Source organism: Arthrobacter agilis (assembly GCF_030816075.1).
GTDB lineage: Bacteria > Actinomycetota > Actinomycetes > Actinomycetales > Micrococcaceae > Arthrobacter_D > Arthrobacter_D agilis_E.
In genome coordinates this window covers 1026025-1481942 of the sequence record NZ_JAUSXO010000001.1, presented here as the reverse complement: position 1 = coordinate 1481942, position 455918 = coordinate 1026025, and the positions used below count along the sequence as shown (strand labels likewise).

The following is a 455918-nucleotide window of genomic DNA, read 5'->3' as shown; positions in this document are numbered from 1 at the left end:
ACGGCCCGGATGGTCGCCTCGAAGACGGGCGCCAGCCGTAGGGCGTACCGTAGTGCCGCGACGGACTGCTCTGATCCGTCGACTCCGACGACGATCTGCGAAGCGTGCGTAGGGCTCACGGTGATTCTCCTTCTGATGCGTGACGGCGGCATGATCAACTTCGTCCTCCGCACGATGCCCGGTATCGGTCGCCGGACCTAGGGTCTTTCGTCCTCATCCAGCCACCGGGTGCCGCCCGAGGCATGACCGGGTGCGGGGCGTCGGCGGCCGATGCGACGACGCTTCCTCTGCGGACCTCGTCCGCGCGAGGACGGTGATCGCGAGGACAGGGTTGGAGGGCCGGGGCAGGGGTCCTCTCTAAGTTAGTTGACATAATGTAGATTATCGGCGATTCGAGGCAGGGGCTCGAGAGGGCCAGCCTGCAGGCGTATCACCTTGGGAAAACCGGCGTCGTGATGCCTTGACCCTGTTGTCGGCACAGCCCTTTCAATGGTGCCTGCAGCGATCGCCACCGGAATCGTCGGTATCCGCGGCTGGAGCGGCGCCGCTGATCGACCGGACAGCCTCTTACGGAGGGACAAGCACCATGCACGTGTTCATCATCGGAGTGAGTGGCGCCGTTGGGGGCCTCCTGGCCGAGAGGCTGATCGAGCGCGGAGACCGGGTATCGGGACTCGTGCGCGCCGAAGAGCAGCAGCGCCGGCTGGCCGAGCTCGGTATCGCCGCTCACCTGGGCGACCTGGCGGGCATGACACCGGAGGATCTGGCCCATCCGTGGAGCTGATGCCGTCGTCTTCGCTGCAGGATCGAACGGCGGCGCGCGTGCCATCACCGATGCAATCGACGTGCGAGCGGTCGAGCGGTGCCTGGTCGCTGCCGAGAGCGCCGACGTCCGACGGTTCGTCCTGGTCTCCGTGTCCCCGGAAGCCTGGCGTGAGCGCCACCTGAGCGACGACGAGGATTACTACTTCGCGGCCAAGAAGACCGTCGAGGTCCACGTCACCCGGTCAGCCCTCGACTGGCTGATCCTGCGCCCCTCCCTCCTCACCGACGGGCCGGGTGAAGGACGCGTCTTCCTGGGGCCCGCGGCCGAGCACCACCAGATCTCACGTCACGACGTCGCGGACGTGCTGGCCGAACTCCTCCGGCACCCGACACTCAGCCGCCGGATCCTCGAACTCGATCGGGGGTCGACACCGATCATCGAGGCGGTCGGCGCATGCGTCCCGGCCTAGCGCCGCTTCAGCCTGGATGCTCCGTCCACCGGTGCCAGGTCACGAGGGCGACCGACGGCGGGTTCTGCTGCTGGTGCGACCGGAGGGAAGCCGCGCGGGCCTCCGCCGGTAGCTGGATCGCATGGTCCGGGTGCAACGGCAGCAGGTTCAGGCCGAGTGCCGCCTCGGGACCGACCCCGAGGGCTTCGAGATCGACGATCCACGGTGAGCCGTCCCAGAATCGGTCGGCGACCACCGTGGTGCCGACCGTCAATTGCGCGATGTCCCCCACCCAGTCGATCTTCAGTTCGCGTCGCCCCGTTCCCGGCCCTGAGGCATGGGGGACGTCGATCCGGTAGGCGGCCGCCGATGTCCGGATGTCGTCCTGGGTAGGGGCACTTCCCCGCCCGGCCGGTCCCCCATAGGTCGTGGGGACCTCGCCGGCGGGACGCTGGAGCGTGACAGCCAGGTGCCTGAGATCGGCCGGGCTGTCGAGAGCCCGGGGTCGCACGGACACGAAGGCGTGAGCCGACGGCTCATAGCGGCGGGTATCCGGTACCGCCGCCGTCGTGCGGCCGTTGAGCACCCCGTCCACCTCGAGCCATACCGGATGCTCGGACAGCACCAGGTGCCGTTGCGGGCCGGCTCCGAGGACCCAGGCCCGGTCAGCATCGGTCGCCGGCAGCACGACGACGTCGATGTGCGCCGTCGGCGTGGAGCATCGATAGACCTGGACCCGGGCGACTGCCTCCGGTCCGGTCGATGCGTCGCCGGCGACGTCCCCGTAGGGAGTGACGGTGACGTCGTCGGCCCACTTCCAGGTCAACGGTATGCCGTGCTCGGCCGTGAGAACGAGGACGGTGGTCGTGCCGTCCCGCAGGGTGGTCAGCGGCGACGCGGTAGCCCATTCGAGCCCGACGCCGTCGAGGACGAGATGCACGGGCCAGTGCGCGAGCGTGCCGGAGGGGATCGCGACGGGGCCGGCCGGGAAGACCGTGCGCCTATCGCTCAGGGTGACGTCGAACCGGGCATCCTCGTAGGTGTCCAGCGGAAGATAGGGCTGATGCCAGGTGACGAACACGAAGGCACTGTCCCCGTTGCTGCGTACCGCCCATCGAAGCGTCGTGCTGTCGTCGACGCCGTCCGGTCCCCCGGGTGGGAGTCTCGATTCCATGGTGCCCAGGGACGAGCCGAAGGCGTCGAGGAAGGCGTGCTGGCGCCGCAGCAGGTTGTGGCTGGCGCTCAGGCGCCCCGAGGAGCCGATGGGGGCATGGAAGTCGTAGTCGTACCGGGGCAGATCGTTGGGGTATCCCGTGTCCTGGGACTCCTGCAGCCCGGTCGTGTAGGAATGGTCGCCGCTGGAGGGATTGGTCCCTCCTGTGTACATGTAGTAGCCCTGCCACGCGGAGCCGCTGCCGATCTTGTTGTGGGCGACGGCGGCGATGTCGAGCCCGCTCGGGCGTGGCCGCCGGTGGTAGGCGGTGGCCATCCCTCCTCCCAGTTCGCAGGTCGCGGGCGGGTACGGGTTCCGCAGCGACGATTCTCTGTGAGGGGCGCTCCGGAGGTCCGCGCCGATGCCGGGATCGTCCCATTCGTGGGAGAAGAAGAAGTGCGCGCGGAAGCTCGGGTCCCATGGTTCGTCGGCATCGACCCAGAAGCCGTCCCCGTACCCGCCGAACAGCGGGACGACGTCCTCGAAGGGCAGGTCCGCTCCTCCCCATGCCGTCGCCGTGTAGAAGGGGGCGGTCATCCCGCAATCGACGGCCAGTCGTCTGAGGGTGCTGATGTGGCCGGGCTGGTCGTAGAGCTCGTTCTCGAGCTGGACGGCGAGTACGGGCCCCTCGGGCCGGCAGAAGGGCGCGATCCGGTGTCCGAGCCGGCGTAGCCACGGTTCGATCATCGCCAGGTAGGCAGGATCGTCGGTGCGGTGTCGGACGGGGGCGTCCTGCACCCAGTCGGGGAATCCCCCGTTGCGTACTTCTCCGTGGCACCAGGGACCGATCCGTACGACGACGGCCAGGCCGAGCTCGGCGCACAGGGCGATGAAGGCTGCGATGTCGAGCCTGCCGTCGAAGGACACCGCACCGCGCTGAGGCTCGTGGTGGATCCAGAATACGTAGGTTGCCACGACCGTGATCCCGCCGGCCTTCATGAGGTTCAGGCGGTCGCGCCACTGGTCCCGCGGCACGCGGCTGTAATGCATCTCGCCGGACACGGGGATCATCGGGACCCCGTCGAGTTCCACGGACCACGGCGTGAGCCGGTACCGGGAAGGCCCGCCGTCCACGGGAGGGCCGGGCGTCTCGGGATCCCGCGTGGATCGTCCATCGATAGTCAATGGCAGGGGGTGCGCATCGGGGATCATCTGTACCGCTTCCTGCCGGTTTCTCTACCGGCGTCCGTTCATCAGACGCTTCAGTGGACTCTGTGTCAGGGGAACTGCCGAGGCCGCTCCCCCACCGACCATGGCGTCGAATGCCATCTAAGCAGCCCGCAGGCCCAGTTCAAATTGCCCACGCGCATATGCACGATCGTCCATATTGATGGCTCATATCCCTATGTCGCACGAGTGTCCCCGCGCCTAGATTTGGCGCATCGGACCCGGCAGGGTCCGCCCGTCCTGCAGTGCAAAGGAGCATGTAATGTTCGGCAACCACTTTTCGGGCCGCCGGTCCGCGCTGGCCGCCTCGGTGATCATCGTCCTCGCCGGCGGACTCACCGCGTGCAGCGGTTCCGGCGAGAACCCTGCTCCTGCGGCGCAGGAAGGGCCGGTGGACATCACCTTCCAGTCGTGGGTTCCCAACATCGATCAGGCCGTCGATGCGTACAACGCTTCACAGGACGATGTGAATGTCACCCTGGAGACCATCACGGCCGGACCCGACGGCGGATACGCCAAGATGCTCTCGGCCGTGCAGGCCGGCACCCCGGCCGACGTCGCCCAGCTCGGGTACGACGCCATCCCGGATTTCCTCGTCAATGACGCACTGGAAGACATCACCGAGTACGTCGGTGACCAGGAGGACAAGTTCGTCCCGTGGCAGTGGGAGACGGGTGTCTTCAACGACAGCGTCTACGCCGTCCCCCAGGCCAGCGGCCCTCTCGGCCAGTTCTACCGCAAGGACATCTTCGACTCCCTCGGCATCACCTACCCGAAGACCTGGGACGAGTACTACGAGGCTGCGAAGAAGATCCGGGCCTCCGACGCCGACCGCTACATCACCGCCTTCGCCTTCAACCAGGCACCGTGGCTGATCGGCCTGTCCCAGCAGGGCGGCGGCAACTGGTTCGCACCCGAGAACGACGCGTGGACGGTCACCATCAACGACGACGAGACGCTGAAGGTCGCCGAGTTCTGGCAGAAGATGATCGACGAGGACCTCGTGAAGATCGAAGCGGACTTCTCGAGCGAATGGAACGCCGACATCCAGAACGGGAACGTCACGTCCTGGATCTCCGGTTCCTGGGCGGACGCCATCCTGCGCGGCACCGCACCGGATACCGCCGGACAGTGGGCGGTCGGCGCCATGCCGCAGTGGGAGGCCGGCGAGGATGTCTCCGCGACGTGGGCCGGCGGTTCCGCGAGCGCGGTGCTCAAGGGGTCCGATCACCCTCGGGAAGCCGCAGAGTTCGCGGCCTGGCTGAACTCCGACCCGGAGAGCGTCAGCATCCTGACCAGCGTGGGCGCAGGGTGGCCTGCCATCGCCGACACCAGCTCGATCGCCTCGCTGCAGGAGGACCCCGAGGTCTTCGCCTTCTACGGCGGCCAGGACATCTGGGACGTCTTCGCCGAGTCGGACGCCAACGTCGACAACACCTGGAAGTGGCCTCCCCTGTCCTCGACGCTCTTCGCCTCGCTCAGCGACAACGTCAAGACCGCGGTCGAGAGCGGGACACCGCTGACCGGCGCCTACGACAAGACCCAGGAGGACATGAGCGCCGCGCTCGAGGACAAGGGAATCGCAGTCAATTGAGCCAGACCCGAGCGGCGGGGCGCGTTCTGCGCCCTGCCCCTGCCCCCGCACCACAGTCGCCCCGCGGCAGCGGCCCGGCACGCGGCAGCGGCCCGACACGCGCCGGCCAGCGTCGGCGGCATTCCAGGGCCGCCCTGCTGGTCATGGTGGCGCCGTTCGCGGTCATGTTCGCGGCGTTCTTCCTGGCCCCCATCGTGTATGCGATCAATGACAGCCTCTTCTCCACGAAGGCATCCGGACTCGGGTTCGGCGCACCCGAGAAGACCTTCGTCCTCTTCGCCAACTACGCCACGGCGCTCGGCGACCCATCCTTCATCGAAAGCCTCGGGCGGCTTCTCGCGTTCGCTGCCATCGAAGTGCCCCTCATGGTCGTGACGGCTGTGGGACTGGCCCTGCTCATCGATTCGGCCGGCGCACGGTTCCCCCGGATCTTCCGGGTGGTCTTCTTCATCCCCTACGGCGTGCCCGGTGTGATCGCGGCCCTGCTCTGGGGCTTCCTCTACATCCCGGCGACGAGCCCCATCCTGCAGGTCCTCTCCGTCCTGGGAATCGACCTGAATCCTCTGAGTACGGACAGCATCCTGTTCGCCATCGCCAATATCGCCCTCTGGGGTTTCGCCGGCTACAACATGTTCATCCTCATCGCCGCCTTGAACGCCATCCCGTCGGAACTCTTCGAAGCCGCGAAGATCGACGGCGCCTCCGAGTGGGCCATCACCTGGCGCATCAAACTCCCGCTCGTGCGACCGTCCGTCATCCTCGTCACCGTCTTCACCATCATCGGCACCCTGCAACTGTTCGTCGAACCTCTTGTCCTCAGGCCCCTGACCACGGCGATCAGCTCCGACTACACACCGAACCTCGCCGCCTACAACCAGGCCTTCTCCCAGGGCAACCCGAATCTCGCAGCGGCCATGGCCGTCATCGTCGCGCTGCTCGGCTTCGCCTTCTCCTTCGGCTTCCTCCGACTCGTGAACCGCAAGGGAGACCGCGCGTGGTGAACAGAACCAGGTCCATCCGACAACCCCTGACGAGCACCGTCGCGGTCAACGGCGTCCTCCTCATCGCGGCGCTCTACTTCCTGCTCCCCATCCTCTGGGTCCTCGTCGCGGCCACCAAGAGCCCGGGAGAGCTGTTCAGCAGCTTCGGCCTGTGGTTCACCGACTCACCGCAGGCATGGCTGAACCTCACCAACGTCTTCACCCAGGACGGCGGGATCTTCACCTCCTGGATCCTGAACAGTGTCCTGTACTCCGCCGTCGGAGCCTTCGCCGCGACGATCCTGTCAGCGGCGTGCGGCTACGCGATCGCCAAGTTCCCCTTCAGGGGGCGGGAACTGCTGTTCTCGATCATCCTGGGAGGGGTGCTCGTGCCCGCGACGGTCATCGCGCTCCCCCTCTACTTCCTCCTGAACGCCGTCGATCTGACCGGCACGTACTGGTCCGTCCTCCTCCCGAGCATGGTCAGCCCCTTCGGCGTGTACCTTGCACGCATCCATGCCAATGCCGCGGTACCGGACGAGATCATCGAGGCCGCGCGCATCGACGGCGCCGGCGACCTGCGCATCTTCGGCGCCATCGCGGCCCGCATGATGACACCGGCGCTGGTGACCATCTTCCTGTTCCAGTTCGTCACCATCTGGAACAACTACCTGCTGCCCCTGGTCATGCTCAACGAGGCGAGGACGTTCCCGCTCACCCTCGGGCTGACCCTCTGGAACTCGCAGACCCAGCGCGACCCGATGTTCTACCAGCTCGTCGTCACCGGATCCGCGCTCTCCGCCGTCCTGCTGGTGGCGCTCATGATCGGATTGCAGCGCTTCTGGAGAGCCGACCTCACCGCCGGGGCCACCAAGGGCTGAGCACGGGCCACGGCAGCATCAGGGCCAGGCATAGGACCAGGGACCGGCACCGGTACGACGCATCAGCGCCCCGATGCGGCCGCCCAGCCCTTCCGCTCAGCCCTTCCGCTCAGCCCTTCCGCTCGGCCCGGTAGGCGCTCGGGCTCAGGCCGTGCACACGGCGGAACTGCCGCGAGAAGTAGAACTGGTCGTCCATGCCGATCTCCTGCCCGACCTGGGCGACGGAGAGAGTCGTCGTGTCCAGCAGTCGCCTTGCCCGCGCCATCTTCAACGCCACGTGGTGGGCGAGGACCCCTCCCCCGGTCGCCTCACGGAACAGCTTGCTCAACTGGGACGACGACACCCCGACCAACGCTGCCAGGTGGGGCACCCGGATGGTCCCGTCGATACGTTCCTCGAGGAACCGCATCGCCTGCTCCAGCGGTGCTCCCTGTTCCGGCGACCGCCGATCGACCGCCAGGGACGTCAGGAGACGCCACGCCATGCCCGCCGTCGCAACGAGCCGGGCGGGCGACTGGTCCCGTTCGAGAGCGGTGATGATCTCATCCAGGGTGGCGGTCAACCGATCGACGGCGACCAGCCCGATGAGCGGCCGGTCGGTGCCGACACCGGCCTCGCCGATGAGCTCCGGCACGTCCGTGCCCCTGACGTGGCACCACCAGATCGTCCATGGATCCTCGGGGGCTGCTCCGTACGCGTGCGGTATGCCGGTGTTCCCGGGAAGCACGACAGCTGTCGCCTTCTCGACCCGGGCGCGGACCCCGGCGACCTCGACCCAGCCGCTTCCCGCCACGCACAGCATGATGATCGTCTCCGGTGCGCCCCTGTCCCGGCGGCGGCCGTGACCTGCGGCGCGTGGGAAGAAGCCGGCATCGGTCACCACCATCCGGCGGGTCACCGGGCGGCCGAGCGCCTCCCTGACGAGCGGCCGAGGAACCACCACCAGGCGCTGGTCGTCGAATCCCGTCGCTCGCTCGCTCACAGCCCCGCTTGTGTCGGATCGTCCATGCATGCCTCATTATGTGCCATGGCGGGCGAGGCCGTCCGTTCCTAGGGTTGGTTCTGTGAGCCACGCCGATGACGCCAAGAGTTCCATCACGCTTCCCCCTGCCCCTGCGGACCAGCAGACGCTGCTCGATGGCGGTGGCGTCGCCTGCTGGAGCGAAGCAGTGTGCATCGACACGTATGCGCCCGAGGAACCCGACGAGTACCCGATGTTCCTGGACCGCCGCGTCTATCAGGGCTCCAGTGGACGGGTCTATCCCATCCCCTTCACGGACCGGATCGCCACGACGAAGCAGCCCCGCCTGTGGCAGGCCGTGCACCTCGAGAATTCGTGGATCCGGCTGATGATCCTGCCGGAACTCGGCGGGCGGATCCATATCGGCTATGACAAGACCAACGGGTACGACTTCTTCTACCGCAACAACGTCATCAAGCCGGCCCTGGTAGGGCTCGCAGGCCCGTGGATCTCCGGAGGGGTCGAGTTCAACTGGCCACAGCACCACCGCCCGGGAACCTACCTGCCGGTCGAAACCACCATCGAACGCTCCGAGGACGGGTCAGCGACGGTCTGGCAGGGCGATCTCGACCCCCTGCAGCGTATGCGAGGAACCCACGGCATCCGAATCCGCCCGGACAGCTCCGTCATCGAAGTGGCAGTCCGCCTCTACAACCGGACGGACGAGCCCCAGACCTTTCTCTGGTGGGCCAACGTCGCGGCACGCGTCCATGACGACTACCAGTCGTTCTTCCCCACGGACGTCCACTACGTGGCCGACCACGCGCGGAGGGCTGTCACGGCCTTCCCCCGCGCGGACCGGCCGTACTACGGTGTCGACTACCCGGCCCGTGTCAGCACCTCACAACCCGACGCCGACCGTATCGACTACTACGGCAACATCCCTGTCCCCACCTCCTACATGATCACCGACACCGAGGACTCCTTCTTCGGCGGGTACGACCATCGGGCGGGAGCCGGCTTCATCCACTGGGCGGACCGGTCGATCGCCCCGGGCAAGAAGCAGTGGACGTGGGGCAACGGGCCCGTCGGTCACGCCTGGGACCGCCTCCTCACCGATACGGATGGGCCCTACGTCGAACTCATGGCGGGTGTCTTCACCGACAACCAACCGGACTTCAGCTACCTCGCGCCCGGCGAGACGCGTACCTTCAGCCAGTTCTGGTACCCCATCCGGGCCATCGGCCCGGCCCACCAGGCCACCCGGGACATCGCCGTCTCGCTGCGCGAGGACCGGGATGCGTCGATCGTCGAGGTGGGCGTGGCGAGCGCCACGGTCCGCGACGACGCCCGCATCCGCCTGCGCCGGGGCAGCACGAGCCTGTGGGAGGCGACCGCCGCCCTCGCGCCGTGCACACCCTTCACGGCCTCTGTGCCGTACGACCTCACGGACGCCTCCGGCCCCCTCACACTGCAGGTCCTGCACGAAGGGTCCGCGCTGATCGAATGGACCCTGCCCGTCGGTGATGCCGACGCTGCCGAGCCGTGGGTGGCCACCGAACCCCCGGCACCTGGTGCCATACCGTCGGCCGACGAACTCTACGTCACCGGGACCCACCTCCAGCAGTACCGGCATCCGACACGGGCCGCGGCACCCTACTTCCAGGAGGCGCTCGACCGCGACCCGCACGACTCCCGGTCCTGCCTGGCCCTCGGAGCCTGGCACCAGCAGCGAGGTGAGTACGGGAGAACCCGGGACCTCTACCAGCGGGCGCTCGCACGGCTGACGACGCGGAACCTGAACCCGCCCACCGGTGAAGCCCACTACCGGCTCGCACTGCTCGCCGAACGGGCCGGACGCCTCGACGAGGCCGCCGCCGGTTTCAGGAAGGCCGCCTGGGACAAGGCCTGGGCCCATCCGTCGTGGCTCGGCGCAGCCCGCATCGCCCTGCGCAGCGGGCACCCGGGCGAAGCGCTTGAGCACGCCCGCGCCGCACACCAGCACGACATGCACAGCCCTGCCGCGCACCACGCGATGATCGTGGCGCTCCGCCGGCTGGGAGATATCAGCCACGCCGAGCACCTGCTGGAGCAGTGCCTCACTACGGACCCGCTCGATCCGGTCGCGCAGGCCCTCAGGGGCAGGCTCGCACCGATCGATCCGCGGACGACGCTGACGGTCGCGTCGGATCTGTGGCGTCTGGGCGACACCGAAGGTGCACTCGGCCTCACCGAACATCCGCCCGCGGCGTCACTGAGTACGTTCGGGAACCAGGAACCGTTGCGGCACTACCTGAGGGCCCTCTGGTTCGATGCGCTGGGCGACGCAGCGGGAGCATCGTCCGAACGGTCGGAAGCCCGCCGTTCGGTGACGCAGTACGCCTTCCCCTCAGGGCTGGACGAGTACGACGCGCTGGTCGCCGCCATCGCCGCGGATCCGACGGATCCTGTGGCCCACGCCCTCATCGGTGGCTGGTTGCTCGACGCCGGACGGACATCCGAAGCCCGCGACGTCCTGCACCAGGCGACACGTCTCGGGTCGACCGACCCCGTGGCATGGCGCAATGCGGCGGTCGCGACGATCAACAGCGGCGGGCCCACGACGGACGGCACACGCTACTTCGACCGGGCACTGGAACTCCGGCCCGGCGATCCCCGGCTCGTCTTCGAACGCGCCCTTCTGGCTGCCCTCGCCGACGAGCCCCTCGAGGCACGCCTCCGCCACATCGAACGACACGGCCCCGCGGTCCTCATCCGCGACGACCTGACCCTGCACTACGTGAACCTGCTGGTCGATACGGGTCGAACGGACGAAGCGCTGGCCATCATGCGCCGACGTACCTTCCAGCCCTTCGAAGGCGGGGAGGGCAAGGCACTCGCAGCCTACGACCGCGCGTCCCTCGCCGTCGCCCGGCGCCTCATCGAGACCGACCCGTCCTCTGCAGTGGAACTGCTCGAAGCCGGGATCAGCGCACCCGACAACCTCTCCGAGGGACGGCACCCCGCGGACGGTCTCGCAGAGCGCTACGTCCTGCTCGGAGAAGCACGTGAGGCGCTCGATGACATCGAAGGAGCGTCGGACGCGTACACCCGTGCCTGCAGCGGTCCCGACGTGATGGGGGCCGGGCGGGCTGTCGGCCGGCAGGACTTCTGGCACGGGATCGCCTGCCTCAGGCTCGGCAAGGACACGAACGCGGCCGACGTCTGGGCGAGTCTCGAAGCGCGGGCCGACGAGCTCGAACATGCCGCCCCGCAGGTGGACTACTTCGCCACGTCGCTCCCCGAGATGCTGCTCTTCCCACGGCATCCCGGGACGGAGCAGGCGCTCCTGGCCCGCCGGCTCAGGGCTCTCGCCGACCAGGGCCGGACTCTCCAGGCGAAGGAAGTGAGCGCCCTGTGACGAACCGATACCTGGGCTCGGGCACCATCGATCCCACCCCTCGCGGGCTGACCGGTCCCACCCCGGACCACCTGCCCGCCCGGCTCACCATCAGCCTGTGGGACTTCTCCTGGTACACCCGGGCAGAACCGGGCGGGCCCTACGCGGACCTCGACGCGGTCTGCGCCGAGACGGCCGCGCTGGGATACAACACCATCCGGATCTGCGCGGCACCGTTGCTCCTCTTCGGGAACCTCGGCCTCGACGGGCTGGCGCGCAGCCTGGAGATCGAAGGCCTCGGCGCAAGCCCGCACGGCGGGTACTTCGGGCAGCGCACCCGGTGGTACGACGTCCCCGGCGGTTACACCGTCGACGTGTACGAGCGCCTGATGGAGCTGTTCGACGCCGCCGCGAGGCATGGGCTCGTCGTCATCCTCGCCAGCTGGGAGTACCAGCAGTCCCCATCGTTCGCCCGCTCGGAGGAGTGGTTCCGCGCCATCGACGGGGTTGCGCTCGGCGACCGCTACGCACTCCTCGCTGCTGCCTGGGACAGGCTCATCACCGCCCTCACCACCGCGGGACACCGCCGGCGGATCGCTCTGGTCGAACTGCACAACGAGGTCGATTTCTCCATCCTGCCCGCACTGCGGGACGGCGGCAGCACAGCGGTCCTGCAGCTCCGCGAGCGCCATCCCGACCTGCTCATCACCGCGAGCTACGGGAAGCCACCACACCTCACGATGCACGAGCTGCCCGCGGGCCTGGGCGCAGCGCAGTTCCATGTCTACAGCTACGGAGTCCTCGACGCCCTGCAGAAGCGGATCGACATCCGGTCCGAGAACACCGCCGGCTTCCCCAACCCCGCACTCAGGGCCCTCTTGCGTCCCGATGCGCCGACCCCGGCCGAGTACGGCCGGGCAGCGGAGTGGAAGTACGCCGCGACCGTCGTGACCGATCAGATGGTGTACGGGTACGACTGGATCGATCCCGATGCATGGGACGCCTGGCTGTACGACGAATACGGTGCGTACCGCGAGGTCATGCGCCGCGAGATCGAATCGCGGGTCATCGCCGTCGCAGGCTGGGCACGCTGGCAACGGGTGCCTGCGATCATCGGTGAGGGCTGGATCGGCTACACCCCCCTCCTCGGAGACTTCGAGGAAGGACCCGTGGGCCGGGGGCTGGCGGACCATGGCATCAGGACCGCCCTCGACCACGGCGTCTGGGGCATGGTCCTCGGCTCCAACGCAGCACCGCACCACCCCTTGTGGTCCAACAAGGCATGGCAGCAGCAGGCGAACGCCCTGATCCACGCTCATCGGTAGCCGGCGGCGGCCACGCGTCCACGCGCTCCGTCGGGGTCATCGGGGCGGCTGGGGCGTGCGGGCTCCTTCGATGGCCAGGATGGTGACGTCGATGTGACCGATGGTCAGTCCCGTGGCTTGCACGAGGCCGCCGGCGAGGTCCTGCGCTTCACGGGCCAACTCGAGGGCCGACCTGCTGATGTCCGTCGCGAGATCGATCTGCAGATCCAGGACCAGGTCGGTGACCGAGAGGACCAGCCCGTCACGGGCCACGGTTGGCGGTCGGGCGGCAGGCCGGAGGCTCCGGTGCACCTGATCGATGGCCGACGGCGTCCAACGATCGATGACGCTGCGCACGGTGGGTTCGAGGCGCACGACGCCGGGATGTGCGGCGAGCGCCTCGCCCAGGGTGTCGGCAAGTGCCTCGAGGTCCACAGCCGATGCCCGGAGGGACTGGTCAGAGGTCATAGAGGTCCTCCACGATGATGTCGATCTGCTGCATGGTGATGGATGTCTGCGCCTGCACGACGGCGTTGACCCGCTCGCGGAGCAGGTCCATGGTGGCAGGAATCCTCACACCGGAAGAGATGGCCACGGTCAGTGTGATGCGTACGTTCTCGGCGTCGACCGCCGCGGCCGGCTCGGCCGCAGACTGCGGTGCGGTCTGCGTGCTGGTGATCGTGCACCGGCGGGCACGCACACCGGGAAGCGTCGAGGCCGCGAAGCGGATGAGCCCGCTGAGAGCCTGCTCGCTGATGTCGATGACGCCCAGCGCAGTGGTGGCCAGAGGTGTCCGCCGGCTGCGCCGGACCTCGGCCCGGGCCACCATCATGATCGCTTCCTTGACCCTGATCCCGGGCTGCAGGGCGGGGTCGTCCCGGTCGCGCTCACGCAGGGACTCGGTGACCGTCTCCAGATGATGGAGTGCCAGGCGTGCGCTCTGGCAGTCGGGGCACGTCTGCTCGTGAGCGGTCGGTGGCTGGTCGATGGATGCCCACACGTCGTCGATGATCCGCCCGCACCCCAGGCGTGGCTGATCCTCATTCAACGCCATGGTTGCATCCCTTCTGCGAGGAACCGTCTGGCCCGCGCGATCCGTCCGCGGATGGTACTTTCGGGAAGTTGCACGATTGCTGCTATCTCAGCGTAGGAGAACTCGTGGACATCACGCAGCAACCAGCAGGCTCGCACCCCGGCCGGGACGGTCTGCAGCAACTCCGCCAGGGCCCGCATCTGCGCTTCCGTCTCGTGGTGCAGTGCCGGGTCCTGCGTGGTACGCGACGCGATGGTCGTCCTCGCCGGTCCCCCGATCCCACCCGTCCAGCCGTGCCCCGGCGTTGCCGATCCCTCCGGGCTGTTCTCGTCGTCGAAGGCGACGGAGTCGCTCGGCCGTCGTTGGCGGCTGCGCAGCAGGTCGAAGCACTTGTTCGTCGCGGATCGGTACAACCAGGGGATGAAAGCCTGTGGGGAGGACAGCGTCGGCAGGTTGCGCCAGGCGGCGATGAAGGTCTCCTGCACGACATCCTCGGCTTCCGCGTGATCGCTCAGCATCCTGAACGCCAGCCGGAATACTCCGCCCTGGTAGGTGGTGACGAGCCATTCGAACGCTTCGAGGTCACCGTCCTGCGCTCGGGAGACGATCGTCGCCTCATCGAGGTCGTCCAAAGGGACCTCCGCCGACTCATCCGCCGACTCATCAGCCGGCTCATCCGACAGGGGTGCCGACGGTCGCTCCGCCAGTGCCGGACCTCGCCCGGGCATCTCTCCTCGTTCGGCGGGGCCGGGCATGGCGTCGAACGGCGGACCTGCCTCGTCGGAATCACGGGTGGGATCCATCGCCATGACTCCTTCCGCCAGGACCGTGTGTCGTCGACATGCCGTTCGTCGAGCCATCGACGGGATGGGCCCGCGTCGACATCGACAGCATAGGCGACCGGGCACGCCCTGCTCCCATCGTCACGAGAGCGTTCGCACGGGCCCCACCGCCAGGAGACGTGCGCCTCCCTCTCCTGGCAGCGCTGGACCGCCGCCACCGGATCCGGGCCGGAGAGGCCGCGAAAAAAAGTTGGGCCGACGGCGTGACGAATCGGCGAGGGCGTCGTCTTTACCTGTGTACGGCACCATCCCCCACCTGTAGGAGTCCGACCGATATGGCAGATGACCAGAACACAGCAGCACGCCGGGTAGCGGTAGTCCCCGCAACGCCCGAGGACCGGGATCAGCGCGCGGAGCAGGCACGCGGGACCCACGATTCCCGGTCCGCGAGCCCCCTCCAGACCGACCAGGGCAACACCTCCATCGCCGATACCGTCGTGCAGAAGATCGCCGGCATCTCGGCCCGCGAGGTCCCCGGCGTGTATGCCATGGGGAACGCCGCCCGTCGGGCCTTCGACCAGATCGCCGAGCGGATCCCGGGATCGCAGACCAACGCCTCGGGGGGCGTCAGCATCGAGAAGGGCGAGAAGCAGACCGCCATCGATGTCACGGTCGTCGTCGAGTACGGCGCGTCGATCGTCGACGTCAGCAACAACATCCGCAGGAACATCATCAGCGCCGTGGAACGGGCGACGGGGCTGGAGGTCATCGAGGTCAACGTGACCGCGTCCGACGTGCACCTGCCCACGGACGACGATTCGGATGACTCATCGAACGGCGCGAAGACGTCCTCGACGGGCAAGGAACTCGAGTAGGCGACGTCCTCCCCACCGCCGGTCCAGAGCCCATTCCTTCCGCTCTGGGCTGGCACCCGCCCCACTCCCACCACTTCTTAGGAATCTGTCATGTCACGCAGCACCACCGGTCTCTTCGTGGGACTCCTTCTCGGCTTCGCGGCGATCTTCGGGGGTTTCCTGGAATTCCTCGCCGTCATCCTGTTCGCGACTGCCGGCCTGGCAGTCGGCCGTTTCCTGGACGGCAAACTGACTCTGCAGGACCTCTCGGGCTCCGGCAGCCGGAGTAGCTAACCCATGGCCACCATCACGCCCGAGAGGGTGGGACAGCCACCCGCCCCCCACGCTGCCCCTGCCGCAAGCGGCCGATCCCACCGGCCCCCGACGGCCGCAGACACCCGGGGGACGCTCACCATCACCGAAAGAACCGTGGAGAGGCTCGCCGCGCAGAGCGCGTCCGAACTTCCCTTCGTGAGCGGATCCGGTGGCGGGGTCCTCGGGGTAGGGCGCCGCAGGGGCACCCCGCATCGCCCGCACGCCTCCGTCCAGCTCAGCGGCCGGACCATCTCCGTGGTGCTCGACGTCGCACTCGCGTTCCCGTCGGACATCGCTGCGCGCTCGACGGAGATCCGCCGGCACGTCACCGAAACGCTTGCACGGTCGACCGGCCTGCACGTACGCCGCGTCGACATCACCGTCAAAGCCCTCGTCACGGGAGCCGACCGACCCTACAGGAGCCTGGCATGAGCAGCACCACGATCCGCAGGCGCCCGACGCGAAGCATGCCTGCGATCATCTGCGCAGCCGTGCTTCTGGCCGCTGCGACGGCTGCCGTGTGGGCCGGATCCACGGCCCTCTCGGGGGACACCCGCGCCGTCGACGCGGCCTTGGCGGCAACAGGAGCGCCCTGGTCCGCGCAGGCGACGCTGGTTGCGGCCATCCTCACCGCGGTGACCGGGCTGTTCCTGATCCTCATCGCCCTGACTCCCGGCCGGTACGACGCCCACGTCCTCGAGCATGGCGGTACGGCCCGGGCCGCGCTCAGGAACCGGGCACTCGAGGTCCTCCTGGCCGACACCGCCACGTCCATCGATGGCGTCGATGCCGCCCGGGCCACGGTCACCGATCGAAGGGCCGACACCCGTGTCGCGACCTACGTCTCGGAGCATCGGGACCTCAGGACGACCGTCACCCGCACCCTGCAACGGCGGATCGACGCCCTCGAGCTCGCACACCCACCTCGCGCCTCGGTGAGTGTCACCGCCCACAAGGACTAGGACCCACCATGCGACATACCGCAGGACGCCTCAACCGCGTCTGGCTCACCATCATCGGCGTCATCCTCTTCACCGCGGGGGCCCTGGCCACGGCCATCGGGTTCGGCCTGCTCCAAGTGCCGGCCGTCGGTGACCTACGGGCACCGGCAAGCGACCAGCCGGTGCTCACGCTGACCGCCCCGACGGATGTGCTCTCCATCGCGCTCATCGCCGGCGGAGCCATGCTCGGCATCCTCGCCCTTCTCTGGCTACTGGCACAGGTACCGCGCAAGCACGGCGCGTCGACCCTGAAGATCGAAGACCCGGACACCAAGGGGCTGACCGTCCTGAAACCCACCCTCCTCGAGGACGCGATCAGTGACCGCGTCGCGGAGCTCGACGACGTGACCGGCGCAAGGACCGTCGTCCGTGGGTCATCCCGGACGCCGGACATCACGGTTCGCGTCACGGCCTCCTCCCACGCAGACATCCCGAGTGTTCTCGCTGACGTCGAGCACCGCATCACGAACGACGTGCGCGACGCGCTCGGTCAGCGGCCGGCGGCCCTGGCGATCGAGGTGGATATCAGGACCGAGCCGAAGAAGGACACCTCGGTCACCTTCAGGGCCGACGCGCTCAGCGCCTGACAGACCCCGGCCGACAACCAGTCGGCCGGTCATCGGAAAGCACGACCCAGCAGAGGAGAACGCCATGGGACTGGACGACAAGATCAGGAATGCGACCGGGAAGGCCGCCGGCAAGGTCAAGGAGGGCGTCGGTAAGGCCACCGACAACGAACGGCTCCAGGCCGAGGGCAAGTCCGACCAGGTCGAGGCGGACGTGAAGAGCGCCGGCGAGGACGTCAAGGACGCCTTCAGGAAGTAGACCTCCCCCGTCAGGAGCTGCCTGCGGGAGATCTCCCGCAGGCAGCTCCTTCTCGTGCACCCGTCGCGTTCCTGGTGGTTCGGTACGAATTGCCCGGCGGCCCGTTCCCGGCCGATCGGGACGAGGGTTCCCGGATGGGAGGAATGGCGAGCATGGGGATGGCTCTCGCCCGCGATGGTTCCCGTAGCGGCGCTCACCTGACACAGTAGCGACATGACCCTGGACATCGAGGCCTTCCGCGCGCACTTCCCCGCCCTGCTCACCGGTACCGCCTACTTCGACGGCCCCGGCGGAACGCAGGTCCCCACCGTGGTGGGAACCGCGATCGCCGACGCCATCACCGGGCCGCTGTCCAACCGCGGCTCCGGTATGGGCTCGGAGAGGAACGCCGAAGCGGCGGTCGGCGGATTCCGGGAGGCGATGGCCGACCTGCTGGGGGCGCATCCCCGCGGTGTCGTCTACGGGCGAAGCGCCACGCAGCTCACCTACGACTTCTCCCGCCACCTCGCCAAGACCTGGCAGCCGGGCGACGAGGTCGTGGTGTCACGCCTGGATCATGACTCGAATATCCGCCCCTGGCTGCAAGCAGCCGCCGCGGCCGACGCCACCGTGCGCTGGATCGATTTCGACCCGGACACCACGGAGATCGACGAGGCGTCCGTCGCAACCGCGATCACGGAGCGCACGAAGCTGGTGGCCATCACCGCCGCGTCGAACCTGCTCGGCACGAAACCGCCGGTGCGCGGCATCGCCGATGCCGCGCACCTGGTCGGCGCACTGGTCTATGTGGACGGGGTGCACTACACCGCCCACGCCGCGGTCGACGTGAAGGCGCTGGGAGCTGACTTCTTCGCCTGCTCGCCCTACAAATTCCTCGGGCCGCACTGCGGTGCTCTCGTGGCCGACCCGGAGCTGCTGGAATCCCTGCAGCCGGACAAGCTGCTGCCGTCCACGAACGACGTTCCTGAGCGGTTCGAGTTCGGTACCCTCCCGTACGAGATCATGGCCGGTGCCACGGCGGCCGTGGATTTCCTCGCCGCGATCGCACCCGGCGCCGGGACCGGCCGGCGTGGGCGCCTCCTTGCATCCGCCCATGCGGTCGACGGGTACGAGCACGCACTGCGCTCCCGGATCGAGGCAGGGCTGGCCGACCTGGGCGACGCCGTCGCGCGGCACTCCAAGGCCCAGGACCGGACACCGACACTGCTGGTGACGTTCCCGGGCCGGTCCTCCGCGGACGCCTACCGGTTCCTCGCGGCTCGGAACATTCTCGCGCCGGCCGGCTCGTTCTACGCGTACGAAGCCTTCCGTCGCCTCGATCTCGAGGACAGCGCCGCCCTGCGGATCGGCCTGGCACCGTACAACAGCGACGACGACGTCGACCGCCTCCTGACCGCACTCGGCGCCTTCGTTGCTTCCTAGCGCGGCATGAAGGTCCGCACGGTGCGCGGGGCGTGCGCCGATGCCGGCGACGACGAGCAGGGCACGCACCTCCACCGCCGACGGCGCCCGACGTAGCGCCGCGAGCGCTCAGGCGCCCACGTACTCCGCCAGGTGCCGGCCCGTCAGGGTCGAGCGTGAGGCGACGAGGTCCGCCGGCGTGCCCTCGAAGATGACCTTGCCGCCGTCGTGCCCCGCGCCCGGTCCGATGTCGACGATCCAGTCCGCGTGAGCCATGACGGCCTGGTGGTGCTCGATGACCAGTACCGACTTGCCGGCGTCGACCAGGCGGTCCAGCAGGCCGAGCAGGTTCTCGACGTCGGCGAGATGCAGCCCTGCGGTGGGCTCGTCGAGCACCAGGATGCCGCCCTTCTCGCCCATGTGCGTGGCGAGCTTGAGGCGCTGGCGCTCGCCGCCGGACAGCGTGGTCAGGGGCTGCCCGAGGCTCAGGTACCCGAGGCCGACGTCGGACAACTGGCTGAGGATCGCGTGGGCGGCGGGCACCCTGGACTCCCCCGCCGCGAAGAATGCGGTGGCTTCGGTGACGGGCATCGCGAGGACCTCGCTGATGTCCTTGCCGCCGAGCGTGTACTCGAGCACCTCGGCCAGGAACCGCTTGCCGCCGCAGACCTCGCAGGTCGTGGCGACGCCGGCCATCATGGCGAGATCCGTGAAGATGACGCCCGCGCCGTTGCAGGTGGGGCACGCCCCCTCCGAGTTGGCACTGAACAGGGCCGGCTTGACGCCGTTGGCCTTCGCGAAGGCCTTGCGGATGGGTTCGAGCATCCCGGTGTAGGTCGCCGGGTTGCTGCGGCGTGAGCCCTTGATGGCGGTCTGGTCCACCGAGACCACGCCGTCGCGGCCGGACACGGAGCCGTGGATGAGGGAGCTCTTGCCCGAGCCGGCTACCCCGGTGATCACGCACAGCACGCCGAGGGGGATGTCCACGTCGACGTCGCGGACGTTGTGGGAGGTGGCTCCCCTGATCTCCAGCTCCCCCTGGCGGGGGCGCACCGTGGCCTTCAGGGCCGCCCGGTCGTCGAGGTGCCTTCCGGTGAGGGTGCCGCTGCGCCGCAGGCCCTCCACGGAGCCTTCGAAGCACACCGTGCCGCCTGCGGTCCCCGCGCCCGGGCCGAGGTCGACGACGTGGTCGGCGATCGCGATCATCTCGGGCTTGTGCTCCACCACGAGGACGGTGTTGCCCTTGTCGCGCAGGCGCAGCAGCAGGTCGTTCATGCGCTGGATGTCGTGCGGGTGCAGGCCGATGGTCGGTTCGTCGAAGACGTAGGTGATGTCCGTCAGGGACGAGCCGAGGTGCCGGATCATCTTGGTCCGCTGGGACTCGCCTCCGGAGAGGGTGCCGGACGGGCGGTCGAGGCTGAGGTAGCCGAGGCCGATCTCGACGAAGGAGTCCAGGGTCTCCCCCAGCGCGGCCAGCAGCGGTGCCACCGACGGCTCGTCGAGCCCACGGACCCAGACCGCCAGGTCGCTGATCTGCATCATGCATGCGTCCGCGATGCTGACGCCGTCGATCCTCGAGGACCGTGCCGCCGCGCTGAGGCGCGTCCCGTCGCACTCGGGGCAGGCGGTGAAGGTGACCGCCCGGTCCACGAAGGCTCGGATGTGCGGCTGCATCGCCTCACGGTCCTTGGAGAGCATGGACTTCTGGATCTTGGGGATCAGACCCTCGTAGGTGATGTTGATGCCGTCGACCTTGATCTTGGTGGGCTCCTTGTAGAGCAGGTCCTGCAGCTCGCGCTTCGTGAACTCGCGGATGGGCTTGTCCGCGTCGAAGAAGCCGGTGGCGCTGTAGATCCGCCCGTACCAGCCCTCCATGCTGTACCCGGGGATGGTCAGTGCTCCTGCATTCAGCGATTTCGAGTCGTCGTAGAGCTGCGTGAGGTCCATGTCGGTCACGGAACCCATGCCCTCGCACCGCGGGCACATGCCGCCGGTGACGGTGAAGCTGCGGCGTTCCTTGACCGTGGTGCCGCCGCGTTCCATCGTGACGGCACCCGCTCCGCTGATCGACGCGACATTGAACGAGAAGGCCTGCGGGGAGCCGATCTGCGGCTGCCCGAGGCGTGAGAAGACGATCCTCAGCATCGCGTTGACATCCGTCGCCGTACCGACGGTGGAGCGTGGATTGGCGCCCATGCGCTCCTGGTCCACGATGATCGCCGTCGTCAGCCCCTCCAGGACGTCCACCTCGGGCCGTGCCAGTGTCGGCATGAAACCCTGCACGAACGCGCTGTACGTCTCGTTGATCATGCGCTGCGACTCCGCGGCGATCGTGTCGAACACGAGGGAGCTCTTCCCGGACCCGGAGACGCCGGTGAAGACCGACAGCCGGCGCTTCGGGATGTCGATCGTGATGTCCTTGAGATTGTTCTCCCGCGCGCCCTGGACCCGGATGAGGTCATGGCTGTCCGCGGCGTGCGCGCCTGCCTGCTGGGCGTCCGTCGTGGCCGTGCTCATCGTGCCTCCATCCTTCGGCCGGCCGCGTTCGCGACCGGCCGGTGTACCCGGGGTCCGGGAGCCGCCGCAGGATCGGCCCCGGGCAGCACGTCTGATTCTCCGTCGTCACCCCCCGAGCGGCAATGGGGCGGGCACTCGTTCCTGTCCGCGATTGTGCTTTGCTGGAGGAATGACTGCAGATGCTCCAGGCAACCATGTCCGTACGATGCTTCCGCCCGCGGCGCTCGCGGAGCGGGTGGAGGCCGTCCTGGCCGAGGACCTGCCCGTGATCGTCCGCGCGGGGGACCCCGTGCTGCGGCATCCGGCCCAGGACTTCGACGGCCAGCTCGACGACGACGCGCTGGGCCGGCTGATCTCCACGATGCGGCGCGTCATGCACGGGGCGCCGGGCGTGGGTCTCGCCGCACCGCAGATCGGCATCCCTCTGAGGATCGCCGTCCTCGAGGACCCGGGCGTCCAGGATCCCGCCGTCGCCGAGGCGCGCGCCCGCACTCCCCTGCCCTTCACCGTCCTCATCAACCCCCGCTACGAGGCCGTGGGCGACGCCGTCGCCGCGTTCTACGAGGGGTGCCTCTCCGTGCCCGGCTATCAGGCCGTCGTCGAGCGCCACGCCCGCGTCCTGGCCACCTACACGCAGCCCAACGGCATCAGCACCAGGACGGAGCTCGAGGGGTGGGCGGCGCGGATCGTGCAGCACGAGACCGACCACCTGAACGGGCAGCTGTACCTGGACCGGGCGGTCCTGCGGTCCCTGACCGCCGACCGGGAGCACGGCCGGTGGGCGCAACCGACCGTCGACGTCGCGCGGCAGGGGCTCGGTTTCTGAGCCCCCGCCGCCGAGCAGCTACGGTACCGGGGCGTCCGCCGGGTTCGCCGCCGTGGGGAGGTGGCGTGCCCACCAGCGCAGGATGTGCTCGAAGCGCTGCCGCCGGTGCCACGGGGACCCGGACCGCGACAGCTCGTGGGTCTCACCCGGGAACACGAGCAGCTCGGTCTCGACGCCCTGCTTCTTGAGCGCCGTGTAGTAGCGCTGCGCCTGCTCGATCGGGCACCGCAGGTCCTCCTCCGAGTGGATGACGAGCGCGGGGGTCCGCACCTGGCCGATCTTCGCGAACGGGTTCTGCTCCGCGACGTGCGCGGGATCGGTGCCGGTGTACTGCTCCGAGAAGAACCAGCCGATGTCCGAGGACCCGACGAACGACGGCGGATCGAGGTATCCCCGCTCGACGATCGCGGCCTGGAAGCGGTGGTCGTGCGCGATCGTCCACGCGGTGAGGTAGCCCCCGTAGGAGCCGCCCATCACCCCGAGCCGCACGTCGTCCATCGCATCGAACTCGGCGAGTGCGCCGTCGAGGAAGGCCAGGACGTCGTCGAGGTCCACGGTGCCCATCGCCTCCTTGATGACGCGCCCGTGCGCCTGCCCGTAGCCGGCCGCGCCACGCGGGTTGCACAGCAGCACGGCGTAGCCGGCCGCCGCGTACACCTGGGCTTCGTCGAAGTAGCCCCACCCGTACTGGGCGAACGGGCCTCCGTGGATGACGAGCAGCACCGGGTGCGGCCCCTCGCCCTCGGGCAGCACCGCCCACCCGTGCACGGGCGTGCCGTCGGGCGCCGGGTAGGACCGTTCCTGCAGCTCCGCCACGCGCGTCCGACCGTGGAGGTCGGCCGAGAAGTCCGAGACGGGGCGCAGGGCGCCCCCCTCGACGACGGCGACGTCGCCGGCGGTCGACGGGTCGGTGTAGGCCACGACGACGGTGCCGGCTGCCGTCGCAGCACCCGTCACGACGGTGGGCCCGGTGACGAGCGTGTCGCTCCGCCCGGCCGCCGAGACGCGGAGCAGCTCGCCCCTGCCGCGCGAGCGGTTGACCACCAGCACGGAGTCCGGTCCGTCCGCGATGATCTCCTGCACGTCGCCGACGTCGACGGTCTCCGCGTCGGTGAGCCGCCGGACGCCCTGCGGGTCGTCGGTCGGCTGGACGTAGAGGGCCGTGTTGCGGGCCACGAAATCCAGTCCCGACGGCGAGAGGTCCGACGCCAGGAAGAACAGCCACGCGCCGTCGCTGCTGGGCCGGGGCGCGCTGCACCCGAGGAGCGTGCCGCCGTCGAGGTTGGTCAGCTGCCGGCGGTCGCCGCCGTCGGGCGCGATCGAGTGGAGGTCGGACACCAGCGTGGAATCCGCGTCCTGCGCGAGGGCGGCCGTGAAGAGGATCCGCTGCCCGTCGGCGGAGAAGGCGGGCTCGAGGTGGTCGGCGTCCGCCGTCGTCAGCTGCAGCGCCGCCGGCACCGCTCCCTGCTCCTCGAGCGCGCCCGGCCCGTCCTGGTGCTCCTGCTTCAACCGGCCGACGGCGGCGATGTACGGCTCCGCGTCGAGGCTGGGCACCGCCACGGTGAACAGCTGCGAGCGCTTGTCCGTCGTGTAGCCCAGGCCGTTCATCCGGTACTTGAACCCGGTGATCAGCCGGGGGTCCTCCAGTCCGGCCCCGACGCCGTCGACGGTGCCGTAGCGTCCGTGCTCGGGCACGCGCGCCGCGAAGACGATCGTCGTCGCGTCCGGCGAGATGTCGAAGTGCGCGACGCCGAGCGGCTGGTCGGTGAGCTGCACGGGTTCACCGCCCGCGGCGTGCATCGCGAACAGCTGCGGCTTGCCGCCCTGTGCTGCACGGAGGAAGACGAGCAGCCCGCCGTCGCGCGAGTAGCGGGGCGCGGTGTCGCGGAAGCCGCGGGTCAGCCGACGGCGGCCGCCGTCGAGCGTCAGCTCCCACAGTTGGCCCACGTAGGCGTCGGCGCGGAAGTCGGGGCGGGTCGCGGCGACCACCAGACGGGAGCCGTCCGGGTGGAGCGTCGGCGAGCCCGTGGTGGTCAGGAGGTCGATCTGGTCTGGTTTCACCCTCCCGACTAGACCCGAAATAGTGGCCTGAGTCAACGGTAAGCCTCGGGTCATCCCTAGGATGGAACGGTGTCCGCCCTCCTCCGCCCCCTCCTGGTCTGCCCGGTCTGCGCCGCCGCGCTCGAGCAGGCCGGCCGCACCCTGGCCCTGTCCGTCCGGGCACCGCTTCGATGCAGCCCGCCAGGGCTACTTCAACCTGCTGACCGGCCGCGGGTCGCCCTTCGAGGGCGACACGGCCGAGATGGTGGACGCGCGGGAGCAGTTCCTCGGGTCGGGCGCCTACGCTCCCCTGCGACGGGCCGTCGTCGGGGCCGCCCGGCGTCACACGGCGGCGCCCGCCGTGGCGCTGGACGCCGGCGCGGGCACGGGCTACTACCTGGAGGGACTGGTGGACGAGGCGCCCGGGTGCTTCCCCGTCGCCCTCGACATCTCGAAGATCGCCCTGCGGCGCGCAGCCCGCAGGTTGCCGGGCGGCCTCAGCGTCGTCTGGGACGTCTGGCGGCGGCTCCCGCTGGCGGACGGGTCGGTGGACGTGCTCCTGAACGTGTTCGCCCCCAGGAACCCCGGGGAGTTCGTGCGCGTGCTGGCCCCGGGAGGGTGCCTCGTCGTCGTGACGCCGCGCCCAGGGCACCTCGCCGGGCTCGAGGCGGTGGGACCCCTGCTCTCGGTGCCGGCCCACAAGGCCGACGACGTACTGGCCTCCTTCGAGGGCTCCCTCGTGGAGACGGGACGCGAAGAGCTCGACTACGACCTGTCCCTGCCGCCGGACCTCGCGCACTCCGCGCTCGTGATGGGCCCGGCGGCGCGGCACGCGCGGGCGGAGGGCCCGGCGGGGGACGACTCCGCCGCACCGCTCAAGGTGGCAGCACGCTTCACCGTCCAGGTCCTGGCCAGGCCCGGCCGGCCCTCCGGAGCCCCGGACGGCACGGAAGGGTAACAACTCGGCCCCGCAGGCGCCCGCACCCTAGGTATTGTCGGAGCGGTTTGCCAGAATGGGACCGACGGCCGCTTGCTGCGGTACGCAGGCGAGGGGATGCGCGATGGAGTGGTTGCTCGACAACGGCTGGATCCTGTGGCTGGTCCTGTTCCTGGGCCTGGCCGCCGTGGAGACCCTGACCCTCGACCTGTTCTTCCTCATGCTCTCGGTCGGCGCACTGGCCGCCCTCGTCGCGACCTTCGTGGGGGCCGGGCTCGTGCTGCAGATCGTCGTGTTCGCGGTCGTGGCGCTCCTCATGATCCTGCTCGTGCGCCCGGTCGCCGTGCGGCACCTCAGGAAGGGCCCGGCGGACCAGCTGAACAACATCGAGCGCCTCGTCGGCGCCGCGGCGCTCGCCCTCGAGCCCGTCACGGCCCATTCGGGCACCGTCAAGATCGGCGGTGACACGTGGACCGCCCGCTCGGCCGACGGCGCCGCGCTACCCGCCGGGACGCGCCTGTCCGTGGCGAGGATCGACGGCGCCACCGCCGTCGTCCAGCCCGCCGCTGCTCCCGACAGCCGCCCCGCGCCTGCCGGCGACGCCTAGGGCGGCCCGCCTCCTTCTCCGCGTCCGCGCCTGCTCCCGGCCGGCAGGGCGCACCACATCAACAAAGGGGATTCATGAACGGTTCCGCCGGAACGATCGGGCTCACGGTAGTCCTGGTCGTCCTCATCATCTTCGTCCTGGTCGTCCTCGTGAAGTCCGTGCGGATCATCCCGCAGGCCCGCGCGGGCGTCGTGGAGCGGCTCGGCAAGTACCAGCGCACGCTGAATCCGGGCCTGACGATCCTGATCCCGTTCGTCGACAGGCTGCTGCCCCTGCTCGACCTCCGCGAGCAGGTGGTCTCCTTCCCGCCCCAGCCCGTCATCACCGAGGACAACCTCGTGGTGTCCATCGACACGGTCGTCTACTTCCAGGTCACCGACCCCCGCGCGGCGACCTACGAGATCGCCAACTACATCCAGGCCGTGGAGCAGCTGACCACGACCACCCTGAGGAACGTCGTCGGCGGCCTCAACCTGGAGGAGGCCCTCACCTCCCGCGACCAGATCAACGGACAGCTCCGCGGCGTCCTCGACGAGGCCACGGGCCGCTGGGGCATCCGCGTGGGCCGCGTCGAGCTCAAGGCCATCGATCCTCCCCTGTCCATCCAGGACTCCATGGAGAAGCAGATGCGTGCAGAGCGCGACCGCCGCGCAGCGATCCTGACCGCCGAGGGCACCAAGCAGTCGCAGATCCTCACGGCGGAGGGGCAGCGCCAGGCCGCGATCCTCGCGGCGGAAGGCGACGCGAAAGCCGCGATCCTGCGCGCCGACGGCGAGGCCCAGGCCATCCACAAGGTGTTCGACGCCATCCACAAGGGCAACCCGACGCAGAAACTGCTCGCGTACCAGTACCTGCAGACCCTCCCCAAGCTCGCCGACGGGTCGGCGAACAAGCTCTGGATCATCCCGAGCGAGGTCGGCGAGGCGCTCAAGGGCATCGGCAACGTCCTGGGCACCACCACCCCGGATTCCCCGTCCGACGGACCGGAGATGGTCTCCCGCTCCTGATCGGGTGTCCGACCGACGACGATGGCCGCGACCCGAAGGGTGGCGGCCATCGCCGTGCGGGCGCCCGTGGACCGGCTCGTCGCCCCGCCCGGCGAGCCCGCCGACCACCCCTGTACACTTAGGTGTTTATCCCTCCGCTCGCGGGAACATCCCTGCGGCGGACGGTGTTATACAGACAGCTTCCCTTCCGCCCCACGGGCGGGAGCGGTACCGGGCGTGTCGGCGGCACGGCCCGCGCACACCTCCGGTGAACAACAGCGGCAACGGCCCCAGCGGGCCACGGGAATGAGGAGATCATCATGAGCGATCGCAGCCTGCGCGGCATGCGCCTTGGAGCGCAGTCGATGGAGACGGAATCCGGCGTCGAGCCGGCTCCCCGGCAGCGGGTCGAGTACCGCTGCGAGGACGGCGAGCGGGTCTTCGTGACCTTCTCGTCCGAGGCGGAGATCCCGGCGACCTGGGTCTCGAAGACCGGCAAGGAAGCCCTCCTCGTCGACGGCGAGAAGCCCGACACCTCGAACGACAAGCCCGTCCGCACGCACTGGGACATGCTGCTCGAGCGCCGCTCGGTGGAGGAACTGGAGCAGATCCTCCAGGACCGGTTGACGATCCTGCGCGAGCGTCGCGGGGAGCGCCGCTCCGCCTGACCGGTCGGCCGACCGACACGCACGACGAGAAAGGCACCCGCCGCATGGCGGGTGCCTTTGTCGTTGGTGCCGACGGCGGACGGACGGGCTAGGGGCGTCCGGTGAGCTTGTTCCAGCGGGCTCCGAGGCCCCAGCGCGTGACGTTCCCGACGGCCTCGAACACGATGTTCCCGCTCATCTTGGACGCGCCGAGCTCGCGTTCCACGAAGGTGATCGGGACCTCGACGATGGTCAGCCCCAACCGGGCGACCCGGAAGGTCATGTCCACCTGGAAGCCGTAGCCCACCGATTCGACGGCGGACAGGTCGAGGGCCTCGAGGGTGGAGCGCCGGAAGGCGCGGAACCCCGCGGTGATGTCACGGACGGGCAGGCCCAGCATGAAGCGTGAATAGGTGCTGCCGGCACGGGAGAGGAGCTTGCGGTGCGCGGGCCAGTTCACCACGCTGCCGCCCTGCACCCAGCGGCTGCCGATCACGAGGTCGGCCCGGTCCACCGCGTCGAGAAGGTCCTGCAGCTGCTCGGGCCTGTGCGAACCGTCCGCGTCCATCTCCACCAGGACGTCGTAGTCGCGCTCCAGCGCCCAGCGGAATCCCGCGATGTAGGCGGCGCCCAGGCCTTCCTTGCCGGTGCGGTGCAGGACGTGCACCTGGTCGTCCGCTGCCGCGGCGCGGTCGGCGAGGTCGCCCGTGCCGTCGGGGCTGTTGTCGTCCACGATCAGGACGTCCGATGCGGGAACTGCTGCGCGCAGCCGCGCCAGGGTCAGCGGGAGCGACTCGATCTCGTTGTAGGTGGGGATGATCGTGACGACTCGCACGCAAAGGCCTTTCCATCAGGGGTGCGCATCGCGCAGGGACTGCTCCGCACACAGCAGAGCCAGTGTGCAAGTATAGGCGACCGTCCCCGTGCTCCGGGGAACGCCCGCACGGGCCAGGACGGGCCGCAACGGGCCGGGGCGGTGGGCGGGGCGGGCAGATCCACGTACCTTCGTACCGGCAGCGCCACGGATGACAACGCCGTTTTCTACTGACACGTGGACCTGCCCCTGAGTGCCGGCTCCGCCTGGCTGGGCAACACGCGCCGTTCAGAAGGCCGATGCATTGCGCTCAGGAGACCGGCAAGGTTCCCTCCCGGAGGAGGTCTTCTCACCCGTACCGCCACAGCTTACGTGCTGTGGAGTGAGAGTCAACAGCGTCCTGACCTGCGACGACGTCCTTCGTCGCAGGTCAGGAGGCTGTACCGGTCCCGTCGGCGGGACGGGTGACGGCACGGCCCGCTCGTCCCCCTAGGCGTCCGCGAAGCCGTCGACGGCGTACAGGCGCCGGCCGTCGTGCACGGTCTCGAGGCAGAGCGGGGCGTTCTCGGTGTCGAGGGCGGGCAGCAGGGGCGTACCGGCACGCGGATCGGTGCTCCAGGACTGCACACGGTTGTCCGGCGTCTGCACCATCAGCTCATCGACCTTCCACACGGCGAAGGACGCCGGCGTCCCGGGCGCGAGCTGGCCCATCATCGGGCTGCGGCCCGAGAGGCGCCAGCCGGCCCGGGTGTGGGCGATGAAGGCGGCCCGCGCGGAGATGTTCTCCGAGGGGCTGCTGTGCTGCAGGCACGCCCGCACGGAGGCCCAGGGGTCGAGGGGCGTCACGGGGCTGTCCGATCCGAGTGCCACCAGGACGCCCGCGGCGAGGAGGGACGCGAACCGGTTCATCCCGGCGCTGCGCTCCCCCAGCCGCTGCCCGTACAGCCCGTCCTCGACACCCCACAGGGCATCGAACACCGGCTGCCCGCTGACGGCGACACCGTAGTGCACGAGGGCGGCGATGGCGTCATCGTCGGCGAGCTCCACGTGTTCCAGGCGGTGGCGCGCCCGGCGGACCTCCTCCAGCCCCAGATCCGCCGCCGCGGCCCCCAGGCCCTGCAGGACGACGTCGAGCCCGGCGTCGCCGATGACGTGGAAGCCGGCCTGGACGGTCTCGGCGGTGGTGGCCAGCAGGTGTGCGGTGACGGCGTCCCCGTCGAGGTAGAGGGTTCCGCGGTTGCCGGGGTCGTCGCTGTAGGGCTCACGGAGCGCGGCGGTGCGGGATCCGATCGACCCGTCCACGTTCAGGTCCCCGGCGAGACCCGCGAGCCGGCCCCCGAAGCCCTGCATGAGGTCGCGCACCTCCTCGCGGGAGGTCGTCAGCTGCGCCCAGTACGGGATGACCTCGGGCAGGGGCAGCTCGTGCCCCGGGCCGTCGATGGACAGGAGGGTCTCGAGGTCCTCGCGCGGGGCGATGTGCGGCGCGGCCATCTCCGTGACGGCCACGTACCCCTGGCCCGCGGCGTGGAGGAGCGCTGCCTGCTGGTACGTCCGGCGCTGCTCGGGCGTGAGGCTGCGGGTGGCCTGCCGGGCGGCTTCGTGGGCCGCCCGGACCACGAAGCCGTCGTCCCACCCGTCCAGGCCGGCGAGGCCCAGCCCCGCGGCGAGGGCGCCGGACACGACGGCGGAGTGGATGTCTGCCCGCACGAGGTAGACGAGGGCGCCGTCGCCGGCCCGGTCGAGCTCGGACGCCGTCGGGACGCGCCGCTCCGGCCACTGCGACTCGTCCCACCCGAAGCCGAGGATCGTTGCCGCCCCGGACGCCGCGGCGGCGGACACGGCGTCCAGCAGCCCGGCGAGCGAGCGGCACGCCGTCAGGTCGATCGAGCCCAGGGCGATGCCCGTCTCCGTGGTGTGCGTATGGGCGTCGACGAAGCCGGGGGCGACCAGCGCGCCGTCCAGGTCGACGGTGCGCACGCCCGGACCCGCGAGGTTCGTGGCGGCGTGTTCGGTGCCCACCCAGGCGACCGTCCCGCCGTCGACGAGCATGGCGGTGGCGAAGGGGTCGGCAGGGCTGTACACGGAGCCGTTGCGGTAGAGGACGGGTGTGGGGCGGGGACTGGGCATGGGGATGCTGGGCGGCTTTCTGTGGTCGGTGTGTCCCTTGAGGAGGACTACTCACTGATGTTCGAGTATGCCACCACACCCCTGCGCACCAGCCGGATGGCCCGTACGCAGGTCTGCTGCAGGTTGCCCGGCAGGTCCGGCACCTTGGCCACCTGGTCCAGGAGGTCGATGACCTGCTTGGACCACCGCACGAAGTCGCCGGCCGCGAGTTCCGTACCGCTGAGGGCGGCCTGCAGGGAACGGCCCTGCGCCCACTTGAACATGGGCCAGACGAGCGAGAGTTCCGGCTCGCTGGTGACGGGCAGCCGGTGCTGCTCCTCGACGTCGTTGAGCTGCGACCACTGCCGGATGATCGTCTCCACGGAGCCCTCGAGCGACACGCTCGGCATCACCGGGCGCACCCCCCGCTCCTCGCGCTTCGCCTGGTACACGAGCACCGTGGTGAGGGCGGCGAGTTCCGCGGCGTCGAGGTCGCTGAACGCGCCCTCCTCGATACACAGCGCGATCAGGAGGTCCTTCTCGCCGTAGATGCGGCGGAGCTTCTGGCCCGACGCGCTCACCGACACGCCGTCGTCGGTGTACTCGAGGTACCCGTAGTGGCCGAGGACCTCCGAGACGCGGTCGAAGGTCTTGGCGATGGTGTTCGTGCGGCCGCGGATCTGGCCGGCGATGGTGTCGGTCTCCCGGCGCAGCTTCCACCACCGTTCCGCCCAGCGCGCATGCTGCTCCCGCTCGCTGCAGCCGTGGCAGGGGTGGGCGCGGAGGCGCCGGCGGAGGTCGGTGATGGCGCGCTCCTCGGCGGCCGCGGACGCCGAGGCACCGGCCGAGACGCGGTCGGCACCCCGGCGCGGCGGGCGGTTCTCCGCCAGCGCGTTGCGCAGGGACGAGGTGAGGTCGCGGCGGTCCTTCGGGCTGCGCGCGCTGAAGTGCTTCGGGATGCGCACGCGGGAGAGGACCTCCACGGGCCCGTCGAGGTCCTGCACGCCGACGCGCCGGATCTGCGTCTCGAGCGTGAGCACCGTGGGCCGGGGCTCCCTCGACGTGTCACTGTCGAGGACCACGGCGTAGCCCTGGCTGCGCCCCCCGGGGACGTCGATCACGTCACCCGGACGGAGTGCCTCCAGCGAGGTCTCGGCCGCGGACCGCAGGGTCCGGGACCGGTCCCGCGACGCCCGCGACTCGAGGTCGGTCAGTTCGCGCCGCAGGTTCGCGTACTCGCGGAAGTCCCCGAGGTGGCACGTCATCGACTTCTCGTAACCCTTGAGCGACTCCTCGCGGCTGCGCACCTGCTTGGCGAGGCCGACGACGGAACGGTCGGCCTGGAACTGGGCGAAGGACGTCTCGAGGATCTCCCGGGAGCGTTCCTGCCCGAACTGCGCCATCAGGTTGATGCTCATGTTGTAGGTGGGCCTGAAGCTCGAGTTCAGGGGGTACGTGCGGCGCGAGGCGAGGCCCGCGACGGCTCCCGGGTCGGTGCCCGGCTGCCACAGCACCACCGCATGGCCCTCGACGTCGATACCGCGCCGGCCGGCGCGGCCGGTGAGCTGCGTGTACTCCCCCGCGGTCACGTCGACGTGCGCCTCGCCGTTGAACTTGTCGAGCTTCTCGAGCACCACGGTCCGGGCGGGCATGTTGACGCCGAGGGCGAGGGTCTCGGTGGCGAACACCGCCTTGACCAGGCCCGCGGCGAACAGGCGCTCGACGATCTCCTTGAAGGTCGGCAGCATCCCGGCGTGGTGGGCCGTGAAGCCGCGGATCAGGCCTTCCCGCCAGGTCCAGAAGCCGAGGATCTCGAGGTCGTCGCGCGGGATGTCCAGGGTGGCCTGGTCGATCGTCTCGCTGATCTCGTCGCGTTCGTCCTCGGTGGTCAGCCAGAGCCCGGCGTGCAGGCACTGCGTCACGGCTGCCTCGCACCCGGCCCGGGAGAAGATGAAGGTGATGGCGGGCAGCAGGTCCGCGCGGTCCAGGGCGCTGATCACCTGGGGCCGGGTGGCGCGCCGCACCGCGCTGACCTGCGGCGGGCCCCCGCGGCCGTTGCGCTGCTTGCCACGCCGTCCGCCGCCGCCGCCCCAGTTCGCCCGCTGGTTCAGGCGGATCTCGTTGCTCGCCAGTTCCAGCAGCTCGGGATTCACGTCGTACTGGTCCCGTGCGCCCGTCCCTGCCCCGACGGGCGCGGCCTCGTCGAACGCGATGTCACCCGCGAACAGGTCGATCAGGTTCTGGCCGACCATCACGTGCTGCCACAGCGGGACCGGACGGTGTTCGGACACGACGACGTCGGTGTCGCCGCGGACGGTGTCCAGCCAGGCGCCGAACTCCTCCGCGTTCGACACGGTGGCACTGAGGGAGACCAGCTTGACCTCGGTGGGCAGGTGGATGATCACTTCCTCCCACACCGCCCCACGGAAGCGGTCGGCGAGGTAGTGCACCTCGTCCATCACCACGTAGCCGAGGTTGTCGAGTGCGTCCGAGTTCGCGTACAGCATGTTCCGCAGCACCTCGGTGGTCATGACGATCACGTCGGCGTCACCGTTGATGCTCGTGTCGCCCGTCAGCAGTCCCACGCGGTCGGCGCCGTGCACCGCCGCCAGTTCCGAGTACTTCTGGTTGCTGAGGGCCTTGATGGGTGTGGTGTAGAAGGCCTTCAGGCCCTGCTGCAGGGCCAGGAAGACGGCGAACTCGCCCACCACGGTCTTGCCGGCGCCGGTGGGCGCCGCGACGAGCACTCCCCTGCCCGCTTCGAGGGCCGAGCACGCCTCCTGCTGGAACGGGTCGAGCTCGAAGCCGAGCGTCTGCGCGAACTGGAACAGCTGGGTCCGTGAACGCTCGGTCCGGGCCTTGGCAGCGGCGTATCTCTCCGCGGGGGTGGTCATCTTTCCACCCTAGACGCTCGGCCCGGGCCGGGCACGCGGCGGGTTGGTGCACCGTCGGGGCGTCGGGCGTGCTTGCGGAGCGTGCCGGGAGCGCGTCCGCGGGGGCCGGATCAGGCGCGGGTCGAGGTCACAGGGCGTCGAGGGGTGAGGCGGTGTCGGCGCCGGCCTCGACGGCGGCCTCGCGGGCGGCGTTCCGCCGGGCGCGGCGCCGGTCATTGAGCAGGCACAGCCCGATGGCGACGAAGAACAGCAGCAGCAGCGGCACGGCGAGGTAGAACATGCTCAGCGCGTCCCCTCCGGGCGCGGCCATCGCGGCGAACAGGCACACCAGGAACACGGTGATCCGCCAGGCCTTGAGGATCTGCTTCCCGGACACCAGGCCCACCATGTTCAGGCCCACGAGGATCACGGGCAGCAGGAACGCGATGCCGAACGCGAGCATGAGCCGCAGGACGAACGTGAAGTACACGGAGACGCTGATGTAGTTGGAGAAGTCCTCGGGCGTGAACTCCGTCAGGACCCGCACCGCGTTGGGCAGGATCAGCCAGGCCAGGGTGATGCCGCCGAGGAACAGGGGGAAGGCGACGGCGATGAACGCCAGCGCGATCCGGCGTTCTTTGGTCTTCAGCCCCGGGGTGATGAACGCCCACAACTGGTACAACCACACGGGGCTGGAGAGCACCAGGCCCAGGAAGACCGAGACCTGGATGAGCAGGTCGAACGGCGAGGCGGCGCTGTCGAAGTTCAGCGACGCGGTCCTGCCCTCCTGAGCGTTGATCGCGATGATCGGCGCGGCCAGTGCCCGCAGGACGGGCTCGTAGACGAAGAACCCGGCCACCGTGCCGAGGATGACCGCGATCGCCGACTTGAAGAGCCGGTTGCGGGCTTCGCGGAGGTGCTCCTTGAGGGCCATCCGCCCCTCGGGGTTGGCCTTCCTGCCGCGCGGGCGGCCCTTTGCTGGTGACACCGGGACGTGTCCGACCTACTGGCCGGCGGCGGGGGAACTGCCCTGCTGCGACGGGCCTGCCTGGGTGCCTTCGGTGCGGCCCTCGGCCGCATGGTGCGGTGCCTGCTGGCCGTACTGCTGGCCGGGCTGGCCCGGGTGCTGCACGGGCGTCTGGTAGGTCGGGGTGTAGGTCTGCGGCGACGGGTTGCTGACGACCCGGCCCTCCACGGGATCCGTCCCGGCGTCCGGGGTGTTGTTCTCGTCCTTCATCTGCTTCACCTCGGACTTGAAGATCCGCAGGGACTGACCGACGCTGCGCGCCAGGCCCGGCAGCTTCGGAGCGCCGAACAGAACGATCGCAAGAACGATGATGATGACGATGTGCCAGCCTTCGAGCCTCATGCCCAATTCCTCTCGTTGGTCCCCCCAACAGTTTAGGTCACAGGTGGGGCATGTCCTGCAGGAGTTGTGGCTGCCCGCGGCCGGCCCGCCTGATGATCCGCCGGTTGCGGCGGTCCTCCGCCCGCCGGATGCCGGCGAGGGTGCGGGCGGCGCTGATGTCCTCCGGCCGGGAGAACACGGCGGGCACGGGGATCCCGGGCACCCCGGCTGAGCGTGGAGCGGGGGTGTCGTCGGTCGGCACGTTCACCTCGAGGCGGTCCATCGCCTCCCCGAATTCACCGAGAGTTCGCATTCCACGACGGAACACGCGGAACCCGACGACGGCGAGGAAGATGACGCTCACGGCCACCAGCGCCACCCACAGCACGACCCACATCCACCAGAGCATGGCTTCAGTCTAGGCCAGGGCCTGATGGGCCCTGGCCGCCTCGAGCCATCGGAGGGTCTCCTCGCGCAGCTGGTCCGGGGCGACGACGGCGGCCGACCCTCCGAGCCCGGCCACCAGCCCGGGGATCCAGGCGCTCGAGGCCACCTTGAGGCGTGCGGCGAGGCGGTCCTCGCCGAGTTCCTCCACGGCGTCCGCGTTGTACTGCGCCGCGATCCACCGCGCCCGGGGCTCCAGCAGCAGCGTGACGGCCTGGTCCGTGTCGCCGGACCGGTACGGCAGGGCCGCCCGCCGGTCACGGGCGAGGGACTCCTCGTCCACGAGTGCGGTGGCCGGCTGGTCGGTCAGCACGGCGCGCTGGATGCGGTCCAGCCGGAAGTTCCGCAGCCCGTCGGAGTCAACGCTCCACGCCTCGAGGTACCAGGTGTCCTGGTGCAGGAAGATCCGGATGGGCTCGAGGAGGCGGTGGGTGATCTCGTCGCGCGTCGGCACGAAGTAGTCGACCTCCACCCGGACCCGCGAGTGCAGGGCGGCCTGCAGCACCTCGAGGGTGGGATCGATGTCGTCCTCCGTCAGCTTGGTGGCTACCGCCGTGCCGATGCGGGCCGCGTCCCCGGCGGCGGCGGTCAGCTTGGTCTGGGCGCTGACGATCGCCTCGTTGTTCCTCATGCCGGGCAGCTCGCGGAGCGCCTGGAGCCCGACGATCAGGGAGCAGGCCTCGTCCATGCTCAGCTTCACCGGCTCGGCGAGGTCACGCGCGTTCGTCAGGTAGATCCGCCCGTCCTCGATGTTCACGTCCATCAGGCCGTCCGGGTAGTGCCGGGGCCCGCTCACGAACAGCAGGTCGAGGTCCTTGGTGAGCTGGCTCTCGCTGACGTCGAACTTCCGCGCCGTCTCGCCCACCTCGGCGCCCGGGTGGGCCAGGAGGTAGGGCACGAGGTCCAGCAGGCGGAGCAGATGATCCTGGGCGGAGGCCTTCCGCCGCGGCGCGGGCCGCACCCCCTGCGTGATCTCGAGGCCGTGCGGCGCAGCGATCGCGGCCGTGTAGGCGCCGTCGAGCAGCCGCCCGACCTCCGCGGCGAGATCCTGGGGTTCCCGCACCCTCGCGTTGGTGCCCAGTCCCGCGACGGTCGCCGCCATGGGGCTCGACGCCGCATAGGGCACGCGCAGCACGTCCCACTCCTCACCCGTCTGCAGCACTTCCGCGTCCTTGCGGACCCTGAGCACCTGGCAGGAGCCGGGACGGACGGCGATGACGGCCGTGCGGTCGGGTTCGCTGCGGGAGAGGGAGGCGAGCGTCTGGTTCATATCGAAGGACGCCGGGACGTCGAACGTGCCCGGCAGCACCACGGGCTCCCCGGTCATGCGGGAGAGGCGGAAGAAGCGCTCGGCGTTGCGCGTGGTGTCGAAGCCCACCACGTACCAGTGGCCGAAACGGGCCCCCATGCCCCACGGGTAGATCGTGCGGAGCTCCTCACGCCCCGTGCTGGCGGCCCGGTAGGGGAAGCGGAGGGGCGCCCGGGAGGTGAGCGCCTGCCAGACGACGTCCCAGTAGGGTGCGTCCGTGGTGATGCGGGGCTGGATCAGGGGCGTGAGTTCGATGCCGCCGTCGGTACTGCGGGAGCTCAGCTTCCGCAGGGCCCTGGACGCCGCGGAGTCGAGGGAGCCCTGGTCCCACACGCCTGCGGCGAGGTTGAGGACCGCGTATTCCTCGGGCTGGAAGGTGACGCCGCCGAGGCGGTAGTCCTCGGCGTCGATGCGGTAGCGCTGCACCGTGTTGTCGTTGTCGAACAGGGTGTCCTCGCTGAAGGCCTCGAGCGGGATGCCCTGCTCGCGGAGGGCCGCCTTGTCGCGGTCGAAGAGCTTCTCGCGGGCCGCGACGGACGTCGCCTCGCGGTACAGGTCGATCTCCTCGAACAGTTCCTCCTTCGTGAACCCGCGGCGGCTCGACAGGAGCATGATCACCAGGGTGAGGAGGCGTTCGGTTCGTTTTGCGGACACGGGGAAACCCTACCTTTCCTCGACGCGGCAGGAGGGACGCACGCCAACCGGGGCTGACCTGCGTCCCTCCTGGACGATGGTGCTGGAAGACCGGCCGGCACGGTGCCGGCCGATGGTGCTAGCGGACGGCGAGCAGGTCCACCACGAAGATCAGCGCCTCGTTGGGGCCGATCGCCGAACCCGCACCGCTCGGGCCGTAGGCCAGGTGGGACGGGATCTCGAGGCGGCGGCGTCCGCCGACCTTCATGCCGAGCAGGCCCTGGTCCCAGCCCTGGATGACCTGGCCGATGCCCACGCGGAAGTCGAGCGGCGCCCCGCGGTTCCAGGACGCGTCGAACTCCTCGCCCGTCGAGAACGCGACGCCCACGTAGTGCGTGGACACGGTGTTCCCGGCCTTGGCCTCGTCCCCGGTCCCCTCGATGATGTCCTCGATGACGAGATCGGTGGGGACGTCGTGGGCGGGGAAGTCGATCTCCGGCTTCTGCCGGTCGAAGTTGCGCTGTCCGAAGGACATGGGTTTCCTCTCGTAGGAAGGGCGTGGTGGATGGTGCGGATTGGGGACTACTTGGCGGCGTCCTTGGAGACGATCTCGACGTAGAAGACCAGGGTGCCCGAGGGCTGGCCCTGCCCGGCGTTGGGATACGCCCACGGCTCGGGGATCACCAGCAGGACCTTGGAACCGACCTTCTGCCCGGCCAGGCCCTTCGTCCAGCCCGTGATCACCCCGTTCAGCGGGAAACTCGCCGGCTCCCCCCGATCGAAGCTGGAATCGAACTTCTGCCCATCGGCGTACGTCCACCCCGTGTAGTTCGCGGTGATCGTATCGCTCTCGGCGATCTCCTCCCCGTCACCCTCCTCCAGGACCTTCACGACGAGATCCTCGGACGGGTCGTTGTCCGGGATCGTGACCTCCGGGGCCCCCTTGTCATCGAACGCGAACGTCGGCAGGCGGCCCTCCTCGTCCAGGCCCTTGACGTCCTCGGGCGCGAGGACCTCCGGCTCCGGCGGCGGCTGCTCGGCCGAGATCACCTTCAGCACCAGGACCTGCTCCGGGGTCTCCGGGGCACCCTCCGCCGCCGGCGGGGCGGGCGCGACGAACGCGACCTGCGCCCCGACCTTCGTACCGGTCAGGACCTCGAACAATTCGGGGAACTCGCTCTTGAACGCATCATCCAGGGGCAGCACCTGCGGCTGGCCCTGACTGTAGGTGTCACCGAGCACCGACCCGTCCTCGGCGTTCAGGGCCACCAACTGCACCCGGATCTGCTGACCCTCCTGGATCTGCTCACCCTCACCCTCGGCGACAGTCTTCGCCGCCGCGGCACTGGTATCCAGGGGAGACTCGAACTCCACCGTCGGCGCCTCCTCATCCGACCCCCCGGACACCGTCACCGAATCGAACACCCCCGCCGCCCCCGCCGACTTTCCCGTCGTCTCGCCGCCGCAGGCCGTCAGCAACAGCAGCAGCGGAAGGAGGATTGCTAGAACTTTGCGCACAGAACCACTTTCAGGTTGGTGTCCAGGTGAGGCCGCCCGCGGAACAAAGGGCCCTGACAAGCCTAGCGGCTCGGGCGCACGGTTTCTCCTCGGCGCCCACGGTTGACGCCCGTCGACGGCCTGCGGACGGGTGTGCCGGTCCGCGTCACAGCTGCTGCAGGAGGGCTTCCACGCGTTCGTCGACCGACGTGAAGGGGTCCTTGCAGAGGATGGTCTGCTGCGCCCGGTCATTGAGCTTGAGGTGCACCCAGTCGACGGTGTAGTCGCGGTTCGCCTCCTTGGCCCGGCGGACGAATTCCCCGCGCAGCCGGGCTCGCGTGGTCTGCGGGGGCACATCCACCGCCTCCTTGACCGCGGTGTCGTCGACGACCCGCGCCGCTTCGCCGTGGGCCTGCAGCAGGAAGAAGAGCCCGCGGGAGCGTGAGATGTCGTGGTAGGTGAGGTCGAGCTGGGCCGTCCTGGCCGAGTCGAGGTCCCCGCCGGAGCGCGCCAGGTAGCGGTCGATGAGCTTCTTCTTGATCGCCCAGTCCACCTCCGTGTCGATGCCGGAGGTGTTCCCGGTCTCGATGGCGTCCAGTACCCGGTCCCACAGGTCGAGGATGGTCGGGACGTGCTTGTTGTGCGCGCCGTTCCGGTCGACGAACGCCGTCGCCCGCGCGAGGTATTCGCGCTGCATCTCGAGCGCCGTCATGTGCCGGCCGTTCGCGAGCTTGAGCACCTGACGACCCGTGAGGTCGTGGGAGATCTCCCGGATGCTGCGGATGGGGTTCTCCAGCCGGAAGTCCCGCATCACCTCGCCGGCCTCCACCATGCGCAGCAGCAGGTCCACGGAGCCGATCTTCAGCAGCATCGTGGTCTCGGACATGTTGGAGTCGCCGGCGATCACGTGCAGCCGGCGGTAGTGCTCGGCGTCGGCGTGGGGTTCGTCGCGCGTGTTGATGATGGGCCGGGACCGGGTGGTGGCCGAGGAGATGCCCTCCCACAGGTGGTCGGCGCGCTGCGAGAACGCATACAGGGAGCCGGTCTGCGTCTTCAGGACCTTGCCGGCGCCGACGAGGAGCTGGCGGGTCACGAGGAACGGGATGAGGATGTCGGCGAGGCGGGCGAACTCGAGTTTGCGGGGGATGAGGTAGTTCTCGTGGCTGCCGTAGGAGTTGCCCGCGGAGTCCGTGTTGTTCTTGAACAGGTAGATCTTGCCGTCGTAGCCCTCCTGCGCCAGCTTGCGCTGCGCCTCGGAGACGAGGTCCTCGAGGATCAGCTCGCCGGCGCGGTCGTGGGCGACGAGCTGGGCGAGGTCGTCGCACTCCGCGGTGGCGTACTCGGGGTGGGAGCCGACGTCCAGGTACAGGCGTGATCCGTTGGTGAGGAACACGTTGGAGGACCGGCCCCAGCTGACAACCTTGCGGAACAGGTACCGGGCCACCTCCTCGGGTGAGAGCGGCCGCGAGTTGGGGCCCGAGTAGGAGATGCCGAACTCGGTCTCCACTCCGAAGATGCGCCGGTCCATCAGATGTCCTGTTCCTGCTGCAGGAGGTTCTCGAGCTCGGGGCCGCCGATGCGGCGGAACGCGCGGCGGCTGCCGCGCAGCGTGTCGGGATCGCGTTCGAGGAAGGCGACCTCGAGCACCGAGGGATCGAGTGCCGGTGCGCCGGTCCGGTCACCCTCGCCGGCCGTCCCGTTCGTACCGGTCGTGCCGGTCGTACCGTTCGTGCCGGCGGGGCCGCCGTTCCGCAGGGCGCGCGCGGCGGCCCGGACGGCGCCGGGAAGGGCGAGATCCGCCGAGAAGGTGCCCCGCAGGGCCTCGACGACGACGTCGGCCGCGCCGCCCATGACCACGAACCCGGACTCGTCGGCGATGGAGCCGTCGAAGGTGAGGCGGTACAGATGGTCGGCGTCCTGGCTGTGGCCCACCTCGGCGACCACCAGCTCGACCTCGAACGGTTTGCTCTCCGCGGTGAAGACGGCGCCCAGGCTCTGCGCGTAGACGCTGGCGAGCCCGCGGGCCGTGACGTCCTCGCGGGCGTAGGAGTAGCCGCGCACGTCTGCGTACCGCACGCCGGCCTGCCGGAGGCTCTCGAACTCGTTGTACTTGCCGACGGCGGCGAACGCGATGCGGTCGTAGATCTCCCCCAGCTTGTGCAGCGAGGGCGAGGGGTTCTCGGCCACGAGGGCGATCCCGTCGCGGCAGCTCATCACCACGACCGACCGGCCACGGCCGATGCCTTTCCGCGCGAAGTCCGCGCGGTCCTTCATGAGTTGTTCCGGGGAGACGTAGAACTGCTGGGTCATGGCCTATGCCTCCCGGCCCGCGGCGGAGCGGGCGTCGATGATGGCGTGCGCCACGGCTTCGAGCTCACGCTCCGGGACGCGCCGGGCTCCGGCTGCGTCCACGACGTAGACCACGGGCCACAGGGAACGGACGGCGTCGGGGCCGCCCGTCGCGGAGTCGTCGTCGGCGGCGTCGTACAGGGCCTCCACGGCCACGCGCACCGCGGACGCCTCGTCCAGGCGCGGGTTCCACAGCTTCTTGAGCGCCCCGCGGGCGAACACCGAGCCGGAGCCGACCGAGTGGTGCTCGTGCTCCTCGTACCGCCCGCCGGTGACGTCGAAGGAGAACAGCCGCCCGACGTGGCGGTCGGCGTCGAAGCCCGCGAAGAGCGGCACGACGGCGAGCCCCTGCATCGCCATCGGGAGGTTCTGCCGGACCATCGCCGCGAGGCGGTTGGCCTTGCCGTCGAGGCTCATCATGGTGGCCTCGATCTTCTCGTAGTGCTCGAGTTCCACCTGGAAGAGCCGGGTCAGGTCGAGCCCGATCCCGGCGCTCCCCGCGATGCCGAGGACGGAGGACCGGTCGGCCGGGAAGACCTTCTCGATGTGCCGGCTCGCGATGACGTTGCCCATGGTGGCCCGACGGTCGCCGGCCATCAGGACACCGCCGGGGAAGGTCAGGGAGACGATCGTCGTGGCGTGCGGGGCCAGGTGGGAGGCGTCCGTGGAGCCGGTCACGGGCCCGAGCGTGCGGTTGGACGGCAGCAGTCCGGGATGGTGCACGCCGAGGTAGTCGGCGAAGGAGGTCGAGGCGGCCCGGGGAACCGCTGCTGCTGCATCGTCCGGGAGCATCCGCTACTGGCCGCCCTTCTGCACGAAGCCGCGGACGAATTCCTCCGCGTTGGACTCCAGGACGCCGTCGATCTCGTCGAGGAGGTCGTCCACGCCCTGCGTCTGCGCGGACTCCTGGGCGGCCGGAGCGGCGGGGGCGGGGTCAGGGAGCTCCTCCTCCGCCTCGGTGGCCGATCCGCTGGTGTTCCTGCGGTCCTGCGTCGCCATGATGCTCCCCTTCCGTGTTCGTGATCCGTTCTGGGATCGCAATCCCTATGGTGCCATGCGGCGATCCGGGCCGCTCAACAATCGGGCGAGGAAATCCTCGGCGTCCGCTGCTACCTCGAACAACTCCTCGGTGAGCCCCGCCGTTCCGCGGAGCGGCTCGCGGGTCTGCACGCGCTGCAGTCGCCGCTCCCCCGCGAGTTCGAAGATCAGCGAATCCCAGCTCGCGCCCACCACCTCGGCCGGGAACTCGGCGATGCACCGGCCCCGGAAGTAGGCGCGGGTGTCCCGCGGCGGGTGGACGGCGGCCCGCGCCACCTCCGCGGGCGGCACGAGCAGGTCGACGTCGTTGCGCCGTGCGAGCCGCTGGTAGATGCCCTTCTCGGGCCGCAGGTCCGCGTACTGCAGGTCGATCAGCGCCAGCCGGGGGTCGGTCCACGCCAGCCCGTCCCGCGCCCGGTACGCCTCCAGCACCTTGAGCTTCGCGACCCAGTCCACCTGCCGCGCGGCGTCCAGCGGGTCGCGGCGCAGCGTCGTGAGGAGCGACTGCCAGCGGTCGACGACGTCGCGCGTCTGTTCGTCCGCGTCCGCCGGGAGGGCGGCGAGGACCGCCCCGCAGTACATCTCCTGCAGGTCGAGCCCGCTGACGCTCCGGCCGTCCGTGAGGCGGACCGTGACCTGCAGCGAGGGGTCGTGGCTGATGGCATGCAGCGCCCCGACCGGGTCCTCGAGCACGGGCACCGGCCCGAGGCCCTGCTCGATGAGCGAGAGGACGAGGGCGGTGGTGCCCACCTTGAGGTAGTTGGACACCTCGTTCAGGTTGGCGTCACCGATGATGACGTGCAGCCGACGGTACTTCTCCGCGACCGCGTGCGGTTCGTCGCGCGTGTTGATGATGGGACGCCGGACGGTCGTCTCGAGGCCGATCTCGTTCTCGAAGAAGTCGGCGCGCTGGCTGATCTGGAACCCGGACTCCTGGTTCAGCGGCCCGAGGCCCACGCGCCCTGCACCGCAGATGACCTGGCGGGACACGAAGAACGGGATCAGGGCCTCGGCGAGCTTGGAGAACGGGACGCTGCGGGGCACGAGGTAGTTCTCGTGGGAGCCGTAGGAGACGCTCTTGTTGTCCGTGTTGTTCTTGTAGAGGATCACGGGCGAGAACCCCGGCATGGCGCCGATCCGTTGCATGGCGGTGACGGCGACGTGGTCGCCGGCCCGGTCCCAGAGGACGGCGTCGAGGGGGTTGGTGACCTCGGGCGAGGAGTACTCGGGGTGGGCGTGGTCGACGTAGAGCCGCGCGCCGTTGTTCAGGACGAGGTTCATGAGGATTGCGGCCTCGGTGGGCTCGCCGCGTTCGAGCGCGATCTGCTCGGCGCTGAGTTCGGCGGGCTCGTCGGTGAGCTGGCTGGGGTGGGCGCTCGCCCGGTCCATGCGGAATCCGCGGGCGTCCGTCAGCGGGGTCTCGTCGGTGTAGTCCCACCGCGTGCCCGCCAGGTTGCCCAGTCCCTCGCGGAGGGTGGCCGCGTAGGCGTTGACCACCTGGGAGGACAGCAGCGTGGGATTCGCCGACGGCAGGGCGGGCGCGATGATGCCGTACTCGGTCTCCGTCCCCATGACGCGGTGCACCGAGATCCCCTCACCGACCGCTGGGAGCACCGTCCCGGGTGCGGTCCGTCGTCCGCCGGTTCCAATCACAGATACTGGCCGGTGTTGGCCGTCGTCTCGATGGTCTTGCCCGGTTCCTGGCCCGCCTTGCCCTGCACAATGGTGCGGATGTAGGTGATGCGTTCGCCCTTCTTGCCGGAGATGCGCGCCCAGTCGTCGGGGTTCGTGGTGTTCGGCATGTCCTCGTGCTCGCGGAACTCGTCCACCACGGCCCGCATGAGGTGCTCGATGCGCAGGCCCTTGCTGCCGTCGAGGAGGAGATCCTTGATGGCGTACTTCTTGGCACGGTCGACCACGTTCTGGATGACCGCCCCGGAGTTGAAGTCCTTGAAGTAGAGCATCTCGGTGTCACCGTTGGCGTAGGTGACCTCGAGGTACTCGTTCGACTTGTCCGTCGAGTACATCTGCTCCACGGTGCGCCGGATCATCTCGGCGATGGTGGTCTGCGGATCGTTGCCGTTCTCCGCGAGATCGTCGGCGTGCAGCGGCAGGTCCGCGGTGATGTACTTCGCGAAGATCTCGGCGGCGCCCTCGGCGTCGGGTCGCTGGATCTTGATCTTCACGTCCAGCCGCCCGGGCCGCAGGATGGCCGGGTCGATCATGTCCTCGCGGTTCGAGGCCCCGATCACGATCACGTTCTCGAGCTTCTCGACGCCGTCGATCTCGCTCAGCAGCTGGGGCACGATGGTGGTCTCGACGTCGGAGGACACCCCGGTGCCGCGGGTGCGGAAGAGCGAGTCCATCTCGTCGAAGAACACGACGACGGGGCTGCCGTCGGAGGCCTTCTCCCGCGCCCTGGCGAAGATGAGCCGGATGTGGCGTTCCGTCTCCCCCACGTACTTGTCGAGCAGCTCCGGTCCCTTGATGTTGAGGAAGTAGCTGCGGATCTGGTCGACTCCGGCCCGCTCGGCGGCGCGGGCCGCGAGCGAGTTGGCGACGGCCTTCGCGATCAGGGTCTTGCCGCAGCCGGGGGGCCCGTAGAGCAGGATCCCCTTGGGTGGCTTGAGCCCGTGCTCGCGGTAGAGGTCGGGGTGCAGGAAGGGCAGCTCGACGGCGTCGCGGATCTGCTCGATCTGCGGTCCGAGGCCGCCGATGTCGCCGTACGCGATGTCGGGCACCTCCTCGAGCACGAGGTTCTCCACCTCGCTCCGGGGGACCTTCTCGAGCCCGTAGCCGGACCTGGTGTCGACGGCGAGGGCGTCGCCCACGCGGATCCGCTCGGCGCGCAGCGGACCGCTGAGCTTGATGACGCGCTCGTCGTCCGTGCGGCCCACCACGAGGGCCCGGTCCGTGCCGAGGAGCTCCTTGACGGTGACGATCTCCCCGGCCCGTTCGAACCCGAGTGCCGCGACGATCGTGAGGGATTCGTTGAGCAGCACCTCCTGGCCCGGAGCGAGCTGGCGGACGCTGATGAGGGGGCTGACCGTGACGCGGAGCTTGCGTCCCGACTGCAGGATGTCCGCCGTGTCCTGGACCGTCGCCTCGGTGGTGGTCCCGGGCTCCGACGGACGCTTCGGGTTCACCTGCATCACGGTGGCGAAGCTGAACGGGGCGGCGCCCTCCTTCTCGAGGGCCGCCTTCAGCCGGACGATCTCCGTGCGCGCGGACTCGAGGGCCGAGACCAGTTTGCCATTGTTCTGGGTGGCCGCGGCGAGCTGCCGGTCGATCTGGCGCAGCTTGTCGCGCAGCACGTTCAGCTGGCGCTGCTCCATGGAGCGGTCGGCCGCCTGGTCGACGGGGCGGTCGGCGGGCGGGTTGGGACCGCGCTGGTCGGCGGCAGGAGCGTGATCGTCTGATTCCGGCATTTGGGGTTCGCCACCTCGTGGTCGACGTTCGGCTGTCTTTCGACCTTAGCGCAGAGCCGGGTCCCGGTGTGCCGCGTTCCGTCCGATGTCGTCCCGGGCAGCGCCGACCCGGAGGTGGCACCGCCCGGGACGGCGTGCGGATCCTGCGGCACGGCACGGGTACCGGACGCGGCTCCTTCCGGGGGTCCGGCCGCCTACTCGACCGACCCGCCGTCCGCGATGGCGTCACGCCGGGCCTGTGCCTCCTCCGGCGGGAGCGCGCCGCGCTGGATGGTCGACGCCGCGTCGCGGGCCACCCGGCGGAGGCGCTTGTCGGACACGTCGCGCTCGCCCACGGCCTGCGGCGTCCAGGCGTTGAGGTCCTCCTCGCTGAAACCGGTCTTCGACGGCCTGCGCTTGGGCGTGAACCCGACCGCTCCGTCGGCGAGCCTGCGCGTGGTGATGAGGAAGCCGGTGTGGGCCACCATGCGGTGGTCCGGCCGGACGGCGAGGCCCTCGAGGTGCCAGCCGCGCACCATGGACTCCCAGGCCTCCGGTTCGGTGAAGCGTCCGTCCGCGCGGATGGCCTCGGCGGTGCGGGAGAGCTGGGTGACGGTGGCCACGTAGCTGATCCAGACGCCGCCCGCGCTGAGGACGGTGGCCACGGCGTCGAGGCACTCCCAGGGCGCGAGCATGTCGAGGACCACGCGGTCCACGGAGCCGGGCTCCTCCTGCTCCAGCACCTGCTCCTGGAAGTCGCCGAGCGTGATCTGCCACGCCGGGTGGGGACCGCCGAAGATCGTCTCGACGTTTCCACGGGCGATATCGGCGAATTCCTCGCGCCGTTCGAACGAGTGGAGGGAGCCGGAGTCGCCGACGGCCCGCAGCAGGGAGATGGAGAGCGCGCCGGAGCCCACGCCGGCCTCGACGACGCGCGCGCCGGGGTAGATGTCGGCCATCGTCACGATCTGCCCGGCGTCCTTGGGGTACACCACGGCGGCGCCGCGCGGCATCGACAGCACGAAGTCGGACAGGAGGGGCCGCAGCGCCTGGTAGAGCTGGCCGGAGGTGTTCTCGAGGATGGTGCCCTCGGTGGCGCCGATCAGGGCGTCGTGGAGCAGGAATCCCTTGTGCGTGTGGAAGGCACCGCCGGGCGTGAGGGTGATCGTGTTCATCCGGCCCTTCTCGTCGGTCAGCTGCACCCGCTCCCCCGGTCGGAAGGGACCGCGCCGGGCGGCCGCGCCGTGCGGAGCGGACGGCGTCCCGTCGGGTGTTCCTGCGGGTGTCCCTGCGGGCGTCTCGGCGGGTGTCTCGGAGGAGGAGGGGGATGCGGGGGCGGTGCTCATGGGGGTCCTTCGGCGTGGGCCGGCGGGACCGGCGTGGGCAAACGGTGGATGGAACGGGTGGTGTGGCACGGCGGGGCCGTGGGTCGGCGGGATCGTCGGGCGGGGTGGCCTGTCAGGGTCCGGGGGTGCCCTTGCCGGTGATGGCGTTGACGACGGTCCGCTGGTGCAGGAGCCCTGTGACGGAGCCCTGCCGGTTGATGACGGCGTACTCGCTGCCCTCGAGGCGGGCGAGGAACTGGACGAGCTCCTGCCCTTCGGCCCACTCGGGGACGTGGGCGCCGGCGGCGAGGCGTCGGGCCGCCGCGTTGACCGGCGTCGTGCCCTCCGCCTCGGCGGGGACGGCGAGCAGCGCGGCTTCGTCGACGACGGCCTCCGGCATGCCCGAGGCGCCGGTGACGACGACGGCGGCCCCGGGGTTCTCGCGGAGCAGGCGGCGGGCGGCGGCCACGCTCGTGCCCGCGGGCAGGCCGATGGCCCGCTGCTGCAGCCGGCCGGCGCTGATCGCCGGCAGGCGCAGGCGCATGCGCGCGTTCTCGATGGCCGCCGTCGCACCCATCCAGAGGAAGGCGCCCATGACGACGGCGATGACGATGACGGTGAAGTCCGGCTGCAGCCCGCGGAACAGCGGGATGCCCACGACGACGCCGAGCAGGAGGATGACGATGATGCGTCCGGCCCAGCCGGCCGCCACCGTGCCCTTCTCCTGGCTGCCGGTCGCTTTCCAGACCGCACTCTCCACGAGGCGGCCGCCGTCGAGCGGCAGGCCCGGGAGCACGTTGAAGAGGGCGACGAGGAGGTTCGCCCAGACGAGGATGGTGGCCAGGAGGAAGGAGACGGACCCGGGGGCCAGGGCCTGCAGGATCCCCCAGCCGATACCCGCGAGGACGAAGTTGGCGGCCGGACCTGCGAGGGCCACGAGGAGGGACCGCCCGGGTGAGGCATTGAAGCTCGCGAACTGGGTGTGGCCGCCCCAGAGGTTGAGCACGATCTGCGTGGTGGGCCACCCGAAGGCCCGCGCCGTGAGGGCGTGGGCGAGCTCATGGATGAGCACGGAGGCGGCGAGGAGCAGGGCGTAGCCGAGGGCGACGGCGTAGGCGCCCGCGCCGATGCCGGGGAACGCTCCGGTCACGCGTGGCCCGAAGACCAGGACGATGAAGATGGTGATGACGAACCAGGACCAGGCGAGGACGACGGGGATGCCGGCGATGCGACCCAGGGACAGGCCGGGGCTCATCGGGGGCCGTGCCGGCGGTTGACCGTTACTCATGCGTCACACCCGCTCACGGAGGCTCTCCTGCCGGGCGTCCTGCCCCGCGTGCCCGGGCAGGAGCGCCGCGAGGTCGGACGGCGTCCGGCCGGCCAGGGTGTCCCAGTCGGTCCGGCGGTCGTCGGCGGGCAGGGGTACGAAGTGCGGGACGGCGAGTGTGACCAGCCCGGCGGCGAGCGCGGACGTGACCCCGGGCAGGGAGTCCTCGACGGCCACGACGCGGTCCTTCCTCAGGCCCGGGTGGTCCGCGGCGAGCAGGTCGAAGCCGAGCTGGTACGCCTCGGGGTCGGGCTTCCCGGCGCTGACGCGGTCGCCGGTCACGAGATGCTGGAAGGTACCCTCCGGAAGCCGCGAGGCAACGGCCGTGGCGAGCAGTGTCTCGGACATGGTGACCATGGCGCAGGGGACGCCCTCCTCGCGGAGCGCGGCCAGCAGCTCCCGCGCCCCGGGACGCCAGGGGACGGCGGACCGTACGTCCGCGGCGACCCGCTCTGTGAGGTGCTCGATGATGGCGCGGATGTCCATCGCCACCCCTGCGTCCTGCAGGCATCCGGCGGAGTACTCGAGCGCCTGGCCGACGAGCGCCGTGGCCTGCTCGGTCGTCCAGGTCCCGCCGTAGGACTCGACGAGTTCCTTCTCCGCCCTGATCCAGTACGGCTCCGTGTCGACGATGGTTCCATCCATGTCCCACAGCACGCCCTGCAGCCCGCGGAGGTTCCCCTCCGGGGCCCGGCCGTCGCCGTCGGGTTCCGTACGGGACAGGGTGCGGACGGTGCCGGTGGGGGTATTGGCCATACCTCCAAGTCTACGGTGGGCCCCCGCGGGGCCCGTACGTCTGCTCTCCGCGTAGCGCCTGAACACCGCCTGACATGCCCGCGCGCCGGGGTTTAGGGTGAGACGGTGGACAGCTTCGACGAGAACCAGCCGACCGGCATACAGGACCTCTTCCAGGACGCCGCCGAGCCCGAGCGGCGGACCACCATCCTGCTGGCCGCCTTCGAGGGCTGGAACGATGCGGGCGAGGCGGCCAGCGACGCCCTGAAGTACATGGGCCGGTTCTTCGGCACCGAGCGGATCTCCACGATCGACGCCGACGAGTTCTACGACTTCCAGTTCACGCGCCCGATGATCAAGCGGAACTCCGCGGGCCAGCGGCGGATCAAGTGGCCCAACACCCGGATCAGCAAGACGGTGGTCCCGGACTCGAACGTGGACCTGATCCTCGTCAACGGTGTCGAGCCGTCCTACAAGTGGCGTGCGTACACCGCGGAGCTGGTGGCGCTGGCGAAGGAACTCAGCGTGGACTGCATCGTCCTCGTGGGTGCGCTGCTCGCCGACGTCCCCCACTCGCGTCCCATCCCCGTGACGGTGACCTCGGACGACGATCTGGTGCGCGAGAGCCTGGACGTGGAGCCGTCCACCTACGAGGGGCCGATCGGGATCGTGGGCGTCCTGGCCGAGATGGGCCTGCTCGCGGACATCCCCACCATGTCGCTGTGGGCCGCCGTCCCCCACTACGTCGGGCAGTCGCCGTCCCCGAAGGCGCAGCTCGCCCTGCTGAACAAGCTGGAGGAGATCCTGCAGGTCACGGTGGACACGCACGTCCTGACGGAGGAATCGGAGGCCTGGGAGCGCGGCGTCGACGAGCTCGCCACCGAGGATCCGGAGGTCGCCGCCTACGTGCGCCAGCTCGAGGAGGCGAAGGACACGGTGGACCTGCCGGAGGCGAGTGGCGAGTCGATCGCCCGCGAGTTCGAGCGGTACCTGAAGAAGCGGCGCCGAGAGCAGTAGCGGGCAGCAGCGGACAGCAGCGGACACGGCCGGCGCACGGCGGCTGTCCTGGAGGGCCGGAGGCGGGCCGGAGTAGAGTCGCAGCGACAGAGCGCTCGAAGGAACCGCGGCGTTCGCACCCACTCGCCCTGGGCCGGGCTCCGCGCCGGTCGGGCTGATCGGAGGGCCCGTGTCACAGCAGCCGTATCAGAACGCGCCCGGGCAGCTGCCCCCCGAGGCGGGCAAGGCGAGGACGGCGTCCCTCGTCCTCGGGATCATCGGGATCTTCTTCCTCGGCATCGTCCTCGGACCGCTCGCCATCATGCAGGCCAACAAGGCCGAACGCCTCGGCGAACGGTCCAGCGCCGGGCGGGTGCTGGGCTGGATCGGGACGGTCTTCGGCGTCGTCGCGCTGGTCTTCGGGGTGCTGCGGATCGTGCTGCAGTGACCCCCGCGCCCCGGCCGCGGTCACGGGACGCGGAGGTCCTCCTCCGCCGGTGACGCGCTGACCGGAGCGTGCTGTCCGGCTAGAGCCGGACGCCGAGCAGGGCGTCGACGACGTCGGTCAGGCCCTGCCGTCCCCCGTCCTCCGCTGCGTGCGCGGGGAGTCCGTCCGCCCACGCGTCCACGGCCGCCAGGGCGGCCGGAGCATCGAGGTCGTTCGCGAGGTGCTCGCGGATCCGCTCGCGGATCACGTCGACATCGGCTCGCGTGGCCCGGCCCGCCGCCTCGCGCCAGGTGGCGAGGCGGGTCAGCGCCTGCTCCAGCACGCCGTCCGTCCAGGCCCAGTCCGAGCGGTAGTGGTGGGCGAGGATGGCGAGCCGGACGGCCGCCGGATCCACCCCGGAGCGTCGAAGCCGGGAGACGAGCACGAGGTTGCCGCGGGACTTGCTCATCTTCTCGCCGTCGTAGCCGACCATGCCGGCGTGGGCGTAGTGGCGGGCGAGCGGCGTACCGCCGGCAGCCCAGGCGTGCGAGGCACTCATCTCGTGGTGCGGGAACACGAGGTCGGAGCCGCCGCCCTGCACCGTGAAGGGGGCGGGCAGGAACCGCTGGGCGATCACGGAGCACTCGATGTGCCAGCCGGGTCGCCCCTCCCCCAGTGACCCGCCGGGCCAGCTGGGCTCGCCTGTGCGGGCGGCCCGCCAGAGCAGCGGGTCGAGCGCGTTGCGCTTGCCGGGCCGGGTGGGGTCGCCTCCGCGTTCCGCGGAGAGCTCGAGCATCGTCGGACCGTCCAGATGCGAGACCTGGCCGAGGAACCAGCGCGCGTCGTCGTCCTCGTGCAGGGAGGCGCAGGCGTCCAGGGAGAAGTACACGTCGCCGTCGGGCTCCCCGTCGGTGCCGGGGACCGGGTAGGCGAGGCCGCGTGCCACGAGGTCCTCGACGACGGGGACGATCCAGTCGATCGCCTCGACGGCACCGACGTACTGCTCGGGCGGCAGCACGTTCAGCGCTTCCATGTCCTCGCGGAACAGGGCGATCTGCTCGGCCGCGAGGTCCCGCCAGTCCACACCGGTGGCCGTCGCGCGCTCGAGGAGCGGGTCGTCGACGTCGGTCACGTTCTGGACGTAGTGCACCGTGGATCCCGCGTCACGCCAGGTCCGGTTCAGCAGGTCGAAGGCGACGTACGTGGCGGCGTGGCCGAGGTGGGTCGCATCGTAGGGGGTGATGCCGCAGACGTACAGGCTGTGCTCGGGGCGTACTCCGAGGAGTACGGGCTCCTGGCGGGCGGTGTCGAACAGGGTGATGTCCGACCGGGTGCCGTCGAGTTCTGGGACAGGAGTCGAGTTCCACGCAATCACACGTTCTACCTTACGGCCCGGGATCAGGCGCTGATGACGCCGAATCCGAGGAGCACGTACAGCGCGAGGCCGAGCAGGATGCGGTACCAGACGAAGACCCCGTAGCCGCGGGTGGTGACGAACTTCAGGAACCAGCCGATGATCGCGAAGCCGACGACGAACGCGACGACGGTGGCGAGCGCCGTCTCGGGCAGCGCATACGGACCCGCCTCGTCGTAGCTCTTCGCGAGCTGGAACACGCCGCTGCCGAATACGGCCGGGATGGCGAGGAGGAACGAATACCGCGCTGCGGCCTCCCGGGTGTAGCCCATGAGCAGACCCGCCGTGATGGTCCCGCCAGAGCGCGACACGCCCGGGATCAGCGCCAGGGCCTGCGCCAGACCGTAGAGGATGCCGTGCTTGTAGGTGAGGCTCTGCAGGTCCCGTGTCTGGCGTCCCACGTGGTCTGCGACGGCGAGGATCAGCCCGAAGACGATCAGCATGGTCGCCACGAGCCACATGCTGCGGAACGTGCTCTCGATCTGGTCCTGGAAGAGGAGCCCGAGCAGGACGATTGGGACGCTGCCGAGGATGACCAGCCAGCCCATGCGGACATCCGGGTGGTTCCGCGGGACTTTGCCCGCCAGGGCGCCGAACCAGGCCCGGACGATCCGGACGATGTCGCGCCAGAAGAACACGACGACGGCGGTCTCCGTGCCCAGCTGCGTGATCGCCGTGAACGCCGCGCCGGGGTCCTGCGCATTCGGCAGGAGTTCACCCACGATGCGCAGGTGGGCGCTCGAGGAGATGGGGAGGAATTCGGTGAGGCCCTGGACGAATCCCAGGATGACTGCTTCTATCCAATGCACTCTTCCGACCCTAAGCCATGCGGGCGGGCCCAGGCTTTAGGCTTGGCCTCATGCAACGGCGAAACGTGGGAGCGAGCGGCCTGACCGTCTCGGCGCTGGGACTGGGCACCATGAACTGGGGTCAGGAGGTCAGCGAGGAGGCTGCCCGCGAGCAGCTCCGCCTCTTCACCGACGCCGGGGGCTCCCTGGTGGAGACCGCGGCCCGCTACGGCGAGGGCCAGGCCGAGGCGATCCTGGGCGGGTTCATCGGCGACACGGTGGCGCGTTCGGAGATCGTCCTGGTGGTCCAGGGCGGCACCACGCGCTCCGGCAGCCGGCGCCTCGACGGGTCCCGGCGGGGTTTGCTGGATTCCCTGGACGCGTCCCTGTCGCTGCTCGGCACCGACCACGTCGACGTCTGGCTCGCGCCCTCCCCTGACTCCGCCGTCCCCCTGCAGGAGACCCTGAGCGCGCTCGAGGTCGCCTACGCCAGCGGCCGCGCGCGCTACGTGGGCGTCTCCAACTACTCGGGGTGGGAGTTCGCGCGGGCGGCGGCGACGGCGTCGTTCCCCCTTCTGGTCAACGACGTCGAGTACTCGCTCGTCAGCCGCGGCGCGGAACGCGACGTCCTGCCCGCCGCCGAGGCCTTCGGAGCGGCCATCCTCGCCTGGGGCCCACTGGGCCGCGGCGTCCTGACCGGGAAGTACCGCGGCAGGATCCCCTCGGAGTCCCGCGCCGCGTCGGACGTGTGGGCGCCCTATGTGGAGCCGTACCTCTCCGGGAAGCCCCAGCGCATCACCGAGGCGCTGTGCACCGCGTCCCGTGGCCTGGACCTGCAGCCCCACGAGCTGGCACTCCGCTGGCTGCTCCACCGGCCCGGGGTGGCCGCCGCGATCGTGGGCGCGCGGACGCCGCAGCAGCTCAAGGAGATCCTCCAGACGAGCAGCGCACCCGTGGCCGAACCGATCGCGGAGGTCCTGGACGAGGTCTCGGCCCTGCTCTGACCGGCCTTCCGGCAGGCTGACCGTCGCGTCTCGGCGCGGTCAGTCCCTGGCGTGGCTGTCCCGCCGGACGATCAGTCCTCCCGGCGGGTCAGGGCTCAACTTCGGCGTCGACCAGGTCCGGCGCGTAGTCGGCGTTCTCGTCGTCGGAGTCCTCGTCGTCCCGATCGGAGTCCTCGTCGTCGTCGGAATCGTCGTCGTCGGAGTCCTCGTAGATCTCGAGCGGGGTCACCTCGCCGAAGGCGTCGTACAGGGCCTCCTCGTAGACCTCGAACGCGTCGGCGATCCCCAGATACGCAGCTTCCACGGCGGGATCGTTGTCGTCCCGCCGTGACGCCGAGGCCGCCAGATGCTCTTCGAGGGCCGTCACGAGGGACTGGAGCGCGACACGCGGATCTATGCTCATGGCCTAGACGTTATCGGTAAAGTGGTCCGAATTGGAGGGATATGCGAGAACATTTTCTGAATGCCACGGCCGTCCGGCGCCGCGACTACGGGCGGCAGTACGAGTACCTGGTGCTCACCGTGAGCGCCGGTGAACCCCTGCCCGCCGCTCGCAAACTGCTGACCGAGCACGCCGAGTACGGCAAGTGGGAACTCGAACGCAGTTGCATCTACATGGGTGGCGGCCGGCGGTACTGGCTGCGACGCAAGGTCCTGCGGGTCGAACGCACGGCCTAGCGCCCGCCCGGAGCAGCTGTCGCCCGCCTCAGGTGGACGGCGGGCCGAGGAGCGCCGTGGCCACCGTCGCCCGGGCCGACTCCTGGGTGGAGGGGTGGAACTGCCCGGCGAGGGCGTCACGGTGCAGCCGCACCGCTTCGGACGACGCCGAGAAGCCTGATCCGCCGCCCACGTGCAGTGCCGTCGTGGTCGCGGCGACCGCCGCGTCCACCGCGTGGGTCTTGAGGGTCACGAGGCGGGCGAACCACTGCGACCCGGCGTCTGTCCGGGCATCGAGGTCCTGGACCACGGCACGCAGCTGCGCCTCGGCCGCTGTCCGCTGCATCGCGGCAGCGGCGAGTGAGTTCCGGAGGACCGGATCGTCGGCGAGCGGACGGTCGGCGACCATGCTCCGACGCCGCGCCAGGGCCTGCGCCGAGAGATCGAGCGCCCGGTCGGCGATCCCGAGGTAGACCGCGGCGATGAGGCTCTCGAACGCCGCGAAGATCCCGAACACCAGGAGATCGGCGTTCGGCCCCACCGGGGTGCGCCGGAACACGGCGTCGGCCGGGACGCGCACTCCGGAGAGCCGTGTGGTGTGGGACTGCGTGGCGCGCATCCCGAGCGGGTTCCAGTCCTCCACGACCTCCACCCCGGGGGTTCCGCGGGGCACGAAGGCGTGGAGGATCATGTCGTCGCCGTCGCGCCCCGCGAGCTTGCCGAAGATCCCGAGGCGCGTCCACACCGGGGAGAGGCTGGTGAAGACCTTCGTGCCGGTGAAGCCGAACCCGCCGTCGGGCAGGCGGTCCACTCGCGTGAGCGAGTCGAACAGGACGGCGTCGTTGCCTGGTTCTGAAACCCCGAAGGCGAACACCTCGCCTCGTCCCGCCTCGTCGAGGACGGAGGCGAGCGACGCGTCTCCCCGGTCGGCGAGCAGACCTGCGACCGCCGTCCAGACCAGGTGCATGTTGATCCCGAGCGCCGTGGCGGGGGCCGCAGCGGCCAGCCGGCGCTGGGCCGCCGCCGCGCCCGCCATGCCGCCGGCATCGCCGGGCGGGGTATCGACCAGGAGGCGGAGGTAGCCGGCGGCCTGGAGGTCGGCGAAATCCTCGGTGAAGAAGGTGTTGGCCGCGTCGTACCCGGCGGCGCGCCCCCGGAAGCGTTCGAGCAGCTCCGCGGACAGGGGTCCGCGCGTTTCCGGGGTCGACGCTGTCATGGCCTGCCCGCTCAGTAGGCGGTCAGCAGGCGGGAGAGCACCTTCGCGCCGAACCGCAGCGAGTCCGCCGGGACGCGTTCGTCGACGCCGTGGAACATACCCGTGAAGTCGAGCTCCTCGGGCAGCTGGAGGGGCGCGAAGCCGTACCCGGTAATGCCCAGCCGGCTGAGCGACTTGTTGTCGGTGCCGCCCGAGAGCGTGTAGGGCAGCACCTTCGCGCCGGGATCCTCCGCGTGCAGGGCGTCGATCATCGAGTCCACCAGGTTCCCGGCGAAGGGCACCTCGAGCGAGGTGTCCTTGTGCTCGTAGCTCACGTCCACTCCCTCGCCGGCGAGTCCGCGGATGATGTCCAGGACCTGGTCCTGCTGGCCGGGCAGTGTGCGCACATCGATGAGTGCCTCGGCGGTGCCGGGGATGACGTTGTGCTTGTACCCGCTCTTCAGGACCGTCGGGTTCGCGGTGTTCTGCAGCGTCGCCCCGACGAAGCGCGCCACCGTGCCCAGTTCCTTGAGGATGATGTCGGGGTTCTCGGGGTCGAACTCCACCCCGGTGAGCTCGGTGACGCCGTCGAGGAACTGGCGTGTGGTGGGCGTGAGTTCGATGGGCCAGGAGTAGTCGCCGATGCGCGTGACCGCGCGGGCGAGAGCGGTCACCGCGTTGTCGGTGTTGATCTGCGAGCCGTGGCCGGCACGACCGTGCGCCACGAGACGGAGCCAGGAGATGCCCTTCTCCGCGGTCTGCAGGAGGTACGTCCGCTGCCCGCCGATGGTCGCCGAGAACCCTCTCCGACCTCGGAGATGGCCTCGGTTGCTCCCTCGAAGACCTCCGGCTTGTTGTCGACGAGCCAGGACGCACCGTAGGCCCCACCCGCCTCCTCGTCGGCGAAGAACCCGAAGATCAGATCACGCCGCGGCTTGACGCCGTCCCGCTGCATGGACCGCAGGACGGACAGGATCATGGCGTCCATGTCCTTCATGTCGACGGCGCCCCGGCCCCAGATCAGACCGTCCTTCTCCTCGCCGCCGAACGGATCGACCGTCCAGTCCTCCTTCTGCGCCGGCACCACGTCGAGGTGGCCGTGGACCACGAGTGCGGGCAGCGACGGGTCCGAGCCTTCCATGCGGGCGACGACGGACGTACGTCCGGGCGCGGACTCGAAGAGCTGCGTGGACAGCCCCACCTCCTCGATGAGACCCGCGGTGTACTCGGCGGCCTTCCGCTCCCCCGGCCCCACGTTGTCCCCGTAGTTCGAGGTATCGATCCGGATCAGTTCCTGGCAGATCCTGACAACTTCATCTTCGGGTGAGATGCCCACGTGGTCCTCCTGATAGCGGTTGCCCTCCAGCCTACTGAGGTTCGCGCCCCGCACGCCCGGTTCCGGCCCGCGTGCCGCGTCCGGGCGGAGCGGCTACCGCGCACGCGGGCACCGCTCCGTACTGTCACAGCCTGCAGCCGGCGGGTGATCCTCCCGCGTGTCGACGGGTCGACCGGGCGACCGGCGTCGCGTCGACAGAGGCCGGTCCTTCCCGACCGCCCTCCCACGGCACGCCAGGCGGCGGTCGCCGGTTCGTGGTCACTGCTCCTGCGACGATGGGCCGTACCTCACGCCCGATCGTGGAGGGTGATCCGGTAGCCGTCGGGATCGGAGAAGGTGAAGGTACGGCCGAAGGGGCCGTCGATGGGAGCCGCATCGATCGTGTGGCCGTCGGAGACGAGGGCATCGTGGATGGCCTGGACGTCGGTGGCGTGGAGCCAGATGGCGGCGCCGATGCCGGGCTGATCAACGGAAGCGAGATCCGTGCCAGGAACAATGTCCCGGAGTGCGAACGCGATCGGGGCCGTCTCGAAGACGACGGCGTGAGGCGGGCCGGCCTGGGAACGCACGAGGCCGAGGTACTGCTCGTAGAACTGCTGTGACGCGTCGAGATCGCGCACCTGGAGGGAGATGAAATCAGGGCCTGTAGCGGGCATCGTGTCGCTTCCTTCTATTTATGTCAGTTATCTGACATAACAATCGTATGTCAGAATACTGACATGGGTCAAGATGGAATCCACCTGGAGACGTCACTGGGGTACCTGCTCAAAGAGGCATCCAGCGCCCTTCGCGCCTCCATGGAGGACGTCCTGCGCCCGCTCGGGATGACGGTGACGCACTACTCCTGCCTGGAACTGCTCGCCCAGCGCCCGGGCCTGTCCAATTCGGAACTGGCGCGCGGAGCGTTCGTCACACGGCAGTCCATGAACGTGCTGCTGCAGGCCCTGGAACGGGACGGGCACGTCACCCGGCCGGCGGAGGCACGCGTCGGCAAGGTCCTTCCGACGCAGCTCACGCCGCGCGGCCGGCAGAGCCTCGAGAAAGCCACCGCCGCTGTCCGGTCCGTCGAGGTCAGGATGCTGAGGGGCATGACGCCGCAGGAGCAGGACGACGCCTACAGGGTCCTGCAGAGCATGATCCGTTCCCTGCACGACGACAACGAGGGTCCGTCCGAGCACTGACCGAACGCCACCGATCCGAAGACCGACCGGCCGCGGAACAGGGTTGACGCTTCGGCACGGGCCCGCCACGCTGGCCGATATGGACCAGATCTTCAGCGCCGAGTTGTTCGAGTGGCGGGGCCCGGCTCCGTTCTACTGGCTCATGCTGCCCGAGGACGTGTGCGAGTGTGTTCGCGTCGAGGCCAGGCGGGCGACCTACGGCTGGGGTGTCGTCCCGGTGTCCGTGCGCATCGGAGGGACCGACTGGGAGACCTCGCTGCTGCCCCGCGAGGGCGGGTTCGTGCTGCCCGTCAAGAAGACGGTCCGCCAGCGGGAGCGAATCATTGAAGGACTATCGGTGGCGGTAGCACTGCAGGTCGTTCCACGCGGCGGTCGGGCCGCCAACGGGACCGGTTCGACGATGTGACGCATGAGCTTCGGCGGGTTTCGACGGACCAGGGTATTCCTCTACACCCTGCGAGGAGCGGACGCACGGCATCCACTCCTTGAGGCGCCGACCCGACGCGATCATGTACCGCTCCCGAGGGCATGGGTACGCTTCTCGGATCGAGTTCGATCCGGGAGGGAGCGTCGTGGGGTCGGTCGAGGCCGAGGATCAGGGTCCGTCGTGGCGCCGCTGGGCGCCGTGGGAGGGCCGCGCCTCGGCTGCCGACCACGTCGTGATCGTCTCGGTCCTGGCCGTCATCGCCCTGGGCCTGGCCACACGGCCGCTGCTGCCGTTCCTCATCGCCCGCAACCCGCTCGCGCTCGAGGTGCTGACCGGTGACCTGTTCGCCGTCGGGGTCGCGGCCGCCTTCGCGCGTGTGGGGACCCTCCCCCTGTGGGCGGTGATCGTCGCCGGTGTCGTCGGGATGCTCAAGTTCGACTGGATCCTGTGGTGGGCGGGCCGACGGTGGGGCGAGGGCATGCTGCGGATGATCTCCGCGCCGCAGCAGGCGGCGCGGTGGTCGCTGCGAGCCCGGCGAGCCCATCCGGCGATCGTCCGGACGGCGGTGGCGCTCGCCTGGCTGCCGGGGATTCCTTCCGCGATCGTGTTCGCGATCGCGGGTCTGAGCGGCATGCGGCTGATGACGTTCCTGCTCATCGACGCACTCGGTGCCCTCGTGCTGACAGTCGTAGTGGCCGGGCTCGGTTTCGCCGTCGGGCAGGGGGCAGTCGATGTGGTGCTCATCGTCGACCGGTACGCCTCTGCGGTGAGCCTCTCGCTGATCCTGCTCGCGATCACCATCCCGCTCGTACGAACAGCGTTGCAAGGCCGGCATCGGCGGAACCGCCCCCAGACGCAGGACGACCCCGGGTCAACGCATCCCGACGCCGCCGCCTGAGGAACAAGGCTTCGGGCAGCGTCTTCCAGGCACTCCCCCGCGCTGTTGACGCAGTGACTCGCCCGGGTCCCGCAGATGTCCACCGCAGGGGCTATCGCGCTGCGGCACCCCACGGCGTATCGTCGTCACACGCTACTGGCTGAGGGCGGCCCAGCATCGTCGATGTGACCGCCGCAGGCTCAGAACCACCGGCACAGCGGAAGTAAGGACGTCCCCATGCAATCCCGACCAAGCATCACCTGGGTCAAAGCCGGCCTGGTAGCTCTGCCCGTCTACGGCCTGCTCACCGCGTGGTCGTCGTTCGAGGCCCAGCCCGACCAAACCACCGATCCCGAGGCATGGGCACAGTTCGTCAGCTCCTCCGCCTATTTCACCAGTCACCTCATCGGCAGCACCGGCGGCACCATACTGGCCATCTTCGGTATCTTCGCCTTGGGCTGCTATCTCGCCTCCGGAAGATCGGGCCGATCGGCACTGGCCGCCATGGTCCTGACCGTCCTGGGCCATGCACTCCTGATGGTCCCCGCAGTGATCTCCACATTCGCGACACCTGCCCTTGGACGGGCATACCTGTCCGGGATGCCAGATGTCATGCAGGTGGAATTCCCGGATGCTCTGACACCTGTATTTCTACTGGGCCTCCTGCTAGCCCTTGTGGGCAATCTGCTCCTCGGCGTTGCAGTCTGGCGTTCAGGCACTCTTCCCAAGGCAGCCGGCGCCCTGTGGATTTCCTCCGCACTCGTCTTCTATGTCCTGGGGGTCGTGCTGGGACTGGCGACCACAGGTGCAAGCCTTCCCACGCAATCGCTCGGCGCGCTGCTGATCGCAGGAGCCGGAGCGTGGATTGCGCGAACCGCCTTCGTCCAGGACTCCGCAGCGCGAGCTGCGCCGCTTCCAGCACAGGAGTGACTGCCTGGCAGCCTAGGCCGACCGCTGTTCCGCCAGTGCAGCGGCGGAGATGGATTTGGCGAGATGTCGGGCCGCCGCCGTGCAGAAGATGAGCTGACCGGGAACGTTCTCGAACCCGATGAAGTAGAGCCCCCGATGCGTGGCCTGGAACCCGGAGGTCACAGGTCCACCTCTGTCGTCGAGGACGCCCAGGTGGCCGAGGAGAACCCCAAGATCTGGTGCGTACCCTGTGGCAGCAACAATCCGGTCCACCGCAGTTACGTGAACGGCCCTTCGTCAGGAGTGGGCAGCCCGAAGGCGGACAGATCACCGATGATGAGCTTCTGGCGTTGAGCGTCAAGCCTGGGCGAGTGGGAGGCAGACCCGGAACACCGTCCTGCCGGGAACGGATTCGAGGTCGATCGTCCCGCCGTGCCGCTCCACAACGATTCTTCGAGCGATATCCAAACCAAGCCCGGTCCCTTTACCGACATCCTTCGTCGTGTAGAACGCCTCGAAAGCCCGTTTCGCGACCGGTGGTGCAAGGCCCGGACCAGTGTCACCTATTTCCACCGTCACGGTGGCTCCGTCGCTGAGGGTGCCTACGCTCAGGGTGCCTACGCCATTCATTGCGTCCACTGCGTTGTCGATGAGATTGGTCCACACCTGGTTCAACTCGCCCGGGTAGGCATCGATGGAGGGGAGGTTGTCGCTGTACTCGCGCACTATCTCCACCCCGCCGCGAAGCTTGTGCCCGAGCATGACAAGCGTGCTTTCGAGGCCTTCAACAACATCGGTGTTCTGGCGGGATCCCCTGTCCATCTGTGAATAGGACTTCACTGCTGCGACGAGCTCGGAGACCCGCCGTGTCGACTCCCTCACTTCGGAGAGCAGCTTTTCCATGGATAGGGCCGCTGTCACCCACTCCAGCGCCGGATCCAGCGCGGGCCCGTTGAATAACGCCTCGACACGGTTGCACCATTCCAGGTCCGCGCCGGCAGCGGCGAGTGTCGGGCCGATGATCCAATCCCGTTCGACGTTCCGCTCGGACAGCCAATCGGTCAGGAGGTCCTCCAGATCTGCAAGCGCGAGAGTGTCCGGAATTGACGCCGTCGCCGTGAAGTCTGCGCGCAGAGCCTCCAGCCCGGCGAACTGGGCAGGAGTGATGCCCGTGCGGGAAAGGCGGCCCACCGACCCGAGCAGCATCTGTGAAGCGTCCTCCAGGGCATCCACCGCGCGGCTTGCCGCCGCGGCCGGGTTGTTGATCTCGTGGGCCAGGCCGGCCGAGAGCGTGCCGAGCGTCGCCAGCGCCTCTCGCTGTCGAATGGTTGATTCGACCCGGCGTACCGTCCCGTACAGGCCCTCGATGAAGTGCACGCCAAAAGGGAACCACTCGGCGTACAGCCTTCGCAGGTCCGTGGCTGGGACCCGGAGTAGCCATCCTTTCTCGCTTCCCCGCCCTGTCGCCAGATAGACACTGCTGTCATCCCAGGCACGGAAGCCGCCGGCCCATCGTCCCGGCACATCCATCGTCCCGACGACGGTGTCTTCACGTCCGATGTGACGAAGCAGCTGAAGGGCGCCGTCGACGAGTACCCACCAGAAGTCCGCTGGTTCGCCCTCGTCCCAGAGGGTGACGCCTGGTTCGATGAGCACCTCGGTACCCGTGTCGACAAGGTCCTCGAGCTGTTGGTCGCTGAGGCCCTTGAAAAGGGCGATCCCCCGGAGTTCACGCGCGTGCATCAGACTGTCCCCAGGTAGCGGTGCACGAGATAGACAGCCATCGCGCCCTCACCCACCGCTGAAGCCACTCGTTTCATCGAGTCGAGCCGGACATCACCCGCGGCAAAGACACCAGGCACGCTCGTCTCCAGTGCGAAAGGTGCGCGTGTCAGTGGCCACGGCATGGGATTACCGGGATTCGCCAGATCGTGCCCGGTGACGATGAAACCGAACTTGTCACGGACAATCTCCTCACCCAGCCAATCGGTTCGAGGCGAAGCACCGATGAAGATGAAGAGCCAGCTGGCCGCCACCTCCTCGGTCAGTCCGGTGTCCCGGTCGGAGAGCTCCAGGGATTCGAGGTGTCCGTCTCCGCGGGCGGCTACGACCTCGCTCCGGTAGCGGACTTCTATCACCGGTGAAGCGAGAATTCGCTGCACGAGGTACTGGGACATCGTGGTCTCGAGCGTGCCTGACCGCACGAGGAGTACCACCCGCTTTGCAAAACGCGAGAAGTTGATCGCGGCCTGGCCGGCCGAGTTGGCGGCTCCGACGATGTAGACATCCTCACCCGCGCACTGGTTGGCCTCGCTGGCGTTGGCGCCGTAGTAGATCCCCCGACCGCTGAAAGTATCGATCCCGTCAGCCTCCAACCTCCGGTAGGAGACACCGGTGGCAATGATGAGTGCCCGTGCCTCCAATTCCCCGGAGCCCAAAAGCACCGCCCGTACCTGCCCGCGCGATTCGAAGCCCACGACGTCGTTCGCGAGGACCACTTCCGCGCCGAAGCGTGACACCTGTGCCATTGCACGCTGCGTCAGATCGGAGCCGCTCAGGCCCTTCGGGAAACCGAGATAGTTCTCAATTGCGGCGCTCTGGCCTGCCTGCCCGCCCGGTGCCTCGCGCTCGACGACGACGGTGCTGAGCCCCTCAGACGCTGCGTAAACGGCCGCGGCCATACCCGCCGGCCCACCTCCTACGATGCAGACATCGTAGAGAGGCCGCTCAGCGACCGTGCGCAGACCCAGGGCGGAAGCCAGATCAAAGGTCGAGGGAGAAGAGAGCGCCGAACCATCGGTCAGGACGACCAACGGCATATCCGCCGTGCTCGCTCCCGCAAGATCCAGCAGACGCACCGCCTCAGCGTCCCTTTCAATGTCATGCCAGCGGTAGGGCACATGATTGCGGGCCAGGAATGTCTTGATCTCGTGGCTACGGTCCGACCAGCGGGCGCCGACAACCCTTACATCGGAGGTGTGATCGGGATTAGCCCGACGCCAGTCATCGAGCAGGTCATCCACCACCGGGTACAACCGCTCAGCGGGCGGATCCCACGGTTTGAGCAGGTAGTGATCAAGCCCGATGTCGTTGATCGCCTTGATCGCGACATCGGTGTCCGCGTAGGCCGTGAGAAGAAGGAGCTTCGCCCCTGGAGCATGTAGCCGCGCGCGCTCCATCAACTCGATCCCCGTCATCTGAGGCATCCTTTGATCCGACGCGATCAGTGCAATTCCCTGGTCCCGCAGTGCCAGCTTCGCCAGGACTTCCATGGCTTCGGCGCCGGAGGTGGCACGGAGAATCCTGAATTCGGACCCATATCTATTACGAAGGTCGCGGGCAACCGCCGCGGACACCTGCGGGTCATCGTCGACCGTCAGAATGTTCGGCTTCGTCAGGACTGGATTTTCATGGTTACAGCCATGCGGCGTCACCCATCTGCTCGGGAGACCTAGCGTGAAGCCTAGCCAGAGCAGGTCGCCGAGTCTACGGGTCCACCGAACGCGTTGGTGAACCTATACCTGTCACAGTCCGGAGGTAATCGGCGGGCTGGGGTCCTGGCTTCACGCACGTCGCTTCCGATCCTTCGGTAGCGGGACACGGTGGAATGCCACAACCAAGCCGTACTCAAAAGATCGCTTCTGCCACGTCGTGTCGAGACGGCAGTTAACGTGCCTGGAGGTGTCCCGGTTAGGGCACCATCACCGGGCATTTTCTCGGGCGGGGCTTACGGGAATCGCACTAATCAAGCGCGAGTAGGTCAGCTGTCGTTTCTCGAAGTCGCCTGCACTACTTCCCAAAGTCGTCTGCACGGGCGCAGAGCGACCCCCTCACTGGACGGCGGCGTGGTTCATGAGCCAGCGGGGTGGTGCGGCGCTTCGGGCTTTCTTTGGGTTATGGCGATTCGTTGGTTGGGTGCGCCAGGAGTGCGGGTGGGATGTACAACCCGCGTCGTTGGGCGCGGACGGCGGCGAGCGTGCGGGAACCGGCGTCAAGCTTGGTGAGGATGTGTTCGATGTGGGTGGCGATGGTGCGTTGGGTGACGGTGAGGTGTTGGGCGGCTTGGGCGTTGTGGTAACCGGCGATGACCAGCCCGAGGATTTCGAGTTCGCGGTTGGTCAGCCCGCCCACGTCGCGGCACGGTGAGAGCACAACGATCGCGGTTAGGTAGTGCGGAGCGTTATCGGGCGCATCCAAACAGGTCACGCGCAGGTAGCCGCTGGGCTCTACAGGCGCGGGAAGCAGGAAGGATGTCTGCGGATTGTCGAGCACTTCGCGGGCAGTGGCCAGTACCGGTGAGCCGTGGCGCAACGCGGCATGATCGGGCAGCCCGGGCAAGGCTTGAACCTCTCGTGACCGAGTGAGGATCACGCCGGCGGTCGCGCCGTGCACCACCTGAGCGGCTGCTGCGGCCGACTGCAGGGGGTCGATGGCCCGGCCCAGTGCCGGCCCGAGGGCGGCGAGCTGGTCTCGTGCAGCGCGCGACGGGATGGTGGGACTGCCGGTGAACAGGCCCAGGAACCCGAGGTGCCGGCCATCTTCGGCGAACAGGCACATACCCAGGCCTTCGCGGAAACCGGCGGGCAGGAGACACTCGGCCCAGGACCGTAGCTCGCTCGCCGGTAACGGGAAGTCCGTGACGCGAAGCGGGGTGTGGGAGCGGGTCATCCCGAGCTGCTCGATCTCCTCGACCAGGACCGGCCCGTCCAGGTAGGCGGCGGTGTTCCGGTCCCACCCGCTACTGACCAGCGATCGGTGTCCACCGCTGTCTTCGTCGCGCAGCGCCAGCCATGCCCCGTCGAACGGCAGCAGCCGGTGCAGCGGCGCGAGCAGCGCCGCAGCGCGTTGGGCCGGGCTGTCGGGTGTCGCCGCGATCTGGGACACCTCGACGGCGATGCGTCCTGCCGCGTCTGCTGATCCGTGCATAGCGCCACCATCTCTGCCGCCGCGCCAGCTGGGCCGTGTCGGTCATTCTACCGATGTGCCGCGGTGCGGGTTGGGAGTTGACTGGCGTTTAGAGGCCGCGGTACCTACCCAAATCGTAGTGCGGGCCCCCGGATGCCGAAGGAGAATTTGGAGAGGAGTAGAAAATGAAAGCACTTGTATATGACGGACCGCGGCAGGTGAGCGTGAGAGAGGTCCCTGACGCGAGGATCGAACGGCCGACGGATGTGTTGGTGCGTATTACGGCCACCAATATTTGCGGCTCCGATTTGCACATGTACGAGGGGCGCACCGACTTCGAGACCGGTCGTACCTTCGGGCACGAGAACCTCGGTGAGGTCATCGAGGTCGGCGGCGGCGTGGACAAGGTTAAAGTGGGCGAGCGGGTGGTGCTTCCCTTCAACATTTCCTGCGGGTTCTGCAAGAACTGCGAGCGAGGTTTCACCAACTACTGCCTCACTACCCAGCCGGATCCGAAAATGGCTGGGGCGGCGTACGGGTTCGCCGACATGGGTCCGTGGCAGGGTGGCCAGGCGGAGTTGTTGCGTGTGCCGTACGGCGACCACAACTGCCTGCGGCTCGGCGAGGACTCGGTGGAGAAGGAGAACGACTACGTGATGGTGGCCGACATCTTCCCCACCGGCTACCACGCCACCGAGTTGGCCGGAGTGATTCCCGGCGACTCTGTGGTGATTTACGGGGCGGGTCCGGTGGGGCTGATGGCGGCGCTGTCCGCGACGATCAAGGGCGCCGCCAAGGTGATGGTCGTCGACCGCCACCCGGACCGGCTGCGGCTCGCTGAGGAGATCGGCGCGATCGCGATCGACGACTCCAAGACGGACCCCGTCGAGTTCGTCCTTGACCAGACGATGGGCCTGGGCGCCGACCGCGGGTGTGAGTGTGTGGGGTATCAGGCGCACGACCCGCAGGGCACGGAGCATCCGAACATGACGCTGAACAATCTGGTGAAGTCGGTGCGGTTCACCGGGGGCATCGGTTCGGTGGGTGTGTTTGTGCCGCAGGATCCGGGCGGCCCGGATGACTTGGCGAAGCAGGGGGAAATCGCCTTCGACTACGGTCTGCACTGGTTCAAGGGCCAGACTCTCGGCAGCGGGCAGTGCCCGGTCAAGAAGTACAACAGACGACTGCGGGACCTGATCGCCGCTGGTAAGGCGACGCCTTCTTGGATCGTGTCCCACAACCTGTCCCTCGAGCAGGCGCCCGACGCCTACCAGAACTTCGATGAGCGCAACGACGGATGGACCAAGGTCGTGCTCAAGCCGGCTTCGTCCACTGCTTGAGCGGCAGGTTCGCGTCGCGGTGCTGACGCGCGGGTAGCGCCTGGATGTACATCCCGTTGCGGCGCCCTGATGGCGCCTGCATCTTCCGGTGGCACGCAGCTGCGGCCGTCCCCCTCGATACAACGGAGAAATCATGGCGAACGAACTGAACGGCAAGCGGGTTGCGATCTTGGCCGCAGACGGCGTGGAACGCGTGGAACTGGAACAACCCCGGCAGGCGCTCGACCGGGCCGGCGCGGTCACCGAACTGCTCTCGCTGCACGACGGTCAGATCCAGGCACGCAACAACGACCTCGACGCGGCCGGCACGTTCGACGTCGACGCACTGGTCCGTTCGGCGGCGGTCGAAGACTACGACGCACTGCTGCTGCCGGGCGGAACAGTCAACCCCGACAAGCTGCGGGTCGACCAGGCAGCGGTCGACTTCGTGCGGGACTTCATGGCTTCCGGCAAACCAGTCGCCTCGATTTGTCACGGTCCGTGGACACTCCTAGAGGCGGGCGTCGTGGCGGGCCGGACCCTCACGTCGTTCCCCAGCATCCGCACCGATCTACGCAACGCCGGCGCCACCGTGGTCGATGAAGAGGTCGCCATCGACGGCAATCTCATCACCAGCAGGTCCCCTGATGACCTGCCCGCGTTCTGCGACGCGATCGTCAGGGCATTGGCCCGTGTCGGAGCCGCCGCGAAGGATGCCCGGTGACTCGCCGCACCAGCGTGGTACCGGCGTTGGCGGTCGGGACCGGCGCACTCGTGCTCATCCGAGAGCTTCAACGTCGGCAGGCCGGAAAGGAACGCGAGGCGGCTGAACCGCGCTCACGGTGGCGGGCGGTCACCATCAACCGCAGCACCTCGGACATCATGCCCGAGGGCCGCCTCCCCGCACCGCTGGCCGAGCTCGGGAACCTGGTCGAGGTAGAGGTGCGGCCTGCACCGGGCGGCAAAGGCAGCGAGCTGCGTGCCCGGTTCCGCAACCCGGAGCCGACCGGGGCCGCATCCGTGGCCGCCAAGCTCTCCGGTGACGACCCACGCCAGCGGGTCCGCGCGGCTCTGCGCGAAGCCAAGCAACTGATCGAGGTAGGCGAGGTTCTGCGCGTGGACCCGGCCTCGCACGGGCACCGCCCGCCGACCCCGACGGGCAAACTCGTCGACTTAGCCACCGATCGTGCGCCCGGGGAGGGAGTGCTGTGAAAGCTTTGTGCTGGACTGGAATCAACAAGACCGCCGTCGAGACGGTGGACGATCCGACCATCCTCAACGACCGCGACATTATCGTCAAAGTGCGGTTGACCACGACCTGCGGCTCGGACCTGCACCTGCTTGGCGGCTACATTCCGGCGATGCGCGCCGGGGATGTGCTCGGTCACGAGTTCATGGGCGAGGTTGTCGAAGTCGGCAAGGCCGTCCGCAACCACACGATTGGGGACCGGGTCACGGTCTGCTCGTTCATCGCGTGCGGACAGTGCTGGTACTGCTCACAGGAGCTGTTCTCACTGTGCGACAACGGCAACCCCAACCCGGCGTTGACCGAGGGGATGTGGGGCAGCGCGATCGGCGGGTGCTTCGCCTACAGTCACATGCTGGGCGGGTTTGCTGGCAGCCACGCCGAATACGTACGGGTCCCCTACGCCGACCAAGGTGCGTTCACCGTCCCTAGCGGGGTGTCCGATCTGGCGGCGCTGTTCGCCTCCGACGCCGCCCCTACCGGCTGGACCGGCGCCGACGGCGCCGGCATCACCCCGGGCGACACCGTCGCAGTCTGGGGCGCCGGCGGAGTCGGTCAGATGGCTGCCCGCGGCGCGATGCTAATGGGCGCCGAGCAAGTGATCGTCATCGATAGGCTTCCCGAACGCCTCCAGCAGGTACGCCAGCACATCGGCGCCGACACCCTGGACTACACCGAGGACAGCGTCGTCGCCGAGCTGAAAGAGCGCACTGGCGGCCGCGGCCCGGACGTCGTCATCGAAGCGGTCGGCATGGAAGCGCATGGCACCGGACCCCAGTACCTGTACGACCAGGTGAAGCAGCAGTTACGGCTGCAGTCCGATCGGCCCACCGCGCTACGCGAAGCAATCTACGCCTGCCGCAAAGGCGGGAGCTTGTTCGTCCTCGGTGTTTTCGGCGGGTTTGTCGACAAGTTCCCGTTAGGCGCGGTCATGAACAAGGCCATGACCGTGCGCGGGGCGCAACAGCACGGCCACCGCTACATCCCGCAGATTCTGCAGCACATCGCCGATGGCGAACTCAGCACCGAACACCTCGCCACCCACGTGATGCCGTTGGACCAGGGTCCGCACGGCTACGAGATGTTCAAGAACAAGCAGGACGGCTGCGTCCGCGCCGTTTTCCAGCCCAACGGGGCAGTCAGCTCCGCGACATGATTTTCCAGTGCAGGAACCAGCAATTCCCCGGAGGTGGTACTGATGCGAGCGATGGTGTATCGCGGACCCTATAAGGTCCGGGTCGAGGAGAAGGACATCCCGAGGATCGAGCATCCTAACGATGCGATCGTCCGGGTGACGAGGGCGGCGATCTGCGGATCCGACCTGCACCTCTACCACGGCATGATGCCGGACACGCGGGTGGGCATGACGTTCGGTCACGAGTTCGTGGGGGTGGTCCACGACGTGGGTTCGTCCGTGCAGAACCTCGCCCCGGGTGACCGTGTGATGGTGCCGTTCAACGTCTACTGCGGGTCCTGCTACTTCTGCTCCCGCGGCCTGTACTCGAACTGCCACAACGTGAATCCGAACGCGACGGCAGTGGGCGGCATCTACGGCTATTCCCATACCACGGGCGGGTACGACGGGGGCCAGGCTGAGTTCGTGCGCGTCCCGTTCGCCGACGTCGGTCCTTCGAAGATTCCCGACTGGATGGACGAAGAGGACGCAGTCCTTCTCACCGATGCGCTGCCGACAGGCTACTTCGGCGCCCAACTGGGCGACATCGTGGAAGGCGACACCGTGGTGGTGTTCGGCGCCGGGCCGGTCGGCCTGTTCGCCGCCAAGTCCGCCTGGCTGATGGGGGCCGGACGGGTGATCGTCATCGACCATCTGGAGTACCGCCTTGAGAAGGCCCGCAGCTTCGCCCACGCGGAAACGTACAACTTCGCCGAGTACGGCGACATCGTGGTGGAGATGAAGAAAGCAACGGACTACCTGGGCGCCGACGTCGTCATTGACGCCGTCGGCGCCGAGGCCGACGGCAACTTCCTTCAGCACGTCACCTCCGCGAAACTGAAATTGCAGGGCGGCTCGCCCGTGGCCCTGAACTGGGCCATCGACACCGTCCGCAAAGGCGGCACGGTATCCGTAGTAGGCGCGTACGGGCCCATATTCAGCGCCGTGAAATTCGGCGATGCCATGAATAAGGGGCTGACACTTCGAATGAACCAGTGCCCGGTCAAGAGGCAATGGCCGCGATTGTTCGAACACATCAGGAACGGGTACCTGAAGCCCAGCGATATTGTGACGCACCGCATCCCGCTGGAACACATCGCGGAGGGATACCACATCTTCTCCGCGAAGCTCGATGACTGCATCAAGCCCCTCATCGTTTCCGCCGCAGACTGAAAGGAAGAGCACCATGGCCGCAATACCGACGCCTTACACCGCCGACAAGCCCGCGCTCAAAGAGCCGATAGAGGGCTTGCGGGCGCGAATCCCGGGATGGGGGGTGGACGTCGACCCGGCCGACAGGCCCTCCTACCCCCGCGAGCAGCCCGGCATCGACACCGGTGCGCGCTGGGACTTCCCCGAGCGCCAACCCGAGAAGTGGCCGCGCGAGCGGTCCGTCGAGCACGCTTTCCTGACACCCGTCTTCGGAACGTCCACCCCTCCCAGGGGCGCGTCGGGGGCTATCCGGAAGTACGCCTACAAATACAGCGAGGGCCGGGCCGCACACTGGCTGCTGCTCATCGCGGGCGACCGGGTGGACGCATGGGAAAACCACCTGCGCTCGTTCGCCACCCTGCGCCCGGACAATCCCGTGACAGAAACCGGGGTCCTCAGCGAGTTCTCCCACCATGGAATCGGCTCCCGCTTCGGGAAAAAGCGGACCGACCTGAGCCATCAGTGGATGGACCCCCTGATCGTCGGCGCCCCATGGGCACTGGCGGGCGGCGCACTCCTAGTCGGCGCGCTCAAGACCCTGCGAAAGCACAAAGCAACCTGACACCTGTTCCCGCGGGGCAGGCCAGGTGGCCAATGGCACATACGGGAGCGATTGAAATCCGCTCACACCCGCGCGGCGGACGATCGGACCCCTTCGCGGTCAATCAAGGCTGGAGGGAACCCCTTGAGATGGCGCACATGAATCGCAAGGCCCTGATCTCGGCCGTCATCGGCCTCCTTGTCGCACTCATTCCGGTGTTACTCGGTGCTCCCGAACTCGCGCCCTTGATCGGATGGGCTGTTGCCGGCGGCGTCTTCCTGGCCTGGGCCTGGGCCAAGGCCTGGCCCGCGGGTCCGGATGACACGCGTAAACTCGCCCTCCAGGAAGGTCGGGCCCGCCGGCTCCTGGACTCCCTCATCATCAGTGCGACCTTCGTCAGTCTCGTCGCCGTCGTCTTCGCATTGCTCCGCAGCCAGCAGAAGGACCCCATCGGCGTGGCCGCTGCGATCCTGGCCGCCCTCGGCGTCGTGATCGCCTGGGCTCTGATTAACACCGTCTACGCGTTCAAATACGCCCGCATGTACTACCACGACAACCACCATCACTTCAGTTTCGACCAGAACGAGGACCCCTCCTACAGCGACTTCGCCTTCACCGCATTCTCGATCGGCATGGCCTACAGCGCGAGCAATGTGACCGAGTCATCCACACCATCGCGCAGGATTGGTTTGGGGCACGCCCTGCTGTCCTACTTCTTCGGCACCTTCGTGGTCGCAGTGGCGATCAACCTCGTCACCAGCCTCGGCCAATCCAGTTGACCGCGACGTGGCGTGGCTGCCCGCACTGTGCAGACCCTTGGGCGGCTGATTCCGAGCCGCATCTGCTAGAAAGTGACCAGCCATAGGCGAGGGTGCGGTGGAAGCGCTCGATCTTCCCTTGGCCCGCAGGCGATTGGAAGCGGGTTTTGTGGGCCTGGATACCGGGCTCAGCGCAAGTGTCGCGCCAAAAGTGCGGCTTGTACGCGGGGCCGAAATCTGTTCCCCAGGAAATGGTGCATGCCGCGGCGATGCTCGGACAGGCGCCAGTGGATCGCATCATGGCCACGCCCGTGCAGCAGCCCGACCATGAGACCGACTCCTCTACGACGAACACGAAGCCCTGACACGGCCAGCCAATCACCCGCCTGATGCGTAAAAGCCTTACGCGTATAGGTACAGTCGGCATACCCCAGGATCATCAGACGGTCGTACACGAGCTTCAAAGAGGAAGTGAGAGATTGTGTGCAGCAATAAGCCAGGCACTCCTATAGAACCTCGGGCCCCGTTCACGATGGAACTGCGAAACGGGATCCTGTCCGTCGATTGGGCCAAGGGCACGAGCGTTACTGAGGCAAATGCAGTCGCCTTCATCGAGCATGCTGAGGCGATCTGCAGGAGTACCCGTCCGCCAATGCTCGTCGAACTCAACGACATGGTGACCCTGAGCAGGAAAGCCCTGAACCACTTCGCGAAGGAACTGAACATCGCGGCGCTGGCCCTGGTGGGTCCGTCCCCCGTCGACAAGACAATCGCAGATCACTTCACCGGGGTCCATTACCCGCCCTACCCAAGCCACTACTTCCCCCACCGGAACGAAGCCCTGAACTGGCTGACCGGATACCCCACGCCATCTGAAGTCGGCCTACGCCCGCCCGGGCTCAGTTGCGGGTATCCGGTCATAGGGTGAGGCCGATCGTTATCGAGGCTGTCACATTCCAACCGTAGCAACGCGAATCGCCTTCGGAGGTGGCACGTAGGCGCATCCCCGGCACAGAACGATGTTCAAATCGGTCGTCGCGCTGGGGAGCCGTGAGCGCGGATTGGCGTCGCTGACTATGTCAATGCGAGTGCGGACCACTAGGACGGCCTGATTCAGGACCACCCTGCGTAGAGGGCAGCACATAAACCCTGTTCGTGTTCGCCTGAACCGAGATTGGCGGTCCCCCTTCAGCACCTCCGCGAAGGATGGTCTTTAGGGGATCCTCTTACGGAGTAGTTTCGCTAGGTAGCGAGTGGGCCTTTTTTGCCACTTGATGTGCCGTCGGTGAGCCGATCGTGAGCGTGCCTGCTCACGGTCATCCAAGCTCACGGAGTAAGGGTCTGGCTGCTCGAGGGGCGTCTGCATTACCGTCATCACTACTTCGACGATGGGGTCGGTGATGGATGAGGTACAAGGATCTGTGGATGAGCGCGGTCTTCTGACCGCGAGCGATGAAGCGTGGAGCCAGGCGGTCCGGGCGGCTGCTGTCATCGGCCCGCTTGCAGCTCTTCCCCGTGTTGGTCGTAGCCAGGTAGATGACGCGGCTGCAGCGTTGGGTGTGTCGTATCGGCAGGTGTATGTGCTCCTGAACCGGTGGCGTGAGGGTGGAGGCCTTGTCTCGGGTCTACTGCCCGCACGATCGAGCGGCGGCCGCGGCCGTACTCGCCTACCCGACGCTGTCGAAGCGATTGTCATCGCCGCAATCCGGAAGGGGTTCCTGACCCGGCAGAAGCGATCGGTCGCGGCCGTCCACAGGGACATCATTGCGGTGTGCCGTGCTCAGGGGTTGCCGTTGCCGTCGCGTACGACGGTCGAACGCAGGATCGCGCAGTTGGATCCGGTTGAACGGGTCACGCGGAGGCAGGGCCCTGATGCGGGGCGGTCGCGCCTATCGGCTGCGGGCCGGGTTCCGCCGGTACAGCGTCCATTGGATCAGGTGCAGATCGATCACACCGTCGTGGATCTCATCGTGGTCGATGAGCGTCACCGTCTTCCAATCGGTCGCCCCTATGTGACTGTCGCGATTGACGTGTTCAGTCGCTGCCTCGTGGGTCTGGTGGTGACCCTCGAGGCGCCGTCCGCCCTGTCGGTCGGATTGTGTCTGGCGCACATGGTGACGGACAAGCGGGCGTGGCTGGAGCGGGTCGGTGCGTCGGTGGTGTGGCCGATGACCGGTAAACCTGTCGAGCTGTACCTGGACAACGCGACCGAGTTCCACAGCGAGGCGTTGAAGCGGGGGTGCGAGCAGCATGGGGTGAAGCTCCGATACCGCCCGCCGGGCCAACCGCACTACGGCGGCATTGTTGAGCGAGTGATCGGCACCATGATGCAGTCCGTTCACGACCTCCCGGGGACTACCTTCTCGAATCCGCGTGAGCGTGGTTCCTATGACTCCGAGAAGAGGGCGACGCTGACACTGCAGGAACTCGAGCGGTGGTTCGCCCTGGCCGTGGGGGCCTATCACGGGCAGGTCCACCGGGGGCTCGGGCAAACGCCGTCGGGCAGATGGAAGGCGGGTGTCGGAGTCAGTGGGGAGCCGGTGACGGTGACGTATGCGGCTGCGTTCCTGATCGATTTCCTTCCGGTGATCCGGCGCACGGTGACGCGCGCGGGGTTCACGATCGACCACATCCAGTATTTCTCTGACGTGCTGAAGCCCTGGATCGCGACGAGGGAGAAGCTGGGTCGGTTCGTGATCCGGCGGGACCCCCGGGACATCAGCCGCATTTGGGTACTGGACCCGGACGGCGGTACCTATGTCATGGTGCCGTACCGGCGGATGTCCCGTCCTCCGGTGTCCGTGTGGGAGCAGCGGGCCGCGATCACTCAGATGCGCGCTGCCGGTCGCCAGGAAGTCGACGAGGAATCCTTGTTCCGCACCATCGGGCAGATGCGAGAGGTCATCAATGCGGCTGCCGCGTCGACGAAACGGGCGCGCCGCACTGTTCAACGACGGACAGATATTCCGGTCGCGCAGCGCACGGACTCGAGTCCGCCGACTGTGTCGAGTGACCAGGGCGGGGTCGTGACCCCGTATGCGGAGATCGAGGAGTGGTGAGATGGACGATGACCTGGTCGACCTGTCTCATCTGACACCGGCAGCGCAGCGGCTCGCGGTGCTCCCTGTCGCGGAGAGAGTCGCACATGTGCGGGCGGATCGGTGGATCGGCTACACCCGGGCTACCACTGCGCTGGCCCGATTGGAGGCGTTGTTCGAGTGGCCGTCGAAGCAACGGATGCCAAACCTGCTGCTGCTTGGTCCGACGAACAACGGCAAGTCGATGATCATCGAGAAGTTCCGGCGCACTCACCCGCAGGTTTCGCTTCCGGAGCGGGAGCAGATCCCGGTCCTGGTCATACAGATGCCCTCGGATCCGACGGTGATCCGCTTCTATGTCGCGCTTCTCGCTGCGATGGGAGCACCGCTACGACCGAGGCAACGCCTGGCGGAGCTGGAGCAGGTCGCACTCGAGCTGCTGCGCGCGGTCGGGGTGCGGGTCCTGGTCATTGATGAGCTGCACAATGTCCTCTCCGGGACCGTGCCCGTTCGCCGGGAGTTCCTGAACCTGCTGAGGTTCCTCGGCAATGAGTTACGAATCCCCCTCGTCGGCGTCGGCACCCGGGATGCGTACCTCGCCATCCGCTCGGACGATCAGCTCGAGAACCGGTTCGAACCGCTCACCCTGCCCCGATGGGACGTCGACACCGACACCAGGTCCCTCCTGGCCAGCTTCGCCGCGTCCTTCCCGCTGCGCCGGCCCTCGGACATCGCCGGAGTGGAGATGGCGACCTACCTTCTCACCCGAAGTGAAGGCACGATCGGTGAACTGAGCCGATTGCTCACCGACGCCGCCATCGCGGCACTGGACTCCGGAGAGGAATGCATCAACCGCACCACCTTGCTGCTCGCCCCGTACAGCGGGCCAACCGAACGGCGACGTTTGTTCGAACGCGAACTCGCATGACTGCCCCACTGCGGTGGCCGCTGCACCCGCCGCCGTCCGACGGCGAAGCACTCTCATCATGGTTGACCCGCATCGCTGCCGCCCACCACATCGGGCTCGAGGAGCTACTCGCCAACAACCTCGGCAACTACACCCTCGACATCTTCGACAGCACCGACATCGACATCGACCCGCCCGTCCCGCTACTCATCGCGTTGCAGGAACGCACAGGCTTTCACCGCGGCGAGCTACACCGGATGACAGTTGCCGGGCATATGCCATGGCTGCTGGACACCCTCGAACCGTCCGATGACCCCGATGCATTCACGACTTACACGCGTCAGCACCAGGTACTCATCGCTTGCCCGGATCGGCCCTCACCACCAACCCACAGGTGGCGAGCCTGGCTTCCTCGCGCACCTCTTTATCGGGCATGCCGGGCCTGCGCCACAGAACCGCATCCCGTTCCCGGTCTGACGCTTTTGCATTACCTACCGATCACACTCACGTGCCGGCGGCACGGCTGCTATCTCGACGTCATTCATCGCAGCGTCGACACCCGCATCCTCTGGGTTGATGACGAGGCGGAACCGCGGCCCGCGCCACCGGCCGTTCAACTAATGGATCAGCGCACACATGACGCGCTGACAGACGGCATCGTCCAACTACCGCGCCGACCGGTCCACGCCGGCATCTGGTTCCGGCTCCTGCGCACGATCATCGACGAGCTCAGCACGCCCATCATCCACTCGCGCCGCCACAGCCATACCCTGAGCCGAATCTGGGCGAGCATCGACCAACCGCCGCGCGGCGGCCAACTCCCCTGGCGTCCCTTTGAAAGCCTCGCCTGGCCAGCACAGCAACTGCACCTCGAAGCGGCCGCAGCCACCATAGCGATGCTCGAAGACGGAAGCATCGAATCCGCCGGCGTCCACGGCGCACTCTTCCGCACGGAACCTCATTGCCCGATCAACGACGGCAGAACACCGACACCTGAAACACGGTCAGCGAGCACAACGACCCAACCAATCGACCGTTGGAAGGCCACAGCCGACAACCTCAACGAAGTCATCGCGTTGGCCCGTAGCGACCCCGCCGAAGCGGAGAAGCTCTACCAGTTCCTATCCCTCCGCCCCAACAGGGAGCATGAAACACGCCAACTGCTCACCGACCTCAGAATCACCGACTACCCCTCGTCACATAACCCCGATCGAGACCGTTCATGCACCGTAGAATAAGTGAAGACTTACGTGACAATCAGCGGTCCATCTTCAGTAGAAGCACCGCTTGTCCCGTAACCGGTCGTATATGAGACAGGAGTTCCAGGATGCTCGTCGGCTACATGCGCGTATCGAAGTCCGACGGATCGCAGACCACCGACCCACAACGGGACGCCCTACTCGAAGCCGGCGTCGGTGAGGCCCAGTTGTATGAGGACCTCGCCTCAGGTAAGAAGGACGACCGCCCCGGGCTGACCTCCTGCCTGAAAGCACTTCGGGACGGGGACACGTTGATTGTGTGGAAGCTCGACCGACTCGGCCGGAACCTGCACCACCTGGTCAACACGGTCCATGACCTCACCGCCCGCGGTGTCGGACTGAAAGTCCTCACCGGCCAGGGCGCCGCGATCGACACCACCACCGCAGCGGGCAAACTCGTGTTCGGGATCTTCGCCGCCCTCGCGGAGTTCGAGCGGGAACTCATCTCCGAGCGGACCGTCGCCGGTCTTGCCTCCGCTCGAGCGCGCGGCCGGGTCGGTGGTCGACCCTTCACGATGACGCCAGGGAAGGTGCGCTTCGCCATGGCTTCGATGGGCAAACCCGATACGAACATCGGTGAACTCTGCAAAGAACTCGGCATCTCCCGCCAAACGCTCTACCGACACGTCTCCCCCACCGGCGAGATTCGCCCCGACGGCGAACGCGTGCTCAAGAAGAAGTGACCCTCTGTGCGCTGCAGTGTCCATCAACCTGTGGATCGCCGGCTGGTGCAGACGAGTGCGAGAACCCGGATGCCCATACTCGCCTGCACAACCCCCGGGACGGCGCGGCACGCTGTGCAGACGACCGCGAGAAACGACAATTTTGGGGCGCCGAGGTGGGCTGCTAGTGGTGTCCCAGTGAGGGACCGTCTATCGGGGCGTTCTGGGAGCCCTTCCGTAGGACACCACTTACGCGATGGACGGGTACAAACCACGAGAGGTCTCGACGCTCCCTCCGTGGCACCGTTGGGCCACGTCCGACTCGGGCGCTTTCTATCGAAACGGGTGTTGACGCCCTAGGCTGAAGCAATGGTGGATTGGGAATCGTCCGGTCGACGGAGTGATCAAAAACTGTGGCGCGCGATGTTGTGGATGCACGTCTCGTTTCTCGTACTCGCTGTCCTTGGCGTGTTTCTCGCTGCCTATGGAGCCGACGCCAACGCAAGCGTGTGGACCTTCGTTCCCAGCGTCGCGTTGTTGGTGCTAGTGATAATCATGCTGCCCTACACCTACAAACAGTGGCGGCAACGTCGAGCAAGATAGAAGGCTCAATCGCCCCAAAATCTTCTACACGTCGATTGACAGTGTTCCGCATGAGCATCCTTTGCCAGACAACTACTCGGGAAGATCTTCGGAAGACTTCGTCTGTGTGGGATTGACCGTCAGGGGGGTTGCCGAGGTACTCGATATGGTCGATCCATGACTGCCGTTGCCTTGACTCTGCAAATGTCTCGTTTCACCCTGCGGCCGTTGACTCTTGAGGACGAACGATCGGTGATGACTTACCGGGGCGATCCACGGTTGAGCCAGTTCCTTTCGCGCCCGCCAATGACTTTGGGGGAATATCCTGCATGGCTCGCTGAACGGGCACCAGGATTCGGTCTGCAGGGCCCGGGCGACCGGTGCTACTTCGGGGTTGAATCGAAGGTATCCGGTCAACTGATGGGTGATGTACTGCTGCGACTCGCGGCGGACGATGTTCAGCAGGGCGAGATCGGGATGATCCTGCATGCAGATGCGAAGGGACAGGGTTACGCCGTCGAGATCGGTCAAGCAGTGCTGTCGCTCGCCTTCGATCAGATGGGCTTGCACCGGATCGCCGGGAGGGCGGACGAGCTGAACGTCCCATCCCGCCGGGGTATGGAGCGGCTCGGCATGCGCCTGGAGGGACACTTCCTCAAGGACACGATGCGCGACGGACAGTGGGTGAATACGGTCTCGTACGCGCTCCTGCGGGAAGAGTGGCAATCCCAGCGCCGTGCGTGAACCGGCTCGGCTACGCTTCCGTAATCGATGGCGCTGCGGGGTGTGATTGAGCCCAGGCGTGCGCGAGTAGTCCTTGTGCCTCGGTGAGGCTGAGGCCTTCGTTGATTGCGTGGTGTGCCAGGTTCTCAGCTGCTTGGATGAGTGGTTTCGTCGTGGCATGGCCGGGATTGACCCGTGTTCCTGCTGCGCGGGCTGTGCGGATGAGCCCTGCGCTCTCGAGCTCCTTGTAGGCCTTCGCGACCGATCCGGCGGATACCCGGAGGTCGGCGGCGAGCTGCCGCACCGACGGCAGGCGCGCGTCAGCGGACAGTTGACCGGCGCGGATCAATGCAGCCAGTTGGGAGCGGATCTGTTCGACGGGTGAGATCGCCGAGGTGGTGTCGACGCTGATCATCGCACTGGTTCAGGGGTTAGCCGGTCTTCTTGGCGGCCCATTGACCACAGGCAGGTTATGACGCTGATGGCTTTGATAAGCAACACGATGGCGACGACGACGATGACCAGCGAGGACAGGTTCAGGGCCAGCGCCAACGTGTGCCCTGGCTCCACGGGAACGGTTCCGGCGGCCGCGGTGAGATCCGATGTGGGTATCGAGTCGCGGTGAGCTATGCGCAGGACGTTGCCGGTGATGGCCGCGAGCCCTGCTACCTGGAACGCGAGGGCTGCGCTCGAGGCAGCCATGACGAAGGTGGTTTGCAGTGATCGAAGAGTTGTGTCCGTGTCGAATAGGTCCGGTGATGCCGGCCGTGCTGCTCGGGTGATGCGCCGCAGTGACCAGTACACAACGCCGATGAGCAGGATGGTGCCGATCATGACCGGGATCCCGTAGTACCAGCCGGGGAAGGGGCCGGTGGACGAGAGGTTGTACTGCACGTCCACGACCTGCCCGTTCTCCACGCCCCACCCCGACAGGCTCCGTCGCCGAAAGACCCGGTGCAGGCCTTTCTCGTCCGCGGACGAGTAGAGCCCGGTCAGTAGCAGTCCGAGGATGAGCGCGACCGCGGACACCAGAGGCAGGACGAACACCCACTGCCGGGCGAACGCCGCCGGCACCCTCGGCGTCAGTTCGGCGACCGTTCGCCCCCCAGATCCTGGGCTCCAGGCTGGGCGGGGGTAGAGGGTGTAGGTGAGCAGGCCGAAAACAGCCGCCGCACTGCCAGCAAGGGCATAGGGCAGCCCGTACCCTCGGGGCCACCACGACCCAATCAGGCCCAACATTGCCGCGACCGCGCCCCCGATGATCAGTGACACCAGGGCGGCCCGGCCCTCACATCGGAACACGGCAATGACCTGCTCCTGACTGCTGTCAGAGGATGGTCCCACCCGTGGCGGCATCCTTCGAATGCTTCCCGTTGATTGCCGGATCAGTCCCCATAAACCGGCGGCCAGGAGAACCGCAACAACAACCGCCACCACTACTGACATCGATCCCATGACATCCCCCACCGTCCTTTGTATCGTTGCGGTAATACAAGCCGATCCGGTTCTCATGTGTCAAGGTCGTAGTACAAAGCTACGGTGTGCGGGATCAGTCGTATCCGTCGCGAAAACTGCGAAAAGAAAAGTGGGGAAACTGTGAACTTTCCGGAGTGAGCGGGCATTACAGGGTGTGAACACAGACGCAGAGATTATTGAGCGGTCGCGCTACGGCCCGGCAGCCTTTGGGGAGCTCTACGACCGGCACGGCCCGGATATCTACCGCTACGCGGCCCGCCGGGCCGGTGACTTTGTAGCTGAGGACGTCATGGCCGAAACCTTCCTCATCGCTTTCGAAGGACGAGCCCGCTTCACAGGGGCGGGCGAGGCGGTGAGGCCGTGGCTGTTCGGCATCGCCACCAATCTCCTCCGCCGCCATCACCGCGCCGAAGCGAGAACGCTCCGGGCGTTGGCCAGAAGCGGTGATCGTGCGGACACCACGGCTGGCCTGCTAGCCGTTGAGCGGCGACTCGACGCTCCCGGCCATCAGGCCGTCATCGCGCAGGCTCTGCGCGGACTTGCCCCCATCGACCGTGAAGCAATCCTGCTCTACGTCTGGGCCGATCTGTCCTATCAGGACATCGCCACCGCCACGGAGGTACCCCTAGGTACCGTCCGTTCCCGCATCAATCGCGCCCGGCGCAAGCTTCGCGTGGACCTGAACCTCACTCTTAGCGACAAGGAAGTTGATCATGGACGACCTGCAACTGCTCCGTGAAACCCGCAACGATATCGGCACCGTCCCCCCGGCCACCCTGGCCCGTGGTCGGGAACGCCTGATGCGCCTGGCTCAGGCCGAAGCAACCGCCCAATCAGCACCCCTAGGGCGAACTGCCTCCTCAACAGTCACGCGCCTCAGAATCCGCCGCGGACTCACCCTGGCATCGGCCGCAGCAGTCTTTGTCGCCGGGGTCATGGTGGCCGCCGACGTTGTCCTGCCCGAACGGCAGCCCCTAAGCGCCGAAGCGGCAGCCGTGCTTGAGGACGCCGCCGCGGCGACTCTGCGGACATCCGATCCTGTCGTACTGCCGGGACAGTACCTGAAGATCGAAACCAAAGCGCTCTACGGGTCGAGCAGTTTCGCCGACGGATCGCAGATGTTCTGGCACCGCATCACAGCGGACCAGCTCTACATTCCAGCGGACGTAGACGACGAGTGGGTCTGGAACAGGGAGGCAGACGTGCCGACCGACGCGGCACCCGACGTTGTGAAGGAGGCCGCACGCCTTCAGCCGATCGTCGATCCGAAAAGCTACGCGGCGTTGGTGGGAGTCTTCCGGGCTCCCGGCGGCGCGTTCGGCGACGGAGAGCAGTACACGATCGTCGGTGCACCGAAGACCGACACGAGCGGATTGCCCCGCGACCCAAAGAAGCTGTTGGACAAAATCTATGACCATACAAGAGGCGCAGGAAAGGACCCCGACCTCGAGGCGTTCGAGACCATCATCGAGTCCCTTCGTACCGGCATCATTCCCGCCGACCTACGTGCCGCCTTCTACGAGGCCGCAGCCCTCATCCCAGGCGTGGAGGTGATGGACCGGCAAGCCACCATCGACGGCCGCACCGGAGTCGCGCTCGGCAAAGCAGATCCAGGACAAGCATTCCGGCAGGACATCATCATCGACCCCGCATCAGGCCTGGTGATCGGCGAACAGACCGTAATTCTCAAAGAATCCACTGGCGCCCCCGCGGGCACCATCGAGTCCTGGACCGCCGTGCACACCTCTGTCGTGAACTCCGCACCATGACATTACGGAGATGTGCTCTGGAGCCTTCAGAATGGCCGAGACACTATGATCGGCCCTGGCCGTGAGCGGCCACGAACGGGGGACGGCAGTGCAGGGAAACAACGAAACGGCATCGGTTGAACACATTGGCGTCATCGATGACGCCGGAACCGCAGTACGTGTTCCGCCGCATCGAAGCGTCGATGGCCGGGCGGCACTCCGGCTGACCAAGATCACCGCCGGCATCGGAGCCGCGGCCTTTAGCTTCGTCATCCTCTACACCGCGGCAACAGCCGACCCCCCGTCCCCGCCCAACCCACTACCCACGGATCAAGCCTCCACGATCGCCCAATGCGACGAGGTTCTCGCCGCACCCGCAATCCGGGGAAATGACCCAACAAAGTGGGCAGAAAACCAGAAGACCTACGAAACCCAGGTCGGCTACTCCCTCGAGCAATGCACCGTCGCGGCTGCCCCAGTGGCCGGGGCCATCATCGAACCGGTCACCGCCTGCGAAGCGATCGGCGGGCGTCCGACCACCTGGCCCGAGGAAGAGTATCCGACCCTGCTCAGGGAACGCCCACCACTACCGGACGGGCAAAGCATCCTGGCCGTCACCAACCTCGAAAAACGCACCACGACCGAGGTCGGCATCACCTTTCCAAGCTCATTGATCGAGCTGTGCGGGCCCGCGACCTGGACCTACCAGCACGCAGGACAAACCCGGACCCAAGCCATCCCAGCGAACGAAGACCTGGGAATGCTGCCCGAGGGCCAGCATTTCGTCTACAGACCCACCCCCGAGGGCGGCCTCGAACTCCTCGGCATCGAAAACCCCAACGGATACCTGCTACCCCTCCCCGACCAAAACCACCAACCTACCCCGCCCGTGAATAACCAGTAATGACAACACCAACAATGCGTTGAAGGCCCAACCCGTCACCATCGTGGGCGCAAGTACGCCACTCACCACTGGAATCACTGTCCCGGTGATCGATCGCTGTACGGGCGATGAGTGGAGGCCCGGCAAGTATCGTCGGACCATGAAATCTCGTTTGATAGATCCTCGTGACGCGAACCTCGAGGATGATGCGCCAACGTACCGCGTGTACTTCTGGGCTGATGATGCCAGCGGGAAAGAGGAGTGGGAGCTGACGGAGACCGATCTTGACGCTGTCCTGCAGTGGATACCGCAGCACAGCAACGGAAGGTCACACAGCCTTTGGGCTGCCACTAGAGAACCTGGCAACGTCACCCTCGTCCGGCTGCGCGGCATTGACCTCGACGCTGCTTCTGACACCTGGCCAGACTGGGCGAATCAAGAGTATCGATAGCCGATCGCTGGGCAGTTGTCCCGCACAGCGATCCGCTAACGGACCTGGGGATACGTCGCCCCCAAGATTCCCAAGCAAGACCCATTTGCTCTAGGGCTACGAGGTCCGCCCTGTAGAACGCGAGCAACCATTCCACCTGATCAGTTGTTCCAAACCCACGCTGCTTTGCGCGGGTAAGGAAACCATGCTTTTCTGGCGCCTCCACCACACCTGAACTCATCAGAGAAAGTTTCATTTCTACTGGAACCTTCTCCAAGGAACACAATGCCTAGGCAAGCACGTCCCACACCAGACATACTGGTGCCTCCTACCGCGGAACGTGAAGGACGATGTAGTGGACCTGAAACGACGGAAAAGCTTTATCGCAGCAACCATTGCCTTCGCTGCCGCAGTGGCTTCATCAGTCCTACTGAATGATTCCGACTGGTTTACCATTATCGCCTTAGTTCTTACTATAGCGGCGGCCTACCTTTGGGGAAGATCCGACGGCGAATACCCTAGGAAGGCTAGGGGCACCCCAAAGCGTTGCATCCCGGAGCAGGCACCTTAGCGCATTCCGATTTCATGGAGCCGAGCCGCAAGAGGATCCCTATGGGTTCCTAGGGCGAGTCCACTTTTGGTCCAGGTCCTGTGACTCATCGAGGAACCGCTCAAGTGTGGGTAGCGCGTTGGGCTCCTCACCCCACCCGCCTTCAAACCCGTCATACAGATCATCGAGCATCACGAGGTCCTGCGTCAGCGGCGGCCCGTCGTGTCCGATTGCCGAGTGGGCCCAATCAGCGAACTCCCGGATGGGAAACCGCCCTTGGACTACCTCTTTTGCAAAATGTCTGGCTACAACCGTGAGGGCTTCCTCACGCGTCAGCGCAGCCAGTGGCGACCCCAGACTGACCAGTGACGCATCAATGAGCGCACCGAGCTCGTGCACATTCATATCGAGGGATGCCCCAGCCAACTCACGAAGCGGCTCGGTGTCCTTCCCTTCCGTCAGGGATCGAGTCGCAGCTGAAATGGCTGTACGGGCCGCCTCCTGCCTAGTGACCCACAGTGCCCGTGCCGTAACCAAGTCGATCAGACCGGCAGCTGGCTCTTCCCTTGCTCCACTACTCATAACGCCAGCATAGAAACAGATCACTGTCCTTCAAGCTTGTCCTCTATTTGATGCGCTAGGAACGTGTCCCACTGCGGGATCCCCTACCAGACGCTTTTGTTCAGTACGACAGGGAGTTCCTCTACGGATTCGTCGCAGCTATGCGCGGTGAGCAGGACGATCCCTGCTTGTGAAGGCAACGCTTAGGCATCGTTCTCGCATGGACCATTGATACGGGGTGCATTCATCGGCGCTCCTGCTAGGTTACGCAGATGACGCCACGACGTTCACCGGTGACAGCAGCTCTGCTCACAATGCTCCTACTTGCAGGGTGCACTGCAGCGAATGATGAGGAAACCGAAAACCAGCCTCAGCCCAGTTCCACAGGGGATGTGGCCACCGCAGTCGCAGACCCGGTCTCCGGTACGTACACCGGCACGCAAACCATTGAACTCGGTGCTCCACCCCAAGACGCTACTCATGTTCGCGTCGACATCACGTGCCTTACCACCGGCACTCTCGTTCTAGAAGGCGGCGAGGAAGCGGTCTGTGAGCTCGGTGATGGCGCAAGCGCCATCGTGTTTTCGGGCCCGCTGTCGCCAGGACAAGACTCCTTCACGGTGACAGCCGGTGATCCAGAAATCAGTTACAAGGCTAAAGCGGTGTATATGAACGGCATGTCTACCCAATAGCGTCAACGCTCCTACTCTCAGGTGGATCGCGCCCGAACGCATCGCCGCGAGCACTCATGAGGCAGCAGCAGAGCGGTCCGTCCCACTGTGCGTAAGCCGATCCGCTTGCGGGGCAGCACCAGCGCGGTGCCGTGGGGTCGCATCGTCAGAGTCGCGTTCTCAGCGGACAGTGTCCGGCGCCTGGTGTGTGGCGAAACTCAACAAGCGCGAACAGTAGTGCACCGTAGATTCAGGTAGTGAGTATTGCTACATGAGACGAGCTTCAGCGAGCTCGTTTGTGGTGTCCAAGCGATGTGTAGCGAATATGTTCGATTTAGCTACAAGTCGCTGCCTCTTTCGTGGTGTCCATGGTGACTCGCTATGTCAGCGGCTAAGCCATTCAGCTCAGCCGCTCAGACTGCGCCACACTTAAACCCCATCCGGAAAAGGGACCTCATTGCCCGGCGTGGCGGTGGCCCACACCAGCTCTCGGGCACCCCGAGGACAATATCCTGTGCCTTTAGATAGCACCCGCGGCCCCCTCCTCGGTAGCCGTAATAGTCTCAGAAACAGCCCTGCCATAGGCAGGTTTTCGGAACAGGGGAACGCATGGCAGTCGCACAGCAGTGCACCACTGAAGGTTGCGTCAATACCGCAGCCTTCAGCACGAGGACTAAGCCGACCTGGTGCGAACCGTGCCTCGTCGCCATCCTGAGCGAGCTCGGAATGGACCCCATGGCGCCCTTTCCGGGTAAAGACAGCCGCTGGCGGACCCGCTGCCGAGACTGCTCTGCGGAGTGCGACTACAAGCTCGACTACCTACTCGAGCTGCGCACGCGGGACGAGCCGTCCTGCCGGCGGTGTTTCTGGATTCAGTGGGCCACTGCCCACAGCAACCCCACCGTCGTGCCGAAGTCCGTGGTTGGCGGTCGCCTCACGGAGAACGACGTCGAGCCTATCGAGGAGCTTGTGGACCTGCCTCGGGCAGACTGGCCCGTCATCACCCGTTGTATACGTTGCGGTATCCAGCAGGCACAGCGCCTAGGAGACATCGCGTGGGGTTGTGTCTGCTCTCGCAACGGCAAGTCCAGCAGTGCGCCGTCCCCGGCGAGCAAGTCCCGCGGCGCCAAGAACCTGTTCGCCGACTCCCAAAACCCAGCGCTCGAGTGGTGGGACCACGACCGGAACCCAGCCTCCGCACTGGCTACCGTTGCCGTTCGCTCGAACAAGGAACACCACTGGAAGTGCCCCACCTGCGCACACCTTTTCACCGCAACTGTCTCCTGGATGACGGGAGGACCCCAGTGCCCGGAATGCGAAACGAAGCGCCGGGACGAGTGGGACACTGAGTGGCAGCGGCTAAAGCAAACCCCGGTTGCCGAGATCCCAGAGCTACTAGCCGCGTGGAATGACGCAGGTGACCCGAGGACAGTCATGGTTGCCGAGAACATGCTCCGTAAGTTCCGGTGCGAGAACGGCCACCCGCCCCGAATCGTCCCTTACACGTTCATGCACTCTGGCTGCCAATACTGTCGTTCAGCGCAGAACGGCCGCGTGCAACGGGTGATGCTCGCTGACGCGTTGCCTGAGATGGCCAGTCAGTGGCATCCAATCCTGAACGGCAAGCTGACGCCGGAGAAGGTCGTTCCGGGGTCGAAGCGGATGGCTCACTGGTTGGCAGATTGCTGCGGACACGAGTGGGAGGAGCCGGTGAGAAACCGGGACAAGTACCAACGTCTGCGCTGCCCTCAGTGCCGGACAATTCTCGGCTCGCTCGGTTGGATGGACCCGGGCCTCGCTGCCGAATGGGATCCCACTAACCCTTCGTCGCCCTGGCACCTGCGCCCTCACGGTCAGACCGCCTTCACACCCCGGTGGATCTGCTCCGTCGACCCCGCGCACCGCTGGGAGGCGACCCTCACCTCCCGCTCATCCGGGTCCGAGTGTCCGGAGTGTAAGCAGGTCGGCAAGTCCCGGGTCGAGCTGCGGCACAAGGACGCCGCTAAGGAAATCTTCGAAGTGGTGAAGTCCGGCCCCGTCGTCCGCAGTGAAGCGTTTACCACTCGAAAGCAGTGGTCGATCGACATCCTCGTTGAGCATAAAGGATTGAAAGTTGCTGTCGAATACGACGGCGCCCGTTGGCATCGGCCCGCGCCGAAGATAAAGGTAGACCGCCGCAAGAGCCGTGACCTGCTCGCCGCCGGTTACCGTGTCGTGCGTTTGAGAGAGGACGACCTGCCATCACTCGGCATCGAATCGTCGGACTACCTCGAGTTGCAGGTGTACTCGACGGCTCCGAAGCCGGACGTGACGCTCGCTCGCATTCAGAAGTGGCTGACGCTGGCGGTGTAATTAGCCGAGTCAGTCTTCTGTGAGCAACCCGAGGAGACCGCTTCGACAAACGTATGGTGGTCTTCTCGGGTCACTCAACGAGCAAAACCTATGCAAGATCGAAACCTTACTTGAGGCGTCGTCGCGGACACCGCGTATCTGCTGGGCCTCGTTAAGGCATCGTTTTATGCGTCCCGCTCCTTCGCGGGTAGTCCCCTGCTCGCGGTGCACTTTTGGTGGCGTTCCGCGATCTTGCTGTTGTGGCGTAGGGCTGGCGGGGCTAGGTTCAGCCATCGCTCAAGCACTGCTATCTCCTCTTGGTACTGTCCAAGCTTGCGGTGCACGATCGCTGCCTGCTCCGTGTACCAGGGAGCAGGTTCACGGCCCTCTCGACCCTGCTCCGCGCCCCTAATCGCCTGATAACAAAGCGCTAGTGCTTCTTCTAACCGGTTCTCCCGCTTAAGCTGTTTGATTGGCTCAACCAGCTGTAGGTAGTGGACACCCTGATACATCCCGCGTTGAAATTGGGCTGCTCTATCGCCCCCACCTTCGAGGGCTTCACGTACCATGTCCGAGTCCTGTCTCGCTGCGGCAAGAGTACGTTCCCTACTCGTCAGCGGAGGGGAATTATCTGCGGAGTATGTCCACTGTGGCTTGCCCTGTCCGAGCCATACGAAGGCTTTGGCCGCCCACTTCTCGCCGCGGAGAACGTGGAGTTGATAGAGGACTTTCATGCTGCCTCCAGGCGGTAGCGGTAGCGCTCGGGCGAAATGGGAGGGCAGGTTCCCAACCTTTTCACCATCGATCACGATCGCGACCGCATCAGCGTCGACCGGATTCTCGGGTTCCCGCTGCAGCCAGGCATTCGCTTCTAGGTACCCGCACTCAGGCAACTGGTATCTGTCGGCCAAGGCGACGACTGCGGTTTTCGCGAACGTCGTGGTCCCTGCCACCTCTACACAAGGATTCCCTCCAATGCCGAGCGAAACAGTGACTGAAGCACGGGAGGAAACTTCAGCGCGCTCCTCGATTACGGCGAGCTTTCCACCGAGTGACCGCTTGAACCAGTCCTTAACGCCCATCGAGCACTCCCCTGGTGGCCTGTGTCCGTCGATGTTCCTGGTCCTCGTCGCTTCGCCAGGTGAAGTACTTCTCAGTTACCAAGGCGATAGGGGCGTCTTTCATCAACCAGCGACTGAACCTGATCCGAACATGCTCAAGATACGAGGCAAGTAGGTCCCACCAGTACGGGTCAAAGGTGGATTGTGGCAACGACTCGCACCGCGGATCGAGGCCTGCAGAAGCTGGCCCACCAAAACAGTTGGTCATCGCTTGTCTGATACTGAGCCTAAGGTGAGCGCTTCCCTCTGGTAGCTGGTGCTGCCACCTTTGCCACTCCTGATCGAAGCGACGGACCGCGCCGGCGATGGTCGCGTTGTCCAGCCTCACGACGTCGGCATGCTGTACGACGGTGAGAAGCTCAGTGACGGCGTCACCGATAGCCTGAACAGCGGTTCGCTGAACCGCGAGTTTTCTCCGCCGTTGATGCCACAGGAACCCAATCAGCGGCACAGCAAATGCCCCCATAGTCCCTATCGCACCAATAAATAGCTCTAGCCCCATAGTGTTCTGTCCCTACCGCGGGTTGAAAGAATGAAGGTGTCGCCTGATACCAGAAACCCGCCCTTCAATGCATCATGCATCATGCGGTCATTCGCCACGTGCTGGTATCGCACTGTGTCTCGCCCCGACGAGGCCTACGCGCAGGACTGGACCTCCTTGCTCGCTGATGCGGCTGCGCCACGGACCAACGTTGCACCATGTCTAGACCTCGATCGGTTCTGTTGCGAAAGCCGTAAACGGACCCCAAAACCACGGGATTCCAGCGCTGACGCACTGTTGCGTTTGGGTGTACCCAAACGCAACAGTGCGTGATGCCAACCTGATGCACGGAGAAGGTACCGGCGCGCCCGTTCTCATCGTCCCGGCTAAACGCCCGCTCTGCGCCGTGGCGGCAATTGCACCCCTTGCCGGTTCCCACGAACGTCTGTATGGGTGCAGACCGACTGGCTTGTGAACGCCGGACAACAACGAAACATAAGCACCATAGATCAATGCAGTAATCTAAGAGCCCGAGCCTCCACTCTGTCCAACGGGACCGCCAGAGTCTCGGCAACAGTCGCGGTGCGCCCGGCACTGTGTGCCCTTTTTACTCACGGACCTTCTCGCTGTAAAGATTGGACGAATTTCTTGTCAGCCAGCCACACAATTGCAAACCGACGAGAACATCCGAGAATTCTCATCCTTGACGACCAACAGGGTTTCGCTTCCCGAGTGCAGCAAGAAGTGGATCTGCCAGGCACTGTGAAGGTAATAACCGACCTTGGTTCTGTTGATCAGGCGGAGTGGGACGCGCTCATCTTGAATAGCGCGTACCAGAAAGCAGACATGTCGAATGTCTTCAGTATCAGTTACTCGCGGGTGGCGGAGCACCTTCACATCTTCAAAGTACTTCCTGAGGGCCATTATGCTAATCACGGAGTCCTGGACAGGGTTTCGGGGCTAAACAGTGCAGAGGACGACGTTACGCTGACGCTACGGTGGAAGATTCCTGGGCAGGAGATTTCAATCCAGCAAGGGTTTTGCCAAGAACTGCGTACCTCCCTGACTGAGGCAGCTGAAAGCCGCGACACTCAATCTGGGCTGATCATCGACGGAGAGCTACCCGTAGGCGTAGTTGTAGATTCTTTTGCCATTGGCCCGCAGGGCGTCATCTTGGCCGGAACCATTACAGCCCCTAAACGAGGCGAAGTGTGGTTCGTCCCGAGCGAAGTAAGGACCCTCGGACCTTGGATCAATGCGGCGTTCGCGAGCTGGCGCCGGCTGGAGCCCAAAAAGTTCCCCGGGGTTCCCGACTGGTGGGCCTCGCCTGAGTGGTACTCGGCAGCGGAATCCGCCATCGCCCTCAGACTCGTCGAGGAGAACGAGACCTTCGAGAGGGCTAAGGCCAAGTTTGAAGCCGCTCGTGTGCAGCTGGAGTCAGAACTGGACAAGGCACGGGAAGAAGCTGCGGCAGGAAGCAGGCAACTTCTACGTGGACAAGACGATGCGCTGCAGGACGCCGTTCGAGATGCCTTGGAAGACCTCGGATTCGGGGTTAGAGACATGGACCTTGAGTGGGAGGACAAAGAGCGGCGGGAAGACTTTAGGATCACCGACCCCGACGATCCTCAATGGTTGGTCCTAGGCGACGCCACTGGTGTCAGCGGCAACGCAAAGGGCGGGAAATTAACAGTCCTGCAGGGATACGTTACGAAGTACGTCTTCGAGGAAAAACCGGACATCATCCCAGGCATGTGGTACTTGCTGAACAGGGAAATTGATAAGGACCCGAATGTGCGCAGCACCATTCTCCGAACTGACGAAATCGAGCCATTCGCTGCCCAACAAGGGCTCATTCTCGATACCACAGCCCTCTACGTGCTGCTTCGGCACGCACATGATCTGCCCGAAGATAAACCTGCCATCCGACAATTTCTACGAATGTCTATCGGCCTAGTGGCCCTCCCGAACGCCACGGCCTGGATTAAAGCGCGCACATCTGTAGCAATTGCGAGTGAGTAACGACTGCCTCATCGGCTTACGGACTCGGCCTCGCGTCCTCATTGGTACCGCCCTTAGATAGCGGGATCACGTGATCTGCTGTCGGGTCCGACGTAGCACCACACTGAGCCCGGATCTGGACTTTGGGTCGTGTGTCCTAGTGCTTGTTTGTCAGGGGAGCCATGCAGACTGAACCCGTGGCTGAAGGAGCTTTCCTTTCAGTTGAGGGCTAGCTATGGGGAGTGACATGTCCGGGAACAAGAAGACGACCAACAAAAGGAAGCCGCTTGGTCCACAACTGGCTAGCGAGCAGTACTCCGAACTCAACGCGACGTTCTATTCCTCAGCCGGTCCCACGGAGTACGTGCGTGCCCGCCAGCAGTCGATCATCTTCACTCTCTCAGACGGCGACGAGGCGGCTGACATCCTTAAGAAGGGGGTGCAGTATGGCGCGTTGCACGGTGGTGCGTCGGCTCGTATGCCGCAGGAGTCAAGACTTCGCTACGCCTTCCTGGACAGCACCGTGTTGGTGCACCATGCCGGAGAGTCTTTGATGCGTCTCTGGCTGGCTCATATGAACTTCCCGTTGTGTCCGTGGATCAAGGTTGCCAGCGTTACCGAACCAGGGGAATTCAAGAGGCAGGCAGCTAAGTTCGCGGAACCGGACACGAGCCACGTTGATCGAAAAACCGTTGCATCGGTGTTCTTGGGCGGTGAGACAGCCGAAGAAGCTGGCGTCGAGATGAATCAGGAGACGTGGGAGGACTCGATTGAGGGCATAATCGAGTTGCTTCGGGTCGTGGCACACCGCCTGACGAATGAGAACGCGCTTTACAACGCCGCCAAGCACGGCCTTGTCGGGATACCTGGCGATCAAGGCGAGATCCAATGGGACGATCACCGAATGGTTGGCGGCCCGGGGATTACGTATCTCGAAAGTAGGCGTGACGGCAAGTCCAACCCGCGGCAGTTCAGCATGTGGGTGACCTCCACATTCACAAGTCTCGAAGGCAACCTGCTGCTAATCGAGCTAATCATCCGAGCGACTCACTCGCTGTGGAGCGTGGCGCGAAGGAAGTACATAGGGCTTCCGGGTGATCTTGTCCTGGTCAGCCGCGACGAGGTTTATGCCACCGTGGCAATAGGGCTGATAAGAGACGAACGACATTTAGTGGATTGGTCGCAAAAGCTACCGACCTATACATACGAAACTGGGCAGCGGAAGATCGCGAACGCAGAATTTCATATGAACGCAATCGGGCTCGGTGACGACGTGCTCGAGGCAAGCGACCGACTAAACGGCCGGCCGGCTGAACCAACCTTCGTTGATCTGCCCCTTCGCGCGGGGGATGAGCGAACCCCGTCTAAGTCCACTCGTTCGCTCTTCAGTTTCTCGCCTGCTGGCAGTTCGAGCGTCTGACACGAGGCGGCAATTTGCTCTTGCGTTACGCCGGCCGCCCTAACCTCGAAACACAACAGCAAGACTTAGGAGCACCCATCGCGACGTCTCTCAAGACTGAACCCTTCGGGCGCTTCGCGGCTTTGACCGCCGTCACTCATGGGCGCTCTCCGGCCTATACCGGCGCTGGCCCCGCTGATCAATCGCTGCGGGTCCACTGTCAGATAACCCTCAAGGGCCCACGCATGCCTAAGGTCACCCCATCGTCCAAGTGTGAGCCGCCCGAGAAAGCGCCCGATGAGGGATCGTCTGGAGGGGATCAATCCTCAAAGTGAACGCAATCTAGACTCACCGAATGGAGCCATTCGAGGTCATCGTCGATGATGAGCTTTTTCGTGTCAGCGAGAGGCGTCAGCCAAGCGGTGCGCTCAGCTATGACTTTTCCTGGTTGAACGGTCCAGCTGAAGGGACCTACGGTTTCAACGCGAGTCGACACGTCGCGAGTTCAGCCGAAGGAACCGTGGCCTGCATGCCTTCCATCACGCGGGACGATCTCGTGGAGGAGGTACGAAGTCTCGTGAAGGGCTTCTACGAGCCTGGCGGAATGGGTGAGGACTTCCCGGACCATTTGTCGGCCTCGTCGCGCCGGCGAAATGCTATTTGACGGAAGTTTATAGGGGCGGGCTCCCGCTGACCGTACACTCGCGGGATGAACCCCACCGTCCGGGCACCGTTCCGCGCGCTCCTTCCGCTGAACCTCCGCACTGGCATTGTGCTACTCGTCCTTTTCGGCCTCGTACGGGTGGCGCTCGTCCTGCAGGCGAATGTGACAGGCAACTATCAGGCCGTCAGCCTCGTGTTCATCGCGATGATCGCTCTGCCATGGCTGCTGCTCACCCGACAGGGGCGGAAACGCATCGGGCTCCTGCCACCAACCGGTCGGCGCTGGCTAGTGCCGGCGGTGATCGCCGGGGCAGCCATAGCCCTTGGCGTCTACGCCGGCGCGGCCGCCCTGTGGGGGCACAGCATGTCCAACCCGTTCGCGTACATCTCCCGCACCTATTCCAGCGTGCCGGAGGCCCCATCCGATGCCGACCGTCTCATCTACTTCATTGTCTACGCGGTCATCGGTGTGCTCTTCAGCCCGATCGGAGAAGAGGTGCTGTACCGCGGTGTCGCGCACGAAAGCTTCGCCACCCACCTCGGAAACCGGCGGGCAGCGCTGATTGACGCAACTGCCTTCGCCCTCACCCACCTCGCCCACTTCGGTGTGGTGTTCGTAGCAGGGGCGTGGGCGTTCCTACCGCTGCCCGCGATGTTCTGGGTCCTGGCCATGTTCGGGGCCTCCCTCACGTTCTACGGCTTCCGGACTCTCAGCCGATCACTGGTGGGTGCGATGGCCGCCCACGCGGGGTTCAACCTCGCTATGAACTGGATCATCTTCTACACGATCCTGCCCTAGCGCTCAGTTCCTGACAGGGCGCGGTCTACTGCTGCCCAGGTGTATCGCCCAGGGAAGTTCCGACACCCACCACAGCTCTACACACGGACCGAATCAGAAGGACTGCGATGAAGCAGAAGAGAGCCAAAAGCTCAGCCCTGTTCATGGGCGCTATGACCGTTAACTAAGAAAAGGCCCTAGTGGTTTCTAGGGCCTTCTCTCCGTCGTCCTCAGGGTCTAGTCGCGCCCGCCTCCGAGGAGGCCGAGTTCGACGGCTTTGGCAGCGCCGTCGGCTTCGGCCTGGGTCAGGGATCCGTCTGCCACGGCTGCATCGAGTTTTTCCTGTGCGGCTGCGGATCGCTCTGCCTGCTCCGCGGCCTGGAGCTCGTCGATGGCGCTCTGCACCGTCGCTGCGTCGACGGCCAGGGTCTTGGCCAGCGAGCTGACGACGGCACTTTCGAGCGCTGCACGATCGGGCTTCTCCCCATCGGCGGTGTCGATGCTGTCCCGGGCGGAGTCCTGCGCCGCGTCGAGTGCGTCGCTCACCGTTGCCTCATCGAGTCCGAGCGTCGTTGCGAGGTCCGCGGCGTCGACGCCACGGTGTCCGTGTCCTCCCCGGCCCGAGTCGGCGCCCGTGTCGGTGCCCGAGTCGGTGGTTGCATCGTCCCCGGCTGACGCGTCAGCGGTGGCGGAGGACGTGGCGGTAGGTGCAGGGGTGGTCGTCGCGGCGGACGCTATCGAGGTAGCGCCGAAGCTCAGTCCGAGGGCGACTGCTGCTGCGCTGGCGCCGAGTGCGATCTTCTTGGGAGTGAACATGATGTGATCCTCGCTTGCCGCTGGACGGCTCTGGTGATTGTTCCGAAATGGTGTCAGCCCGGTTGGCTGGGACTGGTTCAACTCTGCGGCGCAAAGGTAAGCAGGTACTGTCGCCTACCTGTCACGAAGCTGTGAGACTCCCACCGCGGGGGAACCGCGAGACAACCACGAGAAATCCGCGGTGCGACCGTGATGGGACTGCACTTTGGTAGGCCGTATAAGGTGCAGGATGCGCGGTTTGAGCGTCATGGGTCTGCTCCGTGATGCTTTCGTTCCCACCTCGATAAGGGAGTACCCGCCAGGAATGGGTGTGGTGGGGCCGGCTTGGCCGTCGATGGCATCGCTGGAGCCCTTGTGCCTTTCTTCAGTGACTGCTCAGCCCGGTGCTTCACAGGTTGGTGCTAAGGGCGGCGAAGACTGCTCATAGGGTCGGTTCGTAGAACTGATGTATGGCTATCAGAGAGTCCCCCACCCAACCGGTCACCGTGCAGGGCTCACACCGGAACCTCCCTCCGGCACCGGGTTTGCCTCCGACGGTCGGATTGCCTGTCTCCACCTACCGGCAGAGGGCACGGAGGCGTCTGTGGGCAGCTGATGCCCTGACCATCATCCTGGTCGCTTCCGTCGCTGTTGCTGTTGCCCTGTTCCTCAGCGACGGCGGCGCCGCCGGGTTCGGCTCGTTCGCGGGAATGTTGACATCCATGGGTGTGATTGCGGGTCTCGCGGCCATGGACCTGGTACTCGTGATGTTCCTGCTGTCCGCGCGGGTGCCGATCATCGACAGGACGATCGGGCAGGACAAAGCCCTTCTGGTCCACGGGTCCCTGGGCGAACCCATCCTGTACCTGCTCCTCGCCCACGGGGTACTGCTCCTTCTGGGGTACGCAGCCACGGAAGGCATCACCCCGATGGCCGAAGCACTCTCCCTCTGGGCCAGTGGCCTGGACCTCAGGTGGGCGGTCCTATCTTTGGTCTTGTTCGTCGTGGTCGCGGTAACGTCCGTGATCGCCGTCAAGCGCCGGCTCCCCCAGGAGATCTGGCACGGTATCCACCTGCTCACCTATGCGGCGGTGGCCCTGTCCATCCCCCACCAGTTCAGCCTCAGCGGGCTCTTCGCACCAGGCACCATCCAGCGCTGGTACTGGATTGCACTGATGGTCCTCACCGGTGCGGCGGTCCTGACCTACCGGGTACTGGTGCCGATCACCCGCTCCCTGCACCACCAGGTACGCATCACCCGGGTCACCGAGGTAGCACCGGGCGTAGCAACGGTCGACATGACCGGGCGGGATCTTGCACGCCTGAACACCCGGGCGGGACAGTACTTCATCTGGAGGTTCCTCACCCCTGACCTGTGGTGGCAGCCCCACCCCTTCTCCATCTCCGCCAGGCCCACACCCACCTCCCTGCGCATCACGGTCAGGAACCTGGGGACGGGAACAGCGAAACTGATGAACATCCGGCCCGGGACCAAGGTAGCGATCGAGGGCCCGTACGGCATCTTCACCGAAGCCGCCCGCGCCTCGGCGCAAGTCCTGCTGATCGGCTCGGGCATCGGAAACGCACCCATCCGCGGGCTCCTGGAGGACCTGACCTTCCCCCACGGAGGAGCGACCGTGATACTGCGCGCCTCACGCCCGGACGAGGTGTACCTCCTCGACGAAATCAGCGCCCTCTGCGAGCAGCGGGGAGCACGACTGTTCGTCCTCACCGGGCCTCGAGCGACCGGGAACTCGTCCTGGTTGCCCGCGTCCGCCGTCGCCTCCGGGTACACCATGACCTCCTACCTCCCACCAGAGCAGGTACCTGACGTGTATGTCTGTGGGCCCCTGCCCTGGACCGACCTGGTCCTGGACGACGCCCGTCATGCCGGCTTCCCGTCAGAGAACATCCACTCGGAAAGGTTCGCGCTATGAACACCAGAGCACTCCTCGGATCAGGTATCGCCTCACTGTCCATCCTCGTCCTGGGCTGGCAACTGGGCGTGCAACCGGCCACCGTGCAGGCAGGCACCACCGCCGGCAGCACCACACCAACCCCGGGGACCAGCCCCGAAACCACCACCCCGGATCCGGACACCGGAACATCTGCAAGCACCACCACGGACACCAACACCTCTGCTGTGTCCTACACGGGCACCACGGTCGACCACGAGTACGGGTCAGTGACCGTCACGATCACCGTCGCGGACGGGACCCTCACCGATGCCACAGCCGGATTGAGCACCACCCACGGCGACAAATCGGAGCGCATCAACGCGCGCGCCGTCCCACTCCTACGCAGCGAGGCACTCACCGCGCAATCAGCCGAGGTCAGCATGATCAGCGGTGCCACCTACACGTCCGAGGCATACCTTGAATCCCTGCAGTCAGCCCTGGACCAGGCAGGTCTGTGATGCCCGGTATTGCCCGCAAGGATGGCCCATGAGACCACGCATCGCCGCATCCGCAGCAGCTGCCACTGCCTGCATCCTGATCATCGGCTGGCAGGCCGGCACCCAAACCAATAATGCTGCCGCGACGACCGCCACCATCCTCGACACTGGCCGGGGCGGAGGACGCATGGCGGCCGCCTTCAGCGACCGTTTCGACGGCCCCGGTCGCAGAGGCCAGGGCGCGCGCGGAGCAGACATGGCCGCTATCACCGCCGATCCCACCATCACCGCCGCCGCAGCTGCGGATGGGACCTTCGTCGGGCCCCCCGTCCCGTACCCGCGCGGATCAGTCAGCGTCGGCGTGACCGTCACCAACGGCGTGATCACGAACGTCGACGCAGCGCTCCTCGCCCAGAACCCGGTGTCTCGGGATATCAACCAACGGATGGAAAACCTGCTCGGCAATGCCGTCCTGGCCGCCCAGAGCACCGACATCACCATGATCAGCGGCGCCACCTACACCTCCCAGGCCTACGCTGCGTCCCTGCAAGCCGCGCTCGATGAGGCAACCTCATGACTACAACACCAAGCCGTCAACCCCTCCGAACAGCAGATGAAGCCCCTGAACCGGCCATCCCATCCGCCACCAGCAACCTGACGGTAGGACCTGCCACCGTGTTCTTCACCATGGGTACCGTTGTCAGCTTCCGCGCACCACCGGAAGCGACGGCGGCTTGCACGGCCGACGTGCAGAAGATTTTTCGGGCCCACGACGACCGATTCAGCCTCTACAAACCTGACTCCGAGCTCAGGCAAGTAACGGACGGGCGCCTGTTACTGTCCCGCAGCTCGAGGGAAGTACGGGAAATGTACGCTCTGGCCGTGGAGTGGCGCAACACCACCGGCGGGCTCTTCGACCCACACGACCCCGGCGGCCACCTGGACCTCAACGGTGTCGTGAAAGCCCATGCCATCGACCAGGCAGGACAATACCTACGACAGCAGGGCGTACACGACTGGTCCCTGAACTGTGGAGGAGACATCCTGTGCAGCGGCGTCCAAGCACCAGGCACCCCCTGGGCCATAGGCATCGTTAATCCGACGGACAGAACGACCATAATCACCACCATCACGATGTCCCCGGGACGAACCGCCATCGCAACCTCAGGAGCGAGCGAACGCGGCCACCACATCTGGTCACCCTCAGGCAAGGGAGGAGGATCCCAGCCAGTTGTGCAGGCGAGTGTCATCGCCATGGACATTCTCACCGCGGACGTTCTCGCGACCACGGTCTGCGCCGGCGACACCGACATCCAGGACCTCGCCCACCGCTTCAAGGTTCAAATCTTCACGGTGCACGCAGACGGTCAATCATCCACCAACCCGTAGAAGGATCCCCCTACGAACTACGCGCCAGACCGATGTTGCACGATGTCGGGACTTTGGGGCGTTCCTGTTGCGAAACCCACAATGGACACTGACGCGAGGGGAATCGCGGGCTGATCGATGGTGGCGTTGGCGGTGTCGGCTTGAGGGCGCGATGCATCCGGCGTGGATGGGTAACGATTCCGGACCGGTGGTCGCGGGGAGGGAGTTCTCCTAGGTCAGGTACCTAGCGTAGCGATCGTAGGGAGGGACATTGTGGGGAAGACGCAGATGCCGGAGTTCCTGGTGGTTCGAACCCGTTCGCTGAACCACCAGGAATTTCCCATCAGGGATCCATCCGTGAGTACAGACCCGCGGACCCCAGAACCAGGACGCTCGCCGGAAGCCCCGCAGCGCCCGCGGCACACCACTCCGACCGTCCTGCTGGTCGGACTGGCGTCCCTTCCGCACCGCCGCAGCTTAGGGTGGACACATAGCACCGGGCGATCCAGGAAGCGGGTCTCATTGTCCATGAGCGACCAGATCGCAGGCACCGCGTCCCGCAAGCAGCCGCTGCGATGCGGAGGCGCTGATGCGCGGCCCGGAAACGCGCCGGTCGTCACGCTACCGGTGGATTCACGTCGCCCTGATCACGGCCAGCGCCATCATCGGCGGGACAGCTCTCGCGCAGGCCACCTTCACCGATGCGACATCCGCGCCTGTCACCGTCGGCACCTATGACATTCCCGCATCCACATCTCTGACAGGTACCTACAGCTGCGACACACGCCGCACGATGACAGTAAGCATCACCGGCTTCAGTCGCGTCAATCGAGCCACCGCATACACGCTCACCCTCGCAGAACCCGGCACGAACCCCGCCGTCACCAGTCAAAACCTCACGGCCACACAAACCACAGCGACCATTGCACGCGCGACCAGCCGGACCGGAAATTTCGTACTGAATCTCACCGCCAAAGTCGGAACCTGGACCAGCGACACACCACTCACCCGCACCCTCGCCTGCCCCGCCTGACAATCCGCCCTCTGGCAGGTTTTCAGCACATGCACTCGTAAGTGAAGTGGGCGCTCGAGGTCTTGCCCGTGGCCCGTACAGAAAGACCCTCGGCGAGCTCTCGGCGCCACGTGCCCCGGGTGCCGGTTTCGTGTCAGCGCGTGTCGAGGGGTGCGGCGATACTGCGCCCTATTCCGCCGGGTACTCGTTGTTGGTGAGGTAGGTGACGAGGTCGGTCGCGCTACGGGCGAGGCCGGCGTTTGTGGAAGCGATAGGGCCCCGGGGCCCGGGCGGGGAGAGTGAAGCTGCCATCATTGAGGCCTTGCATGAGATCCGCGATAGTTTTGTGGGCGCCGTCCTCGTTGCCCACGACGGCGACGGTCGCGACGTTCCCGTCCATGATAGGCCGGCCTTGCTCATCAATTTCGCAGAGGTCGGCTTCTAGCCGCTCCATCACCTGCTGGGCGAGGCTACAGGGGTGCCCCCTCCAGATAGGGGTGGGGAGGACCAGGATGTCCGCGGCAAGGATTTGTGTATGAATCTCTGGCCTCCGATCTCCCTCGCCTATGTCGCTCTTCACGCCTCGCTTGACGTCGTCATCGACAACTCTCAGTGAGGACGTGCTGACGCCCTGGCTCCTGAACTCCTCGAGAATGTGCCCACTCACCAGCTCGCTGCTGGGTGGGCCGGGGACGGGGACGGGATGAGCGTGCAATGAGGGCGAGAGCGGAAAGCTGAGTCTCAGACAAACCTCCGGAGGTGGTTGAGAGCCTTTGTCTGCTCGGATTCGTGGTCCTGCACGGTCGGAGGAGTTTCGAAAACCATAAGCCATGACCTGTGTGTGTAACGCCTGGGTGCGGTAGTGATCGGAATAGAGCTATGCCATCGAATACTCCCTCTCACTACTCAGCCACTATCTGATGGAATCCGGTGCACCCGTCATCAACGTTTGGGATTGCAGGTGACAGGTGCCGTGTCCTCGGTGAGGATGAGTGGTTGTGCCCTAGGGGCGTGGCTGGTGGGTTGTGTGCCGGATCCATACTGGGTGAATGGCAACCAACGGTGCAGGACAAGACGGAAGTGATGACGTAAGTGACGTTGCTGACGTTGCTGACGTTGTTGACGGCTCGGATGGGAAGGAAGAGGGCAAGGACCAGAAGGGGGAGGTGGAGGGACTGGCTGAGCAGATGAGCGCGCTGGCCCGGTCCCTGCAGGCGGAGGATGAACCGCTGGAGATCCTGGCGCACCTGGTGCGTGCCGCAATCGAACTCGTCCCCGGTACCGACGAAGGTTCTATCAGCGTGGTGATGGGCCGACGCGATGTGCAATCGCATGTACCCTCGAGCGATCTGCCTCAAAAGGTGGATGCCCTTCAATCCGAGGTGAATCAGGGACCCTGCCTGGACGCCATGTTCGAGCATCAGACGGTCACCGTCCCGGACATGCTCTCCGAGCGGCGGTGGCCCGAGTTCAGCCGTAAGGCTGCCGCGTTGGGTGCGGCGAGCATGCTCTCGTTCCAGCTCTATGTTGAAGGCGACAATCTGGGTGCCCTGAACCTTTATGGACGGACTCCAAACGCTTTCACTGTGGAATCGGAACAGGTCGGGCTGCTCATTGCCTCTCACGCGTCGATCGCCTTCGCGGATGCCACGAAACTGGGGCAGATGCGCGATGCCTTACGTTCCCGCGATGTCATTGGGCAGGCCAAGGGCATCCTGATGGAGCGGTACGGCCTCACGGCCCAGAACGCGTTCATCATGCTCACCCAGGCCAGTTCCCGGACGAACATCAAGCTGCTCGATGTCGCCGAACACCTCGCCACTACAGGAGCGTTACCCTCCCGTCGCCGCCGCACCTAGCCACAGCCACAGCCTCCGAGTGGAGGACAAGCGGTCCGGCACACTACGCGACGGTCTCCTGCGGGAAGACCGTTTGAACGTCTGCGCCGATCAACCGGGAGAGAACCTGTAACACCAGCGGGGACCCCGAAATGCCGTTCTCAGCGGGTACGCCGGGATCAACCCGTGAGCAAGGGACACTCGGGGGGCCCATCGGCCGAATCACTGTGCGTGAGGTGTGAGTGAGCGCGAGTAGGATGAGCTCCTGCTGGTATGGTCAGCGGTGGTTCAGAAGAGAGCCAGAGTTCCATCATGTTCTCTTCACCCGGATAGGCGTCGCCATGAACACCAGACTCACTCCGTCAGAATCGTTTCCGGAAGATCTCACCTCGCTTGACCTTCCCGAGGTTGAGGTTCTTAACAGTAAGATCCAGCGCGAACTGTCTCACGATTACGTGTCCGACGGCGGTCCTGATCCGGAAACGGAGTTCCGCAGCGAGGAACTATCCGAGGAACTCGATCGCCGCGATGCCCTGGAATCGACAGAAGTCACCAGTGACCTGGCGCAGTCCTCGGGTTCTACTTTGGGCATCGTTCGCCCCTTGTAGAACGGTTGCAGGATCTTTGCCCGGTATTCTGGGATTGCTGTCGTCTGTCACCTGCTGCTGGTCATTGATTCTCCGCCATCGTGCCCTGGTCCTTTGACTGGCTTAGGAGTGCCCGCGTTGTGTTGACTCCACTGGAGTCGGTAAGGAAATGACCGCTGTGCCTGATGAGAGGGAACTCGCCGTAGACGCGGCCGAGAACGAGACCATCGCCGTCTTGCAGGACATGGTGCTCGACAGTGAGGACGTCCATCAGTTCCTCGACGGCCTGGTGACCGTCGCCTCGACCGCTTTCACCGGCGCCCACGGCAACATTTTCTGCGGGGTGACCCTTCTGCGCCCGAGGTCCATGGCCACGGTTGCCAGCAGCAGCGAGCACGCGCGGGTGATGGATGAAGTGCAGTACGGGTTCGACGACGGACCGTGCCTCCGGGCTGCCCGCGAGGGCTATACCGTGCACATCCCGGATTTCCTCACCGAAACCCGATTCCCCGAATACCGCCAGGCCATCGCGGGCCACGGAATCCGCTCGGCGTTGGGTATCCCCATCCGGCTTGAAGCCGGCACCAGCGCGGGTCTGGACTTCTACTCCACCGAACCGAACGCGTTTACGGACACGAGTATCGCCGTCGCCGAAGGCTTCGCCCGTGATGCTTCCAAATCCCTACGCCTCGCCGTGCGCATCGCGACCCTCAGCGAGAGTGCCAGCCATATGCGTGCAGCCATGGAATCCCGAACAGAAATCGACCTCGCGGTTGGAGCCATCATGGGCCAGAACCGGTGCAGCCAGGACGAAGCGATCACCATCCTCCGCGCGGCCTCCCAGGGACGCAACGTCAAACTGCGGGATCTCGCAGCCAACCTCTTGGCGTCCCTCGGACAGACAGGACCTGTCCGCACGCACTTCGATTACTGACCCGAGCCCTGGCCGCGGTCCTGCTGCGTCTCCTGGCTTGCATCCGATGAAGTTTCCTCACCGGAGTCCGGCAGGAGCCGTTGACCGTTGATTTCGTCCTCGACCTGCCGGGCGAGGGTGCGAAGCTTCCTGCCATCGCGTGTGGAGTACTCCCGCGGTTGCTGATCGATTACACACAAGGTGCCGACCGTCCATCCGCCCGGGCCCCGCAACGGGTAGCCGGCGTAGAAACGGATGTAGGGCTCGCCCAGCACCAGCGGGTTCTCCCTGAAACGCTCATCCTCGAGCGCGTCCCGGACAATGAGCGGCCCGGCGGTACGTATTGTCGCGTTGCAGAACGAAATTTCCCGCGGCATGTTCTGCTCGACCGAGCCGATGACGGATTTTAGGAACTGCCGGCGATCATCGATCAGCGCGACGATGACGGAGCTGACCTGGAAGTACTCCTTGGCTTCCCGGGTAATCCGGTCGAACCGGTCCTCCTGCGCCGTGTCTAGCAGTTGGGTCCGGGTCACCGCGTGCAGACGTTCCTGTTCCTGCTCCTGAGCGGTAAACAGGAAAGCTCCCGCTATACCGAGATCACGTCGGGAGTCCCCCGCTGATACGGCCGGGACGTCGTCAGAGTAACGGCTGATCCGGCTCGTCGCACCGATTCCGGACAGCAACTCATTGGTCGCGTCGGCCAGTATGTCGCACTCAACGTCCTGCAGCACCAACATCCCTGCCATGTACGCCTCGAGCTTGAAGCGCGAGACAGCCCCACCCAAGCCGTAGTAGCTGACCCAAACACTCTGAAGAGTAAGTCCCGTCTCCGACAGAACCTTCCTCAACTGTTCAACCTGCATCCGCGCGCTCATATCCAGAACCTTCCATGCCGGCAGTCCCGCCCAAGCTGTGGGTTGCCGTCGCATCACCCAGCTGTGATTCCCGCACTGGTTTATCAGCAGGCTTACTACTTTAGGGTAGCAACCCGGTTGCGTATGGGGTTCTCTCTGCCAAAGGGCACCACCCTGGCTCCTATCGCCGCGTGAGTACACCATGGTCGGGTCACACTGCTGCAGCCCACGACAGGACCGCGGACCGATTCGACGGAAGGACTCACCTTATGGCGGACCTTGATGGACTAGCCGATAAGGCCAAAGACAAGGCGAAGGCCACCTTCGACGGCAAAGACGGCGATGAGAAGTAGATCCATCCCGTCAGCGGAGGGCCGGACCACTGTGGTGGTCCGGCCTCTTCTCTACCGCCCGGCTCTTCTGACGATTGCTAAGTGGTGTTCGTGGGCTGTTTACCGAGGTTTTGGGCTGCTCAGTCTCTTGGCGGCTCGGGCGCTGATGTCTTGCTGGGGGTGCGTTTGAGAAAAGCGGAGAGAATCGGCGGGAGAGTTTCGGCGTGAGGGGGCAGCCGGAAGGTTCGGGATCGTGTCGCGACAACCCGTGTATTGCGGGTTTGAGCTGATCATTGACGGCGGCGTCTCCCCTGTATGTGAAGTACGGGATCGTTGGGGCGGAGCTAGCTCCCTTCGACGGAGTCGAACAACCCGCCTTCCGGGACCAGGGCTTCGACGGGGTTCTTATGTGCTACCGCGTGCTCAACGCACACAATGCGGCGTGGGTCTCATGCCGCAATGCGCTCTGCCATTCACCTTCCTAGCCGTCAACCCCCAGTGCGAGGTCATCATTGGCCAGCCTGTTGCTAGGGGCTCGACAGTCAGCACCCGCATGCCTCCCACCCCCTCATTGGCAATCCGGCAAGGACTTCGACCTTTTGCTCGCTATTTCGTAGCTGCACAGTGACAGTGGAGACTAAAGCAAGCATCGACGCCACTGGGAGGGACCATGGGTTCGGATGACCTCGAACGAGTAGTCAGCGCTGCGCGATCCAACACTCCTGCCGTGGACGGTGGCCACCTCACGGATCCCTTCCATGCGACTGAACTTCAAGCCGCTGTCAGATCTGCGATCAGCCATGGAGAACCGCTTGCCACTGTCGCCGCGGTAGCTGACCTGCCATCGCTGGTGGTTCTGGACGCGATAGACGCGCTCGAATCAGGCAGGACGTAGTTCAGGCGCAGCATGGCTATTTTGCGAGTGCCTCTCGTGAGAGGCACTCATGAATTCTGTGTGTTGAGAATGAAGCTTGGTACGTCTGTTGGTCCCTTCCCGATGTCGGACTGTTGTTCTCCTGCAGGTACTCAGTGCCGAAAGCGGGCGGGTGTTAGTGGTGGCCGGCTGTTGTGGCGCCGAACATCAGGGTCCGGCGTTGAACGTCGTAGTACACGGCCTCGGCTGAGGACAGCAGGTCCTGAAGGTTGTTGGCATCGTCGGCGTCGATGGTCAGGACTTCATCCCATGCGCCCGTGATTGAGTCATTCAACAGGTTTGACAGGCACCTCGCGTCCTTCAGCTCTCAATCGTCGAGGTCGTCTCCTGGAAGGTCGTCGAAGTCGGCGTCGGAAGGAGCCCTGCGCGGGTCGGGTTGCTCATCGATCAGTTCGTTCACTGCCTGCGCGAGGAGGTCGCGTTGCAGGCGGGGCAGATTGATTAGTCCCTGTAAGTAGGCGTGGACTTCGTATTCCGCGACGGCGCCGGAGAAAGAGAAGTAGCGCAGCCACACATCGGCGATTGTGAGTTCCGCTTCGTGGATTGCCCTGGTGGTTAGAAGACGTTGTTCGGCGCTCCTGCGGGTGTTTCTGGTGCTGTTGCTGTTCGTGGTGCCAACACTGGCATTGGCCCCGTTTCCGTCTCTGTTTTTCCGAGCTCCGGCATCATCTCCGGTTTCCCGGTGAAGGGCATCACCGGGCTCGCTCTGAGAGTTGGCACCGGGATCGCCGTGATCCTGCTCGCCGTGCATCAGCTGCCATCCATGATGTGGAAGGTCCCGGGGTCGTGTCGGGCCATGATGGTCCTTGCAACATCGGCCATGGTCATACGGGCATCAACGGCTAGACCGAGCATGTGCTCAAGCGCTTCATCGGGGTCGAAGTTGTGGCGTTCCATGATGATGCCCCGGGCAATGTCGGTGGTGCTCTTGCTGTTGAGGGCGTGACTCACCTCGGCGTTGATGCGCTGGGGTGTGTCGCTGGCCTGGATGTGCCCGAGCAGGGCTGCGGCGGCGGTAGCAAGATGGGCGAGTACCTGAGTATCAGCGGGCGTGAATGCGTTCGGTGAGCGTGCGTAGACTTTCAGTGCCCCGATGGATTCCTTGCCTCGGATCAGGGGGGAGGTCGCGCAGGAGCGAATACCGGCTTCGGCGGCCGCGGCATTCCAAAACTTCCATCTTTCATCTGTGGTCGTGTCATCGATGATCTGCGCCTGTCCTGTGGCCCAGGCGGTCAGGCATGGCCCTTCCCCCAGCTTGTACTGGAGCTGGTCGGCGGCCAACACGTAGGAGTCGGTAGATCCGACGCTGGTTCGCTCCCCGCCTGCAACCAGGGAGACTCCCGCACCCTCAGCATGGTCGATGACGCTCCGGGCGGCCTCGGCTAGTTCGTTTACGGCGTGCTGGGCGGTTTGTTCTGTGAGCAGGAAGCCCTTCGTGCGTCCGATGATCACACCGAGCTCGGTAATGGGAGGTACGGGATCCACGGGTGCCTCCAGCCACTCGGTGCTTTTTCGCAGGTCAAAAGGTAGGACGACATATTAAGATCCCCAAGGATGCCACTGAAACCCTCCTTGGTGATTGCGTCCTCCACGATAATAGTGTGGCCCGATTGACCAAAACGTCTCGCTTACGACCAAAAACAGTTCGTGGACGCTTTTCCGCCCGACCTGCGTTCAGCACGTGGGGCCCTGTTCGCCGCTCGAAACGGGAGCAAGGCAGACGACGAGCGGCACCTGAAGATCAGGCTCGTTATGCCGACACCACGGTCTGGCACTCGCAGGGGTCGAGTGCTAACATTTTTCGTAGTTGAGCGAAGGACGCTCAACCTTCAGTACTCCACCTACCGGTGGCATATGCGAAGGAGTTGTTTCCAGTGGCCATGAAGTTCGATCCATTCCGCGAGCTGGACCGCGTTGCCGGCGCCCTCCTCGAGAGCCGCCCCGGACTGCGCCTCATGCCGATGGACCTCTACCGCGAGAAGGACCACTACATCCTCTCGGCGGATCTTCCGGGCATCGATCCCGGATCGGTCGACATCGACGTGGACGGCCAGCTCCTCACCATCCGCGCGGAGCGCACGCTGCGCAGTGCCGAGGGCGTCAAGTGGCTGACCCGTGAGCGCGAGAGCGGCTCGTTCCTCCGCCAGCTCAACCTGGGCCAGGGCGTCGACACCGAGGGCATCTCCGCCCGGTACGAGAACGGCGTCCTGAGCGTGATGATCCCCGTCAGTGAGCGCGCCAAGCCGCGCAAGATCGAGATTGTCAGCGGAGAGTCTTCTTCTCCGGTTGAGTCGACGGCCATCGAGGCGTCCCAGTCCGACGACGGACGTCAGGAAGGCGCCGAAGCGTAAGATCACCCCTCTCCCAACTGCCAGTACCTCCCCTCGCGTGCACCGGGGGGTGCTGGCAGTTCAAGCAGTATGGCCTTTTGCCCGTACCCGCAGAGCTGTGCGGGCAGCGGTCTGCCCGGGTAGCGGAATCCTTCACTCCTCGCGGCCGTTCGTTCCGCTCAGCCCGCCAGGTCATTCCCCTGGGCATCGTTCTGTATTGCCTGGACAGTAAGACGATCTCCTCTAGCCGGTGCCGGTGTTTCCGGTTGCCCTGGCGGTGAGGGCGGCGAGGGCCGCGGCTGCGAAGTGGGGCGGCTTCGGCTGGGGATTGTGCAGGCGCGGGGGGATGAGGACTGATTTGCTCGTCACCTCAAGGTCTGTTCCGGCTGCTGTCACACCGGTGCTGGCGCTTCTGCGGGCGGTGCCCAGGACCACTTCCTATCTCGGAAAGTATTCGGCCGGTGGCAGCGTGAAGGTCACTGACCGGTCATGGGAGTTGAAGCACAGCAGGAAGCTCGCGCCGGTAATGGGTCGTCCGCGCCAGTCTTTGCCGGTGGAGATCCCGTTGTAGAAGACCCCCAGGGCGTGGGCCAATGACTGGTCCCAGTCGGCGGGAACCACCGGTGTACCGGTGGGGTTCAGCCAGACCCTTCCTGCGGGCGGGATGGTACGAGCCTGCCCAGGCACCAACACCTCGACCCGCCGATCCTTGCACCCATCCACTCCCGGAGGATTGACGGTCTCACTCAGCTGGAACCCACCATAATTCAGGCTGATCTCAGCAACGGCGACCCCGGCGCTTTCGCCGGTAGCGAAGGTTGCACTCTCTAGCTGCACCCGATCTAGGTGCTAGCTACCGCCGTGGGCCAGCCCGTCTCGCCCGAGGGGGGATCGCACGTTGTGCTGCCTTCACCACTTCTATTAGGTATCGTCGCTCGGGAGCCACGTCGTGGTGACGCCCCTTCCAGCAATGGGATGCGAGACGTTGCCGGCACCGCAGACCCGTTGTGGAATGCCTAGTCCCGTCGTCGAATGGTTGCTAATTGTCCGCGAGCGAAGGCTACTTCCATGAACGACAACGGAACAGGTTGTGATGACGCCACGGCGCATTTGCCGGTCCTGGGCAAGGATGCAGAGGTTTCAGCACGGGGTGCAGCCCCGATTAATCCAATTGATGCGCGTAGCGAGCTACGGAAGGTGGAGGACCTCATTGACGTCTTGAATGACGTCGTGGCCGATTTGGCCGGACGGCCGTCAGCGGATGCGGATGCGGATGCGAACACTGAAGCGGTCGTGTGGATTCGTCGCGCATTGGAGGATGTGTTGGCCACCTGCACTGGACTTCTCATCACCTCACAGCAGGATGTACCGACGCGGGACCTCCGTAGGATTCCCTGACTCACGTCGTCTACCGGCAGAACCTTGTGGCGTGACAAGAGGTTGAAGCGCGGGACGTTGTCTTTCAATGAAGCACCTCGGTGGGACGGAGCGTGGAAACTTGGGCACGAGTGCACTTCCCAGTCATGTTCAGTGGGGTTGCCAGTCGTGCCGGAAGATCCGCACACAGTCGAAGGAGCGGGTCTTGCGCCGCCGCTTCTAAAGGATCCGGGACAAACGGGACTCCTCGTTAGTGGTCACGTCAATGCCAGCGGGGGCCGGTGTACTTCATCGAGGGCAGTCTCAGTTTTCGGCTCGGCCAGCGGCGCAGGGTCGGGCAGGGTGATGACGAGCATGGGGCAGGGCGGTCGCAGTAGCAGGGTGTGGGTGACCGAGCCGATTCCCATTCCTGCTGTGGCGCCGCGCCCGTGGCGGCCGATCACCAACAGGGCGGCATCCGGGCTGTGTCGCATCAGGGCCCGGGCCGGAGTGCGCAGCGCGTCCACGATCCAACTCACGCGCAGGGACGGATAGGCGGCGTGGATCGCCGAAAGCATCGCCGAAGTATCGACCACCAGGGTTTCGGCTGGGGGCGATGCAGGTCTCACTGCCGCAATCACGCGCAGCGCAGCACCTAGCCGATGTGCTTCGGCAGCTGCCCGGGTCAGGGCCGCGCTGGACTCCGCAGAACCATCGACACCCACCACGACGTGCCCGTGGGCGGTACCATTCTTTTCGCTGTTACCGCGTGGACCGGTCGGGATGATCAGGACCGAAGCGAGTGACCCCAACACCACCTGAATGGCTACAGAGCCCTGGAAGACACCAGTGAGGGTGTTCACCCGGTCCGCGCCCACGACGAGCAGAGACGCACCGGCTGATAGCCCGAGCAGGGCATGGACGACGTCCCCGCAGTGGAGGTAGGTGCTGACCCGCACGCTCGGATAGTCAGTGGACAACCGAATGGCTTCATCCTGCAGCATTCTGCGGCCCGCGGTGACCACGTCGGCGTAACACGTCCCGGGCGGCATCGAGTCGGCAGCAGGAACCGCGTGAACGAGCATGAGCGGCAGATCGGCGGCGCGCGCACGACGAGCAGCCCATTCGAGGGGTGCATTGACCGACGAACGGCTCCGCACTGCAACGAGAATCGCCCGCCGCTCCACGGCAGGCGGCGATACCGGGCCCTGGGGTTGGGCGACCGTCAGCACGGGCACCGCGAACCTGCACTGATGAGCGCCAGCACGTCTGCGCGACGGACTTCACCCTTACTCGGGCGTTGGTTCCGACTCCTTGATAGAGCGTGGGCTAACGACTCTGAGAACTGGGGACGGGTTTGGGCAGTGGTGCCTGTTTCGCGGCAGTCTGCCGTCGGCTCCTGTTTTGTTGCGCCGGTCGCTGTTGTAGACGGAGGAAAAGGGTACGCCGTCAGGTCAGAGAGTTGTCTGTCTGGTCGTGGGTAGTCAGTGCAGGTATGCCCGGGCGTCATCCGTTAAGTCCTTGTCGTCGACTGCGTTGATGCGGCCGCAGAGGATTTCCTTCTGCAGCACATGGGCCCTGTTGAGCAATGCTTACGACCCGTAAGTAAGCCACGTACCTTCGACCACCTTAACCGTCGTCGTAAGTAGCCCACCCGGTCAGGGCCTTTCGACCCTGATTCGGTACACCATTTCGCCGTACGGTTGGAATTCGAGGAGACCACCGACCTTCAGTGCCGGTCGGTGACAGCCGATGCACTCCCGCATTCGCCGCTGTTTCGAGCCACCGGCAACTGGTTTCCGTCAGCAAGGGACAAGGACGCATCATGACGACCACGCCCAACCAGGATCTCTACTGGAACTCCCCCGGCGCTCTCCGTACCTCCGACCAGCTGCCGGCTTTCCAGTGCTGGGCTCTTGCCACTACACAGACCACGGGTCGGCTCGGCTTTTTTCGTGACGGGCTCCTGGACATCTTCCCCGTGAATTACTTTGTTCTGGACGACCACGTGTACTTCCGGACCTCCGCCGACGGCACCATCGCCACGAGCTCCCTCGACCATGCCGCGTTCCAAATCGACCATGTAAGCACGGACAGCTCTGACGGCTGGACCATCCTCCTTAACGGTCCCGTCACGCGTGTGAAAGACTCTGCGCTCCTGACGATCCTCTGGGGCAAGGTAGTCAATGAAGCGTGGTCTCCCGGTCAGCATGAGCTCTTCTTCAGCCTGGTACCTACCCACGTCCGGGGCCGCCGGGTGGGTACTGCCCACTAGTGCGCGTGTACTGAAAGCCACCCGTTGCACCAGCGCCTTAGTGTTTTACCCGCGCTCCGAGCGCGTTTCCGCCAGGGTTGTAGGTCCTTTGTCTTTGGGACCACTCACTACCGGCGCACGAACCCCGGCAGGCTTCTGCCCCGTGTCTGGCTTGCGGGGCAAAGGACGATCTGGTGTTTTCCGACTACAACGAATCAGCCCTCCTGCCAAGCAACCGGATACGTCCGTCACGGGCAGGTTAATGCTGCGTCCACTGCAGTACAGGGTGTGCACGCCGTCCCTCTGTCCTGGTGCCTGCCGGACTGGTTCGAAGGCGCTTTAAGGTCTCACCTGCTTTAACGCAGACACCAGTGATGTGAGGTCCGCCATGGGGACACCATTTCGCGTGGTGGGCGGTCACGGGGACTGGTCGATTCACCGGTGCGATCGGGCGCTGGCTCATTGACATCCCCGATGCATACCGCGCCCTTGCGTAAGGCGCGTGGGGAGGCCGCCACGAATAGACAGCCCCGCCAGGATGAACGTGTCTATGACAGGCACCCCCAAGCATGTCCAGGACCATCCCGAGCATGGGACGCACTCGAGGTTCTGGCACAGCGTTCCAGACACTGCCATGGGGTTCCCCTGGTGCCGGAGGGTTGATGAGGGTGTGTCCCACCACGGGAAAACTGGCGCGGAGAGATAAACACCTTTCGGCGCTGCTGTCCACCACTCCGGGTCTCTATCTCCGGCCAGATTCGTAGGATGCCGACAACTAAAATCAGGGGTGTCCATGTTCCGGTGCTGTTTGTCGGGGCCTCATGAGTGGGAAGCACAGCAGTGATCAGCGAATACCTCCAGCAGTGGACGACGATCCAGACGATGTGCGCAGCCGCTTTCCCCAGCACCGATGTTTGGGTGACCTATCTGGGCATGGGCGGTGACCAGGACGAGATCGACACTGCTGCGTATCTTGCTGGCCTCATTGTCCTGCCTGTCCTGGACCGGGATCTAATCGCTCACGCCATCAACCAGATGATCGCCGATCGCGATGTGCCCATCGATGGCGCCCGCTACAGCACCGACGTGATGAGGGACACGTAGGGTTCGCCGATACTCTGCGCAGGCTCATCCCGTAGCGCCTACCGCTGCCATCACCCTGCCAGCAGGCGAGCCCACGGCATCGCCTGCGAAGAACGTACGACCGCAGCAGCTGAGCACGAGTCTGCACGGGGTTCTCTACCGAGGCAGGATCGTTGAGCGCCTCCCACCGGTGATTGTCGGCGGAAAAAGACGTCTGCACCCTGCCGCCGCAGCAACACGCTATATCCCAGCGCAGACCCTTCCTACCGGGCAAACCTGCGGTGATGCCGCACACCCTGGCACGTGGTTCGTGCCGGCCGGATGTCGACGACGAACTGCTGCGGTAGTTCGGCAAAGGACAGGTGGCGGCGTCCGTGGTGATTTACAACGGCGAGGTCGTCGATGACAGGGACGGATTAGTCGGATCCGCGATGTCCGCCGACCCGGGCGGCCGAACGACGCGTGCCTGCCACTGAGAGGGGAAACCAGGCCGCCACGAAAGCCTTCGTCACCGTCACTCCTCTAAGGCAGGGGTACCGGAGCATTCCCTTCTTGTACGGTGCCACCAAGACGTGGAAAGCACTAAAAGGTGCCCTGCAGGTGGGCTCACCCAGGGCGCCATCTCGCCAACCCCTCCGCCGGACCCGACGACGAATCAGTTACATTCGTTGCCGTCTCTCTTCAGAATCCCGTCGCCGTCTGGCGTCTCGGCGCCAGAACCTTTCAGCGCCCGGCTCCTCCACGGCAGCCGAAGGAAGGCTTGACGGACCATTACTGTGAGCCCCAAGAAACTAGAACCGGGAGTGATGGAGACGTACATCCATGACCTTCAGGTCCCGGATAGCGGCATCCAAGAGTGCCTGCCTGTCCTCCAGCACTTTGTATGAGAGTTCGTGGTCCTCAGGTGAGGACAGGTTTGAATCCTCGTTTGTCGTACTGGTCTCAGTAGTAAGGAAGCGCAACACGTCCCCTAGGGGGGTCGTCCCACGCTGGTCAGGCGAATTGAGCGCCTGCTGACTTCGGGTCGATTCCTGGTCGGATGAGCTAGGACCTGTCATGACTGGATCTCGTCTCTGTGCCTAAGTGCTTGCGGATCCTGGCAATATCGCCTCGATCAGTGCCGCGTTCGACGGCGCGGCAGACTAATTCCCGACTCCTTTTGGTCGAGACAGCGGTCAGACCGGTGCTTGCCCATGTATGTCAGACCGCCCCGGCTGGGGAGTGCGCAAGCCGGTAGGCTCCTATATGGAGGGTAAGCTTTCGTTCCGTTTCCCGACGCCGTTCGCCATGCCGCTCGAGAAGTGGCCGACCATCGACGTTCTCACCCTGCTCACGGTCGGCTCTGGCGAGCAGCTCCGGCCCGGGTGGAAGCACCGGCGCGTTGCCGGATGCCTCATGGGGCTGTCTTGAACTCATAGTCGATCCCTTGATCAACGAGGCCGTTAACTGGTTCGTCCCTCCCTGATCATCCAGCACATCCCCCCAATCGCCTAGAGCCCTTCAACGTCGCCCTGGTCAGAGCGTGCAGCAGGAAGGCGAGTGGAACTGTCGAGGGTTTCCCTTTCAGGAGGGTGCTGCTGGGTCCGGCTCGGCTTCACGGCAGCCTTTCCTGGTGTCGCGAACCCCCTGCCCTCATAGGCAGGCTCCGGTTCGGGTTTCACAGGGCGGGTGGGAGCGGGAGGAAGTCGCGGTGATGTCTGGGCACGCCGGGATACGAAGTATTCATCCCCGCGAGGCTGATCACCCAGGACGCACCGGTGAGCAGGACCTGGGTCAGACCGGTCAAAGCGTTCCCCGGCCGCAGGGCGTGCCGCACCACTGTTGGTCGTGGGCACGGCCGGTCGGTGGTTTCACCTTGAGCGTCCCCTTCGGCGAGGGGGGGTATGCGGTCAATTTCATTGAAGCGGCTCACTTGGAGAGCGCAGACCGCTGTTTACTGAGTGCACCCCACGCCGCACCACGTCCCGCCTCGTGACAGTCATAGCTCGGGCTACTGGACGAGGTCGCCGAGGCGAAGCTCACCATCGACGCGCCATGACCAGACACCGCCGTGGGTGATGTCCACCTTCCGGAACACCATGGGATAGCTGCGCTAGGCATTCATGTCTGCCGGGGAGTCTTGGACCTGCCGCTACCCATGCCGTACTACGACGCCAGATGCTGGAAGTCGACAATTTCAAGGTCATACCCGTTCACTCGATGGGCGCCTCGTAACATGTGGGTTGCGAGACACGAGGGCGAGCCATGACTCCCAGCGCGCTACTACTGGTTTATGGATGTCTTGCTACCCTGTCTTATAAGAGGGGCTGACTGTTCTCGACCGAGTAGCCGGTTGCGAGGCAGTTCTAAGACAGTCGGCAAAAAGGGAGTGGCGTGAGCAAGCTGATCGGGTATGCGCGGGTATCGACCCGCGGCCAGGACGCGGATCGGCAAGTTGCTGACCTGCTTGAGGCCGGTGTCCAGCGTGATGATCTTTATGTGGATCACGGTGCCAGTGGCGGTCATGCGCGCCGCCCACAGTTTGATGCAGCACTCACGGCATTGCAGGAGGGCGACACTCTCATCGTCACGACCCTTGACCGGGTCGGCCGGTCGACGTCGAACATGCTCGCGCTGGCCGGCGACTTTCGGTTGCGTCGGGTCAATCTGCGGGTACTCGACCTTGGCGGCGGGAACGTGGATACCGGCACCCCGGGAGAATCCATGGTTCTCACCGTCCTCGCCGCCCTCGCTCAGATGGAACTCGAGATCAAACGCGAACGGGTCAACGACTCCACCATTAAGCGCCGGGACTCAGGTATGGACCTTGGCGGTCGGCGGCCAGTGTTCAGTGACAGCCAGATTGCGAACGCGCGCCAGCTCATCGAGCAGGGCCAGCCCGCGTCGCACGTCGCGCGAGACTTGGGAATGTCGCGGGCAACCCTCTACCGGAGAATTGCTCACCTTGAGGCGCAACAGTGGATTGCGGCGCACCCGTCCTTATGACCGTGGAAGCCACCGTGCCCAAGAAGCCATCAGAGAAGCCAGATGATCGACATAGCGAGGTGCGCAGTCACACCATTGAGGACCACGTGCGGTGGATCGAGGTCCGGGTAGAGGATGGAAGCGACGTAACCGACGCGGATCTGCTCGCCTTCCGCGGCCATCTGGCAGCTGTACCGGATTGGCGGGAAAAGCCGATTCTCATTCATATGGGAGCGTTGCGGGGCGTGAGCCTGGAGGGCAGGCAACGGATTATCCGGTATCAACACCCCACAGCTGTCGCCGTCCTAGGATCTGGCCCCATGGATCGGGTCATGGCACATTTCATCATTCGGTCCACGCGCGCCCAGTACTTCTCCACGCGCACCGACGCCCTGCGCTGGCTGGGCGTGGACCTTCCAGGCGAACCTTCTCTCCGACCGTGAACGAGGCCGTGACCGTCCTCGCCGGGTGTCTGTCCGTGGACGCCGATGTCCGCGTGAGCAGTGAAGCGGTGATGTGGATTCGGCACGCACTGGAGGATGTGATGGCCACCTGTACGGGCCTACACATCAGCTCATACCAGGATGCGCCGGCACGGAACCTCCGCAAGGATCCCTTGGTGCGCCGATTGCCGGTAGCACCAGATTGTGAATTCGTGTCGGTCGGTCAGTTGTCGATCTAGGTTTCGGTTGTACGTGCCGGGCTCAAATTCCGGGCCAGCTTGTCGACCTCAGCGGGTCAGGGTGTTGTGGGTGGGTTCGTGGCGAAGGCGGCGATGATGTTTCGGGCGAGGTCGCGGAGTTTGATGTGCCGTGTGCTGGCTGCCTGGCGGAGGATAGTGATGGCTTCGTCTTGGGAGCACTTGTTCTCGCCCATAATGATGCCGACCGCAGTGTCGATGGCGGACCTGTTCTCTATCGCCGCGCGCAGGTCAGTGCCGGTGTCGACGAGGGATTCGACGTGGGAGGCGATGTCGAGGAAATTTCCGGCTTCGGCTGCAAAGCGGTGTGCGAACCGCCGAGAGCGCGCGTCGAAGGCGTCCCGCTGGTCGGAGTAGAGGTTCAGTGCACTGTACGTGTCTGCCGGGAGGATGATCGGGACCGCCAGGACCGAACGGATTCCCTGGTTTTCCATGGCCTGCCGATATTTCGAGTCCGCCGGTAAGCCTTTCACGTCCGGGATGTAGACCTCCCGTTCCTGGCGGGCCGCGGTGAGGCAGGGGCCGTCGTCGAACTGGTACTGCACCTCGTCCATCTGCTGGGCCTGCTTGCTGCTGCTGGCTACAGTTTGGGCCCGTCGGGGGCGCAGGAGGGTGATCCCGCAGTACACCTCACGTTCTTGTTCGCTGAGGACCTCGACCGCGATTTTCGTGAGCCGATTGAGGAAATCGACAACTCCCTCGCTATCGGCGACGGCGCGATACAGCTGGTTGGCCATTCCTGGGGTGGGACTGGATGACTCGACGACTGACGGGTCCGAGGAATGGTTGTTTGACGGATTGCGCATCGTGCGTCCCCTGATGAAGGTTGGGGCTCGGCCGAACGATGCGGGCGTGAGCTGCTGCAGGCACCATCAAGGAGAACAAGTGGAAGCCGTCCGTGAACGAACGACCGTTATTCGAGCCTACGAGTCCCTTGGACGCGGTAGTGAACTATCGCCCGCGCTCGTTCAGATACTGACGGGTTGCCCCGCAGGATGATCCGTGCGTGAGACCAGCGCTTACTGTGGCCGTTCAAGCGAAACCCAGTGGAAGACCCTTGCCAGCTAGGGTGTCGTCGTTGCCTGATCGACTGCGAGGCTACCACGAGGCTCACCGCAGGGGCGGAGTGCTGGTGGTATTCACGATGTCTCGGGCAATGTCGTTGACTTTGCGGTTCGTGTTCTGGCTGCGGTTGCTGATCATTGCGAATGCATCGTCGGCGCTGATGTGGTGTGTGGCCATCAGAATGCCTTTGGCCTGCTCGATGATGGCGCGGTGCGCGGCGGAGTCGGCGACGGCCTGGTTCGCGAGGCGGTGCGTGTCGTTGTGGATCCGTTGGGTGAGGTCGGCGAGCACACCCCTGATGCCGACGGTCGTCCCACCGGCGTCGGTGATCAGGTCCGCGACGCTGAGGACCTGATGACGTCGCTGCTTCGCATCGATGAGGGTGTGGTACCCGGCGATTGGTCCGCCTTCATTGGTGAGGCGGTCCATCAGTGCACGACTGTTGTGCAGGTCGGCCGGGTCGATGTGCGCGAAGCCGAGCTCGAGGGATGGAACGACGTCTCCTCGTTCATAGCCGTGGATCTCGTACATCTCATCCGACCAGAGGAAGGTGCCGGAGTCGAAGTAGAACTCGTAGGTCCCGGTAGGACAGTCCGGAAGCTTGGGTCCCGGATCGGCCTGATCGGTGACGCCGTCGGGGGGAGGTAACGGTGCGGCAGACGACGCGGACGAGGGGAAGACGCGGGTCACGGGAGGAGCTTTCGACGCGGCGGAAGAACCGGCCCGTTTTTGGGCCAGTCCGATAGCGAGTGTCCACCGGCTCTGGTGCCCGGGCACGGTTACTTCTCCTTCACAGCCCGCCTGCTTGAGCTGTGAAGAAGAGTCCACGTTCGTGCACGAGGCTCGTCGGTGTGGCCGGCTGAGCCCCGCGAATCGAATCACAGGGCGTCTGTCAGGCGTACATCCAGTATGCGCAGCACACTTTCAACATCACCCGGCGCTGACCCTCAACGTTTCCCTATGTATCGGACCTGCACCTCACAAATCGGCTTCCGGGGCGTCCTCTCGACGCTGCGGGCCGCTCCTTTTGAGCCTCAGGGTGTGGCCGGCTGGTGACGACCAGCCACTGTGAGGTCTGCCGTGTCCGCGACCCTCCCGACTGACGGGTCAGCTGCAGGGCATGCGACTCCTAGTCAACCCGCTGCCCGATCAGGACCTGGTACTGGGGATGGTCGGCGAGGAAAGTGATTGCCATTGGACACCCGGGGATGAGGCCGAGGCGTCGTTTGTGGACGTTGAGGACGACATGGCGCATGAGGACCGCGTCAAGGCCATGACCGTGGAAGACGGCCTGCTCAACACCATCGATGAGGCTCACCGTCCCTGCGTCCATCGTGTACTTCACGTACGCGGCGAGGGTGCCATCGATGAATAGCTCAAACCGGCGGTACAGGGGGTTATCGCGGAATGTTTCCTTGGGCTGGTGCGCGGAACTGGTGCCGCGTTCCGCGGCCTGCTCCGCCCGGTACTCGAGTTCCTCGACGATCATCTCGTAACCTTCGATGGCCCCGGTGGGAGGGTAGGCGGTGTCCATCAGCTTGTAGGCCTGGTTCACCATGACGCGCAATTGTCTGGTCGACAGTGCCGCGAGGTCCTCGGACGAAAGATGTCCGTCAAGCAAACCGCTCTCACAGTTAGGACGAGCACCCCGTACCGCGGATGTCCGAGGGCTGGTGGTCGATTCGGTCAGCGACGCAACAGGATCTGGATCGGCGGATCCAGTCGTGAAAGTGGAGTCGGTCTGGGCTGGGTGCAAGAGTTCTGTCATAGCCGTTCCTATGTTCGCTCACAACCATGGCCTTTGGCTGGACCCGGTATCTTCACGACACTATCGGGGAAGGCACCCGAAAACAAAGCAGCCTTAGTACCTTCCTGCCGGGCCGGTCCTGGCTCCTCGTGCTCAGACCCATATTTCCATCTGCGCCTGTGCGGCCAGACGCCTGAGGGCGTCGAGATCTTCCTCAGTAAAGTGTCGGGGCTGATCGTCGATGATACAGAGGGCGCCGATACGCCAGCCGTCGGCGGTGCTGATGGGGTGACCGGCATAGAAGCGGATCCGTGGCTCGCCGGCGACGAGCGGGTGATTCCGCCATTCCGGGTCACCGGTGGCATCAGGAATGACCAGGGTGCGGTCCAGTTCGATCGTCCTCGCACATAGTGCCAGGCCACGTGGGAGGTCCTGACCGATGGGTCCAACGACGGATTTGATGACCTGCGAGTCCTCCGTGATAAGGGCGATGGAGGCCGAGCTGACGCCGAAGTGATCCCGGGCCTGCCGAGTGATCCGATCGAAGCGTTCCTCCGCACCGGTTTCGAGCAATCCTGACTCGTGCAATGCCTGAATGCGCTGGAACTCGGTTTCGTCGACGTCGAAGTTGTCCTCGTACCCACCCGTACTGTCAGCCCGATCCCACGGGTCCCGCGCATCCATGAGGCCCTGAAAGCCGGCGGTGGGAGCTTCGGTGGTGGGGGCGCTGGTGCTGTCATCTCCCGCCTGCGGGGCGCTGAAGTCGTATCCGTCGGGGGACAGAGTCAATGCGCGCAGGTAGTCGCTGTACCCGGAGAAAGTCCGAGCGTCCGGGTTGCTGTAGTGCGCGCCATCGACCATGGAACCGGTGCTGTCGAGCAGTTCATTGATGGCGTGGGCGAGCAGGTCCCGCTCCACGACGGGAAGCATCACCAGGCCGGTCAGATACCCCTGAACGTCGAGCTCATCGGCATTCCCCGCGAGATCGAAGTACGAGGTCACAACCTCCGCGAGACTCAGTTCGGCTGCGCGCACGGTCTGGATCGCGCTCCACTGCTGCACATACTCATCCAGCACGTCTGACTCCTCCGCCACCTTCCTAGTGTGCCCCTGTTCAACGCCTCAAGCGGTCACTGCTACCGAGCAATTCTAGGCTTCCACGCGTGCCGCGTCTTCGACGCCTTTGCCGCACCATCTGCTTGCACAACAGCAACAAGCAAGCTCCTGCGGCTGTTGCAGGCAGCCAGCCGGGACTGACCGGTGAGAGCCCAACGACGACAGTCCCTGGCCAGAATCGGCGCCACCTGGACCGACAGGATCTCCCTCGACGCGCGTCGTGGCATGAAGCCGGCACACGCGGGAGGCTACCAGCGTGAGGTGCCTTATAACTCTGGCCGGCGAGCACGACGACTACGGGAAAGGAGCGGTTTCGCTGCTGAGCAGTGCGTGGTCCGAGCAGGGGTGGCAGGGACACGCCCTCCCGCAGTCGACCTGTCATCCCGCCCCTTGGCTATCACCGCTAGTGGGCCATCAAGAAATCAGGTACTTAGCTGGTGGCGCGGTCGGGGTGCTGGTCCTAGGTGCCGGGGGGGGCTCACCGGCGCCGAAGCGAAGGAGGGCATGCAAGGCTTCAGCACACGCTGAATTACTGCCTCCCCGTAGGCTGCTGGTCTTGGACGGGCATACCACGGGAAGTCTTCACGCGACCGGGGAGCTCAGGGGTTGAAGTGGGTCGTGGGCGTCTGCTGTCCGAGCGAGGCGACAACAGCACCGGCGACATCATGGAGTTTCATGTTCCGTCCGCTCGAGGCAGCTTTGAGGATGGTCATCGCGTCATCGTGACTACACCGGTTCTGAGCCATGATGATGCCCGCGGCGACATCGATCGTGGTTCGGGAGCTCAGAGCCTGGGTGAGGTGGTGGTTGGTGGCCGTGAGGTGAGCGATATGGACGGCCATCCGCAGCAGTTGTGATGCTTCCCTGCCGAGCGTGTCCGCGGCTGTCATGACGTCAGGATCAAAGCTGTCAGGGGCGGTCGCGTACAGGTTCAGACCCGCAGCTGCATGGCCGTCCAGGGCGATGGGCACACCCAGAGCGGACCGGATTCCGTGGCTGAGCATGGCCGCGGAATATGCGCCGAAGCGATCGTCGGTCGTGAAGTCTTTCACGACGTAGATCTGGCCCTCGCGTGCCGCACGCAGGCACGGGCCGTCGTCGTAGGCGAGTTGCACTTCGTCGAGGTTCTTGGCCTGGTCGCTGCTGCTGGCGATGATGCTCTTGCTTTTGGGGCGTAGCAGCGTGACGCTGCAGAACACTTCCCGGGTTTCGTTGGAGAACGTGGCTGCTGCGAACACGGCGAGTCTGTTCAGGAATCGCTCGAGGTCCGCGCTGTCCAGGACGAGGTCCTGAAGCTGTGCCGGCTCGCTCATGGTGTGCTCAATACCGTCCTCAACGCGTTCTTCGGTCATTTGCGGTGTCCTTTCTCGGCGTGCTCGTCGTCCGCGTCCCAGCGGGCAGCCCACGATCGCAGCATCAGCAGTGATCCGTCCGCCGGAACATTCCTATTGGCCCTGTCCCCGGCCGTCCTCGTTCCGCTCGTTCCGCCCATCCGAAGGGTCCAGAATGTCCAGAACCTTTTGGGCAATCGAAACCTGCGGGTCGTTGCTGTAAGGGGCGGTGGGTGGGGCTGCTTCGGTGATGAGTTCGTTGACCGCGTGGGAGACAAGGTCCCTGTCCAGTGGGCTGAGGGTGATCAGCCCACTGAGGTAGGCGTCGACCTCGAACTCATCGGCGTTCCCGGAGAGGGAGAAGTAGCGGATCCAGACGCTCTGCACGTCGAGTCCACTGGCATGCATGGCCTGCAGGGTGCCCTCCCGTTGCTTCTCCGGCCTGTGCTTAGGCATTACGCACCAGCGGTGGGGGTGGTGCCGTCCTGACGCTCACTGATCATGGTGGCCATGGAGCCGATGGTGGTGTTCGCGCCAGTGGCGAGGTTGATCAGGTGGTTCATGGCCGCCTGCCGGTCCAGATTGAAGCGTTCCATCAGCATGCCGCGAGCCACTCCGATGGTGTCCCGTTCGGCCAGGGACGCCTTGACGTCATTGCTGATCCGCTGCGGGATGTCAGAGCCCTGGATGTGCCCAAGGAGGGCTGCGGCGGAGCGGGCGAGGTTGGTCAACAGCCGCCGGTCCTCGTCCGAAAATGCGTCGGTGGTGTTCGAGTAGATCTTCATCGCCCCCAGTCCTGCGGGCTTGTCCAGCAGTGGCACGCTGAGGCAGGACCGGACACCGAGCGGTATCACCGCGGACGTCCACTCTGTGAACCTCTGATCAGTGTGGGTGTCGGCAATATAGACGGGCTTACCTGCTGACCAGGCGCTCATGCACGGGCCCTGACCCAGTTCGTACTGCAGGTCATCGGCTTCGAGCACGCGTGAGTCGGTCGCGCCGACGCTCACACGGGTGCCGTCGGTGTCGATGAGGCTCACTCCGGCGCCTTGGGCGGGGCCGATGATGTCGCGGGCGATTCCGGCCAGACCGTCGACGGCCGCGTGGGCGGTCTGTTCGGTGAGGAGGTACCCGTTGGTCCGCCCGAATATTGCCAGCAGCTCAGGCGGAAACGGGGAAGCCGAGGAAGAGGAGGGTTGGGGGGTGGTATTCACGGTGGGCCTTCAACTGTCCTGCACCGGGGCATTACCCCGGGCCGGTAGGAGGCCGTGTGCTCGACCCCGGTAGATCCCGCTTGCGCAACATCTACGCTATGAACTCTACTGCTACTCCCACACCACCGGAAAAAGAATTCCCGTGCCGCTTGTAGCCCGCACCGCTTCTTGTGCCGCCTACCATGAGGACGCTGCAAGCAGGATCAGGATGTTGCTGGTGTGTGCCTCGGGCGAGAGGTGCGCTGAGCCCGCACGATGATGATGCACGCACTGGTGCCACAGAGGTTCATCGATTCGGACTATGCTCCGGTCTTGAGGCGTCTCGTAAACCTATAGGCTCTCAAGACATTTCATGAGGTGTTGCTCTCCGGACCCGCTCCCCAGATTCGTGGGCGGCTTGTGTCATGCAGACTTGTGTCGCCGCGTTTCACCTCTAGTGCTCGTTGTCGGGCTTTGTGAGTCAGGATGGTGGCAGACTTGCAGGGCCTCTCAGACCTAGGGTCTAAAGCTTTTTTCCCCCGACACCCGGCACGGACGAAACCTGTGACATCCAAGCCGCGACCTGCTGTTCATCGAGTTCCTCCTCGGACTCGAGCTCCACGCCCCGAGTTAGTTTGCCCATTCCCACCGGTGTAGCTGGTGGTACCGGTTCGAGCGCCGCGCCATTGATGAACATGAGCTTGACGTGGCTGGCGAAGCCGCCGCAGCTGAAGCACCACCCGTCGCCGACGCCGTAGTACGCCATACCCCACTTCACGGAGCGCTGAAGGTCGGGCAGCGTCTTGGCTGCCAGGGAATCAACTGCTTCGGCGATACCGCGTTGCGGCTGCGGCAGGCTGGCGATGTAGGCGAAAACGGGCTTGTCGCCGTCCGCCGCTTTCGCAGGGCTTACCCGACCGGTCATGGCTTTGGGCAAGGTCCAGCCGGTATTGCCCTGTGCCGGAGCAGATGTGGCCGGTTTTCGGACTTCACCCTTCCGTGTCTCCTTGTGGTCCATGGCGAGATACTAGTCCTGCCGAATCGCGATCGGGGCTATTGCGCGCACCCAATGTGCGGCGCAGAGCGGAAAATAGCTTTGCACGATTCGCCAGGTTGCTTGGGCTGACGTGCAGAAGCTCGTTCAAGAGCGGGACCTGCGTTGGCACGGCGCACCAGCTGACTCCCGCGGTCACCTCACCAGTCGTCGGCACCTCGCCGGAAAAGCTTCAAGCCCCGACCGTGGAGGGGCTTTTCCCGGGAAGCACTTGAATGTGTACCCGGTGCACCCGCTCCCGGATGGTGAAGGAGTGCACCCGTCGTTTCCGGTCCGGACGCGGAGATGTCGTGTGCCACTCGCGTGTTAGCCGACGTGGACGCGCGGTCGACGGGTGGGGTCTGGTTCGTTCTCGCGAATGATCTCGCGAACGACTGGGGCAGTGTCGCCCCTGCCAAGCAGGAGGTACCTCATCAGGTGTGTTAGCGGATTGCCCTCGGACCATTCGAAGTAGGCGTGAGGTCTCAGACCCGTCACATCGCGTAGGGCGAGGAGGACTGCGGCGATGGCGTTGGGGGCGGCAGGGCTTTCGGCGCGCAGGATTCGGTACCCTCCAATGTCCAGGCCGCGGACCTGAAGTACTTCGTTGAAGGCGGAGGGATTGACGATGTCGATCTCGAGGAAGAGGATATGCGCGGTCTTTGGGACCGGGTTCATGTCCCGTTGCTCCGCCTCTTTCTGCGCGTATTCATCGTGGTCACCAATCTGACGTCGGTGAGCGATGAGGTTCAGTGTTCCGTCGCTAGTGATGGAGTCGGTCAGGAACCGCCGCGCCGAGTCGTCGAATTCGATGCGGTCAGCGCGAAGTTCTGTGGTGCGACTGACTCGGGAGACGAGGGAGATGATGATGATCCCTGCGACGAAGAATGCCGAGATAGTGACTCCATCCGGCTTTTCCATCACGTTGTCGACCAGGGCGTAAAGCAGCACGAGGGTGAGAACGGTGAAGGCCGCGGCAGTCTTGGGAAGGTGTTGCCGCAGGGTGGAAATGGTGACGGCGACAGCACCGGAAAGCATCATCGCGAGGATTCCGGTCGCGTAGGCGCCTGCTTGGGCGTTGACGTCGGCTTTGAAGCCGATGGTGATGAGGATGCTGACGCCGGTGTACACGAGGACCACCGGACGGACGGCACGCGCCCACTCCGGTGCCATGCCGTACGCCGGAAGGTATCGGGGGACGATATTGATCAGCCCGGCCATGGCCGACGCTCCGGCGAACCCGAGAATCAGAACGCTACTGATGTCATAGGCCGTACCGAATCCGGCGCCAAGGCGTTCATGCGCGAGATAGGCCAATGCCCGGCCGTTGGCTCGCCCTCCTTCCGCAAAGGCTTCGGGCGGAATCAGCACGGTGGTGATGAAGCTGCTGGTCAGAAGGTACACGCTCATGATCAGAGCGGCCGCGGTGAGCAGTTTGCGGGTGTTCCGGATCCTCGATGCGAGACGATCCGCAGGTGTCCGTCCGCTGGAAGCGATCAGGGGCATCATGCTGACCCCGGTTTCGAAGCCGGACAATCCAAGAACAAGCAAGGGGAAAGCGATGATGACAGGGCCCCGGCCGTCTGTGAGCCGATCGGACGCGGTCAGGGCATTCAGCCATGATGTCAGGGCGCCGGGCTCGGTGAAGACGGCACGCATTCCGACGGCGATGACGACGGCATTCATGGCGAGGAAGACGCCGACAACGGGAATCGCAACGATAACGGCTTCAGTGAAGCCGAGCAGGAACACGCCACCGAGAATCAAGAGGAGGAGCACCGTGATCAGGACGGCCTGGTCGTCCAGGAAGGTGGGCGCCAACGGATTCTCCAACATGTGAACAGTCGCGTCCGCCGAGGAGAGGGTAATCGTAATAATCCAGGACGTTGCGACGAATCCGAGCAACACGAGGACGAAGATCTTGCCCCTCCAGAATGGCAGCAGGTTTTCCAGCATCGCCACGGATCCTTGCCCGTGCGGGCTCTCCTTCGCTACCCGCCGGTACATTGGCAGCATCCCCAGCAGGGTCAGGACCACGATGAGCAGTGTTGCAACGGGTGACAGGGCGCCGGCGGTCAGGGCCGCTATCCCGGGGAGGTAGGAGAGGGTGGAGAAGTAATCGACTCCCGTCAGGCACATTACCTTCCACCACGCATGCGGTGTGGTGTCGTTCCCCTCGGTTGCCGGACCTACGGGTTGGACGCGATCGGCCAGTAACCATCGAGAGACCGAGCGCTCGGAGCGTTTCGGCGGTACTCGGGAAACTTTCGCTGGCACCCGGTAGCCATCCGAAATACTCATCCGGTTCTCCCCGCACAGATCGCACAATGGACAGGGGTTCTGCATATACAGAGGTCCGCCGTTGACCCCGGAGCGTACCACCGCTCACCACGCAGGTGTTCGGCGATTCTGCAGTGGGCCCGCAACCGGGGAGGCAAGACCCTCTGCCCCGGTCAGGCACCCAGCCAGCAACTGATAGTGGCGTCGACTTGAGGAAGCCTCGTGCCGCCATGCTGTGTCGCTCCGCCCGCCTCAGAGTCCAAAGCCTCATCGTGACCGTTAGGGAAACGCATGACCGGAGCAATAGCGATCGTACTCATCACAAGCAGATTTCTACTCACACTCAGTGCACGTTGGACTTCACACGATTATGGAGCGGGAACGGCCATCAGCCAGCGCCTTTCAACCGGTCGACTCGGACCCGGATTCCTGAGCCAGTCACAGCCATTCCACATTCCGGAGGTTCGCCAGGGCATCCCCAAAGAACGTTGGCAGAATGCCATGACTACCATCCACGAACCCCCGGTTACACTCCGATGCAGCACTGACACTCAGTGCCGTCCTCGCCTCCGCCTTACAGCGTGACCGGGGCACATCCCAGGGTCCCTCAAATTACACCCTCCCGGCCGTATTCTCCGGTCATTCCCCGCGCCTCATGCTCGAAACACTGACTCACCGTCTTTCCTCATCCTGTAGAAGATACTCCTCCCAATCCCGCTGAGGAGTCCCTCAGCAGACCGCGCCATGACGGTTTAAGGCTTGAATTTTAAGTCCTCCACGAGATACGTCGTTATCTGCGCGAAGTCACGATCAAGGCCTTCCCGCTCATAGCGGACTGTCTTCTGATTCCAGTGATCTTCCTCGAGCTGCGGCAGGAATCCGTTTAGAGCGAGTCGGATAGAGGCCAGATGCATCCCGTGTCCTCGGCCGAGGCTGCTCTTGGGCCGGAACACGTCTCCGGCCTGCTGCACCACCGGTCCCAGTCAGCGCGGAACACCCTTGTTCGGCCCCTCACCCATCGCGGATATCCGTTGGACTATCCGCGACCGCTAGCCCGTGCCTCGGCCTGCTGCTCGCGTCCGAGCTCCACCAGGCGATCGTCGTCGGTCTTATTGCCCTTAGACTCGATGATGGCGCCCTCCACTTCGTCGACAAAGCTCTTCGCCGCGTCGACCGGACTAAGCGAAATTTCTTGCTTCGGCGCTTCCGGAACGACGGCGATGCTCGCATCGTCGAGACCCTCCGCGCCGACCTCATCGCGCCTTACACGCGCACCGCTCACATGCCGGACGCAGAGCCCGGCGACCTCGCGGGCATGCGCGTGCATCACCGAGTGGGCCGCGCCCTCGATCTCGGCGACGTCGACAGCGTGGGGAAATGCGCTGCTCAACTGCCTGACCCAAGGGCGGGGACACACCGCGTCGTACTCACCGCGGATGACAAGCGTCGACGCGCCCACGCTAACGGCCGTCCGCTCGATTGGGTAGGACATCATGCGCGGCAGGATCTTGAAGAACCAGCCGAACCCGCACGTTAGATAGGCGACCACAGCGAGAAGCATCACCCGGAAAGGCTCATGGAGGCTGGCTTGCAGGAAACGAACGGCCTGCACAGGCATAGTGCGGGCCGAGGCGTCAATGACAGGACTGATCAAAACGAGAGTGGTGAGCTCGGGCCGTGCCGCGGCGAGATCGATGCAGATCTGCGTGCCCATCGAATGGCCAACGATCACGGGATCCTCCAGCCCGAGGTCGTCGATGGCCTTGCCGACAAGCTCCGCGAACTGACTGATCGATAAGGCGTGGCGTGCGTGTGGCACCCCGCCGAATCCTGGCAGATCAAGGGCATGCACAGGCCCAAACTGCATCAGGTGCGGGGCGAGCTGCTCGAAGTAATGCGAGGACACCCCGATCCCCGAGACGAGGATGAACGGCCTGTCGCCCACCTCCCCCACTGAACTCACGCGTGCCCAGACACCATCGCTCAGAATCCTTCGCACGACGATGTCTGGGCGATGATTCGACTTTTCACTTCTCGTCACATCCCATTCTCTTACGGAACGCCTAGAAGTCTGATTCGGGAGCTGGACCCGCTCTACCCGGTGCTCTTCATCGATGGGATCGTGGTCAAAGTCCGTAACCGGCGAGTCCACAACACCCCGTACTACGTCGTCATGGCCGTCACGGCGGCAGGGGAACGGGACATTCTCACGATCTGGGCGGCGACGGAGGTGAGGTGGCTAAGTTCTGGTTGCAGGTCTTCTCCGAGCTGAAAAACCGGGGCGCCGAGGACGTGTTCATCGCCGAATGCGATGACTTGAAAAGGCTGCCCGAGTCGATCAACACGACCTAGGAAAAGACGGTGGTTCAGCAGTGCATCGTGCACACGATCCGCAACAGCTTCCGCTACGCCCGCCCACGACGCCGCGACTGTGGGCCCATGACCCGCGTTCAAGTGGGTCACTCGGCCCTCCTGCGAAGTAAGAATCGAAATGCGGATAGGCTCGATTGATGTGGCGAGATGAGGCACATCGGGCGCCAGTGCCAGCACACCGAGCTAGGACGCGCATCTGCAGCTCGACGCTTTGGTCGCCGAAGGCGTGCATAAGCGTGACGTCTCCGCCGACCTGGCCTCGGGAACGAGATTCGCACTCCGCCCGCCTAATCTAGGTCTAATCCGGACGCGCTGCTTCTGTCATCGCTCCGCGATGACCTGTTAGGTACCTGCCCGGGATTCTAAGGGTTCGGAACGCTCCATCGCATCTGCCGCTTCCATTTCGTCACCTCGTCGGTAGGCGCGTACCTCAATTCTCTGGGCGTTGAAGACGGGTCAACTTCGAGAAAATTGCGTCATTGCGGTTGGGCTCCGCCGCGACACCTGGGGCTCCCTCAATCTGCCGCTCGCCTCCTGCTTCCGCTGCCGATGGACCTGGAGCAGTTCAAGGGCCAGCGATATATACGAGGCGGGCCTCCGGTCTGGCTATAGATCCTTACCTGAAGGTGAGACGAGAATCTTCACAGCCGTCTCGTTCCGGTGGATTAGAGTGTCGAAGCCTTCCTCTACGAGCCCTTCCAGCCCGATTTTCCCGGTGATGAAAGGGGCCAGGTCAATCTTCCCTGACTCGACGAGTTCGATGGTCGCAGGATGAGAGTTCACGTAGGCGATGGTCCCGCGCAAGTCAATTTCCCTCATCACGAGTTTGTGCATGTCGAAGTCCGACCGCTTTCCCCAAATGGAAACCACAACCAGCACTCCCCGGGGGCGGATTGCATCCATCAGGGTGTCCAGGACTATCTGTACGCTCGTGCATTCGAAAGCGACATCCGCACCCTTCCCACCCGTGAGCCTGCGAACCTCAGCAGCAACATCGGTCGTACGAGGATCAAATGCATGGTCAGCGACCCCAGACTCAAGAGCTTTCTGGCGTCGCAGCGGGCTGAGCTCGGACATCACGACTGTCACGCCCAAGGCTCTGAGCACGGCGGCAGTCAGTAGACCGATGGGTCCCGCCCCGCCTACGAGGGCCACATCACCCGTTTTCACGCCGGATCGATCGACAGCGTGGTATCCCACTGACAACGGTTCGATGAGCGCTGCCTGATCCAGGGGCACCGACACTGCGATGGGGTGCACCCACCGCCGTTGCACAGCGATCTTCTCGCCTAAGCCGCCGCCGCGCCCACCCAATCCGATGAAGTTCATGTTCTTGGACAGGTGGTAGTCCGTGCTTTCAGGTCCGGTGTCGACATTGTCGTCAATGATGTAGGGCTCGACAACGACGTGCTGGCCTACTGCAATGTCATCAACGCCCGCCCCCACGTCGTAGACAACGCCGGAAAACTCGTGGCCCAGAGTGATCGGAAGGGTGGCGCCCGAAATTGGGTGAGGAGTGTCATGAGTGGGACAAAAAATCGGGCCTTCAAGGTACTCATGCAAATCAGTGCCGCATATCCCGCACCAAGCCACATCGATGCCCACCATGCCGGGCCCAACGTCTGGATCCGGAAGCTCGTCAATTCGAATGTCACCGCGTCCGTAATAGCGTGCAGCTCTCATGATTCTTCCTTACCTCGAGTGAATATAACATTTTGTGCTCATGCACGTACTAGAAATGATCTCGACGCTGTCGTAACTGCGCTCCAATCGTCATGCGAATGCTGGGCCGCCACGGCAATATGCGCGGGAACAGCCCGGATCAGGAGCACCACGAGCAGAAGGCCTAACAGCGGGCTAGACCACACTGAACCCGCAAACTCAGCTACGCCTTTTAGTAGCCAAGGCTTTCGCCCCTTGCATGACCTGGCGCAGTGGTTTGCAGGCGGTCAAGGTGTGGTGTTGAAGAGTTAGGCGAACACGTGGATTCTGCGCTGTTTTCTGACCTGGCACGTGCATCCTCACAAGACTTTTGCCGCGTTAGGTGCTGCTTCAAGGAAGACGACGCGCCGAGACCTGCGATGAGCGATTAGCCAAGGTTGGCGCAGGTGCCGTGGAGGCATGACCGACAGCGTTTATGCTGACACGCCGACCGCCGACAGGGCGTTTCTTTGATCCTCAGGAGGCTGCAGGGCACCACGTGCGACCAGGACGGGGCAGCCTGCCCGTTCCGCCACCGCGGAACTCACCGACCCCAGGAGTAGCCCGCTGAACCCACCATGGCCACGAGAGCCTACGACGACCATCGAGGCGTCCCTGCTCTCCTCGATCAGAACCTCGGCCGGCGAACCATGAATCACCCGCGGTTGTACGTCGCAAGGAGCATCGCCGGGGAAAGCATCTGTCATCGCCTGCTCGAGAGCTTTCCCTGCGAGTTCCTCATAATTCCATTCGATCGGCGTGTATATGCCGAACACCAGGGGATACTGCCAGACGGATACAGCGTGGACGACGTCACCCATTAGCGGGACCATGCGGGCAGCTAATTGCAGGGCCGTGACCGATGAGGGTGAACCGTCAACACCCACAACGATGACTCTTTGGCGTGGTGTGGAAGGTGTGGAAGGGGCTTCCATGATCGGTCCTTTGCTAGGAGAGCGATAGCTTTCGACCCGATACTCGCCCAATCAGGAATGGGCAGATAGGGGCTTTCGTCCCGTCCTTGACCCCTCCGGAGCAGGTGACGGAAGACTTTGGGATGAGTGAGTAGTGATCGTCTGTCCCCGCTCGTGTTCCGATGAACCATGAATGTTTCGAGGAAGACTGTGCACGTGGCTCTCGGGCTCCTACTGATCACCACGGGAGCGGTAGGTAGTTTCGTCGTGTTCCTGCAGCTTTGGCGCAGCTGCCCCGAAGTTGATGACAGCTCCGCAGGGTGCCCCGCCGCTTCAGATGGCCAAGCCCTGCTGGCGTTGGCACTCTTCTTCCTCCTCGTGGGAGTAGTTCTTCTGCTGAAGTCGCTGGACCCAGAACATCTGTCATCCAACGCGGCACGGCACTTCGGGAAGCTCAGCTGAGGTCGACGCCGCTGCGAGTCATCGAACACGACGGCGGCATTGGCGGAGATAAGGAGCCCAGCGTGCTCGGACCCCTCGTCGAAAACGTCCACGTCACCCCCGTCGACGTTCAGGTCGCCGAGGTCGCCGCGCTCGACGAACCGCTGCAAGGAGGGCATGCTCCAGGTGCCAAGGTCTAATGCTCGCTGGGAGAACTTCGGCCACCGGAAGCGCCCCGCGAAAGCTGCGAAAAGGACCCACAGAACCGTCGGTAAAGCGCCCAGCTATCCAATGACTAGTGACTAGTGACCGGTGTTGGGCTCTGCTTTGACCACACAGAGACCATGCCTTCTGGATGGCGCTAAGGAGCGTAGACTCGGAGCATGTCGGGACGTCGCGACTGGACAATCGAGTCCCCGAAGAATGAGCCCATCTCTTCGGCAACTCCTCAACGTCCCAGGATTCCATTGGGTCAACCCGATGCTGAAGCCGCTGAGAACTGGGACAACGAGGGCGGCCATGACCGAACTGCTCAGACGGAACGGCCATCGTCCAGCGCCTTTCATCCGGTCGACCCGGACCCGGATCCCTGAACCAGTCACAGGCGTTCCACGTTCCCGGGGGTCCGCCAGGGCATCGCCAAAGAACGTTGGCAGAATGCAATGACCACCATCCACGAACTCCGGTGCCCTCCGATGCAGCACTGACATTCAGCGGCGACCTAGCCTCCGCCTTGCCGTATGACCTGGGCACATATCAGGGTCACTCAAATGACATCGTTCCGGCCGCCTTCTCTCGTCAGCCCTCGCCTATGAAGCTATCGAACGCGGCCACCACTCCCCCACCAGCCGCCGCCTCGCCGAGGCTGGCTACCGTGGCGCTGGCGTCCGGGTCTCGGACCGCCGCCTCCTGATCAGTAACACTGACCGCTCGGAACTCAAGACAGGACTGGCCCACCTCGTTGGTCAGATCCTAAGTGAGGTTTCTGCTCAAGACGCCCATCGGTCGATCTCCTACTCAAGCCGGCCCCGGGCCTAAACCTATGGCCTATCTCCTTTCGCCGATTGTCTTCACGCTCGCGACGAGTGTCCCCCATGCCTTTCGCGTGCTGTGCTTCCTCGAGGCTTGCGGTGTTGTCCCTGCGATAGCTTCAGCGGCTTCGGCGGCTCCCTGCGAACTTCCGCCGTGATGCATCACAACGACCCAGGAGCCCCGTTACAGCCGACCGCCTTCGCCAACTTCTAGCGGTATCCCCTCGTCCGAACGTCACCGGCCGAAACTTCTGACAAGGAGATCACCTGTACGAGATGGATCGCGCTGTGGTCTGCCCGGGTCTCTGCAGCGTGGAATCCCAGTGTGCGCCACTCGGACGGCGTTGTGCGATGTTCAGACTCTCGAACGCTCCCGATAACCAGGCCGTTCAATGTGTCTGAAAACCTAAAGCTCTGTGAGACATCCGAACGACTCTGTCACGGCGTCTGTGGATCGCACCGAAAAGTGGCGTCATTTTCGCAGCACCATGTGGCGACCCCGTCCTTGGTATCTCCAGCGGGGCTCAGCAGCGCTCCTCTTCCCTGGCCGATGTTTTGATCTTGGTTCACGGCGGGTGAGGCTCGACGAAGGCGCTTTTCCGATGAGTCGTACCGTCGGGAGCCAGCTGGAGTGGTGCTTACACGTCACAGGCACGGGCGGCAAAGTCGTGCCATAGCTCGCGCACGGGGAGGCTCTCATCACGCAGCCAAGCGATCTGGAGTCCGTCGAGGAAGACATGAACTTCGAGGGCGAAGCTGTCCGGGTTGGGGTGCCATGATGCCGCGGCACGCCGGATGACGTCTCGGGCTCGTTCGAACCTGCGACGAAAGTAGTCGTGGGCCGGATGCCGCGGATCGAGGGCCTCGACGTTGAGGACGGCGTACAGGCGGATCAGCTCCCGATGAGCCCAGTTCGATTCGACGACGGCATCAAGGAACGCCCTCCCCCCTTCCTTGTCGAGTTCTGCGATGTGTGCCTCTGCTTCGTCGATCTGCGACCGGTCGCGCTCCTCGAGCAGCGCGACGAGAAGCGACTCTTTGGTCGGGAAGTGATGAAGGAGCCCGGTCTTGGTCATGCCGGCCGCCTGGGCGACGTCCTGGACGGAAACTGCCCAGTATCCTCGCTCGCTCAGCAGTCTTGCTGCTACGTCGAGGACCTCCGCGCGGCGGACTTCTGGGGCGAGTCGGCGACGCTTTGATCGCTCGGGGGCCGAGGGGATCGTATGCACTCTTGAAAATTACCCTATTCCCTACCGACCGTGTGGTCGTTATAGTTTCCCTAACGACCACATGGTCGGTACAGCTTTTGTGGCGGCGCTGACTCTTTCGCGTCGGACTGCGAGGAGGCAGCCATGCACGACGAACTCGGTACCCAGGGCAAGGCGTTCACGGACGCCGTCGAGAACGTCCGAGCCGAACGTATGACTGTGGAATCGGCCGTGTCCGGCCTGCTCGATGAGCTCTCCGATCGTGAGCTGCTGTTCCTGCTCGATGGCGATCGCCGCTTTTTGCCCGGATTCCTTGCGACCGCGGTCCGTTACAACGTCGTCCCCTATGAGGCCGGCCGTATCGACCGCCTCGGCATCCCCGGCATCCGCTTTACTGATGGTCCGCGGGGGGTTGTCATGGGTTCGGCTACGGCTTTTCCCGTGGCTATCGCGCGGGCGGCCTCGTGGGACACGGATCTCGAGCGTCGCGTGGGTGCTGTGATCGGTCAGGAGGCGCGCGCGCTCGGTGCCAACCTCTACGCGGGAATCTGCCTCAACATGGCGCCGTTCCCCGGGTGGGGCCGATCACAGGAGGCTTATGGCGAGGAGCCATACCTTCTGGGGGCGATGGGCGCTGCAATGGTCGAGGGGGTCCGCCCCTGGGTGCTGTCGACGATCAAGCACTTCGCCCTGAACTCCATGGAGGAAGGACGCTTCCGGGTCGACGTGCAGGTCGACGCCGCGACCTTGCATGGGATCTACCTGCCCCACTTCAAGGCAGCGATTGACGCGGGTGCCGACTCGGTGATGAGCGCCTACAACTCCGTCAACGGCGAATGGGCGGGTGAAAGCCCGAAGCTTCTCAACACCATCCTCCGGGACCAGTGGGGATTCGGCGGCTTCGTGATGACCGACTTCATCTGGGGTCTGCGTCACCCCGTCGAGTCCGTAGCCGCGGGCCAGGACCTCGAGATGCCGTTCCGTCAACAGCGAGCCGCCACCCTGTCCAAGGCCGCCAAAACAGGAAAGCTCGCCCGGGCTGACGTGCGACGAGCGGCCACCCGCTTGCTGTCGGCTCAGCTGCACCTTGCACTGCGCGCCGAACCGACACCGCCTGCGTCCGTGGTCGCATCCGCCCAGCACCGCGCCCTCGCGCGGGAAGTTGCGCACCGCAGCGCCGTGCTGCTGCGTAACGAGAAGGTCGACGGTGTCCCCACGCTCCCCATGGATGCAGGGAATAGCGCACGCGTCGCCGTCCTGGGTCCTCTGGCTGATTCCGGCAACCTCGGTGACGTCGGCTCATCCCAGGTGTTCCCACCGGACTCGGTGTCCGTCGCCGCCGGGCTCGTCGAGCGACTCGGCGACCGTGTTGTCCGCCCGGACGACGCGTCGTTGACTGCCGCGGTGAAGGCTACATCCTCCGCCGAGACCGCCGTGGTGGTTGTCGGACTGAGCTCGGTGGACGAGGGCGAGTCGCTCGTCGCCGTCGACGTCGAGTCGGTTCGACTCTTCGGCGGTCTGGCACGGTTCCGACCGATCGCACGGTTGCTCATCCCGTTGTTGCGTGGTGCCGCGGCGAAGAAGAAGGTCGGCGGGGACCGCCGCGACCTGCGCCTGCACGCGGAGGACATCGAGCTCATCGAGGCGGTGTCACGCGTCAACCCGCGCACCGTCGTCGTCCTGATCGGGGGCGGGACGATCGTCACCGCCCCGTGGGACTCGCAGGTCGCCGCGGTGCTGCTCGCTTGGTATCCGGGGATGGAGGGCGGCCGGGCCATCGCGGACGTGCTGCTCGGCGACGAGGAACCGGGAGGCCGGCTCCCGATCACGATCCCCCGCCGCCAGGCCGACCTGCCGGCAGCCGACTGGGACGCCAGCGTCGTGCACTACCCGCGGATCTGGGGCCAGCGCGCCCTGGATGCCACCTCGACTGACGCGGCCTACTCGTTCGGATTCGGCCTGGGCTACGCCACCTTCTCGACCGATTCGCTCCACGTCGACGCGATCGAGGGTGACACGTTCATGGCCCACGCCGCCGTAACGAACACCAGCACACGGTCCGGGCGACACGTGGTTCAGCTATATGCGGCGCCGTCCACCGACGGCGATCGCCCGCGTGCCCTGCTTGGTTTCGCGACCATCACGCTGGATCCCGGCGGGACCGCAACGGTGCAGGTGACCGGCAGTGTGCTGCCGCTGCAGCGGTGGAATGGCAGCCAGCTCGTGCTCCCGGCGGGGCCGTTCCCACTCGAAGCTGCCGCGTTCTGGGGCGATCCTGACGCGGCGACCGCGACCCTAAACGACGACCCCGAGTAAGCAGCGCTGCATCGGATCACGGCGGGGGTACCGCTGTGATCCACCATATTCATTGATCGAAGGAGATCATCATGGCTGGCATCGACACCACAGCTTCCCCGGCACCCGTGGCCGCGGGGGCGTTCGACAAGGACCTGGAAGCACTTGCCGCGGGCGCTGCCCGGTGGGCAGCAGCATCCCTGACCGAGCGCGCCGCACTGCTGCGACGCGTCCACGAGAGCGTGGGCCGCGCTTCCCGCCGGTGGGCCACGACCGCCGCAGGCATCAAACGGATCGATGCTGACTCCGCCCTTGTGGGCGAGGAGTGGATGTCGGGACCGTACGCCGTCCTCGGCGCGACCTCCCGGCTCACCCACAGCCTCGAAGCGCTGGCAGCCGGACGCAGTCCCGTCGACGGACTGCGATTCCACGGCGCGCCGGGCGGCAGGACCGCCGTCTCAGTGCTCCCTCTGGACCGTACCGAACGGCTGCTGCTGAACGGGTTCTCGATCGAGGTCTGGTTCCCGCCGGGAATCCCGTACGAGCAGGTCAGGGACGACGCCGGACTCGGCGCCCGGCTCCCCGGCACACAGGGCGGGGTGTCCCTGGTTCTTGGCGCGGGCAACATCACCGCCATCGCACCCCTGGACGCCCTCACAGAGATCGTCGCCAACAACCGCGCGGTCCTGCTCAAGTTGAACCCGGTGCTTGGCGCGATGATGACCAGCTACCTCGACGCCCTCGATCCGCTGATCCGTTTCGGGATGCTGCGCATCATTCAGGGCGGCGCTGAGACCGGCTCGCACCTCGTCCACGACCCCCGCATCGCCCACGTCCACATCACCGGTAGCGGCGTCACCCACGACGCGGTCGTGTTCGGCACGGACGAGGAGGGTGCACGCCGGAAGGCGGCGAATGAGCCCATCCTCGACAAGGAGATCACCAGCGAACTCGGCGGCGTCTCCCCGGTGATCGTCATCCCCGGGAAATGGTCCCGGCAGGACATCGAGTTCCAGGCTGAGCACGTCGCCACCCAGCGACTGCACAACGGCGGGTTCAACTGCATCGCGAGCCAGATGGTCATCATCAGCAGCGAATGGCCGCAAAAAGACCAGTTCCTCGCCGCACTTCGCCACGCAATGCACTCTGCCCCGTCACGCCCGGGCTGGTACCCCGGCAGCGCCGACCGCGTCACGGCCGCCGCCGAACGCTATCCCCGCTCGGAACGGCTCGGGAGCCTCGGAGACCGGCTACTCATTGAACTAAACCGCGATGACGACGCGACCTTTCGCACCACGGAGTCCTTCGCACCCGTCCTCGGAGTTCTCGAAATACCAGGGACCAGGCAGGAGTTCCTCGACGCCGCCGTGGCACTTGCCAACGACGAGCTCGACGGGACGCTGGGCGCCAACATCATCGTCCGACCCGCCGATCGACAGCAGCTCGGTACCGGATTCGGCGAGGCGATAGCAGCCCTGCGCTACGGGACGATCGCCATCAACGCCTGGACGGCGCTGGGCTTCCTCACCGCCGCCGCTCCCTGGGGCGCGTTCCCCGGGAACCCGCTCAACGACGTCGGATCCGGTCGCGGGGTGGTCCACAACGCCTTGCTCCTGAACAGTACCGAGCGGACCGTGGTCATCGGACCGTTCCGGCCCTTCCCGCGCTCAGTCCTCGCCGGAGAGATCGCACTCTCCCCCAAGCCGCCGTGGTTCATCGGCGCACGGAGCGCCGCCGTGACCGGGCGGCTCCTCGCCGATTTCGCGGCCAAGCCGACCCTTCGCCGCCTGCCCGGCGTCCTAATCTCAGCCTTCCGCGCATGAGGAGCACACCGATGACCCACGCAAGCGCGTCCGCCCAGGACTCCGCCCGGGATTCCGTCGATGTTGTCGATGTTGTTGTTGTCGGCGCAGGTTCTGCCGGTGCCGCCCTCGCTGCGCGGCTCACCGAGGACCCGACCCGGCGAGTGGTCCTGCTCGAGGCAGGCGGGCCGGACAAGGACATCTCCATCCGCGTTCCCGCTGCGTTCTCGAAGCTGTTCAAGACCAGCGCCGACTGGAACTACGAGACCGTGCCGCAGGCGAACCTGCACGGCAGGACGGTCTACTGGCCACGCGGCAAGGTGCTCGGCGGGTCCTCCTCGCTCAACGCCATGATGTGGGTGCGCGGCTTCGCGGCCGACTACGACACGTGGGGTGAGCTGCTCGGCCCGGAATGGTCCTGGCCGGCAATGCGCACACTCCTGGCCCGCATTGAGCGCCCCGCCGGCGCCCCGGAGGGGGCGGTGAGCGTCGAGGCGCAGCGCAGCCCGTCTGCCCTCACCGACGCCTTTCTCCGGGCGGTCGAACAGGCAGGTCTGTCCGTGGAGGCCGCCAACGCGGAACAGCCGGAGGGCTTCACCCAGACGATGGTGACCCAGCATCGAGGTTCCCGGTCCAGTACAGCGGCCGCCTACCTCGAGCCCGCACGACGGCGGCCGAACCTCGACATCAGAACCGGCGCCCACGCCACCCGGGTCCTGTTCGACGGGATCCGTGCGACCGGTGTCGAGTACCTGCAGGACGGGGAACTCCGGCAGGTGCATGCCAGGGCGGAGGTTGTGCTGTGCGGCGGCTCGGTCAACACTCCACAGTTGCTCGAACTCTCCGGCATCGGGCAAGCAGCGCGTCTGCGGGCTCTCGGCATCGACGTCTTGGTCGACCGCCCCGAGGTCGGCGAGAACCTGCAGGACCACCTGGTCTCGGCGCTCATCCCCGAGGTGCGCGGCGGGACGCTGCTCGATGCCACGAAGCCGGCGCAGCTCGTCAACTACCTGACACGGCGCCGAGGAATGCTCACCTCCAACGTCGCCGAAGCCTATGGATTCGTCCGCTCCCGACCCGAGTTGCCTCTCCCCGACATCGAGATGCTGTTCGCGCCCGTCGCGTACGTCGGTGAAGGGCTGCTGCCGGTCCCCGCGCACGGCATCACCCTTGGCCCCATCCTGCTCACACCCCAGAGCCGCGGGTCAGTGCACATCCGCTCCGCCGACCCGTTCGACAAGCCGGCGATCGACCCCCGCTATCTTTCCGATCCCGAAGGTGCTGACCGCGCAGCGATCATGGCAGGATTCCGCGTCGTGGAGCGTCTGCTGGCAACACCGGCACTCAAGCAGCATCTCACCGGACGGTTCCTCGCCCCCGAAGGCGGCGACACCATGACACCGGAGGAACGCAGCACCGAAGCCCTCCACCGCTACGGCCACACCCTCTACCACCCCACCGGCACCGCGCGCATGGGACGAGACGACGACGCCGTCGTCGATCCGAGCCTTCGCGTCCGTGGCGTCCACAACCTTCGAGTCGCCGACGCATCGGTCATGCCCCAGATCATCCGCGGTCACACGAACGCCCCGAGCATCGCCATCGGGGAACGCGCCGCGGACCTCATCCGCCAAGCACGCAGCTCCCTCCACGCTTGACGCCTCAAGCGACATTCTCTCAATCGTTCGCACACTATCGCGCAGTTCTGGCAAGTAATGGAGCTCCAATGAATTCCCGTCCCAGCTGGCAGCACCAGATCGTCGCTAAGGCTTTCATCCCCGCCATGGGGATGCGCCGCAGCAACGCACCCGAACGTCTGCAACACACCATCGACGTGGCCGCCAAGAAATCCGTCCCCATCCTGGGCAAGAAGGCCCTTCGGGGGTTGACTGCGACCTCCACGGAACGCAACGGCTGGAAGATCCTGACATACACGCCGACATCGGCGGCCTCCAAAGCCACGATGATCTGCATCCACGGTGGCGCCTATGTCTACGACGTCACGCTGCGGCATCTAGCGTTCTATGCCGATCTTGCGCGGGACAGTGACGTCACCGTCGTCATCCCGCTCTACCCTGTGGCGCCCCGTGGCACGGCCGGCACGGTCGTTCCGGAGATGGCAGACCTGATCAGTGAGGTCATCGCCGCATCCGGAGCAGATGCGGTCGTCGTGCAAGGGGAATCGGCCGGAGGGGGGCTTGCCCTCGCCGCCGTGCAGGAACTCGTCAAACGAGACGCATCGGTGCCCGCCCGGCTGATCCTCCTCTCGCCATGGCTCGATGTCACCGTCTCCGATCCCAGAAGCCAAACGATCAAGGACCCGATGCTCGACTACGCAGGAATCATCGAGTGCGGGCGCATGTGGGCTGGCGACCTCCCCACGAACCACCCGATGGCCAGCCCCCTCTACGGGTCCCTGAGCGGATTGCCGCCCATCACCGTTTTCTCCGGAACTCTCGATCTGATCTACCCCGACAGCGTCCGACTGGCCGAAAAAGCCGCCAACGAGCACACCAGAGTCGACCTCGACCTCAGAGACGGACTTATTCATGTGTGGGCGATGCTCGACTTCCTCCCAGAAGGAGCGGAAGCCGCAAAACTCATCAATCGACAGCTCAAATCCCTTCCCCGGTAGTCGACGGCTCCCACACCCTTGGCTGATCCCCCTGAACCAGGACAACCCATGTCACCGCTGAACCCCACCTCATCACCCAGTTCGGATCGACCGCACCCGTCGGCGCTCCGATCCTCGCCGCACGCCGAAGGAGCTTGCTGAAATGACTCTCCATGCCGCTAGCGGCGATCCCACTCAGAGCGCGGATAGTGTCGCGGACGAGCACCGCGTGGGTACATCCGATCTGCACGTGCCGGGCGGCCGATTCCGTCAGTACCTGCTGGTGTACGGCCTCGCGGTACTCGGCAGTTTCGTAGCCCTGTCCGCTATGAGCAGCATCCTGCTGCCGAACCAGATCCAGCTCCTCGAGGTGGGCCACTACTTCAAGGGCGCTGACGCGGGCCTCGACCTCACGGCACTCACCGACCTGAAGGCAGAGGTCGCCAGTGGGGCGATCACGCCGACGGCCGAGCAGGCCCGTGAACTTGGCCTACTCGGTGCCTACGAAGCGGCCCGGGCTGAGAGTCTGTCGATCGCGTCCGCTCTGGGGATCCTCGCGACGCTGGTCATCCAACCGATCGTCGGCACGCTGTCGGACCGCACCCGCTCCCGGTTCGGCCGTCGTGCACCCTGGATCCTGTGTGGCTCCATCGTGGGTGCACTGTCCATCGTCGGCCTCCGTTACGCCAGCACCATCCCGTTGGTCATCGCGTTCACCGCCCTGGCGTCGTTGATGATCAACGTGGCGCTGGGCCCGCTGAACACGACGGTCGCCGATCGAGTGCCGCCCAGTCGCCGGGGCATCGCCTCAGCGCTTCAGGGCCTCGGGCTCCTGCTCGGGGCCGCCATCGGCGCGATACTCGCCTCGGTACTGTTCGCGACGATCGGTCTGGACGCGTACCTCCCGCTTGCGATCGTCCTGGCGTTGTTCGGCATTCAGTTCGTCCTCGCCGCACGCGACCGTTCCTCGAAACTGCTCGAGATCGAACCCTTGCAATGGGGAGTGCTCTTGCGTGGCTTCATCGAGCCGCTGCGTGCACACGACTTTCGCTGGGCGTGGATCGCTCGAGCCATCATCCTGTTCGGCTACAGCATCTCCACCGCCTTCTCGCTCTACATGCTGCAGAGCTACGTACAACCGGCGCTCAGTGCTGAGGAAGCAACGGCGACGGCTCCGCTGCTGGCTATCGCACTAGTGCCGGCAGCTGTGATCGGCATCGTCGTTTCCGGGCCGCTTTCGGACCGGCTGCAGCGTCGCAAGGTGTTCGTCATCTCGGCGTCGGTACTGATGGCAGTGTCGTTCCTCATTCCGTTCGCGTGGCCCACAGTGACGGCGATGATCGCACAAGTGTTGATCGGGGGTCTCGCTTTCGGAGTCTTCATCGCCGTTGATGCGGCCCTGTTCCTCGACGTCCTACCGAACAAGCTCACCGTCGGTCGCGATCTCGGCATGGCCGCGGTCGCGACGAACCTCGGTCAAGCGATCGCGCCCCTCGTTGCCGGCCAGATCGTCGCGATCACCGGCTCCTACTCACTGGTCTGGATTGCATCCACCGTCATCGTACTCATCGCCGCCGTAGCCATCATTCCCATCAAATCGGTCAGATAACACCACAATGCGGGAAATGAACGCCGACACAGTGGGAGCCGTCCCCGGGACGCCGACCCTGTTTATTGCGCGCGCAGCACCAATCGGGCCTGCCACCGGTGGCGTCGCCCACGCGGGCTCGACGCACGTAGAGCTCGTCGCACGAAACTCTGGAAAGGGAATGACCACGTGAATCCTGCAGCTACCCTGGGCGCGACACACCTGCGCACCAATAATTTCGAAGCACCACTGGGACTCGGAGATGACCACCCCGAGTTCACCTGGCATCTCGTGGGTGACGGCCGGAATCTGGCGCAGACTGCCTTTCAGGTACACGTGGCCCTCGACGAAAACTTCGATGACACACTCCAGTGGGACACCGGTTCGGTAGCCGGCACCCGACCTTTCGGCCTCCGGTATTCGGGCGCCCCGCTGCGGTCGGCCACCCAGTATTGGTGGCGGGTACGCGTGTGGGATCAGGACGGTCGCAGGGGTGCGTGGAGCGAGACGGCCAGCTTCGAAACCGGAATCCTTAACGCCGAACGGTGGCACGCCAGCTGGATCACGGCACGCAGCGACACGGTATCGGCCACGGCGCCCGTCTACCTGCGAGGCGAACTCGTGCTTCCCGCTCCCGTTGTCCGCGGCCGCGCGTACGCAAGTGCGCTCGGCTGGTACCGCCTGTTCGTCAACGGCGACGACCTGACCGGACCGGCTCTCGTACCTCGATACACCCCTTACAACGAGGTCGTCGAGTATCAGGTCTACGACGTCACTGATCACCTTCACACGGGGAAGAACATCATGGCCATGGCTGTGGGCGACGGTCGCTTTCGCGGTCAGGTGAGCTTCTTTGAACGCCGTGAAGTGTACGGAACCCGTCTTGCCGGATTTCTCCAGCTGGAACTCGAGCTCGCGGACGGAACGACGGTGCGCTGGGCCACCGACGAGTCATGGGCAGCGGGCCCAGGTCGGATCACCGAAAGCGATCCCAAGCACGGTGAGAAGGTGGATCTTCGAGTCCCGGACAGCGACTGGCTCGTGCACGACGCGCCCCCCAGCCGGTTCGCGCCGGTCGATGTGCTGCCGCCTCATCCTCGCCTACTCATTGCGGAGGAAGTTCCCCGGGTCACCCACTTTGACTCCTTTGCACCCAGGACGTGGCGCTCACCGGCCGGTAAGCAACTCGTCGACCTCGGTCAGAACCTGGCAGGTGTGCTCCGGATACGACTCACCGGAGAGGCCGGAACGACGGTGAGATTGACCTTCGGTGAAGTGTTGACAGCGGAGGGCGAATTCGATCCTGACTGGATCATTCAGAATCCAAAGAAGCCGTGGTTCCAGCGTGACCAGGTGATCCTGGACGGGTCGGAACACTGGTGGCAGCCCTGGTTCACCATTCACGGCTTCCGGTACGTGGAAATCGAAGGGCTTGCCGAGGACCTCGTCCCCGAGGACGTCGAAGGTATCGCTCTGTCGTCGGATCTTGATCGGGCGGGATCCTTCTCCGCGTCCGACAGCCGCCTGACGCAACTGTGGAGCAACGTCTACTGGAGCACCCGGTCCAACTTCACCGACACCCCCACCGACTGCCCGACACGTGAGCGCTCCGGCTGGACCGGAGACATCCAGGTCTTCACCCCGACAGCAACAGGGATGGTGGACAGTCGTGCTTTCCTCAAACGGTATCTGCGCAACCTCGCCATAGAGCAGAAGGACAACGGCAACATCTCCCCGTGGATCCCGAGCGAACGATCAGGAAACGTGAGCTTCGGTCCGCGGTTCCTCGGCGACTTCCTGGGAAACTCCGTCGGCTGGGGCGACGCCGCCGTCATCACGCCCTGGGACATCTACCGCTACTACGGTGACGAAGACGTGCTCCAAACCCAATACGACAGCATGAGTAAGTGGGTGGACCGGTTGGAGCGGTCCGCGCGTCGGCGGGGATTCCAGCGGTGGTTCTCAGCGCGCATCGGTAACGACGAACAATACATCCTCGACAGTGGCTTCCACTGGGGCGAGTGGCTACGACCGGGAGAGCATGTTCCATGGAGCTTCTTCGATGGTTTGTTGCATGGCGCGGGGCTCGCGACGGCGTACTTCGAACATTCCTCCCGACTCCTCTCGAAGGCCGCAGAGATACTCGGCCGCAGTGCGGACGCCGCTCATTACCGCACACTTGCTGACTCGGTCCGGCAGGCGTGGCGCACGGCATTCATCCGCGACAACGGTCGACGCATCGGCCGGGACCTGCAAGACGACTACGTGCGAGCGATCGCCTTCGATCTGCTCACCGTGGATGAACGGCAGAACGCGTCCGCCCGACTGGTCGAACTCATCGAAGGCGCAGGTTTTCACCTAGGCACCGGGTTCTTGAGCACACCCATGCTGCTGTCCGCACTGGTAGATACCGGTCGCGAGGATGTGGCATTCCGTCTCCTTCTCCAGGACACCGCTCCCTCGTGGCTGTTCGAAGTGGAGCAGGGCGCAACCACCATCTGGGAGACCTGGCAGGGGTACGACGAGCACGGCAGGGCCAGGGAAAGTCACAACCACTACGCTCTGGGGTCCGTCGCCGGGTGGATGCGCGAACAGCTCGCAGGAATCACACCGATCGCTCCGGGGTACAAACATATCGGCTTCCGACCCGTTGTCGGCGGGGGTCTGACATTCGTCGAGTCGTCCGTGGAAACGCCCTACGGATTGGCATCGATCCGGTGGGACGTCTCCGAGGCCGACGGCCGGGTCGAAGTAACAGTTCCAGCTGGTTCAAGAGCCACGGTGACCCTGCCAGATGAAACCATCCACGAAGTCGGTTCAGGCGATTGGACCTTCTCATGGCCCCTTCCAGCACCAACTTCTGCACCGAACGAGAGGTTGTCGACATGAAGTCCAGAAGTCTACTCGCTGGCGCTGCCGCAGTTGCAGTTGTAGGTGCAGCTGCAGGGACCTTCGTTCGCATGCTCATCACGAGGCAGTCGTTCTCGAGTGTCGCCCCGGAATTGCGGGGGGCCAATCTCTATGTCGACTACTCCTTCGCGCGACCATGGATGCTCCCGCTCGGTCGGCGTCTTCTGGACCGCGCGACCGCCGTACCCGAAGGGGTGAAAGTTCGAACGGTCTCGCTGCGGAGCGAGGACGGCTCAGTTGATGCTTTCATCTACGAGCCACTGCACCGCGCAGAAAAGACTGGTGCGCTGCTGTGGATTCACGGAGGCGGACACATCCTGGGAACAGCCGCTGGAGACCATTCGTGGTGCGCCCAACTCTCCGAACAGCTAGGAGTGCCAGTGATCAGCGTCGACTATCGCATCGGCCCGTACCCCATAGATTTGGACGACTGCTTCACCGGCCTGCAGTGGCTGCACGACTCCGCGACATCGTTGAACATCGATGCTTCGCGTATCGCAGTCGGCGGCGCCAGCGCGGGGGGCGGCCTCGCCGCGGCGCTTGCGCAGCGGGCGGTTGACCACGACATTCCCGTCGCCTTCCAAATGCTCGAATACCCGATGCTCGATGACCGGACCGGGCTTGAACCAGACTCCGCAGGCCGTGGCCGCTTCGCCTGGACGCCCACCCTCGACCGCATGGCCTGGAAGTACTACCTCGGTCATGAGCCAGGCCTGCCCGATTCCCGGCAATATGCTGTGCCGGCCCGCCGACAGGATCTCTCCGGTCTCCCACCGGCCTGGATCGGCGTTGGTAGCCTCGACCTCTTCCACGACGAGGATCTTGAGTACGCGCACAGGCTGAACAGCGCGGGCGTCCCCTGCGAGGTGTACGTGGAAGGCGGCATGTACCACGGAGCTGACGTAGCGAAAGTAACGGTTATCACTTCCGGATTCCGGTCGAGGATCATCGAGTCCCTACGCCCTCACGTCTTATAAGGATCGGCCTCGGATCAATCACCTTATTTGCTGATCAGTAGCCACACACGAACCTCGTTCCTACAACAATCCATGACAGCCGCGAAGGATCGCCCGACAAGTGCAGCCGAACTCATGGGGTGAGCTCACGCGCGAGACAACACCGGTCACTGAATCGCGGTCACCTCATGTCCCTCACCCTCCGCCCAGGGCGTCTTAGAAACTTAAAGCCTTCTGAGACATCCAAGCGAGTCAAACACCGTGCCACCACCCCCGCAATCACGGGTCTTCTTGTGTCTCGAGAACTTGTCTCGTCGTGTTTCGTCTCCAAACTCCTCGTGGTCGGGGTTTGCGAGTCGGACGGACGGAATGCGGCACCTCGGATACACCAGAGTCAACAAGTCAGGCCAGGATGCACAGTTGCAGCTCAAGGCCCTGGTCGCCGCGGGTGTCAAGCGTGTTCCCCGGCATGAGTTCCGTGTCGGCAGAACTTGGGCGATGACTGACGGTAGGGCCTGTTACGGTTCGGGCATCATCACTTAAATCTGGGGGAACTATGTCCAACTTCTCATCCGGTCCGTCGCCCGAACCTGCCCAGCCGAAAAAGCGGGCAACGGGATTCGCGCTTCATATTTGGTTTGCCTGCGCATTGCTCTTCCTCATCGCCCTACTGCCCACCGAAGGGTTTTTCTTCAGCCTGTTGCTTGCCGCAGGCGTGATTTGGATTCTCCTGGACATCCTGAAGCAGTACCGAACGGCCTTTGGCGTCACCGCCGAGTCAACCAGCGTGAGCGCCGAAGACATCTACCGGACAAACATTGGGGCCCCTCCTGTACCGGCCAAGGGGCTGAAGCAGTACGCCGATGAGGTGTACCGCGCCAACGCGCAGATGCTTGCGGACCTGAATCGGTACGGTGACATGGACAGCTTGGCCAAGGAATGCCTTGATGCGGAACTGACCGCGAGTATCGCCAGAGCGAAGCAGGAACTAGCCAGCGCGGAAGCAGAGCTCGCCGCCGTGCAGCAGGATGTGCTGGACGTGCGACAGGTAGCAGACCAGCACAACGTCGGCTTCTACGATTACGAACACCCGGGCGAGACGTCCGTGAAGCTGGCCAACGAACTAGCTACTGTGCGCGCCCACATCAAGGACAAGCTGCGTACGAAGACCGCCGTTACCACGGTGTCCGGGTTCACGTTCAACGGCTCCACCCGAGAGGGCGACAAGTTCGTCCGAGATCTTTCAGCGCTGCTGCTACGGGCCTACAACGCTGAGGCCGAAAACTGCGTAAAGACCGTGAAGGCAGGGAACCTTGGCGCCGCTCGTGCCCGACTCGAGAAGTCACGGGAGCAGATAGCAAAGCGTGGAACCATGATCGGGCTCCAGATCACCAGCGCCTTCCACCGACTTCGGGAACAAGAAGTAGAGCTCGCAGCCCGGCATCTCGAAGCTCTAGCAATTCAAAAGCAGCTTGAAGCCGAGGCGCGCGCCGAAGCTCGAGAAACCGCCAAAGCCCAGCGCGAGTGGGAGGCTCTCAAAGCGAAGCAGAAGAAGGAGGTGGATCACTACTCAAACGTCCTCGCGCAACTGCAGGCCACCGGTGACCTGGAAGGCGTCCAACGTGTCCAGGAACAGCTTGAAGAGGCAGAAGCGAAACTCGCCGACGCCGAGGACAACGCCCTCAACACGCGAGCCGGCTACGTCTACGTCATCTCCAATCTCGGAGCCTTCGGCGACGGCGTCGTAAAAATCGGAATGACACGGCGCCTGAACCCAATGGAACGAGTACGCGAACTCGGCGACGCCTCGGTTCCCTTCCTCTTCGACGTCCACGCCCTCTTCTTCTCGAAAGACGCCGTCGGAATCGAAACGATGCTGCACCAATACTTCGCGGACCGACGCGTCAATCTCGTGAACCTGCGCCGTGAATACTTCTACGCAACACCATCAGCCGTCCGAGACGCCCTCGTCGAGCATCAAGTCGAGCTCGTTGAATACCAGGAAGCCGCACCGGCCGAAGAGTTCAACACTTCCAACGAGCTACGGAAAGCAGCTCAACTCACCAACGCTTGAAGCAGCAGTTGGCAGGGTGGGACTTGAGTTCCACCCTGCCACGTCTAGTGTGTTGCAACCGATTGGTTGCAACACACTCGAACGAGACACCACCACTCCCCCGCCACTACCGGTCCTCGATTGTCTTGCCACCCTGTCTTTCAAGTAGCGCTAGCAATCCGTGACTGCGAGCTTGGGACTGTAAGAAAAACGGTGTGTGAGGGTCCGGCCTGATCCGAAAGGAGATGGCCGTGAACGACTTCACGACCGATGCAACAGAGGCGATGATCGATCCTGTGACGGGAGAGATCATCGATCAGAAGGACCTCGCTGAACGGCTGCTCGCCCAGGCCAAGGAGCAGGGCGTGAGCCTTGTCGGGCCCGGCGGGCTGCTGAACCAGCTCACGAAAAACGTCCTAGAGTCCGCGCTTGAGGCGGAGCTGACCGAGCACCTCGGGCATGAGCACGGGCAGACGCCGATCGCTGAGAACATGCGTAACGGCACAAGGGCGAAGACGGTGCTGACGGAGATCGGTCCGGTCGAGATCGAGGTGCCCCGGGACCGGGACGGGTCATTCGAACCGGTCATCGTGCCCAAGCGGAAACGGCGCCTGGACGGGATTGACGAGATCGTGCTATCCCTGTCCGCCCGCGGACTGACCACCGGCGAGATCGCAGCACATTTCGAGGAGGTCTACGGGGCCAAGGTCTCCAAAGACACCATCAGTCGGATCACGGAAAAGGTCGCCGGTGAGCTTGCCGAGTGGTCCTCCCGTCCCCTGGACCCGCTCTACCCGGTGATCTTCGTCGATGCGATCGTCGTGAAGGTCCGCGATGGGCAGGTACGCAACATCCCGTTCTACGTCGTCATGGGCGTCACCGCGAACGGAGAGCGGGAGATCCTGGGCATCTGGGCCGGCGACGGAGGCGAGGGTGCTCGGTTCTGGCTGCAGGTCTCTAGTGAGTTGAAGAACCGAGGTGTCCAGGACGTGCTCATCGCCGTCTGTGACGGCCTGAAGGGTTTGCCCGAGGCGATCAACACGACCTGGGAGCGGACGGTCGTTCAGCAGTGCATCGTGCACCTGATCCGCAACAGCTTCCGTTACGCCGGCCGCCAGCACCGCGACGGCATCGTGAAAGCACTCAAGCCCGTCTACACGGCTCCCAGTGAGGCAGCGGCGAAGGACCGCTTCACGGAGTTCGCCGCGGAGTGGGGTGAACGGTACCCGGCGATCGTGAAGCTCTGGGAGTCCGCCTGGGCAGAATTCGTCCCCTTCCTCGAATACGACGTGGAGATCCGACGGGTGATCTGCACGACGAATGCGATCGAGTCGATCAACGCCCGCTACCGCCGAGCGGTACGGGCCAGGGGCCACTTCCCGAACGAGGCCGCGGCCCTGAAATGCCTTTACCTCGTGACCCGGTCTCTTGACCCGACCGGCGGGGGCAGAGCACGCTGGATGATCAGGTGGAAACCCGCCCTCAACGCGTTCGCGATCACCTTCGCCGGACGGTTCGAGAAAACCATTCACTGATGAAACGCCGGACCCCACACACCGTTTATCGGACAGTCCCGCGAGCTTGGTTGCGAGACAAATTTAGACTGTCGACATGGAGGAGCGGTGTGGGCGAGCTGATCGGATACGCGAGGGTGTCGACGCGCGCCAAGGACACGGACCGGCAGGTCGGTGACCTGCTTGCCGCCGGCGTTCGTCGGGAGGACCTGTACGTTGATCATGGCGTCAGTGGCGCGCATGCTCGGCGGCCGCAGTTCGACAAAGCCATTGACGCATTGCAGGAGAGCGACACCTTGATTGTCACCACCTTGGATCGGCTGGGGCGGGCGAGCTTGGCCTGAACAGATGCCTGGCGCGGTCAAGCAGCAGTACCGGATGCGTATCCTGGGCGCTTCCGCGAAGATTCCCTGCGCGAGGGGGCCGAGGCTGCCTAAGCGAAGGATTCTGCTAGTCCCAGGGGCATATGGGAGCGCCAGTATTGCCGGCCCAGCAGCACCCCGAGAACCATGAGGCTCGTGCCGAGCGCCAGAGGAATAGCCAGTGCCACGACGCCGTCGTACGGCAGTGCGATCAGGGATGCGCCGGAGAGGGCACCTCCTAGGGCGCCCAGCCACAGGTCGAAGCGCCAGCGGAACGTAGCCCAGCGCCAGATCCCCCGCTGCGGCTCGTCCAGCCGAGGGTCATGGGCTGCGACCAGCGCCAGGTAGTGCTGCTTCTTGAAGTGAGAAACGAGCAGTGTTCCCGCGACGGCCGCGGTGATCCCACCGTAGATACCAAGGTTGGCCCAGACGTGTCCCTGCGGCAACTCGCGTACTGTCGCCGGCCACCCTCCCCGGACGGCCAGGAGAACCGGAACGGGAATAAGCACGATCCAGAACACCAGCGCAACACCGAGCCACCCCAGATGCGCGCGAGGTGAAAGGTAAGTGTTCTCGGAGACGACTGTTCCGCCTTCCAGCCCCACGGTTTCCCTGGTGCCCAGCCGGTCGCGGAGGACACGAGCAGAGCAAATGAAGCAGAACGCAATCAGGAAGAGAGCTCCCGGGATGGCCGTGAAAAACGAGAGCTGGTCGATCTGGGAGGGAGAGAGAGCGAAGAGACCACCAGGTACCGTGACGTCCTTCTCCCACGGCGCCAAGTCATAGACAAGCGAGAAGAAAATCAGGTTGATGACCAAGGCCACCACGCCGAGCGCTGCGAGAACGAGGCCAATACCCATAACCATCCTCAGCGTCCGGCGCTTCCGCGTCCCACCCGGACGTCTGCCTCGCTGATCCGTGCGCTTCCTTGCCTTGGTCCTATCCGCGCTCCGTGGTCGGTCAGACCTCACCTCTGACTGCCTCATCCCTTCTCCAAAACGACGCTGATCGTCGCCGCCAAGCCCATGGTCTGCTCGACGATGTCATCGAAGGCGTCGCTCGCTTGCGCCGTGAAAATGCATTCGACCATCTCCTTCGAGCGAGGCGGCAAGACACCAATCACGGTGCGCTCTTCAACCCGGGTCTGCCCGTCCGGCTCTGTATGGGCGATTCGGTTGTACGCGCCGACGGCGATCCCAGCATCGACCTGAGCCGTCCAGGTGTGGACCTCAAGGAACGTCGTTCCCGGGCCGCTCTTGCCCTCATCGGCCACCAAAGTTGCCAGGTAGGCTTCAGGACCCTGACCTGCCGCAAGCTGCACCAGCCCGAAAGTCAGAAGGCTCGCAAGCTCACCGGTCGCAGGTGTCGGAATCCAAACCGCCGTTGTCAGCTGCGGGGTCCCCAATCCCTCCACGGCGTCCACGACTGCGGTCAGCCGACCGGCCAGTGCGGCCTTCGCATCCTCACTCGGAGCGACGTCCCATGCGAGTTGCTGGACCCAGGCAGCGGAGGACTCCGGGCTCAGATCAACGGGATACCAATCATCCGGCAACCCTATGTCGTAGTCAGCGACCACCCTATTGTTTCGTTTCGTACCCAGCCCCAGCATCCAGTCCCCCACTCGTAAAGACGCTGATGTCACACGAACCCAGCCTATCCGGGCCTATGACGAGTGCCGGGGAAGAGCCCCGGCTAGAAGCTTCACAGGTCGGCCATAAGAGGGACGCTGGTTCTGCAGAGTGAACGCCTCCTTACGAACTACCTGCCGGACCGGCCTTGCATGATGTCTAGACAGGTGAACGCACGAGTACAGCGTTCGCCCTTCGGTGCGTTTGCAGACCCCGGACTGTCAGCGGAAGCACAACGATGCGGGCTTGAAGCTTTCCGCAGCGTGTTGGCTGTCGCGACCACCACCGATTATGTCCCTTCGGTGCCGGGCCGGCTATAGCCCCTCCAGTTGGCCCTGGGAAGGCCTGTTGGCGATGAAAACACATCCACATGGTGTCTCCCGGGGAGGAAACATTGAAGGGCACGGAACCTGACGGAAGGCGGCGGCTATGGGACCGCAGGATACGGAAGAAGAAACCCAGCGTGTCCTGATCGACGCGGCGATGATCGCCTCCGACATCGCATGCGAAGATGCTTGGCTGCGGTACTTCGGGCTCGGCGGCACCCTGGACGACTTCGACATCGACGGCTTCCTCGCAGGCCTCATCTCCCTACCCCTCACTGAGTGCAACCTCCTCGCCCACGCCGTCAACGAACTCATTGAAGAACAACCCCCACACCCCAAAGCCCCCTACCGCACCAGCCGCTTTGAGCCCGTTAACACCGGCGGGCGCGACGACGTGCTCGATGAACTACTTCGGCAGTGGCTTTTCGGTTCCACTGACAGGACACACCGACAACGTGATGCCTGAGGACGTACAAGTCCCCAGGGGTGTCGCCGTCCGCGTACGGTCGAGGTATGGGTCCACGCTATGAGGCTCCAGTGTCAATCCCGTAGCAGATTTATCGGCTGACTCACTTCGTTCCCGGGTGCCTTCCCGATAGTCTCGTGAAGACATCAGGACCGGGATAACGGCGCTGGTTCAACAGACATAGGAACGGCCATGACAGAACTCCTGCATCCAACCCACACCGAACCGTCTACCACCACGACTGTTCTTGCGCCCGGATCCGTCACATCGCTGGCCAGCTTTTCTACCAGGCGTCACCCATCCAAGGTGCAGGCCACTGGTCACGTACACGACAGCGCCCTGCTCGACGATGCACTGTCCGCGCAGGACCTCGCAGCAACCTCGACGAAGGAACTGCGCGTCATGGTGAACCAGGCCTACAAGCTGATGGACACCGACTGCCCTCCTGCTGGCGCAATCGAGCATTACGAGATGATCGTCGAGGAACTCGAGCACCGCGCAGAGCAGGCCGCCAAACGCGACGCCGTCCACCCGCTCAAGGAAACGTTCAGCGACAATCGCCTGTACAACCGGTTCGAGCTGTTCATCGATGGCACCCTCGCCGCATGCGTGAGATACACGATGAAAGGCGGACAGATCCTGCTCCTTGGCGACACTCAACACCCCAGATTCTGTAGCTTGGGCATCGACAACACCCTCATGCGCCACATCGTGCTCAACGCTCACAAGCGCCGCCTCGAACTCATCCCCCGGTGCCCCCTGGCCTCGGCTTTCCTCGCCAACCACCCTCACTACCAGCACCTCGCTGCACAACCCCGGAACTAAACCTTCGAGAACAGCACCGTTCCGCGGAACCCTTCTCGATTGACGAGCAAAGGTCATCAGCGCCCGCTTTATCCAGCTGCGCGCGTTGAGACAGAAACCGTGAAGCAGCGACGCGCCGGGAAGGCTCGAGGAGTTCCGATGGCCTTGAACGGGATCCCGCCGCAGCACAGCCCAGCACGCCCGTCCAACCCTGTCGTTCCGGTGTAGCTGGTGCAGAGAAGTTTGCGGCGCGGGCTGTGGGCACCTTCACTTCCCCCTAGGCAGCTGTTTCTTCTTCAGAAGATGCGCAGTAATCGATCCAGGCCAGTGCGTTGGACTCGGAGGTGAAGTAACGGGTTGGGGTACGCGAATTATGAGCAAATCCTGCAAGGACCTCATCGACAGGGCCATCATCCACCAACCCGACCATGCTGAACCCACGATAAGCATTCATACCCATGCGAGCCTTCGTGGTCAGGCCGTTGATACCACCCATCACCACGACCAACGGCAGGATCTGCTCGTCGCTAAGCACTCTCAAGGATGTTGCTGCTTCAACGGCCAAAGCATGGGCGATGTGTACGCCAGCCTTCCAGCGTAGAAACAACACGTCATTGCTCCGAGCGGCCGTAAACTGATCCACTAAATACACTCCACCGAAGAAATACCCCGACCGATGCCGGGCCGAACAAGGCTGAGACCAGTGCGCTTAGAGTAAGTCATCCCCCGCAGCTGCCGCATCTGTTACACACTCAACGCACGTCACCCTCATCTCACTCATTGCCACGGACAGATACCCTGGGGTGCCGGCTGAACCGCTGCGAGATGGCTAAAGGATGTATATAGGCCGGTTCTCACCCGCACACAAACGTGCCTGGAAGTATCGAGGCTTGGGGATCATCGTCGAAGCATCCGAGAATGAGGGCTGCGATGCCGGCCATCTTCTCGACGGTGTCGGGATCTCCGTGGCGCCGTATAAACGGCGAATCAGGGTGCGCGCCCAACGGCATCGGCGCTCATCATGGGGCCCTCGTGGTAGGTGATCTCACCCTTGCCATCAGCCGCCGGCCTGGCGGCTTGGTCTCACTCTGATGAGGTCTTGCCGTCGGAGAAGTTGGGGTACTGGTAGCAGACTTCCCTGACCTCCCTGACCTCCCTCGTCGCTTCCTAAAGCTCTCTGACGGTGGTCATCCACTGGTTCTGGTGCACGGTGTCGGGCGAACAGGAAGGACAGCACATCCCAAATCCCGAAGTGCGACGTCACGCAGCAGACCCGGACGGCTCGACGCCCCGGTGCACGCCGACCGGGCGTGTACCTCCACGTCCCTACCTGCAGCAGGCACCATCAAAAAGCCCTGCCTTCTGGCCCGGACGCTGCATTATTCAGCGCCTCGACGGGGCATGGCCTCATTGCCTGAAGTGCCAGAACACTGATGGTCCGGCTACACCCAGACCGGGCCATGCTGTACCGCAGGAGGCATTGATTGCATGCCTTGGCCTTCACTGGTCCTGCAACGATGATGGAAGCACCGGGAAACCGCACAAGGGAGATCAATAGTGACCGGCGGCGCTGGGGACAAGGTGGCTGGTGGTTTCGAACATCACAAGGCCATGAGCGACTGGACGACGGGCAGGCTTCTGAGCACTGCGGCCCGCCTATGCGAGAGGGATCTCGCCCACCGTCTGCGCAAGCCAGGACTTACCTCATCGGACTTCACCTTCTTGCAGACTCTGGAACAGATTGGTGCTTCATCGCTTACAAATGTTGCCCACATCATTCACATCACCCCGCAATCAGTGGGTAGGACGGCCGTACGTTTGGAACGTCTCGGTTTCATCGAAAGGCGAAAACTCCCTCCCGGGCGGCGAGGCATCACCGTGTCACTCAGTGCAGCAGGACGACACGCCCTGCTGCAGGCAAGTAATGTCGATCCGCTAAGGGATGTACTCGATGAAACCGTCTTGGCCGAACTACGAGATGACCTCATCAAAGTTTTGACCGCACATCATCTCGCATTGTGACGACAGGCGGGAGCGCTCCGGGCGGCACCGGTGCAAAGAAACCCCTTGCAGTCCCGCTCACCGCTCTACAGCCATGTGTCCGACACAGACGACTGAGCCTCACCCCGCAGTGCCCGACCGCCGTCGCCTTCCTCGCCGATAACCAATACCAGCTCCTCATCAGCCAGCCCCAGCGCTAGAAGCCCGGATCAATTCACTCCGCCCGCTCCACCGTTGGCCGACTAGCAAGCGTTCTCGGCGTCTGCTCCAGCACTTCCCAGCTGCGTCGATGGGCGTGGAGACTAAGAAGCAATGACGGAGCTGGGAGGAAATGATGAGTTCCGATGATCTTGAACGTGTTGTCGCCGCCGCGCAGCACAGCACCCTGGTCATGGGCGCAGGCCTCGCGGCGGATCCCGTCCCTCCGACGGAGCTTCGAGTCGCTGTCGCATCGGCTGTCAGCAACGGCGAACCACTGGCCGTGGTCGCCGCAGTAGCTGACCTGCCATCACTGGCTGTCCTGGACGCAATGGACGCGCTCAAGTCAGGCAGGCCATAGCCCAGACACCAAAGAGTCAGAATCGGGGATGCGTATGGCCCGAACAGTGACCTGCACGATGAGGGCGCGACATATGTACATGAATTTGGACCATGGTCCGGGTTCTACCCCGGCTCGAAATCCTAAAGCTTTTCAAGACGCCCGAGCAGGTTGAGTGTTGAGCGTTCACTCCCCCGGAATTCCAGGCCTCTTTTAGTCTCGAAAACTTGTCTCCCCGTGTTTCGTCTCAGAAATGCTCGCCTTTGAGGTCTATGAGTCAAAATGGCGGGGTGAGGTGTCTAGGATATATCGTTTCTCGCGTTCGTCTGCACAAATAGTCAAGGCCACCCGCACAGGCGCAACCTGCACGCCTCTCCCCCAATGGGATCCGCCCGCAAGGTGAACGCGTCCTCGGAAATAAGTGACTACCCCCTTGTCTGCTCCGTCAATCATCTATCCCTGCGATGCACAGGCTGGTGGAGGCGGTTGGGAGAAACGGGATGCCCACACTCGCCTGCACGAATGCCGGAACTGCGCAGCTTGTCGCAGAGGAGACCGCGATAAACGACATCAAGAGAACTGGCTTCTGAACGGTGGCCGGATCAAGCAGTCAACACACCACCTGATATTTGCACGCTGGGGAGATCAGCCATCTCAACACCGCGCGGCAGTCTTGAGAGACGCTGCGCGCCGAGGCAAGAACCGGCATCACGATTGGTCGCTACGCAACGGAAGCCCCTTACATACGCTGCATCCGGTGGATCTGCGAAGTCATCAAAATGTCTCCCCAGGTGCCACGTGCCGCTCCAATGTCAGTGCATGGGCGGGAGGCAACTCAAACAGCAGCAGTAAGTATCTGCGTCTTCATGGCACTACCCATTGAATACAAGGTACTTAGCGGTGGCACCAGAGCTAAGGGACAAAAATACTAGGCTACTTAGCAAAGCTAAGGGAACAGAAAGTCTAGACTCTTTAGCAAATAGTGGAGAATGATTTCTAGGATACTTAGCAAACAGCTTGCTGAAAGAACTTGTGCCAGCCAACCCCACCGGTGATTACTCGCCAGTACGAAACTTAACCCCTACTATGAGTGCATTGGGTGTGGCTGGGGTCACATAGGGCAAGCCCTATCCCATTTCGGGCCAGCCGGAACGCAGTGTTGAGTTCCGGATTCATTGACGATCCCGAGCAGTTCCTCTGCCTGGGTAATCAGGGAGTAGTTATGGCTGGAAAATTCGAGCTCTTCCGCGATGGGGGAGTTTCCTTCAGGTTCAGGTTGAAAGCACCCAACGGGACGGTCGTGGCCGTGTCCAGGCAGTACTCGGACAAAGCGTCAGCGGTCGAGGGTATTCATGCGGTCCGTGAGTGCGCTGGAACCGGGCTGATCACGGACCTTTGCCCACCGGTGTTCTCTGGCGCAGGCAGGGAGCAGCCCCCTACCCGCCGCTACGGCGGTATGACGAGTCCATCGGTCTAGGGTCGTCCGCCGGTCTCTTTGAATCGGCGGACGACTGCCCGCCAGGTGTGACATCACAGTAGGTGTCGGGTCATCCGGTCTTCGAATCGTTTCCAGCGCCCGGTCAAAGATATGCCGGAGCTGCATGACGACAATCGCTTCGAAGTGCGGATCTCCTTGCAGGTAGGGGTTGCTGCGAAAGCCAGCCCCTTGTCCTCGCGAGGCAAGCTTCAGTTCCCACGGCCGAGTGTCTACTAACGAAAGGCTCGGAGCCGTTGGGTGCACTGTTCTATCCCGTCAGGTGTATCGGGTGGCTGACAGTACGCGTCACCGCCCCGCCGACTACGTAGTACGGAAGCCATGGACTCAGGTCGTGGCTCTTCGTGCGGGGCATACCGGTAGTGACCAGTGTTATCGGAGAAACATGGCGAACAGCCAGATTGAAGGAGCAGATCTGACAATGACACAGAACAATCCCATGACGGAGCAACTGCTGACGGTTGCGGAGATCGCCGCGCGGATGCGGGTCTCGAAAATGACGGTGTACCGCCTGGTCCACTCCGGGACGTTGCATGGTGTCCGGTTCGGCCGCTCCTACCGGGTGCCAGAAACCGCGGTGGAGCAATACCTGGACTCCGTCAACTCAGGGCACTGAACCACCGCTCGTCACCCAAACTGCGGCACGACTCAGGAGCATGGGAGAACGTCGCCGATCGTGGTGATGCTGATGATCAGGACATCCCACGGATCACCATCTAAACCCTTGGCTGACCTCGCTTACCTGCCTGCACCATAGAATCAGCACTCAAAAAACATGTGAAGGAGTGTAGGTCGTGCCTTACCGCAGCAAGAAGCTCCTCCAGCAGTGGGTCCGCGAGTTCAGCGCGACCAGCGACGACTCAGCCAGCGGTATCGAGGTCCTCCGTCATGACGGCGGTGCCGGAGCTGACACCGGGCTGGTGGTGATGAGGATGACCGATCTGCCCTCGGACGTCTACCTTTACCCGGCCGGGCCGGGTGACCCGAACTGGGAAGTGAACTTCGGGCCGCGTGAGCGGGACCTCACCATGAGCGCAGCCAAACTCCGGAACTTCGCGAAGGAACTCACCCGGGCGGCGGCGTTGTGTGAGTTCCTCGAAACCAAATCAGCACACCACACCCGGGCCCAGGACACATGACAGCATTGCAAGCATGAGCGTAGGCATGCAATGCCAGTCCCGTCCTACCGTGCACCTGCAGATCGTGGAGAAGGAAGGCAAGGGCGGCGGATTATCTGCCGGGATGCAACCTCTTACTGGTGGTTGCACCCGAGTGGGAGCAGCAATTAGCGTCTTTCCCATCGAACTGTCGAGGGGCGACCGGGCCCTGGGAGGAGGAGCGAATCACCACCGACCAATACCGAGAACAAACTGTCCCAATCCCGGGAAAGCCCCTCACGAGGGCTTTCCTTGTGTGTCCGACACCGTAACCCTTCGCCGGCACCACAGCGCGGTGACAGTGCTCTGGCGAGCATGGAGGTGAGTGGGACAGAATGCGGTTATGGACATCAGCGACAACGGACCGAACCCGAACGCATTCGACATCGAGAGTGCTACGACGGAGAACGCCAACTACCGCCGCGTCGCCTGGACAGGCAAGCACCTGCAGGTGACACTCATGTCGATCGAGCCCGGCGCTGCAATCGGCCTCGAAGTGCATCACGGCACCGACCAGTTCCTGCGCATTGACGCTGGAAAGGGTCGCGTGAAGATGGGGCCCTCGAAGGACGACCTCTCGTTCCAGCAGGACGTCGAGGACGGCTGGAGCATTCAAGTGCCCGCCGGCACATGGCACGACGTCGAGAACACCGGGGACGAACCCTTGCGCCTCTATGCGATCTACGCGCCCACTCACCACGCACAGGGCATCGTGCAGGAAACAGCTCAGGACGCCGAAAGGGACGAGGAGCAGGGCCGCGACGAGCCACCGTCATGGGTCGAGGAAGTCGACGACAAGGGCGAAGAAAGCGCCTAATTCACTGCACTGCCTGCTCATCAAAAGCCTTACTTCCTGCTTCTGAGAACAGTCGAGATGAGACGCGTTGTTGAGACCCAACGCGGAAACAGGAAACCCCGCCGTCGCTGGACTCCCTCAACCCTCCGCCAAGGCTTCCCGATAGTCCTAGCAAGGCGTCCTTCGCTGAGAAGACACGCACGTCGTACGGCGTTGGCTAAGGGTTTAGCTCGTGGGCGGCTTTTTTGCCGCCCTAGGCCTGAGCGAGCGATCGGCGTGCGGGCTCGGGCCGCGCGGTCACTCAGTGAACGGACAGAAGCCGACAGCACACCCCCCCCTGGTGGCTTCGCTGGCGAATAATCTCCTGCCGCTGCGGCGCCAGCAGTACAGTTCTGGAGTAGATGTTGCGTGAGCGAGGTCTACCGGGGTTGAGCCCACAGCCCACAACCGGCAGGGGTGACACCCCTGTGTTGGACAGCTGAAGGCCTACCGTGAACACCACACCCTCTTCCTCATCCCCCGATTCCGCACCTCCCCGCGAGCTCCTGGCGATCTTCGGCCGCAGCAACGGATACCTCCTGACCGAGCAGACAGCCCACGACGCGGTCAATGGGCTCGCCGAGATCGCCCGGGACATCATCGGTGCAGCGACGGGCGCCGGCGTGAGCATCATCGATCAGGACGGTACCCGGATCAGCGTCGGAGCCACCAACCCGGACGTCCTCGAAGCCGACAACCTCCAATACGAATTTGGTCAGGGACCCTGCATGCGCGCCTGGTCCACCGGTGAACCGACCTACATCCCCGACACCCACACCGATGACCGGTTCCAAGAGTGGACGTCCGCAGTGACGAAGCTCGGTATCCGCTCCTGCCTCAGCGTGCCCCTGTTGAACAAGCCGGCAGGACTCGGGGCGATGAAGGTCTACTCGAACACCGTCGACGCGTTCACCAACGAGGACCGGCGGCTGCTGATCAACCTCGCCCGGTCGGCCGCGGCCCTCCTGGGCCACATCCAGGCCAGCGACACACCGCAGCGCATCAGCGATGATGTCAGAGCCTCTCTGGCCGAACGGGATACCATCGGCGTCGCCCGCGGCATCTTGATGGAACGCTTCAATCTGGACCGGCAGGCAGCGATGAGTCACCTGATCGAACTTGCCACCGACGCGAACACCACCATCGGCACCATGGCCGCCATGATCAGTGAGCGTCAGGACGGTTCCACACCCAGCGGTGACTCATGACCATCAAAGACACCGCCGAGGAACAACGCCGACTCACACTGCACGCCATGCAACTCTCGGGACTCACCGTCCAAAATGTGTGGATACGCTACTTCTCCCTCGCCGGAAATGTCGACGAGTTCGAGGTCGATGCCTACCTCAACGGGATGATCAGCCTGACACCACTGGACCGGGACCTCGTCTCCCACGCCGTCAACGAACTCATCGCTGAAACAGCGCCGCCCACCGCCCCCTACAGCAACGAAGACCCCTGAATTAGGGAACCCGTGAGCTGAGGACCTATCGGCCGAACCTGTTAACCGAGGACCTTCGGGAAGAACCTGCGGGCTGCTGAAACGCCAGAGGAAGGGACATGGGATCAGGAAACACCCCACACGCGCCGGAAGGCCCCAGGGTTGTGTCCGGCGGGTCCGGAATCTGTTAGGTGTCGGGGCGTAGTGTGGGAAGTGTCTCGAGGTAACAGTGGTGTGCTTTCTCTGGGTGTGATGTCCCGGGTTTTCCGAGCGTTGCTGTTTTATGCACGTCGATTTCCTGACAAGGAGCATCGTCATGATGAAGCATTTCGCCTGGGTTGATGTACCACGAGACCTTTCCCAAGGACCGCCCGCGACCGAACGCCACAACCCTGCCCCTAGTCCTGCCTCTGATCCTGCCCCTGATCTTGCTTTGTCGGTGCAGACTGCGGCTTTCCTGCAGGACCTGGTTCTGGACAGCACGGATGTCGACCATTTCCTCGACAAGCTGGCCAGGGTAGCTGCCACTCACCTGTCCCGACTGGATCATGAGGTGCTGTGCGGGGTGACGCTCCTGCGCCCCCGGCACGCGAAAACCCTGGCCAGCAGCAGCCCGTATGCCCTGGAATTGGACAGAATCCAGTACTTGTTCGGTGACGGTCCCTGCCTGAGAGCTGCACGGACCGGCGAAATCGTCCTTGTCCGCGACACCCGAACCGATGAACGGTGGCCCCAGTACGTCAAGGCGATCGCTGATCACAGGATACGGTCCACCCTGGGAGTCCCGATCCCCCTGGAGGGCGAGGCCGATTGCGCGTTGAACTTCTACTCCACCACCGTTAACGGGTTCACACCGGAAGCCGTTGAGGCCGCGAAGGTCTTCGCCCGTGATACTTCCAAGTCGCTGCGTCTGGCTGTGCGTATCGCCCAGTTGTCGGACAAGGCCGAGAATCTCAACGCCGCGCTGGAGTCCCGAACCATCATCGACCTCGCGGCAGGGATCGTAATGGGGCAGAACCGGTGCAGCCAGTCAGCAGCTATCGAGATCATGAAAACAGCTGCCAACCACCGGCAGATCAAACTCCGCCGCCTTGCCACCGAGATCGTATCCAGCATCAGCGACGATACCCCCGCCACCCACTTCGACTGACACGACCGCACACCACCCGTGACCCTTCCCGGCATTCCCCTCCGAGCTGTGGGCGGGTGGAGCCCGAAAGATTTCAGCTCAAAGCCGTTCATAGGTGGATGAGCAACCGCACACCAACGGCATCCAACCCACCCGCGGCGCTACATCCGAGCCGGGAAGGACCAAACCCACCGCGTCCCTGACGTTGTGCCCATCCGGTCAAGGGATCCTTTGCTGAGATACAGAGTGGTGGACGGATAGGTGATCGGAGGCGTGAAAGCGAGTGCTCACGAGTCGAGAAGGTGACTGCGCAGCCACGCCAAAGCTTCCTGTTCATCGCTGAAGAGCCAGACCTTGTGAACGGACTGCTGCACGGATGCGGCAATGACCCTGTCAACTGGGGTCTGTCCCAGCATCGCGGCGGCCAGGACCATCTCCTCGGAACCGAATGCTTCCCGGGCACCAGTGCTGACGCTCGCTATCTGGCGCATATCGACCAAGATCGCGTACGGAGCGTGTTCGACCAGGATCAGACTCCGCTTGAGAACGTCTCGTGCGTCAGCCTCCTGAACCTCGGTGCCCGGCAGCCAGGTCAGGCGAATCAAGGCGGGACCAAGCAGTGTGATCGTCGCCTTGCCATCGGCTGCGAGAACCCTTTCAGTCAACGGTCGGCCGTCGGTCCACGGTCGAGCTTGAATCCGAATCAATGACGGAACCAGCAGGAGGGTGAGTGGCCTGTGGTGGCCGCCAGCCGTCCTGCGCCCTGATGGCCTGCTGAATGCGCACGGTAATCTCGCGCAACTGGCGTTTCTGAGCCACTGTCAGCGGGTCAAGGACCAACCTTCTCACTGAGGCGACGTGCCTTGGAGTTGCCTCATGGATCATCTCCTGGCCGGCATCAGTCAGGGTTGCCCGGGTGGACCTCCCATCCTTGGGGTCCGGCGAGCGATCGACGAAGCCCCGGCTTTGCAGTCGAGACACTGCTCGGGAGAGTCGTGAGAGCGAGCTATTGGCGAACCCGGCCAGATCACTCATGCGAAGTGTCCGATCAGGTGCGCCCTCCAGGGCGTACAGAATGCCGTACTCGAAATGCGTGAGGCCAAAATTGTGTCCCAACGGGGCATCGAGCGCAGGCGGCAACCACTCCAAAACCGTCGCCAGGCCCGCCCACGTCTCAAGATCCTCGCCAGTGAGAACTGCCGAAGGGTGGGTGTCAGTCATACGACCACACTACGAGAACAAAGCCGCGCACGCCGCCTCTTTACTTGACCGGGCAACTACCCGCCCGTAGGGTTTTAGTTTCCTAAGCAAGTAAAGATGAGGTATGGCGAAGCATGGATATGCAGTTGGCGACAAGGCGAGCGTTCATCAGTGGCTCCACTCAGGGCATCGGCTACGCGATTGCGAAGGGCCTTCTCCGCGAGGGAGTGTCCGTCGTCATCAACGGCCGCACCCAGGATCGGGTCGAGAACGCAATACGGACGCTCGAGTCCGAGGTGCCCGGCGGAAACGTTTCGGGCATCGCTGCCGACTTCCGCGACCCCGCCGAGGTACAGCGCCTGGTGACCTCGCTCGGCCCGGTCGACATCCTCGTGAACAACGTCGGACTCTTCGAAGTGAAACCCTTCGCAGACCTCTCTGACGATGACTGGTCAGACTACTTCGACGTGAACCTCATGAGTGGCGTGCGGCTCTCACGCGCCCTGCTTCCCGGGATGCTGGACACCGGATGGGGCCGGATCATCTTCATCAGCAGCGAATCAGGTGTGAACATCCCCGCGGACATGATCCATTACGGCGTGTGCAAAGCCGGAATGCTCGCCATGGGGAACGGACTCGCCAAGCTCACCCGCGGTACAGGGGTGACGGTCAACACGATCCTTGGCGGACCCACCTACTCAGACGGCGTCGCCGAGACGGTCGAACGGATCGCGGAGATCCAGCAGCCTGCACCGGATGAGCTGAAGGCAGCCATCATCGGAGGAAACCAGACCACGCTCCTTCAGCGGTTCATAGAGCCCGACGAAATCGCCAACCTGGCCACCTTCCTTGCAAGCCCATTGTCGTCCGCGACAAACGGAGCCGCAGTGCGGGCCGACGGGGGCGTACTGACCACGATGCTGTAGCCATCATGACCACCGCGACCGCCTTCGATGACAGCACACCGACCGAGCACCAGCGGCAGGTCGTCCCATCAGAATCAGCCTGGTTGTCCGGTGTGTACCCAATGCAACACCTCGTAACGAGTGGCAGAACCCATTTCAGCTCACCGCAACAGCAACGAGACTTCCGCACATGCCTTACGCCACACTCGAAACCCATCCGAGGTTCTGAGTTTTCGTCAACATGGCGGGGTTCCTGCTTGGTGCTTGGCGGGATCAGTACTTGCTACAGTGCTGTGCTCGTCCCACAAGAGGATCCTCCACCGGACGCTACGGGCGGGCGCCGGGGTCTCTTCCTACCTTGGCCTGGCGTCCGGCCTGCGACTTCGCCGACTCTTTCGCATGAGTCATGTTTGGTGTCACGATCCGCAAGATCCTTTGATGAATTGATTGACAATCCCGTCCTCCGACCCAAACACTTAGGTGTGTGCCTAAGTATTTCGAAGAGCTCGACTCCGTGCTCCGCGCTCTCGCGGATCCCACCCGCCGGGCCATTGTCGAACGGCTGGCGAAGTCCCCCGCGGTCGTGTCCGAGCTCGCGGCACCTTTCGAGATGGCGTTGCCGTCGCTCATGCAGCACCTGCGTCTGCTCGAAAACGCGGGTCTGATCACGTCGCAGAAGCAAGGACGCGTCCGCACTGTCAGCCTGCGACCGGGCGCCCTCGACGTCCTGCACCTGTGGCTCGGTGAGCAGCGAACCTCCGCCGAACGCCAAGCCGACCGGCTCGGCATGCACTTGATCCGCACCCCCCCAAAGGAAGCCTGACATGACGCGCATCCGCATGAGCCTGTTCACTTCGCTGGACGGTTACACCTCGACAACCGGCCGTTCCCCCGAGAATCCGATGGGTGAGGACTGGGGGCGCCTCACGGAGGCATATATCGCAACCCGCACCATGCAGGAGCGCTTCGGCGAGACCAATGGCACCGGCACGACCGGCGTTGATGATTCCTACGCCGCCGCGTTCTTCGAGGGCGTCGGCGCCGAGATCATGGGCGCAACGATGTTCGGCCTGACCTCGTATCCCGACGATCCGGACTGGAAGGGGTGGTGGGGTGAGCGGCCACCGTACGGGACCCCCGTCTACGTTCTTACCCACACCGCACCGCGTCCTCCGATCCCGATGGACGGCGGTACAACCTTTCACTTCCGCCGTGGTGCCATCGAGGACGTGCTTGCCGAGGCGACCGACGCCGCGGGCGGCCTGGATGTGCGCGTGGGCGGTGGAGTCGGCACCGCGCGCGATTTCCTGCGCGCAGGCCTGGTCGACGAGTTGCATCTATTGATGGCCCCGGTTGTTCTCGGTCGGGGAACTCGACTATGGGACGACCTACCCAGCCTCGACCTCACCCACAAAGTGACGACGGAAGTGGCCGAGAGCGGCACAATTCACATCACCTTCGCGCGATAGGCCTACACATGACGATTGAACGCCGACTCGCCCGCTCCGATTTCACCCTTACCCGCAATTACCCCGTTCCCCTCGAGCGCGCTTGGGACGCCTTCGCCACAGAGGACCAGAAGATGCACTGGTTTGGCGGCGGCGATACCGTCAAGACCGGCGAGTGGGTGTTCGACTTCCGCGTCGGCGGACGCGACGTCGACCAAGGGGCGTTTCATGGCGGTCCGGTCTCGCGGTACGAGGCCACATACACCGACATCGTGGAGTACGACAGGATCGTCATGACGTACGACATGTGGCTCGACGGGGTCCACATGTCGACCTCGGTGGCGTCGTACGAGTTCGAACCGATCGAGGGGGGCACCCGGATTACGCACGTCGAGCACGGCGTCTTCTTCGACCAGTTCTGGGCCGACGGGCCGAACCGCGAAAAAGGTTACCGCGGCCTGCTCGAGGCTCTCGGCAACTACCTCGTGTCGGGTACCTAGCGCTGCGAGCTATAGCGGTCCATGGCGTGTTTCTCGCAGTGCTTTACCGTCGGATACCTGAGCGTCGAAGCGCAGAAGCGGGGGAGACTCCGCACGAGCAGCTGCTGGCGATCTTCGGGATCTTCGACGATTAATTTCGGGCCCCCAATTTCACCGGGTGCCCGTACATCCACACCCTGGTCGAGATGGGTGCCGGCGATCGACCTCACGAACAACCCGATTCGCTGGAGGAATGTCTCGGCGCAAGGAGTGTCGCAGCGACTACTCTCACTCGGAATGAGTCCCAAGGACACGCGGACGCTCACAGACTTCGTCAGACGAGCACAAGCTGGCAAACGACTGATTCCCCACCAGACCTACGAGGACTTCAAGTTCAACTGAGTTGGCGGGTGCGCCTCCTGCCCCAGGGGCACGGCGCAAGCTCCCTACGCTCCGCTGCTTTTCCCGCACACAGGGGACAGCAGGAACCCTGGTTGTCGGTGCAACCTCGTACTGTCCCCAAGGTGGGCCAGAACAAGCGCTACCAGCAGTTCTACGGGAAGCGGATGGACGAGCGAACAAGAGGAGTTCGTGATGCGGGAGGAGCTGATCATGCCCACCAAAGGCCGAGCTCGACGTGGAGAACTGCCGGCCTACCGACTTCCCCGAACCACGGCCGGTGTACGCGTGGATCCGCTACCTCTCCAAAGCCATCCGTGTCCAGGCGCACCCAACCGCATACACCCGCACCGCGGTGAAAATCCGCTTCCTGGAACACATGATCAAGACTCAACGCGAGGGCTGGGTCTGGCTCAATGCTGTTACCCCGGCACCCTAGAGTCCTACTGCGTTCCAGACTGCGAGGAAGAACAGGGTACTGCCGAGCATCATGGGCATCATTTCTTGCCGATCGCTGTTCGGCGTCTCAGGTTTTCGCCGAGGCCAGCGCAGGGAAACAGCCCCGTAAATGAACGGGCCTAGTCCCCCGACCAGGCACAGCCCGTAATAGACACCGAGGCCGCTCACTCCGATGTGAGAGGCGCAGCCGTCACGTCGATCTCGCCGCTGGCGATGTCGGTGCTGGTCCTGGCGTAGGCGCCCGTGATGTAGTCCTCAAGCTTGGCGCGTTCAATACGCCACTGGCCGCGGCCGCCGATCTGAATGGCCGGTAGCTCCCCGGAGGCGATGAGTCCTCAGATGGTGCTGAGCTTGGTATTCAGCTCATCGGCGACCTGCTGCAGGGTGAGGAACCGCAGCGGCGTGGACTGCCCGTTCGGGGATTGGTCTGTCATGGACCCAGCATTCCAGCCAACGAACACTGCACCGCTGATTGACGCCCATGGACGCCTTAAAGGGGTGGAGACTTAAAGGGGTGGAGACGGAACCACATGGTTCCGTCTCCGGGTCTCCTCGTGACACGGAAATTTGTGGGGCCTCCGCTGGCGTGAGCCTCGCCTGCACTCTAGCTATCCGTCTCGGCGGCATGCGAGCGTCCCTTCAGCGATGTCAGGGAACCTATCGGCGCCAACTCTGGGCCCGGTAGTCGGCCGGTGTGCTGTGCATTCGTCCTCCCGTGCGGTCTCCTCGCACCGTAGGCTGCGGCTCGACCTCTGCGCAGAGGCTGTAGCATCGAGCAGTCGTGAGCAGACAACCAGGGGGACGTACATGGGCAAAGGCAAGGGAGAAGCGGGCAAGAGCCCCCGCAGGGTCCCTACGGATGTTCGGGACGCTTTGCGGTTACGGGCTCAGGAGCGGCTGCGCACCGCCACGCCAGGCGCGCCGATGCCGCACCCTGTCGGTATCGTCGCTATCGTCGGCAACCTCGTCGGAGGCCTCGCACTGCTCGTCTCCGCTGGCGCCGTGGCCTACCTATTGACACTCACCGGCAGCGGCAATTCGATCAGCAGTGTCTTCGAAGATGACGTCGCGGGAACAACGACGATCGCGTTTCCAACCCTGATGGCACTGCTGTCCACAGTCGGTTTCTTCTTCGGCCAGTTCGGCCTGCGCGGACAGTGGGGCGGGGGCACACCGTCGGCCAAGGAACACTTCACCGTGGACCTGCGCCCCCTAACCGTCCGGTCGCACGCGCTCCTGCTCGGTTTCGCCCTGCTGGCCTGGGCGGCGGTCATGGTGATCCCCCTCGTCCTGGATTCCCGGGGCGCACTAGCCGCCGATGATGGCTCGTCCGCCCTGGATCAGTACTGGTTCGTCGTGACCGTGTACGGTGCTATCACGGGCGCAGTCACGGCGATGGTCGGTACATCCCTCGTCAAGAAACTGACCTACAACGCGTCCTTGCGGCGCCGGATATCGGAGATCCGTGCAGGTTCTCCGTCCCAAACGTGGTGGCGTTCGTTCTCGCACACTTGGCGCGCCGAACTTGGAATCGGCGGACTCGGCGGGGCCGCCCTCGGCCTTGCTCCGCTCGGACTTCACCTGAATAGTGCCACCTACGCTCTGTCCTTCGCCGCAGTCGGCACCGCACTGCTCATCACCGGCCTCGTCCTCGCGCTGAATGCGTGGCGGTCGGGCATGCCCGTCGAGCGGGTCGAGTCCTACACCTGAAAGCCCGCACGTCGCCACGCATCGACGCCGCGGACGCCCATTACCCGGACGAGCGCAGGGAGAACGCCACCCTGCAGTAGCAGCATGATGATCGCCACGGTGAAAGCGATGAGGGCGAACTACTCCCGGTAGGGCACCTTCGTGTAGGTCATCCACCTGTGGGCGGGTGGAGCCCGAAGGGTGGAGCTCAAAGCCGTCCACCTGTGGTTGAACGCGGTAACCCCTCCTGAGGTGAAATCAAAGCACCATGGGTACACGCCCTCGACCTGATCACCGTCGGACTTACACGGTAAGAGAGGTTGTGCCGGCGCCGTTGTCGTCGAGGTTGAGAGCGACGCTTGATCCGGTGTAATGATCGCGTCGGTTCGATCAAAGGACCCCGACACCAGCTCAACGTCGACTACGCCCTCCGCCTTTCTGCCTTTCTGTGTATCCGCTTCTCTGTGCCCTGGTGTCACCGGGAGCCATCCTCGAAACCTTCGTCACCGGCGTACGGATGGATCACTTCTACATCGATCGCCCCACCCGGCAGCGGTTCCGGATAATCTGCTGGGCGCATCTGAACCGTAATGTCGAAGGGGCGGAATCACGGCGTCAACCAACCCGGTAGCAGCGCGTCCAGGCGTTGCCTGCGGTCGGACCGGAAATGACCTTTCCGCTGCCAGGTTCGCTGGCGACCCAACCACACTGCGAGGACTTTCTCGTCGGGCCGGCGTTCGGGGTCGTAGGTAGGGAACCGGCCCGTGTCCGTCCGGAGCCGGTGCATCTCCCGCAGGCGGGTCGTCCACAACTCCGCGGTGTTACCGCGGCGCTTCCCGCCCCACTCCCCCAGCTTGTCGAGTGCCTCCACCTTGTCGCGGGCGAGCCGGCCGGTGTCGTGACTGCGGCGCTGGTTCTCCAACCACCGGTGCAGGGCCTTCGCTTCCACGCTGTCGTACTGTGCCGGCAACCCACCCGCCGTGTCCACGTAGGTTGCCATGGTGGGGTTCCGTCGAAACCAGATCCCGAGTCCCACTGTCAGAACCGGCAGCCCGGCCCCCATCCCGCTCAAGGTCGTACCCGTTGGATTGAATTGTGTGAAAAGGGCGCTCAATTGACCCGAGGCGGCCATGACGAACGTAGCTATGCCAACGACCAGTAGCGAGAGCGCGGTCAGCTTCATCGTCTCGTCACCCCGACGTGGATCTTGCCGGGCCCAACATTGCCTCGTCGTCGAAAAGCAGACCTAGACGTTCATCCCGCACGTGCACGGGCAGAACAATGATTGTTGTGGTGGGCGCCATATCCGCCGAACAACCCTCACTCTCAGAGGACGTGTCCATGCGGACCAGCACGCCGCTGGTATCGGCAGCGAATTCGGTTGGACGGAGACTGCAACTCGAGCTACCGGTGGTGGTGATCCCTAATGGGCCTGGATGATCGAACCGCTAAAGCGAGGTACCGTCGGTCAGATGCGTTTCAACAGCGTCCTTTGACGAGGGTAAGCCGGCATAAGAATCGGCTACCTCGAGCGGCGTGAAGAGACTGCGCCAGGCCGGTCTCTTCACCCGCCTGGTAGATTCCACACGAAGCGACGAACAGTGCGCACCCCAAGACAACCGCGACGATTCTATTGCGCGTCATTAGTTGCCTCTTCTGCAGAACATGATGTCCGCCAGCGCCGTTAGTGATCTCCCTTCCTGAGGGTATCGAGCGCCACTGGATGTAGAGCCCACCGTCTAGGAAGCGCGATGCAATCGTGCCCACCCATGAACGTCCGGTCAGGGATCCTTGAGTGGCACAAAGCTTATGCGCCTCCGAGCGGCTGATGAGGGACACATTCCGTGCCATCACCCTCCCATTCGAGGAGCGGCGCACATAGCTCTTCAGGTGCACATGGGACGGGACCCTAACGTTGCGTGGGTAGGTGTGTCTTTGTGGAATCTTCAGGGTTGGTAGGCATGGCCAGTGGAAGACTGATGGTGCAGGCCAGTGAGGTGACCAGCAGGGCCGCCCATCCCAGGAGTCCAATGCCGAAGCCGCCGATGTCTGCGGCGGCTCCGTCCGCTGACCTGAACGACACCAGGTAGATGCCATTGGCGATGAGCATCGGCACGCTCGCTATTGCGAGTAGGACGGCTCCGAGTTTGATGAGGTCGGGCCGGCATCCCAGTGCTCGTCCGACCAATACGAAGGCTATGGGCGTCCCCAGGCACAACAGGGCGGAACTCATGTGTGCCGTCGTGAAGGACAGTAACCGGTCTTCTTGCGTCCAAAGGTATCCGCTGAGAAGAGACAGAATCAGTGCCGTCATTCCCGGGATGAAGCGCAGACGAATACTCATGGCCCACGATCTTATACCTCACGCGTACCACTGCCTTGGACAGCACCGACAACGCCGCCCGTAAGCCGATCCGCTTACGTGATAGTGCGCTGTGTGGTTTTAGGATCATCGAAGGGGGAACATGATCCGCGAGGTCGGAACCGATGATGGCGTAACTGTCTCCTACTGTGTCTTTGACGGTGTAGGGCCTGCGATCGTGATTCTTCACGGGCTCGCAGGGTCGATTTGCCGGTGCTTGGAAGCCCGGTGAAGACAACGACGGCCGACGATGAGTCGCTGGTACTCATGCAGTGTGTCTAATCGGCAACTCTGCCCGTGTCTACGGCCTCACCGCGAACAGACCCGCATGTGCATCAGCCGGTTCCTACTCTTGACCTGGTGATTGCGGAGTCCTCCCCCTGGTTACGCACCTTAACTGAGCGGTCCGCGGAAGGTCAGCGACAGCTACCGCCGGTCCTTCATGGGTGATCGCCCGGCGAAGGATGGGGGTCAGCCCACTGGACCTATCTGAGGTCTCGCGCGATCGGTGCCGCAGGTTCCGCTGCTACCGCGCCGGGGATGACCTCATCCAAGGTCAGGAGTGCCGGCTCCTCTGCCCTGCCGATGAGATCCAGGACTTCCTCTGGTTCCAGATCGGCGATCTGCGCGATAACCTCCGGTGGCGTGCCGTGCTCGAGAGCCACGACGACGGCTTCCTTCAGATTGAACTCCGCGTGATCCAGTTCGAACGCCGCCAGTTCCTTATCCGCTGCGGCGACGGCGAGCCTATGAACATCTTCTTCAGACATGACGGCCGATCCCCTTCTCCTGCGTGACCCTTGTTCTGCAGACTGGTCGATGAAGCCGCCCCCACGGGTATTCCTCGTCACTGACTGTGCACCTATGTCTACCTCAAATGAGCACCCCCATCCAGCGATTCCACAATGAGGGTGGTTTGCCTCGATTCGTTAGTCGCTGCACGGTCACAGGGGTCACGCACACCTCAGCCATGATCGTCGACGGCGCCTGAGTGCGGGGGCGAGCAGAACCAAGCTCTGCCCCTTGCCCCGCCACGACAGTGCTGGTGGGTTGTGGGCGGGAACCATACTGGGTGGATGGTAGCCAACGGCGCAGGACCAGACGGGAACGACGACGCCCGCGACGCAAGTGAGGACTCACAGAGAACAGACGAGGTCACCGGAGAGAAGGACCAGAACGGGGAGATGGAGGGACTGGCTGAGCAGATGAGTGAGCTGGCCCGGTCCCTGCAGGTAGAAGATGATCCGCAGGAAGTGCTCGCCCACCTGGTGCGCGCCGCGATCGAGCTCGTCCCCGGTACCGACGAAGGCTCCATCAGCGTGGTGACGGGCCGACGCGATGTCCAGTCCCACGCACCCTCGAGCGACCTGCCCCAGAAGGTGGACGCCCTTCAGTCAGAAACCAAGCAGGGACCCTGTCTGGACGCCGTGTATGAGCATCAGACGGTCACCGTCCCTGACCTGGCCTCCGAGCAGCGGTGGCCGAAGTTCAGCCGCAAGGCCGCCGAGCTGGGCGCGGCGAGCATGCTCTCCTTCCAGCTCTACGTTGAAGGCGACAACCTGGGCGCCCTGAACCTGTACGGACGAACACCCCACGCCTTCACCGAGGACTCGGAACAGGTCGGGCTGCTCATCGCCTCCCACGCCGCGATCGCCTTCGCCGACGCCACGAAACTCGGGCACATGCGCGATGCCCTACGCTCCCGCGATGTCATCGGCCAGGCCAAGGGCATCCTCATGGAAAGGTACGGCCTCACCGCCCAGAACGCGTTCATCATGCTCACCCAGGCCAGCTCCCACACGAACATCAAACTGCTCGACGTCGCCGAACACCTCGCCACCACCGGAGCGTTACCCTCCCACCGCCGTCGTAGCTGACCCCGCACCCACCCCCACCTCACCGCTCCGGATACCTTAATACTGCGGGCTCATTGGCGCGGCGGCGTTCCATACTGCCGTTCAGGGCCTCCCGCAGAACGCGGAGCCGACGGTGTCGGAGGGAGCCGCTGCCACCGGGCGCTCGGGAGAGGTGCGGGCGAAGTCGCGTATCGTGACGCGTGTCGTTAGGCAGCAGCGACGCATCACCGTCCGGCGCCTGAAAAGGCGCAGCCATGCAGCGGTGGTGCGTTTCAGTAACGACTGATGAAGGCGGCATCGTGACTCCGAGCATCACCCCCAGCAGCAGTAGCCTCAATGCGCGGGCCGCGGATTCTCCGATGGGGCCCGGTAGCCAGCAGCCTCACCCTGAGCGCGAGGACGGCCCCGTCGCAATGGCCGCCATCTTGCAGAACCTGGTCCTCGACAGCGCCGATGTGGAGGAGTTCCTGACCGCACTGGCCACGCTCGCCGCAGAACGCCTCTCGGAGCCCGGACGTGAAGTGCTCTGCGGTGTGACACTACTGCGCCCCAGGACCAACGGCACCGTGGCCAGCAGCAGCGAAACCGCCCGCCGCATGGACGAAATCCAGTACTCCTTCGGGGAGGGGCCGTGCCTGACCGCCGCCCGCACCCGAACCCTCGTCCATGTGCGCGATAGCCGCACCGACCGGCGGTGGTCGGCATACTTCAAGGCCATCTCCGGCTACGGGGTACATTCCATCTTGGCGGTGCCCGTACCCCTGGAAGGGGAAGCCGCTTGCGGGCTGAACCTCTACGCCCTGGCCCCCGACTCGTTCGATGATGAGAAAATGCATGTAGCAGAGCACTTCGCCCGCGAAGTATCCCAGTGCCTGCGGCTGGCAGTACGGATCGCTCACCTCACCGACACAGGTCAGAACCTCACCACCGCGATGCGCTCCCGCACCACCATCAACCTCGCCGCCGGCATCATCATGGCCCAGAACAGGTGTAGCCAGGACCGCGCCATGACCATCCTGAAAACCGCCTCCAATGCCAGGAACACCAAACTGCATGATGTCGCCGCTAAAGTCATCCACTCCATCAGTCCCGACGCTGCGACCACCCACTTCGACCAGTAAGGGCCTCCGCACCCGCCTCACCAACAGTCCATCCGGCCACTACCGTGGGCGGGTGGAGCCCGAAGGGTAGAGCTCGAAGTCGTCCACCTGTGGGTGCCCCATCGTGCCAGTCGCCACGCTCACGCGTCGCTGCAGGATCTAGCGGGAGTGCTACCTGGCATCCTGCGCGATAGGCGACTACATCGTGGGCGCTACTGACTCCCGGGCGGTAGCCGGGTCGACTTCGTCCAACGTGAGGAGCGCGGGCTCCTCGATGTCGTGCACCAGGCCGATGATTTCCTCCGGGTCGAGGTCCGCGACCTGAGCAACCACTTCCGTCGGCGTGCCGTGATCCAGTGCGACGACGACAGCCTCCTTCAGTTTCAGGTCTGCGTGATCGAGTTCAAACGCAGCTGCTTCTTTGTCGGCCGCGGCAACCGCGATCCTACGGAGATCATCTTCGGTCATGGCGCCTGAACCCTCTTCTGTTGTAACGGACCTGACAGCTGCAGACCGGTCACGTGAAGCCGCCCTCGCGGGTTCCTGTGGCGTTGACTGCTCCCCTATGTCTACCGCAACCAATCCAGTACGCGACAGCCGATTTTGACTCGACATAGCTGCGGTCTTGGTCGCGGGGCAGTGTTCGAGCAATCACCGTGCAGAAGTGGCGCGGTCCGGTTCATCCCGTGGGCGAGGGTCTGAGTGTGCTCAGGACCTCGGCAGCTGGGTACGTCGACGCCGATGCGCTCAGCTAGGAGCAGCGTCGCGAAGCTCGCGCACCCCATTCGGACAGGACGGCCGTGCTGCTGGGAGCCTGGTAATCCTCACGGAGGGGTTGACCTTGATTCTTGCTCGTCCTACCGTCAGGGCAAAAGCTTATTGACCTCTCATGGGAGAAGCTTCATGGATCTCAACGGCACGTCTCTTGAAGATGCTGACATTGCGGGGATCCAAGCCGCACTGTTCACCGGTCGGGTCACGGCACGGCAGCTGGTCGACGCCTACCTTGACCGGATCGAGGCCTTCGATCATGCCGGCCCTGAATTGAACGCAGTTGTCACCATCAATCAAGCCGCCAGGGAACAAGCGGATGAACTGGATGATGCCTACCGGCAGACAGGGCAACCAGTCGGGCCTCTGCATGGCATCCCCATGGTCATCAAGGACTGCCTGGAAACGGCGGACATGCCGACCTCGTTCGGATCGGAAATCTTCGCTGACTACCGGGCGGAGCAGGACGCAACAGTGGTCGCCACGCTGCGCGCCGCGGGGGCGATCATCCTCGCGAAGACGACACTTCCTGACTGGGCCACGTCGTGGTTCAGCTACTCCTCCCATACCGGGGTGACGAAGAACCCCTACGACCTTGGCCGCGATCCAGGAGGATCGAGCAGTGGAACAGGCGCCGCAATCGCGGCAGGGTACGCGACCGTAGGGCTTGGCACTGACTGCGGAGGATCAGTGCGTCTACCCGCCTCGTTCTGCAATCTGGTCGGGGTTCGCTCCACTCCTGGTTTGATCAGTCGAACCGGATGCAATCCTTTGGTGAGCGCCCAGGACACCATCGGGCCCATGGCCAGGTCCGTGGAAGACGCCGCCCGCGTGTTCACCGTGATGGCCGGCTTCGACCGGAGCGACCCACTGACCTACGCCTACTCCGTGGCACGCGCACCCTCGTCATACGTGGACAGCCTGGTCCCTAACGCCCTTCACGGACGACGTATTGGAGTCCTGCGCAGCGCATTCGGTGCTGACGCTGACCCCAACGCTGCCCCCGTCAATCACGTGATGGCCAGCGCTCTTGACGAGCTGAGGGCAGGTGGTGCCACTGTCGTCGATGTCACCATCGATGACCTCTCCGGGTGGATCGGCAGAACTTCCCTGTACACGATCAAGTCCAAGCACGACATCGACACCTGGCTCTCATCCAAACCCAACCCACCAGCGCACACCGTCGCCGAGATCATCGACTCAGGCCGATACCACAAAAAACTCGATCTCCTCGAGGCGTTAGCGGCCGGACCCGATGACCCGTTGAACGACGTGGGCTACTACACCGCCTACACCGCGCGGGAAGCGTTCATGAAAACGGTCGTCAATCTCATGGAAGCCAATAACCTCGACACGCTGGTCTATCCGACCTGCCAGGTCGCCCCGCCCACCCACGAAGATACCGATTCCGGGCTGTGGAACACCCTGAACTTTCCCACGAACACGGTCATAGGTTCGCAGACCTGGATGCCATCCATGACAGTACCGGCGGGCCTCACCGCCTCCGGCCTGCCCATTGGTATGGAGATACTCGCACGCCCTTACGACGAGCCCACCATGTTCGCCGTCGGCTACGGCTTCGAACAGGTCATCGGACACCGAACTCACCCCCAAAGCGCACCGAGAAGCACCTGAACGGCTCCTGATAACCACGACATAACGCGCTCAATCCTCAGTTCGGGATCAAGGCGTGCAGTGCCTACTGCCGCTACCCCTCGTCAGGCGAACTCATCGCCACCGAGACTCAGGACACCGGTCAGTAGGGGGCGTATGACGGGTTCGTTCCCACCGTGCTCGAGCAGGACTGCGTCCAGCACGACGGATTGGGCCTGGTCAGGCGTATGGAAGTAGCCACCACTAAGAGCCACGAGGTTGCTGAAGTGCCCATCATCAAGCACCACAAGGTGCCGAGGTGGCCAGCGCGGTCCTCGCTCTTCGAACGTGCCGGCGAGACCGCCGGCATGTTGAGGTAGCGCTCTCTCCAGGCCCGCAGCTGTCTGCGCCCCAGTATTCGCCGTACCGGGCTACTCGTCGTCGTGGGCGAGGGAGGAGGACAGTTCCCGGTAGGCGTCGGCCTGCTCGAGGAGCAGGCGCGCCTTATCCTCCGCGGTCTGCACGGCGTCCGCGCCGGCGAGCCAGCGCAGCGGCGGCCGCTCCTGGGCTGCGATGGTGATCAGGGCGGCGGCGAGCTTCGCCGGGTCTCCGCTCTGCTTGCCGTTCATGCCCTTCCACGCCTCGATGGTGCTCTGGGTGCGCTGGTCGTAGTCCTCGATGGACAGTTCCGGCCAGTTCGTGGATGCGCCTTCGACGAGCAGTTCGGTGCGGAAGAAGCCGGGATCCACGATCGTCGTGTTGATGCCGTAGGGCTCCAGATCGAAACGTAGGGACTCCATCCAGCCTTCGATGGCGAACTTCGAGGCGCAGTACGCGGCGACGAATTCCTGGCCGGTGAGTCCGGCGGTGGAGCTGAAGGTGATGATGTGGCCGCTGCGCTGGGCGCGCAGAACCGGCAGGACGGCCCGGGTGACGTTCAAGGGGCCGAAGAAGTTCGTCTCCATCTGCTGGCGGAACTGGGCGGGGCTGATGACTTCGAAGAATCCGGCGTAGAAGTTCCCTGCATTGTTGACGAGCCGGTCGATCCGACCGAACCGTGCAACGGCTGCGTCGACGGCGGCCGTGGCAGCGGCGTCGTCGGTGATGTCAAGGGACACGGCCAGCAGGTTCTCGTGCTCGCCGAGGACGTCGGTCACCCTCGATGCGTCCCGGGCGGTGCCGACAACCTTGTGGCCTGCCTCGAGGGCTGCGCGGGCGATGTCGATGCCCATGCCGCGGGCGGCTCCGGTGATGAACCAGACTTCCTGATCAGTCATGATGATGTCCTTTTCATATGTTCTTCTGCCGAGTGTTCGTGCCTGTTGTTCTTCCAGTGAACGCCGGTCCCGGAACGCAAGGGAGTCCCGACCTATCCGGTTAATGCCAGTGACCCCCTAAGCCTGAGGATCGCGCGTAGCGTCGAAGAATGGACAGCGCCAGCGATCTCCGGGAATTCCTCACCAGCCGCCGTGCCCGGATCACGCCGGAGCAGGCCGGCCTGCCCGTGTTCGGCCACCGCCAGCGCCGGGTCCCGGGGCTACGGCGCGAGGAAGTGGCCCTCCTGGCGGGCATGAGCTCCGAGTACTACGTGCGCCTGGAACGCGGGAACGCCAAAGGCGTCTCTGAGGCGGTCCTTGAAGGCATCAGTCAGGCGTTGCACCTCGACGATGCCGAACGGAGCCACCTCTACGACCTGGTCCGGACCGCGAACAAAGGCGCCCACCCGCAACGCCGGCGCGGACCGGCTCGGGCCCGGCAGGTCCGCCCAGCTGTTCAGCAGATGATCGATGCGATGACGGCCCTGCCGACTATCGTGCAGAACGAACGCCTCGACCTCATCGCCTCGAACAGGCTCGGAACAGCGTTCTACTCCGAGATGTATGTGCAACCCCAGCGGCCATCGAATTTCGGCCGGTTCCTGTTCCTGGACCCCCGCTCCCGCGACTTCTACCGGGACTGGGACGACGCGGCGCAGCAGACCGTGGCCCTGCTGCGCAGCGCGGCAGGGCGGGCACCGTACGACCGGATCCTCAGCGACCTCGTTGGCGAGCTTTCCACCCGCAGTGATGACTTCCGCACCCTATGGGCAGCCCACGATGTCCGTCTGCACCACTCCGGCGCCAAGAAAGTGCACCACCCGGTCGTCGGTGACCTGGATCTGGTCTTCGAAGGACTCGCCCTGGCCTCCGACCCGGGGCTGTCGCTCATCGCCTACACCGCCCAACCAGGCACCCCCTCCCACGACGGCCTCCAACTCCTCGCCGCCTGGGCCGCCACCCACGACAACACCCTGCGCCATCAGGCGCGGGATGCCTCGAACGCGGCGACCACCACCGACACCAATCACAGCTGAAAGAAACACTCGGAACATGGGAATCCTCCTCACCGGCTCCACGAACGGCCTCGGCCTCGCTGCAGCGTACTCGCCGCCGGTAGCGCCCGGTGTACAACTGCACCCGGCCCTCGACTTTGGCGGCCGCCATGCCCGCGCGGGTCTTCCTGGGAATGAGATCGGCCTCGAACTCAGTGGCCACGCCGAAGACGTTGAAGAGAGGGCATTCGACAGGATCGATGGGATCGTGAACGCCGGCACCCAGGTTCAGCGAGAAGGCGTGATCGGTGCCTACGGCCTCGGCTACTCGACCTCACTAAGAGGTTTGACGCGGCGGTGTCGTCCTTAGCGTTAGGGCATCAAGTCAGGACTCCGCGAGGGCGTACACCGCGCCCTCAGGGCAGTCTCAGTCTTTGACTTGACTACCGATACAGGTCCGGGCGTGGTGATGACGAGCGTGGGGCAGGGCGGTCGCAGTAGCAGTGTGTGGGTGACCGAGCCGATTCCCATTCCTGCCGTGGTGCCGCGCCCGTGGCGGCCGATCACCAACAGGGCGGCATCCGGGCTGTGTCGCATCAGGGCCCGGGCCGGAGTGCGCAGCGCGTCCACGATCCAACTCACGCGCAGGGACGGATAGGCGGCGTGGATCGCCGAACGCATCGCTGAAGTATCGACCCTCAGGGCTTCGGCTGCGGGCGATGCAGGTTTTACTGCCGCAATCACGCGCAGCGCAGCACCGAGTCGGTGTGCTTCGGCAGCTGCTCGGGTCAGGGCCGCGCTGGACTCTGTAGAACCGTCGACACCGACCACGACGTACCCGTGGGCGGTACCATTTTTCGCGCTGTTGCTCTGTGGACCGGTGGGGACGATCAGGACCGAAGCGAGCGACCCCAATACCGCCTGGATGGCCACAGAGCCCTGGAAGACACCAGTGAGGGTGTTCACCCGGTCCGCGCCCACGACGAGCAGGGACGCGCCGGCTGATAGTCCGAGGAGGGCATGAACAATATCACCGCAGTGGAGATAGGTGCTGACCCGCACGGTCGGGTAGTCAATCGACAACCGGGTGGCTTCGTCCTGAAGCGTCCTGCGGCCCGCGTCGACCACATCGGCGTAACACGTTCCGGGCGGCATCGAGTCGGGAGCAGGCACCGCGTGAACGAGTGTGAGCGGCGAGTTGGCTGCCCGTGCACGACGCGCCGCCTGCTCGAGGGGCGTATTGATCGACAGGCGACCCCGTACTGCGACCAGAATTGCCCGCCGCTCGACGCCGGGCGGCACTTCCGGGTCCTGAGGGCGGGCGACCGTCAGCACGGGCACCGCGAATCTGCACTGGTGAATGCCAGCACTGCCACGCGAGGCGGTCTGGCTCCGCTCGGGCGTCTGTTCCGCCCCATGAATACAGCGCTGGCTAACAACTCTGAGAATCGGGGACGGGTCTGGGCGGTGGCTGTTTCGCCGCAGTCTGCCGTCGGCTCCCGTTTCGTTGTCCCGGTTGATGTCGTGGATGGAGGAACGGTGCACGCGGCCAGGTCAGGGCGTCGCCTGTTCGGGCGTGGGTGGTCGGTGCAAATCTGTCGGGGCGTCATCCGTTAAGTCCTTGTCGTCGGCTGCGTTGATGCGGCCGCAGAGGATTTTCCTGATGCAGCACAAGGGCCCCTGTGGAGCAATGCTTACGACCCGGAGTAAGCCACGTACCTTCACCACCTTAACCGTCCTTAAGCGTCGCCGTAAGCAGCCCACGAGGTCAGGGCCTTTCGACCCTGATTCGATACACCATTTCGCCGTACGGTTGGAAACTAGGAGACCGCTGCCTATCAGCGCCGGTCGACGACAGCCGATGTACTCCCGCATCCGCAGCTGTTTCGAGCCACCGGCAATGGGTCTCCGTTAGCAAGGGACAAGGACGCATCATGACGACCACGCCCAATCAAGATCTGTACTGGGACTCCCCCGGTGCACTCCGTACCTCTGACCAGCTGCCGGCCTTCCAGTGCTGGGCTCTTGCCACAACGAAGACCACCGGTCGGCTCGGTTTTTTCCGTGACGGGCTTCTGGATATCTTCCCCGTCAATTACTTTGTTCTGGACGATCGCGTGTACTTCCGGACCTCCGCCGACGGCACCATCGCCACGAGCTCACTCGACCATGCCGCGTTTCAAATCGATCACGTGAACAAGGACACCCCTGACGGCTGGACCATCCTCCTCAATGGCCCGGCCACGCGTGTGAAGGATTCAGCGCTCCTGACGATTCTCTGGGGTAAAGCAGTCAATGAAGCCTGGTCTCCCGGTCAACGTGAGCTCTTCTTCAGCCTGGCACCCACCCACGTCCGGGGCCGGCGGGTGGGTACCACCCACTAGTGCGCACGTACTGATCCCCCAGACATCGTCGACGGCAGAAGGCCGGCTGCAAGGCGGGGGCCCTCGACCTGTGATGGCTGCGCCCGCCCTCGGAGGACACGTGGCGGATGCCAAGTGATGTACCAGGCGAGGGCTCCGAGGACAGTGTAGGGCCCGTCGAATCCGCGATCCCCATCGGCCCGGGCCTGGCGAACGACGTGAGCCTACCAATCGGAGTGGAACCAACCAGCAGCAAAGCTTCCGCTGCCGCCACCGTTTCACGTCTCGGCGGCGGAACCCGCCAGCACATGAGCTCCTTGAGGACAGCTGAAGCCTGACGGCGAATGCCTGTGAGTCGCAAGAAGACTAGAAGCGGGCGTGGTGGAGGTGGACTTCCATGACTTTAAGGCCCGTGATGGCGGCACGTAAGCGTACTTGCCTGTCCTCCAGCACGCTGTACGAAAGTTCGGGGTCCTCGGGTAAGGACAGGTTGGGGTCGCCGCTAGTCGCGCTGGTCGCAGCAGTAGGGAAGCGCAGCAGATCCTCTGCAGGGGCCGTCCCACCCTGCTCAGGCGACTCGAGCGCCTGTTGGCTTCGGGTTGATTCCTGGTCGAATGAGCTAGGAAGCGTCATGACGTGATCTCGTCTCTGTGCCTGATGTGCTTGCGGATCATGGCAATACTTATCGTCTCGACTCGTCCCTCGTTCGATGGTGCGCCGGATTCCTCCTTGGCCCTTCGTGGTGGAGACTTCGATCTGACCGGTAGGTGGCTGCGGAGGTCAGATCGTGCCGGGGTTGGTTTGTTACCCAGCACCGGCTGGGAAGTGTGCAAGCCGGTAGGCGCGCTGGTGGAGGGCAAGCTTACGTACCGTCTCCCGACGCCGTTCACCTTGCCGTTCAAGGATCGTCCGACAATCGACACTTTCACCCGGCTCACGGTCGGCCCTGACGAGCGGGCCCGGTCCGGCTGAAAGCACCGGCACAAGGCCGCCTGGCGGAAAGGGGTGTACTGAACGCATGATCGGTCCCTTGATCAACGAGACTGTGCTGTGGTTCGTCCCTCCCCGATCATCCAGCACAGAACCCCGATCGCCTAGGCCCATGCAACGTCGCCCTGCAGGCAAGGTGTAGGAAGAAGGCGAGTGAGGCCTGCTGAGGGCTTCGTTGCCGTGTAGGCGGGGCTACGGACTTTTAGGTGTGAGCGAGTGTCTCCACACGTTCACCCGGAGATCCCTACCGCGAAACGGGAAGTCGTCTTCGCCCAGCAGCTCGAAACCAGCCCGAGCACACAGCGCATTGGATGGTCTATTTCCTGTCGATGGAAACGCATAAAGCCGGGATTCCGGCGGCCCGGAACGCATGGCGTCGGCAATGATGAGTCGCACTGCCTCGCCAGCCACGCCCCGACCCTGGGCTTGTGGAAGCACGAACCACCCCGTTTCGACAGCGGACTCACCGGCCCACTTCGTCTGCCACCACCCAATACCGCCTACCGCGTCCTCGCCATCAAGAACAACGAACATGCGTGCAGAGCCTTCCTCCCACCGGCGCAAATAGTTCTCATGCTGCCTGATCACCTCGTCGGCAGACTCAGGGCCGGCGATGAACCTGGTCATCGCTTCAGTGTTCGCTTCACGAAGCAGGTCCGCGTCGGACGTGGACCATCTGCGCAACCGGATGCCTGTCATGCGGCCACTCTAGGTTCACCCTCCCCAAACTGGGCAGCCTGGGCTCAACTGGGATCAAAGGAGGCTCAAGGTTGAGAACCAGGTTCACTCTCCACAGCTGACTCGTCCAAACATCCGACGACGGGGTGTCCGCCGAACGGGGATAGCTTTAGTATCCGGACCATACGTCGCTGGGAAGCGTCAACCTGGTAGCCGTGCAGGTGCCCCGGAAATGTCAGGCGCCGGGAGGCCGGTACTTGATCTGCTCGGCTTTCCGCAGGGCTTCCATCGTGTCGCCAACGGTGACGAGCACCGTCGTTTCGAACGAATTCAGCGCGCCGCCTCCACTGATCGCCAGCGCAACCGCAGCCATTGATACGTTGTCGGGAGCCTCCCATAGGTTGTAGCCGTCGTGGGCGCCGAAGGCGTACCAGAATCCATGAAGCTTCCCTCCCACAGATTCGATGTATGCCTGGGCGGCCTTTGCGCGGTCCTCGGGGTTGCTGATCAGCCTCGCCCAGGTTTCCGGTGTGTAGCTGAACTTCGACAGATAGAGCGGCATCGTCTCTTCCTTTCGTTCCTGTCGGACGTGCGGATTCACCAAGAGTGGCAGTATGCTGCCGGGCCAGCAATGAGTCGGATGCACGTCGAGCAGCTGAAATGTCGACAGCGGGGCGGCGCGCTTCGGATCTCCCAACCTCAAGGAACCAAACCGACCTTGAGCACCGTAACGCCGGCCTGTGCACGGCTTCGGGCCTTCGTGCAGACGACCTCGAAGGATGACATTCCAGTGAGTCGTCGAACGCGACGGCGGCATAGACGGCGATAGGGAGCCCGATCTGCTCGGACTCCTCGTCGAAGAAATTCACGTCGTCCCCGTGACGTCCAGAGCACCGAGGTCGTCGCACTCAACGAACAACTGGCGGGAAAACACACTCTAGGCGCGTCATCACCGGCACCCGGCTCCGCCTCCATCGCGCTCAGGCGGCAGAGGATTCATGGTGCTGACCGTAGCCAGCCTCCGTCACGGCGTCACAGGCCGCTCACCCACAGGTGGACGGGCTTGAGCTCACTCCTCCGGGCTCCACCCGTCCACAGAGGGACGACCCCCAACAGCCTCGCCTATACGAGAACCGCTGTGAAGATCCACTCCCTTCAACCCCTCACCCAGACTCAGCGTGAAGGCTGGGTATGGCTCAGTTCCGTCCCCCCCATTTTCACCAGCAATGACGACACAAAGAAGCACAACAGACCCCTGAATGAAAGCGGGACATTTTGTAGCCGTACACCGCATTCTTTTGGCGCGATAGGGTGAGCGCTGGGGATCATTGATTCATGGCGAATAGTTCGGGAGCGGAAATGGCGCAGCGTGTGCGGGTGGAATTGATCGACGACCTCAATGGTGAGGTCGCCCAGGAAACGGTGCGTTTCGGGGTGGACGGCACCGACTACGAAATCGACCTGACGACGGACAACGCCCAGGCGCTGCGCTCGGCCCTGTCCGAATACGTGGATAAGGCCCGCAAGTCCAGCACCGGTCGGCGGGGGCAGGGCGGGCAGAAGTCCTCGTCGACGAGCCGCACCAAGCGTGAGGACACCCAGCAGATCCGCCAGTGGGCCAAGGACAACGGTCACAACCCCAGCTCCCGGGGCCGCATCACCCAGTCCATCATCGACGCCTACAACGAAGCCCACTAACGGACTGACCAGCGCTCGTCCGACCGTTGAGGGGGCGATGTCCGCGGTGGAGGATCCAACAGCGGCAGGTGATGCCCGGTGGGCGAAAGCCGACGGGGCTCATCCCTCCCAGAACGCGTTCATCCTGCTCAGCCGAGCCATCCAACTCCCACACGAACACCAAGCTGCTCGACTTGGCTCGACGCCTCGCCACCCCCGGAGCAAGCGGCACGAACTAGCACCTTGAGGGATCGTCTTGTGGATTTTTTCCGGTCTCGATAGTCGCACGGGGCTCCGGGTGTTAGGACTGTGCGCATGAGTGTTCGTAGGTCGATCCCGGTGTTGAAAACCCGTAACCCTGCAGCCGCTCGAGCGTTCTACGAGGAGTTCCTGGGCTTCCGTGTCGCAATGGACGAGGACGGGATGCTGCTGTTTGTTTCAACCACCACGCCCACCACGCAGGTCATTGTTGCGTGGCCGAGTCCGACCGCCGTTGACCCTGAATTGTTGGACGTTGACGTCTCCGTCGAGGTCGATGACGTGGACGCCGCTTATCGTGGCGCCGACCAAAGCGGGCTGGCAGTGGTGCGCGAGATCCGGGACGAGCCCTGGGGCATCCGACGCTTTTTCGTCCGCGATCCCAGCGGGCATGTCATCAACGTCGCGAGCCACATCCGCCCGCAGCGGCAGTAGGGCAGACCTACTGGATCGGAGGCAATCTCAGCCGAGTCCTCGTCTCTCCGGCGGTGTAACCGTATTGTCGCCGCGAGAACCGCGACATTGAGCAAGACCAGACTGCTGACCAGGGGCCAGGGGCCAGGAACATCCCGCTCCGGCGTCCGAAGTGCGCGCTTGTCCTTACCGGAGCTGGTGAACGTAGAGGTCGCGGAGCAGTGCGATCTCGGCCCCGTGGTGCAGGATCTCCTGGTTCATCCACCACACGATCGACGGAAACGTCTCCTCGGCATCGCTCCCGTACGGGTAGCTGCTTAGCCCGGTTCGGTCGTAGTCGGACTCGTCGACCTGCAGCAGCGCCTGGCGCCAGTCCGCTGCGGCTTGGCGGAACACCTCGATGGCACCGGCTGCATCTGCCCGGGATTCGTACGCCGCTCGATCGAATGTGCGATCGCCGCCCAGGTGGTTGGAGCGGCCAATCAGCGTCTCGGAGATGTGGTCAAGCCGCCAGGCGATCGTCGTGAAAGGAGGCGGCCACGGACTTTCGGAGGCACCGTCCCGCCCCCACTCCCCCGCGCCGATCAGCTTGGCAGCGCCAGGTCCGGGCCCGTCAGCGCGCCGTCGCACGGACCAGCACGCCTCAACCGGTTCCCACAGGCACTCCGCATCCGTCAGTACCGGGACGTCGACGTCGTTGTCGTCACCCGAGTTACTGGTCGGCCCGGCCAGACGAGTCAGGAGTCGTTCCGTCGCCCAGTCGTACTGCTCGAGTAGCGGCTGAAGGCGCTGGTTAGTCATCATGACTCATGACCCTAGACTCCACGACACACGACTAAATCACTACGGATCCTCAACCATCGTTGATGAGCGCCGAAGGTCAGATGTTTGGCGTTTGCTCGCCGTGGTGAGGCGGGGTCGGACTTGGTTGGCCAGGCACTGTCTCCTTGGCAATCGTCCGTCTCGTTGCGCTCGGACACTGCATCAACGACATGCTCCACCGCCATGTTCGAGAGACCGTGAGCCGACGGCCATGAGGTCTGGTTCCACCAGTGGGTGCCACTCAGCGATCGCGAAACGCCGTCACTTGTCGCTGTGATCCAGCTCTGACCGCCTATCTCGGTGAATGGTGTCCCGGCGGAGGACCGGAGTAGGAACGGCGCCGACGCCGTTCCTACTCCGGACCTAGGATTGAGAAGTGAATCGCACCGACCGGCTCTACGCACTCGTGGAAGAGCTGCGGGCTGTGGCACCACGTCCGAGGAGTGCCCGGTGGCTTGCCGAGAAATTCGAGGTCAGCTCCCGGACCATCGAGCGGGACCTGTCGGCATTGCAACACAGCGGAGTCCCCATCTGGGCAGAACCTGGCCGCACCGGAGGCTACTGCCTTGATCCGGCGCACACCCTGGCGCCCCTCGGGTTCACTGTCGACGAGGCACTGGCCGTGATGATCTCTCTGGGCACGCTGGTCACCAGCCCGTTCCGCGATGCAGCGATGTCGGCGCTCCATAAGGTCGTTGCCGTCACGGACGGTCGCCGCCTGAGCGAGACAGCGGAGCTCGCTAGCCGTATCCACCTGCTTGGTGAGCATAGGTCGAACGAGGCGCCGCAGGAGCTGGCCGATGCACTGCGAACCGGGCAGGTTCTGCAGATCGTCTACATCGACCGCAACGGAATCGCGACGTCAAGGAGCGTCGAACCCATGGGATTCGTCGGCAAGGGCAGCGATTGGTACCTGATCGCCTGGTGCCGCCTCCGCGACAGCCTTCGCGCGTTCCGAGGCGACCGCATCACCGAGGCGAAGTCCTTGGGCGAGCGACCACCGCGGCGCCCACTCCGCGTAGAAGACCTCGGCATCGTGCAAGGGAAGTTACGGATGGTCGGCCCGGGCGAGAAATCATCCTAATCACCGACAGGACGTTGTCGCGAGGTCAGCCCAGGATGGACACATCGAGCCGGACCGCCCGGCTGAAAGGAAGACCATGGACCTCGCATCGATCCGCATCATCACTCACGACGTCGACCGGCTCACCAACTTCTACGAGACCGTCACGGGGACCGTCGCCGCACGGCCCGCACCTGTCTTCGCTGAGTTCCGAACGGCCACGGGAACCCTCGCGATCGCAGACACAGCAACCGTCGCGATGCTCGGCGACCACGCACCAAAGCCTGGGAGCAACGAGACGATCATCATCGAGTACCTTGTCACCGACGTCGATGCGGAGTTCGCTCGACTGCAGGACGTACTCGAGGACATCGTGCTCGAACCGACCACCATGCCCTGGGGCAACAGGTCCACCCTGTTCCGCGATCCTGATGGCAACCTCGTGAACCTCTTCTCCAGGCCGACCCTCTGAAACCATTCTGCGAGCTGCTCCCCCAGTAGCTCGCCGTTGAACAGATCCCGCCACTCACCAGGCTGGGTGCCGGGCCGACTGCTGGCCCTCCTAACGCTGCGATACAGAGTAGGAGATTGCGCTGACCTCACAGCGCGCAGCGCAGGATGAGGTCAACCTGTTCGCCGTCCTGGAAGTCAAGTGTGATGGCGATGCTCAATGCACCTTCAAGTGACTCGGGAAGATCTAGCGCATAGCTGGTGGGGCCGAAGTCTGCGGTGCAGGTCGATCCCCCGATCCGTGTCATTGTGATGCGAAGCGAGGCCTCGCCAGCTGCCAGCCGGACGGGGGCGTTGGGGCAACTCGACGAACCATAAGTCTTGACGTAGAAGCTCTGGCCCGGAGCTACCCAACCAACGGTCGGGCTGACATCCACGGTTCCGGCGGTACCTGACGTTTCCGGGTCGCCACCGGCGTAGACCTCACCGAGAGCCATTAGGGTGAACCACTATGTCGATCAATCTTGTGCGCCTGGACGCCGTCGGGAATGATCATGAGGCGCTGGTGAACTTCATGACGCGCAACGAGTTCCGCTTCCATGGAACCCCGCGCATTACACGCCAAGCGATCGAAGCCTCCATCGCCAAGGGCGCGTACCGGAACGAGGACAACGATTCCTTCTGGATTGACCACGCCGAGCACGGACGAATCGGAATCGCCCGGGTTCAGGACCTTCGAGATCCCACTGCAATGTTCGACCTGCGTCTCGATGAAGAGTTCCGGGGACGAGGCCTTGGCCTCGATAGCTTGCGGGCGCTCACACAGCACGTCTTCTCAACGCTGCCGGACACTCACCGTTTCGAGGGGCAGACCAGGGAGGACAACATCGCGATGCGAAAGACCTTCCTGCGCTGTGGCTGGGCCAAGGAAGCCCACTACCGCGAAGGGTGGCCGGTCCAGGGCGGAACCCCTGTCGCTTCGGTCGCCTACTCCATCCTTCGCCGTGATTGGGAAACAGGGCAGACGACGACGTTCGTATGGGAGGACCTCACCCTTTGAGCGCAGGCACCCGGCAACAGAAGATCGACTGCTTCGATGAGCAGGATTTTGACGACAATGACCGCAGGGCACGATCGTCGAGATAAGTGCACTTCTTTCAGAACAGCCACATGATGACCCAGAGGTGCTGTTCGAACTGGGCGGAGTACACGATGCGCTGGGACTCGAGAATGAAGCCATTCCGCTCTACCGGGAAGCCATCGTTGCCGGGCTCGACGGGACTAGCGCGCACCGAGCGTCGATGAAACGCCCCGCTCCCCGAATGCGCTGAACGTCCGTGAGTCGGTCGGCTTGCGGACACAACGTAGCTGGCTAGGGCAGGTCGTAGGTCCTCCTGTAGTCGATGATCAAAAGCGCGGCGACTACGCCAACCCAGACCCGCACTGGCGCAGCGAGCGCATACCTGCCCTGCACGGTGAGAGCGCGCACTGGCAGCCCGTCCGTGCGCTGCTGAGCGTCAGTTGGGGGCCGTCATCGCGGCGTTGATGAGGTCAACAACCATGCGCGGATCTTCGACACTGAGGTAGAGGCGCTGAAAGCGCGGCGACGTCGTCTGGACGACGATGGCGGTCTTCCCTCCGGTGACGTTCCAGTAGTGCCGCTGGCCGTCTTTGTGCCAGGTCCCAACCCACTTATGGCCTGGTATGCCCAGTCCCGGGCCGCGAATCCCCTTGTAGTCTTCTGCGGCGCCCGGGTCATGTGTCGCTCCGCGGACCTGATTGATCGGTATCTCGATCCGTCGGGTGAACCCCCATACCTTGTCCAATCCCTGGGGTTCGACGACGAGGATCTGACGTGTGGTGTCGATCGAGACGTTGTTCATGGAGATCCTTCGTTCAGGCCGGCCCGCGCCAGCAATCGTCTTCCGAGTTCCTGGGCCGCGTCCTCGCCCCAGACCGTGAGGGCTTGGGCGCAGAGGGTTCGCACTTCTTCGTCTCGTGCTGCCAGTTCGCCTAGCGCGACCAAGAGGAGTTCGGATCGGTCTGCACCTTGCACGATGGACGCGCGCAGGCACTCGACGAAGATGCCCCGCTTGCTGCCGAAGGTCGCGTACAAGCTTCCCCGGTGTACACCGGTGGCCTGCACGAGCCGATCCATCGAGCAGCCCTCGTACCCCTCATCAACGAACAGCTTCGTCGCCGCGGTAACAGCGGATTCGATATCGAACTCTCTAGGGCGGCCCATAGTTCAAGAATGACTGTTCTAGAACGATCAGTCAAGAACCGTTGGCAAACACCGTGTGCCACCCGAATCGATGTCTCGAAAAGCAATAGTGCCCCTTGGGCACGAGCCGAGCGACCCTCGATCGCCATCAGCAAGGACCGGCGATCGGTGAAAGCAAAGCGACCTGAAAACTGGAAAGACCGTTAGCCGGTGGTGAGGTAGCGAAGCTTCACGAGCTCTGACCCCGGCAAGACACTCGCGCCGGCCAGCCGCAGGCCGGTACGAGAGCCAGCGTAGAGCTTGTTTCCCTCTCCAAGGAGAGCGGAACCGACCAGAACGATGAGCTCATCAACCAGCCCTAGCTCGAGCAGTGGATTCCAGGTCGTTGCACTGCCGAACATCAGCACGTCACCATTGCCTTCCTCTTTGAGTCGGGTGATCTCTGCCGGCGCCGCGGATCTAGGGACGATCCGGGCAGTCCGCGCCCACGGCGCCTGAGGATCCGCCGCCATGGAATCGCTGATGACAACAGATGGCAGCGTGGTGACGAAATGCGCGATGTCGTGTTCCCGTCTGCTCGCAGATGAATCAGCCGCAACCCTGGACCAGAAATCCCAGTTCTCGGGGAACCAAGTACTCCCATACACGAGGGTGCCCGCAGTGCTCAGGAGCTCCAGATTGTGCGTGTTGAACGCGTCCTCGAAAGGCATCACCGTTAGATCGCCGCCGGGGCCCTGAAAGTAGCCGTCGAGTGAGGCAAGAACTGAAACAACGAGTCTGCTCATGCCGTGAGCGTACAACTCCTTTCTGCAGATCAGGGCAACTAGCCGCTCGCAGGAATTGACCGGGGTGCGGCCGCGTGCACGCCATGACCTGAGCGGGCACCACAAGAAGCGCCCGAAAGAAGATCCGCCCCTGGAGCATAGGGAACAATGGCCCGCAGGCCGCACTACACCCCTTCAATTCCACTGGCTGTTCCGCCGAAGGGGGCGCTTTCAGGGCAGGCTTGCAGACGGCTCTGGTTAGACTCGAGGGCATGACAATGGGGACGAACGGGCAACGGCAAGGGCAACAGCACGCATCACGACGAGAATGCGTTTCAAAATGCGACGCTCCGGTTCAGGGCATTCTGGGCGCTGTGTTTGCCCTCGTCGCGTGGGCGATCCTCTCGCTGCGCCGGGACGACCTCGCGTCCCGGTGAGCGGGTTCGTTCCCCTCGTGGTGCATTATGTCTGAAACGTCCGTCGCTCTCGCGATCCTGCTCCTCACAGTGATCCTCCTGCCGGCTGTCTGTCTGTTCGTCACGCGCCAAGCAGCTGACGGGCTGATTGGCCGGAACGCTGCAGCAGGGATCCGCACCAGGCACACACAAGCATCCGACGAAGCATGGATCGCCGGACACAAGGCCGCCCTCCCAACGCTGAGGAAGATGAGGCTCGTCGCGGGCATCGGAATCATCGCCGCGGTGAGCGTACAGCTCCTGGCCGGCGGACAGGCCGGACCTCTCACCGCCTTCGCGGCCTGGAACCGGGTCTGGACGTCCGCCCAGTTCACGAGGTTCCACCAGGCCTTCACGTAGTCGGGCTTCACGTTGACGTAGTCCAGGTAGAAGGCGTGCTCCCACATGTCGAGCATCAGCAGCGGGATGGTGCCCACGGGCACGTTGCCCTGCTGGTCGTAGAGCTGCTCATCGCGCAGACCGTGGTCCTTTTCCGGTCGACCGCGGCCGCCAATCGCGCTGCTCGCACGGGAGCGGGGTGATCGGGGGTGGCAGCACTGAGCGGACCGTCTGGCCCGGTGACTGCGGGTCTGCTGGTCGGTCTCGGAATGGCGGTCGCCGGCTGGTTCGCCATCGGACCCGATCACGTCGTCTACGCGATCGTCGTGCAGGGTGCCTTCCTGTTCATGGCACTGCTGTCAGGTCCGGCCCTGGTCGATGTCGCCCGTTCCCGCTACCGGGTCAGAACCTGCGAGCCGAGGATGTACACACTGTTCGGCGCGGAGGCACTCCGTAGGCTTCTCGACGTGGCCGGCTGGAACCGTGTCATCAGCCAGATGCGTCTGGCGGAGGAAGGAGAATCCCGGAGAGCTCGCTTCCTCCGAGGGACCGAGCAGTCCGAGACCGGCCACTGTCTTGGCTTCGCCGCTACCGCGCTGCTGGTCAGCATCGCCGCGGCCACGACACATCCCAAAGGAGCTGGGCAGATACTGCTCGTCGGGGTGATTCTTCACGCATACCCCGTCATGATGCAACGCATCGTCCGCTTCAGGATCACCAGACATCGCACCACCACCCATGGACGCGCACAGTGAAGGATCTCCTGCGGGCGGTGGATGTACCACCGCCGGCCACATGAAAGTCTTGCGTGGTGAACGCCCATGCCATGATCGCCCTTCGCCCTTTTCAGGCCACGGAGAGGTCCTTCTTCGCCGGTATGGCCGGCGATGATCGGGTGACGCGTCTTGTCGATAATGGGCAACCGTGGCAGGAGCGTCTGATCAACAGCCGTGTCAGTGCTGCTCTTGAGCTCTTGCCTCTGGACCGTCACGGGGCGACTCGTTGGTTCATTGCTGAGAACGCCAATGGGCCGGTAGGGCTGGTCGTTTCGACCCGCAAGGAAAGTGGCGTATAAATCGGCTACTGGGTATCCCCGGAGCACTGGGGCAAAGGTGTTGCCGGCGCAATGGTCGACGAAGCCATCATCCTGATCCCTGAGTTATTCGGCGTGAGGACGTTGATCGCTCGTGTGGACCCGGGCAATGTCGCGTCCGCTCGAATCCTGGCCCACCGTGGCTTCACTTCCTGTGCATCCAGGGACGGCCTCGACCACTACAGCCGGGACATCTAATCGACGCAGCAGCGTGGCTTCTATGTGAGCTTCGAGACGAAGGCTCCGTCACGCGCCTAGGAGTGAATTAGCGGATCATCTGGAGTCGTGGCCCAGATTCCCTGATAGGTAGAGCGTTGCCAGTGCTGGCGGGGGCCCTCCCACTCGCGTGCGGCGTCGGTCAGCCACATCGTCGTATCAGGATTCCACCCGGCGAGGACCGTGTAGATGTCGGCGTCGACCAGCAGTGCCCGATTGGCGGCAGTGAGGTAGGCCAGAGCGGTCAGGTGCACAGCGTCCCACCGCTCCGCAACCTTCTCCCAGTCCGGGACGACCCATCGGCCGTCGTGGCCGGTACACCGGAACCAGTCATGGCGCCGGGATGCCGTGACCTCCAGTGGGTGCTCGCGGCACAGGGACACCCAATCGTCGGCGGTACGGATCTCGTAGGTGCGGCCGGCTCCGCGCAAGGGGATCACCGTGGCGTGTTCCTCCCCGAAGGAGTCCTCGATGAGGTTCAGTCCCAGGGGTACCTGTCCGATCGTTTGCAGGGTTCCGTGCGGGAAGGACCACCACGTCCCCGACCAGTTGGCGCGAGGGTCCCGGGGTCGTTCCTTCTCTGCCCGGACCTCCTCGGCGCGGGAGTCGCGGGCCCACGTGGAAAGGGCTCGCGCCGGGTCCCTGGGCAGGGGTGCGGGATCATCTGCCGGCCGCCAATCCATGGCCCACTGCTGGATCCGCCGGTCCTGCGTCCACCACTGCGTGGGGGACGCTGTCAGCACGTACTGGGCGATCGGAGTAAGGGCGGCCTTCACCTCGGGAAGCGCTGCGAGGACGTCCTCCCCGTCCGGCTCCTGCCAGGGCCGGGACGTGTCGACCGCTGAGGCCAACGCCCGGTCGATGACACCACCACCGATCCGTGTCACATCGAGCGAGGCCAGGTTCGTGATGAGGTCCGTCAGGGACGGTCTCGGTGACCGGTCACCGCCCTCATCGGAGGTAGCAGTGATCAGCACCCGGGAGGTGCCCTTGCCGGGATCCAGATCGTGGGCGAGCCAGAACGCGGCGGACCGGATCGACGGATCGACCTCCATCACCAGTTCCAGGCACAGGCGTCGTCCACGAGGTCCTATCAGCAGCGAATCAGCTCCCTCGTCCATCCGCCCACCCTAAGCGTGACGACGCTGGCACAGCAGGAGGAAACCACCACAACATCCAACCCGTCCGATCCACCCAGCGATACCTCATCGGGGCGGGGCCGAGGGGCGGACGAGGGATCTGTTGTATCGGAAGGCTGAGTGGGACCGCTCGCTCAACCTGGTTCGTGATCGAGGGCCTTCTCGCTGTCAGGAAGCGAAGTTCGGCGCATACTGCGGCCGGCCAGCGGGTCGATAGACCTGGATCGCAACGCCCTTCGAATCGGATCGTGATTCGACCAGTTCGAGCGCGACATCCGGGCCGTCTTCGGGAAACAGACGTACGCCCTGACCGAGGATGACCGGAACGACAAGCAAAGTGACCTCATCGAGAAGGTCGTTCCGTAGCAACCATCGGATCAAAGCGCCGCTCCCGTGCACCTGCAGTTCACCTCCCGGCTCAGCCTTCAGCCCCCGGACGACCGCCAGCAGATCGTCGGAGAGGAGAGTCGTGTTTTCCCAGTGGACGTCGGAAAGAGTGGTCGATGCGACGTACTTTGGCGCCCTATTCAAGGCCACTCCGATGGGGTGGTCGCGCATTTCCTCGATCGTTCCCCAAGTGTCGGCAAACATCTCGTATGTCCTACGTCCGAACAGAAACGCGTCGGCCCGCTGGTAAGCCTCGGTGATGAACACCCCGGTTCCGTCGTCGAACCTCCCCATGGCCCATCCGCCGCGGACGAATCCGTCCCTGCGTTCCTCATCGGTTGCGTGCCCGTTTCCTTGCATCACTCCATCGACGGTCACTTGCGTCATGCTCGTCAGTTTCATTGTCGATGTTCCCTTTTCGTCAGGTATCGCCTTCGATCATTTAGACGGGCTCAGGAGGCCGATCTCATCGGTTCGACCGTCCCGCATACCGATCGGCTTGCGCACTGTGGGCAGTAAAGCGGAGAACAGTCCTCAAGACCGTGACCACTACCGCGACAAGACACAGAGGTATGGCAACGGTTGCAGTCCCGTGGCTTATAACCCTTGCGACAGAAGCCAGAAGAGCCGTAGGCCGATCCGTCGACGGGGTGACACGAAGCATCGAGCGAGGATTTCCTGCGACGGGTCACGGTGAGCAACAGGAATGCAGCGTCCACCTCAACCATCACCCTCACCGGGATCAGTGAACCGAGAACCCGCCGTCGACGGCGAGTGACTGTCCGACAACGTACGCTGACGCGGCGCTAGCCAGAAATACAGCTGCGCCGGCGAAGTCTTCTGCTGCACCGTTTCGCCCGATGAGTGTCCGTGCCGCTAGCGAGCGGACGGTTGCCGGGTCCGAGCTGAGGCGCTGATTCAGCGGGGTCTGCACGAAGCCTGGCACCAGTACGTTCGCTGTCACCCCATCCGATGCCCACGCTTCGGATTGTGATCGGGCCAGCGCCTCCAGCGCTGCTTTGGACACCCCGTAGGCACCACTTGCAGCAAATGGTCGGTGCGCTTGCTGTGAACTTATGTGGATGATTCGCCCGAAACCGCGTTGTGCCATACCGGGCGCTAAACGCTGACCAAGAATGAACGGCGCTTCCAGGTTTACTCGCATCGTCAGGTCCCAGGTGGCCTCATCGAGGTCGGACATCGGAGGGCGGAGGTTGATGCCGGCCGAGTTCACCAAGATGTCGACGTCGCCGGCCGCATCGGCCAGTGCATGGGTTCCATCGCGAGTTGAAAGATCCGCGATGATGCCGTCACCGAACCCGCCTGCCTCGCGCATCCCCTCAAGAGTCGCCTCGATCGTAGCGGCCGTTCGCGCCGCGACGAGCACGCGTGCGCCTGCTCCACTGAGCGCTAGTGCGATGGCCCGACCAATACCCGAACTTCCCCCTGTAACGAGCGCCACGCGCCCTTTCAGGCTGAAGAGATCATTGAGGTACGTTGCCGGGTCCATCGCCTGAGGCTAACGCACCGTCGATGAAGAACGTGTTTCGGCCCGCATCCTGCCCGCACCACCATTGCTTACTCCTCGTGGAAGCGATCCCACTTCCACGGACTCAGCCCATTAAGGGCTCACGAAAGATGCCGGGGAAGAGCCCGGCTAGGAGCGTCTAATGCTCGCCGTACGACGGGCGCTGTCCCAATCTTTCGTATTTTCTCGATGAGTACTGGGGCTGTACATCACCTTCGTCAGGAAGACTAGAGGTTGGGTTGGGACATTCCTCCGGTCCAAAGGATTCGGCGTGGAAGGTTTGTCCTAGTGGTACCAGAGAACGTCGCCAAGGACGATATGCCTTCAGGCGCGCAACGCAGGGGCATACCCGAAACGGGCCTGCAGGACCATCATTCGATTCGTGCAGACACACGCCCGATTGTAAGCCGCACCTCCTGGCTCCTGATCGGGACCCTCGTCATCGTTTTCGCCGTGTTCGCAGCTGCTGTCGCCTTACGTGACTCCGACGAGTTCAGCCCCATGGTTGATGGTGTGTTGGGCCTGCTGGCGCTATGGATTCCGACCGGCCTGGCTTGGTGGACCGGGTTCCGCGTGAACGGGCGGCGGTGGGACATCTTGTTCTCCGCAGGTGCCCTGTCGTGCTGGGCTGTGGGGACCACCTGTTACGTGCTGCAGTCCGCGGTAGGCGCCGACATCCTTTTCCCCTCGCCCGCGGATGTGGCCTATTTCGGGTTCTATCTCCTGATGTCGTCGGCTCTTGCCTTCATCGTCCGCAATCGGCTGCGCACCATGACATGGCCCATTGTCCTGGACAGCGCGATCGGCGCCCTTGGCGCGGCCGCCGTACTCGGCGTCGTTCTCGGACCCTTCCTGGAATCGAATTTCACCGGGCCCCGCACCCTGGAAACAGTGCTCGGAGCAGGCTATCCGCTGATGGATCTTCTGCTGGTGGCGACTGTCATCGGAATGACGGCCACTACCGGATTCTCGACCGGTGACGGTTGGATCCTCCTTGTTCTGGGATTGATCACCTTTACCGGTGCTGACATTGCTTTTGCCTTCGCGGAGTTGAACGACTCCTATGTTGTAGGCATGCCGATGGATGTCGGGTGGGCCGCCGGCATGGCGCTGATCGCAGCCTGGGCCGTCATTCAGGGCCGCCGTCCCGGAAGCGATAACCGCCGACGGGTCTCGCTCCCGGCGCAGGCTGTCCCAGCACTGGCGACAATTGCCGGGTTGGGCGTCTTGATCCTGGCTTCCCAGCAGCGGATCGGTCTACCCACGGTGGTACTCGCCAGTCTGACTCTGGCCTTCGCGGCGCTGCCGCTGGTATTCCGTCAGCGGCTGCAGCTGACGCACGCCACGCGCCAGGCGCGTACTGATGAGCTCACAGGCCTCCCCAACAGGCGGGCGCTCTACGCCGATGTACCCGCTCGTCTGTCAGCCGACGGACGACGCCGCAGCGCGGTGATGCTGCTGGACCTGGACAAGTTCAAGGAGATCAACGACGGCCTCGGCCACGACCTCGGAGATGTGCTCCTCGTCCAGGTTGCCGCACGGCTGTCCGCACAGCTACGACCCGCAGACCTGCTTGCACGGATGGGCGGGGACGAATTCGTGATCCACCTCGACAGCTGCGGGCAGGAAGAGGCGCAGGCCGTGGCAAACAACCTCAGGGTCGCTTTGGCTGAGCCCTACGACCTCGGGGGCATCACGATCTACATCAATGCGAGCATCGGCATTGCGTGCTATCCGGAACAAGGGCAGGACCTCGCCCTGTTGCTGCGCAAGGCCGATATGGCGATGTACTCCGCGAAATCCACGCATAGCGGACACGCGGTCTACGCCGATGGTGCACCAGGGCTCACAGCACACCAGTTTCATACCGTGCAGGTCCTCAATGAAGCACTCGTGCACGATCAGCTCGTCCTTCACTTCCAACCCAAGGTCGACCTCGTGACAGGAGATGTCCGGGGTGTGGAGGCCCTGGTCCGGTGGGAGCACCCAACCCTGGGGCTGCTTCAGCCGGATCGCTTCCTTAAACGGTTCGAAGAAGCAGGTCTCCTGCCGGCGCTGACCGACGTGGTACTGACTCAAGCCCTGGATCAGGCCTCTGTCTGGGCGGACGGGGCTCTGCCACTCTCGGTGGCGGTCAATCTCCCCGCCAGCTCGATCATCGATTCCAGGCTCCCTGCACAGATCGCGTCCATGACCTCGGCGCGCGGGCTACACCCGTCCGTGCTGGTCCTCGAGATCACAGAAGACGCTCTCGTAGCGGATCGCACCCGGGCGCATCAGACGCTGACTGCTCTTCGCGACCTGGGTGTCCGGATCGCGGTGGACGACTTCGGCAAGGGGTACAGCTCGCTGTCGTACCTGCGCGAGCTGCCGATCGATGAACTGAAGCTCGACAAGTCCTTCATCCTCACCATGATGGACGATGTGCGCGCCACGGCTCTTGTGGTGTCAACCATCGACCTGGCCCACAGCCTGGGCCTTGAAATGACGGCCGAAGGGGTCGAAGACCCGAAGACGTACCGTGCCCTCACCGACTATGGATGCGACATCGCTCAGGGCTACTTCATGTCCAGACCTCTGTCCGTCAAGGACTTCGACACCTGGCTCAGCAACCGCACGCATCTTCCGGGCCAAGACGTTGTCGAACTCGCTCACACCGAGACAACGCCATCCAGCACAGGCTGAGTTCAGGAAGCTCTTCCCATGCGTGACGGTCGCTGACCTGAACCAGGGCTGCTCGTGTCCGGGGAGTGGCTCGCAACAAACCCGTGACAGCTCGTGCCGATCGACGGGGTCCAGACCTAGCCACGAACGAGCAGACCATCACCGTCGATGCTCGCGACACGCGGCAGGACATCCCGACACCAACGCCGCTCCGAGACGGATCGGGGTCACGTCGTTCTCCCTTACTGCTGACCGCGACGCGGCTGCTTGACCCGGCACTACGGTGCAGAGTCGAAGGTGTCGTCATGACACATCAGAATGCGTTGCGCATCGTTCGCCTGTCGGCTCTACGCTCTTGCCGTCGTCGTGTGGCCATGCAGCGAGCGCCGCGTCACCCTAGGCTTCGAGCATGCGCAAAGCTGAGCTCGCCGGGCGGGCACGGGTGCGCTCGGTAATCACCGTCGCGGCAGACAAATTCGAGGAGATCGATGCCCGGATCCGGGACCTGCAGCGCACCAGGGACGCACTCGAAACCCTCCTCAACCAGCAAGGCATCGATCCGTGCGCCGGATGCCCGATCGTTCAGGCACTCGGCGCCGAGCCCTCGACACCGTGACGCGCGGACTTCAATGCTGCAACCCTTGACCAGACCGATCACCACAGCGAAAAGTCAGAGCAAGATCCGGTGCGACGATGCGTCAACCCGCGGGAGGTCAGGATGCAGGAGCACGGCGTGGTGATCCAACGAGGTACCGGCGCCGACGCGGTGGGAATCACCTCGGTCCATCTGCGCTCACGCCGGCAGGCGCTCCCCTACCTGCCGGTGCTGCACAGCGACGAAGAGACGCTCCGGTGGATCACCGATGTGGTCCTGGAAACCCACGAGGTATGGGTCGTGCGCCGCAACACGTCGATCCTCGCCTTTATGGCTTTGAACGACGACGTACTCGAACAGCTCTACGTCGATCCAGCCCACCTCGGTCAAGGCATCGGCTCCCGGTTGGTGTGCCTGGCCCAGGAACGACGACCGAAGGGCCTGCAGCTCTACACTTTCGTGCGCAACACCCGGGCGCGGACCTTCTACGAACACCACGGATTCTCGCTCGTCCGTACCGGAGATGGATCCGGCAACGAGGAGAAGGAGCCTGACGCCCTGTATCGCTGGGCACCGGAAGGCCCCGACACTTCGTCCCGGGACCCCGCGAGCTGAGTGGCAGTGATCCCACCCGCAATCCACAAGACGCAGTGACCCCATGAAAATGTCGTACCTGCTCAGACACCGCACTCGCAATTGGCCGCCATTACCGCGGCGACCCGCTGGACGCGTCGCGCGTCGCGCGTAGACAGACTCCCTCACGGCGTCACGGGCGGCTCGCCCCCGCCGGCAGCTTCCCAAATAATCGAACCTGTGTTCTATTTAAGACCCTGCACACCACCATCAGGGCAAGAAAGAAGCGGTCGATGACAGCACAACCAGTGGACACCACACCACCGACACCATCAGCACGAGAAGCGGCAGGGCAAGCCCTCGACGAACCCGCGGCCGTCCGGTTCCTTCCCTCCGGAACCCCCTTGGCGCTGCGCTGGCGGGGCAGCATCTGGCAGGTCATCGGCACTCCGATCGCGCGGTCCAGCACGGACAGCCGACCGGGATCAAACACCACGTCGCCGCACCAGCGGGACAGCACCGGAACCACCCGGTCCTGGCGGTTCCAGGCCCAGACCGGGCCGTCCTCCCCGGTCCTCGAGTTCGAGATGAACGTGGACCCGCGGATGCAGGACTGGCGGCTGCGCCGCGTCGCCGTCCTTGAGGGCTACTGACCGGGATTCGGCTGATCCCTGGCGAGGAGGTACGAGCAGAGGTAGCAAGGCGGAGTGCAGGGCAATGGACCAGGACAAGAGGTATGTCAGGCATCGAGTCCGAGCACATCTCACGCCTCATCCGCGGGTTCCTCGGCGCCGCTCTCGACCGCAAGATCATTGACGGCAGCGAACCCTTCTGAGGCTCCAGTTGGGGCACCCGGTCACCGTAGCCGTGGTGATGCTCCGTTCGATGGCACCCCGCCATACTGTCACCGGCAACGAATAGCCTGTGAATGGACTCATCACCAGCAAGAGAAGCAAGCCATGATCACCCACCCCGGCGAGTACCACGACGCCACCTCGAACGTCACTATCCCGCAGTCCCGGCGGACCCTCGAGATCATCGAGCGCGGCCGGCTGATGCCGCCCCTGCCGATCCAGGTAGTCCTGCGTGAGCGCCGTTCCGCCCAGGTCGTGACGCTGCCGTCCCTGCCGCCGGTCGTCGATGTAGAGGCGGCCTAGGAGCTCAGGGAGATCGTGGCGTCCGCAGCAAGTGCATCTCCACACAGCGCGACCCCGACAGGCAGTTGCAACCGGTCATCGACCTCCTGACCCTTGTCGGCCAGGTCTCGGAGCACTTCGGAAGCGATGCCGACCCGGACGTCGAAGCGAGTCTCCTGACGATCGAGAACGACCACGTCGAGGCGCTGCGTTGTTGAGAGCTTCCAGCCGTGGCTGATGAGCTTCGATCCCGCACGACTCGTCGAGGATGCCCCTGCCTTCCGGTCACCGCCGGACCGGGTGGCAGCCCACCGTCCGTAGGAGGGCCCTACCTCAGGTCCACCGCAGCTGCGGCTACCTCTGCCCTGATCGGAGGCTTCCAGATGACGATCATTGCTGTCGCCAGAGGTCCGAGGAACAGGGACACCAGGAACCAAGCCCATCGGGACCGGTCCTTCTGCTCGGCCAGGCCGGCGTTGATCAGCGCCAGCGAGAAGATGAAGAAACCGGTGGGGACGTACTCTTCCATAGGCCTGCCTTTTCAGCGGTGGAGCTCGAATACCAGAGGATACGGGCGCCGAGCCCTTCCGGCCTACCCGAGGTCCGTCGCAACCGAGCTCAGCGTGGTCATTGCCGTCCGTGAAGATCATGCTGGCAGGCAGCCCAGCGCTGATGACTGGCCCGTTCGGTTCGCCGTCGTCCCGGTGGGCGTTCCCGCGCGCATAGTCCTCCGGGAGGGTGACCCAGTTCGTTGAGTCGATCTCACCCACCCCGGCGGCTGGACTCGGCAGACACGCACGGGTCGGATTCCCAGGGCAGCGCCAGGAACAGGGCTCCGCCGATGATCTCGACGACCGGTCCGCCCGTCTGACGGTAGCCGATGAGGGACAGGCCGAAGTAGGCCAGCGGGATCCAGGAACCGACGGCCATGACCTGCAGGAAGCGCCAGAGGAAACCCCGCCGGAGTGTCTCCGCAGTATCCTCTCCGGGCTCGGCGAAAGCCTGCGGGTCCGTCATTCCGCGCAATTGGACTGTTCGGAGGACCTCCATTTCCTCTTGGACAGTGGCTTCTCGCCCGGGGGAAGCGCGTCGACGTAGGCTCGGTATTCTCGCCGGTCACCCCGCCCCCAGAAACAGCCAATCTCCAGCAGCACTTCGAGGGCAACCCGACCGATCCCACCGAGTATCTCGATCAGCATGCCGCGCCGCCTGACTTCTCCCCCATGGTCATGACGAGCAGACTACGCCGTCGTGGTCACGATCGAACGCAGCGTCGAAGCCATGATCCCCCGCGTGCTGGGCCGGCGCCCGCCGCCTTCATCTCGGTGCGGTTGGCGCAGACGACATCACCGGCCGGAGCCTGGCCCCCACGGGCTAGTGCCGCCTCGCAGCCCGGCGGTGCGGCGCTTCACAAGGTAAGAGTGTCGAGGAACGCTACCGCGTCGCGCGCGACCAAGTCCGGGCGTTCCCAGAGGACCAGGTGAGCCACTCCACGGTAGACCTTCACCACCGTGCCGGGTATCCGCGCCGCCAGGATCTGTTGATCCCGCCACGGTAGTAATGCGTCATGGTCACCCCACAGGAGGAGTGTGGGAGCGCGGATGGTTCCCAGTTCGGTTGGTGGTGTCGCGGAGCTCAAACCCTGCAGGATTCCCTTCCAGGCGCGGGCAGGCATCTTGACACCGTCGAGGATCCGGTCCTCGAGGAACCAGGCGGGAACCTTCTGCTGTGGCGGATACCAGAAGAGCGACTCCCGGACCCAGTGCTCGTTGATCGGATCGGTCAGGCGTTCCACCTCAGCTGCGAACGGAGCCTCTCCATGGAGGCTCAGCGGTACGCCAACGAGGACCAGAGCTGCGACCCGGTCCGGGTATGCGATGGCTAACTGCTGGGCGACATAACCACCACTGGAGGAGCCGAGGACGAAGGCCTTCTGAACGCCGAGTGCGTCGAGAATCGCGGCAACGTCTTCCGCCTGTTCCGCCAAGGAGTAGCCCGACTCCGGCTTGTCCGCGTCGCCCTGTCCCCGGAGGTCGGGGGCATAGACCTTGTACCCAGTGAGTAGATCAACGAGCCGGTCAAAGCACCCTCGCGATTCGCCCCATGCGTGCAGCAGCAGGACGGGTGGCGCATCGGGGTCGCCACGAACGAGGCACGGAACCGCAATATGCGTCCGGAGCGTGAGATCCAGGACCTCCGATTCCATAGGTCGACAGTACGCCGCGGGTCGGCTCATGGACCATGGGTGTCGGTCAGGGCACCAGTTCGTAGAAGCGGAAGAACCCGAAGTTCTCAATAGGCAGAGTTCTGACGTCTGCGAATCCTGCGTCTAGAGCGTATCGGCGTAGCGTGTCCGGTCGCATGACGGTTCCTGTGCCGGCGCTGCCGGGGTGCGCCATCCCGTCAGGCAGGCAGATCAGCAAACTGAAACCGTACATGAGCCGCTCAAGCTCATCCCCCGGAGGAGCGAAGGATTCGCCGACCGCCTCATCCATGACGATCACGGTTCCATGGGGCCGAAGCGCTTCGCGAGCCGCAGCCAGCACCCTGACCGGATAGGGCATGTCGTGGATGCACTCGAAGGCGAAGATTGCGTCGAATCGTGCAGCGGGCAGTCGCGCAGCGTCGAGGTTCTCGAATCTGGCAGCACTTCCCGCTGTGGTCGCGTTGATTCGCGCAAGCCCTATCGACTCGGAGTCGATGTCGAACCCATGCACCCGCGCAGCCGGCAACATCCGAGCAAGCGCGATCGTCGACCAGCCGGCACCACAGCCGATGTCCGCGATCGTGGCGCCCTCCGCCTTCAGGCGGGAGACCAGGGCAGGTGCCTCATTCAATGCGTTCTCCAGCTCCAGCTCGAACCACGGACGATTCATGTCAGCCTGGGACTCACGCGCGTCAGCCCCGAACTCGGACCACCCTACGCCCATGCCTGTCCGATATGACCGGTGCAGCACCGGCAACTGCACGGCAGCACCGGCGAGCATTCGAGCCAGTGGTGCGAGGTAGTTGAGGCTGCTGCTGTCAGTGAGGACCTCCGCGGAGCCGGGAGGTAGTGTGAAACGCCGGCTGTCCCCCTCCGTGACTGTCAGGATGCCCGTGATGGCCTGTTGCTCGAGCCACTCGCGTGCATAACGCTCACTCGTGTCTGTGCGCTCCGCCAGTTCGGACGACGATGCGGGCCCCTCCTTTGCAAGGCTCTGGTACCAGCCGAGCCGGTCACCGAGGTGGATGGCGAGGATGTCTATCGTGCCGAGCGCCGCAGTGAGGATACGTTCGGCGACAGTTTCGGCATCCGGTTCGGGGTTCATTCGTCCTCCCGCGATGGTTTATGCGTGGAGCTCAGGATGAACCCGCTGCATGCCGCTGGCAAGGGTCGTCGCGCGTCCACCCATCTCGCATCTGACCCGGCGGCCCCGATGCAGGGTTCGAGCGTTGTGATGGGCAGGTAGAGTCCTTGGCCGGTCCTATTCCGTCCCGGGAGTAGTCGATGGCCGACCTGAGCTGATTCAACCCTTCTCGCTCTCGCGGTCGCTGACGCACACCCGAGGTGACGATTACCGGCCAAGTGATCGAGAGCAGGGCGCCCAGAACGACAAGCCCCCAGTCGTCACTTTCCCACCGACCGTCGGCCAGACGAATGAGCGGCGGAAGGATGATGAACACCCCGACGAACAGCCGCAGACTTGTGCGAAGCTGCTCTTCACGTAGGGGTCGGGCTTCTTCGGCATGCCGCAGTCTCTCAGCCCGGGTTGGGTGGAGCCGCCGTCAGGCAGAACGGACGCATGACCGAGTCACATGCCACGCCCTCCGCCGAGTCCGCCCCGCGCAAGCCGTCGCGCTTCCTCACGCTCCGCCATTCAAGCCGATGAGCGGGTGGCAAAGGACAGCACCATCCGCGGGCTCATCAAGACCGGTGACCTGTCGGCCATCCGGGTCGGCGGACGCGTCCAGCGGCGGATCGAACGCGTGAAGCTCGAGGAGTACATTCTCGGCGCGTACCTGCGCGATGCTGCGGACATCAAGCGATGTGACATCGACGACCTTTCATCCGAGTAGTCCGGCTCTCGAACCCTCGCGCTACGCTCAAGCATCTGATAGCTCATAAATGGGGGTAGCTGTGGTTCTGGATGGATTCTCGCTCGTCGTCGTTTTCATCGTCTGGGTCCTCGTGCCCGCGTTCCTCGGCTTCGTCCTGTACTGGATCATCCGGCTTGGCGTGAAGCACGGGCTGCGGTCGTACTACACCGACACCAACGGGAACTCCCCCTCTTCCGAGTAGCCGACGCCAGCCGGCGGTAGCCGCACTCCACCGCCGAGCGCGAGGATCCTGCTGTCCGTTCCGGACCGCTCGTCGGGTCGGTGTGTGTCGATAGCCGAGGTCGCCGGCGGTGTCAGGGGTAAGCGAGTGCGGCGTCGGATGATGGGCATCCTAGGACGGCGGAGCTATAGACAAGCAGTCTCACGTACGCGGCCCGATTCGGAACAGAACCTCCGGCGCATGGGCACCAGCCTCGAGTCCTGCCTACGTGCCGACCGCCAGGGCGGTGACGAGGTCTTCAGCTACCCGGGTGTCGGAGTACTCCGCGTAATCATCGTCCTTGAGTGAATTCACCTCGAACACCGCCAGGGCGTTGTTCTCGGTGTCCAGGTACAGGGCCTGGTATTCCCCTTGGGGGTTGGTCGGGTACCAGCGCGCCAGGACGTGCACGTCGAGTTGTCCGACTCGCACCGTTGTAACAGTGTTGTCCTGATCGGTCGTGTCGATCTGGGACACGAAGTCCTCGAGGGTCTGCTCGGCGGTTGCTGGATCTGCGGCGTGAATCAGCTGCAGTGAACCGGCGAAGCGTCCTTCGGACCAGAAATCGCAGACGTAACGATAGGAGTCCGCAGCTTCCGGATCATCACCGTAGGAGCCCCACCCGGAGTCGGTGATCTCCGGTTTCTCGCCGAGGACGTCGGGCACCACATCGCCCAGCTGGCAACGTTCCCTCGTCAGCACGGGCATATCACCACCGAATGCATCAGATGCAGTCCACCCGTCCGCTGTCTTTTCCAGCCATGATGCTGGAATGCCGGTCACATCGTCGGTTTCGGTGCCACCCGAACACCCCGACAAAGACAAGGACAAAGACGCGCTCAGCAGCACGGCCAGGGCGAAAGAAAGCGGGAGTCGCATGCGGCCAATGTATCTGCAGCGGGCCGATTCCCTTGCACACCGAGCTCACGAGAACCTTCGCTTGATCCTCTTCCGCCACGTCGACCAATCCGTCGATAAGCCTGCCGGTAAGGCCGCAGGACGAGGGCGAACAGGTTCACCCCACGGGAAGAGACTGCAGAGGAATTGAAGATTCAGCCTGACTCTTGCTTGGAAGCGTGCCAAGCCCGTACGGTCTGGACCATAAACCCGTACGGTCTGGACCATAAAAAGGGGCTTGCTGTTCAGCGTCGTTATCGGTGGCGTGGCGGGCGCGGTGCTCGGACTCCTGATCCTCGAAGGAATCGGGCCGATCATCGGAGCCATATTCGGCCGCTGCTTGGGATACGCCTTCCACTTGGTGGCCGACAAGAACAATCGGTCATCCTAGAAGCTGCACCGGTTCGACCCGGTGTAGCCCAAACCTTCGGCGTTCATCTGCTGCAGCTCGGTCCGTCCAACTTCAATTACGCGGAGAAGCTCCCCCGCAGCACGGAATGGATTCGCCACGACTTCAGCCCCGGCCCCGCCCGCATCGTCCGCAAGGTCACCAATGGCGTCCTAACGACCGAACTGAGCCGCTGCATCAGGCACGCCATCTAAGTGGAGGAACTCGCGGGCAGGATCTTCGATGATGCGGAGATCCTCATCAACAGGTTCTCCGGCTTCCTGGACAACAGCGGCGGACTTCACCACAAAAACGTCCCCGGCAACGAGGGCACGATCCGTCGCCTGGCTACCAAGCACGGTCCGCTGCCGGACATCTTCAAGCCAGTCTTCCTGGCCAACCCGACCATGTCCGGCCTGCTGCCTGCATCTGGCACCACCGAGATCCTGGTCAAGCTCGACTCGTCCCAGGACCGAATCGACACCCTGCTCGCCGTCGCATCGTTCAGACCGGCCTATGCCGCTACGCTTCCCGTAACGGCATTGGCCGTCATCACATCCTGGGGGAACCATGACCAACCGCTCCACGTCCATCGCCGGTGCCCTATTCGCCGGCGGACTCGTCCTTGGAGTCACCGGATGCGGCGCGGTGAATGAGCCTGTGGCTGGCGCCGCGTCTCATACCGATGCCCCCTCTGCAGCTAGCTCCGCTGCCACTGCGGCTTCTGCGGAACCGACGGTCACTACCGCTGCCACTCCCCTGACCTTGCCCGAGGCTGTTCCTATCGACATGAATCGGGCCGTGATGGGAACGACTATGGACGAGTTGATCGATGCTGCGCACATTGAGTCACTCGGCCCCGACACGGAGAGGGCAATCGCGACATATCGCAGTTTCACAGACCTGCAAAAGGGCAGCCGCGTGAGTACGCCCGAGGACTGGAAGGTCATCGAACCGGCGGCGCGACCCGTCTCCGCGCCCTCCATGTGGGACTGGGTTGTGCAGCAGTATACGGACAAGGGCCTCCTTGACTTCGCACCGCAGCTCGGTGGCTACGACGGCATGGGCTATCCGCTGCCTTCACCGGCCTATGCGATTGGGCAGGGCGCTCCTGATCTGAAGCGATTCGTGCCTGACGAGCGGGGCTACACCTGGGTGACGAACAGCGACAGCATCACGGTCGAGGCAGGACTGTTCGAGGAGGGTACAGCTGGAGCTGTCGTGAGCTGCATCAAGGAGCGGCTACTAGTAGGGACTACGGATAATCGGGTGGCCTACTACGACATGACCATGTCGTACACAATGGAGGCGATGCCAGACGGCTCATGGGGTCTCCGACGCTTCGACTACACGCAAGACACCGCTGGTGTCGTCGCAACCCAGGAGGAGCTCGACGCGCTACCGGCGATCTGACGGGCACGGTGGCACCCGCCGCCGCACATATGCGGCCTATGAGAACACGAGCATGTAGCCAGGCAGGCACCCAATAATGGTCGGCGTCGTCATCACCCGCCGCGTCGCCACCGAGGTCCACCTGTGCCGGTGCCGTCAAACGCTCACCTCCGGTGCGTTCTACTGCCGCGTCGACCTACGGCCGCACACATTGAGGCCATGACATCCGGCACCCCAGCCACCCCGGATATTGAGGCCCAGGCTGCTCCCGCCCTGCTCATGCTCGTCAGGGACGGCGCAGTCTTCATCAGCGTCCGCGTCGACTTCCCGCACTACCTGCGCAACCGACACACAAGCGACCACGACTACGGCGAGCCCATCATCACCCGTTTTACGGGCAGCGATTTCTAAGACCACGCCTCAGATGGCCGCAACATCTACAAGGCCAACCTCCACGGGCTGCAGGACCCGGAGGTACGCGACCGCGATCGGCCGCTTCGTGCAAGCCTCGAGTTCCACGACGTGACCCGGCGGCACTCCAACAACGGACGGATGAACTTCCGCGGCACCTTCGTAGGTCCAAAGCCCGCGTCCTGGGTTGCGCATCGAACCCGACGGAAACGGCGATCCACCTACGGCCAGTTGTACCCAGCTACCAGAATCGTCGACTCGTCGGGCTGACCACGCGGGCGTCGTGACCGCGAGGAGAGGAGCGGCCGCGGTTAGGCTGGCGGGATGCTTATTCTGACCGCGACCCAGCAGCCGGAGCCGATCGTCGTCGACGTTCTCTCCGACGGCTCGACCTGGTGGGAACCCCTGGTGGCGTTCGCGCCGTTCGTGGTCGCCCTGGTCGCGCTCGGAGCCCTCTGGCAACGCTCTATCGCCGACGCGAAGGCACTCTCCCAGCGGCAAACCGCCGACGACCGGTCCGAGTGGTGGAGGCGCACCCAGTGGGCCCTGGACGCAGCGTTTTCGAGTGACCCGGCGCGCAGGAAAGCCGGCATCGGTGCGCTACGCATCCTCGCGGAAAGCAGCCTCGCCACCGACGAGGAACTCGCCGTCCTGGACGCGGTATGGATCGACGACCCCGAAGTAGCCCCGGACCGTGGGAAGTGGAGCGCTGGACGGCTTGTTGAAATGGGCAGACACTTAACCCAAGGCAATCGGAAGGAGGGTGGGCGATGAGCGATATAGCACGAGTGAACGCCAAGCCCCGCTTCAAGGTCAGTCGCAAGAGTTTCGCCTCAAAACCGTCCCCCGCAGAGCGCGAGATCACGATCGAGAAGGCAAAGCTCCGTGTGGTGCTCGACCGCCGGCTCGGACGAGAGACCCCAGAGTCAGTCGTGAAGCTGGCCCAGCAGGACTCCTAGGACAACGCAGAAGCACCGGCGGGAGTATCCCGCCGGTGCTTTTGCATGTTCGCAACTACTGCCGCCCGAGCACCGCGAGGCTGTCGACGCAGGGGGCGTAGGCCAGTGTTCGCTCGTTGCCAAGCTGCTGCCGCCCGTGGCTTCTACAGATCCGAGGACCACGGCGACCGGCCGTCCACGACGCCCGGACCCACATGGTCCAGTACCAGGTAGAGTCTCCTCACCGGCTGCTGAGGGCCGACATGACGCTACGGACAAACAGGACGACGTCGGCCGCACCGTGATCTTCCCGCCGGACACTTGGAGCATGGCACTCATGGGGGTTCAGTCAGGGCGACCGAGCCGGTGGCTGAGGGACAACAGGGCGGCTCTGCCGTCGATGGTAGCGCTGCTCGCGGGCGCCGCGCTCTGGGTCGTCGGAGTGGTCGGCGGGTTGGGCTACCTGTCCCAGGCCAGTTCACCGATGGCCATGCTCACGGGGCTCTCCATCGGACTCGCCGCGGTCGCCGCGTCGATCATCGTCGCCATCCTCGCGCTCATCGATCTCGCCGGCCGCTACTCCTGGAAGCGCACCCGCCGCTGACCACGAGCGGGACGACAGGCTGTGGCCCTCGGTCTTCGTGTCCGCGGTGCCCGGGATGAAGTGCCGGATGGCCAGTTGCACATCGCAGGAAGGTGGACTGCCGGCCGTTCCTGCGGGGTCTCGTCTCCAGCTTTGTGCTGGAGATCGCCATGCGGACCGCAGGCTCACGGGTGGCTGATTCCAGCACTCGCGCGGTTGCAATGACACCCCTGGTTCAGGGCACAAAAAAACCCCGGCGAACCGGGGTTTTCTTGGTGCGCGGAGGGGGACTTGAACCCCCACCCTCAATAAGAGGACTAGCACCTCAAGCTAGCGCGTCTGCCATTCCGCCACCCGCGCGGGTGGTATTTCGCGGTCGAAACCGGCGAAAGCAACGAGAGAAACTCTAGCACGAGTCTGGCAGGGTTGTTGCATCGGCGGTTCCGCCGGAGAGTCTGCAGCCCTGCGCACGCCGCCGCCGGGGGGCGGTTACGGCGCCGTCTCCGGGAGCGCGATCCTCACATCACCGCTTTGCGGGGGTCACGCGCATGCCGAGCGTGCGTATGCTGTTTTCAACCCCGGCCGAGCACGGAGTCGTACCGCGGGCGGGTGCCCCGAGTGCATGGAGTGGATGACGTGGACGAGAAGACCCCCGGTCAGGACCAGTACGCCCTGACGTACGACGCGATGAAGCGCGCCAACATCTCGCCCGGTGAGCTGTGGCTCCATTACTTCAGCATGGGTGGCGGCGTCGACGAGTACGAGGTCAACGCGTACCTGCACGGCCTCATCGAGCTCCCGGACCACGAGCGGGACTGCATCGCCCAGGCGGTCAACGAGTTGTTCGACGACCTCTGCCGCGAGCAGGGTGCACCCTACAGCTCGGGCCACACCCGGCACGGCGACTGACCCGCCGCCGCCGACCCGCTGCGACAGGGCGCCCGGGACCCCGCGTCAGCCCTGCGCGGCCCGCTCCGCGATGAGCGCCAGGGGCCCGACGGACTGCACGACCGCCGCGGCGATGACGAGCGCGAACGTCCCGAGCCAGACCGGGGACGGGACGCGCGTGGCGCGCTGCAGCAGGTGCGCGTCGGAGGAGCCGAGATCCCGCCGTCGGACATGGACCCGCACCACCTTGACCCAGTCCCGGCAGGAGCCGACCAGCAGGGCGATGCCGAGCACCAGGCAGGCGTAGCCGGCGGGCACCGCTCCCCCGAACCAGACGAGCGCGAGCGATGCGGCGGCGCTGCCGCCCATGATGAGCACGCCCTGCCCGTTGCGCACCAGGACGAGCGCGGCCACCAGCACCAGGGCGGCCGCGGACAGTGCCGCCGCGGCCCAGCCGTGGGCGGCACCCTGGACGAGCGCGGCGCCGACGACGGCAGGCACCGGATAGCCCCAGAACGTCGTGAAGGCCGTCCGCCAGCCGCGGGGACCCCTGCTCGTGGTCGTCCCCGAGTGGTCGAGGCGCAGGGTGATGCCGGTGACGCGCTGCAGGGTCAGGAGAGCCGCGGCGGTGTGGCCGAGCTCGTGCACGACGGTGACGAAGAGTCCGAAGATGCGCCACGAGCGGCGCGGTACCGAGAGGGCGACGGCGACGAGGACGATCGCAGCGAGTCCAGGGAGGCCGACCTCCGGCGGGAGCCCGCGCGTGAAGCCGTCGGCGATCCGTTCCCACAGGCGGGCGGGGTCGAAGGGCATGATCGGGCGTTACCGGCCGGCCGCCGGATCGCCGCCCGTGCCGGCTCCTCCGGCCAGGCGTACAGCAATCGCGTCGACGGCCACCGCGACCTCGCCGAACGAAGTGGAGAGCGGCGACAGGCCGAGGCGGATCCCGTCGGGGTTGCGATAGTCGGGGATCACGCCGTCCCGCCACAGGTCGGGCACCATCGCGGCGAAGGACGGATGGTCGATGGTGATGTGACCGCCGCGCTCGGACGCCGCACGCGGGGAGGCGAGGACGACCCCGTAGGGCGCCAGCACGTCCTCGACGGCGTCGATCGCGAACGCGGTCAGGAGCTCGGACTTCCGGCGGACCGCCGGCATGCCCACCTCCTCGAGGAGGTCCAGCATCTCGCGCATCGCGAGCATGCCGACGATGGGCGGGGTGCCGGATACCAGGCGCCGGATACCGTCCGCGGGCCGGTAGGCCGAGCCCATGGCGAAGGGATCGGCGCTGCCGAGCCAGCCGAGGATCGGCTGGTCGAGGGTGGCCAGGTGACGCCGCGCCACGTAGGCCCACGCGGGAGCGCCGGGGCCTCCGTTCAGGTACTTGTAGCTGCAGCCTGCGGCATAGTCGACGCCCCAGGCATCCAGCTCCGCGGGCACGGACCCGACGGAGTGGCTGAGGTCCCACAGGACGAGGGCTCCCGCGTCGTGGGCGATCCGCGTGATCGCGGGGACGTCGGCGATGAACCCGGACCGGTAGGCGACATGGCTCAGCAGCACGAGCGCCGTCTGCGGTCCGACGGCGGCCGCGACATCGGACGGGGTTGCTCCGCCGTCGTACGCGACGTCGATCCAGCGCAGCGTCAGTCCGCGCTCCCGGGCGATACCCTCGACGATGAAGCGGTCCGTGGGGAAGTTGTCGCGGTCGATGACGATCTCGGTGCGATCCGGGCGTGCGGCCACGGCTGCGCGCGCCAGCTTGTACAGCAGCACGCTCGTCGAGTCCGCGACGATGCACTGGCCGGCGTCGGCACCGAGCGTCACCCGGCCGAGCTGGTCGCCGATCCGCTGGGGCAGCTCGAGCCAGCCCTCGTCCCAGCCCCGGATGAGGCGCCCGCCCCACTGGTCCTCCACGAACGCCGTGAGGCTGTCGACCGTGCTCGTCAGGGGCCGGCCGAGGGAGTTGCCGTCGAGGTAGGACAGCACGGCGTCGGCGCCGAGGAAGAGCTTGCGGTGGTGGGCGAGCGGGTCGGCGGTGTCGAGTTCTGCCGCGCGGGCGGCGAGCGTGGGGCCGGTCATGGCCCCAGTCTAGGTGCGTCCCGGCGGCGGACCCGGCTCGACCGGCGTGCGGAAAGGCAGGCCCTGCCCGGACCGGCACGGGCGGTCCCCCGCGAGGGAGACCGCCCGTGGCCGGGTACCGCGTTCAGCGGGAAGGCGTGTCCCCCTACTGCCCGGCGGCGATGGAGTACGCCGACTGGATGGAGCTGCCGAAGTACGGTCCGTACATCACGTTCGCCTGCGTGCTGTAGCCGAAGCTGTTGACGGAGTTCTGCGTACCGGCTGCACCTGACCCGACGAACCAGGGGCCGCCCGACGACCCGCCGGTCATGTCGCAGGGGATGCCCTGGGACTGCGTGCCGCCGATGCGGTCCGCTGTGGATGCGCCGGAGCAGCTGTAGAGGCGCTCGCCGTTGTACGGAGCGGAGGCGGGGTAGCCGTACGCGGTGTAGGTGAGGTTCCGCGCCATGTTGAAACCGATGCTCGACGCGCCCACCGTGGCGGCGAGCGTCCTGCCGTTGAGCGGGTTCACGACGGCGAAGGCGCCGTCGTAGTTGATGTCTCCGCGGGACACCCATTCGGGTGCCGCATGGAGCGACCGCGCCGTCCACTTGCCGTAGGGCGCCGTGCCGTTGCTGTACGCGGGGACGAAGACGAAGTTGGTGACCCAGCCCGTGGCGACGTCGTGGGTGCAGTGCCCGGCCGTGGCAACGGTGCTCTGGTTCCCGCTCTGCACGGAGTTCGCGGAGCAGACGTAGTTCGTCCCGGCCTGGGTGAAGAAGACCTTGCCGATGCGCGGGACGGCCGACTGGGCGACGGCCCGCGGCTGGACGACGGGCTGCTTCGGTGCCCTCGCCACTGCCTCCTGGCCGGCCTTCGGCATCACGGAGCGCCCTTCCGCGGCCCAGCCGGAGTTGATGGTGTTCGCGGGCTTCGCGTTCCTCATCCGGTCGGCGGTCCAGTAGGCGTCGAGCGCGCTCTGGCTCTCGTCCTGCGCGTGGGACAGGGTGGTGGCGACGACCTCGCCGGAGGGTGGGGCCGGTGCTGCCTGGACGGGACCTGCTGCCATCAGCGCTGATGCCATCAGGGCCGACGCGGCGATCATGCCGGCTTTGAGACCTCGAGAGTTCACGAAACTCCTCTTTCCGTACAGTGGGTCAGCCCTCGTGGGCTGGTCCCTGGAGTGTGCCCTGCGGGCGACGGCCCTGCCAGTGTAAATGATCGCCTGGCGGGAACTCCCCCGGAAAATCGTCGGAGCTCTGGACAGGGCCTGCCCGGCATGGAACTATTCCGCGCGCACCCATCCCGTGAAGTGCTGCCGCCGGCGCTCGGCGGACCAGCCGACCACCTCGACGGCGATCCCGCCGCCGGCACCACCACGGGCACTGGCACCGGTACTGCCGCCGGTACGCTCCGTGCGGGCGAACGACGTCGTGACGGTCCCCGGCAGGAGGACGGGGGCGGCGAAGTCGATGCGCCACGCGAGAGCGCCGGCCGGCGCCGGGACCGCCTCGTCGACCATGCGCGCGGCCAGGTACATGCCGTGGGCGATCGTCGTCTTCATGCCGAGCGCCCTCGCGGAGGGCCCGCTCAGGTGGATGGGGTTCCAGTCCCCCGACACGGCGGCGTAGCGCCGTCCCGTGTCGGCGCCGAGCCGCCAGAGGCCCGTCGGAGCAGGGGCGGCGAACGAGGGGCGGACCTCGTCCCGCCGGGGAGCCGGCACCGCGCCGATGCCGCGCGCCAGGTAGACGGAGCGGCCCGCCCAGACGCGTTCACCCGCGACGGAGACCTCGGTGACGAGGTCCACCTGCGTCCCGGCCGGGTGGGGCCTCAGGTCCTCGGCCCACGCCACGACGTCCATCGCCTCGAACGCGCCCACCGGCCGCTCCTGGCGTACCTCGTTGCTGAGGTGCACCATGCCGAGCAGCGGCAGCGGGAAATCCGCCCGCGCGAGGACGCTCATGGCGACCGGGAAGGCGAGGGTGTGCAGGTAGGCCGAGGGCAGGAGGTCCCTGACGGCGGACCCGAACAGCTGCTGGTACCGCGTCAGTGCGCCGAGGTCGGCGACGATACCGTCGACGCGGTGGCGGGCGGGGGGCACCGCCGACGGCAGGCCTCCCCGCCGCACCGTACGCCGTGCAGCCAGCATGAGCGCCTGCCGGTACAGTCCGGCGAGACGCGGCGTCCCGGGCAGGGTGACGTCCTCCGCGAGCGCTCCGCTCATGCGCCCACCAGGTTCTGCCCGCACACCCGGAGGACCTGCCCGTTGATCCCGGCGGCCGCGTCGGAGGCCAGGAACGCGACCGTCTCGGCGACATCCACCGGCAGCCCGCCCTGCTGCAGACTGCTCAGGCGGCGCGCCACCTGGCGGGTGAGCGGCGGGATCTTCGCCGTCATGTCCGTCTCGATGAACCCGGGGGCCACGGCATTGATGGTGCGGCCGCCCCCGTCGAATGCCGCCGCCTGGGCGCGGACCATGCCGATGACCCCCGCCTTGGACGCCGCGTAGTTGCTCTGCCCGCGATTGCCGGCGATACCGCTCGTCGAGGCCAGGCTGATGATCCGGCCCGTGCCCGAGAACACGGGCGAGGCGAGGAGCTGCTCGTTCATACGAAGCTGCGAGGCGATGTTCACCGCGATCACGGAGTCCCAGCGGGATGCGTCCATGTTGGCGAGCAGCTTGTCCCGCGTGATGCCCGCGTTGTGCACCACGATGTCCACGCCTCCGTAGCGCTGCGCCGCGTGGTCGAGGATGCGCGCCGCGGCGTCGGGGGCGGTGATGTCGAGTTGCAGGGCGGTCCCGGACACGCTGTTGGCGACCCGGGCGAGCTGCTCCCCGGCCGCGGGGACGTCGACGACGATCACGCGCGCCCCGTCGCGGGCGAGGACCTCGGCGATCTTCGCGCCGATGCCGCGGGCGGCCCCGGTGACAACGGCGGTCTTCCCCGTCAGGGGCTGGTCGGGCACACCCTCCCCCGCCGCCGTGTCGGCCGCGGCGAGGTCGGCGGCGCTCGCGGCAGGAAGGGAGGTGACCTCGATGAACTGCCCGTCCACGTACGCGCTCCTGCCGGAGAGGAGGAACCGCAGGGCGCCGAGCGTGGTGGCGTCGGTGGTCGTTGCGTCGCCGCGGAGGACGATCCCGTTGGCCGTCGCGCCGTTCCTCAGTTCGTGCGCCACGGATCGGATGGCGCCGTCGATGCCCTGGCGGGCGGCGGCCTCGGCCGGGTTGGTGGTGTCGGCGGACGAGCGGAGGAGCCCGATGACCCGCCCGCCCGGGACGAGCAGCCTCACCGCCTGGCCGAGTTCGAGCATCGGTGCCGCGAGGTCCGCGGGCGACGCGGCCCGGTCCAGGACGACGACGGCGGCGCTCAGCTTCTCGCCCGGCAGCACGTGCCGCCGCACCTCGATGTCCCAGCCCAGGAGCACGTCGGCGAGCGCATCCGCCCCGGCGCCGGCCCCGGCGACGAGCACGGGGTCCAGTGCGAGCGTCTCTCCCGGGGAGTAGCGCCGCAGCACCGACGGCCGGGGCAGGCCGAGTGCCTTGGCGATCCTGCCGGGCAGGGGCGTGTTGACGAGGTCCAGGTAGGTGTCGGCCATCAGTTCCTCGCCTCGAGGATCGCGACGACGCCCTGCCCGCCGGCGGCACACACGGAGATGAGTCCGCGGCCGCCCTTCTCGGACAGCGTCTTGGCGAGGGACGCCACGATGCGGCCGCCCGTCGCGGCGAAGGGGTGGCCCGCGGCAAGGGAGGAACCGTTGACGTTGAGCTTCGCCCGGTCGATGCTGCCGAGCGCGCCGTCGAGCCCGAGGACCCGCTTGCAGTAGTCCGCGTCCTCCCAGGCCGCGAGCGAGCTGAGGACCGTGCCGGCGAAGGCCTCGTGGATCTCGAAGAAGTCGAAGTCCTCGAAGGTGAGCCCGTTGCGCTCGAGCAGGCGCGGCAGCGCGTGGACGGGCGCCATGAGCAGTCCCTCGTCACCGTGCACGAAGTCCACGGCCGCCGCCTCGGCATCGACGATGTTCGCGAGCATGGGCAGGTTGTTGGCGGTCGCGTACTCCTCGCTGCCGAGCAGCACGACGGCGGCGCCGTCGGTGAGCGGCGTGGAGTTGCCGGCCGTCATGGTGGCCGGCGCGTCCAGGGACTTCCCGAAGACCGGCTTGAGCGTCGCCAGCTTCTCGAGCGAGGTGTCCGCGCGGAGGTTGGCGTCCTTCGTCAGGCCGCGGTACGGCGTCATGAGGTCCGTGAAGAAGCCCCGCTCGTAGGCGGCGGCGAGGTTCCGGTGGCTGCGGAACGCGAGCTCGTCCTGGGCCTCCCGGGTGATCTCCCATGCCGCGGTGGTGAGGGCCTGGTGCTCGCCCATGGACAGGCCCGTGCGGGGCTCCCCGGTGGTCGGCGCGCTGGGCGAGAGGTCCTTGGGGCGGAGCGTGGCGAGGGTCTTCAGCTTCTGCTGGGTCGTCTTGGCGCGGGAGAGATCCAGCAGTACGCGCCGCAGTCCCTCACTGACGGCGATGGGGGCGTCCGAGGCGGAGTCGACGCCGCCGGCGATACCCGACTCGATCTGCCCGAGCTTGATCTTGTTGGACAGCCCCACCACGGTCTCGAGGCCGGTGGCGCAGGCCTGCTGGAGGTCGTAGGCGGGCGTCTCGGGGGACAGGGCCGATCCGAGGACCGCTTCCCGGGTCAAGTTGAAGTCACGGGAGTGCTTGAGGACGGCGCCCGCGGCGACCTCGCCGATGCGCTCTCCCTGCAGGCCGAACCGGGCGACCAGGCCGTCCAGAGCGGCGATGAGCATGTCCTTGTTGGAGGAGTAGGCGTACGCGCCGCCCGAGCGCGCGAAGGGGATGCGGTTGCCGCCGATGACGACTGCCGTGCGGGGGGAGGCGGCGTTCTGCGCCCCGGCCTGATCTGCCATGGAAGAGCTCCTGATGCGAGAAGGTGGATTACCGATACCTAGCGTACCTGATACGCTGGGTATCATGAAGCTCCCGTCGGCACTGAAGAGTGCCTCACCGCCCGTGACCGACGGCGCACCGACCGCGGCCGACGGCCGGTCCAGCCGCTGGGAGAAGCACCGCGCGGAGCGGCGGCGGCAGCTCATCAAGACCGCCCGGCGTGCTGTGGACGCCCTCGGCCCGAGCGCGTCCATGGAGGACATCGCGGCGGCCGCCGACACCTCCAAGTCCGTCTACTACCGCTACTTCGGCGACAAGACCGGGCTGCAGCGGGCCATGGCCGAAGTGGTCATCGGGCAGATGCAGCAGAAGGTGCTCGACGCGGCGAAGGCGGCCGCCACGCCCCGCGAGGGCCTGCACTCGATGGTGCTCGCCTACCTGCAGATGGCGCAGACCTCCCCCAACGTCTACGCCTTCGTCACGCGGGTGGGGATCGCCGAGTCCGCAGCGGCCGACGACGGCGCCCAGGACACCCTCGCGCACTTCCTGGCCGCGATCACCGAGATGGTCTCGCAGCCCATGCGCTCCTACCTCCTCTCCCCCGACCGTCCCGCCGGTCCCGACGACGCCGCGCCCGAGTACTGGCCGGCGGCGGCGATCGGCATGGTGCGGGCCGTCGGCGAGCGCTGGCTCTGCGCACCCGACGGTCCCGACAAACCCACCGAGGAGCAGATGGCCCGTCAGATCACGGGCTGGCTCTTCGACGGCATCAGCCGGTACGAGGATCTCGTCCCGGCCGCCCCGCTTCCCCCCGCAACCCGCCGACCAGCGAAGGACACGCCATGACCGACACCCTCTCCAGGCAGCAGCAGATTCCCGCCACGAGCGGCATCCGGGACGACGACCGGGCCACCGTGGACACGGCCGAGCTCGGCGAACTGCTCCTCGGCCGGTGGGCCCACGTCCGCCGCGTCGCCCGCGAGCTCGCCGGACGTCCGGAGCTGCACAAGATCGAGGGCCTCACCCACACCGATCACCGGCTGCGCTGCTTCGACCAGCTCCACTACCTCGTGGGCCAGAAGGCCGTCCACCGCGCCTTCCCGAAGGCCTTCGGCGGCGACGAGGACAACGGCGGCAACATCGCCGGGTTCGAGGAGCTCGTCGTCGCCGACCCCTCGCTGCAGATCAAGGCCGGCGTGCAGTGGGGCCTCTTCGGCTCCGCCGTCCTGCACCTCGGCACCGAGCAGCACCACGAGGCCTGGCTGCCGGGCATCATGAACATGGAGATCCCCGGCTGCTTCGCCATGACCGAGACCGGTCACGGCAGCGACGTGGCCAGCATCGCGACCACCGCCACCTTCGACCCGGAGACGGACGAGTTCGTCATCCACACCCCCTTCCGCGCCGCCTGGAAGGACTACATCGGCAACGGTGCCATCGACGGGCGTGCCGCCGTCGTCTTCGCGCAGCTCATCACCAACGGCGTGAACCACGGCGTCCACGGCCTCTACGTGGAACTGCGCAACGAGGACGGCTCCTTCAAGCCGGGCGTGGGCGGGGAGGACGACGGCATCAAGGGTGGCCTCAACGGCATCGACAACGGGCGGCTGCACTTCACCGACGTCCGGGTCCCGCGCACCAACCTGCTGAACCGCTACGGCGACGTCGCCGCGGACGGCACCTACAGTTCGACCATCGCCTCCCCGGGCCGCCGCTTCTTCACGATGCTCGGCACCCTCGTGCAGGGCCGCGTCTCGCTGGACGGAGCGGCCGTCGCGGCGAGCAAGCTCGCCCTCACCGCGGCAATCACCTACGCGACGCAGCGCCGGCAGTTCAATGCGTCCTCGAACCTCCGCGAGGAGGTGCTGATGGACTACCAGCGGCACCAGCGCCGACTCCTGCCCCGCCTCGCGGCGACCTACGCGGCCGCCTTCGCGCACGAGGAACTCCTCGAGAAGTTCGACGGCGTCTTCTCCGGGGACCAGGACACCGACGAGGACCGCCAGGACCTCGAGACCCTGGCTGCCGCGCTGAAGCCGCTCAGCACCTGGCTGGCGCTGGACACGCTGCAGGAATGCCGCGAGGCGACCGGCGGGCAGGGGTTCCTCATCGAGAACCGGTTCGCCTCGCTGCGCGCCGACCTGGACGTGTACGTGACCTTCGAGGGCGACAACACCGTCCTGCTGCAGCTCGTCGCCAAGCGCCTGCTGACCGACTACGCCAAGGAGTTCAAGGGCGTGGACTTCGGGGTCCTCGCCCGGTACGCCGTGTCCCAGGCGGCAGGCAAGACCCTGCACCGCTCGGGGCTCCGGCGCGTCGCCCAGACGGTGGCGGACTCGGGGTCCGGGAAGAAGTCGGCGCTCGCCCTCCGGGACGAGGACACCCAGCGCGACCTGCTGACCGACCGGGTGCAGGCCCGGGTGGCCGCCGTCGCCGCCGTGCTGCGCGGGGCGAAGGGCATGTCGCAGGAGCAGTCCGCGGCGCTCTTCAACGAGCACCAGAACGAGCTCATCGAGGTGGCCCACGCGCACGCGGAGCTGCTGCAGTGGGAGGCGTTCACCCGCGGGCTGAAGAAGCTCCAGGACCCGGGCACGCGGGAGGTCCTCACGCGCCTCCGCGACCTGTTCGGCCTGTGCCTGATCGAGAAGGACCTGGCCTGGTTCCTGATGAACGGGCGGCTGTCCTCGCAGCGGGCCCGGACGCTCGACGGCTACATCAACCGGCTGCTGGTGAAGATCCGCCCGCACGCCCTCGACCTCGTCGAGGCCTTCGGCTACGGCCCGGAGCACGTGCGCTCCGTCGTCGCCGGTGGAGCGGAGCAGCAGCGCCAGAAGGAGGCGGCGGAGTACACGCGCCGCCGCCGCGCGAGCGGGGACGCCCCGATCGACGAGAAGACGCTGCTGGCGCGTGCGGCCAAGGAGAAGAAGGCCAGGAAGGCCGCGAAGGGTCGCCCGCAGCACTGATCACCCGGAGCCGGGACCTGCGTCCCGGCTCCGGCGGGTCACGCTCGCGTCGCCGCCGGAAGGTCGGACAGCACCGGGCTTCCGGCTTCCCGGCGGCCGTTCCTGCCGTCGGACGGGCCGCCGCGGACGTCGATGCGTGGCGAGGCTCCCCGCGGGAGGCTAGAGGACGCTCCGGTACACCCCGAGCGTCGTCTCGGCGATCGACTCCCAGCCGAAGTGCCGCTCCGCCCGTTCGCGCCCGGCCACGCCCATGGCGGACGCCCGGGCCGGGTCCGCCACGAGGGCGTTCAGGGCCGCCGCGAAGTCCGTGACGAACTTCTCCGGGTCCAGCGGCGTGCCCGTGCCGTCCTGGACCTGCTCGAGGGGCACGAGCGTGCCGGTCACCCCGTCGTCGATCACCTCGGGGATACCACCGGTCGCGGACGCGACGACGGCAGCGCCGCAGGCCATCGCCTCGAGGTTCACGATGCCGAGGGGCTCGTAGATGGACGGGCAGGCGAACACCGTGGCGTGGCTGAGGATCTGGATGACCTCGCGGCGCGGCAACATCCGTTCGATGAGCACCACGGAACCCCGCTTCTCCCGCAGGTCCGCGATGAGCACCTCCGTCTCGGCGGCGAGCTCCGGGGTGTCGGCGGCGCCCAGGCAGAGGACCAGCTGCACATCGGCCGGCAGGTGGGCGGCCGCGCGCAGGAGGTACGGGACGCCCTTCTGGCGGGTGTTGCGGCCCACGAAGACCACGCTGGGCCGGGCCGGGTCGATCCCGTGGGCCCGCAGGGCGTCGTCGTCCTCGTCACGCGACCACAGGGAGACGTCGATGCCGTTGTGCACCACGTGCACCTTGCCGGGGTCGACGTCGGGGTAGCTGCGCAGGATGTCCGCCCGCATCCCCGCCGAGACGGCGATCACCGCGGCCGCCGCCTCGTAGGAGGTCTTCTCCACCCAGGAGGAGAGCGCGTAGCCACCGCCGAGCTGCTCGGCCTTCCAGGGACGCAGCGGCTCGAGGCTGTGGGCGCTCAGCACGTGCGGGATACCGTGCAGCAGCGACGCGAGGTGTCCCGCCATGTTGGCGTACCAGGTGTGCGAGTGCACCAGGTCCGCGCCGCCGATGCCCTCCAGCATCTGCAGGTCCGTCCCCAGCGTCTGCACCGCGGCGTTCGACCGCGCGAGGCCCTCCGGCACACCGTAGGAGAGCACCGAGGCGCCGTGGTAGTCCTCCGGGCGGGGCGCGCCGAACGCATGGACCCTCAGGTCCACCTGCGGGGCGAGGACCCGGCTCAGCTCGGCGACGTGCACCCCCGCGCCGCCGTAGATCTCGGGCGGGAACTCCTTGGTCACAATGTCTATTCGCACCATCCCAACGTAGTGCAGTGCGTCGGAGTCCTCTAGTGTGAGGAGACCGGAAGGGTTCCGGGACGGCTGGTTCGGCGCTTCGCCGACCATCCGTCGGGGAACGCAGAACACTCAAGGAAGAGCGGGGGTCGGACGTGGCACCGAAGAAAGTACTTGCCGTGGTGTTGGCAGGCGGAGAGGGCAAGCGGCTGATGCCGTTGACCGCGGACAGGGCCAAACCGGCTGTACCGTTCGCCGGGAGCTACCGGCTCATCGATTTCGCACTGTCCAATCTGGTCAACTCCGGCTATCTGCAGATCGTGGTGCTGACCCAGTACAAGTCGCACAGTCTCGACCGGCACATCTCCGAGACGTGGCGGATGTCCACCCAGCTGCAGCAGTACATCGCCTCGGTGCCCGCGCAGCAGCGCCGCGGCAAGAGCTGGTTCCTGGGCAGCGCCAATGCGATCTACCAGTCCCTGAACCTCATCCACGACGCCCAGCCGGACATCGTCGTGGTGATCGGCGCGGACCACGTGTACCGCATGGACTTCGAGCAGATGGTGGACGCGCATGTGAAGAGCGGTGCGTCCGTCAGCGTCGCCGCCGTCCGCCAGCCGATGAACCTGGTGGACCAGTTCGGCGTCATCGAGGTGGACCAGGACAATCCCGGACGGATCAAGGCATTCGTGGAGAAGCCGGCGACGACGCCGGGGCTGCCCGACGACCCGAACAGCTTCCTCGCCTCCATGGGCAACTACGTCTTCACCCGTGAAGCCCTCCTGCAGGCCCTCGAGGACGACGCCGCCCGGCTGGACACGAAGCACGACATGGGCGGGGACATCATCCCCTACTTCGTGGAACGCAACGACGCCGCGGTGTACGACTTCACCACCAACGACATCCCGGGCGCCACCGACCGCGACCGCCAGTACTGGCGCGACGTCGGCACCATGGACTCGTACTACGACGCCAACATGGATCTCATCTCGCCCCTGCCGCTGTTCAACCTCTACAACCTGCAGTGGCCGATCTACACGCGGCAGAGCGTCTCCCCGCCGGCGAAGTTCGTGCGCAGCGCCTCGGGACGCTCGGGAGAGGCGCACGACTCCATCGTCTCGGCCGGCGTGGTCGTCTCCGGCGGTGCCGTGCAGACGTCCATCCTGGCGACCGACGTGTTCATCGACGAGGCGGCCGAGGTGACCGGCAGCGTCCTCCTGGACAAGGTCACCGTGGGCCGCGGTGCGGTGGTGCGCCGCGCCATCATCGACAAGAACGTCCGCATCCCCGAGGGCGCGCAGATCGGCGTGGACGCCGAACTGGACCGCCGCCGGGGGTTCTCCGTGACGGACTCGGGGCTGACGATCGTCAGCAAGGGCCAGGTGGTCGCCCCGTCCTGACGGGGCGACCCATCGGACACAGGAGAAGGCCCCGGCGATCCGCCGGGGCCTTCTCCTGTCTTTCGGTCCTCGTCCCGGTGTTCTTCCATCCCGGCGTTGCTCCGTCCCGGCGTGGTGTCCGCGGACGCGCGCTGCGGCTAGGCGAGCCTCGTGATCGCCACCGTCACGTTGAGGGTGGAGCCGCCTCCGCCGGACAGGATCCCCTTGAGCGGGGAGACGTCGCGGTAGTCGCGGCCGCGCGCCACGGAGACGTGGAAGTCGCTCGCCGGACCGCTGTTGGTCGGGTCCCAGCCCCGCCACTCGCCGTCGTACCACTCCACCCAGGCGTGCGACTGGCCGGCGACGGTCTCACCGATGCCGGCGCTGCGGCGCGGGTGCAGGTAGCCGGAGATGTAGCGGGCGGGGATGCCGAGGCTCCGGAGGGCACCGATGGCGATGTGCGCGAGGTCCTGGCACACCCCCTTGCGTTCCGCCCACGCGGCGCGGGCGTCGGTCTGCACCCCGGTGGCCCCCTGCACGTAGGCCATCTGCGTCCGCAGCCAGGCGAACACGGCCCGCGCTGCCTCGTGCGGGTTGAGGCCCCGCGCCACGTCGGCGACGAGCTCCCGCACCTCCGCGCCCGGTTCGCTGAGGGCGGTCTGGCCCAGCCAGTCCGCGAACCCATCCGCGAGGTCCGGGGAGGCCAGCTCCTCCCACGAGAGGATCTCGTCCTCCGCGGGCACGCGCTCGACCCGGCTCACCTCCACGGTGGAGACGGCCGTCACCTCGAGGTGCTCGTGCGGCACGTGGACGTCGAAGGACGTCACGCGGGTCCCCCAGTAGTCCCGGTAGCCGGCGACGGCCGCGCTCGACGGGCTGACCTTCAGCGTGGACTCGAGGACCACCTGCTGCGGATCGGTGAGCGGCGTCATGCGCGCCTCGTTGTAGGACAGCGAGACGCGCCGGAGGTAGTCGTAGCCGGTGCGGTGCTCGATCAGCAGGCGTGTCATGAGACCTCTCCGACCCAGGACAGCTCGTCCGCCTGGGAAAAGTACGTACGGGAGACCGCGTCCGAAGCCCTGGCGCAGGCCTTCTGGACACGGTCCATGTGCTCGGGCAGTTCGGACATCAGGTCCCGGGTCTGGTGGAACTCCAGGAACGTGCGGGCCTGACCGACGATCCGGCTCGCGTCGTTGATGAAGCCGACGCGCTGGTACGCGGGGTTGAGCTGGGTCAGGCACTTCTCGGCGTCGCTCAGCGCGTAGACGATCGAGCGGGGGAACAGGCGGTCCAGGAGCAGGAACTCGGCGGCCTGCTGGTCCCCGAAGGACGCCCGGCGTGTCCGCAGGAACGATTCGTACGCGCCGGCGCACCGCAGCATGTTGACCCAGGAGAGGCCGGCCGCGTGCACGTCGTGGGTCGAGAGCATCCGGGCGGTCATGTCGGCCCGTTCCAGGCTGCGGCCGAGCACGAGGAACTGCCAGGACTCGTCGTGGCTCATGGTGGTGTCGGAGAGCCCGCGCACCATCGCGGTGCGCTCCACCACCCAGTGGCAGAACCGGTATGTCCCGACGACGTCCTTGCGGTGCTGGGTCAGGCCGTACCAGGTGGTGTTCAGGCTCTCCCAGACGCTGCTGGAGACCGTCTCGCGGGCACGCCGGGCGTTCTCCCGGGCGGCCCCGAGGGCACCGGCGATCGAGGTGGCGCTCGTCCGGTCGTAGGCCAGCGCCTGCAGGAGGTCCGCGAGGTCGGTGTCCTCCTTCTCCGGCCTGCTGCCCATGACGCCCAGCAGCTGGCGGGAGGTCTCCCGCTGCTGCGCCAGGGGCATCTGGTTGAGCCGTTCCAGGTGGACGTCGAGGATACGCGCCGTGCCGTCGGCCCGCTCCACATAGCGGCCGATCCAGAAGAGGGATTCAGCGATGCGGCTGAGCATGGGTCCTGCCTTCCAGGGGTGTCGGGGCGGAGGGGTGCCCGGTGGTGCCGGCGTGAGGGGTGTCGGAGGGTGCCTGCGTCATTGCTGCTGCTGTTCCGACTGCTTGTCCTGCCAGTTGGTCTCGATCGGCCAGACGCTGGTGCGCTCGCGGACGGCCACCGGTCGCTCCGGCGGCGCCGCACCCTCCCCGGGCGCGCGGACCTCGCCGTCGACCACCCAGGTGTCCTTGGAGCCACCGCCCTGGCTGGAGTTGACGATCAGGGAGCCCTCCTTCATGGCAACGCGCGTGAGCCCGCCGGGCAGGACCCACACGTCCTCGCCGTCGTTCACGGCGAACGGGCGCAGGTCCACGTGGCGGGGGCTGAACTGGCCGCCGGACATCGTGGGCACGGTGGAGAGCTGCAGGACGGGCTGCGCGATCCAGCCGCGCGGGTCCTCGAGGATCTTCGCGCGGAGGGTGTCGAGCTCGGCCCTCGTGGCGTCCGGGCCGATGACAAGACCCTTGCCGCCGGAGCCGTCCACGGGCTTCACCACCAGCTCGTCGAGCCGGTCGAGGACCTCCTCGCGCGCCGGGGCGTCCTCGAGCCGGTACGTGTCCACGTTGGCGATGATCGGGTCCTCGCCCAGGTAGTACCGGATGAGGTCCGGGACGTAGGTGTAGACCAGTTTGTCGTCGGCGACGCCGTTGCCGACGGCGTTGGCGATGGTCACCATGCCGGCGCGCGCCGCGTTGACGATGCCGGGGCACCCGAGCACGGAGTCGGCACGGAACTGCAGCGGGTCCAGGAACTCGTCGTCGATGCGCTTGTAGATGACGTCCACGCGCTGCTCCCCCGCCCGTCGTCCGCATGTAGACGCGGTTGCCACGGCAGATGAGGTCACGGCCCTCGACCAGTTCCACGCCCATGAGACCGGCGAGCAGCGTGTGCTCGAAGTACGCGGAGTTGAACACGCCGGGGGTCAGGACGACCACCGTGGGATCCTCGACGCCGGGGGGCGCCGTCTTCCGGAGGGCGGCGAGCAGGCGCCGGGGATACTCCTCGACGGGGCGGACGCGCTGCTGGCCGAACGCCTCGGGCAGGCCCTTGGCCATGGCGCGGCGGTTCTCGAGCACGTAGCTGACTCCGCTGGGGACGCGCACGTTGTCCTCGAGCACGCGGAAGGTGCCCTGCTGGTCGCGGACCACGTCGATCCCCGAGATGTGCACGCGGACCCCGCCCGCGGGTGCGAAGCCCGCGACCTCGCGGTGGAAGTGCGCGCTGGAGGTGATGAGGCGGCGCGGGATCACGCCGTCGGACACCACCGCCATCTTGTCGTAGACGTCGTTGAGGAACGCCTCGAGGGCCTTCACGCGCTGGGCCACGCCGCGCTCGAGCGTGTCCCAGTCGGAGCCGGCGATCACGCGCGGCACGATGTCGAGGGGGAAGGGACGTTCCTCCCCGGCGAAGTCGAAGGTGACGCCCCGGTCGAGGAAGGTGCGGGCCATCGAGTCGGCCCGTGCTGTGACGGCGGCGAGATTCAGTGCGTCCAGGGCGGCGGCGACCTGGCCGTACTCGGTGCGCGGCAGGTGCCCCGCGTCGAACATCTCGTCGAAGGCGGGCGTCTTGCGGGCGGCGGCTGCGTAGTCAGCGAAAAGCTCGGACATGGGACAACAGTGCCATGCATCACCCCTCGGTACACACCCGCACACACCGGTACACGCGCAGTTAATCTGCCGGAAACAACGGGCTCGGCGTGCATGGTTGAATGGCCGGATGGAGAACGAGAATCTGGGCCGCGACGAGGCAGCCGGCCGGTCGGCCCTGCTGCAGACCGAGAGCTACACCGTCGAACTGGATCTCTCCGGGGCACGCGACCCCGACGCCGGCACCTACCGCACCGTCACCACAGTGGTCTTCTCCTGCCGGCAGCCGGGCAGTTCCACCTTCCTCGACTTCATCGGGGACGTCACGGCGCTGGAACTCAACGGGAAGGTGCTCGATCCCGCAGCGGCCGACGGCGCCCGCGTGGCGCTCCACGACCTCGCCGACCGGAACACGGTACGGGTGGAGGGACTGGCGCGCTACAGCTCGAGCGGTGAGGGACTCCACCGCTTCGTGGACCCGGCGGACGGGGAGACCTACCTCTACACGCAGTACGAGCCCGCGGACGCCCGGCGCGTCTTCGCCTGCTTCGAGCAGCCGGACCTGAAGGCATCCTTCTCCTTCAGCGTCCTGGCGCCCGCGGACTGGACGGTGGCCTCCAACGGTGCCGAAACGGCCGTGGAGCCCGTGGAGGGGGCAGCCGCTCCCACCGCACGGTGGGTCTTCGCGCCCACCCAGCGCATCTCGACGTACATCACGACGGTGCTCGCCGGCCCGTACCACCGGGAGACCGCGGCGTGGACCGGTGCGGCGGGGACGGCGGCGGAGGGACTCGAGGTCCCGCTCGCCCTCTACTGCCGCCGCTCGCTGGCGCCGTCCTTCGACGCCCCGGAGATCTTCGACACGACCAGGCGCGGCCTCGACTTCTTCCACGACCTGTTCGACTACCCCTACCCGTTCGGCAAGTACGACCAGGCGTTCGTGCCCGAGTACAACCTCGGGGCCATGGAGAATCCGGGCCTCGTCACCTTCACCGAGAACTACGTGTTCCAGTCCGCCGCCACCGAGGCACAGCGCGAGGGGCGGGCGAACACGATCCTGCACGAGATGGCGCACATGTGGTTCGGCGACCTCGTGACCATGCGCTGGTGGGACGACCTGTGGCTGAAGGAATCCTTCGCGGACTACATGGGCGCCCTCGCGGTGGCCGAGGCCACGCGCTGGGAGACCTCGTGGGTGAGCTTCGCCAACCGCCGCAAGTCCTGGGCCTACGTGCAGGACCAGCTCCCGACGACCCACCCGATCGTCGCGGACATCCCCGACCTCGAGGCGGCGAAGCAGAACTTCGACGGCATCACCTACGCCAAGGGGGCCTCGGTGCTGAAGCAGCTCGTGGCGTTCGTGGGCCGGGACGCCTTCACCCGGGCCGCCCGGCAGTACTTCCGGAAGCACGAGTACGGGAACACGACCCTCGCCGATCTGCTCGACGTCCTCGCGGCCGCCACGGGCCAGGACCTCGCGGGCTGGTCCCGCGCCTGGCTGGAGACCTCGGGCGTGCCGTCGCTGCGCGCCGAGGTGGCCACCGTCGACGGTGTCCTCACCGACGTCACGATCGTGCAGGACGCCGTCGACCCGGTGACGGGGCGCGGCGAGCCCCGTCCCCACCGGATCCGGCTCGGCCTCTACACGTTCGACGGCGACGGCCGGCTGGTCCGCACGGCGGCCGAGCCCGTGACCGTCGAGGGGGCACGCACCCCGGTGCCCGCGCTCGTCGGCTCCGAGCAGCCCGACCTCCTGCTGGTCAACGACGACGACCTCACCTACGCGAAGGTCTCCTTCGACGAGCGGTCCCTCGCGACCCTCCTCACCTCGATCCACCTCCTGCAGGACCCCCTGGCACGCGCCACCTGCCTCACGGCCCTCTGGTCCGCGACCCGGGACGCGGAGATGCCGGCCACCTCCTACCTGGACGCGGTCATGCTCGCCGCCCCGGCCGAGACCGGGGTCGGCGTCCTGCAGGTCCTCCTGGCCAACGCCCGGACGGCCGTGGAACGCTTCGCCCCCGCGGCTGTCCGCCCCGGGCTCCGCGACCGCCTGGGCGACTTCCTGGCGGGCGGCCTGCGCGCGGCGGACCCAGGATCCGACCTGCAGCTCGCCTGGGCGCGCGCCCTCGCCGCCGCCGCCCGGACCGCACCGCGCGCGGCCGACGTCGTCCGGTCCGTGCTCGACGGCGACGAGGAGATCGCCGGCCTGCCCCTCGACGCCGAGCTGCGCTGGTTCTTCCTGCAGGGCCTCGCCGCGCAGCAGCGGCTGCGGACCGGGGAGCTGGAGGCGCAGCGCGCCGAGGACGCCACGGCGTCAGGCCGCGTGGGCTTCACGCTGGCCTCGGCCGCCATCCCCGACGCCGCCATCAAGAAGGCCACGTGGGAGGAAGCCGTGCGGGGCGAGCGGCTCTCCAACGAGCTGCTCGGCGCCGCGATCGAGGGTTTCATGATCGGCGGGAGCGACCTGCTGGGACGGTACGAGGAGCCCTACTTCGAGATGATCCGCGAGGTCTGGGCGACGCGCGGGATCGAGATGGCGAGCAGGATCGTGCGCGGACTGTACCCGGGCCACCAGGACCTCGACGGCGCACCCGACCGGCACCCCGTCGTCGTGAGGACGGACGCGTGGCTCCTCGCACACGCCGACGCGCCCGCGGCGCTGCGCCGCATCATCATCGAGGAGCGGGACCACCTGCTGCGGTCGCTGAGGGCGCAGGCCCGGGCTCAGGGTACGCGGTAGAGCCAGTCCTCCGTGCCGAACTTCTCCGCCACGAGCTGCTCGGCGCGGCGGAGCTCGGCCTCGGACAGGGTGGCGTCCACGGCGCCGTAGCGCCGGCGGAAGGTGCTCATCAGGACGTCGATGATCTCCTCGCGGGTCCTGCCCGTCTGGCGGCGCAGCGGATCGACGCGCTTCTTCGCGCTCTTCGTCCCCTTGTCCGACATCTTCTCCTTGCCGATGCGGAGCACCTCGAGCATCTTGTCCGCGTCGATGTCGTAGCTCATGGTCACGTGGTGCAGCATCCCGCCGTTCGCGAGCCGCTTCTGCGCGGCACCGCCGATCTTCCCCAGCTCGGTGGCGATGTCGTTGAGGGGCTGGTACCAGGCGGTGATACCGAGCTCCTGCAGTGCCTCCATGACCCAGGCGTCGAGGAAGGGGTACGAGTCGGCGAAGCTCATGCCGTCCACGAGCGACTGGGGGACGTAGATGGAGTAGGTGATGGCGTTGCCGTGCTCCATGAACATGGCTCCCCCGCCGCTGATCCGCCGGACCACCGTCACGCCGTGCCGGACAGCCCCGTCGGGGTCCACCTCGTTGCGCATGGACTGGAAGCTGCCGATCACCACGGAGGGCGACTGCCACTCCCAGAACCGGAGGGTGGGATTCCGCGCACCCGTGCCGACGTCGTGCGTGAGGACCTCGTCCATGGCGACGTGCATCGCGGTGGAGAGCGGCGTGGGCGGGATGATCTCCCAGGTGTGGTCCGCGAAGCTCGTGGCCCTGCCCAGGGCACGGCGGACGGCCGTGGCGATCGCTTCGGCCGAGAACCCGAACAGGACGGCCGACGGGTCCAGGCGTGCCGTGACGGCGGCGGCGAGCTCCCCCGGGGCCGTGTCGGCGGGGAGACCCTCGAGCGCCGCGTTGATGTCGAGGAGCGCCTCGTCCGGTTCGAGGAAGAAGTCGCCGTTGACGGAGACGTCCGCGAGGCGACCGTCCCGGACCGTGAGGTCCACGGCCGTGAGCTTGCCGCCCGGTGTCTTGAACTCGCCGTGCAGGCGTGCCGTATCCGATGCCGATGCCGATGCCGATGTCATGATCTGGACCTCTCCGGACCGCCCGCCGGGCGCCTCGGTGTCGTGGTGGGTGTCGTGGTGGCGTTCTCTGTCGTGCTGCAGGTCCTGCTGCAGGTCGTGGTGCCTGGCCTGGGCCCGCGCCGGGGACTCCGGATCAGTGCGTCTTAAGCGGGAAAAGCCACGCCGGAGGGGCGTGGCTTTTCCTCGAGGACAGGCTCGGGCCCGTGCGTCCGGTGCGGAGCTGGACTACTTCTTGCCGCCGAAGCCCTTGAAGCGGGCGTTGAAGCGCTCGACGCGGCCGGCGGAGTCCATGATGCGCTGCTTGCCCGTGTAGAACGGGTGCGACTCCGAGGAGATCTCGACCTCGATGAGGGGGTAGGTGTTGCCGTCTTCCCACTCGATGGTCTTGGACGAGCCGACCGTGGACTTGGTCAGGAACGCCTTGTCGGAGGCCAGGTCGCGGAAAACGACCGACTGGTACTTGGGGTGGATATCAGACTTCACGGGACTACCTTCTCTGGTTGCCTGGATTTTGCCAGGCACGGGGGATTGAAAGGTTGGCGACTGGGCCAGCTAGTAATACTAGCGCAGGAGCCGCCCCGCCGCTAAACCGCGGGCGGGGCGTCGTCGTACCGGCACTCCCAGAACGCGACGGCGGCTGCCGCGGCGACATTCAGGGAGTCCACGCCCCCGTGCATGGGGATGGTCAGGGCGACGTCGGCCTGGGCGAGGGCGGCGTCGGTCAGGCCTGCCCCCTCGGTGCCGAGCAGCAGGGCGAGCCTTTCGTGTTCCCGGGCGGGGAACGCACCGAGCGGCACGGCTCCGGGGGTGAGCGCCAGGGCCGCGAGGGTGAAGCCGGCGCCGCGGACGGCGGCGAGGTCCTCCGGCCAGGAGCCGAGCCTCGCCCAGGGCACCTGGAAGACGCTGCCCATGCTGACGCGCACCGCGCGCCGGTAGAGCGGATCGGCGCTGCGCGGGCTGATCAGGACGGCATCGATCCCGAGCGCGGCGGCCGACCGGAACACGGCGCCGAGGTTGGTGTGGTCCACCATGTCCTCGATCACCGCGACGCGGCGGGCGGAGGCCAGGAGGTCGGCGAGCGGCAGCGGCGCCGGACGGTGCATCGCGGCGAGGGCGCCGCGATGCAGGTGGAATCCGGTGATCGCCTCGAGCGTCGCCTCCGGCGCGACGAAGGCCGGCACGGACGGGAACCGCGCGAGCACGTCCTCGAGGTCCGGCAGCCACTTGGGAGCCAGCAGGAACGAGCGCGGCGCGTGCCCGGCGTCGACGGCCCGGCGCAGCACCTTGGAGCTCTCCGCGATGTAGAGGCCCTCGGCAGGCTCCCGGGCGAGGCGCAGCTGGACGTCGGTGAGGTTGCGGTAGTCGGCGATCCTCGGATCGTCGGCCGTGTCGAGCTCGATCAGGGGCATCAGCGGCCCACCACGCCCGCGGGGACGCCGGGGGCGGTGCTCACGCCCTGGCGACGGCGCTGTAGCGGCCGTTCTCCTCGGTGACCTTCAGGGCGACGTCGAACGCGGCGCCGAGGTTCTCCTCGGTCAGCACGCCGCCGATGGGGCCCGCGGAGACGACCGCGCCGTCACGGAGCAGCAGCGCGTGCGTGAAGCCCGGCGGGACCTCCTCGAGGTGGTGCGTGACGAGCACCATCGCGGGCGCGTCCTCGTCGCGGGCGAGCTCGGCGAGGCGCTTCACGAGGTCCTCGCGGCCGGCGAGGTCGAGGCCGGCGGCCGGCTCGTCGAGGAGCAGCAGCTCCGGGTCCGCCATGAGGGCCCGGGCGATCTGCACCCGCTTGCGCTCCCCCTCGCTGAGGGAGCCGAAGCGGCGGTTCATGAAGCGGGACACACCCCAGGTGTCGAGCAGGCGGAACGCCCGGCGCTCGTCGAGGCGCTCGTACTGCTCGCGCCACCGCCCGGTCACGCCGTAGGACGCCGTGACGACGACGTCGAGCACGGTCTCGTGGTCCGGTACCTGGGCGGCCAAAGCGGCCGAGGCGAGGCCGATGCGGGGGCGCAGCTCGAAGACGTCCACCGCGCCCATGACCTCGTCGAGGATCCCGACGACGCCGCGCGTGGGATGCAGGCGGGCTCCGGCGAGCTGGAGCAGCGTGGTCTTGCCTGCCCCGTTGGGACCCATGACCACCCAGCGCTCGCCCTCCCGGACCTGCCAGTCGATGTCGTCGATGAGGGTCTTGCCGCCCCTGACGAGGCTCACTCCCGCCAGTTCCAGAACGTTGCACATGGTCCTAGACACTAGGCTAAGGAGCGGCTCCGTGGCGAAACCACCGGGCCGTGCGGACGGCGCCCGTCGCCGGCCGGGACGCCTGACACGCCCGGCGGTACGCGGTGCCGCATCGACGGGCGGCACCACGACCGCGACCAGGACAGGACGGCGCCGCCGACGGCGCGGACAGGAGTGGGTACATGCCGGACGACGCCAGGGTCCTCGCCTACGCGCAGCACCTCGACGGCGGACACCGGGACGGCCTGAGGGCGGCCCTGCGCGGACTCGGCGTGGAGATCCGGGGTGAGTCCCCCGCGGCGGCCGCGACCTACGACGTGCTGACCCTCGACATCACGCTGCCCTCCGGCTCGTCGTCGGCGGTGCGGGCGGGCCTGTCCGGCTGGAGCGCCGCGACCGGTATCGGCGCAGCGCTCGTCCCGCAGCCGGTGTACGCGCCCGGCCCGAAGCTGCTGATCATGGACGTCGACTCGACGCTCATCAAGCAGGAGGTCATCGAACTGCTCGCCGCCCACGCGGGCCGCGAGGCCGAGGTCGCCGCCGTGACGGAGGCCGCCATGCGGGGCGAACTCGACTTCGCCCAGTCCCTGCACCACCGGGTGCGCGCCCTCGCGGGGCTGCCGGCCTCCGTGATCGACGACGTCGTCGCCCGGATCGAGCTGAGCGACGGCGCGGAGCAGCTCGTCGCGGCGTACCGGGAGGCGGGGCACCGGGTCGGAGTCGTCTCGGGCGGCTTCTCCCAGGTGCTGGCACCGCTCGCCGAGCGTCTCCGCCTCTCCTTCGCGACCGCGAACGACCTCGAGATCGACGCCGGGGTGCTCACCGGCCGGGTGGCCGGCGCCGTCGTCGACCGCCAGGAGAAGGAACGGGTGCTCCGTTCCGAGGCCGACCGCTCCGGCGTGCCGCTCGCGGCGACGATCGCCGTCGGGGACGGCGCGAACGACCTGGACATGCTCGCGGCCGCGGGGCTCGGCGTGGCGTTCAGGGCGAAACCCGCCGTGAGGGCGGTGGCCGACGCCGCGCTCGACCTGCCCGACCTCGACGTCGTGCGGCACCTCGCCGGCCTCTGACGCGTCCGCGGCCCGTCCCTGACCTGCCGGAGACCGCCGGGCGGGGCAGACCGTCGTCCGGCCGCTCGCGACCGTGATGGGACCGTCTGGGGCGGCCGGCAGGCGCGACCGGTCGAAGACCGCAGGCGGGACCGGCGGCAACCGACCGCCTGCCACCGTCAGGGCGTCCGGCAAGCAGGTGCCGCGGCACCGAGCGCACCCCGGAGGGCTCAGCCCTTGGCGAGGAAGTCCTCGGCACCGCCCACGTACTCCGTGTGGCCGGTGGGGACGTCGGCGGTCGCCATCCGGACGATCTCCGCGGCGAACTCGGCGACCGAGTACAGGCGCCCGGCCTCCTGGCGGCGGGCCTCGATGGCCCCGGGCGTCGCACGGTCGAGCAGCGTGGCGGTCACGGTGCCCTCGATCATGTCCCCGGACACGACGACGAGGGAGATGCCCTTCTCCTCGAGCTGCGGGATCAGGGCGCGCAGCGCGTCCTCGCCGGCCCGCTTGCTCCGGGCCACCGGCTCGTAGGCGTCCATCGTCTCCACCTTCTCGATGAAGTGCGCCTGGTGGCTGGTGATGAAGACCACGCGCGAGCCCGCGGGCATGACCTCGACGGCGGCCGTGAGCATGGCGACCTGTGCGTCACGGTTCAGGCGCAGGGCGTAGTCCTCCCCCATCGACGTCTCCATGCCGCCCGAGGCGTTGAGGACGAGCAGGTCGAGTCCGCCGAAGGACGAGACGGCGGCGTCGACCAGCGCCGCCGGCCCCTCGGGAGTGGTCAGGTCGGCGCCCACCGCGACGGCCCTGCCGCCCGCCGCCTCGATGCCGGCGACCACCTTGGTGGCGCGGGGTGCCTTCTGCCGGTAGTTGACGACGACCGCCGCGCCCTGCGCGGCGAGCAGCTGCGCGACGTCCGCGCCGATGCCGCGGGACGATCCGGTGACGATCGCTGTGGTTCCCTCGAGGGTGGCCATGGTGCTCCTTGTGCTCGGAATCAGGGATGGTGCCGGCGGCGCCGGGGACCGTACGGGTGGTGGTGCTGGGGGTGCCGGTGGGCGGGTGTCAGTGGCCCATGCCGAGGCCGCCGTCGACCGGGATGACCGCACCGCGAGATGTAGCCGGCGGCGTCACCGGCCAGCCAGGACACGACCCCGGCCACCTCGTCGGGGGATGCGAAGCGCCCGGCGGGGATCGTGGCGAGGTAGCTCTTGCGGGTCTCCTCCGGCAGTTCGGCCGTCATGTCGGTGTCGATGAAGCCGGGGGCGACGACGTTCGCCGTGATGCCGCGGGAGCCCAGCTCCCGGGTCAGGGACCGGGCGATGCCGACGAGGCCCGCCTTGGACGCCGAGTAGTTGATCTGCCCCGGCGCGCCGTACAGGCCCGTGACGCTCGAGATCAGGATGACGCGGCCGCGCCGGAGGCGGATCATGCCGCGGGAGGCGCGCTTGACCACGCGGAACGCCCCCGTGAGGTTGGTGTCGATGACGTCGGTGAAGTCACTCTCGCTCATGCGCAGGAGCAGGACGTCGCGGGTGATGCCGGCGTTGGCCACGAGGACCTCCACCGGGCCGTGCTCGGCCTCGACCTGCGTGAAGGCGGCGTCGATCTGCTCCTCGCTCGTCACGTCGGCCCTGACGCCGAGCATCCCCTCGGGGACGTCACCACTTCGGTAGGTGATGGCAACCTTGTCGCCGTTGGCTACGAATACCTTTGCGATAGCAAGCCCGATGCCCCGGTTGCCGCCTGTGATGAGGACGCTCCGACCGGTCGCCGTCGTCTTGCTGTCTGCACCAGGTGCCAAGGGGGAACTCCTCTGTCCGTGGGCCGGCAGCGGCCCACCTTGTCTCCGTCAAACTATCCCGACGATCCTAGCGGGGCATCCCTCAACTTCGGGAACGGAGCCCGGAGTGAGACAATTGAGGGAGTCTCTTTGGAGTGTGATGAGCAACAAATCGAAGCACAACACAGACGTCCACAGCATCTCCGACGCTCGTGTCGGACACAGCGACGAGATGCGCACCCGCATGATCAGGTACACGGTGTCGATGAGCATCCGTCTCGTCTGTTTCGTCCTGGTCTTCGTGGTCCCCTATGTGTGGCTGCAGTGGGTCATGATCGCCGGAGCGGTGTTCCTGCCGTACTTCGCCGTGATCGTGGCGAACGGCGGCAGTGACACGAGCAACATCCGCCACAGCGATGCGCTGATCGACCGCGCCCCGGTCCGCGAGATCGAGGCGAAGGTCCTCGACACCGACCCTGACGACGGCGAGGCCGTCCTGAGCGGCGAGGTCATCGACGACACCGCGGACCGCGCGCACGGTTCCCACGCGGCCGGGCCCGGTACCCCCGGTGCCTGACGCAGTGCCGCCCCCGGGACCCGCGGTCGCATCGACGGCGGGTCTCTCGCTGTTCGCGGCACCGCAGCGTGCGGCGGGTGAGGTCCCCGTGTGCTCGCGCAAGGGCTGCCGGCAGGACGCCGCGTGGCAGCTGCTGTGGAACAACCCGCGCATCCACACGCCCGAGCGCCGTAAGGCGTGGGCATCGTGCCCCGACCACGTCGCGTGGTTCGAGGACTACCTCCGGGACCGCGGCCTCTGGAAGCAGACCCTCCCCCTCACCGCCGACCGACCGATGGAGACCCGCTAGGTGTACCGCTTCCTCTTGTCCGCCCGCTGGCTCGGCTGGCTGGCCATGGTGATCGTGCTGGCCGCGGGCTGCGTGGGGCTCGGCCGCTGGCAGCTCGACCGCCGCGAAGCCGTGGTGGAGAACATCCAGCGCATCGAGGCCAACTACGACGCCTCGCCGGCGCGCTACCTGCCCGGGACGAACGGATTCGACAGGTACGACCCGGATAGCGAGTGGACACCCGTCACTTTCGTCGGGACGTACGACGTCGAGCACCAGGTGGTGGTCCGCAACCGCCCGCTGAACGGACAGCCGGGCTACGAGGTCCTGACACCCCTCAGGCTCGACGACGGCACGGCCGTCGTCATCGACCGCGGCTGGCTGCCCATCGGCAACGCCGAAGCCGGACACCCCGACGAGATCCCCGCCCCGCCCGCCGGCCGGGTCGAGGTCACCGCCCGGACGAAGCCGGGCGAACCCGCGGTCAACCGCGGCGCTCCCGAGGGCCAGGTGGCCTCCATCGACCTCCCGGCGCTCGCGGACACGCTCGACTACCCGCTGCAGGACGCCGCCTACGGCCTCCTCGCCCTCGAACGGCCGGCGGCCGCGGAGACCCCGATCGCCGCGCCGAAGCCCTCCATCGACGAGGGCCCGCATCTCTCCTACTCCCTGCAGTGGTTCGCCTTCGGCGTGCTGGCCTTCGTGGGCCTGGGCTACGCGGCGCGGCAGCAGCGCAGGAGCGACGCCGAGCAGGACGGCGCCGCTCCCCGCCCGGACCGCCGGCGCCGCCGGCCCTCCTCCGAGGAGGAGGAGGACGCCATCCTCGACGCGCAGGGCATCCGCTAGCCGCCGCTCGCTGTCCCCCACCCGGCGCGCCCTCCGGGCACCGCGCGGCGCACTCCTCGTGGGTCCTTTCAGGTGACCTCCGACGGGGCGTGGACCGGCCAGCCCAGTGCCCGCCGGTCCGCTGCGGGCAGGGACGCGACGACGAGGTCGTAGGAGTCCTCGATCATGTCCCGCACCGTCGCGGCCGGGAGGCCGCCGTCGAGCCTCACCCCGTTCCAGTGCTTCTTGTTGAGGTGCCACGCGCCCGTGATCTCGGGATGGGCCGCCCGCAGCTGCTCGGCGAGGGCCGGATCGCACTTCAGGGAGATCGACGGCGGGTCCGCGTCCACCCCGGCGAGGGCGAAGATCTTCCCGGGATGCCGCGTCCCGCCCTCCTGATCGCCCCGAGCCACCCGCCGATCCGCCCGCCGATCCGCCCGGACACGGAACACCGCGATGCCCGGGCCGAAGGGATAGTCCTCGTAGGCGCCGGGGAAGGACAGGCACGAGATCCGGAGCCAGTCGAAGTCCACGCCATCACCCTAACGGCTGCCGTCCGGCGCGAACAGGGCGAATACCCTAGACCCGCGGCGACGGCCACGCCAGTAATGACTCGTGCCCCAACGGGTAGTCGGCAGGGGTCCACAGGTGGTACTTGCAAGTGTTTCGTGGCGGAGTCGAGTGGAATTCACTCGTGTGCGAGCGGAAAGCCCTTCGTAGAGTTCTAGCGACGGGCGATGAATTCAGCGCACGTCGCCATTGTTCCACGGCTCCTCTCAAAAATGCCGGGCATTTGTTGGTCACCTCCCGAACCAGCGACGGTATCGCCGCTCAAAAAAGGACGAAGTTATGACTGGAAATCTGGTTGCTGGTCCGCAGTTATCGAACAGGCACAGCGCACCGAAGCTCTTGGACTCATCCACCACGCTATTCGACACGGCCCTGGAACAACAGGAACCGGCCTTCGAATTCGACGTCGCGATCGTCGGCATGGGATACGTCGGATTGCCGACCGCGCTGGCGTTCACCGCCGCCGGCGCACGGGTCCTCGGCGTCGACGCGAGCCCGGTCCGCCTGGACGTCATCCGGAGCGGCCGCGCCGACCTCGTGACTTCCGACCGGGAGCGCCTGACCCAGGCCCTGGCCGACCCGTACTTCGAACTGACCACTGACTCGGCACGTCTTTCCCAGGCCGCGGCAGTCATCATCTGCGTCCCCACACCGGTCGACGCCTACCTGGTCCCCGATCTGGCGATCCTCAGCAGCGCCTGCGAGACCGTCGTCGAACAGGCCGTGAGCGGTCAGCTGCTGCTCCTGACCTCCACCACATACGTCGGCACCACACGGGATCTGCTGGCGACCCCCCTGGCCCGGCGCGGGCTGATCCCCGGAAGCAATATCCACCTCGCCTTCAGCCCGGAACGCATAAACCCCGGGGCCGACAATTTCGCGCACGAGGACGTACCCCGCGTGGTCGGCGGAATCACGAAGAGTTGCACGACGGCGGCCGTGGCCCTTATCGGCACCTATACGCGATCCATTCATGTCGTGAGTTCCGCGGACGCCGCCGAGATGACGAAACTCGTCGAGAATACCTTCCGTGCCGTAAATATCGGCCTGGCGAACGAATTCGCCGATATGTCCCATTCGCTGGATTTGGACGTCATGGAAGTGATCGGGGCCGCGGCGACGAAGCCCTACGGCTTCATGGCGTTCACGCCGGGCCCGGGCGTGGGAGGCCACTGCATCCCGTGCGATCCGCACTACCTGCTCTGGCAGATGCGGAAGCTGCGGCTGTCCACCCCGGTGATCGAGCAGGCGATGAACGCGATCGCCGCCCGGCCGGGCAAGGTGGTGGACCGGATCCGCAAGATCCTCTCCGACCGCGACATGGGCCTGCACTCCGCCCGGATCCTGGTCGTCGGCGTCGCCTACAAGCCCGACGTCGAGGACCTGCGGGAGTCGCCGGCGCTCGAGATCCTGTCGAGCCTCATGGACGAGGGAGCGGTCGTCGCCTACCACGACCACCTGATCCCCACCGTGCGCCTCGGTGACGGCACCATGCTCGAGCACGACGCGGAGCCGGACGCCTTCCAGGCCGATCTGATCCTCCTGCACACGGCGCACAGCGCGGCGGACGTCACCTGGATCTCCCCCGAGGTCCCGGTCCTGGACTCGACGTTCCGTCTCCCCCTCGGGTCGAACATCTACCACCTCTAGACAAATCAGCCTCCAACCATTTCAGCTGGGAGAACAAGCATGAGAACTGTCATCACGGGCGGCGCCGGCTTCATCGGCAGCCACCTCACCGAATATCTGCTGAACGCCGGCGACACCGTCACGGTGCTGGACGACCTGTCCACCGGTTCGCTGGAGAACCTCAGGGACGTGCGGGACAATCCGGCCTTCACGTTCCACGAGGGCAGCATCCTCGACCGCGACGCCGTCCGCGCGGTGATCAGCGGATCCGACCGCGTCTTCCACCTGGCGGCCGCGGTCGGCGTGCACCTGATCGTGGATCACCCCCTCGAGAGCCTGCGGACCAACATCCACGGCACGGAGGTGGTCCTCGACGCCTGCCGGGACGCCGGTGTGGACCTGCTCCTGGCCTCGACCAGCGAGATCTACGGCAAGAACACCGCGGACCGCCTGTCCGAGGACTCCGACCGCATCCTCGGCTCACCGCTCAAGTCGCGGTGGACCTACGCCGCGGCCAAGGGGATCGACGAGGCCTTCGCCCACGCCTACTGGTGCGAGTACGGGCTGCAGGTCTCCATCGTCCGCCTGTTCAACACCGTCGGGCCGCGCCAGACCGGCCGCTACGGCATGGTGGTACCGAACCTCGTGGGCCAGGCACTCCGGGGAGAGCCGCTCACCGTGTACGGGGACGGCCGGCAGACCCGCTGCTTCTCCTACGTCGGGGACGTCATCCCGGCGATGGTACGGATCGCGGAGGAGCCCGCCACCCGCGGGCTCGCCGTGAACCTGGGCGGCCTGCAGGAGATCTCCATCCTCGATCTGGCGGAGAGGGCGATCAAGCTGCTCGGCAGCAGCAGCGTCGTCAGCCTCGTCCCCTACGAGGAGGCCTACGGCGCAGGCTACGAGGACATGCGGCGCAGGGTGCCCGACAACTCGCTCGCGGGGCGCCTCGTCCGGTTCAAGCCGACCACGACCGTGGACACGATCATCCTCAAGGTGGCCAAGTCGATGCTCTCGACCGCTTCGGGCGAGGTGCCGGCAGGAGCCAGTAGGTGACACGCACCCGTCGCAGGAGGGTCCCGAGGATCCTCCAGCGGCGGGCCGCACGTCGCCCCGGCAACGGGGACCCAGGGTATCCCGCGGATCCGGTCGGCACGACGGTGGCGCTGCTGCTCCTCGTCCTCCTGCTCGGTGCGTCGCTCGGCGGATCGGCACCGGCGTTCGCCTCCGTGCGCGCCGAGACCGCCGCCGACGATGCGCCTGCACCGTCGACGGTGGTGAGCCTGACCTTCGACGACGGCAACGACGACCAGGTCGACGCCGCCCGGGTGCTCACCAGCCACGGACTCAAGGGCACCTTCTTCGTGTCGTCGGGCCTGATCGCGGAGGAGCCGGGGCCGGGGGACGCGCTGCCGACCAGGATGACCCTCGCCCAGCTGCGAGACCTCGAGGCCGCCGGTCATGAGATCGGCGGCCACACCGTCAACCACGCCGATCTGGCGGAGATGGACGCCGAGGAGGCGCAGCGCCAAGTGTGCAACGACAGGAGCAAACTGGTGGAACTCGGATTCGACGCCACCGACTTCGCCTACCCCTTCGGTGAAGCCAGCCTCAACCTGGAGCGGATCGTCGAGGGGTGCGGCTACAACAGCGCCCGGGGCCTGGGCGACATCAAGAGCCCGGAGGTCCCGCGGGTGACGTACACCTGCAGGAACTGCCCGGTCGCCGAGACCATCGCGCCCGCCGATCCCTTCAGGACCAGGGCACCGAACCAGGTCGAGAACACCTGGACCCTGGCGGACCTCCAGAGCGCCGTCACCGAGGCCGAGACCACGGGTGGGTGGCTGCAGCTGACGTTCCACCACGTCGACGACTCCGGCAACACGCTGTCCGTCCGCCCATCGGTGTTCGAGGACTTCGTGGCGTGGCTGGCCGCACGCTCCGCGCTCGGCACCGAGGTCAGGACGGTGCGCGAGGTCATCGGAGGACCGGAGCAGGCCACGATGGACTACCCGCCGAAACCCCGCTCCGGGAACCTCGTCCGGAACCACGGCCTGGAGACACCCGGCCACCTCGACGCCCTGCCGGCCTGCTGGCAGGGCGTCGGCTGGGGGGAGAACCACCCCTCCTTCACCATGGTGGAGGACGCCCGCACCGGCGACGCCGCCGCCCGGCTGGACCTGGCGGACTACGTGGGCGGTGATGCCAAGCTGCTCCCGGTGATGGACCTGGGCACGTGTTCCCCTCCGGTGGAGGCGGGCAGGGCGTACGATCTCGGCGCCTGGTACAGGTCGACGGGAGAGACGCAGTTCGAGATCTACGTCCGTGACGAGGACGGGGCCTGGCGGCACTGGACCTCGAGCCCTCCCTACCTCCCGACCGAGGAATGGCTCCACGCGACCTTCACGACGCCGCCGGTCCCCGACGGCGTCGACGGACTGAGCTTCGGCCTGAACCTCCGGGAGGCCGGGACGCTCGTCACCGACGACTACAGCCAGGAAGTGGACATCACATGGGACGAATTCGTGTCACGCACCGTCGGGGCCACCCTGGCGCAGGTGCGGCGGACATTCTCCGCGCCGGCGGACAGCCTGGCGTCCCTGTACAACCTCGCTCCCCTGAACAACCTGGCGTCGTCATGGTGATGCGGCAGGCGGGCGCGGGCGACGCACCGACCCCGGGCGGGACCGGCCTGTCCCTCCGCGAACCGACAACGGAAGAGGATCCCGAGGTGGCAGTGCGCACCCGAAAGACCCGGCGCACCATCGTGCTGGCCGTCGCCGCCGTCGCGGTGCTCGTCGCGTGCACGACGGTGATCGTCGTCTCCCAGGGTCACGAGAAATACCCGTGGCACACGGACATCGTCTCCACGACCTTCTGGGTCGGCGAGATCCACGACCCCGACGCCGAGGACGGCAGCCAGGTCTATTCCACCTACGACTCGCGGTGGATGGAGAGCTACGGCGGGTGCGACGGCATCGAGACGGCCGACGGGTGCAGCACCGAGCCACGCGTGGCCGGGAACGGCTACTTCCCCAGCAGCATGACGCCCCTGGAGAACCCCTTCTACCTGGACCTGCCGTTCGACGACCTCAACAATCCCGAAGCCTTCGCCCAGCGCGGCACCGTGATCCCCTGGGCTGCCGAGGAGGCCGCGGACAATCCCGCGCTCCTGACGAGCAGCCGCCACAGCTTCATGAAGAACCGCTGGGTGAAGCTGAGGAAGGGCGACGCCGTCTGCTATGGGCAGATCCAGGATGCGGGGCCGGCGCTGTACGACGACAGCGCCTACGTCTTCGGCGAGGACGACCGGCGGCCCGCGAGCACCGAGTACAACGGCGCGGGACTCGACGTGTCCCCCGCCATCAACGGCTGCCTGGGCTACAGCAACCTGGACGGCCAGGACGACCGCGTCGACTGGCAGTTCGTCGATGCCGAGGACGTCCCCGACGGACCCTGGCTGCGCGTGATCACCACCAGCCAGGTCCAGTGAGCGGGCCGCGCGATGTTCCCCTTCACCCGACGCCTCGATAACGGAGAATCATGGACTTCCTGACACTGCTACTCGTGGTCCTGCTGGTGGTCGGTATCAGCACCACCTTCTGGAGCCTCGTGGGGATCGGGCGCAGCCTCGGCGAGGTGTACCGCCGCGTGACCTCCCCCCGCGGGGACGGCCCGCCGCCGGGCACACCCGACCCCGGCGCGGTGGCGATCCTGATCGCCGCGCACAACGAGGCCGCCTCGATCGAGCGGTCGCTCCGGGCGGCGGCGCAGCTGGTGGCGCCCGAGAACATCCACGTGGTCTCCGACAAGTCCACCGACGCCACCGTCCGGATCGCCCAGGAGCTGGGCGTCAACGTCCTGGACCTGAAGGTCAACCGCGGGAAGGCCGGTGCCCTGGCGGAGGGCATCAGGTACTTCGAGCTCTGCGACCGCTTCGAGGTGGTCCTCATCCTCGACGCGGACACCCGCCCCACGAAGGACTACCTGACCACCGGTCTCCCCCTCTTCGCGGACCCGGGGGTCGTCGCCGTCGCCGGCCGGGCCAAGTCCATCGTCGGGACCGGCAGGGCGCCGCTGCTCGGACGCTTCCTCGTGGCCTACCGGGACAGGCTCTACCTGATCGTCCAGCTCATGCTCAAGTACGGGCAGGCAGCCAAGGCGGCGAACGTCGTGAACATCGTCCCGGGCTTCGCGAGCATGTACCGCACGTCGGTGCTCAAGCACATCGACGTCGCGGGCCGGGGCCTGGTCATCGAGGACTTCAACATGACGTTCGACGTGCATGCGAGGAAGCTCGGACGCATCGCCTTCCATCCCTCGGCGGCGGTGGCCTACACCGAGGATCCCGACAACCTCGGCGACTACATGCGCCAGATCAGGCGCTGGAACCTCGGCTTCTGGCAGACCGTCAGGCGCTACCGGTTCCGCTTCTCGAAGTTCTGGGTCAACCTCTGGGTGCACATCATCGAGATCGTCGTCAGCGGTGTCCTGCTGCTGACCCTGCTGCCCCTGCTGGCACTCTCGCTGATCTTCGACGCGCTCCCGCCCGAGATGCAGCGGGTACCGATGCCCCTGGACTGGCTCGCGAACGTCCTGCCGCTGGAAGCCGTGCTCGTCGGCGTCCTCCTGCCCGACTTCCTGCTGTCCGTCCTCGCGGCCGCGGTCCTGAAACGGCCCGTCTACCTGCTCTTCGGGCTGCTGTTCCCCCTGGTGCGCATGCTGGATGCGGCGATCTGCCTGAGCCAGATCCCGAGGGCGTTCATCCCGGCCGGCTCGAGCGGGATCTGGACGAGTCCGAAACGCCGCGACGCGATCGGGCACCCGCCGATGCGCGCCGTCCCGGCCCTCGAATCGCGGTCGGTCGACGCCGCCTGACCGAGTGCCGGCCCGCGCCGCCTAGGCCAGGGTGACGAGTTCCAGGTAGTCCGCGTTCCACAGGTCCTCGACGCCGTCGGGCAGCAGGACCACGCGCTCGGGATCGAGGGCGTCCACCGCTCCCTCGTCGTGGCTGACCATGACCACGGCGCCGCTGTAGTTCTTGAGAGCGCCGAGGATCTCGGCGCGGCTGGCCGGGTCCAGGTTGTTCGTCGGCTCGTCGAGGAGCAGCACGTTGGCGGACGACGCGACGATGGTGGCGAGTGCCAGGCGGGTCTTCTCGCCGCCGGAGAGCACGCCGGCCGGCTTGTTGACGTCGTCGCCGGAGAACAGGAACGAGCCGAGGATGCCGCGCACCTCGGCGTCCTGCATGTCCGGGGCGGAGGACTTCATGTTCTCCAGCACCGTCCGCTGCGTGTCGAGCGTCTCGTGCTCCTGCGCGTAGTACCCGACCTTCAGGCCGTGGCCGGCGATGACCTGCCCGGTGTCGGGCTTGTCCACGCCAGCGAGCATGCGCAGCAGCGTCGTCTTCCCCGCACCGTTGAGTCCGAGGATCACCACCTTGGATCCGCGGTCGATGGCCAGGTCGACGTCGGTGAAGATCTCGAGCGAGCCGTAGGACTTGCTGAGGCCCTCCGCGGTCATGGGGGTCTTGCCGCACGGCGACGGGTCCGGGAAACGCAGGGCCGCGACGCGGTCGGAGGCACGGACCGCGTCGAGCCCGCCGAGCAGCCGCTCGGCGCGCTTGGCCATGTTCTGGGCGGCGACGGCCTTGGACGCCTTGGCCCGCATCTTGTTCGCCTGGTCCATGAGGACCTGCGCCTTCTTCTCAGCGTTCGCTCGCTCACGCTTGCGGGCACGCTCATCCGTCTCGCGCTGCAGCTGGTAGCGCTTCCAGCCCATGTTGTAGATGTCGATCGTCGCCCGGTTCGCATCCAGCTGGAACACCTTGTTGACGGTCGCCTCGAGGAGCTCCACGTCGTGGCTGATCACGATCAGGCCGCCCTGGTGGTTCTTGAGGAAGTCGCGGAGCCAGGTGATGGAATCGGCGTCGAGGTGGTTCGTCGGTTCGTCGAGCAGCATGGTCTCGGCACCCGAGAACAGGATGCGGGCCAGTTCGACGCGGCGGCGCTGGCCACCGGAGAGCGTCTTCAGGGGCTGGTTGAGGATGCGCTCGGGCAGCGCCAGGTTGGAGGAGATCGACGCCGCTTCGGCTTCCGCGGCGTACCCGCCCCCGGCGAGGAAGGCGGCCTCGATGCGGTCGTAGCGGGCCATGGCCTTGTTGCGCACGGACGTCTTCTCGCTCGCCATGTCCTCCTGCGCCTGCCGGAGCTCCCCCACGACGGCGTCGAGGTTGCGGGCCGAGAGGATGCGGTCGCGGGCGAGCTGCTCCATGTTCGGCGTCCGCGGGTCCTGGGGCAGGTACCCGATCTCCCCCGAGCGGGACACGGTACCACCGGCCGGCAGGGACTCACCGGCCAGCACCTTCGTGAGCGTCGTCTTCCCGGCGCCGTTGCGGCCCACGAGCCCGATCTTGTCACCCCGGTCCACCCGGAAGGAGACCTCGTCCATCAGCAGGCGGGCTCCGGCCCGGAGCTCCAGGTTCGATACGCTAATCACGGTGGGCCTTTCGATGGTGCCGGAGACGGCGTTTGTTGTAGGAATCCCACAAGGGAGTCCCTGATGACCGGCGCTAGTCTCGGTACAGAAGCAGGTGCGGCTGGAGGGAACCGACATATCACCGGAGTGGCCGGTGCGACTCCGGCCCGCTGAAGGAGGATGTGCCATGCAGCCAGCCGGGAAAACCGATGCTGGACCGGCCCGCAGCAGCCGGCCGTCGTCCCGCAAGCGGTGGGACACCACCGATCTCTCGCTGGTCGCGGTCTTCGCCGCCCTCATCGCCGCCCTTGCAATCCTACCCGGAATACCGGTGGGCCCGCTCGGGGTGCCCATTACCCTGCAGACGCTCGGCGTGATGCTGGCAGGGGTGGTGCTCGGACCGGCACGCGGAACGGCGGCCGTCCTGCTCTATCTCGTCGCCGGGCTGATCGGCCTCCCGGTGTTCAGCGGGTTCAGCGGAGGCTTCGGCGTGCTCGCCGGGCCGTCCGCCGGGTACCTCGTGGCATTCCCGCTCGCGGCCCTCGTCGCGGGCCTGCTGGCCGTCGCCGTCCTCCGGAGGACGCAGCGCTTCCGGACCGCACTGCTGTTCCTCGCGTGCCTCGCCGCGAGCCTCCTGACCGTCCACCCCCTCGGCATCGCGGGACTGGTGGTCAACGCGGGCCTGCCCCTGCGCGATGCGATCCTCGTGGACGCCGCCTATCTGCCCGGGGACGTGCTGAAGAATCTGCTCGCCGCGGTGCTCGCCGTGTCCGTCCACCGTGCCTTCCCGCGCCTGCTCGCCGGGCGGCGCGGGACCGCGTGATCGAGTTCAGCGGCGCGGGCGTCCGCACCGACGACGGCCGGACGCTCCTCCATCCGCTCACGCTGACGCTCGCCGAGCGGCGGATCTCGGTGATCGGCGCCAACGGCTCCGGCAAGTCCACCCTCCTGCGCCTCGTCAATGGCCTCCTCGTCCCCACCACCGGGTCGGTCCGTGTCCTCGGGCGCGACACCCAGTCCGAGGGGCGCGCCGTCCGCCGCAGCGTCGGCTTCGTGTTCACCGACCCGTTCTCCCAGCTCGTCATGCCCACGGGCCGCGAGGACGTCGAGCTGTCCCTCCGGTCCCGGAAGACGGCGGCAGCGGACCGCCGGGCGCGGGGCGAGGCGGTCCTGCGCCGCTTCGGCGTGGACCACCTCGCCGACCGCAGCATCTACGACCTCTCGGGCGGCGAACGGCAGATCCTCGCCCTCGCCGTCGTGCTCGCCGTGGAGCCGCGCGTGCTCGTCGCCGACGAGCCGACCACGCTGCTGGACCTGCGCAACGACGCCCGGGTCCGCGAGCTCATCGCCGGCCTCGACCAGCAGGTCGTCTTCACGACGCACAACCTCGACTTCGCCCTCGAGAGCGACCGCACGCTCGTCGTCGACGACGGCCGGATCGTCTTCGACGGGCCACCGGCCGAGGCCGTCGCCCACTACCGCCGTCTCGCGACGACCGGGACGGGGCGGACGTGAGGGGATACGGCAGCACCCTCGGCCTCTACCGGCCCGGCTCCGGCTTCCTGTACCGGACGCCGCTGCCGGTCAAGGCCGTCGCGGCCCTCGCCTGCACCGTCGTCGTGGTCGCCTGGCGGTCGCCGGCGACCAGCGCCGTCGCCCTCGTGCTCACCCTCGGCGCCCTGACCCTCGGAGCGCGGTGCTCCCCGGCGCGCGTCCTCAGGATGCTCCTGCCGGCGGCGCCCGTGCTGGGGATCCTCGCGCTCTATCAGGGCCTGTTCCAGGGGTGGCCGCAGGCGTTCGCCGTGGTGGGGGGCATCGCGGCATGCCTGCTCGCGGCGCGGGCCGTGACGCTGACGACGCCGCTGCAGGACCTGCTCGACGGCGTGGCGCGGCTGGCGCGGCCGTTCCGCGTGGTGGGCGCCGATCCGGAACGGTTCGCCCTGGCGCTGTCCATCATGCTGCGCAGCATCCCCTACCTCGCGGGCCTGTTCGTCGACGTCCGCGACGCGGCCCGGGCACGCGGGCTCGACCGGAATCCGCGCGTCGCGGTCACGCCGCTGGTCGTCGGCGCCGTGGCCTACGCCCACCGCACGGGTGAGGCCCTCGCCGCTCGGGGCCTGGGCGACGCCGAGGAGGACGGCCGCCAGGGCAGGTGAGGCCCGTCTGTGGCTCGGGGTGCGACCCGGGCCTCGCCGCTGCGGCACGGGCGCCGGCCCCACGTTGTGACGTCCCGGTCCCTCCCGGTCCCTCTCCTGACCGATGACGGCCCGATGACGGAAGGGCGGTCCCGGCGCATGCCGGAACCGCCCTTCCCGCGGGCAGCACGCCTGCGTTCGACCTCAGATGTTGAAGCCGAGGGCACGCATCTGGTCGCGGCCGTCCTCGGTGATCCGCTCGGGACCCCACGGCGGCATCCACACCCAGTTCAGCCGCCACTCGTCCACGACGCCGTCCAGCGCCTGGCCGACCTGCTCCTCGAGCACGTCGGTCAGCGGGCAGGCCGCGGTGGTGAGCGTCATGTCGATCAGGAGGGCGCCGTCCTCCGCGTAGTTCAGGCCGTACAGGAGACCGAGGTCCACGACGTTCACGCCGAGTTCCGGGTCGATCACGTCCCGCAGGGCTTCCTCGATGTCGTCCAGCGCGGTCTGCGCCTGCTGTACATCACTCATGCGACTCTTCCTTTCAGGCGATGGTCAAAGCGATCGGCACGCCGGGGCGCCGGGACAGTGGTCCTAGGCCTCGACCGCGGACTGCGCCGTGAACCGATCGTAGCCCTCTTCCTCGAGGCGGTCCGCGAGTTCCGGGCCACCCTCCTCGGCGATCCGGCCCGCAACGAAGACGTGCACGAAGTCCGGCTTGATGTAGCGCAGGATCCGCGTGTAGTGCGTGATGAGCAGCGTGCCCATCTCGCCCTTCGAGTGCTCGCGGTTGACTCCCTCGGAGACCACCTTCAGGGCGTCGACGTCGAGACCGGAATCGGTCTCGTCGAGGATCGAGAACTTCGGACGGAAGAGCTCCAGCTGCAGGATCTCCACGCGCTTCTTCTCGCCGCCGGAGAAGCCCTCGTTGACGTTGCGCTGGGCGAAGTCGGCGTCGATGCGCAGCTGGGCCATGGCGTTCTTGACGTCCTTGGTCCAGTGCCGCAGGCTCGGGGCTTCGCCGTCGAGCGCGGTCTTGGCCGTGCGCAGGAAGTTGGTCATGGTGACGCCGGGGACCTCGACCGGGTACTGCATGGCGAGGAAGAGGCCGGCGCGGGCGCGCTCGTCGACGCTCATGGACAGGACGTCCTCGCCGTCGAGCGTGATCGATCCGCTGTCGACCTTGTACCGGGGGTGGCCGGCGATCGTCGAGGCGAGGGTCGACTTGCCGGAGCCGTTGGGACCCATGATGGCGTGGGTCTCACCGGTGTTGATGGTCAGCGTGACGCCCTTGAGGATGGGGACGTTGCCCTGCTCGGTGTCGATGCTGACGTGCAGGTCCTTGATTTCAAGTGTGGACATCGTGTGTTCTCTCTCCTTCGCCTGCTGTGCAGGAAGTGTGCAGGAAGTGCGTGGACCGCGGCGTCAGCCGAACTGCGGCGCGGGGGCTCCGTTGGTGACCGTCGTGATGTCGACGTAGACGTTGCCGTCGTGGATCTCGAGTGCGAACACCGGGACGGGCTCGTACGCCGGGAGCTGCAGCGGCTGGCCGCTGCGCAGGTCGAACTGGGACCCGTGGCCCCAGCATTCGATGGCGCAGCCCTCGACGTCGCCCTCGGACAGCGAGATGTCCGCGTGCGAGCAGGTGTCGCCCAGTGCGTGGATCTCGCCGTCCGAATCGCGGACGATGACGACGGGATAGTCGTCGATCAGCACGCGCAGCGCCTGCTTGACCTCGATGTCGCCCACATCGCAGATCAGCTCGCCGCGGGGCCCGTCGGCCATCAGAGGTTCCCTGCCGCGAGCTCGCGCTCCACCGACTCGGAGAGCCTCTCCTCGAGGGCGGGGCACCTTGATCTGCTGGATGACCTCGGTGAGGAAGCCGCGGACCACCAGGCGGCGTGCGGCCTTCTCGGGGATGCCGCGCGCCATCAGGTAGAACAGGTGCTCGTCGTCGAAGCGCCCGGTGGCGCTGGCGTGTCCCGCACCTTCGATGAGGCCCGTCTCGATCTCGAGGTTCGGCACCGAATCGGACCGCGCGCCGTCCGTGAGGATCAGGTTGCGGTTCGTCTCGTAGGTGTCCGTCCCCTCGGCGGCCTTGCGGATCAGCACATCGCCCACCCACACGGTGTGCGCGTTGTCGCCCTGCAGCGCGCCCTTGTAGGTGACGCGGGACTTGCAGTTCGGCACGGCGTGGTCCACCAGGAGGCGCTGCTCGAGGTGCTGGCTGGCGTCGGCGAAGTACAGCCCGTACATCTCGACCTCAGCGCCGGTGGCGGTGAAGATCGACGACGGCGTGAGGCGCACGAGGTCGCCGCCGAGGCTGACCACGACGTGCTTGTAGCGGGCGTCGCGGCCCACCTTCGCCTGCTGCGAGGAGACGTGGACGGCGTCGTCGTCCCATTCCTGGACGCTCACGACGGTCAGTTCCGCGCCGTCGCCGACGACGATCTCGACGTTCTGGGCGAGGGTGGCCGAACCGGAGTGGTCCAGGACGACGACGGCCCTGGAGAAGGCCTCGGCATGGATGTGGAGGTGCTGCGCCGCAACCTCGGAGGCCGACCCGGTGATGCTGACCATGACCTCGCCGTCGGCCACCGTCTCCTTCGGGATGGTGATGACGGTCGCCTCGGAGAAGGCGTTCCACGCCGCGGCGGAGACGCGGTCCTCGGGCGTCGCCGCGGAGCCCAGGCGGGCATCGCTGCGGTCCACCGTCTCGACGGTGACGTTCCCGGCGCCGGTGACCTCGACGGCGGGGGCCGCCCCGGTAAGTTCGTCGGTGTGCAGCCCGCGGAGGCGCTTGAGCGGGGTGAACCGCCAGTCCTCCTCGAGGCCCGTGAGGGCGGGGAAGTCGGCGAGGTCGAAGGACCGGCGCCGCTCCCCGCGCGAGGCCTCGGGCACCACGGGGGCGTTGCCGTGGCTGTGCTTCTTGAGGCCGAGCTGCTCGGACCCGGTGTTCCGGGCGGAGAGGCTCTCGCCCTCCTCCGTGAACCCGTCGATCGCGGTGGAGCGGTCCGCGGCGCCCGACGGCGCGCCGAGGCGTGCCTTCTCGTCGAGGTCGCCGAGATCGGTGACCTCTCCCTCGGGGGCGGCGGGTGAAATTTCCGTGTGGGTGGTCTCAGCCATTGCTAGCCTACGGCCCCTTCCATCTGCAGTTCGATCAGCCGGTTCAGCTCGAGCGCGTACTCCATGGGCAGCTCACGGGCGATCGGCTCGATGAAGCCGCGCACGATCATGGCCATGGCCTCGTCCTCGGGGAGCCCGCGGGACATGAGGTAGAACAGCTGCTCCTCGCTGACACGCGACACCGTGGCCTCGTGGCCCATCGTCACGTCGTCCTCGCGGATGTCCACGTACGGGTACGTGTCCGAGCGGGAGATGGTGTCCACGAGCAGCGCGTCGCAGCGCACCGTGTTCGCGGAGTGCTTGGCGCCGTCGCGGACCTGGACGAGGCCGCGGTAGGCGGCCCGTCCACCGCCACGCGCCACGGACTTCGAGATGATCGAGGACTTGGTGTTCGGCGCGATGTGCACCATCTTCGAGCCGGTGTCCTGGTGCTGCCCCTCGCCGGCGAAGGCGATGGAGAGGGTCTCGCCCTTGGCGTGCTCGCCCACCAGGTACACGGCGGGGTACTTCATGGTGACCTTCGAGCCGATGTTGCCGTCGATCCACTCCATGGTGGCGCCCTCGTGCGCGATGGCGCGCTTGGTGACGAGGTTGTACACGTTGTTCGACCAGTTCTGGATGGTGGTGTACCGGACGCGGGCGCCCTTCTTGACCACGATCTCGACGACGGCCGAGTGCAGGGAGTCGGATGTGTAGATCGGGGCGGTGCAGCCCTCGATGTAGTGCACGTAGGAGTCCTCGTCCGCGATGATCAGCGTGCGCTCGAACTGGCCCATGTTCTCCGTGTTGATCCGGAAGTAGGCCTGCAGCGGGATCTCGACGTGGACGCCCTTGGGCACGTAGACGAACGACCCGCCGGACCACACGGCCGTGTTCAGCGAGGCGAACTTATTGTCGCCGACCGGGATGATCGTGCCGAAGTACTCCTTGAAGATCTCCGGATGCTCACGCAGCGCGGTGTCCGTGTCGAGGAAGATCACGCCCTGGCGCTCCAGGTCCTCGCGCAGCTGGTGGTAGACCACCTCGGACTCGTACTGGGCGGCGACGCCGGACACGAGGCGGGCGCGCTCGGCCTCGGGGATGCCGAGCTTCTCGTACGTGTTGCGGATGTCCTCGGGGAGGTCCTCCCACGTGTTCGCCTGCTTCTCGGTGGAGCGGACGAAGTACTTGATGTTGTCGAAGTCGATCCCGGAGAGATCGGCACCCCACGCGGGCATGGGCTTGCGGTCGAAGTACTTGAGGCCCTTCAGGCGGAGGTCGAGCATCCACTCGGGCTCGTTCTTCTTGGCGGAGATGTCGCGGACGACCTCCTCGCTCAGGCCGCGGCGCGCGTTGTCGCTCGCCTCGTTCTTGTCGGCCCAGCCGTACTGGTAGGTGCCGATGCCCTCGAGCTCGGGGTTCTTCTCCAGGATGTCGGTGATCACCGACTCCGGCACTGCCGAAGCAACTGGCTTGCGGTCTACTTGATCCGTCATCATGGCCTTCCTTGCTGATGGATGGATAACGTTGCTGGGTTGCTGGGGGACGCCGCGGCCGGCTCCGCCGGAGGAGCGGCGGGCCCGGAGGCGTCGGGGGTGCCCGGTGCGGGCACCGCCGTCGTCCGTCCCAGGGGTATGTGGGTGGTGCAGACGTGCCCGCCGGCGGCGAGCGTCGACAGGCGACGCACGTCGACGCCGAGCAGGCGGGCGAACACGCCGGTCTCCTGCTCGCAGAAGGCGGGGAAGGCGGAGGCGAGGCCCTGAATGGGGCAGTGCCCCTGGCAGAGCTGGACGCTGAGCATGACGGGGCGGCCTGCCGGCAGCACCCGGGTCCCGCGTCCCTGGGGCAGGCCCACGGTCTTCGTGGACCCGACGAACCCGTCGGCGCTGAGTGCGGCGGCCAGGGCGCGTGCGCGTGCCTCGAGATCGGGGCCCGCGGCCTCGACGAGGGGGCGGTAGCGCTCCTCCATGCCGGAGAACCGCAGCCGTGCGAACTCCTCGATGGCCTCGGGACCGGCCGCTGCACCGAGCTGCGCGAGGGCGGCGGTGGCGATGTCGAGGTAGTCGTTGCCCATCTTGGCCTGTCCGCGCTGGCTGAGGACATAGCGCCGTGCCGGTCGACCGGCGCCGGTCGCCGAGCTGCGTGCCTGCTTGACCTCGATGAGGCCGTCCTGCCACAGGGCGTCGAGGTGGCGGCGCATGGCCGCCGGGGTGAACCCGAGGCCGTCGCCGAGTTCGGCAGCGCTGACGGGGCCCCGTTCGAGGACCGCGGACAGCACGCGGTCGCGCGTGCGCTCGTCCGGGTCCGGCGAGACGATCTGCGCGGTCCGTCCGGCGGGAGCGCCGGCAGCAGGGTCGGAGGCAGCACGGGGTGATGCGGTCATGTCCTCTCCTCCCATCGGCGACACATTAGACAACACAAGCATGACCTAATGTATTCCGTGCCACCACTTAGGCGAGGCTACCCATCGGGAGCCCCGGACGGATTACTACCTGACGTAGAATAGAGGGGTGCCGACACCTCCTCCCGCCCTCGAGATCGACGGTCTCATCAAGGATTTCGGTCCCGTCGGCGCCCTCGACGGGCGGATGGTGCGCGTGCTCGAGGGCGTGAGCCTGAGCGCGGAGCGCGGGGCCGTGACGGTCCTCCTCGGGGCCAACGGCGCCGGGAAGACGACGACCCTCGAGTGCGCCCAGGGGCTCCAGCGGGCCGACGGCGGCACCGTGCGCCTGCTCGGCGAGGATCCCTACCGGGCGACACCGCACCTGCGCGCGAGGGTGGGCGTCATGCTTCAGGACGGCGGGCTCCCGCCGTCCGTGCGCCCGCTGGCCCTCCTGAAGCATGTCGCCTCCATGTACAGCTCACCGCTGCCGGTCGACGCCCTGGCCGAGCGCCTCGGCCTCGACGAGTTCGGCACCGTGTCCATCCGGAGGCTCTCGGGCGGGCAGAAGCAGCGCCTGGCCCTCGCCTGCGCCCTCGTGGGACGGCCCGAGGTGGTCTTCCTCGACGAGCCGAGCGCCGGTCTCGACCCGCAGTCGCGCACCATCGTGTTCGAGCTGATCCGCGAGCTGCGGGCGGACGGCCTCGCCGTCATCCTGACCACGCACCTGCTCGACGACGCCCAGAAGCTCGCGGACTACGTGTACATCCTGGAGGGCGGCCGGACCGTCGCCGAGGGCACCGTGGCGGCCCTCACCGCGGACCAGGACGCCGACGGCATGCGTGAGCTGCGCTTCGAGGCCGTGCCCGGGCTCACGATCCCGCCGGACCTCCTCCCCCACCTGCACCAGCGGGAGGACGAGCCCGGACAGTACGTCCTCCGCGGAGCCCTCACGGCCGCCGACATCGCGCATCTCGCCCGGTGGTGGGATGCGCGCGGCGTCATGCCCACGGCCATCTCCATGGCACCGCGTTCACTCGAGGACGTCTTCCTCGACATCTCCGGACGGAGCATCCGATGACCACGAGCGCCGCGGCCCGGCCATCCTCCCCCGGCACGGCGGCACCCCTCGCCGCACGCGTGCTGCGCCACGGCGGCTACGAGGCGCTGGCCATGCTCCGCAACGGCGAGCAGCTCGTGCTGGCCATCGTGCTCCCGCTCCTGGCCCTGACCGCCCTGGTGATCACGCCGCTGCTCGACGCGTACGGCCCCAGCCGCATCGACATCGCCGCTCCCGGCGTCCTCGCCCTCTGCACCATGTCCACGGCCTTCACCGGTCAGGGCATCGCCACGGGCTTCGACCGCCGGTACGGCGTCCTCCGCTTCCTCTCGACCACGCCCCTCGGGCGGTCGGGGCTGATCCTCGGCAAGGCGGTGGCCGTCGCCGCCGTCCTCGCCGTCCAGCTGGTGGTGATCGGCGGCGCCGCCCTGCTCATGGGCTGGTCGCCTCGGCCCGAGGGACTGCTCCCGGCGGCGCTCCTGCTGCTCATCGGCTCGGCAGCTTTCACGGCACTCGGCCTGCTCGTGGCCGGGACCCTTCGCCCCGAAGCCACACTCGCCGTCACCAATCTCGTGTGGATCCTGCTCGCCGCGGCGGGCGGGGTCATCATCCCGGCGGCGAGCCTGCCCGCCGCCGCCGAGCCGTTCGTCGCCGTCCTCCCGTCCGCCGCCCTGGGCGACGGGTTGCGGGACGCCCTCCTGGACGGCGTCCTCGATCCGATCCCGTGCCTGGTGCTCCTCGCCTGGGCCACCCTCGCCAGTCTGGCGGCCATCCGCTGGTTCAAATGGAGCTGAACGCATGACCTTCCCCGTCCTGTCCCGCATCCCGGACACCCTCCCCCGCACCACGACGCCGCTCGTGCGCCGGCTCGCCGTGGCGTCCCTGGTCTCGCAGATCGCCATCGTGGTCACGGGCGGCGCTGTCCGCCTCACGGCGTCCGGGCTCGGCTGCCCGGAGTGGCCGCGCTGCACGCCCGACTCGATCATCACCACCCCGGAGATGGGCTTCCACGGCGTCATCGAGTTCGGCAACCGGCTCCTGACCTTCGTGCTGGTCGTCATCGCCGTGGCGATGATCGTCGCCGTCCTCGGCATGCGGCGGGAGCGCAAGGACCTGTTCCGGCTGTCCGTCGGGCTCTTCCTGGGCATCCCCGCGCAGGCCGTCATCGGCGGCATCACGGTGTGGACCGGCCTCAATCCCTGGATCGTGGGACTCCACTTCGTCGTGTCGATGGTCCTCGTCGCGCTCGCCACGGTGCTGGTGAACCGTGCGCGGCTCACCACGGCGGACTACCGGGAACGCCGCGCACCGGCCGCGCCGCCGCTCCTGCGCCGCCTGCTCGTGATCGCGGCGGTGCTCACCTCGGTCGCCGTCCTCCTGGGGGTCGTCGTGACGGGGTCCGGCCCGCACGCCGGAGATCACGGGGCCGCGCGCAACGGGCTCGACGCGCTCCTGGTCACCCGCCTGCACGCCCTCCCGGTGTACCTGCTCGTCGCCACGGTGGCCCTTGCCGTCGTGGTCGCCTACCGCGACCGTGTCCACGGGGCACTGCGCAAGGCCCTCGTGATGCTCGCCGCCATCGTCGTCGCCCAGGGTGTCATCGGGTACACGCAGCACTTCCTGCACCTGCCGATCGCCCTCGTGGCCCTGCACATGCTCGGGGCGTCGCTGCTCATGGCCGCGGCGGTCCACGCGCTCTACACCGGGACCACCACGAAGCCGCTGCCCGCCACCGCTACCCGGGCCGGCGAGCGGCAGTCCGTGGCGTAGACGCCCTCCGCACCACCGGCGTGCGGCTCGCCCGTCATCGTGTGGTGAGTGGAGCGGCGGCCGACAGGTCGACGCCGGTCGATGCCGGCGCACCGCGCCTCAGCGGTCCTGGAACTCCGCTTCCAGGAGGTCGAGGAGGCGCCCGAGCTCGCGCAGTTCGGACCCCGGGCTCGGCAGCAGGGGCGGGCGCGGATCTCCCGCGGCGATGCCGCAGGCGCGGGCCAGCAGGTGGAGGCCGCTGATCTTCCGCAGCCCTGCCACGTGATCCACGAGGGGTCCGAGGACGGAGCGCACGCGCTCGGTCTCGGCGCGGTCCCCGGCGACGACGGCGGCGCGGAGGCGCCCGTAGTACGTCGGCAGGAGCGCGGCGGGCCCGCTGTGCCACGCGTCGGCCGCGACCTCCCCGGTCAGCATGAGCAGGTCACCGCTCACCCCGTGGCTGAAACCGTCCCCCACGAGCGGTGCGAGCTCCGCGTGCCGGGCGTTGAAGGTCTCCGCATCGGCGGCGGTGTCCTTGAACGCGACGACCTGCGGCAGGGCGGACAGCTCGGCCACCACGCGCAGCGAGTAGTCGAACTGCGTCGTGCCGGGGTTGTTGTACAGGCAGACCGGCAGATCCGTCACGGCGCACACCGCGCGCACCTGGGCCAGCACCTCGTCGTCGGTCAGGGGCACGTAGGAGACGGGAGAGAGGACGAGACCGTCGGCGCCGGCCGCCTGGGCGTCGACGGCGGCATCGAGCACCTCGCGGGTGCCGACGGAGCTGATGCCCACCGCGACGGGGAGCCGGCCGTCCATCGCCTCGATGGCGGTCCGGGCCACCTGCGCGCGTTCGGAGCGCTCCAGGTAGGCGAAGCTGCCCGAGGATCCGAGCACAGTGACGGCGTCGATCCCGGACGCGGCCAGGCCGCTCACGAGGCCGCGGAGGTCGTCGTGGCTGACGAACCCCTCGGCGTCGAACGGGGTGATGGGGTAGGCGATGAGTCCGGTGAAGTCCATGACAGCAAGCCTAGGCGGACGACGCCCGCCTCCTGCGCCGGGTCAGGCCAGGACGGCCGAGCCGGGTCAGGCCAGGACGGCCGATCCGACGAAGGGGTCGATCGCCAGGGCCAGGAACAGCACCGTCAGGTAGCTGATGGAGCCGTGGAAGACCTTCATGGCGGCCTTGGGGCTCAGCTCGCCCTGCTGGGCCAGCGAGTACAGCCGGTGGGACTCGCGGATGAACCAGGCGCCGCCGACGAGCGCCGCGACGGAGTACACCCAGCCTGCCCCCGCGGGGATCAGCAGGAGCGAGCAGGCCACCATCGCCCAGGCGTAGAGGACCACCTGGACGGACACCACGCGCGCGCCGGCGATGGCGCCGAGCATGGGGACGCTGGCCGCACGGTAGTCGTCGCCGTACTTCATGGACAGCGGCCAGTAGTGCGGGGGCGTCCACAGGAAGATGATGAGGAACAGCACGACGGCGGGCCACTCGACGGAATGCGTGACGGCGGCCCAGGCGATGAGCACGGGCATGCAGCCGGCCGCCCCGCCCCAGACGATGTTCTGCGACGTGCGGCGCTTGAGCACGAGGGTGTAGACCACGACGTACAGGAAGATCGCCGCGACGCCGAGCATCCCGGCGAGCGGGTTGGCGCCGAACCAGAGGACGGCGATCGCCACGAGGCCGAGGATCCAGGAGAAGGCGAGGGCTTCGCGCGGCGTCACCTCGCCCGTGACGAGCGGACGGTTCTCCGTGCGGTGCATGAGCTTGTCGATGTCACGGTCGATGTAGCAGTTGAAGGCGCCCGCGCTGCCGGCCGCGAGTGCGCCACCGACCATGGTCGCGAGGATGAGCCCGAGCGGCGGGAAGCCGCCCTGCGCGAAGATCATGGTGGGAAGAGTGGTCACCAGCAGAAGCTCGATCACGCGGGGCTTCGTCAGCGCGAGGTAGGCCTTCGCCTTGCGGCCGAAACCCTGACGGGCCTGCGGGGAACGTGCCGGAGCAGGGGCCTGCTGGGTCTTCACGAGGCAACACTTTCGTTTCTTTCCGGAGTAAAAGACATAGCCATCATACCCTTTTACGCTGTGTAGAAATCGGGCCCGGTCCCGCCGCCGTGCCCCTTGCGGGCCGCCGCGGTCCGTGGCGCTCCCCGCCCCTCCCTGTCGCACGGCGCGGCATGCGCGGCGCAGCCGGCCGATCCGCCGACGTCCGCGGCCGGTGCCGGGCGCGGACGGAGGGGCCGGAGCACCGCCGCGCAACCCCCGCGTACGCGGAAGGACATTCTTCGCCTCCCACGGCGCAACGCTGTCCGGAAGGGATAGTGTGGATTCGAAAGCCCGCTGTGGATGCACGTCCGGACCATGTCGTCCGGATTCCGTGCTGTCCCCGGTCGGAGCCGAACTTCGCATGATTCAACGGTGAACGGCCAGCCCGACGGCGTGCCTCGAGGTACGCCGTCGCCGGCTAGGGTGCCGTTCCGGACAGAGAGGGGCCCGGAAACGTGCCGCAGACCCAACAGCAGGAATTGACCTGGACCGAGCTCGACCAGAAGGCCGTGGACACCGTGCGTGTCCTCGCCGCCGACGCCGTCGAGAAGGTGGGCAACGGACACCCCGGGACGGCGATGAGCCTCGCCCCGGCCGCCTATCTCCTGTTCCAGCGGCTCATGCGGCACGACCCGACGGACGCCGAGTGGACCGGTCGCGACCGCTTCGTCCTCTCCCCCGGGCACACCTCGCTGACCCTCTACATCCAGCTGTTCCTCTCCGGCTACGGCCTGGAGATCGCCGACCTGCAGGCCCTGCGCACCTGGGGCTCCCTCACCCCGGGCCACCCCGAGTACCGTCACACCCGGGGCGTGGAGATCACCACGGGACCCCTCGGCCAGGGCCTGTCCACGGCGGTCGGCTTCGCCTACGGGCAGCGCCGCCAGCGCGGCATGTTCGACCCCGACGCCCCCGCCGGCACCAGCCCCTTCGACCACAACATCTGGGTCATCGCCTCCGACGGCGACCTCCAGGAGGGCGTGACGTCCGAGGCGTCCTCCCTCGCGGGCCACCAGCAGCTCGGCAGCCTCGTGGTGCTCTACGACGAGAACCACATCTCCATCGAGGACGACACGGACATCGCCTTCACCGAGGACGTGCTGAAGCGCTACGAGGCGTACGGCTGGCACACCCAGCGTGTCGACTGGACGAAGACCGGCGAGTACGTCGAGGACGTCGCCGAGCTCTACACGGCACTCCTGGCCGCGAAGAACGAGACCTCCCGGCCGAGCATCGTCTCGCTGCGCACCATCATCGGCTACCCGGCCCCGAACAAGCAGAACACGGGCAAGATCCACGGGTCCGCGCTCGGCAAGGACGAGGTCGCAGCCCTCAAGGAGGCCCTCGGCTTCGACCCGGACAAGCACTTCGACGTCGACCCCGAGGTCCTGGAGCACGCACGTGGCGTGGTGGGACGCGGCGCCGAGGCGCACAGCGCCTGGCAGGAGGGCTTCGACTCCTGGAAGGCCGGCCACGCCGAGGAGGCGGCCCTGCTGGAGCGCATCCAGGAGCGCAGGCTGCCCGACGGCTGGGAGGCGAGCCTGCCCACGTTCGAGGCGGGCAAGGACATGTCCACGCGTGCCGCGTCCGGCAAGGTCCTCACGGCGATCGGCCCCGCACTCCCCGAACTGTGGGGCGGCAGCGCCGACCTCGCCGAGTCGAACAACACCACGATCGAGGGCGCGGCGTCGTTCGTCCCCGAGAACCGGCAGACCAAGGCATGGTCCGGCGGCCCCTACGGCCGTGTGCTGCACTTCGGCATCCGCGAACACGCCGCCGCCGCGATCGTCAACGGCATCGTCATGCACAGCAGCACCCGCGCCTTCTCCGGCACCTTCCTGATCTTCAGCGACTACCAGCGCCCGGCCGTGCGCCTCGGCGCCCTCATGGGCGTCCCGGCGGTCTACGTATGGACCCACGACTCCATCGGACTCGGCGAGGACGGGCCCACGCACCAGCCGGTCGAGCAGCTCTCCTCGCTCCGCACCGTCCCGGGGCTCGACGTCGTCCGTCCCGGCGACGCGAACGAGGTGGCCGTCGCCTGGCGCACGATCCTCGAGAACACGAAGAACCCCGCCGGTATCGTGCTGACCCGCCAGAACATCCCGACGTACGAGCGCGGCGACGGCGCGGCCGAGGGCGACACCTTCGGCTCGGCCGAGGGCGTGGCCCGGGGCGGATACGTCCTCGCGGAAGCCAGGAACGGCTCCCCCGACGTCATCCTGATCGGCACCGGCTCCGAGGTCCAGCTCGCCGTCGAGGCACGCGAGGCGCTCGAAGCCCAGGGCATCGCCGCACGCGTGGTCTCCATGCCGTGCCTCGAGTGGTTCAACGCCCAGGACGCCGGCTACCGCGAGAGCGTACTGCCGCGCGCCCTCCGCGCCCGCGTCTCCGTCGAGGCCGGCGTCTCGCAGAGCTGGCACGGGATCGTCGGCGACGCCGGACGCAGCGTATCCCTGGAGCACTTCGGTGCGTCCGCCGACTACAAGACGCTCTACCGCGAGTTCGGCATCACCGCGGACGCCGTCGTGGCGGCCGCCAAGGACTCCCTCGAGGCCGTCTCCGCCGACCCGCTGGCCCCCAACGGCACGGCGGCCATGCCCTCCGGTGAGCGCGCCACCGAGACCGGCGACCAGCAGTAGCCGCTGCTGCTCCCGGGCCGGCGCGCCGGCCCGGGAGCAGCCCCGAACCTCCGTTCGATCCGTTCGATCCGTCCAGTACACATTCCGCGGAAGCGGAAAAGGAGCACACCATGACCGCATCACCCACGGCTGACCTCTCGGCCGCCGGCGTTTCCATCTGGCTCGACGACCTCTCCCGGGAACGCATCAACTCGGGCGCCTTCAAGCACCTGATCGAGGACCTGAACGTGGTCGGCGTCACGACCAACCCGAGCATCTTCGCCGCGGCGCTGAAGAAGGGCGAGTCCTACGCCTCCCAGGTCGGCGCGCTGGCCGAGGCGGGCGCCGACGTCGACCAGGCCGTCTTCGACATCACCACCCACGACGTCGCCCAGGCGTGCGACATCTTCGCGGAGGAGGCCAAGCGCACCAACGGCGCCGACGGCCGCGTCTCCATCGAGGTGGACCCGCGCCTGTCCCGGGACACGCAGGGCACGATCGCCGAGGCCAAGCGCCTGCACGCCAAGGTGCAGCGCACCAACGTCCTCATCAAGATCCCCGCCACCGTCGAGGGCCTCGAGGCCATCACGGAGACCCTGGCCGCCGGCATCAGCGTGAACGTCACCCTGATCTTCTCCCTCGAGCGCTACCGCGCCGTCATCAACGCCTTCATGCTCGGCCTCGAGCAGGCGAAGGAGAACGGCCACGACCTGTCGAAGATCACCTCCGTCGCGTCCTTCTTCGTCTCCCGCGTCGACGCCGAGATCGATGCCCGGCTCGACGCGATCGGCACCGACGAGGCCACCGCGCTCAAGGGCAAGGCCGGGCTCGCCAACGCACGCCTCGCCTACCAGATCTTCGAGGAGCAGTTCGCCACGGAGCGCTGGCAGGTCCTGAAATCCGCGGGCGCCAACCCGCAGCGCCCCCTGTGGGCGTCGACGGGCGTCAAGGACCCGACCCTCCCCGACACGCTCTACGTCGTGGGTCTCGTCGCCCCGAACGTCGTGAACACCATGCCGGAGAAGACCCTCCTGGCGACCGCCGACCACGGCGTCGTCGAGGGCGACACGGTCACCGGGACGTACGACGAATCCAACGAGCTCCTCAACCGGCTCGACGCCGTCGGGGTCTCCTACGACGAGGTCGTCGGTCAGCTCGAGACCGAGGGCCTCGACAAGTTCGTGACCAGCTGGTCGGAGCTCCTCGAGACCGTCCAGACCGCCCTCGACGCCGCGAAGGGCTGATTCCCATGGGCTCATTCGCTCTTACCGCCTCAGGGGACGCCCTCGCCGCCGTCGAGTCGGCCGTCCCCGCGCTCGTCCAGGAACGCTTCGCCTCCCGCCTCATGGCCAAGGACCCCACCCTCTGGGGCGCCGACGCCGAATCCGAGGCGTCGATCCGCCTCGGCTGGCTCGACCTCTTCGAAGGCTCCCGTGCCCTCGTACCGGACATCGCCGGTCTCCGCGCGGACCTCCTCGCCGAAGGTGTCGACCGCATCGTGCTCTGCGGGATGGGCGGCTCCTCGCTCGCACCCGAGGTCATCACGAAGGCGGCCGGCGTCCCGCTCGTCGTCCTCGACTCGACCGACCCGGAGCAGGTCCGTGCGGCCCTCGAGGAGGACCTGCAGCGCACCGCCATCGTCGTCTCCTCGAAATCCGGTTCCACCGTCGAGACCGACTCCCAGCGGCGCCTGTTCGAGCAGGCCTTCACCGACGCCGGGATCGACGCAGCCTCGCGGATCGTGATCGTCACGGATCCGGGGTCGCCGCTCGACGAGGCGTCACGCGCGGCGGGCTACCGCAAGGTGTTCAACGCGAACCCCGAGGTCGGCGGCCGCTACTCGGCGCTCACGGCCTTCGGCCTCGTCCCCTCCGGGCTCGCCGGCGCGGACATCGAGGCGCTCCTGGACGACGCCGAGGACGCCGCCGAATTCCTCGGCGACGACGTCGACGACAACGTGGGGCTGCAGCTCGGCGCCGTCCTCGGCGGCACCGCCCCGCTCCGGGACAAGATCGTGTTCGCCGACGCGGGCTCCGGCCTCCCCGGTTTCGCCGACTGGGCCGAGCAGCTCATCGCGGAGTCCACCGGCAAGCTCGGCACGGGCCTGCTGCCCGTCGTCGCCGCCAGCGGCGCTCCCGAGCTGGCCGACGTGGCCGACGACGTCCTGCCCGTCCTCCTGGCACCGTTCGACGAGGCGCCCAGCGACGAGATGACCGGCGGCACGCGCGTCACGGTCAGCGGCACGCTCGGCAGCCAGATGTTCGTCTGGGAATACGCCGTCGCCGTCGCCGGCCGGCTCCTCGGCATCAACCCGTTCGACCAGCCCGACGTCGAGGCCGCGAAGAAGGCCGCCCGCGGCCTCCTGGACGCCCAGCCGGAGCCCGCTCCGGCCGCCTTCGTCGACGGCGCCGTGGAGGTACGCGGCGACGCCGGGCTGCTCGGTTCGTCGACGACGGTCACCGAGGCGCTCGAGGCGCTCCTCGCGGCCATCCCCGCGAACGGTTACCTCTCCGTCCAGGCGTACCTCGACCGCCACCACCAGGCAGCCCTCGAGGAGATCCGCTCGCCGCTCGCGGCGGCCACGGGCCGCCCGGTGACGTTCGGCTGGGGACCGCGCTTCCTGCACTCCACCGGCCAGTACCACAAGGGCGGCTCGCCGATCGGTGCGTACCTGCAGCTCACCGGGGCGAGCAGCACGGACCTCGGGATCCCCGACCGGCCCTTCACCTTCGGGGAGCTGATCTCCGCGCAGGCCGCCGGTGACGCGCAGGTGCTCGCGGACCACGGCCGGCCGGTCCTCCGCCTCCACCTCACGGACCGCACGGCCGGCGTGGACCAGCTGCGCGCGGTCATCGCCTCCCTCGGCTCGGGCCGCTCGCAGCACGGGAACGGGTGAGCATGGCCGACAGTACGACGGCCAGGGCAGCCAACCCCCTGAGGGACCCGCGGGACCGGCGGCTGAGCCGGATCGCGGGCCCCTCCTCCCTGGTCCTGTTCGGTGTGACGGGCGACCTCGCCCGGAAGAAGCTCATGCCGGCCATCTACGATCTCGCCAACCGGGGGCTCCTGCCCCCGAGCTTCGGCCTCGTGGGCTTCGGCCGCCGCGACTGGAGCGACGAGGAGTTCGTGCAGCAGGTCCGGGAATCGGTCACGCAGTACGCGCGGACGCCGTTCAACGAGACCGTCTGGGAGCAGCTCTCGGCGGGCATCCGCTTCGTCACCGGCAACTTCGACGACGACGACGCCTTCAAGAAGCTCAGGGAGTGCCTCGACGGGCTCGACCAGAGCAGGGGCACCCGCGGCAACACCGCGTTCTACCTCTCCATCCCGCCCAAGGCGTTCGAGACGGTGTGCCAGAAGCTCTCCGAGCACGGCCTGGCGCAGCCCGACGACGGCCAGTGGCGCCGCGTGGTGATCGAGAAGCCGTTCGGGCACGACCTGGCCTCCGCGCGTGAGCTCAACAGCATCGTCGAGGAGGTCTTCCCGCCGGACGCCGTGTTCAGGATCGACCACTACCTCGGCAAGGAGACCGTCCAGAACATCCTGGCGCTGCGGTTCGCGAACCAGCTGTTCGAGCCGCTGTGGAACGCCAACTACGTCGACCACGTGCAGATCACCATGGCCGAGGACATCGGGATCGGCAGCAGGGCGGGATACTACGACGGCGTCGGCGCGGCCCGCGACGTCATCCAGAACCACCTGCTCCAGCTCCTGGCCCTCACGGCCATGGAGGAGCCCATCTCGTTCGACGCCGAGCACCTGCGCGCCGAGAAGGAGAAGGTCCTCGCGGCCGTCTCCCTGCCGGCGGACCTCGCGGGGAGGTCGGCCCGCGGACAGTACGAGGCCGGCTGGCAGGGCGGTGAGCGCGTCAACGGCTTCCTCGACGAGGAAGGAATCCCCGCCGACTCCACGACGGAGAGCTTCGCCGCGCTCCGGCTCGACATCAACACGCGCCGCTGGGCCGGTGTGCCGTTCTACCTGCGGGCGGGCAAGCGCCTGGGCCGCCGGGTCACCGAGATCGCCGTCGTCTTCAAGCGGGCCCCCAACCTGCTGTTCCGTTCCCACGACGACGCGGACTTCGGGCAGAACGCCGTCGTCATCCGGGTCCAGCCCGACGAGGGCGTGACCATCCGGTTCGGCTCGAAGGTGCCGGGCACCCAGGCCGAGGTCCGCGACGTCACGATGGACTTCGGCTACGGCCACTCGTTCACCGAGTCCAGCCCCGAGGCCTACGAACGGCTCATCCTCGACGTGCTCCTCGGCGAGCCGCCGCTCTTCCCCCGGCAGCAGGAGGTGGAGCTGTCCTGGAAGATCCTCGACCCGTTCGAGGAGCACTGGGCGTCCCTCGACGGCCAGCCCGAACCCTACGTACCGGGCAGCTGGGGTCCCGCCTCGGCGGACGCGCTGCTCGCCGCCGACGGACGCACCTGGAGGCGACCATGATCGTGGACCTGCCCGACACCACCACGTCGACGGTCTCCAAGGAGCTGATGTCCCTGCGTGACAGCGGGGGCGTCGTCGCCCTCGGTCGCGTGCTGACGCTCGTGGTCATCACCCGTTCCGGCTACGAGGAGGAGGCGATCGACGCCGCGAACGAGGCGAGCCGGGAGCACCCGTGCCGCATCATCGTCCTCGCCGAGGGGTCCGCGGACGAGCCGACCCGCCTCGACGGACAGATCCGCGTCGGTGGTGACGCCGGAGCCTCGGAGGTCATCGTCCTGCGCGGCTCCGGCGAGCTCTCCCACGAGAACGAGTCGCTCGTCTCCGCCCTCCTCCTGCCGGATGCGCCGATCGTGGCCTGGTGGCCGCACGGCGTCCCGGCGGCGGCGTCGAAGACCTCGATCGGGGGCATCGCGCACCGCAGGATCACCGATTCCGCGAACGAGGCCGATCCGACGGCGGCGCTGTTCAACATCAGCAGCACCTACACCGCCGGGGACACGGATCTCGCCTGGACGCGCCTGACCAACTGGCGCATCCAGCTCGCCGCGGTCCTGGACCAGCTCGAGGGCGACCAGCCCATCACGGCGGTCACGGTGGAGGGCGCATCCGACTCCCCCAGCACCGTGCTGCTCGCGGCGTGGCTGACGAAGGCGCTCGACGCCCCCGTCACCATCGCCGCCGGCCGGGCCGGGACGGGACTGAAGCGCGTGCGCCTGACGAGGAGCGGAGGGGACATCGAGCTCCACCGCCCCGACCAGGACGTCGCCGAGCTGTACCAGCCGAACCAGCCCATCCAGCGCATCTCGCTGCCCCGCCGGGGCCTGCGGGACTGCCTGGCGGAGGAGCTGCGGCGGCTCGATCCGGACGAGGTCTTCGGAGAAGTGATCACAGAGGGCCTGGCCCGGACCAACCTGAGGAGTGTGCGCACCAGTGAGCGCTGAGCCGAAAGTCAGTATCCATCCCTCCCAGGCGTCGCTCGCGGCGTCGGTCGCGGCACGGCTGATCACCCGCCTGGTCGACATCCAGAGCGACCGGGGGACGGCGACAGTGGTCCTCACGGGCGGTTCGATCGGCACCGCCGCCCTGCAGGCCGTGGCGGAGTCACCGGCGCACACCGCCGTCGACTGGCCGAACGTGCACTTCTGGTGGGGTGACGAGCGGTTCCTGCGCGCCGAGGACCCCGACCGCAACGCCGTCCAGGCGCGCGCCGCGCTGCTGGACCGCATCGCCGCCGACCCGGTGAAGATCCACGAGTTCGGGTCCAAGGACGAGTTCCCCGACGAGGACGCGGCCGCCGCCGACTACGCGGAGCAGCTGGCCGCCGCGGCGCGCGCCGAGCTCGCGGCGGACCCGGACACGGTCCAGGCGGATCCGCGGCTGCCCTGCTTCGACATCCTCCTCCTCGGGGTCGGACCGGACGCGCACGTCGCGTCGCTGTTCCCCGAGATGGCGGGTATCCGCACCAGAGGCGTGACGACGGTGGGCGTGCCCGACGCGCCGAAGCCTCCGCCGCAGCGGATCTCCCTCACCCTCGAGGCGATCACCACGGCGCAGGAGGTGTGGCTGTCCGTCAGCGGCAGTGACAAGGCGGGCGCCGTGGGTCTCGCACTCGCCGGAGCAGGCCATGTCCAGGTACCCGCCGCCGGGGCCCGGGGCCGGAAGAAGACCCTGTGGCTGATCGACCAGGACGCCGCGCAGAAGCTGCCGGGCCGCCTCATCGACCACGACGACGAGGCGGCGGGCTGACCCGTCCCGCGCCCGATGCGGCGGTCCCCGTTCACGACGAAGCCCCCGTTCCCGGAAGGGAACGGGGGCTTCGTCGTCCGGAGGTCCGGAGGGGTCCTAGGACTCGCCGGCGAACCGCTGGATGAGGCCGAGGGCCACGATGACCACGCCCCATGCCAGTCCGAGGGCCACGGTGAACCGGTTGAGGTTCCGCTCCGCCACACCCGAGGAGCCCATGCTCGAGGTCATGCCGCCGCCGAACATGTCCGACATGCCGCCGCCACGCCCCTTGTGGAGCAGGATCAGCAGGGTCAGCAGGAGGCTGGTGATCCCGAGCAGGACGAGCAGGATGATACGAAGGATTTCCACGGGGCCCTTTCAAGGCTCGGTAGCCGCTGTCTGAAGCGGCCGGCGCACGGAACTAGTCTGTCACCAGATGCTGTTCGAACCTGACAATACTAGCAAACTCGGACACATCGAGGCTCGCACCGCCGACGAGGACGCCGTCGACGTCGCGCTCCCTGAGGATGCTCGCGGCGCTGGCCGCCTTGACCGAGCCGCCGTACAGCAGGCGGGTCCCCGCGGCGGTCGCGGCGTCGAACAGGGAGCCGAGTTCCGCGCGGATGGCGGCACACATCTCCTGCGCATCATCCGGGCCGGCGACCTCGCCCGTGCCGATGGCCCAGACGGGCTCGTACGCGATGACGAGCGACGCCGCCTGCTCGGGCGTGAGCCCGGCGACGCCCTGGCGCACCTGCTCGAGCGTGTGGGCCACATGCGCGCCGGCCTGCCGGACCTCGAGGCCCTCGCCGACGCAGAGGACGGGGACCAGGCCGTGCCGGTAGGCGGCGTGCACCTTCCGGTTCAGCAGGTCGTCCGACTCGGCGTGGAGGGTGCGGCGCTCCGAGTGGCCCACGAGCACGTAGGTGCAGTCGAGCTTGGCGAGGAACTGCCCGGAGATGTCGCCGGTGTACGCGCCGGAGTCCTCTGGGGAGAGATCCTGCCCGCCGTAGACGAGCTGCAGGTCATCGCCCTTCACGAGGGTCTGGACGCCCCGGAGGTCGGTGAACGGCGGGAAGACGGACACCTCGACCCGCGAGAAGTCGTGGCCCGCGTCGTCGAGGGTCCAGGCCAGCTTCTGCAGGAAGGTGATGCCCTGCATGTGGTCCAGGTTCATCTTCCAGTTGCCCGCGATGAGCGGCCGGCGGTCGAAGGCGCCGTTGGTCGAGGTGGTCATCGTGCTACTCCATCTGTTCGTTCCATGAAGGCGGGACCCGCGCGGCCTCGGCCGTGCGGGTCCCGCCATTCCTGTGCGCCCGTGCCGGGCGGCTGGTCCTGCGGGTCGCTAGTCGCGGGCCAGGGCTGTCAGCCCGGGCAGCTCCTTGCCCTCGAGGTACTCGAGGCTCGCGCCGCCGCCGGTCGAGATGTGCCCGAACCGGTCGTCGGCGAAGCCGAGGCCGCGCACGGCCGCGGCGGAGTCGCCGCCGCCGACCACGGTCAGGGCGCCGTCCGCCTGCGCGTCCGTGAGCGCCTGCGCCACGGCCCGCGTGCCGCCGGCGAAGGCGTCGAACTCGAACACGCCCATGGGGCCGTTCCAGAACACCGTCCTCGCCTCGGCGATGTTCGCCGCGAAGTCCTCGCCCGTGGCCGGTCCGATGTCGAGCCCGATGCCCGAGGCGCCGTAGGTGCCCGCCTCGATCGCGTCGGCGGCGACCACGCTGTGGCCGGCGTCGGCCGCGAACTTCTCCGCGACCACGATGTCCGTGGGCAGCACGAACTGCGTGCCGTCGCGCGGGCCGCGCTCGAGGTAGCCGCGGACCGTCCCGATCTGGTCCTCCTCGAGCAGGCTCGCGCCGACCTTGTGCCCCTGGGCGGCCAGGAACGTGAACACCATGCCGCCGCCCACCAGGATCCGGTCGGCCGTGCCGATCAGGTTCTCGATCACGGCGAGCTTGTCGGAGACCTTCGAGCCGCCGAGGACGACCACGAACGGCCGCTGCGGGTCCTTCGTGAGCCGCTCGAGGACCACGAGTTCGTCCCGCACCAGGTCGCCCTGGTAGGCGGGCAGCAGCGCGGCGATGTCGTACACGCTGGCGTGCCGGCGGTGCACCGCACCGAAGGCGTCGTCGACGTAGGCGCCGCCGTCGCCCGCCAGCTGCGCGAGTTCACGCGCGAACTCCGCGCGCTCGGCGTCGTCCTTGCTCGTCTCCCGTGCGTCGAACCGCACGTTCTCGACGACGAGCACGTCGCCGTCGGCGAGAGCTGCCGCCGCGGCGCGCGCACCCTCGCCGGTGGTGTCGGGGGCGAGCGTCACCGGGAAGTCGGCGAGCTCACGGAGCACGTCGACCGCCGGTTTGAGCGAGTACTTCTCCTCGGGCGCACCCTTCGGCCGGCCGAGGTGGGCCAGGACGATGACGGCGGCGCCCGCCTCGCTCAGCTTGCGCAGAACGGGCAGGGACGCGCGCACGCGGCCGTCGTCGGTCACCTGCAGGGAGGGGACGTCACCCTCGAGGGGCACGTTGAGGTCGGAGCGCACGATGACGCGGCGTCCCCGGACCCCTTCGGCGAGCAGATCGTCGAGCGTTGCGTAGGCCACGGGCGGTCCCGCCTAGGACAGCTTGGCGGCGACGATTTCCGTCAGGTCCACCAGGCGGTTCGAGTAGCCCCACTCGTTGTCGTACCAGCCGACCACCTTGACCTGGTTGCCGAGGACCTTGGTCAGGCCGGAGTCGAAGATGCACGACGACGGGTCGGTCACGATGTCCGAGGAGACGATCGGGGCGTCGGTGTAGGAAAGGTAGCCCTTGAGGGAGCCGTCGGCCGCGGCAGCGCGGTACGCCGCGTTGACCTCGTCGACGGTGACCTCGCGGCCCACGGTGACGGTGAGGTCGGTCGCGGATCCCGTGGGCACGGGCACGCGGATGGCGTAGCCGTCGAGCTTGCCCTTGAGCTCCGGCAGGACGAGGCCGATCGCCTTCGCCGCACCCGTGGAGGTGGGGACCATGTTGATCGCAGCGGCGCGTGCACGGCGGAGGTCCTTGTGGGGGCCGTCCTGCAGGTTCTGGTCGGCGGTGTAGGCGTGGACCGTGGTCATGAGGCCGCGCTCGATCCCGAAGGAGTCGTTCAGCACCTTGGCGAGGGGGCCGAGGCAGTTGGTGGTGCAGGACGCGTTGGAGATGATGTGGTGGTTCTCGGGGTCGTAGTCGCCGTCGTTGACGCCGAGCACCACGGTAATGTCCTCGTCGGAGGCGGGGGCGGAGATCAGGACCTTCTTGGCGCCGGCGTCGATGTGCTTCCGGGCGTCGGCGGCCTTGGTGAAGAAGCCGGTGGACTCGATGACGATGTCGACGCCGAGGTCCGCCCAGGGCAGGTTCGCGGGGTCGCGCTCGGCGAGGACGCGCACACGCTTGCCGTCGACCACGAGGTCACCGCCGTCGACCTCCACGGAGGCCTTCAGGCGTCCGGTGACGGAGTCGTACTTCAGCAGGTGCGCGAGGGCCTCGGGGCTCGTGAGGTCGTTGACCGCGACGATCTCGAGGTCCGCGCCCTGCTCGAGGGCCGCGCGGAAGTAGTTGCGACCGATGCGGCCGAAGCCGTTGATTCCAACACGGGTAGTCACTGGTTTCCATCTCCTTCATAGGTGGTGTCGCCTGCCTGACCCTCACGGGTGAGTCCGGCGACGAATACATCTGGTACCGGGCACACCTTCGTGCCGAAATTCTTCGGGTCCTGCCGGCTCCTTCCGGAGCATGGTCGCCAGGGGTGGAGCCCGGGAGTCCTCCCGGCCTCCACCTTACTCAGCGCGGCGTTCCCGCACGCACTCGTGACGCCGGTTGCCGTGGACGGGGAGCCGTGATGCCTGCCCTGCCCGTCCACGGCCGATGGCCATCAGGCCCCGGGGGTGGTCCCGGGGGTGATGAGGACCGACGCGCCGGTCCGTGCGGCCTGGAACCGGGTCTGGACGTCCGCCCAGTTCACGAGGTTCCACCAGGCCTTGACGTAGTCGGGCTTGACGTTGACGTAGTCCAGGTAGAAGGCGTGCTCCCACATGTCGAGCATCAGCAGCGGGATGGTGCCCACGGGCACGTTGCCCTGCTGGTCGTAGAGCTGCTCGATGACGATGTTCTTGCCCAGCGGCTCGTAGGCGAGCACGGCCCACCCGGAGCCCTGCAGCGACGTCGCGGCCGCGGTGAAGTGGGCGCGGAACGCGTCGAAGGAGCCGAAGGCGTCGTCCAGCGCGGCGGCGAGCTCGCCGTCGGGCTTGTCGCCTCCCTCCGGGGACATGTTCTTCCAGAAGATGCTGTGGTTGATGACCCCGCCGACGTGGAAGGCCAGGTCCTTGGAGAGCTTCGGGATGGTCCCGAACTCGCCCTTCTCGCGGGCCTCGGCGAGCTGCGCGAGGGCGTCGTTGGCGCCCTTGACGTAGGTGGCCTGGTGCTTGGAGTGGTGGAGCTCCATGATCCGGCCCGAGATGTGCGGCTCGAGGGCCGCGTAGTCGTAGTCAAGATCCGGCAGTACGTATTCGCTCACGTAGTCCTCCAGGTAGTGGTCTCAGGTGGAATCTCTGGTGCCCGCGCGGACCGTCGTCCCCGCGGTTCGGAGGGCAGGCGGCCCGTTCGATCGAAAGCGGGCTTGCTGTTCCATCCTATGCACTTCTTCACTCGTCGAGCATGTCCGCGGTCACATTGGCGTCCGTCCCGGGGATCCCGATGTCCGAGGCCCGCTTGTCCGCCATCGCGAGCAGCCGGCGGATCCGCCCGGCGATGGCGTCCTTCGTCATGGGAGGGTCGGCGAGCCGGCCGAGTTCGTCGAGGCTCGCCTGCTTGTGCGCGACGCGCAGCTCCCCGGCGTAGCGGAGGTGCTCGGGGACGCTCTCGCCGAGGATCTCGAGGGCGCGCTCCACGCGTGCCCCGGCGGCGACGGCGGCCTGGGCGGACCGGCGCAGGTTCGCGTCGTCGAAGTTGGCGAGGCGGTTGGCCGTGGCGCGGACCTCCTTGCGCATGCGGCGTTCCTCCCACACCATCAGCGCGTCGTGGGCGCCCATCCGCGTCAGGAGGGCAGCGATGGTGTCGCCGTCGCGGATGACCACGCGGTCGATGCCGCGGACCTCGCGCGCCTTCGCGGAGATGTCCAGGCGCCGGGCGGCACCCACGAGGGCGAGGGCGGACTCCGGTCCGGGGCAGGTCACCTCGAGGGAGGAGGACCGTCCCGGTTCGGTGAGCGAGCCGTGCGCCAGGAACGCGCCCCGCCACACCGCTTCGGCGTCCGCCGTCGACCCGTTGACGACCGCGGAGGGCAGCCCGCGGACGGGGCGGCCGCGGCTGTCGAGGAGTCCGGTCTGGCGGGCCAGGGATTCGCCGTCGCGCACCACGCGGACCACGTACCGGTTGCCGCGCTTCAGTCCCCCGCCGGTCACCACGATGATCTCGCTGTTGTGGCCGTACACCTCGGCGATCGCGGCGCGCAGCCGGCGGGCGGTCGAGGCGAGGTCCACTTCGGCCTCGATGACGATCCGGCCCGAGATGATGTGGAGGCCCCCGGCGAACCTCAGGAGCGCGGACACCTCGGCCTTGCGGACCGAGGACTTCTTCACGTCCAGGTGAGAGAGTTCCTCTTTGACGTCGGCGGTCAGGGCCACAGATGCACTCCTAGTTCTCCCCAAACATGTCGTTGTAGGACGTCGCCAGCCGGAGCGGGTCGTGGACGGGCTTACCGGTCGAAGCTCCCACTGTACCGAAGACGGCGCGTCCCCCCATTCCCTCGACGGCCCGCTCGAACTCGTCCTGGTCGGCTATGACGGACGGGTCGGCGAGCACGACGTCGACCGAGAAATCCGGCGCGTACCGGGAGATCACCTGGAGGTGGTCCACGGCGCTCATGCCCTGGGTCTCCTTGGTGTCGTTGCTGAGGTTCATGGTGAGGCACCGTTTGGCGGAGGTGCGGCACAGGGCGTCCCGCAGTTCGGGGAGCAGCAGGTGGGGCAGCACGGAGGTGTACCAGGAGCCGGGACCGAGGACCACCCAGTCGGCCAGCTCGATGGCCTCCAGTGCGTCCGCGCAGGCGGGCGCGGCGGCCGGGAGGAGCCGGACGCTGCTCACGTTGCCCGTCTCGGACGCGACGGCGAGCTTCGCCTGGCCGGTGACGGTCGTCAGGCGCAGGGTCCCCTGGACCTCGCTGAGGAGGTCCCCCTCGATGGTCAGGGGCACGCGGGCCATCGGCAGGACGCGCCCGCGCGCGCCGAGGAGCGCTCCGGCCCACTGCAGGCCCGCCACCGGGTCCCCCAGCAGCTCCCACAGCGTGACGATCAGCAGGTTGCCCATGGCGTGGTCGTCCAGGGCGCTCTCGACGCCGTGGCGCGAGCTGAAGCGGTGCTGCATCACGTCACGCCAGGTGCGGCCCCAGTCGGTGTCGTCGCACAGGGCGGCGAGGGCCATGCGCAGGTCACCGGGCGGGAGCACCCCGAGCTCGTGGCGGAGGCGGCCGGAGGAGCCGCCGTCGTCGGCGACCGTGACCACGGCGGTCAGGTCCTGCGTCAGGAGCCGCAGCGCCGAGAGGGAGGCCGAGAGCCCGTGGCCGCCGCCGAGGGCGACGACGGAGGGTCCGGCGCCCGATCCGTCACCCTGCCGACGCGCGGACGGAGGGACGAGGGGCAGCGGGCCGGAGAAGAGTGCCACTACTCACGTCCGAGATCGCGGTGATGCGCGGCGACCTGCACTCCCGGCAGCTGGGCCAGGCGCTGTGCGATCTCCTCGGTCACCGCCACGGAGCGGTGCTTGCCGCCCGTGCACCCCACGGCGATGGTGGCGTAGTGCTTGTTCTCGCGGCGGTACCCGTCGAGGACGGGGATCAGGGCGTTCACGTACCGTTCGATGAACTCGCCGGCGCCCTCGGCCCCCAGCACGTAGTCGCGCACCGGTGCGTCGAGTCCCGTCTGGGGGCGCAGGACGGGGACCCAGTGGGGGTTGGGGATGAAGCGGACGTCCGCCACGTAGTTGGCGTCCGCCGGCAGGCCGTACTTGAAGCCGAAGCTCATGACGTTGAGGCGGAGGACGATCGGCCCCGAGTCGGAGAACAGCTCGGTGACCTTGGTGGCCAGGGCGTGCACATTGAGGTCGGTGGTGTCGATGACGTCGTCCGAGGAATGCTTCAGCTCCTTCAGCACCTCGCGTTCGGCGGCGATCCCGTCGAGGATCCGGCCGTCGCCCTGCAGGGGGTGCGGCCGGCGGCCCTGTTCGAAGCGGCGCACGAGGACGGCGTCGTCGGCGTCGAGGAACAGCACGCGGTACTTCACGCCGGCCGAGCGGAGACCCGCGAGGGAGGCCTGGATGTCCTGGAACAGCTCCTTGCCGCGCACGTCGACGACCACGGCGAGCCGGGGGATGGTCTCGGGCGTCCGGGCGACGAGCTCGGTCAGCGTGGTGAGCATCTGCGGCGGGAGGTTCTCCACGACGTACCAGCCGTGGTCCTCCAGGGCGTTGGCGGCCGTGCTGCGGCCGGCCCCGGACATACCGGTCACCACCAGCAGCTCGGATTCGGCGTGTTCGACCGGAGTCAGGCTCGTGGCCTCAGTCATCGTGGTGCATCCGTTCCGGCTCGACGGGGCCTCCGGTCTCCCGGCCTGCCCTGGGGTGGTCTCCGCGGCCCGTGGCCGCGCCTTCAGCCTAGCTAATCTTCGATGATCTCGCCCGTGGCCATGTTCACGGCCGGAGCCGGGGCGTCCTCGGGGGCGACGGCGAGCGAGGTGCGGATGGTCGCGGCGAGGGCCGGTCCCACCCCGGGGACTTCGACGAGCTCCTCGACGGTCGCCGCCCGGATCTTCTTGACGGAGCCGAAGTGCTTGAGCAGGGCCTTGCGCTTGGCGGGGCCCAGCCCGGCGACCTCGTCGAGCGCGGAGGCGGTCATCGACTTGCCGCGCTTCTGGCGGTGGAACGTGATGGCGAAGCGGTGGGCCTCGTCGCGGATGCGCTGCAGCATGAACAACCCCTCCGAGGCGCGCGGGAGGATGACGGGGAACTCGCTGTCCTGGATCCACACCTCCTCCAGCCGCTTGGCGAGGCCGATCACGAACACGTCGTCGATCCCCAGGTCCCCCAGGGCGCGTGCAGCAGCGGCGACCTGCGGCGGACCGCCGTCGACGACGACCAGGTTGGGCGGGTAGGCGAACCGGTTGCGGGTGATCGCCGTCGTGGTGTCCTTCAGCGGCGCGCCGTCCGCGTCGAGCGGCTCGTCCACCGCGGGGTGCGCGAGGACCGACGCCTCGTCGTCCACGGGCTCCGTCTCGGGATCGGGAACTGCGGCGTCACGCGCCGTGCCCGCCGTCCCGGCGAGGTAGTTGCGGAACCGGCGGTGGATGACGTCGTACATGGACGCCGTGTCGTCCCGTGCGGCGTCCCCCGTGATGGAGAACTTGCGGTACTCGGACTTGCGCGGCAGGCCGTCCTCGACGACGACCATGGAGGCCACGACGTTGGTGCCCTGCACGTGCGAGATGTCGAAGCACTCGATGCGCATGAGCGGCTGGGGCAGGTCGAGGGCCTCCTGCAGCTCCTGGAGGGCGGTGGACCGGGTGGTGATGTCACCGGCGCGGCGGCTCTTGTGCAGGCGGAGCGCCTCGGCTGCGTTCTGCTCGACGGTACCCAGGAGCGTGGCCTTGTCGCCGCGCTGCGGCACGCGCACGTCCACGCGGGCGCCGCGGAGCCCGCGCAGCCATTCGAGCATCTGGTCTGAGTTGCTCGGCAGGACGGGCACGAGGACCTCGCGCGGGATCTGCTCGTTGCTGCTGCTGCCCTCCCCGTAGACCTGCTGGAGCAGGTGCTCCACGAGTTCCGGGGTGTCCATGTCCTCGACCTTCTCCACGACCCAGCCGCGCTGCCCGCGGATGCGCCCGCCGCGGACGTGGAAGACCTGGGCGGCGGCCTCGAGCTCGTCCTCCTTGATCGCGAAGATGTCGGCGTCGGTGTCCTCGCTGAGCACGACGGTGTTCCGTTCGAAGACCCGGCGGAGCGCCGCGATGTCGTCGCGGAGGCGGGCGGCGGATTCGTAGTCGAGCTCCTGGACGGCCTCGGCCATCTTCCGCTCGAGCCCGGAGATGAACTTCTTCGCCTCCCCGGACATGAAGTCGCAGAAGTCGCTGGCGAGGGCCTTGTGGTCCTCCGCGCTGATGCGTCCCACGCACGGTGCGGAGCACTTGTCGATGTAGCCGAGGAGGCAGGGCCTGCCCGTGCGCTCGGCGCGCTTGAACACCCCGGCACTGCAGGTGCGGACCGGGAAGACGCGGATCATGGTGTCCACGGTCTCGCGGATGGCCTTGGCCGGGTAGAACGGGCCGAAGTAGCGCGTGTCCTTCTTCTTGTCGCCGCGCATGACCTGCACGCGGGGGTACTTCTCCCCCATGGTGACGGCAAGGTACGGGTAGGACTTGTCGTCGCGGAACATGATGTTGAACCGCGGATCGAACTCCTTGATCCAGGTGTACTCGAGCTGCAGGGCCTCGAGCTCGCTGCCGACGACGGTCCACTCCACGCTCGCGGCGGTGAAGACCATGCTGCGGGTCTTGGCGAGCAGGCCCTGCGGGTTCGCGAAGTAGGAGTTGAGGCGGGACCGCAGGTTCTTGGCCTTGCCGACGTAGATGACCCGGCCGTGCTCGTCGCGGAAACGGTAGACCCCGGGGTCGAGCGGGATCTCGCCGGGCTTCGGCCGGTACGTCACTGGATGTGCCACGCCTCAATCCTAGGTCCGGGCAGCGACATGCCCTGACGGCGGCGGCGTGGTTCCGCTGACCGCTGACGGCGCCCGCCGCCGGGACCCGGACTACTCGGCGGCGGGGCTCTGGTTGTAGTGCGCCACCCGGTCCTGGCCGGTGAGCTCCGCGATGCTGTCCATGATGGCGTCCGTCGCGCTCCGCCGCGCGGGCAGCGGATGCCCGGGACCGGTCTTCGCGAAGACGAGGGGGCGGCCGATCCGCAGGGTGAAGTGCTGCGGCCGGATACCCTTCTTGCCCGCGGGCTGCAGCGCATCCGTGCCGATGAGCCCCACCGGCACCACGGGAGCGCCGGTGGTGAGCGCGAGCCAGCCGACGCCGGTCCGTCCGCGGTAGAGCCTGCCGTCGCGTGAACGGGTGCCCTCCGGGTAGATGCCGACGCCGTCGCCCTGTTCCAGGAGGTCGAGGAGGGTCTTGAGGGCCTGGACGCTGGCGGCCTGCTGCCCGCGCTCGACCGGGATGGACCCCACCCCCTCGAAGAAGGACTTCATGAGGGCGCCCTTCAGCCCGGTACCCGTGAAGTACTCGGCCTTGGCGAAGAAGGCGACGGGCCGGGGCATGAGCGCCTGCACGAGGACGCTGTCGAGGAAGGAGAGGTGGTTGGCCGCGACGATGAACGGGCCGTCCGCGGGGACGTTGTGCAGCCCCTCAACGGTCGGCCGGCAGAGCCCCGCGATGAGGCCGCGGGTGGTGCTGCGGGTCAGGTCATAGACGCCCACCGAGCACCTCCAGCAGCTCGTCGGCGGACTGCACGAGGGTAGTGGCCCCGGCGTCCTCCAGTTCACCGGGTGCGGCGAAGCCCCACCCGACGCCGACGCACGGCAGGCCGTTCGCGGTGGCGCCCTCGACGTCGTGCCGGCGATCGCCGACCATGACCGCGGAGCCGGCCGCGGCGGGGTGGCGGTCCAGGGCTGCCCGGATGATGGGGGCCTTGCCGCCGGTGGCCGCCGTCTCGTCGCGCGGGGATCCGTGCACGGAGGCGAAGAGGTGCCGGAGTCCCTGCACGGCGAGGAGCTCCTCGGCCAGCCATTCGGGTTTCTGGGTGGCCACGGCGACCACGGCGCCGCGACCGGCCAGCGCGTCGACGCAGCGGGCGATACCGGGGTAGGGGCGGCTCCGGGCCATGCCGGACTCCACGTAGCCCGCGCGGTAGGTGGTCAGGACCTCCTGCACGCGGTCGGCGGGCACGCCCGCCAGGGAGGTCAGCGACCGGACGAGCGGCGGGCCCACCATGGCCTGGAGGGCATCGTCCGCCGGCACGGGCAGGCCGTGGCGGCGCAGCGCGTCGCTGATGCCGTCGGTGATGGCTCCTGCCGGGTCGACGAGGGTTCCGTCGAGGTCGAAGAGTATCAGCGAATGCATATTTGCCACCGGGCAAGCTTGCCATAGCCGGGGAGGGCATGCGCCACGCATGCCCTCCCCGGCATATCCCGGTCGGCGGAGGCGGGCTACTGCGCCTTGTCGAAGATCTCCTTCAGGAACGTGCCGGTGTAGCTCGCCTCGTTCCGGGAGACCTGCTCGGGAGTGCCCGTCGCGATGATCTGCCCGCCGCCCGAGCCCCCGTCGGGTCCGAGGTCGATGACCCAGTCGGCGCTCTTGATGACGTCGAGGTTGTGCTCGATGGTGATCACCGTGTTGCCCTTGTCCACGAGGCCCTGCAGGACGAGCAGGAGCTTGCGGATGTCCTCGAAGTGCAGGCCGGTGGTCGGCTCGTCCAGGACGTAGATGCTCCGCCCGTTCGAGCGCTTCTGCAGCTCGCTGGCGAGCTTGACGCGCTGCGCCTCGCCGCCGGACAGCGTGGTGGCGGGCTGGCCCAGCCGGACGTAGCCGAGGCCCACCTCGACGAGCGTGTTCAGGTGGCGTGCGATCGGGCTGAACGCGGCGAAGAACTCCGCGCCCTCCTCGATGGGCATGTCGAGGACGTCGGCGATGGTCTTGCCCTTGTAGTGCACCTCGAGGGTCTCGCGGTTGTACCGGGCCCCGTGGCACACCTCGCAGGGGACGTAGACGTCCGGCAGGAAGTTCATCTCGATCTTCAGGGTGCCGTCGCCCGAGCACGCCTCGCAGCGTCCGCCCTTGACGTTGAAGGAGAACCGTCCCGGCAGGTAGCCGCGGACCTTGGCCTCCGTGGTCTCCGCGAAGAGCTTGCGGATGTTGTCGAAGACGCCGGTGTACGTGGCGGGATTCGACCGGGGGGTGCGGCCGATCGGGCTCTGGTCGACGTGGATGACCTTGTCCAGGTGCTCCAGTCCGTCGATCCGCTTGTGCCGGCCCGCGACCTGCTTGGCGCCGTTCAGCTTGTTGGCGAGCACCTTGTACAGGATGTCGTTCACGAGGGTCGACTTGCCGGAGCCGCTCACGCCGGTCACCGCGGTCAGCACCCCGAGCGGGATCGTGGCGTCCACGTTCACGAGGTTGTGCTCCCGCGCGCCCACGACCTTCAGCTGCCGGGACCGGTCGATCTTGCGGCGCTTCGCAGGGATCTCGATCTTGCGGCGCCCCGAGAGGTAGTCGCCCGTCAGGGACTGCTCGTTGGCCAGCAGGTCCTCCAGGAGGCCGGAGTGCACCACCTGGCCGCCGTGCTCGCCCGCGCCGGGCCCGATGTCCACGATCCAGTCGGCCTCGGCGATGGTGTCCTCGTCGTGCTCGACGACGATCAGCGTGTTGCCGAGGTTCCGCAGGCGCGTCAGCGTCTCGATGAGGCGGCGGTTGTCGCGCTGGTGGAGCCCGATGGACGGCTCGTCGAGCACGTAGAGCACACCGACGAGCCCGGAACCGATCTGCGTGGCGAGGCGGATGCGCTGGGCCTCGCCGCCGGAGAGCGTCCCCGAGGCCCGCTCGAGGTTGAGGTACTCGAGGCCGACGTCGAGCAGGAAGGTCAGGCGGGCCTGGATCTCCTTGAGGACCTGGTTGGCGATCTGCGCCTCACGGCCGGTGAGCACGAGGTTGTCGAGGAACTCGGCGCAGTCGCGCATGGGCATCGCGGAGACCTCGGCGATGGAGCGCCCGTTGATGAGCACGGAGAGCGACGCCGGGTTCAGCCGCGCGCCACCGCAGGTGGGGCACGGGATCTCCCGCATGTACTCCTCGTAGCGGTCCCGGGCGTTGTCGGACTCGGTCTCCATGTGCTTGCGCTGGATGTACTGCACGGCACCCTCGAAGCCGGTGCTGTACTTGCGTTCCCGCCCGAAGCGGTTCTTGTACTGCACCACGACCTTGTGGTCCTTGCCGTACAGCGCGGCCTCCCGGGCACGGTCGGGGAGCTTCCGCCAGGGGGTGGTGATGTCGAAGTTCAGCTCCGACGCGAGCCCTTCGAGCAGGCGCGTCCAGTACTCGAGCGTCGCCGTCCCGAGCGACCACGGGGCGATGGCGCCCTCGGCCAGGCTCAGGTCCGGGTTGGGGACCACCAGCTCCTCGTCGACCTCGAGCTTGCTGCCGATGCCGGTGCAGGCCGGGCAGGCACCGAAGGGGTTGTTGAAGGAGAACGAGCGGGGCTCGACCTCGTCGATGGCCAGCGGGTGCTCGTTGGGGCAGGCGAGGTGCTCGGAGAACGCGTGGAGGCGCTTCGCGTCGTCCTCCGGCAGGTCCACGAACTCGGCGAGCACGCGGCCGTCGGCGAGCTTCAGGGCCGTCTCGACGGAGTCCGTCAGGCGCTGCTGGATGCCGCCCTTCACCACGAGGCGGTCGATGATGACCTCGATGGTGTGCTTGTACTGCTTGCCGAGCTTCGGCGGATCGCTGAGCTGGATGAGCTTGCCGTCGACGCGCGCACGCGAGTAGCCCTTGGCCGTGAGTTCCTGGAAGAGGTCGACGAACTCGCCCTTCCGGGCGCGGACGACGGGCGCGAGGATCTGGAAGCGGGTGCCCTCGTCGAGCTCGAGGAGCTGGTCGACGATCTGCTGCGGCGTCTGCTTCGCGACGGGCTCGCCGCAGACCGGGCAGTGGGGGCGGCCGACGCGCGCCCAGAGCAGGCGCATGTAGTCGTAGATCTCCGTGATGGTGCCCACGGTGGACCGGGGGTTCTTGCTCGTGGACTTCTGGTCGATCGAGACCGCGGGCGAGAGGCCCTCGATGAAGTCGACGTCGGGCTTGTCCACCTGGCCGAGGAACTGCCGGGCGTACGCGGACAGGGACTCGACGTAGCGCCGCTGGCCCTCCGCGAAGATGGTGTCGAAGGCCAGCGACGACTTGCCGGAGCCCGAGAGGCCGGTGAAGACGATCATGGCGTCGCGCGGCAGGTCCAGGTCGACGTTGCGCAGGTTGTGCTCACGCGCGCCCTTGACGATCAGCCGGGACAGGTCCTGGGGGGCCAGCTCCGGGTTGTGGGCGTGCTGCTCGAGGGAATTTGCTATAGACACTCATCCACTGTAGGGGAAAAGGGCTTCGAAGACATATTCGATTTACGGGTTTTCCGCGCGGTTGCCAGGGCCTGCGGCGACCCGTTCACGCTCGGCGCAATGCCGCCCTCACGATGGCCACCGCGTCGGTCTCCGACAGGCCTGCGGAGCGCACCACCTCCGCGAAGGCGTCAGCGGCGGCACCCACCTTCTCCCGCGCCTCGTCACCGCCGGAGGTGATGACCGTCCCGGCCCTCCCCCTCGTCTCCACGACGCCCGCCTGCTCCAGTTCGCGGTAGGAGCGGGCGACGGTGTTCGCCGCGATGCCCAGGTGCGCTGCGAGCGCGCGGACCGGCGGCAGGCGCGTGCCGACGGCGGCCTTCCCCGTTGTCGCCGCCGCCAGGATGGCCTGCTTGATCTGCTCGAACGGCGGCACCGCGCTCTGCGGGTCCAGCTTCAGCCACCGGGGGATGTCCTGCTCCACGCCTGTTCCTTCCGGGATGCGGTGCCGCGACCGACGGCCCGCGGCGTACTCGAACCCTACCCGCCGTGTCCGCCCGCCCGGCGGGGGCGCATGCCTACACTGTGCTCATGACCGGCCCCCTGCACGACCTCAGCGAGCTCACGATCCGCAGCATCTCCGTGTCCGAGATGGACAACAACGTCTACGTGCTGACGTCCAGGTCCAGCGGCGCGCAGGTGCTCATCGACGCCGCAGACGACGCGCCCGCCATCCTCGGGCTCCTCGCCGACGCACAGGAGGACACGGACGCCGAAGCCCGTGTGGCCCTGATCGTCACCACCCACTCGCACTGGGACCACGTGCGGGCGCTCGCCGAGGTCAGGGACGCCGTGAGGGCCCGCACCGCCGCCGGTGCCGACGACGTCGCCGAGATCGCCGTCCCGACGGACGTACCGCTGCGGCAGGGCGACGTCGGGTCCTTCGAGGGCTTCGAGCTCGAGGCGATCCACCTGCGCGGCCACACCCCGGGTTCCGTCGCACTGCTCTACCAGGATCCCCACGGGCCCGCGCACCTGTTCACCGGCGACTCGCTGTTCCCCGGCGGCGTCGGCAACACCCAGGGTGACCCCGAACGCTTCGCCTCGCTGTACGGCGACGTCGTGGCCCGCATCTTCGACCGCCTGCCGGACGACACGGTGGTCCACCCGGGGCACGGGAGAGGCACGACCCTCGGGGCGGAGCGCGGCTCGCTCGGTGAATGGAAGCAGCGCGGCTGGTAGCACGGGCGCCGGGCCGGCACGCCGTCAGGCGGGCCGGTGCCCGACGGCGAAGATGCGGCGGAAGCCGAAGACCGTCCCGTGCCCGCCCCGTGGGTACGCCGTGCGGAGCAGCTCCGCGTAGCCGGCCTCGAAGTCGGCGGCCTCCCCGGGCGTCAGGACGTCCAGGACGGGCCGCAGGGCGGTCCCGCGGACCCACCCGAGCACGGCGTCCTCGCCCTGCAGCACCTGCTGGTACGTGGTCTCCCAGACGTCGGCCTCGAGTCCCGCGGCGAGCAGCAGCCGCAGGTAGTCCGCGGGTTCCCCGACGGCGTCGTCGTGGCGGAGCACGCCGCGCAGCTTCTCCGCCCACCGTGGGCTCGCCGCGTGCTCGCGCAGCAGGGCATGGGACGGGGCGGAGAAGTTGCCCGGCACCTGCAGCGCGATCCAGCCGCCCTCGGGCAGGGCTCCGCTCCAGCGGACCAGGAGCTCCTCGTGGCCCGGCACCCACTGCAGGGCGGCGTTCGTGACGATCACGTCGTCGGAGGCAGGGGCATAGTCGCGCAGGTCGCCGACCTCGAAGCGCAGGTTCGGCAACACGGGCCGCCGCCGCGCGGCACCGATCATGTCGACGCTGGTATCGATCCCCCGCACCGTCGCGCCCGGCCACCGCCGCGCGAGCGCCTCCGTCAGCTCCCCGGGTCCGCAGCCGAGGTCCACGACGCTCCGCGGAGACGGCGAGCCGATCCGCCCCACCAGGTCGAAGAAGGGCCGCCCGCGGTGACCCGCGTGGCGGCCGTAGAGTCCGGGGTCCCAGCGCATGGTCCACCCTAACTCCGCGGCAGGTCCCCCACCGGTAGTCTGAACGGACCATGAGGATCCAAGAGCACCTGCCCCCGGAACGACGACGGCCACCTTCCCGCGGACGCGGTCTACGAGGCCTTCACGGGCTGGGCGACGGCACGGGGCCTCACGCTCTACCCCGCGCAGGACGAGGCGGCGATGGAGCTCGTCTCCGGCAACAACGTGATCCTCGCGACGCCCACCGGGTCCGGGAAGTCCCTCGTCGCGATCGCAGCCCACCTGAAGTCGTTCGCCGACGGGCGCACGAGCTACTACACGGCGCCGATCAAGGCCCTCGTGTCGGAGAAGTTCTTCGCGCTCTGCGACATCTTCGGACCGGAGAACGTCGGCATGATCACGGGTGACTCCGGGGTGAACCAGGACGCCCCGATCATCTGCTGCACCGCGGAGATCCTCGCGAACCTCGCCCTCCGCGAGGGCGCCCTCGCGGACGTCGACACCGTGGTCATGGACGAGTTCCACTTCTACTCCGACCCGCAGCGCGGCTGGGCGTGGCAGGTCCCCCTGCTCGAGCTGCCGCAGGCGCAGTTCCTGCTGATGTCCGCGACCCTCGGTGACGTGACGCGCTTCGAGAAGGACCTCACGGAGCGCACCGGCCGCCCGACGGCGACGGTCACGTCGGTGGAGCGGCCCATCCCGCTGCACTACTACTACGTCGAGACGCCCGTGCAGGAGTCCCTCGAGGAGCTGCTCTCCACGCGGCAGGCACCCGTGTACGTGGTGCACTTCAGCCAGGCGGAGGCCATCGAGCGGGCGCAGAACCTCATGAGCGTCAATGTCTGCACGCGCGAGGAGAAGGACCGCATCGCGGACCTGATCGCGACCTTCCGGTTCTCGGCGGGCTTCGGCAAGACCCTGAACCGCCTCGTCCGCCACGGCATCGGCGTGCACCATGCGGGCATGCTGCCCAAGTACCGGCGCCTCGTCGAGCAGCTCGCCCAGGCCGGACTGCTGAAGGTCATCTGCGGCACGGACACCCTCGGGGTCGGCATCAACGTGCCGATCCGCACCGTGCTCCTGACCGCGCTCAGCAAGTACGACGGCGTGCGCACGCGCCTGCTCAACGCGCGCGAGTTCCACCAGATCTCCGGCCGTGCCGGCCGCGCCGGTTACGACACCGCGGGCACCGTGGTGGTCCAGGCGCCCGACCACGTCGTCGAGAACACCAAGGCCATGGCCAAGGCCGTCTCCAAGTTCGGTGACGACCAGAAGAAGCTGCGCCAGGTGGTGCGGAAGAAGCCGCCACAGGGCTTCGTCTCCTGGGGCAGGCCCACCTACGAGCGGCTGGTCGAGAGCATCCCCGATCCCCTGACGTCGTCGTTCTCCGTCAGCCACTCGATGCTCCTGAACCTCCTCGAGCGGCCCGGCGACCCCTTCACCGCCGCGAAGCGCCTGCTCACCGAGAACCACGAGACCCGCGCATCGCAGCTGCGGCTCATGCGCCGCGCCATCGGCATCTACCGGGAGCTCGTCACCGCCGGGATCGTGGAGCGGCTGCCCGTCCCCGAACCGGACGGCCGGCAGGTGCGGCTCAGGGTCCACCTGCAGGCGAACTTCGCGCTCAACCAGCCCCTCTCCCCCTTCGCCCTCGCGAGCCTGGAGCTCCTCGACCCCGAGGCGCCGGGCTATGCGCTCGATGTCGTCTCCGTCATCGAGGCCACGCTCGAGAAGCCGCGGCAGGTCCTCAACGCCCAGGAGAAGAAGGCCCGCGGGGAGGCCGTAGCCGCGATGAAGGCCGAGGGCATCGACTACGACGCGCGCATGGCCCGCCTCGAGGAGGTCAGCTACCCGAAGCCCCTCGAGGAGCTGCTGCAGCAGGCGTTCGACGTCTACCGGTCGTCCGCCCCGTGGCTCGGCGACTTCGAGCTCACCCCCAAGTCCGTGGTGCGCGATATGTACGAACGCGCCATGAGCTTCGGCGAGTACGTCGCCTTCTACTCGCTGACGCGCTCCGAGGGCATCCTGCTCCGCTACCTCGCCGACTGCTACAAGGCCCTACGGCACACCGTGCCCGTCGAGGCCCTCCGCGAGGACCTCAGCGACATCCTGGAATGGCTCGGCGAGCTCGTGCGGCAGGTCGACAGCAGCCTCCTCGACGAGTGGACCCAGCTCTCCGCCGGCGTGGCGCCGGGAGTCACCGTCGACGCCGTGGACCTGCCCGAGGAGCCGCCGTCGGTCACGTCCAACGAACGCGCCTTCCGCGTGATGGTCCGCAACGAGATGTTCCAGCGGGTGAAACTGTTCGCCGACGAGCGGGACGAGGCACTCGGTGCCCTCGACGCCGACTCGGGGTGGACCGCGGAGCGGTGGGCGGAGGCCCTCGACGGGTACTTCGGGGACTACGAGGACATCGACGACGGCCCGGAGGCCCGCGGGCCGGCCCTGCTGCTCATCACGAAGGCCCCGGGCGTCTGGAAGGTGCGGCAGATCCTCAAGGACCCGGAGGGGAACAACGACTGGGGCATCAACGCGGAGATCGACCTCGAGGCGTCGGACGAGGCGGGCAGCCCGGTGGTCAGGATCCTCGGCGTGGGGGCTCCGGCCGCCGCCTGAGCGGCCGCAGCGGCTTCGCTAGTCTTGGATCATGACCATTCGCGAAGCACGGCCGGCCGACGTCCCGGTCATCCTCCAGCTCATCCACGATCTCGCCCTCTACGAGCGGGAGCCGGACGCCGTGAAGAACACCGTCGAATCGCTCGAGGACGCCCTGTTCGGTGACCGCCCGACCATCTTCGCCCATGTCGCCGAGACGGGGGGCCGGGTCCAGGGCTTCGCGCTCTGGTTCCTCAACTACTCCACCTGGGAGGGCGTCAACGGGATCTACCTCGAGGACCTGTACGTGCGCCCCGAGGCACGCGGCGCGGGGCACGGCAAGGCGCTGCTCGGACACCTGGCCCGGATCGCCGCGGAGCGCGGCTACGCCCGCGTGGAGTGGTCGGTCCTCGACTGGAACGAGCCGTCGATCCGCTTCTACGAGCAGCTCGGCGCCCGCCCGCAGTCGGGGTGGAGCACCTTCCGGCTGACGGGCAGCGCCCTCGCCGAAGCCGCAGCCCTGTGACGGCCTCGTCCGCACCGGCGTCCGCGGCCACCGGCAGCCAGGTCACCGGCAACCAGGTCACCGGCAACCACGTCACCGGCAGCACCGCCGTCATGCGGGGACTGCGCGCCACCGGCCACTCCTTCCGCGTACCGCTCGACCACGACGACCCGGCGTCCCCCCTCATCGACGTCTTCGCCCGCGAGTACTCGTCGCTCGAGCACAGCGACGAGGACGTCGCACGGCTGCCCTGGCTCCTGTTCCTGCAGGGCGGCCCCGGCGGCCGCGGCGTCCGCACCACGCAGCTCTCGGGCTGGATGAAGGCCGCCGCGAGGGAGTTCCGGATCCTCATGCTGGACCAGCGGGGCACCGGACTCTCCACGCCCGCCGACGCCGCGACGCTCGCCGCGTTTCCGACCCCCGAGGCGCAGGCCGAGTATCTCACCCACTTCCGGGCGGACTCGATCGTGGCGGACGCCGAACTGATCCGCCACCGCCTCGGCAGCGGGCCGTGGACGGTCTTCGGGCAGAGCTACGGCGGCTTCTGCACCCTCACCTACCTGTCGAACGCGCCGCAGGGCGTCGAGCGCGCGCTCCTCACGGGCGGCCTCGCTCCCCTGGCCGGCCGGCCGGACGAGGTGTACCGGGCCACGTTCGCCCGGGTCGAGGACCGCAACCGGGAGTACTTCGCCTGGTACCCGGAGGACCGCGACCTCGTGACCCGCATCGCCCGCCACCTCGAGGCGGTGGAGGAGACCCTCCCCAGCGGGGAGCGGCTCACGGTTCGGCGCTTCCAGATGGTCGGCTCGTTCCTCGGCGGGAACACGAGGGTGCACGGCCTCCACTACCTCCTGGAGGACGCGTTCACCACCACGCCGGACGGTCCCCGCCTGTCCGCGACGTTCCTCGAACAGGTGCAGGGCATCGTCAGCCGGGCGACCCAGCCGCTCTACGCGCTGATGCACGAATCCATCTACTGCCAGGGCTTCGCGTCCGACTGGGCGGCGCGTCGCGTCCTCGACGAGTATCCGCAGTTCCGCGACGACGCCGCAGAGATCCTCTTCACCGGCGAGATGGTGTACCCGTGGTATTTCGAGGAGGACCCGGCGCTCCGCCCGCTCCGGGCCGTGGCGGACGTCCTCGCCGCGAAGGCGGACTGGGGTCCCCTCTACGACGTCGATGTCCTGGCGACGAACACCGTTCCCGCCGCCGCAGCGGTCTACCGGCACGACATCTACGTCGACCGGGAACTCTCCCGCGCGACGGCCGCCGCCGTGCGGAGGCTCGAGGTGTGGGAGACCGACGAGTTCCACCACGACGGCATCGCCGACGACGGCGAGGCGATCTTCGAACGCCTGCTCGGCATGACGCGCGCCTAGCCGGCACCGTGCCCGAAGGGCACCCCTGCTCGAACGACGAGGGACCCCGCACCGGCCGGTGCGGGGTCCCTCGTCCTACCAGTGCCGGGCCGTGGCCTACCGGCGGGGCTCCTTCGCGTCGGCCTCGTCCGCTGCGTCGTCGAGTCCGTCGTCGACGGCCGAGGACGTCGTCCCGGCCGCGCCGTCAGAACCGACCGCGGCCTTCTCGTCGACCCGCGAACGGATCAGGCTGGCGATGACCGCGATGACGATCGTCGCGACGATCACCGCGAGGGACACGAAGGTGGGGATCTCCGGGGCCCACTCGATGTGCTGGCCGCCGTTGAGGAAGGGCAGCTCGTTGACGTGCATGGCGTGGAGGATGAGCTTCACCCCGATGAAGGCGAGGATCACCGACAGTGCGTGCTTCAGGTAGATCAGGCGCGTCATCAGGCCGCCGAGGAGGAAGTAGAGCTGGCGCAGGCCCATGAGGGCGAAGATGTTCGCCGTGAAGACGATGAACGCGCTCTGCGTCAGGCCGAAGATCGCCGGGATGGAGTCGACGGCGAAGAGGAGGTCCGTGAGGCCGATCGTCACGAAGACGATGAGCATGGGGGTGAAGAGCTTCTTGCCGTCGACGACGGTACGCACCTTGTTGCCGTCGTAGGACTCGGACATCGGCAGGACGGACCGGAGCTTCGCGATGAGCTTGTTGTCCCCCGCGTGCTCCTCGTCCTCGCCGGAGTCGGTGGCCTGCTTCCAGGCGGTGTAGAGGAGGAAGGCGCCGAAGATGTAGAAGATCCAGCTGAAGTTCTCGATGACGGCGGCACCGAGGGCGATGAAGATGCCGCGCAGGATCAGCGCGATGATGATGCCCACCATGAGCACCTCCTGCTGGTACTTCCTGGGGACCGAGAACCGCGCCATGATGATGATGAAGACGAACAGGTTGTCGATGCTCAGGCTGTACTCGGTGATCCAGCCGGCGATGAACTGGCTGCCGTACTCCGGCCCGGTGAAGACGAACATCAGGGCCGCGAACACGAGGGCGAGGCCCACGTAGAAAGCGACCCACAGGCCCGCTTCCTTCATGGACGGCTCGTGGGGGCGCTTGACGACGAGGAGCAGGTCGAACAGCAGGATGATCCCGAGCACGACGAACGTGCCGATCTCGAACGCCAGGGGCAATGCGGGCATGGAGCGCCTTTCGGAGGGTGGAGTCGATCGCCGTAAGTCTCTCCGCCGCGGCCTTATGCCGTCTCGCCGCTACGTCCGGCGGGGCAATTGTGCCCTGCGTGCTGACGTCCGTAGCGCTTGGGATACTCCCCTACGTCGGGTCAATGCTACCCGTGCATGCCCGGGGCGGGCCAACACCGGTCACCGGAAATGTCATCTCCCGCTCCCTTGACGCCGCCTCCCCCGACACCACCGGCTGGCCGGCCCGCCCCGTCCATGCGGCCGTCGGACGCGGTGCCGGCGGCTCAGGCGTGGCCGGCCGACTGCATCTGCCGGAGTTCCTTCTTGAGGTCGCCGACCTCGTCACGCAGGCGCCCGGCGAGCTCGAACTGCAGCTCGGCCGCGGCGGCGTGCATCTGGTCGGTCAGCTGCTGGATCAGGTCCGTCAGGTCCTCGGCGGGGACCGAGGCGAGACCCTCATGGCGCCCGGCGCCCTTCTTCGGCTTCCGCCCCTTGCCGGCCTCCTCGAGGAGTGCACGCGTGTCGGCGTCCTCGCGGTTGATGGTGTCGGTGATGTCGGCGATGCGCTTCCGCAGCGGCGTCGGGTCGATGCCGTGCTCGAGGTTGTGCGCCACCTGGATGGCGCGGCGGCGATTGGTCTCGTCGATCGCACGCTCCATGGAGTCCGTGATGCGGTCCGCATACATGTGCACCTCGCCCGAGACGTTACGGGCGGCCCGCCCGATGGTCTGGATGAGGGACGTGGTGCTGCGCAGGAAGCCCTCCTTGTCCGCGTCGAGGATGCTGACCAGCGACACCTCGGGCAGGTCGAGGCCCTCACGGAGGAGGTTGATGCCCACCAGGACGTCGAAGGTGCCCATGCGCAGTTCGCGCAGCAGCTCCACGCGCCGCAGGGTGTCCACGTCGGAGTGCAGGTACTCGACCTTGACCCCGTGCTCGAGCAGGTATCCGGTCAGGTCCTCCGCCATGCGCTTGGTCAGCGTGGTGACGAGGACGCGCTCGTTGACCGCCGTGCGCTTCCGGATCTCGCCCAGCAGGTCGTCGATCTGCCCCTTCGTGGGCTTGACGACCACCTCGGGATCGACGAGGCCCGTGGGCCGGATGATCTGCTGCACGAAACCGTCCGCCTTGCCCAGCTCGTACTTGCCGGGCGTCGCGGACAGGTACACCGTCTGGCCGATGCGGTCGAGGAACTCGTCCCACTTCAGCGGCCGGTTGTCCATCGCGGACGGCAGCCTGAACCCGTGGTCCACCAGCGTCCGCTTGCGGGAGGAGTCGCCCTCGTACATGGCACCGATCTGCGGGATCGTCACGTGGGACTCGTCCACGACGAGCAGGAAGTCGTCGGGGAAGTAGTCCAGCAGGCAGTGCGGGGCCGACGCGGGACCACGGCCGTCGATGTGGCGCGAGTAGTTCTCGATGCCGTTGCAGAACCCCATCTGCTGCATCATCTCGAGGTCGTAGGTCACGCGCATCCGGAGGCGCTGCGCCTCGACGAGCTTGTTCTGCGACTCGAGCTCCGCCAGCCGCTGCTGCAGTTCGTCCTCGATGTCCTTGATGGCGCGCGTCATCCGGTCCACGCCGGCCACGTAGTGGGAGGCGGGGAAGACGTACATCTCCTCCTCCTCGCGGATGACGTTCCCGGTCAGCGGGTCCAGGGTGTAGATGTTCTCCACCTCGTCCCCGAAGAACTCGATCCGCAGCGCGTGCTCCTCGTACATGGGGATGATCTCCACGGTGTCCCCGCGGACGCGGAACGTGCCCCGGTGGAAGTCCATGTCGTTGCGCGTGTACTGCATGCTGACGAACTGGCGCAGGAGCTCGTCGCGGTTCATCTGGTCGCCGCGGCGCAGCGTGACCATCTTGTTGATGTACTCCTCGGGTGTGCCCAGTCCGTAGATGCAGGAGACCGTGGCGACGACGATGACGTCGCGACGCGTGAGCAGCGCGTTGGTGGCCGAGTGCCGCAGGCGCTCCACCTCCTCGTTGATGGAGGAGTCCTTCTCGATGAAGGTGTCCGTCTGCGGGACGTAGGCCTCCGGCTGGTAGTAGTCGTAGTAGGAGACGAAGTACTCGACGGCGTTGTTGGGGAGGAGTTCCCGGAACTCGTTGGCGAGCTGCGCCGCGAGGGTCTTGTTCTGCACCATGACCAGGGTGGGGCGCTGCACCTGCTCGATGAGCCAGGCTGTGGTCGCGCTCTTGCCGGTACCGGTGGCACCGAGGAGGACGACGTCCTTCTCGCCCGCGTTGATGCGCTCGGCGAGTTCCTTGATGGCGGTGGGCTGGTCGCCTGCGGGCTGGTACTCGCTGATGACCTCGAACGGGGCGACGACTCGCTTGATATCCTGCGCAAGACTCATGCCTTAACGGTAGTCGCTGCCGGTGACAGTTCCGCCCGGATCTGCTGGCGGCGGAACCCTCCGCCCGGCCCTGGCCCGTCCTACGCGGACGGCGGGAGGAAGGCCACGGTCACCGTGGCATCGACCGCCGGATCGGCCGGACGGTGCACGGCCCACGGACCTCCTGCGGAGCGGCCCCGGCGGAGCTCCGCACCCGGATCCCGCGGAAAGCCCGCCGCCGTGACGGCCGCGGAGACTGCCCCCGGGTCGGCGCCCGGGGCGACCAGTACCCGCGCGGCCGCACGCCCGTCGTCCCCGTCGTCCCCACCCGACGCACCCGACGCACCCGACGCACCCGACGCACCCGACGCACCCGACGCACCCTCTGCCTCGCCCTCCGGCTCCACCGTCGCACCGGGCGGGAGGACGGAGGCGAGCTTCGCGCGGATGCGTCCGGCCAGTCCGCTCGTCCCGGCGAGCCCCGCGGCGGCCGGGCCGATCTGTTCCGGGGCCGGTCTGCCGGCCGCGAGGTTGTCCCGGAACGGGAGGATCCTTCCGTCCCACAGCGCGTCCGTCGCGGCCAGGAGATCGTCGAGGTCGCGGTCGTTGGGCAGGACGGCGTCCGCCGCGCGAAGCCGCTCGGTACGCGAGGCCTGCGCCGCGATCCGCCGGCCGGCGTCGTCGGGGTCCATGCCGCGCCGGCGGACCATCCGGTCGATGCGCAGGGCATCCGGTGCGTCGACGACGACGACGAGGTGGAAGCGTCCCGCCTGTCCGGTCTCCACGAGCAGCGGGATGTCCTCGACGACGACGGCGTCCTCCGCCGCCCCGTCGACGAGTGCGGCGGCGAGGGACCGCACCCGCGGATGCACGATCGCGTTCAGGCGTTCCCGTGCCGTGGCGTCGGCGAAGACCAGGGCGCCGAGCGCGGGACGGTCGAGGGCATCGTCCGGCCCTACGACGGACGGGCCGAAGGTGGACACGATCTCGTCGAGTCCGGGCGACCCGGGGGCGACGGCCTCCCGCGCCAGGAGATCGGCGTCGACGATGACGGCACCCCGCTCGGCGAGGCGGCCGGACACCACCGACTTCCCCGCGGCGATGCCTCCTGTGAGTCCTACACGCAGCATGGTCCAACCCTAGCCCGGGCTCCCCCGTCCGCTGTCAACCCGGCATCGGGTCCGCGGTGCCCGGGGGGCAACTGTCGGTGCGCATGAATACGCTAAGTGCACTTGCTATTTCCGAGGAGCACCGTGACGATCACCCTGCACGACCTGCAATCGACGGCCGCCGACACGTTCGGCTGGGAGGATCTGCGCCCGGGCCAGGAGCGCGCCATGGAAGCGGTGCTGGAGGGCCGGAGCATCCTCTGCGTGATGCCGACCGGGTCCGGGAAGTCCGCGATCTACCAGGTGCCCGCCCTGGCGCTGCCCGGTGTCGCCGTCGTCATCTCGCCGCTGATCGCGCTGCAGCACGACCAGGCGGAGTCGATCAACGAGAACGCCGGCCCCACTCGCGCGCACGTGATCAACTCCGCGATGAAGAAGAGCGAAGTCGACGCCGCGTGGGAGGCGGCCGCCAGCAGCGACGAGTCGACGCGTGCCAAGTTCCTCTTCCTCGCACCGGAGCAGATCGCCCGCGACGACGTCGCCGCCCGCCTGCGATCGCTCGACGTCTCGCTGGTGGTCGTCGACGAGGCGCACTGCGTCGCGTCGTGGGGCCATGATTTCCGGCCCGACTACCTGCAGCTCGGCCATTTCCTCCGGGACCTCCGGGTGCCGGTGGTCGCCCTCACCGCGACGGCGTCCCACCCCGTCCAGACGGAGATCGTCGAGAGGCTCCATCTCGAGGAGCCCGTGGTGATCGTGGAGGGCTTCGATCGCCCCAACCTGTCCCTCGACGTCGTCCATCACGTGGAGGCCGGCGACAAGGAGCGTGCGGTCCGCGACCAGGTCCTCGCACTCGAGGGGCCGGGCCTGGTCTACGTCGCCACGAAGAAGTCCGCCAACACGCTGGCGGCGGAGCTGCAGGAGCGGGGTGCCCGTGCCGACGTCTACCATGCCGGCCGGGTCAAGAAGGAGCGCCAGGCGGTGCACGAGGGGTTCCTCGACGGTTCGATCGACGTGGTCGTCGCCACCGCCGCGTTCGGCATGGGCATCGACAAGCCCGACGTGCGCTTCGTCCTCCACGCGGACATCTCGGATTCACTCGACAGCTACTACCAGGAGATCGGCCGGGGAGGCCGTGACGGGCTGCCGGCCAAGGCCGTCCTGCACTACCGTCCGGAGGATCTGTCCCTGCGGCGGTTCTTCGCCGCGAAATCCGTCAACCGCACGCAGCTGAGGGATCTGTTCGCCCTCCTGGCGTCGCAGGGCAAGCCCGTCAAGGCGAAGAAGCTGAAGGAGCTGTCCGGTCTCTCGCCGCGGAAGCTGGCGGGGCTCCTCAACCTGCTGGAGGCGGCGGGTGCCGTCGACGACGGCGTGAAGGGATACCGGGCCGGCCGGATGCCGGCCGCGGAGGCCGTGCAGGCCGCGGTGGAGCAGGCGGAGAACCGTGAGCGGATCGACCGGTCACGGGTCGAGATGGCCCGCCGCTATGCGGAGACGAAGGGCTGCCGGCGTCAGTTCCTGCTCTCGTACTTCGGGGAGGAGTTGCCCGAGCCCTGCGGCAACTGCGATGCCTGCGCCCGGCAGGAGTCTACCGGAGGCTCCCCGGGGCCGTCCGCGCAGGCGCCGTCGGAGGTGGACCAGCCCTTCGGCGTGGACACGGCGGTGGAGCACCCCGACTGGGGACGCGGGACCGTTATGGGGTACGAGGAAGGCATCATCACGGTGCTGTTCGACACCGTGGGGTACAAGACGCTCTCGACGGAGCTCGTCGAGGAGAAGGAGCTGCTCACAGCCGTGCCGTCCGCCGGATGAGCGGACGGCACGGGAGGCCTTGCGGGGACGCGCGGAGTGCACGCCTGGATCAGCGCGCGGACCGCACGCGCGGACTAGCGCGGCATGGCGGGGTTGGTGGGGTCGCCGTGGGACGGCGGGTTGATCGGCGGGCCCGACGTCGCGGGGCTCACGGGCGAGCCGCCCGCCGTGCTGCCGACCTCTGGCATGGACGTGGCCGCGCCCTCGGACAGCTCGGCCCCACCCTGGACGGCCTCGAGCCGGTGCTGCAGGACGAGCTTGACGGGCAGGCGGTCGCCGTGGGCCTCCTCATAGTCGATGAGCGCCTGCAGGCCGCTCTCGTCGAGACCCGTGATGCGCGTGGGCAGCGTACCGAGCGGGATGTGGTCGTAGTCGGGCAGCGGCAGCGCGTCGTGGCCTGATCCGGTCATGTCAACTCCTAGGGCCGTTGGGAAGTGTGCTTAGTAATTCCACCCTAGGCACGGCGGTCGCCGCTGGGCAAGCAGGTCCTCGGCGGTCGGGGAAGTGGCCGCGGACGGCCGCGGGTGCACCGGGGCCGCCCTCCCGGCGGGCTCCGGGGCGCGGTACGACAGGCCCTCGGAGCGCAACGCCGCGTGGGCCCTGATCCTGATAAATTGGTTCGGACCCGACCGCTCTGCTGCCAAGGCTGGAAATGTGACTTCACCGATGGAAGACCTGACGTTCGTCTTCGCGCGGCTCAAGGGCCTCCTGCTGACGGAGTCGACCGCTGGGCGCGCGGTGGAGGATCTGGCGGAGGCCATCAAGAAGTCCGTCCCGGGATCGCTCGGAGCGGGTGTCTCCCTCATGGACGACCAGGGCCGGAAGCGCAGTACCGGGTACACGGACGACGTCGTCGCCGAAGCCGATGCGCTGCAGTACGAGCTGGGCCAGGGCCCGTGCCTCACCGCCTGGGCCGCCGAGTCCACCGTGCAGATCGACGACGTCCGGACGGACGATCGATGGCCGCTCTGGCGGGACGCCGTCAGCCACCTCCCGTTGCGCTCGACCCTCAGCACCGTGCTGATGCACGACGGCAGGAGCATCGGTGCGCTCAAGGTCTACTCGCCGATCCCGTCGGCCTTCTCCCCGCAGGACCGCAAGCTGCTCGTGCTCCTCGCGTCCCCGGCGGCGACCCTGCTCGGCAATGTCCAGTCCGACGGCACGACGGAAGCCGCGAGCAAGGCACTGCGGGACGCCCTCGGGACCCGCGACCTGGTCTCCACGGCCCGCGGCGTCCTCATGGAGCGGCTTGGGCTCGACGCGGACGCAGCGATGCGGCGGATGCTGTCCCAGGCGTCGACCACGGGCGCGGACCTGCGGGCCGTCGCCGTCTCCGTGATCGACGGCGCCGCCGGTAGCCGCTGAGGCGCAGCAGGTGGAGAACCATCCCGATCACGAATACCAGCGCATCCACCTTCTTCGCGCGATCCGTCATGCGCACATCGAACCGGGTGAGCTGTGGCTGCACTACTTCGGGCTGGCCGGGGATGCCGGCGAGTACGAGGTCGAAGCGTACCTCCACGGTTCGTTCACGCTCCCTCCGCTGCAACGCGACCTCCTCGCCCATGCGGCCAACGAACTGATCGACCGCCTCCCCGCCCCGCCCCGCGCACCGTACAGCACGGATCTCGTGGCGGACGAGCAGGACGGTCGGCCGGCGGAGGAAGCCCCACCCGCCGCTTCGCCGGACGGCGCGGCCGCATCGGCCCTGGACTGGATCCTGGGCACGAGGGCCGAGGGCTCGGACCGGACGGAGCCCGGAGCCATGCCGGGCGCTGCCGGGGCGGACGGGTCGGACGGCACCGGTTCCGCGGGCAGCGAGGCCACAGGCTCCGCGGACTCCGCGGACTCCACGGACTCCACGGGCCGTGAGGACTCGGAGCGCCCGGGCACGGACAGCACGGAGCCCGGTCCGGGCGCTGCCTGATCGCGGCCGGTGCGGCACCTAGGATGGGCAGGGTGAGCCCGTTCAGTCTCGACCTCCTGCGCCGCCATCCCGATGTCGAGGCACCGGAGCTGGTGGCCGTCGACGCCGCCGACCGGCTGCTCCTCGACACCGCCTCGGAGCGGCTCCAGGCCGGGGGCGGTATCGCGACCATCAACGACGCCTACGGGGCCCTCACGCTCGGCGCCGCGCACCTGTCCGGCGCCGCCGTCCGTGCCTTCCAGGACGGCGTGGTGCACGAGCGGGCCCTCGCCCTGAACGCCGCCGCCCAGGCCCTGGAGGGGGCGTACCGGTCCTGCCGGCTCGACGCCGAGCTGCTCGACGGCGTCTCCACGGTCCTGCTGCGGCTGCCGCGCTCCCTCGACGAACTGGACGAGATCGCCTGGTCCATCGCACGGTACGCGAACCCCGATGTCCAGGTCCTCGCCGCAGGTCGGGTCAAGCACATGTCATTGTCGATGAACGCGGTGCTCGGCCGGTCCTTCGCGGACGTCTCCGCGGGGCTCGCACGCCAGAAGTCCCGCGTCCTCGTCGCGTCGGGCCCGCGTCCCGTCGACGGGTCCGCCTTCCCGCGGAGCGCCCGGTACGACGTCGGACTCGCCGCACCGCTCGAGCTGCGCGCCTACGGGGCGACCTTCGGGGGCGCCGCCCTCGATCCGGGGACTGCGCTGCTGCTCCCCCACCTCCGGGGGCTCGCCGGCGCTCCCGCGGGCACGGGCGGGCCGGCGGAGATCGTCGACCTGGGCTGCGGGAACGGCGCCATCTCCGCCTTCCTCGCCCTGGCCGATCCCCGGCTGAGGATCCACGCCACGGACCAGTCGGCGTCGGCGGCGGCGTCCACCCTCGCGACGGCGGCGGCCAACGGCGTCGCGGACCGCGTCAGGGTGACCCGGGACGACGCCCTGTCCTCGGTGCCCGACGCGTCGGCGGGCGTGATCGTGCTCAATCCGCCGTTCCACATCGGCAGCACCGTCCATGCCGGCATAGCGCACCGGCTGTTCGGCGCCTGCGCCCGCGTGCTGGCCCCGGGAGGTGAGCTCTGGACCGTCTGGAACAGCCACCTCCGCTACCGGCCCGTCCTGGAACGGGTCATCGGCCCCACACGGCAGCTCGACCGCTCCCCCCGCTTCACGGTCACGGTGTCGACGCGCAGGTGACGCTCGCGGCATCGTGACATCCCGGGTACCGCCTGCGGAGCGAACGTGCCGCAGGTGTCGTCACGTGGGACCCCGCCGCAGCTGTCCGCCCCACACGCGGCATCCTCCGACCGCAAGTCACCCCAGAGACAGGAAGGACCCCCGCCGGATCGGCGGGGGTCCTTCCTGTGCTACTGGACTGCGGGTGCTTACGCCCCGGTCAGCTTCTCGCGCAGTGCGGCGAGTGCCTCGTCGGAAGCGAGCGTCCCCGAACCGGAGTCCGTGGCGACGGGCTCGGAGGAGTAGCTGGTCGCGTTGGACTCGACCGGCTCGTTCGCTGCGGCGGCGTCGTCGGACGCGTGCTGCACGACCTGCTTCTTGTGGGCTTCCCAGCGGGCCTGTGCCTCGGCGTACTGGGCCTCCCAGGCGGCGCGCTGCGTCTCGTAGCCCTCGAGCCATTCGTTCGACTCGGGGTCGAAGCCCTCGGGGTACTTGTAGTTGCCCTCTTCGTCGTACTCGGCGGCCATGCCGTAGAGCGCGGGATCGAACTCGGTGCTGTCCGCGTCGACGCCCTCGTTGGCCTGCTTGAGGCTGAGGGAGATGCGGCGGCGCTCGAGGTCGATGTCGATGACCTTGACGAAGAGCTCGTCACCCACGGAGACGACCTGCTCGGCCAGTTCCACGTGGCGGACGGCGAGCTCCGAGATGTGCACGAGGCCCTCGATGCCGTCTTCGACGCGGACGAACGCGCCGAAGGGGACGAGCTTCGTGACCTTGCCGGGCACGACCTGGCCCAGCGCGTGCGTACGGGCGAAGGTCTGCCAGGGATCTTCCTGCGTGGCCTTCAGCGAGAGGGAGACACGCTCGCGGTCGAGATCGACCTCGAGGACCTCCACGGTGACTTCCTGACCGACCTCGACGACCTCGGAGGGGTGGTCGATGTGCTTCCAGGACAGCTCGGAGACGTGCACGAGGCCGTCGACGCCGCCGAGGTCCACGAACGCACCGAAGTTGACGATCGAGGAGACGACGCCCGGACGGACCTGGCCCTTCTCGAGCTTGTTGAGGAACGTGGAACGCACCTCGGACTGGGTCTGCTCGAGCCACGCACGACGCGACAGCACGACGTTGTTGCGGTTCTTGTCGAGCTCGATGATCTTCGCTTCGATCTGCTGGCCGATGTACGGAGCCAGGTCGCGGACGCGACGCATCTCGACGAGGGACGCGGGCAGGAAGCCGCGCAGGCCGATGTCCAGGATGAGGCCACCCTTGACGACCTCGATGACGGTGCCGGTGACGACGCCGTCCTCTTCCTTGACCTTCTCGATGTCGCCCCAGGCACGCTCGTACTGAGCGCGCTTCTTGGAGAGGATCAGTCGGCCTTCTTTGTCTTCCTTGGTGAGAACCAGAGCCTCGACCTGATCGCCCACGGAGACGACGTCCCCGGGATCGACGTCGTGCTTGATGGAAAGCTCGCGGGAAGGAATGACACCCTCGGTCTTGTAACCGATGTCGAGCAGGACCTCGTCGCGGTCGACCTTGACGACCGTACCCTCGACGAGATCTCCGTCGTTGAAGTACTTGATGGTGGCGTCGATCGCTGCGAGGAAGTCCTCAGCGGTGCCGATGTCGTTGATGGCGACGACGGGGGCACCTTGCTTCTCGGTGGTGGTGATGGTCATGTAGTTGGGGCTCCGTTGTGGATGATGACTTGCTCCGGCCAGGACGGACACCGCGATTCCAGCTGGGCCGGGAGCGGGTTCCGATGTCCGGATGTGGACGAAATGGAAAGAACCTCGAGAGGTTCAGGAGGAGTAACGCACTCCGGGGGCCTCCGATCTGCACCGGGACCCGCCAAAGCGCACTACGCGCCTGTCCAGTCTAGCCATGGGGTCCAACACCGTCAAAGCAGGGCGGGCCCTCCCCGCCGCGGGAGCCGGACGGTCGGCGGACAGGGACCGGCGCCTAGAAGTGGGTGATGCAGTAGGGCTCCTGGGGGCGGCCGAAGAGGGAGTCGAGCAGGGTCACGGCGTCGTCGGCGTGGGCGGTCAGGCCGCCGGCCGCGGCGAGCGTGGAGGCCTGGACTCCCCCGAGGTACAGGGACCCGAGGGCGTTGACCGTCAGCGTCGCGTCCGGTGCGGCCGCCGCTTCGACCGGTGCGACCTGCGCCGCGCCGTCGACGACGGTCAGGATGTAGGAGCCGTCCGCGAGGCCGTGGTCGTCCAGCACTTCCAGCACGATCCGGCCGCTACCGCGGTACGAGCGCTTCCCGAGCGCCTCCTGCACGTCGAGCAGCCGGACCCACAGCACGTCCTCGGTGCCCTTGACCTGGTAGCATCGACGGTCCCGGAGGGCCCAGGGCAGGGCGTCGTCGCGCCGCGCGCCGTCCCAGGTGATGCGCTCCACCAGGTCGAGGGACCCGAGGTAGCGCCACAGTTCGAGGTAGGCGGACGGCGTGGAGGCCACGAGGTCGACGATCTTCATGGTGTACGGGGTGGTCTCCCACCCGGCGAAGCGGTAGCTCACGTAGCCGGCGGGCTCGCCCGCGCCGTCGTAGTGGACGGCCATCCGCACCGCCCGGTCCTCGACGGGGCGTTCGCGGCCCCACTCGCCCGCCGCGCGGCGGGGATAGGCGTGCTGCCGGCCCACGGAGCCGAACGTCGAGGCCTGGAAGCCCTCGAAGATCCGTTCGGCGAGCCCCACGGCGTGCTCCCGGGCCACGAGCGTCGTCGTCCCCGTTGCCGGCGCCGTGACCTCGAAGCGTTCCCGGACGTCGACCTCGATGCTCTGCGTGAACGTCGCGCAGCCGAAACCGAAGCGCCCGTAGATCGTGGCCTCGGAGGCCGTCAGGATCGCCAGCGGCAGTCCGCGGTGCTTCGCCTCGCGCAGGTCCCGCATCATCATCGAGCGGAGGATGCCGTTGCGCCGGTGGCTCGTGCGGACAGTGACCGCTGTGATTTGGTGCGCGTCGAGTTGTGCGCCACCCACGTTGAGCGGGTGGACCATGGTGCCGTAGGTGGCGACGGGGTGGTCAGCGCCGAGCGCTTCGGCCGGCTGCGCCGTGTCGTGGACACCCCACAGCACGCGCCGGTCCGCGCGGAAGGCAGCCAGGTAGTGCGGGAGGTCCTCGGGATCGGCCGTCCCGTCGTGGAAGCCGATCCCCTCGGCGTCGAGCCACTTGGCGAAGCGGCCGGCCGTCGAGGCGTCCTCGTCGGCGGCGGGGGTGAAGATCTCGGTCTGCAGGTCGGGCGTGTAGTGGCTCACACCTCACCACCCTAGCCGGGGCGCTACCGCCCGACCAGCGCGCTACCGCCCGGCGCGCGTCAGTGCGCCGCGTCGTGCCAGCTGGCCCCCGTGCCGACCGAGACGTCCAGGGGCACGGTGAGGTCGGCGGCGCTGCCCATCTGCTCGCGGACCAGCGCCTCGACCTCCTCGGCCTCGCCCTCGGCGATCTCGAGCACGAGTTCGTCGTGGACCTGCAGCAGCATGCGGGAGGACAGCCCGCGCGTGGTCAGGGCGTCGTCGACGCCCAGCATGGCCTTCTTGATGATGTCCGCGGCCGATCCCTGGATCGGCGCGTTGAGCGCCGCCCGCTCGGCCATCTCCCGGAGCTGACGGTTGTCGCTCGAGAGGTCCGGCAGGTAGCGGCGCCGCCCTTCGATGGTGGAGGTGAAGCCGTCCTTGCGGGCCTGCTCGACGATGCCGCGCAGGTAGTCGCGCACCGCGCCGAACCGCTCGAAGTAGTCGCGCATGAGGGTTCGGGCTTCGTCGACCGAGATGTTCAGCTGCTTGGAGAGCCCGAACGAGCTCAGGCCGTAGACGAGGCCGTAGGACATCGCCTTCACCTTCGAACGCATGGCGCTCGTGACCTCCTCGGGGGCGACCCCGAAGATGTGCGAGCCCACGAACCGGTGGAGGTCCTCGCCCTCCTGGAAGGCGGAGATGAGCCCCTCGTCGCCGGACAGGTGCGCCATGATGCGCATCTCGATCTGCGAGTAGTCGGCCGTCATGAGGCTCTCGAACCTCTCGCCGCTGCGGCCCTGCCCGACGACGAACACCTCACGGATACGCCGCCCCTCGTCCGAGCGGACCGGGATGTTCTGCAGGTTCGGGTTCGTCGAGGACAGGCGTCCGGTCGCGGCCACGGTCTGCAGGTAGGTGGTGTGGATGCGGCCGTCGTCGCCCACGGCCTTCCGGAGCCCCTCGACGGTCTGGCGCAGCTTGGTGGCGTCGCGGTACGCGAGGAGCTGCTCGAGGAACGGGTGGCCCGTCTTCGCGATCAGGTCGGTCAGGGCGTCCGCGTCGGTGGAATAGCCCGTCTTGATCTTCTTGGTCCGCGGCAGCTCCAGCTCGTCGAACAGGACGGTCTGCAGCTGCTTGGGCGAGCCGAGGTTGATCTCCTTGCCGATGATCCGGAACGCCTCGGAGCCGGCGGCGCTGATGGTCTTCGAGAAGTCGTCGAGCAACCGGTCCAGGCCGTCGACGGACACGGCCACCCCCGTGAGTTCCATGCGGGCCAGCACCTCGGCGAGCGGCAGTTCGAGTCCGCCGAGCAGCTGGTTGGCGCCCTTCTCGACGAGCTGGCCGGAGAAGTGCTCGCTGAGGCGCAGGGCGGCGTACGCGGCCACGACGGCGGGCGACGCGACGTCGTTCCCGCCGAGATCCAGCGCCTGCTGCCCGGAGGAGTCGTTCGCCGACGCGGTGATGGACAGGCGCAGGTGGTACTGCGCGAGGTCCGCGAGCTCGTAGCTGCGGCGGTCGGGCTGGATGAGGTAGCCCGAGATCGCCGTGTCGTCGACCTCGCCCGCCAGGTGGAGGCCGCGCGCGGACAGCAGCTTGAACACCGCCTTGAAGTCGTGCACGATCTTCGGCGCGTCCGTGGCGGCCAGCCAGTCGCCGAGGACCTTCTCGGCGTCCGCGTCGAGCGGCTCGAGCGGGATGAAGGCGGCGTGCAGGCCGGTGACGACGGCGATGCCGACCACGTCGGTGGTGCCTGCCGTCGTCTCGGTCGCCAGCGCCACGGAGGCGGAGGCCTGGTTGGTCGACCGGAACCATTCGGTGAGCGCCGCGGCGTCCTCGAGCAGCACGTGCGCGGGCGCGCTCTGCTCGTCGCCCTCGTCCTCGGTCTCCTCCTCGCCGAAGAGGTCGAACAGGCGCTTGCGGAGGGTGTTGAACTGCAGCGCGTCGAAGAGATCCTCGACGGCCGGGCGGTCCGGGTGCTGGGAGACCATCGCGTCGAGGTCGACGGGCAGCTCGAGGTCGGTGAGGAGGCGGTTCAGGCGCCGGTTCCGCTTCACGTCGTCGATGTTGGCGCGGAGCGAGTCGCCGACCTTGCCGCCGATCTTGTCGAGGTTCTCGAGGATGCCCTCGAGGCCGCCGTACTGCTTGATCCATTTGGCGGCGGTCTTCGGGCCGACGCCGGGGACGCCGGGCAGGTTGTCGGCACTCTCACCCACCAGCGCGGCGAGGTCCGAGTACTGGTGGGGCGGCACGAAGTACTTCTCCTCGATGGCCTGCGCGTCCATCTGCGGGATGTTGGTCACGCCCTGCTTGGGGTAGAGCACCGTCACCCGGTCGTTGACGAGCTGGAAGGCGTCGCGGTCACCGCTGACCACCTGCACGTCCCAGTCGGCCGAGGCCGCCTGGTAGGCCAGGGTCGCCAGGATGTCGTCGGCCTCGTAGCCGTCGAGGGAGATGGTGGGGATGCGCATCGCCTCCATGACCTTGATGATCAGGTCCACCTGGCCGTGGAACTCCTCGGGCGTCGTGTTCCGGCCGCCCTTGTACTCGGTGTACTCCTCGGAGCGGAACGTCGGGGTGTCGAGGTCGAACGCCACGGCGACGTGGCTCGGCTTCTGGTCCTTGATGAGGTTGATGAGCATCGCCGTGAAGCCGTACACGGCGTTGGTGTGCTGGCCGGTGTCGGTCGAGAAGTTCTCGGCCGGCAGGGCGTAGAAGGCCCGGAACGCCATGGAGTGCCCGTCGATGACGAGGAGCCGGTTCCGTGAGCCGTCGCTGCGGCGGGCCGGCGCCGACGGCGTCTCCAGCGGGGTATCGGCGGGAGGGGCCACGGTCAGGGTGGCGGCGGGCTTGGCTGATTCACTCACAGGTGCCAGCCTAGTTCCCATGACAGACAACCGCACCCGGACCGACACCCCCTCCAGCCCCTCCGGGGACCGGCTCGCCGAACTGGTCGCCGCCGGGGTCCCCGCCGAGATGCACGGCTGGCTGGGCCGCTACGGGGTGGGCGCCCTGACCGTCAAGATGGGCATCGTCTTCTCCGAGATGAGCGCCGAGCGGATGGTCGCGACCATGCCCGTCGAGGGCAACCAGCAGGTCGCCGGGATCCTCCACGGCGGGGCGCACGTGGTGCTGGCCGAGACCCTCGGCTCGTTCGCGGCGGGGCTGCACGCGGGGCCCGGCCGGCAGGCGGTCGGGATCGAGGTGGGCGCCACCCACCACCGCAGCGCGGACTCCGGCCTGGTGACCGGCACGGCGACGGCGATCCACCTCGGGCGGACCCTGACCACCCATGAAGTGGTGATGACGGACGACCAGGGCCGCCGGCTCTCGACCGCGCGGATCACGAACATGATCCGTGACGTCCGCAGCTGACCGGATCAGGAGACGAGGGCATGCGTGAGTGAGGAACCGCACGACGGCGCCACCCTGGCGGAGGCCGGGGCGCCCCAGCGTCCACCGGCGCCCGGGCCTGCACGATCACCGGACGTGCAACCTGCACGCCCACCCGCGGATTCCGCGCGCCCCAGGCGCGCGCTGCTGAGGGCGAGGACGGCGAGCGCCCGCTCCCGGGCCGCGTCACTGGGACGCCGCGCCCCCCTGACCCTCTCCGTCCTCGCCGGTCTCTGGCTCCTCGCGCTGGGCACGGGCTCCCTGCCCGACGGACCGCCGGAGGCCCTCGCCCCCTCCGTCCTCTTCGATCCCGCGACCGTCGGGCAGAACCCCCTCTCCCTGCTGCTCTCCCTCGCCTGGGCACCGGACCTGCCCGCCTACGCCGGGGCGAGCCTCGCCCTCCTGGTCCTCGGGATCCCGGCCGAGGCACGCCTGGGTTCGCGCCGCTTCGGTGCCGCCGTCGCCGGCACGCATCTCGTGGCGCTCCTCGGGGCACTCATCATCGGCGCCGCCGCTGCGCCGCTGTTCCCGCGCTGGGCCGCGGACTTCGGCACCACCGAGCTCGGCGGGCCCGCTGTCGGGGTCCTCGGGGCGATGATGGCGGCGACCGCCGGCCTCGGTCCCCTGTGGCGACGGCGCCTGCGCATCGTGGGGGTCCTCCTCCCCCTCACCCTCGTGCTCTACAACGGCGCCCTGATGTCGGTCGCGCTGCTCGTCGCCGCCGGAGCCGGCCTCGCCGCCGGGCCGCTCCTGCTCCGGCATCACGTGCGCCGCCCCGCGGCCCCCTCGATCCGCGAGTCCCGCGTACTCGTGGCCCTGGTCTGCGCCGCCGCCGCCGTCGGACCCGCGCTGGCGGCCCTGTCCCCCCATGCGACGGGCCCCTTCGCCGTCCTCGGCTTCCTGTTCACCGGAGTGGAGGGGGCGACGCCGGACGCCGTGCGGGCCGCCTGCGAGCCCGGCGGCGTCGTGCGGCAGTGCGCCGAGGCGCAACTGCAGGCACGGGCGGGCGTCGGCGGTGTGGTGATGTCGTGCCTGCCGACGGTCCTGCTGCTCGTCCTCGCGGACGGGCTGCGGCGGGGACGCCGCTTCGCCTGGGCGGGGACGATCGTCGTGCAGGTGGGACTGGCACTGCTGTCCGTGCATACGTTCCTCGCGTTCCTGCGCCACGGAGCCGACGGTGAACTCGCCCCCCTGCTCACGGGGGCGAACCCGGAGCGGATCATCGCCGACCTCGTGGTCCCCGCGCTGCAGCCCGTGGTCATCGTGATCCTCCTCGTGCTCGTGCGGCGGCTCTTCACCCTGCGCGCGGCGCCCGGGACGTACCGGTCCATCGGGCTGCGGGTGCTGGTCGCGCTGATCCTCGCCGCAGCCCTCTACGTGGGGATCGGCCTCGCCGTGGCGGACCAGTTCAGCCCGGCGGCCACCCTGCCGCTGCTGCTGGCGGACTTCCCCCAGCGGCTCCTGCCCATCGCCGTCACGCTGCGCATCTACCCGGCCTTCCTGCCGTCGGACAGCGCCGCGATCATCCTCTACGAGTGGATCGGGATCGCGTTCTGGGCCGTGGTCGCCGTGCTGCTCCTGCGGTCCTTCCGGTCGGTACGGCGCACCGGGGACGACGACGACCGCGAGCGCGCCCGCGCCATCGCCTCGGTCCACGGCAGCGGTTCGATGACGTGGATGGGCCTCTGGCCCGGCAATTCCTACTGGTTCGGCGATGCGTCCTACGTGCCGTACCGCGTGATCTCCGGCGTCGCCCTCACCCTGGCCGGCCCGGTGGGTCCGCCGGCGGACACCGTGCGCGCCCTGCGGGGCTTCGCGGACCACTGCCACGCCCAGGGGTGGACGCCGTGCTTCTACTCGGTGACCGCGCCCCTGGCCGATGCCCTGGGGACCGCCGGGTTCCGGCGCCTGCAGGTGGCCGAGGAGACGGTCCTGGACCTGGGCTCGCTCGCGTTCACCGGCAAGAAGTTCCAGGACATCCGGACCGCGCTCAACCAGGCACGGAAGAACGGCGTGCACAACGAATGGGTGGACACCAGGAGGACACCGCTCGTGATCCTCGACCAGATCCGCAGCATCTCCGAGGAGTGGGTGGCGGACAAGTCCCTGCCGGAGATGGGCTTCACCCTCGGCGGCATCGACGAGCTGCGCGATCCCGACGTCCGGTGCTCGGTGATCATCGACGACGAGCGCACCGTCCACGCCGTCGCCTCGTGGCTGCCCATCCACCAGGACGGTGAGGTCACCGGCTGGACGCTGGACTTCATGCGCCGCCGGGGCTCCGGCTTCAAGCACAGCATCGAGGTGCTCATCGCGCAGGCCGCACTGGATCTGCAGAAGGAGGGGTACACCGAACTGAGCCTGTCCGGTGCTCCCCTGGCGTCGGCGAGCGGCAAGGAGGCGGACGAGGAACCGCTCAGCCGCGTCCTCGGCTTCATCGGCCGGGTGCTCGAACCCGTGTACGGCTTCAGGTCCCTGTTCGCCTTCAAGTCGAAATTCGGTCCCCGCTACGTCCCGCTGTACCTGTGCTACGAGGACCCGGCCACCCTGCCGGCCATCGGCCAGGCGATCACGCGGGCCTACGCGCCGGACGTCCGGGCAGCCGATCTGTGGAGGCTCCTCACCACCGCGCCGCACCGCGGGCGGGGAGCGGACCGGTCGTCGGCCGCCCCGCGTGCCGCGGCCGGGAAGACCCCGTGAACCCCCTCGACTGGAATCTCGTCGACGAGCCCGCGCCCCTCCTGTTCGCCGTCCTCGGCGGCGCAGCGCTCCTGTGGCTCGTCGTCGGAGGCAGGCGCCACCTGATCCGCACGGTCCTGCCGTCCCTGCTGATCGGCGCCGTCGGCGGTCTCGCCGTCTGGTTCGTCACCGAAGTGGTGCTGAATCTCTGGGGGGCGCCGCAGCCCTCCTGGTTCTACGTCCTCGGCGGACTCGCGATCACCGGAGGGGTGCTGGCCGTCCGCCGGGTTCGTGGTGTCCCCCCGCTGGTGGAAGCGGTGCCTGACCGTCGTCGCGCCCGTCCTGATCATCGTCGCCGTGGCGGGAGGCATCAACGCCTACTACGGTTCCTTCCCCACCCTGCGGGCGGTGACCGGGAACAGCGACATCCCGGAGCTCGGAGCCGTCGACGCCCCGGAGGATCCGGGACCGACCACCACCCTCGCAGCCTGGGCGCCGCCCTCGGACATGCCCGCGGCCGGGAAGGTGTACCGGACGACGATCCCGGGGACGGTCTCCGGGGTGAAGGCCGGTCCCGCGTACGTCTACCTCCCGCCGGCGTATCTCGCCTCCACGCCGGCGAACGTTCCCGTGCTGGTCCTGATCCACGGGGATCCCGGCGGACCGCAGGACTGGATCACGGGCGGCCAGCTGCCCGCGGTGCTCGATGCGTACGCCGCCGCGCACAAGGGACTGGCGCCGATCGCCGTCCTCCCCGACGCGTCCGCCAGTACGGGGCCCACGCCGTCCCTGTGCCTCGACAGCAACTACGGCCGCGCGGGGACGTACCTGTCCGAGGACGTGCCGGCCTGGGTGAAGTCCACTCTGAAGGCCGGGACCCGGGCCGACACGGACTGGGCGATCGGCGGGTTCTCCTACGGCGGTACCTGCTCCCTGACCCTCGCGTTCGGGCATCCCGACGTCTACCCGACGTTCCTCGACATCTCGGGCGAGGACAAGCCGACGATCAGCGACGGGCAGGATGCCCTGATCAGCAGGTACTTCTCCGGCGATGCGGCAGCCTTCGCCGCCCAGAACCCCCTCGACGTGGTCAGGACGAAGACGTTCCCCGATACGGCGGGCATCGTCACGGTCGGCGCCGACGACAGCTTCTACCGGCCCCAGGGCCAGGAGGTGGCGGCCGCACTGCAGAAGGCCGGCGTGGACGTGCAGTTGCAGACGGTACCGGGCGGTCACACGTGGGAGGCGTGGAAGGCCGGGCTGCAGAACAACCTGGACTGGCTGATGCAGCGGTACGGTGTCCTGCCCGCGACGGGCTAGGACGCGAGGGCACGGCGCCCCGATCCGGCAGCACCGGACGCGGGCAATGCAAGTCCCGCGGGGGCCGCGCTCGCTGGTTGCCCCCGCCCGGCGACCCTGCCTACCGTGAAACACGGTGCCGGAACCGGTGCCCGACGACCGATCACCCAGGACGAACCCCATGGCCGACAAGAAACTGAAGACCATCGCCGCCCTCCTCGCCGCCGGAAGCCTCTTCCTCGGCGGATGCGATCTGGGCAACCAGGACAGCGACAACTCCGGGACGGATACCGGCAACTACGACGACAACAACGGGATCGACACGGATCTCGACGACGACGCCCACGGGGAAGACGACTAGTGGGCGGGCGCGGTCCGGCGCTCCTGCGGGCAGCGCTGCGCGGCGCGGCGGCCGGTCTCCTCGGGACGGCGGCCATGACCGCGGGCGAGCTCGTGGAGCAGCGCCTCACGCACCGCCCCGACTCGCACATCCCCGGGCGGACGCTGCGCACGCTGGCCCGCCGGCCCACCAGCAACACCGCCGTGTACCCGGCCTGGAACCATGCGATGCACTGGCTGACGGGCGCCACGCTCGGTGCGCTCCGCGGCGTCTGGTCCGTGACGGGCATCAGGGGCCCCGCCGCCACCGCGGCCCACGCGGTGGTGCGGCTCGCGTTCGACCAGACGCTCGAGAACGCGACCGGAGCGGGAGCCGCACCGCGCCGCTGGCCCTTCGGTGAGAAGGCGGTGGACTACCTGCACAAGGGTGTCTACGCGCTGGTCACGGGCCTGGCGTCCGACGCCGTCGTCGCGCCCGACCTGGAGACCAGCGCCGGCGCCCACTCGCACTGAACAAGACCTGCACCAGGTCTGCGCCAGGCCTGGACCAGCACCGGACCGGCCGCTCGTTCTGCATCAGGTCTGCACCAGCAGCACCGAACCAGAACCGGACCAGCACGGGTCGAGCAGCGCGGCTCAGGCCTCCGCCGGCGTCGTGCCCTCCTGGATGTGCCGGCGCGGCTCAGGCCTCCGCCGGCGTCGTGCCCTCCTGGATGTGCCGGCGCAGCTCCGCCGGCCGGAAGGGCTTGCGCAGGTAGCGGTCGGCGCCGGCATCGAATCCGCGCTGCTCGTCGGACGGATCCGCCCGCGCGGTCAGCATGACGATGAACGTGGTGGAGAAGCGTCGGATCCGCTCGGCGACCTCGAAGCCGTCGATGTCCGGCAGGCCCACGTCGAGGGTGACGACGTCCGGCATCAGGCGCCGCACCATCTCCACACCAGCGAGTCCCGCAGGCGCCGTGTGCACCCGGAACCCCGTCCCGGTGAGCACGGTGTGCAGCAGATCGCGGACGTCGTCGTCGTCCTCGATGACGACCGCGGTGCGGGTGTGCTCGGTGGGCTGCATGAGCACAAGTTTACTCCGGGGCACACGCTGCCAGCGGCCGGAGTGGGCCTACGACTCGGGCCGGACCGTCGCTTCCACCGGCTCGCCGCCGCCCGTCGGCTGCACCATCACGGTCTGCACCGTGTCCGGTACCTCGGGGAACGAGCCGATCATCAGCAGCTCGCTGGTGTCGCCCGGGAGGGCTCCCCCGCTGTACTGCTCGACGAGCCCCACGACCTCGGGTGAGGACCCGCCACCGTTCGCCGCGGCACCCCACTCCTCGATCGTGGTCGAGGCCGGCCGGAGCTCCAGGTCCTGGCCCTCCGGTGTCGACACGGTGATGGTCTCGATATCGAGCGTCGTGCCGCCCTCCGGGTTCTGCACCGTGACGAGCGCGTAGGTCACCGCGTCCTCGCCCAGGCGGGTGCGCAGGCCCTCCACGTCCTCGGGTGCCTCCGCGGGCAGGATGATCTCGCCCTTGGCCTCGTCGATCATGAAGGCGAAGGTGCCACTGGCGGCGTCATCGAGCCCCTCGACGGACGGGGCACCGGACGGCGCCTGGGCCTGCTCGGTGCCGGTCTCGGCGGGGTTCGGCGTGGGCCCGGCGGGTTCGGGGCCCGTGGCGGGATTCCCGCCGCAGCCCGTCAGGAGGAGCAGCAGGACGGTGGCTGACAGCACGGTCTTCTTCATGGGTCTCCCAGCGGCCGGCCACGGAGGTCGGCGGAGTCAGGCCCGGCTCGGCACCGGGCGCGGCTACGGTCACTTCCTGTCTACCAGCGCAGGACGGCAGCCGGCAGGGCGGGTCCGGACGGGCCGGATCGTTGACAGCAGGGCGGACAGCAGGGAGGACAGCAGGGGTCAGGTGCGGTTGCGTGCGCGGCTCGGCTGGACCCTCATCGGCTCGCCGGGCATCTTCGGGAAGTCCGGGGGGAAGGGCAGCTCCCCGAGTCCGTTCTCGACGTCGCGGTCCCACCATCCGCGCAGCACGTCGATGGTGCCCGGCTCGGCGTGGAGGTGCTCCCACGGATCGCCAACGGTGCGCAGCCGCTCCGGTACGGTCGTGATCGTGAAGGCTGCCGGGTCGGCGCCGTCCAGCTCGTCCCAGCTGAGGGGGCAGGACACGGGAGCGTGCGGCAGGGCTCTCGGGCTGTACGCGCCGGCCATGGTGCGGTCGCGGTTCGCCTGGTTGTAGTCCACGAAGATGCGGGCGCCGCGCTCCTCCTTCCACCACGCCGTCGTCACGCGGTCCGGCATCCTGCGTTCGAGCTCGCGGGCGGCGGCGATGACGGCCCGGCGGACCTCGAGGAACTCGTGGACCGGCGCGATGGGCGCGAAGACGTGCAGGCCGCGGTTGCCGGAGGTCTTCACGAAGGACGTGAGCCCGGCCTCGTCGAGCACGGAGCGGAGTTCGTGGGCGGCCGCGACGACGTCCGCGAAGGTGGTGCCGGGCTGCGGGTCGAGGTCGATCCGCAGCTCGTCGGGGAGGTCGGGGGCGCCGGCGCGGGACGCCCAGGGGTGGAAGACGACCGTGTTCATCTGGATCGCCCAGACCGCCGCGGCGGCCTCGTCCAGCACCAGCTGGGGGTGCGCGCGGCCGCTCGGATAGGTGACCGTCACGCTGCGCACGTAGTCGGGGGCGCCCTTCGGCGGGTTCTTGCTGAAGAAGTGCTCGCCGTCCACATCGCCGCCGAACCGCTGCAGGGACACCGGCCGGTCGCCGTTGGCGGCGAGGAAGGCCGGGGCGACCTCGACGAGGTACCGGGCGAGGTCGAGCTTCGTCAGGCCCGCCTGCGGCCAGAGCACGCGGGACGGACTGGACAGGCGGACGGACCGGGGCCCGTCCGGTGATTCGACGTCGAGGATCATCGCTTCGCTGGCCATGGCTCAATGTACCCCGGCCGTACCGGGGCGCGACGGCGGCGGTCGGTTCCCGGGCTTCGATGGTCCGGGAGCGGAGGTTGCGCGGCGTGGAGGCGGGGGCTCCGGTCAGTGGCCGGCGCCGAGGGTCCCGCCGAGGCGTGCACGCATCCGCGTGGATGCCTCGTTCAGGCCCACGATGGTCACGTCGGCGCCGTGGGTGCGGTACTTCTCGGTGACCGCGTCCAGGGCTGCGATGGTCGAGGCGTCCCACAGATGGGAGCCGTGGAGGTCGATGGTGACCAGGTGCGGGTCGGTGGCGTACTCGAACTGGGTGTAGAGGTCGTTGGAGGACGCGAAGAACAGCTCGCCGTCGACCGTGTAGGTCACGTGCCGCTCCCCGTCGATGGAGTCCTCGGTCCGTTCGACGGTGACGAAGTGCGCGACCCGGCGGGCGAAGGCGATCATCGCGACGAGCACCCCGACGCCGACGCCGATGGCGAGGTTGTGGGTCCACACGGTGACGATCACCGTGGCGAGCATGACGGTGGTCTCGCTCTTGGGCATGCGCTTGAGGGTGGCGGGCTGGATGCTGTGCCAGTCGAAGGTCGCGATGGACACGAAGATCATCACCGCGACGAGGGCCGCCATGGGGATCAGGGCGACGATGTCGCCCAGGGCGACGACGAGGACGAGCAGGAAGATCCCGGCGAGGAACGTGGAGATCCTGGTCCGGGCCCCGGAGGCCTTCACGTTGATCATGGTCTGGCCGATCATCGCGCACCCGCCCATGCCGCCGAAGAGGCCGGTGATGATGTTCGCCGCTCCCTGGCCCCAGGACTCGCGGGTCTTGTTCGAGCGGGTGTCCGTGATGTCGTCGACGAGTTTCGCGGTCATGAGGGACTCGAGGAGGCCCACGGCGGCCAGCGCCAGGGCGAACGGGGCGATGATCCGGAAGGTCTCGAGGTTCAGCGGGACATCCGGGAAGAACAGGGACGGCAGGCTCTCGGGCAGTTCGCCCTTGTCACCCACGGTGGGCACGAGCACGTTGGCGAGGACCGCGAAGACGGTCAGGACGACGATGGCCACCAGGGGTGCGGGCACAGCTCCGGTGAGGCGGGGCAGGCCGAAGACGATGAGAAGCCCGACGGCGACCATCGGGTAGACCAGCCAGGGGACGTCGATGAGCTCGGGGAGCTGCGACAGGAAGATCAGGATCGCCAGGGCGTTGACGAAGCCCACCATGACAGAGCGCGGGACGAAGCGCATCAGCTTTGCCACGCCGGTCACACCGAGGACGACCTGGAAGATCCCGCCGAGGATGACGGCGGCGATGAAGTAGTCCAGGCCGTGGCTGGCCACCAGCGGGGCGATCACCAGTGCGACGGCCCCCGTCGCGGCCGAGATCATCGCCGGGCGCCCGCCCAGGAACGCGATGGACACCGCCATCGTGAACGAGGCGAACAGGCCCAGGCGCGGGTCGACACCCGCGATGATGGAGAACGCGATCGCCTCGGGGATCAGGGCGAGGGCGACGACGAGCCCGGCGAGGACCTCGGTCTTCAGCAGGCGGGGGTTCCGCAGGGTCCGGGCGACGGACTGGCGTTCGGCAGGGGTGGGATCCGTGGCCGTCGGGGCGGGTGCGGCTGCTGGCATGGCAGGTTCCTTCGTGGGTCTTGGGCACAGGAGAAGCGGAGGGCGGGAGGCGGTCACCGCTGGAGGAGGGAAAGCAGGTCGTACGCCGTCGTACGGGGGCCCGTGGGCCGAGGGGATCAGCGCAGGCACGGGGCCGGTGGTGGGCACCGGCCGCCGGAGGAGACCGTCCCGGAAGGGCCCTGCGGCGTCCGACGCGAGCCGGAGGGACCGCTCGGTCCATGGGTGCCCGAAGTGGGACTCGAACCCACACACCTCTCGATACTGCATTTTGAGTGCAGCGCGTCTGCCAATTCCGCCATTCGGGCCGTCCACGCGTCGGGCGCGGGGAAGAAGGCCCACTTCCGCATCCGCCGGTGCGCGAAACCACTCTACATGCCGATAGTCTGTTTCCGGGAACGCGAGCACGCTCTCCGCCGACCCACCGGAACGCCACCATCATCAAGGAGCAACAGTGTCTGAACCCACCGAATCCACGCCCGCCGGACCCGCACGCCGGGTCATCGTGGCCGAGGACGAGACGCTCATCCGGCTCGACATCATCGAGATCCTGCGTGGGGAAGGCTATGAGGTCGTGGCGGAGGCCGACAACGGGGAGAAGGCCGTGGCCCTCGCCGAGGAACACAAGCCGGACCTCGTGCTCATGGACGTGAAGATGCCCGTCATGGACGGCATCACGGCCGCCGAGCAGATCGTCAAGGCGCGGATCGCCCCCGTGGTCCTCCTCACCGCCTTCAGCCAGAAGGAACTCATCGAGCGGGCGCGCGACGCCGGGGCGATGGCGTACGTCGTCAAGCCCTTCACGCCCGCCGACCTCATCCCCGCCATCGAGATCGCGATGTCGCGCCATGAGGAGATCAAGGCCCTCGAGGCCGAGGTGTCCGACCTGCAGGAGCAGTTCGCCACCCGGAAGCTGGTCGAGCGCGCCAAGAGCCTCCTGACCACCAAGATGGGCCTCACCGAGCCCGAGGCCTTCCGCTGGATCCAGAAGACGTCCATGGACCGCCGCCTGAGCATGCGCGAGGTCGCCGAGACGATCATCAACCAGGTCAACTGAGCCGACAGCCCGAGCGGGGCTGCACCACCCGCTGATCGACGAAAGGACCCCCACCCGGCCGGGTGGGGGTCCTTTCTCCGTGTCGGGGAAGAACTACTTCTTCTTGAGGGGCCAGGGGCCCACGTCCTCCTTGATGTAGGACGTGTGGTCGTCGGGCAGCTGTCCGGCGTCGGTGATGTCACCGACGCGGTGGACCTTGATGGAGTTGGTCGAACCGGCCTGCCCGGGAGGGGAACCGGCCGCGATGACCACGAGGTCGTCGACCTCCACGAGGCCCTGCTCGAAGAGCACCTTGTCCACCTGGGCGGTCATCTCGTCGGTGTGCGCCACGAATTCGACGAGCTTCGGCTGGATGCCCCAGATCAGGGACATGGTGTTCAGGGTGGACTGCACCGGCGTGAACGCGAAGACGGGCTTCTTGGGGCGCAGGCGGGACAGGCGGCGTGCGGAGTCGCCCGACTGGGTGAACGTGCAGATGTACTTGGCGTCGAGCTGGTCCGAGATCTCGACGGCGGCGCGGGTGATGGCACCACCGCGGGTCTTCGGCTTGCTGCCGAGCGGCGGGACGCGCTCGAGGCCGTGGCGCTCGGTGGACTCGATGATGTCCGCCATGGTGCGCACGGTCTCCATGGGGTACTTGCCGACGCTCGTCTCGCCCGAGAGCATGACGGCGTCCGCGCCGTCGAGCACGGCGTTGGCGCAGTCCGAGGCCTCGGCGCGGGTGGGGCGCGGGTTGTCGATCATGGATTCGAGGACCTGCGTGGCGACGATGACGGGCTTGGCCCAGCGGCGGGCGAGCTCAACGGCGCGCTTCTGCACGATCGGCACGTCCTGCAGCGGCATCTCCACGCCGAGGTCCCCGCGGGCCACCATGATGGCGTCGAACGCGTCGATGATCTCCTCGAGGGCGTCCACGGCCTGGGGCTTCTCGATCTTCGCGATGACCGGCACGCGGCGGCCTTCCTCGTCCATGATCTCGTGGACGCGGGTCACGTCGCCGGCGTCACGCACGAAGGAGAGGGCGACCATGTCGACGCCGGTGCGGATGGCCCAGCGGAGGTCCTCCTCGTCCTTCTCGCTGAGGGCGGGGACGTTCACGGCGACGCCGGGCAGGTTGATGCCCTTGTTGTTGGACACCATGCCGCCGACGACGACCTCCGTGGTGACCTTCACGTCGTCGACCTCCGTGGCGCGGAGGGAGACCTTGCCGTCGTCGATGAGCAGCATGTCCCCGACCCTGACGTCCTGGGGCAGTCCCTTGAACGTGGTGGACGAGATCTCCTGCGTCCCCTCGATGTCCTCGATGGTGATGGTGAAGACGTCACCCGGGGACAGCGCGTGGGGCCCGTCCGCGAAGCGGCCGAGGCGGATCTTGGGGCCCTGGAGGTCGGCGAAGATACCGACGGGCTTGCCGAGCTCCTCCGAGGCACGGCGGACGTTCTCGTAGGTGCTGCTGTGCACGGCGTAATCACCGTGGCTCATGTTCATCCGGGCGACGTCGACGCCCGCCTCGAGCACAGCGAGGGTGTTCTCGTAACTGGCGATTGCGGGGCCGAATGTTGCAACGATTTTTGCGCGTCTCATGAACCTAGCCTAGTCGTGTTGTGGGGGTCGGGGTGGTGCAAGCGGGTGGGGCGGAGCGATGCCGGTGCCGGTCAGAGGACGGCGATGGAGCGGTCCGTGGGTGCGACGGGCGCGGGCAGCTTCGTGGATCCCATGAGCCACTGGTCCACCGCGGCAGCGCACGCGCGGCCCTCGGCGATGGCCCACACGATGAGCGACTGGCCGCGGCCGGCGTCGCCGGCCGAGAACACGCCGGGCGTGTTCGTCATGTAGTAGCCGTCGCGCGCCACGTTCCCGCGGTCGTCGAACTCGGCCTGCACCTGCTCGGTGATGCCCGCAGGTTCCGCGCCCGTGAAGCCCAGTGAGAGGAAGACGAGGTCGGCGGGGATCTCGCGCTCGGTGCCGGCCTTCGGCACGCGGCGGCCGTTCACGAACTCGGTCTCGGCGACCTTGATGCCGCGCAGCACGCCGTCGTCGCCGACGAACTCGACGGTCGACGCGAGGTAACGCCGCTCGCCGCCCTCCTCGTGGGCGCTGGCGATGTCGAAGAGCGTGGGGAACGTGGGCCACGGCTGATCCGGACGGCGCTCGGAGGGCGGCTGCTGGCCGATGGCGAGCGTCGTGACGCTCGCGGCCTTCTGCCGGTGCGCGGTGCCGAGGCAGTCGGCGCCGGTGTCGCCGCCGCCGAGGATGACGACGTGCTTGCCCTCGGCGTGGATTTGGTGCTCGACCGCCTCGCCGGCGACCACGCGGTTCGCCTGCACGAGGTAGTCCATCGCGAAGTGCACGCCCTCGAGGTGGCGTCCGGGAATGGGCAGGTCGCGCGGGACCGTGGCCCCGGTGGCGACGACGACGGCGTCGTACCGTCGCTTCAGCTGCCCCCAGCTGATGTCCTTCCCGACGTCCACGCCGGTCCGGAAGCGTGTGCCCTCGGCCCTCATCTGGTCGAGACGGCGCTCGAGGTGGATCTTCTCCATCTTGAAGTCGGGGATGCCGTAGCGCAGCAGGCCGCCGATGCGGTCATCGCGCTCGTAGACGGCGACGGTGTGGCCGGCGCGGGTGAGCTGCTGGGCGACGGCCAGGCCCGCGGGCCCGGAACCGACGACCGCGATGGTGCGGTCCGTGAGGCGCTCCGGCGGGTGCGGCTCCACCCACCCCTCCCCGAACGCCAGGTCGGCGATGGACACCTCGACCTGCTTGATCGTCACGGGTTCCTGGTTGATGCCGAGCACGCAGGACGACTCGCACGGCGCGGGGCAGAGCCGGCCCGTGAACTCCGGGAAGTTGTTCGTCGCGTGCAGCCGCTCGATCGCCTCGCGGCCCTTGTCGCGGTACATGAGGTCGTTCCACTCGGGGATGAGGTTGCCGAGCGGACAGCCCTGGTGGCAGAACGGGATACCGCAGTCCATGCAGCGGCCGGCCTGCGACTTCAGGACGCCCTTCTCCTGCGCCTCGTACACCTCCTGCCAGTCCATGATGCGGACCGGCACGGGCCGGCGGGGCTGGGTCTGGCGCTCGCGCACCTTCAGAAATCCGCGTGGGTCAGCCACCGGTTACCTCCAGGATCTTGGTCCATGCCTCTTCGCCGTCGGGATCGAGTCCCTGTTCGACGGCGGTGGCGCGGGCGTCCAGTACCGCGGCGTAGTCGCGCGGCAGGACCTTCGTGAATCGTTGAACGGTGTCCTCGAAGGACTCGAGCAGGGTCCCGGCGAGCGTGGACCCGGTCTCCTCCACATGCTGGATCAGCAGCTGCCGGACGATGTCGATGTCCTCGGCGTCGAGGCCGAGGAGCCGGAGCTCCCCGTTCTCGAGGCTCTGGCGGTTGACGCGGGCCCGGTCGAGGTCGAGCACGAAGGCCGTCCCGCCGGACATGCCTGCACCGAAGTTGCGGCCGGTCCGGCCGAGGATCAGCGCCTGGCCGCCCGTCATGTACTCGCACCCGTGGTCGCCGATGCCCTCGGCCACCGCGGTGGCGCCCGAGTTGCGGACCAGGAACCGCTCCCCCACCTGGCCGCGCAGGAACATCTCGCCGCTCGTCGCGCCGTAGCCGATGACGTTGCCGGCGATGACGTTGTCCTCGGCACGGAACACGTTCGAGCGGTCCGGGCGGACGATGATCCGCCCGCCGGACAGGCCCTTGCCCACGTAGTCGTTCGAGTCGCCGAGCAGGCGCAGCGTGATGCCGGCCGGCAGGAAGGCGCCGAGCGACTGTCCCGCCTGACCGGTGAGGGTCACGTCGATGGTGTTGGTGCCCAGCGTGTCCAGCCCGAAGGTGCGCGTGACCTCGTGGCCGAGCATCGTGCCGACCGAGCGGTCGGTGTTCACGACGTCGACCGAGATGCGGACCGGGGCCCTGTGGTGCAGCGCGTCGGCGCTCATCTCGATGAGCTTGTTGTCGAAGTGCTGGTCGAGTTCGTGATTCTGCCGCAGCGTGTTCCGCATGGGCTCGCCCGAGTCGAACTCGTTGCCGCGCAGGATCGGGTCGAGGTCCAGGCCGTCGGCCTTCCAGTGCTCGATCGCCTCGCGGGCGTCGAGCAGCTCGCTGTGGCCGATGGCCTCCTCGAGCGTGCGGAATCCGAGCTCCGCCAGGATCTCGCGGACCTCCTCGGCGATGAACTCGAAGAAGTTGACCACGAACTCCGGCTTGCCCGTGAAGCGGCTCCGCAGCTCGGGGTTCTGGGTGGCGACGCCGACGGGGCAGGTGTCGAGATGGCAGACGCGCATCATGATGCAGCCGGACACCACCAGCGGCGCCGTGGCGAAGCCGAACTCCTCGCCGCCGAGCAGGGCGGCGATGACGACGTCGCGCCCGGTCTTGAGCTGCCCGTCCACCTGCACCACCACGCGGTCGCGCAGGCCGTTCATCATGAGCGTCTGCTGGGTCTCGGCGAGGCCGAGCTCCCAGGGGATGCCCGCGTGCTTGAGCGAGTTCAGGGGGCTGGCGCCGGTCCCGCCGTCGTGGCCGGACACCAGGACCACGTCGGCCTTGGCCTTCGTGACGCCTGCCGCGACCGTGCCGATGCCCACCTCGGAGACGAGCTTCACGTGGACGCGCGCGCTCGGGTTGGACCGCTTGAGGTCGTAGATGAGCTGGGCGAGGTCCTCGATGGAGTAGATGTCGTGGTGCGGCGGCGGCGAGATGAGGGCGACGCCGGGTGTGGAGTGCCGGGTCCGGGCGATCCACGGGTAGACCTTCTGGCTCATGAGCTGGCCGCCCTCGCCGGGCTTCGCCCCCTGGGCCATCTTGATCTGGATGTCGTCCGCGTTGGTCAGGTAGAGGCTGGTCACGCCGAACCGGCCCGAGGCCACCTGCTTGATGGCGGAGCGGCGCTCGGGATCGAGCAGGCGCTCGACGTCCTCGCCGCCCTCCCCCGTGTTGGACTTGCCGCCGAGGCGGTTCATCGCGATCGCCAGCGTCTCGTGGGCCTCCTGCGAGATGGAGCCGTAGCTCATCGCGCCCGTGGAGAACCGCTTCACGATGGAGGAGACGGGCTCCACCTCGTCGATGCCGATGGGCTCGCGGGCACCGTCGCGGAGCTTCAGGAGCCCGCGGAGGGTCATGAGGTCCCTCGACTGGTCGTCCACGCCCTGCGTGTAGGCCTTGAAGATGTCGTAGCGGCGCGTCCGGGTGGCGTGCTGCAGCCGGAACACCGTTTCCGGGTTGAACAGGTGCGGCGGGCCTTCGCGGCGCCACTGGTACTCGCCGCCGTTGTCGAGGCCGCGGTGCGGGTCCTCGATGCCGTCCTGCGGGTACGCACTCTCGTGGCGTGCGGCCGTCTCGGCCGCGACGACGTCGAGCCCGACACCGCCGAGCTGCGTCTGGGTGCCGTGGAAGTACTCGTCGACGAGTTCCTGGGACAGTCCGAGCGCCTCGAACGTCTGGGCGCCGCAGTAGGAGCTGACCGTCGAGATGCCCATCTTGGACATGATCTTCAGGACGCCCTTGCCGAGGCCCTTGATGAGGTGCGCGACGGCGGCCTCGGCGGTGACGCCGGTGATGTCGCCGTTGCGGACGAGTTCCTCGCAGCTCTCCATGGCCAGGTAGGGGTTCACCGCGGACGCGCCGTAGCCGATCAGCACGGCGACGTGGTGGACCTCGCGCACGTCGCCGGCCTCGACCACGAGGGAGGTCTTGGTGCGGTTGGCGCTGCGCAGCAGGTGGTGGTGCACGGCGCTGGTCAGCAGGAGCGACGGGATGGGGGCCCACTGCGCGTTGGAGTCGCGGTCGGAGAGCACCACGTACTCGACGCCGCGGTTCAGCGCGCTGGAGACCTGCTCGCAGATCTCCGCGAGGCGGGCGCGGAGGGCCGCCTCGCCGCCATCGTGCCGGTACAGGCCGCGCACGCGGACCGTGAGGCGGTCGCCGTCCTCGGTCTCGAGGTTGGCGATCTTCGCCAGCTCGTCGTTGGTGATGACGGGGAACTTCAGGGCGATCTGCTTGGACCGCACCTGCCCGGTGGACAGCAGGTTGCCGTCCGGGCCGATCGTCACGCCCATCGAGGTGACGAGCTCCTCGCGGATGGAGTCCAGCGGCGGGTTGGTGACCTGCGCGAAGGACTGCACGAAGTAGTCGAACAGGAGCCGCGGACGCTTGGAGAGGACGGCGATGGGGGTGTCGGACCCCATGGCTCCGAGCGGCTCGGCACCGTTCCTGGCCATCGGGCCGAGCAGGATGCGCAGTTCCTCCTGGGTGTACCCGAAGGTGCGCTGGCGGCGGTTGATGGAGGCCTTGGTGTGGATGACGTGCTCGCGCTCCGGGAGGTCCTCGAGCTGGATGAGGTTCTCCTTGACCCACTCCCCCCACGGGTTCGCGGCGGCGACCTCGGCCTTGATCTCCTGGTCCTCGATGAGGCGGCCTTCCTCGGTGTCGACGAGGAACATCTTGCCCGGCGAGACACGGCCCTTGCGGACCACGCGGGAGGGTTCGACGTCGAGCACGCCCACCTCGGAGGCGAGGATCACGAGCCCGTCCTCGGTGACCCAGTAGCGGGCGGGGCGGAGCCCGTTGCGGTCGAGCACGGCACCGACGAGGCGGCCGTCGGTGAAGGACACGGCCGCCGGACCGTCCCACGGCTCCATCAGCATGGAGTGGTACTGGTAGAAGGCGCGGCGGGCCGGGTCCATGGTGGCGTGGTTCTCCCACGCCTCGGGGATCATCATCATGATCGAGTGCGTGATGGGGCGGCCCGAGAGGGTCAGCAGTTCGGCGACCTCGTCGAACGACGCCGAGTCAGAGGCGCCCGGGGTGCAGATCGGGTACAGCTCCTCCGGCGAGTCCCCGAGCAGCGGGTTGGACAGCTGCGACTGCCGGGCGCGCATCCAGTTGCGGTTGCCCTTGACCGTGTTGATCTCGCCGTTGTGCGCGATGGTCCGGAAGGGCTGGGCCAGGGGCCACGACGGGAACGTGTTCGTGGAGAAGCGCGAGTGCACGATCCCGAGACGCGTCTTGAAGCGCTCGTCGGAGAGATCGGGGTAGAAGGGCTCGAGCTGGGCGGTGGTCAGCATGCCCTTGTAGACGATCGTCTTCGAGGACAGCGACGGGAAGTACACGCCGTACTTGTTCTGGGCGCGCTTCCGCACGCGGAACGCCCTCGCGTCGAGGTCCGACACCGCGCCGGAGGCGGGTGCCAGGAAGAGCTGCACGAAGTGCGGCATGCAGGCCCGGGCCATGGCCCCCACGAGGTCGGCCACGATCGGGACGACGCGCCAGCCGAGCACCTGGAGGCCCTCGGCCTCGGCGATGGATTCGAGCCCGAGGCGGGCGGTCTCCTCCTCCTTCGGCTCGGCCGGGAGGAACGCGGTCCCCACGACGTAGGAGCCGGCGGCCGGCAGCGGGAAGTCGACGACGGCTCGGAAGAACTCGTCAGGGATCTGGGTGAGCAGGCCGGCGCCGTCGCCGGTGCCTTCGTCGGCGCCCACGGCGCCGCGGTGCTCGAGGTTCCGCAGGGCGGTCAGCGCGGCGTCGACGATGTCGTGCCCGGGCTCCCCGCGCAGGGTCGCGATGACGGCGAGGCCGCACGCGTCCTTCTCGTTCTGCGGGTCGTAGAGGCCCGTGGCCTCCGGGATGGAGGCGAAGCGCGTGAAGGGCGACTCGACGGGCACGCCCTGCGCGGACGTCGTCCCGGTGTGCGTCCCGGTGTGCGTCCCGGTGGTGGTCTTCGGAGTTCCAGCAGTCATCAGATAAGGATCCTTCCCCCTTGATGGAGCGTCGGGAGGGGACAGCCTTGGCCCCGCGGACCCGCTACGAGCGGGCACCGTGTCTTGGTTCATCTGCCACCTGCGCCGGGGTAGCCCGGCGTTCTTGGCGGGCGGTCGCAGTACTCGTGCTGCGCCTGGTGGGGCGGTTCCGATGCGGGCTCAGAAGGTGATCCGGCCGTCGCACCGATGGTCCACAACTGTGTGGTGTTGCGTCCTTGGAGGCGGTGGCCCGGGGACTGCGTGCGGGGACCGAATCCCGCGGCTCCGCTCGCGCGGGGCCCTGAGCAACGTGGAACGCTACTCGGGAGCCGTTGTTTCGGAAAGGTTACCACGGTCATTCCGCGCCCCCTGCGCCGTGTCCGCCACGCGGCCACCTGTGGCCGAAGCGTTATCGGACACGGCGTGCGGGCGGCTGCCGGCCCCCGGAGCGGGGCTGGACGAGGCGTCGTCATCGTCCTTCCGGACGCCGTCCTCGCGGCGCGTCCCGGCGTCCTGCGGTACGAGCGTCGCCCCGGGTCGGGCGGGCCGGTCGTCCGCTGCGCCAGTGGGAGCACCGGCAGCACCGGCGACGCCGGCGTCCTCACCGTCCGCGGCGTCGTTCGGGTCGTCCGTGTCGTTCATGTCCGCGGCGTCCGTCCCGTCCGCCGCCGCACCCTCGACCGGGCCCTTCGGCTCGCGCCCTGGCAGGTACACGGACGGCGCGTCGACGGGGCCCCGCCTGACCGACAGGTAGACGAGGACGGCCAGCGACACCAGGAAGACGGCGATGCTGGTCCAGACGTTGAGCCGCTGCGTGACACCGAAGAGGGTGACCATCTCGGCGTCGTCGATGCGGAGCGTCTCGATCCACACGCGCCCGAGGGTGTAGTAGGCCGCGTAGAGCCAGAACATGCGCCCGCCGCGGAGCCGGAACTTCCGGGCGAGCAGCAGCAGCAGCGCCACGCCCGCGAGGTTCCACAGGAGCTCGTATAGGAAGGTCGGGTGGAACAGCGTCCCGGGTGCCTGGTCGGCGGGGAAGTTCACGTTGTCGGCGTCGATCTCCAGGCCCCACGGCAGGGTGGTGGGCGCGCCGAAGAGTTCCTGGTTGAACCAGTTGCCGAGGCGGCCGACGGCCTGCGCCAGCAGGACGCCCGGGGCTGCGGCGTCGGCGAAGGCGGAGAGCTTGACGCCCGCGCGCCGCGCGCCGATCCACGCGCCGACGGCGCCGAGCGCGATGGCCCCCCAGATCCCGAGCCCGCCCTGCCAGATCTGCGGGATGCGGGCGAGGTCGCCCTCCGGCCCGAAGTAGGCGTCCGGCGAGGAGATCACGTGGTAGAGCCGCCCGCCGATGATGCCGAACGGGATCGCCCAGATCGCGATGTCCCAGACGGCGTCCGCGGAGCCGCCGAAGGCCACGAAGCGCTTCTGCGTCAGGATGAGTGCCAGGATGATGCCGGCCAGGATGCACAGCGCGTAGGCGTGGATGGTCAGCGGACCGAGGCTGAAGGACGCCCACTCCGGCGGAGGGCTCGGGATCGAGGCGGCGACGCGGGCGATCGTCCCGCCGCTCACGCCGTGCCGCCCGGGGCGGTCTTCGGCGTGCCGGTGCTCAGTTCGCGGGTGAGTTCGGCGACGGCCTCCACGCCGCCGTCGCGCAGGGCTGCCACGAGCGCCGTCCCCACGATGACGCCGTCGGCGTAGGCGCCGATCTCCCGCACCTGGGCGGACGAGGAGACACCGAGGCCGACGCACACGCGGTCGGCGCCGGCTGCGTGCGCGGCGTCCACCACGGCCCGCGCGGCGGCACCGACGGAGGTGCGGGCGCCCGTGACGCCCATGACCGAGACGGCGTAGACGAAGCCCCTGCTCGCGTCCACCGTGTTCTGCATGCGCTGCGGGGACGTCGAGGGGGCCACCAGGAACACGCGGTCCAGGCCGAACTCGTCCGACGCCTCGAGCCATTCGGCCGCCTCGTCAGGTATGAGGTCCGGCGTGATGAGTCCGGCGCCGCCGGCCGCGGCGAGGCGCTCGGCGAACGCGCGCACGCCCATGCGCATCACGGGGTTCCAGTAGGTCATGACGAGGACGGCGGCGTCGGTCTCACGCGTGATCCCCTCGACGACGTCGAAGATCCGGGGCACGGTGAAGCCGTTGTCCAGCGCCTGGACGGTCGCCTCCTGGATGACCTGGCCGTCCATCACGGGGTCGGAGTAGGGGATGCCGATCTCGATGAGGTCCACGCCGTTGCGTGCCAGGGCGATTCCCGCATCGATGCTGGTCTGCACGTCCGGGAAACCGGCGGGCAGGTAGCCGATGAGCGCGGCGCGCCCCTCGCTGCGGGCCTTCTCGATGGCGGCGGCGGCCTTGGAGTGCCCGACGCCGGTTGCCCCTCCGGCGGGACTGTTCGTGGACTGCGTGGTCACAGCTGCTCACCCTCCTCCGCGATCTCCTGCTCGGCACTGTCGTCCGGCAGCAGGTCGAAGTAGCCCGCGGCGGTCGCCACGTCCTTGTCGCCGCGGCCCGAGAGGTTCACGACGACGATCCGGTCCGATGCCTTCTCGCCCGGCCCGAGGTCGGCGGCGAGGCGCCGGCCCACCTTCATGGCGCCGGCCAGGGCGTGTGCGGTCTCGATGGCGGGGATGATGCCCTCGGTCCGGCTGAGCAGCTTGAACGCCTCCATGGCCTCCGCGTCGGTGATCGGCTCGTAGTGGGCGCGTCCGATGTCGGAGAGGTAGGCGTGCTCGGGGCCGACGCCCGGGTAGTCGAGGCCGGCGGAGATGGAGTGCGACTCCATCGTCTGGCCGTCCTCGTCCTGCATCAGGTAGGAGCGGGCGCCGTGCAGCACGCCGGGCCGCCCCAGCGTGATGGTGGCGGCGTGGCGGCCGGTGTCGACGCCGTCACCGCCGGCCTCGAAGCCGTAGAGCGCCACGTCGTGGTCGTCGAGGAAGCCGTGGAACATGCCGATCGCGTTGGAGCCGCCACCCACGCAGGCGCAGACGGCGTCGGGCAGCCTGCCGGCCTGCTCGAGGATCTGTTCGCGTGCCTCGTCGCCGATGACCTCGTGGAAGTACCGCACCATCGCCGGGAACGGGTGCGCTCCGGCGGCCGTGCCCAGGAGGTAGTGGGTGGTCTCGACGTTGGCGACCCAGTCGCGGAGGGCGTCGTTGATGGCGTCCTTCAGGGTCTGCGACCCGTTGGTGACGGGGATGACCGTCGCGCCGAGCAGCTGCATGCGGGCGACGTTCAGGGCCTGGCGACGCGTGTCCTCGGCGCCCATGTAGACGACGCATTCGAGGCCGAGGAGGGCGGCCGCCGTGGCGCTGGCGACGCCGTGCTGACCGGCACCGGTCTCGGCGATGACGCGCGTCTTGCCCATGCGCTTGGCGATCAGCGCCTGGCCGAGGACGTTGTTGATCTTGTGGGAGCCGGTGTGGTTGAGGTCCTCGCGCTTGAGGAACACGCGGACACCGCCGCAGTGCTCGGCGAAGCGCTGCGCCTCGGTGAGCAGGGACGGCCGTCCGGCGTAGTTCCGGTTCAGGTCCGCCACCTGCGCGGTGAACTCGGGGTCGGCCTTCGCCTTCTCGAACGTCTCCTGCAGCTCGTCGAGCGCGGCGATCAGCGATTCGGGCATCCAGCGCCCGCCGTACGCGCCGAAGTAGGGTCCGGGGGCGTGGCGGAGGCTCTGGTCGTGGCTGAGGAACGCCTCGGCCGCACCGCCGTCGATGGCGTCCGCTGCTCCGGCGTCCCCGGCGGGGAGTCCCGTGTCCTGGTGCATGTCGGTCATGGCTTCAGGGTTCCTGTCCTGTTGGTCCTGGTCCGGGCGGCGGTGCCGTCCGGATCCTTCGCGGACCGGTGGCGGCCGGTCCTTCTGCTGTCCGTCGCGCTGCCCTCCGTGTGTGCGGGCCGGCGCGGGATGCCTGTCAGCCGTGCGTCGGTACGCCCGGCTCCGGGCTCGTCCTGCCCGCCTGTCCGAAGGCGCCGATCGTGGTGGCGGGATCGCTGTGGCGGACGAGCGCCTCCCCCACGAGCACGGCGTGCGCGCCGCCCGCAGCGTAGTCGGCGACGTCGTCGGCGTCCCGCACACCCGATTCGGCGATCACGACGGTGCCGGACGGGATGAGGTGTGCCAGCCGCCCGAAGACGTCCCGGTCGATCTCGAGGGTCTTGAGGTTGCGGACGTTGACGCCGATGATCGGCGCCCCGGCGGCGACGGCACGGCGTACCTCCTCCTCCGTGTGCGTCTCCACGATCGCGTGCATGCCCAACCGGTGCGTCAGCGCGAGGAACGAGGCGATCTCCTCGTCGGTGAGCGCCGCGACGATCAGGAGGACGACGTCCGCGCCGTGGGCGCGCGCCTCCCAGATCTGGTACTCGTCGACGGTGAAGTCCTTGCGGAGGACGGGCAGGCCCACCGCGGCGCGGACCGCGTCGAGGTCGGCGAGCGACCCGCCGAAGCGCCGTTCCTCGGTCAGCACGGAGATGACCGCTGCGCCGCCGCGTTCGTAGGACGCCGCGAGTGCCGCGGGATCGGCGATGTCGGCCAGCGCGCCCTTGGAGGGACTGCTGCGCTTGACCTCCGCGATCACGGCCATGCTGCCGGCGCGTCCGGCGCCGAGGGCCTCGAAGGCGTCGAGCGGGGCGGGGGCGGCCAGGGCGGCTGCCCGCACGTCCTCGAGGGGCCGCCGGCGGCGGCGCTCCGCGAGGTCCTCGCGGACGCCCTCGATGATGTCGTCGAGGACGGTCATCTAGTGGCCGTTGTTCTTGAGCTTCGATCCACCCACGCCGTAGCCGATCCTGCGCAGGATGAAGCCGACGATCAGGCCGACGACCATGATCCCGATACCCGCCCAGAACAGCAGGGTCCCGAAGTCGTGGTTGCCCTCGGTGCTGGCCAGGATGAAGGCGAAGCTGGCCACGGCACCCCCGGCCAGCATGATGAGCACGCAGGTCCACGCAGCGGGGCTGTTGCCGTGACCGATCGTCTCGTCGCCCATCTGGGCGTGGTTCGCGGGGGTGTTGCGGCTGGAGGCGCGGGTCTCGGATGCCATGGGGAAATCTCCTTCGAACGGGTCTCGTCCCATTCTGCCATCGATGAGTCGGCGGGGCGGAACGGAGACGCGGGCCGGCGGGGGCCTCGCGGGCCGGTGGGTCGTGGTGCGTTGGGGTCGGTCGGGGGTGGCTGGGTGGTGGCCGGTGGATCCGGAGCGGCCGGGCGGGCGCTGCGGGTCAGCTCGTCGGGTCGTTCCCGCGCGAGAGTTCGTCCCAGCTGTCGATCTCGTCGGCGTGTGCGTTCGCCCGGCGCGGGGGCCGCTTCCCGCTGCCGGCGTCGGCACTGTCCGCCGTCCCGGGGCCGGGGGCGATGTCGCGGGGCGCGGCGGGTCCGGCGGCGGCGGCCGCAGTCGCGTCGGCGGCGGTCGCGTCGTCGGAACGGTCGTGGTCCCGGCCCGTTTCCACGTCCGCTCCGGCGTCCGGGACGACGCCGGGAGCGACGTCGCCCGTCGAGGGCGCGGGCGCGCCGGGCCGGAGACTGCCTGCAGGGGCCCGGACGCCCCGGGCGGCACCGGTGTCGTACCGCCGGTTCACCCCCCACGTCCTGCCGGCGAGGACCACCCAGGCCGCGGCGAGGACGAGCAGGATGCCGGCCACGACGGCGACCCACGGCATGGGGCTGGCCGTCGCTTCCGCTCCCGAGCCGCCACTGACCCCGATGGCCGTCCCGATGGCGGGTTCCGCAGCGCCGGAGGGATCGAGGGCGACGGCGGCGCTGGAGAGCGCGATGCCGACCCCCGACAGGACGAGGATGACCGCGATGATCCACCGCGCGACGCGTCCTGCGATCGACACGGCGAGGGCCGCGGCCAGGGCGACCAGCGCGAAGGCCGTCACGGGCGTCGCCGCGTCGCTCCCGGGAATGGTGAGGTCGGGGGTCTGGACGGCTTCCTGGGGCAGGCGCACGGTCAGCCAGGTCTGCGTGGTCGAACCGAAGGCCAGCAGCGCCAGGACCACGATGCCCATCACGACGATGCCGCGTCGCGTGAGGCGGTGGGGGGCTCGACTCCCGGCGCTCACGGCAGGTCCGCCGTCGCGGGGCGCAGTGCGGCCGCCGTCAGTGCGGCTCGGAGCGGTGCAGCAGCCTTGTTGACCGTCTCCAGGGCCTCCGTCTCGAGGACGGAGTCCGCGACGATCCCGCCGCCGGACTGCACGTAGGCCTTGCCGTCGCGCAGCAGGGCCGAGCGGATGGCGATGGCCATGTCCATGTCCCCGGCGAAGTCCAGGTAGCCGACCACGCCGCCGTAGATGCCCCGCCGGTGCGGCTCCACCTCGTCGATGAGGCGCAGGGCCCGGGGTTTGGGGGCGCCCGACAGGGTCCCGGCGGGGAAGGTCGCGGCGAGGACGTCATAGGCGGTCTTCGCCGGCGAGAGCCGGCCCACCACGGTGGAGACAAGGTGCATGATGTGGCTGAACTTCTCCACCTCCATGAACTGGGTGACGTCCACACTGCCCGGGAGGCAGACCTTGGACAGGTCGTTGCGGGCCAGGTCGACGAGCATGAGATGCTCAGCCTTCTCCTTCGTGTCCGCGCGGAGCTCGACGGCGAGGTCCCGGTCCTCCTCGGTGGTCCTCCCGCGCGGCCGCGATCCCGCGATGGGGTGCGTGATGACCTCGTCGCCGGTCACCGTGACGAGGGCCTCGGGCGAGCTGCCCACGATCGAGTAGCCCCGACCGTCCGCGTCCTCGAGGCTGAAGAGGTACATGTAGGGGCTCGGGTTGGTGGTGCGCAGGATCCGGTACACGTCCAGGGCGGAGGCGTCGCACTCGATCTCGAAGCGGCGGCTGATGACCACCTGGAAGACGTCGCCGTCCACGATCGCCCGCTTGCCGCGTTCGATCGCCTTCAGGTAGTCGGGCTCGAACCAGGACTCGCGGACCCGGTCCGTCGAGCGCTCGGCGGTCGGCGCGTCCCCGTCCATCACCGACACGGCGAGTTCGGCGGGCGCCACGAGCTTGGCGAGCATCGCGCGGACGCGGGCCACGGCGTCGTGCCATGCCTCGTCGACCCGCTCGTCGGTGCCGTCGAAGTTGATGGCGTTGGCGACCAGCGTGAGGGAGCCCTCCGCGTTGTCGTGGATGGCGAGGTCCGAGACGAGGCACATCGCGAGTTCGGGCAGCAGCAGGTCGTCCTCGGGCGGGCTCGTGAGCCTCTCCCAGTGCCGCACGGCCTCCCAGCCCACGAAACCGACCATGCCGGAGGTGAACGGGGGCAGGTCCCCGAACCGTTCGGTGCGCAGTGCCTCGACCGTGAGGCGCAGGGCCTCCACGGGGTCGCCGCCCACGGGCACGCCTGCCGGTGGTTCGCCGAGCCAGTGCGCCTCGCCGTCCCGCGTGGTGAGCGTGGCGCGGGACTGCGAACCGATGAACGAGTAGCGCGACCAGACACCGCCGACCGCCGCGGACTCCATGAGGAACGTCCCGGGCTGCCCGGCCGCGAGCTTGCGGTAGATGCCGATGGGCGTGTGGGAGTCCGCGAGGACCTTCAGGTGCACGGGCACCACGCGGCGGGCCTCGGCCAGCGCGCGGAACTCCTCGAGGGTGGGGCTGATGGTGCCCAACTGCTGCATGGTGTCAGGATCCTTCGGGGTGGGGACGATCGGCGGTCACGGCGGGCAGTGCGCGCCCGTCGAAGCAGGTCCTGGTGCCGGTGTGGCAGGCGGCGCCTTCCTGGTCGACCGTGACCAGCAGGGCATCGCCGTCGCAGTCGAGGGCCACGCCCCTGACCCACTGCCGGTGGCCGGAGGTGTCGCCCTTGCGCCAGTATTCCGCGCGGGACCGCGAGTAGAAGGTCACACGGCCGCTGGAGAGGGTGCGCCGGAGGGCCTCCTCGTCCATCCAGCCGAGCATGAGCACCTCGAGGGTGTCGTACTGCTGCACGATGGCGGCGACGAGGCCGGCGGCGTCCTTCTTCAGCGCGTCGGCGATGGCCGGATCGAGGGCGGGGCGCCCCTCGTCGGGTCGCTGGGCGACGGGCGTGTCGGACTCGGGCTGGGCGGGAGTGGAGGGAGGCATCACCCCTGATTCTAGTGCGGTTCCACGGGCCCCCGCCCGCACCTGCCCCCCTGCGCGCGCGGCATGCTAGTTTCAGCAGTGATGCACTACGTAACCCCGTCCCGTGAGGTCCTGGCCGAGACACTCCTGGCAGCCGGACCCGACGCCCCCACCCTGTGTGAGGGGTGGCAGACGCGTGATCTCGCCGCGCACCTGTACCTGCGGGAACACAAGCCCTCGGTCGGCCTCGGGATGGTGCTGCGGAGGTTCGCGTCCGTCACGGAACGCGCGATCAGCGAGACCGCGGAGCGCGCGGCGTCCCCGGCCGGCTACGACGCCCTGGTGCACCGCTTCCTGGCAGGGCCTCCGATGCTCTCCCCGATGCGCATCAACACGATCGACAAGAGCACCAACCTCATCGAGTACTTCGTGCACACCGAGGACGTGCGCCGGGCCACCACGCGCTGGGCGCCCAGGGCGCTCGACGAGGACTACGCGAACTCCCTGTGGGAGGAACTCGTCAAGCGGGCAGCCATCCTCTACCGCGGGGTGGACCTCGGCGTCGTGCTCGTGCGGCCGGACGGCCCGCGGCACGTCGCCAAGCGCGCCCCGGTCTCGGTGGCCATCGTCGGCGATCCGGGCGAGCTGCTGCTGCATGCCCACGGGCGGCGCCGGCAGGCCCTGGTCACGTTCGAGGGCCAGCCGGACGCCGTGGCCCTGCTCGAGAGCGCCGACGTCGGACTCTAGTCCGCTGCAGCCCGCCGAGGGGCGGGCCGCGCCGCCGCCCGCCCGTGCGGGACCTAGCGGACGGGGAACCCCGCCTCGCGGATCGCCGCCTTGACCTGCGCGATGGCGTCCACGGGCCCGAAGTGGAACACGGAGGCCGCGAGGACGGCGTCGGCTCCGGCTTGCACCGCCGGCGGGAAGTGCTCGGGCCTGCCCGCGCCGCCCGAGGCGATCAGCGGTACGCCCACGGCGGCCCGCACGGCCCGGATGAGTTCGAGGTCGAAGCCCTCCTTGGTGCCGTCGGCGTCGATCGAGTTGAGCAGGATCTCCCCCACCCCGCGGTCCGCGGCCTCCTTCGCCCAGGCGACGGCGTCGATCCCGGTGCCCTTGCGGCCGCCGTAGGTCGTCACCTCGAAGCCCGACGGTGTGCCGGCGTCCCGTGTGCGCCGCGCGTCGAGGGAGAGCACGAGGACCTGCGCCCCGAAGTGCCCGGTGATCTCGTCGATGACGGAGGGGCGCGCGACGGCGGCCGTGTTGATGGATGCCTTGTCCGCGCCGTGGCGCAGGAGGCGGTCGACGTCGGAGATCTCGCGGACTCCCCCGCCGACGGTCAGGGGGATGAAGACCTCCTCGGCCGTCCGGGCGACGACGTCGAAGGTCGTCTCGCGGTTGCCGGAGGAGGCGGTGACGTCCAGGAACGTCAGCTCGTCGGCCCCGGCGCGGTCGTAGCGGTGCGCGAGTTCCACCGGATCGCCGGCGTCGCGGAGGTCAGCGAAGTTGACGCCCTTGACGACGCGTCCGGCGTCGACGTCCAGGCACGGGATCACGCGGATGGCGACGGTCATGGCGGCCTCCCTAGATCCGGCAGGCGTGGATGGTGCTGACGAGGATGGCGCGCGCGCCGAGCTCGTACAGCTCGTCCATGATCCGGTTGGTGTGGTTGCGCCGGACCATCGCACGGACGGCGACCCACTCGGAGTCGCGCAGCGGGGAGACGGTCGGTGATTCGAGGCCCGGGGTGAGCGCCGCGGCCCGGTCCACGAGATCGGTGCGGATGTCGTAGTCCATCATCACGTACTGGCGGGCCACGAGGACGCCCTGGAGGCGCCGCAGCAGCACGTCGAGGCCCGCGGGCTTCTCCGCCCCGGACCGGCCGATGAGCACGGCCTCGCTCTGCAGGATGGGTTCGCCGAAGATCTCCATGCCCGCCGCACGCAGCGTGCTGCCGGTCTCGACGACGTCGGCGATGGCGTCGGCCACGCCGAGGCGCACGGAGGACTCGACGGCACCGTCGAGCCGGACGACGGCCGCGGAGACGCCGCGCTCGGCGAGGTAGTCGTTGAGGAGACCCTCGTAGCTCGTGGCGAGCCTGCGGCCCTCGAGCTCCTCCACCGAGGAGAAGTCCCCGACGGGCCCGGCGAAGCGGAAGGTGGATGCGCCGAAGCCGAGCTGGAGGAGCTCCTCCGCCGGGACCTGCGCGTCGAGGAAGAGGTCGCGTCCGGTGATGCCGACGTCGAGCGTGCCGGAGCCGACATACACGGCGATGTCGCGGGGGCGGAGGAAGAAGAACTCGATCTCGTTCTCGGGATCGACGAGCACGAGCTCGCGGGGGTCGCGGCGCTGGCGGTAGCCGGCCTCGACGAGCATGGCGGAGGCGGCCTCGGACAGGGCGCCCTTGTTGGGGACTGCTACACGGAGCATGGAGGAAATCCTTCGGTGGAGGATCGGTGGAGGAGGGCAAGCAGGGGCCGCGGGCGGGTGCCGGCGCGGCTACAGATGCTTGTAGACGTCCTCCAAGGTGAGCCCCTTCGCGAGCATGAGGACCTGCAGGTGGTAGAGCAGCTGGGAGATCTCCTCGGCGGTGTCCTCCGTGGATTCGTACTCGGCGGCCATCCAGACCTCGGCGGCCTCCTCGACGACCTTCTTGCCGATGCCGTGCACGCCGGAGTCGAGCTCGGCGACGGTCCGGGAGCCGGCGGGACGGTCGGCGGCCTTCGCGCTGAGTTCCTCGAACAGGGATTCAAAGGTTTTCACCTCCCTAGGTTATCGGCTCGCCGGCCTGCTCCGTCCCGCGGCGGCCCTCCTGTGACGGACGCCTCCGGCTCGTGCCCGCCGCCGCCCGGCTCCGGTCGGTGCGCGGCGTCCCGGCCTTGCCGCCGGCGCCCTGGGCTACGCGGTCCAGGGGCGCAGGACGGCGGCCGTCGCGAGGGCCGCGGACACGGCCTCGTAGCCCTTGTCCTCGGAGGACCCGGGCAGGCCCGCGCGGTCCAGGCCCTGCTGCTCGGTGTCGCAGGTGAGGACGCCGAAGCCGACCGGCACGCCCGTGCGCACGCTGACGTCCGTGAGTCCCGACGTCGCCGCCTGGCACACGTAGTCGAAGTGCGGCGTGCCGCCACGGATGACGACGCCGAGGGCTGCGACGGCGTCGAACTGCGCTGCGAGGCGCGCGGCGGCGACCGCCAGTTCGAAGCTGCCGGGGACGCGGATCTCGGTGGCCTGGACGCCGGCGTCGGCCGCGGCACGCCGTGCACCGTCCAGCAGGCCGTCCATGATCTCGGTGTGCCAGCTCGCGGCGATGATCGCGAGCCGGAGGGGTGCGCCCTCCGGTGTGGTGAGTGCGCTGATGTCGATGCTGGGGGCTCCGTGGCCGCTCATGGTTCTCCTTCGGTGGGACTGCGGGTGGGACTGCGGGTGGGACTGTATCCCGTGCGGGGACGCCGGTCAGGCGGGGTGGCGCATCCCGGGATCGGTCATGTGGGCGACGAGGTCCTCGATGGAGACGAGCGGGATCCCGTGCTCGTCGGCGAAGAGGCGCAGCGCGGGCAGGCGCATCATTTCGCCGTCGTCGTGCACGAGTTCGGCGATGACGGCGGCGGGCCGCTTGCCGGCGAGGACGCTGAGCTCGACGCCCGCCTCGGTGTGCCCGGGCCGTTCGCGCACGCCGCCCGGCGCGGCGCGCAGCGGGAAGACGTGGCCGGGGCGGGTGAGGTCACGCGGGCCGCTGGCCGGATCGGCGAGGACACGGGCGGTCCGTGCGCGGTCCGCGGCGCTGATGCCGGTGCTGACGCCTGCCGCGGCGTCGCAGGAGACCGTGTAGGCCGTGCCCTTGGAGTCCTCGTTGACCGCCGTCATGGGTGGCAGCAGGAGGCGGTCCGCGTCGTCGGAGCGCAGCGGCACGCACAGCACGCCCGAGGTCCAGCGGACCGTCCAGCCGACGAGTTCCGGCGTCGCGTCCTCGGCGGCGAAGACGATGTCCCCCTCGTTCTCGCGGTCCTCGTCGTCGACGACGACGACGGCGCGGCCCGCGGCGAGGGCGGCGACGGCCGCCTCGATCGGGTCGAGGCGGATCGGTTCCTCGGCGGCACCGGGTGCCCGGCTGAGGTGATCGGTCACTGCGCCGCTCCCGCATCGGGCCCGCGCCGGGCGTCGAGGGCGGCGAAGCCGAGGAGCCGCTCGGCGTACTTGGCGAGCACGTCCATCTCGAGGTTGACCGGATCGCCGAGGGCCTTCGCCCCGAGACCGGTCTCCTGCAGGGTGGTCGGGATGAGCCCGACCTCGAACCACTGCTCCGCGTCCTCGGGCGGGCTGACCGCCGTGACGGTCAGGGAGACGCCGTCGATGGCCACGGAGCCCTTCTCCGCAGCGTAGCGGCCGAGCGTCGAGGGCAGCCCGATACGGAGCCGATGCCACGCACCGAGGTCCTCACGCTCGAGCAGCACGCCGATCCCGTCCACGTGCCCCTGGACGACGTGCCCGTCCAGGCGACCGCCGGCGGGTACGCACCGCTCGAGGTTGACGGCTGCACCGGGCCGGAGGCGTCCGGTGGTGGTGCGGCGGAGGGTCTCTCCCATGACGTCGACGCCCACGCGCGTGCCGTCGAGCGTGACGGCGGTGAGGCAGACGCCGTTGACGGCGAGCGAGGCGCCGGGTGCGAGGTCCCTGCCGGTCTCGGGCGCCTCGACGACGAGGAGGCCGCTTTCGCCGTCGGGCGCGAGTTCGAGGGAGACGACGCTGCCCTGCTCGGAGACGATTCCTGTGAACACGGGTTCTTCCTTCGGTTGGGGTGGAGTGTGTCGGGCGGGACTCAGGCCGGGTGGAGGGCCGGGGGCCGCAGGTGCAGTCGCACGTCGGGGCCGACCCGGAGGACGGCGGGCCCTCCGGCGTCGTCGGGCTGCCACCGGCCGGCGTCGGCGAGGGTCGCGACGCCGAGCCCGGGGAATGCCGGTGCCCCGTCGCCGACCAGGAGCGGGGCCACGTAGCTGAACAGCTCGTCGACGACGCCCGCCCGGAGGAACGCCGAGGCGATGCGGGGGCCGCCCTCCACGAGGAGGTGACGCACTCCCCGGCTGTACAGCGCGTCGAGGGCTTCGGGCACGTCCCTGGTCGGCAGGTGGAGGAACCCCTCGCCCCGGATGGCTGCGGTGCCGGGTACCGGGGTCTCGCCCATGACCACCCGGAGGCCGGCACGTGCCCGCGGCGCAGTGCCGTCGCGTGCCGTGAGGCGCGGGTCGTCGGCGAGCACGGTGCCGGTGCCCACGAGGACGGCGTCGGCCAGGGCGCGGATCCTGTGCCCGTCGGCCCGCGCCTCGGCGCCGGTGATCCACTGGCTCGTGCCGTCCGCGGCGGCTACGCGCCCGTCGAGCGACTGCGCGGACTTCAGCGTCACGAACGGGCGCCCCGTGGAGACCGCCGCGCTCCAGCGCTCGTTCAGGTGCCGCGCGCGGGTGGCCTCGACGCCGCCGATGCACTCGACGCCGGCGTCGCGCAGCCGCTGTCCGCCGCCGGCCGCGGCACCGTTGAGGTCGTCGGCCGCGTGGACGACGCGCGCGACGCCTGCCTCGATGAGCGCCACGCTGCACGGGCCGGTCCGGCCGGTGTGGTTGCACGGTTCGAGGGTCACCACCATGGTGGCGCCCCGGGGGTCGTTGCCGCGGGCGCGGGCGTCGGCGAGGGCAGCGGGTTCGGCGTGCGGCGTGCCGGCGCCCCGGTGGTGGCCCTCCCCGAGGACCGCGCCGTCGGGAGCGATGAGGACGGCGCCGACCAGGGGGTTGGCGCCCCGCACCCCGCGCGCGGCGAGGTCGAGGGCGCGCAGCATGGCTTCGGACTCGGCCGGTGTCGCGCCGGAGGTGGCGGGCGCCGTCATCGGAGGGTCGGATCCGGGAGGAGGATCTCGACGCCGGGCTTCGCCGTCCGCTGGGCGCGGGCCCAGACGAAGAAGCCGATGAGCGTGAAGGCGCCGTAGAAGATGTACATGAAGGCGCTCGCGTAGTAGCCGGCGCTGAAGAGCAGCGGCACGCCGACGATGTCCACGGCGACCCAGACGAGCCAGAACTCCACCCAGCCCTTGGCCATGCCGTAGGTGGCGAGGAGGGATCCGACGAACGTCCAGGCGTCGGCCCAGACCGGCTCGTAGGAGCCGAGGAGGCGGAAGAGCGGTGTCAGCGCCAGCGTGCCGAGGAGGAGGAAGGCGACCATGCCGAGCCGGGCGCGGGTGCCGGCCCACTGCGGTACGACGGCCTGGCCCCCGCGGTGCCGGCTCGCCTGCCACTGGCGCCAGCCGTAGACGGAGACGGCGATGAACATGACCTGCCGCCCGGCCTGCCCCAGCAGGTTGGCGGCGCTCGCGGCGCCGAAGACGGAGCCGAGGAACACCGTGAGGAGCAGGAGGTTGCCGATGATGCCGACGGGCCAGGCCCAGACGCGTCGGCGCATGCCGCCGAGGGCGCTCAGCAGGCCGAAGATGTTGCCCACCACTTCGCGCACCAGCAGGGAGCCGTCGCCTACGGGGATGCGGGCCTCGAAGAGCCACTGCAGAAAATCCATGCCGATCCTTCGCCGATAGGACGGCTCCGGGGAATGGCAGAAGGAGGGGCCGTCTGCCATGGCGGTACCACGACAGGGCCGCAGCCCGTCGAAGGGCAGCGGCGAGCCCCTGCTGTGCGTGCTTCTCCCATCCAGACTGTGACTGTCGGTCCCGGAATTCCACCGGCTCAACCGTCCGCCGTCGGCGCGGGTGCGCAGATGGTGGGCGGGTCGCGGACTATAACCGCCGGTTCGGACTTACACCGACCCCGGAGCACGTACAGTCGCGATTATTTCACAGTGCGCCCGTCCGGGTGGACGTCCCGTCACAATTCGTCCGAGAGCGATCAGGGCGCCGCCCGACAACGAGGACGGGGCACCCCGTGTGGGATGCCCCGTCCTCCTGGTCGACGGCGGGAGCGCCGGCTCCTGTGCTCCGGCCTCTGTGGACCGGGTCCGGTGTACCGGCTTCTGCGGGCGGCTCCTGTGTACCGGCTCCTGTGGACCGGCCTCTGCAGGCGGCCCTGGCGGTTGCGGTGCTCTCCGGACCACCAGGGCTGCGCGCCGCGGCCGGAGCCGCCGGTCAGCCCTCGGCTGCGGGCTTCGGGTCGGTCCTCGGCTTCGCGTCGACGCCGGCTTCCTTGCGCTGCTGCGCCGTGATCGGTGCGGGCGCGGACGTCAGCGGGTCGAAGCCACCGCCGGACTTCGGGAAGGCGATGACGTCGCGGATCGAATCGGTCCCGGCGAGCAGGGAGACAACGCGGTCCCAGCCGAGCGCGATGCCGCCGTGGGGAGGCGCGCCGTACTTGAAGCCCTCGAGCAGGAACCCGAACTTCTCCTGTGCCTCCTCGGCGCCGAGCCCCATGACGGCGAACACGCGCTCCTGCACGTCCCGCTGGTGGATACGGATGGAGCCGCCGCCGAGCTCGTTGCCGTTGCAGACGATGTCGTACGCGTAGGCCAGGGCGTTCTCGGGATCCGTGTCGAACGTGTCGAGGAACTCGGGCTTCGGGGACGTGAACGCGTGGTGGACGGCCGTCCAGGCCCCTCCTCCGACGGCGACGTCGCCGGCCGCGACAGCCGCCGACGCGGGCTCGAACATGGGGGCGTCGACCACCCACACGAAGGCCCAGTCGCCCTCCTTGATGAGACCCGTGCGTCGTCCGATCTCCACGCGCGCGGCGCCGAGGATGGCGCGCGACGACGGGCGGTCGCCGGCGGCGAAGAAGACGCAGTCGCCCGGGTTGGCCCCGGTGGCGGCTGCGAGGCCTTCCCGCTCGGAGTCGGTGAGGTTTTTGGCCACGGGCCCGCGCAGGCTGCCGTCGTCGTCGATCAGGACGTACGCGAGGCCCTTGGCGCCGCGCTGCTTCGCCCATTCCTGCCAGGCGTCCAGCTGGCGGCGCGGCTGTGAGGCCCCGCCGGGCATGACGACGGCGCCGACATAGGGGGCCTTGAAGACGCCGAACCCGGTGTCCTTGAAGAATTCGGTCAGCTCGGTCAGCTCGAGGCCGAAGCGGAGGTCCGGCTTGTCCGAGCCGTACTTCGCCATGGCGTCCGCGTAGGTCATGCGGCGGATGGGCAGGGGGATCTCGACGTCGATGAGCTTCCACAGGGCGGAGACCAGCTGCTCGCCGAGGGCGATGATGTCGTCCTCCTCGACGAAGCTCGCCTCGATGTCGAGTTGCGTGAACTCGGGCTGGCGGTCGGCGCGGAAGTCCTCGTCGCGGTAGCAGCGGGCGAGCTGGTAGTACTTCTCGAACCCGCCGACCTGCAGGAGCTGCTTGAAGAGCTGGGGCGACTGCGGCAGGGCGTACCAGGAGCCCGGGGCCAGGCGTGCCGGGACGAGGAAGTCCCGTGCGCCCTCGGGCGTCGAGCGGGTCAGGGTGGGCGTCTCGATCTCGACGAAGCCGTCCGCGTGGAGCAGTTCGCGCGCCACGCGGCTCGCCTCGGAGCGCAGCCGCAGGTTCGCCTGGGGGCCGGGCCGGCGGAGGTCGAGGTAGCGGTGGCGCAGACGCGCCTCCTCGCCCACCTCGACGTGCTCGTCTATCTGGAACGGCAGGGGGTCGGAGGTGTTGAGGATGGTGACGGTGTCCGCGATGACCTCGATGGCACCCGTGGCGAGCGCGGGGTTCTCGTTGCCCTCCGGACGCTGCTGTACCGTGCCGACGATCTGCAGGACGTACTCGTTCCGCAGGCTCGAGAAGACGTCCTCCTCGCGCACCACCACCTGGGCGACGCCGGACGCGTCGCGGAGGTCCAGGAACGCCACGCCACCGTGGTCGCGGCGTCGGGCCACCCAGCCTGCGAGGGTGACCGTTTGTCCTACGTGCTCGGGCCGGAGGGAGCCGAGTTCATGCGTGCGGAGCACAGCAATCCTTCCCACAGATGTTTCAGATGAGTCGCAGGCTTCGAAAGCGCCTGCCTAGAGTTGGTTCAAGCCCGACCAACCTTACCGGTCCCGGTCGGATCGCCCCGACGGGCCGTTCCCGTCGACGGCCCCGCTCCCATCCGAGGAGGACCATGTCCGAGCAGCCCGGACTGCGCCGCGCCATGGGTGGTGTCGACGCCACGACCGTGGGCATCGGCGCCATGATCGGGGCGGGCGCCTTCGTGGTCTTCGCGCCGGCCGCCGCCACCGCCGGCGCGCTCCTGCCCCTCGCCGTCGTGATCGCGGGGTTCGTCGCCTACTGCAACGCGGCGGCGACGGCGTCCCTCGCCGTCCGGTTACCCCTCGAGCGGTGGCACGTACGTGTACGGACGGGAGCAGCTGGGCCACTGGCCCGGTTTCCTCGCCGGCTGGGGTTTCGTCACGGGCAAGCTCGCCTCGTGCGCCGCGATGGCGCTCACGTTCGGCCTCTACGCGGCGCCGGGCGCCGAGAAGCCCGCCGCGGTGGCCGCCGTCGTCGGCCTGACCGTCGTGAATCTCCTCGGGGTGACGCGGACGGCCCTCGCGACGCGCGTGATCGTCTCGCTCGTGGTGCCCGTCCTCGCCTTCGTGGTGGTCGTCGCGTTCGCCGCCCCCGCGGCTCCGGCACCGGCCGGCGGCGGCGCCGACGGCGTCGCGGGCGTCCTGCAGGCCGCGGCGCTGCTGTTCTTCGCCTTCGCGGGGTATGCGCGGATCGCCACCATGGGCGAGGAGGTCAGGGAGCCGCGGCGGAACATCCCGGCGGCGATCTTCGCGGCCCTCGGTATCACCCTGGTGCTGTACGTGCTGCTGGCCCTGTCGCTCCTGCACGCCTTCGGGCCCGCCGGGCTCGCCGGGACCACCGCGCCGCTGCGGCAGGTCGTCGAGATCGCGAGTCCGCCGGCGGTCGGCGGCGGACTGGGCACCATCGTGACGGCTGCTGCGGCGCTCGCGAGCCTCGGCGCCCTGCTAGCGCTGATCGCGGGCGTCGGTCGCACGAGCCTCGCCATGGCGCGCGGCGGCGACCTGCCGTCCGCGCTCTCGCGCGTCTCCACCCGCTTCGCCGTCCCCTGGGTGGCCGACATCGCGACGGCCGTCGTCGTGGTGGTCCTCCTCGTGGCGACGGACGTGCTGACCGTCGTCGGGTTCTCGAGCTTCGGCGTGCTGCTCTACTACGCGATCGCGAACATCGCGGCCTTCTCCCTCACGGAGCGGCAGTGGTACGCGCCGCGCTGGCTGAACGCCGTCGGCGCCGGCGCGTGCCTCGTCCTCGCCTTCACCCTGCCGGCGACGTCGGTGCTGACCATGCTCGCGGTCCTCGCCGGAGGACTCGTCGCACGTGCGGTAGCCCTCGCCCGCCGTCGCCGCCGGGCCTGAGCCGCACTGCAGGGCACGCCGCCCGGACGCCCGGGACAGCGGGCGCGGGACAGCAGGACCGCCGGACCCGGACGGCGCGACGCACCCGCGGGACAGCAGGACCGCAGGGCACCCCGCCCGCCCGCACGCGCGGGACGGCAGGACCGGCGCGCTTCGACCGGTGCGACGCACCCGGCCCGGCGCAACGCACCCCGCCCGGCGCGACGCATCCGACCCGGCGGCGGTGCCACCGGCCCTACCGGCGCACTCAGGCCGGCGCGACCACGGGCCGGAGGTCGTCCGCGGGCGGCGCCCAGGTGGCCGGATCCGCCGGTGCCTGCTCGCCGGACCGGATGTCCTTGACCTCGTGCGCGCCGTCCGGCGACGTGAACCACACGAACGGGATGCCGCGGCGATCGGCGAACTTGATCTGCTTGCCGAACTTCTCCGCGCTCGCCGCGACCTCCGCGGAGATGCCGCGACGGCGCAGCGCAGCGGCGACGTCCTGCGCCTGCGACCACGCGTCGTCGTTGGCCAGGGTCACGAGCACCGCCGTGGGCACGGACCGGGACACGGTGGCGAAGCCCTGGCTGAGGATGCGCGAGACGATCCGGGTGACGCCGATGGACAGCCCGACGCCGGGGAAGGTGCGGTTGCCCTTGCGGGCCAGGGAGTCGTAGCGTCCGCCGGAGCAGATGGAGCCGAGCGACTCGTGCCCGTTCAGGACCGTCTCGTAGACGGTTCCCGTGTAGTAGTCGAGGCCCCGCGCGATACTGAGGTCCGCGACCACGCGGCCCGGCGCGCGGCGTGAGGCCTCCCCGACGACCTGCCGCAGTTCCTCCAGCCCCTCCTCCAGGAGGTCGTTGGTGACCCCCAGGGCACGCACCCGGTCCACGAAGGACGTGTCGGCGGTGCGGATGCCGGCGAGGTCGAGGGCGAGGCGCACCTGGTCGTCGTCCGCGCCGACCTCGTCGCGGAGCAGCGCGCCCACCTTCTCGGGGCCGACCTTCTCGAGCTTGTCGATGCTGCGCAGCACGGCGGCGCTGTCCTCGAGCCCGATGGCCCGGTAGAAGCCTTCTGCGAGCTTGCGGTTGTTGACGCGCAGGGTGAACTCAGGGATCGGCAGGGCACAGAGAGCCTCCACGACGGCGAGGGCGAGTTCCACGTCGTACCGGAACGGGAGCACGCCGTCGCCCACGACGTCGATGTCCGCCTGCGTGAACTCTCGGGCGCGACCCTCCTGGGGCCGTTCGCCGCGCCAGCATTTCTGGATCTGGAACCGGCGGAAGGGGAAGGCGAGGTGGCCCGCGTTCTCCACGACATAGCGCGCGAAGGGGACGGTCAGGTCGTAGTGGAGGGCCAGCCCGCTCTCGGAGGCGGACGCCTCGTCGGCCTGCAGGCGGGAGACCGCATACACCTCCTTGTCGATCTCTCCCTTGCGGAGGAGATGCTCCACCGTCTCGACGGCGCGCGTCTCGATACTGGAGAAGCCGTGCAGCTCGAACGTCCGCTGCAGCACCTCGAGGACGTGGAGCTCGATCAGGCGCTCCTCCGGAAGCCATTCGGGAAAGCCGGACAGTGATGCCTTGCGGGCCATGGGGTGGGTCTCCTCCTGCGCTGGGGGCCGGCTGCCGCCGGATGCGGCGCAGCGGACCGGTTCTGCGGCCTCAATCCTAGGTCCCGGCGACGGCCTGCGAAAAAAGCGGCAGCGTGGACGGCAGCGCAGGTACCGTACGCTTCCCGCCATGACGCGGATCGGGGGCCAGTGGGTAAAGTAACCTCGGGGCAGGTCCGTGCTGCTCCGGTGATCGGTGCGCGGTGAGGAGATCCGTTCGGCGGGCTCCCCCACCGCCATCCGACCCGCCGGGCCGATAGACTCCTAGACCCTGCATGAAATGGCCCCGGCGTTGCTCACGGCCATCCGACGAGCGAAAGACTTCTAGCGGTGACAGACAGTCAGCAATCCGACGAAACGACCAACGGCCAGGACACCCGGCAGGACGCTGCGGTGAGCGAGGACGCCCCCACGTCGGCAACCCCTGCCCAGGACCCGGGTGCGGAGTCGCACGAGGCACAGGACGCGACCGCAGCCGATGCCGCAGGTACACCGGAAGCGGAGGCGTCAGCTCCCGCAGAGCCCGCAGCCGCGGACGGAGCCGCTGCGGAAGCAGCGGACGCGCCGGTGGAGTCCTCCTCTGACGCCGTGGCGGATGGTCCGGAGGAAGCCTCCGATGCTCCCGCTGACGCTTCTGCGGACGCACCGGAAGAGCACGCCGATGCTCCCGCTGCAGGCGCCGACGCTCCCACTGACGCGGCCGTCGACGCGCCCGCCGAGCACGGCGATGCTACAACTGCTCCCGCCGAGCACGGCGCCGCTGCAGCTGCTCCCGCCGACGCACCCGCAGACCCTGCCGTGCCGCTCGCCGCCGAACCCGCACCGCTGAGCACACCGTCGCCGCAGATGGCCCCTCCGCGCCCGCCGCTGCCCACCGCGATGGCGCCCCGGCCCCTGAAGAAGACCGTCCAGCCGGTGGCGGCCCCGCCCGTCCACAGCACGTCCCTCGAGGAGGCCGGCCGGTTCGCCCGCGTCGAGGAGGACGGCCACGTCTTCCTCCTCGTCGACGGTGCCGAGCACCCGGTGGGCCAGTACCCCGACGCGACCCGCGAGGAGGCGCTCTCCTACTTCGTGCGCAAGTACGACGACGTCGTGAGCCAGGTCGCGCTCCTGGAGCAGCGCGTCCAGGCCAAGGCGCCGTCGTCGGACATGGCGAAGACCGCGAAGCACCTGCGCGCGCAGGTGGGCGAACGGAAGATGGTCGGCGACGTGCTCGCGCTGGAGGAGCGGATCGACGCCCTCCTCGGGGCCATCGGCGGCCTCGAGAAGGCCGAGCGGGCCGCGCAGGACGCGCTGAAGGCGAAGGAGCTCGCGGCTCGCGAGGCGATCGTCGCCGAAGCCGAGGAACTCGCGGGACGCGACCCCTCCACCGTGCAGTGGAAGGCCAGCAGCACCCGCATGAACGAGCTCTTCGAGCTGTGGAAGGCTGCGCAGAAGGCCGGGCCGAGGCTCGGCCGCGGCACCGAGGACGCCCTCTGGAAGCGCTTCCGGTCGGCACGCACCGTCTTCGATCGCCACCGCCGCGCCTACTTCTCCCAGCTGGACAGCGACAACGCGGAGGCGAAGCAGGCCAAGGAAGCGCTCATCCGGCGCGCCGAGCAGCTCTCGGGATCCACGGACTGGGGGCAGACCGCCGCCGAGTACCGCCACCTCATGGACGAGTGGAAGTCGTCGAAGCGGGCGAGCCGCAAGGACGACGACGCCCTCTGGGCACGCTTCCGCGCCGCCCAGGACCGCTTCTTCGAGGCCCGCAAGGCCGCGAACGAAGCCGTGGACGAGGAGTATGCAGGCAACCTGACGGTCAAGGAGGCCCTCCTGAAGGAGGCCCAGCAGATCCTGCCCATCCGGGATCTCGCCGCCGCGAAGAAGGCGCTGCAGTCGGTACGGGACCGGTGGGACGAAGCGGGCAAGGTCCCGCGGGCGGACATGGGGCGCATCGACGCCGGGCTGAGGAAGGTCGAGGACGCCGTGAAGGCGGCCGACGACGAGCACTGGACGAAGACGAACCCCGAGACGAAGGCCCGCACCAATAGTGCGCTGAGCCAGCTCGAGGCGACCATCGCGCAGCTCAAGGACGACCTCGCCGACGCCGAGCGTGCCGGGAACGCCAAGAAGATCGCCTCCGCCAGGGAGGCACTGGCGGCCCGCGAGCAGTGGCTCGAGATGCTGCAGAAGTCGGCCCGGGACTTCTCCTAGCAGAAGGCCCCGCGCCTGCGGGCCCGGCTCGTCGTCAGCCCTCCGGCACCGTTGTCCACATCGGTGCCGGAGGGCTTTTGCGTGCCCTGCCCGGTGGCGATGCTGGAACGATGGCTCCCCTGGACAGTGCCGCTGCAGCAGCACCTCCCGAGCGCGTCCTCGGTGCGGCCGGGCAGCCAGTCACCTCCACCGGAGGCGCGCTCTTCCACGCCGGGGAGATCTTCACCTCCGGCGAGCTGCAGGCCATGCGGCTCGACGGGCTCGTGCACCTCGTCATCGGGGCCTCGTATCTCCGCAGCGATTTCAGGGAGGACGCCGCCACGAGGGCGCTCGCGGCCGCCCGGTGCGTACCGCCCACGATCCGTCGGCGGGTGGCGCTCGGCCGCTCCTGCGCGGCATGGATCTACGGCTGCGCTCCCCCGCCGGTGCTGATCAGCCTCGTCACGGACCACCGGCGCCGCACCACGGCCCTGCCGGCCTTCACGCCCGCCGTCATGCACCAGGTCGCGCTCGGTCCGTTCGACGTGAACCTGGTCGGCGGGGTGTCCGTCACGACGCCGCTCCGTACCGCCCTCGACATCGCCGTGCACGGGGCGGACCGGGACGCGGTACCCATCCTCCGGGCGATCGGGACGTCGGCCGCGCTGGACTGTCCGCTGCGGCTCGTCGAGGCGGCCCTCGTCAACACCCGGCGGGTGCCGGGCAAGTCGAAGGCGCTCGCCCGACTGCGCGTGGCCGGCCGCCCGCAGGACCTCCGCTGAGGATCCGTCAGGGGCGCCGCTGGGACCCGGTGGTCCTGTACACGTCGAAGACGCCGTCGATGCGGCGGACGGCGCTGAGGATGTGGCTCAGGTACTTCGGGTCACCCATCTCGAACGCGAAGCGCGACATGGCGACCCGGTCGGAGGACGTGTTGACGTTCGCGGCGAGGATGTTCACGTGGTTCTCCGCGAGCACACTGGTCACGTCCGAGAGCAGGCTCTTGCGGTCGAGGGCCTCGACCTGGATCTCCACGAGGAACACGCTCGACTGCGTCGGCGCCCACTCCACCGGGACGATCCGGTCCGGCTGGTCGCGCAGCTCCTGCACGTTGCGGCAGTCGTTGCGGTGCACGGAGACACCGGAGCCGCGCGTGACGAAGCCGATGATCGGATCCGGCGGCACCGGCGTGCAGCAGCGGGCGAGCTTGACCCACACGTCGCCCACGCCTCGGACGGTGACACCGGAATCGGAGAACTTGGGCCGGCGGGGCTGCGTGGCGACGGCCGTCTCCGCGATCTTGTCCTCGGCGTCCTCGTGGCCACCCATGAGCGCCACGAGGTGCTCGATCACGTTCTGCGCCGACGTGTGGCCGTCCCCGACCGCCGCGTACAGGGCCGAGATGTCCTGGTGACGGAGCTCCTGGGCGACCGTCAGCAGGGCGCTGTGCGTCATCATCCGCTGCAGCGGGAGGTTCTGCTTCCGCATCGCGCGGGTCAGCAGCTCCTTGCCCTTGTCGATTGCCTCCTCGCGGCGCTCCTTCGTGAACCACTGCCGGATCTTGTTCCGGGCGCGCGGGCTCTTGACGAAGCCCTGCCAGTCCTGGCTCGGACCGGCCCCCTCGGCCTTCGAGGTGAAGATCTCCACCCAGTCGCCGTGGTTCAGCTCGCTGTTGAGCGGGACGAGTTTGCCGTTGACCCTCGCACCGATGGTCCTGTGCCCCACCTCGGTGTGGACGGCGTAGGCGAAGTCGACCGGCGTCGAACCGGCGGGCAGCGCCATGACCTCGCCCTTGGGGGTGAAGACGAACACCTCGCGCGCATTGATCTCGAAGCGCAGGGAGTCGAGGAACTCGTCGGGGTCGGACGTCTCCTGCTGCCAGTCCACGAGGCTCCGCAGCCAGCCCATGTCGTCGTTGTCCGCCGCTTCGGGCTGCTTGCCGCCGTTCTTGTACTTCCAGTGCGCGGCGACGCCGTACTCGGCGCGGCGGTGCATGTCGTGAGTCCTGATCTGCACCTCGACGGGCTTGCCGCCGGGCCCGATCACCGTGGTGTGCAGCGACTGGTACATGTTGAACTTCGGCATCGCGATGTAGTCCTTGAACCGCCCGGGCAGGGGGTTCCACCGTGAATGCAGCGAGCCGAGGGTCGCGTAGCAGTCCCTCACGCTGTCCACCAGGACGCGCACGCCCATCAGGTCGTGGATGTCGTCGAAGTCCTTACCGCGGACGATCATCTTCTGGTAGATCGAGTAGTAGTGCTTGGGACGGCCGGTGATCGTCGCCTTGATCCTCACGGCCCGGAGATCTTCCTCGATCTGGTTCCGGACGAGGCTGAGATGCTTCTCCCGCTCGGGGGTCCTGTCCCCCACCATCCGGACGATCTCCTCATACACCTTCGGGTGCAGCGCGGCGAAGGACAGGTCCTCGAGCTCCCACTTGATGGTGTTCATGCCGAGTCGGTGGGCGAGGGGCGCGAAGATCTCGAGGGTCTCCCGCGCCTTCTTCGCTGACGACGCGGGCGAGACGAAGCGCCAGGTGCGGGCGTTGTGCAGCCGGTCCGCGAGCTTGATGACGAGGACGCGGATGTCCTTCGCCATCGCCACGACCATCTTGCGGACGGTCTCCGCCTGGGCCGCGTCCCCGAAGGAGACCTTGTCGAGCTTGGTGACGCCGTCCACGAGCATGGCCACCTCGGGCCCGAAGTCGCGCTTGAGCTCCTCGAGCGTGTACGAGGTGTCCTCCACCGTGTCGTGCAGCAGGGCGGCGGCGAGGGTCGTGCCGGTCATGCCCAACTCGGCGAGGATGGTGGCGACGGCGACGGGGTGCGTGATGTACGGATCGCCGCTCTTGCGCGTCTGCCCCTCGTGGCTGCGTTCGGCCACGAGGTAGGCGCGCTGGATCAGGTCGAGGTCCTCCCGCGGGTTGTTGGCCCGGACGGTACGCAGCAGGGGCTCGAGGACGGGCGAGTAGCCCGAGGAGCCGCGACCGGTGAGGCGGGCGATCCGAGCCCGCGTGCGTCCACGACGCCCGGGAGCCACCTGGTCGGCGCTCGTGGCCGACGGTGCGGAGGTCGGCGATGCGGGCTGCACCAGCCCGCGTGCGGGAGCGGGTCGCGGGGCATCGGTGGCAATCGGTCCGGGGACTCCGGGCACCGGAGTGCCCTGGTCCTCTCCGGGATTCACCGCTTCAGCCATGTCCAGTTCCTCTATCTCCGTCCGGAATCCGGCAAGGATCCACCAAGCCGCCGGTTCTGCGGCAGTTTCAAGTCTAGCCGGGCCGGAACCGCCTCAGCCGCAGGAAGCCCGTGCGGGCCCTGCGGCTGAGGATCGTGTTCCTGCCGGTGTGCGCGTCGGATCGACGCCGCCGAGGATCAGACGGCTGCCGCTTCCGTCGAGCGGCGGCCGAGGACCTTCTTCTCCTGCTTCTTCAGGGCCGGCTCGTTCAGCCGCAGCGCCGCGTACAGGGGCGCCGCGATGAAGATGGTGCCCAGGGTGCCGAGGATGATGCCGATGAACAGGGCCAGCGAGAGGTCCTGGAGCGTCCCCGCACCGAGGAGGAACGAGCCGATGAACAGGATCGAGGCGACCGGCAGGATCGCGACCACGGAGGTGTTGATCGAGCGGACGAGCGTCTGGTTCACGGCGAGGTTGACCTGCTCGGCGAACGTGCGCTTCGTGGAGACCGTGACGTCGGCGGTGTTCTCCCGGATCTTGTCGAAGACCACGACCGTGTCGTACAGGGCGTAGCTGAGGATCGTCAGGAACCCGATGATCGCCGACGGCGTGACCTCGAAGTCGCTCAGCGAGTACAGGCCGGCGGTGACCACCATGACCACCACGAGCGCGGCCATCGCCGCCAGGGCCATCTTCCAGGTGCGGAAGTAGATCGCCATGAGGATCGCGGCCAGGAGGACGAACACGCCGAAGCCGATCAGGGCCTGGCGGCTGACGTCCTCGCCCCAGGTCGGGCCGACGAAACTCGAGGTGACCTGGTCCTCGCCGACCCCGTACCCGCTGACGAGGTTGTCGCGGACCTTGAGCGTCTCGTCGTCCGAGAGCCGCTCCGTCTGGATGCGCATCGTGTCAGCGGCGATGTTGGTGACCCGCGGCACGGCGTCGGACACGACGTCGGTGACGGCCCGCTCACCGATGGCGGCATCGGTGTTCTGGGTCGCGGAGACGGTGAACTCGGAGCCGCCGCGGAAGTCGATGCCGAGGTTGAAGCCGCCCTTGACCACCGGGATGATGATCGAGATCAGGATGGCGGCGCCGGCGATGAGGAACCAGAGGTTCCGCTTGGCGACGAAGGGGTAGGAGCGCTTGCCCGAGTACAGCTCGTTGCCGAACGTGGCGAAGCTTGTGCGGCTCATTCGTTGGTCTCTTTCTGGGAGGAACCGGTGCGTCCGGCGACGGTGGAACCGGTGCGCGCGGCGGCGGATGGCTCCGGGCTGTCGCCGGCGGGCTCCGTGCGTCCGGCGGACCCGGTGCGCCCGGCGAGGGCCTTCTGCTGCTCCGCCCGGCGGCGCTCGGCGATCGTGAGGCGACGCTCGGCCTCCGCCGAGGCGCCCTTGTTCTTGGTGCGGGCGACGGCGACGGGCACCTGGCCCGGTTCGCGCAGGCGGCCGGCTCCGCGGTAGAGCGGGATGCCGCCCAGGCGGCTCGGGTCCAGCCCGGACCACGGGTGGCCCTCGCCGAAGAACTTCGTCTTGGCCAGGAGCCGGAGGACCGGGTGGGTGAACATGAAGACGACCACGAGGTCGGCGATGGCGGTGAGGCCGAGCGTGAACGCGAAGCCGCGCACGTTGCCGACGGCGACAAAGTACAGCACGAGGGCGGCGAGCAGGTTCACGGCCTTGGAGGCGAGCACCGTCCGCTTGGCCCGGCGCCACCCGTTCTCGACGGCGGAGACGAGGCCGCGTCCGTCGCGGAGTTCGTCGCGGATGCGCTCGAAGTAGACGATGAACGAGTCCGCCGTCTGGCCGATGGCCACGATCAGGCCGGCGACACCCGCGAGGGACAGCCGGTAGTTCTCGGTCCAGCCGAGGACGCAGATGGCGAGGTAGGTGAGGATGCCCGCGACCACCAGCGAGGCGATCGTGACCAGGCCCAGCAGCCGGTACTGGAACATCGAGTAGGCGGCCACGAGCAGCAGGCCGATCAGGCCCGCGACGAGGCCGAGCCGCAGCTGGTCGGCACCGAGGGTCGCCGAGATCTGCTGTTCGCTCTGGATCTCGAAGCTGATGGGCAGGGCACCGTACTTCAGCTGCTCCGCCAGGGCCGCGGCGGACTCCTCGGTGAAGTTGCCGGTGATCTGGGGATTGCCGTCGGGGATGACGGCGTTGGTGGTGGGGGCGGAGACGATCCGCCCGTCGAGGACGATGGCGAACTGGTTGCGGGGGTCGCCCTGGCCGATCGCGTAGAGGCGTTCGGTGACCTCGCGGAAGATCTCGGTGCCCTCGTCATTGAAGTCGATGGTCACGGCCCAGGTGTTGAGGGCCTGGCCCTGGGAGCTGCGCTGCAGGCCGTAGCTGGCGGTCGAGATGTCGGTTCCCGGCACCTCGACGGGCCCGAGGATGTACTTGCCCTGCGTGTCGGGCTCGCAGGCGACCATGGGCTTGTCCGCCGGCGCGGGCTCCGCGGCCGGTTCGAGGGACGCCGGGTCGAGGCAGTCGAGGGACTCGAACTCCTTGTAGAGCTCGGGCGTGATCCAGTTGGGGTCGCTGGCGTTCTGGGGCTCCGCGGCCGGCTTGGGCAGCTGGTCGTCCGGCGTCGGGGTCTCCGCGGCCGCGGCCTGGCCCGGCCCGCCGGTGAGGACGGGACGGAATTCCATCTGCGCGGACGCCTGGATGAGGTCGCGCGTCTGCGGGTCCGGCGTGCCGGGCAGCGAGACGATGACGTTCTGGCCGGACTGCGTGTTGATCTCGGCTTCGGCGACGCCGGAGCCGTCGACCCGCTGGCGGATGATCTCCACGGCCTGGTCCAGCTGTTCGGGGGTGATGTCGCTTCCGCCCTGGACGCGGGGGGCGAGGATCATCTGCGTCCCGCCCTCGAGGTCGAGGGCCAGTCGGGGGCTCCAGCTCGCGGTGCTCCAGTAGGATCCCGCTCCCAGCAGGATCGCGAGCAGTGCTGTCAATGCGCCCAGCCAGACAAGTGTCCGCTTGGCTGCCGTCCCGGGACCGGTACGAGGCATGATGGATGTCCTTATTCAGTGGCGCGTCTCGGGCGCCGGGTTGATGCTGAAGGTCGCGGCTGAGTACCGGCGCCCTACGGGATGCTAGTTGTCGGGGTTCGCTTTGGGGTCGCGCGCATCGCGCGCGTCGCGGTTTTCCTGGGCGGCCTCGCGGTTCAGGCGCTCCAGGGTCTCGTCCGGCGTCTCGACGCCCGAGGGGGCGCCGGCGGCTCCGGCCGCTGTGGATCCGGCGGCCGGGGTGCGGTCCGCGAAGTCGCCGCTGATCGAGGACGCGTCGTCGGGCACGGTGGTGCCGTCGACGTCGTCGACGGTCTCACCCGCTGCCGGGGTCTGCTCCACGACCTTCGAGAGGGCCTGGGTGTGCACGGTCGCCAGGTTGCCGGGCGAGAGTTCGAGGACGGCCTTGTTGTTCTCCTGGTCGATCGAGACGATCGTGCCGTAGAGACCGAACTGGGTCATGACCTCGGTACCGGGCTCCATCTGGGTGCGCATGTCCTTCACCTGCTGCTGCGTCTTCCGCTGACGGCGGAACATGGTGAAGATCAGGAACGCCAACGCCAGCGGCAGCAGGAGGGAGAAGATGTCGAAACCTGGGGCATCTCCTGAGGCGGACTGCGCGACTACGTGTGCAAGCACTGGAATGTTCCGTTCCTGGGATTGGGTGTGGCGGCAGCGTTGTGCCGCGGCACACAGTGGAAGACACCAGTGTAAAGGGGATTTCTGGGCGTCCGGCGCGTCAGGAGTCCGGCTGCGCCCAACTGTCAAGGGCGGATTCGGTGTCCAGCAGCGATTCGGGTGCCACCGAGAAGAGATCCTCGGGCATCGCGGCGGCGACGTTCTGCGGCATCTCCAGGCCGAGGTGCTGCCAGGCGGCCGCCGTCGCGATCCTGCCGCGCGGGGTCCTGCCGAGCATCCCCTCGCGCACCAGATAGGGCTCGGCAACGGTCTCCACCGTCTCGGGCTCCTCGCCGACGGCGATGGCGAGCGTCGACAGGCCCACCGGGCCACCGTTGAACTTGGTGATGAGCGCGGTCAGGACGGAGCGGTCCAGGCGGTCGAGGCCGCGGGCGTCCACCTCGTACATGTCGAGTGCGGCACTCGCCGAGCGGGCGTCGATGAGGTCGATGCCGTGCACGAGCGCCCAGTCGCGGACGCGGCGGAGCAGGCGGTTGGCGATGCGCGGCGTGCCCCGCGACCGGCCGGCGATCTCGGCGAAGGCCGCGGAGTTCACCTTCATGTCCATGAGCATGGCCGAGCGGCGCAGCACGAGTTCGAGTTCCTCGGTGGAGTAGAACTCGAGGTGCCCGGTGAAGCCGAAGCGGTCGCGGAGCGGGCCGGGCAGGAGCCCTGCCCGGGTGGTGGCTCCGACGAGGGTGAAGGGCGGCAGTTCGAGGGGGATCGCCGTGGCGCCGGGACCCTTGCCCACGATGATGTCGACCCGGAAGTCCTCCATCGCCATGTAGAGCATCTCCTCGGCGGGCCGGGACATCCGGTGGATCTCGTCGAGGAAGAGCACCTCGCCCTCGGTCAGGGAGGAGAGGATCGCCGCGAGGTCGCCCGCGTGCTGGATCGCGGGCCCCGAGGTGATGCGGAGCGGCGCGTTCATCTCCGCCGCGATGATCATCGCGAGCGTCGTCTTGCCGAGCCCGGGAGGGCCCGAGAGCAGGACGTGGTCGGCGCTGCGACCGCGCAGGCGCGACGCCTCCAGGACGAGGGAGAGCTGCCGCCGCACCCTCTTCTGCCCCACGAAGTCGTCGAGGTTCTTCGGCCGGAGCGCGGCCTCGACGGCGCGGTCCTCCGGATCGGCGGCGGGAGCGACGAGCGGCGCCTCCTCGGGCTGCTTGTCGCTCATGAGCCGACCCTCGTCCGGGCCGAGCTCCGTGCACCGTCCTGGCCGAGCCGCCGCAGGGTGAGTTTCAGGATCTGCCCGACGTCACCCATCGCCGCCACCTCGGGCGCCTCGGCGACGGCCGCGTCGATCGCCGTCCCGGCGTCCTTCTCGGACCAGCCGAGGCCCATCATGGCGGTGAGGACCTGCCCCTGCCACGTCTGCGCGGGCACGCCGGGCTTCGCCTCGAGCGGCACGAGCTTCCCGGCGAGCTCGAGCACGATGCGCCGGGCGCCCTTGGGGCCGATGCCCGGCACCTTGCTGAAGGCCTTGTCGTCGCCCGACGACGCCGCGATGCGGATGGCGTCCGGGGTGTGCACGGCGAGGACGGCGAGGGCGAGGCGGGGGCCGACGCCGCTGACGGCCAGCAGCGTCTCGAACACCTCGCGCTGGTCGGCGTCCTCGAAGCCGAAGAGCGTCATGGAGTCCTCGCGCACGATCATGGCGGTGGCGATGGAGGCCTGCTCGCCCACGCGCAGCCCTGCGAGGGTCTGGGGCGTCGCCTGGACCTGCATGCCGAAGCCGTTGACGTCGAGGACGGCGGAGTGCAGGCCCACGTGGGTCACTGTCCCGCGCAGGGAACTGATCATGAGGCGCTCCAGTGGCAGATGCTGTCGGGGTCGGCCGGGTGGTCACCCGGCGTCGAACATACGTTCTAATGTCTAACGGTACCGGCGTCCGGCCGTTCGATCGAGCCGCCACACCGGATCCGGCTTCGGGACCGCCGGAGGGCATGCCCCGGGATTCAGCGTTAACGCCGTCGTGCGCGTGCTTCCGCCTCGGCCCAGATGCGCTGCGCGGGGGTGATCGAGCCTCCGGCCGCCGCGGCGCCCTGGGCGCCCACTCCCCTGCGCCAGGCGTGCGTGATCGCGAGGGCCAGGGCATCGGCGGCATCGGCCGGCCGGGGGGCGGTCTCGAGCCGGAGGATCTTGGTGACCATCTTGGTGACGGCGGCCTTGTCCGCCTGCCCGTTGCCGGTGACAGCGGCCTTGACCTCGGTGGGCGTGTGGAGGGCCACCGGGATGCCGCGCCGCGCGGCGGAGACGATCACGACGCCGGAGGCCTGCGCCGTACCCATGACGGTGCTGACGTTGAGCTGGCTGAACACGCGCTCGACGGCGAGGACCTGCGGCTGGTGCAGGTCCAGCCACGAGTCCACGGCCTCGGAGATGACCAGGAGCCGTTCGTCGAGGCTCCTGCCGGCCTCCGTGCCGACGACGCCGACCGCGACGAGCGTGGAGCGGCGGTTCGGCTCGATGTCGACGACGGCGAGCCCGCACCGGGTGAGCCCGGGGTCGACGCCCATGACGCGGTAGGTCATGGCGCTACCCGCCCCGTGGAGGCGGCGCTGTGGAGGAGTGCGATGTCAGTCGTCGTTCTCGAGCTCCGCCAGGACGTCGTCCGGGAGGTGTGCGTTGGAGTAGACGTTCTGGACGTCGTCGAGCTCCTCCAGGGCGTCCACGAGCTTGAGGAACTTCCGGGCACCCTCGGTGTCGAGGTCCACCTGCATGGACGGCACGAACTCGACGTCGTCGGTCTCGTACTCGATGCTGCTCTCGTCGAGCGCGGCCACCACGGCCCGGAGGTCCTGGGGCTCGGAGACGATCTCGAACGTGTCGGCCGATTCCTTGACCTCGTCCGCGCCGGCGTCGAGGACGGACATGAGCAGTTCATCCTCGGTGAGGCCGTTCTTCGGGAGCGTCACGACACCCTTGCGGGCGAACAGGTACGACACCGAGCCCGGATCGGCGATCGTGCCGCCGTTCCGGGAGATGCCGAGGCGCACCTCGGAGGCGGCGCGGTTCTTGTTGTCCGTGAGGCACTCGATCAGCAGGGCCGAACCCTGCGGGCCGCGCGCCTCGTACATGATGGTCTGGTAGTCGACGGCCTCGCCGAGCAGACCGGCCCCGCGCTTCACGGCGCGGTTGATGTTGTCGATGGGCACGGAGGTCTTCTTGGCCTTGGAGACGGCCAGTTCCAGCCCGGGGTTACCCGCGACGTCGGCGCCGCCGGCCCGCGCCGCGACCTCGATGTTCTTGATCAGCTTCGCGAAGGACTTCGCGCGCTTGGCGTCGATCGCAGCCTTCTTGTGCTTCGTTGTTGCCCACTTGGAGTGCCCCGACATGCTTACGCTTCTCCTCTGATCATCCGGATAAAGAGTTCGTGGACCCGCCGCTCACCCGTGACTTCCGGGTGGAAACTCGTGGCAAGCAGGTTCCCTGAACGCACTGCGACAATTCTAGCGACCGGCTCCAAGTCGGCCCCGGGCCCGCCGGGGGCACTGCCCTGATCACTGCCCGGCACCCCGTCGGACGGCCCTGCCTGGGGCGTCTCGGCGGCGGGCACCTGGGCCAGCACCTCGACGTCGGCACCCACCTTCTCCACCCACGGTGCGCGGATGAAGACGGCCCGCACCGGGTCGTCGCCCGGGACGGGACCGGTGGTCGCGAGTCCGGCGAAGGCGAGGTCCGTCTCGAAGGACTCGCGCTGACGGCCGAAGGCGTTGCGGCGCACCACCATGTCGAGCCCGCCGAACGTCTGCTGGGGGTCGCCGTTCCGGTCGGTCGCCGGGTCCGCGATGACGTCGGACAGCAGGATCATGCCCGCACACGAGCCGTACACCGGCAGTCCGCCCGCGATCAGCTCGCGCAGGGGTCCGGCCAGGCCGAAGGTGCGGGTGAGCTTGTCCATGGTGGTGGATTCGCCGCCGGGCAGGATCAGGCCGTCGATCGCGGCGAGCTCCGCTGCCCGCCGGACGGGCACCGCGCGGCCGCCGAGGGACTCGATGGTCGCGATGTGCTCGCGCACGTCGCCCTGGACGGCGAGCACCCCGACGACGACGTCCCGACCGGTCCGCACCGTGGCAGCGGCGGTCCCGCCGGGCTCCGGGGTGGCGGTCGGAGCGGCGTCGGACGGGGCGCCGGGCACGGAGGACGGCGCCGACGAGGACGAGGAGGTCATACCCCGATTCTAGGCCGTGGGAGCGCTGATGCCGGTGTCGGGCGGGCAGCGTGAGCAGCGCCTCGCCGCCGCGTCCCGGGATGACATGCGCGCCTGCGATAATTTGTAGGCATGAATCCCCTTCCAGTCCTCGTGGGCAAGGCCGTGCGCATCGCCTCCCGCCTGCGCGGCGGCGGCTCCGCCTTCCCCGGCCTCGTGGTCGAACGCCTCGACCCGGGCTTCATGGGCCGCGCGCTGTCCACCCTCCCCCACGGCGTCGTCGTCGTCAGCGGGACGAACGGCAAGACCACCACCACCAAGATGGTGGTGGAACTGCTCGAGGGCCAGGGCCTGAAGGTGTTCACGAACCGCACGGGCAGCAACTTCACGCGCGGGGTCGCGGCGTCCCTGCTGGGCGACGTCGACTGGCGGGGGCGCCTCGACGCCGACGTCGCCGTCCTCGAGCTCGACGAGGCGCACGCCGTGCACTTCGTGAAACTCGTACCACCGCGGTACTCGCTCCTCCTGAACGTCCTCCGTGACCAGCTGGACCGCTTCGGCGAGATCGACGCGACCACGCGCCTGCTGGAGCGCATCGCACTCGCGACGACGGGGACCGTGGTGCTGAACCGCGAGGACCCGCGCGTCGCGGGCCTCGCCGCGTCCATCCCCTCCGCCCGGGTCGCCTACTTCGGCCTCGACGCGTCGCTGCGCAGCACCTTCCCGAACGACGACGAACTGCGCGGCGCCAAGGGCACCGCCCCCGCCTCGGCGCTGCCGGCCGACGTCGTCCTCCGCTCCGTGGACGGCAACGCCGCATCCTTCGAGGTGGACGGCGCCATCACGCACACGGACCTGCGCCTGCGCGGCGTCTACAACATCTTCAACGCCGCGGCCGCACTCGCTGCGGCCCGCGCAGTCCTCGACGGCACCGCCGACACCGCGCGGCTCTTCTCCTCCCTGGCCGCCGTGGAGCCCGCCTTCGGTCGCGGTGAGAGCCTCGTCGTCGACGGCCAGGCCCTCGAACTGGTGCTCGTCAAGAATCCCAGCGGCTTCCGGCTCGGACTGAAGTCCTTCGACGCCGCCGGGTGCGCCACCATGGTCGCGATCAACGACAACTACGCCGACGGGCGCGACATGTCCTGGCTGTGGGACGTCGACTTCGACTCGCTCGGCCTCGGCGGCGTGGACATGGTGAGCGGCGTCCGCGCCTACGACATGGCGCTCCGGCTCACGTACGACGACGTCCGGGTCGGCGCGGTCGAACCGGACATCACGGCGGCACTCCAGCAGTTCATCCGCGGCTCGGAAGGCCGGCCCAAGCGCATCTTCTGCACGTACACGGCCATGCTCGCGGTCCGCCGCGAACTCTCCAAGATCACGAAGGTCGAGGTTGTCTCCTGATGAGCGACGCCCCATCCGCCACCGCCCTCACCGAGGCACCCGCCGATCCCTCGAAGGGCAGCCTGCGCATCCTGCAGCTGTACCCGCGCGAGATGAACATCTACGGCGACTACGGCAACGTGCTCGTCCTCAAGCGCCGCCTCGCGTGGCGCGGCTACGGCGCGGAGATCCTGGAGCACAACACGGGGGACGAGTTCCCGGACGACGTCGACCTCATCGTGGGAGGTGGCGGCCAGGACAGCGGTCAGGTCGTCATCCAGGACGACCTCCAGGCGATCGCCCCGAGGCTGCGCGGACTGGCGGAGGACGGAACCCCGATGCTGCTGATCTGTGGCCTGTACCAGCTGTTCGGCAACGCCTTCCACACCCACGACGGAACGGTCATCCCCGGGATCGGCGTCCTGGACCTGGAGACGCGCGGCGGGACGGAACGCCTGATCGGCAATGTCGTCGCGACCAGCGAGGAATTCGGCGAGATCCACGGCTACGAGAACCACAGTGGCCAGACGTTCCTCGGGAACGGGCTGAAGCCCCTGGCAACGGTGGTGAAGGGCGCGGGGAACAACGCGCAGGAGAAGCACGAGGGCGCCCGGTACCGGAACATCGTGGCGAGCTACCTGCACGGGTCGCTGCTGCCGAAGAACCCGGCGATCGCGGACTTCCTGCTGCGCACCGCCGCCGAGCGGAAGTTCGGTGCGTTCGACGACGGCGGTGTGGACGATTCCCTCGCCGACCTCGCCCGCCGGCACGCCGGGGCCCGGCCGCGGTAGGGACAGCACTCCTGCCCGCACGTCAAGGGGCGCCGTTGTCCCGGCCCGCCGCGGGGTCCTGCCGGTAGCGTTTCGAAGGGACGGGCCCCGCCCGGGGCCCGCCACCCCATCGGACCCCTCACGGGTCCGCGGAAGGAGCGTCATGGCCAAGGGAGTAGCAACCGTCTGGGTGCCCGTCGAGGACATGGGCAGGGCCCTCGCCTTCTATCGGGACACCCTGGGGCTGAGTGTCACCATGGAGCAGGAGGACTGGTCCATGGTGGACGCCGGCGGGTTGACGATCGGCCTCAACGCCCGCGAGAGCGCCCACGGCGGTCGTGGCGGCGGCGCCGTCATCAGTTTCGAGCCCGAGGGCTCCATCGAGGACGAACTGGAGCGCATCTCGTCCCGTGGCGGTGCGTCCATCGAGGGCGACATCAGCGAGTACCCCTGGGGGCGGATCCTGCCTTTCAAGGACAGCGAGGGCAATGACCTCCAACTCTACTCCCCCCCGGCCGAAGGCTGAGCGCCGGCGCCGGGCACCGCCCGGCGCACGCGGCTCCACCGCGCCGGCCGGTCACACTCAATGGCCGGCGCCGGCGCCGGTGAACCGTTGCGGACGAGTAACGGTCATCCCGTATCGCCCTCCGTCCCCTGTCTCCCGGCCCGGAGGCATGGCAGGGTCGGTTCATGGGTGCATCCGGTGCAGGGACTGCAGGGACACGGCCGCGATACGCGGTGCTGGGCGGTGCGGTGCTCGCGGTGATGCTGACCGGCTGTGAGCCGTTCGCCGGGCAGGCCTGCCCGGCCATCGGCTGGGTCAATGCGGTCGAGATCAGGCTCGACGGTTCCGCCGACGACGTCGAGCGGGTCGCGTGGGTGGAACTCTGTGACGACCTCGGCTGCTCCACGCCGGCCGCCCCGCCGGCACCTCCCGACGACAGCCCACCCCCACCGCCGTCCCTCCCCGCGTCATCCGCCCGCCCGGCGCCTGCCCTCCTGACGCCGCCTGCCCTCCCCACGGCGGCCCCGGCGCCACCGCACCAGCCCGAGGAGCCGTACTACTGGGCGGAGCCGGACGGGGAGGGACGCTGGAGGGTGCAGGTCGGCATGTCCACCCCCGACACCGTCACCATCAGGGCCTTCGCGGCGGACTCCGCCGTCCTCGCCGAGGCGACGGTGGACCTGGCCTGGGAGCGGGTCGGAGGGTCGGCAGCGTGTGGCGGACCGATGGCCACCGGAACGCTCGGCCTGGCGATCCGCGGCTAGGCAACCGGACATCCCCACCCCGGCGCGCTGCAGGGGAGGTCCGGCTACTGCCGCAGCGCCCGCAGATACCGCCTGCGCACGATGCGCTGGGCCACGAGGAGCAGCGGGAAGAGCGCCCGCCACGGCTGCGATGACGCGGCGCGGGTGAGTGATCGGACAGTGATGAGCACGGTGTCACCGTCGCGATGCACGATGAACGCCTCCTCCCCGCGCACGGGGTGCCCGGGCCGCGTCCGGTAGGAGAAGCCGATCCTCTCAGGCTGCTCCACGACGGCGACCACCTCGACCGGTTCCGCGACGGTCAGGCCGAGGACCGTCGCGGTCACGGTGAGTCGTTCTCCCGGGACGACCGGCCACGGACTGCTCACGGAGAAGCCGCTGCGGGTCTTCACCGCCCAGCGCAGCACCTCGGATCCGGCCCGCTGCCAGGTCGTGTCGCCGCGGCCGAGGACAGCTGTCATCTCGGACCGGCGGAACGCGCCATCAGTGGGCGGCCACAGCGGCTGATGCGGGGCGGTCGTCGCTTCCCGTCGGCTCACGGGGCGGCCCCTGCGGCGGCTGGGTCGACGCCGACCCTCAGGCACCGGATGCTGCCCATTCGCGGGCGAGCAGGGCGTACTGCACGGTATCGGCCCACGTGTCTCCGCGCGGTGTGCCCTCGACGAACAGGCCCTCGCGCCGCAGTCCCAGCTTCTCGATCGCCCTCACAGAACTCCGGTTGTCCGCGTCCGCGCGGGCGACGACCCGGTGCCAGGCGAGCTCGGAGAACGCGATGTCGAGCAGCGCCCGCCCGGCCTCGAGCGAGTACCCGAGGCCGGAGGTCTCCGGATGCAGGAACATTCCGAGTTCGCCCTGCAGGCCCTCCCCCGCGCGGATCAGGACGGCGTCACCGACCACGCGCTCGGACGCGGACTCCACGACGGCGTAGAAGCGGCGGTCGCCCGGGCGTTCGAGCGACCAGCCGGTGGCCCGTTCTGCCAGCCATCCCGCGTACCTGCCGGGCTCCATGGGCCCGTGCCCGAGGTACCGCGATGCGTGGGCGTCCGACCGGTAGGCCAGAACCGCCTCCTCGTCCCCGGGAAGGAGGCGGCGCAGCAGGAGACGGGGGGTCCGCCTCCCGCCGTGCAGCAGGTCTTCCTCGTCGGCCCCGAGCGACGCGTGGGGTACCTCGTCGCGGTCGTCCTCCGCGCCGATGGCGGGGTCCCGCGGGGACCCGCCGTCGTGCGTGAGCCGGTAGCGGCCACCGGCCAGGGCGTCCTGCACCGCCCGAAGGGTCTCGGCCTCCTCGTGTCCCGTCGAATCGATGGCGTGGCCGTCCAGCACGCCGAGGTCCGCGAACTGGTCCCACAGGGCGAGGATCGGGCCCTCGTCGACGAGCGCGCCGGGATCGGCACGCTGCCGGGCCCGGGCGAGCGCCGTCGGACGGTCGGGGCGCAGCACGACGTACTGCAGTTCCACGCCGGGGTGGTGCCGCAGCGCGCGGCGGTAGTGCCCGAGCATCCACGGCCCCATGATGCCGTCCACCACCACGGTGTACCCGCCGCGTGCGTAAGTGAAGGCGGCCCGGGCGACGGCGTCGACGACGACCTGGTTCTGTGCGTCGGACTCGGCCAGGTAGGGCGGGATGCCGCCGGAGACGATCACGTGCCAGAAATCGTCGGTGTGCAGGTGGACGGCTCGGGGATAGGTGCCCGCCAGCGCCCGCGCGGTCGTCGACTTGCCCGAGCCCGGTGGCCCGGTCAGGACGATCACGCTGCCGCTCATGCCTCCGAATGTAGCGGACGACGGAGGCCCCCGCCGGAACGAGGGCCTCCGCCACGCATGACCGCGCCGGGTCAGGGGATGTCGCTCCGCGCGGCATCCTTCGCCAGCTCGCGGGCGTCGTAGTCCGTCAGGAACCCCTGGCGTTCCAGTGAGCGGGTGCTGTCCTTGACCGCCCTCACGTAGGCGCCGTGATTCCGGTACAGGCCGTCGATCACGTCCTGCGACAGCGGCCGCTCGTATCCCGCGATGAAGCAGAAGGATGCGCCGGTCGCGGTGCCGTACCAGGTGCTGGTCGGCGCGTCGAGGAAGGGCGAGCGCAGGCCTCCCTGCACGTTGCCGAATTCGTCCAGCACCGGTGCGCCGTCACGGACGAGGATCGGCTCGGCGTGCGGGGGTGCGATACCGTCGCGCACCCAGAGGTCCAGGTTCCGGAGCGCCGCGTTGAAGAAGATGGAGCTCGGGAACCTGCTGCGCGGGCCCTCGTTGCAGGACGCCGGCGGTACGGCGCGGCCTGCGGCGATGATGTCCGCGGACGACGCGGAGTACGTCAGCTCGTCCGGCGTCGCGTGCCCGGCCCCCGCCATCTCGTAGTGGCGGTACTGGTCACCGGGGGCATCGCTGTCCGCGCGGCGCGAGCCGATGCCGAGCAGGTAGTCGGACTGCGACATCAGCCGCATGATCGGCACGCCGACGTCCTTGAACTGGCGCCGCGCGTCCGTGGCAGGCGGCGCCGGCTCGCACTGGTTCATCGGGTACGCGCCGGCGAAGGCGCCGCCGGCGACGGCGACGATGTACGCGTCGTAGACCGGCGCGCCGTCCGACTCGACGACACGCGGGTGCACGCCGTTGATGTAGTCGACGAGGTAGCCGCCCGTCTGGGAGTAGCCGAACCCGTAGGCGTGCTCCACCTTCGTGGTCCGGGATCCGTAACGCAGCGGGTTGGCGTCGTCGTCGCTCTTCAGCCACGCCCCGACCTGGGAGTAGATGTCCCAGATGAGGCCGTTCTCGGTGCTCCTCGAGGAATCGGACGCCACCGTGGCACAGTTGGCCGGGTCGCTCAGCGGGAGCGGATTCGCGAACGACAGCGACGCGTACCGCTCGGGGTCGAAGTTCTTGAGCGCCTCGACGGCGATCGGCTTGGCGGTGATCCCCACCCAGGCATCGCCGTTGGCGACGATCTGCTCCTGGGCCACGGCCCACCCGATGTTGAGGTCGAACAGGTTGCTCGGGTTGAGCATCTCGACCACCACGTTGCCGCTGAACTCCCTGCCCTTCGCGGGCTTCCGGACGAGCACGCGGGTGGTGTACGGCGCGTCGGGGGTGCGGATCTGGGCAGGGCCCTGGGTGGGCCAGGTGTAGACGTTGGAGGTACCGCTGACCAGGTACTCCTCCTCCACGTAGCCGAGGTCCCCGAGGTCCTGCGGGACTTCCTGGTGATCCGCGGCACCGAAGGGGTAGGACTCGGCCGAGGAGTCCAGCGGTCCCTCGACGGCTGGGATCGGCGTCGTCCCGTCCGGCGCCGCCGCGGCGACGGGTGCCTCCGGGGGTGGAGCCTTCGCTGCAGCCGGGCCGGCGGACACGCCGAGGCCGGCGACGACGAGGGACAACGACAGCAGGACGGATGTTCGGGAACGCATGCTCATGAGCTCTCCTTGTCGTGACCGGGCCGCGCTGCCCGGCATGCTCCGCGGCACACCGGCGTCGGTGCCGTGTGCCCCTGCCTGACACCGGTTCCCGAGACGGGACCCCCACGATCATCAGGCAGCGAGGCATTTTCGACCCTAGGTAGCGTTCAGCGGACGGGTCAAGGGTGGTGCGGGAAAGTGCAACAACGTGCAAAAGTTGGTTCTCATGAGCAACCCTTTCCTCGCACCGAGCACCCTCGACTACCAGCTGCCGCCGTTCGCCGCCATCCGGGACGAGCACTACCTGCCCGCCTTCGACGCAGGGTTCGCCGAACACCTCGCCGAGATCGGGAGCATCACGGGGTCCGACGATGCGCCGACGTTCGAGAACACGCTCGTCGCCCTCGAGCGCGCAGGGAGCACCCTCGACCGCGTGTCCCGCGTCTTCTTCAGCAACTCGGTCAGCCACGCCACCCCCGCCATCCAGGAGCTCGAGCAGCAGGTCGCTCCGCGCCTCGCCGAGCACGAGGACAACATCAAGCTCAACCGGGCCCTGTTCGAGCGGATCCGCCAAGTGCCGCTCGACGGCCTCGACGACGAGTCGGCGCGCCTCGTCGAGGAACTGCTCCGCAGTTTCGTGAGCGCGGGTGCGGAGCTCGACGACGACGCCCAGGCCACGCTCCGCCGGCTCAACTCGGAACTCTCGGCGCTCAGCACCGAGTTCTCGCAGAAGCTCATGAAGGACACCAACGATTCGGCATTGCTGCTCGACACCGCGGAGGAGCTCGACGGGCTGTCCGCCGACGCGATCTCCGCCGCGGCCTCCGCGGCCGCCGACGCCGGTCATGAGGGCAAGTACCTCCTGACGCTCATCCTCCCCACCGCGCAGCCGGCCCTGGAGTCGCTCACCGACCGGGACGTCCGCCGTCGCCTGCACGAGGCATCGGTGAACCGCGGCGCCCGTGGGAACGACGCCGACACGTTGGCGATCGCCACCCGCATGGCGACCCTGCGCGCCGAACGCGCCGCCCTCCTCGGTTTCGATACGCACGCCGCCGCCGCGACCGACAGCCAGACCGCGCCGTCCCTCGAGGCGATCATGGACCGCATGCGGGAACTCGCCGCGCCCGCCGTCCGCAACGCACGCGCCGAGGCGGCCGAGCTGGAGGCCGAAGCGGGCCACCCGATCGAGCCCTGGGACTGGGCGTACTACGCGTCGAAGGTCAGGAAGGCCAAGTTCGACGTCGACCTGGACGCCCTGCGCCCCTACTTCGAACTCGAGGCCGTCCTCCGGGACGGTGTCTTCTACGCGGCGAACCGCCTCTACGGCCTGACGTTCACCGAGCGTCCCGACCTCGTGGGCTACCACCCCGACGTCCGCGTGTGGGAGGTCTTCAACGAGGACGGCTCGGGGCTCGGCCTGTTCCTCGGCGACTTCTACACCCGCGACACCAAGAGCGGCGGCGCCTGGATGAACTCCTTCGTGGACCAGTCCTCGCTCCAGGGCACGCGCGCCGTCGTCATCAACAACCTCAACATCTCGAAGCCGGGAGCGGGCGAGCCGACGCTGCTCTCCTACGACCAGGTCGTCACGACGTTCCACGAATTCGGCCACGCGCTCCACGGCCTGTTCTCCGACGTGACCTATCCGATGTTCGCCGGGACGTCCGTTCCGCGCGACTTCGTCGAGTACCCCTCGCAGGTCAACGAGATGTGGATCCTGTGGCCCGAGGTCGTCGCGCACTACGCGCACCACCACGAGACCGGGGAGGCGCTCCCCCAGGACGTCATCGACCGCATCCACGCGGCAGGCGCCTGGGGCGAGGGCTTCGAGACGACCGCCTACCTCGGTGCCACGCTGCTCGACCTCGCGTGGCATTCCATCCCAGCGGGCACGGTCATCGAGGACCCGCTGGCGTTCGAGGCGGCGGCGCTCGCGGAAGCGGGCATCGACTTCGCACCCGTGCCGCCCCGCTACCGCACCTCGTACTTCAAGCACATCTTCGCGGGCGGCTACGCCGCCTCCTACTACGCCTACATCTGGAGCGAGATGCTCGACGCCGACACCGTCGAGTGGTTCAAGTCCTCCGGCGGCCTGACACGCGAGAACGGCGATCATTTCCGGCGCGAACTGCTCTCGCGGGGCAACAGCATCGACCCGCTGGAGGCCTTCCGCCGGTTCCGTGGGCGCGATGCGGACCTCCATCCGCTGCTCGTGCGCCGCGGCCTCGCGTGAGCCCGATCCGGGGCGGCACCGGATGGTGACGATCGCCCAGTGCCAGCGGCTCCAGGCCGCCTGGTACGCGGCGCTGGCGGCCGCCACGGGCGGGAGGACCTTCTCCACGCACGGCTGCACCTGGGTGTGGCTGCCCGCCCGGCGGGAACTGATGATGATGTTCCCCCAGACCGTCAGCGCCCATGCCGTGCGCCCGGCACTGGCCGAGGGTATGCGGCTCGGCGCCACATCCGTCCGGGTGTGGCTGAACAGCGCGGTGAACGCCGTCGAACTCGATGCCCTCGGGTTCGAACCGAGCTGGCAGCCGTGGTGGATGACCGCGCCGGTCGCCGACGTCGTCCGCTCCGGGGACGACGCCGCGGCCCTCACCATCGAGGTGCCCGACTACACGGGGCCGCTCGAGCAGGAACTGCGGGTGGTCCGGTCGGAGCCGCGGCAGGCCTGGCACGCCGTGACCCGCGACGTGACGGGTGGCAACATCTCGGGCGCCGGGTACTCGTTCCACCCCTCCGGTGTCGCCGGGCTGCGGCAGCTCGGCGGGATCCACCACCTCGAGGTGCTGCCCGCCTACCAGCGCCGTGGGCTCGCCACCGCGTTGCTGAGCGCGACCGCACGGGCTGCGGGCGAAGCAGGCGCCGTGCACCTCGTGGTGAATGCCACGCCGCAGGGGTACGAATTCCTCTCTCGTCGCGGTTTCGCCCTGCTCGGCCGCGGCAGGACGTACTCCCTCGGGCTCTGAGGCTGCACGGGTCGCTACTGTGGTCGCATGACGACTCCCCCGCGCCCGCTCCCTCCCCTGGCCGAGGACGAGAGGACCACGCTGGAGGGGTTCCTGGATTACCTCCGGGGAACGGTGGTCCTCAAGGCCCGGGGGCTCGGCGACGCCGACGGTGCCCGGCATCTGGTGCCCTCGCCGACATCCGTCTCCGGGATCGTCCGCCATCTCGCCCAGGTGGAGCGGAGCTGGTTCCACGACGACGTCGACGGTGACGTCGACGGCCCGTGGGCGAGGTCCCGGCGGGACCGCGGATGGGAGTTCGGGGTGAGGGCCGAGGACAGCCTCGAGGACATCGTGCGCGACTACGAGGCGGCGTGCGCCGAGTCGCGGGAGGTGCTGTCCCGGCACGGGCTCGACGACCCGTGCCTCGGTACGTCGAAGGAACACAACGTGCGGTGGGTGATGGTGCACATGATCGAGGAGACGGCACGCCACTGCGGCCACCTGGACATCCTCCGGGAGATGCTCGACGGCACGACGGGGCAGTAGGCCCAGGTGCGCTTGACCCTGCCCCAGGGGCCGGCCGCAGGATCGGGACGTGGCGCAATCGCCACCGGCATCGAGGAGGTGACAGTGGCGCTGATGAGCAGTGGGAGCTTCGCCCGCCGCACGCGGCTGAGCAGCAAGGCCCTCCGGCTGTACGCCGGGAACGGCCTGCTGGCGCCCGCGCACGTTGACCCCGGCAATGGCTATCGGTACTACGACGACGGCCAGATCGCCGACGCACGCCTGATCATCCTGCTGCGCGGCCTCGACATGCCGCTCGGGGAGATCGCGCATGTGCTCGCGGCGGCGGCCGACGAACGGCCGGGACTCGTCGCCGCGTACCGGGACGGGGTCGAGGCGACACAGCTCGCGCAGCGGCACCTGGCCTCCTACGTGATGTCGCATCTCACCCGAGGAGAGGACCGACCGATGAATGTGACGACCAGGTCATGCGACGCCATGACGTACGTGACGGAGAAGAGGCGCGTGGACCCGGCGGGCATACCGGACTTCATCCGGTCGTCCTGCGCACGCCTGGCGCCCGTGGCGGAGCGGCTCGGCGGCTGGGCCGGACCGCTGACGACCATCTACCGGAGTCCGGTCAACGACGACACCGACGGCGTCGTCGAGAACGCGATCCCGGTGCGCAGCGGCGTCCGGCCGGCCGACGTGACAGCGCCCACGAGCATCCTGGTCGAGCCCGCCGGCGAACTGGCCTACGCGCGGATCACCCAGGCGCAGGTGCAGTACCCGCAGATCCTGCAGGCCTACGACGAGGTGTACGCGTGGCTGGCTCGCGAGGGGCTGACGCCCTCGCTGCCGCCGCGCGAGATCTACTTCGCCCCGTTCGACGATGCGCACCCCGAGGCCGAGGTGTGCGACATCGCCGTCCCGTTCCACCGATAGGACGCGACCGGCGGAACGACGGAAGGACCGCAACCCGAGGGCTGCGGTCCTTCCGTCGGCGGATCCGGTGCTGCTACCAGCCGCGCTCGGCGAGGCGGTGGGGCTGCGGGATCTCGTCGACATTGATGCCGACCATGGCCTCGCCCAGGCCGCGGGACACCTTGGCGATCATGTCCGGATCGTCGTGGAACGTCGTCGCCTGGACGATCGCGTTCGCGCGCTCGGCGGGGTTGCCGGACTTGAAGATGCCGGAGCCGACGAAGACGCCGTCCGCACCGAGCTGCATCATCATGGCGGCGTCCGCCGGCGTCGCGATGCCGCCCGCGGTGAAGAGGACCACGGGCAGGCGGCCGGCGGAGGCCACCTCCTTCACGAGTTCGTACGGCGCCTGGAGCTCCTTGGCGGCGACGTACAGCTCGTCCTCGGCCATGGAGGACAGCCGGTTGATCTCCGAGCGGATCTTGCGCATGTGCATCGTCGCGTTCGAGACGTCACCGGTGCCCGCCTCGCCCTTCGAGCGGATCATCGCCGCGCCCTCGTTGATGCGCCGCAGCGCCTCGCCGAGATTGGTGGCACCGCAGACGAAGGGGACGGTGAACTTCCACTTGTCGATGTGGTTGGTGAAGTCGGCGGGCGTGAGGACCTCGGACTCGTCGATGTAGTCCACGCCGAGGGACTGAAGGACCTGCGCCTCGACGAAGTGGCCGATCCGCGCCTTGGCCATGACCGGGATGGACACGGTCTCGATGATGCTGTCGATCATGTCGGGGTCGCTCATGCGTGACACCCCGCCCTGGGCCCGGATGTCGGCGGGGACCCGCTCGAGCGCCATTACGGCTACAGCACCGGCGTCCTCGGCGATGCGTGCCTGCTCGGCGGTGACGACATCCATGATGACGCCGCCCTTGAGCATCTCGGCCATGCCCCGCTTGACCCGGTTGCCGCCGGTCTGCGCTGTGGTTGCCGAACGGTCTTCAACGGTGGACACGATTTGCCCCTAAAGGTAGATAAAAGCTGACCCTCCATGATACGTCGCAGCGCGGCCCCGTCCTGATCGCCTCCCGCGCAGCGTCACCGGCCGTCACGCGCCGTCACCACGTCGTCGTTACGCACCGTTGCCAGGTCGTCGCCTCGTCGCCAGGTCGTCGCCTTGCCGTCGTCACTCACTGCCGTCGTCACTCACTGCCGTCGCCTCGTCGTCGTCCGGCCGAGCGGCCTCCTGCCCCTGCGCGTCTTGCTGGCCCTGCCACAACGGCTCCGAGGCGGCGCCGGCCGCGATCAGGGGTGCGACGTCGACCACCGTCAGCGTCTCGCCGATCCCCCGTTCCTCCCATTCGAAACCCACGAGCATCGTGGCGGGAGGTGGAGTCGGCCAGAGCCAGTAGTAGCGGGCCCAGGAGTCCATGTCGACGACGGGCCGCGAGAGTCCCTCGATGACGGGGCCCTCGACGAGGTCCTCCATGGACCCGACACGAGCCCACGGCGACTCGTCCTGCGTCGTGACCTTCCGTCCGTCGCTGAAGGCGACACCCCACCGGAGGCCACCGGGCTTCAAGCGTTCGTCCAGATGGCCCCTGCCGTGGGCGCGCTCGAGATAGGAGAAGATGCGGTGCCGAGCCTGCCGACCGGTCTCGCGCACGCGCACCAGGAGTTCCACCGCCAGGCCCTCCTGATAGCATCGGGCGGCACCGAGGGAGACGACGGTGGTCGTGGATCGGCCGATCTCCACCCCGAGGAGCACGGAGCCGTACTTCTCGTGCCAGGGCGGCCCTGTCCATGCCGGCGTCTCGAACGGCGGAAGGCGATCGTCGTCGTCGAAAGGGCGAGCCTGCTGCTCCTCGAAGAACGGCGTCGGCATCGGTTTCCCCTCCTGGCTGTCGGTAGGTCTCCAAGGCTAGGCGACACCCCCGCGCCGCACCATGGCGCGAACAGCCGCTCGCATCGACCGGGCCACGGTCCGCGGCGTCCCCGGGGCGACGGGGATCAGTACGTCCACCGATGCGCCGTCGGAGGCCTTGCAGTGGCCGATTCCCGGCGCTCGAGTTCGTCCAGCACCCGGTCCAGGCCGTCCGACCAGGGCGAGGAGTAGACCCGCCCGCCGGGTCCTGGTCTGTACGGAGGCACAGCCCCGCGTTGCAGCAGCATCAGGTCCTGCTCGGAGACGATGTGCAGGTCGACCGGCAGCCACCCGGCGTGATGAGTCATGGTGTGTCCTTCCGATGTCGTCGTCCGCTGCTGGTTAGACGGGCCGGAATGAGCCGATTCATCGGGCCGCCCGTCGGGTGCGCCCGCACCGTCCGGAGCGGCCCCGCAGGCTCGGACATGACCGCCCGCCGTCGGCTCCGACGAGCTGTAATCCGCAGGTGCAGGCGCACACCGCAGCATGTAAGCAGCTGAAGCTCAGCCTTTGAGCAGGATTGCCTCAGTGCTCCGCTCCTGCGAAACCCCGCTGATAGCTTCAAAGCGACATCCTGCCGCCGCGGCAGACCCTTGCCGGACACCAGCGGACAGCGATGCCACCGAAGCAGCTGGGGAGCTTGCTCATGTACTCACGCGACCGCGAAAAACTCATTGTCGACAACCTGCCTCTGGTCGGATATCTCGTCTCCGCCCTGTGTGCCCGCGCCACGCACCTCTCGAGGGATGACCTCGCGTCGGTGGGTGCGATCGCGCTCATCACATCGGCGGATTCGTTCGACCCCACACTCGGCGTGCCCTTCGGCGCCTACGCACGGCGCCGCATCACCGGCGCGTTCGCGGACGAGATGCGGTCCAACGACTGGGCGCCCCGATCCGTCCGGCGCCGTATCGGCGAGACACTGGCGGCGCAGGACGCGCTGGCGGCGTCGCTCGGACGCACCCCGACCGTCGACGAGCTCTCGATGACACTCGGTGTCAGCCGCCAGGAGGTCCATGCGGCGCTCGACGACGCCGGCCGTTCCGTGCAGACACTCGACGAAACCGTGCTGGACATCGTTCCTGCCGCTGCCGATCAGCTGCCCGAGGCCTCGCTGCTCGCCGACGAGCAGGTGCGCCACCTGCGGACGGCGGTCACCCATCTCCCGGCGCGCATGCGCCACATCATCGAGCAGGTCTTCTTCGAGGGCCGGTCCGTGACCGAGGTCGCGGTGGAGCTCGGCACCACGCACTCGGCCGTGTCGCAGCAGAAGTCGGAGGCCTTGCGGCTGCTGCAGGACGGACTCGCGACCCACTACGCAGACGCCGCGGAGACCCCCTCCGCGCCGGTGTCCAGGATCTCGCCGAAGCGTCGCGCTGAGTACCTCTCCGCCCTCGGTACCGCGCTCAGTCCCCTGCGCGAGACCACGGTGTCGCTCACCACGGCCCGCGCGGCCTTCGCCTCCGCGTCCTGAGCCACGGCCCGCAGTACCGGCTGCACTGATCCGCCGGCGATCGCTGTCGGGTAGAGCAACCGGCAGAACGGCAGACCGTCGGTGAGGCGGTCGGTCACGACCAACCAGGCCGGTCGTCAGAACGGCGATTCGCCGTCGGTCTCGACGGTGCGCCTGCCGCCGATCACCCTCAACCAGGCCGGCCATCAGAACGGCGGTTCATCGTTCTCGGTGGTGTAGGTGCGTCCGCCGGCGGAGATCGCCGTGAGCACGCCCGGCCGGGGTTGGTCGTAGTGCCAGAGGCCCTCGCTCTTGAAGGCGTGGTGCTTGCGGCACAGGTGCGCGAGGTTGTCGTGGCTGGTGGGGCCGTCGTGTGCCCAGGGTCTCGTATGATCCAGTTCGCAGCGTGCGGCGGGGATGTTGCAGCCGGGGTGCCGGCAGGTCCGGTCCCGGACGCGCAGCCATTTCTTCAGGTCGGCCGGAACTGCGTAGGTGGTGCGTCCCACGCTGAGCACCACCCCGGTCTCCGGATGGGTCAGGAGCCGGGTGAAGGACGGTGCGTGGGCGGCGAGGCGGCGGGCGAGTTCGGCCGGGATGGGCCCGTAGCCCTCGAGCAGCGCGGGGGCGTCGTCGACACCGAGCAGGGACAGGACCGGCACTGTGACATTGATGTGCGCCCGCAGCCCGTCCGGAAGCGGAGTCGGTCCGGCGGTGCGTTCGGGCCGATCGGGGTCCGGACCAGGATCGGTCCCGGCATCAGGGCCGGCGGCATACCCGGCGACAGACGCAGCGCGCATTCCGACACCGGCTCCGTCGGACACCTTGGCCGGGAACCCTACGCCGGGCAGGAGGAGGTCGACGAGCACGTCCGTGCGCAGCTGCGTGAGGGTGCGCCGCTCCGCCGGACGCTGCAGATGGCGGGCGGCCGCGGTCAGCTGGGCATCGATGGCGCTTGCGGAGGTCGCAGGCAGGTACACGCTGAGCCACGCCATCGCGTCGTCCGCCGGCTCCATGTCCACCCGGCGCCGCGCTTCTGCGTGGCGGGCGCGATCATCCAGGACCTCCGGGTGGTACCGGTCCCGCAGCCGCCGGGCCTGGTAGGCCAGCTTCGTCGTCGTCGTGTCGATCGCCACGGGCAGCAGGGCTGCCTCCACGGCTGATGCGGTGGCCGCAGGCACGCCTGCGTACTCGCGGACCAGGGCTGCGGCGTGGGCCCACGAGATCCGGCCCGAGCGGAGGGCGGCGAGGGTGTCCGGGTGGTACGCGCACAGCACCCGCGCCTGCTGCACCAGCAGGAAGGCGCTGCGCTCAGAGATGCGCAGGAGGCACGCCACCTCGGCTGCCGCGAGCGTGTCGCCCAGGTTCCCGCCGCGCTGCGGTCGGCCCGGCAGGTCCCGTTCGTGCGCGCTGTGCTCCATCAGCGACCGGACCCGCTCCACCGCCGTCACGACCGAGGCCTGCAATCGCGCCTTCTCCGCCTCCAGGCGGGCGAGCTCGACCAGGGCTTCCTCCAGGTGCTGCGCCGCCGTCGCCATACCCTATTTTCTCGCGCACCACTGACAGAATAGGGGGCCGTGCGCGGACGGGTGCGCGAGGCAAACGACCGCAGGTGCAGACGCTCCCGCGCCGCGGACGTCAGCGCCGGCCGCGCCCCGGATAGCTACTCGCCGGAGGCGTCCCGCGACGCTCCGGACGTGTCCGACGGCGCGCGTGGTGCATCCAGGGACTGCCGCCGCACGGCCCTGATCCGCTGGAACACCGTGACGAGACTGGCCAGCGCGAGGATGACGAGGACCGCCAGCAGGAAGCCCTGCGGCAGGCCCAGTCCCGTCAGCCCGGTCACCACGAGGACGGAGACGAGGCGCTCGGCCCGCTCGGCGACGCCCACATTGGCTGTGAAGCCGAGCGATTCGGCCTTGGCCCGTGCGTAGGAGACGATCATGCCGAGCACGAGGCAGGCGAGGGCGGCAACAGCGATCGCGGTGTTCTGCCCGCCGGTGAAGAACCACACGGCGACGCCGGCGAACAGCGCACCGTCGGCGATGCGGTCGAGTGTCGAATCGAGGAAGCTACCCCAGGGGCCGCCATGGCCCTTGATGCGTGCCATGATGCCGTCGATCACGTCGGAGAACACGAAGAGCGTGATGAAGACCGTGCCCCAGAACAGCTGTCCCAGCGGGTAGAACACCAGCGCACCGCCGGCCACACCGAGGGTGCCGATGATGGTCACGGCGTCCGGCGTGACACCCCAGCCGAGCAGCATGCGGGCCAGCGGCGTGAAGAGGCGGGTGAAGAAGCCCCGGGCGTATCTGTTCAGCATCAGGCGACCGGTCCCGGGGTGTCGCCGGCCGAGGGCCAGGCATGCGCAACCTGCTCGCGGACCTCGCCGAGCGTCTGGGTGATGGCCTTGGTCTGCGCGATGATCGGCAGGAAGTTGCCGTCTCCACCCCACCGCGGCACCACGTGCTGGTGGAGGTGGGCTGCGATGCCCGCACCGCCGGTGACCCCCTGGTTCATGCCGAGGTTGAAGCCGGACGGATTCGAGACGCTGCGCAGCACGCGCATCGCTGTCTGGGTGAGGGCTGCGATCTCGGCGGTCTCGGCCTCGTCGATGTCCGTGTAGTCGGGCACGTGCCGGTACGGGCAGACGAGGAGGTGGCCGGCGTTGTACGGGAACAGGTTGAGCAGCACGAAGGCGTGCGTGCCGCGATGGACGATCAGCGACTCCTCGTCGCCGAGCTGGGGCGCCCGGCAGAACGGGCAGGTCTGCTCGGAGGTCACCTGCTCCTGCCCGCCCTTGATGTAGGCGAGGCGGTGCGGGGTCCACAGGCGCTGGAAGGCGTCGGGCACGCCCGCGAGCTCGAACCCGTCGGTCACCTCCGCGTCCCCCGGATACGCCGTGGCAGGGCCTCCGTCCAGACCGCCCCCGTCCGCCATCAGAGAGTGGCCTCCCTGCTGCGGACCGCCTCCACGATCCGGCGGACGGCCTCGTCCACCGGTACCTGGTTGTCCTGGCTGCCGTCGCGGAACCGGAAGGAGACGGCCCCGGCCTCCTGGTCCTCGCCGCCGGCGATGAGGACGAAGGGGATCTTCTCCTTGCTCGCCGTACGGATCTTCTTCGGGAAGCGGTCGGAGCCGGCGTCCACCTGGGCACGGATGCCCTCGGCCTTCAGCTTGTCGACGACGTCGAACAGGTAGTCGTTGAACGCCTCGGCGACGGGGACCGCGAGCACCTGCACCGGCGCCAGCCAGGCCGGGAAGGCTCCGGCGTAGTGCTCCGTGAGCACACCCATGAAGCGCTCGATCGATCCGAACAGCGCGCGGTGGATCATGACCGGGCGCTGGCGGGAGCCGTCGGCGGCCTGGTATTCGAGCTCGAAGCGCTCGGGCAGGTTGAAGTCGAGCTGGATCGTCGACATCTGCCAGGTACGGCCGATCGCGTCCCGCGCCTGCACGGAGATCTTCGGGCCGTAGAACGCCGCTCCCCCGGGATCGGGGACGAGCTCGAGGCCCGAGGACTCGGCGACCTCCGCGAGGGTGCGCGTGGCCTCGTCCCAGATCTCGTCCGAGCCGACGGACTTCTCCGGGTTGCGCGTGGAGAGTTCGAGGTAGAAGTCCTCGAGGCCGTAATCCTTGAGCAGGCCGAGCACGAAGTTCAGGGTGCCGGTGAGCTCGTCCTTCATCTGCTCGCGGGTGCAGTAGATGTGGGCGTCGTCCTGGGTCATCCCGCGCACGCGCGTCAGGCCGTGGATCACACCGGACTTCTCGTACCGGTACACGGATCCGAATTCGAAGAGGCGCAGCGGCAGTTCGCGGTAGGAGCGGCCGCGGGACCGGAAGATGAGGTTGTGCATGGGGCAGTTCATGGGCTTGAGGTAGTAGTCCTGCCCGGGCTTGCGCACCGTGCCGTCCTCGTTCAGTTCCTCGTCCACGTGCATCGCGGGGAACATGCCGTCGCGGTACCAGTCGAGGTGGCCCGAGACCTCGTAGAGGTGGCCCTTGGTGATGTGCGGCGTGTAGACGAACTCGTATCCGGCATCGGTGTGGCGCTGCCGCGAATAGTCCTCCATCGCCTTGCGGATGATGCCGCCCTTGGGGTGGAAGACCGGCAGGCCGGAGCCGAGCTCGTCCGGGAAGGAGAAGAGGTCCAGCTCGGTGCCGAGACGGCGGTGGTCGCGGCGCTCGGCCTCGGCCAGGCGCTCCTGGTAGGCCTTGAGGGCGTCCTTCGTGGGCCACGCCGTACCGTAGATGCGCTGCAGCTGCTTGTTCTTCTCGCTGCCGCGCCAGTAGGCGGCCGCGGACCGCGTCAGCGCATAGGCGTTCGAGATGAGCTTGGTGTTCGGCAGGTGCGGGCCGCGGCAGAGGTCCTTCCAGACGACGTCGCCGGACTTGCGGTCCACGTTGTCGTAGATGGTCAGTTCGCCGGCGCCGACCTCCACGGAGGCGCCGTCGTCGTCCGTCGCCCCGCCCTTGAGGCCGATCAGCTCGAGCTTGTACGGCTCGTCCTTCATGGCCTCGCGCGCCTCGTCCTCGGAGACCACGCGGCGCACGAACCGCTGGTTGGCGTTGACGATCTTCAGCATCATCTTCTCGAGCTGCTTGAGCTCGTCGGGGGTGAAGGGCTCCTCGACGTCGAAGTCGAAGTAGAAGCCGTCCGTGATGTACGGGCCGATGCCGAGCTTCGCCCCGGGTCGCAGCTGCTGCACCGCCTGCGCCATGACGTGCGCGGCGGAGTGGCGGAGCACCTCGAGGCCTGCGGGGTCCTCGAGCGTGACCCCGTCGACGGACGCGCCGTCGGGCAGTTCCTGGTCGAGGTCCTTCAGCTCGCCGTCCACACGCATGACGACGACGTCACGCCGTTCAGCGAACAGCTCCGTGCCGGTGGTGCCCGTCGTCGCCTGCTTCTCTTCGCCGTCGACGATGAGCTTCATGAGCTGGGGCGCTGACACAGGCAGACTCCTCGGTGCTGGGAAATAGGTGCCCGAACGGGCTCGACGGGACCCGGTGAGGGCTTGGACCGCCGTCCTGATCGTATCGGGTGGGTGGAGGACCGACCAACAAGCTCGCCGGGGAAGGTGACGGGGAGAGGGGCAGGGCCGGGTTCAGGGCTCCCGCCGCACCCGCAGCTCGAACTCGATGAACGCCGAGATCATCGCCCGGTAGGTCTGCTCGACGACGGTGGGATCCACACCCTGCTTCGACGCGTACTCGCGCACATTGGTGATGACCCGCTCCACCCGTGCCGGGGCGCGCACCGAGGCGTCGTCGCGCTTGAGCGAACCCGCCCGACGGACGAGCCGTTCCCGGCGGGAGATCAGGGCGACGATCTGCTCGTCCACCTCGTCGATGGCCACCCGGACCGCCGCCAACTGCTTCGCGTTCTGCTCTTCGTCTGCTTCAGCCATGGCGTGAGCCTACCGGTGCGAGGAATGGCGCGGCGGCCATCGGTGTTGATGGAGGTGCGGGCGCAAGGAGCGGCCCGCGTATCGACAGGGCACGGCGGACCCGTGCCCGGACCTGAGGAGCACCGTGGACTACACGCCAGAAGCCGGATCCATCACCATGTTCTCCACCTCGTGGTGCGGATACTGCCGTCGCCTGAAGTCGCAGCTCGACGCGCAGGGCATCGGCTACACCGAGGTCAACATCGAGGAGGTCGAGGGGACCGCGGAGCTCGTGGCGTCGCTCAACGGCGGCAACCAGACGGTTCCCACCGTGATCTTCCCGGACGGCACCACCGCGACGAACCCCTCCGTGGCGGACGTCAGGACCAGGCTCGCCGCCTAGTCCCCGCCTCCCCCGAACGCCTTTCCCGCGCCCCAGCCGTCCCCCATATGCTGGAAGCGGTGCGCCCGTCAGCCGGGCGGCCGCTCCCAGCGGAAGGACAGCGAGAACATGGTGCACAGAGTTCAAGGCGTCGTGGTGCGGGCGAAGGATGCCCCCGCCGCCATCGAGACCATCCTGGTGCCGGATCCGGGGCCCGGCGAGGCGCTCGTCGACATCCTCACCTGCGGCGTCTGCCACACCGACCTGCACTACAAGCAGGGCGGCATCAATGACGAGTTCCCGTTCCTGCTGGGGCACGAGGCCACCGGCGTGGTCAGCGCGGTGGGCGACGACGTCACCACCGTGGCTCCCGGCGACCGGGTGATCCTCAACTGGCGCGCCGTCTGCGGCGAGTGCCGCGCCTGCCGCCGGGGTGAACCCCAGTACTGCTTCAACACGCACAATGCCACGCAGAAGATGACCCTCGAGGACGGCACCGTCCTGTCCCCCGCGCTCGGCATCGGTGCCTTCGCGGAGAAGACCCTCGTGGCCGCAGGCCAGTGCACCAAGGTGGACCCGGCCGCGGACGCCGCCGCCGTGGGCCTCCTCGGTTGCGGCGTCATGGCCGGTATCGGCGCGGCGATCAACACGGGCAACGTCTCCCGCGGCGACTCCGTCGCGGTGATCGGGTGCGGTGGCGTGGGGATCGCGGCCGTCGCCGGAGCGAAGCTCGCAGGAGCCACCACGATCATCGCCGTCGACATCGACGACCGGAAACTCGAGCTCGCCAGGGGCCTCGGCGCCACGCACGTCCTCAACTCGAAGGACGAGGACCCGGTGGAGGCCATCCGCGCGCTGACCGACGGCAACGGGGCCGACGTGGTGATCGACGCCGTGGGCCGCCCCGAGACGTACAGGCAGGCGTTCTACGCGCGTGACCTCGCCGGGACCGTGGTGCTGGTCGGCGTGCCCACGCCGGACATGACCATCGAACTGCCGCTGCTCGACGTCTTCGGGCGCGGCGGGTCGCTGAAGTCCTCCTGGTACGGCGACTGCCTGCCCAGCCGCGACTTCCCCATGCTCGTCAGCCACTACCTGCAGGGCAATCTCGACCTGGACGCCTTCGTGACCGAGCGGATCCGCCTCGATCAGGTCGAGGAGGCCTTCGACAAGATGCACGGCGGCGCGGTCCTCCGCTCGGTGGTGGAACTCTGATGGCCGCGAGCGTGGAGCACCTCGTCACCTCGGGCACGTTCTCGCTCGACGGCGGCACGTGGGACGTGGAGAACAACGTGTGGATCGTGGGCGACGACGAGGAATGCGTCATCATCGACGCACCGCACGACGCCGCCGCCATCGTGGAGCAGGTCAACGGGCGCACTGTCCGCGCCATCCTCCTCACCCACGCGCACGACGACCACATCCGGGCCGTCGCCGACCTCTTCGACGCCGTCCACGCGCCGATCTACCTGCACGACGGCGACCGCGAACTCTGGGACATGGTGTTCCCCGCCCTGAGCCCGGACCAGTCGATCGGCGACGGGGACACGATCGAAGTCGCCGGGGTGACCCTCACGGCGCTGCACACGCCCGGCCATTCGCCCGGGTCGGTCTGCTACTACCTGGAGGAAGCCGGCACCGTCTTCACCGGTGACACGCTGTTCCAGGGCGGACCGGGCGCCACGGGGCGTTCCTACAGCGACTTCCCGACCATCATCGACTCCGTCCGGACACGGCTCCTGACCCTGCCGCCGGAGACCATCGCCCGCCCCGGACACGGGGACAGCACGACCATCGGCGACGAGGCTCCGCACCTCGAGGAATGGATCCGCCGCGGGCACTGACACCCCGCGGCGCAGGTAGCAGCAAATCGCAGCAGATCGAGGGCGCACGACGCCGGTGTGGGGAGCCGGCCGTGTGCCCTCGCCTGTCGTCGGCCGACCATCCGTGATGCACGGCGGTCCACCACGGCGGCGCAGGGTGCCGTCGGCACTCCGGGAGGCTCCGGCCGTCAGGCAGGCCGGGCTGCTCCGCGCTCGTCCAGGCGCACGACGGCGGCCTAGGGTGCCGACGGCACTCCGGGAGGCTCCGGCCGTCAGGCAGGCCGGAGTGCTCACTGCCCCTTCAGACCCATGACGACCCACGACGGCGGCGCTGGGTGCCGTCGGCACTCCGGGAGGCTACGGCCGTCAGGCGGGGCGGGTTGCTCCGCGCTCGTCCAGGCGCACGACGGCGGCGTAGGCGGCCAGCAGTGCGGCCTCGACATCGTCGACCGTCACGCCGGGCTCGAGGTCGCGGGCGGCGCCCGCCGTGGCAGGCCGCCACGCGAGGCCGAGGGCCGCATAGACATCGGTGAGGACCTCCCGCAGGGGCTCCGAGTCCTCGACGACGACGACGGACGAGAACAGCCATGCCCCGGCGACCACGCGCTGCGCGGTCCCGACGAGCTTGACCGCGGGCACGCCGTCGCGCCGCCCGTGCACGCTGAACTCGCCCGGGCAGTACTCCCCCGGCACCTCGCCCACGTGGGCGTCGAGGCCCAGGCCGGTGAGGACGTGCGCGAAGAAGTTCCCGAACGCGGCGAAGCGTGCCCGCGTGCCCGCCACGGCGTCCTCGGCGGGCTCGATGTGGTCGACGACCAGGCAGCCCCGGTGGTAGGCCGCCGCGCGACCGCCCGCCCTGCGGACGAGGGGTGCGAACCCGCGCGCGGCGGCGGACCGGCTCGCCGCGGGGAAGCCGGGCAGGCGCGCGTCCCGCTGTCCGAACGCGACGGTGGGGCTGGGACGGTAGAGGCGCAGTGTCGGGGGGCGGGTCCCGGCCGCGACCTCGCGCAGCAGCCCGATGCTCCGGTCGAGCTCGCGGGCGGCGTCGTCCGAGGCAGGGTCGACGACGAGTGCCAGCCCGGCGGCGCCGGTCCACGGAGTGCTCATCCCTCCATGGTAGGCAGCAGGAGCCGGTGCGCGGTCGCCTACCGCATCACTCGCACGACCGTTCAGGGGAGGATGTCCATCCAGAGGGCGGTCTCGTGCCCGTGGTGCGAGGCGGCACGCCGCCGGAGGGCGATGTTCGTGCCGCCCGGGATGTCGAGGAGGCGCGTGCCCGCCCCCAGCAGCACGGGCTCGATGAACACGAGGACCTCGTGGAGGCGCCCGAGAGCCAGGCACTGCCGCGCGATGTCAGCACCGAGGATCGCGACGTAGCGGTGCTTCGCGGCCTCCTCGGCGCGGTCGAGGCCGACGGCGACGTCGGCCACGAACTCGACGCCCTCGGGTCCGCCGTCGGCGGGCGGGTGGTGCGTCACGACGAACTGCGGCCCAGACCAGGTGCCGCCGAAGGCGCCTTCGGCGTCGGTGCCGCTGTTCGGATCGTCACCGGTGAACGTCCGGTGGCCGATCAGGAGGGCGCCGACCTGCTCGGCGAGCGCGTCCGCCTCCGGATTGTGCTGCAGGTAGGGGGCGAGCCAGGACATGTCACCGCCGGGCCCGGCGATGTAGCCGTCGAGGGACATGGAGGCGGAGTAGAGGACCCTGGCCATGGTGTGCGCCTTTCGCCGACGTCCGGCGCAGCGGTGCGCGGATCGGCACCAGTGTAGGCGCGCGGTGGTCCGGGAGGTCCGGGGTGGCCGGAGCGGGCGGCCGACGCGACGGGTCGGAGCGGGCCCTCAGGGCGCCGGCGGCGCCGTCCAGTCGAGCCAGAGCCCCGCTTCGAGCGCGATCGTCGGCGGGACGGTGTGCGGCCCGTCGAACTCGCGGTAGGTGACGTCGTACCCGCGGCGCTTCAGGGCGGGGACCACGCGCCTGCTCGTGGCGTCGATGGGCAGGACGGCGTCCTGTGTCCCGTGCGCGATGAAGAGCGTCGGCAGCCCGTTCTGCGGACCCGGCGGGACGAAGCCCGGCGAGAACGCGACCACCCTGCGGAACAGGTCGCCATTGGCAAGGCCGAGCCCCAGGGCATAGGACGCGCCGTCGGAGAATCCGGTGACGCCGATGCGCTGTGGGTCCACCGGGACGAAGGAGAACACCTCCTCCAGGGCCCGGTCGATGACCACGGTGTCCGGTCCGAACCCCCCGCGGACGGCGTCCCACGTCGCGGCACGGGAGGCCGGCGCGAGGATGACGATCCCCAGTGCCTCGGCCGCGGCGCGCAGCACGGACAGCCCGCCCTGCGCGTCGCCGCCCGCTCCGTGGAGTGCCACGAGGAGGGGGACCGGCTCGTCCGTGGCCAGGGATTCGGGGACGAAGACGATCGGGTCCCGGGACCCCGCCACGCCGAGGGCGTGCACGCCGGGAGGCGCCGGCGATCCGCTGTCCGGTTCCCCTGGGCGCGCCGCCAGCACCGCCGGGTCCTCCGCCGCGTTCCTGGATCGAGTGGTGTCCATCAGCTCTCCTCCGCAGGCCGTCCTTGCCCCGGGGGTCTGCCCATCCGCTGGTCGGCGGACCCGCAGCCCCTCGTGGCCACACCTCGGAGTCTAGGTTTCACCGACCCCTGCACTCCCGGTTGCCATGAGCCGCGGACTCCGGTAGCGGGCGCGGAACGGGACGCCGGCCTGCACGGAGGAGGACTCCCGGATGCAGACGCACCGGGACCGGCCGAGGCCGATCCCGGTGGGCTCCCGCGCGGGTCCTGCTACCGGCCGCCCTCGATCCTGCGGCTACGCTGCTCGATACCGGGGGTCCCGTAGGGGTAGTCGCTGAAGGTGGGCGTGCTCACCTCGTCGAGACGGGCGAGTTCCTCGGGTGTGAGCTGGAGGTCCGCCGAGGCGAGGTTGTCGGCCAGCTGCTCCTGCGTGCGGGCACCGAGGATCACCGATGTCACGGCCGGCTGCGCCGCGACCCAGGCCAGCGCGACGTGCGAGGCGCTGACGCCGCGCTCCCCGGCGATGCCGGTCACGGTGTCGATGATGCGCCAGGTCCGGTCCTGCGCGTTGCGCTTCTCCCAGGCCTCCATGCCGCGCTGCGGGTTCTCGCCGAGCCGGGTGGCACCCGTGGGTTCGGTGTCCCGGGTGTACTTGCCGGTCAGCCAGCCACCGCCCAGCGGGGACCACGGGAGCATGCCCATCCCGGCGTCGAGCACGGCCGGGACGATCTCCGCCTCGATCTCCCGCACCAGCAGCGAGTACTGCGGCTGCAGGGTGACCGGCAGCGAGTAGCCGCGCTGCCGGGCGATCATCACGGCCTTCGTGAGCTGCCAGCCCGTGTAGTTGGAGAATCCGTAGTAGCCGATCTTGCCCTGCACCACGGCCTCGTTCAGGAAGCCGAGCGTCTCCTCGAGCGGCGTCAGCGGATCCCACGAGTGCACCTGGTACAGGTCGAGGTGATCGACGCCGAGGCGCGTCAGGGAGGCGTCGAGGGCCAGGCGCAGGTGGCGGCGGGACAGCCCGACGTCGTTGGGTCCCGTGCCCATCGGGAACCGTCCCTTGGACGCCAGGACCATGCGGTCCCGTTCGGCGGGGTTCTTCGCGAGCCACCGGCCGATGATCTGCTCGGAGGTACCGGCGGTGTAGACGTCCGCCGTATCGATCAGGTTGCCGCCGGCCGCCGCGTAGTCGGAGAGGATGGCGTGCGACGCCGCCTCGTCGGACTCCGCGCCGAAGGTCATCGTGCCGAGGGCCAGGTGGGACACCGAGGTGCCGCTGTTGCCGAGTTTCCGGTACTCCATGAATGCTCCTTCGCATCTGCGCCCGGAGGCGCAGTCGGGTGGGATGGTGCTCGTGCCGGCGGCACGCGAGCGGCGCCGACACGGGCGGGCCGCCGTCCGCAGGACGGCGGCCCGCCCTCTGCGGTGATCAGTCGCTGATCGTGACGCCCTTCCAGAAAGCGTAGTGACCGCGGATGTTCTCCGCTGCTTCTTTCGGGTCGGGGTAGGTCCAGGCGGCGTCCTGGTTCCGCTCACCGTCGACCTCGAGGCTGAAGTAGTCCGCAGTCCCCTTCCAGTGGCAGACGGTGTGCTGCTCGGAGGGGACGAAGTACTCCTGCGCGATCGACTCCGGCGGGAAGTAGTGGTTGCCCTCCACCATGACGGTGTCCGCCGACTCGGCGATGACCCTGTTCCTCCACACTGCTTTCGGCATGCTTCCTCCTCCTCGGTCCCACGGGCGTGTGGGCGTGGCGACCGCTCGCCGGTGCGGCGACGGTTCCACGCGGTGCAACCGTCGGAGCGGCCGTCCCATTCCGGTGTGGGACGTCGGGTCAGAGTTTCCGCACCGTGAGGATCTGCTCCACCCGGCCGAAGGGCCCGTCGACGTCATGCGCCACGCTGGAGGTCAGGCCCACGCCGTGCTCGCCGAAGGTCACGCGGGTGTCGAGGCCCAGCCACTCTCCCCGCGGTAGGCGGTGGAGGTGGATCTGCAGGTCGACGTTGGGGTACATCCAGCTGTCGCCGCCGGGCGCCACCCTGGTCGCGATGCCGTTGGCCGCGTCCATCATGCCGACGAGCCGCACGACGTCGGGGGTCTGCTGCCCCGCGACCATCGCGTGGGGATTCCTCAGCCACACCTGGCCGCGCCCCGGCCGGTGTCCCGGGACCACGCGCACCTCGAGGGACCTGATGAAGCCGCCGGGCCACGCCGTCATGCCCTCGTGCGGTCCGGCCTCCTCCGGTCCGGGGATACGCGGGTCCTCGACCGCGGCGACCTCGGCGGTGTCCTGGGTGCCGAGCCGCCACGCCTTCGCGACGATCGCGGTCCGCCCGGCGGCCTCCATCCGGGCCTCGAGGAGTTCGATGGTGCGGCCCGGCCGGACGACGGCGGTGGTCACCTCGAACGCGCCGGCCGGGATCATCCCGTAGATGTCGAAGCTGAGGCGGCTGAGCTGCATCCCGTCACGGGGCGCACAGTCCAGGAGGCACTGCGTGAGGAGTCCCGAGATGGGAGCCATGTGCTGCTCCTCCGGGTTCCAGGCACCCTGTGCATGGAGCGTCGATTCGAATCTTCCGCCGCCGAGGTCGCGGTAGAAAGAATCAGGCACGGAGAACTCCTTCGTCGGTGGTACCAGGGGGGTGCGCCGGAGGGCCTGCCGCCGGGACGGGCGCCCGGCCGGAAGGATCCGGGGCGGCGCACCCGCCCCATGCTAACGGAGGGCCGGCGCGTCCGGCGCCCCCGGTGTCCGCGATCCGGTAGCGGGAAGCAGGGCGACGGAATAGACTTCCGGCGGCCGCGGTTCAGTTGATTGACCGGACCAACAGCTCCCGTCACCCAGCCGGGTCCCGTCCTCCGATCCGGCATCCAGAAAGAGCTCCCCTGCGTGGAGCGGCAGCAGATCGAACCGAGCGGATCACCATGGCCCAGAGTCCCCCGTCCCGCGTCTCCGACGCGCTTCCCAGCCCGGACGCCGTCGTGCTTCCCGGCACGGCAGCATCACCCGACGCCGTCTCCCCCGAACGGTCGTCCCTCGGGGGTGTCCAGGACGCCCTGCCGGCGCGCGACAAGCTCGTCATCACGCTCCTGCTCATCTCTGCCTTCGTGGTGATCCTGAACGAGACCATCATGGGCGTGGCGATCCCCCGCCTCGTCGCTGATCTCGGCATCACCGTGAGTGCGGGGCAGTGGCTGAGCACCGCGTTCATGCTCACCATGGCCGTGGTGATCCCCGTGACCGGGTTCCTGCTCCAGCGCTTCAATACGCGGCCGGTGTTCATGGCCGCCATGGGCCTGTTCAGCCTGGGGACGCTGATCGCCGCCCTCGCCCCCGGCTTCGAGGTCCTGGTGGTCGGGCGGGTCGTCCAGGCCAGCGGCACCGCGATCATGATGCCCCTGCTCATGACGACCGTCATGACCCTCGTGCCGCCCGCCTCACGCGGCAAGATCATGGGCAACATCTCGATCGTCATCTCCGTGGCGCCCGCGCTCGGCCCCACCATCTCGGGCGCCATCCTCAGCGTGCTGGACTGGCGCTGGATGTTCTGGCTCGTCCTGCCGATCTCCCTCGCGGCCCTCGGTTTCGGTTCGGCGAAGATGCAGAACGTGACGACGCCGCGCAGGTCCGCGATCGATGTCGTCTCCGTCGTCCTGTCCGCCCTCGCCTTCGGCGGCATCATCTACGGCCTCAGCCAGTTGGGTGAGGCCTCCACCGGCAGCGCCGTCCCCGCGTGGCTCCCGCTCGCCGTCGGCATCGTGGCGCTCGCCCTCTTCGTCGTACGCCAGCTGATGCTGCAGCGCAGGGACGCCGCCCTGCTCGACCTCAGGGTGTTCTCCTCCCGGAACTTCACCATCTCGATCGTGGCGATCGCGGTCAGCATGATGGCGCTCTTCGGGACCATCATCCTGATCCCCATCTACGTGCAGACGGTGCTCGGCATGGATCCGCTGGTCTCCGGCCTGCTGCTCCTGCCCGGCGGCCTCGCCATGGGACTGCTCGGTCCCGTGGTCGGACGCATCTACGACCGGCGTGGGCCCCGGGTGCTCCTGGTACCCGGCGCCTTCCTGGTCAGCGCGGTCTTCTGGTTCATGACCCGGGTGACCGAGACCACTCCGGTCTCGCTGGTCCTCGTGGCGCACGTGCTCCTCAGCGTGGGCCTCGCCCTGATGTTCACCCCGCTGCTGACGTCGGCGCTGGGGTCCGTGAAGCCGCGGCTGTACTCCCATGGCAGCGCCGTGTTCGGGACCGCCCAGCAACTGGCCGGCGCCGCGGGGACCGCGCTGTTCATCTCGGTGATGACCATCCGCAGCACGTCCCTGCTCGGGGACGGCGTCGCCGAGCAGGCCGCGCTCGCCGGCGGCATCCGCGCCGCGTTCCTGTACGGCGCGGTCATCTTCCTGCTCGCCGTCGTCGCCTCGTTCTTCGTGCGCGCACCGGAGGAGGCCGGGGACTCCCCCGCTCCCCTGCACTAGGAGCGGTCAGGACGCCGGCTGGCGCAGCTCGATGAAGCCGTCGGCCGTCACCCGGGTCTCGTACACGGGCTGGGGCACGGCAGCCGGTCCACGATAGTTCTTGCCGTCGTCGAGCCGGAACATGCTCTGGTGCCACGGGCACGTGATGCAGCCGTCCTCAATGGTGCCCTCCTCGAGGGGACCGCCGAGGTGGTTGCAGACGCTGTCCATCGCGGTCAGCTTCCCCTCGTGCCGCAGCAGGAGGATCGGCACGCCGTTCGTCCTCACGGTGTGCCGCCCGCCCTCGACGACGTCGGCGTCGCTCGCCACGCGCGTCCAGTCCGTCGGCGCCTCGTGCCAGGCCGTGCGGTTGACGTTCACACCGTTCGCGTAGCTCAGGTGGCCGCCGAGGAACGCGCTGAACAGCATGGCCCCCAGGCCGCCGAGGCCGAGCAGCACACCGAGGGCCCGCCGGTCCTTCGCCCGCGCCACGGCCGACGCGGTGTAGAGGGTCAGTGCCAGGGAGTTGCCCGCAGCATGGACGATCCCGACGCGGCGTTCCTCCTTCTGCGTGTCCGACCAGTCGTGTAGGCCCGCGACGGCGGTCGGGACGGCCGAGAGGATCCCGACGATCACGAGGATGTCCGCCGCCTTGCGCGAGTCCTTCCCGCCGGTGAGGTCCAGGAAGGAGCCCATGCTCCAGGCACCCGAGGGGACGACGATCAGCATGGGGTGGAGGTGGTGGCCGATGGCGGTGCCGCTGAGCACGTTCCGGATCGTCCGGGGCTTCACCGCCCTGGCGACCACCGCGGCAAGGGGGTCGGCGATCCGGTCCAGCACCTTGGCCTGCTCGAGTCCGTCCAGCATCGCGTGCACGATGTTCATCCGTTGCTCCTTCAGATCCGGGACGGCGTCTCGCCGGTCCAGCGGGTGGCCGCGGTGCCGCCCGAGACCCACCGTTACAGCACGTATCCGGCCTGACAACCCGACCCGGCGCGGCGAAGTTCCACTTGGCGGGCGTGGGGATCGGTGCGAGAATCCCCGGGGTGGTCCCGTCCATCGTCCGCGGCCACGCTCCGCCGGCATCGGCTCACCCGACCCACCGTCCCTGCCCAGGAGGAGCGCCCATGCCCGCCGTCCCGCTGCACCTCTCCGGTCACCCGGACGTCGCACTGACCGCGGACTGCGGGAACTGCTTCGCCCTCTGCTGCTCGGCGCTGGGCTTCGAGCGGTCGTCGGACTTCGGCCACGACAAGCCCGCCGGGACGGCATGCCACAACCTCGCGGCGGACTTCTCCTGCACCATCCACGCCCGGCTGCGAAGCGAGGGTTACAGGGGCTGCACCGCCTTCGACTGTTTCGGCGCCGGCCAGCACGTGGCCCAGGACCTGTTCGGCGGACGGAGCTGGACGGCGCACCCGGAGGTGCGGGCATCGATGTTCGCGGCCTTCCCGATCGTGCGGCAGCTCCACGAGGTGCTCTGGTACCTCGACGAGGCCCAGCGGCTCGGCCTGTCCTCGCCCGCCGTCCCTGACGCAGCAGCCGCCGCCGTCGCCTCCCTGGTCGAGGAGACGGTCGCGCTGACCCGGCTGGAACCGGCGCAGCTCGATGGTGTCGACCTGGAGGAGCTCCGCGGGCGGGTCGGCACGGCGCTGAAGGACGTGAGCGTCGCCGTCCGGACGGCCGCCGGCGGCAGGGGCGTGCCGCGGCGGCTCGTCCCGGGCGCGGACCTCCTCGGCGCCGACCTCGCGGGCCGGGCGCTGCAGGGGGCGAACCTCCGGGGCGCCTACCTCATCGCCGCCGACCTCACGGGCGCGGACCTGCGCTGGGTGGACCTGCTCGGCGCCGACCTGCGGGACGCCCGGCTGCACGGTGCGGACCTCTCGCACGCCCTGTTCCTCACCCCCATGCAGGTCGCAGCCGCCTCGGGCGACCGGCGGACGCGTCTCCCCGAGCGGATCGAGCCGCCGGCGCACTGGCGCGCCTGACCGGACGGACGGTGGCCCTGCGCCCGCCGGCGGAGCGTGTGCCCGGCGGGTTGTGTCCCGCGGAAACGCTAAGTCGGCTTATTGTTGGGTCATGAGTTTCAACGACAACGCCCGATTCGACCCGTCCCGGGTCAGCGACCGCCGTGGACGCGGCCGGGGTGCCGCGGTGGGCGGCGGAGTGGGCGGCGGGCTCCTCCTGATCCTCGCACTGATCTTCGGGCCCGGCGTCGTGGACCAGCTGGGGCTCGAGGAGGGGACCGCGACCCCGCAGGAGCAGGGCACCGGTGCGGAGCCGGCCATCAACGAGTGCCTCACCGGGGTCCAGGCCAATGAGCAGCTCGACTGCCGCATCCTCGGTACCGCGGAGAGCCTCGACAGCTTCTGGACCCCCTACCTCGACGGGGTCGGCACCGCCTACACGCAGCCGGGCGTCGTCCTCTTCACCGGGCAGACCGATACCGGCTGCGGTACGGCGACGAGCGCCGTCGGCCCGTTCTACTGCCCCACCGACGAGCAGACCTACTACGACACGGAGTTCTTCGACGAGCTCGTCACGCGGTTCGGCTCGTCCAGCGGACCGCTGGCGCAGGAGTACGTGGTGGCCCACGAGTTCGGCCACCACATCCAGAACCTGATCGGCACCCTGGGCGCCGCCCAGCAGGACCCGCAGGGCGCGGAGTCCGGCGGCGTGCGCGTCGAGCTGCAGGCGGACTGTTTCGCGGGGATGTGGGCGGCGCACGCCACCTCCGTCGCGGACCCGGAGTCCGGCGAGCCGTTCCTCCGGCCGTTCTCGGACACGGACCTCCAGGACGCGCTGTCCGCGGCCTCCTCCGTGGGCGACGACCGCATCCAGGAGGCGGCGACGGGACAGGTCAACCCCGAGGGCTGGACCCACGGCTCGAGCAGCCAGCGCCAGGCCTGGTTCTCCCAGGGCTTCGAGACCGGTGACCTCGCCTCCTGCGACACGTTCGCCGCACGCGACCTCGACACCCCCTGAAGGACCTCCCCATGACCGACCGGCTCGCCGTCGTCGTCCCCGTCTTCAACGAGCCCGGTGTCGCGCGTACCCTCGAGGCGCTCCACCGGCAGCGGGACCGGGACGGCCTGCACGTCTACGTGGTGGACAACGGGTCCACCGACGACACCGCGCAGCGCGTCCGGCGCTTCGCCGCGGCCCGTCCGGCCCTCGGCATCACGCTCCTCAGCGAGCTGGAGAAGGGCACCGGCGCGGCGAGTGACACCGGCTTCCGCCGGGCGATCGACGACGGATTCGCTCTCGTCGCACGGACCGACGGCGACAGCGAGCCCGAGGAGGACTGGGCCGGGCGCATCCGCGAGCTGTTCGCCCGCCGCCCGGAGGTCGCACTGATCGGCGGTACCAGTGTTCCGCTGCGCGACAGGCACTACCGCTGGGGCGACGGCCTCCTCATGCCGGGCGCCCTGAGACTCCTGCGGATCATGATCGCCGTGAGCCGCCTCGACGCGGCGTACCTCCGGTTCGTCGCGGGCCACAACATGGCCGTCCGGGCGTCGGCCTACCTCGAGACCGGTGGCTTCGCGCGGACCGCGATCGACACGCGCGACGAGGACATCGACTTCTCCGCGCGGGTCGTCCACCACCTGGGCTTCGCGGCCGTCCTGATCGACCCACGGCTCCGGGTGGCCACCTCCATGCGCCGCGTGCGGCGCTACGGGCTCAGCCTGATGGGCATCCACCACCTGGTGCCGGCCCTGCGGGGACGGCTCATCCGGACCATCGACGTCCGCTGACTAGCCCGCCCCGCTCGCACGCACCAGGTCCACGGCCTCCTCCACGGCGGACACCCTGCCCTGCTGCGCGCCCGAGACGAGGCGGACGGTCCGGCGGAACGAGGCGTCGTCACCCTCCCCTGCCCGGAACGCCGGCAGGTGCGCGAGGACGGCGGCGCGGCGGAGCCACGGGTCGTCCGCGGCCGCCCAGCGGTGCAGGACCGCCTGGGCGCGGACGGCCTCGGGTCCCGGCAGGCGGAGGAGCAGCGGCCCGACGACGTCGACGGCGAGCGGGTCCACGAGTTCGGGCAGGTGCGCCGACCGGAGGAAGCCCTCGATCCGCGTGAGGTCCGAGGAGCGCAGGAGCCGGACGGAGGACTGCAGGAGCACCGCGGCGGCCAGCCGCCGCTCGAAGACCGGGCGGGACCACAGCTCCGAGGCGAGGGCCGTGACGTCGTCGTGGTCGTGGTCGAGGCCAGGGTATCGGCGGGCGGCGTTGCGGATGGTGCCGCGGATCGCGCCGACGGACGCCCCGTAGTACTCGAGGTGCCCGCCGTACCGCCGCTCGAAGTCCTCCGCCCGCTCCCATGAGCTCTCGTACTGCAGGGATTCGTCGATGAACCCGGCAGGCCCGTCTGCGTCCTCGGTCATCAGGCGGGCATCCTGCGCAGGGTGAAGTAGGAGCCGACGGCGAGCACCGCGCCCAGGACAACGGCCCACAGGGCCAGGCCCAGCGAGCCGGTGTCCACGATCCACCGCCACACCTCGGGCCAGGCCTGCTGCCAGGTGGCCAGCGCGACGAGGCCCACGAGCACCAGGCCGATGCCGATCATGACGATGGTGAGCACCGCCGTCCCGTACCGCTTGTAGATCGTGGCGAACCAGAAGCCGATGATGAAGAACAGCATGGTGGACACGAAGTACGTGAGGCCCGCGGCGAACGGCCCGGCCTCCCACACCCACCCGAGGTAGGCGAAGTAGCCGTTCACCCCGTACCCGTCCGTCGCCTGCTCGAGAAGCCCGAGCAGCACGAACGCCAGCGACATCCCGAGTCCGCTCACCGCCGCGGCGGCGAGTGAGCCGATGTAGAACTCCCTGCGCGTGAGGCTCATCGCCTGCGAGAAGGGGAAGGTCAGCGTCATCGCCTGGATACCGACGGCGAGGAAATACCACAGCGGTGCCTGCGAGGCCCCGCTCGCCTGGACGTCCATGCCGGGCCCACCGCCCGCACCGCGGACGATCAGGGCGATGAGCATCGTCAGGACCCAGGCGCCGCCGAGGATGAGGGCCGGCACCCAGATGAAGGTCTGCCTGTTCACGAACTGCAGGCGCACCACGTTGAGGGTCCGGTTGCGGACGGGCGCCGGGCGTACCAGGCTCCCGGAATCGAGGGCGGTCATCGGAGACTTCCTTCCTGCGCGGCCGCGGCGAACGTGTCGGGGCCGGGCGTTCTCTGCTGGGTGAGGCGCACGATGAGCTGCTGCAGTGAGACGGGCGCCAGGTCGAGTCCTGCCGCGGCGAGGTCGGAGCGCTCGCCGTCGTCGAGCCGTCCCAGGAACGTGACGGAGGTGACGCGGCCGAGGCTTTCGCGGTGGATGACCTCCCGGCCCTTCAGCGCGCGCTCGACCGTGGCCGCGTCGCCGACGATGTTGGTGGCCTGCGCGCGGGCATCCTCCGTGGACCGGTCCATGATGATGCGCCCGGCGTCGATCACGAGGACGCGCTCGATCAGGTTCGAGACCTCGTCGATGAGGTGGCTGGAGAGGAGGACCGTCCGCGGGTACTCGGCGTAGTCGGTCAGCAGCCGGTCGTAGAAGATCTGGCGCGCGACGGCGTCGAGGCCGAGGTACGGCTCGTCGAAGAAGGTGATCTCCGCGCGGGATGCCAGGCCGATGATCACGCCGACGGCCGAGAGCTGCCCGCGCGAGAGCTTCCTGATCCTGCGCTTCAGGGGTACCTGGAACTCCTCCACCAGGTCGTCGGCGAGGTCCTGGTCCCACCGCGGGAAGAACAGCCGTGCGGAGGTGAAGGCGTGGCGCGGTGTGGCGTCGTCAGGGTACTTCTGGCTCTCGCGCACGAAGCACATGCGGCTCAGGACCCGTGCGTTCTCGTAGGGGTCCTCACCGAACACGCGGACCTGTCCGCTCGTGGGGAGGTTCTGCGCCGTGAGGATCGACATCGCTGTCGTCTTGCCGGCGCCGTTGCGGCCGAGGAAGCCGTAGATGGTGTCCCTCCGGATGTCGAACCCGACGTCGTCGAGGGCGAGCACGTCCTTGTAGCGTTTCGTGAGGTTTCGGACCTCGATGACAGAGTCCATGGTGTCCTTCGATTCGACTGACCTTACGGAGTCGCCGGTTCTGCACCGGCACGGATGAGGTTGGCGACGTCGTCGGGCCCGAGCCCGATCTTGCGCGCCTCGACGAGGAGCGGTTGCACATAGCGGAGGGCGAACCCGTTCCGACGCTCCGTCAGCAGCAGCTCGCGGGCGCCGGTCGCGACGAACATGCCGATCCCCCGGCGCTTGTAGAGCACTCCCTTGTCGACGAGCATGTTCACCCCCTTCGCCGCGGTGGCCGGATTGATGCGGTAGAAGGCGGCGAGTTCATTGGTCGACGGCGCCTGCGCCTCCTCGGCGATCGATCCGTCGACGATCGAGTCCTCGACCTGTTCGGCGATCTGCACGAACAGTGGCTTGCCTTCCTCGATCACCGCTGCCTCCGGGTTGCCTGGTTAGTTACCCTACTAGTGAACCGTGATAGCACAGAAGCGTCAAGAGTCCGTTCAGTAGAGGAAGATGTCGATCCACGCGCGGTTGTGCGCGTGGATCAGGACGAGGAACAGGACGAAGTCGAACAGGAGATGGACGCAGATGATGTAGGACAGCGAGCGCGTGCGGGTGAAGATGAACGCCTGCAGGAGCGCGAAGGGGAAGATGAACAGCGGCGCCCAGGCCTGGAACCCCAGCTCCCACAGGAAGGACGTGAAGAGCACGGCCTGCAGCACGTTGGCCTGCGCCATGGGCAGGTGCCGCCGCAGCAGGGCGAAGACGGTGCAGATGAAGAAGAGCTCGTCCCAGATGCCGAGCCCGTTGGTGCCGACGAACAGGCGGACGATCTCCGCCGGTTCCGACGCCGCCGGCCAGTTCGCATAGACACCGGTGCGCATCATGTAGACGGGCAGCAGCGCATACCCGATCCCGACGACGGCGGGCAGGTACCACTTCTCCGCGCGCGTCCAGGGTGCGCCGGTCCGCACGGGGAAGGTGACGGCATGATCGCGGTAGACGAAGCGCGACACCGCGTAGGGCACCCCGACGGCGAGGATCATGGCCGTGCCCATGACCGCCATGTGCCCAGGGCTGATGTCGGTGGTGATGGGCACGGAGCTCATGACCGAGAGACCGAAGGCCACCAGCAGCAGGTCCCGGAACAGCGCCCTGTCGAGGACCGCCGCCGTCGCGAGCGCGACCACGAGGAGCGGGTACCCGATCAGCGGCTGGTGCAGCACGAACAGGGCGACGCCCGCGAGGGACACCAGGGCAGCCGGGACCAGGGCCGGCGACGGCGTGCTCCAGCGGCCCTGCTTCCAGGCCGCCTGCCGCATCGCCTCGATCGGCCCGGGGGCCGAGGGCTGTGCTCGTCGCTCCACCCGATCACACTCCTGACCGCGCCGTCACCGCCGTCCCCGCCGTCGCCGCCGTCGGCGGAGGCTCCCCATTGTTTCGCCTGCCGGCCGGGCGGTCCACTGCCTCCGCCCGGACAGTACGAGGCGGGCGCGATGCATGCCCGATCCGCACGCCCGGTGCAAGACTGGGGCCATGCGTGAGCTCGTCATCCTCGGCACGGCGTCGCAGGTGCCCACCCGCACCCGCAACCACAACGGCTACTTCCTCCGCTGGGAACGTGAGGGCATCCTGTTCGACCCCGGCGAGGGCACCCAGCGGCAGATGCTGCTGGCCGGCGTGTCGGCGTCGAAGATCACGCGGATCTGCCTGACGCACGTCCATGGCGACCACTGCTTCGGCCTGCCCGGTGTGCTGTCCCGCATGGTGCTCGACGGCGTCGCGCACCCCGTCCACCTGCACTTCCCGGTGTCCGGTGCGGACGTGGTGCGCGCCCTGGTCGGCCTCGCGACGCCCGGACTCGACCTGCACCTGCACCCCCATGGCGCGGCCGGCGGGATCGCCCCGGACATCGAGGTGGAACCGCTCCGCCACCGCATCGAGGCGTACGGCTACCGCGTCACGGAACCGGACGGGCGCACCTTCCTGCCCGAGCGGCTCGCCGCCGCGGGCATCTCGGGACCCGACGTCGGCCGCCTGCACCGCGAGGGATCCCTCGGGGCCGTCCGGCTCGAGGACGTCAGCGAGCACCGGGCCGGACGCCGGTTCGCGTTCGTCATGGACACCGCGGTCTGCGACGGCGCATCGGCGCTCGCGGATCGCGCCGACCTCCTCGTCTCGGAGGCGACGTTCAGTGACGAGGACGCCGGTCTCGCCGAGCGGTACCGGCACCTCACGGCGGGTCAGGCGGGTACGATGGCCGCCCGCGGCGACGTGGGGACGCTCGTGCTCACGCACTTCTCGTCGCGGTACGACGACGTCGCGGTGCTCGCCGCACAGGCGCGGGCGGAGGCCGGTTCCACCCGGGTGATCGCGGCGTCCGACCTGGACCGTATCCCCTTCCCGCAGCGCGGCGCACCTCATGCGCCTCCCCGTTCGCCAGCGCGGTGATCTGGGGCCCGTGCGTATCATGGGACTGTCGTTCAGCAGCGGGCGGTGCGCGTCTCTCGGTCGCCGCATCCCGGGTGCAAGGTCGCCCCGTGGAGCAGATCGCCTCGGTAGGAGCCCTTGAACGACCACTCCCCCTCCTTCGCACTCCGGAACTCCCCCGCCGCCCCGGCCCACTCCGGGTCGGAGGACCCGGTCCCGGGTTCGCCGGCGCACACCGCGATCTTCCTCCAGAACCTCGTGCTGGACAGCAGGGACGTCACCCAGTTCCTCGACGATCTGGCCCAGGTGGCCGCCGGCTACCTCTCCACGCCGGAGCGCGTGGTGCTCTGCGGAGTGACCCTCATCCGTCCGCGCCACGCCGAGACCCTCGCGAGCAGCAGCCCCGCCGCGCTGGCACTCGACCGGATCCAGCACTCCTTCGGTGACGGGCCCTGCCTGGCGGCCACCCGGACCCAGCAGATCGTCCAGGTCCGCGACACGCGGGCCGACGGGCGCTGGCCGGAGTACCACGCCGCCGTCGCGCGGCAGGGGATGCTGTCCATCCTGGGTGTACCCATCCCGCTCGAGGGTGAGGCGAACTGCGGACTGAACCTGTACTCCGACATCGTCGACGGCTTCACGCCCGAGGCCGTCCGGGCCGCCGAGGTGTTCGCCCGCGAGGCGTCGAAGTCGCTGCGCCTGGCCGTGCGGATCGCCCACCTCTCGGAGAAGGCGGATCACCTCACCTCCGCGCTGGAATCACGGACCACCACCGATCTCGCCGCCGGGATCGTCATGGGGCAGAACAAGTGCAGCCAGACAGCGGCGATCGTCATCCTCAAATCGGCGGCGGGCCGCCGGCAGGTCAGGCTCCGCGACGTGGCCGCCGAGGTGGTCGCCTCGGTCACGGACGACGTGCCCGTCACGCACTTCGACTAGGGGTGGCGCGGTCGAGGGCGTCGTTCTCCTTCTTCATGAAGTAGTCCACCCCTGTGTAGCCCCCGTCGACGACGAGGCTCGCCCCGGTGATGAAGGATGCGGAGTCGCTGAGCAGGAAGGCGACGACGTCGGCGATGTCGTCGGGACGCCCGTTACGTCCCAGTGGGGTCAGGCCGGCCGCTTCGTAGGGCTCGTCCATCGTGCCGGAGTCGATCCAGCCCGGGCTGACGGCGTTGACCCGGACACCGTGGGGCCCCAACACGTTCCCCAGACTGCGGGTGACCGACAAGAGGGCCGCCTTGCTGGCGGAGTAGGCGATGCCGCGGAAGGACCCCGTCGAAGCGTCGGTGCTGGCGATATTGACGATGCTCCCGCCGGGCGACATGTGGAGGCCGATCTCCCGGGCGAGCATGAGGGGCGCCGTGACGTTCACGGCGAAGGATCTGTCCCAGGCCTCGAGCGTGAGTGACGCCATCGGTTCCTTCTCCAGAACCCCCGCATTGTTCACCAGCGCATCGAGGACATACTCCTCACGGATGGAGCGGGCGAAGTCCAGCACTGCGGCCCTGTCGGCCAGGTCGAGACGACGTACCTCCACTCCGTGGGTATGGTGCAGAACCATCGCCTCGTCGGCACTGGCGTTGTAGGTCGCCACGACCATCCAGCCCTGCTCTGCAAGGTGTTCGGCAATGGCCCGGCCGATCCCTCGTGCGCCACCCGTGACAAGGACGGTACGTTCACTGGTCATGGTGTTGCCTCCATGGGGATCGTCGGGCTCGGGCAGGGCTGTCAGGGAGTCACGGCCCCCAGGAAGGTCCTCACGGAGTTCGTGACGGCCTCCGCGTCTCTGGGGAAACCGATGAAATTGCCCGAGGTGCGGCGAACCAACCACCGCAGGCCGATGAACCAGATTCCTGGCGCCGGCGAAGCGGTCCCCTGGTGCAGGGGAGCCCCGGCGCTATCGGTGAGGTCGTCCGGGAGCCAGTGGAAGGCGCCCGTGTACCCGGTGCACCAGATGACGCTGCCGATCCCGGTGCTTCCCAGGCGCAGACGAGGAGGAGGATCGAGCGCGATCGGCTCCCCCGCTCCGTCCGGGGTGGCCGCGGGAGCGTCGATCCCGTGGCGTCGGATGTGTGCATCGACGAGGGCCCGGATGCTCTCCGCGGAGCGGTCCCCGTAGGCGACGTTGGCCGCCGTACTGTCGTCGAAGGTCAGTGTTTCGTCGTCGACCCCTGTGAGGCGACCGGTCAGTGTTGCTCCGGCCCTGGCCAGCATCTGGAGGCTGATGTCGTGCCCTCCTGGCGCCAGCAGGGCCGGCACGGCCCTGATCGCCCGGCGGTCCGGCAGGTCCTCGGGGCGGTGCTCGAAGAATCCGGCTTCGTCCAGCCACCGGACGGTGTCCTTCCCGCGATACACCGCCGAGGCGCGGCCGATCGGGCAGGTCGCCAGCCAGACCCGTCTGCCCGCCGCCATCAGCTCCTGGGTGATCTGTGTTCCCGACTGTGCACTGCCGACGACGAGCACAGCGCCGTCGGGGAGCTCGTCCGCATGCCTGTAGGTCGCGGCATGGCGCTGGACGATCCGAGCCGGTAGCCGACCTCCCAGAGCGAGTACACGGGGCACGTTCTCACCCCCGCTTGCCACCACGATGGTACGGGTCTCGTACGGGCCGTCACTGGTCTGGATGAGCCAGGAACGGTCACGCCTCGACAGCCCGATCACGGCGACTCCACAGAGCACGGGTGACGTCGAGGCCAACGTCTCGAGGCGCTGCACCACCTCCACCCGTGTCAGGTACGTGCCCGGATCCTGCTCGCCCAACATGGAGTTCATGAAGCCGGGGTTGTTCAGGTGCAGCGAATCCCAGCGCTGCGTCCGCCAGGTCTCGCCCGGCCTGGCCCGCTCCAGGACGACGTGCTGGATGCCGGCTCCCGACAACGAGGCGCTTGCGGCGAGCCCGGCGGGGCCGGCTCCGATCACCACGCACTCGATCACCATGACGCGCCTACCTCGAGAGGACTCCTGGTGGTACCAGTGTGAGCCGGCGGGCGCCGTTCCGACAGGACAACGGCGCGCCGTCGCATGCCGCCTCCACATCCCGGGATGCCCTGGCCCCGCACCCGCAGGATCCGCACGGCCCTGTCCGGGCCCCGGTCCTTCCCGCGCCCGCAGGTCGCCAGTACACTGATCGGCATGACCGGGCAGGATCCGCCCCCGCCTCCGACTGCTGCGGCCTCCCGTGGCGGCCCGGACACCTCCGGGGAAGCCGCTGACCCCGCCGCCCGGGCCGAGGAGGGTGCCGTCGGGACGATCGACGGGCGGGCACGCGATCCGAAGCAGCGCTCGCGGACCTTCGCCGGGATCCTCGTCAACACGGCCCTCGCGAACATCACCACCAGCTACCTGTGGTTCGCCCTCACCTTCTGGGTGTACCTGGAGACGCGCAACGTCATCGCCACCGGGGTCATCGGCGGCGCCTACATGCTGCTGATGGCCCTCTCCAGCATCAGCTTCGGCACGTTCGTGGACCGCTTCCGCAAACTGACGGTCATGCGCTTCGCCGCGACCTTCACACTGGTGATGTTCCTGCTGTCCGGCGCCCTGTTCCTCCTGACGCCCACCGCGTGGCTGCTGGATCTGACCCAGCCCTGGTTCTGGGTGTTCTCCCTCATCATCCTGGTGGGTGCCGTCGTCGAGAACATGCGCAACATCGCCCTGTCCACGGCGGTGACCATCCTGATCGAGCCCGATCGGCGCGCCAACGCCAACGGCCTGGTGGGCATGGTGCAGGGGCTGATGTTCATCGTCACCTCCGTCCTCTCCGGCCTCTCGGTCGGCCTCGTCGGTATGGGCTGGACGGTCGTCGTCGCCGTCGTCCTCACCGCGCTGTCGTTCGCGCACCTGCTCACGCTGCGCATGCCGGAGGAGGCGCAGCCGGTGCCCACCGACGCCCACGGCGCCTTCGACCTCCGGGGCTCCCTCGCGGCTGTGCTCGCCATCCAGGGCCTGTTCGCGCTGATCATCTTCTCCACCTTCAACAACTTCATCGGCGGCGTCTACATGGCGCTCATGGACCCCTACGGCCTGGAGCTGTTCTCCGTGGAGATGTGGGGGACGCTGTTCGCCGTCGGGGCCACGGGGTTCATCGTCGGTGGGGCCCTGATCGGCAAGTTCGGACTCGGCGCCAACCCGCTGCGCACGCTGCTGCTCGCCGTGATCGCGATGGGCGCCATCGGGGCGGTATTCACCCTCCGGGAGTGGGCCTGGCTCTACATCGCGGGGATCTGGCTCTACCTGACCCTGATCCCCTTCGTGGAGGCCGCGGAGCAGACGGTCATCCAGCAGACGGTGCCCCTGGAGCGCCAGGGCCGCGTGTTCGGCTTCGCCCTGGCCTTCGAGTCCGCGGCGGCACCGATCACCGCGTTCCTCATCGCGCCGATCGCCCAGTTCTGGATCATCCCGTACGCGCGGTCCTCGGAGGGCGCCGCTCGGCTTGCCCCGCTGCTGGGCGAGGGTACGTCCCGCGGGATCGCCCTCGTGTTCCTGATCGCGGGCATCATCATGATCCTGGCCGCTGTCGCTGCGTTCTTCACGCCGGTCTACCGTCAGGTGTCGGCCACCTATGCCCGGACCGCCGCGGCCTCCGCCGGTCCTGCCGGCCCGGATCGATAGCAGATGGGCCCTCCGGCGCCCGGCCCCGGTCCGACGACCGGACGGCCGACCCTCCGGGCGAGGACGGCCACGCACCGCGACGCGGACACCGTCGGCCGACTCCTCCACGACTTCAACACGGAGTTCGGGGCCGCGACGCCGACGGCGGACGCCCTCGGGCAGCGGTTCCGCCGGCTCCTGGCCATGCCGGAGGTGCTCGTGGTCCTGGCCGAGGACGACGACGCACCGGCGGGCTTCGCGTTCCTCACCCTGCGTCCCACGCCTTACGACGACGGGCCCCTCGCGCAGCTCGAGGAGCTGTACGTCCGTCCGGGGCTGCGGGACCAGGGCATCGGTACGGCCCTGCTGACGGTGGCGGTCGACGGCGTGCGCACGCGCGGCGCCCGTGAGATGCACATCGATGTGGACGAGGTCGACGTCGACACCCGACGGTTCTACGAGCGCCACGGTTTCACCAACATCGAACCCGGCGGCGAGTACCGGATGCTGTGCTACCTCAGGGAGTTCTGAGCACGGCCCTCCCCGGAAGGCGCCGGACGAGGCCTGCAGGATCCGGTGGGCTCCCACCGGCCGGCTCATCCCCTGGGGATGAGGACGGGGAAGGAGCAGGACGTCATGATGGGCGCGAAGGCTCAGGCACCGGGAGGTTCCATGATCCGAAACATCCGCAACACCTTCGCCAAGGGGCCCGTGATGCCCTCGCCGTCGGCCGAGCCGGCCGTGCCGGTGCGGAGCCCGTCCCGACCGACAGCCGTCGTGGCGGTGGGCATGAGTATCGCCGTCTGGTGGCCGTCCTTCACCCTGGGCGCCTGGGGGGTCCTGTTCTTCGAACAGATCCTGAGCGTGTGGGCTGCCGCGACGGCGGCCCTCCTCGTCGTCCTGATCCGACGCCAGGACGACCGGCATCGTCTTGCCAAGGCGGTGGCCCTGTCCGTCCCCACGGTGTGGCTGGTGCTGGCGATCGCGTTCAGGGGAGACCGGGGTTTCCTAGGACCGGTGGTCGACACCCTCGGGGGTACGGTCGCCATTCTCGGTATTCCGGCGACCATCTGGGTGCTGGCGCGCATCATCTGGCCCGAGTTCGGGGAGGACCTGCCCCTGATGTGGCGCATCATCGTCGTCGCGGCTGTGCTGGCCATCGCGGCCACCTGCTTCCTTCTGGGCCGGAACCACGCCGCATTCCTGACCTGCGAGGACTTCACCATCAGCGGCAACTCGGAACCACCCGGCTGCACCCCCGCCCCCTGAGCCGGGAGTCCGTCCGCCTACGGCCCGACCGGCGACCCCTTCGCCGCCGTGGGTGACGGGGCATGGATGAGCATCTCGGGCGCCCGGGACACCAGGAGCCAGGCCGGCAGGATCGCTATGCAGAGGACGGGCAGCACGCCGGCATCGCCGACCACCACGACGGCGATGAACAGGGCGATCCAGCCGTCGCGTGCCACCGGCAGGACGACGCCGAGGATGCCGCAGCCCAGCGCCAGCCCGAGCGGGATCGTGGGGAAGATCGCGCAGGCCACCAGGCCCGCAGCCGTCCCGATGAAGACCGCCGGGAAGATGCGCCCGCCCCGGAAACCGGCCGCGGCGGCCACCACGAGCGCCGCGAGCTTGACCGCGATGATGAAGACCAGATCCGCGGCCGAGTAGTCCCCCTGGTTCCGGATCAGCTCGCCCATCTGGCTCGCACCCTTGAAGAGGGTCACGGGACCGCCGAGGACCCCGAGGACACCGAGGACCGCGCCGCCGAGTGCGATGTAGACCGCGGGATTCCTCAGCCCGTGGAAGAACCGGTGCGCGTGCGGGAACACGTAGACCGCGGCGAGCCCGATCAGTGTGGCGGCGATGGTCACTCCGAGGCCGGCCACGAGATCCGCCGCACCCGGGGTGCCGAGCTGGGAGAACCCGGCCTCGGGCAATTGGGGGCCGTCGAGCCACCGCATCGTGATCGTCCCCGCACCCGCCGCCACCAGCGGGATGAAGAGCCGGTCCCACAGCGCGCCACCACCCTTGAACCCGGCGACGACACCCGTGAAGACGAGGGCGGCCGCAACGGGTGTCCCGAAGAGTGCGCCGATCGTTCCGGCCGCTGTGATGATGACGACGAGTTCGGTGCCGATCCCCGGCCAGAGCCGGGCGACGAGTGCCACGAGGATGGCCGTGTTGAACGCGATGATGGGGATCTCCGGCCCCAGGCTGACGCCCCCTGCCAGTCCGAGCACCGTGACCGCGAGCAGGCTCGGCACGGCGGACAGCCGGAGCGGCGGGGCGATGAGCTCGGTCGTCGCCGAGTCCGTCCCACCGTGGCCGGGGGCGAACTGCACCACCAGGCCGATCACCACGCCCGCGAGCGTGAGGACACCGAAGATCCACCAGCCGGACGCGGGATCGATCTTCCAGGCGGCCGGCAGGGTCTCCCACAGCAGGTGTTCGACGGCGTGCGCGAGCTCTTCGACGGCGTACAACCCGACGGCGGAGACGGCACCCACGAGGATCGCGGGGATGCAGAGGGTGAGGTGGGTCCGCAGTGGAGGAGCCTCGTGGGAGGTGTCAGTGGCCATGGTCGTCACCCTGCCGATCCGTTCCCGGTGCGATCCTGTTCATCTCAGCCGGACTCCTGTCCCTGGACCCGGGGCACGGCGCCGAGCGGTGGGTCCGCGGTGCGCCGTACGGCGGGCCCGGAGGCGAGCTCGACGAGCAGGACCAGCAGCGCGACGGCGGCGAGTGTCCAGAGGGCCACTGCGGCTGTCGGATCCGGCCAGAAGACGAGCAGGAGCACAGCACCGCCCACGACGGCTCCTTCGATGCTGCGTCGGTGCCGTGCCAGTGTGTGCTGCCATGGTCGGGCACTCCCGGTGCCGATCCGTCCGGTCACGGCCCCTCCGGCACGTGCCAGACCGCGGCGGAGCTGCGTGGCGGTCCGCGACGGGCCGGCGAGGAACGCGACGAGCGCGATCACCAGCCCGACGACGAGGACCAGCCGCAGGCTGGTCCTCAGCGGTGAGATGAGGGTGTCGCTGAGGCTCTCGGCCGCTGCCGGTGACACCACGTCCGGCGGGACCGCCGTGAGGTAGATCCCGCGGCCTACCGTCAGTCCGAGTGCGAGAACGGCCATCGCCACGGCGAAGGCCAGGCCCACCGAGCCGGTGGTGCGCCGTCGTCGCCCCCGGGGTGCGACGACGACGGCGCCGACCGCGCTCAGGATCGAGAACCCGACGAGGAGGGGCGCGGCGCGGTCGAGGGCGTTGAGGGCCTGCGCGGCCCTGACGAGTTCGGGTGACTGGAAGAGAGTGATCTGCGCGTCGGTGTCCGGGATCCTCGACGCGATACCGACGCCCTGCTGGAGCAGCCGGTCCTTCACCTCGGCGACGATCTCCCGCGAGGAGATGGCCACGGTACCGCTCTCGTCGATCGTGATGGCGCCATCGGTCCGGCCTCCGGCCAGATTCACCAGGGCCTGGTGGGCGGCCCGGTTCGCCCGGATCCACAGGTCCTCGAACCGGGGGCTCTCCACGAACCCCGTCACCGCCGTACCGACCAGGGATTCGAACTGCTGGGCGACCGCCGGCGCGAGACCGGTGATGACGGGAGCCGCGCGGGGTGTCCCACGGGTGAGTTCGGTCAGGGCGTCACGGGTGGTCGCCTCGATGTCCGCCGCAACGGTGATCTGTTCGGTGACCTTGGCGGCGATCTCGCGCTGGACCGCCGGTTCGACGGCGAGCGGCGCGACGGTCGCCACGTAGCGGTCGGTGTCGAGCAGTTCCGCGCGCAGGTACATGGCGGGAACGGCGACGAGGGCCGACACCGCGGTGAGGATGACGAGGACGAGAGCCGCAGCCCTCCGCCACACCCGCGCCGAGGAGCCTTCCCGCCGAGCACCCGCGGACTCCTGGGCCGCATCCCGTTCCCGCTCGAGCTCGGCCACCTGGTACCGCAGCCGGGTGAGCTCCTCGCCCTCCGTGCTCATGGCAGCTCCGTCCCGATGACCGCTCCACCCGACGGCCCGCCGAAGAACGGGGTGCCTGCCGGTAGTCCTGGTCCGATCCTCATGTGACACTCCCTCCGGTCCCGGAACTGCGGCCCTTGAATACTCCCCCCCAGCGGGACGCTCCGGCCTCACCCGCGCAGGATGAACTGATGACCTGCTGCGTCCGATGCCCGGTTCTCATCCGGAAGGGGTGAGGCCCTCGCCGGGTGCCGGGGCAAGAATGACTGCAGCAGCCGTGGGACGGGCAGCGCAGCGGTCGTCAGCCTACGAAGGAGCCTCCAGTGTCAACATCACATCGAATCCTGGCCGGACCCGTGGCGATGGGGGTGATGATCGTGGTGCTGGCGGGTTGCGGCTCCAGCGGGACGACCGAGGCGTCGACCAGCACCAGCAGCCCGAGCAGCTCCAGCAGTCCGAGCAGTACGCCGGAAGAGGCCGGCGCCGCGCGTCTGTGCGAAGCCGCAACGGCCTTCAGCGGCGCGGTGACGGGCTTCAGGGACACCGTCACCCCCGAGGCCACCATCGAGGAGCTCCGCTCGGCGCGGGACGAGGTCGTGAAGACCTACAGGGAGATGGACCGGGCCGCCATGGATGTCGCGGAGGAGCGGATGACCGCCGTCGCTGCGGCCGAACGGAAGCTCGAGAAGGCCGTCGACGACGTCCGCGAGCAGGCCACGGTGCCCGAAGCCGTCGAATCACTGCGCAATGAAGCCTCGGATCTCCAGACCGCGGTCACCGATCTCGCGAAGGAGGTCGAGTGCTGAACTCCAGATGATCCGGGAGACGACTACCAATCGAGGGCTGACCTCATCATCACCGCGGCCCCGTTCGAGCAGAACACCGCCGCATCACTGCGAGCATGGGAATCATCATGAGCTTTTTTGAGAACTTCTGGGACATCGTCTGGTGGCTCATCTGCCTGTACGCCTTCTTCGGCTATCTGTTCGCGCTGTTCACCGTGATCGGCGATGTCTTCCGTGATCGGGAACTCAACGGCTGGGGGAAGGCCGTCTGGCTCCTCGCCCTGGTGCTCGTACCCTTCCTGACCGTCCTGGTCTACCTGATCGCGCGCGGCCAGGGGATCACGGAACGGAGCCAGGCGAGCAACCGCCAACGGCAGGAGGCGAACGAGGCGTACATCCGCCGCATCGCGATCTCGAGCCCCAGCGACGAGATCACGAAGGCGAAGGGCCTCCTCGACTCCGGAACCATCACCGCGAGCGAGTTCGACGCCATCAAGTCGAAGGTCGCTGTCTGATCTCCCCGACAGGGTGCCTCCCGCTCCTCGGGGCGGGAGGCACGCTCATGTCCGGGCGACCGACGACGGCGGCCCCGGGGTCCGGTCGTGCCGCGGGCGCTCAGGCCTCGCCGCGCGGCTGCCGCGCCGCGAAGAAGAACACCTCGGCGATGAGCGCCAGGACTCCGAGACCCGCGATCAGCTGGACCGTCACCACGGCGCGGGCCAGGTCGCTCGCCGGTGTGATGTCGCCGAATCCCACCGTGGACAGGGTGGTGCTCGTGAAATACAGGCCGTCCACCTTGCTGAGCGGTTCGCTGAAGGACGCCGGATCCGTTGCCGACATGGCCGTGTAGAGCATCGAGAAGAGGCAGAGGAACAGGACGACGCTGTGCACCACGGCTTCGACCGCGCGGATCTGGGGAGCGTCCGCGCGGGCGACGAGGCGGACCTGGAACGTCATGGCCGTGAGGAACACCGCGCCGACGACGACGAGCCAGAACCAGGCGGCCGCGGGATCGTCCCTCGTGAACCCGTCGATCGGCATCACCGCGTAGACCAGCAGGGTCAGGCCCACCGCGGAGGCCGTGCGCGCCACCGCGGCAACGAGGAGTCGCCGTTGCGTGCCACGGTCGATGTGGAGGAACAGCGCCGGGCGCCTCAGGTCCTGCCGCCGGATCATGAGCCATGGTAGCGCCTCGATTCCCCGCTGCACGCGGGCGCTGTAGGTCCGGCCCGCTAGGCCGGCACCCAGGAAGGTCGCTGCCCGATCCCCTGTCTCATCCTTAAGGGGTGAGACCCTCGCCTTCCACCGCGTAGAGAATGAAGGCAGCGTTGCGTGCCGCCCGATGGGGTGCCACCCGTCGTCAGATTCGGGGTGTTTCGGTGCTCGCCTCCAGCCGGGATCCCGAGCGGGTAGCCCTGCCCGTGCCTGCCTGCCTGCAGTAGAAGGAGAATCCGATGACGACGGAACCGCTCCATACCGATCCGCGGCCCGCTCTCCCCCGCAGCACCACCCTCCTGCTCGCGCTGGGCGGGGCGACCGTGACCGCTTTCGGGATCGCCGCCATCAGGGGGGTCTTCACCCCGGTGTTCCTGGCGTTCGTCCTCACGCTCTGCGTGCACCCGCTCAGGAGCCGGCTGCACAGCCACGGGGTCCAGCGGGGACTGGCCACCGGTACCTCGATCGCTGCCGTGTTCGCCCTCCTCGTCGCCTTCGCAGCCGTCCTCGTCCTGGCCCTTGCGCAGTTCTCCTCGCTCCTCCCCCAGTTCGCCCCTCAACTGGACCGGGCGGGAGTGGCTGTCTCCGAGCTGCTGGCCTCGGTGGGTTTCGGCACCGACCAGACGGATGCGGTCCAGGAAGGGTTCACCCCGGGGCGCATCCTCGAGTTCATCAACGGTCTGCTGGGCAGTATCACGAGCATGGTGAGCTCTCTCGTGGTCGTCCTGACGATGCTGATACTCATGGCGGTGGACGGATCCAGGGTGCCGGCGCTGCTCACCTACCTGAACCCCCACCGGCCCGAGCTCGTCGCCGCACTCGTGGGTTTCGGGCGCGGGGTGCGACGCTACATGGTCGCCACGACGGTGCTCGGCGTCGCCCAGGGAGCTTTCAACTGGCTGGTGCTCGTCCTGCTCCAGGTCCCAGGCGCCCTCCTGTGGGGCCTGCTCTCCTTCATCTGCAGCTTCATCCCGAACGTCGGCTACTTCATCGCGATCATCCCCCCGCTGTTCTTCGGATTCCTCAGCGGAGGCTGGCCCACGGCGATCGGCGTCATCATCGTGTACGGGGTGATCAACAGCGCCATCCAGTCCGTCATCCAGCCCCGGTACATCGGTAACGCGGTGTCCCTCAGCGAGACCCTGACCTTCGTCTCCGTCCTCTTCTGGGCGCTGGTCCTCGGGCCGGTCGGTGCCGTGCTGGCGGTCCCGCTGACGCTCCTGGTCCGTGCGGTCCTCCTCGATGCGGACCCGTCGACCACGTGGCGGAGGGCCCTGACCGGGGACAGGGCGAACCTGGAGGAGATCCTCAGGGACGAGGACGACGAGATCCGGACCCGGCGTGCCCGGTGGGGACCGAGACGCCCCTCACCCCGCGAGGGACAGGCATGACGTCCCGCGTCCGCGCCGTCGGTACCGGGTGAGTGCAGCATGCTGAGCCTGCTGGTCAGCCTGATACCCATCGCGCTGGCCGGCGCCATGAGCACGGTACCGGTCAGCGTGACCATCATCATCCTGCTCTCCCCCAACGCCCACCGCGGCGCCCTGTCCTTCCTCATCGGGAGTATCGCCGGCGCCGTCCTGCTGGTGGGTGGTGCGACCGTGGGGCTGCGCTTCCTGCCCGTGCGCGCGGGGGCCGACCAGAACACGCAACTGGCCGTGCTCGGCCTCTTCGTCGCGGCCCTCGTGATCGCCTACGCCGTCTACGTCCTGTCACGCACCCGGACGACCGACAGCGCAGTACTGGGCGGGTTGCGCACCCGGGTCGCCTCGGCCCGCCCGTGGGAGTTCCTGGTCCTCGGACTGGCCGTGAACCTGCGGCCGAAGGCGGTCCTGCTCTCGCTGACCGCGGGCGCCCTCATCGGGCTGCAGGATCTCCAGCTCCTCGCGGGGACGCTGTTCGTCCTGGGCTACGTCCTCGCCGCCCAGTCGGAGATCCTGGTGCCGATCGTCCTGCGGATGCGCCGGCCGGAGCGTGCCGACGCGATGCTGACCGGCCTGGACCGGTGGATGCGACGGCACAGCCGCACGATCACCGGCGTCACCCTGCTGCTGGTCGGGCTGTTCGTCGCCGGCTTGAGCGTCGCACGGCTCTGAGCACGGGTTCACGGCGGGTCGCGGGGGGGGGGGGGGGTACCCGCCCGGGCCGGGAAACCCTACGTGGTCAGGACCGTCTTGAGCCAGCCCTCCTCGCGCCGGTCGAAGGTCAGGTAGGCGTCGACGACATCGGTGATCGGCTCGTGCTGGGTGATGAACCGGGTCGGGTCGAAGACGCCGGATGCGACGAGGTCCAGCAGCGGCGGGGTCACGGACCGGTGGTCGCAGTTGCCCATCCGGATGGTCAGGTTCTTATTCATCGCCTGCCCGATCGGGTAGGACATCATCGCGGGGCTGTAGACCCCGATGATGCCGATGCGGCCGTACTTCCGGACGGTCTGCACACTCCACTGGGACACCTGGGACGGCGCGTCACCCGGTACCCAGTTCTCCCCCTGGATGTTCGTCCTCGGGGCCACCTCGGCGACCTCCCGCGCGAACTGCTCGGCCTGCTGCTCGCTGTCCGCCGCCGCGGGCCCCGAGGACGGGCGCTGCGCGTCCACTCCGACGGCGTCGATCACCGCGTCCACGCCGACGCCCAGCGTGGCATCCATCAGCGCCTGCACCGGATCCTCGCGGTTGAAGTCGACGACGTCCGCGTTCTGGTCCAGCGCCTGGACGAGGCGGGTCTCCACGCCGTCGATCGCGAAGACCCGTGAGGAACCCTGGCGGAAAGCGGAGGCGATCGCGAACTGCCCGACGACGCCGGCGCCGTACACCGCGACCGTGTCGCCGCGGCGGACCCCTGCCAGTTCGGCGCCGAACCAGGCCGTCGGGAAGATGTCCGACAGCAGGATGGCCTGCTCGTCACTGACGTTCTCCGGCAGCGCCGTCAAGGTGTTCGAGGCCCACGGGATGCGCGCGTACTCGGCCTGGAGCCCGTTGACGGGCCCGGTGGTCTCCGGGCCGCCGAAGAAGCAGGTGCCGGCCTGCGGCCCGTTCGGATTCGCCGTGTCACACTGCGCGGTGTGGCCGGCCCGGCACTGCCAGCACACGCCGCAGGACATGGTCGAGGACACCACCACGCGGTCGCCCGGTGCGAACCGGCGGACAGCCGCGCCCACGGCCGTGACCTCCCCCACCGCTTCATGGCCGAGGATGGTCCCCTCCTTCATGCCCGCCATGGTGCCGCGGATGAAGTGCAGATCGGTGCCGCAGATCGCGCTACGCGTGATCCGCACGATGGCATCGTTCGGATCGAGGATCGTCGGATCATCGACGGTGTCCAACCGGATGTCGCCTTCGCCGTGCCATACGAGAGCCTTCACGATGCATACTCCTTCAGCAGCCCGAGGCTGCGGGTAGGGTGCCGTGGTCATCGACCTCCTCGAACGCTAGGAGTCCCGGCAACGACCGGCAACCATGAGCGGGGCGGGGCGTGCCCGTTGTGGCGCCCGCCGGATCCGGGTATGCGATCCCGCCGCCGGGACGGTTCGTCGACCACCGGGTGCCCCGGATGGATGCCCTCTCGCCCGGCCCCTCGCCGTACCGGGACGCCCCTGCCTACAGGAGCTTCCTGCCGGCGGCAGGACCATCGGCCCGGAAAAGATCAGTTGTCGGGGTGGGACCACCGGGTCTACCTTGGCGTCCAGGGCCGGTGCCGCTGCTGCCGGTTCCCGTGTGCTGCGGCGGTCCGGGAGCGTGGAGCCTGACGCACCACGTTCGAGCATTCTGCGACGGAGGGGATTGATCATGGTCGACCGTATCGCTGAGATCTGGGGGACCCGGACCCCCTACGCGCGTGACGAGCGGTGGCCGGTGCGGGTGGACCAGGTTCTTGCCGAGGGCGTCCAGGAATCCGCGGTGGACCGGTGGGTGCAGTCGGCGTGCGTGCTGTGCAGCAACGGGTGCGGTATCGACATCGCCGTCAAGGACGGATCCATGGTCGGGGTCCGTGGCCGGTCCGTGGATGTCGTGAACCACGGCCGGCTGGGACCGAAGGGCCTGTTCGCGAGCTGGCAGGGCGTGGACAACAAGGACCGCCTCACGAGACCCCTGGTCCGGGAGGACGGTGTGCTGGTGGAGTCGGACTGGGACACCGCCATGGAGCGGATCGTCTCCCGGAGCAAGGAGCTCCTCGACGAGCGAGGTCCGTTGTCCCACGGCTTCTACACGAGCGGGCAGCTGTTCCTCGAGGAGTACTACGCCCAGGCCATCGTCGGGAAGGCCGGCATCGGCACCCCGCACATGGACGGCAACACCCGGCTGTGCACGGCGACCGCGGCCACCGCCATGAAGGAGTCCTTCGGATCGGACGGCCAGCCGGGCAGCTACGTCGACATCGACGAGTGCGATGCGATGTTCCTGTTCGGCCACAACATGGCCGAGACCCAGACCGTGCTGTGGATGCGGGTCCTGGACCGCCTCGCCGGGCCGGACAGGCCCAGGCTCGTGTGCGTGGACCCGCGATCCACCGAGGTCGCCCGCCATGCCGAGGTGCACCTGCCGGTGAAACCGGGCACGAACCTGGCACTGATGCACGGACTGGTCCGCGAACTGTTCCGCAACGGCTGGATCGACGAGGACTACATCGAACAGCACACCGTGAACGTCGACGGACTGCGCGCCGCGGTCGAGCCGTGGACGCCCGAGGCCGTCGCGGAGACATGCGGCGTGGACGCCGACGACGTGCGCCGCGCGGCAGAGATCTTCGGGACATCGGACCGGGTCCTGTCGACCGTCCTGCAGGGCTTCTACCAGTCCTCCCAGGCCACGGCGTCCGCCTGCGCGGTGAACAACCTGCACCTGCTCCGGGGCCTCATCGGCAGGCCCGGATGCGGGATCCTGCAGATGAACGGGCAACCCACGGCGCAGAACAACCGCGAATGCGGGGCCGACGGCGACCTGTCGGGCTTCCGGAACTGGGAGAACCCCGCGCATATCCAGGAGCTCGCGGACCTCTGGAACGTCGATCCGGTGGTCATCCCGCACTGGGCCCCACCCACCCACGCCCTGCAGATCTTCCGGTACGTCGAACAGGGCTCCATCGAGTTCCTGTGGATCTCCGCGACGAACCCTGCGGTGTCCATGCCCCAACTGCCGCGCATCCGGGAGATCCTCGACACCGACGGCCTGTTCCTGGTGGTGCAGGACCTCTATCTGACCGAGACCGCCCAGTACGCCGACGTCGTCCTGCCCGCCGCCGCATGGGGAGAGAAGACCGGGACCTTCACCAATGTGAACCGCACCGTCCACCTGTCCGAGAAGGCGGTGGACCCACCCGGCCAGGCCCGCAGCGATCTCGACACCTTCCTGGACTACTCCGCACGCATGGGTTTCACCCGGCGCGACGGGACACCGCTGCTGGACTGGAGCGGACCCGAGGACGCGTTCGCCGCGTGGAAGGACTGCACGCGCGGCCGGCCCTGCGACTACACGGGCCTCACCTATGAGAAGCTCCGCGGCGGCAGCGGTGTTCCGTGGCCCTGCAACGAGGACCACCCCGACGGGGTGGTGCGCCTGTACCGGGACGGGGTGTTTCCCACCGACCCCGAGTACTGCGAGACCTACGGGCATGACCTGCTGACCGGCGCCACGGTGGGCCCGGAGACCTACAGGGCCAACAACCCGGCGGGGCGGGCGATCTTCAAGACCGCCGCCTATCACCCGGCGCACGAGACCCCGGATGATGACTACCCCTTCCGCCTGACGACGGGAAGGACGGTCTACCACTTCCATACCCGCACCAAGACCGGCAGGTCCCCGCAGCTCGACGGAGCGGCGCCCGATGTGTGGGTGGAGATGTCCGTCAAGGACGCCGAGGCCCACGACCTCGGTGAAGGCGACATCGTGCGGGTCGAATCCCGGCGCGGCTACATCACCGCTCCCGTGCGGGTCAGCGGGATCCGTGACGGCAGCATCTTCGCCCCGTTCCACTACGGCTACTGGGACGACGACCGGAGCGAGGACCGGGCCGCGAACGAGCTCACCCTCACCGACTGGGATCCCGTCTCGAAACAGCCCGTCCTGAAGAACGCGGCCGTCCGGGTCCGGAAGGTCGCCGACGGCGTCGCCCCGTCCCCGGCGCCCACCACCACGGCCTCGCGCCCCGTCGGGCGGTCAGGACGACGCGGACCCGTGCTGCCCACGGTCGGTGGGCGTGCAGCCCAGGCCGAGGAGACCATCGCTCCGGTCGATCCGCCGATGGTCGCGTCGCAGGAGGAACACTCGTGAAACTTCCCGTCTACCTCGGGCTGCTGCACAGATCCGAAGGCACTCTCGCCGCGTCCTTCCGCCAGGTGTCCGACGGGCACGGCCACGAACCGGACGTGTACTTCCTCTGTCAGGCCCTTGCCGCACAGTGTGATGAGCACCAACGGGCCCTCGCCCCGATCATCGAGCGGTACGGCGAGGTCGACGACGACGGTGGACCGGAGCGGCTCCACGCGGACGGGCTGGCCGAGACGCGGTCCGGGCCTATCGGCCTCCTGCGGGACCTGCAGGACCTCTACCTCCTCGCGAGCCTTGTCGACATCACGTGGACCATGGTCAAGCAGGCCGCCCAGGGACTGAGGGACACCGACCTGCTGGACGTCGTGACCGACTGCGACGGGCAGACCGCGACCCAGCTCCGATGGCTGCAGACCCGCATGAAACAGGCAGCACCACAGGCCCTGATCGTCGCGGACTGAAGGGTCGGGGGCCTGTGCTGCCGGCGGCGCCCTCACCCCGGCCTGCCGTTCCAGCACCGAGCGCCCGCCCCGCGGTCCGCAGCTCGCGGGTCGGGTCCTCCGGGCCCACCGGATCGAAGGGAGACCTGATGACGAAGAAATCGCTCCACGCCCGTCTCGCCGACTCGGGCGGCCGCCTCGGCGGGAGTCTGTACGCGGCGATACTGTCGCTCGTCGTCCTGGCGGCCAGTGGGGCCATCGGTCTCGCCCTCCACGCCCCGTGGTTGTTCCCGAGCCTCGGTCCGACGGTGATGCTGTTCTTCGAATCGCCACGGGAGCAGTCCTCCCGACCGTCCAATGCCCTGATCGGCCACGGCGTCGGGCTCCTGGCCGGGGTGGCATGCCTCTACGGGTTCGGTCTGCAGGACGACCCGTCGGTTCCCGTCGGCGGCCTGACGGCCGCCCACCTCCTGGCGGGAGCACTGTCGGTCGCCGTGACCACCCTGGTGCTGACCTGGGCCAGGCGGCCCCACCCGCCGGCCGGTGCGACAACCCTCATCGTGAGTCTCGGCATCCTGACCGGCGTCGAACAGCTGCTGGCCATGGCGGGGGCCATCGTCTTCATCACCGTCCTCGGCTGGGGACTGAACATGCTTCTGGGGACGAAGCCCTCCCCCCTCGAGGGGCAGGGCCGACCTCCGGGTAGACCGTGATCGCCGTCCTGCACCTATCGCATTCCCGGCTGCCGAGAGCCCCAAGGTTCGTCGAGCGCGGCCCCTCGCGCGGTCACCGGCGTGTCACCGTCCAGTCTCCCGCGCCGGCCTGACCGCGTCCGTCGAGCCGCTCTCGTCGCCGAAGAAATCGATCAGCGGCTGAACCAGGCGCTCCGGAGCACTGTTGGCCGTGTTGTGGCGAGCCCTCGGAACAACGAGACGTCGGCCATGCGGAAGCTCCTCGGCCAGTGCCTCGCACGTCTGGGCGAAATAGGCCGAACTGTGCGAGCCGGTGGCCAGAAGCACCTTCGCCGTGATGGTCGAGTAGAAGGACGCCGGCTCCTCGTTGTCGAGGATGCGGCCGATCTCCGGTCTGAAGGTGTGGATGAGATCCTTCATCCTCTGCCCGTACGTGCTCTTCAGGAAGGCCGCCGTCAGGGATCTCTGCAGCCAGGGCGGCATGTTCCTGGGCGTCTCGTCGGGATTGGCGGCCGTCGCCACGATGGACATCGCGGTGACGAGGTCCCCGCCGTCGAGGGCGTCCTGGAAGGCTCCGAGGTAGCCCTTCGGGATGTCCGTCCCCTCGATGGCGATCGCCGCGTCATACGTCGCGAGGTGGCTGATCGGGAGAGAGCGGGCCGCCTGGAACGCGACGAACCCTCCGCCGCTGTGGGCGAACACGCGGGAGGAACCCGTTGCCTCCAGCACTGCGGCGAGGTCCTCGATGTCCGTCCCGACGGTGTCGCTCTCGTGCATCGGCTCCGCCCGGGGCCGCCCGCGCCGATTGTAGAGGTGGACCGTGAAACGCCGTGAGAGCCTGGTCGCGAGTCTCATGTACTCGGTGGCGGACGTGCCTCCACCATGCAGCAGCACAACACCTGCCCCTGCGCCGAGAGTGACGACAGGCACCTGGGCGCCGGCCACGATCAGCTGCCACATCGTCGGTTCCGGACTCTGCCGTGCCATGGTCGCCTCCCGGGCCGCAGTTCTACTGCTAACAATGTTCGCAGTATATCGTGGGAGCATGCCGGGTGACAGCAGGGACGACGAAGCTTCCGGGAATCTCTGGTCACGCCCCCTTCGGGGCGCTCGTGGACCTGCGCCCCTCTACTCCAGGGAGAGTATTGCGGCGACGGGCATCAGGATCGCCGACGACGAGGGGCTCGAAGGGCTGACGATGCGGGCGATTGCACGTTCGCTGGGAACCAGCGCTCCGTCCCTCTACAGATACGTGACGTCACGCGAGGAAATCCTCGACCTGATGGTGGATGCGGCCATCGGCACCCCGCCGGTCGTCGAACCCGGGCCCGCGTGGACGGAGGCGATGATCGCCCTTGCCACCGCTCAGCTGCTGCACCACCGGACGCATGCGTGGCTCATCAGCGCATCCCTGGACGTCCGGAACTTCGGCCCGAATACGCTCGCGTGGTTCGAGAGCTATCTTCTGGCGATGGAGGAGGTGGAAGCGCCCGCTCGGGCCAAGCTGGAACTCATCGGGCTCGTGACGGGGCTTGTCTCGCTGTTCGCACAGCAGGGTCGGCAGACCGCACGCGCCACGCCTGCCTTCGACCTGCTCTCCGCCGAGCGCCACCCGCACCTGACAGCTGCCCTGGTCGAGCCCGGTGGCTCCCCTGCCCCGGAGACCCTGTTCGATCGGGCCGTCCTCGCCGTGTGCAGAGGGTTGGTGAGCACATCCCGCGAGCCCTAGCCGAACCGGGCCCGGCACCATCCGTCGACCGTCCGTCTCACCCGTTCCGCCTGCAGGGCGAGGCATCCCTCGGCGCGTGGCCGGTCAGGCCCCGTCTTCGGAGGACCCGGCGTCGGCCTCCGTCGTCAGTGACTGCGCAACCCGCGCCAGGAGGTCTCGGAGCTGCCCCTGCTCCACAGGGGTCAGATCACGGGTCGTCTGCTGCTCGAGCCTGTGCCAGACGGAGGTCACAGGTCCCTCCAGGGCACGGCCCGACTCCGTGAGGGACACCAGCACCACCCGACGATCAGCCCCTGACCGTCGCCGCTCGATGAAACCGGCACTTTCCAGGCGTGCCAGCATCTTCGCCGTGGTCGGCGGCTCGATCAGCAACTGCCGGGTGAGGTCCGACTGCGATTGCGGGGACACCTTCCAGAGCAGCATCAGGACGAACTGCTGACCCGCCGCGAGGCCGAGATCCGCGAGTAGCGAGCCCGCGAGGTTGCGGTGGGCCTTCGACACACTGGGGATCAGGGAGCTGATGGATCCGTCGTCGAGGCCGGCACCATCCCCTGAGGTGTGGGCGCTGGAAGTCATGATGCTCCTCGGGAATATTAGTTAGCCGGCTAATGCTTGTATGGGATACCGACTATGAAGGAGTCAATCATGACTGCAGGACCCACGAAGACCATCGCCGTTTTCGCCGCCACCGGGAGCCAGGGCGGGGCGGTCGCCGATGCGCTGCTCGACGCCGGGGCCCACGTGCGTGCCCTGATCCGCACGCCGGAGTCCGACAGGGCCAAGGCACTCGCGGAACGCGGAGCCGAACTGGTGCGGGTCGATGTCGACGAGCCCGACACCCTCGTGTCCGCGCTCGAGGGTGTCGACGCCTTCTGGTTCATGACCACCCCTCCCGGCGGCATGCAGAACGCGGACACCGCGGGTGAGACGAAGCAGGGCATCGCCCTGGCCGACGCCGCAGCGGCCGCCCGGGTGCCCCATGTCGTGTTCAACTCGGTCGGTGGCGCCGAGCGCGCGTCAGGTGTCCCCCATTTCGACTCGAAGTACCTCGTCGAACTCCATCTGAAGAGCCTCGGACTGAACACCACCATCGTGCGTCCGGTCTTCTTCGCCGAGAACTTCACCTGGATGGCGCCGACCGTCGAGGACGGCACGCTCGTTCTGCGCCTTCCGATTCCTGCCGGTGTTCCGTTGCAGATGATCGCGGTGCGCGATGTCGGCATCATCGCGGCGCGGGCCCTCCTCGACCAGGCGTCGGTCCCGGCCACCATCGAGATCGCCGGCGACGAACTCACCGGCGGCGAGATCGCGTCGGTCCACGGCGACAAGGCCGGTCTCCCGGCCCGCTACGAGGCGCTGCCCGTCAGCGTCCTCGACGGACAGGACGACATGCAGGCGATGTTCCGGTGGTTCGCCGAGACCCCCGCATACCAGGCCGACCTCGAGCAGGTCCGGCGCATCCATCCCGGCATCGCGACCCTGCGCACCTGGCTCGACGCCGGCCAGGCTCCCGCCGCCCGCTGAACCATCCCACCCCCTCGACCTATCCGAGCAGCAAGGAGAACACCATGAAGGCAGTGCAGTTCACATCATTCGGCGGACCCGAGGTCCTCCACGTCGTCGACGTCGAGGCCCCGCACCCGGGCCCGGGTGAGATCCTCGTCCGGGTCGCCGGCGCCGGCGTCAACCAACTCGACGCGAAGATCCGCTCCGGCGCGATGCCGACGGGGAAGCCGGCTCCCTTCCCCCTGGGAACCGGCCTCGACGCCGCGGGCACCGTGATCGGGATCGGGCCGGGCGTCGACGACGTCGCCGTGGGCGACATCGTCTTCGGCACCGGCCGCAGCACCATGGCCGAGCAGGCGATCCTGACCCAGTGGGCGAGGGTGCCCGCAGGGGTCGACCCCGTCGAGGCCGGCGGGTGGGGAGTCGCCACCGAGACCGCCGGGCGCCTGCTCTCCGAACTGGGCCTGGTCGAAGGGACGCTCCTTCTCAGTGGCGCCTCCGGCGGTGTCGGGTCGGCGCTCATCCAGTTCGCCGTCGCGCGTGGCCTGACCGTCGTCGGCACCGCCAGTGCGAAGAACCACGACTATCTCGCCCGCCTCGGGGCCATCCCCCTCTCCTACGGAGACGGGCTCGTGGACCGGGTGTCGGAGGTTGCGCCACAGGGCATCGACGGTGCGCTCGACCTCTCGGGGGCAGGAGTGATCCCCGACCTGATCGCCCTCGTCGGAGACCCCGCCCAGGTGATCTCGATCGCCGACTTCACCGCCCCCTCCCACGGTGCCAGGGTGTCCACAGGGGTCACGCGCACCACCGAGCCCCGGGACGGGTTCGCAGAGGCAGTAGCCCTGCCGCACTTCGCCCTCGCCGTCGAACGCCGATTCGCCCTCGCCGACATCGCCGATGCCCACCGGCACGCCGAGAACGGTCACACGGTCGGCAAACTGGTCGTCACACCCTGACCGGTCCGAGGAATCCAGCGATCATCATGGACGGAATGAAGCTGCAACAGCGCGCTGCCGAACGGGTGCGTGAGCTCCCGGATGCCGAACTCACGCACCCGTTCGGGGCCGAGTGGGACGTCTACAAGGTGCGGGGCAAGGTCTTCATGCTGCTCACCGAGGTTCCAGGCGAACCCGTCGTCATCCTCAAGGCGGCCCCGGACGACGCACGCCTGCTGCGCGAGGCCTACGAGGACATCACACCCGGCTATCACATGAACAAGAAGCACTGGATCACCCTCAACCCGCACGGTCGACTGGACGCCGAGCTCGTCGACGACCTCGTGACCGAGTCGTATCTCCTCGTCGTCGACAAGCTGCCCGGAAGGGACCGTCCCGTCGACCCGGCGACCTTCGGTCGGTCCTCGCGGCCCTGAAGACACGGACCCGGCACACCGCCACGCGCGCAGCGCTGGTCGGTGTGCCGGCCGCGCCCGCTAGGCGAAGGTGGCTGCGTCGATGACGAAGCGGTAGCGGACGTCCGAGGCGAGGACACGCTCGTAGGCGTCATTGATCTTCTCGGCCGGAATGACCTCGATCTCCGCGCCGATGCCGTTCTCGGCGCAGAAGTCGAGCATCTCCTGCGTTTCGGCGATGCCACCGATCATGGAACCGGCGAACGACCGGCGCCCGCCGATGAGCGCCATGGCGTTCACCGGGAGCGGTTCGGCGGGTGCGCCGACATTGACCAGGGCGCCGCCGACCGTCAGCAGCCCCAGGAAGGCGCTGATGTCGATCCGGGCGCTGACCGTGTTGATGATGAGGTCGAACGAACCGGCCAGATCGGTGAACGTCGCTTCGTCACTGGTGGCGTAGTAGTGGTCCGCTCCCAGGCGCAGGCCGTCCTCCTGCTTCTTGAGGGACTGCGAGAGGACGGTGACCTCGGCGCCCATCGCGTGGGCGATCTTGACGGCCATGTGGCCGAGCCCGCCGAGTCCGACGACGGCGACCTTCCTGCCGGGGCCGGCGCCCCAGCGGTGCAGCGGCGAGTAGGTGGTGATCCCGGCGCAGAGCAGGGGTGCGGCGACGTCGAGCCCGATGCCCTCGGGGATCCTCAGCACGAAGTCCTCGGTGACGACGACGTGCGTGGAGTAGCCGCCCTGGGTGATGGTCCCGTCGCGGTCGGTGACGCCGTAGGTGCCGACCATCCCGTTGACGCAGTACTGCTCGTCGCCCACCGCGCAGTTCTTGCACTCCCCGCAGGAGTTCACCATGCACCCGACGCCGACGCGGTCGCCGACGGTGTGCTTCGTCACCTCGGGACCGACGTCCGCCACGATGCCCGCGATCTCGTGTCCGGGTACCAGCGGGTAGGGCTGCGGCCCCCAGTCGCCGCGCACGGTGTGGATGTCGGAGTGGCAGATGCCGGCGTACTTGATCTCGATCAGGACGTCGTGAGGCCCGAGGTCGCGTCGTTCGATGGTGGTGGGAACAAGGTCCCCATCGGCGGAGGGGGATGCGTAGGCGTGGACCGTGGTGGTCATGTGGTGTCTCCTTCTGGTTGCGTTCAGTGGGTGGTTGGGGCCGGCCGGCCGTAGTCGCTGTCGGTGACGTGCTCGCCCCATGTCACGACCTCACCCGCGCCGTCCGCTTCCTGGATGGCGACGTGCGCCATGAAGCGGTCGGCGGTGGCGCCGTGCCAGTGCTCCTCGTGGGGTTCGATGTAGACGACGTCGCCTGGGCGGATCTCCTGCACCTCACCGCCGCGGCGGGCGACGTAGCCGATGCCGTCGGTGACGTAGAGCGTCTGACCCTTGGGGTGCGTGTGCCAGGCGGTGCGGGCGCCCGGGCTGAACCGCACGTGGGCGCAGCCGACGGCGGACTGCTCGTCGGGGTTGCGCACACCGTCGATGTAGACGGTGCCCGTGAACCAGTCGTCGGGTCCTACCGCGCTCTGACCGCCACTTCGGGTGTACTTCATCGTCGGTACCTTCCTTCTTTCGGGCACGCCCGACCGACGGACCGTCGGATCCGTGGCGGCGCATGTTCTCTACCGCTTCTTGGTCTTCTGGAGCTCGTCGGCCAGGGATCGTGCTTCGTCCGACAGCTCGACGGCCCGCGTGTCGTCGCCGGCCTGGACCGCCTGCCAATAGTCGATCTTCAATGCGACGTAGCGCCTCCGCAGGGCGATGGACCTCGCTTCCACGGCCAGCAGTTCCTGCTGGGACGTCAACAGGTCGATCTGCTCCCGGGCAGCGCCCGCCCCGAGTGCTCCGTTCGCAACGTAGCGGCGCATGTCACTCACGGACATGCCCGTCGCGCTCAGGCAGGACACCCAGGTCAGCAGATCCAGATCTTCCGGCGTATAGACGCGGTGCTTGCTGCTGGCGCCGCGACCGATCGGTGTGATCACGCCGATCGACTCGTAGTAGCGCAGCGTGCTGGCCGGCAGCCCGGTCAGGGCGGCCGCTTCCTTGATCGTGTACGTTTTCCGGATGCTCGGTGCGCTCACATCATCAACGATAGGAACTTCAAGTACTTGAAGACAAGCGGCCCCTGCCCGCGGCCGGCGGAACCCGCGTCGCCCTATCGGCGTTCAGATGCCGGGCGAAGAACCGGGCCGCGTCGTCCGCCGCGTACGGCGGGACCCCGGTGTGCCCGCCCATGTTGGCCTGCAGTGTCTTCTCCTCGGAACCGAGAGCGTCGAACAGATCCAGTGCGAGCTGCCGATCGTTCCCCTCGTCGTCCCACTGCAGCAGGACGTGCACCGGAATCGTGATCCGGCGGGCCTCGTCGACCATGGCGCGGGGCACGAAACTCCCGGCGAAGAATCCGGCGGCCTCGATGCGCGGCTCCACCAGCGCCAGCCGGACTCCGATGGCGATCACCCCGCCCGAGTATCCGACCGGGCCGCTGATGTCGGGAAGTGCAAGGAGCTCGTCCAGGGCCGTCTGCCATTCCGGGACCGCTTCCTCGACGAGCGGGAGGACCAACCGATCGACGATGTCGTCGACCGGGTCACCTGCCCCGATCGCCCGGCGGAGCTCGGCACGAGCGCGTTCGGCGTCGGGCGATGGAGTCCGGTCACCGCTCCACGGGAGTTCGATGGTGGCGGCGGCGAAGCCGTCCGCGGTGGATTGCCGGGCGCGCGCCACCAGCCGGGGGTACATGGAGCGCAGTCCGCCTGGATGGCCGATAAGGATCAAGGGGGCCGGTGGGGATGCGGGAGTCGTCCACAGGATGCCGGGGATCCCGCCGAGGGTGAATCCACGTTCGAGGACGCCGTCGTTGAGTCGCTTCTCAGAGGTGAAGTGCATGGTCGTGCCTTTCGGGAGGGCTGGGTGAACGGCGCTCCCGGACGACCTATCGTCCGACCATGACCCCGGAGGGGAGCACCCACGTTCCATCGTTCACGGGTACCACCTCCTCGTTCTCTCGCACGGCCTCCGGAGAGAGTAGCAGTGATCCCGGTGGCCGACGTGGGAGATCCCGCACTTTCTGTCCCGCCTGCCCGCCCCTGTGGTCCGGGAGTCGGGCCACGGCCACTTCCGCATTCCTGTACCCCGCGCGGGGTCCTCTGTACGATCGAGCTGAGCTCCGACGATGGAGCCTCGTTGAAGGGAGCAATGCAATGGAGCATAGGCTTTTCGACCTGGGAGATTTCGTCCTCCAGAAGGGCTCGGTCCTTCCATCCGCCCGACTGGGCTACACCACCCTGGGTGCATTGAACGAGGCGAAGGACAACGTCGTCATCTGCCCGACCTGGTTCACCGCCACTCCGACGGATACCGCAACGTGGATGACCGGCGAGGACCGTGCGCTGAAACCGAGCAGATACTTCATCATCGTGCCGAACCACTTCGGCGCGGCTGTCTCCTCCTCGCCGAGCAACACGCCTCCCCCTTATGGCAGGAGCACATTTCCGCGCGTCACCGCCTATGACAACATCAACGCGCAATATCGGCTGGTGACCGAGGAATTCGGTATCGAGAAGATCCGCCTCGTCTCGAGCTGGTCCATGGGTGCCGCCCAGACCTATGCCTGGGCGGCACTGCACCCGGAGATGGTGCAGGCCATAGCGCCGATCTCGGGCTCCGCCCGCACGGCCCACTACAACAGGGTGTTCCTCCACGCCCTCATTCGCGCCATCACGACCGATACCGACTGGAACGACGGCTTCTACGGCGACAAACCGCCTGTGCGAGGCCTCAGGACGTTCGCATCCATCTATGCCGGATGGGGTTTTTCCGAGGCGTTCTACCGGGAGGAGTTGTACCGCGGTTTCGGCGCCACCAGCGCCGAGGAGTTCATCGAGATCTTCTGGGAACCCTTCTTCCTCAAGTGCGACGCCAACGACCTCCTCGCCCAGATCCGGACCTGGATGCACAACGACCTCGGCGATCATCCGAACTTCGGCGGTGACTTCGACCGGGCACTGGGAGCGATCCGGGCGAGAACGATCATCATGAACGCCGAGACGGACCGGTATTTCCCGCCCGTCGACAGTGAGTACGAAGCAAGCCACATCCCCGGAGCCAGTACCAGGCCCATTCCGACCGTCTGGGGACATCTGGCCCCCTTCAATCCCACGGACCAGCAGTTCATCGATCGCGGCATCGCGGAGCTACTGGGTGACTGATCACGCGCGGCGGAGCGCGGAGCGGTGGTAGTTGCCGGCCATCTGTGAAGGACATAGCCATGGACGACAGTTTTCGGATCGAACCGCTCAGCACGCGGACGTGGGATGCGTTCGCCGCATTGGCGGAGCGACACAACGGGGTGTGGGGCGGCTGCTGGTGCAACTGGTTCCACCTCTACCCCGACCCACCGGAGCGCAGGACGCTTGGCTCACGCGAATTCAAGCGGCAGCTCGTCGACGACGATCGGGCACACGCCGCACTCGTCTTCGACGGGGAGCGGGCCGTGGCCTGGGCCCAGTACGGGTCGGTCGGTGAGCTCCAGAACATCCATCACCGCAAGGAATGGGAGAAGACCATGGTCCGTGTTCCGGACTGGCGTATCACCTGCCTGTTCGTCGACCGCGACTACCGACGCCAGGGAGTCGCCGCGACGGCCGTACGAGGTGCCCTGTCGTTGATCGCCCGAGCCGGAGGCGGGACCGTGGAGTCCTACCCCCACGACCTGCCGGCCGGCAAGAAGACCTCGTCGTCATTCCTCTACAACGCCACACGCACCATGTACGAGGACCTCGGTTTCGACTATGACCGGCCGAAGGGCAAAGGCAACTGCGTGATGAGCACGGTCGTCCCGGCGACCGACGGTCAGCGTGCGCCATCAGGAACGGCCGGGCCGGCCGGCGGGTGACACCGGAGACCGGTGGACCGGCCGCTGTTACGCTCGAGCGGTGGATGCGCGGCAGCTGGTCGGGACGATCCAACCGATGGTGGACGACGGCGCGGTTCCGGGCGCCGTCGTGGGCGTCGTGCATTCCGGCCGTACCTCGATGGCCGCTGTGGGAAACACCGAGGTGGGTGGGACTACGGCGATGCCCGTCGACGCGGTGATGCGCATCAGCTCCAACACGAAGCCGATGGTCGCCGCGGTTGCCCTGCTCCTCGTGCAGGACGGCGTGCTGGACCTCGAGGACGCCGTCGAGACGTTCGTCCCGGAACTGGCCGGCCGCCGTGTTCTGCGCCAGCTGGACAGCCGACTCGACGACACGGTGCCGGCGCACCGGCCGATGACCATCGAAGACCTGCTGACCATGCGGATGGGCTACGGGTTCGTCTTCGACAGCGCTTGTCCCGCAGTGGACGAGGCTGAGGCGGCCGGGCTGGGGTTCGGCCCCCCTGACCCAGCGGCAGTGCCCCCGCCCGACGAATGGGTGGCCCGTCTCGCCCCTCTGCCTCTGCTGGAACAGCCGGGCACGGCCTGGAGGTACGAGTTCTCCTTCGGGGTGCTCGGAGTCGTGCTCGCACGCGCGACGGGAACATCGCTCGACGTCCTGCTGCGCGAACGACTCTTCGCCCCCCTTGCCATGACGCACACCGGGTTCACCGCTCCGCGGCACCGCCTTGTGCCGTCCTTCGCGCGCAGCGAGACCGGCCTGGTCCTTTTCGACAGTGCCGTCGGGAGCCGATGGTCGGCACCACCGGCCTTTCCGGATGCGCGCGGCGGTCTGGTGTCCACAGCCCATGACATGCTGCGGTTCGCCCGCATGCTGCTCGATGACGGCAACGGATTGCTGTCCCCCGCGTCGATTGCCGCCATGACGACCGATCAGCTCACCGCCGCGCAGCGATCAGGCCCCTCAGCGCAAGCCTTCCTCGAGGGAGGCGGATGGGGGTACGGAGTCGGGGTGACCGACGGACCAGCCGGACGCCGCTACGGATGGGGCGGCGGGTTGGGCACCCTCTGGTACAACTGGCCCGACCACGACGCCGCAATCGTCCTGATGACCCAGGTGCTGCCGCCCGCCGCCGAACTGTTCGACGCCTTCACGACTGCCGCCGAAACGGCGCTGGGCCCGCCCTGAACCGACGGCCCAGCCGCACGCCAGGCCGTCGGGGGAGGTCGCGGCTGGATCGAGCCACACTCGATCGATCCGACCGTCTGCTGCACGCCGGGTCGTCTCCTCGGGCGGCCGGCAAAGAACTCAGCCAGGCGCCGAACGATGTCCCGCACCGGGATCGGGCCTATGACTGGAGGTAGGGCCGGGTGATGAGCTCCAGATAGTGGCCGGAGGGGTCGAGGAGGTAGACGCCGCGTCCCCCGTGCTCGGTGTTCGTCTCCCCCGGGCGGCTTCGCTGCGGATCAGCCCAGTGCTCAGTGCCTGAAGCGACGATCTTGGCGTACGCGCGGTCGAAGTGGTCGTCGTCGAGCAGATAGGCGTAGTGCTGCGGAGGGAACGCCATCGGCGGGCTGGCGAACTGCAGCAATACCCCATCGGGAAGCTGGATGTTGACGAAGGGCCCCCATGCCGGTGCTTCCGTCGCTTCGAGCAGATCGGTGTAGTACGCGCCCATCGCGGCGCTGTCGTGTGAGGCGATGATCGTGTGGTTGAAATGCGCTGTCATTGGATCTCCCTGGATGTGTCGATTGTCGTTCGCGGCTTCGAGCAGCGACGCAGGGAGGAGCGCGGATCAGGCGGCGACCAGTTCGCCTGTCCGGGAGCGGCTCGGTAGAGCCTGACTGGTCATCATGGCGTGGAGCCTATCGGTCGCGGCTCGTGTGGTCCAGATCCACCGGTCACGAGGTCGGTGGATCCCCGCCGGCGCTCGTAGCGAACCGCCTCACGGTGCCGCGTGGGGCCGGACCTCCCGTGCGCGGGCGAGGTCGAACTGCGTGAGGTGCAGGGCTTCCAGCTGCGTCCGCAGCACCGGCGCGAGACGATCGTGGCCGAGCTGCGTCAGGTGCACCTGATCCGCCATGTCGGCCGAGGCCTGATAGCGGGTCAACCAGTCGCCCGCCCCGATGAAGGCGAGATGACGGCCGACGGCTGAAGCGCCCAGGACGGCGTCCACCTCGGTGCGTCTCCCCCCGCCAGCAGCGGCTCCGCTGGCCAGGGTCCCGATCATGACGATCGTCGATGAGGGGTACGCCCCGTGAAGGGTGTCGACGACGACGTCGGCGCCGCCGGTGATCTGAGCGTCCGTCGCACCGTCGGCAGCGTCGTTCCCTCCACCCTGGACGACGATCAGGGCGGGATCCGCACAGGGCAGGACCCAGAGCGCCTGTGTGAGTGATGTGGGGTAGTTGCTCGCTCCCGTCTCGTTCGCGGCAACGAATCCGGTGCCACCGGCCCCGAGGAAGTGGACGTCGTACCCTGCGCTGCGTAAGCCGCCCTGCGTCCAGGTGCGGTCGGCGGGAACCCCTACCGCGCCGACGGACTGGGAATCGCCGATCAGCAGGGCCGTGCGGGCGGGATCTGCCAGCTGTAGACCAGGGCCATGGCTCACCGGATCGATGCAGGGCGCAGGTGGTTCGGTGGGCGTGTCCGCCGGCGGGCCCACCGGTGCCGGTGGAGACGCCGGGGTTGTCGGGGTCGACGGAGCCGGCGGGGTTGTCGGGGTCGGCGGAGACGCCGGGGTTGTCGGTGACGGCGGGGTCGACGTGGTCGACGTGGCCGTCGGCATCGGAGCAGGCGTCGGGGCCGGAGTGGGCTGCTCGGTGTGGAGCTGCGCGGTGGCCGCCGTCGGCGCGGTCGGTGGTGACGCCGCGGGTGAGCGATCGCCGTCGACGGTTGTCGCCATCAGCAGGACGCTGACCGCGAAGCCCGCGCCCACGGTGACGGCAACCCGAAGATATTTCTGTCCAGCCCGGTTCATGATGTCCCCCTGCAGCATCCGGACGGGCCCGGACGATGAAACGATGCGGCGATTCTCAGCGAAAGCGCAGTCGGCCGCGGACCTCGAACGGATGCCGAGGGTTCTCGAGCAGGGATGGCAGCATCCCGTGGCAAGACCACCCTGGAGTCCCGCGGACGAACTTCTCCGAAGAATAGCCTGAGGATGGGAATTCGAGGGTACCGAACGGCGCGAGTCCTGCCGCGGGACGAACAGGGCTGCTGCTCCCCCACGTCGGAGCGCAGATTGTCAAAGCCCTGCGGGTGGTTTTGCCGGAGGACTACAGTGGGGACGCACCCACGAAGGACCCACGTAGCACGGCACACCAACCACCGCGGACCCTGCACTCGCGGCCCGACGAGCCACAGGAGAATCGCATGGCTGCCAGCCGCAATCCGCTCGACGAACTGCGTGAGACGCTCGGGCATCTGGCCGAGCAGCTCAAGCTCCCCGGTTCCGAGCGGATCGATGACAGGGTCAGTGAGCTGTTCAGTGCGCGGCCGGGCCCGGCCCGGCCGCTCTCCGAAGTGCAGGCGGAGCTCGACGCGCTGGTCGGCCTGGACACCGTGAAGGAACAGGTGCGGGCGCTCGTCGCGTTGCTGCAGATCCAGGCCCGCCGCAAGGCGCACGGCCTGCCGGAAGTCGCCACATCGCAGCATCTGGTGTTCCTCGGGAATCCCGGTACCGGTAAGACGACGGTGGCGCGTCTCCTGGCCGAGATGTACCGCGCGGTCGGGCTGCTGCAGAAGGGCCATCTGGTGGAGGTCGACCGATCAGGCCTCGTCGGTCAGTACGTGGGAGAGACGGCCATCAAGACGGACCGGGTGATCCGCCGGGCGCTGGATGGCGTCCTCTTCATCGATGAGGCCTATGCGTTGACCCCCGAGGCGGGCCGCATAGACTTCGGTCCCGAAGCGATCGAGGTCCTGCTCAAGCGGATGGAGGACCATCGCCACCGTCTAGTGGTGATCGTGGCCGGCTATCCGCGGCTGATGGAGTCCTTCCTGCTGTCCAATCCGGGCCTGCGCTCCCGGTTCGCCCGGGAGATCACCTTTCCCGACTACTCGGTCGACGCACTCGAGACGATCTTCCGCCAGATGCTCGTCCAGCACGAGTACGCCCTGGAGCCGGGTGCCGATCAGATGCTGCGCCGCATCCTTGCCAATGTCCACGCAGGCGAGGATTCCGGCAACGCGCGTTTCGCCCGCACCCTGTTCGAGCAGGCGCTCAACCGGCAGGCCCTGAGGCTCTCGCTCGACACCGAGCGGAGCCTCGACGCGCTCGATCGCGACGACGTCATGATGCTCACCACGGACGATCTCGTGGAGGCTGCGCAGGCTCTGGGCGAGGAACCGGAGCCGGAGCCCCAGCCGGAACCCGAACGTACCTCGTGGTGGCGCTGGCTGATATCACCGAGCGGATGACCGGGCCGGGCGGTTCTGCCCGCCGTCCCTCCCTGGCCCGGGAACCACGAAGCATGGACCTAGGTCGCTAGTGGCCCACCCGGGATAGGGCTAGGTTACGGGCATAGATCCCACCCGATCCGTGCCACGGCCCTTCACGCGTCACTGGCCAGTTCCACGGTACAGATGACCCAAGGAGCTTTTCGTGACGGGACGCACCACACCATCGGCCCGCCGCGCTCGTGCGCTCGGCGTCGGCGTGACCACCAGCCTCAGCGCGGCGATCCTCCTGACGGGATGCTCGGCAGCATCGCCCGCCGCCACGCTCACTTCCTCCTCCACTGCGGCCTCCACACCTGCCTCCTCCAGTTCCTCCCCGCCTGCCGAACGCCACTGCGCACCGGAAGGAGAACTGCCCGCGACAGTGCAGGCCGGTCTTCAGGAGAGCGTCGAGCAGACGATGGCCGAGTACGGGGTGCCCGGCGCTGCCGTCGGGGTCTGGATCCCCGGCCAGGGCACATGGACCTCGGTGTCCGGGAGTGCCGACCTCGAGAACGGCGTAGCAGTCGATCCCGCGATGCAGTGGCCCCTGCGCAGCATCACCAAGTCCTACACCGTGACGCTCGTCCTGCAACTCGCCGATCAGGGCGTGATCTCACTCGATGACACCATCGATGAGTACGTCGAGGGTGTCACCGACGGAGACCGGATCACCCTCCGCGATCTCGCCGGTATGGCCAGCGGCAACGCCGACTACACCAACCAGGACTTCGTGGACGCGTTCGACGAGGATCCGGAGCGCATCTTCACCCTCGACGACCTCAACGGATTCATGCTGGGCAAGCCCGCCCAGTTCGAGCCGGGTACCCGGAAGGTCTATACCAACGCGAACACCAATCTGCTCGGCGCCGTCGTCGAGCAGGCCACCGGCCGGCCGTTCGACGCCGTGCTGCAGGACCTCGTCCTCGAACCGCTCGACCAGGACGACACCGAGTACATCGTCGATGCTGCGACATGGGAGACCGCCCATCCGGTGGGCTATGCGCCCGACGAGGATGGACCCGCACCGCAAGCCGCCAACATGTCCGTCTTCGGCCCGGCAGGATCGATGGTGTCCACGCTCGACGACGGGCGCGTCTGGGCGGAGACTCTCGCCACCGGCACCCTGCTCGGGACAGCGACGCAAGCGGAACGCCTCGTCGGAGCACCCCTCGACGCCGGGCCGCCCTATGATCTGTACGCGCTCGGCATTGGCGAGACCGGGGGCTGGTGGGGGCACAACGGTGAGGGCTTCGGCTTCACGGCCGCCCTCTTCCACCAGCCGGAGACCGGTGCATCCATCGTGGTCTTCATGAACCTGTCCAACGAGGCATCCGGTGCCCATCCCGCCGATCAGCTCTTCCGCCGCCTCGCGGCCGTCATCGAAAGTGGGGCAAAGCCATGATCCGACGCCTTCGGAGAACGACAGCATTGACGGCTGCGCTGATGCTCGTTGCAGCAGGGGCGACGTCCTGCAGTGTCGCACCCGCCGCCGACGAAAGACCCGTGGCGCCGGTGCCGGAGGCTGCCCTGGAGGTCATGGGTCAGCCGGAGTACGCGGACGGCCGCTGGCACATCTCGGCCGCCGATATCGATACGGGCGAGGTGCTGGTCGACCTCGACGGCGGCAAGATGGCCGAGCCGGGCTCGTTCGTGAAGACCTACAGCGCCGGCGCGGCGTGGCTGACCTGGGGACCGGACCACACGATCACCACTCCGGTGAAACGGGTCGGCGACGTCGTCGACGGGGTACTCCAGGGAGACCTCGTCCTCGTCGGCAAGGGAGACCTCACGATGGGTGGGCGGACCAAGCCGGACGGCACCGTCGACTTCACTGATCTCGATCACAACGATGCCAATCCGATTCCTGGTGCCACGCTCACGACAGAGGACCCTCTGACCGGATTGAACGATCTCGCCGCGCAGGTCAGGGCCGCCGGGATCAGCGCGGTCAGCGGGGACGTCGTCGTCGACGACCGGCTCTTCGCGGGTGAGCTGGCCGGAGAACCGATCACACCGATCATCATCAACCAGAACATCCTCGACCTCCAGATCGCGCCTGGAGCGGTCGGCGAACCGGCGACGGTGGAGCTGACCCCTGCCGTGGAGCCGTGGCGCGTCAGAAGTGACATCACGACCGTCGCTGCCGGCGAGAAGGCCGAGGTAACGAATCCGGTGTCGGCAGGAGACGGCGAGATCGTGATCAGCGGCACGGTCGCCGTCGACAGCGACCCGCAGGTGAAGGTGCTCGCGGTGGACGACCCCGCGACCTTCGCCCGCACGGCGTTCATCGAGGCACTCGGACGGGCAGGCGTGGCGGTGGCCGATGATCCGATCGTCGTGAACTCGACGTCGGGTCTCGCGCCGCAGGCCGATCTCGACGCGCTTCCGTCCGTCGCGGAGCTCGAGTCGCTACCGTTGGCGCAGGAAGCGACCTACGTGATGAAGATCAGCTACAACCGTGGCGCCCAGACGTTCATCTGCCTCCTGGCCGTGGAGACCGGCAAGGACGACTGCAGCACCGGAATGAGCGAGGCCGGACGGATCTGGAAGGACGCTGGTCTCGACATCACCGGAGCCTCCCTGATCGACGGGTCGGGCCTGGACGGCAACTACATCACGGCCGAGAACGCCGTCCAGATCCAGACGATCATGGCGGAGCGCCCGGACGCCGAGCGCTGGAGGGACACCCTCCCCATCCTGGGCGTGGACGGCTCCCTCTCCACCGTGCAGGTCGACAGCCCCGCTGCGGGGAAGGTGTTCGCCAAGACCGGCACGCTGGTCGGCGGCGATTCCTTCAACGGGCGCGCCCGGCTCGGCACCAAGACGCTCGGAGGGGTCATGGAGACCGATAGCGGCCGCAAGGTCGCATTCGCGATCATCATGAATCAGGGGTTCGCGGACGGCATCGAAGGGGTGTTCAAGGCGAACGACGACGTCGGGGCGGTAGCGGCGGTCATCCAGCAGGGCTACTGATCGGGCCTGCTCCGGGTCGGCCGCGCGCGAGGGTAGAGGGAGGCTCCAAGACTCGCCCTCTGGCCCTTCTCTCAAAGGTGGCGTTCATCTACCATGGGGGGTGCACCCAGAGAAGGTGTAGGGACGGCTCCGCTGGGGAAGACCAGTCCGAACGTGAAGATCGCAACTGGAAGCAGCGGAAATCCATCCGTGCGGGCATGGCTGCCCGAATCGGTCCTCGTTTCCGCGCATCTGCTCCGCCACATACGGGCGGCTCAGCCGGACAACCGCCCGCGGCGTGCTGACCGCGACACGCACCCATCCCCATATTCGGCCCGGCATGCGTGGAAGAAAAACATCATGAAAAAATCTCTTAGCTGGCGCCTGTTCATCTTCGTCGCAGGAACCCTGTTCGCCCTCCTGGCAGGCCTGGGTGCCTCGGCTCCCGCCGTTGCATCCCCCGTCCAGGTAGCAGCCAACGGGAACTACCACGGCGACGACGCACGTCTGAGCCTCGATACGAATTGGAACGGCGACCTCACGGTGAGGGGCGACAATTACGATTCCCAGAGGGTCTACGTGAAGATCGTCGAAGTCCGCTACCACGGCGACGGAAGAACCATCGACGACCGCAACGTCTGGACGGACCGCGGCGACTTCAAGTTCACATCGGACGAAGGCAAGTGTGGAAACTACTACCAGGCATATAGCTACAGCCACAAGGATGGCCGGGAAAGCAGCGAGGTGGTCAAGCTCAATTGCGACGACCACGGTCACCACCGCCGCTGATAGCGCACACTCCACCGAGTTCATGCGCGAACATCTGGCCTGAGTGGCTCGACAGGCAGTTCCGACCCGGTAGGGAATGGTCTTTCACAGGGCCTGTCCCCTGCCGGGTCACCTTATGGGATCGACGGGCGGATCACGGTATCCGGAAGCCCGCGTGCCGCCGCCTGCCGGCGTTGGGGCGCCACCGAGCAGCCAATGATCTTCGAGAGTTCCCGGCTTCTCGTGGCGTGCCGGGCCTTGGCCGTGTCATCGGGTGGCGATGGAATTGGTGCCTTCGGTTTCGATGGTGGGATCACCGGTGGTGTAGGTGACGGTATTGGAGTCTCCTTCGACGTCGACATCCCGGGTGTCCTCCACGTCCACAGTGTTTCCGGTCCCGTCGACGTCGATCTCGGGTGCGGTGGTGAGCGTGACCGTGTTGTTCGTGCCTTCGATGTTCAGGCTTTCGGTGCCTTCACCGGTCACGGTGTTGTCATTGCCGTCGATGTCGAGGTCCTCGCAATCGCCGGTGATGTCGATCGTGGTGCCATCGGTGTCGACGTCGACGTCGCCGCCATCGGTGCAGGTGATGCTGACGGTCGTATCGGGGGTCGTGACCTTGCGCTCATCGCCGCGCCCGAGAGTAACCGCTGCCGCGGAGGCGTTCGAACTCTCGGGTGTTGCTGATCCGCTTGCGGACGACCCCGTGGACCCGGACGAGGTGCTCGAGGCGGTGGGGCTGCTGTCCGCTGTTGAACTGGCCGATGCGGTGCCGGCGGTCGAGGGTGCCCCGGTTCCTTCGGGTGTCACGGGGGCCGGCTCCTCGGCGCTGGCAGTGCCGGTGGGCGCGTTGGCCGCGGGCGGGGTGGTGCCGCTGGTGCACCCGGTGATGAGCGCGAAACCCGCCGCGGTACCAAGAAGGGCCGTGGTGATCCGTCGGGTGCGCTGCATGGGAAGCTCCTCGATGGTGCGGTGCAAGTGATGGCGTGCTCCTGTGAAGCCGGAGTCACGCCCCCGTGAACCCGGATCGGTGATTCCGTCCCCTCGATGTCGGTAGGACGCAACCGTGATCAGAGCGCCGGGCGAGCGACACGCTAAGCCTACTTCCAATCGATGTCCTGCACCACGCACCAAGCCACCAGGTGGGCCCTCGATCCACCACCGCGATCACGGCAGTCCTCCAGCGGCCCCGTCTTCTTCAAGAATTCCAAGCCCTCGGCGTACGAGCCTGCGACCGATGCCCTGACGCCGGCACTCAGGGCTGACGGAGAGAGGACCGGGCCGAACCAATCGTCCGCAAAGCTCTCCACGGACACGGGAGAGAAAGCAACGTGGCCGATGATGCGTCCCGCTTCCTCTGCAGTTTTCGGGCTCCTGGAAGTGTCCTTCGACTGCACGCTCGGGCTCTTCCAGAAGTGCACATCCACGTCTCGGGAGCCACCGTCCTGGTGCACGACAACGAAGAGCCTCGGCAGACGACGTCCACCGAGGCTCTTCGTGATTTCCGACTATGTCCGAGTCTTCAGGATCAGAAGTCCCAGTCCTCGTCCTCGGTGTTCACGGCCTTGCCGATCACGTACGAGGAGCCCGAGCCGGAGAAGAAGTCGTGGTTCTCGTCGGCGTTCGGGGACAGCGCCGAGAGGATCGCCGGGTTCACATCGGTCACGGAGGACGGGAACATCGCCTCGTAGCCCAGGTTCATCAGCGCCTTGTTGGCGTTGTAGTGCAGGAACTTCTTGACGTCCTCGGCCAGGCCGACGGAGTCGTAGAGGTCGTGCGTGTACTGGACCTCGTTCTCGTACAGCTCGAAGAGCAGCTCGAACGTGTAGTCCTTCAGCTCCTGGCGGCGCTCCGGCGTCGCGCTCTCCAGCCCACGCTGGAACTTGTACCCGATGTAGTAGCCGTGCACGGCCTCGTCACGGATGATCAGGCGCACCAGGTCCGCCGTGTTCGTCAGCTTGGCCCGGGAGGACCAGTACATCGGGAGGTAGAAACCGGAGTAGAACAGGAAGCTCTCGAGCAGCGTCGAGGCGACCTTGCGCTTCAGGGGATCGTCGCCGCGGTAGTAGTCCGTGACGATGTGCGCCTTCTTCTGCAGGTTCACGTTCTCCGTGGACCAGCGGAACGCCTCGTCGATCTCCTTGGTGGAGGCCAGGGTGGAGAAGATCGACGAGTAGCTCTTGGCGTGCACCGACTCCATGAACGCGATGTTCGTGAGGACGGCCTCCTCGTGCGGGGTCAGCGCATCCGGGATGAGGCTGACCGCTCCGACCGTCGCCTGGACGGTGTCGAGCAGGGTGAGGCCGGTGAAGACGCGCATGGTGAGCTGCTGCTCCTCCGGCGTCAGCGTGGCCCAGGACTGCACGTCGTTGGACAGCGGCACCTTCTCGGGCAGCCAGAAGTTGTTCACCAGGCGGTTCCAGACATCCACGTCCTTGTCGTCCTGGATGCGGTTCCAGTTGATGGCCTGGACCTGGTCTACGAGCTTCAGCTTCTCGCTCATGGTGTGTTCCTTGTCTGGGTGAAAGTAATGCCGGTGATCCCGGTGGAGCCTGGAGTGCCAGGCCGGGCATATCGCCCGGCCTGGCCAATTTAGTTGCCTAGAGCATGCAACTGACGCAGCCCTCGACCTCCGTCCCTTCCAGCGCGAGCTGGCGGAGACGGATGTAGTAGACGGTCTTGATGCCCTTGCGCCAGGCGTAGATCTGCGACTTGTTGATCTCCCGCGTGGTGGCGGTGTCCTTGAAGAACAGTGTCAGGGACAGGCCCTGGTCCACGTGCTGCGTCGCGGCGGCGTAGGTGTCGATGATCTTCTCGTAGCCGATCTCGTACGCATCCTGGTAGTACTCCAGGTTGTCGTTGGTGAGGTACGGCGCCGGGTAGTACACGCGGCCGAGCTTGCCTTCCTTGCGGATCTCGATCTTCGACGCCACCGGGTGGATGGAGGAGGTCGAGTTGTTGATGTACGAGATGGAACCGGTCGGCGGCACGGCCTGCAGGTTCTGGTTGTAGATGCCGTGCTCCATGACCGAGGCCTTCAGGGCGCGCCAGTCCTCCTGCGTGGGGATGTGCACGTCGGCGAACAGCTCACGCACCCGCGGCGTCGCCGGCTCCCACACCTGATCGGTGTACTTGTCGAAGAACTCGCCACTGGCGTACTTCGACTTCTCGAAGCCTGCGAAAGTACGGCCGGTCTCGATGGCCATCAGGTTCGACGCCCGGATGCAGTGGTACACCACGGAGTAGAAGTAGATGTTGGTGAAGTCCAGGCCCTCTTCGGAGCCGTAGTGGACCCGCTCCCGGGCGAGGTAACCGTGCAGGTTCATCTGGCCGAGGCCGATGGCATGCGAGGCGTTGTTGCCCTTGGCGATCGAGGGCACCGAGCTGATGTGGCTCATGTCCGAGACGGCCGAGAGGGTGCGGATCGCGGTCTCGATGGTCCGGCCGAAGTCGGGCGAGTCCATGGTCTTCGCGATGTTCAGCGAGCCGAGGTTGCAGGAGATGTCCTTGCCCACGGAGTCGTAGGACAGGTCCTCGTTGTACGTGGTGGGCTCGGAGACCTGGAGGATCTCGGAGCACAGGTTGGACATGATGATCTTGCCCTCGATCGGGTTGGCCCGGTTCACGGTGTCCTCGAACATGATGTACGGGTAGCCGGACTCGAACTGGATCTCCGCGAGGGTCTGGAAGAACTCGCGGGCCTTGATCTTGGTCTTCTTGATGCGGGCGTCGTCCACCATCTCGTAGTACTTCTCGGTGACCGAGATGTCGGAGAACGGCATGCCGTAGACACGCTCGACGTCGTACGGCGAGAACAGGTACATGTCCTCATCGCGCTTGGCGAGCTCGAAGGTGATGTCGGGGACGACGACGCCGAGGGACAGCGTCTTGATGCGGATCTTCTCGTCCGCGTTCTCGCGCTTGGTGTCGAGGAAGCGGTTGATGTCCGGGTGGTGGGCGTGCAGGTACACGGCACCGGCACCCTGGCGGGCGCCGAGCTGGTTGGCGTAGGAGAAGCTGTCCTCGAGGAGCTTCATCACGGGGATGACGCCGGAGGACTGGTTCTCGATCTGCTTGATCGGCGCGCCGACCTCGCGGATGTTGGTGAGGGCGAAGGCGACGCCGCCGCCGCGCTTGGAGAGCTGCAGGGCCGAGTTGATGGACCGGCCGATCGACTCCATGTTGTCCTCGATGCGGAGGAGGAAGCAGGAGACGAGCTCGCCGCGCTGGCGCTTGCCGGCGTTGAGGAACGTGGGGGTGGCGGGCTGGAAGCGGCCGTCGATGATCTCGTCGACCATCTGCTCGGCGAGCTGCTCGTTGCCGCGGGCCAGGTGCAGGGCGACCATGCACACACGGTCCTCGTAGCGCTCGAGGTAGCGCTTGCCGTCGAACGTCTTCAGCGTGTACGAGGTGTAGTACTTGAAGGCGCCGAGGAAGGTCTCGAAGCGGAACTTCTTGGCGTAGGCGCGCTTGAAGAGGTCGCGGATGAAGTTCATCGTGTACTGGTGGAGCGTCTCGCGCTCGTAGTACTCGTTCTTCACGAGGTAGTCGAGCTTCTCCTCGAGGTCGTGGAAGAAGACCGTGTTGTTGTTCACGTGCTGCAGGAAGTACTGGTGCGCAGCCTCGCGGTCGGCGTCGAACTGGATCTCCCCGTTCGGTCCGTACAGGTTGAGCATCGCGTTCAGCTCGTGATAGCCCAGGTCCTTGAAGCGGTCCGCCGCGGCAGCGGGTGCGCCCGTCTCCGTCTCTGCAACACTCATGTCCAAAACTCTTCCAATCCTTTGGTTACTCGGTCCACGTCCTCGGACGTGCCCATGACTTCGAATCTGTACAGCACCGGCACGTGGCACTTCGCCGCGATGATGTCGGCGGCAAGGCAGTAGGTCTCACCGAAATTGGTGTTCCCCGCTCCGATGACCCCCCGGAGGAGGGCGCGGTTCTGCTCGTTGTTCAGGAACTTGACGACCTGCCGGGGCACCGCGCCCTTGCCGGTGATCCCGCCGTAGGTGGGGAGGACCAGGACGTACGGGCGGGTTGCCTGCAGGGTCGGCTCCTTGGTGAGCAGCGGCATGCGGGCGGCCCGGACCCCCAGCTTCGTGACGAAGCGGTGGGTGTTGTCGGAGACCGACGAGAAGTAGATCAGCGGGGCGTCGGTCACCGGCCCCTCCGCATCCCCGTCAGGGGGTGCGGAGGCGGCCTGGTCGTCCACGGCGAGAGCGCTCATGGCGATGCCACGCTGGGGAACCCCGGAGGGTTCCGCTCAGGCTACGGAGCTGACGGCCGAGTCCGCGAGGGCACTGATCTTGTCAGGACGGAAGCCGGACCAGTGATCGTTGTCGGTGATGACGACGGGGGCCTGCAGGTAGCCCATCGACCGGACGCGCTCGAGCGCCGTCGGGTCCTGCGAGATGTCGACGCTCTGGTAGGCGATGCCCTTCTTGTCCAGAGCGCGGTAGGTGGCATTGCACTGAACGCAAGCCGGCTTCGTGTAAACCGTGACGGTCATATCCTTATCCCCTTTTCCTCATTCGGCTGCTGATTCTGTACCAGCAGCGTGCTGTCGGCACATGAGCGGCGCGGCCCCGGAAATGGGGAAGAAATCTGGGGTTTCTCGCACCTTGCGGCTCATGCTGTGCAGCGGTTGTTTCTGTTCCTCGATACTACATCTAGTGCGGGCCGTTGGGACATACCCCTACATGATGTATTACAAGTATGTCATTCCGGGAGCGAGTAGTCCACATGATGTCCACAGATCAGCGCCCGGTGAAAGCCCGGAAATGAGCCGATCCCGCCCCGTTCGAGGGGGTCGATCCACATCCTGTGGAGTACTTCCACACAGGCACAAAATTTTTCGTGTCGCACTTTTCCGGCGTGTCGTGGAGCCCCCTCGACGACGGTGGGGACTTCGGCGAACGACGTGCGGCATGGCGTCGGAAAGGTCCTCGAGGGAGCGCGAGGCGCGGCGTGGCCGCCCGCCTGCGCCCGCCGTCGTTCCTGGTTCTCCGGCGCGGATCCGGGTGTTGTCCTCCGACCCGCCCGGGCTGGGCAGCACCCTGCTCAAGAACCATGAACGACGACGGGTGACCGGCCCCGGCAAGCGGCGCCATCCAGCGGCACAAGGAGCGGGTCAGGGCCGCCGGTCGAAGACGAGCTGCTGCACGTCGAGGTACCCGGCCTGGAAGCCCGCGCGGGAGTAGCAGAGGTAGAACTGCCACATCCGCTCGAAGGTCTCGTCGAAGCCCAGCGCGGCGACTTCCTCGTGGCGCGCGAGGAAGCGCTCCTCCCAGAGGCGCAGTGTCTGCGCGTAGTGGTCTCCCATGGACAGGCGCTCACGGACCCGGAGGCTCGTGTACCGGTCGGTGACGTCCTCGATGGCACGCACGGACGGAATGAACCCGCCCGGGAAGATGTACTTGTGGATCCAGGTGTAGGTCCGCCGCGTCGCCATCATGCGCTCGTGCGGAAGCGTGATGGCCTGGACGGCGACACGGCCGCCCGGGGCGAGCAGGCGGTCGATGGTCTGGAAGTAGACGGCCCAGAACTCGTACCCCACGGCCTCGATCATCTCGACCGACACGACGGCGTCGTACTGCCCCTCCACCAGCCGGTAGTCCTTCAGCTCCACCTGCACGCGGTCCGCATAGCCGGCCTCGCGGATACGCTGCTCGGCCAGTTCCTTCTGCTCGCTCGACAGCGTGACGGACACGACTGTCGCACCGCGGGCTGCGGCGCGCAGGGCGAGCTCGCCCCAGCCGGTGCCGATCTCGAGGAGGCGCGTCCCCTGCCGCACGTTGACCTGGTCCAGGAGCCGGTCGATCTTCCGTTGCTGCGCGGCGGCGAGCGCGCCCCATTCGACCTGCAGCAGGTCCTTGCCCGTCGCGTCGAACAGGGCGCTCGAATAGGACATGGTCGAGTCGAGGAAGAGCGCGAACAGATCGTTCGAAAGATCGTAATGCCGCGAAATATTCGAGCGTGTGTTGGCCGTGCTGTTCCGTTCGCGACGGGGTGGCTTCGGCAGGTAGAGACCGCGCAGTTTCTGCAGCGGGACGGGGACGAGATGCGCTGCCCGAGCTGCGAAGACCTCGATGACGTCCGTGAGGTCCGATGCCGTCCAGTCCTTCGCCATGTAGGACTCGCCGAGCCCGATCAGGCCGTTGTCGCCGAGCCTCGCGTAGAAGTCCGCGGGCCGGTGGATGCGCATCTCGGGCCGCGGGCCGCCACCCGGCTTGCCGAGGATGGTGCCGTCGTCGTAGATGACCCGCAGCTCGAGCGTGTTCACCGCGGTGGCGAAGATCTTCTCCGCGACGGTGGCTGCGATCCTGTTCCTCGGTCCGCTGGGGACACCGGCGATGCCCGGCCAGACGGCCGGGTCCACTTCCGCCTGCGAAGGAACCACTGTGGTGCTCATCGATCTGCCTCCTGGGGTCACGGGGCGGCCGCGGATTGACGGGCAGCCGCCGAAGCCAGAGTCTAATCCCCCGCCACCGGATCAGGCCCCCTCCATGGAGCGGGACCAGGGGCACGGCGAGCACCTTGCGGACGACGGTCACTCGGTGGCAGGGAGCCGGTCATCGTGGCGGGAGCCCGGTCCTCGCACTGCAGCCGCGCCTTCGCGGCCGGCACGCCCGCCGCCCCGGTAGGCTCGACGGGATCCGTTCCGGCGGTTCCTGCACTGCCGCATCACCGGGCTCCGGAGCCGGGTGGATCGGACGGGGAGACCTGCCGGTCCGACGAGTGGTGCAAGCTTTTCCTGTCAGTGACCCTGCCCGGACGACGGCGATGGAGAGTGCCCGATGGTCAACCCGGTCCACCTGCGGACGCTGCTCGAGGTCATCCGCCACGGCTCGTTCAGCGGGGCGGCCGTCAGCCTCGGCTACACGGCGTCGGCGGTGTCCCAGCAGATGTCCGCGCTCGAACGCGACACGGGTGCCACCCTCTTCACCCGCGCCGCCCGCAGCGCCGTCCCCACGGACGCGGCACTGGCCATGGCGCGGCACGCGGCGAAGGTCCTGACCGATATCGACGCCCTGCTCGCCTCGACCGCCCGTGCCGGATCGGGCCCGGCCCACGAGCTCCGGCTCGGGATCTTCCCGAGCCTCGCGACCTTCGCCCTGCCGCGGCTGCTCCGCATGCCCGAGTGGCAGCGGCTCGGGGTGTCGCTGCGCCTGTTCGTCGGAGAACCGGCCCACGCCATCCAGGGCCTGCGTACCGGGGGCGACCTCGACCTCGCACTCGTCTACCAGGTGGGTCAGGCCGGTCTCGCCTGGCCGTCCACGCTCAGCCGCCAGTGGATCGGCGACGACGACTTCCGGGTCATCCTGCCCGCGAGCTGGGGCATCCGCAGCGGCTCCCGCGTCACAGCCGACCAGCTGGCCGACATGCCGTGGATCATGCACCACCCGGGCACCGCCGACGCCACGGTGATCGAGCGGCTCTTCGCGAGCTGCAACCTCCATCCCCGGATCGCCGCGTACTGCGACGACTTCAACGCGAGTCTCGAGCTCACGGCCGCCGGCCTCGGCGCCGCCCTCGTGCCGGAGCTCGCCATGGTCAACCGGCCGGAGGGGATCGTGGCGCTCGACGTCCCGGAGATCCGGCTCGCCCGCAGCATCTTCGCCCTGCGCACCGGCGACGCCGACGACGCCCGGGTGCGGCTCTTCATGGACCAGCTCGCCGACATCCTCCGGAGCCAGAGCATCGGGCCGAAGCACACGACTCCGGGATACGCACCCCCCTCCGAGCGCTGATTGACCGTTGCACTCCCCCCAGGGCTGTCCGTAGTTTCGGGACAGGGCGGGCACCGGCCCGCCGGCCAGCCGGAGTCTGTCGAGGAGCAAACCCAATGCGCATCAGGAACAGCGTGGTCGTCATCACCGGGGCAGCGAGCGGCATCGGTCGTGCCACCGCGCTGCGGTTCGCCCGCCGCGGGACCTGCCTCGTGCTGGCAAGCCGCCGGGCCGAGGCCCTCGAGACCCTCGCCGCCGAATGCACGGCCCTCGGCTCCCGCGCCATCGCGGTCCCCACCGACATGTCCGACCACGACGCCGTCCAGGAACTCGCGAGCAGGGCCGTCGAGGAGTTCGGCCGTATCGACGTCTGGGTGAACGACGCCGCCGTGGCCTTCTTCTCGCCGTTCCTCGAGGTCCCGCTCCGCGACTTCCAGCGCGTGATCGACGTCAATGTCATGGGCTACGTGTACGGGGCACGCGCCGCGCTGGAGCGCATGCAGGAGCAGGGTTCGGGTGTCCTGGTGAACGTGGCCTCGATCGTCGGGGAGGTCCCCCAGCCCTACAGCTCCGCCTACTCCGTGTCGAAGGCCGCCGTGCGGGCCCTCGGTGTGAGCCTGCGCTCGGAGCTGACCCTCGACCGGAAGAAGCGCATTCACGTGTGCACCGTCCTCCCGCCCACCATCGACACGCCGTTCTTCCACCACGCCGCCAACTACACGGGCCGGCGTGTGGTGGCCATGCCCCCGGTGTACAGCGCGGACCGCGTCGCGAAGACGATCCTCGGCGTCGTCGAGAAGCCCGTGCGGGAGATCGCCGTCGGGCGGATCGGCCGCTCCATGGTGCGGCAGCACCGGCTCATGCCCGGCCAGGTGGAGAAGGGCATGGCGCACCAGGTGGAGCACGGCCAGCTGTCGCGGACCGAACCGGCGGAGGATTCGACGGGGAACCTCTACGGCCCCTCGCTGGACCCGGCGAACGCAGCCGTGACCGGAGGCTGGAGCGGCCGCCGCCGGACCGCGCAGCGGGTGGTCCTCGGCACGGCGCTGGTGGGCGTCGGTGCCGTCGTCTTCGGCGACAAGCTGAAGGCCGCCGCCCCCGCGGTGGTCGCGGCCGCGGCGTCCGCGGGTCGGGCCATCAGGAGTTCCTGACCCGTCCCGGGGACGCGCGGACGGCGGACGGCGGAGGGCGAATGCCGGTGCGTGCCGTCCGGCTCGCTCCCCTACCCGGGGATCGACGCGGATGCCCTGACGGCCCGGGCGGCGTCGACCAGGTTCCGGAGCGACTCCTCGACCTCCCGGTACCCGCGCGTCTTGAGCCCGCAGTCCGGGTTGACCCAGACCTGCGCGGCCGGGATGTGCCGGACGGCACGTTGCAGCAGGACGCGGATCTCCTCGGCCTCGGGCACGCGCGGCGAGTGGATGTCGTACACCCCTGGCCCTACCCCGCGGCCGAAGCCGTGGTCCTCGAGATCGTGCACCACCTCCATGCGGGATCGCGCGGCCTCGATCGAGGTGACATCGGCGTCGAGACCATCGATCGCGGAGATCACGGCGCCGAACTCGGAGTAGCAGAGGTGCGTGTGGATCTGGGTCGCCGGACCCGCGGAGGACGTCGCGACGCGGAAGGCCCGCACGGCCCAGTCGAGGTAGGCCGCCTGTTCGGCCCGGCGCAGCGGCAGCAGTTCGCGCAGTGCGGGCTCGTCCACCTGGATGATGCGCGTCCCCGACCGCTCGAGGTCCTCCACCTCGTCGCGCAGCGCGAGCGCCACCTGGACGGCGGTCTCGGCCAGGGGCTGGTCGTTGCGGACGAAGGACCAGGCGAGGATGGTGACCGGGCCGGTGAGCATGCCCTTGACGGGCTTGTCGGTGAGCGACTGGGCGAAGGACGTCCAGGGCACCGTCATGGGTGCGGCCCGCGCCACATCGCCCCAGAGGAGGGACGGGCGCGTGCACCGCGACCCGTAGGACTGCACCCAGCCGTGCTGCGTGACGTCGAACCCCTCGAGGTGCTCGGCGAAGTACTGCACCATGTCGTTGCGCTCGGGCTCGCCGTGCACCAGCACGTCGAACCCGAGCTCCTCCTGCAGGCCGATCACCCGCCGGATCTCGTCCTGCAGGGCCGCCTCGTACCCGCCCTCGGACAGCGTCCCCTTCGCCTTCCGGGCCCGGGCGGACCGGACGTCCGCGGTCTGCGGGAAGGACCCGATCGTCGTCGTCGGCAGGAGCGGCAGGCCGAGCACCGCCTGCTGCGCCGCACGCCGCTCCGGATAGGGGCGGCGCTCGGCGTCCGACGGCGTGAGCGCCGCCGCGCGGGCCCGGACCTCGGGTCGTGCCACGCCACGCGCACCGGTCCGCTCCCCCAGTACCCTCGACGCCGCGGCGATGTCGCGCTCGACCGCACCGGGATGCGCGGCATGCTGTGCGAGGACCGTGACCTCCCGGACCTTCTGGTCCGCGAAGGACAGCCAGGATCTCAGGCGTGTGTCGAGGGCCGGCTCCGCGCCCGTGTCGTGCGGCACGTGCTGGAGCGAGGTCGACGTCGCCACGGACAGGGCCACGCCGTCCGTCCTCAGCGCGTCGAGCGTCGCGGCCGCCGCGCGCAGATCGGCCTTCCACACATTGCGTCCGTCGACGACCCCCGCCACGAGGGTCTTGCCCCACAACAACGCCAGATCCGCCGGCGAGGGCACGGCACCCCTGACGAGATCGAGGTGCACCGCGTCGACGCCGGTCGCCGCGAGCGCGGCCAGGTGGGTGCCCGGGGATCCGTACGGGGTGGTCACGAGGATCGCAGGATGCTCCGTCCCCTCCGCGAGCCGGCCGTAGGCGCGCCCGACGGCCTCCCGGATGCGCTCCTCGGGCAGGGCCCAGTCGGCGGCCAGGGCGGGCTCGTCGAACTGGACCCATCGCACGCCCCGTCCGGCGAGGAGCCGCAGCAGATCCGCGTAGAGGGGCAGGACGTCGTCGAGCCGGTCGAGCGGGCTGAAGGACGGGCCGGCCCCGTGGGCCGCCTTGCTGAGCAGCAGGAACGTCACGGGCCCGATCACCGTGGGCCGTACGCGGTAGCCTGCCTCGGCGGCCTCGTCGACGTCGCGCAGCAGTGTCCCCGCGGACAGGGTGAACGGCGAGTGCTCGCCGATCTCCGGGACGAGGTAGTGGTAGTTGGTGTCGAACCACTTCGTCATCTCGAGTGGCGGTCGACCCGCGTCGCCCCGGGCGAGCGTGAAGTACGCGTCGAGGTCGAGCACGCCGTCGCCGTCCGGGAGATCGGCGAAGCGGTCGGGCACCGCACCGAGGACGACGGCGGTGTCCAGCACCTGGTCGTAGAGGGAGAAGGACGCCGGGATGGCGCTGCCGTGCGGATCCAGCCCCAGGTCCGTCAGCCGGGCATAGGTGGCTTCGCGGATGCGGCGGGCCTCACGCTCGAGGGACTCCCCGTCCATCTGCCCGGACCAGTAGGCCTCGAGTGCCTTCTTCAGTTCGCGGCGCGGGCCGATGCGCGGGTAGCCGATGATCGTGCTGCGGGGGAAGGGGACGGACATGGAATCTCCTGACGGCTGTCGTGGCTGGGAGGCTGCCGGTGCTGTGGTGCTACAGGGATGCCGCGAGGCCCGCCTGCGGAGGCCGCTCGAGGTCGAGGGCGTCGAGGACGTCGAGTGCGGCGGCGTGCTCGTTGAAGGTGTACAGGTGGATGCCCGGTGCGCCGTCCTCGAGGGCCACCCGCGCCAGCTCCACGGTCGCCGCGACGCCGATGCGGCGGCGCTCCTCGTCGCTGCGGGCACCCTCGAGCCGGTCCCACAGGCCCTGGTCGACGTCGATGCCCGCGAGGCCGCTCAGCTTCTTCAGGCGCCGTGTGCTCGTCATCGGCATCACGCCGGGGATGATCGGCATGGTGACGCCGGCACGGCGTGCACGGCGGACGAGGCCCGCGTAGTCGGAGGGCCGGAAGAACACCTGGGTGATCGCGAAGTCGGCACCGGCGGCCTCCTTCGCCAGGAGCACCTCGACGTCCTGCTCCATCGACGGCGAGGCCGGGTGGCGCGTCGCATACGCTGCCACGCCCACGGAGACGCGCCCGGCCGCCAGCTGCGCCGTGCGCTGTCCCTCGACCTCGCGGATCAGCCGTACGAGCGCGTCGGCGTGCGCGACGTCGCCCTCCGGTGCGTGCCCGTCCGGGGCGTCGCCGTCGTCGGGCGCATCACCACGCAGCGCGAGGATGCCGCGCACTCCCCCGCCGATGAGACGCTCGACGATCGCCGTCAGGTCCGCCCGGCTGCTGCCGATGCAGGTGAGGTGCGCCAGCGGCTTCAGCGTCGTCTCGGTCAGGAGTCGTCGCAGGAGGGCGATGGCGGTCTCGCGGTTGCTGCCCGCCGCGCCGTAGGTGACGGACACGAAGTCGGGGCGCGTGACCTCCAACCGTCGGATGGTCGTCCACAGTGACTCCTCCGCCTCGGCGTTCCGCGGCGGATACAGTTCGTAGGACAGTGCAGGGTAGGACGGTGACGACATCGGGTCCTCTTCGTACGTGCCGCCGTCGCCCGGAAGGCGTGGGGCCGGCAGGAAATGGGGATGACCGCGAAGGGTCGCGGCGGAGCTGCGTACGAATGTCAGGCCCGCATGGGGGGCACCCACACTTCCTCGCGGAAGTCGCTGACCGGGTGTAGCTAGGACCACACGCTACGACAGGCCGGGACACGCATCAAGGATCGGCGGAAGAATGACGCCCGACGACCCGCGGGTCACTCCCCCTCGGGTTCCTCGGGCACCTCGGGCACGTCGGCGGAGTCGGTGTCGCTCCGGATGATGCCGAGGTCCGCGAGCTGCGCGGACATCTTCGCGCCGTCGGGTGCGTAGATCCAGGGGATGCCCGGCGTCGGCTGCACCCCGGTCTTCGACCGTCCGCCCGCGAGGACCGCCTCACCCGTGGAGAGCTGGCGGATCGCGATGGCGCGGACGTTCTGCGGGTGGCGCTGCGCGAACTCCGAGTAGATCGCCTCGTCGTGCTGGCCGTCGTCGCCCACCAGCAGCCACTGCATGGCGGGGAACTCCTCGGCCAGGCGCTCGAGGGACGTCCGCTTGTGTTCCTGGCCGCTCCGGAACCAGCGGTCGCGCGTAGGCCCCCAGTCGGTGAGCAGCTTGGGCCCCGCCGGGTAGAGGTTGCGGGACAGGAAACGGGACAGCGTGGGCGCCACGTTCCAGGCGCCCGTCGAGAGGTACAGGACGGGCGCGGTGGGAAGGGTCCGCACGATCCGCTCGTAGAGCACGGCCATGCCGGGCGTCGGGGTCCGCGCGTGCTCGTCCAGCACGAACGTGTTCCATGCCGCCAGGAACGGTCGGGGCAGCGCCGTCACCATGACGGTGTCGTCGATATCGGACACCACGCCGAATCGCGTGTCGTCCGCGACGACCCGCACGGGGGCTTCGACGACCTTCGACTCCCCGGACTGCACCGTGATGGTGTGCCAGCCCGGGTCGAGGGTCACCGGGATGCGGGCGTCCACCACACCGCCGCGGTCCGCCTCGACGTCGTGGACCGTCTCCCCGATGGTGACGTGCACGACGGCGTGCGCCACCGGGGCGCTCGTGAAGTTGCGCCACCCGCGCATACCCTCCGCCAGGGGCTTGAGCGGACCGGCCTCGGAGCTCCGGCCCGTGTCCCGCGGGTCGCTGAGGACCACCCGGGCGAGCACCCGCACCCACGACGTGGTCCCGTACCCCGTGTACGGGATGACGGTCTCGACCCTGCCGCGCCGGATCGCGAGGCGTGTCTGGAAGCGGAGCCAGGCGTCGTCGAGGCGCACGGCGAGATGGCGGTCCCCGGTGCCTCCGGTCGGGGAGGGGCTACCGCTCGGGGACGTGGAGGGCGTGCGCGGCTTCGCGGAACGGGGACACATGCGTCCCAGTCTGGCACGGGAGGCCGCGCCGGACGAGGTGTCGCCCGCCCGCGCGAACCACCCGGGAGGAGCTCCGGCGTGTACACAGGTAACGGGCGGCTAACAACTTGCACATCGGCATCACGGTCTCTTGTAGGTAGGAACCAGCGGCTGCGACGCTGGAACTTCCAATCAGCGATCGATCATCGGGGGAAGCCATGGCATACGAGGGAGAACTGGTCGGCGTCCGCTTCAAGGAGGACGTGATCCTGCGGGAGTGGGACGGAGCGGCCCTCGAGGACCCGGACACCGCCACGGCCGACCTGGCCCACGCCGTCCTCTTCGGCAGGGCGCAGGCGGCCCTCGAGGCCGGTGGCGGCCGGCGGCGTGGGACTCACCGTCGATCACGCCAGGGCACTGCACTTCGCCAACGAGATGGCCGAGCTACGGCACTACGGCCCGCTGATCGCCGTCGTGGACGGCCTCCCTGTCCTCGCCCCGGGTGTCCGGCAGCTCATCGACAGGCTCCCGGACAGCGGCCTGTGGGATGGTCAGCCGGCCTGGCGGCTCTGAGCCCCCGCCCCCACCCATCCGGCCCTGACGCTGCACCGAATCTCCACCGGCCGTCACCTTCTGTGCGGCCGGCCGCCGTCGGCGGCCCACCGATGTCCTGACCGCACTCCGACGTGCCGGCGGGACCGCGTGGAGGCGCTGAACGGGATGGACACGACTGTGGGCGACGCCCGGACGATACAGGCAGCCGCTGGGGACGCGGACAGGTTCTCGCTGACCGTCCTGCCGTTCGTGCTCAGGCTGCAGTGGGCTCCACGGCTCGTGATCGACCGGGCGGACATCGCGCGGGTCGGTTCCGCCTTGGTTGCCTCCGGGAGATCGACTCTCCCGGTCCTGGCGGAGGTGTCCGCCCTGAAGGAGATCACCTGGGATGCGCGCGAGGCGATCCTCGGATACGCCCATCCCGCGAGGATCGCCGTCGTCGGTTCGGACGCCGTCGACCTCGTCCTGACGGCGTTCACCGTGAGGTCCTCCTCCGAGATCCGGTACTTCACCGACCGGGATGTGGCCGTGCGATGGCTCCTGCAGGAACAGGACGCCGCTCCCCCGGCGCCACGGCGTCTGCAATGATGTCGCCATGCAGCTGGACGACTTCACCGCACCCGACACACAGGCAGCCCGGACCGCGTTCGACCTGGCGTCCTCCTACCACTCACCGGCCGTCCTCAACCACGTGGTGCGGTCATGGCTGTGGGCCGAGGCGTTCGCACTGATCGAGGACCGGCGGGGCGTCGACCATGAGCTGCTGTACACCTCCGCCGTCCTTCACGACATCGGGTTGGTCCCGGCCTTCGACAACGTCGCACTCTCCTACGAGGAGGCCGGCGGGCACGTCGCCGTCGCCCTCACCGCCGGGGCCGGCTGGGCGCCCGAGCGGCGGCAGCGTGCGCTCGAGGTGATCGTCCGCCACAACTGGCCCTCCGTGGACCCGGCGATGGACGTGGAGGGGTACCTGCTGGAAGTCGCGACGGGGCTGGACATCAGTGGTGCACGGTCGGACGTCCTGCCGCGGGATTTCGTGCGGCAGGTCCTGGCCGCCTATCCGCGCCTCTCGCTCGCCGAGGAGTTCACGGCGAGCGTGACGGACCAGGGACGGCGCAAGCCGACGACGGCGGCGCAGCGGATCGTCCGGGGCGGGGTCGCCGGGAAACTCGCGCGCCATCCGCTGGAAGCGGTCGCCGGGCCCTGATCCGGGCTGCCTCAGTAGTCGATGCGGCCGAACCGGTTGTGGAACTCGCCCGTGGGTCCGTCGCCGCCGAGAAGCGCCAGGTGGACCGTCGCGTCGGTTCCCTCGGTGACCGACTGGTGCCCTCCGTGGCCGTTGAAGTCGGTGGCCGTGTAGCCGGGGTCGCTGACGTTGACGCGGAAGGCGGGCAGGTTCTTCGCGTACTGCACGGTGAGCGCGATCACGGCGGCCTTCGACGCCGCATAGGGGATGACGGGGACCGCGAATTCGTCCGTCCCCTCCGTGTGCAGGCTCCGGGGCCAGCCGACACCCGAAGCGACATTCACGATGACGGGCTGCCCGGAAGCGCGCAGCAGCGGCAGGGCTGCCTGCGTGACACGGATGATGCCCACCACGTTGGTCTCGAGCACATCCTGCATGGCCTCGGGCGTCAGGTCGTCCACGCCGAAGGAGGTGCCGAGGACACCGGCATTGTTGACGAGGACATCGAGGGCAGGGAGGGCGCCGAGCGCCGCGTCCACACTCGCCTGGTCCAGGACGTCGAGTTGGACGATGTGGGCACCGAGGGCCCGGGCCGCCTCCCCGGTCGCGGGATCGCGCATACCGGCGTATACCGTGTGGCCGGCATCGATGAGGCGTCGGGCGGTCTCCAGGCCGAGGCTCTTGTTGGCGCCGGTGATTAGTGTTGTTGTCATGGGTTCATCCTCTGCCCGGTCCGGGCGGACACCAAGGCACGGTTGAACAGTAGGACCGGGAGTACCACCCTCAGCAAGATCGGATCATCGTGAGCATCGAGAACGAATTCGCCAGTGTCCTCAGGTCCTGGCGCGAACGGCTTACACCGCAGGACGTCGGGCTTCCTGCGGGTGCCGGACGCCGGAGTGTGGGGCTGCGGCGTGAGGAACTCGCCGCCCTCGCCAACATCAGCGTCGACTACGTCGTCCGCCTCGAGCAGGGGCGGGCCACCCATCCCTCCCCGCAGTTGCTCGGTGCCCTCGCCGTCGCGCTGAGGTTGTCCGAGAAGGAACGCGATCATCTCTACCGGGCCGCCGGAGCCGTACCGCCGTCGGGCCGGGTACCCCGGCACATCTCGCCGGGCGTGCAGCGCATTGTCGATCGCCTGGGGGATGTGCCACTGGCCGTCTTCACCGCAGCCCACGACATCCTGCTGTGGAATCCGCTCTGGGCGGCCCTGAACGGAGACCCGTCCGCCCTGACCGGTCGCGAGCGCAATCTCGTCTGGCGCCACTTCACCTCCGGACACGAGGGGACGGAGTTCGACGACCAGCACGCGGACGACTTCGCGAGCGATCTCGCTGCCGACCTGCGGACGGCGGTGGGACGCTACCCGAACGACGCCGAGCTGGGAGGGCTCGTGGCCAGGCTGCGCACCGCATCACCGGAGTTCGAACGGCGATGGGCGGGGGCGCGGGTCGCCGAGCATCGCTCCAGCCGCAAGACCGTCACGGGTACCCCCGTGGGACCGATCAGCGTCGACTGCGACGTCCTCACCGTGCCGGGGAGCGATCTGCGCGTCGTCGTCTACACCGTCGTCCCGGGCAGCGAGGACGAGGCGAGGCTGGACCTGCTGCGGGTCACCGGCCTGCAGACCCTCTCGACGGCAGAGGCCGCTTCGGCCTGAACAGGCGCCCGCACCGGCCGGCGGCGGGTGAGAGGCACGGTCCCGGCCGCCGGCAGGGCTGCGTTCCGCGCGGAGGGGCGGTTGGTGCCTCCCGAAGGATAAGCTGACCGCTGTGGGCGCTGGGTCCACGGACTGGGGGAATCATGAGCAAGCCGCTGAAGTCGCTGTTGTCTGCTGCCGTCGTCGTGGTGGGCTGCCTGACCTTCGGCGCGGCCGCGGCATCCGCGAATGACCTCACGCTCCCACCCGCCCCTCCCTCGTCTCCGGCTCTTGTCACTCCGAATCCGGGATCTACGACGCCTCCGCCGGTGGAGACAACGGTGCCGACCGTCGTCCCGACGCCGCCCCCTGCACCGTCGCCGTCCCCCGCTCCGCCCTCGCCCGCTCCGACGACCCCGGCTCCGTCGGACGTCCCCACGCCCGACCCCGTTCCTGTCGCACCCGAGCAGCAGTTCCCGCCGGTCGGGCCGTCGATCCTTCCGCCCTTCATCCCCGAGGTGCTGCCCGAGGTCGTCGTCCCCGAGGTGGTGCCCGAGGTCGCCGTCGAGGAGCCCGCCGAGGAGCCCACCGAGGCGGTCCCGGTGACGAAGGGCCCCGCCAAAGCGTCGCCCACGGCCACGCCGTCCCCCACACCGAGCGCTTCGGCGTCACCCTCGGAGACGGCCGAGGCCGTCGCGATCGAGCGGAGCGACTCCCGTCAGGGGCCGAACGTCCCGCTGCTGGCACTCCTGTCGGTCGTGATCGTCGGCTGCCTCGCGGGGCTCGTGAAGCTCGTCGGACTGCCCGGGGACAGCTCGGCCCACGGGCCCTCGAACGGCCTGCCAACCAGGGCCGGAAGGGTGTCCGCCCACAGCGTCGCAACCCTGTACCGGGGCAGGCGGGAGCGCCCGTGACGGCGGACGTCCGCCGGGAGACGCTGCGGCGCCGCTGATCGACTGCCCGGCGGGGAGGTTCCGCTCCCTGCCAGGAGTTGGGAACGGGGCGGCGTTCGGCGCGGTGCGCGCGGGCGGAAGGGCATCGATGCAGGGTGTCCTGCGGACCACCTGGTCCGGGATCCTGCCGGCCGGAGAGGATCCTCAGGCGTCAGCACCGGCCGGTTGCCAGAGCTGGATGGCATGCCCTTCAGGGTCGGACAGGGACGCGAACAGTCCGTTCGGGTAGGTCTGCGGATCCCGCTCGACAGGGATCCCTGCGCTCTCGAGCTGCTCCACCATCGCCGCGAGGTCGCGGACACGGAAGGTCACGGCCCATCCGGCACCCTGGGCGAGATGGTCGGAATCGGCAGGCAGGGCGGCGAAGACTGTCGCTCCGGCAGCCTGCCGCCAGGACGACGACGCGTAGGACATCGGCGGCGGATCGACGCCGAGGTGCCGGCTGTACCAGGCCACCAGGCCCTCCGGATCCCGCGCACGGAAGAACAGCCCGCCGATCCCCTCCACCCGTTCCATGCGCCGACCCTACTCGTGTCTCCGCAGAGGATCGAGGCACTGCGGGGAGGTGCACGCGACGCGCGCAGGGATCGGCGATCCCGTCCGCAGAGGGCTTCCCGCTCGTTGACGCGGCTCAGGGGCAGGAATAGCATTCGCGTGTCGGCGTCCTCCGACGCCCCCAGGGCACCACGACCGGTCTCGTCGCCTAGCAGGCAATGAATCCCATTCATCAGGCAGGACACCGGACGCGTGATCCTGCAGTGCCGAGGAGTTCCCGTGAAAGACCTCAAGAAGCTTTCCTTTTTGCCCCTGCTGCTTGCACTGGCCTTCACCGGGGTAGCACCCGCCGGTGCCGACGCCGTCGAGGAACCCCCCGCGTCGCCACCGGAGGACACGGACGGGGAGTACGTCCCGGTCCCTTCGGCCTACTACGCCCCGGTCGACATCAACGCCTGCGGCACGACGGTCACGATGGCCGCGGGTGACGTCCGGGAGGTCGAATGGAAGGTGAGGGTGAGAGAGGACGGCAGCACCGTCATCAGATACCGCGGGGACGCCACCGTCGACCTCACCCGGCACTCCGATCAGGCCTTCATCGACGAGCTGGACATCTCGGGCCGGGCCGCCGAGCGCAGCTCCGCGGACCAGCGAAGCGTCTCCGTGTCGCTCGGGGCGTCCTCCATCATCTGGCCCCTCAGCTCCGTCGAAGCTGACGCGCTGGCCGACGCGGGGCTGCCGGAGTTCTTCTACTTCGAGAAGGGACGCCTGACGATCGATCTCGAGTTCTCGGAGGATCCCGACGTCCTTGAGCCCGTCTCCGTCGACATCGTCGACGCCACGCGGCACGTGAGCGATGTCTGCGAGCTGCTCGACGAGGCGACCGCGAAGGGCGGGTCCTGATCCGCGGGGTAGCCGCCCCCGGATCCCACGACCGCCGACGTGCCGGCGCCTGCAGGGCAGGGCGCCGAGCGTGATCTGATGCCACGGAGTACTGCCGCGCGCCCCGCTGCGGCGGCGGACGCACTGGTGCCGAAGGGCAGGTTACACCTCGCCGCCCGATCCGCGGCCACGAATGCTGCGGCCCGGGCTCCTCGTCCACGCCTGTAACCTGTTTCGACTCCCGACAACAGAAGGACGAGATACCCTCATGGCAACCGACTACGACGCACCTCGCGTCCGTGAAGAGGACCAGCCCGCCAACGAATCGCTCGACGCGATCCAGGCCCAACGCAGCGCCACGAGCCAGACGGCCGTCATCGACACCGAGGACGTCGACACCGCTGAAGGCTTCGATCTCCCGGGCGCGATCCTCGACGAGGAGCTCCAGGTGCTGGTCGTCCCCGTGCAGGAGGACGAGTTCACCTGCATGTCGTGCTTCCTCGTCCATCACCGGACGCAGCTTGCACGCGAGAAGAACGGTGACAAGTACTGCGTGGAGTGCGAGGGCTGACACTCACCTCCCCGGCGTCCCGGGCCGGGCTCCTCACTCGCCCGTCGCCGGTTCCTCCACGACCTCGCCGACGTACTGGATCGTGAGGACCGGCGAGTCCATCTCGTCGATTCCGGCCACGAGCGCGACATGCAGGTGCCGGCCCTCGTCGCCGGAGGCGATGTAGTCGAAGCTCTTCCAGGTGGGATGCTCCGCAGCGCCGTACCAGGCGATGTGCAGCAGCAGGTCCTCCCAGTCGGAGTCCTCGGGCAGGTCGTCGAGGCCGAGCCCGGCGACGACGGCGTGCTCGACCGCGACCGGGCAGAGGAAGTACCGGCGGGAGGCGAACGGACTGATGTCGATGAGCGCCCCCTCGTCCAGGGCGCGCCGCCGTGCCGGGCCCGGGTACTTCTCCGGGATCTCGTGGGCGAGCTGGTGTTCGAGCAGGTCCACCTGCTCCGTGCTGGGCATCCCCTCCGGGTAGAGGTAGGGGTTGACCCGGGACGCCGGGTCGTAGGGTACGAACCAGTCGGGCCGATCGGGCTCCTGGCCGTCGGCCGCCGAAAGGTAGGCTCCCTCGAGCGCGACGGTCTCCCCGAGCAGGCCGACCATCATGCGGTCCAGGTTCACCGCTCCGAGCCCCGCGCCGTAGTCGGTGTCGGCGTTCCGGATCCCCTTCTTCGCGAAGCAGTAGGCGGCGAGCTCGTGTGCGAAGGTGCGCGGCTCCTCCCAGCCGAGTTCGAAGTCCGAGGCCACCTCGGACGCCACGACGGCGAACCGCTGCAGGAAATCGGAGGTGTAGTACTGCCGGTACCTCGGCGGCAGCATGTCCACCACACGGGCGCCGGCGGAACGGATGAAGCTCTGCGTGTCGCCGCCGTCGGCCTCCAGGGTGCGCAGGGCGAAGATGTCCTCGAAGATCCCGGCCAGGACGAGGGGGATGGACTGGCGCAGCGCTCCGCGGAGGAGCTGGGCGAGCACCAGGTCCTTCAGCCGGTCCTCGGGCGAATCGTAGTTGGACGCCGGGAGGCGACCGTCCTCGTCGAGCTGCATGCGCCCGATGCAGGCGCCCTGCAGCTCCGGTCCGCCGAAGTAGCCGAAGAGCGTCAGATGGACGCCTTCGAGCTTGCGGCCCTCGTTGATCAGTTCGATCTGCCGGGGGGTCAGGCCATGCGGGTCGATCTCCGGTGCCACGGCACTCCTTGGTCGGGTGGCGCCAGACTAGCAGCGGCGCCCGCCCCGTGGGCCGGGAGAAAGGAGGGCCGTGCCATGACCTGCGCCCTGATCTCCGGGTAGGGACTGTGACCCAACCGATACGTGTCGTCAGCACCCTTGTCAGTTCGCTGCCACGAGACTTGGAGCATGGCGCTCATGGGGTTCGGATCGGCACGGCCGACGCAGTGGTTCAAGCACAATCAGGGAGCCGTGCCGTCACTCGTGGCGTTGCTCGGCGTGGCCCTCTTCTGGGTCGTCGGAGCGGTCGGCGGGATCGGGTTCCTGCGGGACGCGAGTTCACCCATGACGATGCTCACGGGGCTGTACGTCATGCTGGCCGCCGTCGCCGTGTCCATCATCATCTCCACCCTGGCCCTGACCGATCTGACCCGCCGGTACTCCAGGCCACGTACCCGCCGCTGAGCCCTGCCGCCGGGGCTCACACTCATCGTTCCCCGCCCGGTCCGTGCGGTCCTGCCCGGGCGTAGCATGCAGCTATGTCAGCACCGGAAGAGCACTACAGCGAAGCCCTGGCGGCCGCTGTCCGGCATACCCGCCAGTGGCTGGAGAGCCAGGACCAGCGGCGGGTAGGACCGCGGCTGAGCGCCGCGGACCTCGCAGCGGACTTCGGCGGTCCCCTCCCTCCCGACGGGATCCCGGCGACCGAGGTGGTGGACTACCTCGCGACGGCGGCGGAACCCGGACTGATGGCGATGCCCTCCGGACGGTTCTTCGGGTGGGTCATCGGCGGCACTCTGCCTGCGGCGTTGGCCGCGGACTGGCTGGTCAGCGCGTGGGACCAGAACACCGGGCTCCGGTTCGCGAGCCCTGCCACGGCAGCCCTGGAGGAAGCCGCCGGCCGCTGGGTACTCGACCTCCTGGGCCTTCCGCAGGAAGCGGACGTCGGATTCACCACCGGCGCCACCATGGCCAACTTCACGGGGCTGGCCGCGGCGCGCTGGCGCCTGATGACCGACGCCGGCTGGGACCTGGACGCGGACGGCCTCACCGGCGGCCCCCGGATCCACTGCTTCGTGGGCCGGGAACGGCACGACACGATCGATCTCGGCCTCCGTTACCTGGGTCTGGGCCGCCCCACGGTGGTACCCGCAGACCGGGAGGGCCGCATGGATGCCGCGGAACTCGACCGCGCCCTCGACCTCGCCCGGACCGGCACAGGAGGCCTGCCGTCCGGCGGATCGGGCCACCCCCCGCTCCTGGTCTGCCTGCAGGCCGGGAACCTGCACTCCGGTGCCTTCGATCCGTTCAGGGAGGCGATCGCCGTCGCCAGATCCCACGGCGCCTGGGTCCACGTGGACGGCGCCTTCGGGCTGTGGGCCGCTGCGGTACCGGAACTGGCGGCCTTGACCGGAGGAATGGAGGATGCGGATTCCTGGGGCACCGACGCGCACAAGACCCTCAACGTGCCGTACGACTGCGGGATCGCTGTGGTCAGGGACGCCACGGCGCTCCGTGCAGCCATGGGCCTGCACGCCAGCTACCTGATCCAGGACGCGGACGGCCCCGCGGATCCTTTCGAGACGGTCCCCGAGCTGTCCCGACGGGCCCGCGGCGTACCGGTGTGGGCGGCGCTCAGATCGCTCGGCCGGGACGGCGTCACCGAGCAGGTCCGGCAGTTGGTGCGGCACGCCCGCACGCTCGCGGAACACCTCGCCGAGCTGGACGGCGTCGAGGTGCTCAACGAGGTCTCCTACACGCAGGTCTCCCTCGCCTTCGGGGACGACGCCACCACGCGGGCGGTCACGGCCCGGATCATCGCCGACGGCCGGGTGTGGATGTCCGGTTCACGCTGGCACGGCCGGGACATCCTGAGGATCTCGGTCAGCAACTGGAGTACGGACGACGCCGATACGGCGGTCGCCGTCGAGGCCGTGCGGGACGCCCTCGCGGCGGTCCGGGCCCAGTAGGCCGCGGTACCGCCCCACGCACTGCCGGACGACGAAAAACCGCCGGACCAGGATTTTCATCCTGATCCGGCGGTTCGTGGTGGAGCTAAGGGGATTCGAACCCCTGACCCCCTGCATGCCATGCAGGTGCGCTACCAGCTGCGCCATAGCCCCGTACTTCACTGCTTCCGGAGGTTCTCACCCCGCTGAAGCAACTTGTTCAGTGTAGTAAATTCTGGCGGCTTCGCCAAATCGTGCTGCCCGTCCCGGCTCACCCTTCCAGCGGCTCCGCCGGCAGCGAGCCGAGGCCCACGTTGTGCTCCGTCAACTGCCAGGAGAAGAGAGCATCGGACCTGCCGACCACCTCGTGGACCTCGGACCAGTGGCAGTTGGACAGGCCCGCGAGCGAGCCCCACCGCTTGGGTGGCAGTCCCATCAGGGCCGCCAGGGCGGCCCTGATCGCTCCGCCGTGGCTGACCACCACGAGGGTCTCCGCCGGTTCGATGCGGGCGACGGCGTCAGTGACCGCCGCGAGCATGCGGTCGCCGACGTCGATCCTGTTCTCGGCGCCGCCCGCCCGCACGTCGGGGTCGCCCCCGCGCCACGCCGCGTTGTCCTCGGCGAACTTCTCGTCGATCTCCGCGAAGGACATCCCCTGCCATTGCCCGGCGTCCGTCTCCCGGAGGCGGTCGTCGTAGGACACGGGGATGCCGCTGAGTTCGGACAGGGCCGCGGCCGTGTCGGCGGCGCGGCGCAGGTCCGACGAGACGATCAGCGCGGGCTGCCGGGTGACCAGCACTTCGGCCGCCCGCGCCGCCTGTTCGCGCCCCGTCTCGTCCAGGTCGATGTCCTCCTGGCCCTGGAACAGGCCGGACCGGTTCCACTCCGTGCGGCCGTGCCGCCAGAAGATGACGCGGCGCGCTGCGGGATCGGCGTGGGGATACCGCGTCACTCGGCGTCGTCGGACGCCGCGACCTGCGGCGAGCTCTGCAGTGCGCCCTCGAGCTGGAGGTCGACGGACGGGCAGTCCTTCCAGAGCCGGTCCAGTGCGTAGAACACACGGTCCTCCTCGTGCTGCACGTGGACGACCACCTGGGCGTAGTCGAGCAGGACCCACCGGCCCTCGCTGCGCCCTTCGCGTCGCACGGGCTTGAGGCCCTGCTTCGAGAGTTCCTCTTCGATGCCGTCGACGATCGCGTTGACCTGACGCTCGCTCGGCGCCGAGGCGATGAGGAAGACATCGGTGATGGCGAGCCGGTCGCTGACGTCGATGGCGATGATGTCCTGTGCGATCTTGTCCGCTGCGGCATGCGCCGCCGTACGGGCGATGCTGATGGACTCTTCGGTAGCGCTCACTGATCTCCTTGTGTGGTGCCAGCGGTTTCACCCATTGAGGGAGCTGACTGTCAATACTATTCCGGTTGAGAGCGCCGCGGCGCCCACTCCGAGCAACGAATACTGCAGGTAGCGCACGCGGCGCACGCGCCCCAGGCCGGCGGTCATGGCATCGAGCGGATCGAGCCCGAAGGCGCTGCGCGCCCGGATCGGCTCCGTCCCCCGCGCATCGGGATGCGCCGGGGCCGAGGAATCGGCTGCCCCGAGCAGCGGGCCCGCCGCATCTCCGGACGCCTGCCGCGGCAGCACCACGGGAACGGAGGAGGTGGCGGGTGCGCGCAGGACGGTCCGGGAACCTCCCGGACCGTCGACGAATTCGGGCGGGGTGATGATGGACAGGTTGTGCGCCGTCGACGGATCGCCGGACACCGGGGTCGGCTGCTGGTTCTGCTCCGAGAGCTCCTGTACCCGGCGCGCGCGGGAGTTCAGGACCGCGGCCCGCTCGGCGAGGGCCTTCTGCTGCGCCAGGATCCGGAGGTCCACCGTGAACGGATCGTCCGTGCCGGCCGCCTGGAGTGCCGCGGCGTGGTCCCGCGCCTCCGCGGCGATCGCGTTCCGCGCCGCGAGAGCCTCCGCGACGCTCATGTCCTCGGGGCGTCGTCCGGGTGCCTCCGTCTCCGCTCCGTGCTGCGCGTCCTGTGGGGCATCGGCCACCGGGGCGGTCTGCCGACGGCGGTCCCGACGCCCGCCGGGTACGGGACCCTGTGCAGCGCCCACGGCTGATGCGCCCGCCCGGCCGGCGTCGCGCTCAGGGTCGGACGGGTGGCCCGCTGCCGACGGCGGGGAGTCCGCCTCGGCCTCGGGGACGACGTGCCCGTCGTCCGTGGGACGGCTGTCCGTGCCGGTCCCGGTGACCTCGGAGGCCGCCGGGAGGTCGGTGCTACCGGTGCCGTCGGCCTCGACAGTGGTTCCGGCGCCGGGCACCGCCCCGACGGCGGGCGCGACCGCGCGGCCCTCCACCTGTTGCAGGCGTAGCTGCCGGCGGGTGGGTGTCTCGATCCGGACCGGCGCGTCGTCCTGCGTCCCCGGTCCGTCAGCCAGGGCACGGAACGTGCGGAGCGCCTCCCGGTTGCGGGCACGCACCTGCGACTCACGCTCCCTGCGCGGCGCCGGGACGGCATCGAGGGGCGCTTCCGCGGCTCTCCTGCTGCGCCTGGGCCGGTCGGCAGTTTCCGTCTGCGCTCCGCGCACGGCGGATCCGGTGCTGTCGCTGCCTGTCATCCCGAGCCCCCCTGACTCGGCACGGTCCGCTTCGTGAGACCCGGTGACCCGTGCTTCGTCCTCTGCCTTGCTCATTGCGCCTTCACCCAGTCGGTTGTTGTACGGAGCTGGGGTTACCCCCGTGCTTTCCTTCCGCCGGAACGTCGTTCCCACTCTCCGCGCCGGAGGACTGCTCGTCCTCGTGCGTCGCCTCGCTCCGGTACAGCCGGTGCTTGGCGATGTACTGCACGACGCCGTCCGGTACCAGGTACCAGACCGGCTTGCCCTCGCCCACACGGCGTCGGCAGTCGGTGCTCGAGATCGCCATGGCGGGCACCTCCAGCAGGCTGACGTCGCGTCCCCGTCCGTTCAGCTCGTGCCCGGGCCGCGTGACCCCGATGAAGTGGGCGAGCGACCACAGCTCCTCCGCGTTCTTCCAGGTGAGGATCTGGGCCATGGCGTCCGCGCCGGTGATGAAGAAGAGCTGAGCCTCCGGCCGCTGCACCTTCAGGTCGCGCAGGGTGTCGATCGTGAACGTGGGCCCTGGACGTTCGATGTCCACCCGGCTCACCGTGAAGCTGGGGTTCGACGCCGTGGCGATGACGGTCATCAGGTAGCGGTGCTCGCCCGCCGTCACGTCCTTGTCGGCCTTCTGCCACGGCTGGCCGGTGGGGACGAACACCACCTCGTCCAGATCGAACACCGACGCGACCTCGCTCGCGGCGACGAGGTGCCCGTGGTGGATGGGATCGAACGTCCCGCCCATGACGCCGAGGCGCCACGGCGACCCGTCGCGATGCCGCCGACCGCCCATGACGTCCCGCGCGATGCTGTCAGCTGCCACCTGGACGCTAGTGCCGGTTCGCTTCGCCGTGGTCGTGGTTGTTGGCGTGCTGCTTGTGGGGGTCGATGTGCTCCTCGACGGCCTCGTGCCGGTTCCGCACGTTGGAGAACGACACGGTGACGATCATCAGGGTGAGCAGGACGCCCATGACGATGAGACCGTAGACGAGAGGAGGCATCGGCAGCGAGTGTTGCTGTTCCATGGCCTCGTTCGCCAGCAGTGCGCTGCCGAGGGAATAGAGCATCGTGGTTCCTCTGTCAGGGGTTGAGCCGGCCCGTGGGGTCCGGCGTGGACGTTTCTCCCATGGTACGCGCAACCGGGCCGCCCCCTCCCCGCCCGGGGCGGGGTGTCAGCGGCGGATCTGCCCCTCGCCCTGCACGATCCACTTCGTCGTCGTCAGTTCGGCCAGGCCCATCGGGCCGCGGGCGTGCATCTTCTGGGTGGAGATGCCCACCTCGGCGCCGAGGCCGAGCTCGCCGCCGTCGACGAACCGCGTGGACGCATTGACCAGCACGGCCGCCGAGTCCACTCCGGCGACGAATTCCTCCGACGACGCCAGGTTGTTCGTGATGATGGCCTCGCTGTGGCCGGTGCTCCACCGCCGGATGTGCTGCAGGGCCTCGTCGACGGTGTCGACGGTGCGCACGGCGAGGTCCAGCTGCATGTATTCGCGCCCCCAGTCGTCCTCGGTCGCGGTCGGCGCGTCGGCCCCTTCGGGCAGCAGCGCCCGTGACCGGTCGTCGACGTGCAGGACCACCCCGGCGCGCAGGAGCGCCGCGAGGACGCCGGCGGCGGCCCGTGAGCGGCTGTGCACGAGCAGGGTCTCGACGGTGTTGCAGACGCTGGGCCGCTGCGTCTTGGCGTTGAGGAGGATGTCGATCGCCATCTCCTCGTCGGCACTCTCGTCGAGGAGGATGTGCACGTTCCCCTCCCCCGTCTCGATCACCGGGACGCGCGCCGTCGTGACGACCGACTGGATGAGGTCCCGCCCGCCCCGCGGGATGAGGACGTCGATCCGCCCACGGGCCTCCATCAGGACCCGCGCGCCCTCCCTGCCGAACTCGTCGATGGTGAGGACCGCGTCGTCGGGCAGTCCGTGGTCCCCGAGGGTGTCGCGGATGATGCCGACCAGCGCCGCGTTCGTGGCGGCCGCCGCGCTGCCGCCGCGCAGGATGACGGCGTTGCCGCTCTTGAGGGCGAGCCCCGCGATGTCCACCGTGACGTTGGGGCGCGCCTCGTAGATCGCCGCGACGACGCCGAGGGGTACCCGGACCTGCCGCAGCCTCAGCCCGTTGGGGAGGGTCTCGGCGCGGACCGCGGTGCCGACGGGATCAGGGAGGGCGGCCAGCTGCGCCAGGGCCTCCGCGAGCCTGTCGATGCGCGGCGCATCGAGGCGGAGCCGGTCGAGCAGGTAGTCGGACGTCCCCGAGGCGCGGCCTCGCTCGACGTCGGTCCGGTTGGCGGCGAGGACGACGTCGCGCCGCGCGACGAGGGCCTCGGCGATCGCCAGGAGGACGCGGTCCTTGTGGGCGCGGGTGGCACGTCCGAGCTCACGGGACGCGAGGCGCGCCCTGTCCGTGATCGCGTGGACGGCAGCGGTCAGCTGGTCGGCGGACAGCGCGTCGGCGTGGTTCCGGGGGGTCGTCTCGGCCTGCAGATCGGTCATCCCAGCATTCTAGCGAGGAGGCGCTGCGCGCCCGCCTCCGGGGTCCTTCATGACGCGACGGCGGACCGCAGCACCACGAGATCGTTGACGTGCACGATCGAGCGCTCGTACTCGGCGCCCAGTTCGTCCGCGAGGTCGTGCGTGGACCGCCCGAGCATCCGCGGCAGCTCCGCGGAGCTGTAGTTCACGAGGCCCCGCGCCACCACGGTGCCGTCGCCACTGACGAGCTGCACCGGATCACCGGCCTCGAAGACGCCCGACACGTCGGTCACGCCGGCGGGCAGCAGGGAGCGGCGCCGCTCCCCCACCGCACGCACCGCGCCGTCGTCGAGCACCAGGGTGCCGAGGACGCGGGCGAGGTGGGCCAGCCAGAGTAGCCGGATGGGCTGGCGCTTGCCGGTGGGCGTGAACCAGGTGCCCACGTCCTCCCCGCGGAGCGCCGCGGCGGCATTCGCCGTCGACGTGACGAGGGCCGGGATGCCGGAGGAGGCGGCGATGGTCGCCGCCTCGACCTTGGTGACCATGCCGCCCGTCCCCACGCCCGCCTTGCCGGCACGGCCGATCGTGACGCCGTCGAGGTCCGCCGGTGATCCGACGAGCGGGATGCGCATCGCGCCCGCGGCGGGCGGCCCGTCGTACAGGGCGTCCACGTCGGACAGGAGCACGAGGGCCTCGGCCTTGACGAGGTGCGCGACGAGGGCGGCGAGGCGGTCGTTGTCGCCGAAGCGGATCTCGTGGCTCGCGACGGTGTCGTTCTCGTTCACGATGGGCACGACGCCGAAGTTCAGGAGCCGCTCCATCGCGCGGTGTGCGTTGGCGTAGTGGGAACGCCGGACGAGATCGTCTGCG

General features: G+C 67.8%; 437 protein-coding genes, 3 tRNA genes, 9 pseudogenes and 1 riboswitch (2 of these 450 only partly in view). Of the genes and pseudogenes, 216 read left to right on the top strand and 233 right to left on the bottom strand.

Annotated features, from left to right (window positions below):
* Window positions 1-119: the 5' portion of a universal stress protein gene (locus QFZ50_RS06685; protein ID WP_307082964.1), read on the bottom strand. Its footprint begins 337 nt before the window's first position; 119 of the gene's 456 nt are visible here — the first part of the coding sequence; the start codon lies at window positions 117-119; its stop codon lies beyond the left edge, outside the window.
* Between the two features lie 467 nt (window positions 120-586).
* Between QFZ50_RS06685 and QFZ50_RS06680 the strand changes: the two genes are divergently transcribed.
* Together QFZ50_RS06680 and QFZ50_RS06675 are read left to right on the top strand one after the other, a co-directional pair.
* A complete protein-coding gene (locus tag QFZ50_RS06680; RefSeq protein ID WP_307082963.1) occupies window positions 587-784 on the top strand; it encodes a hypothetical protein in 198 nt (65 codons plus the stop codon).
* On the top strand, window positions 762-1235 hold the full coding sequence (locus QFZ50_RS06675; RefSeq protein ID WP_307086699.1) for an NAD(P)H-binding protein: 474 nt from the start codon (window positions 762-764) through the stop codon (window positions 1233-1235). The genes QFZ50_RS06680 and QFZ50_RS06675 overlap by 23 nt, the downstream gene beginning before the upstream one ends.
* A 7-nt stretch (window positions 1236-1242) precedes the next feature.
* Here QFZ50_RS06675 and QFZ50_RS06670 read toward each other — a convergent pair whose 3' ends face one another.
* Complete coding sequence (locus QFZ50_RS06670) at window positions 1243-3552, bottom strand: beta-galactosidase (protein WP_307082962.1); 2310 nt, start codon at window positions 3550-3552, stop codon at window positions 1243-1245.
* 304 nt (window positions 3553-3856) lie between these two features.
* Here QFZ50_RS06670 and QFZ50_RS06665 point away from each other — a divergent pair, with 304 nt between their 5' ends.
* From QFZ50_RS06665 to QFZ50_RS06655, 3 genes are read left to right on the top strand one after another with little or no spacing between them, the layout of a single operon-like run.
* The gene (locus tag QFZ50_RS06665; protein ID WP_307082961.1) at window positions 3857-5188 is read left to right on the top strand and encodes an ABC transporter substrate-binding protein; all 1332 of its coding nucleotides are present in this window, start codon (window positions 3857-3859) and stop codon (window positions 5186-5188) included.
* Window positions 5185-6189: a carbohydrate ABC transporter permease gene (locus QFZ50_RS06660; RefSeq protein WP_307082960.1), complete on the top strand. Its 1005-nt coding sequence runs from the start codon at window positions 5185-5187 to the stop codon at window positions 6187-6189. The genes QFZ50_RS06665 and QFZ50_RS06660 overlap by 4 nt, the downstream gene beginning before the upstream one ends.
* On the top strand, window positions 6183-7049 hold the full coding sequence (locus tag QFZ50_RS06655) for a carbohydrate ABC transporter permease (RefSeq protein WP_307082959.1): 867 nt from the start codon (window positions 6183-6185) through the stop codon (window positions 7047-7049). Before QFZ50_RS06660 ends, QFZ50_RS06655 begins: the two co-directional genes overlap by 7 nt.
* A 109-nt stretch (window positions 7050-7158) precedes the next feature.
* Here the strand turns inward: QFZ50_RS06655 and QFZ50_RS06650 are convergent, their stop codons facing one another.
* The gene (locus tag QFZ50_RS06650) at window positions 7159-8031 is read right to left on the bottom strand and encodes a helix-turn-helix domain-containing protein (RefSeq protein WP_307082958.1); all 873 of its coding nucleotides are present in this window, start codon (window positions 8029-8031) and stop codon (window positions 7159-7161) included.
* An 82-nt stretch (window positions 8032-8113) separates the two neighbouring features.
* Here QFZ50_RS06650 and QFZ50_RS06645 point away from each other — a divergent pair, with 82 nt between their 5' ends.
* Window positions 8114-11410: a DUF5107 domain-containing protein gene (locus QFZ50_RS06645; protein ID WP_307082957.1), complete on the top strand. Its 3297-nt coding sequence runs from the start codon at window positions 8114-8116 to the stop codon at window positions 11408-11410.
* Window positions 11407-12714, top strand: a complete 1308-nt coding sequence (locus QFZ50_RS06640; RefSeq protein WP_307082956.1) for a cellulase-like family protein — start codon at window positions 11407-11409, stop codon at window positions 12712-12714. Before QFZ50_RS06645 ends, QFZ50_RS06640 begins: the two co-directional genes overlap by 4 nt.
* 36 nt (window positions 12715-12750) lie before the next feature.
* Here the strand turns inward: QFZ50_RS06640 and QFZ50_RS06635 are convergent, their stop codons facing one another.
* From QFZ50_RS06635 to QFZ50_RS06625, 3 genes are read right to left on the bottom strand one after another with little or no spacing between them, the layout of a single operon-like run.
* Window positions 12751-13161: a hypothetical protein gene (locus QFZ50_RS06635; protein ID WP_307082955.1), complete on the bottom strand. Its 411-nt coding sequence runs from the start codon at window positions 13159-13161 to the stop codon at window positions 12751-12753.
* The gene (locus tag QFZ50_RS06630; RefSeq protein WP_307082954.1) at window positions 13151-13747 is read right to left on the bottom strand and encodes an Asp23/Gls24 family envelope stress response protein; all 597 of its coding nucleotides are present in this window, start codon (window positions 13745-13747) and stop codon (window positions 13151-13153) included. Before QFZ50_RS06630 ends, QFZ50_RS06635 begins: the two co-directional genes overlap by 11 nt.
* A complete protein-coding gene (locus QFZ50_RS06625; RefSeq protein ID WP_307082953.1) occupies window positions 13738-14535 on the bottom strand; it encodes an RNA polymerase sigma factor in 798 nt (265 codons plus the stop codon). The genes QFZ50_RS06630 and QFZ50_RS06625 overlap by 10 nt, the downstream gene beginning before the upstream one ends.
* Before the next feature lie 308 nt (window positions 14536-14843).
* On the opposite strand from QFZ50_RS06625, the gene QFZ50_RS06620 reads away from it, so the two are divergent.
* From QFZ50_RS06620 to QFZ50_RS06590, 7 genes are all read left to right on the top strand, one after another.
* Window positions 14844-15383 (top strand): Asp23/Gls24 family envelope stress response protein, encoded by a 540-nt coding sequence (locus QFZ50_RS06620; RefSeq protein ID WP_307082952.1) that lies wholly within the window; start codon window positions 14844-14846, stop codon window positions 15381-15383.
* A 90-nt stretch (window positions 15384-15473) separates the two neighbouring features.
* The gene (locus tag QFZ50_RS06615; RefSeq protein WP_307082951.1) at window positions 15474-15656 is read left to right on the top strand and encodes a hypothetical protein; all 183 of its coding nucleotides are present in this window, start codon (window positions 15474-15476) and stop codon (window positions 15654-15656) included.
* Between the two features lie 3 nt (window positions 15657-15659).
* Window positions 15660-16109 (top strand): Asp23/Gls24 family envelope stress response protein, encoded by a 450-nt coding sequence (locus tag QFZ50_RS06610; protein WP_307082950.1) that lies wholly within the window; start codon window positions 15660-15662, stop codon window positions 16107-16109.
* Window positions 16106-16639 (top strand): DUF6286 domain-containing protein, encoded by a 534-nt coding sequence (locus QFZ50_RS06605; RefSeq protein WP_307082949.1) that lies wholly within the window; start codon window positions 16106-16108, stop codon window positions 16637-16639. Before QFZ50_RS06610 ends, QFZ50_RS06605 begins: the two co-directional genes overlap by 4 nt.
* A gap of 8 nt (window positions 16640-16647) precedes the next feature.
* On the top strand, window positions 16648-17265 hold the full coding sequence (gene amaP, locus QFZ50_RS06600) for an alkaline shock response membrane anchor protein AmaP (protein WP_307082948.1): 618 nt from the start codon (window positions 16648-16650) through the stop codon (window positions 17263-17265).
* Between the two features lie 64 nt (window positions 17266-17329).
* On the top strand, window positions 17330-17503 hold the full coding sequence (locus tag QFZ50_RS06595) for a CsbD family protein (RefSeq protein WP_307082947.1): 174 nt from the start codon (window positions 17330-17332) through the stop codon (window positions 17501-17503).
* 213 nt (window positions 17504-17716) lie between these two features.
* On the top strand, window positions 17717-18925 hold the full coding sequence (locus QFZ50_RS06590; RefSeq protein ID WP_307082946.1) for a cysteine desulfurase-like protein: 1209 nt from the start codon (window positions 17717-17719) through the stop codon (window positions 18923-18925).
* Between the two features lie 108 nt (window positions 18926-19033).
* Here the strand turns inward: QFZ50_RS06590 and QFZ50_RS06585 are convergent, their stop codons facing one another.
* The gene (locus tag QFZ50_RS06585) at window positions 19034-21421 is read right to left on the bottom strand and encodes an excinuclease ABC subunit UvrA (protein ID WP_307082945.1); all 2388 of its coding nucleotides are present in this window, start codon (window positions 21419-21421) and stop codon (window positions 19034-19036) included.
* Between the two features lie 205 nt (window positions 21422-21626).
* Between QFZ50_RS06585 and QFZ50_RS06580 the strand changes: the two genes are divergently transcribed.
* Entirely contained in the window at window positions 21627-22247 is a 621-nt protein-coding gene (locus QFZ50_RS06580; protein ID WP_307082944.1) for a peptide deformylase, read from the top strand.
* 18 nt (window positions 22248-22265) lie between these two features.
* Here QFZ50_RS06580 and QFZ50_RS06575 read toward each other — a convergent pair whose 3' ends face one another.
* Window positions 22266-24308, bottom strand: a complete 2043-nt coding sequence (locus tag QFZ50_RS06575) for a S9 family peptidase (RefSeq protein ID WP_307082943.1) — start codon at window positions 24306-24308, stop codon at window positions 22266-22268.
* 61 nt (window positions 24309-24369) lie between these two features.
* Here QFZ50_RS06575 and QFZ50_RS06570 point away from each other — a divergent pair, with 61 nt between their 5' ends.
* The 4 genes from QFZ50_RS06570 to QFZ50_RS06555 all read left to right on the top strand — a co-directional run bounded on the left by QFZ50_RS06570 (window position 24370) and on the right by QFZ50_RS06555 (window position 27485).
* On the top strand, window positions 24370-25245 hold the full coding sequence (locus QFZ50_RS06570; protein WP_307082942.1) for a methyltransferase domain-containing protein: 876 nt from the start codon (window positions 24370-24372) through the stop codon (window positions 25243-25245).
* Between the two features lie 103 nt (window positions 25246-25348).
* A complete protein-coding gene (locus QFZ50_RS06565) occupies window positions 25349-25831 on the top strand; it encodes an NfeD family protein (protein WP_307082941.1) in 483 nt (160 codons plus the stop codon).
* 74 nt (window positions 25832-25905) lie between these two features.
* Complete coding sequence (locus tag QFZ50_RS06560) at window positions 25906-26838, top strand: SPFH domain-containing protein (protein WP_307082940.1); 933 nt, start codon at window positions 25906-25908, stop codon at window positions 26836-26838.
* 299 nt (window positions 26839-27137) lie between these two features.
* The gene (locus QFZ50_RS06555) at window positions 27138-27485 is read left to right on the top strand and encodes an RNA polymerase-binding protein RbpA (RefSeq protein WP_104051092.1); all 348 of its coding nucleotides are present in this window, start codon (window positions 27138-27140) and stop codon (window positions 27483-27485) included.
* Window positions 27486-27573: 88 nt separating this feature from the next.
* On the opposite strand, the gene QFZ50_RS06550 is transcribed toward QFZ50_RS06555, so the two are convergent.
* From QFZ50_RS06550 to QFZ50_RS06465, 18 genes are all read right to left on the bottom strand, one after another.
* Window positions 27574-28299 (bottom strand): polyprenol monophosphomannose synthase, encoded by a 726-nt coding sequence (locus tag QFZ50_RS06550; protein WP_307082939.1) that lies wholly within the window; start codon window positions 28297-28299, stop codon window positions 27574-27576.
* Window positions 28300-28767: 468 nt separating this feature from the next.
* Window positions 28768-30405: an amidohydrolase gene (locus QFZ50_RS06545; RefSeq protein ID WP_307082938.1), complete on the bottom strand. Its 1638-nt coding sequence runs from the start codon at window positions 30403-30405 to the stop codon at window positions 28768-28770.
* A gap of 47 nt (window positions 30406-30452) precedes the next feature.
* Window positions 30453-33278, bottom strand: a complete 2826-nt coding sequence (locus QFZ50_RS06540; RefSeq protein WP_307082937.1) for a DEAD/DEAH box helicase — start codon at window positions 33276-33278, stop codon at window positions 30453-30455.
* A gap of 127 nt (window positions 33279-33405) precedes the next feature.
* Window positions 33406-34191, bottom strand: a complete 786-nt coding sequence (gene tatC / locus QFZ50_RS06535; RefSeq protein WP_307086696.1) for a twin-arginine translocase subunit TatC — start codon at window positions 34189-34191, stop codon at window positions 33406-33408.
* Between the two features lie 69 nt (window positions 34192-34260).
* Window positions 34261-34626, bottom strand: coding sequence for a Sec-independent protein translocase subunit TatA (gene tatA / locus QFZ50_RS06530; protein WP_307082936.1), 366 nt, complete (start codon window positions 34624-34626; stop codon window positions 34261-34263).
* 37 nt (window positions 34627-34663) lie between these two features.
* A complete protein-coding gene (locus tag QFZ50_RS06525) occupies window positions 34664-35014 on the bottom strand; it encodes a hypothetical protein (RefSeq protein ID WP_307082935.1) in 351 nt (116 codons plus the stop codon).
* Window positions 35015-35023: 9 nt separating this feature from the next.
* Window positions 35024-37012, bottom strand: coding sequence for a helix-turn-helix transcriptional regulator (locus tag QFZ50_RS06520; RefSeq protein WP_307082934.1), 1989 nt, complete (start codon window positions 37010-37012; stop codon window positions 35024-35026).
* Between the two features lie 118 nt (window positions 37013-37130).
* Complete coding sequence (locus QFZ50_RS06515; protein WP_307082933.1) at window positions 37131-37526, bottom strand: FKBP-type peptidyl-prolyl cis-trans isomerase; 396 nt, start codon at window positions 37524-37526, stop codon at window positions 37131-37133.
* Window positions 37527-37573: 47 nt separating this feature from the next.
* The gene (locus QFZ50_RS06510) at window positions 37574-38509 is read right to left on the bottom strand and encodes an FKBP-type peptidyl-prolyl cis-trans isomerase (protein ID WP_307082932.1); all 936 of its coding nucleotides are present in this window, start codon (window positions 38507-38509) and stop codon (window positions 37574-37576) included.
* Between the two features lie 145 nt (window positions 38510-38654).
* Window positions 38655-40016 carry a Pup--protein ligase gene (gene pafA, locus QFZ50_RS06505; RefSeq protein WP_307082931.1) on the bottom strand — a complete coding sequence of 454 codons (1362 nt, stop codon included), beginning with the start codon at window positions 40014-40016 and terminating at the stop codon, window positions 38655-38657.
* The gene (gene prcA, locus QFZ50_RS06500; protein ID WP_307082930.1) at window positions 40016-40798 is read right to left on the bottom strand and encodes a proteasome subunit alpha; all 783 of its coding nucleotides are present in this window, start codon (window positions 40796-40798) and stop codon (window positions 40016-40018) included. Before prcA ends, pafA begins: the two co-directional genes overlap by 1 nt.
* A gap of 3 nt (window positions 40799-40801) precedes the next feature.
* On the bottom strand, window positions 40802-41629 hold the full coding sequence (prcB, locus tag QFZ50_RS06495; RefSeq protein WP_307082929.1) for a proteasome subunit beta: 828 nt from the start codon (window positions 41627-41629) through the stop codon (window positions 40802-40804).
* 3 nt (window positions 41630-41632) lie between these two features.
* Window positions 41633-41836, bottom strand: a complete 204-nt coding sequence (locus QFZ50_RS06490) for a ubiquitin-like protein Pup (protein WP_307082928.1) — start codon at window positions 41834-41836, stop codon at window positions 41633-41635.
* 45 nt (window positions 41837-41881) lie between these two features.
* The gene (dop, locus tag QFZ50_RS06485; protein WP_307086694.1) at window positions 41882-43447 is read right to left on the bottom strand and encodes a depupylase/deamidase Dop; all 1566 of its coding nucleotides are present in this window, start codon (window positions 43445-43447) and stop codon (window positions 41882-41884) included.
* 77 nt (window positions 43448-43524) lie between these two features.
* Window positions 43525-45210, bottom strand: a complete 1686-nt coding sequence (arc, locus tag QFZ50_RS06480; RefSeq protein ID WP_373462304.1) for a proteasome ATPase — start codon at window positions 45208-45210, stop codon at window positions 43525-43527.
* A 287-nt stretch (window positions 45211-45497) separates the two neighbouring features.
* A complete protein-coding gene (locus QFZ50_RS06475; protein WP_307082926.1) occupies window positions 45498-46628 on the bottom strand; it encodes a tRNA (adenine-N1)-methyltransferase in 1131 nt (376 codons plus the stop codon).
* 112 nt (window positions 46629-46740) lie between these two features.
* Complete coding sequence (locus QFZ50_RS06470) at window positions 46741-47895, bottom strand: site-2 protease family protein (RefSeq protein ID WP_307082925.1); 1155 nt, start codon at window positions 47893-47895, stop codon at window positions 46741-46743.
* A 3-nt stretch (window positions 47896-47898) separates the two neighbouring features.
* The gene (locus QFZ50_RS06465; protein ID WP_307082924.1) at window positions 47899-48690 is read right to left on the bottom strand and encodes an HAD family hydrolase; all 792 of its coding nucleotides are present in this window, start codon (window positions 48688-48690) and stop codon (window positions 47899-47901) included.
* Between the two features lie 105 nt (window positions 48691-48795).
* Here QFZ50_RS06465 and QFZ50_RS06460 point away from each other — a divergent pair, with 105 nt between their 5' ends.
* Entirely contained in the window at window positions 48796-49686 is an 891-nt protein-coding gene (locus tag QFZ50_RS06460; protein ID WP_307082923.1) for a PAC2 family protein, read from the top strand.
* Between the two features lie 169 nt (window positions 49687-49855).
* The gene (locus QFZ50_RS06455; protein WP_307082922.1) at window positions 49856-50113 is read left to right on the top strand and encodes a hypothetical protein; all 258 of its coding nucleotides are present in this window, start codon (window positions 49856-49858) and stop codon (window positions 50111-50113) included.
* Window positions 50114-50192: 79 nt separating this feature from the next.
* On the opposite strand, the gene mshC is transcribed toward QFZ50_RS06455, so the two are convergent.
* Window positions 50193-51467, bottom strand: coding sequence for a cysteine--1-D-myo-inosityl 2-amino-2-deoxy-alpha-D-glucopyranoside ligase (gene mshC, locus QFZ50_RS06450; RefSeq protein ID WP_307082921.1), 1275 nt, complete (start codon window positions 51465-51467; stop codon window positions 50193-50195).
* Between the two features lie 23 nt (window positions 51468-51490).
* Window positions 51491-52315 (bottom strand): undecaprenyl-diphosphate phosphatase, encoded by an 825-nt coding sequence (locus tag QFZ50_RS06445; RefSeq protein WP_307082920.1) that lies wholly within the window; start codon window positions 52313-52315, stop codon window positions 51491-51493.
* Window positions 52316-52365: 50 nt separating this feature from the next.
* Between QFZ50_RS06445 and QFZ50_RS06440 the strand changes: the two genes are divergently transcribed.
* Window positions 52366-53298 carry an aldo/keto reductase gene (locus tag QFZ50_RS06440; protein WP_307082919.1) on the top strand — a complete coding sequence of 311 codons (933 nt, stop codon included), beginning with the start codon at window positions 52366-52368 and terminating at the stop codon, window positions 53296-53298.
* An 88-nt stretch (window positions 53299-53386) separates the two neighbouring features.
* On the opposite strand, the gene QFZ50_RS06435 is transcribed toward QFZ50_RS06440, so the two are convergent.
* Window positions 53387-53701 carry a hypothetical protein gene (locus QFZ50_RS06435; protein WP_307082918.1) on the bottom strand — a complete coding sequence of 105 codons (315 nt, stop codon included), beginning with the start codon at window positions 53699-53701 and terminating at the stop codon, window positions 53387-53389.
* Between the two features lie 41 nt (window positions 53702-53742).
* Between QFZ50_RS06435 and QFZ50_RS06430 the strand changes: the two genes are divergently transcribed.
* Window positions 53743-53976: a DUF5703 family protein gene (locus QFZ50_RS06430; RefSeq protein WP_307082917.1), complete on the top strand. Its 234-nt coding sequence runs from the start codon at window positions 53743-53745 to the stop codon at window positions 53974-53976.
* A gap of 28 nt (window positions 53977-54004) precedes the next feature.
* Here QFZ50_RS06430 and QFZ50_RS06425 read toward each other — a convergent pair whose 3' ends face one another.
* The 3 genes and pseudogenes from QFZ50_RS06425 to QFZ50_RS06415 all read right to left on the bottom strand — a co-directional run bounded on the left by QFZ50_RS06425 (window position 54005) and on the right by QFZ50_RS06415 (window position 57142).
* On the bottom strand, window positions 54005-55171 hold the full coding sequence (locus QFZ50_RS06425; RefSeq protein ID WP_307082916.1) for an acyl-CoA dehydrogenase family protein: 1167 nt from the start codon (window positions 55169-55171) through the stop codon (window positions 54005-54007).
* A gap of 11 nt (window positions 55172-55182) precedes the next feature.
* Window positions 55183-56486, bottom strand: a pseudogene (locus QFZ50_RS06420) (M20/M25/M40 family metallo-hydrolase).
* Between the two features lie 287 nt (window positions 56487-56773).
* A complete protein-coding gene (locus QFZ50_RS06415; RefSeq protein ID WP_307082915.1) occupies window positions 56774-57142 on the bottom strand; it encodes a VOC family protein in 369 nt (122 codons plus the stop codon).
* 63 nt (window positions 57143-57205) lie between these two features.
* Between QFZ50_RS06415 and QFZ50_RS06410 the strand changes: the two genes are divergently transcribed.
* The 4 genes from QFZ50_RS06410 (at window position 57206) to QFZ50_RS06395 (ending at window position 59901) form a co-directional block, all read left to right on the top strand.
* Window positions 57206-57667, top strand: a complete 462-nt coding sequence (locus QFZ50_RS06410; protein WP_307082914.1) for a MarR family winged helix-turn-helix transcriptional regulator — start codon at window positions 57206-57208, stop codon at window positions 57665-57667.
* Between the two features lie 79 nt (window positions 57668-57746).
* Window positions 57747-58073 (top strand): DUF1905 domain-containing protein, encoded by a 327-nt coding sequence (locus tag QFZ50_RS06405; protein WP_307082913.1) that lies wholly within the window; start codon window positions 57747-57749, stop codon window positions 58071-58073.
* Between the two features lie 166 nt (window positions 58074-58239).
* Window positions 58240-58992, top strand: coding sequence for a DedA family protein (locus QFZ50_RS06400; protein WP_307082912.1), 753 nt, complete (start codon window positions 58240-58242; stop codon window positions 58990-58992).
* 216 nt (window positions 58993-59208) lie between these two features.
* The gene (locus QFZ50_RS06395) at window positions 59209-59901 is read left to right on the top strand and encodes a hypothetical protein (RefSeq protein WP_307082911.1); all 693 of its coding nucleotides are present in this window, start codon (window positions 59209-59211) and stop codon (window positions 59899-59901) included.
* Window positions 59902-59913: 12 nt separating this feature from the next.
* On the opposite strand, the gene QFZ50_RS06390 is transcribed toward QFZ50_RS06395, so the two are convergent.
* The 4 genes from QFZ50_RS06390 to QFZ50_RS06375 all read right to left on the bottom strand — a co-directional run bounded on the left by QFZ50_RS06390 (window position 59914) and on the right by QFZ50_RS06375 (window position 64806).
* A complete protein-coding gene (locus tag QFZ50_RS06390; protein WP_307082910.1) occupies window positions 59914-60063 on the bottom strand; it encodes a hypothetical protein in 150 nt (49 codons plus the stop codon).
* 174 nt (window positions 60064-60237) lie between these two features.
* A complete protein-coding gene (locus tag QFZ50_RS06385; protein WP_307082909.1) occupies window positions 60238-61623 on the bottom strand; it encodes a sensor histidine kinase in 1386 nt (461 codons plus the stop codon).
* Window positions 61623-63314: an FAD-dependent oxidoreductase gene (locus tag QFZ50_RS06380; protein WP_307082908.1), complete on the bottom strand. Its 1692-nt coding sequence runs from the start codon at window positions 63312-63314 to the stop codon at window positions 61623-61625. The genes QFZ50_RS06385 and QFZ50_RS06380 overlap by 1 nt, the downstream gene beginning before the upstream one ends.
* A 460-nt stretch (window positions 63315-63774) precedes the next feature.
* Entirely contained in the window at window positions 63775-64806 is a 1032-nt protein-coding gene (locus QFZ50_RS06375; protein WP_307082907.1) for a helix-turn-helix transcriptional regulator, read from the bottom strand.
* Window positions 64807-64970: 164 nt separating this feature from the next.
* Between QFZ50_RS06375 and QFZ50_RS06370 the strand changes: the two genes are divergently transcribed.
* The 13 genes from QFZ50_RS06370 to QFZ50_RS06310 all read left to right on the top strand — a co-directional run bounded on the left by QFZ50_RS06370 (window position 64971) and on the right by QFZ50_RS06310 (window position 78227).
* The gene (locus tag QFZ50_RS06370) at window positions 64971-66125 is read left to right on the top strand and encodes a glutathione-independent formaldehyde dehydrogenase (RefSeq protein ID WP_307082906.1); all 1155 of its coding nucleotides are present in this window, start codon (window positions 64971-64973) and stop codon (window positions 66123-66125) included.
* A gap of 133 nt (window positions 66126-66258) precedes the next feature.
* Window positions 66259-66828, top strand: coding sequence for a type 1 glutamine amidotransferase domain-containing protein (locus tag QFZ50_RS06365; protein ID WP_307082905.1), 570 nt, complete (start codon window positions 66259-66261; stop codon window positions 66826-66828).
* On the top strand, window positions 66825-67316 hold the full coding sequence (locus QFZ50_RS06360) for a hypothetical protein (RefSeq protein ID WP_307082904.1): 492 nt from the start codon (window positions 66825-66827) through the stop codon (window positions 67314-67316). Before QFZ50_RS06365 ends, QFZ50_RS06360 begins: the two co-directional genes overlap by 4 nt.
* Entirely contained in the window at window positions 67313-68506 is a 1194-nt protein-coding gene (locus tag QFZ50_RS06355) for a zinc-dependent alcohol dehydrogenase (RefSeq protein WP_307082903.1), read from the top strand. Before QFZ50_RS06360 ends, QFZ50_RS06355 begins: the two co-directional genes overlap by 4 nt.
* Before the next feature lie 42 nt (window positions 68507-68548).
* Window positions 68549-69697, top strand: coding sequence for a zinc-dependent alcohol dehydrogenase (locus QFZ50_RS06350; protein WP_307082902.1), 1149 nt, complete (start codon window positions 68549-68551; stop codon window positions 69695-69697).
* A gap of 13 nt (window positions 69698-69710) precedes the next feature.
* Window positions 69711-70298 (top strand): hypothetical protein, encoded by a 588-nt coding sequence (locus QFZ50_RS06345; RefSeq protein ID WP_307082901.1) that lies wholly within the window; start codon window positions 69711-69713, stop codon window positions 70296-70298.
* A gap of 137 nt (window positions 70299-70435) precedes the next feature.
* Window positions 70436-71056, top strand: a complete 621-nt coding sequence (locus tag QFZ50_RS06340) for a DUF1345 domain-containing protein (RefSeq protein WP_307082900.1) — start codon at window positions 70436-70438, stop codon at window positions 71054-71056.
* Between the two features lie 511 nt (window positions 71057-71567).
* Window positions 71568-71963 (top strand): DUF7793 family protein, encoded by a 396-nt coding sequence (locus QFZ50_RS06335; protein ID WP_307082899.1) that lies wholly within the window; start codon window positions 71568-71570, stop codon window positions 71961-71963.
* Between the two features lie 493 nt (window positions 71964-72456).
* A complete protein-coding gene (locus QFZ50_RS06330) occupies window positions 72457-74094 on the top strand; it encodes a Mu transposase C-terminal domain-containing protein (RefSeq protein WP_444875955.1) in 1638 nt (545 codons plus the stop codon).
* A gap of 1 nt (window position 74095) precedes the next feature.
* Complete coding sequence (locus QFZ50_RS06325) at window positions 74096-75001, top strand: TniB family NTP-binding protein (protein ID WP_307082897.1); 906 nt, start codon at window positions 74096-74098, stop codon at window positions 74999-75001.
* Window positions 74998-76218 (top strand): TniQ family protein, encoded by a 1221-nt coding sequence (locus QFZ50_RS06320; RefSeq protein ID WP_307082896.1) that lies wholly within the window; start codon window positions 74998-75000, stop codon window positions 76216-76218. The genes QFZ50_RS06325 and QFZ50_RS06320 overlap by 4 nt, the downstream gene beginning before the upstream one ends.
* An 89-nt stretch (window positions 76219-76307) precedes the next feature.
* Entirely contained in the window at window positions 76308-76922 is a 615-nt protein-coding gene (locus tag QFZ50_RS06315) for a recombinase family protein (RefSeq protein WP_307082895.1), read from the top strand.
* Between the two features lie 738 nt (window positions 76923-77660).
* On the top strand, window positions 77661-78227 hold the full coding sequence (locus tag QFZ50_RS06310; protein WP_307082894.1) for a GNAT family N-acetyltransferase: 567 nt from the start codon (window positions 77661-77663) through the stop codon (window positions 78225-78227).
* Between the two features lie 10 nt (window positions 78228-78237).
* Here QFZ50_RS06310 and QFZ50_RS06305 read toward each other — a convergent pair whose 3' ends face one another.
* Together QFZ50_RS06305 and QFZ50_RS06300 are read right to left on the bottom strand one after the other, a co-directional pair.
* Complete coding sequence (locus QFZ50_RS06305) at window positions 78238-78621, bottom strand: GntR family transcriptional regulator (RefSeq protein ID WP_307082893.1); 384 nt, start codon at window positions 78619-78621, stop codon at window positions 78238-78240.
* Window positions 78618-79673 (bottom strand): hypothetical protein, encoded by a 1056-nt coding sequence (locus tag QFZ50_RS06300; protein ID WP_307082892.1) that lies wholly within the window; start codon window positions 79671-79673, stop codon window positions 78618-78620. Before QFZ50_RS06300 ends, QFZ50_RS06305 begins: the two co-directional genes overlap by 4 nt.
* Before the next feature lie 163 nt (window positions 79674-79836).
* Here QFZ50_RS06300 and QFZ50_RS06295 point away from each other — a divergent pair, with 163 nt between their 5' ends.
* The 4 genes from QFZ50_RS06295 (at window position 79837) to QFZ50_RS06280 (ending at window position 82764) form a co-directional block, all read left to right on the top strand.
* The gene (locus tag QFZ50_RS06295; protein WP_307082891.1) at window positions 79837-80421 is read left to right on the top strand and encodes an RNA polymerase sigma factor; all 585 of its coding nucleotides are present in this window, start codon (window positions 79837-79839) and stop codon (window positions 80419-80421) included.
* Window positions 80396-81451 carry a CU044_5270 family protein gene (locus QFZ50_RS06290; RefSeq protein ID WP_307082890.1) on the top strand — a complete coding sequence of 352 codons (1056 nt, stop codon included), beginning with the start codon at window positions 80396-80398 and terminating at the stop codon, window positions 81449-81451. The genes QFZ50_RS06295 and QFZ50_RS06290 overlap by 26 nt, the downstream gene beginning before the upstream one ends.
* A 61-nt stretch (window positions 81452-81512) precedes the next feature.
* Complete coding sequence (locus tag QFZ50_RS06285) at window positions 81513-82334, top strand: hypothetical protein (protein WP_307082889.1); 822 nt, start codon at window positions 81513-81515, stop codon at window positions 82332-82334.
* Between the two features lie 139 nt (window positions 82335-82473).
* Window positions 82474-82764 carry a hypothetical protein gene (locus QFZ50_RS06280; protein WP_307082888.1) on the top strand — a complete coding sequence of 97 codons (291 nt, stop codon included), beginning with the start codon at window positions 82474-82476 and terminating at the stop codon, window positions 82762-82764.
* A gap of 589 nt (window positions 82765-83353) precedes the next feature.
* Here the strand turns inward: QFZ50_RS06280 and QFZ50_RS06275 are convergent.
* Window positions 83354-83875 (bottom strand): hypothetical protein, encoded by a 522-nt coding sequence (locus QFZ50_RS06275; protein WP_307082887.1) that lies wholly within the window; start codon window positions 83873-83875, stop codon window positions 83354-83356.
* A 371-nt stretch (window positions 83876-84246) separates the two neighbouring features.
* Between QFZ50_RS06275 and QFZ50_RS06270 the strand changes: the two genes are divergently transcribed.
* Window positions 84247-84546 carry a hypothetical protein gene (locus tag QFZ50_RS06270; RefSeq protein ID WP_307082886.1) on the top strand — a complete coding sequence of 100 codons (300 nt, stop codon included), beginning with the start codon at window positions 84247-84249 and terminating at the stop codon, window positions 84544-84546.
* 588 nt (window positions 84547-85134) lie between these two features.
* Window positions 85135-86877, top strand: a complete 1743-nt coding sequence (locus tag QFZ50_RS06265; protein WP_307082885.1) for a zinc-ribbon domain-containing protein — start codon at window positions 85135-85137, stop codon at window positions 86875-86877.
* A gap of 164 nt (window positions 86878-87041) precedes the next feature.
* Here QFZ50_RS06265 and QFZ50_RS06260 read toward each other — a convergent pair whose 3' ends face one another.
* Window positions 87042-87938, bottom strand: a complete 897-nt coding sequence (locus QFZ50_RS06260) for a hypothetical protein (RefSeq protein WP_307082884.1) — start codon at window positions 87936-87938, stop codon at window positions 87042-87044.
* 1252 nt (window positions 87939-89190) lie between these two features.
* On the opposite strand from QFZ50_RS06260, the gene QFZ50_RS06255 reads away from it, so the two are divergent.
* The 4 genes from QFZ50_RS06255 (at window position 89191) to QFZ50_RS06240 (ending at window position 93320) form a co-directional block, all read left to right on the top strand.
* Window positions 89191-90480: a hypothetical protein gene (locus QFZ50_RS06255; RefSeq protein WP_307082883.1), complete on the top strand. Its 1290-nt coding sequence runs from the start codon at window positions 89191-89193 to the stop codon at window positions 90478-90480.
* A gap of 226 nt (window positions 90481-90706) precedes the next feature.
* Entirely contained in the window at window positions 90707-91879 is a 1173-nt protein-coding gene (locus QFZ50_RS06250) for a hypothetical protein (protein WP_307082882.1), read from the top strand.
* Window positions 91880-92213: 334 nt separating this feature from the next.
* The gene (locus QFZ50_RS06245; protein ID WP_307082881.1) at window positions 92214-92522 is read left to right on the top strand and encodes a hypothetical protein; all 309 of its coding nucleotides are present in this window, start codon (window positions 92214-92216) and stop codon (window positions 92520-92522) included.
* 45 nt (window positions 92523-92567) lie between these two features.
* Complete coding sequence (locus QFZ50_RS06240) at window positions 92568-93320, top strand: CPBP family intramembrane glutamic endopeptidase (protein ID WP_307082880.1); 753 nt, start codon at window positions 92568-92570, stop codon at window positions 93318-93320.
* Between the two features lie 216 nt (window positions 93321-93536).
* On the opposite strand, the gene QFZ50_RS06235 is transcribed toward QFZ50_RS06240, so the two are convergent.
* Window positions 93537-94115: a hypothetical protein gene (locus QFZ50_RS06235; protein ID WP_307082879.1), complete on the bottom strand. Its 579-nt coding sequence runs from the start codon at window positions 94113-94115 to the stop codon at window positions 93537-93539.
* Between the two features lie 449 nt (window positions 94116-94564).
* On the opposite strand from QFZ50_RS06235, the gene QFZ50_RS06230 reads away from it, so the two are divergent.
* The 5 genes from QFZ50_RS06230 to QFZ50_RS06210 all read left to right on the top strand — a co-directional run bounded on the left by QFZ50_RS06230 (window position 94565) and on the right by QFZ50_RS06210 (window position 98890).
* The gene (locus tag QFZ50_RS06230; RefSeq protein ID WP_307082878.1) at window positions 94565-96031 is read left to right on the top strand and encodes a ferredoxin reductase family protein; all 1467 of its coding nucleotides are present in this window, start codon (window positions 94565-94567) and stop codon (window positions 96029-96031) included.
* Complete coding sequence (locus tag QFZ50_RS06225; RefSeq protein WP_307082877.1) at window positions 96028-96510, top strand: FMN-binding protein; 483 nt, start codon at window positions 96028-96030, stop codon at window positions 96508-96510. The genes QFZ50_RS06230 and QFZ50_RS06225 overlap by 4 nt, the downstream gene beginning before the upstream one ends.
* A 28-nt stretch (window positions 96511-96538) precedes the next feature.
* Window positions 96539-97066: an FMN-binding protein gene (locus QFZ50_RS06220; RefSeq protein ID WP_307082876.1), complete on the top strand. Its 528-nt coding sequence runs from the start codon at window positions 96539-96541 to the stop codon at window positions 97064-97066.
* 98 nt (window positions 97067-97164) lie between these two features.
* Window positions 97165-97878: an FAD:protein FMN transferase gene (locus QFZ50_RS06215; protein ID WP_307082875.1), complete on the top strand. Its 714-nt coding sequence runs from the start codon at window positions 97165-97167 to the stop codon at window positions 97876-97878.
* Between the two features lie 568 nt (window positions 97879-98446).
* Window positions 98447-98890 (top strand): hypothetical protein, encoded by a 444-nt coding sequence (locus QFZ50_RS06210; protein ID WP_307082874.1) that lies wholly within the window; start codon window positions 98447-98449, stop codon window positions 98888-98890.
* A gap of 220 nt (window positions 98891-99110) precedes the next feature.
* Here QFZ50_RS06210 and QFZ50_RS06205 read toward each other — a convergent pair whose 3' ends face one another.
* Entirely contained in the window at window positions 99111-99536 is a 426-nt protein-coding gene (locus QFZ50_RS06205; protein ID WP_307082873.1) for a flavodoxin family protein, read from the bottom strand.
* A gap of 382 nt (window positions 99537-99918) precedes the next feature.
* On the opposite strand from QFZ50_RS06205, the gene QFZ50_RS06200 reads away from it, so the two are divergent.
* The 3 genes from QFZ50_RS06200 to QFZ50_RS06190 all read left to right on the top strand — a co-directional run bounded on the left by QFZ50_RS06200 (window position 99919) and on the right by QFZ50_RS06190 (window position 102228).
* Window positions 99919-100728: a GAF and ANTAR domain-containing protein gene (locus QFZ50_RS06200; RefSeq protein ID WP_307082872.1), complete on the top strand. Its 810-nt coding sequence runs from the start codon at window positions 99919-99921 to the stop codon at window positions 100726-100728.
* A gap of 320 nt (window positions 100729-101048) precedes the next feature.
* Window positions 101049-101315, top strand: coding sequence for a hypothetical protein (locus QFZ50_RS06195; RefSeq protein ID WP_307082871.1), 267 nt, complete (start codon window positions 101049-101051; stop codon window positions 101313-101315).
* A gap of 148 nt (window positions 101316-101463) precedes the next feature.
* Entirely contained in the window at window positions 101464-102228 is a 765-nt protein-coding gene (locus QFZ50_RS06190; RefSeq protein ID WP_307082870.1) for a GAF and ANTAR domain-containing protein, read from the top strand.
* Here QFZ50_RS06190 and QFZ50_RS06185 read toward each other — a convergent pair.
* The 4 genes from QFZ50_RS06185 to QFZ50_RS06170 form a co-directional block, all read right to left on the bottom strand.
* Window positions 102222-103085 carry a GAF domain-containing protein gene (locus tag QFZ50_RS06185; protein WP_307082869.1) on the bottom strand — a complete coding sequence of 288 codons (864 nt, stop codon included), beginning with the start codon at window positions 103083-103085 and terminating at the stop codon, window positions 102222-102224. The genes QFZ50_RS06190 and QFZ50_RS06185 overlap by 7 nt on opposite strands.
* A 1360-nt stretch (window positions 103086-104445) precedes the next feature.
* Window positions 104446-104604, bottom strand: coding sequence for a hypothetical protein (locus QFZ50_RS06180; protein WP_307082868.1), 159 nt, complete (start codon window positions 104602-104604; stop codon window positions 104446-104448).
* 33 nt (window positions 104605-104637) lie between these two features.
* A complete protein-coding gene (locus tag QFZ50_RS06175) occupies window positions 104638-105081 on the bottom strand; it encodes a hypothetical protein (protein WP_307082867.1) in 444 nt (147 codons plus the stop codon).
* On the bottom strand, window positions 105081-105815 hold the full coding sequence (locus QFZ50_RS06170) for a GAF and ANTAR domain-containing protein (protein WP_307082866.1): 735 nt from the start codon (window positions 105813-105815) through the stop codon (window positions 105081-105083). Before QFZ50_RS06170 ends, QFZ50_RS06175 begins: the two co-directional genes overlap by 1 nt.
* Before the next feature lie 395 nt (window positions 105816-106210).
* Between QFZ50_RS06170 and QFZ50_RS06165 the strand changes: the two genes are divergently transcribed.
* Window positions 106211-106681 (top strand): Hsp20/alpha crystallin family protein, encoded by a 471-nt coding sequence (locus tag QFZ50_RS06165; RefSeq protein WP_307082865.1) that lies wholly within the window; start codon window positions 106211-106213, stop codon window positions 106679-106681.
* Window positions 106682-106903: 222 nt separating this feature from the next.
* On the opposite strand, the gene QFZ50_RS06160 is transcribed toward QFZ50_RS06165, so the two are convergent.
* Together QFZ50_RS06160 and QFZ50_RS06155 are read right to left on the bottom strand one after the other, a co-directional pair.
* Entirely contained in the window at window positions 106904-107029 is a 126-nt protein-coding gene (locus QFZ50_RS06160) for a hypothetical protein (protein ID WP_307082864.1), read from the bottom strand.
* 69 nt (window positions 107030-107098) lie between these two features.
* Window positions 107099-107497, bottom strand: a complete 399-nt coding sequence (locus tag QFZ50_RS06155; RefSeq protein WP_307082863.1) for a hypothetical protein — start codon at window positions 107495-107497, stop codon at window positions 107099-107101.
* 231 nt (window positions 107498-107728) lie between these two features.
* On the opposite strand from QFZ50_RS06155, the gene QFZ50_RS06150 reads away from it, so the two are divergent.
* Window positions 107729-108058, top strand: coding sequence for a hypothetical protein (locus QFZ50_RS06150; RefSeq protein WP_307082862.1), 330 nt, complete (start codon window positions 107729-107731; stop codon window positions 108056-108058).
* Window positions 108059-108294: 236 nt separating this feature from the next.
* On the opposite strand, the gene QFZ50_RS06145 is transcribed toward QFZ50_RS06150, so the two are convergent.
* On the bottom strand, window positions 108295-109248 hold the full coding sequence (locus tag QFZ50_RS06145) for a universal stress protein (protein ID WP_307082861.1): 954 nt from the start codon (window positions 109246-109248) through the stop codon (window positions 108295-108297).
* A gap of 593 nt (window positions 109249-109841) precedes the next feature.
* On the opposite strand from QFZ50_RS06145, the gene QFZ50_RS06140 reads away from it, so the two are divergent.
* Both QFZ50_RS06140 and QFZ50_RS06135 read left to right on the top strand, forming a co-directional pair.
* The gene (locus QFZ50_RS06140; RefSeq protein ID WP_307082860.1) at window positions 109842-110291 is read left to right on the top strand and encodes a pyridoxamine 5'-phosphate oxidase family protein; all 450 of its coding nucleotides are present in this window, start codon (window positions 109842-109844) and stop codon (window positions 110289-110291) included.
* A gap of 819 nt (window positions 110292-111110) precedes the next feature.
* A complete protein-coding gene (locus QFZ50_RS06135) occupies window positions 111111-111374 on the top strand; it encodes a hypothetical protein (RefSeq protein WP_307082859.1) in 264 nt (87 codons plus the stop codon).
* 1636 nt (window positions 111375-113010) lie between these two features.
* On the opposite strand, the gene QFZ50_RS06130 is transcribed toward QFZ50_RS06135, so the two are convergent.
* Entirely contained in the window at window positions 113011-113139 is a 129-nt protein-coding gene (locus QFZ50_RS06130) for a hypothetical protein (RefSeq protein ID WP_307082858.1), read from the bottom strand.
* A 587-nt stretch (window positions 113140-113726) separates the two neighbouring features.
* Here QFZ50_RS06130 and QFZ50_RS06125 point away from each other — a divergent pair.
* Window positions 113727-114338 (top strand): recombinase family protein, encoded by a 612-nt coding sequence (locus QFZ50_RS06125; protein WP_307082857.1) that lies wholly within the window; start codon window positions 113727-113729, stop codon window positions 114336-114338.
* Between the two features lie 29 nt (window positions 114339-114367).
* On the opposite strand, the gene QFZ50_RS06120 is transcribed toward QFZ50_RS06125, so the two are convergent.
* Window positions 114368-114499 carry a hypothetical protein gene (locus QFZ50_RS06120; RefSeq protein WP_307082856.1) on the bottom strand — a complete coding sequence of 44 codons (132 nt, stop codon included), beginning with the start codon at window positions 114497-114499 and terminating at the stop codon, window positions 114368-114370.
* A 257-nt stretch (window positions 114500-114756) separates the two neighbouring features.
* Between QFZ50_RS06120 and QFZ50_RS06115 the strand changes: the two genes are divergently transcribed.
* Window positions 114757-114999 (top strand): hypothetical protein, encoded by a 243-nt coding sequence (locus QFZ50_RS06115; RefSeq protein ID WP_307082855.1) that lies wholly within the window; start codon window positions 114757-114759, stop codon window positions 114997-114999.
* Between the two features lie 56 nt (window positions 115000-115055).
* On the opposite strand, the gene QFZ50_RS06110 is transcribed toward QFZ50_RS06115, so the two are convergent.
* From QFZ50_RS06110 to QFZ50_RS06065, 10 genes are all read right to left on the bottom strand, one after another.
* Entirely contained in the window at window positions 115056-115754 is a 699-nt protein-coding gene (locus QFZ50_RS06110) for a GAF and ANTAR domain-containing protein (protein WP_307082854.1), read from the bottom strand.
* Window positions 115755-116127: 373 nt separating this feature from the next.
* Window positions 116128-116772, bottom strand: a complete 645-nt coding sequence (locus QFZ50_RS06105; RefSeq protein ID WP_307082853.1) for an ANTAR domain-containing protein — start codon at window positions 116770-116772, stop codon at window positions 116128-116130.
* A gap of 439 nt (window positions 116773-117211) precedes the next feature.
* Window positions 117212-117640 carry a GNAT family N-acetyltransferase gene (locus QFZ50_RS06100; protein ID WP_307082852.1) on the bottom strand — a complete coding sequence of 143 codons (429 nt, stop codon included), beginning with the start codon at window positions 117638-117640 and terminating at the stop codon, window positions 117212-117214.
* A 342-nt stretch (window positions 117641-117982) separates the two neighbouring features.
* On the bottom strand, window positions 117983-118906 hold the full coding sequence (locus QFZ50_RS06095) for a GAF domain-containing protein (RefSeq protein ID WP_307082851.1): 924 nt from the start codon (window positions 118904-118906) through the stop codon (window positions 117983-117985).
* Between the two features lie 638 nt (window positions 118907-119544).
* On the bottom strand, window positions 119545-120297 hold the full coding sequence (locus tag QFZ50_RS06090) for a GAF and ANTAR domain-containing protein (protein WP_307082850.1): 753 nt from the start codon (window positions 120295-120297) through the stop codon (window positions 119545-119547).
* A gap of 93 nt (window positions 120298-120390) precedes the next feature.
* Window positions 120391-120732: a hypothetical protein gene (locus tag QFZ50_RS06085; RefSeq protein ID WP_307082849.1), complete on the bottom strand. Its 342-nt coding sequence runs from the start codon at window positions 120730-120732 to the stop codon at window positions 120391-120393.
* On the bottom strand, window positions 120732-121490 hold the full coding sequence (locus tag QFZ50_RS06080; RefSeq protein ID WP_307082848.1) for a GAF domain-containing protein: 759 nt from the start codon (window positions 121488-121490) through the stop codon (window positions 120732-120734). Before QFZ50_RS06080 ends, QFZ50_RS06085 begins: the two co-directional genes overlap by 1 nt.
* Before the next feature lie 502 nt (window positions 121491-121992).
* Window positions 121993-122487 (bottom strand): DUF1801 domain-containing protein, encoded by a 495-nt coding sequence (locus QFZ50_RS06075; protein ID WP_307082847.1) that lies wholly within the window; start codon window positions 122485-122487, stop codon window positions 121993-121995.
* Window positions 122488-122829: 342 nt separating this feature from the next.
* Window positions 122830-124803, bottom strand: coding sequence for an amino acid transporter (locus QFZ50_RS06070; protein ID WP_307082846.1), 1974 nt, complete (start codon window positions 124801-124803; stop codon window positions 122830-122832).
* 1015 nt (window positions 124804-125818) lie between these two features.
* Window positions 125819-126727, bottom strand: a complete 909-nt coding sequence (locus tag QFZ50_RS06065; protein ID WP_307082845.1) for an alpha/beta fold hydrolase — start codon at window positions 126725-126727, stop codon at window positions 125819-125821.
* Window positions 126728-126859: 132 nt separating this feature from the next.
* On the opposite strand from QFZ50_RS06065, the pseudogene QFZ50_RS18265 reads away from it, so the two are divergent.
* Window positions 126860-127194, top strand: a pseudogene (locus tag QFZ50_RS18265) (transposase); the annotation flags it as partial.
* 567 nt (window positions 127195-127761) lie between these two features.
* Here QFZ50_RS18265 and QFZ50_RS06050 read toward each other — a convergent pair.
* Together QFZ50_RS06050 and QFZ50_RS06045 are read right to left on the bottom strand one after the other, a co-directional pair.
* Window positions 127762-128838 carry a 2,3-butanediol dehydrogenase gene (locus tag QFZ50_RS06050; RefSeq protein WP_307082842.1) on the bottom strand — a complete coding sequence of 359 codons (1077 nt, stop codon included), beginning with the start codon at window positions 128836-128838 and terminating at the stop codon, window positions 127762-127764.
* Between the two features lie 452 nt (window positions 128839-129290).
* Window positions 129291-129791, bottom strand: a complete 501-nt coding sequence (locus QFZ50_RS06045; RefSeq protein WP_307082841.1) for a universal stress protein — start codon at window positions 129789-129791, stop codon at window positions 129291-129293.
* A gap of 195 nt (window positions 129792-129986) precedes the next feature.
* On the opposite strand from QFZ50_RS06045, the gene QFZ50_RS06040 reads away from it, so the two are divergent.
* On the top strand, window positions 129987-130232 hold the full coding sequence (locus tag QFZ50_RS06040) for a hypothetical protein (protein WP_307082840.1): 246 nt from the start codon (window positions 129987-129989) through the stop codon (window positions 130230-130232).
* Window positions 130233-131880: 1648 nt separating this feature from the next.
* Here QFZ50_RS06040 and QFZ50_RS06035 read toward each other — a convergent pair.
* Window positions 131881-132471 carry a TetR/AcrR family transcriptional regulator gene (locus QFZ50_RS06035; protein ID WP_307082839.1) on the bottom strand — a complete coding sequence of 197 codons (591 nt, stop codon included), beginning with the start codon at window positions 132469-132471 and terminating at the stop codon, window positions 131881-131883.
* Window positions 132472-132681: 210 nt separating this feature from the next.
* Between QFZ50_RS06035 and QFZ50_RS06030 the strand changes: the two genes are divergently transcribed.
* From QFZ50_RS06030 to QFZ50_RS05985, 10 genes and pseudogenes are all read left to right on the top strand, one after another.
* Window positions 132682-134766 carry a glycoside hydrolase family 3 protein gene (locus tag QFZ50_RS06030; protein ID WP_307082838.1) on the top strand — a complete coding sequence of 695 codons (2085 nt, stop codon included), beginning with the start codon at window positions 132682-132684 and terminating at the stop codon, window positions 134764-134766.
* 71 nt (window positions 134767-134837) lie between these two features.
* Window positions 134838-136568: an aldehyde dehydrogenase family protein gene (locus QFZ50_RS06025; protein ID WP_307082837.1), complete on the top strand. Its 1731-nt coding sequence runs from the start codon at window positions 134838-134840 to the stop codon at window positions 136566-136568.
* An 11-nt stretch (window positions 136569-136579) separates the two neighbouring features.
* Window positions 136580-138205: a GMC family oxidoreductase gene (locus tag QFZ50_RS06020; RefSeq protein ID WP_307082836.1), complete on the top strand. Its 1626-nt coding sequence runs from the start codon at window positions 136580-136582 to the stop codon at window positions 138203-138205.
* A gap of 68 nt (window positions 138206-138273) precedes the next feature.
* The gene (locus tag QFZ50_RS06015) at window positions 138274-139182 is read left to right on the top strand and encodes an alpha/beta hydrolase (protein ID WP_307082835.1); all 909 of its coding nucleotides are present in this window, start codon (window positions 138274-138276) and stop codon (window positions 139180-139182) included.
* Window positions 139183-139324: 142 nt separating this feature from the next.
* Complete coding sequence (locus tag QFZ50_RS06010) at window positions 139325-140770, top strand: MFS transporter (RefSeq protein WP_307082834.1); 1446 nt, start codon at window positions 139325-139327, stop codon at window positions 140768-140770.
* 168 nt (window positions 140771-140938) lie between these two features.
* Window positions 140939-143638: an alpha-L-rhamnosidase gene (locus tag QFZ50_RS06005; RefSeq protein ID WP_307082833.1), complete on the top strand. Its 2700-nt coding sequence runs from the start codon at window positions 140939-140941 to the stop codon at window positions 143636-143638.
* A 71-nt stretch (window positions 143639-143709) separates the two neighbouring features.
* On the top strand, window positions 143710-144636 hold the full coding sequence (locus QFZ50_RS06000; protein WP_307082832.1) for an alpha/beta hydrolase: 927 nt from the start codon (window positions 143710-143712) through the stop codon (window positions 144634-144636).
* A gap of 535 nt (window positions 144637-145171) precedes the next feature.
* Window positions 145172-146689: a DUF4041 domain-containing protein gene (locus tag QFZ50_RS05995; protein ID WP_307082831.1), complete on the top strand. Its 1518-nt coding sequence runs from the start codon at window positions 145172-145174 to the stop codon at window positions 146687-146689.
* Between the two features lie 263 nt (window positions 146690-146952).
* Window positions 146953-148203, top strand: coding sequence for an IS256 family transposase (locus QFZ50_RS05990; RefSeq protein ID WP_307086691.1), 1251 nt, complete (start codon window positions 146953-146955; stop codon window positions 148201-148203).
* Between the two features lie 89 nt (window positions 148204-148292).
* Window positions 148293-148517, top strand: a pseudogene (locus QFZ50_RS05985) (recombinase family protein); the annotation flags it as partial.
* A gap of 98 nt (window positions 148518-148615) precedes the next feature.
* Here the strand turns inward: QFZ50_RS05985 and QFZ50_RS05980 are convergent.
* Both QFZ50_RS05980 and QFZ50_RS05975 read right to left on the bottom strand, forming a co-directional pair.
* Complete coding sequence (locus QFZ50_RS05980) at window positions 148616-149404, bottom strand: hypothetical protein (protein WP_307082830.1); 789 nt, start codon at window positions 149402-149404, stop codon at window positions 148616-148618.
* Between the two features lie 122 nt (window positions 149405-149526).
* On the bottom strand, window positions 149527-150120 hold the full coding sequence (locus tag QFZ50_RS05975; protein ID WP_307082829.1) for a hypothetical protein: 594 nt from the start codon (window positions 150118-150120) through the stop codon (window positions 149527-149529).
* Window positions 150121-150601: 481 nt separating this feature from the next.
* Between QFZ50_RS05975 and QFZ50_RS05970 the strand changes: the two genes are divergently transcribed.
* Together QFZ50_RS05970 and QFZ50_RS05965 are read left to right on the top strand one after the other, a co-directional pair.
* Window positions 150602-150964 carry a hypothetical protein gene (locus QFZ50_RS05970; RefSeq protein WP_307082828.1) on the top strand — a complete coding sequence of 121 codons (363 nt, stop codon included), beginning with the start codon at window positions 150602-150604 and terminating at the stop codon, window positions 150962-150964.
* Between the two features lie 192 nt (window positions 150965-151156).
* Window positions 151157-151789: a GNAT family N-acetyltransferase gene (locus QFZ50_RS05965; RefSeq protein WP_307082827.1), complete on the top strand. Its 633-nt coding sequence runs from the start codon at window positions 151157-151159 to the stop codon at window positions 151787-151789.
* 256 nt (window positions 151790-152045) lie between these two features.
* Here the strand turns inward: QFZ50_RS05965 and QFZ50_RS05960 are convergent, their stop codons facing one another.
* On the bottom strand, window positions 152046-152411 hold the full coding sequence (locus QFZ50_RS05960) for a DUF7793 family protein (RefSeq protein WP_307082826.1): 366 nt from the start codon (window positions 152409-152411) through the stop codon (window positions 152046-152048).
* Window positions 152412-153325: 914 nt separating this feature from the next.
* On the opposite strand from QFZ50_RS05960, the gene QFZ50_RS05955 reads away from it, so the two are divergent.
* From QFZ50_RS05955 to QFZ50_RS05920, 8 genes are all read left to right on the top strand, one after another.
* Window positions 153326-153790, top strand: a complete 465-nt coding sequence (locus tag QFZ50_RS05955) for a MarR family winged helix-turn-helix transcriptional regulator (protein WP_307082825.1) — start codon at window positions 153326-153328, stop codon at window positions 153788-153790.
* Between the two features lie 1739 nt (window positions 153791-155529).
* Complete coding sequence (locus tag QFZ50_RS05950; protein WP_307086689.1) at window positions 155530-155784, top strand: YegP family protein; 255 nt, start codon at window positions 155530-155532, stop codon at window positions 155782-155784.
* A 439-nt stretch (window positions 155785-156223) separates the two neighbouring features.
* Window positions 156224-156418 (top strand): helix-turn-helix domain-containing protein, encoded by a 195-nt coding sequence (locus tag QFZ50_RS05945; RefSeq protein ID WP_307086687.1) that lies wholly within the window; start codon window positions 156224-156226, stop codon window positions 156416-156418.
* Between the two features lie 178 nt (window positions 156419-156596).
* The gene (locus QFZ50_RS05940) at window positions 156597-156941 is read left to right on the top strand and encodes a hypothetical protein (RefSeq protein WP_307082824.1); all 345 of its coding nucleotides are present in this window, start codon (window positions 156597-156599) and stop codon (window positions 156939-156941) included.
* Between the two features lie 361 nt (window positions 156942-157302).
* On the top strand, window positions 157303-157776 hold the full coding sequence (locus QFZ50_RS05935) for a cupin domain-containing protein (RefSeq protein WP_307082823.1): 474 nt from the start codon (window positions 157303-157305) through the stop codon (window positions 157774-157776).
* 470 nt (window positions 157777-158246) lie between these two features.
* Window positions 158247-159002, top strand: coding sequence for a GAF and ANTAR domain-containing protein (locus QFZ50_RS05930; RefSeq protein WP_307082822.1), 756 nt, complete (start codon window positions 158247-158249; stop codon window positions 159000-159002).
* A complete protein-coding gene (locus QFZ50_RS05925; RefSeq protein WP_307082821.1) occupies window positions 158999-159256 on the top strand; it encodes a hypothetical protein in 258 nt (85 codons plus the stop codon). The genes QFZ50_RS05930 and QFZ50_RS05925 overlap by 4 nt, the downstream gene beginning before the upstream one ends.
* 295 nt (window positions 159257-159551) lie before the next feature.
* Window positions 159552-160385 (top strand): GAF and ANTAR domain-containing protein, encoded by an 834-nt coding sequence (locus QFZ50_RS05920; RefSeq protein ID WP_307082820.1) that lies wholly within the window; start codon window positions 159552-159554, stop codon window positions 160383-160385.
* Window positions 160386-160651: 266 nt separating this feature from the next.
* Here QFZ50_RS05920 and QFZ50_RS05915 read toward each other — a convergent pair whose 3' ends face one another.
* Both QFZ50_RS05915 and QFZ50_RS05910 read right to left on the bottom strand, forming a co-directional pair.
* On the bottom strand, window positions 160652-161029 hold the full coding sequence (locus QFZ50_RS05915) for a DUF7793 family protein (RefSeq protein ID WP_307082819.1): 378 nt from the start codon (window positions 161027-161029) through the stop codon (window positions 160652-160654).
* Entirely contained in the window at window positions 161022-161585 is a 564-nt protein-coding gene (locus QFZ50_RS05910) for a MarR family winged helix-turn-helix transcriptional regulator (protein WP_307082818.1), read from the bottom strand. Before QFZ50_RS05910 ends, QFZ50_RS05915 begins: the two co-directional genes overlap by 8 nt.
* 113 nt (window positions 161586-161698) lie before the next feature.
* On the opposite strand from QFZ50_RS05910, the gene QFZ50_RS05905 reads away from it, so the two are divergent.
* From QFZ50_RS05905 to QFZ50_RS05885, 5 genes are all read left to right on the top strand, one after another.
* Window positions 161699-162490, top strand: coding sequence for an SDR family NAD(P)-dependent oxidoreductase (locus tag QFZ50_RS05905; RefSeq protein ID WP_307082817.1), 792 nt, complete (start codon window positions 161699-161701; stop codon window positions 162488-162490).
* Between the two features lie 463 nt (window positions 162491-162953).
* Window positions 162954-163292, top strand: coding sequence for an ArsR/SmtB family transcription factor (locus tag QFZ50_RS05900; protein WP_307082816.1), 339 nt, complete (start codon window positions 162954-162956; stop codon window positions 163290-163292).
* A gap of 1 nt (window position 163293) precedes the next feature.
* Window positions 163294-163938 carry a dihydrofolate reductase family protein gene (locus QFZ50_RS05895; protein ID WP_307082815.1) on the top strand — a complete coding sequence of 215 codons (645 nt, stop codon included), beginning with the start codon at window positions 163294-163296 and terminating at the stop codon, window positions 163936-163938.
* 8 nt (window positions 163939-163946) lie between these two features.
* Window positions 163947-164417, top strand: a complete 471-nt coding sequence (locus QFZ50_RS05890; protein WP_307082814.1) for an SRPBCC domain-containing protein — start codon at window positions 163947-163949, stop codon at window positions 164415-164417.
* Between the two features lie 1761 nt (window positions 164418-166178).
* The gene (locus QFZ50_RS05885; protein WP_307082813.1) at window positions 166179-166964 is read left to right on the top strand and encodes a hypothetical protein; all 786 of its coding nucleotides are present in this window, start codon (window positions 166179-166181) and stop codon (window positions 166962-166964) included.
* A gap of 586 nt (window positions 166965-167550) precedes the next feature.
* Here QFZ50_RS05885 and QFZ50_RS05880 read toward each other — a convergent pair.
* From QFZ50_RS05880 to QFZ50_RS05870, 3 genes are all read right to left on the bottom strand, one after another.
* Entirely contained in the window at window positions 167551-168126 is a 576-nt protein-coding gene (locus QFZ50_RS05880) for a helicase associated domain-containing protein (protein WP_307082812.1), read from the bottom strand.
* A 726-nt stretch (window positions 168127-168852) separates the two neighbouring features.
* Complete coding sequence (locus QFZ50_RS05875) at window positions 168853-169287, bottom strand: hypothetical protein (RefSeq protein ID WP_307082811.1); 435 nt, start codon at window positions 169285-169287, stop codon at window positions 168853-168855.
* Between the two features lie 503 nt (window positions 169288-169790).
* Window positions 169791-170075 (bottom strand): hypothetical protein, encoded by a 285-nt coding sequence (locus QFZ50_RS05870; protein ID WP_307082810.1) that lies wholly within the window; start codon window positions 170073-170075, stop codon window positions 169791-169793.
* A 414-nt stretch (window positions 170076-170489) separates the two neighbouring features.
* Here QFZ50_RS05870 and QFZ50_RS05865 point away from each other — a divergent pair, with 414 nt between their 5' ends.
* On the top strand, window positions 170490-171182 hold the full coding sequence (locus QFZ50_RS05865) for a GAF and ANTAR domain-containing protein (protein WP_307082809.1): 693 nt from the start codon (window positions 170490-170492) through the stop codon (window positions 171180-171182).
* Window positions 171183-171460: 278 nt separating this feature from the next.
* Window positions 171461-172282: a GAF and ANTAR domain-containing protein gene (locus tag QFZ50_RS05860; protein WP_307082808.1), complete on the top strand. Its 822-nt coding sequence runs from the start codon at window positions 171461-171463 to the stop codon at window positions 172280-172282.
* Between the two features lie 177 nt (window positions 172283-172459).
* Here the strand turns inward: QFZ50_RS05860 and QFZ50_RS05855 are convergent, their stop codons facing one another.
* The gene (locus QFZ50_RS05855; protein WP_307082807.1) at window positions 172460-172729 is read right to left on the bottom strand and encodes a hypothetical protein; all 270 of its coding nucleotides are present in this window, start codon (window positions 172727-172729) and stop codon (window positions 172460-172462) included.
* 435 nt (window positions 172730-173164) lie between these two features.
* On the opposite strand from QFZ50_RS05855, the gene QFZ50_RS05850 reads away from it, so the two are divergent.
* Window positions 173165-174667 carry an amidase gene (locus tag QFZ50_RS05850; protein ID WP_307082806.1) on the top strand — a complete coding sequence of 501 codons (1503 nt, stop codon included), beginning with the start codon at window positions 173165-173167 and terminating at the stop codon, window positions 174665-174667.
* A 389-nt stretch (window positions 174668-175056) separates the two neighbouring features.
* Here QFZ50_RS05850 and QFZ50_RS05845 read toward each other — a convergent pair whose 3' ends face one another.
* Window positions 175057-175902: an SDR family NAD(P)-dependent oxidoreductase gene (locus QFZ50_RS05845; RefSeq protein ID WP_307082803.1), complete on the bottom strand. Its 846-nt coding sequence runs from the start codon at window positions 175900-175902 to the stop codon at window positions 175057-175059.
* Window positions 175903-176051: 149 nt separating this feature from the next.
* Here QFZ50_RS05845 and QFZ50_RS05840 point away from each other — a divergent pair, with 149 nt between their 5' ends.
* Window positions 176052-176978, top strand: a complete 927-nt coding sequence (locus QFZ50_RS05840) for a helix-turn-helix transcriptional regulator (protein WP_307082801.1) — start codon at window positions 176052-176054, stop codon at window positions 176976-176978.
* Window positions 176979-176994: 16 nt separating this feature from the next.
* Window positions 176995-177306, top strand: a complete 312-nt coding sequence (locus QFZ50_RS05835; protein WP_307082799.1) for a hypothetical protein — start codon at window positions 176995-176997, stop codon at window positions 177304-177306.
* Between the two features lie 2 nt (window positions 177307-177308).
* Here QFZ50_RS05835 and QFZ50_RS05830 read toward each other — a convergent pair whose 3' ends face one another.
* Complete coding sequence (locus QFZ50_RS05830) at window positions 177309-178271, bottom strand: universal stress protein (protein ID WP_307082797.1); 963 nt, start codon at window positions 178269-178271, stop codon at window positions 177309-177311.
* A 599-nt stretch (window positions 178272-178870) separates the two neighbouring features.
* Here QFZ50_RS05830 and QFZ50_RS05825 point away from each other — a divergent pair.
* Window positions 178871-179320 (top strand): pyridoxamine 5'-phosphate oxidase family protein, encoded by a 450-nt coding sequence (locus tag QFZ50_RS05825; protein WP_307082795.1) that lies wholly within the window; start codon window positions 178871-178873, stop codon window positions 179318-179320.
* A gap of 1161 nt (window positions 179321-180481) precedes the next feature.
* On the opposite strand, the gene QFZ50_RS05820 is transcribed toward QFZ50_RS05825, so the two are convergent.
* Together QFZ50_RS05820 and QFZ50_RS05815 are read right to left on the bottom strand one after the other, a co-directional pair.
* The gene (locus QFZ50_RS05820) at window positions 180482-180988 is read right to left on the bottom strand and encodes a GNAT family N-acetyltransferase (RefSeq protein ID WP_307082793.1); all 507 of its coding nucleotides are present in this window, start codon (window positions 180986-180988) and stop codon (window positions 180482-180484) included.
* A 214-nt stretch (window positions 180989-181202) separates the two neighbouring features.
* Window positions 181203-181529 (bottom strand): GYD domain-containing protein, encoded by a 327-nt coding sequence (locus QFZ50_RS05815; RefSeq protein ID WP_307082791.1) that lies wholly within the window; start codon window positions 181527-181529, stop codon window positions 181203-181205.
* A 773-nt stretch (window positions 181530-182302) separates the two neighbouring features.
* Between QFZ50_RS05815 and QFZ50_RS05810 the strand changes: the two genes are divergently transcribed.
* Window positions 182303-182665, top strand: a complete 363-nt coding sequence (locus tag QFZ50_RS05810; RefSeq protein WP_307082788.1) for a histone-like nucleoid-structuring protein Lsr2 — start codon at window positions 182303-182305, stop codon at window positions 182663-182665.
* A gap of 294 nt (window positions 182666-182959) precedes the next feature.
* The gene (locus QFZ50_RS05805) at window positions 182960-183337 is read left to right on the top strand and encodes a VOC family protein (RefSeq protein ID WP_307082786.1); all 378 of its coding nucleotides are present in this window, start codon (window positions 182960-182962) and stop codon (window positions 183335-183337) included.
* A gap of 165 nt (window positions 183338-183502) precedes the next feature.
* On the opposite strand, the gene QFZ50_RS05800 is transcribed toward QFZ50_RS05805, so the two are convergent.
* A complete protein-coding gene (locus QFZ50_RS05800) occupies window positions 183503-184120 on the bottom strand; it encodes a DinB family protein (protein WP_307082784.1) in 618 nt (205 codons plus the stop codon).
* Between the two features lie 394 nt (window positions 184121-184514).
* Here QFZ50_RS05800 and QFZ50_RS05795 point away from each other — a divergent pair, with 394 nt between their 5' ends.
* Window positions 184515-185222, top strand: a complete 708-nt coding sequence (locus tag QFZ50_RS05795; RefSeq protein WP_307082782.1) for a helix-turn-helix transcriptional regulator — start codon at window positions 184515-184517, stop codon at window positions 185220-185222.
* A gap of 76 nt (window positions 185223-185298) precedes the next feature.
* Window positions 185299-185673 carry a VOC family protein gene (locus tag QFZ50_RS05790; RefSeq protein WP_307082780.1) on the top strand — a complete coding sequence of 125 codons (375 nt, stop codon included), beginning with the start codon at window positions 185299-185301 and terminating at the stop codon, window positions 185671-185673.
* 127 nt (window positions 185674-185800) lie between these two features.
* On the opposite strand, the gene QFZ50_RS05785 is transcribed toward QFZ50_RS05790, so the two are convergent.
* The gene (locus QFZ50_RS05785) at window positions 185801-186148 is read right to left on the bottom strand and encodes a hypothetical protein (RefSeq protein ID WP_307082778.1); all 348 of its coding nucleotides are present in this window, start codon (window positions 186146-186148) and stop codon (window positions 185801-185803) included.
* 14 nt (window positions 186149-186162) lie between these two features.
* Here QFZ50_RS05785 and QFZ50_RS05780 point away from each other — a divergent pair, with 14 nt between their 5' ends.
* Window positions 186163-186711, top strand: coding sequence for a GNAT family N-acetyltransferase (locus QFZ50_RS05780; RefSeq protein WP_307082777.1), 549 nt, complete (start codon window positions 186163-186165; stop codon window positions 186709-186711).
* 124 nt (window positions 186712-186835) lie between these two features.
* The gene (locus QFZ50_RS18205; protein ID WP_373462250.1) at window positions 186836-186982 is read left to right on the top strand and encodes a tetratricopeptide repeat protein; all 147 of its coding nucleotides are present in this window, start codon (window positions 186836-186838) and stop codon (window positions 186980-186982) included.
* A 186-nt stretch (window positions 186983-187168) separates the two neighbouring features.
* On the opposite strand, the gene QFZ50_RS05770 is transcribed toward QFZ50_RS18205, so the two are convergent.
* From QFZ50_RS05770 to QFZ50_RS05760, 3 genes are all read right to left on the bottom strand, one after another.
* Window positions 187169-187534 (bottom strand): hypothetical protein, encoded by a 366-nt coding sequence (locus QFZ50_RS05770; protein ID WP_307082774.1) that lies wholly within the window; start codon window positions 187532-187534, stop codon window positions 187169-187171.
* On the bottom strand, window positions 187531-187896 hold the full coding sequence (locus QFZ50_RS05765) for a TetR/AcrR family transcriptional regulator (RefSeq protein WP_307082771.1): 366 nt from the start codon (window positions 187894-187896) through the stop codon (window positions 187531-187533). Before QFZ50_RS05765 ends, QFZ50_RS05770 begins: the two co-directional genes overlap by 4 nt.
* A gap of 182 nt (window positions 187897-188078) precedes the next feature.
* Window positions 188079-188660 carry a dihydrofolate reductase family protein gene (locus QFZ50_RS05760; RefSeq protein WP_307082769.1) on the bottom strand — a complete coding sequence of 194 codons (582 nt, stop codon included), beginning with the start codon at window positions 188658-188660 and terminating at the stop codon, window positions 188079-188081.
* A gap of 644 nt (window positions 188661-189304) precedes the next feature.
* On the opposite strand from QFZ50_RS05760, the gene QFZ50_RS18200 reads away from it, so the two are divergent.
* On the top strand, window positions 189305-189454 hold the full coding sequence (locus QFZ50_RS18200) for a hypothetical protein (protein WP_373462318.1): 150 nt from the start codon (window positions 189305-189307) through the stop codon (window positions 189452-189454).
* Here the strand turns inward: QFZ50_RS18200 and QFZ50_RS05750 are convergent.
* A pseudogene (locus QFZ50_RS05750) lies at window positions 189385-189564 on the bottom strand (Fe-Mn family superoxide dismutase); the annotation flags it as partial. The gene QFZ50_RS18200 and the pseudogene QFZ50_RS05750 sit on opposite strands and share 70 nt — an antisense overlap.
* 78 nt (window positions 189565-189642) lie before the next feature.
* Between QFZ50_RS05750 and QFZ50_RS05745 the strand changes: the two are divergent.
* The 3 genes from QFZ50_RS05745 to QFZ50_RS18195 are packed head-to-tail and all read left to right on the top strand — an operon-like array spanning window position 189643 to window position 190724.
* Window positions 189643-190188: a glycosyl-4,4'-diaponeurosporenoate acyltransferase CrtO family protein gene (locus QFZ50_RS05745; protein ID WP_307082765.1), complete on the top strand. Its 546-nt coding sequence runs from the start codon at window positions 189643-189645 to the stop codon at window positions 190186-190188.
* Between the two features lie 56 nt (window positions 190189-190244).
* Window positions 190245-190508 carry a hypothetical protein gene (locus QFZ50_RS05740; RefSeq protein ID WP_307082763.1) on the top strand — a complete coding sequence of 88 codons (264 nt, stop codon included), beginning with the start codon at window positions 190245-190247 and terminating at the stop codon, window positions 190506-190508.
* Entirely contained in the window at window positions 190509-190724 is a 216-nt protein-coding gene (locus tag QFZ50_RS18195) for a GNAT family N-acetyltransferase (RefSeq protein ID WP_373462303.1), read from the top strand.
* A 56-nt stretch (window positions 190725-190780) separates the two neighbouring features.
* On the opposite strand, the gene QFZ50_RS05735 is transcribed toward QFZ50_RS18195, so the two are convergent.
* The 3 genes from QFZ50_RS05735 to QFZ50_RS05725 all read right to left on the bottom strand — a co-directional run bounded on the left by QFZ50_RS05735 (window position 190781) and on the right by QFZ50_RS05725 (window position 193778).
* A complete protein-coding gene (locus QFZ50_RS05735) occupies window positions 190781-191863 on the bottom strand; it encodes a hypothetical protein (protein ID WP_307082761.1) in 1083 nt (360 codons plus the stop codon).
* Window positions 191864-192049: 186 nt separating this feature from the next.
* The gene (locus tag QFZ50_RS05730) at window positions 192050-192670 is read right to left on the bottom strand and encodes a dihydrofolate reductase family protein (protein WP_307082760.1); all 621 of its coding nucleotides are present in this window, start codon (window positions 192668-192670) and stop codon (window positions 192050-192052) included.
* A 340-nt stretch (window positions 192671-193010) separates the two neighbouring features.
* Window positions 193011-193778, bottom strand: a complete 768-nt coding sequence (locus QFZ50_RS05725; RefSeq protein WP_307082758.1) for an SDR family NAD(P)-dependent oxidoreductase — start codon at window positions 193776-193778, stop codon at window positions 193011-193013.
* Window positions 193779-194084: 306 nt separating this feature from the next.
* On the opposite strand from QFZ50_RS05725, the gene QFZ50_RS05720 reads away from it, so the two are divergent.
* The 6 genes from QFZ50_RS05720 to QFZ50_RS05695 all read left to right on the top strand — a co-directional run bounded on the left by QFZ50_RS05720 (window position 194085) and on the right by QFZ50_RS05695 (window position 198982).
* The gene (locus QFZ50_RS05720) at window positions 194085-196481 is read left to right on the top strand and encodes a putative bifunctional diguanylate cyclase/phosphodiesterase (protein ID WP_307082756.1); all 2397 of its coding nucleotides are present in this window, start codon (window positions 194085-194087) and stop codon (window positions 196479-196481) included.
* 388 nt (window positions 196482-196869) lie between these two features.
* A complete protein-coding gene (locus QFZ50_RS05715) occupies window positions 196870-197076 on the top strand; it encodes a hypothetical protein (protein ID WP_307082754.1) in 207 nt (68 codons plus the stop codon).
* Between the two features lie 102 nt (window positions 197077-197178).
* Window positions 197179-197670 carry a GNAT family N-acetyltransferase gene (locus QFZ50_RS05710; RefSeq protein WP_307082753.1) on the top strand — a complete coding sequence of 164 codons (492 nt, stop codon included), beginning with the start codon at window positions 197179-197181 and terminating at the stop codon, window positions 197668-197670.
* Window positions 197671-197921: 251 nt separating this feature from the next.
* Entirely contained in the window at window positions 197922-198281 is a 360-nt protein-coding gene (locus tag QFZ50_RS05705; protein WP_307082751.1) for a hypothetical protein, read from the top strand.
* A gap of 306 nt (window positions 198282-198587) precedes the next feature.
* A complete protein-coding gene (locus QFZ50_RS05700; RefSeq protein ID WP_307082749.1) occupies window positions 198588-198785 on the top strand; it encodes a hypothetical protein in 198 nt (65 codons plus the stop codon).
* A 65-nt stretch (window positions 198786-198850) separates the two neighbouring features.
* Window positions 198851-198982: a hypothetical protein gene (locus tag QFZ50_RS05695; protein ID WP_307082747.1), complete on the top strand. Its 132-nt coding sequence runs from the start codon at window positions 198851-198853 to the stop codon at window positions 198980-198982.
* 110 nt (window positions 198983-199092) lie between these two features.
* Here QFZ50_RS05695 and QFZ50_RS05690 read toward each other — a convergent pair whose 3' ends face one another.
* The 5 genes and pseudogenes from QFZ50_RS05690 to QFZ50_RS05675 form a co-directional block, all read right to left on the bottom strand.
* Window positions 199093-199293, bottom strand: a complete 201-nt coding sequence (locus QFZ50_RS05690) for a hypothetical protein (protein ID WP_307082745.1) — start codon at window positions 199291-199293, stop codon at window positions 199093-199095.
* A gap of 233 nt (window positions 199294-199526) precedes the next feature.
* Window positions 199527-199781, bottom strand: coding sequence for a hypothetical protein (locus QFZ50_RS05685; protein ID WP_307082743.1), 255 nt, complete (start codon window positions 199779-199781; stop codon window positions 199527-199529).
* Between the two features lie 210 nt (window positions 199782-199991).
* Window positions 199992-200057 (bottom strand): annotated as a pseudogene (locus QFZ50_RS18190) (hypothetical protein); the annotation flags it as partial.
* 115 nt (window positions 200058-200172) lie between these two features.
* Complete coding sequence (locus QFZ50_RS05680) at window positions 200173-200970, bottom strand: alpha/beta fold hydrolase (protein ID WP_307082741.1); 798 nt, start codon at window positions 200968-200970, stop codon at window positions 200173-200175.
* A gap of 46 nt (window positions 200971-201016) precedes the next feature.
* Window positions 201017-202075, bottom strand: coding sequence for a class I SAM-dependent methyltransferase (locus tag QFZ50_RS05675; RefSeq protein ID WP_307082739.1), 1059 nt, complete (start codon window positions 202073-202075; stop codon window positions 201017-201019).
* Between the two features lie 565 nt (window positions 202076-202640).
* Between QFZ50_RS05675 and QFZ50_RS05670 the strand changes: the two genes are divergently transcribed.
* Entirely contained in the window at window positions 202641-202823 is a 183-nt protein-coding gene (locus tag QFZ50_RS05670; RefSeq protein WP_307082737.1) for a DNA-binding protein, read from the top strand.
* Between the two features lie 61 nt (window positions 202824-202884).
* Window positions 202885-203046: a hypothetical protein gene (locus QFZ50_RS05665; protein WP_307082735.1), complete on the top strand. Its 162-nt coding sequence runs from the start codon at window positions 202885-202887 to the stop codon at window positions 203044-203046.
* 243 nt (window positions 203047-203289) lie between these two features.
* On the opposite strand, the gene QFZ50_RS05660 is transcribed toward QFZ50_RS05665, so the two are convergent.
* The gene (locus QFZ50_RS05660) at window positions 203290-203943 is read right to left on the bottom strand and encodes a hypothetical protein (RefSeq protein ID WP_307082733.1); all 654 of its coding nucleotides are present in this window, start codon (window positions 203941-203943) and stop codon (window positions 203290-203292) included.
* 621 nt (window positions 203944-204564) lie between these two features.
* On the opposite strand from QFZ50_RS05660, the gene QFZ50_RS05655 reads away from it, so the two are divergent.
* From QFZ50_RS05655 to QFZ50_RS05630, 6 genes are all read left to right on the top strand, one after another.
* On the top strand, window positions 204565-205005 hold the full coding sequence (locus QFZ50_RS05655) for a hypothetical protein (protein ID WP_307082731.1): 441 nt from the start codon (window positions 204565-204567) through the stop codon (window positions 205003-205005).
* Between the two features lie 160 nt (window positions 205006-205165).
* Window positions 205166-205762, top strand: coding sequence for a hypothetical protein (locus tag QFZ50_RS05650; protein WP_307082729.1), 597 nt, complete (start codon window positions 205166-205168; stop codon window positions 205760-205762).
* Between the two features lie 198 nt (window positions 205763-205960).
* A complete protein-coding gene (locus QFZ50_RS05645; protein WP_307082727.1) occupies window positions 205961-206152 on the top strand; it encodes a hypothetical protein in 192 nt (63 codons plus the stop codon).
* Between the two features lie 324 nt (window positions 206153-206476).
* Window positions 206477-206926: a hypothetical protein gene (locus QFZ50_RS05640; RefSeq protein WP_307082725.1), complete on the top strand. Its 450-nt coding sequence runs from the start codon at window positions 206477-206479 to the stop codon at window positions 206924-206926.
* The gene (locus QFZ50_RS05635; protein WP_307082723.1) at window positions 206923-207111 is read left to right on the top strand and encodes a hypothetical protein; all 189 of its coding nucleotides are present in this window, start codon (window positions 206923-206925) and stop codon (window positions 207109-207111) included. The genes QFZ50_RS05640 and QFZ50_RS05635 overlap by 4 nt, the downstream gene beginning before the upstream one ends.
* 307 nt (window positions 207112-207418) lie before the next feature.
* Window positions 207419-207694: a hypothetical protein gene (locus QFZ50_RS05630; RefSeq protein ID WP_307082721.1), complete on the top strand. Its 276-nt coding sequence runs from the start codon at window positions 207419-207421 to the stop codon at window positions 207692-207694.
* A gap of 252 nt (window positions 207695-207946) precedes the next feature.
* Here the strand turns inward: QFZ50_RS05630 and QFZ50_RS05625 are convergent.
* Window positions 207947-208033: transfer RNA gene (locus QFZ50_RS05625), tRNA-Leu, on the bottom strand.
* Window positions 208034-208309: 276 nt separating this feature from the next.
* On the opposite strand from QFZ50_RS05625, the gene QFZ50_RS05620 reads away from it, so the two are divergent.
* Entirely contained in the window at window positions 208310-208582 is a 273-nt protein-coding gene (locus QFZ50_RS05620) for a hypothetical protein (protein ID WP_307082718.1), read from the top strand.
* Window positions 208583-208627: 45 nt separating this feature from the next.
* Here the strand turns inward: QFZ50_RS05620 and QFZ50_RS05615 are convergent, their stop codons facing one another.
* The 6 genes from QFZ50_RS05615 to QFZ50_RS05590 form a co-directional block, all read right to left on the bottom strand.
* Window positions 208628-209374 (bottom strand): M50 family metallopeptidase, encoded by a 747-nt coding sequence (locus tag QFZ50_RS05615; RefSeq protein ID WP_307082716.1) that lies wholly within the window; start codon window positions 209372-209374, stop codon window positions 208628-208630.
* 9 nt (window positions 209375-209383) lie between these two features.
* A complete protein-coding gene (locus QFZ50_RS05610; protein ID WP_307082714.1) occupies window positions 209384-210640 on the bottom strand; it encodes a kynureninase in 1257 nt (418 codons plus the stop codon).
* A gap of 145 nt (window positions 210641-210785) precedes the next feature.
* Window positions 210786-211751, bottom strand: coding sequence for a trypsin-like serine peptidase (locus QFZ50_RS05605; RefSeq protein ID WP_307082712.1), 966 nt, complete (start codon window positions 211749-211751; stop codon window positions 210786-210788).
* A 153-nt stretch (window positions 211752-211904) separates the two neighbouring features.
* Window positions 211905-212843, bottom strand: a complete 939-nt coding sequence (locus QFZ50_RS05600) for a MaoC family dehydratase (protein ID WP_307082710.1) — start codon at window positions 212841-212843, stop codon at window positions 211905-211907.
* Window positions 212840-214216, bottom strand: a complete 1377-nt coding sequence (locus QFZ50_RS05595) for a 3-oxoacyl-ACP reductase (protein ID WP_307082708.1) — start codon at window positions 214214-214216, stop codon at window positions 212840-212842. The genes QFZ50_RS05600 and QFZ50_RS05595 overlap by 4 nt, the downstream gene beginning before the upstream one ends.
* Entirely contained in the window at window positions 214216-215529 is a 1314-nt protein-coding gene (locus tag QFZ50_RS05590) for an acetyl-CoA C-acetyltransferase (RefSeq protein WP_307082706.1), read from the bottom strand. The genes QFZ50_RS05595 and QFZ50_RS05590 overlap by 1 nt, the downstream gene beginning before the upstream one ends.
* A 64-nt stretch (window positions 215530-215593) precedes the next feature.
* Between QFZ50_RS05590 and QFZ50_RS05585 the strand changes: the two genes are divergently transcribed.
* Both QFZ50_RS05585 and QFZ50_RS05580 read left to right on the top strand, forming a co-directional pair.
* Complete coding sequence (locus QFZ50_RS05585) at window positions 215594-216355, top strand: TetR/AcrR family transcriptional regulator (RefSeq protein WP_307082704.1); 762 nt, start codon at window positions 215594-215596, stop codon at window positions 216353-216355.
* Window positions 216352-218472, top strand: coding sequence for an acyl-CoA dehydrogenase family protein (locus tag QFZ50_RS05580; RefSeq protein ID WP_307082702.1), 2121 nt, complete (start codon window positions 216352-216354; stop codon window positions 218470-218472). Before QFZ50_RS05585 ends, QFZ50_RS05580 begins: the two co-directional genes overlap by 4 nt.
* Before the next feature lie 159 nt (window positions 218473-218631).
* Here QFZ50_RS05580 and glgA read toward each other — a convergent pair whose 3' ends face one another.
* Window positions 218632-219825, bottom strand: coding sequence for a glycogen synthase (gene glgA, locus QFZ50_RS05575; RefSeq protein WP_307082700.1), 1194 nt, complete (start codon window positions 219823-219825; stop codon window positions 218632-218634).
* 134 nt (window positions 219826-219959) lie between these two features.
* Here glgA and glgC point away from each other — a divergent pair, with 134 nt between their 5' ends.
* Complete coding sequence (gene glgC / locus QFZ50_RS05570; RefSeq protein WP_307082698.1) at window positions 219960-221204, top strand: glucose-1-phosphate adenylyltransferase; 1245 nt, start codon at window positions 219960-219962, stop codon at window positions 221202-221204.
* 137 nt (window positions 221205-221341) lie between these two features.
* Here glgC and QFZ50_RS05565 read toward each other — a convergent pair whose 3' ends face one another.
* From QFZ50_RS05565 to QFZ50_RS05555, 3 genes and pseudogenes are all read right to left on the bottom strand, one after another.
* Window positions 221342-222193, bottom strand: a complete 852-nt coding sequence (locus tag QFZ50_RS05565; RefSeq protein WP_307082695.1) for a transglutaminase family protein — start codon at window positions 222191-222193, stop codon at window positions 221342-221344.
* Entirely contained in the window at window positions 222190-223116 is a 927-nt protein-coding gene (locus QFZ50_RS05560; RefSeq protein WP_307082692.1) for an alpha-E domain-containing protein, read from the bottom strand. Before QFZ50_RS05560 ends, QFZ50_RS05565 begins: the two co-directional genes overlap by 4 nt.
* Window positions 223117-223194: 78 nt before the next feature.
* Window positions 223195-224761: pseudogene (locus QFZ50_RS05555) on the bottom strand (circularly permuted type 2 ATP-grasp protein).
* A gap of 109 nt (window positions 224762-224870) precedes the next feature.
* Here QFZ50_RS05555 and pepN point away from each other — a divergent pair.
* Window positions 224871-227483, top strand: coding sequence for an aminopeptidase N (pepN, locus tag QFZ50_RS05550; protein WP_307082690.1), 2613 nt, complete (start codon window positions 224871-224873; stop codon window positions 227481-227483).
* On the opposite strand, the gene QFZ50_RS05545 is transcribed toward pepN, so the two are convergent.
* The 4 genes from QFZ50_RS05545 to QFZ50_RS05530 form a co-directional block, all read right to left on the bottom strand.
* Window positions 227468-228556, bottom strand: a complete 1089-nt coding sequence (locus tag QFZ50_RS05545; protein ID WP_307082688.1) for a lipoate--protein ligase family protein — start codon at window positions 228554-228556, stop codon at window positions 227468-227470. The two genes, pepN and QFZ50_RS05545, sit on opposite strands and share 16 nt — an antisense overlap.
* A 225-nt stretch (window positions 228557-228781) precedes the next feature.
* The gene (locus tag QFZ50_RS05540; RefSeq protein WP_307082686.1) at window positions 228782-229039 is read right to left on the bottom strand and encodes a type B 50S ribosomal protein L31; all 258 of its coding nucleotides are present in this window, start codon (window positions 229037-229039) and stop codon (window positions 228782-228784) included.
* Window positions 229040-229140: 101 nt separating this feature from the next.
* On the bottom strand, window positions 229141-229965 hold the full coding sequence (locus QFZ50_RS05535; protein ID WP_307082684.1) for a TrmH family RNA methyltransferase: 825 nt from the start codon (window positions 229963-229965) through the stop codon (window positions 229141-229143).
* A 40-nt stretch (window positions 229966-230005) separates the two neighbouring features.
* Window positions 230006-230791, bottom strand: coding sequence for an ABC transporter ATP-binding protein (locus QFZ50_RS05530; RefSeq protein ID WP_307082681.1), 786 nt, complete (start codon window positions 230789-230791; stop codon window positions 230006-230008).
* 182 nt (window positions 230792-230973) lie between these two features.
* Here QFZ50_RS05530 and serB point away from each other — a divergent pair, with 182 nt between their 5' ends.
* Window positions 230974-231861, top strand: a complete 888-nt coding sequence (serB, locus tag QFZ50_RS05525) for a phosphoserine phosphatase SerB (protein ID WP_307082679.1) — start codon at window positions 230974-230976, stop codon at window positions 231859-231861.
* Between the two features lie 209 nt (window positions 231862-232070).
* Here the strand turns inward: serB and QFZ50_RS05520 are convergent, their stop codons facing one another.
* Complete coding sequence (locus tag QFZ50_RS05520) at window positions 232071-232820, bottom strand: SDR family oxidoreductase (RefSeq protein WP_307082677.1); 750 nt, start codon at window positions 232818-232820, stop codon at window positions 232071-232073.
* Window positions 232821-232908: 88 nt separating this feature from the next.
* Window positions 232909-233647: pseudogene (gene fabG, locus QFZ50_RS05515) on the bottom strand (3-oxoacyl-ACP reductase FabG).
* Window positions 233648-233786: 139 nt separating this feature from the next.
* Between fabG and QFZ50_RS05510 the strand changes: the two are divergent.
* Genes QFZ50_RS05510 through QFZ50_RS05500 form a run of 3 tightly spaced genes read left to right on the top strand, consistent with a single transcriptional unit; the run spans window position 233787 to window position 235317 of the window.
* On the top strand, window positions 233787-234203 hold the full coding sequence (locus QFZ50_RS05510) for a DUF3099 domain-containing protein (protein WP_307082675.1): 417 nt from the start codon (window positions 233787-233789) through the stop codon (window positions 234201-234203).
* A gap of 49 nt (window positions 234204-234252) precedes the next feature.
* Window positions 234253-234492, top strand: a complete 240-nt coding sequence (locus QFZ50_RS05505; protein WP_307086685.1) for a hypothetical protein — start codon at window positions 234253-234255, stop codon at window positions 234490-234492.
* Window positions 234493-235317: an SURF1 family cytochrome oxidase biogenesis protein gene (locus tag QFZ50_RS05500; RefSeq protein ID WP_307082673.1), complete on the top strand. Its 825-nt coding sequence runs from the start codon at window positions 234493-234495 to the stop codon at window positions 235315-235317. It abuts the gene before it with no gap.
* Window positions 235318-235385: 68 nt separating this feature from the next.
* On the opposite strand, the gene QFZ50_RS05495 is transcribed toward QFZ50_RS05500, so the two are convergent.
* Entirely contained in the window at window positions 235386-235829 is a 444-nt protein-coding gene (locus tag QFZ50_RS05495; protein ID WP_307082671.1) for an MmcQ/YjbR family DNA-binding protein, read from the bottom strand.
* Window positions 235830-236205: 376 nt separating this feature from the next.
* Between QFZ50_RS05495 and QFZ50_RS05490 the strand changes: the two genes are divergently transcribed.
* From QFZ50_RS05490 to QFZ50_RS05470, 5 genes are all read left to right on the top strand, one after another.
* Window positions 236206-237516 (top strand): nucleotide sugar dehydrogenase, encoded by a 1311-nt coding sequence (locus tag QFZ50_RS05490; protein WP_307082669.1) that lies wholly within the window; start codon window positions 236206-236208, stop codon window positions 237514-237516.
* Between the two features lie 39 nt (window positions 237517-237555).
* Window positions 237556-238551: an NAD-dependent epimerase/dehydratase family protein gene (locus QFZ50_RS05485; protein ID WP_307082667.1), complete on the top strand. Its 996-nt coding sequence runs from the start codon at window positions 237556-237558 to the stop codon at window positions 238549-238551.
* On the top strand, window positions 238548-240140 hold the full coding sequence (locus QFZ50_RS05480; RefSeq protein ID WP_307082666.1) for a polysaccharide deacetylase family protein: 1593 nt from the start codon (window positions 238548-238550) through the stop codon (window positions 240138-240140). The genes QFZ50_RS05485 and QFZ50_RS05480 overlap by 4 nt, the downstream gene beginning before the upstream one ends.
* 86 nt (window positions 240141-240226) lie before the next feature.
* Window positions 240227-240988, top strand: a complete 762-nt coding sequence (locus tag QFZ50_RS05475; RefSeq protein ID WP_307082664.1) for a hypothetical protein — start codon at window positions 240227-240229, stop codon at window positions 240986-240988.
* A 50-nt stretch (window positions 240989-241038) separates the two neighbouring features.
* Complete coding sequence (locus QFZ50_RS05470; protein ID WP_307082662.1) at window positions 241039-242373, top strand: glycosyltransferase family 2 protein; 1335 nt, start codon at window positions 241039-241041, stop codon at window positions 242371-242373.
* Window positions 242374-242394: 21 nt separating this feature from the next.
* On the opposite strand, the gene QFZ50_RS05465 is transcribed toward QFZ50_RS05470, so the two are convergent.
* A complete protein-coding gene (locus QFZ50_RS05465) occupies window positions 242395-243993 on the bottom strand; it encodes an ABC-F family ATP-binding cassette domain-containing protein (protein ID WP_307082660.1) in 1599 nt (532 codons plus the stop codon).
* A 166-nt stretch (window positions 243994-244159) separates the two neighbouring features.
* On the opposite strand from QFZ50_RS05465, the gene QFZ50_RS05460 reads away from it, so the two are divergent.
* From QFZ50_RS05460 to QFZ50_RS05450, 3 genes are read left to right on the top strand one after another with little or no spacing between them, the layout of a single operon-like run.
* Complete coding sequence (locus QFZ50_RS05460) at window positions 244160-244795, top strand: biotin transporter BioY (RefSeq protein ID WP_307082658.1); 636 nt, start codon at window positions 244160-244162, stop codon at window positions 244793-244795.
* A complete protein-coding gene (locus tag QFZ50_RS05455; RefSeq protein WP_307082655.1) occupies window positions 244792-245487 on the top strand; it encodes an energy-coupling factor ABC transporter ATP-binding protein in 696 nt (231 codons plus the stop codon). The genes QFZ50_RS05460 and QFZ50_RS05455 overlap by 4 nt, the downstream gene beginning before the upstream one ends.
* Window positions 245484-246128, top strand: a complete 645-nt coding sequence (locus QFZ50_RS05450; protein ID WP_307082652.1) for an energy-coupling factor transporter transmembrane component T family protein — start codon at window positions 245484-245486, stop codon at window positions 246126-246128. Before QFZ50_RS05455 ends, QFZ50_RS05450 begins: the two co-directional genes overlap by 4 nt.
* Before the next feature lie 183 nt (window positions 246129-246311).
* Here the strand turns inward: QFZ50_RS05450 and QFZ50_RS05445 are convergent, their stop codons facing one another.
* The 6 genes and pseudogenes from QFZ50_RS05445 to QFZ50_RS05420 all read right to left on the bottom strand — a co-directional run bounded on the left by QFZ50_RS05445 (window position 246312) and on the right by QFZ50_RS05420 (window position 251598).
* Complete coding sequence (locus QFZ50_RS05445) at window positions 246312-246641, bottom strand: metal-sulfur cluster assembly factor (RefSeq protein ID WP_307082651.1); 330 nt, start codon at window positions 246639-246641, stop codon at window positions 246312-246314.
* Window positions 246642-246704: 63 nt separating this feature from the next.
* Entirely contained in the window at window positions 246705-247472 is a 768-nt protein-coding gene (sufC, locus tag QFZ50_RS05440) for a Fe-S cluster assembly ATPase SufC (RefSeq protein WP_307082649.1), read from the bottom strand.
* A gap of 63 nt (window positions 247473-247535) precedes the next feature.
* Window positions 247536-247895 (bottom strand): non-heme iron oxygenase ferredoxin subunit, encoded by a 360-nt coding sequence (locus tag QFZ50_RS05435; RefSeq protein ID WP_307082647.1) that lies wholly within the window; start codon window positions 247893-247895, stop codon window positions 247536-247538.
* A pseudogene (sufD, locus tag QFZ50_RS05430) lies at window positions 247895-249236 on the bottom strand (Fe-S cluster assembly protein SufD). The gene QFZ50_RS05435 and the pseudogene sufD overlap by 1 nt, the downstream one beginning before the upstream one ends.
* A gap of 2 nt (window positions 249237-249238) precedes the next feature.
* Window positions 249239-250711 carry a Fe-S cluster assembly protein SufB gene (sufB, locus tag QFZ50_RS05425; protein ID WP_307082645.1) on the bottom strand — a complete coding sequence of 491 codons (1473 nt, stop codon included), beginning with the start codon at window positions 250709-250711 and terminating at the stop codon, window positions 249239-249241.
* Window positions 250711-251598, bottom strand: coding sequence for a helix-turn-helix transcriptional regulator (locus tag QFZ50_RS05420; RefSeq protein WP_307082643.1), 888 nt, complete (start codon window positions 251596-251598; stop codon window positions 250711-250713). Before QFZ50_RS05420 ends, sufB begins: the two co-directional genes overlap by 1 nt.
* A 127-nt stretch (window positions 251599-251725) precedes the next feature.
* On the opposite strand from QFZ50_RS05420, the gene QFZ50_RS05415 reads away from it, so the two are divergent.
* From QFZ50_RS05415 to QFZ50_RS05405, 3 genes are read left to right on the top strand one after another with little or no spacing between them, the layout of a single operon-like run.
* Window positions 251726-252676, top strand: a complete 951-nt coding sequence (locus QFZ50_RS05415; protein ID WP_307082641.1) for an ABC transporter ATP-binding protein — start codon at window positions 251726-251728, stop codon at window positions 252674-252676.
* Window positions 252673-253449 carry an ABC transporter permease gene (locus tag QFZ50_RS05410; protein ID WP_307082639.1) on the top strand — a complete coding sequence of 259 codons (777 nt, stop codon included), beginning with the start codon at window positions 252673-252675 and terminating at the stop codon, window positions 253447-253449. Before QFZ50_RS05415 ends, QFZ50_RS05410 begins: the two co-directional genes overlap by 4 nt.
* A 4-nt stretch (window positions 253450-253453) precedes the next feature.
* Window positions 253454-254425, top strand: coding sequence for a COX15/CtaA family protein (locus QFZ50_RS05405; RefSeq protein ID WP_307082637.1), 972 nt, complete (start codon window positions 253454-253456; stop codon window positions 254423-254425).
* Window positions 254426-254524: 99 nt separating this feature from the next.
* Here QFZ50_RS05405 and QFZ50_RS05400 read toward each other — a convergent pair whose 3' ends face one another.
* Together QFZ50_RS05400 and QFZ50_RS05395 are read right to left on the bottom strand one after the other, a co-directional pair.
* Window positions 254525-255424 carry a dihydrodipicolinate synthase family protein gene (locus tag QFZ50_RS05400; RefSeq protein WP_307082635.1) on the bottom strand — a complete coding sequence of 300 codons (900 nt, stop codon included), beginning with the start codon at window positions 255422-255424 and terminating at the stop codon, window positions 254525-254527.
* A 66-nt stretch (window positions 255425-255490) separates the two neighbouring features.
* Window positions 255491-256435, bottom strand: a complete 945-nt coding sequence (locus QFZ50_RS05395) for a heme o synthase (RefSeq protein ID WP_307082632.1) — start codon at window positions 256433-256435, stop codon at window positions 255491-255493.
* Between the two features lie 476 nt (window positions 256436-256911).
* Here QFZ50_RS05395 and tkt point away from each other — a divergent pair, with 476 nt between their 5' ends.
* The 6 genes from tkt (at window position 256912) to pgl (ending at window position 265266) form a co-directional block, all read left to right on the top strand.
* On the top strand, window positions 256912-259098 hold the full coding sequence (tkt, locus tag QFZ50_RS05390) for a transketolase (protein ID WP_307082630.1): 2187 nt from the start codon (window positions 256912-256914) through the stop codon (window positions 259096-259098).
* 110 nt (window positions 259099-259208) lie between these two features.
* Window positions 259209-260321 carry a transaldolase gene (gene tal, locus QFZ50_RS05385; RefSeq protein WP_307082627.1) on the top strand — a complete coding sequence of 371 codons (1113 nt, stop codon included), beginning with the start codon at window positions 259209-259211 and terminating at the stop codon, window positions 260319-260321.
* A gap of 5 nt (window positions 260322-260326) precedes the next feature.
* Window positions 260327-261973, top strand: coding sequence for a glucose-6-phosphate isomerase (locus QFZ50_RS05380; RefSeq protein WP_307082625.1), 1647 nt, complete (start codon window positions 260327-260329; stop codon window positions 261971-261973).
* A 2-nt stretch (window positions 261974-261975) separates the two neighbouring features.
* Entirely contained in the window at window positions 261976-263520 is a 1545-nt protein-coding gene (gene zwf / locus QFZ50_RS05375; protein ID WP_307082623.1) for a glucose-6-phosphate dehydrogenase, read from the top strand.
* The gene (locus QFZ50_RS05370; RefSeq protein ID WP_307082620.1) at window positions 263517-264461 is read left to right on the top strand and encodes a glucose-6-phosphate dehydrogenase assembly protein OpcA; all 945 of its coding nucleotides are present in this window, start codon (window positions 263517-263519) and stop codon (window positions 264459-264461) included. The genes zwf and QFZ50_RS05370 overlap by 4 nt, the downstream gene beginning before the upstream one ends.
* Window positions 264451-265266, top strand: a complete 816-nt coding sequence (gene pgl / locus QFZ50_RS05365; protein ID WP_307082619.1) for a 6-phosphogluconolactonase — start codon at window positions 264451-264453, stop codon at window positions 265264-265266. Before QFZ50_RS05370 ends, pgl begins: the two co-directional genes overlap by 11 nt.
* A 96-nt stretch (window positions 265267-265362) precedes the next feature.
* On the opposite strand, the gene secG is transcribed toward pgl, so the two are convergent.
* The 13 genes from secG to QFZ50_RS05300 form a co-directional block, all read right to left on the bottom strand.
* On the bottom strand, window positions 265363-265614 hold the full coding sequence (gene secG / locus QFZ50_RS05360) for a preprotein translocase subunit SecG (RefSeq protein ID WP_043445180.1): 252 nt from the start codon (window positions 265612-265614) through the stop codon (window positions 265363-265365).
* 52 nt (window positions 265615-265666) lie between these two features.
* Window positions 265667-266482: a triose-phosphate isomerase gene (gene tpiA / locus QFZ50_RS05355; protein WP_307082616.1), complete on the bottom strand. Its 816-nt coding sequence runs from the start codon at window positions 266480-266482 to the stop codon at window positions 265667-265669.
* 108 nt (window positions 266483-266590) lie between these two features.
* Window positions 266591-267841 carry a phosphoglycerate kinase gene (locus QFZ50_RS05350; RefSeq protein WP_307082615.1) on the bottom strand — a complete coding sequence of 417 codons (1251 nt, stop codon included), beginning with the start codon at window positions 267839-267841 and terminating at the stop codon, window positions 266591-266593.
* A gap of 12 nt (window positions 267842-267853) precedes the next feature.
* Window positions 267854-268864, bottom strand: a complete 1011-nt coding sequence (gap, locus tag QFZ50_RS05345; protein ID WP_307082614.1) for a type I glyceraldehyde-3-phosphate dehydrogenase — start codon at window positions 268862-268864, stop codon at window positions 267854-267856.
* A gap of 269 nt (window positions 268865-269133) precedes the next feature.
* A complete protein-coding gene (locus tag QFZ50_RS05340; protein WP_307082612.1) occupies window positions 269134-269775 on the bottom strand; it encodes a superoxide dismutase in 642 nt (213 codons plus the stop codon).
* A gap of 127 nt (window positions 269776-269902) precedes the next feature.
* Window positions 269903-270883: a DNA-binding protein WhiA gene (gene whiA / locus QFZ50_RS05335; RefSeq protein WP_307082610.1), complete on the bottom strand. Its 981-nt coding sequence runs from the start codon at window positions 270881-270883 to the stop codon at window positions 269903-269905.
* 10 nt (window positions 270884-270893) lie between these two features.
* On the bottom strand, window positions 270894-271919 hold the full coding sequence (locus tag QFZ50_RS05330; protein WP_307082608.1) for a gluconeogenesis factor YvcK family protein: 1026 nt from the start codon (window positions 271917-271919) through the stop codon (window positions 270894-270896).
* Entirely contained in the window at window positions 271919-272818 is a 900-nt protein-coding gene (gene rapZ, locus QFZ50_RS05325) for an RNase adapter RapZ (RefSeq protein WP_307082606.1), read from the bottom strand. Before rapZ ends, QFZ50_RS05330 begins: the two co-directional genes overlap by 1 nt.
* 92 nt (window positions 272819-272910) lie before the next feature.
* Complete coding sequence (uvrC, locus tag QFZ50_RS05320) at window positions 272911-274965, bottom strand: excinuclease ABC subunit UvrC (protein WP_307082605.1); 2055 nt, start codon at window positions 274963-274965, stop codon at window positions 272911-272913.
* 90 nt (window positions 274966-275055) lie between these two features.
* Window positions 275056-275724: a lysophospholipid acyltransferase family protein gene (locus QFZ50_RS05315; RefSeq protein WP_307082603.1), complete on the bottom strand. Its 669-nt coding sequence runs from the start codon at window positions 275722-275724 to the stop codon at window positions 275056-275058.
* Entirely contained in the window at window positions 275711-276367 is a 657-nt protein-coding gene (locus QFZ50_RS05310) for an HAD hydrolase-like protein (RefSeq protein ID WP_307082601.1), read from the bottom strand. Before QFZ50_RS05310 ends, QFZ50_RS05315 begins: the two co-directional genes overlap by 14 nt.
* Window positions 276368-276453: 86 nt before the next feature.
* On the bottom strand, window positions 276454-279363 hold the full coding sequence (gene uvrA, locus QFZ50_RS05305) for an excinuclease ABC subunit UvrA (protein ID WP_307082599.1): 2910 nt from the start codon (window positions 279361-279363) through the stop codon (window positions 276454-276456).
* Between the two features lie 85 nt (window positions 279364-279448).
* Entirely contained in the window at window positions 279449-279826 is a 378-nt protein-coding gene (locus QFZ50_RS05300) for a GntR family transcriptional regulator (RefSeq protein ID WP_307082597.1), read from the bottom strand.
* Window positions 279827-279933: 107 nt separating this feature from the next.
* Here QFZ50_RS05300 and QFZ50_RS05295 point away from each other — a divergent pair, with 107 nt between their 5' ends.
* Window positions 279934-280584, top strand: a complete 651-nt coding sequence (locus QFZ50_RS05295; protein ID WP_307082596.1) for an MBL fold metallo-hydrolase — start codon at window positions 279934-279936, stop codon at window positions 280582-280584.
* Window positions 280585-280608: 24 nt separating this feature from the next.
* Here the strand turns inward: QFZ50_RS05295 and QFZ50_RS05290 are convergent, their stop codons facing one another.
* A complete protein-coding gene (locus QFZ50_RS05290) occupies window positions 280609-281382 on the bottom strand; it encodes a trans-aconitate 2-methyltransferase (RefSeq protein ID WP_307082594.1) in 774 nt (257 codons plus the stop codon).
* Between the two features lie 180 nt (window positions 281383-281562).
* Between QFZ50_RS05290 and QFZ50_RS05285 the strand changes: the two genes are divergently transcribed.
* The 3 genes from QFZ50_RS05285 to QFZ50_RS05275 all read left to right on the top strand — a co-directional run bounded on the left by QFZ50_RS05285 (window position 281563) and on the right by QFZ50_RS05275 (window position 285840).
* A complete protein-coding gene (locus QFZ50_RS05285; protein WP_373462249.1) occupies window positions 281563-283977 on the top strand; it encodes a DEAD/DEAH box helicase in 2415 nt (804 codons plus the stop codon).
* A 28-nt stretch (window positions 283978-284005) separates the two neighbouring features.
* The gene (locus QFZ50_RS05280; protein WP_307086683.1) at window positions 284006-284482 is read left to right on the top strand and encodes a GNAT family N-acetyltransferase; all 477 of its coding nucleotides are present in this window, start codon (window positions 284006-284008) and stop codon (window positions 284480-284482) included.
* 92 nt (window positions 284483-284574) lie between these two features.
* Entirely contained in the window at window positions 284575-285840 is a 1266-nt protein-coding gene (locus tag QFZ50_RS05275; RefSeq protein ID WP_307086681.1) for an alpha/beta fold hydrolase, read from the top strand.
* A gap of 96 nt (window positions 285841-285936) precedes the next feature.
* On the opposite strand, the gene QFZ50_RS05270 is transcribed toward QFZ50_RS05275, so the two are convergent.
* The 3 genes from QFZ50_RS05270 to coaE all read right to left on the bottom strand — a co-directional run bounded on the left by QFZ50_RS05270 (window position 285937) and on the right by coaE (window position 290485).
* Window positions 285937-287016 (bottom strand): TerC family protein, encoded by a 1080-nt coding sequence (locus QFZ50_RS05270; protein ID WP_307082592.1) that lies wholly within the window; start codon window positions 287014-287016, stop codon window positions 285937-285939.
* 284 nt (window positions 287017-287300) lie between these two features.
* Window positions 287301-289376 carry an excinuclease ABC subunit UvrB gene (gene uvrB, locus QFZ50_RS05265; protein WP_307082590.1) on the bottom strand — a complete coding sequence of 692 codons (2076 nt, stop codon included), beginning with the start codon at window positions 289374-289376 and terminating at the stop codon, window positions 287301-287303.
* Window positions 289377-289456: 80 nt separating this feature from the next.
* Window positions 289457-290485, bottom strand: coding sequence for a dephospho-CoA kinase (gene coaE, locus QFZ50_RS05260; protein ID WP_307082588.1), 1029 nt, complete (start codon window positions 290483-290485; stop codon window positions 289457-289459).
* Between the two features lie 123 nt (window positions 290486-290608).
* Between coaE and QFZ50_RS05255 the strand changes: the two genes are divergently transcribed.
* The gene (locus tag QFZ50_RS05255) at window positions 290609-292276 is read left to right on the top strand and encodes a RecQ family ATP-dependent DNA helicase (RefSeq protein ID WP_307082587.1); all 1668 of its coding nucleotides are present in this window, start codon (window positions 290609-290611) and stop codon (window positions 292274-292276) included.
* A 74-nt stretch (window positions 292277-292350) separates the two neighbouring features.
* Here the strand turns inward: QFZ50_RS05255 and QFZ50_RS05250 are convergent, their stop codons facing one another.
* Window positions 292351-292686, bottom strand: a complete 336-nt coding sequence (locus QFZ50_RS05250) for a hypothetical protein (protein WP_307082585.1) — start codon at window positions 292684-292686, stop codon at window positions 292351-292353.
* A 244-nt stretch (window positions 292687-292930) separates the two neighbouring features.
* Here QFZ50_RS05250 and QFZ50_RS05245 point away from each other — a divergent pair, with 244 nt between their 5' ends.
* Genes QFZ50_RS05245 through QFZ50_RS05235 form a run of 3 tightly spaced genes read left to right on the top strand, consistent with a single transcriptional unit; the run spans window position 292931 to window position 295378 of the window.
* Window positions 292931-293641, top strand: a complete 711-nt coding sequence (locus QFZ50_RS05245) for a GAF and ANTAR domain-containing protein (protein WP_307082583.1) — start codon at window positions 292931-292933, stop codon at window positions 293639-293641.
* Window positions 293642-293651: 10 nt separating this feature from the next.
* A complete protein-coding gene (locus QFZ50_RS05240) occupies window positions 293652-294203 on the top strand; it encodes a hypothetical protein (RefSeq protein ID WP_307082581.1) in 552 nt (183 codons plus the stop codon).
* 23 nt (window positions 294204-294226) lie between these two features.
* Window positions 294227-295378 carry a class I SAM-dependent methyltransferase gene (locus QFZ50_RS05235; protein ID WP_307082580.1) on the top strand — a complete coding sequence of 384 codons (1152 nt, stop codon included), beginning with the start codon at window positions 294227-294229 and terminating at the stop codon, window positions 295376-295378.
* A 188-nt stretch (window positions 295379-295566) separates the two neighbouring features.
* Here the strand turns inward: QFZ50_RS05235 and rpsA are convergent, their stop codons facing one another.
* From rpsA to polA, 3 genes are all read right to left on the bottom strand, one after another.
* Window positions 295567-297039 (bottom strand): 30S ribosomal protein S1, encoded by a 1473-nt coding sequence (gene rpsA / locus QFZ50_RS05230; protein ID WP_307082578.1) that lies wholly within the window; start codon window positions 297037-297039, stop codon window positions 295567-295569.
* A 283-nt stretch (window positions 297040-297322) separates the two neighbouring features.
* On the bottom strand, window positions 297323-298621 hold the full coding sequence (locus QFZ50_RS05225) for a GNAT family N-acetyltransferase (RefSeq protein WP_307082576.1): 1299 nt from the start codon (window positions 298619-298621) through the stop codon (window positions 297323-297325).
* A 59-nt stretch (window positions 298622-298680) separates the two neighbouring features.
* Window positions 298681-301329 (bottom strand): DNA polymerase I, encoded by a 2649-nt coding sequence (gene polA, locus QFZ50_RS05220; protein ID WP_373462302.1) that lies wholly within the window; start codon window positions 301327-301329, stop codon window positions 298681-298683.
* Between the two features lie 154 nt (window positions 301330-301483).
* Here polA and QFZ50_RS05215 point away from each other — a divergent pair, with 154 nt between their 5' ends.
* From QFZ50_RS05215 to QFZ50_RS05195, 5 genes are all read left to right on the top strand, one after another.
* On the top strand, window positions 301484-301972 hold the full coding sequence (locus tag QFZ50_RS05215) for a hotdog fold thioesterase (protein ID WP_307082572.1): 489 nt from the start codon (window positions 301484-301486) through the stop codon (window positions 301970-301972).
* Window positions 301973-301996: 24 nt separating this feature from the next.
* The gene (locus tag QFZ50_RS05210) at window positions 301997-304690 is read left to right on the top strand and encodes a DUF2156 domain-containing protein (protein WP_307082570.1); all 2694 of its coding nucleotides are present in this window, start codon (window positions 301997-301999) and stop codon (window positions 304688-304690) included.
* Between the two features lie 270 nt (window positions 304691-304960).
* Window positions 304961-305989, top strand: coding sequence for an alpha/beta hydrolase (locus QFZ50_RS05205; protein ID WP_307082568.1), 1029 nt, complete (start codon window positions 304961-304963; stop codon window positions 305987-305989).
* A gap of 160 nt (window positions 305990-306149) precedes the next feature.
* Window positions 306150-306329: a hypothetical protein gene (locus tag QFZ50_RS05200; RefSeq protein ID WP_307082565.1), complete on the top strand. Its 180-nt coding sequence runs from the start codon at window positions 306150-306152 to the stop codon at window positions 306327-306329.
* A complete protein-coding gene (locus QFZ50_RS05195; RefSeq protein ID WP_307082562.1) occupies window positions 306329-306820 on the top strand; it encodes a hypothetical protein in 492 nt (163 codons plus the stop codon). The genes QFZ50_RS05200 and QFZ50_RS05195 overlap by 1 nt, the downstream gene beginning before the upstream one ends.
* Window positions 306821-306989: 169 nt before the next feature.
* Here the strand turns inward: QFZ50_RS05195 and QFZ50_RS05190 are convergent, their stop codons facing one another.
* From QFZ50_RS05190 to QFZ50_RS05170, 5 genes are all read right to left on the bottom strand, one after another.
* Window positions 306990-307373: a response regulator transcription factor gene (locus QFZ50_RS05190; RefSeq protein ID WP_307082560.1), complete on the bottom strand. Its 384-nt coding sequence runs from the start codon at window positions 307371-307373 to the stop codon at window positions 306990-306992.
* Between the two features lie 48 nt (window positions 307374-307421).
* Window positions 307422-308042, bottom strand: coding sequence for a hypothetical protein (locus QFZ50_RS05185; RefSeq protein WP_307082558.1), 621 nt, complete (start codon window positions 308040-308042; stop codon window positions 307422-307424).
* 168 nt (window positions 308043-308210) lie between these two features.
* A complete protein-coding gene (gene ligD, locus QFZ50_RS05180; RefSeq protein ID WP_307082557.1) occupies window positions 308211-309233 on the bottom strand; it encodes a non-homologous end-joining DNA ligase in 1023 nt (340 codons plus the stop codon).
* A gap of 105 nt (window positions 309234-309338) precedes the next feature.
* Window positions 309339-310865, bottom strand: a complete 1527-nt coding sequence (locus tag QFZ50_RS05175) for a SulP family inorganic anion transporter (protein WP_307082555.1) — start codon at window positions 310863-310865, stop codon at window positions 309339-309341.
* Window positions 310866-311088: 223 nt separating this feature from the next.
* A tRNA-Leu gene (locus tag QFZ50_RS05170) sits at window positions 311089-311170 on the bottom strand.
* Window positions 311171-311316: 146 nt separating this feature from the next.
* On the opposite strand from QFZ50_RS05170, the gene QFZ50_RS05165 reads away from it, so the two are divergent.
* On the top strand, window positions 311317-311919 hold the full coding sequence (locus QFZ50_RS05165; protein ID WP_208741031.1) for an ANTAR domain-containing response regulator: 603 nt from the start codon (window positions 311317-311319) through the stop codon (window positions 311917-311919).
* Window positions 311920-312012: 93 nt separating this feature from the next.
* Here QFZ50_RS05165 and pyk read toward each other — a convergent pair whose 3' ends face one another.
* The 11 genes from pyk to hisI form a co-directional block, all read right to left on the bottom strand.
* On the bottom strand, window positions 312013-313503 hold the full coding sequence (gene pyk / locus QFZ50_RS05160) for a pyruvate kinase (protein ID WP_307082553.1): 1491 nt from the start codon (window positions 313501-313503) through the stop codon (window positions 312013-312015).
* A gap of 71 nt (window positions 313504-313574) precedes the next feature.
* Window positions 313575-315032: a glutamate synthase subunit beta gene (locus tag QFZ50_RS05155; RefSeq protein ID WP_307082552.1), complete on the bottom strand. Its 1458-nt coding sequence runs from the start codon at window positions 315030-315032 to the stop codon at window positions 313575-313577.
* Entirely contained in the window at window positions 315025-319659 is a 4635-nt protein-coding gene (gene gltB, locus QFZ50_RS05150; RefSeq protein WP_307082549.1) for a glutamate synthase large subunit, read from the bottom strand. Before gltB ends, QFZ50_RS05155 begins: the two co-directional genes overlap by 8 nt.
* 318 nt (window positions 319660-319977) lie before the next feature.
* On the bottom strand, window positions 319978-321231 hold the full coding sequence (gene lgt / locus QFZ50_RS05145; RefSeq protein WP_373462248.1) for a prolipoprotein diacylglyceryl transferase: 1254 nt from the start codon (window positions 321229-321231) through the stop codon (window positions 319978-319980).
* Complete coding sequence (gene trpA / locus QFZ50_RS05140; RefSeq protein ID WP_307082547.1) at window positions 321228-322082, bottom strand: tryptophan synthase subunit alpha; 855 nt, start codon at window positions 322080-322082, stop codon at window positions 321228-321230. Before trpA ends, lgt begins: the two co-directional genes overlap by 4 nt.
* Window positions 322079-323434: a tryptophan synthase subunit beta gene (trpB, locus tag QFZ50_RS05135; protein ID WP_373462301.1), complete on the bottom strand. Its 1356-nt coding sequence runs from the start codon at window positions 323432-323434 to the stop codon at window positions 322079-322081. The genes trpA and trpB overlap by 4 nt, the downstream gene beginning before the upstream one ends.
* Before the next feature lie 145 nt (window positions 323435-323579).
* Window positions 323580-324404, bottom strand: a complete 825-nt coding sequence (gene trpC, locus QFZ50_RS05130; protein ID WP_307082543.1) for an indole-3-glycerol phosphate synthase TrpC — start codon at window positions 324402-324404, stop codon at window positions 323580-323582.
* The gene (locus tag QFZ50_RS05125; RefSeq protein WP_373462247.1) at window positions 324405-324707 is read right to left on the bottom strand and encodes an HGxxPAAW family protein; all 303 of its coding nucleotides are present in this window, start codon (window positions 324705-324707) and stop codon (window positions 324405-324407) included.
* A 178-nt stretch (window positions 324708-324885) separates the two neighbouring features.
* Window positions 324886-325728: a Trp biosynthesis-associated membrane protein gene (locus tag QFZ50_RS05120; protein WP_307082541.1), complete on the bottom strand. Its 843-nt coding sequence runs from the start codon at window positions 325726-325728 to the stop codon at window positions 324886-324888.
* Complete coding sequence (locus QFZ50_RS05115) at window positions 325725-327278, bottom strand: anthranilate synthase component I (protein ID WP_307082539.1); 1554 nt, start codon at window positions 327276-327278, stop codon at window positions 325725-325727. The genes QFZ50_RS05120 and QFZ50_RS05115 overlap by 4 nt, the downstream gene beginning before the upstream one ends.
* A gap of 4 nt (window positions 327279-327282) precedes the next feature.
* Window positions 327283-327723: a phosphoribosyl-AMP cyclohydrolase gene (hisI, locus tag QFZ50_RS05110; protein ID WP_307082537.1), complete on the bottom strand. Its 441-nt coding sequence runs from the start codon at window positions 327721-327723 to the stop codon at window positions 327283-327285.
* An 81-nt stretch (window positions 327724-327804) separates the two neighbouring features.
* Here hisI and QFZ50_RS05105 point away from each other — a divergent pair, with 81 nt between their 5' ends.
* On the top strand, window positions 327805-328449 hold the full coding sequence (locus QFZ50_RS05105) for a TIGR03085 family metal-binding protein (RefSeq protein WP_307082535.1): 645 nt from the start codon (window positions 327805-327807) through the stop codon (window positions 328447-328449).
* A gap of 53 nt (window positions 328450-328502) precedes the next feature.
* On the opposite strand, the gene hisF is transcribed toward QFZ50_RS05105, so the two are convergent.
* From hisF to aspS, 9 genes are all read right to left on the bottom strand, one after another.
* Window positions 328503-329273, bottom strand: coding sequence for an imidazole glycerol phosphate synthase subunit HisF (gene hisF / locus QFZ50_RS05100; protein ID WP_307082533.1), 771 nt, complete (start codon window positions 329271-329273; stop codon window positions 328503-328505).
* A gap of 10 nt (window positions 329274-329283) precedes the next feature.
* Window positions 329284-330129 (bottom strand): ATP phosphoribosyltransferase, encoded by an 846-nt coding sequence (gene hisG / locus QFZ50_RS05095; protein ID WP_307082531.1) that lies wholly within the window; start codon window positions 330127-330129, stop codon window positions 329284-329286.
* Between the two features lie 69 nt (window positions 330130-330198).
* The gene (locus QFZ50_RS05090) at window positions 330199-330462 is read right to left on the bottom strand and encodes a phosphoribosyl-ATP diphosphatase (protein WP_307082529.1); all 264 of its coding nucleotides are present in this window, start codon (window positions 330460-330462) and stop codon (window positions 330199-330201) included.
* A gap of 135 nt (window positions 330463-330597) precedes the next feature.
* On the bottom strand, window positions 330598-331083 hold the full coding sequence (ribH, locus tag QFZ50_RS05085; RefSeq protein WP_307082527.1) for a 6,7-dimethyl-8-ribityllumazine synthase: 486 nt from the start codon (window positions 331081-331083) through the stop codon (window positions 330598-330600).
* A gap of 66 nt (window positions 331084-331149) precedes the next feature.
* Window positions 331150-331821 carry a 3,4-dihydroxy-2-butanone-4-phosphate synthase gene (gene ribB, locus QFZ50_RS05080; RefSeq protein ID WP_307082525.1) on the bottom strand — a complete coding sequence of 224 codons (672 nt, stop codon included), beginning with the start codon at window positions 331819-331821 and terminating at the stop codon, window positions 331150-331152.
* Window positions 331818-332471: a riboflavin synthase gene (locus QFZ50_RS05075; protein WP_307082524.1), complete on the bottom strand. Its 654-nt coding sequence runs from the start codon at window positions 332469-332471 to the stop codon at window positions 331818-331820. The genes ribB and QFZ50_RS05075 overlap by 4 nt, the downstream gene beginning before the upstream one ends.
* 41 nt (window positions 332472-332512) lie before the next feature.
* Window positions 332513-333571 carry a bifunctional diaminohydroxyphosphoribosylaminopyrimidine deaminase/5-amino-6-(5-phosphoribosylamino)uracil reductase RibD gene (gene ribD, locus QFZ50_RS05070; protein WP_307082522.1) on the bottom strand — a complete coding sequence of 353 codons (1059 nt, stop codon included), beginning with the start codon at window positions 333569-333571 and terminating at the stop codon, window positions 332513-332515.
* Window positions 333568-334251 (bottom strand): nicotinamide riboside transporter PnuC, encoded by a 684-nt coding sequence (gene pnuC / locus QFZ50_RS05065; RefSeq protein WP_307082520.1) that lies wholly within the window; start codon window positions 334249-334251, stop codon window positions 333568-333570. Before pnuC ends, ribD begins: the two co-directional genes overlap by 4 nt.
* A 115-nt stretch (window positions 334252-334366) precedes the next feature.
* A riboswitch (FMN riboswitch) is annotated at window positions 334367-334511 on the bottom strand.
* Between the two features lie 302 nt (window positions 334512-334813).
* Window positions 334814-336598, bottom strand: coding sequence for an aspartate--tRNA ligase (gene aspS / locus QFZ50_RS05060; RefSeq protein WP_307082519.1), 1785 nt, complete (start codon window positions 336596-336598; stop codon window positions 334814-334816).
* 152 nt (window positions 336599-336750) lie between these two features.
* Here aspS and QFZ50_RS05055 point away from each other — a divergent pair.
* Window positions 336751-338011 (top strand): annotated as a pseudogene (locus tag QFZ50_RS05055) (APC family permease).
* 247 nt (window positions 338012-338258) lie between these two features.
* On the opposite strand, the gene hisS reads toward QFZ50_RS05055, so the two are convergent.
* Window positions 338259-339587 carry a histidine--tRNA ligase gene (hisS, locus tag QFZ50_RS05050; RefSeq protein ID WP_307082517.1) on the bottom strand — a complete coding sequence of 443 codons (1329 nt, stop codon included), beginning with the start codon at window positions 339585-339587 and terminating at the stop codon, window positions 338259-338261.
* A 348-nt stretch (window positions 339588-339935) separates the two neighbouring features.
* Between hisS and QFZ50_RS05045 the strand changes: the two genes are divergently transcribed.
* Both QFZ50_RS05045 and QFZ50_RS05040 read left to right on the top strand, forming a co-directional pair.
* Complete coding sequence (locus tag QFZ50_RS05045) at window positions 339936-341801, top strand: DUF349 domain-containing protein (protein ID WP_307082515.1); 1866 nt, start codon at window positions 339936-339938, stop codon at window positions 341799-341801.
* A gap of 110 nt (window positions 341802-341911) precedes the next feature.
* Complete coding sequence (locus QFZ50_RS05040; protein ID WP_307082513.1) at window positions 341912-342562, top strand: hypothetical protein; 651 nt, start codon at window positions 341912-341914, stop codon at window positions 342560-342562.
* A 7-nt stretch (window positions 342563-342569) separates the two neighbouring features.
* On the opposite strand, the gene QFZ50_RS05035 is transcribed toward QFZ50_RS05040, so the two are convergent.
* From QFZ50_RS05035 to pdxT, 9 genes are all read right to left on the bottom strand, one after another.
* Complete coding sequence (locus QFZ50_RS05035; protein WP_373462300.1) at window positions 342570-344990, bottom strand: RelA/SpoT family protein; 2421 nt, start codon at window positions 344988-344990, stop codon at window positions 342570-342572.
* Window positions 344991-345151: 161 nt separating this feature from the next.
* Window positions 345152-346150, bottom strand: a complete 999-nt coding sequence (gene secF / locus QFZ50_RS05030) for a protein translocase subunit SecF (RefSeq protein ID WP_307082509.1) — start codon at window positions 346148-346150, stop codon at window positions 345152-345154.
* Window positions 346147-347970: a protein translocase subunit SecD gene (gene secD / locus QFZ50_RS05025; protein ID WP_307082507.1), complete on the bottom strand. Its 1824-nt coding sequence runs from the start codon at window positions 347968-347970 to the stop codon at window positions 346147-346149. Before secD ends, secF begins: the two co-directional genes overlap by 4 nt.
* 84 nt (window positions 347971-348054) lie before the next feature.
* On the bottom strand, window positions 348055-348606 hold the full coding sequence (gene yajC, locus QFZ50_RS05020; RefSeq protein ID WP_307082505.1) for a preprotein translocase subunit YajC: 552 nt from the start codon (window positions 348604-348606) through the stop codon (window positions 348055-348057).
* Between the two features lie 100 nt (window positions 348607-348706).
* Window positions 348707-349822, bottom strand: a complete 1116-nt coding sequence (gene ruvB, locus QFZ50_RS05015; RefSeq protein WP_307082503.1) for a Holliday junction branch migration DNA helicase RuvB — start codon at window positions 349820-349822, stop codon at window positions 348707-348709.
* On the bottom strand, window positions 349819-350448 hold the full coding sequence (gene ruvA / locus QFZ50_RS05010; RefSeq protein WP_307082501.1) for a Holliday junction branch migration protein RuvA: 630 nt from the start codon (window positions 350446-350448) through the stop codon (window positions 349819-349821). Before ruvA ends, ruvB begins: the two co-directional genes overlap by 4 nt.
* Before the next feature lie 161 nt (window positions 350449-350609).
* Window positions 350610-351179, bottom strand: coding sequence for a crossover junction endodeoxyribonuclease RuvC (gene ruvC / locus QFZ50_RS05005; RefSeq protein WP_307082499.1), 570 nt, complete (start codon window positions 351177-351179; stop codon window positions 350610-350612).
* A 45-nt stretch (window positions 351180-351224) separates the two neighbouring features.
* Window positions 351225-351983, bottom strand: coding sequence for a YebC/PmpR family DNA-binding transcriptional regulator (locus QFZ50_RS05000; protein WP_307082497.1), 759 nt, complete (start codon window positions 351981-351983; stop codon window positions 351225-351227).
* Between the two features lie 2 nt (window positions 351984-351985).
* The gene (gene pdxT / locus QFZ50_RS04995) at window positions 351986-352819 is read right to left on the bottom strand and encodes a pyridoxal 5'-phosphate synthase glutaminase subunit PdxT (RefSeq protein ID WP_307082495.1); all 834 of its coding nucleotides are present in this window, start codon (window positions 352817-352819) and stop codon (window positions 351986-351988) included.
* A 111-nt stretch (window positions 352820-352930) separates the two neighbouring features.
* Between pdxT and QFZ50_RS04990 the strand changes: the two genes are divergently transcribed.
* From QFZ50_RS04990 to QFZ50_RS04975, 4 genes are all read left to right on the top strand, one after another.
* Window positions 352931-354202, top strand: coding sequence for a Mur ligase family protein (locus QFZ50_RS04990; RefSeq protein ID WP_307082493.1), 1272 nt, complete (start codon window positions 352931-352933; stop codon window positions 354200-354202).
* On the top strand, window positions 354202-354972 hold the full coding sequence (locus QFZ50_RS04985) for a type 1 glutamine amidotransferase (protein WP_307082491.1): 771 nt from the start codon (window positions 354202-354204) through the stop codon (window positions 354970-354972). The genes QFZ50_RS04990 and QFZ50_RS04985 overlap by 1 nt, the downstream gene beginning before the upstream one ends.
* Before the next feature lie 142 nt (window positions 354973-355114).
* Window positions 355115-355477 (top strand): VOC family protein, encoded by a 363-nt coding sequence (locus QFZ50_RS04980; protein WP_307082489.1) that lies wholly within the window; start codon window positions 355115-355117, stop codon window positions 355475-355477.
* Between the two features lie 164 nt (window positions 355478-355641).
* On the top strand, window positions 355642-356220 hold the full coding sequence (locus tag QFZ50_RS04975; RefSeq protein WP_307082487.1) for a hypothetical protein: 579 nt from the start codon (window positions 355642-355644) through the stop codon (window positions 356218-356220).
* A gap of 44 nt (window positions 356221-356264) precedes the next feature.
* Here QFZ50_RS04975 and QFZ50_RS04970 read toward each other — a convergent pair whose 3' ends face one another.
* From QFZ50_RS04970 to QFZ50_RS04960, 3 genes are all read right to left on the bottom strand, one after another.
* A complete protein-coding gene (locus QFZ50_RS04970) occupies window positions 356265-356759 on the bottom strand; it encodes a DUF1990 family protein (protein ID WP_307082485.1) in 495 nt (164 codons plus the stop codon).
* A gap of 37 nt (window positions 356760-356796) precedes the next feature.
* On the bottom strand, window positions 356797-357984 hold the full coding sequence (locus QFZ50_RS04965) for a GNAT family N-acetyltransferase (RefSeq protein WP_307082483.1): 1188 nt from the start codon (window positions 357982-357984) through the stop codon (window positions 356797-356799).
* A 71-nt stretch (window positions 357985-358055) separates the two neighbouring features.
* Window positions 358056-359627, bottom strand: a complete 1572-nt coding sequence (locus QFZ50_RS04960; protein WP_307082482.1) for an alpha/beta hydrolase domain-containing protein — start codon at window positions 359625-359627, stop codon at window positions 358056-358058.
* A gap of 208 nt (window positions 359628-359835) precedes the next feature.
* Between QFZ50_RS04960 and QFZ50_RS04955 the strand changes: the two genes are divergently transcribed.
* From QFZ50_RS04955 to QFZ50_RS04940, 4 genes are all read left to right on the top strand, one after another.
* Window positions 359836-361845 carry a M3 family metallopeptidase gene (locus QFZ50_RS04955; RefSeq protein WP_307082479.1) on the top strand — a complete coding sequence of 670 codons (2010 nt, stop codon included), beginning with the start codon at window positions 359836-359838 and terminating at the stop codon, window positions 361843-361845.
* Window positions 361802-362584 (top strand): GNAT family N-acetyltransferase, encoded by a 783-nt coding sequence (locus QFZ50_RS04950; RefSeq protein ID WP_307082477.1) that lies wholly within the window; start codon window positions 361802-361804, stop codon window positions 362582-362584. The genes QFZ50_RS04955 and QFZ50_RS04950 overlap by 44 nt, the downstream gene beginning before the upstream one ends.
* Window positions 362585-362611: 27 nt before the next feature.
* A complete protein-coding gene (locus QFZ50_RS04945; protein WP_307082474.1) occupies window positions 362612-363112 on the top strand; it encodes a DinB family protein in 501 nt (166 codons plus the stop codon).
* A gap of 93 nt (window positions 363113-363205) precedes the next feature.
* Window positions 363206-364015 (top strand): MerR family transcriptional regulator, encoded by an 810-nt coding sequence (locus QFZ50_RS04940; protein ID WP_307082472.1) that lies wholly within the window; start codon window positions 363206-363208, stop codon window positions 364013-364015.
* A 73-nt stretch (window positions 364016-364088) separates the two neighbouring features.
* Here QFZ50_RS04940 and pdxS read toward each other — a convergent pair whose 3' ends face one another.
* The 3 genes from pdxS to QFZ50_RS04925 all read right to left on the bottom strand — a co-directional run bounded on the left by pdxS (window position 364089) and on the right by QFZ50_RS04925 (window position 366220).
* Window positions 364089-365003: a pyridoxal 5'-phosphate synthase lyase subunit PdxS gene (pdxS, locus tag QFZ50_RS04935; protein ID WP_307082470.1), complete on the bottom strand. Its 915-nt coding sequence runs from the start codon at window positions 365001-365003 to the stop codon at window positions 364089-364091.
* 171 nt (window positions 365004-365174) lie between these two features.
* Window positions 365175-365873, bottom strand: coding sequence for a hypothetical protein (locus tag QFZ50_RS04930; protein ID WP_307082468.1), 699 nt, complete (start codon window positions 365871-365873; stop codon window positions 365175-365177).
* Between the two features lie 125 nt (window positions 365874-365998).
* Complete coding sequence (locus QFZ50_RS04925) at window positions 365999-366220, bottom strand: hypothetical protein (RefSeq protein ID WP_307082465.1); 222 nt, start codon at window positions 366218-366220, stop codon at window positions 365999-366001.
* 338 nt (window positions 366221-366558) lie between these two features.
* Between QFZ50_RS04925 and QFZ50_RS04920 the strand changes: the two genes are divergently transcribed.
* On the top strand, window positions 366559-367386 hold the full coding sequence (locus tag QFZ50_RS04920) for a sigma-70 family RNA polymerase sigma factor (RefSeq protein ID WP_307082464.1): 828 nt from the start codon (window positions 366559-366561) through the stop codon (window positions 367384-367386).
* A gap of 185 nt (window positions 367387-367571) precedes the next feature.
* Here QFZ50_RS04920 and QFZ50_RS04915 read toward each other — a convergent pair whose 3' ends face one another.
* From QFZ50_RS04915 to QFZ50_RS04895, 5 genes are all read right to left on the bottom strand, one after another.
* Window positions 367572-368900: an HNH endonuclease gene (locus tag QFZ50_RS04915; RefSeq protein WP_307082462.1), complete on the bottom strand. Its 1329-nt coding sequence runs from the start codon at window positions 368898-368900 to the stop codon at window positions 367572-367574.
* A 125-nt stretch (window positions 368901-369025) separates the two neighbouring features.
* Complete coding sequence (pgsA, locus tag QFZ50_RS04910; protein ID WP_307082460.1) at window positions 369026-369685, bottom strand: phosphatidylinositol phosphate synthase; 660 nt, start codon at window positions 369683-369685, stop codon at window positions 369026-369028.
* On the bottom strand, window positions 369685-370302 hold the full coding sequence (locus QFZ50_RS04905; RefSeq protein WP_307082458.1) for an HIT family protein: 618 nt from the start codon (window positions 370300-370302) through the stop codon (window positions 369685-369687). The genes pgsA and QFZ50_RS04905 overlap by 1 nt, the downstream gene beginning before the upstream one ends.
* Entirely contained in the window at window positions 370302-372296 is a 1995-nt protein-coding gene (thrS, locus tag QFZ50_RS04900; protein WP_373462299.1) for a threonine--tRNA ligase, read from the bottom strand. The genes QFZ50_RS04905 and thrS overlap by 1 nt, the downstream gene beginning before the upstream one ends.
* A gap of 171 nt (window positions 372297-372467) precedes the next feature.
* Window positions 372468-372770 carry a chorismate mutase gene (locus QFZ50_RS04895; RefSeq protein ID WP_307082455.1) on the bottom strand — a complete coding sequence of 101 codons (303 nt, stop codon included), beginning with the start codon at window positions 372768-372770 and terminating at the stop codon, window positions 372468-372470.
* 124 nt (window positions 372771-372894) lie between these two features.
* Between QFZ50_RS04895 and QFZ50_RS04890 the strand changes: the two genes are divergently transcribed.
* From QFZ50_RS04890 to QFZ50_RS04880, 3 genes are all read left to right on the top strand, one after another.
* The gene (locus QFZ50_RS04890) at window positions 372895-373152 is read left to right on the top strand and encodes a mycoredoxin (RefSeq protein ID WP_104049891.1); all 258 of its coding nucleotides are present in this window, start codon (window positions 372895-372897) and stop codon (window positions 373150-373152) included.
* Window positions 373153-373260: 108 nt separating this feature from the next.
* On the top strand, window positions 373261-374346 hold the full coding sequence (locus tag QFZ50_RS04885) for an S-(hydroxymethyl)mycothiol dehydrogenase (RefSeq protein WP_307082453.1): 1086 nt from the start codon (window positions 373261-373263) through the stop codon (window positions 374344-374346).
* On the top strand, window positions 374346-374975 hold the full coding sequence (locus QFZ50_RS04880; RefSeq protein WP_307082451.1) for an MBL fold metallo-hydrolase: 630 nt from the start codon (window positions 374346-374348) through the stop codon (window positions 374973-374975). The genes QFZ50_RS04885 and QFZ50_RS04880 overlap by 1 nt, the downstream gene beginning before the upstream one ends.
* Before the next feature lie 345 nt (window positions 374976-375320).
* Here QFZ50_RS04880 and QFZ50_RS04875 read toward each other — a convergent pair whose 3' ends face one another.
* The 6 genes from QFZ50_RS04875 to QFZ50_RS04850 form a co-directional block, all read right to left on the bottom strand.
* Complete coding sequence (locus QFZ50_RS04875) at window positions 375321-376061, bottom strand: lipoate--protein ligase family protein (RefSeq protein ID WP_307082449.1); 741 nt, start codon at window positions 376059-376061, stop codon at window positions 375321-375323.
* Between the two features lie 62 nt (window positions 376062-376123).
* Complete coding sequence (locus QFZ50_RS04870) at window positions 376124-376666, bottom strand: dihydrofolate reductase family protein (protein WP_307082447.1); 543 nt, start codon at window positions 376664-376666, stop codon at window positions 376124-376126.
* Between the two features lie 126 nt (window positions 376667-376792).
* Window positions 376793-377509, bottom strand: a complete 717-nt coding sequence (locus QFZ50_RS04865; RefSeq protein WP_307082445.1) for an alpha/beta hydrolase — start codon at window positions 377507-377509, stop codon at window positions 376793-376795.
* Between the two features lie 248 nt (window positions 377510-377757).
* Entirely contained in the window at window positions 377758-378789 is a 1032-nt protein-coding gene (locus tag QFZ50_RS04860) for an aldo/keto reductase (protein WP_307082443.1), read from the bottom strand.
* 127 nt (window positions 378790-378916) lie between these two features.
* The gene (locus tag QFZ50_RS04855; RefSeq protein WP_307082441.1) at window positions 378917-379201 is read right to left on the bottom strand and encodes a DUF427 domain-containing protein; all 285 of its coding nucleotides are present in this window, start codon (window positions 379199-379201) and stop codon (window positions 378917-378919) included.
* Window positions 379202-379319: 118 nt separating this feature from the next.
* Window positions 379320-380096, bottom strand: a complete 777-nt coding sequence (locus QFZ50_RS04850; protein WP_307082439.1) for a thioesterase family protein — start codon at window positions 380094-380096, stop codon at window positions 379320-379322.
* Window positions 380097-380407: 311 nt separating this feature from the next.
* Here QFZ50_RS04850 and QFZ50_RS04845 point away from each other — a divergent pair, with 311 nt between their 5' ends.
* Entirely contained in the window at window positions 380408-381958 is a 1551-nt protein-coding gene (locus QFZ50_RS04845; RefSeq protein ID WP_307082437.1) for an MDR family MFS transporter, read from the top strand.
* Between the two features lie 6 nt (window positions 381959-381964).
* On the opposite strand, the gene QFZ50_RS04840 is transcribed toward QFZ50_RS04845, so the two are convergent.
* Window positions 381965-382822, bottom strand: coding sequence for a Rieske (2Fe-2S) protein (locus QFZ50_RS04840; RefSeq protein WP_307082435.1), 858 nt, complete (start codon window positions 382820-382822; stop codon window positions 381965-381967).
* A gap of 242 nt (window positions 382823-383064) precedes the next feature.
* Between QFZ50_RS04840 and QFZ50_RS04835 the strand changes: the two genes are divergently transcribed.
* From QFZ50_RS04835 to QFZ50_RS04825, 3 genes are all read left to right on the top strand, one after another.
* Window positions 383065-383925 carry a pentapeptide repeat-containing protein gene (locus tag QFZ50_RS04835; protein WP_307082433.1) on the top strand — a complete coding sequence of 287 codons (861 nt, stop codon included), beginning with the start codon at window positions 383065-383067 and terminating at the stop codon, window positions 383923-383925.
* 91 nt (window positions 383926-384016) lie between these two features.
* Window positions 384017-384922, top strand: coding sequence for a KPN_02809 family neutral zinc metallopeptidase (ypfJ, locus tag QFZ50_RS04830; protein WP_307082431.1), 906 nt, complete (start codon window positions 384017-384019; stop codon window positions 384920-384922).
* 11 nt (window positions 384923-384933) lie between these two features.
* The gene (locus QFZ50_RS04825; RefSeq protein WP_307082429.1) at window positions 384934-385695 is read left to right on the top strand and encodes a glycosyltransferase; all 762 of its coding nucleotides are present in this window, start codon (window positions 384934-384936) and stop codon (window positions 385693-385695) included.
* On the opposite strand, the gene QFZ50_RS04820 is transcribed toward QFZ50_RS04825, so the two are convergent.
* The 5 genes from QFZ50_RS04820 to QFZ50_RS04800 form a co-directional block, all read right to left on the bottom strand.
* Window positions 385696-386325 (bottom strand): DNA alkylation repair protein, encoded by a 630-nt coding sequence (locus QFZ50_RS04820; protein ID WP_307082427.1) that lies wholly within the window; start codon window positions 386323-386325, stop codon window positions 385696-385698.
* Window positions 386325-387074: a hypothetical protein gene (locus QFZ50_RS04815; RefSeq protein WP_307082425.1), complete on the bottom strand. Its 750-nt coding sequence runs from the start codon at window positions 387072-387074 to the stop codon at window positions 386325-386327. The genes QFZ50_RS04820 and QFZ50_RS04815 overlap by 1 nt, the downstream gene beginning before the upstream one ends.
* Window positions 387071-387991, bottom strand: a complete 921-nt coding sequence (locus QFZ50_RS04810) for an ABC transporter ATP-binding protein (protein ID WP_307082423.1) — start codon at window positions 387989-387991, stop codon at window positions 387071-387073. Before QFZ50_RS04810 ends, QFZ50_RS04815 begins: the two co-directional genes overlap by 4 nt.
* 23 nt (window positions 387992-388014) lie before the next feature.
* Entirely contained in the window at window positions 388015-388383 is a 369-nt protein-coding gene (locus tag QFZ50_RS04805; RefSeq protein WP_307082421.1) for a GntR family transcriptional regulator, read from the bottom strand.
* A gap of 72 nt (window positions 388384-388455) precedes the next feature.
* The gene (locus tag QFZ50_RS04800; protein ID WP_307086675.1) at window positions 388456-389277 is read right to left on the bottom strand and encodes a CPBP family intramembrane glutamic endopeptidase; all 822 of its coding nucleotides are present in this window, start codon (window positions 389275-389277) and stop codon (window positions 388456-388458) included.
* Window positions 389278-389491: 214 nt separating this feature from the next.
* Here QFZ50_RS04800 and QFZ50_RS04795 point away from each other — a divergent pair, with 214 nt between their 5' ends.
* Together QFZ50_RS04795 and QFZ50_RS04790 are read left to right on the top strand one after the other, a co-directional pair.
* On the top strand, window positions 389492-390406 hold the full coding sequence (locus QFZ50_RS04795; protein WP_307082419.1) for a ribonuclease Z: 915 nt from the start codon (window positions 389492-389494) through the stop codon (window positions 390404-390406).
* A gap of 117 nt (window positions 390407-390523) precedes the next feature.
* A complete protein-coding gene (locus QFZ50_RS04790) occupies window positions 390524-391324 on the top strand; it encodes a GAF and ANTAR domain-containing protein (protein WP_307082417.1) in 801 nt (266 codons plus the stop codon).
* Here the strand turns inward: QFZ50_RS04790 and QFZ50_RS04785 are convergent.
* Both QFZ50_RS04785 and QFZ50_RS04780 read right to left on the bottom strand, forming a co-directional pair.
* Window positions 391308-392072 (bottom strand): SDR family NAD(P)-dependent oxidoreductase, encoded by a 765-nt coding sequence (locus tag QFZ50_RS04785; protein WP_307082416.1) that lies wholly within the window; start codon window positions 392070-392072, stop codon window positions 391308-391310. The genes QFZ50_RS04790 and QFZ50_RS04785 overlap by 17 nt on opposite strands.
* A 41-nt stretch (window positions 392073-392113) precedes the next feature.
* Window positions 392114-393322, bottom strand: coding sequence for a flavin-containing monooxygenase (locus QFZ50_RS04780; RefSeq protein ID WP_307082414.1), 1209 nt, complete (start codon window positions 393320-393322; stop codon window positions 392114-392116).
* 195 nt (window positions 393323-393517) lie between these two features.
* Here QFZ50_RS04780 and QFZ50_RS04775 point away from each other — a divergent pair, with 195 nt between their 5' ends.
* The 3 genes from QFZ50_RS04775 (at window position 393518) to QFZ50_RS04765 (ending at window position 396244) form a co-directional block, all read left to right on the top strand.
* Window positions 393518-394996 carry an MFS transporter gene (locus QFZ50_RS04775; protein ID WP_307082411.1) on the top strand — a complete coding sequence of 493 codons (1479 nt, stop codon included), beginning with the start codon at window positions 393518-393520 and terminating at the stop codon, window positions 394994-394996.
* A gap of 3 nt (window positions 394997-394999) precedes the next feature.
* The gene (locus QFZ50_RS04770) at window positions 395000-395506 is read left to right on the top strand and encodes a GNAT family N-acetyltransferase (RefSeq protein ID WP_307082409.1); all 507 of its coding nucleotides are present in this window, start codon (window positions 395000-395002) and stop codon (window positions 395504-395506) included.
* A gap of 141 nt (window positions 395507-395647) precedes the next feature.
* Window positions 395648-396244, top strand: coding sequence for a hypothetical protein (locus QFZ50_RS04765; protein ID WP_307082407.1), 597 nt, complete (start codon window positions 395648-395650; stop codon window positions 396242-396244).
* Between the two features lie 17 nt (window positions 396245-396261).
* Here QFZ50_RS04765 and QFZ50_RS04760 read toward each other — a convergent pair whose 3' ends face one another.
* Both QFZ50_RS04760 and QFZ50_RS04755 read right to left on the bottom strand, forming a co-directional pair.
* Window positions 396262-397554, bottom strand: coding sequence for an ion channel protein (locus QFZ50_RS04760; protein WP_307082406.1), 1293 nt, complete (start codon window positions 397552-397554; stop codon window positions 396262-396264).
* 44 nt (window positions 397555-397598) lie between these two features.
* On the bottom strand, window positions 397599-398960 hold the full coding sequence (locus tag QFZ50_RS04755) for a hypothetical protein (RefSeq protein ID WP_307082404.1): 1362 nt from the start codon (window positions 398958-398960) through the stop codon (window positions 397599-397601).
* Window positions 398961-399262: 302 nt separating this feature from the next.
* On the opposite strand from QFZ50_RS04755, the gene QFZ50_RS04750 reads away from it, so the two are divergent.
* Together QFZ50_RS04750 and QFZ50_RS04745 are read left to right on the top strand one after the other, a co-directional pair.
* Complete coding sequence (locus QFZ50_RS04750; protein WP_307082402.1) at window positions 399263-399745, top strand: hypothetical protein; 483 nt, start codon at window positions 399263-399265, stop codon at window positions 399743-399745.
* Window positions 399746-399840: 95 nt separating this feature from the next.
* Entirely contained in the window at window positions 399841-400239 is a 399-nt protein-coding gene (locus QFZ50_RS04745; protein WP_307082400.1) for an SHOCT domain-containing protein, read from the top strand.
* A 100-nt stretch (window positions 400240-400339) separates the two neighbouring features.
* Here QFZ50_RS04745 and QFZ50_RS04740 read toward each other — a convergent pair whose 3' ends face one another.
* Complete coding sequence (locus QFZ50_RS04740; RefSeq protein ID WP_307082398.1) at window positions 400340-400933, bottom strand: potassium channel family protein; 594 nt, start codon at window positions 400931-400933, stop codon at window positions 400340-400342.
* A gap of 245 nt (window positions 400934-401178) precedes the next feature.
* Between QFZ50_RS04740 and QFZ50_RS04735 the strand changes: the two genes are divergently transcribed.
* Together QFZ50_RS04735 and QFZ50_RS04730 are read left to right on the top strand one after the other, a co-directional pair.
* Window positions 401179-402330 carry an AI-2E family transporter gene (locus QFZ50_RS04735; RefSeq protein WP_307082397.1) on the top strand — a complete coding sequence of 384 codons (1152 nt, stop codon included), beginning with the start codon at window positions 401179-401181 and terminating at the stop codon, window positions 402328-402330.
* Window positions 402331-402369: 39 nt separating this feature from the next.
* Window positions 402370-403035 carry a GAP family protein gene (locus QFZ50_RS04730; protein ID WP_307082395.1) on the top strand — a complete coding sequence of 222 codons (666 nt, stop codon included), beginning with the start codon at window positions 402370-402372 and terminating at the stop codon, window positions 403033-403035.
* 59 nt (window positions 403036-403094) lie between these two features.
* Here QFZ50_RS04730 and QFZ50_RS04725 read toward each other — a convergent pair whose 3' ends face one another.
* On the bottom strand, window positions 403095-404303 hold the full coding sequence (locus tag QFZ50_RS04725; protein ID WP_307082393.1) for an alcohol dehydrogenase catalytic domain-containing protein: 1209 nt from the start codon (window positions 404301-404303) through the stop codon (window positions 403095-403097).
* Window positions 404304-404727: 424 nt separating this feature from the next.
* On the opposite strand from QFZ50_RS04725, the gene QFZ50_RS04720 reads away from it, so the two are divergent.
* From QFZ50_RS04720 to QFZ50_RS04710, 3 genes are all read left to right on the top strand, one after another.
* Complete coding sequence (locus QFZ50_RS04720; RefSeq protein WP_307082391.1) at window positions 404728-407208, top strand: molybdopterin oxidoreductase family protein; 2481 nt, start codon at window positions 404728-404730, stop codon at window positions 407206-407208.
* The gene (locus QFZ50_RS04715) at window positions 407205-407666 is read left to right on the top strand and encodes a hypothetical protein (RefSeq protein ID WP_307082388.1); all 462 of its coding nucleotides are present in this window, start codon (window positions 407205-407207) and stop codon (window positions 407664-407666) included. Before QFZ50_RS04720 ends, QFZ50_RS04715 begins: the two co-directional genes overlap by 4 nt.
* A gap of 128 nt (window positions 407667-407794) precedes the next feature.
* On the top strand, window positions 407795-408358 hold the full coding sequence (locus tag QFZ50_RS04710) for an HPP family protein (protein ID WP_307082386.1): 564 nt from the start codon (window positions 407795-407797) through the stop codon (window positions 408356-408358).
* Between the two features lie 84 nt (window positions 408359-408442).
* On the opposite strand, the gene QFZ50_RS04705 is transcribed toward QFZ50_RS04710, so the two are convergent.
* Window positions 408443-409324, bottom strand: a complete 882-nt coding sequence (locus QFZ50_RS04705) for an alpha/beta fold hydrolase (protein ID WP_307082384.1) — start codon at window positions 409322-409324, stop codon at window positions 408443-408445.
* A 58-nt stretch (window positions 409325-409382) separates the two neighbouring features.
* Between QFZ50_RS04705 and QFZ50_RS04700 the strand changes: the two genes are divergently transcribed.
* On the top strand, window positions 409383-410066 hold the full coding sequence (locus QFZ50_RS04700) for a TetR/AcrR family transcriptional regulator (RefSeq protein WP_307082382.1): 684 nt from the start codon (window positions 409383-409385) through the stop codon (window positions 410064-410066).
* Window positions 410067-410150: 84 nt separating this feature from the next.
* On the opposite strand, the gene QFZ50_RS04695 is transcribed toward QFZ50_RS04700, so the two are convergent.
* On the bottom strand, window positions 410151-410642 hold the full coding sequence (locus QFZ50_RS04695) for a MarR family winged helix-turn-helix transcriptional regulator (protein WP_307082380.1): 492 nt from the start codon (window positions 410640-410642) through the stop codon (window positions 410151-410153).
* A 69-nt stretch (window positions 410643-410711) separates the two neighbouring features.
* Between QFZ50_RS04695 and QFZ50_RS04690 the strand changes: the two genes are divergently transcribed.
* Genes QFZ50_RS04690 through QFZ50_RS04680 form a run of 3 tightly spaced genes read left to right on the top strand, consistent with a single transcriptional unit; the run spans window position 410712 to window position 412947 of the window.
* Window positions 410712-411590 carry an NmrA/HSCARG family protein gene (locus QFZ50_RS04690; protein ID WP_307082378.1) on the top strand — a complete coding sequence of 293 codons (879 nt, stop codon included), beginning with the start codon at window positions 410712-410714 and terminating at the stop codon, window positions 411588-411590.
* A 44-nt stretch (window positions 411591-411634) separates the two neighbouring features.
* Window positions 411635-412531, top strand: a complete 897-nt coding sequence (locus QFZ50_RS04685) for an NADP-dependent oxidoreductase (protein ID WP_307082375.1) — start codon at window positions 411635-411637, stop codon at window positions 412529-412531.
* A gap of 26 nt (window positions 412532-412557) precedes the next feature.
* Window positions 412558-412947 carry an MmcQ/YjbR family DNA-binding protein gene (locus QFZ50_RS04680; protein WP_307082373.1) on the top strand — a complete coding sequence of 130 codons (390 nt, stop codon included), beginning with the start codon at window positions 412558-412560 and terminating at the stop codon, window positions 412945-412947.
* Between the two features lie 60 nt (window positions 412948-413007).
* On the opposite strand, the gene QFZ50_RS04675 is transcribed toward QFZ50_RS04680, so the two are convergent.
* The 4 genes from QFZ50_RS04675 to QFZ50_RS04660 all read right to left on the bottom strand — a co-directional run bounded on the left by QFZ50_RS04675 (window position 413008) and on the right by QFZ50_RS04660 (window position 415827).
* Entirely contained in the window at window positions 413008-414054 is a 1047-nt protein-coding gene (locus QFZ50_RS04675; protein WP_307082371.1) for an NAD(P)-dependent alcohol dehydrogenase, read from the bottom strand.
* A gap of 23 nt (window positions 414055-414077) precedes the next feature.
* Window positions 414078-414491, bottom strand: coding sequence for a (R)-mandelonitrile lyase (locus QFZ50_RS04670; protein WP_307082370.1), 414 nt, complete (start codon window positions 414489-414491; stop codon window positions 414078-414080).
* Between the two features lie 69 nt (window positions 414492-414560).
* A complete protein-coding gene (locus QFZ50_RS04665; RefSeq protein ID WP_307082367.1) occupies window positions 414561-415022 on the bottom strand; it encodes a MerR family transcriptional regulator in 462 nt (153 codons plus the stop codon).
* Between the two features lie 19 nt (window positions 415023-415041).
* On the bottom strand, window positions 415042-415827 hold the full coding sequence (locus QFZ50_RS04660) for an alpha/beta hydrolase (protein WP_307082365.1): 786 nt from the start codon (window positions 415825-415827) through the stop codon (window positions 415042-415044).
* 59 nt (window positions 415828-415886) lie between these two features.
* On the opposite strand from QFZ50_RS04660, the gene QFZ50_RS04655 reads away from it, so the two are divergent.
* The 3 genes from QFZ50_RS04655 to QFZ50_RS04645 all read left to right on the top strand — a co-directional run bounded on the left by QFZ50_RS04655 (window position 415887) and on the right by QFZ50_RS04645 (window position 419006).
* Complete coding sequence (locus QFZ50_RS04655; protein WP_307082363.1) at window positions 415887-417149, top strand: alpha/beta fold hydrolase; 1263 nt, start codon at window positions 415887-415889, stop codon at window positions 417147-417149.
* 59 nt (window positions 417150-417208) lie between these two features.
* Window positions 417209-417835, top strand: a complete 627-nt coding sequence (locus QFZ50_RS04650; protein ID WP_307082361.1) for a GNAT family N-acetyltransferase — start codon at window positions 417209-417211, stop codon at window positions 417833-417835.
* A 76-nt stretch (window positions 417836-417911) separates the two neighbouring features.
* The gene (locus QFZ50_RS04645; protein WP_307086674.1) at window positions 417912-419006 is read left to right on the top strand and encodes a serine hydrolase domain-containing protein; all 1095 of its coding nucleotides are present in this window, start codon (window positions 417912-417914) and stop codon (window positions 419004-419006) included.
* A 160-nt stretch (window positions 419007-419166) separates the two neighbouring features.
* Here QFZ50_RS04645 and QFZ50_RS04640 read toward each other — a convergent pair whose 3' ends face one another.
* Both QFZ50_RS04640 and QFZ50_RS04635 read right to left on the bottom strand, forming a co-directional pair.
* Window positions 419167-419547 (bottom strand): VOC family protein, encoded by a 381-nt coding sequence (locus QFZ50_RS04640; protein ID WP_307082359.1) that lies wholly within the window; start codon window positions 419545-419547, stop codon window positions 419167-419169.
* 216 nt (window positions 419548-419763) lie between these two features.
* A complete protein-coding gene (locus QFZ50_RS04635; protein WP_307082356.1) occupies window positions 419764-420429 on the bottom strand; it encodes an SGNH/GDSL hydrolase family protein in 666 nt (221 codons plus the stop codon).
* A gap of 28 nt (window positions 420430-420457) precedes the next feature.
* On the opposite strand from QFZ50_RS04635, the gene QFZ50_RS04630 reads away from it, so the two are divergent.
* The 5 genes from QFZ50_RS04630 (at window position 420458) to QFZ50_RS04610 (ending at window position 426002) form a co-directional block, all read left to right on the top strand.
* A complete protein-coding gene (locus QFZ50_RS04630) occupies window positions 420458-420979 on the top strand; it encodes a hypothetical protein (protein WP_307082354.1) in 522 nt (173 codons plus the stop codon).
* 214 nt (window positions 420980-421193) lie between these two features.
* Window positions 421194-422240 (top strand): AAA family ATPase, encoded by a 1047-nt coding sequence (locus QFZ50_RS04625; protein WP_307082352.1) that lies wholly within the window; start codon window positions 421194-421196, stop codon window positions 422238-422240.
* 184 nt (window positions 422241-422424) lie between these two features.
* Window positions 422425-423663 (top strand): serine hydrolase domain-containing protein, encoded by a 1239-nt coding sequence (locus tag QFZ50_RS04620; protein WP_307082350.1) that lies wholly within the window; start codon window positions 422425-422427, stop codon window positions 423661-423663.
* Window positions 423664-423704: 41 nt separating this feature from the next.
* Window positions 423705-425234 carry a D-alanyl-D-alanine carboxypeptidase/D-alanyl-D-alanine endopeptidase gene (gene dacB, locus QFZ50_RS04615; protein WP_307082348.1) on the top strand — a complete coding sequence of 510 codons (1530 nt, stop codon included), beginning with the start codon at window positions 423705-423707 and terminating at the stop codon, window positions 425232-425234.
* Window positions 425235-425387: 153 nt separating this feature from the next.
* Entirely contained in the window at window positions 425388-426002 is a 615-nt protein-coding gene (locus QFZ50_RS04610; protein WP_307082345.1) for a hypothetical protein, read from the top strand.
* 246 nt (window positions 426003-426248) lie between these two features.
* Here the strand turns inward: QFZ50_RS04610 and QFZ50_RS04605 are convergent, their stop codons facing one another.
* The 6 genes from QFZ50_RS04605 to QFZ50_RS04580 form a co-directional block, all read right to left on the bottom strand.
* Window positions 426249-426932 (bottom strand): DUF3060 domain-containing protein, encoded by a 684-nt coding sequence (locus QFZ50_RS04605; protein WP_307082343.1) that lies wholly within the window; start codon window positions 426930-426932, stop codon window positions 426249-426251.
* A gap of 577 nt (window positions 426933-427509) precedes the next feature.
* Window positions 427510-428484 (bottom strand): class 1b ribonucleoside-diphosphate reductase subunit beta, encoded by a 975-nt coding sequence (nrdF, locus tag QFZ50_RS04600; protein WP_087026264.1) that lies wholly within the window; start codon window positions 428482-428484, stop codon window positions 427510-427512.
* A 97-nt stretch (window positions 428485-428581) separates the two neighbouring features.
* Entirely contained in the window at window positions 428582-430741 is a 2160-nt protein-coding gene (nrdE, locus tag QFZ50_RS04595) for a class 1b ribonucleoside-diphosphate reductase subunit alpha (protein ID WP_307082339.1), read from the bottom strand.
* Entirely contained in the window at window positions 430738-431205 is a 468-nt protein-coding gene (gene nrdI / locus QFZ50_RS04590; protein ID WP_307082337.1) for a class Ib ribonucleoside-diphosphate reductase assembly flavoprotein NrdI, read from the bottom strand. Before nrdI ends, nrdE begins: the two co-directional genes overlap by 4 nt.
* Before the next feature lie 36 nt (window positions 431206-431241).
* Entirely contained in the window at window positions 431242-431487 is a 246-nt protein-coding gene (gene nrdH, locus QFZ50_RS04585; RefSeq protein WP_307082335.1) for a glutaredoxin-like protein NrdH, read from the bottom strand.
* Window positions 431488-432108: 621 nt separating this feature from the next.
* Window positions 432109-433389: a class I SAM-dependent methyltransferase gene (locus tag QFZ50_RS04580; protein WP_307082333.1), complete on the bottom strand. Its 1281-nt coding sequence runs from the start codon at window positions 433387-433389 to the stop codon at window positions 432109-432111.
* A gap of 385 nt (window positions 433390-433774) precedes the next feature.
* On the opposite strand from QFZ50_RS04580, the gene QFZ50_RS04575 reads away from it, so the two are divergent.
* Both QFZ50_RS04575 and QFZ50_RS04570 read left to right on the top strand, forming a co-directional pair.
* Window positions 433775-434728: a LysR family transcriptional regulator gene (locus QFZ50_RS04575; protein ID WP_307082331.1), complete on the top strand. Its 954-nt coding sequence runs from the start codon at window positions 433775-433777 to the stop codon at window positions 434726-434728.
* A 95-nt stretch (window positions 434729-434823) separates the two neighbouring features.
* The gene (locus tag QFZ50_RS04570; protein WP_307082329.1) at window positions 434824-435858 is read left to right on the top strand and encodes an SDR family oxidoreductase; all 1035 of its coding nucleotides are present in this window, start codon (window positions 434824-434826) and stop codon (window positions 435856-435858) included.
* A gap of 71 nt (window positions 435859-435929) precedes the next feature.
* On the opposite strand, the gene metE is transcribed toward QFZ50_RS04570, so the two are convergent.
* The 4 genes from metE to QFZ50_RS04550 all read right to left on the bottom strand — a co-directional run bounded on the left by metE (window position 435930) and on the right by QFZ50_RS04550 (window position 440980).
* Window positions 435930-438251, bottom strand: a complete 2322-nt coding sequence (metE, locus tag QFZ50_RS04565; RefSeq protein WP_307082326.1) for a 5-methyltetrahydropteroyltriglutamate--homocysteine S-methyltransferase — start codon at window positions 438249-438251, stop codon at window positions 435930-435932.
* Between the two features lie 49 nt (window positions 438252-438300).
* Complete coding sequence (locus tag QFZ50_RS04560) at window positions 438301-439218, bottom strand: methylenetetrahydrofolate reductase (protein ID WP_307082324.1); 918 nt, start codon at window positions 439216-439218, stop codon at window positions 438301-438303.
* Between the two features lie 230 nt (window positions 439219-439448).
* On the bottom strand, window positions 439449-440603 hold the full coding sequence (locus QFZ50_RS04555) for an App1 family protein (RefSeq protein WP_307082323.1): 1155 nt from the start codon (window positions 440601-440603) through the stop codon (window positions 439449-439451).
* Between the two features lie 182 nt (window positions 440604-440785).
* Window positions 440786-440980 (bottom strand): hypothetical protein, encoded by a 195-nt coding sequence (locus tag QFZ50_RS04550; protein WP_307082320.1) that lies wholly within the window; start codon window positions 440978-440980, stop codon window positions 440786-440788.
* Between QFZ50_RS04550 and QFZ50_RS04545 the strand changes: the two genes are divergently transcribed.
* The 3 genes from QFZ50_RS04545 to QFZ50_RS04535 all read left to right on the top strand — a co-directional run bounded on the left by QFZ50_RS04545 (window position 440970) and on the right by QFZ50_RS04535 (window position 442344).
* On the top strand, window positions 440970-441155 hold the full coding sequence (locus QFZ50_RS04545) for a hypothetical protein (RefSeq protein ID WP_307082318.1): 186 nt from the start codon (window positions 440970-440972) through the stop codon (window positions 441153-441155). The genes QFZ50_RS04550 and QFZ50_RS04545 overlap by 11 nt on opposite strands.
* Before the next feature lie 147 nt (window positions 441156-441302).
* Window positions 441303-441725, top strand: coding sequence for a hypothetical protein (locus tag QFZ50_RS04540; RefSeq protein ID WP_307082317.1), 423 nt, complete (start codon window positions 441303-441305; stop codon window positions 441723-441725).
* 7 nt (window positions 441726-441732) lie between these two features.
* Window positions 441733-442344, top strand: coding sequence for an HD domain-containing protein (locus QFZ50_RS04535; RefSeq protein WP_307082315.1), 612 nt, complete (start codon window positions 441733-441735; stop codon window positions 442342-442344).
* An 11-nt stretch (window positions 442345-442355) separates the two neighbouring features.
* On the opposite strand, the gene QFZ50_RS04530 is transcribed toward QFZ50_RS04535, so the two are convergent.
* Complete coding sequence (locus tag QFZ50_RS04530) at window positions 442356-443036, bottom strand: SDR family NAD(P)-dependent oxidoreductase (protein WP_307082313.1); 681 nt, start codon at window positions 443034-443036, stop codon at window positions 442356-442358.
* Window positions 443037-443122: 86 nt separating this feature from the next.
* Here QFZ50_RS04530 and QFZ50_RS04525 point away from each other — a divergent pair, with 86 nt between their 5' ends.
* Entirely contained in the window at window positions 443123-443983 is an 861-nt protein-coding gene (locus QFZ50_RS04525) for a helix-turn-helix domain-containing protein (protein WP_373462298.1), read from the top strand.
* A gap of 143 nt (window positions 443984-444126) precedes the next feature.
* Window positions 444127-444876, top strand: coding sequence for a hypothetical protein (locus QFZ50_RS04520; RefSeq protein WP_307082311.1), 750 nt, complete (start codon window positions 444127-444129; stop codon window positions 444874-444876).
* A 183-nt stretch (window positions 444877-445059) separates the two neighbouring features.
* On the opposite strand, the gene QFZ50_RS04515 is transcribed toward QFZ50_RS04520, so the two are convergent.
* Window positions 445060-445431 carry a VOC family protein gene (locus QFZ50_RS04515; RefSeq protein WP_307082309.1) on the bottom strand — a complete coding sequence of 124 codons (372 nt, stop codon included), beginning with the start codon at window positions 445429-445431 and terminating at the stop codon, window positions 445060-445062.
* 258 nt (window positions 445432-445689) lie between these two features.
* On the opposite strand from QFZ50_RS04515, the gene QFZ50_RS04510 reads away from it, so the two are divergent.
* Window positions 445690-446313: a hypothetical protein gene (locus QFZ50_RS04510; protein ID WP_307082307.1), complete on the top strand. Its 624-nt coding sequence runs from the start codon at window positions 445690-445692 to the stop codon at window positions 446311-446313.
* Between the two features lie 247 nt (window positions 446314-446560).
* Window positions 446561-446863 carry a DUF4193 domain-containing protein gene (locus QFZ50_RS04505; RefSeq protein ID WP_307082305.1) on the top strand — a complete coding sequence of 101 codons (303 nt, stop codon included), beginning with the start codon at window positions 446561-446563 and terminating at the stop codon, window positions 446861-446863.
* A 33-nt stretch (window positions 446864-446896) separates the two neighbouring features.
* Here the strand turns inward: QFZ50_RS04505 and QFZ50_RS04500 are convergent, their stop codons facing one another.
* A complete protein-coding gene (locus tag QFZ50_RS04500; RefSeq protein ID WP_307082303.1) occupies window positions 446897-448036 on the bottom strand; it encodes a hypothetical protein in 1140 nt (379 codons plus the stop codon).
* 168 nt (window positions 448037-448204) lie between these two features.
* On the opposite strand from QFZ50_RS04500, the gene QFZ50_RS04495 reads away from it, so the two are divergent.
* Window positions 448205-448480, top strand: a complete 276-nt coding sequence (locus QFZ50_RS04495) for a hypothetical protein (RefSeq protein ID WP_307082301.1) — start codon at window positions 448205-448207, stop codon at window positions 448478-448480.
* A gap of 74 nt (window positions 448481-448554) precedes the next feature.
* Window positions 448555-449985 (top strand): pyridoxal phosphate-dependent decarboxylase family protein, encoded by a 1431-nt coding sequence (locus QFZ50_RS04490; protein ID WP_307082299.1) that lies wholly within the window; start codon window positions 448555-448557, stop codon window positions 449983-449985.
* A 77-nt stretch (window positions 449986-450062) separates the two neighbouring features.
* Here the strand turns inward: QFZ50_RS04490 and QFZ50_RS04485 are convergent.
* From QFZ50_RS04485 to proB, 8 genes are all read right to left on the bottom strand, one after another.
* Window positions 450063-450138: transfer RNA gene (locus QFZ50_RS04485), tRNA-Ala, on the bottom strand.
* Between the two features lie 97 nt (window positions 450139-450235).
* Window positions 450236-450916 (bottom strand): histidine phosphatase family protein, encoded by a 681-nt coding sequence (locus QFZ50_RS04480; RefSeq protein WP_307082297.1) that lies wholly within the window; start codon window positions 450914-450916, stop codon window positions 450236-450238.
* Window positions 450913-451320 (bottom strand): ribosome silencing factor, encoded by a 408-nt coding sequence (gene rsfS / locus QFZ50_RS04475; protein WP_307082295.1) that lies wholly within the window; start codon window positions 451318-451320, stop codon window positions 450913-450915. Before rsfS ends, QFZ50_RS04480 begins: the two co-directional genes overlap by 4 nt.
* A gap of 27 nt (window positions 451321-451347) precedes the next feature.
* On the bottom strand, window positions 451348-452580 hold the full coding sequence (locus QFZ50_RS04470) for a hypothetical protein (RefSeq protein ID WP_307082293.1): 1233 nt from the start codon (window positions 452578-452580) through the stop codon (window positions 451348-451350).
* An 82-nt stretch (window positions 452581-452662) separates the two neighbouring features.
* Entirely contained in the window at window positions 452663-453373 is a 711-nt protein-coding gene (gene nadD, locus QFZ50_RS04465; RefSeq protein ID WP_307086670.1) for a nicotinate-nucleotide adenylyltransferase, read from the bottom strand.
* A gap of 37 nt (window positions 453374-453410) precedes the next feature.
* Window positions 453411-453647, bottom strand: a complete 237-nt coding sequence (locus QFZ50_RS04460) for a hypothetical protein (RefSeq protein WP_307082290.1) — start codon at window positions 453645-453647, stop codon at window positions 453411-453413.
* Window positions 453648-453752: 105 nt separating this feature from the next.
* A complete protein-coding gene (locus tag QFZ50_RS04455; protein WP_307082288.1) occupies window positions 453753-455069 on the bottom strand; it encodes a glutamate-5-semialdehyde dehydrogenase in 1317 nt (438 codons plus the stop codon).
* A gap of 47 nt (window positions 455070-455116) precedes the next feature.
* A protein-coding gene (gene proB / locus QFZ50_RS04450; protein ID WP_307082286.1) for a glutamate 5-kinase crosses the window boundary here: on the bottom strand, window positions 455117-455918 show its 3' portion. Its footprint extends 356 nt past the window's final position; only the last 802 of its 1158 coding nucleotides appear in the window; its start codon lies beyond the right edge, outside the window; it ends in the stop codon at window positions 455117-455119.

Coding starts and splice junctions, on each gene's coding strand:
- QFZ50_RS05995 (WP_307082831.1), top strand. CDS start 145,172: ATGTCCAACTTCTCATCCGGTCCGTCGCCCGAACCTGCCCAGCCGAAA.
- QFZ50_RS05875 (WP_307082811.1), bottom strand. CDS start 169,287: ATGAGTATTCGTCTGCGCTTCATCCCGGGAATGACGGCACTGATTCTG.
- ruvA (WP_307082501.1), bottom strand. CDS start 350,448: ATGATCAGTTCCCTGCGCGGGACAGTGACCCACGTGGGCCTGCACTCC.
- QFZ50_RS04810 (WP_307082423.1), bottom strand. CDS start 387,991: ATGGACTCTGTCATCGAGGTCCGAAACCTCACGAAACGCTACAAGGAC.
- QFZ50_RS06325 (WP_307082897.1), top strand. CDS start 74,096: ATGGACGATGACCTGGTCGACCTGTCTCATCTGACACCGGCAGCGCAG.
- QFZ50_RS06280 (WP_307082888.1), top strand. CDS start 82,474: ATGAAATCTCGTTTGATAGATCCTCGTGACGCGAACCTCGAGGATGAT.
- QFZ50_RS05400 (WP_307082635.1), bottom strand. CDS start 255,424: ATGGACTTCACCGGACTCATCGCCTACCCCATCACCCCGTTCGACGCC.
- QFZ50_RS04730 (WP_307082395.1), top strand. CDS start 402,370: ATGCTGAGCCTGCTGGTCAGCCTGATACCCATCGCGCTGGCCGGCGCC.
- QFZ50_RS05445 (WP_307082651.1), bottom strand. CDS start 246,641: ATGAGTGATGTACAGCAGGCGCAGACCGCGCTGGACGACATCGAGGAA.
- QFZ50_RS04580 (WP_307082333.1), bottom strand. CDS start 433,389: ATGAGCACCACAGTGGTTCCTTCGCAGGCGGAAGTGGACCCGGCCGTC.
- QFZ50_RS05690 (WP_307082745.1), bottom strand. CDS start 199,293: ATGGAAGAGTACGTCCCCACCGGTTTCTTCATCTTCTCGCTGGCGCTG.
- QFZ50_RS06090 (WP_307082850.1), bottom strand. CDS start 120,297: ATGACCGAAGAACGCGTTGAGGACGGTATTGAGCACACCATGAGCGAG.
- QFZ50_RS04820 (WP_307082427.1), bottom strand. CDS start 386,325: ATGACCGAGGACGCAGACGGGCCTGCCGGGTTCATCGACGAATCCCTG.
- QFZ50_RS05435 (WP_307082647.1), bottom strand. CDS start 247,895: ATGGCCGACGGGCCCCGCGGCGAGCTGATCTGCGATGTGGGCGACATC.
- QFZ50_RS06075 (WP_307082847.1), bottom strand. CDS start 122,487: ATGGACCACAAGGAGACACGGAAGGGTGAAGTCCGAAAACCGGCCACA.
- QFZ50_RS06590 (WP_307082946.1), top strand. CDS start 17,717: ATGACCCTGGACATCGAGGCCTTCCGCGCGCACTTCCCCGCCCTGCTC.
- QFZ50_RS05735 (WP_307082761.1), bottom strand. CDS start 191,863: ATGGACGAGGGAGCTGATTCGCTGCTGATAGGACCTCGTGGACGACGC.
- QFZ50_RS05285 (WP_373462249.1), top strand. CDS start 281,563: ATGGAGCTCGTCTCCGGCAACAACGTGATCCTCGCGACGCCCACCGGG.
- QFZ50_RS04530 (WP_307082313.1), bottom strand. CDS start 443,036: ATGACAACAACACTAATCACCGGCGCCAACAAGAGCCTCGGCCTGGAG.
- hisG (WP_307082531.1), bottom strand. CDS start 330,129: ATGCTCCGTGTAGCAGTCCCCAACAAGGGCGCCCTGTCCGAGGCCGCC.
- QFZ50_RS04905 (WP_307082458.1), bottom strand. CDS start 370,302: ATGGCGGACGGGGGCGGTCTGGACGGAGGCCCTGCCACGGCGTATCCG.
- QFZ50_RS06405 (WP_307082913.1), top strand. CDS start 57,747: ATGGACCAGATCTTCAGCGCCGAGTTGTTCGAGTGGCGGGGCCCGGCT.
- QFZ50_RS05405 (WP_307082637.1), top strand. CDS start 253,454: ATGACCTTCCCCGTCCTGTCCCGCATCCCGGACACCCTCCCCCGCACC.
- QFZ50_RS05710 (WP_307082753.1), top strand. CDS start 197,179: ATGCAGGAGCACGGCGTGGTGATCCAACGAGGTACCGGCGCCGACGCG.
- QFZ50_RS04680 (WP_307082373.1), top strand. CDS start 412,558: ATGGACGGAATGAAGCTGCAACAGCGCGCTGCCGAACGGGTGCGTGAG.
- QFZ50_RS06340 (WP_307082900.1), top strand. CDS start 70,436: ATGAATCGCAAGGCCCTGATCTCGGCCGTCATCGGCCTCCTTGTCGCA.
- nrdF (WP_087026264.1), bottom strand. CDS start 428,484: ATGAGCGAGAAGCTGAAGCTCGTAGACCAGGTCCAGGCCATCAACTGG.
- QFZ50_RS05965 (WP_307082827.1), top strand. CDS start 151,157: ATGACAGAACTCCTGCATCCAACCCACACCGAACCGTCTACCACCACG.
- QFZ50_RS04605 (WP_307082343.1), bottom strand. CDS start 426,932: ATGCAGCGCACCCGACGGATCACCACGGCCCTTCTTGGTACCGCGGCG.
- QFZ50_RS04710 (WP_307082386.1), top strand. CDS start 407,795: ATGACGAAGAAATCGCTCCACGCCCGTCTCGCCGACTCGGGCGGCCGC.
- metE (WP_307082326.1), bottom strand. CDS start 438,251: ATGTCCGTCCCCTTCCCCCGCAGCACGATCATCGGCTACCCGCGCATC.
- QFZ50_RS18200 (WP_373462318.1), top strand. CDS start 189,305: ATGAGGCTCGTCGCGGGCATCGGAATCATCGCCGCGGTGAGCGTACAG.
- QFZ50_RS06020 (WP_307082836.1), top strand. CDS start 136,580: ATGACCCACGCAAGCGCGTCCGCCCAGGACTCCGCCCGGGATTCCGTC.
- QFZ50_RS06475 (WP_307082926.1), bottom strand. CDS start 46,628: ATGAGCACCGCCCCCGCATCCCCCTCCTCCTCCGAGACACCCGCCGAG.
- QFZ50_RS04705 (WP_307082384.1), bottom strand. CDS start 409,324: ATGGCACGGCAGAGTCCGGAACCGACGATGTGGCAGCTGATCGTGGCC.
- QFZ50_RS05865 (WP_307082809.1), top strand. CDS start 170,490: ATGGAGGGACTGGCTGAGCAGATGAGTGAGCTGGCCCGGTCCCTGCAG.
- QFZ50_RS06190 (WP_307082870.1), top strand. CDS start 101,464: ATGACCGCTGTGCCTGATGAGAGGGAACTCGCCGTAGACGCGGCCGAG.
- QFZ50_RS05845 (WP_307082803.1), bottom strand. CDS start 175,902: ATGACTGATCAGGAAGTCTGGTTCATCACCGGAGCCGCCCGCGGCATG.
- QFZ50_RS05105 (WP_307082535.1), top strand. CDS start 327,805: ATGCACTACGTAACCCCGTCCCGTGAGGTCCTGGCCGAGACACTCCTG.
- QFZ50_RS06395 (WP_307082911.1), top strand. CDS start 59,209: ATGCAATCCCGACCAAGCATCACCTGGGTCAAAGCCGGCCTGGTAGCT.
- QFZ50_RS04670 (WP_307082370.1), bottom strand. CDS start 414,491: ATGAAGTACACCCGAAGTGGCGGTCAGAGCGCGGTAGGACCCGACGAC.
- QFZ50_RS05980 (WP_307082830.1), bottom strand. CDS start 149,404: ATGGGTATTGGCCTCGTTCTCGCAGCGCTCGGCGTGGTGGCCTTGGTC.
- tatC (WP_307086696.1), bottom strand. CDS start 34,191: ATGGCCCTCAAGGAGCACCTCCGCGAAGCCCGCAACCGGCTCTTCAAG.
- QFZ50_RS04950 (WP_307082477.1), top strand. CDS start 361,802: ATGCGGACCTCCATCCGCTGCTCGTGCGCCGCGGCCTCGCGTGAGCCC.
- QFZ50_RS06335 (WP_307082899.1), top strand. CDS start 71,568: ATGGAACTGCGAAACGGGATCCTGTCCGTCGATTGGGCCAAGGGCACG.
- QFZ50_RS04735 (WP_307082397.1), top strand. CDS start 401,179: ATGACGACGGAACCGCTCCATACCGATCCGCGGCCCGCTCTCCCCCGC.
- QFZ50_RS05805 (WP_307082786.1), top strand. CDS start 182,960: ATGAGTGTTCGTAGGTCGATCCCGGTGTTGAAAACCCGTAACCCTGCA.
- QFZ50_RS06630 (WP_307082954.1), bottom strand. CDS start 13,747: ATGGCGTTGAATGAGGATCAGCCACGCCTGGGGTGCGGGCGGATCATC.
- QFZ50_RS06230 (WP_307082878.1), top strand. CDS start 94,565: ATGGCTATCAGAGAGTCCCCCACCCAACCGGTCACCGTGCAGGGCTCA.
- QFZ50_RS06620 (WP_307082952.1), top strand. CDS start 14,844: ATGGCAGATGACCAGAACACAGCAGCACGCCGGGTAGCGGTAGTCCCC.
- QFZ50_RS05200 (WP_307082565.1), top strand. CDS start 306,150: ATGGCCGACAAGAAACTGAAGACCATCGCCGCCCTCCTCGCCGCCGGA.
- QFZ50_RS04960 (WP_307082482.1), bottom strand. CDS start 359,627: ATGAGCATGCGTTCCCGAACATCCGTCCTGCTGTCGTTGTCCCTCGTC.
- QFZ50_RS06140 (WP_307082860.1), top strand. CDS start 109,842: ATGACGACCACGCCCAACCAGGATCTCTACTGGAACTCCCCCGGCGCT.
- QFZ50_RS06195 (WP_307082871.1), top strand. CDS start 101,049: ATGAACACCAGACTCACTCCGTCAGAATCGTTTCCGGAAGATCTCACC.
- QFZ50_RS06200 (WP_307082872.1), top strand. CDS start 99,919: ATGGCAACCAACGGTGCAGGACAAGACGGAAGTGATGACGTAAGTGAC.
- QFZ50_RS06560 (WP_307082940.1), top strand. CDS start 25,906: ATGAACGGTTCCGCCGGAACGATCGGGCTCACGGTAGTCCTGGTCGTC.
- QFZ50_RS05370 (WP_307082620.1), top strand. CDS start 263,517: ATGATCGTGGACCTGCCCGACACCACCACGTCGACGGTCTCCAAGGAG.
- QFZ50_RS05870 (WP_307082810.1), bottom strand. CDS start 170,075: ATGTCTGAAGAAGATGTTCATAGGCTCGCCGTCGCCGCAGCGGATAAG.
- QFZ50_RS06265 (WP_307082885.1), top strand. CDS start 85,135: ATGGCAGTCGCACAGCAGTGCACCACTGAAGGTTGCGTCAATACCGCA.
- QFZ50_RS04650 (WP_307082361.1), top strand. CDS start 417,209: ATGGACGACAGTTTTCGGATCGAACCGCTCAGCACGCGGACGTGGGAT.
- QFZ50_RS06165 (WP_307082865.1), top strand. CDS start 106,211: ATGAAGTTCGATCCATTCCGCGAGCTGGACCGCGTTGCCGGCGCCCTC.
- rpsA (WP_307082578.1), bottom strand. CDS start 297,039: ATGACCATCACCACCACCGAGAAGCAAGGTGCCCCCGTCGTCGCCATC.
- QFZ50_RS06350 (WP_307082902.1), top strand. CDS start 68,549: ATGCGAGCGATGGTGTATCGCGGACCCTATAAGGTCCGGGTCGAGGAG.
- pyk (WP_307082553.1), bottom strand. CDS start 313,503: ATGAGACGCGCAAAAATCGTTGCAACATTCGGCCCCGCAATCGCCAGT.
- QFZ50_RS05785 (WP_307082778.1), bottom strand. CDS start 186,148: ATGGCTCTCGGTGAGGTCTACGCCGGTGGCGACCCGGAAACGTCAGGT.
- QFZ50_RS05815 (WP_307082791.1), bottom strand. CDS start 181,529: ATGCCGCTCTATCTGTCGAAGTTCAGCTACACACCGGAAACCTGGGCG.
- QFZ50_RS06100 (WP_307082852.1), bottom strand. CDS start 117,640: ATGGTGAACCAGGCCTACAAGCTGATGGACACCGCCTACCCTCCCACC.
- QFZ50_RS06615 (WP_307082951.1), top strand. CDS start 15,474: ATGTCACGCAGCACCACCGGTCTCTTCGTGGGACTCCTTCTCGGCTTC.
- QFZ50_RS04825 (WP_307082429.1), top strand. CDS start 384,934: ATGACCGACCGGCTCGCCGTCGTCGTCCCCGTCTTCAACGAGCCCGGT.
- hisS (WP_307082517.1), bottom strand. CDS start 339,587: ATGGCCCGCAAGGCATCACTGTCCGGCTTTCCCGAATGGCTTCCGGAG.
- ligD (WP_307082557.1), bottom strand. CDS start 309,233: ATGGCCAGCGAAGCGATGATCCTCGACGTCGAATCACCGGACGGGCCC.
- QFZ50_RS05635 (WP_307082723.1), top strand. CDS start 206,923: ATGAGCGATATAGCACGAGTGAACGCCAAGCCCCGCTTCAAGGTCAGT.
- QFZ50_RS06525 (WP_307082935.1), bottom strand. CDS start 35,014: ATGCTCTGGTGGATGTGGGTCGTGCTGTGGGTGGCGCTGGTGGCCGTG.
- QFZ50_RS04700 (WP_307082382.1), top strand. CDS start 409,383: ATGCCGGGTGACAGCAGGGACGACGAAGCTTCCGGGAATCTCTGGTCA.
- QFZ50_RS06610 (WP_307082950.1), top strand. CDS start 15,660: ATGGCCACCATCACGCCCGAGAGGGTGGGACAGCCACCCGCCCCCCAC.
- QFZ50_RS05590 (WP_307082706.1), bottom strand. CDS start 215,529: ATGGCAGATCAGGCCGGGGCGCAGAACGCCGCCTCCCCCCGCACGGCA.
- QFZ50_RS05275 (WP_307086681.1), top strand. CDS start 284,575: ATGCGGGGACTGCGCGCCACCGGCCACTCCTTCCGCGTACCGCTCGAC.
- tal (WP_307082627.1), top strand. CDS start 259,209: ATGACCGCATCACCCACGGCTGACCTCTCGGCCGCCGGCGTTTCCATC.
- QFZ50_RS04845 (WP_307082437.1), top strand. CDS start 380,408: ATGGCCCAGAGTCCCCCGTCCCGCGTCTCCGACGCGCTTCCCAGCCCG.
- QFZ50_RS06175 (WP_307082867.1), bottom strand. CDS start 105,081: ATGCACGGCGAGCAGGATCACGGCGATCCCGGTGCCAACTCTCAGAGC.
- QFZ50_RS04690 (WP_307082378.1), top strand. CDS start 410,712: ATGACTGCAGGACCCACGAAGACCATCGCCGTTTTCGCCGCCACCGGG.
- QFZ50_RS05950 (WP_307086689.1), top strand. CDS start 155,530: ATGGCTGGAAAATTCGAGCTCTTCCGCGATGGGGGAGTTTCCTTCAGG.
- QFZ50_RS05855 (WP_307082807.1), bottom strand. CDS start 172,729: ATGACCGAAGATGATCTCCGTAGGATCGCGGTTGCCGCGGCCGACAAA.
- QFZ50_RS05905 (WP_307082817.1), top strand. CDS start 161,699: ATGGATATGCAGTTGGCGACAAGGCGAGCGTTCATCAGTGGCTCCACT.
- QFZ50_RS05895 (WP_307082815.1), top strand. CDS start 163,294: ATGACGCGCATCCGCATGAGCCTGTTCACTTCGCTGGACGGTTACACC.
- QFZ50_RS05660 (WP_307082733.1), bottom strand. CDS start 203,943: ATGCGACTCCCGCTTTCTTTCGCCCTGGCCGTGCTGCTGAGCGCGTCT.
- QFZ50_RS06515 (WP_307082933.1), bottom strand. CDS start 37,526: ATGTCCTTCGGACAGCGCAACTTCGACCGGCAGAAGCCGGAGATCGAC.
- trpC (WP_307082543.1), bottom strand. CDS start 324,404: ATGACCGTCCTCGACGACATCATCGAGGGCGTCCGCGAGGACCTCGCG.
- QFZ50_RS05910 (WP_307082818.1), bottom strand. CDS start 161,585: ATGACTGACACCCACCCTTCGGCAGTTCTCACTGGCGAGGATCTTGAG.
- pafA (WP_307082931.1), bottom strand. CDS start 40,016: ATGGACCGGCGCATCTTCGGAGTGGAGACCGAGTTCGGCATCTCCTAC.
- QFZ50_RS04460 (WP_307082290.1), bottom strand. CDS start 453,647: ATGCTCTATTCCCTCGGCAGCGCACTGCTGGCGAACGAGGCCATGGAA.
- QFZ50_RS05585 (WP_307082704.1), top strand. CDS start 215,594: ATGAAGCTCCCGTCGGCACTGAAGAGTGCCTCACCGCCCGTGACCGAC.
- prcA (WP_307082930.1), bottom strand. CDS start 40,798: ATGACCCAGCAGTTCTACGTCTCCCCGGAACAACTCATGAAGGACCGC.
- QFZ50_RS05790 (WP_307082780.1), top strand. CDS start 185,299: ATGGACCTCGCATCGATCCGCATCATCACTCACGACGTCGACCGGCTC.
- QFZ50_RS05600 (WP_307082710.1), bottom strand. CDS start 212,843: ATGAGCGGAGCGCTCGCGGAGGACGTCACCCTGCCCGGGACGCCGCGT.
- QFZ50_RS06110 (WP_307082854.1), bottom strand. CDS start 115,754: ATGGCCAACCAGCTGTATCGCGCCGTCGCCGATAGCGAGGGAGTTGTC.
- QFZ50_RS04780 (WP_307082414.1), bottom strand. CDS start 393,322: ATGGTGATCGAGTGCGTGGTGATCGGAGCCGGCCCCGCCGGGCTCGCC.
- QFZ50_RS04560 (WP_307082324.1), bottom strand. CDS start 439,218: ATGTCGTCACCGTCCTACCCTGCACTGTCCTACGAACTGTATCCGCCG.
- QFZ50_RS06430 (WP_307082917.1), top strand. CDS start 53,743: ATGCGAGAACATTTTCTGAATGCCACGGCCGTCCGGCGCCGCGACTAC.
- QFZ50_RS06120 (WP_307082856.1), bottom strand. CDS start 114,499: ATGGCCGCGGAAGGCGAGCAGATCCGCGTCGGTTACGTCGCTTCCATC.
- QFZ50_RS05945 (WP_307086687.1), top strand. CDS start 156,224: ATGACACAGAACAATCCCATGACGGAGCAACTGCTGACGGTTGCGGAG.
- QFZ50_RS05825 (WP_307082795.1), top strand. CDS start 178,871: ATGACGACCACGCCCAATCAAGATCTGTACTGGGACTCCCCCGGTGCA.
- QFZ50_RS06010 (WP_307082834.1), top strand. CDS start 139,325: ATGACTCTCCATGCCGCTAGCGGCGATCCCACTCAGAGCGCGGATAGT.
- QFZ50_RS06605 (WP_307082949.1), top strand. CDS start 16,106: ATGAGCAGCACCACGATCCGCAGGCGCCCGACGCGAAGCATGCCTGCG.
- QFZ50_RS05125 (WP_373462247.1), bottom strand. CDS start 324,707: ATGGCATCCGAGACCCGCGCCTCCAGCCGCAACACCCCCGCGAACCAC.
- QFZ50_RS04770 (WP_307082409.1), top strand. CDS start 395,000: ATGGGCCCTCCGGCGCCCGGCCCCGGTCCGACGACCGGACGGCCGACC.
- QFZ50_RS06025 (WP_307082837.1), top strand. CDS start 134,838: ATGGCTGGCATCGACACCACAGCTTCCCCGGCACCCGTGGCCGCGGGG.
- QFZ50_RS05580 (WP_307082702.1), top strand. CDS start 216,352: ATGACCGACACCCTCTCCAGGCAGCAGCAGATTCCCGCCACGAGCGGC.
- QFZ50_RS06000 (WP_307082832.1), top strand. CDS start 143,710: ATGCTCATCACGAGGCAGTCGTTCTCGAGTGTCGCCCCGGAATTGCGG.
- QFZ50_RS04660 (WP_307082365.1), bottom strand. CDS start 415,827: ATGCACTTCACCTCTGAGAAGCGACTCAACGACGGCGTCCTCGAACGT.
- QFZ50_RS06225 (WP_307082877.1), top strand. CDS start 96,028: ATGAACACCAGAGCACTCCTCGGATCAGGTATCGCCTCACTGTCCATC.
- amaP (WP_307082948.1), top strand. CDS start 16,648: ATGCGACATACCGCAGGACGCCTCAACCGCGTCTGGCTCACCATCATC.
- QFZ50_RS05595 (WP_307082708.1), bottom strand. CDS start 214,216: ATGGCCGACACCTACCTGGACCTCGTCAACACGCCCCTGCCCGGCAGG.
- QFZ50_RS06240 (WP_307082880.1), top strand. CDS start 92,568: ATGAACCCCACCGTCCGGGCACCGTTCCGCGCGCTCCTTCCGCTGAAC.
- QFZ50_RS06375 (WP_307082907.1), bottom strand. CDS start 64,806: ATGCACGGATCAGCAGACGCGGCAGGACGCATCGCCGTCGAGGTGTCC.
- QFZ50_RS05760 (WP_307082769.1), bottom strand. CDS start 188,660: ATGAGCAGACTCGTTGTTTCAGTTCTTGCCTCACTCGACGGCTACTTT.
- pepN (WP_307082690.1), top strand. CDS start 224,871: ATGGAGAACGAGAATCTGGGCCGCGACGAGGCAGCCGGCCGGTCGGCC.
- QFZ50_RS06315 (WP_307082895.1), top strand. CDS start 76,308: ATGCTCGTCGGCTACATGCGCGTATCGAAGTCCGACGGATCGCAGACC.
- QFZ50_RS04785 (WP_307082416.1), bottom strand. CDS start 392,072: ATGACCAGTGAACGTACCGTCCTTGTCACGGGTGGCGCACGAGGGATC.
- ruvC (WP_307082499.1), bottom strand. CDS start 351,179: ATGACCTACCGCGTCATGGGCGTCGACCCCGGGCTCACCCGGTGCGGG.
- QFZ50_RS04760 (WP_307082406.1), bottom strand. CDS start 397,554: ATGGCCACTGACACCTCCCACGAGGCTCCTCCACTGCGGACCCACCTC.
- QFZ50_RS06470 (WP_307082925.1), bottom strand. CDS start 47,895: ATGAGTAACGGTCAACCGCCGGCACGGCCCCCGATGAGCCCCGGCCTG.
- QFZ50_RS05535 (WP_307082684.1), bottom strand. CDS start 229,965: ATGCCCCTGATCGAGCTCGACACGGCCGACGATCCGAGGATCGCCGAC.
- QFZ50_RS05880 (WP_307082812.1), bottom strand. CDS start 168,126: ATGAAGCTGACCGCGCTCTCGCTACTGGTCGTTGGCATAGCTACGTTC.
- zwf (WP_307082623.1), top strand. CDS start 261,976: ATGGCCGACAGTACGACGGCCAGGGCAGCCAACCCCCTGAGGGACCCG.
- QFZ50_RS06320 (WP_307082896.1), top strand. CDS start 74,998: ATGACTGCCCCACTGCGGTGGCCGCTGCACCCGCCGCCGTCCGACGGC.
- ribH (WP_307082527.1), bottom strand. CDS start 331,083: ATGAGCGGCCACGGAGCCCCCAGCATCGACATCAGCGCACTCACCACA.
- QFZ50_RS05000 (WP_307082497.1), bottom strand. CDS start 351,983: ATGTCGGGGCACTCCAAGTGGGCAACAACGAAGCACAAGAAGGCTGCG.
- tatA (WP_307082936.1), bottom strand. CDS start 34,626: ATGAGGCTCGAAGGCTGGCACATCGTCATCATCATCGTTCTTGCGATC.
- QFZ50_RS06045 (WP_307082841.1), bottom strand. CDS start 129,791: ATGGAAGCCCCTTCCACACCTTCCACACCACGCCAAAGAGTCATCGTT.
- QFZ50_RS05510 (WP_307082675.1), top strand. CDS start 233,787: ATGAGCAACAAATCGAAGCACAACACAGACGTCCACAGCATCTCCGAC.
- QFZ50_RS04925 (WP_307082465.1), bottom strand. CDS start 366,220: ATGACTCATCACGCCGGGTGGCTGCCGGTCGACCTGCACATCGTCTCC.
- QFZ50_RS05835 (WP_307082799.1), top strand. CDS start 176,995: ATGGGAATCCTCCTCACCGGCTCCACGAACGGCCTCGGCCTCGCTGCA.
- dacB (WP_307082348.1), top strand. CDS start 423,705: ATGCTCGTTGCAGCAGGGGCGACGTCCTGCAGTGTCGCACCCGCCGCC.
- QFZ50_RS04755 (WP_307082404.1), bottom strand. CDS start 398,960: ATGAGCACGGAGGGCGAGGAGCTCACCCGGCTGCGGTACCAGGTGGCC.
- QFZ50_RS04940 (WP_307082472.1), top strand. CDS start 363,206: ATGAGCAGTGGGAGCTTCGCCCGCCGCACGCGGCTGAGCAGCAAGGCC.
- QFZ50_RS04645 (WP_307086674.1), top strand. CDS start 417,912: ATGGTGGACGACGGCGCGGTTCCGGGCGCCGTCGTGGGCGTCGTGCAT.
- QFZ50_RS06015 (WP_307082835.1), top strand. CDS start 138,274: ATGAATTCCCGTCCCAGCTGGCAGCACCAGATCGTCGCTAAGGCTTTC.
- QFZ50_RS06425 (WP_307082916.1), bottom strand. CDS start 55,171: ATGACAGCGTCGACCCCGGAAACGCGCGGACCCCTGTCCGCGGAGCTG.
- QFZ50_RS05890 (WP_307082814.1), top strand. CDS start 163,947: ATGACGATTGAACGCCGACTCGCCCGCTCCGATTTCACCCTTACCCGC.
- QFZ50_RS04875 (WP_307082449.1), bottom strand. CDS start 376,061: ATGAGCACTCCGTGGACCGGCGCCGCCGGGCTGGCACTCGTCGTCGAC.
- QFZ50_RS04840 (WP_307082435.1), bottom strand. CDS start 382,822: ATGAACATCGTGCACGCGATGCTGGACGGACTCGAGCAGGCCAAGGTG.
- QFZ50_RS05235 (WP_307082580.1), top strand. CDS start 294,227: ATGGGCAGGGTGAGCCCGTTCAGTCTCGACCTCCTGCGCCGCCATCCC.
- QFZ50_RS06555 (WP_104051092.1), top strand. CDS start 27,138: ATGAGCGATCGCAGCCTGCGCGGCATGCGCCTTGGAGCGCAGTCGATG.
- QFZ50_RS05175 (WP_307082555.1), bottom strand. CDS start 310,865: ATGCCAGCAGCCGCACCCGCCCCGACGGCCACGGATCCCACCCCTGCC.
- hisF (WP_307082533.1), bottom strand. CDS start 329,273: ATGACCGTCGCCATCCGCGTGATCCCGTGCCTGGACGTCGACGCCGGA.
- coaE (WP_307082588.1), bottom strand. CDS start 290,485: ATGCTGCGTGTAGGACTCACAGGAGGCATCGCCGCGGGGAAGTCGGTG.
- QFZ50_RS04990 (WP_307082493.1), top strand. CDS start 352,931: ATGAATCCCCTTCCAGTCCTCGTGGGCAAGGCCGTGCGCATCGCCTCC.
- QFZ50_RS04835 (WP_307082433.1), top strand. CDS start 383,065: ATGCCCGCCGTCCCGCTGCACCTCTCCGGTCACCCGGACGTCGCACTG.
- QFZ50_RS06245 (WP_307082881.1), top strand. CDS start 92,214: ATGGAGCCATTCGAGGTCATCGTCGATGATGAGCTTTTTCGTGTCAGC.
- QFZ50_RS04975 (WP_307082487.1), top strand. CDS start 355,642: ATGGGTGCATCCGGTGCAGGGACTGCAGGGACACGGCCGCGATACGCG.
- QFZ50_RS04520 (WP_307082311.1), top strand. CDS start 444,127: ATGAGCAAGCCGCTGAAGTCGCTGTTGTCTGCTGCCGTCGTCGTGGTG.
- QFZ50_RS06490 (WP_307082928.1), bottom strand. CDS start 41,836: ATGGCGACGCAGGACCGCAGGAACACCAGCGGATCGGCCACCGAGGCG.
- sufC (WP_307082649.1), bottom strand. CDS start 247,472: ATGTCCACACTTGAAATCAAGGACCTGCACGTCAGCATCGACACCGAG.
- QFZ50_RS04540 (WP_307082317.1), top strand. CDS start 441,303: ATGGACACGACTGTGGGCGACGCCCGGACGATACAGGCAGCCGCTGGG.
- QFZ50_RS04885 (WP_307082453.1), top strand. CDS start 373,261: ATGGTGCACAGAGTTCAAGGCGTCGTGGTGCGGGCGAAGGATGCCCCC.
- QFZ50_RS04800 (WP_307086675.1), bottom strand. CDS start 389,277: ATGCGGCAGGCGGCCTGGAAGCAGGGCCGCTGGAGCACGCCGTCGCCG.
- QFZ50_RS04870 (WP_307082447.1), bottom strand. CDS start 376,666: ATGGCCAGGGTCCTCTACTCCGCCTCCATGTCCCTCGACGGCTACATC.
- QFZ50_RS05310 (WP_307082601.1), bottom strand. CDS start 276,367: ATGCATTCGCTGATACTCTTCGACCTCGACGGAACCCTCGTCGACCCG.
- QFZ50_RS04795 (WP_307082419.1), top strand. CDS start 389,492: ATGCGTGAGCTCGTCATCCTCGGCACGGCGTCGCAGGTGCCCACCCGC.
- QFZ50_RS06305 (WP_307082893.1), bottom strand. CDS start 78,621: ATGATCAGCGTCGACACCACCTCGGCGATCTCACCCGTCGAACAGATC.
- QFZ50_RS05685 (WP_307082743.1), bottom strand. CDS start 199,781: ATGACGGACCCGCAGGCTTTCGCCGAGCCCGGAGAGGATACTGCGGAG.
- QFZ50_RS04775 (WP_307082411.1), top strand. CDS start 393,518: ATGACCGGGCAGGATCCGCCCCCGCCTCCGACTGCTGCGGCCTCCCGT.
- QFZ50_RS06310 (WP_307082894.1), top strand. CDS start 77,661: ATGACTGCCGTTGCCTTGACTCTGCAAATGTCTCGTTTCACCCTGCGG.
- QFZ50_RS04985 (WP_307082491.1), top strand. CDS start 354,202: ATGAGCGACGCCCCATCCGCCACCGCCCTCACCGAGGCACCCGCCGAT.
- QFZ50_RS05630 (WP_307082721.1), top strand. CDS start 207,419: ATGGCACTCATGGGGGTTCAGTCAGGGCGACCGAGCCGGTGGCTGAGG.
- QFZ50_RS05990 (WP_307086691.1), top strand. CDS start 146,953: ATGATCGATCCTGTGACGGGAGAGATCATCGATCAGAAGGACCTCGCT.
- nrdH (WP_307082335.1), bottom strand. CDS start 431,487: ATGACCGTCACGGTTTACACGAAGCCGGCTTGCGTTCAGTGCAATGCC.
- QFZ50_RS04570 (WP_307082329.1), top strand. CDS start 434,824: ATGCGCATCAGGAACAGCGTGGTCGTCATCACCGGGGCAGCGAGCGGC.
- QFZ50_RS05040 (WP_307082513.1), top strand. CDS start 341,912: ATGGCTCCCCTGGACAGTGCCGCTGCAGCAGCACCTCCCGAGCGCGTC.
- QFZ50_RS06275 (WP_307082887.1), bottom strand. CDS start 83,875: ATGAGTAGTGGAGCAAGGGAAGAGCCAGCTGCCGGTCTGATCGACTTG.
- QFZ50_RS04535 (WP_307082315.1), top strand. CDS start 441,733: ATGCAGCTGGACGACTTCACCGCACCCGACACACAGGCAGCCCGGACC.
- tpiA (WP_307082616.1), bottom strand. CDS start 266,482: ATGACCACCTCGACCAACGGCGCCTTCGACCGCCGGCCGCTCATCGCG.
- pdxT (WP_307082495.1), bottom strand. CDS start 352,819: ATGACCTCCTCGTCCTCGTCGGCGCCGTCCTCCGTGCCCGGCGCCCCG.
- QFZ50_RS05700 (WP_307082749.1), top strand. CDS start 198,588: ATGATCACCCACCCCGGCGAGTACCACGACGCCACCTCGAACGTCACT.
- QFZ50_RS04915 (WP_307082462.1), bottom strand. CDS start 368,900: ATGGCGACGGCGGCGCAGCACCTGGAGGAAGCCCTGGTCGAGCTCGCC.
- QFZ50_RS05705 (WP_307082751.1), top strand. CDS start 197,922: ATGACAGCACAACCAGTGGACACCACACCACCGACACCATCAGCACGA.
- QFZ50_RS06385 (WP_307082909.1), bottom strand. CDS start 61,623: ATGCACGCGCGTGAACTCCGGGGGATCGCCCTTTTCAAGGGCCTCAGC.
- QFZ50_RS04955 (WP_307082479.1), top strand. CDS start 359,836: ATGAGCAACCCTTTCCTCGCACCGAGCACCCTCGACTACCAGCTGCCG.
- rapZ (WP_307082606.1), bottom strand. CDS start 272,818: ATGACTGAGGCCACGAGCCTGACTCCGGTCGAACACGCCGAATCCGAG.
- QFZ50_RS06545 (WP_307082938.1), bottom strand. CDS start 30,405: ATGCCCAGTCCCCGCCCCACACCCGTCCTCTACCGCAACGGCTCCGTG.
- QFZ50_RS04695 (WP_307082380.1), bottom strand. CDS start 410,642: ATGACTTCCAGCGCCCACACCTCAGGGGATGGTGCCGGCCTCGACGAC.
- QFZ50_RS04865 (WP_307082445.1), bottom strand. CDS start 377,509: ATGGACACCACTCGATCCAGGAACGCGGCGGAGGACCCGGCGGTGCTG.
- QFZ50_RS06415 (WP_307082915.1), bottom strand. CDS start 57,142: ATGCCCGCTACAGGCCCTGATTTCATCTCCCTCCAGGTGCGCGATCTC.
- QFZ50_RS04880 (WP_307082451.1), top strand. CDS start 374,346: ATGGCCGCGAGCGTGGAGCACCTCGTCACCTCGGGCACGTTCTCGCTC.
- ribD (WP_307082522.1), bottom strand. CDS start 333,571: ATGACGGCGCCCGCCACCTCCGGCGCGACACCGGCCGAGTCCGAAGCC.
- QFZ50_RS05420 (WP_307082643.1), bottom strand. CDS start 251,598: ATGACCGCATCACCCCGTGCTGCCTCCGACCCTGCTGCCGGCGCTCCC.
- QFZ50_RS06050 (WP_307082842.1), bottom strand. CDS start 128,838: ATGAGAGCTGCACGCTATTACGGACGCGGTGACATTCGAATTGACGAG.
- QFZ50_RS06580 (WP_307082944.1), top strand. CDS start 21,627: ATGCTTCCGCCCGCGGCGCTCGCGGAGCGGGTGGAGGCCGTCCTGGCC.
- QFZ50_RS05680 (WP_307082741.1), bottom strand. CDS start 200,970: ATGGAATCGGAGGTCCTGGATCTCACGCTCCGGACGCATATTGCGGTT.
- QFZ50_RS06565 (WP_307082941.1), top strand. CDS start 25,349: ATGGAGTGGTTGCTCGACAACGGCTGGATCCTGTGGCTGGTCCTGTTC.
- QFZ50_RS04945 (WP_307082474.1), top strand. CDS start 362,612: ATGACGACTCCCCCGCGCCCGCTCCCTCCCCTGGCCGAGGACGAGAGG.
- QFZ50_RS05770 (WP_307082774.1), bottom strand. CDS start 187,534: ATGAACAACGTCTCGATCGACACCACACGTCAGATCCTCGTCGTCGAA.
- QFZ50_RS04685 (WP_307082375.1), top strand. CDS start 411,635: ATGAAGGCAGTGCAGTTCACATCATTCGGCGGACCCGAGGTCCTCCAC.
- QFZ50_RS05270 (WP_307082592.1), bottom strand. CDS start 287,016: ATGCCCGCATTGCCCCTGGCGTTCGAGATCGGCACGTTCGTCGTGCTC.
- QFZ50_RS05970 (WP_307082828.1), top strand. CDS start 150,602: ATGGGACCGCAGGATACGGAAGAAGAAACCCAGCGTGTCCTGATCGAC.
- QFZ50_RS06570 (WP_307082942.1), top strand. CDS start 24,370: ATGGAACGGTGTCCGCCCTCCTCCGCCCCCTCCTGGTCTGCCCGGTCT.
- QFZ50_RS04655 (WP_307082363.1), top strand. CDS start 415,887: ATGACCCCGGAGGGGAGCACCCACGTTCCATCGTTCACGGGTACCACC.
- QFZ50_RS06410 (WP_307082914.1), top strand. CDS start 57,206: ATGGGTCAAGATGGAATCCACCTGGAGACGTCACTGGGGTACCTGCTC.
- QFZ50_RS05530 (WP_307082681.1), bottom strand. CDS start 230,791: ATGTGCAACGTTCTGGAACTGGCGGGAGTGAGCCTCGTCAGGGGCGGC.
- QFZ50_RS05190 (WP_307082560.1), bottom strand. CDS start 307,373: ATGCAGCCCACCGAGCACACCCGCACCGCGGTCGTCATCGAGGACGAC.
- QFZ50_RS05560 (WP_307082692.1), bottom strand. CDS start 223,116: ATGCTCAGCCGCATCGCTGAATCCCTCTTCTGGATCGGCCGCTATGTG.
- QFZ50_RS05730 (WP_307082760.1), bottom strand. CDS start 192,670: ATGAAACTGACGAGCATGACGCAAGTGACCGTCGATGGAGTGATGCAA.
- dop (WP_307086694.1), bottom strand. CDS start 43,447: ATGGGGACGGAGACCGAGTACGGCATCATCGCGCCCGCCCTGCCGTCG.
- QFZ50_RS06635 (WP_307082955.1), bottom strand. CDS start 13,161: ATGACCTCTGACCAGTCCCTCCGGGCATCGGCTGTGGACCTCGAGGCA.
- QFZ50_RS05810 (WP_307082788.1), top strand. CDS start 182,303: ATGGCGAATAGTTCGGGAGCGGAAATGGCGCAGCGTGTGCGGGTGGAA.
- QFZ50_RS06585 (WP_307082945.1), bottom strand. CDS start 21,421: ATGAGCACGGCCACGACGGACGCCCAGCAGGCAGGCGCGCACGCCGCG.
- sufB (WP_307082645.1), bottom strand. CDS start 250,711: ATGACGGATCAAGTAGACCGCAAGCCAGTTGCTTCGGCAGTGCCGGAG.
- QFZ50_RS06370 (WP_307082906.1), top strand. CDS start 64,971: ATGAAAGCACTTGTATATGACGGACCGCGGCAGGTGAGCGTGAGAGAG.
- QFZ50_RS06665 (WP_307082961.1), top strand. CDS start 3,857: ATGTTCGGCAACCACTTTTCGGGCCGCCGGTCCGCGCTGGCCGCCTCG.
- pnuC (WP_307082520.1), bottom strand. CDS start 334,251: ATGGATTTTCTGCAGTGGCTCTTCGAGGCCCGCATCCCCGTAGGCGAC.
- QFZ50_RS04495 (WP_307082301.1), top strand. CDS start 448,205: ATGGCGCTCATGGGGTTCGGATCGGCACGGCCGACGCAGTGGTTCAAG.
- QFZ50_RS04640 (WP_307082359.1), bottom strand. CDS start 419,547: ATGACAGCGCATTTCAACCACACGATCATCGCCTCACACGACAGCGCC.
- QFZ50_RS05185 (WP_307082558.1), bottom strand. CDS start 308,042: ATGAAGAAGACCGTGCTGTCAGCCACCGTCCTGCTGCTCCTCCTGACG.
- QFZ50_RS05765 (WP_307082771.1), bottom strand. CDS start 187,896: ATGGGCCGCCCTAGAGAGTTCGATATCGAATCCGCTGTTACCGCGGCG.
- QFZ50_RS06680 (WP_307082963.1), top strand. CDS start 587: ATGCACGTGTTCATCATCGGAGTGAGTGGCGCCGTTGGGGGCCTCCTG.
- QFZ50_RS04855 (WP_307082441.1), bottom strand. CDS start 379,201: ATGCCGAAAGCAGTGTGGAGGAACAGGGTCATCGCCGAGTCGGCGGAC.
- QFZ50_RS06595 (WP_307082947.1), top strand. CDS start 17,330: ATGGGACTGGACGACAAGATCAGGAATGCGACCGGGAAGGCCGCCGGC.
- QFZ50_RS04490 (WP_307082299.1), top strand. CDS start 448,555: ATGTCAGCACCGGAAGAGCACTACAGCGAAGCCCTGGCGGCCGCTGTC.
- secD (WP_307082507.1), bottom strand. CDS start 347,970: ATGCCTCGTACCGGTCCCGGGACGGCAGCCAAGCGGACACTTGTCTGG.
- QFZ50_RS06465 (WP_307082924.1), bottom strand. CDS start 48,690: ATGGCCAATACCCCCACCGGCACCGTCCGCACCCTGTCCCGTACGGAA.
- QFZ50_RS04625 (WP_307082352.1), top strand. CDS start 421,194: ATGGCTGCCAGCCGCAATCCGCTCGACGAACTGCGTGAGACGCTCGGG.
- QFZ50_RS04675 (WP_307082371.1), bottom strand. CDS start 414,054: ATGACCACCACGGTCCACGCCTACGCATCCCCCTCCGCCGATGGGGAC.
- QFZ50_RS05840 (WP_307082801.1), top strand. CDS start 176,052: ATGGACAGCGCCAGCGATCTCCGGGAATTCCTCACCAGCCGCCGTGCC.
- QFZ50_RS05820 (WP_307082793.1), bottom strand. CDS start 180,988: ATGACAGGCATCCGGTTGCGCAGATGGTCCACGTCCGACGCGGACCTG.
- QFZ50_RS06540 (WP_307082937.1), bottom strand. CDS start 33,278: ATGACCACCCCCGCGGAGAGATACGCCGCTGCCAAGGCCCGGACCGAG.
- nadD (WP_307086670.1), bottom strand. CDS start 453,373: ATGGGCGGTCGGCGGCATCGCGACGGGTCGCCGTGGCGCCTCGGCGTC.
- arc (WP_373462304.1), bottom strand. CDS start 45,210: ATGGAGCAGCGCCAGCTGAACGTGCTGCGCGACAAGCTGCGCCAGATC.
- QFZ50_RS06185 (WP_307082869.1), bottom strand. CDS start 103,085: ATGAGCGCGCGGATGCAGGTTGAACAGTTGAGGAAGGTTCTGTCGGAG.
- QFZ50_RS05675 (WP_307082739.1), bottom strand. CDS start 202,075: ATGAACCCCGAACCGGATGCCGAAACTGTCGCCGAACGTATCCTCACT.
- QFZ50_RS05920 (WP_307082820.1), top strand. CDS start 159,552: ATGATGAAGCATTTCGCCTGGGTTGATGTACCACGAGACCTTTCCCAA.
- nrdE (WP_307082339.1), bottom strand. CDS start 430,741: ATGAGTGTTGCAGAGACGGAGACGGGCGCACCCGCTGCCGCGGCGGAC.
- QFZ50_RS06150 (WP_307082862.1), top strand. CDS start 107,729: ATGAACGACAACGGAACAGGTTGTGATGACGCCACGGCGCATTTGCCG.
- QFZ50_RS05800 (WP_307082784.1), bottom strand. CDS start 184,120: ATGATGACTAACCAGCGCCTTCAGCCGCTACTCGAGCAGTACGACTGG.
- QFZ50_RS06210 (WP_307082874.1), top strand. CDS start 98,447: ATGCGCGGCCCGGAAACGCGCCGGTCGTCACGCTACCGGTGGATTCAC.
- QFZ50_RS05410 (WP_307082639.1), top strand. CDS start 252,673: ATGACCACGAGCGCCGCGGCCCGGCCATCCTCCCCCGGCACGGCGGCA.
- QFZ50_RS04765 (WP_307082407.1), top strand. CDS start 395,648: ATGATCCGAAACATCCGCAACACCTTCGCCAAGGGGCCCGTGATGCCC.
- QFZ50_RS04920 (WP_307082464.1), top strand. CDS start 366,559: ATGTACTCACGCGACCGCGAAAAACTCATTGTCGACAACCTGCCTCTG.
- QFZ50_RS04860 (WP_307082443.1), bottom strand. CDS start 378,789: ATGGAGTACCGGAAACTCGGCAACAGCGGCACCTCGGTGTCCCACCTG.
- QFZ50_RS05615 (WP_307082716.1), bottom strand. CDS start 209,374: ATGCCCTTCGACCCCGCCCGCCTGTGGGAACGGATCGCCGACGGCTTC.
- QFZ50_RS04575 (WP_307082331.1), top strand. CDS start 433,775: ATGGTCAACCCGGTCCACCTGCGGACGCTGCTCGAGGTCATCCGCCAC.
- ypfJ (WP_307082431.1), top strand. CDS start 384,017: ATGAGTTTCAACGACAACGCCCGATTCGACCCGTCCCGGGTCAGCGAC.
- QFZ50_RS06440 (WP_307082919.1), top strand. CDS start 52,366: ATGCAACGGCGAAACGTGGGAGCGAGCGGCCTGACCGTCTCGGCGCTG.
- QFZ50_RS05485 (WP_307082667.1), top strand. CDS start 237,556: ATGAGAACTGTCATCACGGGCGGCGCCGGCTTCATCGGCAGCCACCTC.
- QFZ50_RS05460 (WP_307082658.1), top strand. CDS start 244,160: ATGCAGCCAGCCGGGAAAACCGATGCTGGACCGGCCCGCAGCAGCCGG.
- QFZ50_RS05725 (WP_307082758.1), bottom strand. CDS start 193,778: ATGGACCCGGCAACGTACCTCAATGATCTCTTCAGCCTGAAAGGGCGC.
- QFZ50_RS05565 (WP_307082695.1), bottom strand. CDS start 222,193: ATGACACGCCTGCTGATCGAGCACCGCACCGGCTACGACTACCTCCGG.
- QFZ50_RS04515 (WP_307082309.1), bottom strand. CDS start 445,431: ATGGAACGGGTGGAGGGGATCGGCGGGCTGTTCTTCCGTGCGCGGGAT.
- QFZ50_RS05470 (WP_307082662.1), top strand. CDS start 241,039: ATGGACTTCCTGACACTGCTACTCGTGGTCCTGCTGGTGGTCGGTATC.
- QFZ50_RS04505 (WP_307082305.1), top strand. CDS start 446,561: ATGGCAACCGACTACGACGCACCTCGCGTCCGTGAAGAGGACCAGCCC.
- nrdI (WP_307082337.1), bottom strand. CDS start 431,205: ATGAGCGCTCTCGCCGTGGACGACCAGGCCGCCTCCGCACCCCCTGAC.
- QFZ50_RS05215 (WP_307082572.1), top strand. CDS start 301,484: ATGACAGACAACCGCACCCGGACCGACACCCCCTCCAGCCCCTCCGGG.
- QFZ50_RS05520 (WP_307082677.1), bottom strand. CDS start 232,820: ATGGCCACCCTCGAGGGAACCACAGCGATCGTCACCGGATCGTCCCGC.
- QFZ50_RS06435 (WP_307082918.1), bottom strand. CDS start 53,701: ATGAGCATAGATCCGCGTGTCGCGCTCCAGTCCCTCGTGACGGCCCTC.
- QFZ50_RS04930 (WP_307082468.1), bottom strand. CDS start 365,873: ATGCCGACGCCGTTCTTCGAGGAGCAGCAGGCTCGCCCTTTCGACGAC.
- QFZ50_RS05780 (WP_307082777.1), top strand. CDS start 186,163: ATGTCGATCAATCTTGTGCGCCTGGACGCCGTCGGGAATGATCATGAG.
- QFZ50_RS05885 (WP_307082813.1), top strand. CDS start 166,179: ATGCCGCACCCTGTCGGTATCGTCGCTATCGTCGGCAACCTCGTCGGA.
- secF (WP_307082509.1), bottom strand. CDS start 346,150: ATGAGCCGCACAAGCTTCGCCACGTTCGGCAACGAGCTGTACTCGGGC.
- QFZ50_RS06235 (WP_307082879.1), bottom strand. CDS start 94,115: ATGTTCACTCCCAAGAAGATCGCACTCGGCGCCAGCGCAGCAGCAGTC.
- QFZ50_RS05290 (WP_307082594.1), bottom strand. CDS start 281,382: ATGCGCTGGGACCCCGGACTCTACGGCCGCCACGCGGGTCACCGCGGG.
- serB (WP_307082679.1), top strand. CDS start 230,974: ATGCCGGACGACGCCAGGGTCCTCGCCTACGCGCAGCACCTCGACGGC.
- QFZ50_RS04470 (WP_307082293.1), bottom strand. CDS start 452,580: ATGACAGGCAGCGACAGCACCGGATCCGCCGTGCGCGGAGCGCAGACG.
- QFZ50_RS06220 (WP_307082876.1), top strand. CDS start 96,539: ATGAGACCACGCATCGCCGCATCCGCAGCAGCTGCCACTGCCTGCATC.
- QFZ50_RS05380 (WP_307082625.1), top strand. CDS start 260,327: ATGGGCTCATTCGCTCTTACCGCCTCAGGGGACGCCCTCGCCGCCGTC.
- QFZ50_RS05250 (WP_307082585.1), bottom strand. CDS start 292,686: ATGACCGGATCAGGCCACGACGCGCTGCCGCTGCCCGACTACGACCAC.
- QFZ50_RS04815 (WP_307082425.1), bottom strand. CDS start 387,074: ATGACCGCCCTCGATTCCGGGAGCCTGGTACGCCCGGCGCCCGTCCGC.
- QFZ50_RS06250 (WP_307082882.1), top strand. CDS start 90,707: ATGTCCGGGAACAAGAAGACGACCAACAAAAGGAAGCCGCTTGGTCCA.
- QFZ50_RS05715 (WP_307082754.1), top strand. CDS start 196,870: ATGCGCAAAGCTGAGCTCGCCGGGCGGGCACGGGTGCGCTCGGTAATC.
- QFZ50_RS06085 (WP_307082849.1), bottom strand. CDS start 120,732: ATGCCTAAGCACAGGCCGGAGAAGCAACGGGAGGGCACCCTGCAGGCC.
- QFZ50_RS06290 (WP_307082890.1), top strand. CDS start 80,396: ATGGACGACCTGCAACTGCTCCGTGAAACCCGCAACGATATCGGCACC.
- QFZ50_RS04980 (WP_307082489.1), top strand. CDS start 355,115: ATGGCCAAGGGAGTAGCAACCGTCTGGGTGCCCGTCGAGGACATGGGC.
- QFZ50_RS04895 (WP_307082455.1), bottom strand. CDS start 372,770: ATGGCTGAAGCAGACGAAGAGCAGAACGCGAAGCAGTTGGCGGCGGTC.
- QFZ50_RS04965 (WP_307082483.1), bottom strand. CDS start 357,984: ATGAGCGGCAGCGTGATCGTCCTGACCGGGCCACCGGGCTCGGGCAAG.
- prcB (WP_307082929.1), bottom strand. CDS start 41,629: ATGCTCCCGGACGATGCAGCAGCAGCGGTTCCCCGGGCCGCCTCGACC.
- QFZ50_RS04455 (WP_307082288.1), bottom strand. CDS start 455,069: ATGACCGATCTGCAGGCCGAGACGACCCCCCGGAACCACGCCGACGCG.
- QFZ50_RS05650 (WP_307082729.1), top strand. CDS start 205,166: ATGGACGAGTTGATCGATGCTGCGCACATTGAGTCACTCGGCCCCGAC.
- QFZ50_RS05645 (WP_307082727.1), top strand. CDS start 205,961: ATGACATCCGGCACCCCAGCCACCCCGGATATTGAGGCCCAGGCTGCT.
- ruvB (WP_307082503.1), bottom strand. CDS start 349,822: ATGAGCGACAAGCAGCCCGAGGAGGCGCCGCTCGTCGCTCCCGCCGCC.
- polA (WP_373462302.1), bottom strand. CDS start 301,329: ATGGCGTTCCGGGCCTTCTACGCCCTGCCGGCCGAGAACTTCTCGACC.
- QFZ50_RS06260 (WP_307082884.1), bottom strand. CDS start 87,938: ATGGGCGTTAAGGACTGGTTCAAGCGGTCACTCGGTGGAAAGCTCGCC.
- QFZ50_RS05640 (WP_307082725.1), top strand. CDS start 206,477: ATGCTTATTCTGACCGCGACCCAGCAGCCGGAGCCGATCGTCGTCGAC.
- QFZ50_RS05925 (WP_307082821.1), top strand. CDS start 158,999: ATGACCATCAAAGACACCGCCGAGGAACAACGCCGACTCACACTGCAC.
- QFZ50_RS05545 (WP_307082688.1), bottom strand. CDS start 228,556: ATGACATCGGCATCGGCATCGGCATCGGATACGGCACGCCTGCACGGC.
- QFZ50_RS06365 (WP_307082905.1), top strand. CDS start 66,259: ATGGCGAACGAACTGAACGGCAAGCGGGTTGCGATCTTGGCCGCAGAC.
- QFZ50_RS05850 (WP_307082806.1), top strand. CDS start 173,165: ATGGATCTCAACGGCACGTCTCTTGAAGATGCTGACATTGCGGGGATC.
- QFZ50_RS05295 (WP_307082596.1), top strand. CDS start 279,934: ATGACCGGCCCCCTGCACGACCTCAGCGAGCTCACGATCCGCAGCATC.
- QFZ50_RS06070 (WP_307082846.1), bottom strand. CDS start 124,803: ATGAGTATTTCGGATGGCTACCGGGTGCCAGCGAAAGTTTCCCGAGTA.
- QFZ50_RS06625 (WP_307082953.1), bottom strand. CDS start 14,535: ATGGCGATGGATCCCACCCGTGATTCCGACGAGGCAGGTCCGCCGTTC.
- QFZ50_RS05935 (WP_307082823.1), top strand. CDS start 157,303: ATGGACATCAGCGACAACGGACCGAACCCGAACGCATTCGACATCGAG.
- QFZ50_RS05115 (WP_307082539.1), bottom strand. CDS start 327,278: ATGCAGCAGTTGGGCACCATCAGCCCCACCCTCGAGGAGTTCCGCGCG.
- QFZ50_RS05610 (WP_307082714.1), bottom strand. CDS start 210,640: ATGACCGGCCCCACGCTCGCCGCCCGCGCGGCAGAACTCGACACCGCC.
- pgsA (WP_307082460.1), bottom strand. CDS start 369,685: ATGCTGAACAGATACGCCCGGGGCTTCTTCACCCGCCTCTTCACGCCG.
- QFZ50_RS04720 (WP_307082391.1), top strand. CDS start 404,728: ATGGTCGACCGTATCGCTGAGATCTGGGGGACCCGGACCCCCTACGCG.
- uvrB (WP_307082590.1), bottom strand. CDS start 289,376: ATGAGTCTTGCGCAGGATATCAAGCGAGTCGTCGCCCCGTTCGAGGTC.
- QFZ50_RS04745 (WP_307082400.1), top strand. CDS start 399,841: ATGGGAATCATCATGAGCTTTTTTGAGAACTTCTGGGACATCGTCTGG.
- hisI (WP_307082537.1), bottom strand. CDS start 327,723: ATGCCTCCCTCCACTCCCGCCCAGCCCGAGTCCGACACGCCCGTCGCC.
- QFZ50_RS06345 (WP_307082901.1), top strand. CDS start 69,711: ATGGCCGCAATACCGACGCCTTACACCGCCGACAAGCCCGCGCTCAAA.
- QFZ50_RS04555 (WP_307082323.1), bottom strand. CDS start 440,603: ATGTGTCCCCGTTCCGCGAAGCCGCGCACGCCCTCCACGTCCCCGAGC.
- gltB (WP_307082549.1), bottom strand. CDS start 319,659: ATGACTGCTGGAACTCCGAAGACCACCACCGGGACGCACACCGGGACG.
- thrS (WP_373462299.1), bottom strand. CDS start 372,296: ATGAAGCTCATCGTCGACGGCGAAGAGAAGCAGGCGACGACGGGCACC.
- trpB (WP_373462301.1), bottom strand. CDS start 323,434: ATGCACCAGGACACGGGACTCCCCGCCGGGGACGCCGGAGCAGCGGAC.